This is a genomic window from Enterobacter roggenkampii, assembly GCF_001729805.1.
Lineage (GTDB): Bacteria > Pseudomonadota > Gammaproteobacteria > Enterobacterales > Enterobacteriaceae > Enterobacter > Enterobacter roggenkampii.
This window is the reverse complement of the sequence record NZ_CP017184.1, coordinates 3,089,828-3,551,200: the sequence shown is the minus strand read 5'-3', so window position 1 is coordinate 3,551,200 and position 461,373 is coordinate 3,089,828. Positions and strand designations below refer to the sequence as shown.

General features: G+C 55.8%; 418 protein-coding genes, 8 tRNA genes and 9 pseudogenes (2 of these 435 only partly in view). 295 read left to right on the top strand and 140 right to left on the bottom strand.

What is annotated here, in order from left to right; all coding sequences use genetic code 11:
• Positions 1 to 309 carry the 3' portion of an autonomous glycyl radical cofactor GrcA gene (grcA, locus tag BFV67_RS16630; protein ID WP_008502190.1) on the top strand. Its footprint begins 75 nt before the window's first position, so 309 of the gene's 384 nt are visible here — the last part of the coding sequence; the start codon falls outside the window, past its left edge; its stop codon occupies positions 307 to 309.
• 52 nt (positions 310 to 361) lie between these two features.
• Here grcA and srmB read toward each other — a convergent pair whose 3' ends face one another.
• Positions 362 to 1,690, bottom strand: a complete 1,329-nt coding sequence (gene srmB, locus BFV67_RS16625; protein ID WP_008502189.1) for an ATP-dependent RNA helicase SrmB — start codon at positions 1,688 to 1,690, stop codon at positions 362 to 364.
• Between the two features lie 132 nt (positions 1,691 to 1,822).
• Here srmB and trmN point away from each other — a divergent pair, with 132 nt between their 5' ends.
• Positions 1,823 to 2,560, top strand: coding sequence for a tRNA(1)(Val) (adenine(37)-N(6))-methyltransferase TrmN (gene trmN, locus BFV67_RS16620; RefSeq protein ID WP_069598683.1), 738 nt, complete (start codon positions 1,823 to 1,825; stop codon positions 2,558 to 2,560).
• Here trmN and nadB read toward each other — a convergent pair.
• Entirely contained in the window at positions 2,545 to 4,164 is a 1,620-nt protein-coding gene (gene nadB / locus BFV67_RS16615; protein ID WP_025912839.1) for an L-aspartate oxidase, read from the bottom strand. The genes trmN and nadB overlap by 16 nt on opposite strands.
• A gap of 343 nt (positions 4,165 to 4,507) precedes the next feature.
• Between nadB and rseD the strand changes: the two genes are divergently transcribed.
• The 12 genes and pseudogenes from rseD to acpS all read left to right on the top strand — a co-directional run bounded on the left by rseD (position 4,508) and on the right by acpS (position 13,919).
• Positions 4,508 to 4,591, top strand: a complete 84-nt coding sequence (gene rseD, locus BFV67_RS24915; protein WP_223605340.1) for a rpoE leader peptide RseD — start codon at positions 4,508 to 4,510, stop codon at positions 4,589 to 4,591.
• Entirely contained in the window at positions 4,588 to 5,163 is a 576-nt protein-coding gene (rpoE, locus tag BFV67_RS16610) for an RNA polymerase sigma factor RpoE (RefSeq protein WP_006176728.1), read from the top strand. The genes rseD and rpoE overlap by 4 nt, the downstream gene beginning before the upstream one ends.
• 31 nt (positions 5,164 to 5,194) lie before the next feature.
• On the top strand, positions 5,195 to 5,845 hold the full coding sequence (rseA, locus tag BFV67_RS16605; protein WP_008502186.1) for an anti-sigma-E factor RseA: 651 nt from the start codon (positions 5,195 to 5,197) through the stop codon (positions 5,843 to 5,845).
• Positions 5,845 to 6,798, top strand: coding sequence for a sigma-E factor regulatory protein RseB (gene rseB / locus BFV67_RS16600; RefSeq protein WP_008502185.1), 954 nt, complete (start codon positions 5,845 to 5,847; stop codon positions 6,796 to 6,798). The genes rseA and rseB overlap by 1 nt, the downstream gene beginning before the upstream one ends.
• Positions 6,795 to 7,270, top strand: a pseudogene (gene rseC, locus BFV67_RS16595) (SoxR-reducing system protein RseC). Before rseB ends, rseC begins: the two are co-directional and overlap by 4 nt.
• Positions 7,271 to 7,454: 184 nt before the next feature.
• Positions 7,455 to 9,254 (top strand): translation elongation factor 4, encoded by a 1,800-nt coding sequence (gene lepA / locus BFV67_RS16590; protein WP_008502183.1) that lies wholly within the window; start codon positions 7,455 to 7,457, stop codon positions 9,252 to 9,254.
• Positions 9,255 to 9,269: 15 nt separating this feature from the next.
• On the top strand, positions 9,270 to 10,244 hold the full coding sequence (gene lepB / locus BFV67_RS16585) for a signal peptidase I (RefSeq protein WP_069598682.1): 975 nt from the start codon (positions 9,270 to 9,272) through the stop codon (positions 10,242 to 10,244).
• A gap of 222 nt (positions 10,245 to 10,466) precedes the next feature.
• Positions 10,467 to 11,147 (top strand): ribonuclease III, encoded by a 681-nt coding sequence (rnc, locus tag BFV67_RS16580; protein WP_003860711.1) that lies wholly within the window; start codon positions 10,467 to 10,469, stop codon positions 11,145 to 11,147.
• Positions 11,144 to 12,049 (top strand): GTPase Era, encoded by a 906-nt coding sequence (era, locus tag BFV67_RS16575; protein WP_008502181.1) that lies wholly within the window; start codon positions 11,144 to 11,146, stop codon positions 12,047 to 12,049. The genes rnc and era overlap by 4 nt, the downstream gene beginning before the upstream one ends.
• 17 nt (positions 12,050 to 12,066) lie before the next feature.
• Positions 12,067 to 12,774 carry a DNA repair protein RecO gene (recO, locus tag BFV67_RS16570; protein ID WP_008502180.1) on the top strand — a complete coding sequence of 236 codons (708 nt, stop codon included), beginning with the start codon at positions 12,067 to 12,069 and terminating at the stop codon, positions 12,772 to 12,774.
• Positions 12,775 to 12,807: 33 nt separating this feature from the next.
• Positions 12,808 to 13,539: a pyridoxine 5'-phosphate synthase gene (pdxJ, locus tag BFV67_RS16565; RefSeq protein WP_023325885.1), complete on the top strand. Its 732-nt coding sequence runs from the start codon at positions 12,808 to 12,810 to the stop codon at positions 13,537 to 13,539.
• Positions 13,539 to 13,919: a holo-ACP synthase gene (gene acpS, locus BFV67_RS16560; RefSeq protein WP_023294331.1), complete on the top strand. Its 381-nt coding sequence runs from the start codon at positions 13,539 to 13,541 to the stop codon at positions 13,917 to 13,919. Before pdxJ ends, acpS begins: the two co-directional genes overlap by 1 nt.
• Here acpS and BFV67_RS16555 read toward each other — a convergent pair.
• Positions 13,916 to 14,176: a YfhL family 4Fe-4S dicluster ferredoxin gene (locus BFV67_RS16555; RefSeq protein WP_008502177.1), complete on the bottom strand. Its 261-nt coding sequence runs from the start codon at positions 14,174 to 14,176 to the stop codon at positions 13,916 to 13,918. The two genes, acpS and BFV67_RS16555, sit on opposite strands and share 4 nt — an antisense overlap.
• A 46-nt stretch (positions 14,177 to 14,222) precedes the next feature.
• Entirely contained in the window at positions 14,223 to 15,071 is an 849-nt protein-coding gene (locus BFV67_RS16550; RefSeq protein WP_023294330.1) for a MurR/RpiR family transcriptional regulator, read from the bottom strand.
• 117 nt (positions 15,072 to 15,188) lie between these two features.
• On the opposite strand from BFV67_RS16550, the gene murQ reads away from it, so the two are divergent.
• Genes murQ through tadA form a run of 4 tightly spaced genes read left to right on the top strand, consistent with a single transcriptional unit; the run spans position 15,189 to position 18,658 of the window.
• Positions 15,189 to 16,082, top strand: coding sequence for an N-acetylmuramic acid 6-phosphate etherase (gene murQ, locus BFV67_RS16545; protein WP_045406029.1), 894 nt, complete (start codon positions 15,189 to 15,191; stop codon positions 16,080 to 16,082).
• Between the two features lie 11 nt (positions 16,083 to 16,093).
• Positions 16,094 to 17,455 (top strand): PTS transporter subunit EIIC, encoded by a 1,362-nt coding sequence (locus tag BFV67_RS16540; RefSeq protein ID WP_008502174.1) that lies wholly within the window; start codon positions 16,094 to 16,096, stop codon positions 17,453 to 17,455.
• A 3-nt stretch (positions 17,456 to 17,458) separates the two neighbouring features.
• Complete coding sequence (yfhb, locus tag BFV67_RS16535; RefSeq protein ID WP_021241877.1) at positions 17,459 to 18,094, top strand: phosphatidylglycerophosphatase C; 636 nt, start codon at positions 17,459 to 17,461, stop codon at positions 18,092 to 18,094.
• A gap of 24 nt (positions 18,095 to 18,118) precedes the next feature.
• Entirely contained in the window at positions 18,119 to 18,658 is a 540-nt protein-coding gene (tadA, locus tag BFV67_RS16530) for a tRNA adenosine(34) deaminase TadA (protein WP_008502172.1), read from the top strand.
• On the opposite strand, the gene mltF is transcribed toward tadA, so the two are convergent.
• Positions 18,546 to 20,096, bottom strand: coding sequence for a membrane-bound lytic murein transglycosylase MltF (gene mltF, locus BFV67_RS16525; RefSeq protein WP_069598681.1), 1,551 nt, complete (start codon positions 20,094 to 20,096; stop codon positions 18,546 to 18,548). The two genes, tadA and mltF, sit on opposite strands and share 113 nt — an antisense overlap.
• A gap of 267 nt (positions 20,097 to 20,363) precedes the next feature.
• Between mltF and purL the strand changes: the two genes are divergently transcribed.
• The 5 genes from purL to glnB all read left to right on the top strand — a co-directional run bounded on the left by purL (position 20,364) and on the right by glnB (position 28,693).
• Positions 20,364 to 24,251 carry a phosphoribosylformylglycinamidine synthase gene (gene purL / locus BFV67_RS16520; RefSeq protein ID WP_023344698.1) on the top strand — a complete coding sequence of 1,296 codons (3,888 nt, stop codon included), beginning with the start codon at positions 20,364 to 20,366 and terminating at the stop codon, positions 24,249 to 24,251.
• A 532-nt stretch (positions 24,252 to 24,783) separates the two neighbouring features.
• Positions 24,784 to 26,211 carry a two component system sensor histidine kinase QseE/GlrK gene (qseE, locus tag BFV67_RS16515; protein WP_021241873.1) on the top strand — a complete coding sequence of 476 codons (1,428 nt, stop codon included), beginning with the start codon at positions 24,784 to 24,786 and terminating at the stop codon, positions 26,209 to 26,211.
• A 1-nt stretch (position 26,212) separates the two neighbouring features.
• Positions 26,213 to 26,950 (top strand): two-component system QseEF-associated lipoprotein QseG, encoded by a 738-nt coding sequence (gene qseG, locus BFV67_RS16510; protein WP_032675345.1) that lies wholly within the window; start codon positions 26,213 to 26,215, stop codon positions 26,948 to 26,950.
• Positions 26,937 to 28,274 (top strand): two-component system response regulator GlrR, encoded by a 1,338-nt coding sequence (gene glrR, locus BFV67_RS16505; RefSeq protein WP_021241871.1) that lies wholly within the window; start codon positions 26,937 to 26,939, stop codon positions 28,272 to 28,274. Before qseG ends, glrR begins: the two co-directional genes overlap by 14 nt.
• A gap of 80 nt (positions 28,275 to 28,354) precedes the next feature.
• Entirely contained in the window at positions 28,355 to 28,693 is a 339-nt protein-coding gene (glnB, locus tag BFV67_RS16500; protein ID WP_003860685.1) for a nitrogen regulatory protein P-II, read from the top strand.
• An 80-nt stretch (positions 28,694 to 28,773) separates the two neighbouring features.
• Here glnB and hmpA read toward each other — a convergent pair whose 3' ends face one another.
• Positions 28,774 to 29,964 (bottom strand): NO-inducible flavohemoprotein, encoded by a 1,191-nt coding sequence (gene hmpA / locus BFV67_RS16495; RefSeq protein WP_069598680.1) that lies wholly within the window; start codon positions 29,962 to 29,964, stop codon positions 28,774 to 28,776.
• 304 nt (positions 29,965 to 30,268) lie between these two features.
• On the opposite strand from hmpA, the gene glyA reads away from it, so the two are divergent.
• The gene (gene glyA / locus BFV67_RS16490; RefSeq protein ID WP_008502165.1) at positions 30,269 to 31,522 is read left to right on the top strand and encodes a serine hydroxymethyltransferase; all 1,254 of its coding nucleotides are present in this window, start codon (positions 30,269 to 30,271) and stop codon (positions 31,520 to 31,522) included.
• Between the two features lie 54 nt (positions 31,523 to 31,576).
• On the opposite strand, the gene BFV67_RS16485 is transcribed toward glyA, so the two are convergent.
• Positions 31,577 to 31,999 carry a DoxX family protein gene (locus BFV67_RS16485; protein ID WP_008502164.1) on the bottom strand — a complete coding sequence of 141 codons (423 nt, stop codon included), beginning with the start codon at positions 31,997 to 31,999 and terminating at the stop codon, positions 31,577 to 31,579.
• Positions 32,000 to 32,172: 173 nt separating this feature from the next.
• Between BFV67_RS16485 and BFV67_RS16480 the strand changes: the two genes are divergently transcribed.
• On the top strand, positions 32,173 to 33,318 hold the full coding sequence (locus BFV67_RS16480) for a 3-phenylpropionate MFS transporter (protein WP_039266861.1): 1,146 nt from the start codon (positions 32,173 to 32,175) through the stop codon (positions 33,316 to 33,318).
• On the opposite strand, the gene csiE is transcribed toward BFV67_RS16480, so the two are convergent.
• Positions 33,313 to 34,590 (bottom strand): stationary phase inducible protein CsiE, encoded by a 1,278-nt coding sequence (gene csiE, locus BFV67_RS16475; RefSeq protein ID WP_008502162.1) that lies wholly within the window; start codon positions 34,588 to 34,590, stop codon positions 33,313 to 33,315. The two genes, BFV67_RS16480 and csiE, sit on opposite strands and share 6 nt — an antisense overlap.
• A gap of 125 nt (positions 34,591 to 34,715) precedes the next feature.
• Here csiE and BFV67_RS16470 point away from each other — a divergent pair, with 125 nt between their 5' ends.
• Both BFV67_RS16470 and BFV67_RS16465 read left to right on the top strand, forming a co-directional pair.
• Positions 34,716 to 35,354, top strand: a complete 639-nt coding sequence (locus BFV67_RS16470) for a DUF1007 family protein (protein WP_021241868.1) — start codon at positions 34,716 to 34,718, stop codon at positions 35,352 to 35,354.
• Entirely contained in the window at positions 35,345 to 36,325 is a 981-nt protein-coding gene (locus tag BFV67_RS16465; RefSeq protein WP_069598679.1) for a nickel/cobalt transporter, read from the top strand. Before BFV67_RS16470 ends, BFV67_RS16465 begins: the two co-directional genes overlap by 10 nt.
• A 59-nt stretch (positions 36,326 to 36,384) precedes the next feature.
• Here BFV67_RS16465 and suhB read toward each other — a convergent pair whose 3' ends face one another.
• Complete coding sequence (suhB, locus tag BFV67_RS16460; protein ID WP_003860668.1) at positions 36,385 to 37,188, bottom strand: inositol-1-monophosphatase; 804 nt, start codon at positions 37,186 to 37,188, stop codon at positions 36,385 to 36,387.
• Positions 37,189 to 37,319: 131 nt separating this feature from the next.
• Between suhB and trmJ the strand changes: the two genes are divergently transcribed.
• The 11 genes from trmJ (at position 37,320) to sseB (ending at position 46,070) form a co-directional block, all read left to right on the top strand.
• On the top strand, positions 37,320 to 38,045 hold the full coding sequence (trmJ, locus tag BFV67_RS16455) for a tRNA (cytosine(32)/uridine(32)-2'-O)-methyltransferase TrmJ (RefSeq protein WP_008502159.1): 726 nt from the start codon (positions 37,320 to 37,322) through the stop codon (positions 38,043 to 38,045).
• Between the two features lie 231 nt (positions 38,046 to 38,276).
• Complete coding sequence (gene iscR, locus BFV67_RS16450; protein WP_008502158.1) at positions 38,277 to 38,768, top strand: Fe-S cluster assembly transcriptional regulator IscR; 492 nt, start codon at positions 38,277 to 38,279, stop codon at positions 38,766 to 38,768.
• Positions 38,769 to 38,887: 119 nt separating this feature from the next.
• The gene (iscS, locus tag BFV67_RS16445; protein ID WP_008502157.1) at positions 38,888 to 40,102 is read left to right on the top strand and encodes a cysteine desulfurase; all 1,215 of its coding nucleotides are present in this window, start codon (positions 38,888 to 38,890) and stop codon (positions 40,100 to 40,102) included.
• A 24-nt stretch (positions 40,103 to 40,126) separates the two neighbouring features.
• Positions 40,127 to 40,513, top strand: a complete 387-nt coding sequence (iscU, locus tag BFV67_RS16440) for a Fe-S cluster assembly scaffold IscU (RefSeq protein ID WP_003860661.1) — start codon at positions 40,127 to 40,129, stop codon at positions 40,511 to 40,513.
• Positions 40,514 to 40,526: 13 nt separating this feature from the next.
• The gene (iscA, locus tag BFV67_RS16435) at positions 40,527 to 40,850 is read left to right on the top strand and encodes an iron-sulfur cluster assembly protein IscA (protein ID WP_008502156.1); all 324 of its coding nucleotides are present in this window, start codon (positions 40,527 to 40,529) and stop codon (positions 40,848 to 40,850) included.
• A gap of 80 nt (positions 40,851 to 40,930) precedes the next feature.
• Positions 40,931 to 41,446: a co-chaperone HscB gene (hscB, locus tag BFV67_RS16430; protein WP_008502155.1), complete on the top strand. Its 516-nt coding sequence runs from the start codon at positions 40,931 to 40,933 to the stop codon at positions 41,444 to 41,446.
• Positions 41,447 to 41,460: 14 nt separating this feature from the next.
• Positions 41,461 to 43,311: a Fe-S protein assembly chaperone HscA gene (hscA, locus tag BFV67_RS16425; protein WP_069598678.1), complete on the top strand. Its 1,851-nt coding sequence runs from the start codon at positions 41,461 to 41,463 to the stop codon at positions 43,309 to 43,311.
• A 1-nt stretch (position 43,312) separates the two neighbouring features.
• Positions 43,313 to 43,648 carry an ISC system 2Fe-2S type ferredoxin gene (fdx, locus tag BFV67_RS16420; protein ID WP_003860652.1) on the top strand — a complete coding sequence of 112 codons (336 nt, stop codon included), beginning with the start codon at positions 43,313 to 43,315 and terminating at the stop codon, positions 43,646 to 43,648.
• A gap of 1 nt (position 43,649) precedes the next feature.
• Positions 43,650 to 43,850 (top strand): Fe-S cluster assembly protein IscX, encoded by a 201-nt coding sequence (iscX, locus tag BFV67_RS16415; RefSeq protein ID WP_003860650.1) that lies wholly within the window; start codon positions 43,650 to 43,652, stop codon positions 43,848 to 43,850.
• Positions 43,851 to 43,910: 60 nt separating this feature from the next.
• Positions 43,911 to 45,197, top strand: coding sequence for an aminopeptidase PepB (pepB, locus tag BFV67_RS16410; RefSeq protein ID WP_021241865.1), 1,287 nt, complete (start codon positions 43,911 to 43,913; stop codon positions 45,195 to 45,197).
• Positions 45,198 to 45,293: 96 nt separating this feature from the next.
• Entirely contained in the window at positions 45,294 to 46,070 is a 777-nt protein-coding gene (gene sseB / locus BFV67_RS16405) for an enhanced serine sensitivity protein SseB (RefSeq protein WP_069598677.1), read from the top strand.
• A gap of 17 nt (positions 46,071 to 46,087) precedes the next feature.
• On the opposite strand, the gene BFV67_RS16400 is transcribed toward sseB, so the two are convergent.
• The 4 genes from BFV67_RS16400 to BFV67_RS16385 form a co-directional block, all read right to left on the bottom strand.
• Positions 46,088 to 46,858 carry a MurR/RpiR family transcriptional regulator gene (locus BFV67_RS16400; protein WP_021241864.1) on the bottom strand — a complete coding sequence of 257 codons (771 nt, stop codon included), beginning with the start codon at positions 46,856 to 46,858 and terminating at the stop codon, positions 46,088 to 46,090.
• Positions 46,858 to 47,703, bottom strand: a complete 846-nt coding sequence (sseA, locus tag BFV67_RS16395) for a 3-mercaptopyruvate sulfurtransferase (protein WP_069598676.1) — start codon at positions 47,701 to 47,703, stop codon at positions 46,858 to 46,860. Before sseA ends, BFV67_RS16400 begins: the two co-directional genes overlap by 1 nt.
• A gap of 90 nt (positions 47,704 to 47,793) precedes the next feature.
• Positions 47,794 to 49,161, bottom strand: a complete 1,368-nt coding sequence (locus BFV67_RS16390) for a 6-phospho-alpha-glucosidase (RefSeq protein ID WP_008502148.1) — start codon at positions 49,159 to 49,161, stop codon at positions 47,794 to 47,796.
• A gap of 12 nt (positions 49,162 to 49,173) precedes the next feature.
• Positions 49,174 to 50,718, bottom strand: coding sequence for a PTS transporter subunit EIIC (locus BFV67_RS16385; RefSeq protein ID WP_069598675.1), 1,545 nt, complete (start codon positions 50,716 to 50,718; stop codon positions 49,174 to 49,176).
• Between the two features lie 288 nt (positions 50,719 to 51,006).
• Here BFV67_RS16385 and BFV67_RS16380 point away from each other — a divergent pair, with 288 nt between their 5' ends.
• From BFV67_RS16380 to BFV67_RS16300, 17 genes are all read left to right on the top strand, one after another.
• The gene (locus tag BFV67_RS16380) at positions 51,007 to 55,959 is read left to right on the top strand and encodes an alpha-2-macroglobulin family protein (RefSeq protein WP_069598674.1); all 4,953 of its coding nucleotides are present in this window, start codon (positions 51,007 to 51,009) and stop codon (positions 55,957 to 55,959) included.
• Position 55,960: 1 nt separating this feature from the next.
• Entirely contained in the window at positions 55,961 to 58,288 is a 2,328-nt protein-coding gene (gene pbpC / locus BFV67_RS16375; protein ID WP_069598673.1) for a peptidoglycan glycosyltransferase PbpC, read from the top strand.
• Positions 58,289 to 58,374: 86 nt separating this feature from the next.
• Positions 58,375 to 60,753 (top strand): DMSO/selenate family reductase complex A subunit, encoded by a 2,379-nt coding sequence (locus tag BFV67_RS16370; RefSeq protein WP_069598672.1) that lies wholly within the window; start codon positions 58,375 to 58,377, stop codon positions 60,751 to 60,753.
• Positions 60,750 to 61,379, top strand: coding sequence for a DMSO/selenate family reductase complex B subunit (locus BFV67_RS16365; protein ID WP_021241857.1), 630 nt, complete (start codon positions 60,750 to 60,752; stop codon positions 61,377 to 61,379). Before BFV67_RS16370 ends, BFV67_RS16365 begins: the two co-directional genes overlap by 4 nt.
• Positions 61,372 to 62,160 (top strand): dimethyl sulfoxide reductase anchor subunit family protein, encoded by a 789-nt coding sequence (locus BFV67_RS16360; protein ID WP_023344681.1) that lies wholly within the window; start codon positions 61,372 to 61,374, stop codon positions 62,158 to 62,160. Before BFV67_RS16365 ends, BFV67_RS16360 begins: the two co-directional genes overlap by 8 nt.
• On the top strand, positions 62,160 to 63,035 hold the full coding sequence (locus tag BFV67_RS16355; protein WP_069598671.1) for a 4Fe-4S binding protein: 876 nt from the start codon (positions 62,160 to 62,162) through the stop codon (positions 63,033 to 63,035). The genes BFV67_RS16360 and BFV67_RS16355 overlap by 1 nt, the downstream gene beginning before the upstream one ends.
• 121 nt (positions 63,036 to 63,156) lie before the next feature.
• The gene (gene ndk, locus BFV67_RS16350) at positions 63,157 to 63,588 is read left to right on the top strand and encodes a nucleoside-diphosphate kinase (RefSeq protein WP_003860625.1); all 432 of its coding nucleotides are present in this window, start codon (positions 63,157 to 63,159) and stop codon (positions 63,586 to 63,588) included.
• 169 nt (positions 63,589 to 63,757) lie between these two features.
• Positions 63,758 to 64,924 carry a dual-specificity RNA methyltransferase RlmN gene (gene rlmN, locus BFV67_RS16345; RefSeq protein ID WP_014171168.1) on the top strand — a complete coding sequence of 389 codons (1,167 nt, stop codon included), beginning with the start codon at positions 63,758 to 63,760 and terminating at the stop codon, positions 64,922 to 64,924.
• Between the two features lie 292 nt (positions 64,925 to 65,216).
• A complete protein-coding gene (gene rodZ / locus BFV67_RS16340; RefSeq protein WP_069598670.1) occupies positions 65,217 to 66,233 on the top strand; it encodes a cytoskeleton protein RodZ in 1,017 nt (338 codons plus the stop codon).
• A gap of 26 nt (positions 66,234 to 66,259) precedes the next feature.
• On the top strand, positions 66,260 to 67,378 hold the full coding sequence (ispG, locus tag BFV67_RS16335; RefSeq protein WP_008502138.1) for a flavodoxin-dependent (E)-4-hydroxy-3-methylbut-2-enyl-diphosphate synthase: 1,119 nt from the start codon (positions 66,260 to 66,262) through the stop codon (positions 67,376 to 67,378).
• A gap of 80 nt (positions 67,379 to 67,458) precedes the next feature.
• On the top strand, positions 67,459 to 68,733 hold the full coding sequence (gene hisS / locus BFV67_RS16330) for a histidine--tRNA ligase (RefSeq protein WP_032622984.1): 1,275 nt from the start codon (positions 67,459 to 67,461) through the stop codon (positions 68,731 to 68,733).
• A 13-nt stretch (positions 68,734 to 68,746) separates the two neighbouring features.
• The gene (locus BFV67_RS16325) at positions 68,747 to 69,367 is read left to right on the top strand and encodes a YfgM family protein (protein WP_008502136.1); all 621 of its coding nucleotides are present in this window, start codon (positions 68,747 to 68,749) and stop codon (positions 69,365 to 69,367) included.
• A 10-nt stretch (positions 69,368 to 69,377) separates the two neighbouring features.
• Positions 69,378 to 70,556 carry an outer membrane protein assembly factor BamB gene (gene bamB / locus BFV67_RS16320; RefSeq protein WP_008502135.1) on the top strand — a complete coding sequence of 393 codons (1,179 nt, stop codon included), beginning with the start codon at positions 69,378 to 69,380 and terminating at the stop codon, positions 70,554 to 70,556.
• 112 nt (positions 70,557 to 70,668) lie between these two features.
• Complete coding sequence (gene der / locus BFV67_RS16315; RefSeq protein ID WP_008502134.1) at positions 70,669 to 72,144, top strand: ribosome biogenesis GTPase Der; 1,476 nt, start codon at positions 70,669 to 70,671, stop codon at positions 72,142 to 72,144.
• Between the two features lie 300 nt (positions 72,145 to 72,444).
• Positions 72,445 to 73,989 carry a peptide MFS transporter gene (locus BFV67_RS16310; RefSeq protein ID WP_008502133.1) on the top strand — a complete coding sequence of 515 codons (1,545 nt, stop codon included), beginning with the start codon at positions 72,445 to 72,447 and terminating at the stop codon, positions 73,987 to 73,989.
• 57 nt (positions 73,990 to 74,046) lie between these two features.
• Positions 74,047 to 75,081, top strand: coding sequence for a Gfo/Idh/MocA family oxidoreductase (locus tag BFV67_RS16305; protein WP_069598669.1), 1,035 nt, complete (start codon positions 74,047 to 74,049; stop codon positions 75,079 to 75,081).
• A gap of 50 nt (positions 75,082 to 75,131) precedes the next feature.
• Positions 75,132 to 75,353: a zinc ribbon domain-containing protein gene (locus BFV67_RS16300; RefSeq protein ID WP_023294288.1), complete on the top strand. Its 222-nt coding sequence runs from the start codon at positions 75,132 to 75,134 to the stop codon at positions 75,351 to 75,353.
• On the opposite strand, the gene BFV67_RS16295 is transcribed toward BFV67_RS16300, so the two are convergent.
• The 3 genes from BFV67_RS16295 to xseA are packed head-to-tail and all read right to left on the bottom strand — an operon-like array spanning position 75,350 to position 78,152.
• Positions 75,350 to 75,700, bottom strand: coding sequence for a protealysin inhibitor emfourin (locus tag BFV67_RS16295; RefSeq protein WP_023617312.1), 351 nt, complete (start codon positions 75,698 to 75,700; stop codon positions 75,350 to 75,352). The genes BFV67_RS16300 and BFV67_RS16295 overlap by 4 nt on opposite strands.
• Positions 75,701 to 76,720: a M4 family metallopeptidase gene (locus BFV67_RS16290; protein WP_069598668.1), complete on the bottom strand. Its 1,020-nt coding sequence runs from the start codon at positions 76,718 to 76,720 to the stop codon at positions 75,701 to 75,703.
• Between the two features lie 58 nt (positions 76,721 to 76,778).
• A complete protein-coding gene (xseA, locus tag BFV67_RS16285) occupies positions 76,779 to 78,152 on the bottom strand; it encodes an exodeoxyribonuclease VII large subunit (protein ID WP_021241846.1) in 1,374 nt (457 codons plus the stop codon).
• 158 nt (positions 78,153 to 78,310) lie between these two features.
• Here xseA and guaB point away from each other — a divergent pair, with 158 nt between their 5' ends.
• Entirely contained in the window at positions 78,311 to 79,777 is a 1,467-nt protein-coding gene (gene guaB, locus BFV67_RS16280; RefSeq protein WP_008502128.1) for an IMP dehydrogenase, read from the top strand.
• A gap of 67 nt (positions 79,778 to 79,844) precedes the next feature.
• Complete coding sequence (gene guaA, locus BFV67_RS16275) at positions 79,845 to 81,422, top strand: glutamine-hydrolyzing GMP synthase (RefSeq protein WP_025912810.1); 1,578 nt, start codon at positions 79,845 to 79,847, stop codon at positions 81,420 to 81,422.
• Between the two features lie 46 nt (positions 81,423 to 81,468).
• On the opposite strand, the gene BFV67_RS16270 is transcribed toward guaA, so the two are convergent.
• The 7 genes and pseudogenes from BFV67_RS16270 to BFV67_RS16235 all read right to left on the bottom strand — a co-directional run bounded on the left by BFV67_RS16270 (position 81,469) and on the right by BFV67_RS16235 (position 89,411).
• Entirely contained in the window at positions 81,469 to 82,524 is a 1,056-nt protein-coding gene (locus tag BFV67_RS16270; RefSeq protein ID WP_021241834.1) for an ABC transporter ATP-binding protein, read from the bottom strand.
• A 1-nt stretch (position 82,525) separates the two neighbouring features.
• Entirely contained in the window at positions 82,526 to 83,725 is a 1,200-nt protein-coding gene (locus BFV67_RS16265; RefSeq protein WP_032667598.1) for an ADP-ribosylglycohydrolase family protein, read from the bottom strand.
• Positions 83,722 to 85,134 carry an extracellular solute-binding protein gene (locus BFV67_RS16260; RefSeq protein ID WP_069598667.1) on the bottom strand — a complete coding sequence of 471 codons (1,413 nt, stop codon included), beginning with the start codon at positions 85,132 to 85,134 and terminating at the stop codon, positions 83,722 to 83,724. Before BFV67_RS16260 ends, BFV67_RS16265 begins: the two co-directional genes overlap by 4 nt.
• 15 nt (positions 85,135 to 85,149) lie before the next feature.
• Entirely contained in the window at positions 85,150 to 86,049 is a 900-nt protein-coding gene (locus BFV67_RS16255) for a carbohydrate ABC transporter permease (RefSeq protein ID WP_021241831.1), read from the bottom strand.
• Entirely contained in the window at positions 86,049 to 86,786 is a 738-nt protein-coding gene (locus BFV67_RS16250) for an ABC transporter permease (protein ID WP_231433847.1), read from the bottom strand. The genes BFV67_RS16255 and BFV67_RS16250 overlap by 1 nt, the downstream gene beginning before the upstream one ends.
• A gap of 326 nt (positions 86,787 to 87,112) precedes the next feature.
• Positions 87,113 to 88,350, bottom strand: a pseudogene (locus BFV67_RS16245) (ribokinase).
• A gap of 227 nt (positions 88,351 to 88,577) precedes the next feature.
• The gene (locus BFV67_RS16235; protein WP_021241828.1) at positions 88,578 to 89,411 is read right to left on the bottom strand and encodes a MurR/RpiR family transcriptional regulator; all 834 of its coding nucleotides are present in this window, start codon (positions 89,409 to 89,411) and stop codon (positions 88,578 to 88,580) included.
• A gap of 291 nt (positions 89,412 to 89,702) precedes the next feature.
• Here BFV67_RS16235 and BFV67_RS16230 point away from each other — a divergent pair, with 291 nt between their 5' ends.
• The 10 genes from BFV67_RS16230 to iolB all read left to right on the top strand — a co-directional run bounded on the left by BFV67_RS16230 (position 89,703) and on the right by iolB (position 102,834).
• A complete protein-coding gene (locus tag BFV67_RS16230) occupies positions 89,703 to 91,208 on the top strand; it encodes a CoA-acylating methylmalonate-semialdehyde dehydrogenase (protein WP_063452890.1) in 1,506 nt (501 codons plus the stop codon).
• 11 nt (positions 91,209 to 91,219) lie between these two features.
• The gene (gene iolD, locus BFV67_RS16225; RefSeq protein WP_069598664.1) at positions 91,220 to 93,145 is read left to right on the top strand and encodes a 3D-(3,5/4)-trihydroxycyclohexane-1,2-dione acylhydrolase (decyclizing); all 1,926 of its coding nucleotides are present in this window, start codon (positions 91,220 to 91,222) and stop codon (positions 93,143 to 93,145) included.
• A gap of 304 nt (positions 93,146 to 93,449) precedes the next feature.
• Positions 93,450 to 94,436 (top strand): inositol 2-dehydrogenase, encoded by a 987-nt coding sequence (iolG, locus tag BFV67_RS16220; RefSeq protein WP_023294280.1) that lies wholly within the window; start codon positions 93,450 to 93,452, stop codon positions 94,434 to 94,436.
• A gap of 31 nt (positions 94,437 to 94,467) precedes the next feature.
• Positions 94,468 to 95,397, top strand: a complete 930-nt coding sequence (locus BFV67_RS16215; protein ID WP_008502118.1) for a sugar ABC transporter substrate-binding protein — start codon at positions 94,468 to 94,470, stop codon at positions 95,395 to 95,397.
• A 54-nt stretch (positions 95,398 to 95,451) separates the two neighbouring features.
• Positions 95,452 to 96,999: a sugar ABC transporter ATP-binding protein gene (locus BFV67_RS16210; RefSeq protein ID WP_021241823.1), complete on the top strand. Its 1,548-nt coding sequence runs from the start codon at positions 95,452 to 95,454 to the stop codon at positions 96,997 to 96,999.
• Between the two features lie 11 nt (positions 97,000 to 97,010).
• Positions 97,011 to 98,039 carry an ABC transporter permease gene (locus BFV67_RS16205; RefSeq protein WP_008502116.1) on the top strand — a complete coding sequence of 343 codons (1,029 nt, stop codon included), beginning with the start codon at positions 97,011 to 97,013 and terminating at the stop codon, positions 98,037 to 98,039.
• 8 nt (positions 98,040 to 98,047) lie between these two features.
• Positions 98,048 to 99,181: a Gfo/Idh/MocA family protein gene (locus BFV67_RS16200; RefSeq protein WP_069598663.1), complete on the top strand. Its 1,134-nt coding sequence runs from the start codon at positions 98,048 to 98,050 to the stop codon at positions 99,179 to 99,181.
• A 12-nt stretch (positions 99,182 to 99,193) separates the two neighbouring features.
• The gene (locus BFV67_RS16195) at positions 99,194 to 101,098 is read left to right on the top strand and encodes a bifunctional 5-dehydro-2-deoxygluconokinase/5-dehydro-2-deoxyphosphogluconate aldolase (protein ID WP_069598662.1); all 1,905 of its coding nucleotides are present in this window, start codon (positions 99,194 to 99,196) and stop codon (positions 101,096 to 101,098) included.
• Positions 101,099 to 101,109: 11 nt separating this feature from the next.
• Positions 101,110 to 102,000, top strand: coding sequence for a myo-inosose-2 dehydratase (gene iolE / locus BFV67_RS16190; protein WP_069598661.1), 891 nt, complete (start codon positions 101,110 to 101,112; stop codon positions 101,998 to 102,000).
• 9 nt (positions 102,001 to 102,009) lie between these two features.
• Entirely contained in the window at positions 102,010 to 102,834 is an 825-nt protein-coding gene (gene iolB / locus BFV67_RS16185) for a 5-deoxy-glucuronate isomerase (RefSeq protein WP_069598660.1), read from the top strand.
• 55 nt (positions 102,835 to 102,889) lie between these two features.
• Here the strand turns inward: iolB and BFV67_RS16180 are convergent, their stop codons facing one another.
• Genes BFV67_RS16180 through BFV67_RS16170 form a run of 3 tightly spaced genes read right to left on the bottom strand, consistent with a single transcriptional unit; the run spans position 102,890 to position 105,391 of the window.
• Positions 102,890 to 103,633, bottom strand: a complete 744-nt coding sequence (locus tag BFV67_RS16180; RefSeq protein WP_069598659.1) for an alpha/beta fold hydrolase — start codon at positions 103,631 to 103,633, stop codon at positions 102,890 to 102,892.
• 11 nt (positions 103,634 to 103,644) lie between these two features.
• Positions 103,645 to 104,112, bottom strand: a complete 468-nt coding sequence (locus BFV67_RS16175) for a DUF6130 family protein (RefSeq protein WP_023325851.1) — start codon at positions 104,110 to 104,112, stop codon at positions 103,645 to 103,647.
• 49 nt (positions 104,113 to 104,161) lie between these two features.
• Positions 104,162 to 105,391 carry an MFS transporter gene (locus tag BFV67_RS16170; RefSeq protein ID WP_008501650.1) on the bottom strand — a complete coding sequence of 410 codons (1,230 nt, stop codon included), beginning with the start codon at positions 105,389 to 105,391 and terminating at the stop codon, positions 104,162 to 104,164.
• Positions 105,392 to 105,488: 97 nt separating this feature from the next.
• On the opposite strand from BFV67_RS16170, the gene BFV67_RS16165 reads away from it, so the two are divergent.
• Entirely contained in the window at positions 105,489 to 106,379 is an 891-nt protein-coding gene (locus BFV67_RS16165; protein WP_069598658.1) for a LysR family transcriptional regulator, read from the top strand.
• On the opposite strand, the gene BFV67_RS16160 is transcribed toward BFV67_RS16165, so the two are convergent.
• Entirely contained in the window at positions 106,376 to 106,564 is a 189-nt protein-coding gene (locus BFV67_RS16160; protein WP_235610604.1) for a YfgG family protein, read from the bottom strand. The genes BFV67_RS16165 and BFV67_RS16160 overlap by 4 nt on opposite strands.
• Positions 106,565 to 106,916: 352 nt before the next feature.
• Here BFV67_RS16160 and BFV67_RS16155 point away from each other — a divergent pair, with 352 nt between their 5' ends.
• Positions 106,917 to 109,157 (top strand): EAL domain-containing protein, encoded by a 2,241-nt coding sequence (locus tag BFV67_RS16155; RefSeq protein WP_032652955.1) that lies wholly within the window; start codon positions 106,917 to 106,919, stop codon positions 109,155 to 109,157.
• 4 nt (positions 109,158 to 109,161) lie between these two features.
• Here the strand turns inward: BFV67_RS16155 and ppx are convergent, their stop codons facing one another.
• The 4 genes from ppx to purM form a co-directional block, all read right to left on the bottom strand.
• On the bottom strand, positions 109,162 to 110,700 hold the full coding sequence (gene ppx / locus BFV67_RS16150) for an exopolyphosphatase (protein WP_008501646.1): 1,539 nt from the start codon (positions 110,698 to 110,700) through the stop codon (positions 109,162 to 109,164).
• A gap of 3 nt (positions 110,701 to 110,703) precedes the next feature.
• Complete coding sequence (gene ppk1 / locus BFV67_RS16145) at positions 110,704 to 112,764, bottom strand: polyphosphate kinase 1 (RefSeq protein ID WP_008501645.1); 2,061 nt, start codon at positions 112,762 to 112,764, stop codon at positions 110,704 to 110,706.
• A gap of 204 nt (positions 112,765 to 112,968) precedes the next feature.
• A complete protein-coding gene (purN, locus tag BFV67_RS16140) occupies positions 112,969 to 113,610 on the bottom strand; it encodes a phosphoribosylglycinamide formyltransferase (RefSeq protein WP_021241814.1) in 642 nt (213 codons plus the stop codon).
• Positions 113,607 to 114,644, bottom strand: coding sequence for a phosphoribosylformylglycinamidine cyclo-ligase (gene purM, locus BFV67_RS16135; RefSeq protein WP_008501643.1), 1,038 nt, complete (start codon positions 114,642 to 114,644; stop codon positions 113,607 to 113,609). The genes purN and purM overlap by 4 nt, the downstream gene beginning before the upstream one ends.
• A gap of 266 nt (positions 114,645 to 114,910) precedes the next feature.
• Between purM and BFV67_RS16130 the strand changes: the two genes are divergently transcribed.
• The 4 genes from BFV67_RS16130 to BFV67_RS16115 all read left to right on the top strand — a co-directional run bounded on the left by BFV67_RS16130 (position 114,911) and on the right by BFV67_RS16115 (position 119,356).
• The gene (locus tag BFV67_RS16130) at positions 114,911 to 116,341 is read left to right on the top strand and encodes a 6-phospho-beta-glucosidase (protein ID WP_021241813.1); all 1,431 of its coding nucleotides are present in this window, start codon (positions 114,911 to 114,913) and stop codon (positions 116,339 to 116,341) included.
• 215 nt (positions 116,342 to 116,556) lie between these two features.
• The gene (upp, locus tag BFV67_RS16125) at positions 116,557 to 117,183 is read left to right on the top strand and encodes a uracil phosphoribosyltransferase (RefSeq protein ID WP_008501641.1); all 627 of its coding nucleotides are present in this window, start codon (positions 116,557 to 116,559) and stop codon (positions 117,181 to 117,183) included.
• Positions 117,184 to 117,269: 86 nt separating this feature from the next.
• Complete coding sequence (uraA, locus tag BFV67_RS16120; protein ID WP_023294266.1) at positions 117,270 to 118,559, top strand: uracil permease; 1,290 nt, start codon at positions 117,270 to 117,272, stop codon at positions 118,557 to 118,559.
• 95 nt (positions 118,560 to 118,654) lie between these two features.
• Complete coding sequence (locus BFV67_RS16115) at positions 118,655 to 119,356, top strand: DnaA inactivator Hda (RefSeq protein WP_166792068.1); 702 nt, start codon at positions 118,655 to 118,657, stop codon at positions 119,354 to 119,356.
• A gap of 84 nt (positions 119,357 to 119,440) precedes the next feature.
• Here BFV67_RS16115 and arsC read toward each other — a convergent pair whose 3' ends face one another.
• Together arsC and bepA are read right to left on the bottom strand one after the other, a co-directional pair.
• Complete coding sequence (arsC, locus tag BFV67_RS16110; protein WP_008501638.1) at positions 119,441 to 119,797, bottom strand: arsenate reductase (glutaredoxin); 357 nt, start codon at positions 119,795 to 119,797, stop codon at positions 119,441 to 119,443.
• Positions 119,798 to 119,815: 18 nt separating this feature from the next.
• Positions 119,816 to 121,279 (bottom strand): beta-barrel assembly-enhancing protease, encoded by a 1,464-nt coding sequence (gene bepA / locus BFV67_RS16105; protein ID WP_021241809.1) that lies wholly within the window; start codon positions 121,277 to 121,279, stop codon positions 119,816 to 119,818.
• 221 nt (positions 121,280 to 121,500) lie between these two features.
• Here bepA and BFV67_RS16100 point away from each other — a divergent pair, with 221 nt between their 5' ends.
• Entirely contained in the window at positions 121,501 to 122,565 is a 1,065-nt protein-coding gene (locus BFV67_RS16100) for an AI-2E family transporter (protein ID WP_008501636.1), read from the top strand.
• A gap of 83 nt (positions 122,566 to 122,648) precedes the next feature.
• On the opposite strand, the gene bcp is transcribed toward BFV67_RS16100, so the two are convergent.
• Together bcp and BFV67_RS16090 are read right to left on the bottom strand one after the other, a co-directional pair.
• Positions 122,649 to 123,119, bottom strand: coding sequence for a thioredoxin-dependent thiol peroxidase (bcp, locus tag BFV67_RS16095; RefSeq protein WP_008501635.1), 471 nt, complete (start codon positions 123,117 to 123,119; stop codon positions 122,649 to 122,651).
• Positions 123,119 to 123,688, bottom strand: a complete 570-nt coding sequence (locus BFV67_RS16090) for a glycine cleavage system transcriptional repressor (protein WP_008501634.1) — start codon at positions 123,686 to 123,688, stop codon at positions 123,119 to 123,121. Before BFV67_RS16090 ends, bcp begins: the two co-directional genes overlap by 1 nt.
• Positions 123,689 to 123,833: 145 nt before the next feature.
• Between BFV67_RS16090 and dapA the strand changes: the two genes are divergently transcribed.
• The 6 genes from dapA to ypfH all read left to right on the top strand — a co-directional run bounded on the left by dapA (position 123,834) and on the right by ypfH (position 130,291).
• Positions 123,834 to 124,712 (top strand): 4-hydroxy-tetrahydrodipicolinate synthase, encoded by an 879-nt coding sequence (gene dapA / locus BFV67_RS16085; protein WP_008501633.1) that lies wholly within the window; start codon positions 123,834 to 123,836, stop codon positions 124,710 to 124,712.
• A gap of 16 nt (positions 124,713 to 124,728) precedes the next feature.
• Entirely contained in the window at positions 124,729 to 125,763 is a 1,035-nt protein-coding gene (bamC, locus tag BFV67_RS16080) for an outer membrane protein assembly factor BamC (RefSeq protein WP_008501632.1), read from the top strand.
• Between the two features lie 109 nt (positions 125,764 to 125,872).
• Positions 125,873 to 126,586: a phosphoribosylaminoimidazolesuccinocarboxamide synthase gene (gene purC / locus BFV67_RS16075; protein WP_008501631.1), complete on the top strand. Its 714-nt coding sequence runs from the start codon at positions 125,873 to 125,875 to the stop codon at positions 126,584 to 126,586.
• 120 nt (positions 126,587 to 126,706) lie between these two features.
• Positions 126,707 to 127,576, top strand: a complete 870-nt coding sequence (ypfJ, locus tag BFV67_RS16070) for a KPN_02809 family neutral zinc metallopeptidase (protein WP_008501630.1) — start codon at positions 126,707 to 126,709, stop codon at positions 127,574 to 127,576.
• Positions 127,576 to 129,522 (top strand): tRNA(Met) cytidine acetyltransferase TmcA, encoded by a 1,947-nt coding sequence (locus tag BFV67_RS16065; RefSeq protein WP_069598657.1) that lies wholly within the window; start codon positions 127,576 to 127,578, stop codon positions 129,520 to 129,522. Before ypfJ ends, BFV67_RS16065 begins: the two co-directional genes overlap by 1 nt.
• Positions 129,523 to 129,595: 73 nt before the next feature.
• The gene (gene ypfH, locus BFV67_RS16060) at positions 129,596 to 130,291 is read left to right on the top strand and encodes an esterase (RefSeq protein ID WP_023344650.1); all 696 of its coding nucleotides are present in this window, start codon (positions 129,596 to 129,598) and stop codon (positions 130,289 to 130,291) included.
• A 39-nt stretch (positions 130,292 to 130,330) separates the two neighbouring features.
• Here the strand turns inward: ypfH and BFV67_RS16055 are convergent, their stop codons facing one another.
• From BFV67_RS16055 to BFV67_RS16045, 3 genes are read right to left on the bottom strand one after another with little or no spacing between them, the layout of a single operon-like run.
• Complete coding sequence (locus tag BFV67_RS16055; protein WP_014171111.1) at positions 130,331 to 130,528, bottom strand: YpfN family protein; 198 nt, start codon at positions 130,526 to 130,528, stop codon at positions 130,331 to 130,333.
• 24 nt (positions 130,529 to 130,552) lie between these two features.
• Positions 130,553 to 131,680: a succinyl-diaminopimelate desuccinylase gene (gene dapE, locus BFV67_RS16050; RefSeq protein ID WP_008501626.1), complete on the bottom strand. Its 1,128-nt coding sequence runs from the start codon at positions 131,678 to 131,680 to the stop codon at positions 130,553 to 130,555.
• A 10-nt stretch (positions 131,681 to 131,690) separates the two neighbouring features.
• Positions 131,691 to 132,041, bottom strand: coding sequence for an ArsC family reductase (locus BFV67_RS16045; protein WP_008501625.1), 351 nt, complete (start codon positions 132,039 to 132,041; stop codon positions 131,691 to 131,693).
• A gap of 387 nt (positions 132,042 to 132,428) precedes the next feature.
• On the opposite strand from BFV67_RS16045, the gene ypfM reads away from it, so the two are divergent.
• Positions 132,429 to 132,488 carry a protein YpfM gene (ypfM, locus tag BFV67_RS24250; protein WP_015572204.1) on the top strand — a complete coding sequence of 20 codons (60 nt, stop codon included), beginning with the start codon at positions 132,429 to 132,431 and terminating at the stop codon, positions 132,486 to 132,488.
• A gap of 109 nt (positions 132,489 to 132,597) precedes the next feature.
• Here ypfM and acrD read toward each other — a convergent pair whose 3' ends face one another.
• Both acrD and narQ read right to left on the bottom strand, forming a co-directional pair.
• The gene (gene acrD, locus BFV67_RS16040; RefSeq protein ID WP_008501624.1) at positions 132,598 to 135,711 is read right to left on the bottom strand and encodes a multidrug efflux RND transporter permease AcrD; all 3,114 of its coding nucleotides are present in this window, start codon (positions 135,709 to 135,711) and stop codon (positions 132,598 to 132,600) included.
• A 153-nt stretch (positions 135,712 to 135,864) separates the two neighbouring features.
• Complete coding sequence (narQ, locus tag BFV67_RS16035) at positions 135,865 to 137,547, bottom strand: nitrate/nitrite two-component system sensor histidine kinase NarQ (protein WP_069598967.1); 1,683 nt, start codon at positions 137,545 to 137,547, stop codon at positions 135,865 to 135,867.
• 152 nt (positions 137,548 to 137,699) lie between these two features.
• Here narQ and aegA point away from each other — a divergent pair, with 152 nt between their 5' ends.
• From aegA to BFV67_RS16020, 3 genes are all read left to right on the top strand, one after another.
• Positions 137,700 to 139,679, top strand: a complete 1,980-nt coding sequence (aegA, locus tag BFV67_RS16030; protein ID WP_069598656.1) for a formate-dependent uric acid utilization protein AegA — start codon at positions 137,700 to 137,702, stop codon at positions 139,677 to 139,679.
• Positions 139,680 to 139,745: 66 nt separating this feature from the next.
• Positions 139,746 to 140,339: a GDP-mannose pyrophosphatase NudK gene (gene nudK / locus BFV67_RS16025; RefSeq protein WP_008501621.1), complete on the top strand. Its 594-nt coding sequence runs from the start codon at positions 139,746 to 139,748 to the stop codon at positions 140,337 to 140,339.
• Between the two features lie 101 nt (positions 140,340 to 140,440).
• Complete coding sequence (locus BFV67_RS16020) at positions 140,441 to 141,484, top strand: DUF1176 domain-containing protein (protein WP_069598966.1); 1,044 nt, start codon at positions 140,441 to 140,443, stop codon at positions 141,482 to 141,484.
• A 96-nt stretch (positions 141,485 to 141,580) separates the two neighbouring features.
• On the opposite strand, the gene tkt is transcribed toward BFV67_RS16020, so the two are convergent.
• A complete protein-coding gene (tkt, locus tag BFV67_RS16015) occupies positions 141,581 to 143,569 on the bottom strand; it encodes a transketolase (protein ID WP_023294253.1) in 1,989 nt (662 codons plus the stop codon).
• A 19-nt stretch (positions 143,570 to 143,588) separates the two neighbouring features.
• Complete coding sequence (gene tal, locus BFV67_RS16010; protein ID WP_008501618.1) at positions 143,589 to 144,539, bottom strand: transaldolase; 951 nt, start codon at positions 144,537 to 144,539, stop codon at positions 143,589 to 143,591.
• Positions 144,540 to 144,828: 289 nt separating this feature from the next.
• On the opposite strand from tal, the gene maeB reads away from it, so the two are divergent.
• Positions 144,829 to 147,108 (top strand): NADP-dependent oxaloacetate-decarboxylating malate dehydrogenase, encoded by a 2,280-nt coding sequence (maeB, locus tag BFV67_RS16005; RefSeq protein ID WP_008501617.1) that lies wholly within the window; start codon positions 144,829 to 144,831, stop codon positions 147,106 to 147,108.
• A gap of 79 nt (positions 147,109 to 147,187) precedes the next feature.
• Here the strand turns inward: maeB and hemF are convergent, their stop codons facing one another.
• On the bottom strand, positions 147,188 to 148,087 hold the full coding sequence (hemF, locus tag BFV67_RS16000; protein ID WP_008501616.1) for an oxygen-dependent coproporphyrinogen oxidase: 900 nt from the start codon (positions 148,085 to 148,087) through the stop codon (positions 147,188 to 147,190).
• Positions 148,087 to 148,962, bottom strand: a complete 876-nt coding sequence (gene amiA, locus BFV67_RS15995) for an N-acetylmuramoyl-L-alanine amidase AmiA (RefSeq protein WP_069598655.1) — start codon at positions 148,960 to 148,962, stop codon at positions 148,087 to 148,089. Before amiA ends, hemF begins: the two co-directional genes overlap by 1 nt.
• A 212-nt stretch (positions 148,963 to 149,174) precedes the next feature.
• Here amiA and BFV67_RS15990 point away from each other — a divergent pair, with 212 nt between their 5' ends.
• The 10 genes from BFV67_RS15990 (at position 149,175) to pdxK (ending at position 157,520) form a co-directional block, all read left to right on the top strand.
• Positions 149,175 to 149,600, top strand: a complete 426-nt coding sequence (locus tag BFV67_RS15990) for a GNAT family acetyltransferase (protein ID WP_069598654.1) — start codon at positions 149,175 to 149,177, stop codon at positions 149,598 to 149,600.
• Positions 149,587 to 150,036 (top strand): DUF2919 domain-containing protein, encoded by a 450-nt coding sequence (locus BFV67_RS15985; RefSeq protein WP_025912779.1) that lies wholly within the window; start codon positions 149,587 to 149,589, stop codon positions 150,034 to 150,036. The genes BFV67_RS15990 and BFV67_RS15985 overlap by 14 nt, the downstream gene beginning before the upstream one ends.
• 63 nt (positions 150,037 to 150,099) lie before the next feature.
• Positions 150,100 to 150,675, top strand: coding sequence for an RpoE-regulated lipoprotein (locus BFV67_RS15980; RefSeq protein ID WP_069598653.1), 576 nt, complete (start codon positions 150,100 to 150,102; stop codon positions 150,673 to 150,675).
• A gap of 92 nt (positions 150,676 to 150,767) precedes the next feature.
• Complete coding sequence (locus tag BFV67_RS15975; RefSeq protein ID WP_069598652.1) at positions 150,768 to 151,667, top strand: Dyp-type peroxidase; 900 nt, start codon at positions 150,768 to 150,770, stop codon at positions 151,665 to 151,667.
• 175 nt (positions 151,668 to 151,842) lie between these two features.
• Positions 151,843 to 152,856, top strand: coding sequence for a sulfate ABC transporter substrate-binding protein (locus BFV67_RS15970; protein WP_008501610.1), 1,014 nt, complete (start codon positions 151,843 to 151,845; stop codon positions 152,854 to 152,856).
• Positions 152,856 to 153,689 (top strand): sulfate/thiosulfate ABC transporter permease CysT, encoded by an 834-nt coding sequence (gene cysT, locus BFV67_RS15965; protein WP_008501609.1) that lies wholly within the window; start codon positions 152,856 to 152,858, stop codon positions 153,687 to 153,689. Before BFV67_RS15970 ends, cysT begins: the two co-directional genes overlap by 1 nt.
• Entirely contained in the window at positions 153,689 to 154,564 is an 876-nt protein-coding gene (cysW, locus tag BFV67_RS15960; protein WP_008501608.1) for a sulfate/thiosulfate ABC transporter permease CysW, read from the top strand. Before cysT ends, cysW begins: the two co-directional genes overlap by 1 nt.
• Positions 154,554 to 155,648 (top strand): sulfate/thiosulfate ABC transporter ATP-binding protein CysA, encoded by a 1,095-nt coding sequence (cysA, locus tag BFV67_RS15955; protein WP_008501607.1) that lies wholly within the window; start codon positions 154,554 to 154,556, stop codon positions 155,646 to 155,648. Before cysW ends, cysA begins: the two co-directional genes overlap by 11 nt.
• Before the next feature lie 118 nt (positions 155,649 to 155,766).
• Positions 155,767 to 156,678 (top strand): cysteine synthase CysM, encoded by a 912-nt coding sequence (gene cysM, locus BFV67_RS15950; protein WP_069598651.1) that lies wholly within the window; start codon positions 155,767 to 155,769, stop codon positions 156,676 to 156,678.
• Between the two features lie 5 nt (positions 156,679 to 156,683).
• Positions 156,684 to 157,520 (top strand): pyridoxine/pyridoxal/pyridoxamine kinase, encoded by an 837-nt coding sequence (pdxK, locus tag BFV67_RS15945; RefSeq protein WP_008501605.1) that lies wholly within the window; start codon positions 156,684 to 156,686, stop codon positions 157,518 to 157,520.
• A 44-nt stretch (positions 157,521 to 157,564) separates the two neighbouring features.
• Here pdxK and crr read toward each other — a convergent pair whose 3' ends face one another.
• The 5 genes from crr to cysZ form a co-directional block, all read right to left on the bottom strand.
• A complete protein-coding gene (gene crr / locus BFV67_RS15940; RefSeq protein ID WP_003861316.1) occupies positions 157,565 to 158,074 on the bottom strand; it encodes a PTS glucose transporter subunit IIA in 510 nt (169 codons plus the stop codon).
• A 40-nt stretch (positions 158,075 to 158,114) separates the two neighbouring features.
• Entirely contained in the window at positions 158,115 to 159,842 is a 1,728-nt protein-coding gene (ptsI, locus tag BFV67_RS15935) for a phosphoenolpyruvate-protein phosphotransferase PtsI (protein WP_008501604.1), read from the bottom strand.
• Positions 159,843 to 159,886: 44 nt separating this feature from the next.
• Entirely contained in the window at positions 159,887 to 160,144 is a 258-nt protein-coding gene (ptsH, locus tag BFV67_RS15930; protein WP_000487600.1) for a phosphocarrier protein Hpr, read from the bottom strand.
• A 317-nt stretch (positions 160,145 to 160,461) separates the two neighbouring features.
• On the bottom strand, positions 160,462 to 161,433 hold the full coding sequence (cysK, locus tag BFV67_RS15925; RefSeq protein WP_008501603.1) for a cysteine synthase A: 972 nt from the start codon (positions 161,431 to 161,433) through the stop codon (positions 160,462 to 160,464).
• A gap of 163 nt (positions 161,434 to 161,596) precedes the next feature.
• The gene (cysZ, locus tag BFV67_RS15920) at positions 161,597 to 162,358 is read right to left on the bottom strand and encodes a sulfate transporter CysZ (protein WP_008501602.1); all 762 of its coding nucleotides are present in this window, start codon (positions 162,356 to 162,358) and stop codon (positions 161,597 to 161,599) included.
• A 230-nt stretch (positions 162,359 to 162,588) separates the two neighbouring features.
• Between cysZ and zipA the strand changes: the two genes are divergently transcribed.
• From zipA to BFV67_RS15905, 3 genes are all read left to right on the top strand, one after another.
• Positions 162,589 to 163,572 carry a cell division protein ZipA gene (gene zipA, locus BFV67_RS15915; RefSeq protein ID WP_021241791.1) on the top strand — a complete coding sequence of 328 codons (984 nt, stop codon included), beginning with the start codon at positions 162,589 to 162,591 and terminating at the stop codon, positions 163,570 to 163,572.
• Positions 163,573 to 163,641: 69 nt separating this feature from the next.
• A complete protein-coding gene (gene ligA / locus BFV67_RS15910; RefSeq protein ID WP_069598650.1) occupies positions 163,642 to 165,657 on the top strand; it encodes an NAD-dependent DNA ligase LigA in 2,016 nt (671 codons plus the stop codon).
• Between the two features lies 1 nt (position 165,658).
• The gene (locus BFV67_RS15905; RefSeq protein WP_003861328.1) at positions 165,659 to 165,874 is read left to right on the top strand and encodes a DUF3820 family protein; all 216 of its coding nucleotides are present in this window, start codon (positions 165,659 to 165,661) and stop codon (positions 165,872 to 165,874) included.
• On the opposite strand, the gene BFV67_RS15900 is transcribed toward BFV67_RS15905, so the two are convergent.
• Positions 165,871 to 166,866, bottom strand: a complete 996-nt coding sequence (locus BFV67_RS15900; protein ID WP_069598649.1) for a bile acid:sodium symporter family protein — start codon at positions 166,864 to 166,866, stop codon at positions 165,871 to 165,873. The genes BFV67_RS15905 and BFV67_RS15900 overlap by 4 nt on opposite strands.
• An 89-nt stretch (positions 166,867 to 166,955) precedes the next feature.
• Here BFV67_RS15900 and BFV67_RS15895 point away from each other — a divergent pair, with 89 nt between their 5' ends.
• On the top strand, positions 166,956 to 167,891 hold the full coding sequence (locus tag BFV67_RS15895; protein WP_069598648.1) for a LysR family transcriptional regulator: 936 nt from the start codon (positions 166,956 to 166,958) through the stop codon (positions 167,889 to 167,891).
• Here the strand turns inward: BFV67_RS15895 and BFV67_RS15890 are convergent.
• From BFV67_RS15890 to BFV67_RS15870, 5 genes are all read right to left on the bottom strand, one after another.
• Entirely contained in the window at positions 167,888 to 168,226 is a 339-nt protein-coding gene (locus BFV67_RS15890) for a FlxA-like family protein (protein ID WP_025912773.1), read from the bottom strand. The genes BFV67_RS15895 and BFV67_RS15890 overlap by 4 nt on opposite strands.
• A gap of 126 nt (positions 168,227 to 168,352) precedes the next feature.
• Positions 168,353 to 168,428, bottom strand: a tRNA-Lys gene (locus BFV67_RS15885).
• Positions 168,429 to 168,432: 4 nt separating this feature from the next.
• A tRNA-Val gene (locus tag BFV67_RS15880) sits at positions 168,433 to 168,508 on the bottom strand.
• Between the two features lie 29 nt (positions 168,509 to 168,537).
• Positions 168,538 to 168,613: transfer RNA gene (locus BFV67_RS15875), tRNA-Val, on the bottom strand.
• A gap of 41 nt (positions 168,614 to 168,654) precedes the next feature.
• Positions 168,655 to 168,730, bottom strand: a tRNA-Val gene (locus BFV67_RS15870).
• Between the two features lie 258 nt (positions 168,731 to 168,988).
• Between BFV67_RS15870 and gltX the strand changes: the two genes are divergently transcribed.
• Positions 168,989 to 170,404 carry a glutamate--tRNA ligase gene (gltX, locus tag BFV67_RS15865; RefSeq protein ID WP_008501595.1) on the top strand — a complete coding sequence of 472 codons (1,416 nt, stop codon included), beginning with the start codon at positions 168,989 to 168,991 and terminating at the stop codon, positions 170,402 to 170,404.
• 44 nt (positions 170,405 to 170,448) lie between these two features.
• Here gltX and BFV67_RS15860 read toward each other — a convergent pair whose 3' ends face one another.
• Complete coding sequence (locus BFV67_RS15860) at positions 170,449 to 170,841, bottom strand: YfeC-like transcriptional regulator (RefSeq protein WP_045372679.1); 393 nt, start codon at positions 170,839 to 170,841, stop codon at positions 170,449 to 170,451.
• Position 170,842: 1 nt separating this feature from the next.
• Positions 170,843 to 171,205, bottom strand: coding sequence for a YfeC-like transcriptional regulator (locus BFV67_RS15855; RefSeq protein ID WP_008501593.1), 363 nt, complete (start codon positions 171,203 to 171,205; stop codon positions 170,843 to 170,845).
• Positions 171,206 to 171,422: 217 nt separating this feature from the next.
• On the opposite strand from BFV67_RS15855, the gene BFV67_RS15850 reads away from it, so the two are divergent.
• The 3 genes from BFV67_RS15850 (at position 171,423) to BFV67_RS15840 (ending at position 174,020) form a co-directional block, all read left to right on the top strand.
• Positions 171,423 to 171,498, top strand: a tRNA-Ala gene (locus tag BFV67_RS15850).
• A gap of 41 nt (positions 171,499 to 171,539) precedes the next feature.
• Positions 171,540 to 171,615: transfer RNA gene (locus BFV67_RS15845), tRNA-Ala, on the top strand.
• 215 nt (positions 171,616 to 171,830) lie between these two features.
• Positions 171,831 to 174,020, top strand: a complete 2,190-nt coding sequence (locus tag BFV67_RS15840; RefSeq protein ID WP_069598647.1) for a sensor domain-containing phosphodiesterase — start codon at positions 171,831 to 171,833, stop codon at positions 174,018 to 174,020.
• Between the two features lie 44 nt (positions 174,021 to 174,064).
• Here BFV67_RS15840 and BFV67_RS15835 read toward each other — a convergent pair whose 3' ends face one another.
• Positions 174,065 to 175,252, bottom strand: coding sequence for a NupC/NupG family nucleoside CNT transporter (locus tag BFV67_RS15835; protein ID WP_008501591.1), 1,188 nt, complete (start codon positions 175,250 to 175,252; stop codon positions 174,065 to 174,067).
• Between the two features lie 348 nt (positions 175,253 to 175,600).
• Here BFV67_RS15835 and BFV67_RS15830 point away from each other — a divergent pair, with 348 nt between their 5' ends.
• Positions 175,601 to 176,839, top strand: coding sequence for an Nramp family divalent metal transporter (locus BFV67_RS15830; RefSeq protein WP_008501590.1), 1,239 nt, complete (start codon positions 175,601 to 175,603; stop codon positions 176,837 to 176,839).
• 32 nt (positions 176,840 to 176,871) lie between these two features.
• Here BFV67_RS15830 and BFV67_RS15825 read toward each other — a convergent pair whose 3' ends face one another.
• Positions 176,872 to 177,213: a DUF2502 domain-containing protein gene (locus tag BFV67_RS15825; protein WP_008501589.1), complete on the bottom strand. Its 342-nt coding sequence runs from the start codon at positions 177,211 to 177,213 to the stop codon at positions 176,872 to 176,874.
• A gap of 127 nt (positions 177,214 to 177,340) precedes the next feature.
• Positions 177,341 to 178,339: an L-glyceraldehyde 3-phosphate reductase gene (gene mgrA, locus BFV67_RS15820; protein WP_069598646.1), complete on the bottom strand. Its 999-nt coding sequence runs from the start codon at positions 178,337 to 178,339 to the stop codon at positions 177,341 to 177,343.
• 185 nt (positions 178,340 to 178,524) lie between these two features.
• On the opposite strand from mgrA, the gene ipdC reads away from it, so the two are divergent.
• Positions 178,525 to 180,183, top strand: a complete 1,659-nt coding sequence (gene ipdC / locus BFV67_RS15815; RefSeq protein ID WP_021241783.1) for an indolepyruvate decarboxylase — start codon at positions 178,525 to 178,527, stop codon at positions 180,181 to 180,183.
• On the opposite strand, the gene BFV67_RS15810 is transcribed toward ipdC, so the two are convergent.
• Positions 180,184 to 181,419, bottom strand: coding sequence for an ion channel protein (locus BFV67_RS15810; RefSeq protein WP_008501586.1), 1,236 nt, complete (start codon positions 181,417 to 181,419; stop codon positions 180,184 to 180,186).
• A gap of 205 nt (positions 181,420 to 181,624) precedes the next feature.
• Between BFV67_RS15810 and glk the strand changes: the two genes are divergently transcribed.
• Entirely contained in the window at positions 181,625 to 182,590 is a 966-nt protein-coding gene (gene glk, locus BFV67_RS15805) for a glucokinase (RefSeq protein WP_008501585.1), read from the top strand.
• 35 nt (positions 182,591 to 182,625) lie between these two features.
• Here glk and BFV67_RS15800 read toward each other — a convergent pair whose 3' ends face one another.
• Together BFV67_RS15800 and BFV67_RS15795 are read right to left on the bottom strand one after the other, a co-directional pair.
• The gene (locus tag BFV67_RS15800; protein WP_021241782.1) at positions 182,626 to 183,357 is read right to left on the bottom strand and encodes a LytR/AlgR family response regulator transcription factor; all 732 of its coding nucleotides are present in this window, start codon (positions 183,355 to 183,357) and stop codon (positions 182,626 to 182,628) included.
• Between the two features lie 3 nt (positions 183,358 to 183,360).
• Positions 183,361 to 185,067 (bottom strand): sensor histidine kinase, encoded by a 1,707-nt coding sequence (locus BFV67_RS15795; protein WP_032667591.1) that lies wholly within the window; start codon positions 185,065 to 185,067, stop codon positions 183,361 to 183,363.
• Between the two features lie 387 nt (positions 185,068 to 185,454).
• Here BFV67_RS15795 and alaC point away from each other — a divergent pair, with 387 nt between their 5' ends.
• Positions 185,455 to 186,693 carry an alanine transaminase gene (gene alaC, locus BFV67_RS15790; protein WP_008501582.1) on the top strand — a complete coding sequence of 413 codons (1,239 nt, stop codon included), beginning with the start codon at positions 185,455 to 185,457 and terminating at the stop codon, positions 186,691 to 186,693.
• 52 nt (positions 186,694 to 186,745) lie between these two features.
• Here alaC and ypdK read toward each other — a convergent pair whose 3' ends face one another.
• Both ypdK and lpxP read right to left on the bottom strand, forming a co-directional pair.
• Complete coding sequence (gene ypdK / locus BFV67_RS24245) at positions 186,746 to 186,817, bottom strand: membrane protein YpdK (RefSeq protein WP_099458937.1); 72 nt, start codon at positions 186,815 to 186,817, stop codon at positions 186,746 to 186,748.
• Between the two features lie 357 nt (positions 186,818 to 187,174).
• Positions 187,175 to 188,095, bottom strand: coding sequence for a kdo(2)-lipid IV(A) palmitoleoyltransferase (gene lpxP, locus BFV67_RS15785; RefSeq protein WP_025912768.1), 921 nt, complete (start codon positions 188,093 to 188,095; stop codon positions 187,175 to 187,177).
• 789 nt (positions 188,096 to 188,884) lie between these two features.
• Between lpxP and tssB the strand changes: the two genes are divergently transcribed.
• The 33 genes and pseudogenes from tssB to BFV67_RS15630 all read left to right on the top strand — a co-directional run bounded on the left by tssB (position 188,885) and on the right by BFV67_RS15630 (position 228,494).
• Complete coding sequence (gene tssB, locus BFV67_RS15780) at positions 188,885 to 189,382, top strand: type VI secretion system contractile sheath small subunit (RefSeq protein WP_008501580.1); 498 nt, start codon at positions 188,885 to 188,887, stop codon at positions 189,380 to 189,382.
• 32 nt (positions 189,383 to 189,414) lie between these two features.
• Positions 189,415 to 190,959: a type VI secretion system contractile sheath large subunit gene (gene tssC, locus BFV67_RS15775; RefSeq protein WP_032635313.1), complete on the top strand. Its 1,545-nt coding sequence runs from the start codon at positions 189,415 to 189,417 to the stop codon at positions 190,957 to 190,959.
• A gap of 13 nt (positions 190,960 to 190,972) precedes the next feature.
• Entirely contained in the window at positions 190,973 to 192,322 is a 1,350-nt protein-coding gene (gene tssK, locus BFV67_RS15770; protein WP_023344632.1) for a type VI secretion system baseplate subunit TssK, read from the top strand.
• Positions 192,319 to 193,008: a type VI secretion system protein TssL, short form gene (gene tssL, locus BFV67_RS15765; RefSeq protein ID WP_021241776.1), complete on the top strand. Its 690-nt coding sequence runs from the start codon at positions 192,319 to 192,321 to the stop codon at positions 193,006 to 193,008. The genes tssK and tssL overlap by 4 nt, the downstream gene beginning before the upstream one ends.
• On the top strand, positions 193,008 to 194,687 hold the full coding sequence (locus BFV67_RS15760) for an OmpA family protein (RefSeq protein ID WP_069598645.1): 1,680 nt from the start codon (positions 193,008 to 193,010) through the stop codon (positions 194,685 to 194,687). The genes tssL and BFV67_RS15760 overlap by 1 nt, the downstream gene beginning before the upstream one ends.
• Before the next feature lie 3 nt (positions 194,688 to 194,690).
• Positions 194,691 to 195,182: an Hcp family type VI secretion system effector gene (locus tag BFV67_RS15755; RefSeq protein WP_023344630.1), complete on the top strand. Its 492-nt coding sequence runs from the start codon at positions 194,691 to 194,693 to the stop codon at positions 195,180 to 195,182.
• A gap of 163 nt (positions 195,183 to 195,345) precedes the next feature.
• A complete protein-coding gene (gene tssH / locus BFV67_RS15750) occupies positions 195,346 to 198,018 on the top strand; it encodes a type VI secretion system ATPase TssH (protein WP_069598644.1) in 2,673 nt (890 codons plus the stop codon).
• The gene (locus tag BFV67_RS15745) at positions 198,015 to 200,372 is read left to right on the top strand and encodes a type VI secretion system Vgr family protein (RefSeq protein ID WP_069598643.1); all 2,358 of its coding nucleotides are present in this window, start codon (positions 198,015 to 198,017) and stop codon (positions 200,370 to 200,372) included. The genes tssH and BFV67_RS15745 overlap by 4 nt, the downstream gene beginning before the upstream one ends.
• 75 nt (positions 200,373 to 200,447) lie before the next feature.
• On the top strand, positions 200,448 to 200,930 hold the full coding sequence (locus BFV67_RS15740) for a DUF3828 domain-containing protein (protein ID WP_069598642.1): 483 nt from the start codon (positions 200,448 to 200,450) through the stop codon (positions 200,928 to 200,930).
• Positions 200,931 to 201,282: 352 nt separating this feature from the next.
• Entirely contained in the window at positions 201,283 to 203,685 is a 2,403-nt protein-coding gene (locus BFV67_RS15735) for a glycoside hydrolase family 24 protein (protein WP_084833310.1), read from the top strand.
• Positions 203,682 to 204,125, top strand: coding sequence for a hypothetical protein (locus BFV67_RS15730; protein ID WP_069598641.1), 444 nt, complete (start codon positions 203,682 to 203,684; stop codon positions 204,123 to 204,125). Before BFV67_RS15735 ends, BFV67_RS15730 begins: the two co-directional genes overlap by 4 nt.
• A gap of 179 nt (positions 204,126 to 204,304) precedes the next feature.
• Positions 204,305 to 204,667 carry a DUF4087 domain-containing protein gene (locus BFV67_RS23440; RefSeq protein ID WP_157888826.1) on the top strand — a complete coding sequence of 121 codons (363 nt, stop codon included), beginning with the start codon at positions 204,305 to 204,307 and terminating at the stop codon, positions 204,665 to 204,667.
• A 254-nt stretch (positions 204,668 to 204,921) separates the two neighbouring features.
• Positions 204,922 to 205,137: pseudogene (locus BFV67_RS24910) on the top strand (hypothetical protein); the annotation flags it as partial.
• Position 205,138: 1 nt separating this feature from the next.
• Positions 205,139 to 205,567, top strand: a complete 429-nt coding sequence (locus BFV67_RS24240) for a hypothetical protein (RefSeq protein WP_157888825.1) — start codon at positions 205,139 to 205,141, stop codon at positions 205,565 to 205,567.
• A 579-nt stretch (positions 205,568 to 206,146) separates the two neighbouring features.
• Positions 206,147 to 206,410, top strand: coding sequence for a PAAR domain-containing protein (locus BFV67_RS15720; RefSeq protein WP_021241767.1), 264 nt, complete (start codon positions 206,147 to 206,149; stop codon positions 206,408 to 206,410).
• Positions 206,411 to 206,412: 2 nt separating this feature from the next.
• On the top strand, positions 206,413 to 207,621 hold the full coding sequence (locus tag BFV67_RS15715; protein WP_069598640.1) for a hypothetical protein: 1,209 nt from the start codon (positions 206,413 to 206,415) through the stop codon (positions 207,619 to 207,621).
• Positions 207,614 to 210,985: an ImcF-related family protein gene (locus tag BFV67_RS15710; RefSeq protein ID WP_069598639.1), complete on the top strand. Its 3,372-nt coding sequence runs from the start codon at positions 207,614 to 207,616 to the stop codon at positions 210,983 to 210,985. Before BFV67_RS15715 ends, BFV67_RS15710 begins: the two co-directional genes overlap by 8 nt.
• Before the next feature lie 54 nt (positions 210,986 to 211,039).
• A complete protein-coding gene (gene tssA, locus BFV67_RS15705) occupies positions 211,040 to 212,647 on the top strand; it encodes a type VI secretion system protein TssA (protein ID WP_069598638.1) in 1,608 nt (535 codons plus the stop codon).
• 33 nt (positions 212,648 to 212,680) lie between these two features.
• The gene (gene tssF, locus BFV67_RS15700; RefSeq protein WP_069598637.1) at positions 212,681 to 214,450 is read left to right on the top strand and encodes a type VI secretion system baseplate subunit TssF; all 1,770 of its coding nucleotides are present in this window, start codon (positions 212,681 to 212,683) and stop codon (positions 214,448 to 214,450) included.
• 225 nt (positions 214,451 to 214,675) lie between these two features.
• Positions 214,676 to 216,664, top strand: coding sequence for a hypothetical protein (locus BFV67_RS15695; RefSeq protein WP_235610601.1), 1,989 nt, complete (start codon positions 214,676 to 214,678; stop codon positions 216,662 to 216,664).
• Positions 216,665 to 216,904: 240 nt separating this feature from the next.
• Complete coding sequence (locus BFV67_RS15690) at positions 216,905 to 217,522, top strand: hypothetical protein (RefSeq protein WP_069598636.1); 618 nt, start codon at positions 216,905 to 216,907, stop codon at positions 217,520 to 217,522.
• 55 nt (positions 217,523 to 217,577) lie between these two features.
• Positions 217,578 to 217,766, top strand: a pseudogene (locus BFV67_RS15685) (type VI secretion system baseplate subunit TssF); the annotation flags it as partial.
• Positions 217,730 to 218,812: a type VI secretion system baseplate subunit TssG gene (gene tssG / locus BFV67_RS15680; RefSeq protein WP_069598634.1), complete on the top strand. Its 1,083-nt coding sequence runs from the start codon at positions 217,730 to 217,732 to the stop codon at positions 218,810 to 218,812. The pseudogene BFV67_RS15685 and the gene tssG, both read left to right, overlap by 37 nt.
• A gap of 35 nt (positions 218,813 to 218,847) precedes the next feature.
• On the top strand, positions 218,848 to 219,372 hold the full coding sequence (tssJ, locus tag BFV67_RS15675) for a type VI secretion system lipoprotein TssJ (protein WP_069598633.1): 525 nt from the start codon (positions 218,848 to 218,850) through the stop codon (positions 219,370 to 219,372).
• 4 nt (positions 219,373 to 219,376) lie between these two features.
• The gene (locus BFV67_RS15670; protein WP_084833297.1) at positions 219,377 to 221,848 is read left to right on the top strand and encodes a type VI secretion system Vgr family protein; all 2,472 of its coding nucleotides are present in this window, start codon (positions 219,377 to 219,379) and stop codon (positions 221,846 to 221,848) included.
• Entirely contained in the window at positions 221,848 to 222,717 is an 870-nt protein-coding gene (locus BFV67_RS15665) for a DUF6402 family protein (RefSeq protein WP_045351743.1), read from the top strand. Before BFV67_RS15670 ends, BFV67_RS15665 begins: the two co-directional genes overlap by 1 nt.
• Entirely contained in the window at positions 222,718 to 223,080 is a 363-nt protein-coding gene (locus BFV67_RS15660) for a DUF6201 family protein (RefSeq protein ID WP_008502625.1), read from the top strand.
• 263 nt (positions 223,081 to 223,343) lie between these two features.
• Positions 223,344 to 223,673, top strand: a pseudogene (tssJ, locus tag BFV67_RS15655) (type VI secretion system lipoprotein TssJ); the annotation flags it as partial.
• 658 nt (positions 223,674 to 224,331) lie between these two features.
• On the top strand, positions 224,332 to 224,784 hold the full coding sequence (gene tssE / locus BFV67_RS15645; protein WP_069598632.1) for a type VI secretion system baseplate subunit TssE: 453 nt from the start codon (positions 224,332 to 224,334) through the stop codon (positions 224,782 to 224,784).
• Between the two features lie 14 nt (positions 224,785 to 224,798).
• Positions 224,799 to 225,269: a hypothetical protein gene (locus BFV67_RS15640; protein ID WP_063417323.1), complete on the top strand. Its 471-nt coding sequence runs from the start codon at positions 224,799 to 224,801 to the stop codon at positions 225,267 to 225,269.
• Positions 225,270 to 225,382: 113 nt separating this feature from the next.
• A pseudogene (locus BFV67_RS24905) lies at positions 225,383 to 225,787 on the top strand (YdcA family protein).
• Positions 225,788 to 225,865: 78 nt separating this feature from the next.
• Positions 225,866 to 227,110, top strand: coding sequence for a GIY-YIG nuclease family protein (locus BFV67_RS15635; RefSeq protein ID WP_063417322.1), 1,245 nt, complete (start codon positions 225,866 to 225,868; stop codon positions 227,108 to 227,110).
• A 46-nt stretch (positions 227,111 to 227,156) separates the two neighbouring features.
• Positions 227,157 to 228,494 carry a VasL domain-containing protein gene (locus BFV67_RS15630; protein ID WP_063417321.1) on the top strand — a complete coding sequence of 446 codons (1,338 nt, stop codon included), beginning with the start codon at positions 227,157 to 227,159 and terminating at the stop codon, positions 228,492 to 228,494.
• A 40-nt stretch (positions 228,495 to 228,534) separates the two neighbouring features.
• On the opposite strand, the gene BFV67_RS15625 is transcribed toward BFV67_RS15630, so the two are convergent.
• Both BFV67_RS15625 and BFV67_RS15620 read right to left on the bottom strand, forming a co-directional pair.
• Positions 228,535 to 228,606, bottom strand: a tRNA-Arg gene (locus BFV67_RS15625).
• A 75-nt stretch (positions 228,607 to 228,681) separates the two neighbouring features.
• Complete coding sequence (locus BFV67_RS15620; RefSeq protein ID WP_008502620.1) at positions 228,682 to 229,611, bottom strand: formate/nitrite transporter family protein; 930 nt, start codon at positions 229,609 to 229,611, stop codon at positions 228,682 to 228,684.
• A 315-nt stretch (positions 229,612 to 229,926) separates the two neighbouring features.
• Here BFV67_RS15620 and mlaA point away from each other — a divergent pair, with 315 nt between their 5' ends.
• Positions 229,927 to 230,679, top strand: a complete 753-nt coding sequence (mlaA, locus tag BFV67_RS15615) for a phospholipid-binding lipoprotein MlaA (RefSeq protein WP_008502619.1) — start codon at positions 229,927 to 229,929, stop codon at positions 230,677 to 230,679.
• 44 nt (positions 230,680 to 230,723) lie between these two features.
• Here mlaA and fadL read toward each other — a convergent pair whose 3' ends face one another.
• Complete coding sequence (gene fadL / locus BFV67_RS15610; protein ID WP_008502618.1) at positions 230,724 to 232,007, bottom strand: long-chain fatty acid transporter FadL; 1,284 nt, start codon at positions 232,005 to 232,007, stop codon at positions 230,724 to 230,726.
• A 372-nt stretch (positions 232,008 to 232,379) separates the two neighbouring features.
• On the opposite strand from fadL, the gene BFV67_RS15605 reads away from it, so the two are divergent.
• The 4 genes from BFV67_RS15605 to sixA all read left to right on the top strand — a co-directional run bounded on the left by BFV67_RS15605 (position 232,380) and on the right by sixA (position 237,095).
• Positions 232,380 to 232,664: a YfcZ/YiiS family protein gene (locus BFV67_RS15605; RefSeq protein WP_008502617.1), complete on the top strand. Its 285-nt coding sequence runs from the start codon at positions 232,380 to 232,382 to the stop codon at positions 232,662 to 232,664.
• Positions 232,665 to 232,942: 278 nt separating this feature from the next.
• Positions 232,943 to 234,253, top strand: coding sequence for an acetyl-CoA C-acyltransferase FadI (gene fadI / locus BFV67_RS15600; RefSeq protein WP_069598631.1), 1,311 nt, complete (start codon positions 232,943 to 232,945; stop codon positions 234,251 to 234,253).
• Positions 234,253 to 236,400: a fatty acid oxidation complex subunit alpha FadJ gene (gene fadJ / locus BFV67_RS15595; RefSeq protein ID WP_069598630.1), complete on the top strand. Its 2,148-nt coding sequence runs from the start codon at positions 234,253 to 234,255 to the stop codon at positions 236,398 to 236,400. The genes fadI and fadJ overlap by 1 nt, the downstream gene beginning before the upstream one ends.
• A 209-nt stretch (positions 236,401 to 236,609) precedes the next feature.
• The gene (gene sixA, locus BFV67_RS15590) at positions 236,610 to 237,095 is read left to right on the top strand and encodes a phosphohistidine phosphatase SixA (protein WP_014884683.1); all 486 of its coding nucleotides are present in this window, start codon (positions 236,610 to 236,612) and stop codon (positions 237,093 to 237,095) included.
• 46 nt (positions 237,096 to 237,141) lie between these two features.
• On the opposite strand, the gene smrB is transcribed toward sixA, so the two are convergent.
• A complete protein-coding gene (gene smrB / locus BFV67_RS15585; RefSeq protein WP_069598629.1) occupies positions 237,142 to 237,693 on the bottom strand; it encodes an endonuclease SmrB in 552 nt (183 codons plus the stop codon).
• A 145-nt stretch (positions 237,694 to 237,838) separates the two neighbouring features.
• Between smrB and prmB the strand changes: the two genes are divergently transcribed.
• The 6 genes from prmB to BFV67_RS15555 are packed head-to-tail and all read left to right on the top strand — an operon-like array spanning position 237,839 to position 242,387.
• Complete coding sequence (gene prmB, locus BFV67_RS15580; protein ID WP_023344605.1) at positions 237,839 to 238,771, top strand: 50S ribosomal protein L3 N(5)-glutamine methyltransferase; 933 nt, start codon at positions 237,839 to 237,841, stop codon at positions 238,769 to 238,771.
• Positions 238,772 to 238,831: 60 nt separating this feature from the next.
• On the top strand, positions 238,832 to 239,917 hold the full coding sequence (aroC, locus tag BFV67_RS15575; protein WP_023325780.1) for a chorismate synthase: 1,086 nt from the start codon (positions 238,832 to 238,834) through the stop codon (positions 239,915 to 239,917).
• 2 nt (positions 239,918 to 239,919) lie between these two features.
• Positions 239,920 to 240,744: a penicillin-insensitive murein endopeptidase gene (gene mepA, locus BFV67_RS15570; RefSeq protein WP_008502610.1), complete on the top strand. Its 825-nt coding sequence runs from the start codon at positions 239,920 to 239,922 to the stop codon at positions 240,742 to 240,744.
• Positions 240,744 to 241,553 (top strand): sulfite exporter TauE/SafE family protein, encoded by an 810-nt coding sequence (locus tag BFV67_RS15565; protein WP_008502609.1) that lies wholly within the window; start codon positions 240,744 to 240,746, stop codon positions 241,551 to 241,553. Before mepA ends, BFV67_RS15565 begins: the two co-directional genes overlap by 1 nt.
• Complete coding sequence (locus BFV67_RS15560) at positions 241,553 to 242,098, top strand: elongation factor P hydroxylase (RefSeq protein ID WP_008502608.1); 546 nt, start codon at positions 241,553 to 241,555, stop codon at positions 242,096 to 242,098. The genes BFV67_RS15565 and BFV67_RS15560 overlap by 1 nt, the downstream gene beginning before the upstream one ends.
• A gap of 13 nt (positions 242,099 to 242,111) precedes the next feature.
• Positions 242,112 to 242,387 (top strand): YfcL family protein, encoded by a 276-nt coding sequence (locus BFV67_RS15555; protein ID WP_069598628.1) that lies wholly within the window; start codon positions 242,112 to 242,114, stop codon positions 242,385 to 242,387.
• Positions 242,388 to 242,484: 97 nt separating this feature from the next.
• On the opposite strand, the gene mnmC is transcribed toward BFV67_RS15555, so the two are convergent.
• Complete coding sequence (gene mnmC / locus BFV67_RS15550) at positions 242,485 to 244,482, bottom strand: bifunctional tRNA (5-methylaminomethyl-2-thiouridine)(34)-methyltransferase MnmC2/FAD-dependent 5-carboxymethylaminomethyl-2-thiouridine(34) oxidoreductase MnmC1 (protein ID WP_069598627.1); 1,998 nt, start codon at positions 244,480 to 244,482, stop codon at positions 242,485 to 242,487.
• A gap of 158 nt (positions 244,483 to 244,640) precedes the next feature.
• Here mnmC and fabB point away from each other — a divergent pair, with 158 nt between their 5' ends.
• Positions 244,641 to 245,858, top strand: a complete 1,218-nt coding sequence (fabB, locus tag BFV67_RS15545; protein ID WP_008502605.1) for a beta-ketoacyl-ACP synthase I — start codon at positions 244,641 to 244,643, stop codon at positions 245,856 to 245,858.
• A 207-nt stretch (positions 245,859 to 246,065) separates the two neighbouring features.
• A complete protein-coding gene (locus BFV67_RS15540; RefSeq protein ID WP_069598626.1) occupies positions 246,066 to 247,244 on the top strand; it encodes an MFS transporter in 1,179 nt (392 codons plus the stop codon).
• A gap of 90 nt (positions 247,245 to 247,334) precedes the next feature.
• Here BFV67_RS15540 and flk read toward each other — a convergent pair whose 3' ends face one another.
• Entirely contained in the window at positions 247,335 to 248,339 is a 1,005-nt protein-coding gene (gene flk, locus BFV67_RS15535; RefSeq protein ID WP_069598625.1) for a flagella biosynthesis regulator Flk, read from the bottom strand.
• Positions 248,340 to 248,452: 113 nt separating this feature from the next.
• Here flk and pdxB point away from each other — a divergent pair, with 113 nt between their 5' ends.
• The 15 genes from pdxB (at position 248,453) to hisP (ending at position 262,481) form a co-directional block, all read left to right on the top strand.
• Positions 248,453 to 249,589 carry a 4-phosphoerythronate dehydrogenase PdxB gene (pdxB, locus tag BFV67_RS15530; protein ID WP_023294134.1) on the top strand — a complete coding sequence of 379 codons (1,137 nt, stop codon included), beginning with the start codon at positions 248,453 to 248,455 and terminating at the stop codon, positions 249,587 to 249,589.
• 67 nt (positions 249,590 to 249,656) lie between these two features.
• Positions 249,657 to 250,670, top strand: coding sequence for an aspartate-semialdehyde dehydrogenase (locus tag BFV67_RS15525; RefSeq protein ID WP_069598624.1), 1,014 nt, complete (start codon positions 249,657 to 249,659; stop codon positions 250,668 to 250,670).
• Complete coding sequence (truA, locus tag BFV67_RS15520) at positions 250,670 to 251,482, top strand: tRNA pseudouridine(38-40) synthase TruA (protein WP_021241572.1); 813 nt, start codon at positions 250,670 to 250,672, stop codon at positions 251,480 to 251,482. Before BFV67_RS15525 ends, truA begins: the two co-directional genes overlap by 1 nt.
• Positions 251,483 to 251,510: 28 nt before the next feature.
• The gene (locus tag BFV67_RS15515) at positions 251,511 to 252,170 is read left to right on the top strand and encodes a DedA family protein (protein ID WP_008502599.1); all 660 of its coding nucleotides are present in this window, start codon (positions 251,511 to 251,513) and stop codon (positions 252,168 to 252,170) included.
• 154 nt (positions 252,171 to 252,324) lie between these two features.
• Positions 252,325 to 253,230, top strand: coding sequence for an acetyl-CoA carboxylase, carboxyltransferase subunit beta (accD, locus tag BFV67_RS15510; protein ID WP_008502598.1), 906 nt, complete (start codon positions 252,325 to 252,327; stop codon positions 253,228 to 253,230).
• 70 nt (positions 253,231 to 253,300) lie between these two features.
• On the top strand, positions 253,301 to 254,569 hold the full coding sequence (gene folC, locus BFV67_RS15505; protein ID WP_023325775.1) for a bifunctional tetrahydrofolate synthase/dihydrofolate synthase: 1,269 nt from the start codon (positions 253,301 to 253,303) through the stop codon (positions 254,567 to 254,569).
• The gene (gene dedD / locus BFV67_RS15500) at positions 254,559 to 255,257 is read left to right on the top strand and encodes a cell division protein DedD (RefSeq protein WP_008502596.1); all 699 of its coding nucleotides are present in this window, start codon (positions 254,559 to 254,561) and stop codon (positions 255,255 to 255,257) included. The genes folC and dedD overlap by 11 nt, the downstream gene beginning before the upstream one ends.
• A 165-nt stretch (positions 255,258 to 255,422) precedes the next feature.
• The gene (gene cvpA, locus BFV67_RS15495; RefSeq protein WP_000262116.1) at positions 255,423 to 255,911 is read left to right on the top strand and encodes a colicin V production protein; all 489 of its coding nucleotides are present in this window, start codon (positions 255,423 to 255,425) and stop codon (positions 255,909 to 255,911) included.
• A 33-nt stretch (positions 255,912 to 255,944) separates the two neighbouring features.
• Entirely contained in the window at positions 255,945 to 257,462 is a 1,518-nt protein-coding gene (gene purF, locus BFV67_RS15490; RefSeq protein ID WP_021241570.1) for an amidophosphoribosyltransferase, read from the top strand.
• Between the two features lie 89 nt (positions 257,463 to 257,551).
• On the top strand, positions 257,552 to 258,121 hold the full coding sequence (locus BFV67_RS15485) for a UbiX family flavin prenyltransferase (RefSeq protein WP_069598623.1): 570 nt from the start codon (positions 257,552 to 257,554) through the stop codon (positions 258,119 to 258,121).
• 298 nt (positions 258,122 to 258,419) lie between these two features.
• A complete protein-coding gene (argT, locus tag BFV67_RS15480; RefSeq protein ID WP_069598622.1) occupies positions 258,420 to 259,202 on the top strand; it encodes a lysine/arginine/ornithine ABC transporter substrate-binding protein ArgT in 783 nt (260 codons plus the stop codon).
• 226 nt (positions 259,203 to 259,428) lie between these two features.
• A complete protein-coding gene (hisJ, locus tag BFV67_RS15475) occupies positions 259,429 to 260,211 on the top strand; it encodes a histidine ABC transporter substrate-binding protein HisJ (protein ID WP_008502592.1) in 783 nt (260 codons plus the stop codon).
• An 88-nt stretch (positions 260,212 to 260,299) separates the two neighbouring features.
• The gene (locus BFV67_RS15470) at positions 260,300 to 260,986 is read left to right on the top strand and encodes a histidine ABC transporter permease HisQ (protein ID WP_008502591.1); all 687 of its coding nucleotides are present in this window, start codon (positions 260,300 to 260,302) and stop codon (positions 260,984 to 260,986) included.
• On the top strand, positions 260,983 to 261,699 hold the full coding sequence (locus BFV67_RS15465) for an ABC transporter permease (RefSeq protein WP_008502590.1): 717 nt from the start codon (positions 260,983 to 260,985) through the stop codon (positions 261,697 to 261,699). Before BFV67_RS15470 ends, BFV67_RS15465 begins: the two co-directional genes overlap by 4 nt.
• A gap of 8 nt (positions 261,700 to 261,707) precedes the next feature.
• The gene (gene hisP / locus BFV67_RS15460) at positions 261,708 to 262,481 is read left to right on the top strand and encodes a histidine ABC transporter ATP-binding protein HisP (RefSeq protein WP_014832781.1); all 774 of its coding nucleotides are present in this window, start codon (positions 261,708 to 261,710) and stop codon (positions 262,479 to 262,481) included.
• 98 nt (positions 262,482 to 262,579) lie between these two features.
• Here the strand turns inward: hisP and BFV67_RS15455 are convergent, their stop codons facing one another.
• The 4 genes from BFV67_RS15455 to yfcG all read right to left on the bottom strand — a co-directional run bounded on the left by BFV67_RS15455 (position 262,580) and on the right by yfcG (position 265,114).
• Positions 262,580 to 263,089, bottom strand: coding sequence for a GNAT family N-acetyltransferase (locus BFV67_RS15455; RefSeq protein ID WP_032675246.1), 510 nt, complete (start codon positions 263,087 to 263,089; stop codon positions 262,580 to 262,582).
• A gap of 44 nt (positions 263,090 to 263,133) precedes the next feature.
• A complete protein-coding gene (locus BFV67_RS15450) occupies positions 263,134 to 264,027 on the bottom strand; it encodes a TIGR01777 family oxidoreductase (RefSeq protein ID WP_039023982.1) in 894 nt (297 codons plus the stop codon).
• Between the two features lie 13 nt (positions 264,028 to 264,040).
• Positions 264,041 to 264,409, bottom strand: coding sequence for a dihydroneopterin triphosphate 2'-epimerase (gene folX / locus BFV67_RS15445; RefSeq protein WP_008502586.1), 369 nt, complete (start codon positions 264,407 to 264,409; stop codon positions 264,041 to 264,043).
• 75 nt (positions 264,410 to 264,484) lie between these two features.
• Entirely contained in the window at positions 264,485 to 265,114 is a 630-nt protein-coding gene (yfcG, locus tag BFV67_RS15440; protein WP_008502585.1) for a GSH-dependent disulfide bond oxidoreductase, read from the bottom strand.
• 140 nt (positions 265,115 to 265,254) lie between these two features.
• Here yfcG and yfcF point away from each other — a divergent pair, with 140 nt between their 5' ends.
• From yfcF to yfcD, 3 genes are read left to right on the top strand one after another with little or no spacing between them, the layout of a single operon-like run.
• Positions 265,255 to 265,899 carry a glutathione transferase gene (gene yfcF, locus BFV67_RS15435; RefSeq protein WP_023325772.1) on the top strand — a complete coding sequence of 215 codons (645 nt, stop codon included), beginning with the start codon at positions 265,255 to 265,257 and terminating at the stop codon, positions 265,897 to 265,899.
• Between the two features lie 56 nt (positions 265,900 to 265,955).
• Positions 265,956 to 266,507 carry a phosphodiesterase gene (yfcE, locus tag BFV67_RS15430; RefSeq protein ID WP_023325771.1) on the top strand — a complete coding sequence of 184 codons (552 nt, stop codon included), beginning with the start codon at positions 265,956 to 265,958 and terminating at the stop codon, positions 266,505 to 266,507.
• Between the two features lie 55 nt (positions 266,508 to 266,562).
• Complete coding sequence (gene yfcD / locus BFV67_RS15425) at positions 266,563 to 267,117, top strand: NUDIX hydrolase YfcD (protein WP_008502582.1); 555 nt, start codon at positions 266,563 to 266,565, stop codon at positions 267,115 to 267,117.
• A 3-nt stretch (positions 267,118 to 267,120) separates the two neighbouring features.
• Here the strand turns inward: yfcD and BFV67_RS15420 are convergent, their stop codons facing one another.
• Positions 267,121 to 268,140, bottom strand: a complete 1,020-nt coding sequence (locus tag BFV67_RS15420; RefSeq protein WP_021241565.1) for a LacI family DNA-binding transcriptional regulator — start codon at positions 268,138 to 268,140, stop codon at positions 267,121 to 267,123.
• 234 nt (positions 268,141 to 268,374) lie between these two features.
• Between BFV67_RS15420 and BFV67_RS15415 the strand changes: the two genes are divergently transcribed.
• The 5 genes from BFV67_RS15415 (at position 268,375) to BFV67_RS15395 (ending at position 272,357) form a co-directional block, all read left to right on the top strand.
• Positions 268,375 to 268,818: a PTS sugar transporter subunit IIA gene (locus BFV67_RS15415; RefSeq protein WP_021241564.1), complete on the top strand. Its 444-nt coding sequence runs from the start codon at positions 268,375 to 268,377 to the stop codon at positions 268,816 to 268,818.
• Positions 268,819 to 268,898: 80 nt separating this feature from the next.
• The gene (locus BFV67_RS15410) at positions 268,899 to 269,171 is read left to right on the top strand and encodes a PTS sugar transporter subunit IIB (protein WP_008502881.1); all 273 of its coding nucleotides are present in this window, start codon (positions 268,899 to 268,901) and stop codon (positions 269,169 to 269,171) included.
• Positions 269,172 to 269,192: 21 nt separating this feature from the next.
• Complete coding sequence (locus BFV67_RS15405) at positions 269,193 to 270,584, top strand: PTS ascorbate transporter subunit IIC (protein WP_069598621.1); 1,392 nt, start codon at positions 269,193 to 269,195, stop codon at positions 270,582 to 270,584.
• Positions 270,581 to 271,411: a transketolase gene (locus tag BFV67_RS15400; RefSeq protein ID WP_032663153.1), complete on the top strand. Its 831-nt coding sequence runs from the start codon at positions 270,581 to 270,583 to the stop codon at positions 271,409 to 271,411. The genes BFV67_RS15405 and BFV67_RS15400 overlap by 4 nt, the downstream gene beginning before the upstream one ends.
• Entirely contained in the window at positions 271,404 to 272,357 is a 954-nt protein-coding gene (locus BFV67_RS15395; RefSeq protein WP_023294123.1) for a transketolase family protein, read from the top strand. The genes BFV67_RS15400 and BFV67_RS15395 overlap by 8 nt, the downstream gene beginning before the upstream one ends.
• A gap of 111 nt (positions 272,358 to 272,468) precedes the next feature.
• Here the strand turns inward: BFV67_RS15395 and pta are convergent, their stop codons facing one another.
• Both pta and ackA read right to left on the bottom strand, forming a co-directional pair.
• The gene (pta, locus tag BFV67_RS15390) at positions 272,469 to 274,610 is read right to left on the bottom strand and encodes a phosphate acetyltransferase (RefSeq protein ID WP_008502877.1); all 2,142 of its coding nucleotides are present in this window, start codon (positions 274,608 to 274,610) and stop codon (positions 272,469 to 272,471) included.
• A gap of 76 nt (positions 274,611 to 274,686) precedes the next feature.
• Positions 274,687 to 275,889 carry an acetate kinase gene (gene ackA / locus BFV67_RS15385; protein ID WP_045334289.1) on the bottom strand — a complete coding sequence of 401 codons (1,203 nt, stop codon included), beginning with the start codon at positions 275,887 to 275,889 and terminating at the stop codon, positions 274,687 to 274,689.
• A 337-nt stretch (positions 275,890 to 276,226) separates the two neighbouring features.
• On the opposite strand from ackA, the gene yfbV reads away from it, so the two are divergent.
• From yfbV to BFV67_RS15365, 4 genes are all read left to right on the top strand, one after another.
• Positions 276,227 to 276,682, top strand: a complete 456-nt coding sequence (yfbV, locus tag BFV67_RS15380; RefSeq protein WP_008502875.1) for a terminus macrodomain insulation protein YfbV — start codon at positions 276,227 to 276,229, stop codon at positions 276,680 to 276,682.
• A gap of 91 nt (positions 276,683 to 276,773) precedes the next feature.
• Entirely contained in the window at positions 276,774 to 277,268 is a 495-nt protein-coding gene (locus tag BFV67_RS15375; RefSeq protein WP_008502874.1) for a YfbU family protein, read from the top strand.
• Positions 277,269 to 277,279: 11 nt separating this feature from the next.
• The gene (locus tag BFV67_RS15370) at positions 277,280 to 277,939 is read left to right on the top strand and encodes a sugar phosphatase (protein ID WP_021241560.1); all 660 of its coding nucleotides are present in this window, start codon (positions 277,280 to 277,282) and stop codon (positions 277,937 to 277,939) included.
• 75 nt (positions 277,940 to 278,014) lie between these two features.
• Positions 278,015 to 279,847 (top strand): SLC13 family permease, encoded by a 1,833-nt coding sequence (locus BFV67_RS15365; RefSeq protein WP_021241559.1) that lies wholly within the window; start codon positions 278,015 to 278,017, stop codon positions 279,845 to 279,847.
• Positions 279,848 to 279,927: 80 nt separating this feature from the next.
• Here the strand turns inward: BFV67_RS15365 and yfbR are convergent, their stop codons facing one another.
• On the bottom strand, positions 279,928 to 280,527 hold the full coding sequence (gene yfbR / locus BFV67_RS15360) for a 5'-deoxynucleotidase (RefSeq protein WP_023344588.1): 600 nt from the start codon (positions 280,525 to 280,527) through the stop codon (positions 279,928 to 279,930).
• A gap of 118 nt (positions 280,528 to 280,645) precedes the next feature.
• Positions 280,646 to 281,860, bottom strand: coding sequence for an alanine transaminase AlaA (gene alaA, locus BFV67_RS15355; RefSeq protein ID WP_069598620.1), 1,215 nt, complete (start codon positions 281,858 to 281,860; stop codon positions 280,646 to 280,648).
• A 938-nt stretch (positions 281,861 to 282,798) separates the two neighbouring features.
• On the opposite strand from alaA, the pseudogene lrhA reads away from it, so the two are divergent.
• From lrhA to nuoN, 14 genes and pseudogenes are all read left to right on the top strand, one after another.
• Positions 282,799 to 283,736: pseudogene (gene lrhA, locus BFV67_RS15350) on the top strand (transcriptional regulator LrhA).
• 630 nt (positions 283,737 to 284,366) lie between these two features.
• Entirely contained in the window at positions 284,367 to 284,807 is a 441-nt protein-coding gene (nuoA, locus tag BFV67_RS15345) for an NADH-quinone oxidoreductase subunit NuoA (RefSeq protein WP_006176516.1), read from the top strand.
• Between the two features lie 15 nt (positions 284,808 to 284,822).
• Positions 284,823 to 285,497, top strand: coding sequence for an NADH-quinone oxidoreductase subunit NuoB (gene nuoB / locus BFV67_RS15340; RefSeq protein ID WP_003861482.1), 675 nt, complete (start codon positions 284,823 to 284,825; stop codon positions 285,495 to 285,497).
• A gap of 89 nt (positions 285,498 to 285,586) precedes the next feature.
• Positions 285,587 to 287,389 carry an NADH-quinone oxidoreductase subunit C/D gene (gene nuoC / locus BFV67_RS15335; protein WP_021241556.1) on the top strand — a complete coding sequence of 601 codons (1,803 nt, stop codon included), beginning with the start codon at positions 285,587 to 285,589 and terminating at the stop codon, positions 287,387 to 287,389.
• Between the two features lie 2 nt (positions 287,390 to 287,391).
• Positions 287,392 to 287,892, top strand: a complete 501-nt coding sequence (nuoE, locus tag BFV67_RS15330; RefSeq protein WP_008500208.1) for an NADH-quinone oxidoreductase subunit NuoE — start codon at positions 287,392 to 287,394, stop codon at positions 287,890 to 287,892.
• A complete protein-coding gene (gene nuoF, locus BFV67_RS15325) occupies positions 287,889 to 289,226 on the top strand; it encodes an NADH-quinone oxidoreductase subunit NuoF (protein ID WP_008500209.1) in 1,338 nt (445 codons plus the stop codon). Before nuoE ends, nuoF begins: the two co-directional genes overlap by 4 nt.
• 55 nt (positions 289,227 to 289,281) lie before the next feature.
• Positions 289,282 to 292,005 carry an NADH-quinone oxidoreductase subunit NuoG gene (gene nuoG / locus BFV67_RS15320; RefSeq protein ID WP_023294119.1) on the top strand — a complete coding sequence of 908 codons (2,724 nt, stop codon included), beginning with the start codon at positions 289,282 to 289,284 and terminating at the stop codon, positions 292,003 to 292,005.
• The gene (gene nuoH, locus BFV67_RS15315) at positions 292,002 to 292,979 is read left to right on the top strand and encodes an NADH-quinone oxidoreductase subunit NuoH (protein WP_008500211.1); all 978 of its coding nucleotides are present in this window, start codon (positions 292,002 to 292,004) and stop codon (positions 292,977 to 292,979) included. Before nuoG ends, nuoH begins: the two co-directional genes overlap by 4 nt.
• A gap of 13 nt (positions 292,980 to 292,992) precedes the next feature.
• Positions 292,993 to 293,535: an NADH-quinone oxidoreductase subunit NuoI gene (gene nuoI, locus BFV67_RS15310; protein WP_003861491.1), complete on the top strand. Its 543-nt coding sequence runs from the start codon at positions 292,993 to 292,995 to the stop codon at positions 293,533 to 293,535.
• 10 nt (positions 293,536 to 293,545) lie between these two features.
• Positions 293,546 to 294,100, top strand: a complete 555-nt coding sequence (gene nuoJ, locus BFV67_RS15305) for an NADH-quinone oxidoreductase subunit J (protein ID WP_008500212.1) — start codon at positions 293,546 to 293,548, stop codon at positions 294,098 to 294,100.
• Positions 294,097 to 294,399: an NADH-quinone oxidoreductase subunit NuoK gene (gene nuoK, locus BFV67_RS15300; protein ID WP_003861496.1), complete on the top strand. Its 303-nt coding sequence runs from the start codon at positions 294,097 to 294,099 to the stop codon at positions 294,397 to 294,399. The genes nuoJ and nuoK overlap by 4 nt, the downstream gene beginning before the upstream one ends.
• Positions 294,396 to 296,237: an NADH-quinone oxidoreductase subunit L gene (gene nuoL, locus BFV67_RS15295; RefSeq protein WP_069598619.1), complete on the top strand. Its 1,842-nt coding sequence runs from the start codon at positions 294,396 to 294,398 to the stop codon at positions 296,235 to 296,237. Before nuoK ends, nuoL begins: the two co-directional genes overlap by 4 nt.
• A gap of 76 nt (positions 296,238 to 296,313) precedes the next feature.
• Positions 296,314 to 297,843 carry an NADH-quinone oxidoreductase subunit M gene (gene nuoM, locus BFV67_RS15290; RefSeq protein ID WP_008500214.1) on the top strand — a complete coding sequence of 510 codons (1,530 nt, stop codon included), beginning with the start codon at positions 296,314 to 296,316 and terminating at the stop codon, positions 297,841 to 297,843.
• A 6-nt stretch (positions 297,844 to 297,849) separates the two neighbouring features.
• The gene (gene nuoN / locus BFV67_RS15285; protein ID WP_008500215.1) at positions 297,850 to 299,307 is read left to right on the top strand and encodes an NADH-quinone oxidoreductase subunit NuoN; all 1,458 of its coding nucleotides are present in this window, start codon (positions 297,850 to 297,852) and stop codon (positions 299,305 to 299,307) included.
• A gap of 99 nt (positions 299,308 to 299,406) precedes the next feature.
• Here the strand turns inward: nuoN and BFV67_RS15280 are convergent, their stop codons facing one another.
• Together BFV67_RS15280 and rbn are read right to left on the bottom strand one after the other, a co-directional pair.
• Positions 299,407 to 300,411, bottom strand: coding sequence for a chemotaxis protein (locus BFV67_RS15280; RefSeq protein ID WP_008500216.1), 1,005 nt, complete (start codon positions 300,409 to 300,411; stop codon positions 299,407 to 299,409).
• 64 nt (positions 300,412 to 300,475) lie between these two features.
• Complete coding sequence (rbn, locus tag BFV67_RS15275) at positions 300,476 to 301,393, bottom strand: ribonuclease BN (protein WP_069598618.1); 918 nt, start codon at positions 301,391 to 301,393, stop codon at positions 300,476 to 300,478.
• 71 nt (positions 301,394 to 301,464) lie between these two features.
• Between rbn and BFV67_RS15270 the strand changes: the two genes are divergently transcribed.
• From BFV67_RS15270 to BFV67_RS15225, 10 genes are all read left to right on the top strand, one after another.
• Positions 301,465 to 301,926, top strand: a complete 462-nt coding sequence (locus BFV67_RS15270) for a GNAT family N-acetyltransferase (protein ID WP_044597879.1) — start codon at positions 301,465 to 301,467, stop codon at positions 301,924 to 301,926.
• Between the two features lie 53 nt (positions 301,927 to 301,979).
• Positions 301,980 to 302,285, top strand: coding sequence for a stress response protein ElaB (elaB, locus tag BFV67_RS15265; protein WP_045351798.1), 306 nt, complete (start codon positions 301,980 to 301,982; stop codon positions 302,283 to 302,285).
• Positions 302,286 to 302,371: 86 nt separating this feature from the next.
• Entirely contained in the window at positions 302,372 to 303,667 is a 1,296-nt protein-coding gene (gene menF / locus BFV67_RS15260; RefSeq protein ID WP_069598617.1) for an isochorismate synthase MenF, read from the top strand.
• Positions 303,668 to 303,755: 88 nt separating this feature from the next.
• Entirely contained in the window at positions 303,756 to 305,426 is a 1,671-nt protein-coding gene (gene menD, locus BFV67_RS15255) for a 2-succinyl-5-enolpyruvyl-6-hydroxy-3-cyclohexene-1-carboxylic-acid synthase (RefSeq protein ID WP_069598616.1), read from the top strand.
• Complete coding sequence (gene menH, locus BFV67_RS15250) at positions 305,423 to 306,199, top strand: 2-succinyl-6-hydroxy-2,4-cyclohexadiene-1-carboxylate synthase (protein WP_069598615.1); 777 nt, start codon at positions 305,423 to 305,425, stop codon at positions 306,197 to 306,199. Before menD ends, menH begins: the two co-directional genes overlap by 4 nt.
• The gene (gene menB, locus BFV67_RS15245) at positions 306,196 to 307,053 is read left to right on the top strand and encodes a 1,4-dihydroxy-2-naphthoyl-CoA synthase (RefSeq protein WP_008500223.1); all 858 of its coding nucleotides are present in this window, start codon (positions 306,196 to 306,198) and stop codon (positions 307,051 to 307,053) included. The genes menH and menB overlap by 4 nt, the downstream gene beginning before the upstream one ends.
• Positions 307,053 to 308,018: an o-succinylbenzoate synthase gene (menC, locus tag BFV67_RS15240; protein ID WP_023344578.1), complete on the top strand. Its 966-nt coding sequence runs from the start codon at positions 307,053 to 307,055 to the stop codon at positions 308,016 to 308,018. Before menB ends, menC begins: the two co-directional genes overlap by 1 nt.
• The gene (gene menE / locus BFV67_RS15235; RefSeq protein WP_069598614.1) at positions 308,015 to 309,376 is read left to right on the top strand and encodes an o-succinylbenzoate--CoA ligase; all 1,362 of its coding nucleotides are present in this window, start codon (positions 308,015 to 308,017) and stop codon (positions 309,374 to 309,376) included. Before menC ends, menE begins: the two co-directional genes overlap by 4 nt.
• A gap of 124 nt (positions 309,377 to 309,500) precedes the next feature.
• On the top strand, positions 309,501 to 310,040 hold the full coding sequence (locus BFV67_RS15230) for a YfaZ family outer membrane protein (RefSeq protein WP_023294110.1): 540 nt from the start codon (positions 309,501 to 309,503) through the stop codon (positions 310,038 to 310,040).
• A gap of 94 nt (positions 310,041 to 310,134) precedes the next feature.
• The gene (locus BFV67_RS15225) at positions 310,135 to 311,334 is read left to right on the top strand and encodes a nicotinamide mononucleotide deamidase-related protein YfaY (RefSeq protein ID WP_021241545.1); all 1,200 of its coding nucleotides are present in this window, start codon (positions 310,135 to 310,137) and stop codon (positions 311,332 to 311,334) included.
• Positions 311,335 to 311,367: 33 nt separating this feature from the next.
• On the opposite strand, the gene glpC is transcribed toward BFV67_RS15225, so the two are convergent.
• Genes glpC through glpA form a run of 3 tightly spaced genes read right to left on the bottom strand, consistent with a single transcriptional unit; the run spans position 311,368 to position 315,390 of the window.
• Entirely contained in the window at positions 311,368 to 312,558 is a 1,191-nt protein-coding gene (gene glpC, locus BFV67_RS15220) for an anaerobic glycerol-3-phosphate dehydrogenase subunit GlpC (RefSeq protein ID WP_069598613.1), read from the bottom strand.
• Positions 312,555 to 313,772: a glycerol-3-phosphate dehydrogenase subunit GlpB gene (gene glpB / locus BFV67_RS15215; RefSeq protein ID WP_069598612.1), complete on the bottom strand. Its 1,218-nt coding sequence runs from the start codon at positions 313,770 to 313,772 to the stop codon at positions 312,555 to 312,557. The genes glpC and glpB overlap by 4 nt, the downstream gene beginning before the upstream one ends.
• Positions 313,762 to 315,390: an anaerobic glycerol-3-phosphate dehydrogenase subunit A gene (glpA, locus tag BFV67_RS15210; protein ID WP_039266773.1), complete on the bottom strand. Its 1,629-nt coding sequence runs from the start codon at positions 315,388 to 315,390 to the stop codon at positions 313,762 to 313,764. The genes glpB and glpA overlap by 11 nt, the downstream gene beginning before the upstream one ends.
• Positions 315,391 to 315,641: 251 nt before the next feature.
• Here glpA and glpT point away from each other — a divergent pair, with 251 nt between their 5' ends.
• Positions 315,642 to 316,994, top strand: a complete 1,353-nt coding sequence (gene glpT, locus BFV67_RS15205) for a glycerol-3-phosphate transporter (protein ID WP_008500232.1) — start codon at positions 315,642 to 315,644, stop codon at positions 316,992 to 316,994.
• A gap of 11 nt (positions 316,995 to 317,005) precedes the next feature.
• A complete protein-coding gene (glpQ, locus tag BFV67_RS15200) occupies positions 317,006 to 318,061 on the top strand; it encodes a glycerophosphodiester phosphodiesterase (RefSeq protein WP_032675223.1) in 1,056 nt (351 codons plus the stop codon).
• Positions 318,062 to 318,150: 89 nt separating this feature from the next.
• Here the strand turns inward: glpQ and yfaE are convergent, their stop codons facing one another.
• The 4 genes from yfaE to ubiG form a co-directional block, all read right to left on the bottom strand.
• Positions 318,151 to 318,405 (bottom strand): class I ribonucleotide reductase maintenance protein YfaE, encoded by a 255-nt coding sequence (yfaE, locus tag BFV67_RS15195; protein WP_069598611.1) that lies wholly within the window; start codon positions 318,403 to 318,405, stop codon positions 318,151 to 318,153.
• Positions 318,405 to 319,535: a class Ia ribonucleoside-diphosphate reductase subunit beta gene (gene nrdB, locus BFV67_RS15190; protein ID WP_008500235.1), complete on the bottom strand. Its 1,131-nt coding sequence runs from the start codon at positions 319,533 to 319,535 to the stop codon at positions 318,405 to 318,407. Before nrdB ends, yfaE begins: the two co-directional genes overlap by 1 nt.
• 54 nt (positions 319,536 to 319,589) lie before the next feature.
• Positions 319,590 to 321,875: a class 1a ribonucleoside-diphosphate reductase subunit alpha gene (gene nrdA / locus BFV67_RS15185; protein WP_008500237.1), complete on the bottom strand. Its 2,286-nt coding sequence runs from the start codon at positions 321,873 to 321,875 to the stop codon at positions 319,590 to 319,592.
• Between the two features lie 348 nt (positions 321,876 to 322,223).
• Positions 322,224 to 322,952 carry a bifunctional 2-polyprenyl-6-hydroxyphenol methylase/3-demethylubiquinol 3-O-methyltransferase UbiG gene (gene ubiG, locus BFV67_RS15180; protein WP_021241539.1) on the bottom strand — a complete coding sequence of 243 codons (729 nt, stop codon included), beginning with the start codon at positions 322,950 to 322,952 and terminating at the stop codon, positions 322,224 to 322,226.
• Positions 322,953 to 323,098: 146 nt separating this feature from the next.
• On the opposite strand from ubiG, the gene gyrA reads away from it, so the two are divergent.
• The gene (gene gyrA / locus BFV67_RS15175; RefSeq protein ID WP_065102622.1) at positions 323,099 to 325,735 is read left to right on the top strand and encodes a DNA topoisomerase (ATP-hydrolyzing) subunit A; all 2,637 of its coding nucleotides are present in this window, start codon (positions 323,099 to 323,101) and stop codon (positions 325,733 to 325,735) included.
• A 135-nt stretch (positions 325,736 to 325,870) separates the two neighbouring features.
• A complete protein-coding gene (gene rcsC / locus BFV67_RS15170; protein WP_008500240.1) occupies positions 325,871 to 328,717 on the top strand; it encodes a two-component system sensor histidine kinase RcsC in 2,847 nt (948 codons plus the stop codon).
• Between the two features lie 111 nt (positions 328,718 to 328,828).
• Here the strand turns inward: rcsC and rcsB are convergent, their stop codons facing one another.
• On the bottom strand, positions 328,829 to 329,479 hold the full coding sequence (rcsB, locus tag BFV67_RS15165; RefSeq protein ID WP_003859405.1) for a response regulator transcription factor RcsB: 651 nt from the start codon (positions 329,477 to 329,479) through the stop codon (positions 328,829 to 328,831).
• Between the two features lie 16 nt (positions 329,480 to 329,495).
• Positions 329,496 to 332,168: a phosphotransferase RcsD gene (gene rcsD, locus BFV67_RS15160; protein WP_021241536.1), complete on the bottom strand. Its 2,673-nt coding sequence runs from the start codon at positions 332,166 to 332,168 to the stop codon at positions 329,496 to 329,498.
• A gap of 743 nt (positions 332,169 to 332,911) precedes the next feature.
• Here rcsD and BFV67_RS15155 point away from each other — a divergent pair.
• The 6 genes from BFV67_RS15155 to mgtE all read left to right on the top strand — a co-directional run bounded on the left by BFV67_RS15155 (position 332,912) and on the right by mgtE (position 340,302).
• A complete protein-coding gene (locus tag BFV67_RS15155) occupies positions 332,912 to 334,000 on the top strand; it encodes a porin OmpC (RefSeq protein ID WP_055321559.1) in 1,089 nt (362 codons plus the stop codon).
• 117 nt (positions 334,001 to 334,117) lie between these two features.
• Entirely contained in the window at positions 334,118 to 335,173 is a 1,056-nt protein-coding gene (apbE, locus tag BFV67_RS15150; protein WP_008500243.1) for an FAD:protein FMN transferase ApbE, read from the top strand.
• Between the two features lie 72 nt (positions 335,174 to 335,245).
• Positions 335,246 to 336,304: a bifunctional DNA-binding transcriptional regulator/O6-methylguanine-DNA methyltransferase Ada gene (gene ada, locus BFV67_RS15145; protein WP_069598610.1), complete on the top strand. Its 1,059-nt coding sequence runs from the start codon at positions 335,246 to 335,248 to the stop codon at positions 336,302 to 336,304.
• Positions 336,304 to 336,960, top strand: coding sequence for a DNA oxidative demethylase AlkB (alkB, locus tag BFV67_RS15140; RefSeq protein WP_021241532.1), 657 nt, complete (start codon positions 336,304 to 336,306; stop codon positions 336,958 to 336,960). The genes ada and alkB overlap by 1 nt, the downstream gene beginning before the upstream one ends.
• Positions 336,961 to 337,030: 70 nt before the next feature.
• Positions 337,031 to 338,674, top strand: coding sequence for a multidrug ABC transporter permease/ATP-binding protein (locus tag BFV67_RS15135; protein WP_069598609.1), 1,644 nt, complete (start codon positions 337,031 to 337,033; stop codon positions 338,672 to 338,674).
• 191 nt (positions 338,675 to 338,865) lie between these two features.
• Positions 338,866 to 340,302: a magnesium transporter gene (mgtE, locus tag BFV67_RS15130; protein ID WP_021241530.1), complete on the top strand. Its 1,437-nt coding sequence runs from the start codon at positions 338,866 to 338,868 to the stop codon at positions 340,300 to 340,302.
• Here the strand turns inward: mgtE and BFV67_RS15125 are convergent.
• Entirely contained in the window at positions 340,265 to 341,554 is a 1,290-nt protein-coding gene (locus tag BFV67_RS15125) for a SulP family inorganic anion transporter (protein WP_069598608.1), read from the bottom strand. The genes mgtE and BFV67_RS15125 overlap by 38 nt on opposite strands.
• A gap of 187 nt (positions 341,555 to 341,741) precedes the next feature.
• Here BFV67_RS15125 and mqo point away from each other — a divergent pair, with 187 nt between their 5' ends.
• On the top strand, positions 341,742 to 343,391 hold the full coding sequence (gene mqo / locus BFV67_RS15120) for a malate dehydrogenase (quinone) (protein ID WP_023344564.1): 1,650 nt from the start codon (positions 341,742 to 341,744) through the stop codon (positions 343,389 to 343,391).
• Between the two features lie 93 nt (positions 343,392 to 343,484).
• Here mqo and eco read toward each other — a convergent pair whose 3' ends face one another.
• Positions 343,485 to 343,988, bottom strand: a complete 504-nt coding sequence (gene eco, locus BFV67_RS15115; protein ID WP_008500963.1) for a serine protease inhibitor ecotin — start codon at positions 343,986 to 343,988, stop codon at positions 343,485 to 343,487.
• Positions 343,989 to 344,197: 209 nt separating this feature from the next.
• Between eco and BFV67_RS15110 the strand changes: the two genes are divergently transcribed.
• Together BFV67_RS15110 and BFV67_RS15105 are read left to right on the top strand one after the other, a co-directional pair.
• Positions 344,198 to 344,458 carry a DUF2534 family protein gene (locus tag BFV67_RS15110; RefSeq protein ID WP_069598607.1) on the top strand — a complete coding sequence of 87 codons (261 nt, stop codon included), beginning with the start codon at positions 344,198 to 344,200 and terminating at the stop codon, positions 344,456 to 344,458.
• A gap of 124 nt (positions 344,459 to 344,582) precedes the next feature.
• Positions 344,583 to 345,770 (top strand): MFS transporter, encoded by a 1,188-nt coding sequence (locus BFV67_RS15105; protein ID WP_069598606.1) that lies wholly within the window; start codon positions 344,583 to 344,585, stop codon positions 345,768 to 345,770.
• Positions 345,771 to 345,989: 219 nt separating this feature from the next.
• Here BFV67_RS15105 and BFV67_RS15100 read toward each other — a convergent pair whose 3' ends face one another.
• From BFV67_RS15100 to BFV67_RS15040, 14 genes are all read right to left on the bottom strand, one after another.
• Complete coding sequence (locus tag BFV67_RS15100; RefSeq protein WP_069598605.1) at positions 345,990 to 347,177, bottom strand: phage integrase Arm DNA-binding domain-containing protein; 1,188 nt, start codon at positions 347,175 to 347,177, stop codon at positions 345,990 to 345,992.
• Between the two features lie 2 nt (positions 347,178 to 347,179).
• Positions 347,180 to 347,389 carry a hypothetical protein gene (locus BFV67_RS15095; RefSeq protein WP_069598964.1) on the bottom strand — a complete coding sequence of 70 codons (210 nt, stop codon included), beginning with the start codon at positions 347,387 to 347,389 and terminating at the stop codon, positions 347,180 to 347,182.
• A gap of 44 nt (positions 347,390 to 347,433) precedes the next feature.
• Positions 347,434 to 348,006 (bottom strand): 3'-5' exonuclease, encoded by a 573-nt coding sequence (locus tag BFV67_RS15090; protein WP_016240149.1) that lies wholly within the window; start codon positions 348,004 to 348,006, stop codon positions 347,434 to 347,436.
• Between the two features lie 2 nt (positions 348,007 to 348,008).
• Positions 348,009 to 348,185 carry a hypothetical protein gene (locus tag BFV67_RS24445; protein ID WP_016240148.1) on the bottom strand — a complete coding sequence of 59 codons (177 nt, stop codon included), beginning with the start codon at positions 348,183 to 348,185 and terminating at the stop codon, positions 348,009 to 348,011.
• Complete coding sequence (locus BFV67_RS15085) at positions 348,185 to 348,424, bottom strand: hypothetical protein (protein WP_069598604.1); 240 nt, start codon at positions 348,422 to 348,424, stop codon at positions 348,185 to 348,187. Before BFV67_RS15085 ends, BFV67_RS24445 begins: the two co-directional genes overlap by 1 nt.
• Positions 348,421 to 348,837 carry a hypothetical protein gene (locus BFV67_RS24520; protein ID WP_069598603.1) on the bottom strand — a complete coding sequence of 139 codons (417 nt, stop codon included), beginning with the start codon at positions 348,835 to 348,837 and terminating at the stop codon, positions 348,421 to 348,423. The genes BFV67_RS15085 and BFV67_RS24520 overlap by 4 nt, the downstream gene beginning before the upstream one ends.
• Positions 348,834 to 349,199: an HNH endonuclease gene (locus tag BFV67_RS15075; RefSeq protein ID WP_069598602.1), complete on the bottom strand. Its 366-nt coding sequence runs from the start codon at positions 349,197 to 349,199 to the stop codon at positions 348,834 to 348,836. The genes BFV67_RS24520 and BFV67_RS15075 overlap by 4 nt, the downstream gene beginning before the upstream one ends.
• 1 nt (position 349,200) lies before the next feature.
• The gene (locus BFV67_RS15070; RefSeq protein WP_069598601.1) at positions 349,201 to 349,548 is read right to left on the bottom strand and encodes an ead/Ea22-like family protein; all 348 of its coding nucleotides are present in this window, start codon (positions 349,546 to 349,548) and stop codon (positions 349,201 to 349,203) included.
• Positions 349,545 to 350,150, bottom strand: coding sequence for a hypothetical protein (locus tag BFV67_RS15065; RefSeq protein ID WP_069598600.1), 606 nt, complete (start codon positions 350,148 to 350,150; stop codon positions 349,545 to 349,547). Before BFV67_RS15065 ends, BFV67_RS15070 begins: the two co-directional genes overlap by 4 nt.
• Positions 350,147 to 350,344, bottom strand: a complete 198-nt coding sequence (locus BFV67_RS24650; RefSeq protein WP_016247400.1) for a hypothetical protein — start codon at positions 350,342 to 350,344, stop codon at positions 350,147 to 350,149. The genes BFV67_RS15065 and BFV67_RS24650 overlap by 4 nt, the downstream gene beginning before the upstream one ends.
• The gene (locus BFV67_RS15055; RefSeq protein WP_069598599.1) at positions 350,332 to 350,871 is read right to left on the bottom strand and encodes a hypothetical protein; all 540 of its coding nucleotides are present in this window, start codon (positions 350,869 to 350,871) and stop codon (positions 350,332 to 350,334) included. Before BFV67_RS15055 ends, BFV67_RS24650 begins: the two co-directional genes overlap by 13 nt.
• Before the next feature lie 135 nt (positions 350,872 to 351,006).
• On the bottom strand, positions 351,007 to 351,837 hold the full coding sequence (locus BFV67_RS15050) for a YfdQ family protein (RefSeq protein ID WP_069598598.1): 831 nt from the start codon (positions 351,835 to 351,837) through the stop codon (positions 351,007 to 351,009).
• Positions 351,838 to 351,890: 53 nt separating this feature from the next.
• A complete protein-coding gene (locus BFV67_RS15045; RefSeq protein WP_057072056.1) occupies positions 351,891 to 352,262 on the bottom strand; it encodes a hypothetical protein in 372 nt (123 codons plus the stop codon).
• Between the two features lie 717 nt (positions 352,263 to 352,979).
• Positions 352,980 to 353,675, bottom strand: coding sequence for an XRE family transcriptional regulator (locus BFV67_RS15040; RefSeq protein WP_069598597.1), 696 nt, complete (start codon positions 353,673 to 353,675; stop codon positions 352,980 to 352,982).
• A gap of 97 nt (positions 353,676 to 353,772) precedes the next feature.
• Here BFV67_RS15040 and BFV67_RS15035 point away from each other — a divergent pair, with 97 nt between their 5' ends.
• From BFV67_RS15035 to BFV67_RS14840, 42 genes and pseudogenes are all read left to right on the top strand, one after another.
• Positions 353,773 to 354,036, top strand: a complete 264-nt coding sequence (locus BFV67_RS15035; RefSeq protein WP_032623260.1) for a helix-turn-helix domain-containing protein — start codon at positions 353,773 to 353,775, stop codon at positions 354,034 to 354,036.
• Positions 354,029 to 354,577: a YmfL family putative regulatory protein gene (locus tag BFV67_RS15030; protein WP_047352162.1), complete on the top strand. Its 549-nt coding sequence runs from the start codon at positions 354,029 to 354,031 to the stop codon at positions 354,575 to 354,577. Before BFV67_RS15035 ends, BFV67_RS15030 begins: the two co-directional genes overlap by 8 nt.
• Before the next feature lie 172 nt (positions 354,578 to 354,749).
• Positions 354,750 to 354,929: a DUF4222 domain-containing protein gene (locus BFV67_RS15025; protein ID WP_069598596.1), complete on the top strand. Its 180-nt coding sequence runs from the start codon at positions 354,750 to 354,752 to the stop codon at positions 354,927 to 354,929.
• A complete protein-coding gene (locus BFV67_RS15020; protein ID WP_069598595.1) occupies positions 354,919 to 355,782 on the top strand; it encodes a conserved phage C-terminal domain-containing protein in 864 nt (287 codons plus the stop codon). The genes BFV67_RS15025 and BFV67_RS15020 overlap by 11 nt, the downstream gene beginning before the upstream one ends.
• On the top strand, positions 355,779 to 357,125 hold the full coding sequence (locus tag BFV67_RS15015) for a phage N-6-adenine-methyltransferase (protein WP_069598594.1): 1,347 nt from the start codon (positions 355,779 to 355,781) through the stop codon (positions 357,123 to 357,125). The genes BFV67_RS15020 and BFV67_RS15015 overlap by 4 nt, the downstream gene beginning before the upstream one ends.
• On the top strand, positions 357,118 to 359,055 hold the full coding sequence (locus BFV67_RS15010) for a DNA cytosine methyltransferase (protein WP_069598593.1): 1,938 nt from the start codon (positions 357,118 to 357,120) through the stop codon (positions 359,053 to 359,055). The genes BFV67_RS15015 and BFV67_RS15010 overlap by 8 nt, the downstream gene beginning before the upstream one ends.
• 14 nt (positions 359,056 to 359,069) lie before the next feature.
• Entirely contained in the window at positions 359,070 to 359,762 is a 693-nt protein-coding gene (locus BFV67_RS15005; RefSeq protein WP_016247390.1) for a phage regulatory protein/antirepressor Ant, read from the top strand.
• Positions 359,759 to 360,820, top strand: coding sequence for a DUF968 domain-containing protein (locus tag BFV67_RS15000; RefSeq protein WP_069598592.1), 1,062 nt, complete (start codon positions 359,759 to 359,761; stop codon positions 360,818 to 360,820). The genes BFV67_RS15005 and BFV67_RS15000 overlap by 4 nt, the downstream gene beginning before the upstream one ends.
• A 21-nt stretch (positions 360,821 to 360,841) precedes the next feature.
• Complete coding sequence (locus BFV67_RS14995) at positions 360,842 to 361,534, top strand: bacteriophage antitermination protein Q (protein WP_069598591.1); 693 nt, start codon at positions 360,842 to 360,844, stop codon at positions 361,532 to 361,534.
• A 332-nt stretch (positions 361,535 to 361,866) separates the two neighbouring features.
• A complete protein-coding gene (locus tag BFV67_RS14990; RefSeq protein ID WP_069598590.1) occupies positions 361,867 to 362,919 on the top strand; it encodes a DNA methyltransferase in 1,053 nt (350 codons plus the stop codon).
• Between the two features lie 76 nt (positions 362,920 to 362,995).
• Positions 362,996 to 363,238, top strand: coding sequence for a phage holin (locus tag BFV67_RS14985; RefSeq protein ID WP_229222358.1), 243 nt, complete (start codon positions 362,996 to 362,998; stop codon positions 363,236 to 363,238).
• Between the two features lie 2 nt (positions 363,239 to 363,240).
• A complete protein-coding gene (locus tag BFV67_RS14980; RefSeq protein ID WP_069598588.1) occupies positions 363,241 to 363,777 on the top strand; it encodes a lysozyme in 537 nt (178 codons plus the stop codon).
• A complete protein-coding gene (locus BFV67_RS14975) occupies positions 363,774 to 364,310 on the top strand; it encodes a hypothetical protein (RefSeq protein ID WP_069598587.1) in 537 nt (178 codons plus the stop codon). The genes BFV67_RS14980 and BFV67_RS14975 overlap by 4 nt, the downstream gene beginning before the upstream one ends.
• Positions 364,311 to 364,516: 206 nt before the next feature.
• Positions 364,517 to 364,717, top strand: coding sequence for a hypothetical protein (locus BFV67_RS14970; RefSeq protein WP_069598586.1), 201 nt, complete (start codon positions 364,517 to 364,519; stop codon positions 364,715 to 364,717).
• 119 nt (positions 364,718 to 364,836) lie between these two features.
• A complete protein-coding gene (locus tag BFV67_RS14965; RefSeq protein ID WP_157888823.1) occupies positions 364,837 to 365,136 on the top strand; it encodes a hypothetical protein in 300 nt (99 codons plus the stop codon).
• Positions 365,137 to 365,217: 81 nt separating this feature from the next.
• Positions 365,218 to 365,859: a hypothetical protein gene (locus BFV67_RS14960; RefSeq protein WP_069598584.1), complete on the top strand. Its 642-nt coding sequence runs from the start codon at positions 365,218 to 365,220 to the stop codon at positions 365,857 to 365,859.
• Between the two features lie 241 nt (positions 365,860 to 366,100).
• Positions 366,101 to 366,670: a hypothetical protein gene (locus BFV67_RS14955; RefSeq protein WP_069598583.1), complete on the top strand. Its 570-nt coding sequence runs from the start codon at positions 366,101 to 366,103 to the stop codon at positions 366,668 to 366,670.
• Positions 366,612 to 368,735: a phage terminase large subunit family protein gene (locus BFV67_RS14950; protein WP_069598582.1), complete on the top strand. Its 2,124-nt coding sequence runs from the start codon at positions 366,612 to 366,614 to the stop codon at positions 368,733 to 368,735. Before BFV67_RS14955 ends, BFV67_RS14950 begins: the two co-directional genes overlap by 59 nt.
• 8 nt (positions 368,736 to 368,743) lie before the next feature.
• Positions 368,744 to 369,007 carry a gpW family head-tail joining protein gene (gpW, locus tag BFV67_RS14945; RefSeq protein ID WP_000483309.1) on the top strand — a complete coding sequence of 88 codons (264 nt, stop codon included), beginning with the start codon at positions 368,744 to 368,746 and terminating at the stop codon, positions 369,005 to 369,007.
• Positions 369,007 to 370,644 (top strand): phage portal protein, encoded by a 1,638-nt coding sequence (locus tag BFV67_RS14940; protein WP_001045359.1) that lies wholly within the window; start codon positions 369,007 to 369,009, stop codon positions 370,642 to 370,644. The genes gpW and BFV67_RS14940 overlap by 1 nt, the downstream gene beginning before the upstream one ends.
• Positions 370,641 to 371,507, top strand: a complete 867-nt coding sequence (locus BFV67_RS14935; protein WP_069598581.1) for a S49 family peptidase — start codon at positions 370,641 to 370,643, stop codon at positions 371,505 to 371,507. Before BFV67_RS14940 ends, BFV67_RS14935 begins: the two co-directional genes overlap by 4 nt.
• Position 371,508: 1 nt before the next feature.
• Positions 371,509 to 372,099: a hypothetical protein gene (locus tag BFV67_RS14930; RefSeq protein WP_069598580.1), complete on the top strand. Its 591-nt coding sequence runs from the start codon at positions 371,509 to 371,511 to the stop codon at positions 372,097 to 372,099.
• Positions 372,099 to 372,503: a head decoration protein gene (locus BFV67_RS14925; protein ID WP_069598579.1), complete on the top strand. Its 405-nt coding sequence runs from the start codon at positions 372,099 to 372,101 to the stop codon at positions 372,501 to 372,503. The genes BFV67_RS14930 and BFV67_RS14925 overlap by 1 nt, the downstream gene beginning before the upstream one ends.
• A gap of 97 nt (positions 372,504 to 372,600) precedes the next feature.
• On the top strand, positions 372,601 to 373,650 hold the full coding sequence (locus BFV67_RS14920; RefSeq protein ID WP_023157311.1) for a major capsid protein: 1,050 nt from the start codon (positions 372,601 to 372,603) through the stop codon (positions 373,648 to 373,650).
• Position 373,651: 1 nt separating this feature from the next.
• The gene (locus BFV67_RS14915; RefSeq protein WP_223825720.1) at positions 373,652 to 374,032 is read left to right on the top strand and encodes a hypothetical protein; all 381 of its coding nucleotides are present in this window, start codon (positions 373,652 to 373,654) and stop codon (positions 374,030 to 374,032) included.
• 4 nt (positions 374,033 to 374,036) lie between these two features.
• Positions 374,037 to 374,396 (top strand): head-tail joining protein, encoded by a 360-nt coding sequence (locus BFV67_RS14910; protein ID WP_063417625.1) that lies wholly within the window; start codon positions 374,037 to 374,039, stop codon positions 374,394 to 374,396.
• A complete protein-coding gene (locus BFV67_RS14905; RefSeq protein WP_069598578.1) occupies positions 374,393 to 374,938 on the top strand; it encodes an ATP-binding protein in 546 nt (181 codons plus the stop codon). The genes BFV67_RS14910 and BFV67_RS14905 overlap by 4 nt, the downstream gene beginning before the upstream one ends.
• Positions 374,939 to 374,941: 3 nt before the next feature.
• Positions 374,942 to 375,139: a DUF2635 domain-containing protein gene (locus BFV67_RS14900; protein WP_069598577.1), complete on the top strand. Its 198-nt coding sequence runs from the start codon at positions 374,942 to 374,944 to the stop codon at positions 375,137 to 375,139.
• Entirely contained in the window at positions 375,136 to 376,638 is a 1,503-nt protein-coding gene (locus tag BFV67_RS14895; RefSeq protein ID WP_069598576.1) for a phage tail sheath subtilisin-like domain-containing protein, read from the top strand. The genes BFV67_RS14900 and BFV67_RS14895 overlap by 4 nt, the downstream gene beginning before the upstream one ends.
• 3 nt (positions 376,639 to 376,641) lie before the next feature.
• Positions 376,642 to 377,013 (top strand): phage tail tube protein, encoded by a 372-nt coding sequence (locus BFV67_RS14890; protein WP_069598575.1) that lies wholly within the window; start codon positions 376,642 to 376,644, stop codon positions 377,011 to 377,013.
• A gap of 1 nt (position 377,014) precedes the next feature.
• Entirely contained in the window at positions 377,015 to 377,293 is a 279-nt protein-coding gene (locus BFV67_RS14885; RefSeq protein ID WP_000807719.1) for a phage tail assembly protein, read from the top strand.
• 14 nt (positions 377,294 to 377,307) lie between these two features.
• Positions 377,308 to 377,442, top strand: a complete 135-nt coding sequence (locus tag BFV67_RS24775) for a hypothetical protein (protein WP_256388757.1) — start codon at positions 377,308 to 377,310, stop codon at positions 377,440 to 377,442.
• Entirely contained in the window at positions 377,435 to 379,294 is a 1,860-nt protein-coding gene (locus BFV67_RS14880; RefSeq protein WP_069598574.1) for a hypothetical protein, read from the top strand. The genes BFV67_RS24775 and BFV67_RS14880 overlap by 8 nt, the downstream gene beginning before the upstream one ends.
• A 62-nt stretch (positions 379,295 to 379,356) precedes the next feature.
• Positions 379,357 to 380,091 (top strand): hypothetical protein, encoded by a 735-nt coding sequence (locus BFV67_RS24235; protein WP_157888822.1) that lies wholly within the window; start codon positions 379,357 to 379,359, stop codon positions 380,089 to 380,091.
• An 11-nt stretch (positions 380,092 to 380,102) separates the two neighbouring features.
• Positions 380,103 to 381,557, top strand: coding sequence for a DNA circularization protein (locus BFV67_RS14875; protein ID WP_235610600.1), 1,455 nt, complete (start codon positions 380,103 to 380,105; stop codon positions 381,555 to 381,557).
• Positions 381,554 to 382,639, top strand: a complete 1,086-nt coding sequence (locus BFV67_RS14870; protein WP_063929853.1) for a phage baseplate assembly protein — start codon at positions 381,554 to 381,556, stop codon at positions 382,637 to 382,639. The genes BFV67_RS14875 and BFV67_RS14870 overlap by 4 nt, the downstream gene beginning before the upstream one ends.
• On the top strand, positions 382,636 to 383,220 hold the full coding sequence (locus BFV67_RS14865; protein ID WP_045888898.1) for a phage baseplate assembly protein domain-containing protein: 585 nt from the start codon (positions 382,636 to 382,638) through the stop codon (positions 383,218 to 383,220). The genes BFV67_RS14870 and BFV67_RS14865 overlap by 4 nt, the downstream gene beginning before the upstream one ends.
• On the top strand, positions 383,217 to 383,654 hold the full coding sequence (locus BFV67_RS14860) for a phage GP46 family protein (RefSeq protein ID WP_069598573.1): 438 nt from the start codon (positions 383,217 to 383,219) through the stop codon (positions 383,652 to 383,654). The genes BFV67_RS14865 and BFV67_RS14860 overlap by 4 nt, the downstream gene beginning before the upstream one ends.
• A 1-nt stretch (position 383,655) precedes the next feature.
• The gene (locus BFV67_RS14855; RefSeq protein ID WP_069598572.1) at positions 383,656 to 384,798 is read left to right on the top strand and encodes a baseplate J/gp47 family protein; all 1,143 of its coding nucleotides are present in this window, start codon (positions 383,656 to 383,658) and stop codon (positions 384,796 to 384,798) included.
• The gene (locus tag BFV67_RS14850; RefSeq protein WP_069598571.1) at positions 384,795 to 385,388 is read left to right on the top strand and encodes a YmfQ family protein; all 594 of its coding nucleotides are present in this window, start codon (positions 384,795 to 384,797) and stop codon (positions 385,386 to 385,388) included. Before BFV67_RS14855 ends, BFV67_RS14850 begins: the two co-directional genes overlap by 4 nt.
• Before the next feature lie 51 nt (positions 385,389 to 385,439).
• Positions 385,440 to 385,724, top strand: a pseudogene (locus BFV67_RS24820) (hypothetical protein); the annotation flags it as partial.
• A gap of 668 nt (positions 385,725 to 386,392) precedes the next feature.
• Positions 386,393 to 386,797 (top strand): tail fiber assembly protein, encoded by a 405-nt coding sequence (locus BFV67_RS14840; protein ID WP_069598570.1) that lies wholly within the window; start codon positions 386,393 to 386,395, stop codon positions 386,795 to 386,797.
• Positions 386,798 to 386,931: 134 nt separating this feature from the next.
• Here BFV67_RS14840 and BFV67_RS24230 read toward each other — a convergent pair whose 3' ends face one another.
• From BFV67_RS24230 to BFV67_RS14820, 5 genes are all read right to left on the bottom strand, one after another.
• Entirely contained in the window at positions 386,932 to 388,167 is a 1,236-nt protein-coding gene (locus BFV67_RS24230) for a hypothetical protein (RefSeq protein ID WP_157888821.1), read from the bottom strand.
• On the bottom strand, positions 388,142 to 388,621 hold the full coding sequence (locus BFV67_RS14835) for a hypothetical protein (RefSeq protein ID WP_069598569.1): 480 nt from the start codon (positions 388,619 to 388,621) through the stop codon (positions 388,142 to 388,144). The genes BFV67_RS24230 and BFV67_RS14835 overlap by 26 nt, the downstream gene beginning before the upstream one ends.
• A 4-nt stretch (positions 388,622 to 388,625) precedes the next feature.
• Positions 388,626 to 389,543 carry a glycosyltransferase family 2 protein gene (locus BFV67_RS14830; RefSeq protein ID WP_069598568.1) on the bottom strand — a complete coding sequence of 306 codons (918 nt, stop codon included), beginning with the start codon at positions 389,541 to 389,543 and terminating at the stop codon, positions 388,626 to 388,628.
• Complete coding sequence (locus BFV67_RS14825) at positions 389,540 to 389,902, bottom strand: GtrA family protein (RefSeq protein WP_069598567.1); 363 nt, start codon at positions 389,900 to 389,902, stop codon at positions 389,540 to 389,542. Before BFV67_RS14825 ends, BFV67_RS14830 begins: the two co-directional genes overlap by 4 nt.
• Before the next feature lie 63 nt (positions 389,903 to 389,965).
• On the bottom strand, positions 389,966 to 390,205 hold the full coding sequence (locus BFV67_RS14820) for a DinI family protein (protein ID WP_069598566.1): 240 nt from the start codon (positions 390,203 to 390,205) through the stop codon (positions 389,966 to 389,968).
• 99 nt (positions 390,206 to 390,304) lie between these two features.
• Between BFV67_RS14820 and BFV67_RS14815 the strand changes: the two genes are divergently transcribed.
• Both BFV67_RS14815 and BFV67_RS14810 read left to right on the top strand, forming a co-directional pair.
• Positions 390,305 to 390,544, top strand: a complete 240-nt coding sequence (locus BFV67_RS14815; RefSeq protein ID WP_023325685.1) for a hypothetical protein — start codon at positions 390,305 to 390,307, stop codon at positions 390,542 to 390,544.
• The gene (locus BFV67_RS14810) at positions 390,544 to 390,864 is read left to right on the top strand and encodes a hypothetical protein (protein WP_069598565.1); all 321 of its coding nucleotides are present in this window, start codon (positions 390,544 to 390,546) and stop codon (positions 390,862 to 390,864) included. The genes BFV67_RS14815 and BFV67_RS14810 overlap by 1 nt, the downstream gene beginning before the upstream one ends.
• A gap of 105 nt (positions 390,865 to 390,969) precedes the next feature.
• Here the strand turns inward: BFV67_RS14810 and BFV67_RS14805 are convergent.
• The 3 genes from BFV67_RS14805 to BFV67_RS14795 form a co-directional block, all read right to left on the bottom strand.
• A tRNA-Pro gene (locus BFV67_RS14805) sits at positions 390,970 to 391,046 on the bottom strand.
• A gap of 72 nt (positions 391,047 to 391,118) precedes the next feature.
• Positions 391,119 to 392,879: an LPS biosynthesis-modulating metalloenzyme YejM gene (gene yejM, locus BFV67_RS14800; RefSeq protein ID WP_069598564.1), complete on the bottom strand. Its 1,761-nt coding sequence runs from the start codon at positions 392,877 to 392,879 to the stop codon at positions 391,119 to 391,121.
• A gap of 19 nt (positions 392,880 to 392,898) precedes the next feature.
• Positions 392,899 to 393,126, bottom strand: a complete 228-nt coding sequence (locus BFV67_RS14795; RefSeq protein WP_008500958.1) for a YejL family protein — start codon at positions 393,124 to 393,126, stop codon at positions 392,899 to 392,901.
• Between the two features lie 134 nt (positions 393,127 to 393,260).
• Here BFV67_RS14795 and yejK point away from each other — a divergent pair, with 134 nt between their 5' ends.
• Positions 393,261 to 394,268, top strand: coding sequence for a nucleoid-associated protein YejK (gene yejK, locus BFV67_RS14790; protein ID WP_008500957.1), 1,008 nt, complete (start codon positions 393,261 to 393,263; stop codon positions 394,266 to 394,268).
• Positions 394,269 to 394,318: 50 nt separating this feature from the next.
• On the opposite strand, the gene rplY is transcribed toward yejK, so the two are convergent.
• Complete coding sequence (gene rplY, locus BFV67_RS14785) at positions 394,319 to 394,603, bottom strand: 50S ribosomal protein L25 (protein WP_008500956.1); 285 nt, start codon at positions 394,601 to 394,603, stop codon at positions 394,319 to 394,321.
• Between the two features lie 125 nt (positions 394,604 to 394,728).
• Entirely contained in the window at positions 394,729 to 396,489 is a 1,761-nt protein-coding gene (gene radD, locus BFV67_RS14780) for a DNA repair helicase RadD (RefSeq protein ID WP_032663178.1), read from the bottom strand.
• Positions 396,490 to 396,770: 281 nt separating this feature from the next.
• Here radD and rsuA point away from each other — a divergent pair, with 281 nt between their 5' ends.
• From rsuA to BFV67_RS14765, 3 genes are all read left to right on the top strand, one after another.
• Positions 396,771 to 397,478, top strand: coding sequence for a 16S rRNA pseudouridine(516) synthase RsuA (rsuA, locus tag BFV67_RS14775; RefSeq protein WP_008500954.1), 708 nt, complete (start codon positions 396,771 to 396,773; stop codon positions 397,476 to 397,478).
• Positions 397,479 to 397,493: 15 nt separating this feature from the next.
• Positions 397,494 to 398,690: a Bcr/CflA family multidrug efflux MFS transporter gene (locus BFV67_RS14770; RefSeq protein ID WP_025913174.1), complete on the top strand. Its 1,197-nt coding sequence runs from the start codon at positions 397,494 to 397,496 to the stop codon at positions 398,688 to 398,690.
• Positions 398,691 to 398,969: 279 nt separating this feature from the next.
• A complete protein-coding gene (locus BFV67_RS14765) occupies positions 398,970 to 399,314 on the top strand; it encodes a YejG family protein (RefSeq protein WP_008500952.1) in 345 nt (114 codons plus the stop codon).
• A gap of 3 nt (positions 399,315 to 399,317) precedes the next feature.
• Here BFV67_RS14765 and yejF read toward each other — a convergent pair whose 3' ends face one another.
• From yejF to BFV67_RS14720, 9 genes are all read right to left on the bottom strand, one after another.
• Positions 399,318 to 400,907: a microcin C ABC transporter ATP-binding protein YejF gene (yejF, locus tag BFV67_RS14760; RefSeq protein ID WP_021241521.1), complete on the bottom strand. Its 1,590-nt coding sequence runs from the start codon at positions 400,905 to 400,907 to the stop codon at positions 399,318 to 399,320.
• A 1-nt stretch (position 400,908) separates the two neighbouring features.
• Positions 400,909 to 401,934, bottom strand: coding sequence for an ABC transporter permease (locus tag BFV67_RS14755; protein ID WP_069598563.1), 1,026 nt, complete (start codon positions 401,932 to 401,934; stop codon positions 400,909 to 400,911).
• A complete protein-coding gene (locus BFV67_RS14750) occupies positions 401,934 to 403,028 on the bottom strand; it encodes a microcin C ABC transporter permease YejB (RefSeq protein WP_045372656.1) in 1,095 nt (364 codons plus the stop codon). Before BFV67_RS14750 ends, BFV67_RS14755 begins: the two co-directional genes overlap by 1 nt.
• A gap of 9 nt (positions 403,029 to 403,037) precedes the next feature.
• Entirely contained in the window at positions 403,038 to 404,843 is a 1,806-nt protein-coding gene (locus tag BFV67_RS14745; protein WP_008500948.1) for an extracellular solute-binding protein, read from the bottom strand.
• Positions 404,844 to 404,916: 73 nt separating this feature from the next.
• Complete coding sequence (locus tag BFV67_RS14740; RefSeq protein WP_008500947.1) at positions 404,917 to 406,473, bottom strand: cyclic di-GMP phosphodiesterase; 1,557 nt, start codon at positions 406,471 to 406,473, stop codon at positions 404,917 to 404,919.
• Between the two features lie 127 nt (positions 406,474 to 406,600).
• On the bottom strand, positions 406,601 to 407,170 hold the full coding sequence (gene mepS / locus BFV67_RS14735) for a bifunctional murein DD-endopeptidase/murein LD-carboxypeptidase (protein ID WP_008500946.1): 570 nt from the start codon (positions 407,168 to 407,170) through the stop codon (positions 406,601 to 406,603).
• 415 nt (positions 407,171 to 407,585) lie between these two features.
• Positions 407,586 to 408,299, bottom strand: coding sequence for a phosphatase PAP2 family protein (locus tag BFV67_RS14730; protein WP_023618663.1), 714 nt, complete (start codon positions 408,297 to 408,299; stop codon positions 407,586 to 407,588).
• A 33-nt stretch (positions 408,300 to 408,332) separates the two neighbouring features.
• Entirely contained in the window at positions 408,333 to 409,319 is a 987-nt protein-coding gene (locus BFV67_RS14725) for a CobW family GTP-binding protein (protein WP_008500943.1), read from the bottom strand.
• 122 nt (positions 409,320 to 409,441) lie between these two features.
• Positions 409,442 to 410,908: a mannitol dehydrogenase family protein gene (locus BFV67_RS14720; RefSeq protein ID WP_069598562.1), complete on the bottom strand. Its 1,467-nt coding sequence runs from the start codon at positions 410,906 to 410,908 to the stop codon at positions 409,442 to 409,444.
• A 203-nt stretch (positions 410,909 to 411,111) separates the two neighbouring features.
• Here BFV67_RS14720 and uxuA point away from each other — a divergent pair, with 203 nt between their 5' ends.
• Complete coding sequence (uxuA, locus tag BFV67_RS14715) at positions 411,112 to 412,302, top strand: mannonate dehydratase (RefSeq protein ID WP_069598561.1); 1,191 nt, start codon at positions 411,112 to 411,114, stop codon at positions 412,300 to 412,302.
• A 117-nt stretch (positions 412,303 to 412,419) separates the two neighbouring features.
• Here uxuA and yeiP read toward each other — a convergent pair whose 3' ends face one another.
• Entirely contained in the window at positions 412,420 to 412,992 is a 573-nt protein-coding gene (yeiP, locus tag BFV67_RS14710; RefSeq protein WP_008500940.1) for an elongation factor P-like protein YeiP, read from the bottom strand.
• A 164-nt stretch (positions 412,993 to 413,156) separates the two neighbouring features.
• Here yeiP and BFV67_RS14705 point away from each other — a divergent pair, with 164 nt between their 5' ends.
• The gene (locus BFV67_RS14705; protein ID WP_021241515.1) at positions 413,157 to 413,411 is read left to right on the top strand and encodes a YkgJ family cysteine cluster protein; all 255 of its coding nucleotides are present in this window, start codon (positions 413,157 to 413,159) and stop codon (positions 413,409 to 413,411) included.
• Here the strand turns inward: BFV67_RS14705 and setB are convergent.
• On the bottom strand, positions 413,408 to 414,589 hold the full coding sequence (setB, locus tag BFV67_RS14700; RefSeq protein ID WP_069598560.1) for a sugar efflux transporter SetB: 1,182 nt from the start codon (positions 414,587 to 414,589) through the stop codon (positions 413,408 to 413,410). The genes BFV67_RS14705 and setB overlap by 4 nt on opposite strands.
• 361 nt (positions 414,590 to 414,950) lie before the next feature.
• Between setB and fruB the strand changes: the two genes are divergently transcribed.
• The 3 genes from fruB to fruA are packed head-to-tail and all read left to right on the top strand — an operon-like array spanning position 414,951 to position 418,721.
• Entirely contained in the window at positions 414,951 to 416,081 is a 1,131-nt protein-coding gene (gene fruB, locus BFV67_RS14690; protein ID WP_039025028.1) for a fused PTS fructose transporter subunit IIA/HPr protein, read from the top strand.
• Positions 416,081 to 417,019, top strand: a complete 939-nt coding sequence (fruK, locus tag BFV67_RS14685) for a 1-phosphofructokinase (protein ID WP_008500936.1) — start codon at positions 416,081 to 416,083, stop codon at positions 417,017 to 417,019. The genes fruB and fruK overlap by 1 nt, the downstream gene beginning before the upstream one ends.
• Positions 417,020 to 417,035: 16 nt before the next feature.
• Positions 417,036 to 418,721, top strand: coding sequence for a PTS fructose transporter subunit IIBC (gene fruA / locus BFV67_RS14680; RefSeq protein ID WP_069598559.1), 1,686 nt, complete (start codon positions 417,036 to 417,038; stop codon positions 418,719 to 418,721).
• A gap of 45 nt (positions 418,722 to 418,766) precedes the next feature.
• On the opposite strand, the gene nfo is transcribed toward fruA, so the two are convergent.
• Complete coding sequence (gene nfo, locus BFV67_RS14675; protein ID WP_023294038.1) at positions 418,767 to 419,624, bottom strand: deoxyribonuclease IV; 858 nt, start codon at positions 419,622 to 419,624, stop codon at positions 418,767 to 418,769.
• Between the two features lie 64 nt (positions 419,625 to 419,688).
• On the bottom strand, positions 419,689 to 420,735 hold the full coding sequence (locus tag BFV67_RS14670; RefSeq protein ID WP_069598558.1) for a YeiH family protein: 1,047 nt from the start codon (positions 420,733 to 420,735) through the stop codon (positions 419,689 to 419,691).
• 97 nt (positions 420,736 to 420,832) lie between these two features.
• Here BFV67_RS14670 and yieE point away from each other — a divergent pair, with 97 nt between their 5' ends.
• The 3 genes from yieE (at position 420,833) to cirA (ending at position 425,523) form a co-directional block, all read left to right on the top strand.
• Complete coding sequence (yieE, locus tag BFV67_RS14665) at positions 420,833 to 421,699, top strand: DNA-binding transcriptional regulator YeiE (RefSeq protein ID WP_008500932.1); 867 nt, start codon at positions 420,833 to 420,835, stop codon at positions 421,697 to 421,699.
• Positions 421,700 to 421,857: 158 nt separating this feature from the next.
• Positions 421,858 to 423,327: an amino acid permease gene (locus tag BFV67_RS14660; RefSeq protein WP_008500931.1), complete on the top strand. Its 1,470-nt coding sequence runs from the start codon at positions 421,858 to 421,860 to the stop codon at positions 423,325 to 423,327.
• Positions 423,328 to 423,552: 225 nt separating this feature from the next.
• Positions 423,553 to 425,523: a catecholate siderophore receptor CirA gene (gene cirA / locus BFV67_RS14655; protein WP_069598557.1), complete on the top strand. Its 1,971-nt coding sequence runs from the start codon at positions 423,553 to 423,555 to the stop codon at positions 425,521 to 425,523.
• 103 nt (positions 425,524 to 425,626) lie between these two features.
• On the opposite strand, the gene fghA is transcribed toward cirA, so the two are convergent.
• Positions 425,627 to 426,454 carry an S-formylglutathione hydrolase gene (fghA, locus tag BFV67_RS14650; protein ID WP_069598556.1) on the bottom strand — a complete coding sequence of 276 codons (828 nt, stop codon included), beginning with the start codon at positions 426,452 to 426,454 and terminating at the stop codon, positions 425,627 to 425,629.
• 138 nt (positions 426,455 to 426,592) lie between these two features.
• Between fghA and BFV67_RS14645 the strand changes: the two genes are divergently transcribed.
• The 7 genes from BFV67_RS14645 to mglC all read left to right on the top strand — a co-directional run bounded on the left by BFV67_RS14645 (position 426,593) and on the right by mglC (position 434,787).
• Entirely contained in the window at positions 426,593 to 427,741 is a 1,149-nt protein-coding gene (locus BFV67_RS14645) for a YbfB/YjiJ family MFS transporter (protein ID WP_055321900.1), read from the top strand.
• 102 nt (positions 427,742 to 427,843) lie between these two features.
• Complete coding sequence (gene folE / locus BFV67_RS14640) at positions 427,844 to 428,512, top strand: GTP cyclohydrolase I FolE (protein ID WP_008500927.1); 669 nt, start codon at positions 427,844 to 427,846, stop codon at positions 428,510 to 428,512.
• 19 nt (positions 428,513 to 428,531) lie between these two features.
• On the top strand, positions 428,532 to 429,689 hold the full coding sequence (gene yeiB / locus BFV67_RS14635) for a DUF418 domain-containing protein YeiB (RefSeq protein ID WP_069598555.1): 1,158 nt from the start codon (positions 428,532 to 428,534) through the stop codon (positions 429,687 to 429,689).
• 155 nt (positions 429,690 to 429,844) lie between these two features.
• Entirely contained in the window at positions 429,845 to 430,867 is a 1,023-nt protein-coding gene (gene galS / locus BFV67_RS14630) for an HTH-type transcriptional regulator GalS (protein WP_008500924.1), read from the top strand.
• A gap of 295 nt (positions 430,868 to 431,162) precedes the next feature.
• Positions 431,163 to 432,161 carry a galactose/glucose ABC transporter substrate-binding protein MglB gene (mglB, locus tag BFV67_RS14625; protein WP_008500923.1) on the top strand — a complete coding sequence of 333 codons (999 nt, stop codon included), beginning with the start codon at positions 431,163 to 431,165 and terminating at the stop codon, positions 432,159 to 432,161.
• 79 nt (positions 432,162 to 432,240) lie between these two features.
• Positions 432,241 to 433,761, top strand: a complete 1,521-nt coding sequence (mglA, locus tag BFV67_RS14620; RefSeq protein ID WP_008500922.1) for a galactose/methyl galactoside ABC transporter ATP-binding protein MglA — start codon at positions 432,241 to 432,243, stop codon at positions 433,759 to 433,761.
• Between the two features lie 15 nt (positions 433,762 to 433,776).
• Complete coding sequence (gene mglC, locus BFV67_RS14615) at positions 433,777 to 434,787, top strand: galactose/methyl galactoside ABC transporter permease MglC (protein WP_008500921.1); 1,011 nt, start codon at positions 433,777 to 433,779, stop codon at positions 434,785 to 434,787.
• Between the two features lie 49 nt (positions 434,788 to 434,836).
• Here the strand turns inward: mglC and BFV67_RS14610 are convergent, their stop codons facing one another.
• From BFV67_RS14610 to BFV67_RS14585, 6 genes are all read right to left on the bottom strand, one after another.
• Positions 434,837 to 436,219: a glutamine synthetase family protein gene (locus tag BFV67_RS14610; RefSeq protein WP_069598554.1), complete on the bottom strand. Its 1,383-nt coding sequence runs from the start codon at positions 436,217 to 436,219 to the stop codon at positions 434,837 to 434,839.
• A 124-nt stretch (positions 436,220 to 436,343) separates the two neighbouring features.
• A complete protein-coding gene (gene sanA / locus BFV67_RS14605) occupies positions 436,344 to 437,060 on the bottom strand; it encodes an outer membrane permeability protein SanA (protein ID WP_008500918.1) in 717 nt (238 codons plus the stop codon).
• A gap of 127 nt (positions 437,061 to 437,187) precedes the next feature.
• Positions 437,188 to 438,072, bottom strand: coding sequence for a cytidine deaminase (gene cdd / locus BFV67_RS14600; protein WP_069598553.1), 885 nt, complete (start codon positions 438,070 to 438,072; stop codon positions 437,188 to 437,190).
• 129 nt (positions 438,073 to 438,201) lie between these two features.
• Complete coding sequence (locus tag BFV67_RS14595; RefSeq protein ID WP_008500916.1) at positions 438,202 to 438,897, bottom strand: CidB/LrgB family autolysis modulator; 696 nt, start codon at positions 438,895 to 438,897, stop codon at positions 438,202 to 438,204.
• On the bottom strand, positions 438,894 to 439,289 hold the full coding sequence (locus tag BFV67_RS14590) for a CidA/LrgA family protein (protein ID WP_014884558.1): 396 nt from the start codon (positions 439,287 to 439,289) through the stop codon (positions 438,894 to 438,896). The genes BFV67_RS14595 and BFV67_RS14590 overlap by 4 nt, the downstream gene beginning before the upstream one ends.
• 190 nt (positions 439,290 to 439,479) lie before the next feature.
• Entirely contained in the window at positions 439,480 to 440,184 is a 705-nt protein-coding gene (locus BFV67_RS14585; RefSeq protein ID WP_069598552.1) for a type 1 glutamine amidotransferase, read from the bottom strand.
• A 59-nt stretch (positions 440,185 to 440,243) separates the two neighbouring features.
• Here BFV67_RS14585 and BFV67_RS14580 point away from each other — a divergent pair, with 59 nt between their 5' ends.
• From BFV67_RS14580 to BFV67_RS14545, 8 genes and pseudogenes are all read left to right on the top strand, one after another.
• Positions 440,244 to 441,041: an AraC family transcriptional regulator gene (locus tag BFV67_RS14580; protein ID WP_059362182.1), complete on the top strand. Its 798-nt coding sequence runs from the start codon at positions 440,244 to 440,246 to the stop codon at positions 441,039 to 441,041.
• A gap of 41 nt (positions 441,042 to 441,082) precedes the next feature.
• Positions 441,083 to 442,015, top strand: a complete 933-nt coding sequence (gene dusC / locus BFV67_RS14575) for a tRNA dihydrouridine(16) synthase DusC (protein WP_021241499.1) — start codon at positions 441,083 to 441,085, stop codon at positions 442,013 to 442,015.
• A 359-nt stretch (positions 442,016 to 442,374) separates the two neighbouring features.
• On the top strand, positions 442,375 to 443,664 hold the full coding sequence (locus BFV67_RS14570; RefSeq protein ID WP_258320342.1) for a carbohydrate porin: 1,290 nt from the start codon (positions 442,375 to 442,377) through the stop codon (positions 443,662 to 443,664).
• Between the two features lie 166 nt (positions 443,665 to 443,830).
• A complete protein-coding gene (gene licT / locus BFV67_RS14565) occupies positions 443,831 to 444,664 on the top strand; it encodes a BglG family transcription antiterminator LicT (RefSeq protein WP_069598550.1) in 834 nt (277 codons plus the stop codon).
• 24 nt (positions 444,665 to 444,688) lie between these two features.
• Positions 444,689 to 446,654, top strand: a pseudogene (gene bglF, locus BFV67_RS14560) (PTS beta-glucoside transporter subunit IIABC).
• Positions 446,655 to 446,666: 12 nt separating this feature from the next.
• On the top strand, positions 446,667 to 448,061 hold the full coding sequence (locus BFV67_RS14555; protein WP_025913204.1) for a glycoside hydrolase family 1 protein: 1,395 nt from the start codon (positions 446,667 to 446,669) through the stop codon (positions 448,059 to 448,061).
• A gap of 201 nt (positions 448,062 to 448,262) precedes the next feature.
• Positions 448,263 to 449,681, top strand: coding sequence for a multidrug resistance outer membrane protein MdtQ (gene mdtQ, locus BFV67_RS14550; protein WP_069598548.1), 1,419 nt, complete (start codon positions 448,263 to 448,265; stop codon positions 449,679 to 449,681).
• Between the two features lie 50 nt (positions 449,682 to 449,731).
• On the top strand, positions 449,732 to 450,496 hold the full coding sequence (locus BFV67_RS14545; RefSeq protein WP_008500906.1) for an SDR family oxidoreductase: 765 nt from the start codon (positions 449,732 to 449,734) through the stop codon (positions 450,494 to 450,496).
• 82 nt (positions 450,497 to 450,578) lie between these two features.
• On the opposite strand, the gene BFV67_RS14540 is transcribed toward BFV67_RS14545, so the two are convergent.
• Positions 450,579 to 451,151, bottom strand: coding sequence for a DedA family protein (locus BFV67_RS14540; RefSeq protein ID WP_008500905.1), 573 nt, complete (start codon positions 451,149 to 451,151; stop codon positions 450,579 to 450,581).
• A gap of 157 nt (positions 451,152 to 451,308) precedes the next feature.
• Here BFV67_RS14540 and BFV67_RS14535 point away from each other — a divergent pair, with 157 nt between their 5' ends.
• Positions 451,309 to 451,896, top strand: coding sequence for a Yip1 family protein (locus BFV67_RS14535; protein WP_008500904.1), 588 nt, complete (start codon positions 451,309 to 451,311; stop codon positions 451,894 to 451,896).
• A 167-nt stretch (positions 451,897 to 452,063) separates the two neighbouring features.
• Positions 452,064 to 452,987 carry a D-alanyl-D-alanine endopeptidase gene (pbpG, locus tag BFV67_RS14530; protein ID WP_023293820.1) on the top strand — a complete coding sequence of 308 codons (924 nt, stop codon included), beginning with the start codon at positions 452,064 to 452,066 and terminating at the stop codon, positions 452,985 to 452,987.
• An 83-nt stretch (positions 452,988 to 453,070) separates the two neighbouring features.
• Here the strand turns inward: pbpG and BFV67_RS14525 are convergent, their stop codons facing one another.
• Complete coding sequence (locus BFV67_RS14525) at positions 453,071 to 453,625, bottom strand: GNAT family N-acetyltransferase (RefSeq protein ID WP_008500902.1); 555 nt, start codon at positions 453,623 to 453,625, stop codon at positions 453,071 to 453,073.
• Between the two features lie 111 nt (positions 453,626 to 453,736).
• Positions 453,737 to 455,485 (bottom strand): D-lactate dehydrogenase, encoded by a 1,749-nt coding sequence (dld, locus tag BFV67_RS14520; protein WP_069598547.1) that lies wholly within the window; start codon positions 455,483 to 455,485, stop codon positions 453,737 to 453,739.
• Between the two features lie 189 nt (positions 455,486 to 455,674).
• On the opposite strand from dld, the gene bglX reads away from it, so the two are divergent.
• From bglX to BFV67_RS14495, 5 genes are all read left to right on the top strand, one after another.
• Positions 455,675 to 457,972: a beta-glucosidase BglX gene (bglX, locus tag BFV67_RS14515; RefSeq protein ID WP_039266748.1), complete on the top strand. Its 2,298-nt coding sequence runs from the start codon at positions 455,675 to 455,677 to the stop codon at positions 457,970 to 457,972.
• Between the two features lie 147 nt (positions 457,973 to 458,119).
• On the top strand, positions 458,120 to 459,037 hold the full coding sequence (gene osmF / locus BFV67_RS14510) for a glycine betaine ABC transporter substrate-binding protein OsmF (protein WP_021241490.1): 918 nt from the start codon (positions 458,120 to 458,122) through the stop codon (positions 459,035 to 459,037).
• A gap of 12 nt (positions 459,038 to 459,049) precedes the next feature.
• Positions 459,050 to 460,207, top strand: a complete 1,158-nt coding sequence (locus BFV67_RS14505; RefSeq protein WP_008500898.1) for an ABC transporter permease — start codon at positions 459,050 to 459,052, stop codon at positions 460,205 to 460,207.
• The gene (locus BFV67_RS14500; protein ID WP_008500897.1) at positions 460,200 to 461,150 is read left to right on the top strand and encodes an ABC transporter ATP-binding protein; all 951 of its coding nucleotides are present in this window, start codon (positions 460,200 to 460,202) and stop codon (positions 461,148 to 461,150) included. Before BFV67_RS14505 ends, BFV67_RS14500 begins: the two co-directional genes overlap by 8 nt.
• On the top strand, positions 461,134 to 461,373 hold the start of the coding sequence (locus BFV67_RS14495) for an ABC transporter permease (RefSeq protein ID WP_008500896.1). 498 nt of this gene lie beyond the right edge of the window; 240 of the gene's 738 nt are visible here — the first part of the coding sequence; the start codon lies at positions 461,134 to 461,136; its stop codon lies off the right edge, out of view. The genes BFV67_RS14500 and BFV67_RS14495 overlap by 17 nt, the downstream gene beginning before the upstream one ends.

Below are 461,373 nucleotides of genomic sequence, written 5' to 3'. Positions count from 1 at the left end.
AAAAACGAAGCGCGCTGTGTCGTCGCGAAAGCGGGTTTTGCAGAAGACGAAATCGTGCCAGTGAGCAAACTGGGCGAAATCGAATACCGTGAAATTCCAATGGAAGTGAAGCCAGAAGTGCGCGTGGAAGGTGGTCAGCACCTGAACGTAAACGTACTGCGCCGCGAAACGCTGATGGACGCGGTTGAGCATCCAGAAAAATACCCGCAGCTGACCATTCGCGTGTCCGGCTATGCGGTACGCTTCAACTCTCTGACCCCAGAACAGCAGCGCGACGTTATCGCGCGTACCTTTACTGAAAGCCTGTAAGGCTTCAGCTACGGGGGTGAATAAAAAAGCCGGGGATTGTCCCCGGCTTTTTTTACTCTTCCGTTTTTGTCTCTGATGCGGCAGAGCTTGGCTTACGGCGTTTACCAATATTTTTGGTATCGCGGTGACGCTGCTTCACGCGCGGTTTCTCTTTTTCTTTCTCTTTTCTCTCAGCACGTTTCGCGAGCGCTTTCTTGGACGGTTTACCCGTCATTTTTTCACTCGGCGCACGTGTGGTTGGGCGCAGGCCATCAATAACCCGCGCTTTCAGCGGCTCATCAACATAGCGGCCAATTTTCTGCAGCAGCAGGTAGTCATGCGCTTCGACCAGTGAAATCGCAATCCCTTTGCGGCCCGCGCGGCCGGTACGGCCAATACGGTGCAGATAGGTATCGCCGCTGCGCGGCATATCGAAGTTAATGACGTGGCTGACGTCCGGAATGTCGATCCCGCGAGCGGCCACGTCTGTGGCAACCAGCACGTTAACGCGACCGTCGGTCAGACGCTTAATGCCTTCGGTACGCTTGATCTGCGCCATCTCGCCTTCAAGATAGCAGTTATTGATCCCGGCGTTACGCAGCATTTCTGCCAGCTCGTGCACGCGCTCGCGCTTACGCACAAATACGATTGTGCGCAGAGCATCTTCCTGTTTGAGCAGGTGTTTCAGCAATTCGACCTTGTGCTCAAGGTTATCCGCGCGGTAGTACCACTGGTGGATCTTCTTACGCTCTCGGGTGGACGGCGTCGCCGAGACTTCCACCGGATCTTCCAGCAGACGCTCTGCGAAGTCTTTAATCGCTTCCCCTTCGAGGGTGGCAGAGAACAGCATCGTCTGGTTACGCCAGCGCGTTTCCCCGGCAATATGCTCGATATCCTGTGCGAAGCCCATGTCCAGCATGCGGTCGGCTTCGTCGAGGATCAGCGTTTCAACCGCGCGGCAGTCGAAGTTCTCTTCTTTAATGTACTGCAGCAGGCGGCCTGTCGTCGCAACGACGATGTCCTGGTTTTCGCTGAATACTTCGGCGTGGTTCATATACGCAACGCCGCCGGTGATGGTGGCGATATCCAGATGGGTATTTGCCGCGAGTTCACGCGCGTGATCGGCCACCTGCATGGCCAGTTCGCGCGTCGGCGTCAGGATTAAAATACGCGGCGGGCCAGATTTTTTGCGTGGGAAGTCGAGCAGATGCTGCAACACAGGCAGCAAATAGGCTGCAGTCTTCCCCGTACCGGTTGGCGCAGAACCGAGCACATCGCGGCCCTCAAGCGCAGGCGGAATGGCCGCTGCCTGAATGGCGGTCGGGCGTGTGAAGCCTTTGCTCTCAAGTGCATTGAGCAGGCTTTCATCGAGTTCAAGTTCGGAAAAAGTCGTTACAGTCATGTTCTACCTCTGTGTGGGGCGCTGATTATAGACGTTACGGCTGTAATCTTCATCTGTTTGTATGGATATCGCTTTTCGGCCACTTCGCTTTCCCCTATGCTACTCCAGTTTCACTAAGAAGGTTGCCCCGACATGTCTCAACTCAAAGCGCAACTGCGCCGCGATGGTTTTACGTTTAAACAATTTTTTGTCGCTCACGATCGCTGTGCCATGAAGGTCGGTACAGACGGTATTTTACTGGGCGCGTGGGCGCCTGTCGCAGGGGTTAAACGTATTCTTGATATCGGCACCGGCAGCGGGCTGGTGGCATTGATGCTGGCGCAGCGCACGGAAGAGCATGTCACCATTGATGCCGTCGAACTGGACGCGCAGGCGGCAGAGCAGGCGAGTGACAATGTGGCCGAATCCCCCTGGGCAGCCCGCATGAAAGTGGAATGCGCGGATGTGCTCGCCTGGGCGCCTGAACAAACCGCGCGTTACGATCTGATCGTCAGCAACCCTCCCTACTACGAGCCCGGCGTTGAGTGCGGCACACCCGAGCGTGAACAGGCGCGTTATACCGGTTCCCTCGATCATAAAGCGCTGCTCACCAGTGCGGCCGAACTCATCTCCGAAGAAGGATTTTTCTGCGTGGTCCTGCCAGAGAGTACCGGCAACACGTTCATCGGTATCGCGCAGGAGATTGGCTGGACGTTGCGTCTGCGTACCGACATTTCGGATACCGAAGGCCGACTGCCGCACCGCGTGCTGCTGGCGCTCTCGCCGAAAGAGGGGGAATGCTTTAACGATCGAATGGTGATCCGTGGGCCAGACCAGCGTTATTCCGAAGATTACACTGCCCTGACCCAGGCGTTTTATCTGTTTATGTAAACCTGCGGGGCGAGGATCGACGGGCCGGATTCAGCAAGCTGATCCGGGTAGTCCAGGGTATAGTGCAACCCCCGGCTCTCTTTACGCATCATCGCGCAGCGAACGATTAGCTCGGCAACCTGCACCAGGTTGCGCAGCTCCAGCAGATTATTCGATACGCGAAAATTGGCATAATACTCATCAATTTCCTGCTGCAGCATAGTGATGCGGCGCAACGCGCGTTCAAGACGTTTCGTGGTGCGCACAATCCCCACGTAATCCCACATGAACAGCCGTAGCTCATGCCAGTTATGCTGGATCACGACCAGTTCGTCCGGATTTTCCACACGGCTTTCATCCCAGGCAGGCAGGCGCTCTGTTTCGCGGGCGTAGGGCATGCGTTTCGTGATGTCTTCTGCGGCAGACCAGCCGTAGACCAGGCACTCCAGCAGCGAGTTAGAGGCCATACGGTTCGCGCCGTGAAGTCCGGTATAGCTGACCTCACCAATAGCATAAAGACCATCCACATCGGTACGCCCATGATCGTCAACCATCACCCCACCGCAGGTGTAGTGGGCGGCTGGCACAATGGGTACCGGATCGCGGGTTAAATCGATGCCAAGGTTGAGCAGTTTTTCGTAAATCATCGGGAAGTGCTGACGAATAAACTCTGCTGGCTTGTGGCTGATATCAAGATACATGCAGTCCACGCCAAGACGCTTCATTTCATGGTCGATGGCGCGGGCAACGATATCGCGCGGGGCCAGTTCGCCACGGGCGTCAAAGTCCGGCATAAAGCGGGTGCCGTCAGGGCGTTTCAGATAGGCGCCTTCGCCGCGCAGGGCTTCCGTCAGCAGGAAGTTGCGCGCCTGAGGATGGAACAGGGCGGTTGGATGAAACTGATTGAACTCAAGGTTCGCCACCCGGCAGCCGGCGCGCCAGGCCATCGCGATACCGTCTCCGGAGGCAATGTCCGGGTTCGTGGTATACTGATACACTTTAGAGGCGCCGCCCGTAGCCAGCACCACAGCCTTCGCCTGGCAGGTTTCCACCTTCTCTTTATTGCGGTTCCACACCCAGGCGCCCACCACGCGACGCGTGCCCGGCAGGCCAATCTTGTCGGAGATAATCAGATCAACGGCATTGCTTCGTTCAAGCACCCGAATATTAGGATGGCTCAGCGCCTTGCCGACCAGCGTGGTCTCCACTTCTTTTCCGGTGGCATCCGCTGCGTGCAGGATGCGGCGGTGGCTATGACCGCCTTCGCGCGTCAGGTGGTAGCTCTCTTCACCGTTGGGTTGAACCTGCGTATCGAATAAGACGCCCTGGTCGATGAGCCACTGCACGCAATGGCGGGCATTGCTGGCGACAAACTCTGCGGCGTGCGCATCCACGATCCCGGCCCCGGCAATCAGCGTATCGTCGACGTGGGAGGCAATGCTGTCTGTCTCATCAAACACGGCGGCAATCCCGCCCTGGGCATAAAACGTGGAACCCTCGCTTATCGGCCCTTTACTCAGAACGATAACGTTTTGATGCTCCGCCAGGCGTAGCGCCAGAGAGAGACCGGCAGCGCCGCTGCCGATGATCAGTACATCACAATGGAGTTCAGGTGTTGTGTTCATGATTGTTGTTTAATTTACTAAACAGTGTTGGCTCAGAATAGCACCTGAATGCGATTTATCGCACGTTTTTTTTAACGGGTGTTGCAATGGCTAAACGCGTAAGCGGAGGTAAACGGAGGGTAAATGAGTGAAATTATTTTGCGAAGCAGATCGTTAGCGTCAGATTTTGTGATGAAATAAAGACTGGGTTGCGTTACTCTTCTGGCGGGAAAAAGATGTTTCTTGTCAGAAAGTGGTGCGTATCGTGAACAGACTTATAATGAGAGAAAATGAACAGTCTGCGGCGCGATGAACAAAAACAAAGGCGTTACGGAACTTATTGAAGATCAGACACTCTAATTCGGTGCTTGCTCAAAGTGCGGTATTTTTAGAGTGGCGTTTCGATAACGCGTGGAATTTAGGTTTGGGGAGACATTACCTCGGATGAGCGAGCAGTTAACGGACCAGGTCCTGGTTGAACGGGTCCAGAAGGGAGATCAGAAAGCCTTTAACTTACTGGTGGTGCGCTACCAGCATAAGGTGGCGAGCCTGGTTTCCCGCTATGTACCGTCAGGCGATGTGCCTGATGTGGTGCAAGAGTCTTTTATTAAGGCCTATCGCGCGCTGGATTCGTTCCGGGGAGATAGTGCTTTTTATACCTGGCTGTACCGTATTGCGGTCAATACGGCAAAGAATTATCTGGTCGCTCAGGGCCGTCGTCCGCCTTCTAGTGATGTGGACGCAATCGACGCCGAAAACTTCGAAAGTGGCGGCGCATTGAAAGAAATTTCGAACCCTGAGAACTTAATGTTGTCAGAAGAACTGAGACAAATCGTTTTTCGCACGATCGAGTCGCTCCCGGAAGATTTACGCATGGCAATTACGTTACGGGAGCTGGATGGTCTGAGCTATGAAGAGATAGCCGCTATCATGGATTGTCCGGTCGGCACGGTACGTTCACGAATTTTCCGTGCGCGAGAAGCTATTGATAATAAAGTTCAACCGCTTATCAGGCGTTGACGATAGCGGGATACTGGAAAAGGTATTAGGCATGCAGAAAGAAAAACTTTCCGCTTTAATGGATGGTGAAACGGTGGATAGTGAGCTGCTCAACGAGCTGTCTCATTCTCCCGAAATGCAAGAGACCTGGGAGAGTTACCATCTCATCCGTGACACCCTTCGCGGTGACACCGGCGAGGTTCTCCATTTCGATATCTCAGCCCGCGTCATGGCGGCGATTGAGAATGAGCCTGTTCATCAGACCACTCCGCTGATTCCTGAAGCTCAACCCGCACCTCACCAGTGGCAGAAAATGCCATTCTGGCAAAAGGTGCGTCCGTGGGCCAGCCAGCTTACCCAAATGGGTGTGGCTGCATGCGTATCGCTTGCAGTTATCGTTGGCGTCCAGCACTATAATACTCAGTCTGAAACTAATCAGCAGCCAGAAGCGCCAGTGTTTAACACACTGCCGATGATGGGCAAAGCCAGCCCGGTAAGCCTGGGCGTACCGGCTGATGCTTCCGCCAGCGGCGGCCAGCAACAGCAGGTTCAGGAGCAGCGCCGTCGCATTAATGCGATGTTGCAGGATTACGAGTTACAGCGTCGTCTGCACTCTGAACAGCTTCAGTTTGAGCAGGCGCAGACACAGCAAGCTGCTGTGCAGGTGCCCGGAAACCAAACTTTAGGAACGCAATCGCAGTAATGAAGCAACTTTGGTTCGCCATGTCTCTGATGGCGGGTAGCCTGTTCTTCTCTGCCAACGCCTCGGCTGATGTATCATCCGGGGCGTTGTTGCAGCAAATGAATCTGGCCAGCCAGTCACTCAATTACGAGTTGGCATTTATCAGCATCAATAAGCAGGGCGTCGAGTCGTTACGCTATCGCCATGCCCGTCTTGATAATCAGCCGCTCGCCCAGCTTTTACAGATGGATGGCCCGCGTCGGGAAGTTGTCCAGCGTGGTAACGAAATCAGCTATTTCGAACCCGGCCTGGAGCCTTTCACGCTGAATGGTGACTATATCGTTGATTCCCTGCCGTCACTCATTTACACCGACTTCAAACGGCTTGCCCCTTACTACGATTTTATTTCGGTAGGGCGTACGCGTATTGCGGACAGACTGTGTGAGGTGATCCGCGTTGTCGCCCGGGATGGAACGCGCTACAGCTATATTGTCTGGATTGACGCGGAAACCAAACTCCCCATGCGTGTAGACCTGCTTGACCGTGACGGTGAAACGCTGGAACAGTTCCGCGTTATCTCCTTTAGCGTGAATAACCAGGTTGGCAACAGCATGCAGAATCTGGCTAAGGCCAGCCTGCCGCCGCTGCTTTCCGTTCCGGCAGGCGATTCCGTTAATTTCAACTGGGTACCTGCCTGGATCCCGCAAGGATTTAGCGAAGTGTCCAGCAGCCGTCGCCAGCTGCCAACGATTGAAACGCCGGTGGAATCACGCCTCTATTCCGATGGTTTGTTCAGCTTCTCGGTGAATATCAATCGCGCAACGGCAAACAGCACTGAACAAATTCTGCGTACCGGGCGCCGTACGGTGAGCACAACGGTACGCGATAATGCAGAGATCACCATTGTGGGGGAACTTCCTCCGCAAACGGCGAAGCGCATCTCCGACAGCATTAAATTCAGGGCCGCACAATGATCAAAGAATGGGCGACGGTAGTCTCGTGGCAAAACGGCATTGCGCTGGTGAGCTGCGATGTAAAAGCCTCATGTAATAGCTGCGCTTCCCGAGCCGGTTGCGGCAGCCGCGTGCTGAATAAGCTCGGGCCGCAAACCTCGCACACGATTTCTGTGCCGAGCGAACAGCCGCTGATGGCCGGGCAGAAAGTTGAACTCGGCATCGCGGAAGGCAGCCTGCTCAGTTCCGCCATGCTGGTCTATCTCTCTCCGCTGCTCGGGCTGTTTATCATGGGCGGCGTTTTCCAGATGCTGTTTGGCACCGACGGTGCCGCCATGTGCGGTGCCGCATTAGGGGGGCTGGGGGATTCTGGCTTGCCAAAGGCCTCTCCCCGACGCTTGCCGCGCGCGAGGAGTGGCAGCCTGTCATTCTCAGCGTTGGGCTGGCGCCAGACCAGCTTCGCGTTGAAACGCTCTCTTCTGAGGCCCGGTGATTCATCGGGCTTTGTCATTTTTACGTCTTAAAACAGAAAACGTCCTTTCTTCACGCTATACCTGGCGCTAAGTCCATTTCCAGGTAGCGGAGATGTAGTGTAGAATGCTGCGTTTTCGCACTGAAAAACGTCAGGCTAAGAACAGCGGCCTCCAGGAATTCGTAAGGCATAATTATTTAACTATATGAAGAACATACGTAACTTTTCGATCATTGCTCACATTGACCACGGTAAGTCGACGCTGTCTGACCGTATTATCCAGATTTGCGGTGGCCTGTCTGATCGTGAAATGGAAGCCCAGGTTCTGGACTCCATGGACCTGGAACGCGAACGCGGTATCACCATCAAGGCGCAGAGCGTCACGCTGGATTACAAGGCGGCTGATGGCGAAACCTATCAGCTGAACTTTATCGACACCCCAGGCCACGTTGACTTCTCCTATGAGGTTTCACGCTCGCTCGCGGCCTGTGAAGGCGCGCTGCTGGTAGTCGATGCCGGGCAGGGCGTAGAAGCCCAGACCCTGGCAAACTGCTACACTGCGATGGAAATGGATCTCGAAGTTGTGCCGGTTCTGAACAAGATTGACCTGCCAGCCGCCGATCCTGAGCGTGTCGCGGAAGAGATTGAAGATATTGTCGGTATTGACGCGACCGATGCCGTGCGCTGCTCTGCGAAAACCGGCGTCGGCGTGACCGACGTTCTGGAACGTCTGGTACGTGATATTCCGGCCCCGGAAGGCGATCCGGATGCCCCGCTGCAGGCGCTGATTATCGACTCCTGGTTCGATAACTATCTGGGCGTTGTCTCCCTGGTGCGTATCAAAAACGGCACTATGCGCAAAGGCGACAAAATCAAGGTTATGAGTACCGGACAGGTCTATAACGCCGACCGTCTGGGTATCTTCACGCCAAAACAGGTTGACCGTACCGAGCTGACATGCGGCGAGGTAGGCTGGCTGGTGTGCGCCATCAAAGACATCCTCGGTGCGCCGGTGGGCGATACCCTGACAGGTGCGCGTAACCCGGCAGAAAAAGCGCTGCCAGGCTTTAAAAAGGTGAAACCGCAGGTTTACGCGGGCCTGTTCCCGGTCAGCTCTGACGACTACGAAAACTTCCGTGATGCGCTTGGCAAGCTGAGCCTGAACGATGCCTCCCTGTTCTACGAGCCAGAAAGCTCAACGGCGCTGGGCTTCGGCTTCCGCTGCGGCTTCCTCGGCCTGCTGCACATGGAGATCATTCAGGAACGTCTGGAGCGTGAATACGATCTGGACCTCATCACCACCGCGCCGACGGTAGTGTATGAAGTTGAAACCACCTCGAAAGAAGTGATCTACGTCGACAGCCCGTCCAAGCTGCCGCCGCTGAACAATATTCACGAGCTGCGTGAGCCTATTGCCGAATGTCACATGCTGCTGCCGCAGGAATTCCTCGGTAACGTCATTACGCTGTGTATTGAGAAGCGCGGCGTGCAGACCAACATGGTTTACCACGGTAACCAGGTCGCACTGACCTACGAAATCCCGATGGCGGAAGTGGTACTCGACTTCTTCGACCGTCTGAAGTCCACCTCCCGTGGCTATGCGTCACTGGATTACAACTTCAAACGCTTCCAGGCCTCCAACATGGTGCGTGTGGACGTGCTGATCAACGGCGAGCGTGTGGATGCGCTGGCGCTGATCACCCACAACGACAATGCGCCATACCGTGGCCGCGAGCTGGTTGAGAAGATGAAAGATCTGATCCCGCGTCAGCAGTTCGATATCGCGATTCAGGCGGCCATTGGCAACCACATTATCGCGCGTTCTACCGTGAAACAGCTGCGTAAAAACGTTCTGGCGAAGTGCTATGGCGGTGACGTCAGCCGTAAGAAAAAGCTGCTGCAGAAGCAGAAAGAAGGTAAGAAGCGTATGAAGCAGGTCGGTAACGTCGAGCTGCCGCAGGAAGCATTCCTTGCCATCCTTCATGTTGGTAAAGACGGCAAATAACCCTAAGGAGTTGGCATGGCGAACATGTTTGCCCTGATCCTGGTCATTGCTACCCTGGTGACAGGTCTGCTGTGGTGTCTGGATAAGTTTATCTTCGCCCCAAAACGTCGTGAACGTCAGGCTGCCGCACAGGTAGCCACTGGCGATGGTATTGACGCGAAAACCCTGAAGAAAGTCGGTCCGAAACCGGGCTGGCTGGAAACGGGCGCCTCGGTGTTTCCGGTGCTGGCGATTGTGCTGGTGGTACGTTCGTTTATTTACGAACCGTTCCAGATCCCATCAGGTTCAATGATGCCAACGCTGCTGATTGGTGATTTTATTCTGGTAGAGAAGTTTGCCTACGGCATTAAAGATCCGATCTACCAGAAAACGCTGATCGAGACCGGTCATCCGAAACGTGGCGACATCGTGGTGTTCAAATATCCGGAAGATCCGCGCCTGGACTACATCAAGCGCGCGGTAGGTCTGCCGGGTGACAAAGTGACTTACGATCCGGTTTCGAAAGAAGTCACCGTTCAGCCAGGCTGCAGCTCCGGTACTGCATGTGAAAACGCGCTGCCAATCACTTACTCGAACGTTGAGCCAAGTGATTTTGTGCAGACCTTTGCCCGTCACAACGGCGGCGAAGCGAGCAGCGGATTCTTCCAGGTACCGAAAGGCGAAACCAAAGATAACGGTATTCGTCTGGTTGAGCGCAAAGAGACGCTGGGTGACGTGACGCACCGGATCCTCACCGTGCCAATCGCGCAGGATCAAGTCGGTATGTACTATCGTCAGCCGGGCCAGCAGCTGGCAAGCTGGATTGTACCGCCAGGCCATTACTTCATGATGGGTGACAACCGCGATAATTCTGCGGACAGCCGTTACTGGGGCTTTGTGCCGGAAGCGAATCTGGTCGGTAAAGCGACCGCAATCTGGATGAGTTTTGAGAAGCAGGAAGGCGAATGGCCGACCGGCGTACGCCTGAATCGTATTGGCGGAATCCATTAATTCTCACTAAATGAACGTGTAGCCGCGAATTAACGCGGCTACATGAATTATTTCACCGATAAATCTCTTCGAACTAACGACATCCCCTGTCGTTGTGTATAGAATATTCCCCCGAAGTTTAAGGTTGGCCCTGCAAGGGTGCCACGGCACACGAAACCGCGTTGGTTTTCTCAGGTCGGTTTCGTGTGCTGCATTTTTGACGCATTCATTTATTGGTATCGCATGAACCCCATCGTAATTAATCGGCTTCAACGGAAGCTGGGCTACACTTTTCATCATCAGGAGTTGTTGCAACAGGCATTAACCCACCGCAGTGCCAGCAGCAAACATAATGAGCGTCTCGAGTTTTTAGGCGACTCTATTTTAAGTTTCGTGATTGCGAATGCGCTTTATCATCGTTTCCCGCGCGTGGATGAAGGTGATATGAGCCGCATGCGTGCCACGCTGGTTCGGGGTAATACCCTTGCGGAAATCGCGCGCGAATTTGAGCTGGGCGAATGTCTGCGTCTTGGGCCGGGTGAACTGAAAAGCGGCGGCTTCCGTCGTGAATCTATTCTTGCCGATACGGTCGAAGCATTAATTGGTGGTGTGTTCCTGGACAGCGATATCCAGACCGTCGAAAAGCTGATCCTGAACTGGTATCAGACCCGTCTGGACGAAATCAGCCCGGGCGATAAACAAAAAGATCCCAAAACGCGTCTGCAGGAATATTTGCAGGGCCGTCATCTGCCGCTGCCATCTTATCTGGTGGTGCAGGTTCGTGGCGAAGCGCACGATCAGGAATTTACCATCCATTGCCAGGTCAGTGGCCTGAGTGAACCGGTGGTGGGCACAGGTTCAAGCCGTCGTAAGGCTGAACAGGCTGCCGCCGAACAGGCGTTAAAAATGCTGGAGCTGGAATGAGCGAAGAAAAGACCTATTGCGGATTTATTGCCATCGTCGGACGTCCGAACGTCGGCAAATCCACCCTGTTGAATAATCTGCTTGGGCAGAAGATTTCTATCACCTCGCGTAAGGCACAGACCACGCGTCACCGCATCGTCGGTATCCATACTGAAGGCGCGTATCAGGCGATCTACGTCGATACCCCGGGCCTGCACATGGAAGAGAAGCGTGCCATCAACCGTCTGATGAACAAGGCGGCGAGCAGCTCAATTGGCGACGTGGAGCTGGTGATTTTCGTTGTGGAAGGCACCCGCTGGACACCGGACGACGAGATGGTGCTGAACAAGCTGCGCGACGGCAAAACGCCGGTCATCCTCGCCGTTAACAAAGTGGACAACGTGCAGGAAAAGGCCGATCTGCTGCCGCATCTGCAGTGGCTCGGTAGCCAGATGAACTTCCTCGACATCGTTCCGCTGTCTGCGGAGACGGGTCTGAACGTGGATACTATCGCGGGCATCGTGCGCAAACATCTGCCGGAAGCGATTCATCACTTCCCGGAAGAGTACATCACCGATCGCTCTCAGCGCTTTATGGCGTCTGAAATCATCCGTGAAAAGCTGATGCGTTTCCTGGGCGCTGAACTGCCGTACTCTGTGACGGTGGAGATCGAGCGTTTCCAGAGCAACGAGCGTGGCGGCTACGACATCAACGGCCTGATCCTCGTTGAGCGTGAAGGGCAGAAGAAGATGGTGATCGGCAATAAAGGCGCCAAGATCAAAACCATCGGCATCGAAGCCCGTAAGGACATGCAGGAGATGTTCGAAGCGCCGGTTCACCTTGAACTGTGGGTGAAAGTGAAATCTGGCTGGGCCGATGATGAGCGTGCTCTGCGCAGCCTCGGTTACGGCGAAGACCAGTAACACAAGACGACGAGCATATGGATGGATGGCAGCGCGCCTTTGTCCTGCATAGTCGTCCCTGGAGCGAAACCAGCCTGATGCTGGACGTCTTCACGGAAGAGTCTGGCCGCGTGCGCCTTGTTGCAAAAGGCGCACGTTCCAAACGTTCTAATCTGAAAGGTGCCCTACAGCCTTTCACGCCACTGCTGGTCCGCTTTGGTGGACGAGGGGAAGTTAAAACCCTGCGCAGCGCCGAAGCCGTCTCCCTGGCGCTTCCTCTCTCGGGCATCACGCTCTACAGCGGCCTGTATGTCAATGAACTCATCTCACGCGTTCTTGAACATGAGACGCGCTTCTCTGAACTTTTCTTTGATTATCTGCACTGTATCCAGGCGCTGGCTGGCGCAACCGGCACGCCCGAGCCTGCGCTGCGGCGTTTTGAACTGGCGCTGCTGGGCCATCTTGGGTACGGGGTCGATTTTCTGCACTGTGCGGGCAGCGGTGACGAAGTGGAAGACACCATGACCTACCGCTACCGCGAAGAAAAAGGCTTCATTGCCAGCGTCGTGATCGACAACAGCACCTTTACCGGGCGTCAGCTCCGGGCGCTTTATGAGCGAGAGTTTCCCGATCAGGATACCCTGCGCGCAGCAAAACGCTTTACCCGGATTGCCCTCAAGCCGTATCTTGGCGGCAAGCCCTTAAAGAGCCGCGAATTATTCAGGCAGTTTGTGCCGAAACGTTAGACCACAGAATCGAAAAGAAAACCGAGGATTGTCATGGCTGAATTACTGTTAGGCGTCAACATCGATCATATCGCCACGCTGCGTAATGCGCGCGGCACGGCGTATCCCGATCCGGTTCAGGCGGCGTTTATCGCTGAACAGGCTGGCGCCGACGGCATTACCGTTCACCTGCGTGAAGACCGTCGCCACATCACTGACCGCGACGTTCGCATTCTGCGCCAGACGCTGGACACCCGTATGAATCTGGAGATGGCGGTCACCGAAGAGATGCTCGCCATTGCCTGCGAGACCCAGCCGCACTTCTGCTGCCTGGTGCCGGAAAAACGCCAGGAAGTCACGACCGAAGGCGGTCTGGACGTGGCCGGCCAGCTCGACAAAATGCGCGATGCCTGCAAGCGCCTGGCTGATGCCGGTATCCTGGTTTCGCTGTTTATTGACGCCGACTTCACCCAGATTAAAGCGGCAGCCGACGTGGGCGCGCCGTATATCGAAATTCACACCGGCTGCTATGCCGATGCCAAAAACGATGCCGAGCAGGCGAAAGAGCTGGAGCGTATTGCTAAAGCGGCCACCTACGCGGCGAGCCTGGGTCTGAAGGTCAATGCCGGTCACGGCCTGACCTACCATAACGTGAAGGCGATTGCCGCCATCCCGGAAATGCACGAGCTGAACATCGGTCACGCGATCGTTGGGCGCGCGGTGATGAGCGGCCTGAAAGAGGCGGTCGCAGAAATGAAACGCCTGATGCTGGAAGCGCGTCAGTAATGGCCATTCTGGGCTTAGGCACCGATATCGTTGAAATAGCCCGCATTGAAGCGGTGATCGCCCGCAGCGGCGATCGCCTCGCAAGGCGCGTGCTGAGCGATAACGAATGGGCCATCTGGGAAGCGCATCAGCAGCCGGTGCGTTTTCTGGCGAAGCGTTTTGCGGTAAAAGAGGCGGCCGCCAAAGCCTTCGGGACCGGCATTCGTAACGGTCTGGCGTTCAACCAGTTTGAAGTGTTTAACGATGAGCTGGGTAAGCCAAGCCTGCGCTTATGGGGCGAGGCGCAAAAGCTGGCCGAGAAGCTGGGCGTGAATCACATGCACGTGACGATCGCGGATGAGCGTCACTATGCCAGCGCTACGGTGATCATCGAAAGTTAAAGTTTGTCCGCGTGGTGCATCAGGACAAACTTATCCCACAGCTGCTCTTCGCTCTCGACGTGTGCCGGATCCTTCAGGATGGTATTGGGGATCGGGCACACTTTCTGACAGGTCGGTGTCTCATAGTGGCCGATGCATTCGGTGCAGCGGTCGCTGTTAATCTCATAAATGCTGTCGCCCATCGAAATGGCCTGGTTCGGGCATTCGGGCTCGCACATATCGCAATTAATGCATTTTTTGGTAATTAACAGCGCCATCAGGAAATTCTCAGAAACAACACAAACTGGGCGGGCATTATACGCGTCAAACCAGTTTCTTTACCAGTTCTTCGCTGTGGCGAATGCGCTCGGGCGCACGCTCCAGATCCTGCTGCACCAGTGCCATAAACAGCAGGTCCGTCAGCATCATTTGTGCGCTGGTGGACGAGATAGCCGCGCTGCGCGTGGCCTGTTCCTCGGCAATGGTATATAAACAGCGCGTGGCCCGCTGCTGTAGGGCATTCGGCGTAAAACCGGTGATCGCCAGAATTTTACCGCCGACGCGCAGGACTTCGTCGGTGGCCATGTTGATCTCGCGGCGCTCGCCGGAATAGGAGATCGCCAGCAGCAGATCGTCAGGATCCATCGCCTGTACGGTCGCCAGCAGGGCGTGCATATCCTGCTCGACGATGGCGTTAAGGCCAATTTTTGTCAGCTTCCAGCCAAAGTTACGCGCCACAAGTCCGGACGCGCCGATGCCGGTCAGAACGATCCGCCGCGCGCCGCGCAGCATCGCCACGCTCTCCAGCAGCTTCTCTTCCGTATTCACATCGAGCGTCGCATGCATGGCCGCCACGTTCTCTTTGATCAGCTTTTCGCCGACCAGCCGCATCGGATCGTCTCCGCGGATCTGATTATGCACCGGCATGGACTGCGGGTTAGGGTTACTGACCAGCGCTTCACTGATCGCCAGCTTGAGGGCGGGGAATCCCTTAAAGCCAATCTTCTGCGCAAATTTCACCACGCTGGACTGGCTCACCCCGGCTTCACTCGCCAGCTGCTGCGAGCTGAGATGGCGCGCGTGGTCGGGTTGAGAAAGCAGAAAATCCGCCAGCTTCTTGTCGCTTTGGGCAAAGCCTGCGTAGCGCTGGCGAATGCGAATTAAACAGTTCATACGGTCTCCTGGCGAAAATGTGATTATCTGCGCAAATACGGATTTTGCTCGCCTGAATGAATTTTATATTCCATTATAGTGTGATTAATATGAATTAAAAATTCTTGAGGTACAAAAATGAATCTTGGCTCACTTGTTTCTGAAACACGTAACCCGCAAACCATGGATCTGGATGCGCTCTCCACCCTGGAGCTGGTTAACCGCTTTAATCAACAGGATACGCTGGTCGCGCAGGCAGTGAAAGAGACATTACCCGAGGTGGCGAAAGCGGTCGATGCGGCTGCGGACGCCCTCAAGGCCGGTGGACGCATTATTTACATGGGGGCGGGGACCAGCGGGCGTTTAGGGGTCCTGGACGCGTCAGAATGTCCGCCAACCTTTGGGGTCCCGCATGGACTGGTAGTTGGGCTGATCGCCGGTGGCCCCGGTGCGCTGCTGAAAGCCGTTGAAGGGGCGGAAGACAACAAACAGCTGGGCGAGGATGACCTGAAGGATCTTAATCTGACCGCGAAGGATCTGGTGGTCGGGCTGGCGGCATCCGGGCGTACGCCGTACGTGATTGGCGGGCTGGAATACGCCAACCAGACCGGCTGCACGACGGTCGCCATCTCCTGCAACCCTGGCTCACCGATTGCGCAGGTGGCCGCTATTGCTATCTCGCCAGTTGTCGGGCCGGAAGCGCTCACCGGCTCCACGCGCCTGAAATCCGGGACCGCGCAAAAGCTGGTGCTCAATATGATCTCCACCGGCGCGATGGTGAAGTTCGGCAAGGTGTATCAGAACCTGATGGTGGATATGCAGGCCACCAACGTCAAGCTGGTGGACAGAGCCTGCCGCATGGTGATGGAGGCGACGGGCGCTGGCCGCGAAGAGGCGGAAGCGGTACTCAAACAGACCGATCACGATGTTAAACCGGCCATTTTGATGATCTTAAGCGGGCTGGATGCGGCGGCCGCAAGAGCCAAACTCGATGCGCATAACGGTTTCTTACGGGCGGCATTAGAACACTAACAGAGGCGTGTATGGACAAAACAGCAGCGCTCGCCAGCGGCATCCTGCAGGGGATTGGTGGGGAACAAAATATTCAGCGTCTCGAAAACTGCATGACGCGCGTGCGCGTCGAGGTGCATGACGACGACCAGCTTGACGTGCCGCGTCTGAAGCAGCTTTCCGGCGTCAGCGGCTACGTGAAGCAGGGGCAGCAGCACCAGCTGATCGTCGGCCCAGGGAAAGCGGCGCAGGTTGTCGATGCCATGCGCGCGCTGATGGGCGTGAGTGCGAGCGTATCGATTGACGATGCTGAGCGCACCAAAGCCCAGGCAAAGGCGAAATACAAAGCCCCCATGAGCGATGCGCTGCGACAGCTGGCAAACGTCTTTATTCCGCTGATCCCGGCGTTTATTGCCTCAGGCCTGATCACCGGGATCATCAATATCCTCAAGCGCCCGGATATTGTGGGGGATTTCGCCACGCAGTATCCGAACCTGCTGGGAATTCTCGGGATCTTCGGCAGCGCGGTGTTCGCCATCATGAACATTCTGGTCGGGGTGAATACCGCGAAGGTGTTTGGCGGATCGCTGGCGATGGGCGGGGTGATGGCGGGCATCTTGTCCAGCCCGCAGCTGGCGCAAATTACGCTGTTTGGTGAGGCGCTTCAGCCGGGCCGCGGCGGGGTGATCGCGGTGCTGCTGGTGGTCATCCTGATGTGCTGGATCGAGAAAAGGCTGCGCGCGGTTTTGCCAGGCTCCATCGAGCTGATTCTCAACCCGCTGCTGACCACGCTGATTACCGGTAGCGTAGCGATTGTCGCCCTCCAGCCGTTAGGCGGGTGGATCTCTGAGGCCATCGCCCACGGTGCCTCTCTGGCGATTGACCGCGGCGGCCTGTTAGTGGGCGCGGTGCTGTCGGGTACTTTCCTGCCGCTGGTGCTGACCGGCCTGCATCAGGGGCTGGTACCGATCCACGTCGAGCTGGTGCAGGCGCACGGCTATAACGCGCTGCTGCCTATCTTGTCGATGGCGGGTGTAGGGCAGGTCGGTGCGGCAATTGCGGTACTGATGAAAACCCGCAACGCGCGTCTGAAAAAAATGATTAAAGGCGCACTCCCGGTCGGACTGCTCGGCATTGGCGAGCCGCTGATTTTCGGCGTTACGCTGCCGCTGGGTAAACCGTTCCTCGCGGCCTGTCTGGGCGGCGCGGTAGGCGGGGCGCTGATTAGCTACTGGAAAGTTGCCACCGTCATCACCTTTGGTCTCTCGGGGTTACCGCTGGCATTAACCATCGTGACCGGAAAAGTGGTGCTCTATCTGTTAGGCTATTTAGTAGCGGTGATCGCCGGGTTCCTGTTTACCTGGCTGTTAGGTTTCAACGACCCAGAGGAGTAAGGTTTGGCAAATCACGGGCGTCGCGTTGTCTTTTTCGACCTGGATGGCACGCTGCATCAGCAGGATATGTTTGGTACGTTTATGCGTTACCTGCTGCGGCGTCAGCCTCTGAATGCGCTGCTCGTGCTACCGCTCTTACCGGTTATTGGGATCGCGCTGCTGGTGAAGGGCCGTGCGGCGCGATGGCCAATGAGCCTGCTGCTGTGGGGATGTACGTTTGGGCACAGCGAAGCGCGCCTCAAACAGCTCGAGCAGGATTTTGCGCAGTGGTTCCGCGGCCACGTTGCCGCGTTCCCGGTGGTGCAGGCGCGCCTGACCGGCTATCTCGACGCGAACGATGCCGACATCTGGCTGATTACCGGCTCCCCGCAGACGCTGGTGGAGCAGGTCTACTTTGATACCCCCTGGCTACCGCGCGTGAATCTTATCGCCACGCAAATTGCCCGCGGCTACGGCGGTTGGGTGCTGACGATGCGCTGCCTGGGGCATGAAAAAGTGGTCCAGCTGGAAAAACGTATCGGCACGCCACTGCGCCTGTACAGCGGCTACAGCGACAGCAAGCAGGACAACCCGCTGCTCTATTTTTGCCAGCACCGCTGGCGCGTCACGCCATCAGGTGAACTTCAGCAACTCGAATAGTCTTATCCATAAGGGGTGTGTATAATGCCGCCCGCTTTTCGACTGGAGTATCAACCGTTGTCCAACCCTGAATTCTCACATGAATACTGGATGCGCCACGCGCTAACGCTCGCTCAGCGTGCCTGGGACGAGGGCGAAGTGCCCGTGGGCGCCGTGCTGGTCCACAATAACCAGGTGATTGGTGAAGGGTGGAACCGCCCCATTGGCCGCCACGATCCGACGGCGCACGCCGAAATCATGGCGCTTCGTCAGGGCGGTCTGGTGCTGCAAAACTATCGCCTGCTTGATACCACGCTGTATGTGACGCTGGAGCCCTGCGTAATGTGCTCCGGGGCGATGGTGCACAGCCGGATCGGAACTCTGGTCTTCGGTGCGCGGGATGAAAAAACCGGTGCGGCCGGTTCGCTGATGGACGTGCTGGGTCACCCAGGGATGAACCACCAGGTGAAGACTATCGGCGGGGTGCTTGCACCAGAGTGTTCGGGGCTATTAAGCGATTTCTTTCGAATGCGCCGTCAGCAGAAAAAGCAGCAAAAGGCAGAATTGAAGCCGACGGACGGTTAAGCTCGTCCGGCGCCACGACAGGGTAGCTTTGGGCCAGCCGTTTGGCCTCTGTCGCCTCTTTCTCTTTCTCCAGCAGATAACCGACCAGGCTAATCTGATATTTACGGATATTTTCCACGTAGGCGTAGGCTTCATGCCCGCGCGCGTAGCCGTACGTCAGCTTGTTATACCATGGCTTCTGGCTAAGCAGCGGCAGGCGCTGCTTTACGTCTGACCAGCTGTCCGGGTTGCCTTTCGTTTTGGCCGTCAGCGCTCGCGCATCCAGCATATGCGCATAGCCCATATTGTAGGCCGCCAGCGCGAACCAGATCCGCTCCTCTTCCGGCACCGTTTCCGGGACTTTGGCCATCATATCCTGCAGGTAGCGCGCGCCGCCGCTGATGCTCTGTTCCGCATCGGTACGGTCATTGACGCCCAGGCTCAGCGCGGTATTTTTGGTTAACATCATCAAACCACGTACACCAGTCGGAGACGTGGCCTGGGTATCCCAGTGGGATTCCTGATAAGAAATAGCCGCCAGCAGTTTCCAGTCAATTTCCTGGGCGTATTTTTCGAACAGCGGCTGCAGGTCCGGCAGGACGCTGTCTACCGCACGCAGGAAGCTGCGGGTGTCAACGTAGTCAAAGTCATCACCATGCCCGAGGTACTTCTCCTCCAGGCGCGCCAGCGTACCGTCTTCATTCATGGTGTTGAAGAAATCGAGCATCGCGGCAGAGAGGGTCTGATCGTCATCGAGCTGAGTAAACCAGGTCACAGGCTGCTCGTCGGTGACGTCCAGCGCCACGGCGATTTCAGGATGCACCCGCTGGAACAGGCTGATCGCGACCGAATCGGCGATAGTGTAGGGGACTTTCTGATCTTTTACCTGGTCCAGCAGCTCCGTCGTGCCGAGTTTCGCATCCACCGTCCAGCTCAGGTCCGGATATTTCTTCTCCTTGAGCTCGCGCAGATCGTCAATTACCACGTGACCGGGGGCAATCGTCAGCTGCCGATCGTTAATCGACGCCAGCGAGCGCGGGCGCAGGCTCCCGACGCGATAAACCAGCTGCTGCGAAACGGAGTAGTAGGTCGGGCCCGGCTGATAGTTTTTGCTGCGCTCGCTGTTATACACCAGCCCGGCGGCCAGCATATCGGCATCGTCGTTATCGAGGTCGTCAAACAGCTGGTTGATATTCTGGCGGACGGTGATTTTTAGCTTCACGCCAAGATAATCGGCGAACTGCTGTGCCAGTTCATAATCCAGCCCAATGATTTTGCCGTTGATGTCGCTGTAAATCAGCGGAGAGTTGAGGGTACTGACGCGCAATTCCCCCCGCTCCTGAATGGCGGCGATACGGTTTTCGGCTTTGCCGATCCAGGGGATGGAAGGCCAGAGGGCCACTGCCAACAGCAACGTTACAATGCCGATGAGCAGATAATTAATCTTTAATTTTTTCAATTAGTTAATTCTCTGCGACGCCGGTTGCCTCAGTCTGCTGTAGCCATGTTAACAATAAGGTTTGCCATTGAATGAGCGGCATTTTGCGTAAACTTGCGCCACTTGGCAACCAATTAGAGAGACAGGTCACATCTATTGTTAAATCTCTTTGCCAATTTTATTTCGACGCAAACGGTTTCGTCGGCGCTCAGGATTCTCTATAATGACGCCCGTTTTCCCCCCTTGCGCACACTGTAAGCGCCCCGGCGCTTCGAAGACGAGAGACTTATGATGGAAATTCTGCGTGGTTCGCCTGCACTGTCTGCCTTCCGTATTACCAAACTGCTGGCACGTTTTCAGGCGGCCGACCTTCCGGTAAGCAATATTTACGCTGAGTATGTCCATTTTGCTGACCTGAATGCCCCCCTGAATGCAGAGGAGCGCGTACAGCTGGAACGCCTGCTCAAGTATGGCCCAAGCCTCAGCAGCCATACGCCAACCGGCAAACTGATCCTTGCGACGCCGCGTCCGGGCACCATCTCCCCCTGGTCTTCCAAAGCCACCGACATCGCCCACAACTGTGGCCTGAGCCAGATTAACCGTCTGGAGCGCGGCGTAGCGTACTACGTGGAAGCCTCTACCCTGAGCGACGCGCAGTGGGAGGCGGTTGCGGCTGAACTGCACGACCGCATGATGGAGAGCGTATTTGCCTCTCTTGATGACGCGCAGAAGCTTTTCTCCCACCATCAGCCTGCGCCGGTACAGAGCGTGGACCTGCTGGGGCAGGGCCGTCAGGCGCTGATTGACGCCAACCTGCGTCTTGGCCTGGCGCTGGCAGAAGACGAAATCGACTACCTGCAGGATGCGTTCGTTAAGCTCAACCGTAACCCGAACGACATTGAACTCTACATGTTCGCGCAGGCGAACTCGGAGCACTGCCGCCACAAGATTTTCAATGCCGACTGGATTATTGACGGCGAACAGCAGCCAAAGTCGCTGTTCAAAATGATCAAAAATACCATGGAGCAAACCCCTGACCACGTGCTGTCTGCCTATAAAGACAACGCCGCGGTGATGGAAGGTTCTGAGGTGGGCCGCTTCTTCGCCGATCGCGAAGCAGGGCGCTATGACTTCCATCAGGAGCCCGCGCATATCCTGATGAAGGTTGAAACCCACAACCACCCGACCGCGATCTCCCCGTGGCCGGGTGCGGCGACCGGCTCCGGCGGTGAAATCCGTGACGAAGGGGCGACCGGTCGTGGTGCAAAACCAAAAGCGGGTCTGGTCGGTTTCTCCGTCTCCAACTTGCGTATCCCGGGCTTTGAACAGCCGTGGGAAGAAGATTTCGGCAAGCCGGAGCGCATCGTGACCGCGCTGGATATCATGACCGAAGGCCCGCTGGGCGGCGCGGCGTTTAACAACGAATTTGGTCGTCCGGCGCTGAACGGTTACTTCCGTACCTATGAAGAGAAAGTGGACAGCCACAACGGCGAAGAGCTGCGCGGCTACCACAAACCGATCATGCTGGCGGGCGGGATCGGCAACATCCGTGCCGATCACGTGCAGAAAGGCGAGATCGTCGTCGGCGCGAAGCTGATCGTGCTCGGCGGCCCGGCAATGAACATCGGTCTGGGCGGCGGTGCGGCCTCGTCTATGGCCTCCGGCCAGTCTGATGCGGATCTCGACTTCGCGTCCGTGCAGCGTGACAACCCGGAGATGGAGCGTCGCTGTCAGGAAGTGATCGACCGCTGCTGGCAGCTGGGCGATGCTAACCCGATCCTCTTCATCCATGATGTCGGCGCGGGCGGTCTGTCCAACGCCATGCCGGAGCTGGTGAGCGACGGCGGCCGCGGTGGCCGTTTCAACCTGCGCGACATCCTGAGCGATGAGCCTGGCATGAGCCCGCTGGAAATCTGGTGTAACGAATCCCAGGAGCGCTACGTGCTGGCCGTTGCGGCGGATCAGCTGCCGCTGTTTGACGAGCTGTGCCGCCGCGAGCGCGCGCCGTATGCCGTCATCGGTGAAGCGACCGAAGAGCAGCACCTGACTCTGAGCGACACCCATTTCGACAACCAGCCGATCGATCTGCCGCTCGACGTCCTGCTCGGTAAAACGCCGAAGATGACCCGCGACGTGCAGACCCGTAAAGCGGCGGGCAAAGCGCTGGATCGCCAGGGCATTACCGTAGCTGAAGCCGTTAATCGCGTGCTGCACCTGCCAGCTGTGGCGGAGAAAACCTTCCTGGTGACCATCGGCGACCGTACCGTGACCGGTATGGTATCCCGTGACCAGATGGTCGGCCCGTGGCAGATCCCGGTGGCGAACTGCGCCGTGACCACCGCGAGCCTCGACAGCTACTACGGCGAAGCGATGGCGCTGGGTGAACGCACCCCGGTCGCGCTGCTGGACTTCGCGGCCTCTGCCCGTCTGGCCGTCGGTGAAGCGCTGACCAACATCGCCGCGACGCAGATTGGCGATATCAAACGTATTAAGCTCTCCGCAAACTGGATGGCCGCTGCCGGTCACCCAGGCGAAGACGCGGGCCTGTATGAAGCCGTGAAGGCGGTGGGTGAGGAGCTGTGTCCTGCCCTCGGCCTGACCATTCCGGTGGGCAAAGACTCCATGTCGATGAAAACCCGCTGGCAGGAAGGCAACGAGCAGCGCGAGATGACCTCTCCGCTGTCGCTGGTGATCACCGCGTTTGCCCGCGTGGAAGACGTGCGTCACACCGTTACGCCGCAGCTGGTGACCGAAGATAACGCCCTGCTGCTGATTGACCTGGGTAAAGGCCACAACGCGCTGGGCGCCACCGCGCTGGCGCAGGTTTACCGTCAGCTCGGCGATAAGCCAGCCGACGTGCGCGACGTGGCGCAGCTGAAAGGCTTCTACGACGCGATTCAGGCGCTGGTGGCGCAGCGTAAGCTGCTGGCCTACCACGACCGTTCCGACGGCGGCCTGCTGGTGACCCTGGCAGAGATGGCCTTCACCGGCCACTGCGGCGTGGAAGCGAACATTGCGACGCTTGGCGAAGACCGTCTGGCTGCGCTGTTTAACGAAGAGCTGGGCGCCGTGATTCAGGTGCGTGCGGCGGATCGCGATGCGGTTGAAGCGATTCTGGCGCAGCATGGCCTGGCTGACTGCGTGCACTATCTGGGTAAAGCCGTTCAGGGCGACCGCTTCGTCATTGAAGCTGACGGTCACGCCGTGTTCAGCGAAAGCCGCACCACGCTGCGCATGTGGTGGGCGGAAACCACCTGGCAGATGCAGCGCCTGCGTGATAACCCGGAATGTGCCGATCAGGAGCACAACGCGAAGGCCAATGACCAGGATCCTGGCCTGAACGTGAAGCTCTCCTTCGACATCAACGAAGACATCGCTGCGCCGTACATTGCGACCGGTGCGCGTCCGAAAGTGGCCGTGCTGCGCGAGCAGGGCGTTAACTCCCACGTTGAGATGGCGGCTGCCTTCCACCGCGCGGGCTTTGACGCTATCGACGTCCACATGAGCGATCTGCTGGCCGGACGTACCGGTCTGGAAGATTTCCAGGCGCTGGTGGCGTGCGGCGGCTTCTCCTACGGCGACGTGCTGGGCGCGGGCGAGGGCTGGGCGAAGTCCATTCTGTTCAACAGCCGCGTACGCGACGAGTTCGAAACCTTCTTCCACCGTCCGCAGACGCTGGCGCTGGGCGTGTGTAACGGCTGCCAGATGATGTCTAACCTGCGCGAGCTGATCCCCGGCAGCGAAGCCTGGCCGCGCTTTGTGCGTAACCAGTCTGACCGCTTCGAAGCGCGCTTCAGCCTGGTGGAAGTGACCCAGAGCCCGTCTCTGCTGCTGCAGGGTATGGTCGGTTCACAGATGCCAATCGCCGTTTCCCACGGTGAAGGTCAGGTAGAGGTGCGTGATGCTGCGCATCTGGCTCAGCTGGAGAGCAAAGGTCTGGTGGCGCTGCGCTTTGTCGATAACTTCGGCAAGGTGACAGAAACCTATCCGGCTAACCCGAACGGTTCGGTGAACGGTATTACCGCGGTAACCAGCGAAAGCGGTCGTGCAACCATCATGATGCCGCATCCGGAACGTGTGTTCCGTACCGTGAGCAACTCCTGGCACCCGGAAAACTGGGGCGAGGACAGCCCGTGGATGCGCATCTTCCGCAACGCCCGTAAACAGCTGGGTTAAGTTTCAGCATCCTGACTGTAGGCCCGGTAGGCGCGAGCGCCACCGGGCTTTTTTGTCTCTGTCGCAAAATCGCGACAACCCTCTGGTTTGGGTGTCTCCAAAAGGAGACATTTAACCTATTGATTTATATACTGTAGAAAAGGTTCCCGTTAAGGTGTTGCTGAACAGCGACACTTAGCCTGGAAATCATTCAACCGATAATGAACGGGTTAAGCGACTAAAAATCATATATTTCAATGTGTTAATATTTTGTTTTGCATTTTGGCATGGGTGTTGCATAATATTAACCAGTGGCTCATTCACCTTCTTATGTCAGCCCCTTCGGGACGTGCTACATAAACTTCGAATGACGCACAAAAAGGTGCCTGCCGTCCAACTACTGATCATAGCGATGCTTTATCAGGCCAGGGCGAAACGTCGAGTTAGGCACCGCCTCATTCCATGACAAAGCCGGGTTTTTACCCGGCTTTGTTGTATCTGAAGGGCAGACTCAGTTACGCTCTGCGTATATCCCCATTAAGAGAGTAATGCGTTGAAACGCTGGCCCGTTTTTCCCCGTTCCCTGCGACAGCTCGTGATGATGGCCTTCCTGCTGATCCTGCTGCCGTTGCTGATCCTTGCCTGGCAGGCCTGGCAAAGCCTGAACGCGTTGAGCGCCCAGGCGGCACTGACGAACCGCACGACGCTTATTGACGCAAGACGCAGTGAAGCCATGACCAACGCCGCGCTTGAGATGGAGCGTAGCTATCGTCAGTACTGCGTGCTTGACGATCGCACGCTGGAAAAGGTGTACCAGAGTCAGCGCAAGCGCTACAGCGAAATGCTGGACGCCCACGCCGGCGTATTGCCTGACGACAAGCTGTATCAGGCGTTACGTCAGGATCTGAACGATCTTGCGCAGCTGCAGTGCCACAACAGTGGACCCGATGCTGCCGCCGCCGCGCGCCTGGAAGCCTTCGCCAACGCCAATACCGAGATGGTGCAGTCAACCCGCACGGTAATTTTCTCTCGCGGCCAGCAGCTTCAGCAGGAGATTGCCGAGCGCGGCCAGTTCTTCGGCTGGCAGGCGCTGGTGCTGTTCCTCGTGAGCCTCGGGCTGGTGCTGCTCTTTACCCGCATGATCATCGGCCCGGTGAAGGGTATCCAGCGGATGATCAATCGCCTGGGGGAGGGGAAATCGCTCGGGGATACGGTCGCTTTTAAAGGTCCCCGCGAGTTGCGTTCCGTCGGTCAGCGTATCATCTGGCTGTCCGAGCGCCTGGCGTGGCTTGAATCACAGCGTCATCAGTTCCTGCGCCATATCTCCCATGAGCTTAAAACGCCGCTGGCCAGCATGCGCGAAGGGACGGAGCTGCTGGCGGACGAAGTGGCTGGGCCGCTTACGCCCGAACAGAAAGAAATTGTCGAGATCCTGGATAACAGCAGCCGCAATCTGCAGAAGCTGATTGAGCAGCTGCTGGATTACAACCGCAAGCTGGCTGACGGAGCGGTCGTACTGGAAAACGTCGACATTGAACCGCTGGTGGATATGGTGATCTCCGCCCATAGCCTGCCAGCAAGAGCTAAAATGATGCATACCGGTGTAGAGCTGAATGCGCCGACCTGTCTCGCTGAACCCATGCTGTTAATGAGCGTGCTGGATAATCTTTATTCCAATGCGGTGCACTATGGTACTGAATCCGGTAACATTTATATCCGAAGCTATACGAAGGGTTCCCGGGTGTTTATAGACGTCGCTAACACCGGCACCCCGATCCCCGATGACGAAAAAACCATGATCTTCGAGCCCTTTTTCCAGGGGAGTCATCAGCGGAAAGGTGCGGTGAAAGGCAGTGGTCTGGGCTTAAGCATCGCCCGGGACTGCATACGACGCATGCAGGGTGAGCTTAACATCGCCACGGACGAACGTTCGGATGTTTGCTTCCGTATTGAACTGCCCCTGAGCCGGAAAAATCAATAAAATGAATCTATGTCTGGTGAGTATGTCACACGTCTTTTCCCGCGCCGTACGCGCGGTGTTTTCCCGCAGCACGCTTCGCCTGAGCCTGCCCTGTTTATTTCTGGCAGGGTGTGTTTCCCATGTGCCACAAAGTGCGATTAGCGATAAACAAGAAGATAAATGGCCCGATAACCAGCTGGCTGATTTCCTCTCAACCCGCTGTGACGACATCTGGAACCTCTCAGGCCATGACGTCGAAACTAACCCGCTGTTCTGGCTGCGCGGGATAGATTGCGCCCAGCGTCTGGCGCCGGTCGACGCCCGCGCGAAAGCGGCGATGCTGGATGATGACACCTGGCAGGACGCCTTCAAGCGTGGGATTTTACTCGCAGATGCGAAAATCACCCCCGTCGAACGCCGCGCCAACGTGACCCGGCTGGACACCTTTGTCGTCAATCTTCCGGTACAGATCCGCCCGGTATACCAGCTCTGGCGCGAGGGGCAGACGCTACAGCTTCAGCTTTCTGAAGAGCGCTCCCGCTACAGCAAGCTGCAACAGTCAACCGACAGCGAGCTGGATACGCTGCGTCAACAGCAGCAACATTTACGTACCCAGCTGGATACCACGACGCGCAAGCTGGAGAACCTGACCGATATCGAAAGACAGCTCTCGTCGCGTAAATATCAGCCGGGGAGTTCATCCGCTGCGCCGGACAGCGATACGCCGAAACAAGAGGATGTGAAGCATGACGAGCCGTAAACCAGCCCATCTCTTACTGGTGGATGACGATCCCGGGCTGTTAAAGCTGCTGGGGATGCGTCTGGTGAGTGAGGGCTATAGCGTCGTGACCGCGGAAAGCGGGCTGGAGGGGCTGAAAATTCTCAGCCGCGAGAAAATCGATCTGGTGATAAGCGACCTGCGGATGGATGAAATGGACGGCCTGCAGCTGTTCGCGGAGATCCAGAAGCAGCAGCCGGGTATGCCCGTGATTATCCTGACCGCGCACGGGTCGATCCCGGATGCGGTTGCCGCGACGCAGCAGGGGGTGTTCAGCTTCCTGACCAAGCCGGTGGACAAAGATGCACTGTATAAGGCTATCGACAGCGCGCTGGAACATGCCGCTCCGGCGGGGGATGAAGCCTGGCGGGAATCTATCGTCACGCGCAGCCCCGTGATGCTGCGTCTGCTGGAACAGGCGAGGATGGTGGCGCAGTCGGACGTCAGCGTGCTCATCAACGGCCAGAGCGGAACCGGGAAAGAGATCCTCGCGCAGGCAATTCATAACGCCAGCCCGCGCAGCAAGAACGCCTTTATTGCGATTAACTGCGGCGCGCTCCCGGAGCAGCTGCTTGAATCCGAACTGTTTGGTCATGCCCGCGGCGCATTCACCGGTGCGGTAAGCAGCCGTGAAGGGTTGTTCCAGGCGGCGGAAGGCGGCACGCTGTTCCTGGACGAGATTGGCGACATGCCCGCGCCGCTGCAGGTCAAGCTGCTGCGCGTGCTGCAGGAGCGCAAAGTGCGCCCGCTGGGCAGCAACCGCGATATCGATATTAACGTGCGAATTATCTCCGCTACCCACCGCGATCTGCCAAAAGTGATGGCCCGCAACGAGTTCCGCGAAGATCTCTACTACCGCCTGAACGTGGTCAACCTGAAGATCCCGGCGCTGGCCGAACGTGCGGAAGACATCCCGCTGCTGGCGAACCATCTTTTGCGCCAGGCGGCCGATCGCCATAAACCGTTCGTGCGCGCGTTTTCCACCGATGCGATGAAGCGGCTGATGGCCGCAAGCTGGCCGGGTAACGTCCGTCAGCTGGTCAACGTGATTGAGCAGTGCGTGGCGCTGACCTCCTCACCGGTCATCAGCGACGCGCTGGTGGAGCAGGCGCTGGAAGGGGAAAACACGGCCTTGCCGACGTTTGCCGAAGCGCGTAACCAGTTCGAGCTGAACTATCTGCGCAAGCTATTGCAGATCACCAAAGGCAACGTGACCCACGCGGCGCGGATGGCCGGGCGCAACCGCACCGAGTTTTACAAGCTGCTCTCGCGCCACGAGCTCGAAGCAAACGATTTTAAAGAGTAGTACCGCAAAATTTGCCTGAATATGGTACTGTGAGCAATCGATTACGAGGCAGCTTACAGGCAAGAGTTTAAGGACCTACCATGAAAAAGATTGATGCGATTATTAAACCTTTCAAACTGGATGATGTGCGTGAAGCGCTGGCGGAAGTCGGCATCACCGGGATGACCGTGACGGAAGTGAAAGGTTTTGGTCGTCAGAAAGGTCACACCGAGCTTTACCGTGGCGCAGAGTACATGGTCGACTTTCTGCCGAAAGTGAAAATTGAAATCGTGGTCAGCGACGATATCGTCGATACCTGTGTGGACACCATTATCCGCACGGCGCAGACCGGCAAGATTGGCGATGGTAAAATCTTCGTCTTTGACGTGGCGCGCGTGATCCGTATCCGTACCGGCGAAGAAGACGACGCCGCGATTTAACGTTCTTGCCGGGTGGCGCTGCGCTTACCCGGCCTACAAAACTCTTCGTAGGCCCGCGCAAGCGAAGCGCCGCCGGGCGATTACAGCACCTTATGCGGGCCGAAGCACTCGTAATGAATGCTGTCTTTGTTCACGCCCAGCCCCACCAGCTGCTGCGCGGCATACTGCATAAACGCCACCGGCCCGCAGACGTAGAACTGCATGTCCGGCGCGCTAAACGCCCCTTCCATCTGGCTTAAATTCATCAGACCTTCGCTGTCAAAGCGGGCAGCTGCGCGGTCTGCATCCGTCGGCAGGCGATACCAGGTATGCGCGGTGAAACGCGGCAGGGAGGCCCCGAGCGTTTTCACCTCATCCGCAAAGGCGTGCACGTCGCCGTTTTCGGCGGCATGGAACCAGTTAACCTGTGCACCGTGGTGTGATTTTGCCAGCGTATCAAGCATGGCCAGCATCGGCGTCTGGCCGACGCCCGCAGAGATCAGCGTGACCGGCGTATGGGCTTCAACGGCCATAAAGAAGTCGCCCGCTGGCGCGGCCAGATGGACCACGTCGCCCACGTTCGCTTCGTTGTGCAGCCAGCTGGAAACCTGACCGCCGTCCTCACGCTTCACCGCAATGCGGTAGCCTTTACCGTTTGGCTTGCGGGTAAGAGAATACTGGCGGATCTCCTGATGCGGGAAACCTTCAGGCTTCAGCCACACGCCCAGATACTGCCCTGGCTGGTAATCGGCCACCGGTTTACCGTCCACCGGCTCAAACTCGAAGCTGGTGATTAACGCGCTGCGCGGCGTTTTCTCAACGATGCGGAATGCGCGGGTACCTTCCCAGCCGCCGTTCTTGCTGGCGTTTTCGCTGTAAATCTGTGCTTCACGGTTGATAAACACGTTTGCCAGCACCCCGTAGGCTTTACCCCACGCGTCCAGCACCTCCTGACCCGGGCTGAACATTTCGTCCAGCGTCGCCAGCAGGTGAGTGCCGACGATGTTGTACTGCTCGGGTTGGATCTGGAAGCTGGTATGTTTCTGCGCGATTTTTTCCACCGCGGGCAGCAGCGCAGCCAGGTTTTCAATATTGCTGGCGTAAGCCGCGATGGCGTTGAACAGCGCTTCACGCTGATCGCCGTTACGCTGGTTGCTCATGTTGAAAATCTCTTTGAGCTCCGGGTTGTGCGTGAACATGCGGTCGTAGAAATGGGCGGTGAGTTTAGGGCCGGTTTCCACCAGCAGGGGAATAGTGGCTTTTACGGTAGCGATGGTTTGAGCGTCGAGCATGAGCGCGTCCTTCTGATGTTACTTTAATGATGTATTTTAAATGCATCTTATAAAAAATACCCCTGCGTTGTAAATGGTTCTTTGCAAGATGAAAAATATGCATCACAAACCTGAAAAGAAATCCGCTGGAAAGGGCGAGCGCTTTATTCCTCAAACCCTTGCGTGGCGGGTAGGAAAACGTTTGCGTAAAATCGTTTGTCAAGACCTGTTATCACAGAACTAATCAGTTATACTGTTGCCCGTCGTCCAACAGGACTGCCTTTTCAGGCCAAAATTTACTTGTTAGCTGAGTCAGGAGATGCGGATGTTAAAGCGTGAAATGAACATTGCCGATTATGATGCCGAACTGTGGCAGGCTATGGAGCAGGAAAAAGTACGTCAGGAAGAGCACATCGAACTGATCGCCTCCGAAAACTACACCAGCCCGCGCGTGATGCAGGCGCAGGGTTCTCAGCTGACCAACAAATACGCTGAAGGTTACCCGGGCAAACGCTATTACGGCGGTTGCGAGTACGTTGATATCGTTGAGCAGCTGGCTATCGATCGTGCGAAAGAACTTTTTGGCGCTGACTATGCAAACGTCCAGCCGCACTCTGGCTCCCAGGCTAACTTCGCGGTCTACACCGCGCTGCTGCAGCCGGGCGATACCGTTCTGGGTATGAACCTGGCGCAGGGCGGCCACCTGACTCACGGCTCCCCGGTTAACTTCTCCGGCAAACTGTACAACATCATCCCTTACGGTATTGATGAGTCCGGTAAAATTGACTACGAAGACATGGCGAAGCAGGCTAAAGAGCACAAACCGAAGATGATCATCGGTGGCTTCTCTGCTTACTCCGGTATCGTTGACTGGGCAAAAATGCGCGAAATCGCAGACAGCATCGGCGCGTACCTGTTCGTCGACATGGCGCACGTTGCCGGTCTGATTGCCGCAGGCGTTTACCCGAACCCGGTTCCGCATGCGCACGTTGTGACCACCACCACCCACAAAACTCTGGCGGGTCCACGCGGTGGCCTGATCCTGGCGAAAGGCGGTGACGAAGAGCTGTACAAAAAACTGAACTCCGCGGTGTTCCCAAGCGCGCAGGGCGGCCCGCTGATGCACGTTATCGCGGCAAAAGCGGTCGCGCTGAAAGAAGCGATGGAGCCAGAGTTCAAGGTTTACCAGCAGCAGGTTGCTAAGAACGCCAAAGCGATGGTGGAAGTGTTCCTGAACCGTGGCTACAAAGTGGTATCCGGCGGGACTGAAAACCACCTGTTCCTGCTGGATCTGGTTGATAAGAACCTGACCGGTAAAGAAGCTGACGCTGCCCTGGGCCGCGCCAACATCACCGTGAACAAAAACAGCGTGCCAAACGATCCGAAGAGCCCGTTCGTGACCTCCGGTATCCGTATCGGTTCTCCGGCCGTGACCCGCCGCGGCTTCAAAGAAGCGGAAGTGAAAGAGCTGGCTGGCTGGATGTGTGACGTTCTGGACAACATCAATGACGAAGCGGTTATCGAGCGCGTCAAAGGTAAAGTTCTGGATATCTGCGCACGCTTCCCGGTATATGCATAATTCCTCTGCTTTGCAGAAATAAAAAAGGCCGCGCATGCGGCCTTTTTTTATGGCTTAACGCCGGTCCAGGGAGATGGCGCCAGGTCCGACAATCGCCAGCAAAATAAAGGCGCCAGCAATACTGACGTTTTTGTAGAAGTTAATCATATTCGGTACGACTGCATCACCGGTCATATCCCAGTAGTGATGCCCAATCACCGCCGTTCCGAGGGTGTAGAACACAAACAGTACCGCGAGAGGACGGGTGAAAAAGCCCAGCACGATCAGGATCGCAGCAGGCACTTCCATCACCACCGCAATAATGGCCGCCAGCATGGGCATCGGCGTACCCAGCGAGGTCATATACTGTACGGTACCGCTAAACCCCGTCAGTTTCGGGTAACCAAAGATAATAAACAGCACGACAAGCGCGATGCGGCCAATGAGCAGCAGCAGATGACGCGACTGACCAAAATCGAGATAACGTAGTGAGTTCATGGCAGAAATACCTCTGCAAGTGGAGTAATTTAAACGTAATACACATTTTCATTCCCTGCCATAAGCCAGACGACTGCACAAGATGTTAATTTTTCGTTAATTTATAGCAGGCTATCTACTTGCTTAATTTTTATATTCTCGCCAGACTATGGCCTCGATTTCGGGAGGGATTCATGGTCTTGCATTCCACGCGCTGGCTGGCGCTCAGTTATTTCACCTATTTCTTTAGCTACGGCATTTTTCTGCCTTTCTGGAGCGTCTGGCTTAAGGGTATCGGCCTGACGCCTGAGACCATCGGTGTCCTGCTGGGGGCCGGGCTGGTGGCACGTTTCCTCGGCAGCCTGCTGATCGCCCCGCGCGTCAGCGATCCCTCCTTACTGATCAAGGCCGTACGCATTCTGGCTCTGCTGACCCTGGTCTTTGTGGCCTGCTTCTGGGTCAGCCATCAGTTTGCCTGGCTGATGGTGGTGATGGTTGGCTTTAACCTGTTCTTCTCACCGCTGGTGCCGCTGACGGATGCCCTGGCGAACACCTGGCAAAAGCAGATCACCATGGACTACGGTCGCGTGCGCCTGTGGGGTTCTATCGCCTTTGTGATTGGCTCGGCGCTGGTGGGGAAACTGGTCAGCCTCTACGATTACCGCGCCATTCTTGCCCTGCTGAGTATCGGTATTGCCTCGATGCTGCTGGGCATGCTTCTGCGACCGTCGGTGATGCCGCAAGGGGAAAGCCGCCATCAGGAGAGCGCGGGCTGGCCCGCATGGCAGAGCCTGGTCGCACAGAGCTGGCGTTTTCTGGCGTGCGTGTGCCTCCTTCAGGGGGCACATGCGGCGTACTATGGTTTCAGCGCCATCTACTGGCAGGGGGCGGGATATTCCGCTTCCGCCGTGGGCTATCTGTGGTCGCTGGGCGTGGTGGCCGAAGTCATTATCTTTGCCCTGAGCAAAAAACTGTTCCGCCGCTTTGGCGCGCGTGACCTGCTGCTGCTTTCCGCCGTGTGCGGCGTGGCGCGCTGGGGGATTATGGGCTGGACGACCGATCTGCCGTGGCTGATTGTGGCGCAAATTCTTCACTGCGGCACCTTTACCGTGTGCCATCTGGCGGCCATGCGCTATATCGCAGCGCGCGAGGGCGGGGACGTGATTCGCCTGCAGGCCGTCTATTCGGCAGTGGCAATGGGGGGCAGTATCGCGATCATGACAGTGTTTGCGGGGTTCCTCTATCAGCATCTGGGGCACGGCGTCTTCTGGGTGATGGCGCTCGTTGCCTTGCCCGCCATTGTTGTTCGACCTAAAGTGGCCGCCCGCGCGTCGCTATGATTCCAGCATGGCGCGAATATGTTCTTGCTGCTGCGCGTTCAGTGTCTCAACGGCATGGATCAGCGGCGGCGAGAACAGCGGCAGGGCCGTAGGGTAGGGGGTGATAACCAGCGCGGCTTCGCGCGGCGCCCCCTCTTTCTGAAAGGCCTGCAGCGTCAGGTAGCGAATGTTGAGCGGCAGCAGCGTCAGCTCGCGAAGCTGTTGTTCGATCTGTTCCTCGCTGGCTTTATCGTCTCCCGTCAGCAGGATCACCTGTTTTTCATGCAGATCGGTCTCCTGCATCAGCCAGGCACCGAAAATTACCGCTACCAGACTCATCTCTTCGTCGGAAAAACGCAGCCCGAATTCCGCCTCCAGCTCAAACAGGGCCTCTTTCGTGGTACGTAACAGTCGGGGATAAAGGCGGTGGATTTCCTCCGGCAGGCTGTTGTCGATGCCGATCTCAAACAGCGAACGGTCCAGCGCCTGAGCCAGATGGATATACAGCTGATCGGTCAGTCCCTGCTCATCGCTGAAGTTCATTCCGGTCTGCGAGCGAAAACGGGCCACCATGCGCACGATGGCCCGGCGTAGACGCTGATCCTGCTGGTGCTTATCGAGCACCGGATCGGGCGTGCGGAGCATCATAAACAGCAGCGCCAGAAAAAGCTGTTCATCCACGTGCGCGCCCTGTGGCACGCGCCGCTTCCAGTGGCGGACAATCTCCTGCGCCGTAAAATACTCTCCCCGCGACTGGGTCCAGCTGCGCTGGGCATGCGAAAACTGCGGCGTATTCCCGAGCTGGTGCTGAATAAGACAATATTGCAGATAGAGCTGTAAAAACTGCACATCGCGGCATTCAAACTGGCGCTGCAGCTTGCGTGAGCAGAAGCCGATCAGCGCCCGCAGGTTCGCATCGTCGTAAAGCGGGCGCGCGATGCCGAGTTGTTTAAGCGCGGTTTTTAATGCGGGGGTAAACTGGTGCGAGACAAACTGCGGACAAAGCCGCAGCGCCCGGCGCAGCCAGTGCAGCAGGCATAAACGCTGATTCAGGGCTGTGCCTTCAATCCGGTAGCAGCCGTCGTGGTGCGTGACGATATCCAGCCGGTGATAGCGCTGGATTTCATCGCGCGTCTCGGCTATATCTTGCCGTGCCATCGCGTCGTCCACGCCGTTGGCAGCGATTATGCTCTGTGCGGTGACGGCAGCATCGGGCAGGTAAAGCATCAAAAGCACCTGGCAGCGGCGCTGCGAACTGGAAAGCACAGATGGAATTTCAAGCGTCGTCATCATCTGTCGGGTATCCAGTGTGAATGTTTGATAAGAATAGCTAAAGGATGAGCGCTGAAAAGCGCGCCGGCAGGCCTTTCACTCAGGATTGCAGGGGAACATCACAGAATTTTTGACGTGAGGAATTGATGCAAACAGTTAAACAAAGTGCGATGGCGTTATTTTTGGCGGTTATCACCTTCACCGCCAGCGCCCACCCTCACAGTTTTATTGGCCTCCAGACCGAGCTGGTCACCGACGGCACGCAGCTGAGCGGCCTGAAAATGCGCTGGACGATGGATGAAATCACCTCGGCTGACCTGCTCTATGACGCGGGAAACGCGAAGCCCGGTGACGAAATCTGGAAAAAGCTGGCAGCGGAAGTAATGGCCAACGTGCTCGGCCAGCACTACTTCACCGAGTTCTGGCATAACGGACAAAAGGTCAAATTTCAGAACCGTCCAACGGAATACGGGATGACGCGTGACGGGCATCAGGCGGTGCTGACGTTCGTGCTTCCGCTGGCGCATCCTCAACCGCTGGCCGGGCAAACGTACCGCTTTTCCACTTTTGACCCCACTTACTATGTCGACATGCGCTATGACAAAGACAGCGACGTACGGCTGCCGGACGCGCTGCAAAAAAGCTGCAAAATTGGCGTACACACCCCGAAACCCAGCGAAGAGACGCTGAACTTTGCGATCTCGCTGGATAAAGCAGATGCCCCGCCTGAGGACATGGAGCTGGGTAAACAGTTCGCGCAGGAGGTGACGTTACAATGTCAGTGATCTCCTCTCCAGTTCGGAAGTCTCGCCGCTGGCTACACCTCTGGCCGCTGGCGCTCTTTTTGCTGTTCGCGGTTTGCGGGGCGCTGTGGCTGTGGCAGGCCTGGCCGCAGGTGATGATGAAAAGCATTATCTGGCAGCGTGAGGTCAACCAGCAGATGAGCGGACTGCTAAAGGCGGTGGCCGAGAACCCGGCCAAAGCGGGCGGCTCGCTGCTGGCGTTCAGTTTTGTCTATGGCGTTCTGCACGCGCTGGGGCCGGGGCACGGCAAAATCGTTATCACCACCTGGCTTGCCACCCATCCGTCGAAGCTTAAATCGAGCATCGGCCTGACGCTGGCCTCTTCGCTGCTGCAGGGGGGCGTGGCTATCGGGCTGGTGGTGGTGGTCCTTTCGCTGTTACAGCTTCCGGCGCGCCAGCTGCACATGAGCAGCTTCTGGCTGGAGAAGGGCAGCTATGCGCTGGTGGGCGTGCTGGGGCTGATCCTCTGCTGGCGGGCGCTGAAAAAACTGCGCGCGCTGCTGAAAAAGCCCACGTTCAAATCCTTTACGCCGCACCACGTTCATGATGAACACTGCGGCTGCGGTCATCAGCATCTGCCCACGCAGGAACAATTACAGAACGGCGACGACTGGCGCGCCCGGCTGATGATTATTCTCTCGATGGGGATGCGCCCGTGCTCGGGTGCCATTATGGTGCTGCTGTTCAGTAAGATAATAGGTGTCTTTGGCTGGGGAATGCTCTCGGCGCTGGCGATGGCGGCAGGAACCTCTCTCACCATTTCGTCTTTAGCGCTGCTGGTTCACAGCTTCCGTCAGCTGGCGGTCAAACTCAGCGGCAGTAAAACGCCGGTGCTGTGGCGACAGATAGGGTGGACAACGCTTGCGCTGGCGGGGGGAGTGATTCTGCTGGTGGCAGCGGTGACGATGTGGATGAGCGCGGTGCCGGTGGGAAGGGGATTGCGGCCTTTCTAGCGTGCTGAGGGATTTTGTAGGCCCGGTAAGCGTAGCGCCACCGGGCTTAACAAACTGGATTAACGCTTCAGCGCATCGCTCAGTTCATCACGCATGTTGGCCAGCATGGCTTTAACAACGCGTGGGTTACCCGCAACGATGTTGCCGGTAGACATATAGTTATGGCCGCCGGTGAAGTCACACACAATGGCGCCTGCTTCACGCGCGATCAGTTCGCCCGCTGCAAAATCCCATGGCTTCAGTGAGAGTTCGAAGTAACCGTCAACGCGGCCGGTGGCAACGTAGGCCAGATCCAGCGCAGCAGAACCGGTGCGACGGAAGTCCGCGCATTCGGTGAACAGTTTGCCGAGGATATTCATATAGGTGGTCGCGTGCTGTTTCGCCTTGAACGGGAAACCGGTCGCCAGGATGGTGCCGTCCAGATCGCGTGCGTTGCTGCAGCGCAGACGGTAGCCGTTCAGCTGTGCGCCCTGACCGCGGGTCGCGGTGAACAGTTCGTTACGCATTGGATCGTACACAACGGCGACTTCAGTACGGCCTTTAATGCGTACGGCGATAGACACAGAGAAGTGTGGCAGGCGTTTGACGAAGTTGGTGGTGCCATCCAGTGGATCAATAACCCATTGAACATCCTGATCGGTACCTTCATGTTCACCGCTTTCTTCGGTGATGATGGTGTGCTGTGGGTAAGATTTGCGGATCGTTTCGATAATAATCGCTTCTGCGGCTTTATCGACGTTCGTCACGAAATCATTGCTGCCTTTCTGGCTGGTTTCTACGGAGTCTGGCGTTTCGTAGTGTTTGGCAATTACATTACCCGCCTTGCGCGCTGCGCGCACGGCGATGGTCAGCATCGGATGCATCGGTCTCTCTCACTGGATGTTAAAGAACAGGAAAATCGGCGCAGAGTATAGCAGCGGGATCGGATTATGTCTCCCGTTTATGATAATATGCCCGAATATTCTTCAGACACTGAATCCAGACATTAAAAATTATGCTGCAAAACATTCGAATCGTGCTGGTCGAAACATCGCACACCGGCAACATGGGCTCCGTTGCCCGCGCTATGAAAACCATGGGCTTAACGAACCTGTGGCTGGTTAACCCGCTGGTGAAGCCAGACTCGCAGGCCATCGCCCTGGCGGCCGGAGCCAGCGACGTGATCGGCAACGCCCAGATCGTCGATACCCTTGACGAAGCGCTGGCCGGCTGCAGCCTCGTTGTCGGTACCAGCGCGCGTTCGCGCACGCTGCCGTGGCCAATGCTCGATCCGCGTGAATGCGGCCTGAAAAGTGTCTCTGAGGCTGAACAAGCACCGGTTGCGCTGGTGTTCGGCCGCGAGCGCGTTGGCCTGACCAACGACGAGCTGCAGAAGTGTCATTATCACGTGGCAATTGCGGCAAACCCGGAGTACAGCTCGCTGAACCTGGCGATGGCGGTGCAGGTTATCGCCTATGAAGTGCGTATGGCGTGGCTGGCAACGCAGGAAAAAGAGGTTGAGCCTAAAGAAGAGACGGCTTACCCGCTGGTGGACGACCTTGAGCGTTTCTACGGTCACCTGGAGCAGACGCTGCTCTCGACCGGCTTTATCCGCGAAGGCCACCCGGGTCAGGTGATGAACAAGCTGCGCCGTCTGTTCACCCGCGCGCGTCCGGAAAGCCAGGAGCTGAACATCCTGCGCGGGATCCTGGCGTCGATTGAGCAGAAAAATAAAGAGTAGTGTCGTCTGTTCGCCGGGTGGCGCTTCGCTTATCCGGCCTACAAAACCGCAGGTCGGGTACGCGAAGCGCCACCCGACAAAAAACGGCACAGAAGGTTAAATACCTGACTAAAACAGTCAAGTAAATAGTTGACCATTTTAGTCAGGAATGTCAGACTTGGCCCTGCTATGCAATACCCCATTTTACAATAAAAAACCCCGGGCAGGGGCGAGTTTGAGGTTAAGTAAGACATGAGACTGACATCTAAAGGGCGTTATGCCGTGACCGCGATGCTGGACGTTGCGCTCAACTCCGAAGCGGGCCCGGTTCCGTTGGCTGATATTTCTGAACGACAAGGGATCTCCCTCTCTTATCTGGAACAGCTGTTCTCCAGACTGCGTAAAAATGGACTGGTTTCCAGCGTTCGTGGCCCAGGCGGCGGTTATCTGCTGGGTAAAGACGCGGGCAGTATTGCAGTTGGCGAAGTGATCAGCGCCGTTGACGAATCCGTTGACGCGACCCGTTGCCAGGGTAAAGGCGGCTGCCAGGGCGGCGATAAATGCCTGACCCACGCGCTGTGGCGCGATCTGAGCGACCGTCTGACCGGCTTCCTGAACAACATCACCCTCGGGGAGCTGGTGAATAACCAGGAAGTTCTGGATGTTTCGGGCCGTCAGCACAGCCATGATTCCCAACGCAGCACCCGCGCGCAGGACGCTATCGACGTCAAATTACGCGCGTAATAAAACGATAAGTATTTCAGAATCAGGCCGGGGCGTAGACTCGCCCCGTGTACTCGGTCGTACATCCAGCCGGTTGCCTGATTCCTTGCATTGAAGCGATGTACGGAGTTTAAAGAGCAATGAAATTACCGATTTATCTCGATTACTCCGCAACCACGCCGGTGGACCCGCGTGTTGCCGAGAAAATGATGCAGTGTCTGACCCTGGACGGAAACTTTGGTAACCCAGCTTCCCGTTCACACCGTTTTGGCTGGCATGCTGAAGAGGCGGTTGATATCGCCCGTAATCAGATTGCTGACCTGGTGGGTGCCGACCCGCGTGAGATTGTTTTCACCTCCGGTGCGACCGAATCCGACAACCTGGCGATCAAAGGTGCAGCCAACTTTTATCAGAAAAAAGGCAAGCACATTATCACCAGCAAAACCGAACACAAAGCCGTGCTGGACACCTGCCGCCAGCTGGAGCGTGAAGGGTACGAAGTCACCTATCTGGCGCCACAGAGCAACGGCATTATCGATCTGAAAGAGCTCGAAGCGGCCATGCGTGATGACACCATTCTGGTCTCCATCATGCACGTCAACAACGAAATCGGCGTGGTACAAGACATCGCGACCATCGGCGAAATGTGCCGCGCGCGCGGTATCATCTACCACGTGGACGCGACCCAGAGCGTGGGCAAACTGCCTATCGACCTGAGCCAGCTGAAAGTTGACCTGATGTCCTTCTCCGGCCACAAAATCTATGGCCCGAAAGGCATCGGCGCGCTGTACGTTCGTCGTAAACCGCGTATCCGCATCGAAGCACAGATGCACGGCGGTGGTCACGAGCGCGGCATGCGTTCCGGTACGCTGCCTGTTCACCAGATCGTGGGCATGGGCGAAGCCTACCGCATTGCAAAAGAAGAGATGGAAACCGAGATGGCACGCCTGCGCACGCTGCGTAACCGTCTGTGGGACGGCGTGAAAGATATGGAAGAAGTGTATCTGAACGGCGATCTCGAGCAGGGCGCACCGAACATCCTCAACGTCAGCTTCAACTATGTTGAAGGCGAGTCGTTGATCATGGCGCTGAAAGACCTGGCGGTTTCTTCCGGTTCTGCCTGTACGTCTGCAAGCCTTGAGCCATCCTATGTGCTGCGCGCGCTGGGTATGACTGACGAGCTGGCACACAGCTCTATCCGTTTCTCTTTAGGTCGTTTCACTACCGAAGAAGAGATTGACTACACCATCAAGCTGGTTCGCAACTCCATTGGCCGTCTGCGCGACCTTTCTCCACTGTGGGAAATGTTCAAGCAGGGCGTGGATCTGAACAGCATTGAATGGTCACATCACTAATCGGTACATAAGGAGAATTCAATCATGGCATACAGCGAAAAAGTCATCGATCATTACGAAAACCCGCGCAACGTTGGCTCTTTTGACAACAGCGACGAATCTGTTGGTAGCGGCATGGTCGGTGCGCCAGCGTGTGGCGACGTGATGAAGTTGCAGATTAAAGTCAACAATGAAGGTATCATTGAAGACGCGCGCTTCAAGACCTACGGCTGCGGTTCTGCTATCGCGTCCAGCTCCCTCGTCACCGAATGGGTGAAGGGCAAGTCTCTGGACGAAGCACAGGCAATCAAGAACACGGATATTGCTGAAGAACTCGAACTGCCACCGGTGAAAATTCACTGCTCAATTCTGGCAGAAGACGCGATCAAAGCCGCCATTGCGGATTACAAAAGCAAACGTGAAGCAAAATAATTGAGGTTTGAGTATGTCGATTACCCTTAGCGACAGCGCTGCCGCGCGAGTAAGCTCTTTTCTGGCGAACCGTGGTAAAGGCTTTGGCCTGCGACTGGGCGTACGTACCTCCGGCTGTTCTGGTATGGCTTACGTACTGGAGTTTGTTGACGAGCCGGCGTCTGACGACATCGTGTTTGAAGACAAGGGCGTGAAGGTGGTGGTCGATGGCAAAAGCCTGCAATTCCTCAACGGCACTCAGCTGGACTTCGTCAAAGAAGGCCTGAACGAAGGGTTCAAATTTACGAACCCGAACGTCAAAGACGAGTGTGGTTGCGGCGAAAGCTTCCACGTTTAACCGCGCGTCATCCGAAACCCCACCGTGGCGTTACCCGCTACGTGTGGGGTTTGTTCTAACAGGCTACCCCTGAGATTGTTATGGATTACTTCACTCTCTTCGGACTACCCGCTCAATACCCGATCGATCTTCAGGCGCTGACGATCCGTTTTCAGGATCTGCAGCGTCAGTACCATCCGGACAAATTCGCGAGCGGTACTCAGGCAGAGCAGCTGGCTGCGGTGTCGCAATCCGCGACGATCAACCAGGCCTGGCAGACGTTGCGCCATCCGCTGGCGCGCGCTGAGTATCTGCTCTCGCTCCACGGTTTTGATCTGGCGAGCGAACAGCACACCGTGCGCGACACGGCGTTTCTGATGGAGCAGCTGGAGCTGCGCGAAGAGCTGGATGAGATTGAACAGGCCAAAGACGAAGCGCGTCTGGAAAGCTTCATCACGCGCGTGAAGGGCATGTTCGATACCCGCCATCAGCAGATGGTGGAGCAACTGAACAACGAGACCTGGGACGTGGCGGCAGACACTGTGCGCAAACTCCGTTTTCTCGATAAACTGCGAAGCAGTGCTGAACAACTCGAAGAAAAGCTGCTCGATTTTTAATTTCGGAAGCAATTATGGCCTTATTACAAATTAGTGAGCCTGGCTTAAGTGCCGCACCGCACCAGCGTCGTCTGGCGGTGGGTATTGATCTGGGTACCACCAATTCCCTCGTGGCGACCGTGCGCAGCGGCCAGGCGGAAACGCTGGCTGACGAGCAGGGCCGCCATCTGCTGCCTTCCGTGGTCCACTACCAGCAGCAGGGTCACGCGGTCGGCTATGACGCCCGCGCTAACGCCGCGCGCGATCCGGCAAACACCATCAGCTCCGTCAAGCGCATGATGGGCCGCTCGCTGGCCGATATTCAGACCCGCTACCCGCATCTGCCGTATCAGCTGCAGGCCAGTGAAAACGGCCTGCCGATGATTGCGACCGCGGCCGGTCTGCTGAACCCGATTCGTGTTTCTGCTGACATCCTCAAAGCGCTGGCGGAGCGTGCTACGGCCACGCTCGGCGGCGATCTGGACGGCGTGGTGATCACCGTTCCTGCCTACTTTGATGATGCACAGCGTCAGGGCACCAAAGACGCCGCGCGTCTGGCGGGCCTGCACGTGCTGCGTCTGCTGAACGAACCGACGGCGGCGGCGATTGCCTACGGCCTCGATTCCGGTCAGGAAGGGGTGATCGCGGTTTACGATCTCGGCGGCGGGACGTTTGATATCTCTATCCTGCGCCTGAGCCGCGGGGTATTTGAAGTGCTGGCGACCGGCGGGGATTCCGCGCTGGGCGGCGATGACTTCGACCATCTGCTGGCGGACTACATCCGCGAGCAGGCGGGCATCAGCGATCGCAGCGATGCGCGCATACAGCGTGAACTGCTGGATGCGGCCATCGACGCCAAAATCGCCCTGAGCGATGCGCAGACGGTTACCGTCAATGTTGCGGGCTGGCAGGGTGACATCACCCGCGACCAGTTTAACGAACTGATTGCCCCGCTGGTGAAACGCACCTTACTGGCCTGCCGTCGCGCATTGAAAGATGCCGGCGTTGAGGCGAACGAGGTGCTGGAAGTGGTCATGGTGGGCGGTTCGACCCGCGTGCCGCTGGTGCGCGAGCGCGTGGGCGAATTCTTTGGCCGCACGCCGCTGACCTCCATCGACCCGGACAAAGTGGTTGCCGTGGGCGCCGCGATCCAGGCCGATATTCTGGTTGGCAACAAGCCGGACAGCGAAATGCTGCTGCTGGACGTCATCCCGCTGTCGCTGGGTTTAGAAACCATGGGCGGCCTGGTGGAGAAAGTGATCCCGCGTAACACCACCATTCCGGTGGCGCGCGCGCAGGAGTTCACCACCTTTAAAGACGGCCAGACCGCGATGTCCATCCACGTGATGCAGGGCGAACGCGAGCTGGTGCAGGACTGCCGCTCTCTGGCGCGCTTTGCGCTGCGAGGCATCCCGGCGCTGCCGGCGGGCGGGGCGCATATTCGCGTCACCTTCCAGGTGGACGCGGACGGCCTGCTGAGCGTCACGGCGATGGAAAAATCCACCGGCGTGGAATCGTCCATTCAGGTGAAGCCGTCCTACGGCCTGACCGATGGCGAAATCGCCTCCATGATTCAGGACTCAATGAGCTACGCCGAGCAGGATGTGAAGGCGCGTATGCTGGCTGAACAAAAAGTTGAAGCCGCCCGCGTGCTGGAGAGCCTGAACGGCGCGCTCGCTGCCGATGCCGCGCTGTTAAGCGCCGCTGAGCGCCAGGTGATTGATGAAGCCGCCGCGCGCTTAAGCGCCGTGGCCGAAGGTAATGACGCTGACGCAATAGAAGAAGCCATTAAAAACGTTGATAAACAAACCCAGGACTTCGCTGCTCGCCGCATGGACAAATCTGTCCGCGTCGCGCTGAAAGGCCAGTCCGTGGACGAGGTTTAATATGCCAAAGATTGTAATTTTGCCTCATGCGGACCTCTGTCCGGATGGCGCTGTTCTGGAAGCGAAGACCGGTGAAACCATTCTCGATGTTGCCCTGCGTGCAGGTATCGAAGTGGAACACGCCTGTGAAAAATCCTGTGCCTGCACCACCTGCCACTGCATCGTGCGTGAAGGTTTTGACTCTCTCGCCGAGAGCACCGAAGACGAAGACGACATGCTGGATAAAGCATGGGGTCTGGAGCCAGACAGCCGCTTAAGCTGCCAGGCTGCGGTGACCGATGAAGATCTGGTCGTGGAGTTCCCACGCTACACCATCAACCACGCACGCGAGCATTAATATGGGACTGAAGTGGACAGACAGCCGTGAAATCGGCGAAGCGCTCTACGACGCGAACCCGGATCTCGATCCGAAGACCGTACGATTCACCGATATGCATCAGTGGATCTGCGATTTAGAGGATTTCGACGACGATCCAAACGCATCCAATGAAAAAATTCTGGAGGCGATTCTGTTAGTCTGGTTAGATGAAGCAGAATAAATAACAAAGCGGGCTGCCTTCAGGCGGCCCGTTTGCTAGTTGCTAATAAGGAAAAATAAAATGACCGAAGCGATGAAGATTACGCTCTCGAATCAGCCTGCCGACGCGCGCTGGGGCGAGAAAGCCACCTACAGCATTAATAACGACGGTATTACCCTGCACCTGACGGGCAATGATGATTTGGGCCTGATCCAGCGCGCCGCGCGTAAAATTGACGGTCTGGGCATTAAGCATGTCTCGCTGGAAGGCGAAGGGTGGGACACCGACCGCAGCTGGGCGTTCTGGGCAGGCTACAAAGGGCCGAAAGGCACCCGTAAAATTGAGTGGGCCAACCTTGACGAAGCCGGTCAGAAAGAGCTGGAAAGCCGCCTGAAAATCATCGACTGGGTACGCGACACCATCAACGCCCCGGCGGAAGAGTTAGGCCCTGAGCAGCTGGCGCAGCGCGCCGTTGATCTCCTGTGCGGCGTGGCGGGCGACAAGATGTCCTACCGCATCACCAAGGGTGAAGACCTGCGCGAGCAGAACTACATGGGTATCCACACCGTGGGCCGCGGCTCCGAGCGTCCTCCGGTGCTGCTGGCGCTGGACTACAACCCAACCGGCGATAAAGACGCCCCTGTCTTTGCCTGCCTGGTAGGTAAAGGCATCACCTTCGACACCGGCGGCTACAGCCTGAAGCAGAGCGCGTTCATGGACTCCATGAAGTCCGACATGGGCGGCGCGGCCACCATCACCGGCGCGCTGGCCTTTGCCATCACCCGCGGTCTGAAAAAGCGCGTGAAGCTGTACCTGTGCTGCGCGGACAACATGGTCAGCGGTAACGCCTTCAAGCTGGGTGACATCATTCGCTACCGTAACGGCAAAAACGTTGAGGTGATGAACACTGACGCCGAAGGCCGTCTGGTGCTGGCCGATGGCCTGATCGACGCATCTGCCCAGAAGCCTGAGCTGATCATCGACATGGCGACTCTGACCGGTGCGGCGAAAACCGCGCTGGGTAACGACTACCACGCGCTGTTCAGCTTTGACGACAAGCTGGCCGCACGCCTGCTGGCGAGCGCTGCCGCAGAGAACGAGCCGTTCTGGCGCCTGCCGCTGGCCGAGTTCCACCGCAGCCAGCTGCCGTCTAACTTTGCCGAGCTGAACAACACTGCGAGCGCGGCGTACCCGGCGGGGGCAAGCACGGCGGCAGGCTTCCTGTCTCACTTCGTTGAGAACTACCACGAGGGCTGGCTGCACATCGACTGCTCCGCGACGTACCGTAAAGCGGCGGTTGAGCAGTGGTCCGCAGGCGCGACCGGTCTGGGCGTGCGTACCGTGGCGAACCTGCTGACGGCTGAGTAATCTTTTTTGCCGGGTGGCGCTACGCTTACCCGGCCTACAAAACCCGTAGGCCCGTGCAAGCGTAGCGCCGCCGGGCAAGTGTGAAGTAGCCAAACTATGTCAGAAACCAAAAACGAATTAGAAACCCTGCTGGAGCAGGCGGCGACCGAGCCCGCCCACCGTCCGGCCTTTTTCCGCACGCTGCTGGAATCCACCGTCTGGGTGCCGGGCGCTGCGGCTGAAGGTGAACAGGTCGTAGAAGACAGCGCGCTGGATCTGCTGCACTGGGAGAAAGACGACGGCACGTCGGTGATCCCGTTCTTCACCTCGCTGGAAGCGCTGCAGAAAGCGGTAGAAGACGAACAGGCGTTCGTGGTGATGCCGGTGCGTACCCTGTTTGAAATGACGCTCGGCCAGACGCTGTTCCTGAACGCGAAGCTGCCGACCGGGAAAGAGTTTACGCCACGTGAAATCAGCCACCTGATTGGCGAAGAGGGCAACCCGCTCAGCACGCAGGAAGTGCTGGAAGGGGGCGAAACGCTGCTGCTCTCTGAAGTGGCCGAGCCGCCCGCGCAGATGATTGATTCCCTGACGACGCTGTTCAAAACGCTCAAGCCCGTCAGGCGCGCGTTTCTCTGCTCCATTAAAGAGCGCGCGGACGAAAAGCCGGTGCTGTTGATCGGTATTGAAGCCGATGGCGATTTCGACGAGATCGTTCAGGCAGCGGGAAGCGTGGCGACCGACACGCTACCGGGCGATGAACCAATTGATATCTGCCAGGTGAAAAACGGTGAGAAGGGCATCAGCCACTTTATTACCGAGCACATTACGCCGTTCTACGAGCGTCGCTGGGGCGGCTTCCTGCGCGATCTCAAGACCAACCGCATCATCTGATGACAGCGGGGTGAATATCACCCCGTTGCTTCCAGCAGCAGTAAATCCATCAGCAGCACCAGATTCGACTCAAACGACGTCACCCCTGCGGCTTCGGCGGCAAAGTGCACCGCTTCGTCATAGAGGGCAAAGTGCACGTCGGCCATCTCCGCCAGCGTGTTGGCCGAGGCGCGGGTAAACGCGACGATCGTCATGCCGACGTTTTTGGCTATCCGCGCTTTATCCAGCACCTGCTCCGTTTCGCCGCTGCGCGAGACGGCAATAAACACCTGATAGCGGGCGGCATTGCTGAGAAAAATGTTCCGGCTGTCGCCCGGTCCGGAGATAAACGCCGTTTTGCCCATTACCTGTAGCTTCTTGGTCAGGTACTCCGCAAACAGATAAGAAAACCCGGCCCCGTAGAGAAAGAAGCTCTCTTTCTGGCGCAGCAGGTCGGAAAACTGCTGGCGTTTGTCCTGGGTAACCCACTGAAAGGTGTGCTGATAGTTGGCGATAAACTGGTTAAACAACACCGGGAGTTCAGGGCGCGACTGCGCCTGAGCGGCAATATGCGGCGTGTCGGAGAGCAGCTGCTTGCAGTGCCAGATAAACTCGCTAAAGCCGCTGAACCCCAGCTTCTGGCACAGCCGCATAATGGTGGCGGTAGAAACGAATGTCGCCTGCGCCAGCTCGCGCACCGTGATGTTGCCCACCAGCAGCGGATGCTCCGTCAGGTGGGCGAGAACGCGATACTCCGCGCGGGTCAATGACGCCCCGCGCGTTAACAGCGTGGCCAGGCGGTTATCCATTATTTCGCGGGTTCAACCGGCAGGTCGTCACGCGCGCCCCATTCGCTCCAGGCGCCGTCGTAGAGCGTGACGTCGCTTACGCCGAGCGTGGCGAGCGCCAGAATGACCACGCAGGCCGTTACGCCGGAACCGCAGCTGGCGATAATCGGACGATGCAAATCCACGCCCTGACGTTCAAAAATGGCGCGCAGCTCGTCGGTGGTTTTCAGCTCGCCCTCAAACACCAGGTCGCCCCACGGCACGTTCAGCGCGCCCGGAATATGTCCACGCTTCAGCCCCGGACGCGGTTCATCCGCTTCGGCATTAAAGCGCGGAGCAGGACGGGCATCGACGATTTGCGCCGTTTTTTCATGGCTCCCGACCAGCACGTCGGTCAGGCGTTTTACCACGTGGGCGTCAAAGGTCGCATCGAATTCGCCTTCCGGCAGCGTGACGTCACCCTGCTGAAGCGGCAGCTCGTCGCGCTTCCAGCCCGCTAGCCCGCCGGCAAGAATCGAGACTTTTTCCACGCCGAACTGTTTCAGCATCCACCACGCGCGCGGCGCGGAAAAGAGGTTACCTTCATCATAGACAACGAGGTGTTTGTCTTTGCTGACGCCCAGTTCGCGCATCGCCACGGAAAACGCTTCCGGGCGCGGCAGCATGTGCGGCAGGGGAGAGGTATGATCGGAGAGGGCTTCGATATCAAAAAATACCGCGCCAGGCAGATGCCCTGCGCGGTATTCACCGGGCACGTCACGATGCTCTTGTCCCGGAGGGGCCATACGCGCGTCGATAATCTGCACTTCCGGATCGTCGCCGTGCTCAATCAGCCAGTCGGCAGCGACAAAATATGAGGTGGACATGGGTTGCCTCCATTCTTTTCCGTAAAAAAGGATTGTCGGTGTTTTTTCTGACACCGACAAGCAAACCACGTTCAACTCGCGAGCAAGCCCCTATTTTTTCACCGGTTCGCCGTCCTGCCAGGCTTTTTGCAGCGCTGGCCAGTAGTCGCGGTTGGCTTCAATCATCTCATCCAGAATCGCTTTTGCATGTTCCATGGTCGGCACGGTGCGGTTCAGGGTAAATGCCTGCAACGCTTTTTCATAGCTGCCTTCGATTGTCGCCTCTACCAGCAGCTGTTCAGACGCGAGCTGCTGTTGCAAAAGGGTCTGATGGAACAGCGGCACCTGGCCGACGCGAATCGGTTCCGGGCCTTCGGCGGTGATATAAGCGGGAACTTCCACCACCGCATCGTACGGCAGGTTGGTAATCGCCCCGCGGTTTTCCACCATCACCAGATGGCGGCTTCGCAGGTTGAACGCCAGCGAACAGGCGACGTCAACGATAAATTCACCGTGGACGCCCACGTGGAAGGCATCCGGTAAAATTCCGGTGCGTTGATATTCTTCGGCGGCGGCGAACAGCTTTTTCTCGCGCCCGTTCATCACTTCGTTGGCGCGGGTATAGTCCGGGTTCTGATGCGCCACAATCTGGTTTGGCATCAGGTAATACTGCAGATACGGGTTCGGCAGATACTCGGGGAAGTTGTCCATGATCGGCTTGATATTGCGCCAGGTTTTCACCCACGACGGATCCGAGTGCTGCGGGTCGGTTTTAGCCGCATCTTCCGTCAGCAGGCCAAACTTCGCGATATGCTTACGCAGCGCCGGGAGCTTGTCTTCGCCGTCCACCAGCACGCGGGTAAACCAGCCGAAGTGGTTCAGGCCGAAGTAGTCCACTTCCAGTTTATGACGATCCACGCCCAGAATGGCACCCATATTGCGCATCGCGGCAACCGGCATATCGCAGATGTTCAGCACCCTTGCGTTCGGGCGCAGGCGGCGCACGCCTTCCGCGACGATCGCCGCCGGGTTGGAGTAGTTCACGATCCAGGCTTTCTCATGCGCGTAGCGATCGACCAGATCGATAAGCTCCACCATCGGCAGGATCGTGCGCAGGCCGTAGGCCAGCCCGCCGGGGCCGCAGGTTTCCTGGCCCACCACGCCGTGACGCAGCGGGATCTTCTCATCCTGCTCACGCATTTTGTACTGGCCGACGCGCATCTGGGCGAAGACAAAATGCGCGCCGCTAAAGGCCACTTCCGGGTCACTGGTGACGGTAAATGTGATGCGCTGACTGTGGTCGCGAATGACCTTCTCGACGACCGGCGCAATCGTGTTCTGGCGCGCCTCGTCGATATCGTACAGGCGAATTTCGGCCAGCGGGAAATCCTGCAGGCGCACCATCAGGCTTTTCACAATGCCCGGCGTGTAGGTGCTGCCGCCGCCGGCAATCGACAGAATGAATGGGGGTGTTAACATCTTTAGCTCCTTTCAGAGAAACGTCTCAACGGCTTCTCGCATTTTTTTGACATGCAGCCCGTAGACCACCTGAACGTTGTTACCTTGTTTGATAATCCCTTTCGCGCCAGTCGCCTTCAGGCGCGGCTCGTCGATGATGGCGACGTCCTTCACCGTGACGCGCAAGCGGGTGTAGCAGTTGTCCACCACTTCAATGTTTTCCCGACCGCCCAGCCCCACCACGATGGACTCGCCCAGACCGTCGTTATTGCCCTTCGCCTGGTACTCCTGCTTGCTGTAGAGGCGCGTCTCCTGGTCCTCATCTTCACGGCCCGGCGTTTTCATATTGAAGCGCAGGATCAGGAAGCGGAACACCACGTAGTAGAGGGCGAACATGATCAGCCCGACCAGGATGTACATCGGCCAGTTGGACTTGGCCGTGCCGAGCGGCAGGTTGTAAAGGATGAAGTCGATAATCCCGTTGGCGCCGATGGCGTGAACGCCCAGCAGCGAGAACAGCATCATGCCGATGCCGGTCAGCACCGCGTGCACCACGAACAGCAGCGGGGCGACAAACAGGAAGGAAAACTCAATCGGCTCGGTCACGCCGACCAGCAGCGAAGTCAGTGCCGCCGGGATCAGAATCGCTTTCGCCGCCGCTTTACGCTCTGGCCTGGCGGTCATATACATCGCCAGCGCCGCGGCAGGCAGGCCAAACATTTTGCTGATGCCGCGTGCGTCCCACACCACGGTGCTGCTGAGCTGCTTCACGTCCGGGCAGGCCATCTCGGCAAAGTAGATATTGCGCGCGCCCTGATAGGTTGCGCCGCATACCTCCTGCGTGCCGCCCAGCTCGGTATAGAGGAACGGCGTATAAACCAGATGGTGCAGGCCGGTGGGGACCAGAATGCGTTCCAGGAAACCGTAGATGGCCACGCCAAACGGTCCGGAACCTTTGATGGCCAGCGCCAGGGCGCTAATGCCATGCTGGGCAAAGGGCCACAGTTCGCTCATCACCACGCCGAGCAGCATGGAGACGGGCAGCATCACAATGGCGACAAAACAGTGGCCGGAGTAAATCGCCATCGCGCCGTTAAACTGTACGCAGGAGTATTTATTGTACAGGTATCCCGACAGCGCCCCGGTCAGGATCCCGGCGAAAACGCCCATCTCCAGCACCTGCACGCCCAGTACCATTGTCTGCCCGGCCGCTTTCATCTGCGCCGCTGGCGCCAGTGCGCCCTGCAGCTGCAGCGTGACGTTCATGGCGTTGATGAATACGACAAAGGTGACCAGGCCAATCAGCGCGGCATAGCCTTTATCGCGCGTTGCCAGGCCAATCGGAATACCGACGGCAAACACCAGCGCCAGGTTAACCAGCACCGACACGGCAGATTTTGCGATCAACTGACCAAGATGCTGAATCAGCGGATGACCGAGAAACGGCAGGTACTCGGCGAGATTACCGTTACCCAGCACGTTACCAAAGGCGATAAACAGACCGACGATCGGTAAGATAAGCACCGGTCCGTACAATGATTTTCCGAAATTTTGTAGGGCGTTCACGGCTCGTTTCATGGCTTTCTCTCTTTTTGAACCGCGCACTCGGGGTGCGTCATGGTCATAAAACTAGCAGTCTTCAGATGTGTTTATCCAGCTATCCTCTTGTTTTAAAAACAAATGACGTGAAAGGTAACATGTGACGTTTAGGGCTGTGATCGCGGTTCCATCACGGCGTAGCGGCGTGATGCCATTCTGCGAGGCGCTTTCCAGATTCTAAAATTGGACTTTTTGAATTAATGAAACTTGCGGATAATACTTATCCGGACGACGACCAACAGGCCCCCTCTGGGCCAGGGACAAAGGATGAAACCGTTTCGCTTAGCCGCGCTCTCTCTTGCGCTGCTTACCACGTTTACGCTTGTCGGCTGTGATAACAGCGACGATAAACCTCAGGCTGCGGCTCCCGCGGCATCCACCGCATCCACACCAAAAGCCGCGGAAAAGCCAAATGCTGAAACGCTGGCTAAGCTAGCCGCCCAGAGTCAGGGAAAAGCGCTGACCCTGCTGGATGCCTCTGAAGTTCAGCTCGACGGTGCCGCCACGCTGGTGGTGACATTCTCGGTTCCGCTGAATCCCGATCAGGATTTCGCGAAAACCGTGCATGTCGTGGACAAAAAAAGCGGCAAAGTTGACGGGGCGTGGGAACTTGCGCCTAACCTGAAAGAGCTTCGCCTGCGCCATCTGGAGCCCAACCGCAACCTGGTCGTCACCGTTGAACGGGGCCTGCAGGCGCTGAACAAGGCGACGTTCGGCATTGATTATGAAAAAGCCCTCACCACCCGGGACGTCGAGCCTACCGTCGGGTTTGCCAGCCGCGGCTCGCTGCTGCCGGGCAAGGTGGTGGAAGGGTTGCCGGTGATGGCGCTTAACGTCAACAACGTGGACGTCAATTTCTACCGCGTGAAGCCGGAATCGCTGGCCTCTTTTGTCAGCCAGTGGGAATACCGCAACTCCCTCACCAACTGGGAATCCGACAACCTGCTAAAGATGGCGGAGCTGGTTTACACCGGTCGCTTCGATCTTAATCCGGCGCGCAACACGCGCGAAAAATTGTTGTTGCCCCTGAAGGATATTAAACCGCTCCAGCAGTCTGGCGTTTACATCGCGGTCATGAACCAGGCCGGGCACTATAACTACAGCAACGCCGCGACGCTCTTTACCTTAAGCGATATTGGCCTGTCCGCTCACCGTTATCATAATCGCCTGGACATCTTCACCCAGAGTCTGGAGAACGGTGCGGCGCAGTCCGGGGTTACCGTTACCCTGCTGAATGACAAAGGGCAGACCCTTGCCGAAGCGAAAAGCGACGGCGATGGCCACGCAAAGCTTGAGACCGACAAAGAGGCTGCCCTGATTCTGGCCAGTAAAGACGGCCAGACCACGCTGCTTGACCTCAAGCTGCCGGCCCTCGACCTGGCGGAGTTTGATATCGCCGGGAGTCCGGGCTACAGCAAGCAGTTCTTCATGTTTGGCCCACGCGATCTCTATCGCCCGGGTGAAACGGTGATCCTCAACGGCCTGCTGCGCGACAGTGACGGTAAGCCGCTTCCCGATCAGCCCGTGAAGCTTGACGTGCTGCGCCCTGACGGTCAGGTGGCTCGCTCGATCGTTGTTCAGCCTGAAAACGGTCTCTACCGATTCAACTACCCGCTGGACAGCGGGGCGCAGACCGGCATGTGGCATATTCGCGCCAACACGGGCGATAACCTGCAGCGCCTGTGGGACTTCCACGTCGAAGACTTCATGCCAGAGCGCATGGCGCTCAACCTGAGTGGACAAAAAACGCCGGTTTCACCGCAGGATAACGTCGACTTTAACGTGGTCGGCTATTACCTGTATGGCGCACCGGCCAACGGTAACTCTCTGCAGGGCCAGCTCTTCCTGCGTCCGCTGCGTGACGCGGTGGCCGCGCTGCCGGGCTTCCAATTTGGTGATATCGCCGAAGAGAACCTGAGCCGCAGCCTGGATGAAGTTCAGCTTACGCTGGACGAGCAGGGGCGTGGGCAGGTTTCTACCGAAAGCCAGTGGAAAGACGTGCACTCTCCGCTGCAGCTGATCCTGCAGGCCAGCCTGCTGGAATCAGGTGGTCGTCCGGTGACGCGTCGCGCTGAGCAGGCTATCTGGCCGGCGGCTGAGCTGCCGGGTATTCGCCCTCAGTTCGCCAGCAAGGCGGTTTACGACTACCGCACCGATACGACCGTCAACCAGCCGATTGTTGATGAGAACGGCAACGCCAGTTTCGACATCGTGTATGCCGATGCCAGCGGCGCGAAAAAGGCCGTTTCCGGGTTACAGGTTCGTCTGATTCGCGAGCGTCGGGACTACTTCTGGAACTGGTCTGAGAGCGAAGGCTGGCAGTCTCAGTTCGATCAGAAAGACCTCGTCGAAGGCGAGCAGGAGCTGACGCTTAAGGCCGATGAAACGGGTAAAGTTACCTTCCCGGTAGAGTGGGGCTCTTATCGTCTGGAAGTCAAAGCGCCTGATGAAATGGTCAGCAGCGTGCGCTTCTGGGCAGGCTACAGCTGGCAGGATAACAGCGACGGCACTGGGGCCGCGCGCCCTGACCGTGTGACGCTGAAACTGGATAAGCCAGCCTATCAGCCGGGCGACACCATCCAATTGCACATCGCCGCGCCAGCCGCAGGCAAGGGCTATGCGATGATCGAATCCAGCGAAGGGCCGCTGTGGTGGAAAGAGATCGACGTGCCGGCAAACGGTCTCGATCTCTCCATTCCGGTGGATAAAGCCTGGAAACGTCACGATCTTTACCTCAGCACGCTGGTGGTGCGTCCCGGAGATAAATCCAAATCCGCCACGCCGAAACGTGCGGTCGGTCTGCTGCATCTGCCGATGGGCGATGAAAATCGCCGCCTGAATATTGCGCTCGATAACCCGCAGAAAATGCGTCCAAACCAGACGCTCTCGGTGAAGGTGAAAGCCAGCGTGAAAGAGGGGGCCGTGCCGCAGAAGGTGAACGTGCTGGTCTCGGCGGTGGACAGCGGCGTGCTGAACATTACCGATTACGTCACGCCGGATCCGTGGCAGGCTTTCTTTGGCCAGAAGCGTTACGGCGCGGATATCTACGATATATACGGCCAGGTCATTGAAGGGCAGGGCCGTCTGGCCGCGCTGCGCTTCGGTGGCGATGGGGATGAACTGAAGCGCGGCGGCAAACCGCCGGTGAACCACGTCACCATCATTGCCCAGCAGGCACAGCCGGTTACGCTGGATGCCAACGGGGAAGGCACGATTACGCTGCCGATTGGTGATTTCAACGGCGAACTGCGTCTGATGGCGCAGGCCTGGACAGAAGACGATTTCGGCAGCAGCGAAAGCAAGGTTGTGGTGGCCGCACCGGTTATTACCGAGCTCAACACGCCGCGCTTCCTGGCAAGTGGAGACACCTCACGCCTGACGCTGGATCTCACCAACCTGACCGACCAGCCGCAAACGCTGAACGTTGCCCTGACCGCGACAGGCAAACTGTCGCTGGAAGGTGGACAGCCGCAGCCGGTGCAGCTGCCTCCGGGGGCGCGGACCACCCTGTTTATTCCGGTGCGTGCGCTGGAGGGGTATGGTGACGGAGAGGTAACAGCACAGGTTACCGGCCTGCAGCTTCCGGGCGAGACCTTTGCACCACAGCAGAAGAGCTGGAAAATCGGCGTGCGTCCGGCATTCCCGGCACAGACGGTGAATACCGGTGCCATGCTCAACCCTGGCGAATCCTGGACCGCACCGGCGCAGCACAGTAACGGTTTCTCTCCTGCCACCCTGCAGGGGCAACTGCTGCTGAGCGGCAAACCACCGCTCAACCTGGCGCGCTATATTCGCGAACTGCAGGCCTATCCGTATGGCTGTCTGGAGCAGACCACCAGCGGCCTGTTCCCGTCGCTCTACACCAACGCGGCGCAGCTGACGGCGCTTGGCATCAAAGGTGATACGGACGATAAACGCCGTGCCGCCATTGATATCGGTATTTCCCGTCTGCTGCAGATGCAGCGTGAAGACGGTGGTTTTGCGCTGTGGGATAAAAACGGTCCGGAAGAGTACTGGCTGACGGCTTATGTGACCGACTTCCTGGTGCGGGCGGGCGAGCAGGGCTATAGCGTGCCTGCCGATGCGGTAAATAACGCCAATAACCGTCTGCTGCGCTACCTGCAGGACCCGGGCATGATGTCCATCCGCTACAGCGATGATACTCAGGCCAGTAAATTTGCCGTTCAGGCCTATGCCGCGCTGGTGCTGGCGCGTCAGCAAAAAGCGCCGCTGGGCGCGCTGCGTGAAATCTGGGATCGTCATGCTCAGGCGGCGTCCGGCCTGCCGCTGATGCAGCTGGGCATGGCGCTCAGGCTGATGGGCGATGCCCCGCGCAGCCAGCAGGCGCTGGATCTGGCGCTCAAAACGCCGCGCAACGACAGCAAAACCTGGATGGCCGATTACGGCAGTCAGCTTCGCGATAACGCGCTGATGCTCTCCCTGCTGGAGGAGTACAAACTGCTGCCGGATGCGCAAAATACGCTGCTGAATGCTCTTTCTGAACAGGCCTTCAGCCAGCGCTGGTTGTCCACTCAGGAGAGCAACGCGCTGTTCCTGGCCGGACGTTCGCTGCAAACTCTGTCCGGTGCATGGCAGGCGAAAACCTCCCTGTCAGATTCCGCATCAGGTGGCGATAAAGCGCAGGTACAAAACGTGAGCGGCGACCAGCTTGGCGCGCTGCAGGTCACCAATACCGGAACGACACCGCTCTGGGTACGTTTGGACAGCACCGGTTATCCCGAATATGCCCCTCAGCCGAGCGCGAACGTATTGCAGGTCGAACGTCATATCCTGGCAACCGACGGCAGTACGAAATCACTCTCTTCGCTGAAGAGCGGCGAGCTGGTGCTGGTGTGGCTGGAAGTTAAAGCCAGCCAGAACGTGCCGGACGCGCTGGTGGTAGATCTCCTGCCTGCGGGGCTGGAGCTGGAAAACCAGAATCTGGCAAGCAGCAGCGCCAGCCTGCAGGACAGCGGCAGTGAGGTGCAGAACCTGCTCAGCCAGATGCAGCAGGCGGACATTCAGCATATGGAATTCCGCGACGACCGCTTTGTGGCGGCCGTGCCGGTAAATGAAGGTCAGCCGGTCACGCTGGTTTATCTGGCGCGCGCCGTGACGCCGGGAACCTACCAGGTGCCGGTTCCGATGGTCGAGTCTATGTATGTGCCGCAGTGGCGGGCAACGGGTGCGGCCAGCGGCCCGCTGATTGTTGTTCCGTAATATGCGAATGGCACGTCTGACACGCTCCCGCTGGCTGTGGCTGGCGGGAGCGCTTCTCATTTTAGGGGGGCTGATTTTCGTCGCCGATCGCCTGTGGCCGTTGCCGCTGAAAGAGGTTAACCCCGCGCGGGTGGTGGTGGATGAGAAGGGCACGCCGCTCTGGCGTTTTGCCGATAGCGACGGGATCTGGCGCTATCCGGTGACGATCGAAGAGGTCTCTCCCCGTTATCTTGAGGCGCTGATCCAGTACGAAGATCGCTGGTTCTGGGATCACCCCGGCGTAAACCCGCTCTCTGTCCTGCGCGCCGCCTGGCAGGATCTCAGTTCCGGGAAAGTCATCTCTGGCGGAAGCACGCTCACCATGCAGGTCGCGCGACTGCTGGACCCGCATCCGCGCACCTTTGGCGGCAAAATTCGCCAGCTCTGGCGTGCCATGCAGCTGGAGTGGCATCTTTCCAAACGCGAAATCCTGACGCTCTATCTCAATCGCGCCCCTTTTGGCGGTACGCTGCAGGGCGTGGGAGCGGCAAGCTGGACGTATCTGGGCAAGCCGCCGTCGCAGCTCAGCTATTCCGACGCGGCGCTGCTGGCGGTGCTGCCGCAGGCACCGAGTCGTTTACGCCCGGACCGCTGGCCTGAACGGGCCGAAGCGGCGCGCAATAAAGTGCTCGACCGCATGGCGACGCAGGGCGTCTGGTCCGCAAAGCAGGTCAAAGAGTCCCGTGAGGAATCAGTATGGCTGGCGCCCCGGCAGATGCCGCAGCTGGCGCCGCTCTTTGCACGCATGATGCTCGGCAAAAGTCGCGACACGAAAATTGTCACCACGCTGGATGCCGGACTGCAGCGGCAGCTGGAAGAGCTGGCGATGAACTGGAAATCGCGTCTGCCGGCCCGCAGCTCGCTGGCGATGATCGTGGTCGATCATACCGATATGAAAGTACGCGGTTGGGTTGGGTCGGTGGATATCAACGATGACACGCGTTTTAGCCATGTGGATATGGTCAATGCGATCCGATCGCCGGGATCGGTGCTAAAACCCTTTATCTACGGCATGGCGCTGGACGATGGCCTGATCCATCCCGCCTCGCTGCTTCAGGACGTTCCCAGAAAAACCGGTGATTATCGGCCCGGGAATTTTGACAGCGGGTTCCATGGGCCGGTCAGCATGAGTGAAGCGCTGGTCCGCTCCCTCAACCTGCCGGCCGTTCAGGTGCTGGAAGCCTACGGACCAAAACGATTTGCCGGGATGCTGAGCAACGCAGGCTTGCCGCTGATCTTGCCTGCGGGGGCGCAGCCGAATCTGTCTCTGATCCTCGGCGGGGCGGGCGCGCGGCTGGCAGATATCGCTGCGGCCTATAGCGCCTTTGCCCGACACGGTAAGGCGGGAAGGCTGCGGTTACAGCCGGGCGATCCGCTGACTGAACGCCCGCTGTTATCGCCAGGCTCGGCGTGGATTATTCGCCGTATTCTGGCCAATGAAGCGCAGCCGCTGCCGGATAATGCGCTACCGCAGGTTGCGCCGCTGGCGTGGAAAACCGGCACCAGCTACGGGTACCGTGATGCCTGGGCCATCGGTCTGAATGCCCGTTATGTGATAGGCATCTGGACCGGACGACCGGACGGCACGCCCGTGGCGGGACAGTTTGGGTTTGCCAGCGCGGTTCCGCTGTTAAACCAGGTCAATAATCTGCTTCAGTCGCGTTCAACGGTAGACGAAGCCCGCCTGCCGCGCGATCCGCGTCCGGAGAGCGTCGGGCGGGGCGTGATCTGCTGGCCGGGCGGCCAGTCGCTACCGGAAGGCAGTGAAAACTGTCGACGTCGCCTGTCGACCTGGCTGCTGGAAGGGAGTGAACCGCCCACGCTGCTTCTCCCTGAACAGGAGGGCATACGCGGCATTCGTTTCCCGGTCTGGCTGGATAAAACCGGCAAACGCGTGGCCGCAGATTGCCCGGATGCTACTGAAAAAGTCCTGGATGTCTGGCCGCTGCCGCTGGAGCCGTGGCTGCCCGCTTCGGAAAAAAGAGCGGCGCGTCTCCCGGCAGCATCAACAGTTTGTCCGCCTCTGGATAACAGCAATATCGCGCCGCTTACGCTGTCAGGGGTCAGAGAGGGAGCCGTCATCAAGCGTCTTCCGGGTGAGACAACTATAACGCTTTCTCTCTCAACCAGCGGTGGAGAAGGGCAGCGATGGTGGTTTTTAAATGGTGAGCCTTTAGAGGGGCATGAATATAAATATTCACTGAAATTATATTTGCCGGGTGAATATCAATTAATGGTAATGGATGAAACCGGCCAAATAGCGACGGTGAATTTCGAAATGGCTTATTAAAATAATCCAGAAGGGTTAGCTTGATAATTATCAATGTTCGGTTCTGCAAAAAAACGAGAATGCGTTTTTATTTGAAGGAACGAGCAATGAAAAAAAATAAGAAACTGAGAGAGAGTCTTAATCCCGCTCTCTCCCGGCGTCACTTTATTCAGGCCGGGTCCGCGCTTGCCGCTCTGCCGTTTGTGGTAAAAGGCGGAAAAGCGCAGGCGGCGACAATGCCTGCGGCAGTGAACGAACCCGAAGAAAAAGTCATTCAAACCTGCAGCACCTTTGACTGTGGCGGGAAATGCGATATCCGGGCACACGTCAGCGACGGCGTGGTCACACGCATCTCTACGCGTCCGGATAATGAACTGGATCCTCAAATGCCGGTGATGCGCGCCTGCGTTCGTGGACGCGCGTATCGGAAATTTGTTTATCATCCCGATCGGCTTAAATATCCAATGAAACGCGTGGGTAAACGTGGCGAAGGAAAATTCGAACGTATTACCTGGGATGAAGCTACAACGCTTATTGCGAATCAATTAAAAACCATTACGCAAAAATATGGTGCTGCTTCGCGCTATGTGCATGTTGGCACCGCAGTTTCGGGAGGAACGTTCTCCGGCGATAAAATGGTTCGTCGTCTGCTTAATTTAACGGGTGGCTATCTCGAAAGCTATCACTCGGTCAGTATGGGCAACACCGCAGCGGCAACGCCCTATACCTACGGTACCGCCGCCAGCGGCAGCTCGCTGGACACGTTACTGGACACCAAGCTGGTCATCCTCTGGGGGCATAACCCGACGGAAACGATTTTTGGTCACAGCAACTACTTCTTCCAGAAGATGAAGCAAAACGGCACCCGCTTCATCGTTGTCGATCCGCGCTATTCAGATACGGTGTCCTCCCTTGCCGACCAGTGGATCCCGCTGCTGCCAACAACCGATAACGCCCTGATGGACGCCATGATGTACGTGATCGTCACGGAGAACTTGCACGATCGCGACTTTATTCTGCGCTATACCCTGGGCTTTGATGAAGACGCTATGCCGGAAGGCGTTCCGGCCAATGAATCCCTGATGGCTTACCTGAACGGGGCAAAAGATGGCGTAGCAAAAACGCCTGAGTGGGCAGAGAAGATCACCCACGTGCCTGCGCAGACCATTCGTCAGCTGGCGCGCGACTACGCAACCACCAAACCCGCCGCGCTGATCCAGGGCTGGGGACCGCAGCGTCATAACTGCGGCGAGCGCACCGCGCGCGGCTCGACAATACTGGCCACGCTAACGGGTAACGTCGGGGTGAAAGGCGGCTGGGCGGCTGGCTACGGCGGCTGTGCAAACCGTAAATTTGCCGCAGGCCCGGAGATGCCGGATAACCCGGTGAAAGCCAAAATATCGGTGATGAACTGGGTGCAGGCCGCCGACGATGCCTCTAAGGTAACGGCGGAAGTCGGCCTGAAGGATGCCGAAAAGCTGGACAGCAATATCCGCATCCTCTTCTCGCTGGCGGGCAATTATCTGGCTAACCAGAACCCGGATCTTCATCAGGCAACCCGCGTGCTGGAAGACGAGTCGAAAATCCAGTTTATCGTCGCGAGCGATCTGTTTATGACGCCGAGCGCCCGATACGCCGATCTTCTCCTGCCGGAAACCAGCTTTATGGAACGCTGGAATATCGGCGAAACCTGGGGTACCGCAAGCTATCTGATCCTGTCGGAAAAGCTGATTGAGCCTGAATTTGAGCGCCGTTCAGACTACGACTGGCTGCGGGAGGTCGCTGCTAAGCTTGGCGTCGAACCGGCATTCAGCGAAGGGCGTGACGAAAAGGCGTGGATTGAGCACATCTGGGAGCAGACGCGGCTCTCCATGCCAGATGAAAACCTGCCGGACTTCGCGACGTTACAAAAGACGCGCCAGCATCTTTTCAAAAGCGCGCCGTACGTTGCTTTTGAAGACAACATTCGCGACCCGCAAAATCATCCGTTCCCGACGCCGTCCGGAAAAATTGAGATCTTCTCGAAGCGTCTGTACGACATGCAGCACCCGGAAATTCCGGCGCTGTCGCACTACGTGCCTGCCCATGAAGGGCCGGAAGACGAACTGGCGAAAACCTTCCCGCTGCAGCTGATCACCTGGAAAGGGAAAAACCGTGCTAACTCAACCCAGTACGCCAACCCGTGGCTGATTGAAGCACAGCAGCAGAAGCTGTGGATTAACCCTCAGGACGCGCAGAAGCGCGGCATTGCGCAGGGAGATACCGTGCGTATCCATAACGCACGCGGCATTTGCGAGATCCCGGCGGAGGTTACGCCGCGCATCATTCCTGGGGTGGTAGCCATGCAGGCAGGTGCCTGGTGGCAGCCGGATGAGAAGGGCATTGATAAAGGCGGCTGCGCGAACGTGCTCAGTTCGGCTCGTATTACCGCGCTTGCGAAAGGGAATTCACATCAAACCATGCTGGTGGAGGTGGCAAAAGCATGAGTCAGTTTAAACACTACGCGCCGGTGAGCGACAAACAGCTGGGCTTTTATATCGACTCTTCACGCTGCTCAGGGTGTAAAGCCTGTCAGGTGGCATGCAAAGATAAAAACAACCTTGAGGTCGGACGTCGTTTCCGTCGCGTGTACGAAGTCAACGGCGGGAATTTCATCCCCACCGGGCAGGGCGGCGTCAGCAACAATGTGTTTGCCTACACGCTCTCTATTTCCTGTAACCACTGTACAGACCCCATCTGCACTAAAAACTGTCCGACCACGGCGATGCACAAGCGTCCGGGAGACGGCATTGTGCGCGTTGATACAGATAAGTGCGTCGGCTGCGGCTACTGTGCGTGGTCATGCCCTTACGGCGCGCCACAGCTCAACGAGCAGACCGGGCAAATGTCAAAATGCGATTTCTGCGTGGATCTCCAGGCGAAGGGGGAGCAGCCCGTCTGTGTGGCAACCTGTCCACTCGAAGCGATTAAATTCGGGCCGATTGATGAACTGCGGGCGAAGTATGGTGCGGTCTGTGACGTGAAAGGCTTGCCTGATTCTTCCATCACAAAACCGAATCTGGTGATCAAAGCGCATCAGGGTGCAGAGAAAGAGGGCAAACGCCATGCATGAGTTACCGCTGCTGATTTTTACACTGTTCCTGCAGGGCTCGGTAGGCGTGACGCTCTGGCTGGCGTTCGGGGGGGCGCATGCTTCGCAGCGTAGCGCGCTTCTGCCTTCTGCCGGGGCGTTTGTGCTCGCAAGCCTAGGATTGCTCGCCTCGGCGCTGCACATGGGCTATCCGCTCAATGCTCTCAACGCGCTGCGCCATGTCTCCAGCTCCTGGCTGAGCCGTGAGATTATCTTTGCCAGCCTTTACCTGGCGGCGCTGGGGCTCGCGACGCTGCTTATGTTCGCCAAAAAGCCAGGCTGGAAGCTGCTTCTGGCGGCGGCGGGCCTTGTCGGGCTGGTGGATGTGTTCTGCATGGCGCAGATCTACATGCATGCGTCCGTGGTGACGTGGCAGCATATCAACACGCTGGTGCTGTTTATCGGCTCGGTGGGCATTATTGGTTCAGCCTGCATGGCGGTTGGGATGCGTTCCCGGGCTACTCTGCGTGCGGCGGTGGTCATTATCACGCTGCTGGTGCTTGTGCGTCTGGTGATGCAGCCCGTCTGGCTGGCCGACATCTCGGCTATGGACAACACCGTGGTGACGTTCCCTCATGCGCCGTTACAGATGCTGCAACAACTGCGCACCGTGCATCTGCTGAGCTGGTGTGTGTCTGTCGTGGGTATGCTGTGCTTTGCTGCGGGCGGGTTAAAAGCGGCGCGAGGCACGATGCTGCTGGGCAGCGCCTTGCTGATTGCGGGTGAGCTGATGCTGCGCTTCGTTTTCTTCAGTATTGGCTGATGGGCAGATTGACGTTTGGCCCGGCGATGGACGTGACGCATGCGTGCGTCCGTCGCCGTTTTCGCCATGCTTCCTGTTGTGCCTGCGCTGACGTTTGTCCCGTGCAGGCTTTTTCTTTTACGGACGCAGATATCTCGGTTGATGACAACCGCTGTATTGAATGCGGTGACTGCCTGTTTGTTTGCCCCACTGAGGCCATCACCGGCATCACGCCGCGAAAACGCTTTTTGTGTGGCGATACGCTTGTCGGGCCTTTTACTGAACGTGCGCCGAATATGAATGAGCTGCTGCTCTGGCATGCGCAGCACCATGTTCGTTTTATCAGTATCGACGTGGAGCAGTATCCTGACTGGCTGCTGGCGATTGCCCGGCTTAATCTTGTGCTTCGTCGACGCGGTGAAGCGGAATTGGCGTTTAAACTTTTACCCGTCAACGAGGTTAATATCGCCCGCCGTGCGCTGATGCACGTTCCCCGTGAGGATGTCCGGACCTGTAGCGTCGTGCCCGGTCAGCGTGAACTGCGCAGAGCGTTTTCTGGGGTTAGTGAGGCAGAGATAGCTCTCGACGCCGGAACGTGCGTATTGTGCGGCGCGTGCTGGCGGAGTTGTACGGAAAACGCGATTCGGTTTGAGAACGCTGAACTGGTCGTCGAAACCGGACGTTGTACCGGTTGCGGCGGCTGCGAAGCGGTATGCCAGCTTGCGGCGATAAAAGTGACGCAAACAGAAGGAACGGTGAAAAACGTCGCCATACTGGCATATGAAGCCGTTTGCCTGACGTGCCACCGTCATTTCTGGTCATTTACGCCTGATGAAAAGCAGTGTCCGCTCTGTTTTCACCATCAACACGATATGCGAAACCCGGACTGTTGCTAATCTTCGTCTCATTTTAAAAAAATGTTATGCAGAACCATAGGCAATAGCGCTATAGCTCTTTATAATCCGCGCCACACCATACTCAGGTATGCAAAACAACAGAACATTGACAGAGGTTATCATGGCTATTGAACGTACTTTTTCCATCATCAAACCAAACGCGGTGGCAAAAAACGTTATTGGCAGCATCTTCGCTCGCTTTGAATCTGCAGGGTTCAAAATTGTTGGTACCAAAATGCTGCACCTGACCGTTGAGCAGGCGCGCGGCTTCTACGCTGAGCACGAAGGTCGCCCATTCTTTGACGGCCTGGTGGAGTTCATGACCTCCGGTCCAATCGTGGTATCCGTACTGGAAGGCGAAAACGCCGTACAGCGTCACCGCGACCTGCTGGGCGCAACCAACCCGGACAACGCGCTGGCAGGAACTCTGCGCGCTGATTACGCTGACAGCTTCACCGAGAACGGCACCCACGGTTCTGACTCTGTTGAATCTGCTGCACGCGAAATCGCATTCTTCTTCGCTGAAGGCGAAGTGTGTCCACGTACCCGTTAATTTAACGGTTTCGTTTACACATTATTTTCGTAAATGCCGCGTCCAGACGTGGCATCCCTGCGCCAGACTTTGTACAATGCAACGCCCCGGACGAGCAGACCGCTTTCCGGGGCGTTTCTATTCAACCCTCCATGGGCCATAACGTGTAACAACGAGGCCGGTAAATATTATGTCTGAATTAGTGAATACCTCCGAAGTCGCCATTCCTGCGGTTCCCAATAAAAATGGAAAAATCAACCTGCTGGATCTGAACCGTCAGCAGATGCGCGAGTTCTTCAAAGAGATGGGCGAAAAGCCGTTTCGTGCCGATCAGGTCATGAAGTGGATGTACCATTACTGCAGCGACAATTTTGATGACATGACTGACATCAACAAGGTCCTGCGCAATAAGCTCAAAGAAGTGGCTGAAATCCGCGCCCCGGAAGTGGTGGAAGAGCAGCGCTCCGCAGATGGCACCATCAAATGGGCGATTGCGGTGGGCGATCAGCGCGTTGAAACCGTCTACATTCCGGAAGAAGACCGCGCGACGCTGTGTGTCTCCTCCCAGGTTGGCTGTGCGCTGGAGTGCAAATTCTGCTCAACCGCGCAGCAAGGCTTTAACCGTAACCTGCGTGTTTCAGAAATTATCGGCCAGGTCTGGCGTGCTGCGAAAATCGTAGGCGCGGCAAAAGTGACCGGCACTCGCCCAATCACCAACGTGGTGATGATGGGGATGGGTGAGCCGCTGCTGAACCTGACCAACGTCGTTCCGGCGATGGAAATCATGCTGGATGACTTTGGCTTTGGTCTGTCCAAGCGTCGCGTCACGCTGTCGACCTCAGGCGTTGTGCCTGCGCTGGACAAGCTCGGCGATATGATTGACGTCGCGCTGGCGATCTCCCTGCACGCGCCAAACGATGAAATTCGTGACGAAATTGTGCCGATCAACAAAAAGTACAATATCGAAACCTTCCTCGCTGCCGTACGTCGCTATCTGGAGAAATCCAACGCCAACCAGGGTCGCGTTACCATCGAGTACGTGATGCTGGACCACGTCAACGACGGTACCGAACATGCGCATCAGCTGGCTGAACTGCTGAAAGATACGCCATGTAAAATCAACCTGATCCCGTGGAACCCGTTCCCGGGCGCGCCGTATGGCCGTAGCTCGAACAGCCGTATCGACCGTTTCTCCAAGGTGCTGATGGAGTATGGTTTCACCACCATCGTGCGTAAAACGCGTGGTGATGATATTGATGCCGCATGTGGACAGCTGGCTGGTGATGTTATTGACCGTACCAAGCGTACCCTGCGTAAACGCATGCAGGGCGAGACGATCGCGGTTAAAGCTGTTTGATTATTATGCACTCACGGCGCATTATCTGCGCCGTGAGACATAACCTTACTGAATAATCAGTCAGATTCGTGAAGACTGATCAATAATTACGGTGCGTTTCATCCGACTTTCGGGCAGTATGTAACGACGTAACAACAGTTTAGCCGTACGGGCAGGGCTGTACTGTCATCTCCGGGCTGACAGTCTTATACTCTGTGTTCAAGGTTAACTGACCAGAAGTTTCGCGGTGCGGGTGGCATTGTGACTCACCGGCGCCTGAACCCTTTTTTTCACGTACCAGTAGTTGTAGCGAATGAATACTGAAGCCACTCACGACCAACATGAAGCACTCTCCACTGGCGTTCGTCTTCGCAACGCCCGTGAACAACTCGGACTCAGCCAGCAAGCCGTCGCAGAACGCTTGTGCCTGAAGGTTTCCACGGTTCGCGATATTGAAGAAGATAAGGCACCCGCCGATCTGGCTTCAACGTTCTTGCGCGGTTATATCCGCTCTTACGCAAAACTGGTGCACATCCCCGAAAACGAATTACTGCCAATGATGGAGAAGCAGGCGCCGGTCCGTGCAGCAAAAGTTGCGCCGATGCAGACCTTCTCCCTGGGGAAACGTCGTAAAAAACGTGATGGCTGGCTGATGAGCTTTACCTGGTTGGTGCTGTTTGTGGTGGTCGGTCTGACCGGTGCGTGGTGGTGGCAAAACCACAAGGCGCAGCAGGAAGAGATCACCACCATGGCCGATCAATCCTCCGCCGAACTCAACCAGGCCGGAACGGATAACGCCCAGAGCGTGCCGCTGAATACCGACGGTGCAGCGACTTCCAGCGAGCCACAGACCGCAGCGCCAGATGCGACAGCGACCAATGCTGCGCAGGCCCCTGCAGCAACGGCTAACACCGCTGCGCCTCAGGCTCAGGATCAAAACGCGGTGGTTGCCCCTTCTCAGGCGAATGTTGATACTGCGGCGAACACGCCTGCGGCTACTCAGCCTGCAGACAATACCGCAGCGTCTCTGCCAACCAGCCCGGCGGGTACGGCGACACCCGCAGCCGATCCTAACGCGCTGGTAATGAACTTCAGCGCCGACTGCTGGCTGGAAGTGACTGACGCGACAGGTAAAAAACTGTTCAGCGGCCTGCAGCGCAAAGATGGCACGTTAAACCTAACGGGCCAGGCGCCTTATAAACTTAAAATCGGCGCTCCGGCAGCGGTACAGATCCAGTATCAAGGAAAACCTGTCGACCTGAGCCGCTTTATCAGAACTAACCAGGTTGCACGTCTTACCGTTAATGCCGAACAATCAGCAGCACAGTAACAGACGGGCAACGCGGGAGATTTTTCATGCATAACCAGGCTCCGATTCAACGTAGAAAATCGAAACGGATTTACGTTGGGAATGTGCCAATCGGCGATGGGGCACCTATCGCCGTTCAGTCGATGACCAATACGCGCACCACCGATGTGGAAGCGACGGTCAATCAAATCAAAGCATTAGAACGTGTCGGCGCGGATATTGTTCGCGTCTCCGTCCCGACCATGGATGCGGCTGAGGCGTTCAAACTGATCAAACAGCAGGTCAGCGTTCCGCTTGTGGCTGATATTCACTTCGACTACCGCATCGCACTGAAAGTGGCCGAGTACGGCGTCGATTGCCTGCGTATTAACCCGGGCAACATCGGTAACGAAGAGCGTATCCGCATGGTCGTGGACTGCGCCCGCGATAAAAATATTCCTATCCGTATCGGCGTTAACGCCGGTTCCCTGGAAAAAGATCTGCAGGAAAAATACGGTGAGCCTACGCCGCAGGCGCTGCTCGAATCCGCGATGCGTCACGTCGATCATCTCGATCGCCTTAACTTCGATCAGTTCAAAGTCAGCGTAAAAGCGTCCGACGTGTTCCTGGCCGTAGAATCTTATCGCCTGCTGGCAAAGCAGATCGATCAGCCTCTGCACCTCGGGATCACCGAAGCGGGCGGCCTGCGTAGCGGCTCGGTAAAATCCGCGATCGGTCTGGGGCTGCTGCTCTCTGAAGGGATCGGTGACACCCTGCGCGTCTCGCTGGCGGCGGATCCTGTCGAAGAGATCAAGGTCGGCTTCGATATTCTGAAATCACTGCGTATTCGCGCGCGTGGGATCAACTTCATTGCCTGCCCAACCTGTTCACGTCAGGAGTTCGATGTGATCGGTACGGTGAATGCCCTGGAGCAACGTCTGGAAGACATTATCACCCCGATGGACGTCTCCATCATCGGCTGCGTGGTGAACGGTCCGGGTGAAGCCCTGGTGTCAACCCTGGGCGTGACCGGCGGTAACAAGAAAAGTGGTCTCTATGAAGATGGCGTTCGAAAAGATCGTCTGGATAATAGCGACATGATCGACCAGCTTGAAGCCCGCATCCGCGCCAAAGCCGCCATGATGGACGAGACACAGCGTATCAACGTTCAGCAGGTTGAAAAATAACGTGATGGGAAGCCGTGAGCTTCCCATGTATGATTGAACCCATTCTTTGGGTTTTTTTTGTATATAGAAAGAGAATAAACGTGGCAAAAAACATTCAAGCCATCCGCGGCATGAACGATTATCTGCCTGGCGAAACCGCCATCTGGCAGCGCATTGAAGGCACGCTGAAGCAGGTGCTCGGCAGCTACGGTTACAGCGAAATTCGTTTGCCGATTGTAGAGCAGACCCCGTTATTCAAACGCGCGATCGGTGAAGTGACCGACGTGGTTGAAAAAGAGATGTACACCTTTGAGGACCGCAACGGCGACAGCCTGACCCTGCGTCCGGAAGGGACGGCGGGCTGCGTACGCGCCGGCATCGAACATGGTCTTCTGTACAATCAGGAGCAGCGTCTGTGGTATATCGGCCCGATGTTCCGCCACGAACGTCCGCAGAAAGGGCGTTATCGCCAGTTCAATCAGCTGGGTGTGGAAGTCTTTGGCCTGCAGGGCCCGGACATCGACGCTGAACTGATTATGCTGACCGCCCGCTGGTGGCGTGCGCTCGGTATCGCCGATCACGTTTCCCTCGAGCTGAACTCTATCGGTTCTCTGGAAGCGCGTGCGAACTACCGCGATGCGCTGGTGGCGTTCCTGGAACAGCATAAAGAGAAACTGGACGAAGACTGCAAACGTCGCATGTACAGCAACCCGCTGCGCGTTCTGGATTCCAAAAACGCCGATGTTCAGGCACTGCTGAACGATGCGCCTGCGCTGGGTGATTACCTGGATGAAGAATCTCGCGAACACTTCGCGGGCCTGTGCAAACTGCTTGAAGCGGCTGGCATCGCCTACACCGTAAACCAGCGCCTGGTGCGCGGTCTGGACTACTACAACCGTACCGTGTTTGAGTGGGTGACCACCAGCCTCGGCTCTCAGGGCACCGTGTGCGCGGGCGGCCGTTACGACGGTCTGGTTGAGCAACTTGGCGGTCGCGCTGCGCCTGCGGTTGGCTTCGCGATGGGTCTTGAGCGACTTGTTTTGCTGGTTCAGGCAGTTAATCCGGAATTTAAAGCAGATTCCGTTGTCGATATATACCTGGTGGCCTCAGGCGCGGAAACGCAGTCTGCGGCAATGCAGCTTGCCGAACGCGTGCGCGATGCGCTGCCGGGCGTTAAGCTGATGACCAACCATGGCGGCGGCAACTTCAAAAAACAGTTTGCTCGTGCCGATAAGTGGGGCGCAAGTATCGCACTGGTGCTGGGTGAGTCCGAAGTGGCCAACGGCGAAGTGGTGGTGAAAGACCTGCGCTCTGGTGAGCAGACAACGGTAACGCAGGACGGCGTTGCGGCGCACTTGCGCACTCTATTGGGCTAAGGAGAAGGACTGCGTGGAAATTTACGAGAACGAACACGATCAGGTCGACGCGATTAAACGCTTCTTTGCTGAAAACGGCAAAGCGCTGGTTGTTGGGGTTATTTTAGGTGTCGGTGCGCTGGTAGGCTGGCGTTACTGGAACAATCATCAGGCGGATTCCGCGCGCGGCGCGTCCCTGTCCTATGAAAATACCGTGAGCGCAATTCGTGCCGATCAGCCGCAAACGCTGACGGCGGCAGAAAAATTTGCGGCTGACAACAAAAACACCTACGGTGCACTGGCTGCGCTGGAAGTGGCTCAGCAGTACGTTGATAAGAACGAACTGGATAAAGCCGTTGCTCAGCTGTCTCAGGGCCTTGCTGCCGCCAGTGATGAAAATCTGAAAGCGGTGATCAATCTGCGCCTGGCACGTATTCAGGTTCAGCAGAAGAAAGCTGACGATGCGCTGAAAACGCTCGATACCATCAAAGGCGAAGGTTTTGCTGCCATCGTTGCCGATCTGCGCGGTGAAGCACTGCTGAGCAAAGGTGACAAAGCGGGCGCGCGTAAAGCGTGGCAAGCTGGCGTAGAGAGCAATGCCTCACCTGCGCTGAGCGAAATGATGCAGATGAAAATAAATAATTTGTCCGTCTGAGAGGGACCCGATGCAATTGCGTAAATTACTTCTGCCAGGACTGCTTTCTGTTACGTTATTGAGTGGTTGTTCACTGTTCAGTGGCGAAGAAGACGTTGTGAAAATGTCCCCACTGCCGACGGTTGAAAACCAGTTTACCCCATCCACCGCGTGGGATGTCTCCGTGGGCAATGGGATTGGTGATTTCTATTCCAACCTTCATCCTGCGTATGCAGACAGCGTTGTCTATGCGGCCGATCGCAAAGGTACCGTGAAAGCGGTGAACGCGGATGACGGAAAAGAAGTGTGGTCCGTTAACCTGGCGGAAAAAGACGGCTGGTTCTCCCGTAAGCCTGCACTGCTGTCTGGCGGCCTGACCGTTGCCGGTGGCCACGTCTACGTGGGCAGCGAAAAAGCGCAGGTTTATGCCCTGAACAGCAGCGACGGTTCCATTGCCTGGCAAACGACCGTGGCGGGGGAATCCCTCTCTCGTCCGGTGGTGAGCGATGGCCTGGTGCTGATTCATACCAGCAACGGCCAGCTGCAGGCGCTGAACGAAGCGGACGGCCTGGTGAAATGGACCGTTAACCTGGATATGCCTGCGCTCTCTCTGCGTGGCGAATCTGCCCCGGCTACCGCATTTGGTGCTGCCATTGTCGGCGGCGACAACGGTCGCGTAAGCGCCGTGCTGATGCAGCAGGGCCAGATGATCTGGCAGCAGCGTATCTCTCAGGCCACTGGCTCAACGGAAATTGACCGTCTGAGCGACGTGGACACAACGCCGGTCATCGTTAACGGTGTGGTTTACGCGCTGGCCTACAACGGCAACCTGACCGCGCTGGATCTGCGCAGCGGCCAGATCATGTGGAAACGTGAGCTGGGCTCGGTGAATGATTTCATCGTTGAAGGTAACCGTATCTATATGGTTGACCAGAACGACCGTCTGCTGGCCCTGAGCACCGAAGGCGGCGTGACGCTGTGGACGCAAAGCGACCTGCTGCACCGTCTGCTGACTGCGCCAGCGCTGTACAACGGTAGCCTGGTTGTGGGCGACAGCGAAGGGTATATGCACTGGATCGATCCGGATAATGGCCGCTTTGTTGCACAGCAAAAAGTCGACAGCTCCGGTTTCCTGACCGACCCGGTTGTGGCCGACGGCAAACTGCTGATTCAGGCAAAAGACGGCACGCTGTACGCGATCACGCGTTAATTACCCGGCGGTTGTAGTATACTAAACGGCTCCTGTTCACTCAGGAGCCGTTTTGACATTTTTAAAAACGCCGCGAAAGCGACGTTATTTTGAATTTTATGAGGCTTCAAACATGGTACCTGTGGTCGCGCTTGTCGGGCGCCCTAACGTTGGAAAATCCACTCTTTTTAACCGTTTAACACGCACCCGTGATGCGCTGGTTGCGGATTTCCCGGGGCTGACGCGTGACCGTAAGTACGGTCGTGCAGAGGTGGAAGGACGCGAGTTCATCTGTATTGATACCGGTGGTATTGACGGCACAGAAGACGGCGTGGAAACCCGCATGGCGGAACAGTCGCTGCTGGCGATTGAAGAAGCGGACGTGGTGCTGTTCATGGTGGACGCGCGCGCTGGCCTGATGCCGGCGGACTCCGCTATCGCAAAACACCTGCGTTCGCGTGAAAAACCGACCTTCCTGGTGGCGAACAAAACCGACGGCATCGATGCCGATCAGGCCATCGCAGATTTCTGGTCACTGGGTCTGGGTGAGATCTACCCTATCGCGGCATCGCATGGCCGTGGCGTCACCAGCCTGCTGGAAACCGTTCTGCTGCCGTGGGTTGACGAAGTGAACCCGCCGGAAGAGGTGGACGAAGACGCGGAATACTGGGCGCAGTTCGAAGACGGAGAAGCGGGCGAAGAAGAAGAGCCTGAAGACGACTTCAACCCGCAGGATCTGCCGATCAAGCTGGCCATCGTAGGTCGTCCAAACGTAGGTAAGTCTACACTTACTAACCGTATTCTGGGTGAAGAGCGCGTGGTCGTTTACGATATGCCGGGCACCACCCGCGACAGTATCTACATCCCGATGCAGCGCGATGAGCGTGAGTATGTCCTCATCGACACCGCCGGGGTGCGTAAGCGCGGGAAAATCACCGATGTGGTGGAAAAATTCTCCGTTATCAAAACCCTGCAGGCTATTGAAGATGCCAACGTCGTGCTGCTGGTTATCGACGCACGCGAAGGGATCTCCGATCAGGACCTCTCTCTGCTCGGCTTTATCCTCAATAGTGGGCGCTCACTGGTTATCGTGGTCAACAAATGGGATGGCCTGAGCAATGAAGTGCGTGAGCAGGTGAAAGAGACCCTCGACTTCCGTCTGGGCTTTATCGACTTTGCTCGCGTACACTTCATCTCTGCGCTGCACGGCAGCGGCGTGGGTAACCTGTTCGAATCCGTGCGCGAAGCGTACGACAGCTCCACCCGTCGTCAGAGCACCGCCATGCTGACCCGTATCATGAATATGGCTGCGGAAGACCATCAGCCGCCGCTGGTGCGCGGCCGTCGCGTGAAGCTGAAATACGCCCACGCCGGTGGTTATAACCCGCCAATCGTGGTGATTCACGGCAACCAGGTGAAAGACCTGCCGGATTCCTACAAGCGCTATCTGATGAACTACTTCCGTAAATCGCTGGACGTGATGGGCACGCCTATCCGTATCCAGTTCAAGGAAGGGGAAAACCCGTTCGCCAACAAGCGCAACACCCTGACGCCGAACCAGATGCGCAAGCGTAAGCGTCTGATTAAGCACATTAAGAAAAGCAAATAAGCTTTGCTGAATGCACGAAAGCCCGCGACTATCGCGGGCTTTTTTTTGCCCATTCATACCGCCGGTTTTCTCTGTGTGAAGTCAATCACTATTCACTTTTAACCAAGTTTAAATCTAAGAAAGTAGACAATCGTCGAATTTTCATCTTAAAGTCCAAGGTCCGGTACTAGACAAAACTAGCGCCTGGTTATCAAATGGTTAACCAACTTTTCGCCGCATGTAAAAAATCGGCCAGATACGTAACTGGCCGGCGTACCTGCTGGTGTTTACAAGCACGACGACATACCTTTCGGGAGAATTATGCAATCCTCTGTTAATCAAAAAGAAAGCCGAACGTTCTTCGGCCATCCGTATCCGCTCGGTTCGCTGTTCTTCACCGAGATGTGGGAGCGTTTCTCGTTTTACGGCATTCGTCCGTTACTGATCCTGTTTATGGCCGCCACCGTCTATGACGGCGGGATGGGCCTGGCGCGTGAAAACGCCTCGGCGATTGTCGGTATCTTTGCCGGTACCATGTACCTGGCGGCGCTGCCGGGCGGCTGGCTGGCGGATAACTGGCTCGGCCAGCAGAGAGCCGTCTGGTACGGTTCGATCCTGATTGCGCTCGGTCACCTGTCGATTGCGCTCTCGGCCATCATGGGCAATAACCTGTTCTTTATCGGCCTGATGTTCATCGTGCTCGGCTCCGGGCTGTTTAAGACCTGTATCTCGGTAATGGTCGGTACCCTTTATAAAAAAGGCGACGCGCGCCGTGACGGCGGTTTCTCGCTGTTCTATATGGGCATCAACATGGGCTCGTTCATTGCCCCGCTGATTTCCGGCTGGCTGATCAAAACCCACGGCTGGCACTGGGGCTTTGGTATTGGCGGTATCGGGATGCTGGTGGCGCTGATTATCTTCCGCGTGTTTGCCGTTCCGGCAATGAAACGCTATGACGGCGAAGTCGGCCTCGACTCCACCTGGAACAGCCCGGTGGTGAAGCGTAACGGCGTGGGCGCCTGGCTGCTGGCGCTGGCGGCAGGCGTGGCAACGATCGTGACGCTGATTGCGCAGGGCGTGATTGTGATTAACCCGGTCGCGGTAGCCAGCGTGCTGGTTTACGTGATTGCGGCATCCGTTGCCCTCTACTTTATTTATCTGTTTGTTTTTGCAGGACTGAACCGTAAAGAGCGCGCCAGACTGCTGGTCTGCTTTATTCTGCTGATCTCCGCGGCGTTCTTCTGGTCCGCGTTCGAGCAGAAGCCAACCTCGTTCAACCTGTTTGCCAACGACTACACTAACCGCATGATCGGCGATTTCGAAATCCCGGCGGTGTGGTTCCAGTCAATCAACGCCCTGTTCATCATCCTGCTGGCACCGGTGTTCAGCTGGGCGTGGCCGAAGCTGGCGAGCATGAACATTCGTCCGAGCAGCATCACCAAGTTTGTTATCGGTATCCTGTGTGCCGCAGCGGGCTTTGGCCTGATGATGCTGGCGGCACAGAACGTGCTGAGCAGCGGTGGGGCGGGCGTATCGCCGTTCTGGCTGGTGGGCAGTATCCTGATGCTGACGCTCGGCGAGCTGTGTCTCAGCCCGATTGGCCTGGCGACCATGACGCTGCTGGCGCCGGAGAGAATGCGCGGCCAGATGATGGGGCTGTGGTTCTGTGCGAGCGCGCTGGGTAACCTGGCGGCGGGTCTGATTGGCGGCCACGTGAAGGCCGACCAGCTGGATATGCTGCCGGATCTCTTTGCGCGCTGCTCCGTCGCACTGCTGATTTGTGCCGCGGTACTGATCGTCCTCATTGTTCCGGTACGTCGCATGCTGGAAAATGCGCAGACTAAACCGGCTGCTAACGCCTCATAAACCTCGGGCTTGCCGGGGCGGCGTTATGCCCCGGCATCGATTCCCTGAGGTGAAACTATGCAGTTAGGATTTGTCGGTCTTGGTGCGGTCGTGGAAACCGCGTATCTGCCCGCCTTACGTCGCCTTTATGGTCACGCGGTTCATTGTTTTGGATTTGATGTTCTCCCCACCAGGCAGCCTGAAGGCGTCACGCGCTGCGCTTCGCTTACGGAACTTCTCGCCGTACCGCTTGATACTCTCTTTATTACCACCGCATCGCTGCACCACCTCGAGGTGCTGGAACAGGCCATAGCCTCGGCCGTTCCGCGGATTGTGATTGAAAAACCGATCGTCGCCACGCTTCCCCAAATCGAAAAGCTCAACGCGCTGCTGGCAAACCCCGACGCTGCTTCCCGCGTGCTGGCGCTCGATCACTGGATGGCGCGCATCGAAACGGTAAAGCGGTCGCTGGTTGGCAGCGTCTCTGACATCGTCAAAATCGACGGCTTTTTGCAGGAGCCGAGCGGATATAACGCCGCAGGGGAACCCATCGCGCTTAACTTTGCTACCGGCGAGCCGGACGCGCGTACGCTTCGCCACCCGGACGGTGTAATCCTGGATATCGGTACGCACGTGCTGGCGATGCTGCGCGAAACGGTGCGTTATCTGGGCGGAAGTGATGAGATGACGTTGCAGGTGGTCACGGCTAAAGACCGCCTGGGCCGCGCTATCGCAAAAGGCGACATGTCCACGGCGGAGGGCGAGGCGCATCTTCAGGGTCGCATCAGCGGCGTGCCGGTGGATATCTGGCTGAACAAATACGCGGGACCCGCGGGCGGGCAAAAAGGATTACGGCTCTGTTTGCGCGACGGGCGCATCATCAGCCACGACCGGCGCGGCGCGGAGGATGTGCTTGAGCTGAGTGAGGGTAAGGATATTGAGCGCTGGCATATCCCCGGGACACTCTACGAGCACTGTCTTGCCGGGCACATTCTGGGCACCAACAGTCTTTTTGAACGGGATCCGCACGAGGTGAGCCGCACGACGCGTCGCCGAATCGAGGAAGTTGAGCTGCTGCTGACCTTGCAGCAACAGCTGCGTGGCCCGCACTGAACGCGACGTGGTAAAATGATCGCAGACCAGAATGCTTTTAAGGAGTCACCATGACTATTACCTGCCCGGATTGCCAGGCACCGCTTGAGCCCCTGAACGGGGTGGCACACTGCGAGAGCTGTAATAAGGATATTGCGCTTGAAGCCCGCTGCCCGGAGTGCCATCAGCCACTCCAGGTCTTAAAAGCCTGCGGGGCAGTGGACTACTTCTGCCAGAACGGCCACGGCCTTATCTCCAAAAAACGCGTGGAGTTTGTTCGGGCCGAAGGTTAATCGCACACGCAGCCTTCGCCTTTCTGCCACAGCTCGACCAGCGACTCGGGTGCTTCCTGCTCCGGCACCAGCACGATGATATCGGCATAGTGCGCCTGATTTTGCCCGGTCCAGATAATCTGGATGCGGAAATAGCGCTGGTCGCCGCTGCCGGGTGACGAGGCCTGTCCCGGCGGCTGACCGCGCGGAAAGGCCTGCTCCAGGATGCTGACCAGGCGCTGGCGCTGGGCCTCATTGAGCGAGGAGAGCGCGATGGTGCGCTGGCCGCTCAGCTTGGGAATATAAGCGACGCCGCCTTCCCGGGCCAGCTCAACCACGGCGTCATCCGTCAGTTCCGGAACCTGCATTTACAACACTCCCACCTGTTCCCAGGCTTGTTTTATGGCCACCCCAACGTCGCCGCCGGAGCGTTTCTCTCCGTGCGCGATCGTCAGTTTTGCGAAGGCCTCAAAATCTGCATCCTGCGCCAGATTGCGATCGCAAACCGTGTCGTACCAGGCATAACCCGCTTTTTCCCAGGCGTAGCCGCCGATCGCCGTCGCGGCCAGATAAAATGCCCGGTTGGGGATGCCGGAGTTCAGATGTACGCCGCCGTTATCCTCACGCGTTTTGATGAAATTCTTCATGTGTGCAGGCTGCGGGTCTTTGCCGAGCAGCGGATCGTTGTAGGCGGTGCCCGGTTCAGACATCGAGCGCAGCCCTTTGCCGTTGATGCCTTTTGCCAGCAGCCCTTCACCAATCAGCCAGTCCGCTTTATCGGCGGTTTGCTTCAGACGGTACTGTTTCACCAGCGAGCCAAACACGTCCGACAGCGACTCGTTCAGCGCGCCGGACTGCTCAAAGTAGATAAGCCCGGCTTCAGTCTCGGTCACGCCGTGGCTCAGCTCATGCGCCACGACGTCTATGGCGATGGTAAAGCGGTTAAATATTTCCCCGTCGCCGTCGCCAAATACCATCTGCTGACCGTTCCAGAAGGCGTTCTGATATTCCCGACCGTAGTGAACGGTGCCGGTTAAAATAAGCCCTTTGTTATCGAGCGAATCGCGCTGATATTCCTTCCAGAAGAAATCATGGGTAATACCCAAATACTCGTACGCTTCGTCTACCGCCACATCGCCGTTCGACGACTGTCCCTCGTAACGCACCTGCGTACCCGGCAGCTCCTGGGTCTGCTTCGCGTCGTAGATATCACGCTCCAGCTGTCCGGCTTTATTCACGTGCGGCGCGGCGGGTTTGCCCGGCATATGGGCCATCAGCGTCTGGACGTGGGTTAAGGTCTGGCGGGCACAGCGCTGCTGCGGTTCGGAACCGCTTTCGATAATACGACGAAGAATATACGGGGGAATCACGCTATGAAGATGGGGCATGCTGCTCTCCTTATTAAAAAAGGGAATAGCAGCAGTATAGTAAGTAACCGGCGAAGAATTATCCGGTTTTACGCTGACGCGTCTTTTTCACCGGTTTAATTGATTTCACTTCGCTTTCTACCCAGCCGTCCGACAGACGCGTCGTCAGCACATCACCGGTACTCACCTGTTTGGTTTGCTTCAGCACCTTGCCGTCCGTTGCCGTCGTCACGCTATAGCCGCGCGCCAGCGTGGAGAGAGGGCTGACCGCTTCAAGGTGGGTCACCGCATTGCCAAAGCGTTCCCGGGTGGCGCTCAGTCGCGCACGGAGAGTTTCCGCCAGGCGGTACTCAAGCTGCTGAATCCGCGTTTGCGCACGATAAATTTTCGGCTGCGGGTTCTGCTGGTTCAGACGCTGCGTCACGCGCTGCTGGCGCGACACCGCGCGCTTGATCTGGGTGTCCACCGCCACGTTCATGCGCTGGCGCAGGCGCTCCAGTACGGTCTGCTGACGCGCCAGGCGCAGCTGCGGGTGCTGCTGCTGTAGACGGTGATGAAGCTGGGTAAAGCGCCGGGTCCGGTTGGCGAGGTAGTAATCCATCGCCATTTCAAGACGCTGCTGGCCGCTCTGGATCTGACGCAGCAGCTCCAGCTGGTTGCGGCTGACCACCTCTGCCGCCGCGGACGGCGTCGGCGCGCGGAGATCCGCGACAAAATCGGCGATCGTCACGTCCGTTTCGTGGCCGACGGCGCTCACCACGGGGATAAGGCTGGCAAAGATTGCCCGCGCCACGCGCTCGTCGTTAAAGCTCCACAAGTCTTCCAGCGAGCCGCCGCCGCGTCCGACGATTAAGACGTCGCACTCCTGACGCGCGTTCGCCAGCGCAATGGCGCGCACAATCTGCCCCGGCGCATCGTCACCCTGCACGGCGGTCGGGTAGATAATGACGGGGAGGGAAGGGTCGCGACGCTTCAGAACGTGCAAAATATCGTGCAGTGCCGCACCGGTTTTCGAGGTGATGACCCCCACGCAGTGGGCAGGCGAGGGCAGCGGCTTTTTGAACTGCTGGTCGAAAAGTCCCTCTTCCGAGAGCTTAGCCTTTAACTGTTCGTACTTCTGCTGCAGCAGACCTTCGCCCGCAGGCTGCATGCTCTCGACGATAATCTGATAATCACCGCGCGGCTCATAGAGGGTGATATTGGCGCGCACCAGAACCTGCTGGCCGTGCTGAGGACGGAACGTCACGCGGCGGTTGCTGTTGCGGAACATCGCGCAGCGCACCTGGGCGGTGTCGTCTTTTAGCGTAAAGTACCAGTGGCCGGAGGAGGGCTGCGTGAAGTTAGAGATTTCACCGCTGATCCAGACCTGCCCCATTTCCTGCTCAAGCAGCAAACGCACCGTCTGATTCAGGCGGCTGACGGTATAAATTGAGGGGGATTGAGAGGATAACATGTGAGCGGGATCAAATTCTAAATCAGCAAGTTATTCAGTCGATAGTAACCTGCTGAGAGGCAATCGCAAGCTTTTTTATAAAAAAGTGTAGATGCAATCGGTTACGCTCTGTATAATGCCACGGCAATATTTAACCACCCAGGTCAGAGATATTGCCCATGCTACGTATCGCTAAAGAAGCACTGACGTTTGACGACGTCCTCCTCGTTCCCGCTCATTCCACCGTTCTGCCGAATACTGCCGATCTCAGCACGCAGTTGACGAAAACCATTCGCCTGAACATTCCTATGCTCTCTGCGGCAATGGACACCGTGACTGAAGCGCGCCTGGCAATTGCCCTGGCACAGGAAGGTGGCATTGGCTTTATTCACAAAAACATGTCTATCGAACGTCAGGCGGAAGAAGTTCGCCGCGTGAAGAAACATGAATCCGGCATCGTGTCCGATCCACAGACCGTTCTGCCAACCACCACCCTGCACGAAGTGAAAGCCCTGACCGAGCGTAACGGCTTCGCCGGTTACCCGGTGGTGACCGAAGAGAACGAGCTGGTTGGTATTATTACCGGTCGTGACGTGCGTTTCGTGACTGACCTGAACCAGCCTGTCAGCGTGTACATGACGCCAAAAGAGCGTCTGGTTACCGTTCGCGAAGGTGAAACCCGCGACGTGGTGCTGGCAAAAATGCACGAAAAACGCGTTGAAAAAGCGCTGGTTGTTGACAGCAACTTCCACCTGCGCGGCATGATCACCGTTAAAGATTTCCAGAAAGCAGAACGTAAGCCTAACGCCTGTAAAGACGAGCATGGCCGTCTGCGCGTAGGCGCTGCGGTTGGCGCAGGTGCCGGTAACGAAGAGCGCGTTGACGCGCTGGTTGCCGCGGGCGTTGACGTCCTGCTGATTGACTCCTCTCACGGCCACTCCGAAGGCGTTCTGCAGCGTATCCGTGATACCCGTGCCAAATACCCTGACCTGCAGATCATCGGCGGTAACGTAGCTACTGGCGCAGGCGCTCGTGCGCTGGCTGACGCTGGCTGCAGCGCGGTGAAAGTGGGTATCGGTCCTGGCTCTATCTGTACCACGCGTATCGTGACCGGCGTGGGCGTTCCGCAGATCACCGCCGTGTCTGACGCGGTTGAAGCGCTGGAAGGGACCGGTATTCCGGTTATCGCTGACGGCGGTATCCGCTTCTCTGGCGACATCGCGAAAGCGATCGCTGCGGGCGCAGCGGCGGTGATGGTTGGCTCTATGCTGGCCGGTACCGAAGAATCCCCGGGTGAAATCGAACTCTACCAGGGCCGTTCTTACAAATCTTACCGCGGTATGGGTTCCCTGGGCGCGATGTCCAAAGGTTCCTCTGACCGTTACTTCCAGACCGATAACGCCGCTGACAAACTGGTGCCGGAAGGTATCGAAGGTCGCGTTGCCTATAAAGGCCGTCTGAAAGAGATCATTCACCAGCAGATGGGCGGCCTGCGCTCCTGTATGGGTCTGACCGGCTGTGGTACCATTGACTTGCTGCGTACTAAAGCGGAATTCGTACGCATCAGCGGTGCGGGTATCCAGGAGAGCCACGTTCACGACGTGACGATCACCAAAGAGTCCCCGAACTACCGTCTGGGCTCCTGATTAATTTCCGCGCCCGGCTTCTGCCGGGCGCTCTGTTTTTGTTTCACTTGCCTCGGAATTAGCGTCAATGACGGAAAACATTCATAAACATCGCATTCTCATCCTGGACTTTGGTTCTCAGTACACTCAGCTGGTGGCGCGTCGCGTGCGTGAACTGGGCGTTTACTGTGAGCTGTGGGCGTGGGATGTCACGGAAGCACAGATTCGCGAATTCAATCCAAGCGGCATCATCCTGTCCGGCGGCCCGGAAAGCACCACCGAAGAAAACAGCCCGCGCGCGCCGCAGTACGTATTCGAAGCTGGCGTGCCGGTATTCGGCGTTTGCTACGGTATGCAGACCATGGCAATGCAGCTGGGCGGCCACGTAGAAGGCTCCAGCGAGCGCGAGTTCGGCTATGCGCAGGTTGAAGTGGTAAACGACAGCGCGCTGGTGCGCGGTATCGAAGACTCCCTGACCGCAGATGGCAAACCGCTGCTGGACGTGTGGATGAGCCACGGCGACAAAGTCACCGCTATCCCGTCTGACTTCGTGACCGTTGCCAGCACCGAGAGCTGCCCGTTTGCCATCATGGCGAACGAAGAAAAACGTTTCTACGGCGTGCAGTTCCACCCGGAAGTGACCCACACCCGTCAGGGTATGCGCATGCTGGAGCGCTTCGTGCGCGACATCTGCCAGTGTGAAGCCCTGTGGACCCCGGCAAAAATTATCGACGACGCCGTTGAGCGTATCCGCCAGCAGGTTGGCGATGACAAAGTGATCCTCGGCCTCTCCGGCGGCGTGGACTCCTCCGTGACCGCGATGCTGCTGCACCGCGCCATCGGCAAAAACCTGACCTGCGTCTTCGTGGACAACGGTCTGCTGCGTCTGAACGAAGCGAAGCAGGTCATGGACATGTTCGGCGACCACTTCGGTCTGAACATCGTTCACGTGGAAGGCGAGCAGCGCTTCCTGGACGCGCTGAAAGGCGAGAACGATCCGGAAGCGAAACGTAAGATCATCGGCCGCGTGTTCGTTGAAGTGTTCGACGAAGAAGCGCTGAAGCTGGACGACGTGAAGTGGCTGGCGCAGGGTACCATCTACCCGGACGTGATCGAGTCTGCGGCCTCCGCAACCGGTAAAGCACACGTCATCAAATCTCACCACAACGTGGGCGGCCTGCCGAAAGAGATGAAGATGGGCCTGGTTGAGCCACTGCGCGAGCTGTTCAAAGACGAAGTGCGCAAGATCGGTCTGGAACTGGGTCTGCCGTACGACATGCTCTACCGCCACCCGTTCCCGGGCCCGGGTCTGGGCGTGCGCGTGCTGGGTGAAGTGAAGAAAGAGTACTGCGACCTGCTGCGTCGTGCGGACGCGATCTTCATCGAAGAGCTGCACAAAGCTGACCTGTACAACAAGGTAAGCCAGGCGTTCACCGTGTTCCTGCCGGTTCGCTCCGTCGGCGTCATGGGCGATGGCCGCAAGTACGACTGGGTTGTTTCCCTGCGTGCGGTGGAAACCATCGACTTCATGACCGCGCACTGGGCGCACCTGCCGTATGACTTCCTGGGCCGCGTGTCTAACCGCATTATCAACGAAGTGAACGGCATTTCCCGCGTGGTGTATGACATCAGCGGTAAGCCACCGGCTACGATTGAGTGGGAATAATCCCCCTGCATTAAAAAAAGCCCGCATGATGCGGGCTTTTTGTCATTTACGTACGCAACCTGCGCCCACTTTTCTCCTCAAACAGGAAGACCCTGGAGAGCTCGGCTTCCAGCAATACCGCATCGCCAGGGCTGACATCCAGTTTTTCATGCGACACGACAATCATCTCCTGGTCGCCGACGCGAACCAGAATCTCCTGCCCTTCGCCGGTCATCTCGACCAGTACAATTTCTGCTGCTACCCCGGTATTGCTGATTCGAAGGTGATGTGGACGAATAGCGCAGACGATCTTCATCCCGTCAATATAGGACTTGAGCGGGCAGGGGAAGCGGTAGCCGTTCGCCAGCACCACGCTACCGGCCTGGATTACGCCTTTTAGGGTGTTGATCTCCGGGGTGCCAATAAATCCTGCGACAAAGAGGTTGTCCGGATTATGATAAAGCTCTTCCGGTGTCCCGACCTGTTCAATATTGCCTGCATTCAGCACCACGATACGATCCGCCATGGTCATTGCTTCGGTTTGATCGTGGGTGACATAGATTGTCGTGCGCCCGATTCGCTGGTGGAGCTTGCGAATTTCGCCGCGCATTTTATGGCGCAGTTTAGCGTCCAGGTTGGACAGCGGTTCATCGAACAAAAAGGCTTTCGGATCGCGGACAATGGCCCGGCCCATTGCGACGCGCTGGCGCTGACCCCCGGAAAGCTCACGCGGCACCCGGTCAAGGAGATGTGTCAGCCCGAGAATTTCAGCCGCTTCTTCAACCCGCGCCATGCGCTCTGCTTTGGGCACGTTGGCGAGTTTTAAGGCAAAGCTCATGTTGTCCCGCACTTTCATGTGCGGGTAGAGCGCGTAGCTCTGGAATACCATCGCAATATCGCGTTTTTTTGCGGGCAGGGTGGTCACCACTTCGCCCTGCATGAGCAGCTCGCCAGAGGTGATATCCTCAAGTCCGGCTATCATCCGCAAAAGCGTGGATTTACCGCACCCGGAAGGGCCGACCAGCACAATAAATTCACCTTCATGAATATTCAACGAGATGTCTTTGATGATGCTGACGTTGCCGTAGGATTTACCCAGGTGGTTCAATACGATTTGGCTCATGTTACTCTCCTCGACCGGCGCGATGCTCCGGTTGCAAAAACGGGGTGACGTGCTGGCGGTATTCCTCTGCGGCACAGAGATCCTGCTGAATAATGCGCTGCGCTGTTTCAGTAAAGCGTCGCGCGGCGTCGCGAAGATCGAGGCGGTTGGCGTGTTCAATCCCGGCAAGCACGTCCGGCTCGATAATTGTGTTACCGTGCAGGGCACCGAGAATGGCTCCGCTCATGACCCCGATAGAATCTGTGTCGCGCCCCGAGTTGATGGAATCTTCTACCGCGCCACGGAAGTCGCCTTCCCGAAGCAGGCAGAACGCCAGCGCCATGGGGAGTTCTTCGATCGACATCAGACGTGAAGGCTGGTACGCCATGGTCGGCACCCCGGCTTTTTCCGGTCCGTGCATCAGGTCATCACCCATTGGAGACCAGGGCAGAAGCGCCTCGTGGAGCGCATCGACAACCTGCAGGTAATCCCAGGGTTGCCCGCGGTAGCAGCAGGCGACATCCAGCGTGGCGTTGATAGCCTTACGCGTGCCGTCTTTTGCCAGCTGTAGGGCAATATCAATGATGGCATCCAGGGTGATCCCCGGGATGAACGCCGCCGAGACGCAGGCGGCGAACACGCCAGCTGCTTCCAGCCCATAGCTCTGCTGGTGCCCCAGCGTAAAGTTGATAGCCTCCTGATAGGCGGCGGTGGGGTTACAGGCGTTAATTACGCCGATTGGCGCGGCGTACATGGCGGCACCGCAGTTGACCATATTACCAACCCCGCCCTGACGAGGATCGCAGGCCGCAAGCTGCAGACGGTGAAATATCCATTTTTCTGGGTAAAACAGGCGCTCAATGACCAGCGCTTCTCTGTCCAGCTCTGGCACCCAGCGGGGTTCCCAGGCGATTTTCCGGACAAACGGTCCCGCCATGTCCCAGGCATCAATATGGCGACCCAGCTCGTCGTACACTTCCATCAGACACAGCGTCATTAACGTGTCATCGGTAATGATCCCATTACCGCGAATGCGGTTATTGCGACGTGAGGACGGCTCGTCCATCCGGTGCCAGCGCTGGTTGATGGAGGTGACTTTGCCATATTTTTCCTGAATCTGACGGGCGGACAGTTTCTCGACCGGGCCACCCAGCGCATCACCAAATGCAACGCCGTAGAGCATGCCAAGAACCCGGGAGCTGAAAGATAAGTTATCTGTCATTTTAATTTTTCCTGTGCGTATTGAGTCATGGCGTTACCCCCGGCAGATTTCCAGGCATTGACGTATTGATCCCACATATCGAACGAGGCCTTGCCTGAGACAAATTTGTAGGCCCATTCGTTATAAATGCTGCTGGTGGAATCGAGCGCGGCCGCAAAGGTTGACGGGAAAATAAACGCGTTGTCTGCCGCAAAATAGCGTTGTGAATTGTCGATGTAGCGCAGCATGGCGGGCGAGCGCCACTCCACTGGCGGTTTCCAGTTTGCGGCATAGATAAATCGCGGATACCAGGCATTAATCTTTGGCGTGACGGTAACCGCATCGCCTTTACGAACGTAGTGAGTGCCTTCAAACCCCATCTGCTCCATCATTTGCCCTTCCGGACTTGCCAGGAAATCAAGCAAAATCATGACCTCTTTCTTATGCTTCGACAGCGTCGACATTGCGAAACCGCGGGTCTCCATCGACACATCCACCGCTGCGAGACCTTGCCCTCCCGGACCTTTGGGGGGATCGAGCAGCATCAGCGTGGCATCCGGGTGGACCTGGCGCATTTTCTCCTGATAGACCCCCACGTTCCCCGGTGATGAGACGGAAACGACGCCCACTTTACCGGTGTAAAACTGATCTTCTTTCAGCTCCCAGTTGGTGGTGATGTACTGCGAAGAGAGCAGTCCTTTCTCATACAGTGAGTGGTAATACTGCAGCTTGTCGCGCTCCTGCGGACTAATCTGCGCGTGTGTCCACTGACCCTGCGCGTCCTTAAGCCACGTAGCGCGGAGCCCAAACGCCGGATTTAAAAAACCATCCAGATCGCGGAGATCTTTTTCAGAGGTGATCCCGGCCGTATCCGCTTTGCCATCGCCGTTGAAATCACCGCTGTGAATGGCGCTAAACAGCGTCACGTACTCCTCCAGCGTTTTGGGGGACGCACCGAAGCCACTTTTTTGCAGCCAGTCTTCGCGGATCACCGGTTGGCGCGCCCGCAGCGGATAGACGTAAAGCAGCGTCGGATGGTTTTGCAGCCGCAGCTTGTTGTGCGGCCACAGCGCCTCTTTCAGATAATGGGTCTTTGCGATCCACGGACGCCAGTCCTCAAGAATGCCTTGCTCAACCATTTTCTGATCGCTGCCGTTGAAGTAGATCAGATCCGGGATGGTGCCGGAAAGCAGCATCACGTTCAGCACGTCGGAATAGCCGGAGGAGGAGAGATTCACGATCTCAATTTTGATATCGTGACCCTGCCGCGCCAGCGCCTGTTCTATGCGGTGGATATGCTCCACGTCTTCCCGGTTGGTGGTGAGCAGGTCTTTCTCCACCACCCTGATCGTCACCGGCTCTGCCTGCGCAACCTGACACAGCAGCAGACTGCCCAGCAGGACGCGGGTAAGGGTATTGGATACGTTCATCGTCATCGCTCCTTGTTAACCCTTCACCGCACCGGACATGGTGCCTTTGGTGAAGAAGCGCAAAATAATGGGGTAGATGGCGATAAGAGGGGCTATCGTCAGCGTGATCATGCCGGCTTTGAGCGCCTTGATACTGATCTGGCTGGCATCAGTGTAGTTAGACATACTTTCCACACCGACCATGGATAACTTATCTCCCTCAACGACAAACTGACGCAGCACAACCTGCAGCGGCCACTTGTCCGGATCGTTGAGATACACCATGGCGCGGAAAAATTCGTTCCAGTGCAGCACCATATAAAACAGCGTGATCATGGCAATAGAGGATTTGGCAACCGGCAGAATGACGTGCCATAGCGTCTGGAAAGGATTCGCGCCATCCAGCTCGGCGGCTTCCAGCAGCTCTTCCGGGATCTCTTCGAACAGACGCACCAGAATGATCAGGTACCATGCGAAAACAGCGCGATAGAGAATGACCGACCAATAGCTGTTCAGCAGGCCCAGCTTCTTCATCACCAAAAAATCGGGAATGATGCCCGGCTCAAAAACAATCGTGAAGAGCACGAACATAAACAGCAGGCGGCGTCCCGGCAGGCGTTTTTGCGCCAGCGCCCAGGCCAGCAGCACGGTGAAAATCACGTTGACGATCGTGCCCACCACGGTGATGAGCATCGCGTTTCCAAACCCGCGAAGAACGGCCTTATTGCTCAGCAGCAGCTTCCAGACATCGAGTGAGAAACCCTCCGGGATAATGGCAAGGCCACTCATGCCTGCGACCTTCGCCGGGCTTGAGAAGGAGACGGCTACCAGATTCAGAATAGGCTGAAGCGTAACGATGACCAGCAACAGCAGAACGGAGAGAATAAGAACATATTCAATGCGTTCAAATGGGGTGCTTCGAGATGACCAGCGCATTACCAGACTCCTTTACCCGTCAGGCGTTTAGAGACGTTGTGAGCCAGCACGATAAGGACCATGCCAATCACGCCTTTGAATAACCCTGCCGCCGTTGCTAGTGAGAATTCGCCGGTGCGCAGGCCCATGCGGTATACATAGGTGTCGATGATATCTATCTGCCCGTTCACCACGTCGTTGCTCATGTTGAACACCTGATCAAAGCCCTGGCTCAGGAACAGCCCGACGTTGAGGATGAACAGCGTTGCGATAGTGGGCGTAATGGCTGGCAGAGTGATATGCCAGATTTTTCGCCAGCGGCCTGCGCCATCCATCTCCGCCGCTTCGTACAGCTGTGGGTCAATGGCCAGAATTGCCGCGATATAGAGCAGAGAATCCCATCCGGCGCTGCGCCACATTTCAGTGAAAACCAGCACCCAGCGAATCGTGCCAGTATCCGTCATAAACGGAATCGGGTCGTATCCCATAGATTTAATGACGTCGTTAATCGCGCCGTCGACGGGCGACAGCGTGGCGATAGCAATACTGGCAATAACAACCCATGATAAATAGTGCGGTAAATAAATGACCGACTGGACGAATTTACGATAACCGGATGAACGCACCTCATTGAGCAGCAGGGCGAGAATAATGGGTACCGGGAAAATAAAGACCAGTTTCATCGCGCCAATGATGACCGTATTCTGTATTACCTGCCAGAAAACGGGAGAAGACATTAGCGTGGTGAAATATTGCATGCCTACCCAAATATTGGGAGGAATGATCCGGTATTGCTCAAAAGCGATTTTCGTTTCCCAGATGGGTAAATAGTGCCAGATAAAAAAGTAAATCACTCCCGGCAGCGCCATCACATAAAATGGCCACCACCTGCGCATCTTTTGACGAAAGCGTGCGGCGCGAGTAACGGTTCGTTGCTGTGATATGTGGCTTGCAAGGGATATCCGCTCGCTGGGTTTTGTTTCAGTTAAAGCCTTCATCGAACTTACTCCCATTACTTTAATGGTTGCAGCGAATGCAATGTATAACCTGCATCGGACGTAAAAAAGCGAAAAAAAACGTGGTGTTAATTTTTCTCAATGTGAATGGCGATGTTTTCATATTGCGTCAGACGAGTGAGCACATCTTTGTACTCTGGCATATTTGACGCTCCTTCTTTTTCGACGGCCAGGGAGGCAAAGGCGCAGGCAAATTTTGCGGCCTGAACGAGAGACTCTCCTTTGGCCATACTGGCCGTAAATGCACCGTTAAAGGCATCTCCCGCCCCTGTTGTATCCACGCATAACGCTTTTAGCGCAGGAATATGAATAAACTGCTCGCCGTCATAAATAAGCGCGCCTTTGGCTCCCATCGTGATAATGACGCAGCCCACGCCTTTGGCTTTTATCGCTTTTGCTGCCGCTTTCGCGCTGGCCATATCAGTAACGGCAATACCCGATAGCAAAGATGCTTCTGTTTCATTAGGCGTAAGAAAATCAACGTTTTTCAGACAGCTTGCCACCTCAGAAGAGAAGGGGGCCGGGTTTAAAACCACCTTAATATCGCAGAAACGAGCAAGTTCAATGGCCCGGAACGTGGCGGGTAAATTATTTTCCAGTTGGGTTAAAAAGATATCCGAGTTTTTTAACTCTGGAATAATGGCTTCAACCTCATCTGCGGTAATCGATTGATTAGCTCCCGGGCTAATGGCAATCATATTTTCACCGTCGCCCTGACAAACATAAATAAGCGCCGTACCGGTTTTCTTGTCTTTGTCCTGATAAAGCATAAAGCTGTTAATTGCCGACGAGGTAAGATGCTCATAGGCCATCTGGCTAAACTGGTCGTTTCCTACTTTCCCGACAAAGTGCGTTTTCACATTACATTTACTCACTGCCAGCGCCTGGTTCGCGCCTTTTCCCCCCGGCCCGATAATGGTATTTTCTGAAAATATCGATTCACCGCTTTGTGGAAAACGATCCACATTCGCAATAATATCGACGTTGAACGACCCTAAAATACAGACTTTGCCTTTCATCTTTCGCCCTTTATGTCGAGATTTGGCTGTTTTTTTTGACTGAGCAGATTCAAAAAATGAATGATATTGCTATCAAGGTTATTGACGGACTGGGTGTGAAAAATACGGCGCTTAATAAGGGCGCCACCATGGCAACGCTCAACGCTCCCTTCTTTCGATAATATATTCAGGTCACTGCGAATAGTTTCGCGGGTGACGCCAAAAATTTTAGCGAGATGGCTTACCGTCGCGCGCTCATATCGGTTGAGGTAGGTCAGTATTGCGTAATGACGTTCTTTATTGAGCATGATGTCACCTCTGAAAGTTATATTATTGTTTCAGTGGTGTTAATTCCTTGAGGGTATTCACAGATTGATTGGCAAAGCAAAAGGAATCGGAAATGAAATGGCAATTAGATTATGAAAATCAATTGATTAAATGTTGTTACGGAGGGGAATTATTTTATTGTTTTTCGTGATGGAGGAGAGCATTCACTGATTAAATCCGCGGCCCGGGGGACCGGGCCGGAAGTGAGCTATTTTTCGCTGTTATCCCGGCGATACGCCAGCGCCACCACCAGCGACTGCACCAGGCACAGCGTCGCCGACTGAGACCGAAACGCATCCACCTGCGCCTCTTTCACCACAAAGCAGAGGTCGCTGAACGTCGCCAGGGGGCTTATCTGGCTGTCCGTAATCACGATCTGCCGCGCGCCGACGCTGGCGGCGGTTTCGCTGACCATCACCGTCTCTTCCGCGTACGGTGAGAAGCTGATCGACACCACAATGTCCCGCGCCTTAATGCGGCTGATCTGCTCGCGCAGCATGCCGCCCATGCCGTCGAGCAGGATAGGGCGGCACTCGAGGTGGCTCAGGGCATAGGTGAGATAGGCAGCGACGCTAAAGGAGCGGCGCAGTCCGGCAATGTAGATGGTATCGGCGTCGGCCAGCAGCTGTACCGCGCGCTCCAGCATCTCCGGCTCGGCGCGGGCGGCCAGCTGCTGCAGCGCCTGCGCGTTCGAGCGGGCAAACTCCTGCAGGATATCGAGCGGCGTTTCCGGCACGGCCTCGCTCTCCATCTCGCGGAACAGCCGGGCGCGGTCGCTGTAGCTGGCGGTCTCCTCCACCAGGTTCATGCGAAACAGCTGTTTCATTTCGTTGAAGCCGGTGAAGTCAAAGGCGTTGGCAAAGCGGATCAGCGTCGAGGGCGGCACGTCGGCGCGCTCGGCAATAACGGCAACCGTATCAAACGCCACGCTGTTGGTATTGTCCAGCACGTAGCGGGAGACCTGCTGCAGCCTCTTGCTCAGGCTATCGTAGCGATCGCGGATTTGCTGCTGCAGTTCGTTCAGGCTGGTTGCTGTTGTCATGTTATCCCCCAAATACAGTCATATGATTCTAAACGCAAAACCGCGTCTTTTAAATGTCGGCCATCCATCTGGCAGCAAAAATGAAACAGAAGATTCAGTCATTTCCTCGCCCGAGAACCCTTAATAGCGCACGCGGCGTCAGTGGTGCTGGCTGTTAACATAAAAATCCATCCTTGATCACAATAATCATCATTTATTTTATTTCAACTTAAAATGGAATATTTGTTTCATATATAGTGTTCAGTACACAGTGTTCAGGTCAAGTCACGTATCAACAGCGAGAGGTTAAGGATGGAGACGGTAGCGAATTTTATTCACGGCGAATGTGTCACCGGTTCAGGCCAGCGCGTTCAGGCGATCTTCAACCCGGCCACCGGCGAGCAGATCCGCCAGGTGGTGATGAGTACGGCACAGGAAACGGAGCAGGCGATTGCCGCCGCGCAGCAGGCGTTTCCGGCGTGGGCGCGTCATGCTCCGCTTAAGCGCGCGCGCGTCATGTTCCGCTTCAAGGCGCTGCTGGAAGAGAACATGGATCGCCTGGCCCGCCTCATCAGCGAAGAGCACGGCAAGGTCTTCTCCGACGCGGTGGGCGAACTGACCCGCGGCCTGGAAGTGGTGGAATTTGCCTGCGGTATTCCGCATCTGCAAAAGGGTGAACACTCGGCGAACGTCGGGACCGGCGTTGACAGCCACTCTCTGATGCAGCCGCTCGGCGTCTGCGCCGGGATCACGCCGTTTAACTTCCCGGCGATGGTGCCGATGTGGATGTTCCCGATTGCGCTGGCGACCGGGAATACCTTCGTGCTGAAACCGTCGGAAAAAGACCCTTCTCTGGCGCTCGCGCTGGCGCAGCTGCTGAAAGAGGCCGGCCTGCCGGACGGCGTCTTCAACGTGGTGCAGGGTGATAAAGAGTCCGTTGACGTGCTCCTGACCGACCCGCGCGTGCAGGCGGTGAGCTTTGTCGGCTCCACGCCGATTGCGGAATACATTTACCAGACCGCGTCCGCCCACGGTAAGCGCTGTCAGGCGCTGGGGGGCGCGAAAAACCACTGCATTTTAATGCCGGATGCCGACATGGAGATGGCGACCAACGCCATCATGGGCGCGGCCTACGGCGCGGCGGGCGAGCGCTGCATGGCGCTCTCGGTGGTGCTGGCGGTGGGGGATAACACCGCCGATGACCTCTGCGCCCGGCTGGAAAAACAGATTGCCGCGCTGCGCGTCGGGCCGGGCCTGGACCAGTCGCCGGAAAACGAAATGGGGCCGCTCATCTCCTCCGCGCACCGCAGCAAGGTGCTGGGCTACATTGACAGCGGGGAAGCGCAGGGGGCGACGCTTCGGGTGGACGGTCGCGGCTTCAGCGTGAAGGGCCACGAGCAGGGCTACTTCGTCGGGCCGACGCTGTTCGATAACGTCACCCCGGAGATGACCATCTATAAAGAAGAGATTTTTGGTCCGGTGCTTTCTGTGGTGCGCGTAGCAGATTACGCCAGCGCGGTGGACCTGATTAACCGCCATGAATATGGTAATGGCTCGGCAATCTTCACCCGCGACGGCGGCTGCGCGCGCCGCTTCTGCGAAGAGGTGCAGGCGGGTATGGTGGGCGTCAACGTGCCGATCCCGGTGCCGATGGCGTTCCACAGCTTCGGCGGCTGGAAGCGTTCCATCTTCGGCGCGCTCAACGTCCACGGCAACGACGGCGTGCGCTTCTACACCCGAATGAAAACCATCACCGCGCGCTGGCCGGAAATGCAGCAGGAGACAGGCGCTGCGTTCTCCATGCCGACGCTGGGCTGACAGGAGATTTTATGCAAACCGAACGTATGACCATGGCCCAGGCGCTGGTCCGGTTCCTGAATCAACAGTACGTCAGCGTGGATGGCGATGAAACGCCCTTCGTGGAGGGCGTCGCCACCATCTTTGGACACGGCAACGTGCTGGGTATCGGCCAGGCGCTGGAGCAGGATCCGGGCCATCTGCAGGTGATGCAGGGCTGCAACGAGCAGGGCATTGCCCATATGGCGACGGGATTTGCCAAACAGCACCGCCGTCAGCGCATCTTTGCCGTCACCTCCTCCGTCGGGCCGGGTGCCGCCAATATGGTTACGGCGGCGGCAACCGCCACGGCGAACCGCATCCCGCTGCTGCTGCTTCCGGGCGATATCTACGCCAGCCGCCAGCCGGACCCGGTGCTGCAGCAGATCGAGCAGTATCACGATCTCAGCATCAGCACCAACGACTGCTTCCGTCCGGTCTCCCGCTACTGGGACCGCATTAACCGCCCGGAGCAACTCATGAGCGCGATGCTCAGCGCGATGCGAACGCTTACTGACCCGGCAGATACCGGTGCGGTGACGATTTGCCTGCCGCAGGACGTGCAGGGGGAAGCGTGGGATTACCCGCTGAGCTTCTTCGCGCGTCGCGTGCACCACATCGAGCGCCGTCCGCCCGATCCGCAGCGTCTGGCGCAGGCGCGGGCGCTGATCGCCCGCAAGCATCGCCCGCTGGTGGTGTGCGGCGGCGGCGTACGCTATTCCGGCGCGCATGAGGCGTTTCGCGACTTTGTCGAGACGCTGCAGCTGCCGTTTGCCGAAACCCAGGCCGGAAAGGGGGCGCTGGTAAGTGACCACCCACTTAACCTCGGTGGCGTAGGGGTGACGGGCGGGATGGCGGCCAACCAGCTCGCCCCGCAGGCCGACCTGGTGATCGGCATCGGCACGCGCCTGACCGACTTTACCACCGGCTCCAAGGCGCTCTTTTCCCATCCGGACGTGGAATTCCTGCTGCTGAACGTGGCCGAGTTTGACGCCCTGAAGCTGGACGCCACGGCGCTGATTGCCGACGCTCAAACCGGGCTCGAGGCATTGACCCACGCGCTTGGTGATTACCGCAGCGGCTGGGGAGAGGCGATCGCTGAGGCGAAATCTGCCTGGCGCGACGAGTGCCGTCGCCTGTGGGATCGCCAGTGGCGTCCGGACGACGCGCCCGAAGTGGCGGGGCACCTGGACGCGCAGCTGGCGGAATACGGCGAGGCGCTCAATACCCGCCTGACCCAGACGCGGGTGCTGGGGCTCATCAACCAGCATGTGGAAGATAACGCCATCGTGGTGGGCGCGGCCGGTTCGCTGCCGGGCGATTTACAGCGCCTCTGGCAGGTCAAAACGCCGGACAGCTATCACCTGGAGTACGGCTATTCCTGCATGGGTTACGAGATTGCGGCAGCCATCGGCGCGAAGCTTGCCCGACCCGAGCAGCCGGTATACGCCATGGTGGGGGATGGCTCCTACATGATGCTCCACTCCGAGCTGCAAACCGCCGTTCAGGAGGGCATTAAGGTCACCGTTCTGCTGTTTGATAATGCCAGCTTCGGCTGCATTAACAACCTGCAGATGGGGCACGGTATGGGCAGCTTTGGCACGGAAAACCGCCATCGCAACCCGGAAAGCGGGCGGCTTGACGGGCCGCTGGTGAAGGTCGATTTTGCTCAAAATGCGGAAAGCTACGGCTGCCGCGCGTGGCGGGTAAACGATGAGCAAAGCCTGCTGGCGGCGCTGGAGGCGGCCCGCGCCCATCCTGGCCCGACGCTGCTGGACATCAAGGTGCTGCCGAAGACCATGACCCACGACTACGCCTCCTGGTGGCGAACCGGCGATGCGCAGGTGGCGAAGTCGTCTGCCGTGCGTGAGGCCGCGGAGCAAACGCAGTCGCAGGTGAAAAAAGCCCGTCAGTATTGAGTTTTCCCGAAGTAACGAAATTTTCATTTCATTTTTGTTTTCCCCTCATCCTAACCCTTTCCCTCAGGGAGAGGGGACGGCTCGGTGTGGTTTTTTACTCCCTCTCCCTGAGGGAGAGGGCCGGGGTGAGGGGAGTTGCCGCACGTTCACCTGTGTTGTGAGATTGATAACAAAATTTATCTCATTCATCTCAAAAGTGTTAACCCGCACTCAAAAATATAATTTTCACTATTTATAAAAATGAAATAAATGTTTTATTTATAGAGTCGTTAGTTCACAGCATTCACCAACACCGGGAGCCGTTATGTTTAACATTGCTTTACTGGGCGCTGGCCGAATTGGCCAGGTACATGCAGCTAACATCGCCAGCCACGGCGCGACCACGCTCTGGTCCGTGGTTGACCCGAATCAGGAATTTGCCACCCGCCTCGCCACGCAGTATCAGGCCCGCCAGCAGAGCCTGGATGAAGCGATGACCGACCCTAACGTTCACGCCGTGCTGATCGCCTCCGCCACCGATACCCACGCGGACCTGATTGAAATGGCCGCCCGCCACGGCAAGGCCATCTTCTGCGAAAAGCCGGTCCACCTCGACCTCGCCCGCGTGCGCGACTGCCTGAAGGTGGTCAAAGAGTACGACGTGCCGCTGTTCATCGGCTTTAACCGCCGCTTTGACCCACAGTTCCGCCGCGTGAAAACCGACGCGCAGGCCGGGCGCATCGGCAAGCCGGAATCGCTGCTCATCATCTCCCGCGATCCGTCTCCGCCGCCCGCGGAGTACGTGCGCGTCTCCGGCGGCATGTTCCGCGATATGACCATTCATGACTTTGACATGGCGCGCTTCATCATGGGCGAAGAGCCGGTGTCGGTGTATGCCCAGGGCAGCAACCTGGTGGATCCGGCGATTGGCGAGGCAGGCGACATCGATACCGCGTTTATCGTCCTGAAATACGCTTCCGGCGCGATGGCGACCATCGTCAACAGCCGCCGCTCCTCTTACGGCTACGACCAGCGCCTGGAACTGCACGGCTCCGAAGGGCTGCTGTGCGCGGGCAACATTCTGGAAAACCAGGTGCAGCACTACGGCAAACAGGGCTGCACCAGCGCGCTGCCGGAACACTTCTTCCTGCAGCGCTACAAATCCGCTTACGCCGCGGAATGGGAACACTTTGTTGCGGTCCTGCGCGGCGAAGCGGTGCCTGACTGCAGCGGCGATGATGGTGAACGTGCGCTGTACCTCGCGGATAAAGCGCTGGAGTCACTGCGCAGCCAGCGCGAGATCGTCCTCTAAACACAACCACCCTACACAGAGAGACATAATAATGAAAAAACTGATCGTAGCCGCCCTCATCGCCATGACGTCCGGGGCCGCCCTCGCCGAAAACGAGCAAATTGTGTTCAGTACGCCAAACCTGGCCATGCCGTTTGAAGTTCACATGCAGCGCACGGCGGTAAAAGCCGCAAAAGAGATGGGCGTGAAGCTTCAGGTGCTGGACGGGCAGGGCAGTTCACCGAAGCAGGTGGCTGACCTGGAAAACGCCATCACCCGCGGGGCGCAGGGCTTTATCGTCTCCCCGAACGACGTGAACGCGGTCTCCAGCGCGGTGGATGAAATTCAGGATGCGAAGCTGCCGGTGGTCACCCTTGACCGCTCCGTCGACAGCCAGAAAAAAGTGCCGCACTTTGGCGCCAACAACTACAAGGGCGGCCAGGCGATTGGCGATTTTGTGAAAACCAAATTCCCCGACGGGGCGGAAATCATTCTGCTGACCGGCCAGCCGGGCTCCTCCTCCAACATCGAACGCACCAAAGGGATCCGCGACAGCCTGAAGGCGGGCGGGGATAAGTACAAGATTGTTGCCGATCAGACAGGCAACTGGATGCGTTCTGAAGGGATGCGCATCGTGGAAAGCGTGCTGCCCTCGCTGCCGAAACGCCCGCAGGTGATCCTCTCCGCCAACGACGATATGGCGCTGGGGGCGATCGAAGCCCTGCAGAGCCAGGGCGTGAAGCCGGGCGAAATTCTGGTCACCGGCTTTGACGCGGTACCGGAAGCGCTGGCCCGCGTGCGCGACGGCTGGCTGGCGGTAACGGCGGACCAGCGTCCGGGCTTTGCGGTGCAGACGGCGATGAGCCAGCTGGTGGCCAACGTGCGCGAGAAGAAGGCCATCACCGGGGCCGACTATCCGCCGACGCTGATCACCAAAGAGAACCTGCAGCAGGCTGAGCGTATCGGTGAGGCCGGTAACTGATTTATCCGTAGCCGCCGCTGGCGCGGCGGCTCACTCTAAAGGAGGAGCAGACCGATGTCGCAACCCTTACTGAAAGTGACCGACCTGGCAAAAAGCTTTTCCGGCGTCTGGGCGTTAAGCAGCGCCCAGCTGACCGTCGGCGCGGGGGAGATCCACGCTCTGCTGGGGGAAAACGGGGCGGGTAAATCCACGCTGCTGAAGGCGCTCGCGGGGGCGCAGCCGCAAACCCGCGGGGAGATCTGGTTCAACGGCGAAACGCTGCCGGTGGACGACTCCCCGGTGGAACGGCAGAACAAGGGCATTATCACCATCTATCAGGAATTCAACCTGCTGCCCAACATGACCGTCGCGGAAAACATGTTTCTCGGGCGCGAGCCGCGTAAACGTAACCTGATCGTCGACGAAAAGGCGGTCAATCAGGAGGCGCAGGTCATTCTCGACTATCTGCAGCTGAACGTTGCACCGACCACCCCGGTCGCCCGTCTGAGCGTGGCCCAGCAGCAGATGGTGGAGATCGCCCGGGCGCTGACCCTCAACGCCCGGCTCATCATTATGGACGAACCCTCCGCCGCGCTGAGCGACAGCGAGGTGGAAAGCCTGCACCGCGTGGTGCGCGAGCTTAAAAACCGCGGCGTGAGCATTATCTATGTCACCCACCGCCTGCACGAGGTTTTCCAGCTCTGCGACCGCTTCACCGTTTTCCAGGACGGCCGTTTCACCGGCACCGGCGCGGTGGCTGAAACGAACGTAGAGCAGCTGATCCGCCTGATGGTCGGGCGCGACGTGGCGTTTAACCGCCGTCCCGCCAGCGAAACCCACCATGAGGATAAACCCGTCCGCCTGGCCGTGAAGGGGCTGAGCCGCGAAAAGCCGCCGCTGGATCCGCACGGCATCGCCCTGCACGACATCAGCTTCCACGTCCACGCCGGGGAGGTCTTAGGCATTGCCGGGCTGGTAGGCGCCGGGCGCACCGAAGTGGCCCGCTGCCTGTTTGGCGCAGACGCGTTTACCTCCGGGAGTTTTGAGCTGGACGGAGTACCGTACCAGCCGCGCGACCCGCTCTATGCCCTTGACCAGGGCGTGGCGCTGGTGCCGGAAGATCGCAAAAAAGAGGGGGCGGTGCTGGGGCTGTCGATTCGCGACAACCTGTCGCTCTCCTGCCTCTCCTCGCTGCTGCAGTGGCGCTGGTTCGTGAACACCCGCAAAGAGGACGATCTGATCGAGTCCTACCGCAAGGCGCTGCAGATCAAAATGGTCAACAGCGCGCAGGAGGTGCGCAAGCTCTCCGGCGGTAACCAGCAAAAGGTGATCCTCGCGCGCTGCATGGCGCTCAACCCGCGGGTGCTGATCGTCGATGAGCCGACGCGCGGCATCGACGTGGGGACCAAATCGGAAGTGCACCAGGTGCTGTTTGACATGGCGAAAAAGGGCGTGGCGGTGATCGTGATCTCCTCCGATCTGCCTGAAGTGATGGCGGTGTCAGACCGGATCATCACCCTCAGCGAAGGGCGAGTGACCGGCGAGATCCACGGTGACGACGCTAACGAAGAACGGCTGATGACGATGATGGCCATCAACCACAACGCCCTGAACGCGGCATAACGGAGTTTCTCATGACGCAGATGATTTCTAAAACGCAGGCCCCGGTCAAACGCGCCGGACGCATCGATCCCATCGCCTTCTTCGAGCGCTTCGGGGTGCTGATTTTCATGATCCTGCTGCTGATCTTCTTCCAGTCGCAGAACAGCAACTTTTTCTCTGAACGCAATATTTTCAACATCCTGACCGAAGTCTCCATCTACGGGATCATGGCCGTGGGGATGACCTTCGTCATCCTGACCGCCGGGATTGACCTCTCCGTGGGCTCCATTCTGGCGGTGTGCGCCATGACCGCGGCGTACGTGATTAAGGGCGACAACTTCACCACCGTCGACCCGAACGCCTGGGGCGGCATGAGCTGGCTGATTGGGCTGGGGATTTGTCTGGCGATGGGCACGGCGATTGGCTTCCTGCACGGTCTGGGCGTGACCCGCCTGCGCCTGCCGCCGTTCATCGTCACCCTCGGCGGGATGACCATCTGGCGCGGCCTGACGCTGGTGATCAACGACGGCGCGCCGATCGCCGGTTTCGATCAGGGCTACCGCTGGTGGGGGCGCGGGGAGCTGCTCGGCATCTCCATTCCGATCTGGATCTTCGCCATCGTCGCCCTCGGCGGCTATCTGGCGCTGCATAAAACCCGCTGGGGGCGCTTCGTTTACGCCATCGGCGGCAACCCGGAGGCGGCGCGCCTGGCGGGGGTCAACGTCAAGCGCGTGCTGGTCAGCGTCTACGTGCTGATCGGCTGCCTGGCGGGGCTGGCGGGCTTCATTCTGAGCGCGCGTCTGGGGAGCGCCGAGGCGGTGGCCGGGATCTCCTTTGAGCTGCGCGTCATCGCCTCGGTGGTGATTGGCGGCACCTCGCTGATGGGCGGCTACGGGCGCATCGGCGGCACCATTATCGGCTCCATCATCATGGGGATTCTGATTAACGGCCTGGTGCTGATGAACGTCTCGGCCTACTACCAGCAGATTATCACCGGGCTAATTATCGTTCTGGCGGTGGCGTTTGATACCTACGCCAAGAGCCGTCGCGGCGCACTGTGAGGATAGTGATGAAAGAGGTTCGTATTGGATTGATTGGCACCGGGTATATCGGCAAGGCGCACGCTATCGCCTATGCCCAGGCCCCGACGGTGTTCAACCTGCGCGGCAGGCTGGTGCGCGAGATGGTAGCGGAAGTCACGCCGGAGCTGGCGGCAGCGCGCGCGCAGGCGTTTGGCTTCAACCGCTCCACCGGCGACTGGCGGGCGCTGGTGGCCGACCCGGCGATTGACGTGGTGGATATTTGCTCACCCAACCACCTGCACAAAGAGATGGCGCTGGAGGCGATCCGTCACGGCAAGCACGTCTACTCGGAGAAGCCGCTGGCGCTGAACGCCCACGACGCGCGCGAGATGGTCGACGCCGCGAAGCGGGCCGGGGTGAAAACGCTGGTGGGGTTCAACTACATGAAGAACCCGACGGCGCAGCTGGCGAAGGAGATTATCGCCCGCGGCGAGATTGGCGAGGTGATCCACTTCTACGGCACCCACAACGAAGACTATATGGCCGACCCGCGCTCGCCCATTCACTGGCACTGCTTCAAAGAGACCGCCGGGCTGGGGGCGCTGGGCGACCTGGCGGCGCATATCGTCAACATGGCCCAGTACCTGGTCGGGGAGATCGAGCAGGTCTGCGGTGACCTGAAGATTGTTGTCCCGGCACGTCCGGCGAAGGCCGGGTCGTCAGACATGATTGCCGTCGAAAACGAGGACCAGGCCCACGCGATGGTGCGCTTCGCGGGCGGGGCGCAGGGCGTGATTGAAACCTCCCGCGTCGCCTGCGGCCGCAAGATGGGGCTGTCGTACGTCATTACCGGGACCAAAGGCGCCATCAGCTTTACCCAGGAGCGCATGGCGGAGCTGAAGCTCTATCTGCATGACGATCCGGTAAACCGTCAGGGGTTTCGCACCCTGCTCGTCGGTCCGGCACACCCGGACTACGCCGCGTTCTGCATGGGTGCAGGCCATGGGATTGGCTTTAACGATCAAAAAACGGTGGAGGTGCGCGACCTGGTGGACGGGATTGCCGCCGACGCGCCGATGTGGCCGGACTTCGAAGAGGGCTGGAAGGTGTCGCGCGTGCTGGACGCGATCGCGCTCTCGCACCGTGAAGGCCGCTGGCTGAACGTGAATGACATTGTCTGATGAGGTATCAACGTGGAAAAGCAGTTTGATGTGATATGCATGGGCCGCGTGGCGGTAGACCTCTACAGTCAGCAGATTGGTGCCCGTCTGGAGGATGTGTCGAGCTTCGCCAAATACCTCGGCGGCTCGTCCGGCAACGTGGCGTACGGCACCGCGCGCCAGGGGCTGCGCTCGTCGATGCTGGCGCGCGTCGGCGACGAGCATATGGGCCGCTTCCTGCGCGAAGAGCTCAGCCAGGTGGGCTGCGATACCAGCCATCTGATTACCGATAAAGACCGCCTCACGGCGCTGGTGCTACTCGGCATTAAAGACCGGGACACCTTTCCTCTGATTTTTTATCGCGATAACTGCGCGGATATGGCCATTACGGCCAGCGATGTGGACGAAAGCTACATTGCCTCCGCACGGTGTCTTGCCATCACCGGGACTCACCTTTCTCATCCTCAGACCCGCGAGGCGGTGCTGACGGCGCTGGGCTATGCCCGCCGTCACGGCGTGCGCACGGTGCTGGACATCGACTACCGTCCGGTGCTGTGGGGGCTGACCTCCTTAGGCGACGGCGAAACGCGCTTTATCGCCGCGGATAAGGTCACTCGCGAGCTGCAGGAGGTGCTGCACCTCTTCGACGTCATTGTCGGCACCGAGGAGGAGTTCCATATCGCGGGCGGCAGCACGGAGACCCTGCAGGCGCTGGGGCAGGTGCGTGCGGTGAGCCAGGCCACGCTGGTCTGCAAGCGCGGTGCGCTCGGCTGCTCGGTCTATACCGACGCCATTCCGCCCCGGCTGGACGACGGCCTGACGGTGACCGGCGTGCGCGTGGAGGTGCTGAACGTCCTCGGCGCGGGGGATGCGTTTATGTCCGGCCTGCTGCGCGGCTACCTGAACGACGAGGGCTGGGAGCAGGCGTGTCGCTATGCCAACGCCTGCGGCGCGCTGGTGGTCTCGCGCCACGGCTGCGCCCCGGCGATGCCGAGCAAAATCGAGCTGGATGACTATCTCTCTCGCGCTGCGGATGTGCCGCGCCCGGATCTCGACCCGCGTCTGAACCATCTGCACCGGGTGACCACCCGTCGCCGCGAATGGCCGGAGCTGTGCGTAATGGCGTTCGACCACCGCAGCCAGCTTGAGGATATGGCGCTGCAGTGCGGCGCGTCGCTCAAACGTATTCCGGCGCTCAAGCAGCTGATCCTGCAGGCCAGCCGCGAGGCGGCGAGCCGGGCCGGGCTGGAGGGCAAAGCGGGCCTGCTGTGCGACGGCACCTTTGGACAGGACGCGCTGAACGCCATCACCGGCGAGGGGTGGTGGATTGGTCGCCCCATTGAGCTGCCGGGCTCCCGGCCGCTGGAGATGGAGCACGGCAACATCGGCACCCAGCTTATCAGCTGGCCGCAGGAGCACGTGGTGAAGTGCCTGGTCTTTTTCCATCCGGAAGACGCCCACGGCCTGCGCCTGGAGCAGGAGCAGAAAATCGCCGAGGTGTACCACGCCTGCTGCCGGTCCGGGCACGAGCTGCTGCTGGAGGTGATCCTGCCTGCGACCATGCCGCGCAGCGACGAGCTCTACCTGCGCGCCATCTCCCGCTTCTACAACCTCGGCATTTACCCGGACTGGTGGAAGCTGCCGCCGCTCTCCGCCGACGGCTGGACGGCGCTGAGCGAGATTATCGAACGCCGGGACCCGCACTGCCGCGGGGTGGTGATCCTCGGCCTGGATGCCCCTGCAGAACAGCTGCGCGCCGACTTCAGGGCCGCAGCGGGGCAGCCGCTGGTTAAAGGCTTCGCCGTAGGGCGCACGCTGTTCGGCGATGCCTCCCGCGCGTGGCTGAAGCACGATATTGACGATGCGCAGCTGGTGGCGCGCATCCGGGACAACTACCTGCAGCTTATCGCCTGGTGGCGCGAGCGCGGACACGCATAATGGAGACGACAATGAGTGTACAACTGGGCATTAACCCGCTGACGTGGACGAACGACGATCTGCCTTCTCTGGGCGCAGAGACGCCGCTGGAGACCTGCCTGAGCGAAGGTAAAGAGGCCGGTTTTGCAGGGTTCGAACTGGGCAATAAATTCCCGCGCGAAGCGCGGCTGCTTGGCCCCATCCTGCAGCGCCATGACCTGCAGCTGGTCTCCGGCTGGTACTCCGGCCGACTGCTGGAGCGCAGCGTGGAGGCGGAGATCGCCGCCGTGCAGTCCCACCTGACGCTGCTGCGCGAGCTGGGGGCGAAGGTGCTGGTGTTTGCGGAAGTGAGCGGCTGCATTCACGGCGAGCAGCAGACGCCGGTGCATCTGCGCCCGCGTTTCCCACAGGCACGCTGGAGGGAGTATGGCGAGAAGCTCACGGAATTTGCCCGCTACACCCAGCAGCAGGGGGTGCAGATTGCCTATCACCACCATATGGGGACGGTGATTGAGTCCGCTGACGACGTGGACAACCTGATGACCCATACCGGCGAAGAGGTTGGACTGCTGCTGGACACCGGTCACCTGACCTTTGCCGGGGCCGATCCGCTGGCGGTGGCGCAGCGCTGGGCGTCGCGCATCAACCACGTTCACTGCAAAGACGTGCGCGCCGACGTGCTGGCGGACGTGAAAAACCGTAAAACCAGCTTCCTTGATGCGGTACTGAGCGGCGTGTTTACGGTGCCGGGCGACGGCTGCGTGGATTATCCGCCGATCATGCGGCTGCTGAAGGCGCAGGACTATCACGGCTGGCTGGTGGTGGAGGCGGAGCAGGACCCGGCGGTTGCCCATCCGCTGACCTACGCCCGTCTGGGGTATAACAACCTGAGCCGTCTGGCGCGCGACGCCGGACTGATTTGAGGAGGTGACATGTCACGTCTGTTATCACGCTGGCAACAGCCGAACGCGGAGGGGCGGACCCAGTCCGTCACGCCGGAACGCGCAGGGTGGGGATACGTCGGCTTTGAGGCGTATGAGCTGCAGGAGGGGCAGACGCTGACGCTGCCCGCCGTCAGCGAAGAGCGCTGTCTGGTGCTGGTCGCCGGGCGCGCCTCCATCAGCACGCCTTCCGCGCAGTTTAACGACATCGGCGAGCGGATGAGCCCGTTCGAGCGCATCAAGCCGTGGGCGGTGTACGTTACCCCGCAGGAGACGGTGCAGGTGAAGGCGCTGACGAGGCTCGAGCTGGCGGTCTGCGCCGCCCCCGGCAAGGGCACGTATCCGACGCGGCTGATTGCGCCGCAGGATATCGACGCTGAGGCGCGCGGCAAGGGCCACAACCAGCGCTACGTGCACAACATTCTGCCGGAAGATAAGCCCGCCGACAGCCTGCTGGTGGTGGAGGTCTGGACCAACGAGGGCTGTACCAGCTCGTACCCGAGCCACAAGCACGACACGGATAACCCGCCCCGGGAGACTTACCTGGAGGAGACCTACTACCATCGCCTCAACCCGGAGCAGGGGTTCTGCGTGCAGCGGGTTTACACCGACGACAGAGCGCTGGATGAGTGCATGGCGGTCTATAACCGTGACGTGGTCATGGTGCCGAAGGGATACCACCCGGTGGCGACGATGGCCGGGTATGACAGCTATTATCTCAACGTGATGGCCGGGCCGGTGCGCAAGTGGATGTTCACCTGGGAAGAGGACCACGCGTGGATTAATCGGGATTATCCCGCGGATGGCGGGCGCTGAGGCTATTTTTTTGCCGGGTGGCGCTGCGCTTACCCGGCCTACAATTCGCAAAAAATTACTTTGCTTCAATCGCCTGCTCAATCGTCCGGGCGATAGCCTCCGGCTGGCTCACCATCGACACGTGGCTCGCGGAGACCTCGGTGGTTTTCGCATGGATCGTCTTCGCCATCGCACGTTCAAGATCGGGGTTGATCATTCGGTCATTTTTGCTGACCACAAACCAGCTCGGCTTAACATGCCACGCCGCGTGGGTCACCTTTTCACCAAACGCATCGGCCTTAATTGGCCCCTGCGTGGCCGCGATTGCAGTTTGTTCCTCGGGCTTCACGTCCGGCGCGAAATCCTTCCTGACGGCGTCCGTTGGCAGATATAAATAGCCGTCCGCCGTTTTGGCGATGCCCGCGCTGCCCGGCGGCGGCGGGTAGCTTCCCGCGAGGTCCGCCGTTGACTGGCCGGCATCCGGCGCGAACGCCGCCACATACACCAGCGATTTCACCCGCGCATCGTTGCCCGCTTCGCTAATCACGGTGCCGCCCCAGGAGTGACCCACCAGCACGACATCCCCCTGGGCGCGGGCGATGGCCCGCTTTGTGGCCGCAACGTCATCGTTAAGCGACGTGAGCGGCAGCTGGACGGCAATGACCTCTGCGTGCTGTTTCTGCAACAGGGTAATCACCTTATTCCAGCTGCTGCCGTCGGCAAACGCGCCGTGCACCAGCACGACGCTGGTTTTGCTCTGTGCAAAGGCGCTGGCGGAAAGCCCCAGCAGGCCTGCCGTCAGTACAGTCAGTGCTTTCATCTTCAGACTCCTTAAAAATGGTGGACCGCCGCGTGGGGCGGAACGGTGAATTCAATGGTTTTGTGGTCGAGCGGCTTGTGCGTCGGGTCGGCCAGAATAATCGTCACCTTGTGTTTACCGGCGGGGAGTCCCACCAGAATCACCGGCTCTCCGCTGGCGTCAGCCCAGTGCCACGGCGCGCCGTCCACCACCACGTGAATGTGCCCGATGCGCGGGGTGACCTTGAGCGCTTCAGGTCCGAATACCGGCTCGATGCGCAGGTTTTCGGCTCGGTACTGGATAAACACCGCGCCTTTACTCAGCGGCCCGGAAAGCGGCGGATCGACGATCAGTTTTGCCGGCGGTTGCGGCTGCGCCAGCGGGGCAACGGCGGCGGGGCCGTTAACGTCCGCGGCGCTCAGGTTGTCCAGCGGCGTGGCCTGGGCATGTGTTACAGAGGCCAGGACGAGCAGGGGTAAAATTGCGTAACGACGAATCATGGTTCTCTCCTCATCGGTTCTGAATGACGACAGGGAAAGAAAACCATTTTTATGTATCGGAGATATTTGCCGGAGGGGGCGTTTTGTACCCGTTTGTCAGCGCGTCGCGCGGGATACAGTGCGATACAGTTTGCCTCCCGGGACGGCGCACGATCGCTATCGCCAGCCCGGCAATCACCAGCGTTAACCCCGTCGACACTCCCATTGCACCCGCGATCCCCAGCGTTTTGTTCAGCCACGCATAGGCAAACGGTGCGGCTGCGGCCATCAGCTGGCCCGGGATAAGCAGCATGCCCGTGCGGCGGGCATAGCTTTCCGCGCTAAACAGCTCCAGTGGCAGCGTGGCTTTTACTATGGTGACCAGTCCGTTGATGGCGCCGTAGCCCAGCACAAACCCGGCCGCGCACCAGACAAACAGGGCGCTGCTTATTCCCACAAGAAAACACAGCGGCATAGCAAGAGCGGTAAAGAGCGTAAGTTTGAAGGGGGTTAAGCGGCCACCTGCCAGCACCTCCAGCGAGCGCGCGCCCGTCTGGCCGATCCCCCACAGCATGCCAATGGCGACCGGCAGGCCAAAGTGGGCAATAAACTCCGGCAGATGGGTGGAGGTGCCGTTAGAGACAAAGGTGATAAGGGCGATGAAGGCCGCATAAAGCCAGGCGTTACGCCGCTCGTTGCGCAGGGGCGGCGCGATGGCCTTCGTGTTTTCCGTCAGCCGCTGCCGGGGAAGCGTGCGGATCAGCACTGCGCTCAGCAGGCCAAGCAGGGCATAAATGCGTAACGCGTCCTGCCAGCTCATGATGTGAAGCAGGCCATCGCCCAGCGGCCAGAAGACGGCGGAGGCCAGCCCGCCCGCCAGCGTGACGCGTGAGATCGTTCTTCGCGCCTGCTGCCCGTAGAGGTTGACCAGCGCGGCGAACAGCGCATCGTACAGCGACAGGCGCATCCCAGTGCCGGCGACAATCCAGGCGCCGTACCAGCCATAAAGCGTCCGGGTATACGCCATTTCTGCGCAGCTTGCGGCGATCAGCAGCGTCCCGACCATCACCACTTTTTGACCGCCAAAGCGTGCCAGCAGGCGGGCGACAAAAGGAGATACCGCCGCCATCACCAGCATCGCCAGCGTCAGGCCGAGGTAAATCTGCGGTGACGACCATCCCCGGTCGGCTGAAATGGCCCGCGCAAAGGTGCCGGGCATATAAAATGAAATCCCCCAGTTGATGAGTTGATTACACCCGGCGGTGAGGGCGAGGCGACGAGGAAGGGCAGAGGTTTCCATGAGTTTTCATTCCGTTATGCAGTTGTCCTGAGCATAACGGGCGCGGTATTGTGCTGGCAGGGCTGCAACCTTATGCACGGTATAAGAGAAACTTTGAATGACGACGCTTAATCTGGGCTATCTCGCCACCTTCCGCCTGGTTCACCAGCGCGGCAGCTTTTCAGCGGCAGCGGACGTTCTGGGCCTCTCCCAGCCCGCCGTCAGCCTGCAAATACGCCAGCTGGAGCAGTTTCTGCAAACGCGGCTGGTGGAGCGTACCGGGCGAGGGATTAAGGCGACGGCTGCCGGAGAAACCTTGCTGGCGCACGGGGAGCGTATTCAGCAGGTGGTGGATGACGCCATCCGGGCCGTGAATGCGTTTAGCCACGACGTGAGCGGCACCATTACCCTTGGCACGGGGGCGACGGCCTGCATTCATCTTCTGCCGCCGCTGCTGGAGCAGCTACGCCGCGACTATCCGCTCCTGAGCGTGGGAGTCACGACGGGCAACACCCTCGACATCGTCAGGGCCATTGAAGAGAACCGTCTCGATATGGGGCTGGTGACCCTGCCGGTCAGCGGCAGAGCGCTGGACGTCATGCCGGTGATGGACGAAGAGTTTGTCTTTATCGCCTCAAGGGAGCAGCAGGACGCTTTCAGGGAGTTAACCCCGGAGGCGCTCCATGCCCAGCCGCTGATCGCCTTTGAGACAGGCAGCGGGACCCGGGCGCTGATCGATGGCTGGTTTGCCGCCCATGGGGTAGCGATGGCGCCGGTGATGCAGCTTGGCAGCATCGAGGCGATCAAACGCATGGTTCGCGCGGGGCTGGGCTACAGCATCGTGCCGCGAATGGCGGTAGAACAGGATGACGATCGCGAGGGGCTATGCGTGATGTCGCTGACGCCCATGCTGCAGCGGCAGCTGGCGGTGGTAATGCGGCAGGATAAAATCCTCAGCAAAGGGATCGCGGCCCTTATTCGGCTCGTACAACATCCTTCGGGGGGTTAGCGGTCAGCGGTGTCGACGGTCAGGCTGGATTGCGGTGACTGGGTTTTGTCCTGATGGTGGTACCAGGCGCCAATCGAAGAGTAAACGAAGCGGCCAAAGAAAAACAGGAAACTGATAAGCAGTATGATGCGGGTCATTCGGGTGTTAAATCGATGTCGTTTGCGCATACGCGTGACCTGACTCACTCTGTTTTTCCTGGATAAGCCCTCCCGGGCGATAAGGATATTAAGGCACAGCGGGAAGATGGGGTCAATTCTGTGATGTGTAAATAACCGTCAACGTTTGCATTAACTATTGTTATTGAAATTAATAATTGCATTTACCATATTGATAATATGAAGAAAATTATTTCACAAAATTCTTCTGCAAGGCTTATTTGCGTGAAATAGTTTGATTTAAGTCAACGGATTCCCGGCTCTGATATTTAAAATCCCTCCTCCACACTGTTCACTCTGCACGTCGCGGGGTGGCGCCAGGTCAGGTTGGATGCCTGTCTTTATCTTCCCTCTGGAGAAAAAGGGGTTTAACCGGGCATCTATGAAGATTTTCGCTTTTCTGAAAAACAATAAATACCGTTGGTGGGCATTGCCGCTACTATTACCGGTGGTTTTGCTTCCCGTGCTGAGCGTGGCAAATACGTTCACGCAGCTGGGGGACGGTATCGCGGCGCTTTATTATTTACCGCTCTCCTTTTTGCTCTCGCTAATGATGTTCTTTGGCCTGGAAGCCCTTCCCGGGATCGTGTTGTCGCTGTTTATCCGCTATTACCCGTCGGTCGGGATGTTCGAAACGGTTGCCGGGGTGCTCCATTTTATTGTCCCTTTAGTCCTCAGCTGGGGCGGCTACCGGGTGTTTGCGCCCAGACGCAATATGACGGCGTACGGCGACATCCGGCTGATGGCGCAGCGCATCTTCTGGCAGGTCATCTGCCCCGCGACGCTGTTTCTGGTGCTGTTTCAGTTTGCGGTGTATCTGGGCGTGTATGAGAGTCGCCAGAGCCTCGCGGGGTTGAACCCTCTTAACATTCGTACGCTCATTAACTACCAGGCGCTGCTGGTCAGCGGGCTGACGGGCGTGCCGTTGAGCTACCTGCTGATCCGCCTGATCCGTCATCCGCGCTATATCAAAAGTCTTCTCTCGCAGATCCGTTTCCAGATAGATAAAAAGGTGACGGCCGCGGAGTTTTTGCTGTGGGCGATTGCGCTTGGCGGGCTGCTGTCGCTGCTGCTGCTCCCGATAAATGAAAACAGCTCCATCTTCACCACTAACTATACCCTGTCGCTGCTGATGCCGGTGATGCTCTGGGGCGCGATGCGTTTTGGCTATAAGCTGATTTCGCTGATCTGGACCCCGATACTGCTGGTGTCCATTCACTATTTTTACCGCTATATCCCAGTGAACGCGGGGTACGATATTCAGCTGGCGATCACCTCTTCCAGTTACCTGGTCTTTTCGTTTGTGGTGATTTATATGTCGATGCTGGCGACCCGGCAGCGCGCGGTGAACAAACACGCCCGCAGGCTGGCACTGCTCGATCCGGTTGTCCATATGCCTAACCTGCGGGCGCTGTCGCGCGATCTGGCGAAGAATCCGTGGTCGGCGCTCTGCCTGCTGCGCATTCCGGAGCTGGAAATTTTGGGCCGAAATTACGGCGTGCAGCTGCGTATTCAGTACAAACAGCAGCTGGCGCAGTGGGTTAACGGTACGCTCCAGCCCAATGAGCAGGTGTATCACCTCACCGGATATGACATGGCGGTGCGGCTCAACGCGGAATCGCACCAGCAGCGGATTGACGCCCTGGACGAGCATATCAAGCAGTTCCGCTTTGTCTGGGACGGCATGCCGCTGCAGCCGCAGGTTGGCGTAAGCTACTGCTATGTCCGGTCCCCTGTTAACCATCTTTATCTGGTGCTGGGGGAGCTGGCGGTGGTGGCCGATCTGTCACTCTCCTCTAATCACCCGGAAAATCTTCAGCAGCGCGGTGCCGTCCATTTGCAGCGCAGCCTGAAGGATAAAGTCGCGATGATGAGCCGCCTGCAGAAGGCGCTCGACAACGACGAATTCATCCTGCTGGTTCAACCCGTTCGCGGCCTGCGTGGCGATTGCTATCACGAAGTCCTGCTGCGGATGCCGGACACCAATGGGATACTGATCTCCCCCGATCAGTTCCTGCCCGTCGCGCAGGAGTTTGGTTTGTCCTCCCGGGTGGATCTGTGGGTGCTTGAGCATACGCTGCGCTTCCTGGCCGCGCATCGGGAAAGACTGCCCGGCCAGCGCTTTGCTATTAATCTGGCGCCTTCAACAGTGTGCCGGGTGCAGTTCCCGCTTGAGGTGAGCCGCGTGCTGGCGAAATACGCTATTGAGCCGTGGCAGCTGATCTTTGAAGTGACGGAGTGCAGCAACTTCTGCAACGCGGAGCAGGCGCTGCATATCCTCAGTCAGCTGCAGAAAATGGGGGTACGCATTGCGATTGATGATTTTGGTACCGGCTATGCAAGCTACGCGCGGCTAAAAAGCGTGGACGCAGATATTCTTAAAATCGACGGCGACTTCATCCGAAATATCGTCAACAACAGCCTGGATTATCAGATTGTGGCGTCTATCTGCCATCTGGCGCGCATGAAGAAGATGCTGGTGGTGGCGGAATATGTCGAGACCGAAGAGATACGTAGCGCGGTTCACGCGCTAGGTATTGATTATGTGCAGGGCTATCTGATTGGCAGACCGGCACCGCTTGAGTCACTGCTGGAAACAGAGGCGTCCTGCGCGGACGCCTGAACCGTTACGCGGCGACGTCGGCGCTCTCTTCCTCGATTTTGAGCAGCCAGCCGGTGACCGCTTCCCAGTACTGCTGCTCCTTTTCCAGGTCCAGCAGGACCAGCGCGTTCTGGCTGAACCAGTCGTGCGGGAAGCTCAACGTCCAGTGATGGTCGTCGGTTTTCAGCTTCAGCGTGGGCGGCGTGGTGGTCGCCTGACGCTGGTTATTGAGCAGCACGCCCAGACGCAGCAGCTGAATGAGCGGCAGGAACTGCTTTTTCTTAAACAGCGTGAAGCGCGGCAGGTCGTCGAGCTTGATGGCTTTGCGGTGATACCGCACCAGGGTCGCCATCATGGTTTGCTGCTCCTGGTTGAAGCCTGGCAGATCGCTGTTTTGCAAAATATAGGCCGAATGGCGGTGCATCCCGCTATGGTTGATGTTCAGCCCCACCTCGTGCAGCATCGCGGCCCATTTCAGCAGCGCGGCAAGCTGCGGGTGCGCGAGCTTCGGATTCTGCTCTTCCCACTGTTCATACATCTGCACCGTGGTGTCCAGCACGCGCTTCGCCTGCTCGCGGTCGATGTTGTACTGGTTGGCCAGGCTTTGCGCGGTGCGGCTGCGAATATCCTGATGGCGGAAGCGGCCTTCCATTTCGTACAGCACGCCTTCGCGCAGCGCGCCGTCGGACAGGCGCAGCTCTTTAATGGCCAGCGCATCAAACACGCCGCAGAGAATGGCCAGCCCCGGCACGAAGACCGCCTTACGCTCGTCGGAAAGCCCCGGCAGGCTTAAGGCGTCAAAACTTTTATGCTTCAGCACTTCGTCGGTCAGCAGCGTCAGGCGTTCGGGCGTGATGAACCCATCTTTTTCACCCATTGCCAGCAGCACTTCATGCGCTGCCTTGATGGTGCCCGACGCGCCCAGCGCCACGTTCCAGCCCTGAATGCGGTACTGCCAGGCCAGGTTTTCCAGCTTCTGGACAGCCGCCATACGTGCACGCTGGAAGTTCTCGCGGGTGATGGTGCCGCCCGGGAAATACATCTGCGCGAAGCTGACGCAGCCCATGCGGCGGCTTTCCACCAGGCGAGGCTCAAAGTCTTCGCCGATCACAAGCTCCGTAGAACCGCCGCCGATGTCGATCACCAGCTTGCGCCCTTTTTCCGGCTGGGTGTGCTCGACGCCCATGAAGATCAGACGCGCTTCCTCGTTACCGGAGATGATCTCAATCGGGTAGGGGATCACCTTTTCGGCCCGCTTGAGAAACTCTGGCGCGTTCAGCGCCTGACGCAGGGTGTGGGTGCCCACGATGCATACGCTGGAGGGCGAGAAGCCCTGCAAGCGTTCAGCAAACAGCGACAGGCAGTTTAACCCGCGCTCCATCGCCTCTTCGCTGAGCATGCTGCGTTCATCAAGGCCATCCGCCAGGTGTACGCGCTGCTTCAGACGACCGATGATCTGCAGCGCGCCATCCACCTCACGGGCGATGACCATGTGGAAACTGTTAGAGCCAAGATCGACCGCGGCGAATTCCTGCGGGCGTGGGGTCTTATCATTTATCGGCATAGGTTAATCGGGTTGCTCGAGTGATTTGATATAGTCGTAAATCGCCAGTTGCGACCGCACTTTACGGCGGTTGCCGCGCGGTACATAGCGGTTACTGAGTTCTTTGTCGATATAGCGCGCCTTCACCGTATCGCTGAACAGGATCTCTATAATGTCGAGAATACGCTGTTTCAGACGCGGATCCAGCAGCGGGGTTGCGACTTCAATTCGGTAGTCAATATTGCGCGTCATCCAGTCTGCCGAAGAGAGATAGACCTGTTTGTCGCCTGCATTATCGAAAATATAGACCCGATCGTGTTCCAGGTAACGGTCAACAATGCTGATGACCCGAATATTGTCGCTGATGCCTTCCAGTTCCGGGATCAGCGAGCACATGCCGCGGATCAGCAGGTTAACCGGTACGCCAGAGCTGGACGCGGCGTACAGCCTGTCCACCAGTCCTTTGTCGACCAGATTGTTAAGCTTCAGGGTGATGCCGGACGACAGCCCTTTCTGGGCATTGGCAATCTCTTTATCAATCATATCGTACAGCAGACGGCGCGAGTTCTGCGGCGAGACCAGCAGATAGTCGAAGCTGACAGGGCGGTACGGGTTCTCAATGAAGTTAAAGACCCGGCGTACCTCGTTGGTGATGCGCGCATCGGCGGTCAGCAGCGAGTAGTCGGTATAAATTCGCGCCGTTTTCTCGTTGAAGTTCCCGGTACCGATGTGGGCATAGCGCACCACGTCGTCGCCCTCTTTACGGGAGATCAGGAACAGCTTGGCGTGAATTTTCAGACCCGGCGCGGAGAAGATCACGTGCACGCCCGCTTCCGTCAGACGGCGCGCCCAGTGAATGTTCGCCTCTTCGTCGAAGCGCGCCTGCAGCTCAACCACCACGGTCACTTTTTTGCCGTTGTGCGCGGCGTGGATCATCGCATCGATGATGCGGGAATCTTTTGCCACGCGGTAGATGTTGATTTTGATCGCCAGCACGCTCGGGTCGAACGAGGCCTGTCGCAGCAGCTCCAGCACGTGTTCAAACGTGTGATACGGATAGTAGAGCAGAACATCGCGCTCGCGAATGGCGTCGAACCCGTTGCGGAATTTATCAAACCACAGATGGCGCAGGCGCGGCAGCGGCTTGTTCACCAGATTGGCCTTGCCGACGTTCGGGAAGCCAATGAAGTCTTTAAAGTTGTGGTAACGGCCGCCCGGCACGATGGAGTCATAGCGCGAAATGGTCAGCTTCTCGCGCAGCATTTCTACCATGGCGTCCGGCATATCGCGCTGATAAACAAAGCGCACCGGCTCGGCCGTCAGGCGTTGTTTCAGGCTGGAGGACATCAGCTCCATCAGGCTGGCCTCCATCTCGTGCACCAGGTCATATTCGGCGTCACGGGTCATCTTCATCGAGTAGGCGTTTAACGCATCGTAATCGAAGAAGCCTTTGAAAATGTCGTCGAGACAGTAGCGCAGGATGTTGTCCAGCAGGATCATCGGCTTGCGTCTGCGCGGGGTTTCCGGCGGCAGGTTCACGAAGCGCGGGACCTTGTCGGACGGGATCTCCAGCAGCGCGTAGCGAATGGATTCACCGCGAATAATTTCTACGGCCAGATAGGTGTAGTCATCTTTCAGGAACTGCACCAGATCGGTTTCGCGGTTGATGAGAATCGGGGTAATGTGCTGGCGCAGGTACTGTTTAAAATAGTGGCGCAGCCAGTTTTGTTGGTTAACGGAAAGCTGACGTTCGTTAATCAGGAAGATTTGATTGCGCGCCATCTCCAGCAGCAGTTCGTTATACAGGCCGTCAAATTCCTGATCGGCTTTCAACACGCGGGACTGGATTTTGCCCAGCAGATGCCGCGAGTGAGAGTTTAAGCCCTGTTCTTCACTGATGATGATCCGTCTTTTCAGCTCGGCAAAGCGAACCTTGTAGAACTCATCCAGGTTGTTGGAATAGATGCCCAAAAAACGCATGCGTTCGATCAGCGGGTTACTTTTGTCAGCCGCTTCCTGGAGTACACGTTCGTTAAATGCTAACCAGCTTAGCTCTTTCTCGATATATAACTTTTCCTGACCCATTACAGCTCACACTCCAGTTCAATCACAGGACGTGGTAAATCCGTCTCGTCCTTATTATGGCGAGCATTTCCACGATATGTCCAACAGTGCCAGAAAAGTATGACAGTTATTTTTTTTGTTGGGGAATTTAGAAGGTTGGAGAAGGGAATATCGGGTAATGCAAGGTAGATGTCGGGTAAGCGCGGCGCCACCCGACATAACAAACTACTCTTCCGCCGCATGGCCCTGCGGGGGTAACTTCACGCCATCCAGCCAGGCAGCGCCGTCGCGCATTTCGAGACGCCCGTCGACAAACCAGCTTACCACCAGCGGGTAAATGGCGTGTTCCTGGGTCTGCACGCGTTCGGTCACGTCTTCTTCGCTGTCGCCGTCAAAGACCGGGACTTTGGCCTGCAGGATCACCGGACCGCCGTCCAGCTCGTCGGTCACGAAATGCACGGAGGTGCCGTGCTCCTCATCGCCGTTTTCCAGAACCTGACGATGGGTGTGCAGGCCGGGATATTTCGGCAGAAGAGAAGGGTGAATATTCAGCAGACGTCCGGCGTAGTGCGCAACAAAAGCCGGGCTCAGGATGCGCATATAGCCCGCCAGCACCACCACGTCAGGCGCGTAGGCGTCAATCTCCTGCACCAGCTCGCGGTCAAAGGCTTCACGCCCGGCGAACTGGCTGGCTTCCAGCGCGTGCGCAGGAATGTTCGCTTCCCGCGCGCGCTCAAGGCCGAACGCGTCGGCCTTGTTGCTGAATACTGCCCGAATGGTGCCGTTGATTTTCTTCTGTTTGCAGGCGTCAATGATGGCCTGCAAATTGCTTCCGTTGCCGGAAATGAGCACCACGATGTTTTTCATTCAATGACCACACGCTGTTCGGAATCGGAGGCTTTAATCGTACCGATTTTCCACGCGTTTTCACCTTTTTCGGTCAGCAGTTTAACCGCTTTATCCGCTTCGCTTGCTGGCAGGGCGATAACCATGCCCACGCCGCAGTTAAAGGTGCGGTACATTTCGTGAGAGCTCACGTTGCCTGCGGTCTGCAGCCAGTTAAAGACGGCCGGCCACTGCCATGAGGATTCGTCGATCACCGCCTGGGTGTTGTCCGGCAGGACGCGCGGGATGTTTTCCCAGAAGCCGCCGCCGGTCAGGTGGGCGATAGCGTGCACGTCAACATTCTCAATCAGTTCCAGCACGTTCTTCACGTAAATACGGGTTGGGGCCAGCAGGTGGTCGGCCAGCGGTTTGCCGTCCAGCTCGGTGGTCAGCGGGTCGCAGCCGCTCACTTCGAGGATTTTACGTACCAGAGAGTAACCGTTAGAGTGCGGGCCGCTGGAGGCCAGTGCGATCAGCACATCGCCATCGGCCACTTTGCTGCCGTCGATAATTTCTGATTTTTCTACTACGCCGACGCAGAAGCCCGCGACGTCATAATCTTCGCCGTGGTACATGCCCGGCATTTCAGCGGTTTCACCGCCAACCAGCGCACAGCCGGACTGCAGACAGCCTTCGGCGATACCGTTAATGACGCTGGCCGCGGTATCCACGTCCAGTTTGCCGGTCGCGTAGTAATCGAGGAAGAACAGCGGCTCTGCGCCCTGAACCACCAGGTCATTCACACACATCGCGACCAGATCGATACCGATCGTGTCGTGACGTTTTAAATCCATCGCCAGGCGCAGCTTGGTGCCTACACCGTCAGTACCCGAGACCAGAACAGGTTCACGATATTTTTGCGGCAGCGCGCACAGTGCGCCGAATCCACCCAGACCACCCATCACTTCCGGGCGGCGGGTTTTCTTCACCACACCTTTGATTCGGTCAACCAGCGCATTACCTGCGTCAATATCAACACCGGCATCTTTGTAGCTGAGAGAAGTTTTGTTGGTCACGGCTCAAGTCCCCACGCGATTGCATAGCTAGTAAGAAAAATCGGCGCAATTCTAACAGTCCAGGCAAACGTTTGCGAGCCTATTCTCGGTGCGGGGATCTTTTTTTCTCTCTGGCTTAGGCAGGGCGACAAACTTGACTCTGTTCACGAAAATGAAACCGGTTTCGGCGTTCTGCTTGCAACGGCTATCCCCTTTGCACATCATCGAACTGAAACCGGTTTCTGTAATTGTTTTTGCAGAAAATAACGCAGAATGAGGGAAAGCAAATGTCAGGATTTAAAGCAGATTTTCTGTGGGGTGGTGCCGTTGCGGCGCATCAGCTTGAGGGCGGCTGGAAAGAGGGCGGCAAGGGCGTTAGCGTTGCCGATGTGATGACGGCGGGCGCGCACGGCGTACCGCGCGAAATCACCAACGGCGTGCTTGAGGGGAAAAATTACCCTAACCATGAAGCCATCGATTTCTACCACCGCTATAAAGAAGACATCAAACTCTTTGCCGAGATGGGGTTCAAATGCTTCCGTACCTCCATCGCCTGGACACGTATCTTCCCGAAAGGTGACGAGCTTGAGCCGAACGAGGCCGGTCTGAAATTCTATGACGATCTGTTCGACGAGTGCCTGAAGTACGGCATCGAACCGGTTATTACGCTTTCCCACTTCGAGATGCCTTTCCACCTGGTCACGGAATACGGCGGCTGGCGCAACCGTAAGCTGATCGACTTCTTCGTTCGTTTTGCGAAAGTGGTTTTCCAGCGCTATCAGCATAAAGTGAAGTACTGGATGACCTTTAACGAGATCAACAACCAGGCCAACTTCCATGAAGATTTTGCGCCGTTTACCAACTCCGGGCTGAAGTACGCGCCGGGTGAAGATCGTGAGCCGGTGATGTTCCAGGCCGCGCACTATGAACTGGTGGCCAGCGCCCTGGCGGTGAAGGCGGGGCGCGAGATTAACCCGTCCCTGCAGATCGGCTGCATGATTGCCATGTGCCCCATCTACCCGCTGACCTGCGCGCCGGACGACATGATGATGGCGATGAACGCCATGCACCGCCGCTACTGGTTCACCGACGTCCATGTGCGCGGCAAGTATCCGCAGCATCTGCTCAACTACTTTGAACGTCGCGGCTTCGCGCTGGATATCACCGAAGAAGATAAAGTCGCGCTGACGCAGGGCTGCGTGGATTACATCGGGTTTAGCTATTATATGTCCTTCGCCACCAAGGCGACGGCGGACAACCCGCAGCTGGACTATGACGAGAGCAAGAGCCTGGTCTCTAACCCGTACGTGCAGAAATCTGACTGGGGCTGGCAGATTGACCCGGTGGGGCTGCGCTACTCCCTCAACTGGTTCTGGGATCACTACCAGCTGCCGCTGTTTATCGTTGAAAACGGCTTTGGCGCAATCGACGTGCAGGAGAGCGACGGCACGGTGAACGACCAGTACCGCATTGATTACCTCGCCGCGCACATCCGCGAGATGAAAAAAGCCGTGGTGGAAGACGGAGTGGATCTGATGGGCTACACCCCGTGGGGCTGCATCGACCTGGTGTCTGCCGGAACGGGCGAAATGAAAAAACGCTACGGCTTTATCTTTGTCGATAAAGACAATGAAGGCAACGGCACGCTGAACCGCAGCAAGAAGAAATCGTTCGACTGGTATAAGCAGGTGATTGCGAGCAACGGCGATAACCTGTAATTGTCGGGTGGCGCTAACGCTTACCCGACCTACACTACACGTAGGCCCGCGTAAGCGTAGCGCCACCGGGCAGAACCTCGCACTTAAGCCGGAGACCTGTCTCCGGTTTTTTGTCTTTGCTTGATCCCTGTCAAGCAACATGGGTATGGCGCAATCCGAAAAAAGCGGTATAATCCCGCGATTTTTTTGCGGATGCCATTCAGAGGAGAAAGAGAATGAAGATTGTGGAAGTGAAACACCCACTCGTTAAACACAAGTTGGGCCTGATGCGTGAGCATGACATCAGCACGAAGCGTTTTCGCGAACTGGCCTCTGAAGTCGGCAGCCTGCTGACTTACGAAGCGACCTCCGATCTGGAGACAGAAAAAGTCACCATCGAAGGCTGGAACGGCCCGGTGCAGGTTGAGCAGATCAAAGGTAAGAAAATTACCGTTGTGCCAATCCTGCGTGCCGGTCTCGGCATGATGGAAGGCGTGCTGGAGCATGTGCCAAGCGCGCGCATCAGCGTGGTGGGGATCTACCGTAACGAAGAAACCCTCGAGCCGGTTCCTTACTTCCAGAAGCTGGTGTCCAACATCGACGAGCGTATGGCGCTGGTGGTTGACCCGATGCTGGCAACCGGCGGTTCAATGATTGCCACTATCGACCTGCTGAAAAAAGCGGGCTGCAGCAGCATTAAAGTGCTGGTGCTGGTTGCGGCACCGGAAGGGATCGCGGCACTGGAAAAAGCGCACCCGGACGTTGAGCTGTATACCGCCTCTATCGACCAGGGCCTGAACGAGCACGGGTACATCATCCCGGGGCTCGGCGATGCCGGCGATAAGATCTTTGGTACGAAATAATCGAATAACGATAAATAAGCCGACTTTGATAGTCGGCTTTTTTTTGAATAAAACACCAACAACGATACTACTCAGAGGAAAACACTATGACGCGCCGTGCTATCGGGGTGAGTGAAAGACCGCCGCTTTTACAGACTATCCCGCTTAGTTTGCAGCACCTGTTCGCCATGTTTGGCGCAACCGTGCTGGTGCCAATCCTGTTCCACATTAACCCGGCTACCGTACTGCTGTTCAACGGCATCGGTACGCTGCTGTATCTCTTTATCTGTAAAGGCAAAATCCCGGCGTATCTCGGGTCGAGCTTCGCCTTTATCTCTCCGGTGTTATTGTTGCTGCCGCTGGGCTATGAGGTCGCGCTGGGCGGCTTTATCATGTGTGGCGTGCTGTTCTGCCTGGTCTCCTTCATCGTGAAGAAAGCCGGTACCGGCTGGCTGGACGTGATGTTCCCCCCTGCGGCGATGGGCGCCATCGTGGCCGTCATCGGTCTTGAGCTGGCGGGCGTGGCGGCGAATATGGCCGGCCTGCTGCCAGCAGACGGCCAGTCACCGGATTCCAAAACCATTATCATCTCGCTGGTGACCCTGGGCGTAACGGTCTTTGGCTCCGTGCTGTTCCGCGGCTTTATGGCGATTATCCCGATCCTGATCGGCGTGCTGGCGGGCTATGCGCTCTCCTTTATGATGGGCGTGGTGGATACCACCCCGATTGCGCAGGCGCACTGGTTCGCGCTGCCTACCTTCTATACGCCGCGCTTCGAATGGTTTGCGATTTTCACCATTCTGCCTGCGGCGCTGGTGGTGATTGCAGAGCACGTCGGCCACCTGGTGGTGACGGCAAACATTGTCAAACGTGACCTGATCCGCGACCCGGGCCTGCACCGCTCCATGTTTGCGAACGGTTTCTCCACCATCATCTCCGGTTTCTTTGGGTCTACGCCAAACACCACCTACGGTGAAAACATCGGCGTGATGGCGATTACCCGCGTTTACAGCACCTGGGTTATCGGCGGCGCGGCGATCATCGCCATTCTGCTCTCCTGCGTCGGCAAGCTGGCGGCAGCGATTCAGATCATCCCGGTGCCGGTGATGGGCGGCGTGTCTCTGCTGCTGTACGGGGTAATCGGTGCCTCCGGTATTCGCGTGCTGATTGAATCCAAAGTGGATTACAGCAAAGCGCAGAACCTGATCCTGACGTCGGTGATCCTGATTATCGGCGTGAGCGGCGCGAAGGTGCACATCGGGGCGGCCGAGCTGAAAGGCATGGCGCTGGCGACCATCGTCGGCGTGGGCCTGAGCCTCATTTTCAAGCTGATCTCCGTGATCCGCCCGGAAGAGGTGGTGCTGGACGCTGACGAAAGCGAAAAAGCGTCACAGTGATCCTTTAACCGGGCGGACGATCCGCCCGGTTCTCTCCTTGCAGGTTCCGTGTTAAACTCCATGCCGATTTTATGTCAGATCTGGTTGAGGTACTTCTGAACGGACCGGCACAGCTCTCTCTGCCACTCTATCTCCCTGACGACGAAACGTTTGCAAGTTTCTGGCCGGGTGATAACCCCTCTTTACTGGCTGCACTGCAAAACGTGCTGCGTCAGGAACACAGCGGATACATCTATATCTGGTCACGCGAAGGTGCGGGGCGCAGCCATCTGCTGCATGCCGCCTGTGCGGAGCTCTCTGCGCGCGGTGATGCGGTAGGCTACGTGCCGCTGGATAAACGAACCTGGTTTGTCCCTGAGGTGCTGGAGGGGATGGAACATCTCTCCCTGGTCTGCATCGATAACATCGAATGCGTGGCGGGGGATGAGCCGTGGGAAATGGCGATCTTTAACCTCTACAACCGCATTCTGGAATCGGGCAAAACCCGGCTGCTGATCACTGGCGATCGCCCGCCTCGACAGCTGAATCTGGGCCTGCCGGATCTGGCGTCTCGCCTGGACTGGGGACAAATCTACAAGCTCCAGCCGCTGTCGGATGAAGATAAGCTTCAGGCGCTACAGCTGCGTGCAAAGCAGCGTGGGTTTGAGCTGCCGGAAGACGTGGGCCGTTTCCTGCTGAAGCGGCTGGACCGCGAAATGCGCACGCTGTTCGACACGCTGGATCAGCTCGATCGCGCCTCGATTACCGCCCAGCGCAAGCTGACCATTCCGTTTGTGAAAGATATTCTGAAGCTATAGTTGTGCCGGGTGGCGGCTGCGCCTTACCCGGCCTACATATGGCACCCGTAGGCCCGGTAAGCGCAGCGCCACCGGGCGAAACCATCAGAGGATCTCGAGCACGTCTTCCGGCGGGCGTCCAATGCGCGCCTGGCCGTTCGCCACCACAATCGGGCGCTCAATCAGCTTTGGATTTTCAACCATCGCCTGTATCAGCCGATCCTCTGAGAGACGGTCGTCATTCAGGTTAAGCGACGTATACAGATCTTCTTTCTTGCGCATCAGATCCCGTGCACTGCCCATGCCCAGCATATGCAGCAGCTGGCGGAGGGTTTGCGCGTCCGGTGGGGTGTCGAGGTACAGCACCACCTCCGGCTCCACGCCGTTAGACTTCAACAGGCTCAGGGTATCGCGGCTCTTGGAGCAGCGCGGGTTGTGATAAATTTTTACGGCGTCTGTCATGACGTGAATTCTCCTTGATTACATCTTCTCGTACGGCTTGAAGCGCTGCTGCAGGCCGCGAAGCTGATCGATACGCGCGTCGTATCGGGCCTGCTGGAGGCTGCCGAGTTTGACCTGCGAGCTGGCGCTGCTGAGCGCGGAAATGGCCTGATCGAGGCGGCCCACCAGGGCAAAGCCTTCGGCACGCGCCGCGAGCTCCTGGTCGCGGTTGCCAAGCTGGGCTTCCGCCTGAGCGAGCAGATCCCAGCCGTTTTGATCGTCTTTATTGTTAAAGGTGTAACGGTTCAGGATGGTCGCCGCTTCACCCGGCTGGCCGCCCTGCAGGTAAGCGTTCGCCAGGTTAAGCTGCAGCACCGGGTTGGTACGGACGTCTTTCGCCCCTTTCAGGCGGTTAATCGCATCGGCAGGCTTCTTCTGCCCCAGATCGATATCCGTCGACAGATCGAGATACCACGGGTTGTTCGGGTCGGCAGCCAGAAGCGGTTGCAGCGCTTTACGCGCCTCGTCGTATTTGCTGGCTTCCATCGCCTGGAGCGCCTGACCATACTGCGCGGCGTTTTTCTCACGCACGTTGCCTTTCGCCAGGGCATCCAGCAGGTCGCTGGTGAGCTGGTTACGTCCGGAATTGTACATCCCCAGCGTTCTCACTTTCGCCATGTAGAAATCCTGCGAAGACTGGACCACGACCGGGCGCATCTGGTTGGCACGGTTACGCGCGTCCGACAGACGGCTTTCAGGCAGCGGGTGCGTGAGCAAAATTTCCGGTGGGCGGGAAGAATAACGCGCCTGATCGAGCAGTTTTTCGAGGAAGCTCGGCATGGCCTGCGGGTCAAAGCCTGAGCGCTGTAAAACCTGGATGCCGATACGGTCCGCTTCCTGTTCGTTTTGTTGGGTAAAGCTGATCATCCCCTGGCGCGTTCCGGCCAGCGTACCGGTCAGCGCCGCCATCCCGGCCTGCGGGCTGGCCATCGCCAGCAGAATGGAACCCAGTGCGCCCACCCAGGTGAGGGGAGCGTTACGTTTCTGGTCTTCCATCGCACGCGCCAGGTGCCGCTGGGTGACGTGCGAAATTTCGTGCGCCATGACCGAGGCCAGCTGGCTTTCGTTGTCCGAATAACGGAATAACGCCGAATGCAGCACCACGTTACCGCCAAAGAAGGCGAAGGCGTTGATTTCGTCATTATTGATTAAATAGAAATGGAAGGGGGTTTTTACCGAGTCGGCGTGCGCTACCAGGCGCATTCCCAGCCCGTTTATGTACTGTACCAGCAAAGGGTCGTTAATCAGCGGGGCGCTGCCGCGCAGCTGGCGAACATAATAGTCGCCCATTTGCATCTCTTGCCCAATAGAGAGCGTGCTTCCTGCCGTGGTGCCCATGTCCGGCAATGTATCGGACGAGTCAGCAAAAGCGGGCAACACCTGACCGACCGTCACCGCGGCAATCAGTGTTGCAACCAGTGTTTTTCTCAACTGCCTGAACATAACCACTGTCCTGTATGTTAGATGTGCTAGTTTGACCGATGAACCGGCATATCGTTCATCTCTGCTGCCCTGCGAGTGTAGCCGTGTTGTAGCATGAAGAAAATCCCATTCATCAGGCTTTTGCGGATTGCGATCGGGATACAAAAAGCGAAAGTCTTTTTTGTGACAGTTAGATACAATTCACCCTCTCACTCCCGCCATTCGATTCAGGGAAGGGTTGTATGCTCGAAATGTTAATGCAGTGGTACCGGCGTCGGTTCAGCGACCCGGAAGCCATTGCTTTGTTGGTTATTCTGGTCGCCGGGTTCGGTATCCTGTTCTTCTTCAGCGGCCTGCTCGCCCCTCTGCTGGTAGCGATTGTGCTGGCGTACCTGCTGGAGTGGCCAACGGCGCGCCTGGAGAATATTGGGTGTTCCCGCCGCTGGGCGACCAGCATCGTGCTGGTGCTGTTTGTCGGCATTCTCCTGTTGATGGCCTTTGTGGTGATGCCGGTAGCCTGGCAACAGGGAATTAACCTGATCCGCGATATGCCCGGCATGCTGAATAAGCTTTCTGATTTCGCCGCCACGCTGCCGCGCCGTTATCCTGCGCTGATGGATGCCGGGATTATCGACGCGATGGCCGAAAATATGCGCGCCCGCATCATGACGATGGGCGATTCGGTGGTGAAGTACTCTCTGGCGTCCCTGGTCGGACTGCTGACGCTGGCGGTTTACCTTGTCCTCGTGCCGCTGATGGTCTTCTTCCTGGTGAAAGATAAAGACCAGATGCTCAACGCCGTACGCCGTATTCTGCCGCGCAACCGCGGGCTGGCGGGGCAGGTCTGGGAAGAGATGAATCAGCAGATCACCAACTACATTCGCGGCAAGGTGCTGGAGATGATTGTGGTGGGGGTCGCCACCTGGATTGGCTTCCTGATTTTCGGCCTGAACTACTCGCTGCTGCTGGCCGTGCTGGTCGGATTTTCGGTTTTGATCCCCTACATCGGCGCGTTTGTGGTGACCATTCCGGTGGTTGGCGTGGCGTTGTTCCAGTTTGGGCTGGGTACCGAGTTCTGGAGCTGCTTCGCGGTGTATCTGATTATTCAGGGGCTGGACGGTAACCTGCTTGTACCGGTGCTGTTCTCCGAAGCGGTGAACCTGCATCCGCTGGTGATTATCTTATCGGTGGTGATTTTCGGCGGGCTGTGGGGATTCTGGGGCGTGTTCTTCGCCATTCCGCTGGCGACGCTGATTAAAGCGGTCGTCCACGCGTGGCCGGATGTGCCGGCGGTAGAAGAGCAGTAAGTTTTGCCGGGTGGCGCTGCGCTTACCCGGCCTATTTATCCTTGTAGGTCGGGTAAGGCGAAGCCGCCACCCGACACTCACTTTCAGGCACTTTCTTTCAGCCAGTTCAACACCACGTCGTGGTGGTTGCTGGTTTTGAAGTCGTCAAACACGTGTTCAACTTTACCGTCGGCGTCAATCAGGAAGCTGATGCGGTGAATACCGTCGTAGGTTTTACCCATAAACGTCTTCTCGCCCCAGACGCCGAACTGCTCGCATACCTGATGATCTTCGTCAGAAAGCAGCGTGAAGTTCAGCAGCTCTTTTTCAGCAAATCGTGACAGCTTTTCTGGTTTATCGGTGCTGATACCCAGCACTTCCACGCCGACTTTTTTCAACTCATCCATGTTATCGCGTAAGCCGCAGGCCTGTACGGTGCAGCCGGGGGTCATGGCTTTCGGGTAGAAATAGACCAGAACACGCTGTCCCTGGAAGTCGGTCAAATTTACTTGCTCGCCGTCTTGATCCGGTAAGCTAAATTTCGGTGCGATGTCACCGGCTTTCAGTGGATTCATTACTCAACTCCATCCTGTTCGTGCTGCGAATAATTGACGACGCTTATACTGCCCTGCGCGTTTAATTCTGTACAGAGGGCTTTGAACGCTTGCTCGATATTTGACGCATCCTGTGACGCAGGACTGTGCGCGGTAATTTGAATAAAGAGCGTGGGAACCGTGCTTGCGTCGCCCGGCTGTGTGCGGGAAACGAGCTCGGCGATGTTCATCTGATGGCTGTCAAACAGCGCGGTGAAGCGCTCAATCAGATGTGGAGAATCAGGCACTTCAACCTGCACCCAGACGGTAGCGGGCATGGCCGGGCGAGGGCGCGCGGTGGTGCGCTTCATGACGATCAGCAAATCCAGCTCGGCGCCTTTCAGCGGCAGGGTCGATTCAATCAACGTGATGGCGTTCCATGTCCCTGAAAGCAACATAATGAATGTGAACTCTTCGCCGAGCATGGCCAAACGGCTGTCTTCAATATTACAGCCGCAACTGCTTACGTGGCGGGTGATGGTGTTCACGATACCCGGCCTGTCGGCACCCAGCGCAGTGATAACCAGGTAATGTTGTGATGAGGTTGTCAAACCTGTTCTTCCTTTGCATGGTTAAGTCTTCCTAAGGAAAGCATAAAAAAAACATGCATACAACCGCCTGAGGGCCTCAGGTCGCTTGCTTTTATTACAGTTCCAAACGTACCATTGAGACTCTTGTTCGCACAGAGGATGGCTCATGTTCACGGGAAGTATTGTCGCGCTTGTAACACCGATGGATGAAAAAGGTAACGTCTGCCGGTCTAGCATGAAGAAGCTGATTGATTACCATGTCGCCAATGGAACCTCGGCGATCGTTTCGGTAGGGACTACCGGTGAATCTGCAACGCTGAGCCACGACGAGCACGGCGATGTGGTTATGCTGACCCTGGAACTGGCTGACGGACGTATTCCGGTCATCGCGGGCACAGGCGCGAATGCCACCGCAGAAGCGATCAGCCTGACTAAACGTTTTAACGACAGCGGCATTGTCGGCTGTCTGACGGTGACCCCTTACTACAACCGTCCTACTCAGGAAGGTTTGTTCCAGCACTTCAAAGCCATCGCTGAACATACTGACTTGCCACAAATTCTGTATAATGTGCCGTCCCGTACCGGTTGCGATATGCTGCCGGAAACCGTTGGTCGTCTCTCGGAAGTCAAAAATATTATCGGTATTAAAGAGGCGACAGGGAACTTAAGCCGCGTTCATCAGATCAAAGAGCTGGTTTCAGACGACTTTATCCTGTTGAGCGGTGATGATGCGACCGCGCTGGACTTTATGCAGCTCGGTGGCCATGGCGTGATCTCCGTAACGGCAAACGTTGCGGCACGCGACATGGCTGAAATGTGCAAACTGGCCGCGGCCGGTCACTTTGATGAAGCGCGTGTCATAAATCAGCGTCTGATGCCGCTGCACAATAAATTATTTGTCGAACCCAATCCGATCCCAGTGAAATGGGCATGTAAGGAGTTGGGGCTTGTAGCAACCGACACGCTGCGTCTGCCAATGACACCGATTACCGACCACGGTCGTGATATCGTCAGGGCAGCGCTGAAACATGCCGGTTTGCTGTAAAGTTTAGGGAGATTTGATGGCTTATTCAGTACAGAAGTCGCGCCTGGCGAAGGTTGCGAGTGTTTCGCTTGTTATGCTGCTCGCTGCCTGTAGTTCAGACTCGCGCTACAAGCGCCAGGTGAGCGGTGATGAATCCTATCTGGATGCGACCCCGCTTGCTGAACTTCACGCACCGGCTGGTATGATCCTGCCGATTCAGAACGGCGATTATAATATTCCCGTGACCAACGGCAGCGGCCTGGTCGGTAAAGCGCTTGATATTCGTCCACCAGCACAGCCTCTGGCGCTGGTGAGCGGGGCGCGTACCCAGTTCACCGGTGATACGGCATCTCTGATGGTTGAGAGCGCGCGCGGTAGCACCCTGTGGCCGCAGGTTGTCAGCGTCATTCAGGCGAAGAACTACACCATCGATAAACGCGATGATGCCAGCCAGACGTTAACCACCGACTGGATCGAATGGAACCGTCTGGATGAAGACCAGCAGTACCGCGGTCGTTATCAAGTCTCCGTTAAACCACAGGGTTATCAGCAGGCGGTTAACGTTAAGCTGTTGAACCTGGAGCAGGCGGGTAAACCGGTTGCGGATGCCGCATCCCTGCAGCGTTACAGCACCGAAATGCTGAACGTGATTGCCGCAGGCCTGGATAAAAACGCGACCGATGCTGCCAACGCCGCGCAGAGCCGCAACGGTGTGACCTTCGATGTCCAGAGCGGCGCGGATGATACCGGCCTGCCAATGCTGGTGGTGCGTGCACCGTTTAACCAGACCTGGCAGCGTCTGCCAGCGACGCTGGAAAAAGTGGGCATGAAAGTGACCGACAGTACCCGCTCAACCGGCAGCATGACGGCAACCTATAAGCCGCTCTCCGACAGCGCGTGGCAGGAACTGGGCGCGAAAGATCCTCAGCTTGCCTCCGGTGACTACAAGATTCAGGTCGGTGACCTTGATAACCGCAGTAGCCTGCAGTTTATCGATCCAAAAGGTCACACGCTGACCCAGTCGCAGAACGATGCGCTGGTCGCTGTCTTCCAGGCAGCATTCAGCAAATAAATACGAGGGCTGGTGAATCCAGCCCTTTTTATTTTCGTGCTACGCAAACGTGTGCGTGGCATAATATCCCCAGTTTTGAACACAAATCATCACACCAGGAGTAATGAAGATGCAGAAGCAAGCTGAGTTGTATCGTGGCAAAGCGAAGACCGTATACAGCACGGAAAACCCGGATCTGTTGGTGCTCGAGTTCCGCAATGATACGTCAGCAGGGGATGGCGCGCGCATTGAGCAGTTCGATCGTAAAGGCATGGTGAACAACAAGTTCAACCACTTCATTATGACCAAACTGGCCGAAGCGGGTATCCCGACTCAGATGGAAGCGTTGCTGTCCGATACGGAATGTCTGGTGAAAAAACTGGATATGGTTCCGGTTGAGTGCGTTATTCGTAACCGTGCGGCGGGCTCCCTGGTGAAGCGTCTGGGCATTGAAGAAGGTATCGAACTGAATCCACCGCTGTTCGATCTGTTCCTGAAAAACGATGCCATGCACGACCCGATGGTCAATGATTCCTACTGCGAAACCTTCGGCTGGGTGAACAAAGAGAACCTGGCGCGCATGAAAGAGCTGACCTACAAAGCCAACGACGTGCTGAAAAAATTGTTTGATGACGCGGGCCTGATCCTCGTCGACTTCAAGCTGGAGTTTGGTCTGTTCAAAGGCGAAGTGGTGCTGGGCGATGAGTTCTCTCCGGACGGTAGCCGCCTGTGGGACAAAGAAACCCTGGATAAAATGGACAAAGACCGTTTCCGTCAGAGCCTGGGTGGCCTGATTGAAGCGTACGAAGCGGTTGCTCACCGTTTAGGCGTTAAGCTCGACTAACTCCCTCACTTGCCAAAGGATGTTCGCATCCTTTGGCGTCTTACCTTTGTTTCCTATGGTAATCTTGCCGTTAACCGCCTACGATCATAGCTATTATAAATGGAATAGTTAGAGGTGGTTATGCGCTGGCAAGGGCGTCGTGAAAGTGACAATGTAGAAGACAGACGCAGTGATGGCGGCGGCGGTCCTTCCATGGGCGGACCGGGCTTCCGCTTACCCAGCGGCAAGGGCGGTATCATTCTGCTGATTGTGGTGCTGGTCGCGGGCTATTACGGCGTCGATCTCACCGGGTTAATGACCGGTCAGCCGCTGCAACAGCAGCAGCATTCTCAGCGCTCCATCAGCCCGAATGAAGATGAAGCGGCCAAATTTACCTCCGTGATCCTCGCCACAACGGAAGACACCTGGGGTCAGCTGTTTGAGAAGATGGGGCGTACCTACCAGCAGCCGAAGCTGGTGATGTACCGGGGCGCAACCCGCACCGGATGCGGCACCGGACAGTCCGTGATGGGGCCGTTCTACTGCCCGGCGGACGGCACCGTCTATATCGATCTCTCTTTTTACGATGACATGAAACGCAAGCTTGGCGCTGATGGCGATTTTGCCCAGGGCTACGTGATCGCGCATGAAGTCGGCCATCACGTGCAAAAGCTGCTGGGAATTGAGCCAAAAGTGCGCCAGCTCCAGCAAAATGCGTCGCAGGCTGACGTGAACCGCCTGTCCGTTAAAATGGAGCTGCAGGCGGACTGCTTCGCGGGCGTCTGGGGCCACAGCATGCAGCAGCAGGGCGTTCTGGAATCCGGCGATCTTGAGGAGGCGCTGAATGCCGCTCAGGCGATCGGTGACGACCGTCTTCAGCAGCAGAGCCAGGGGCGCGTCGTGCCGGACAGCTTCACTCACGGTACCTCGCAGCAGCGCTACAGCTGGTTTAAACGCGGTTTCGACAGCGGCGACCCGGCGCAGTGTAATACCTTCGGTAAAGCGATGTAATGCTGGCGTTTGATCAGCAGATACGCGAGCTTGAGCGCACCGGCCATCGTCGGCTGGTGGTGCTCAGCGGTGAGACGCAGTGGACGTTGAGTCAGGCGGCTGACCTGCGTAATACCCTGCCGGGAGACTGGCTGTGGCTGGATGACAATCCCTCTAAAACCCTCAGCGGACTGCTGGGACGCGAATACCTTCACGCCGTTTTTGACGCGCGCGCCGGGTTTGACGTCTCAGCCTTCGCCGCGCTCAGCGGGACGCTGCGCGCCGGAAGCCTCCTGGTGCTGCTGGTTCCTCCGCTTGCTGACTGGGCCGAGAGGCCAGACAGCGATTCTTTGCGCTGGAGCGACAGCGCGGAGCCGATCGCCACTCCACACTTTGTGCACCACTTCTGCCGGACGCTTGCCGCCGATTCGGATGCGATTGTCTGGCAGCAGCATCGTCGTTTGTCCGTTCCCGTTACGCCGGATTTACCCGACTGGCAGCCTGCCAGCGGCGCACCGCAGCGCGAGCAGGCGGAGATCCTCGACGCGCTTCTGACCATGCCTGCGGGCATCGCTGCCGTAACGGCACCGCGCGGGCGCGGAAAGTCAGCGCTGGCGGGGATGCTGCTCAATAGCATTCAGGGGAGTGCGGTGGTCACGGCACCGGCTAAAGGGGCAACGGATGTCATTGCGCGCTTTGCGGGCGAGCATTTCCACTTTATGGCCCCGGATGCGCTGCTGGCCTCCACGCTGCAGGCCGACTGGCTGATTGTCGATGAAGCGGCTGCCATCCCGGGTCCGCTGCTGGAGAAGCTGGTGACGCGCTTTTCGCGCGTATTATTAACCACCACGGTGCAGGGCTATGAAGGGACGGGCAGGGGGTTCCTGCTGAAGTTCTGCGCCCGTTTCAGCGGACTGCGGCATTATGCCTTATCGACCCCCATTCGCTGGGCCGCCGGATGTCCGCTTGAGCGGTTCGTGGCAAATGCTCTGTTATTTGATGATGCGCTTATCGACCGCAAACCGGAAGGCGACGTGCGTATAACGCCGCTGGCGCCGCGGATGTGGGAGAGCGACCCGGCACGCGTGGCAAGCGTATATGAACTGCTGTGTGCTGCACACTACCGCACGTCACCGCTCGATTTACGCCGGATGATGGACGCGCCCGGCCAGCACTTTGCTGTTGCCGGGACCGAGGCTGATATTGCAGGCGCGCTCTGGCTGGTGGAAGAGGGCGGGTTGTCACCGGAGCTTAGCCGCGCCGTGTGGGCGGGATACCGGCGTCCACGCGGGAATCTCGTGGCGCAGTCGCTGGCGGCGCACGGCGGCTCTCCGCTCGCGGCGACGCTGAAAGGGCGACGGGTTAGCCGCATTGCGGTTCACCCCCTGCGCCAGCGGGAAGGCATCGGGCAACGGCTTATCCGTAGCGCCAGCGGAGAAGATTATCTGTCGGTGAGTTTTGGTTATACCGACGAGCTGTGGCGTTTCTGGCAGCGGTGCGGGTTTGTGCTGGTGCGGATGGGGAGCCATCGGGAAGCCAGCAGCGGCTGCTACACGGCGATGGCGCTGCTACCGCTGAGCGAGGCCGGGCGTCGGCTGTGCGCGCAGGAACATCACCGTTTATGCCGGGATATGCGCGTCCTGTCGGCCTGGAACGGTGAAAAGATCCCGGTGGACGACGGCTGGGAAGCTACCCTTAATAGTGATGACTGGCGGGAGCTGGCGGGGTTTGCTTTTGCCCATCGCGCGTTTTCAACCTCGGTTGCCGCGCTGACGCGGTTGTTGCTCACCGTTGATATGCCGCTTCCGGCCCTGCGGGGGAAACTAGCAGGGAAAACGGATGAGCTCGGGCGAAAAGCGTTGCTGGCAAAGCTGCGCTCTGAAACCGCGCAAGCGCTTGAAAGCCTTGATTATCCCCGCTGCCAGCAGTTGAAGGAAGCCATTTTGCAATGGCAATTTTTTCAATGACTTCTTCAGTAAAGTGGCATGGTCATTCCCGCCGGGAGGCGTAGAATCCAGGTCATCTATTAAGGAGACCACCATGAAACATGACCATTTTGTTGTTCAAAGCCCTGACAAACCGGCTAAACAGTTACTGCTTCTGTTTCATGGGGTTGGCGATAATGCCGTCAATATGGGGCAGATTGGCAGCTGGTTTGCGCCCGTTTTCCCGGAAGCGCTGATTGTCAGCATCGGCGGCGTAGAGCCATGCGGCCCGAACGGGCGCCAGTGGTTCTCGGTTCAGGGCGTGACGGAAGAGAACCGTCAGGCGCGTATCGACGCCATCATGCCGGCCTTTATCGACGTCATCCGTTACTGGCAGCAGCAGAGCGGCGTAGGAGCCGAAGCGACCGCGCTGATTGGCTTCTCGCAGGGGTCAATCATGTCGCTGGAAAGCGTAAAGGCGCACCCGGGTCTGGTGTCACGGGTGATTGCGTTTAACGGCCGTTTTGCGACGTTACCGACAAGCGCAACCACGCAAACCACGATCCACTTAATCCACGGCGGTGAAGACCGGGTGATTGAGCTCTCGCATGCGGTTGCTGCCCAGGAAGCGCTGATGCGTGAGGGTGGGGATGTGACGCTGGATATCGTTGACGATCTGGGCCACGCCATTGACGACCGCAGCATGCAGTTTGCGCTTGACCATCTGCGCTATACCGTACCGAAGCACTACTTTGATGAAGCGCTCAGCGGCGGTAAGCCGGATGACGATGATATTGTTGAGTTTATGTGATTCTTCCCCCTCTCCCATGGAGAGGGGGAATCGGATCGATTACTTCTTCTGATCCTTCTTCGGCCAGTCGTCGTCATCGTCCCACTTGTCGTTGAAATCACGGTGCGGGGGAAGATCCGGCTTGTTGGCGAGAAATTTTTTATGGTCCACGCGCTTAAGGTCTTTAATCACGTTAAGCAGTACGCCGACCAGAAAAACCAACACCAGAATCCACCAGTACTTTGAAAGCCAATCCATTCGCTATTCCTCTCAGAGCGTTCGTCAGGCGACGATTTGCTCCATAATACGTTGATACATACGGGCCAGCAGTTGTAAATCTGCCGCATTGACACACTCATTTATTTTATGAATGGTTGCGTTCACTGGCCCCAGTTCGACAACCTGAGCACCCATACGGGCGATAAAGCGTCCGTCTGAGGTGCCACCCGTTGTCAGCAGCTGTGGCTTAATTTCATTATAGTGCTCGATGGCGTTCACCACCGCATCCACCAGTTTGCCACGCTGCGTCAGGAACGGCTGGCCGGAAAGCCACCACTCCACGGTGTAGCGCAGCTGATATTTTTCCAGCAGGGCGATAACGCGCGCCTTGATCATCTCATCGGTCAGTTCCGTGCTGAAGCGGAAGTTGAACTGGACGACGTAATCCCCCGGGATCACGTTATTGCTGCCGGTACCGGCCTTGACGTTCGCAATCTGCATGCTGGTCGGCGGGAAGAACTCGTTGCCCTTATCCCACTCAATCGCCACCAGCTCGCTCAGCATTGGCGCGGCGCGGTGAACCGGGTTATCGGCCAGATGCGGATACGCAACGTGGCCCTGCACACCGTGAATGGTCAGGTTACAGGTCAGCGAGCCACGGCGTCCGTTTTTGACGACGTCACCCACCACTTCGGTGCTGGACGGCTCACCGACCAGACAGTAGTCGAGACGCTCGTTGCGGGCCATCAGCGCTTCAACGACCTTCACGGTACCGTTGTGCGCGCTGGCTTCTTCGTCGGAGGTGATCAAAAACGCGAGACGGTTTTTGTGGTTGGGATGCTGCGCCACAAAGCGCTCTGCCGCCACGACCATCGCCGCCAGAGAGCCTTTCATGTCTGCCGCGCCGCGACCAAACAGCATGCCATCGCGAATGGTCGGCTCAAACGGCGGGTTAATCCAGCGGTCCGCGTCACCGGCGGGAACGACGTCAGTATGCCCGGCGAAGGCCAGCGTTTCGCCCTGTCCGCGCCACGCCCAGAAGTTCTGGGTATCGCCAAAATCCATGCGTTCAACGGTAAAACCGATGGCACGCAGGCGTTCAATCATAAGAGCCTGACAACCTGCGTCGTCCGGGCTAAGGGAAGGACGGCGAATAAGCTGCTGAGTCAGCTCAATGACCGGGCATGACATAAACTACACCTCAACGAAAAAAGTCGGAATAAAGGGTTTCACTGAAACCCAGCAGCATAGGCTGCCCTGGCGCGCAGAGCAATGGGCGTTTGATAATTGCCGGCATCTCGAGCATCAGTTTTGCCGCGCTGTCGGCATCGGTGATGCTGGCGCGCAGAGAGTCGTCCAGTTTACGCCAGGTGGTGCCGCGGGTGTTCAGCAGGGCTTCCCAACCCAGTTCGCGGATAGCGCTATGCAGAAATTCTGCATCGAGCCCGTCGGCACGGTAATCGTGGAAGCGGTACTCCACGCTGTTAGCGTCCAGCCAGCGGCGGGCTTTTTTGATGGTGTCGCAATTTTTAATGCCGTACATCACAACCATGGTGAATCCTTTTGATGTTCTGATAATTAAATGTTCAGTAAATTCGAAGATATATCCTTAAGTGGAATATAACACATTCAGGAATTGTCTGGATTAATACGTCTTCTTAATTCGACTCACAACTGTACGCTGAATATTCTTTCATCATTTAAGCATAGATGTCCATTAACTTTAAAAATCCAATAAACTCAGCAAATAAAATAAAACTCACCCGTTCGTAGGGTTATTTCAAAATATTGCTGGCCGTCACAAAAAATTGAGGGCTCTCCGTTCATATTTATCATAAATCCCCGCAGGACGTAGGGTACAATCACAGCAATTGGTTAAATAGTCTTCACAATGATGGTACGTTTTTGTAGAATGCGCATAATAATAAGAGAGGTTGTTATGATTGAACGTGAACTGGGGAACTGGAAAGATTTTATCGAAGGCATGCTTCGTAAATGACATTCAGTAAGAATTGCAAGAGCACTAAAATAAGTAAAATAACACATAGTGTGAATTAATCACACAGTAAAAAGGCGGCCGATAAAGCCGCCTTTTTTATTTCAACCACTTACTCAGGACGTTCCTTTAGCGGGAAGCGGCGACGCACCAGTACAAAGAACAGCGGAACGAAGTAAATGGCCAGGATGGTGGCCGAAATCATGCCGCCCATCACCCCCGTGCCGACGGCATGCTGGCTGCTGGAACCTGCACCGGTGCTGGTCGCCATCGGCAGTACACCAAAAATAAACGCCAGCGAGGTCATCAGGATCGGACGCAGGCGCTGACGGCAGGCGTGCAGCGTGGCGGCCATCAGCTCGTGGCCTTTGGCATTCATCTCGTTAGCAAACTCAACGATCAGAATGGCGTTTTTCGCCGACAGCCCAATGACGGTGAGCAGGCCCACCTGGAAGTAGACATCGTTCTCCAGGCCGCGCATCCACGTTGCGAGCAGCGCACCGATAACCCCAAGGGGCACGACCAGCATGACCGAGAACGGGACCGACCAGCTCTCATACAGGGCGGCAAGGCAGAGGAAGACCACCAGCAGAGAGAGCGCGTAAAGGGCGGGGGCCTGCGCCCCGGAGAGACGCTCCTGGTAAGACATGGCCGTCCACTCGAGACCAAAACCGGCGGGCAGCTGTTGCACCAGTTTTTCCATGGTGTCCATGGCGGTACCGGTGCTGACGCCCGGCGCGGCTTCCCCGACGATTTCAACCGCAGAGTAGCCGTTATAGCGTTCCAGGCGTGGCGATCCGCTCTCCCAGTGCGAACTGGCAAAGGCGGAGAACGGCACCATGCCGCCAGCATTATTTCTGACAAACCAGCGGTTAATATCATCCGGCAGCATGCGGAACGGCGCGGCGGACTGGACATACACTTTTTTCACGCGGCCGCGATCCATAAAGTCATTCACATAGCTCGACCCCCACGCCGTTTGCAGGGTGTCGTTGATATCGTTGATCGACACACCCAGCGCCTGCGCCTTACGCTGATCGATATCAACCTGAAGCTGCGGGCTGTCGTCGAGGCCGTTATGGCGAACGCGGGTCAGGCCGGGATCGTTGCCTGCCAGCGCTAACAGCTTATCGCGTGCGGCCATCAGCGCCGTGTGGCCCGCCCCGGCGTGATCCTGCAGCTCCATATCAAACCCGGCTGAACTGCCCAGGCCGCTTATCGCCGGTGGGCTGCTGGCAAAGACGCGCGCTTCTTTGATGTGCGCAAAGGCTTTTGTCGCACGTTCAATGATGGCAAACGAGGTGCCCGTCCGGGTATCGCGTTCGTCCCAGTCCTTCAGGCGGACAAACATGCGGGCAACGTTCTGCCCGTTTCCGCCCGGGCCGGAACCGACGGTGGAGAAGACCGAGACAACGTTATCTTTCTCTTTGGTGAAGAAGTACTGCTCCACTTTCTGCACCACTTTAAGCGTCTGCTGCTGCGTTGCGCCGCTCGGAAGCTGCACCGAGGTGGTGAACATCCCCCGGTCTTCCATCGGCAGGAACGAGGTGGGCAGGTGCAGGAACAGCCACACCATCCCGCCCAGCAGCACAACGTAAATCATCATCCAGCGCAGGCTGCGGTGCAGTACGCGACCAACGGCAGATTCATAGCGCGCGGCGTTGCGGTTGAACATCCGGTTAAACCAGCCGAAGAACCCTTTCTGCCCGTGATGCTCCCCTTTGTGCAGCGGTTTCAGAATGGTGGCGCACAGCGCGGGGGTGAGGATCAGCGCGACCAGCACGGAGAGCACCATCGCCGAGACGATGGTGATCGAGAACTGGCGATAAATCGCCCCGGTGGTGCCGCCAAAGAAGGCCATCGGGATAAAGACGGCCGACAGCACCATCGCAATCCCGACCAGCGCCCCCTGAATTTGCCCCATGGACTTGCGCGTCGCCTGGCGCGGAGAGAGCCCTTCTTCGCTCATGATGCGCTCGACGTTTTCAACCACCACGATGGCATCATCCACCAGAAGGCCGATCGCCAGCACCATCGCAAACATCGTCAGGGTATTAATGCTGTACCCGAAGGCGTAGAGCACCGCAAAGGTCCCCAGCAGCACCACCGGGACGGCAATGGTGGGGATCAGCGTCGCGCGGAAGTTTTGCAGGAACAGGTACATGACCAGGAACACCAGCGCGATGGCTTCGAGCAGAGTCTTCACCACGTCCTCAATGGAGGCTTTTACGAAGGAGGTGGTTTCATAGGCGACTTTGTACTCCAGCCCGTGCGGGAAATACTGCGACAGCTCGTCCAGACGGTCTAATACCAGTTTTGCCGTCGCCATTTCGTTCGCGCCGGAGGCCAGCTTAATCCCCAGACCGGAGGCCTGATTGCCGTTAAAGCGGCTCAGGTAGTCGTATTTCTCCGCCCCCATTTCCACCGTGGCGACATCGCCCAGACGCACTTCCGACCCGTCCTGATTCACGCGCAGGGTGATATTGCGGAACTGGTCCGGCGTCTGCAGCAGGGATTGCGAATTAATGGTGGCGTTCAGGGCTTGCTTATCAACGGAAGGCGTTCCCCCCAGTTGCCCCACGGCAATCTGGGCGTTCTGGGCTTTGATAGCATCCGTCACGTCGGTCGCCGTCATCTGGTAGCTGTTCAGCTTGTTGGGATCGAGCCAGATACGCATGGAGTACTGTGAGCCGTAGGCATCGATATCCCCGACGCCGTTGATACGGCTGATGGGATCCTGAATATTACTGGCGACGTAGTCCGCGATGTCCTGTTTATCCATCGAGCCATCTGTCGAGACAAAGGCGATGGTCAATATGTTGGTATCGCCGGTTTTACGCACGGTCACGCCCTGGTTTTGCACCGCCTGGGGCAGCTTGCGCATGGCCGACTGCAGCTGGTTTTGTACCTGCTGCACCGCTTCGTCCGGGTCGGTGCCCGCCTTAAAGCTCAGGGTGACCGTCGCCTGTCCCGTGGCGCTGCTTTGTGAGGACATGTACATCAGGTTATCCAGACCCGTCATGTTTTGCTCGATAACCTGCGTCACGGTATTTTCCAGCGTCTGAGCGGACGCGCCGGGGTAGTTTGCGGTGACGCGCACGTTCGGCGGTGCCAGGTCGGGGTATTGCTCAACGGGAAGTGACGTAATCGCCAGGACACCTGTCAGACACAACAGGATGGCAAGCACCCAGGCAAAAATGGGGCGATCGATGAAAAAATTCGCCATGAAAGTGTGACCTCGTTTTGCTGCACGTCATTATTGTTTATTGCCCGCATAACTTTAGCGGTAAGGCCCAGGTCAAACGTGGAGAAATAAAGGAGATAGTGTAAATTATCATGCGCTTTTCCCTGCGCTTCCCTCTTTACCGTTATTTACCCGTTAACGGCAAAGGGCCGGGAACGTCACGCTGACCAGCGTGCCGCCGTTTTGCGGCTGTGAAAAGTGCAGCACTCCTCCAAGCCGCTGCGCGCGTTCGCGCATAATGTTCAGACCGTAGTGTCCCGGCGGCTCGCTGGCCTCGCCAATCCCGATGCCGTTGTCGCGAATGCTGACGCTGTGCGTACCGTCCGCTGCGGTCACGCAGCTCACGGTGATCTCGCTGGCCTGCGCGTGCTTAATGGCGTTCAACACCGCCTCACGCACGATCTGTAACAGGTGCACCTGCTTTTGCGCGTCGAGCGCCAGCGAGGAGAGGCGGCAGTCGAGATGCAGTTTCGCCTGCGTCTGGCTCTGCAGGGCATCGAGTGACTCCTGCAGCGCCGCGGGTAAATTCGCGTGGTTCAACGTCAGGCGGAAGGTAGTCAGCAGCTCGCGAAGCTGCTGCCAGGCGTTGTTCAGCTCGCGGGAGAAATCGGTAATGATGGTCTGCGCCGGGGTGTTGTCCTCCGGCACAGCGCGTTTGAGCAGCGCAAGCTGAATGCGCAGATACGACAACACCTGCGCCAGCGAATCGTGCAGCTCGCGGGCAATGGTGGCGCGCTCTTCCATCAGCAGCAGCTGCTGGTAATGCTTTTGCGCCTGGTTAAAGTACAGCCCGCGCCCGAGCATGGTCGCCACGCTTCTCATCAGCGGAAGGGGGACGCTGTCCGCCTCGCTTTGCCAGCGCAGCTCGCCATAGAGCGTGTCCTGCATCAGTACCGGCAGGTTTTGCAGAGGGATACCCTCAGCCTCCGTCCCTTCGCATAGCCGCCAGTCGTCGCTGGTGCGCAGTTCCAGATAATTCATCTGCGTATAGTCATGGACAATCTGCAGGATATGCCGGAAACAGTGGCTGTCAATCTGGCCGGTATTGAGCGCCTGCGAGCACTTGAACAGCATGTCGAGCTGCTGGTGGGCTTCGTGCAGGTGCCGCGTCTTTTCCGCAACCGAGGCTTCGAGCGAACGGTAAAGCGTATCGAGCTCGGCTGACATGTGGTTAAAGGCGCGCGAAAGCTGCCCCAGCTCGTTCGGCAGGGCGCTATCCGGCGCAGGGGTGGCAAACTCGCCGCGCTCAATGCGTTCGCTGGCCGCCACCAGGTTGTTTAGCGGCAGCACCACCTGGCGACGGATGCGTCGCAGGGTAAACAGCGTCAGCAGCAGGATCCCGAGTGCGCCAGCCAGCGAGAGCAGGGTGACCGTTTGAATTTTATGTTCGGTGTAGTGCTGGAGGGCGAGCACAAAGGCATCAATGCGGCCCACAAAATCCTCAATATTGCGTTGATACCACGCGCTGTCGCCGCGGGCGATATGCGCATCCATCTCCTGCCAGGCCACATGCAGTTGCTGATAGCGTGCTTTCACATTGTCGGGGACGTACCAGCGATCCAGCTTCTGCAGGGCAGGCGCGCCGAGCGTCTGTTGCCAGCTCTCGCGATGTGCCGCAAGGGAAGGGCTGTTTCGCTGCATCTCGTAGCCCAGACGATAGCTCTGCATGCGCAGTGAGCCAGCGATGTTGATGGCTTCGGCATCGCGCTGGCTGCTTGCCAGCGTCAGCAACGCGACGGTGCTGCTGAGTACGGATAGGGCAATGATCGAAAAGAAAGCCCAGGCAAGGCTTCCGGAAACGGGTCGTTTAACGGTCACAGAACGGCTCTCTGAATAAAATTGATCTGCCACAGGTTCACTGGAAATAATTGGGCGCTTCAGGCATTTGAACATTGCCCGAACGCACCGTGATGCGTAAATACCATACTCTTATAAAGAGAAAGGTTATTGAACCAAAAACAGGTGTGGTTATGAATCGTTTTATTATGGCTAACAGCCAGCAGTGCATTGGGTGTCGCGCCTGCGAAGTCGCCTGCGTGATGGCGCACAACGATGAGCAGCATGCCCTGAGCGAGCGCCATTTTCATCCCCGTATCACGGTCCTGAGATCCGGCGAGAAGAGCCACCCCGTGACCTGTCATCATTGCGAAAATGCACCCTGCGCGCAAAGCTGCCCGAACGGCGCCATCAGCAAATGCGATGACAGCGTACAGGTGAATCAACAAAAATGCATCGGCTGTAAGGCCTGCGTGGTGGCCTGCCCGTTTGGCACGATGGAGATTATCGTCACTCCGCTCGACAATGGCAGCGTGAAGGCCTCGGCGAATAAATGCGATCTCTGTCTGACGCGTCCACACGGCCCGGCCTGTATCGAAAATTGCCCGGCGGATGCCCTCTCCCTGGCGACGCCCGCCGCGCTGGAAAACCTGGCGAAATCGCGCCGACAGCGCACGGCCTGCCTGGAGGCACAGCCCTGGCATGGTGCCGAGGCCGTCAGAGTGGACGCGCCGCGTACCAAACTGCAGCAGATGCAAACGACCCCGCCCCGCGGCGAGCCCGACAAGCTGGCTGGCGCAGAGCGCGTGGGCCATTTTAACGAAATTTACCTGCCGTTCCGGGCCGAACAGGCCGCCCGCGAGGTGTCGCGCTGCCTGAAGTGCGGAGAGCACAGCATTTGCGAATGGACCTGCCCGCTACACAACCACATCCCGCAGTGGATTGAGCGCCTCAACGCGGGGGATATCACCGGCGCGGCCGAGCTTTCTCATCAGACCAACTGTTTACCTGAAATTACCGGTCGCGTCTGCCCGCAGGACCGGTTATGCGAGGGAGCCTGCACGCTTCGTGACGCGGCGGGGGCCGTGACGATAGGCAACATCGAGCGCTACATCTCCGATCGGGCGCTGGCGATGGGCTGGCGGCCGGATATGTCCGCCGTCACGCCGTCAGGTAAACGTGTCGCGATTGTCGGCGCGGGGCCCGCCGGGCTGGCGTGCGCCGACGTGCTGGCGCGCCGCGGCGTGAGCGTGACGGTCTATGACCGGCATCCGGAGATCGGCGGTTTGCTGACCTTTGGCATCCCGGCATTTAAGCTCGATAAATCGCTGCTCGCGCGGCGCAGAGAGATCTTTACCGCGATGGGGATCCGCTTCGAGCTGAACTGCGAGGTGGGCCAGGACGTGTCGATGTCGCAGCTCAAGAGCGATTACGACGCCCTGTTTATTGGCGTGGGTACCTATCGTTCGATGAAGGCGGGTATCCCGAACGAGGATGCGCCAGGGGTCTACGACGCGCTGCCTTTCCTGGTAGGCAACACGCGGCATGTTATGGGGCTGGAGGCGACGGCCAGCGAGCCGTTCATCGACACCCGTGGCCTGAACGTAGTGGTGCTGGGTGGAGGCGATACCGCGATGGACTGCGTCCGCACGGCGTTACGTCACGGCGCGGCGACGGTCACCTGCGCCTATCGTCGGGATGAGGCCAACATGCCGGGCTCGAAGAAAGAGGTGCAGAACGCCAGAGAAGAGGGGGCGTCATTTGAGTTTAACGTCCAGCCGGTTGAGCTGACGCTGGATCCGAACGGTAAGGTCAACGGTATCCGGATGCTGCGTACCGCGCTCGGTGAGCCGGATGCGCAGGGGCGTCGTCGGCCCGTTCCGGTGGCGGGCAGCGAGTTTGTGGTGGCCGCGGATGCAGTCATCATGGCGTTTGGCTTTAATCCGCACGCGATGCCGTGGCTGCAGGCGCAGGGGGTTGAAACGGACGACTGGGGGCGGATCGTGGCCTCGGTCGAGAGCCGCTACCGTTATCAGACAACCAACCCGCAGATCTTCGCCGGGGGCGATGCGGTACGCGGCGCGGATCTGGTCGTCACCGCGATGGCGGAAGGGCGTCATGCCGCGCAGGGGATACTCGACTGGCTGGGATTGGATGTACCACAACATCATTAATCCGGCGGACGACAAAGCGGGATTCACGGCGTAGTATAGGACGACTCATTGTGCCGTGGAGCCCGTATGACCCTGAAAATTGACGTTATCAAAGACAAAATTCTCTCTGAAAACTACTTTGTCCTGCGTAACATCACCTATGATCTTACACGTAACAACGGTGAAGTGATCCGCCACAAGCGCGAGGTCTATGACCGTGGTAACGGAGCAACCATCCTGCTCTATAACCGTGAAAAGCAGAGCGTGGTGCTGATCCGTCAGTTCAGGGTGGCAACATGGGTCAATGGCAATCCTGACGGACGTCTGATTGAAACCTGCGCGGGCCTGCTCGATGACGATGAGCCGGAAGTCTGCATCCGCAAAGAGGCCGTCGAAGAGACCGGCTTTGAAGTGGGCGAGGTCAAAAAGGTCTTCGAGCTGTACATGTCCCCGGGCGGCGTGACGGAAATTGTCCATTTCTTCATTGCTGAATACAGCGACGCACAGCGCACGCACCGGGGCGGTGGCGTAGAGGATGAAGATATCGACGTGCTGGAGCTTCCTTTTGCCCAAGCGCTGGAGATGGTGCGTTCAGGCGAAATCAGGGATGGTAAAGCGGTGATATTGCTGCAGTATTTACAGACAACCGGGCTGATGAACACCCCTTTCGAACGGATATAGCCTGTTTTTCAGGTATATCTGATAAATCCGATTGAGCAACCCCGGCGGGAACACGAAGATACTGCCCTGTTATGCGTTTTCGTTCCGGGATTGTGTCATTCATGCGCTACAGCGTCTTTTTATTTTCCCTGTTTTGTGTGCTCCTCGCGCCGCAGGTGCGGGCTGCACCCGCGCAGCAAGCCTTCTCTGACTGGCAGGTGACCTGCAATAACCAGAACTTTTGCCTTGCCCGCAACACGGGCGAACACCGCGGTCTGGTCATGACGCTCACCCGGAGCGCCGGGGCGAAAACGGATGCCACGCTGCGTATCGATCTCGGCGGTCTTGATACGCCTTCCGTGAAAGAGCCGGATATTGCCCCGCGGCTGCTGCTGGATAATGTTCCCCTGAAGCTCGACAAACAGCGCTGGCAGCTCACCCCCTGGCATCTAAAAACGGACGATGCGGCCACCATCACCGCCTTTCTGAAAAACATCCAGGAAGGAAAAGCCCTGACTCTGCGAGGCGGTAAGCAGGTGATTTCACTGGCCGGTCTGAAAGCCGCGCTGCTGTTCATTGATGCCCAGCAAAAGCGCGTTGGCAGCGAAACCGCGTGGATCAAGAAAGGTGACGATCCGCCGTTAAGCGTGCCGCCCGCACCTGCCCTGAAAAAGGTGGCGATCGTTAATCCTACCCCAACACCGCTTTCCCATGCCGAACTGAACGATCTGCTGGATTATGGTACCGGCAGGATGAACAGCAGCCAGTGCTCGCTGGATCCTAACCGTCGCGAAGTGCGCGTCACCGCGTTAACCGATGACAAAGCGCTGCTGATCGTCAGCTGCGAGGCGGGGGCCTATAACACGGTCGATCTGGCGTGGCTGGTGTCACGTAAAAAACCGCTCTCTGCCCGCAGCGTGAGGCTGCGTCTGCCGTTTACGCCGTCAAGCGACAGCAGCGAAATCGAGTTGATGAACGCCAGCTTTGATGAAAAGACGCGCGAGCTGACCACGCTCTCTTTGGGGCGCGGTATGGGGGATTGTGGGATCCAGACGCGCTGGCGGTTTGACGGCCAGCGTTTCCGCCTGGTGCGTTATGCCGAAGAGCCGAGCTGCGATAACTGGAACGGGCCTGACGCCTGGCCCACGCTGTGGATCACCCGGTAGCTTTTTGCCGGGTGGCGCTGTCGCTTACCCGGCCTACGGTTTGGTGGTTTTGTAGGCCGGGTAAGGCGTAGCCGCCACCCGGCAACGCAGACCGCACTAAATCACGCTCAGCGCCTTCTCTACCACGTTCTCAACGGTAAAGCCAAAGTACGGGAACAGCTTGTCGGCAGGGGCGGACTCACCGTAGCCCCGCATCCCAACAATCGCCCCTTTGAGCCCGACATACTTGTACCAGTAGTCGGCAATACCGGCCTCCACCGCCACGCGCGCCGCGACGTTAGAGGGCAGCACCGATTCCCGGTACGCCTCGTCCTGGGCGTCAAAGATATCCGTTGAGGGCAGGGACACCACGCGCACCGCGTGGCCTTCGGCGGTCAGTTTTTCCGCCGCTTTCACCGTGATTTCCACCTCGGAACCGGTCGCAATCAGGATCACGTCCGGCTTGCCACCGCTGTCTTTCAGGATATAGCCCCCGCGGGCAATGTTTTTCACCTGCTCCGGCGTGCGCTCAATCTGCGTCAGGTTCTGGCGTGACAGGATCAGCGCCGTCGGGCCGTTATGGCGTTCTACCGCCAGCTTCCAGCCCACTGCCGCTTCGACCTGATCGCACGGGCGCCAGGTGCTGAAGTTGGGCGTTAAACGCAGGCTCGCCAGCTGTTCCACCGCCTGGTGGGTGGGGCCGTCTTCTCCCAGACCGATGGAGTCGTGGGTATAGACCATAATCTGCCGCGCCTTCATCAGCGCTGCCATGCGCGCCGCGTTACGGGCGTACTCGACGAACATCAGGAAGGTGGCGGTGTAGGGCACGAAGCCGCCGTGGTGGGCGATGCCGTTGGCGATCGCGGTCATTCCGAACTCGCGCACGCCGTAGTGGATATAGTTCCCGGCAATGTCTTCTTTCAGCGATTTTGAGCCCGACCAGATGGTCAGGTTACTCGGTGCCAGATCCGCCGAGCCGCCCAGCAGCTCAGGAAGGAGAGGGCCAATCGCATTCAGGGTGTTTTGCGACGCCTTACGGGTGGCGATTTTTGCCGGGTTGGACTGCAGGTTTTCAATCAGCGCCTGGGTTTTATCGTCCCAGTCCTCCGGCAGACCGCCGCTCATGCGCCGGGAAAACTCGGCGGCCAGCTCCGGGTACGCTTTTTTGTAGGCGGCAAATTTCTCGTTCCAGGCCTGCTGGGCTTTCTCACCGTCTTCACGGGCATCCCACGCCCGGTAGATCTCTTTCGGGATTTCAAACGGCGGGTACTTCCAGCCCAGCTTCTGCCGGGTCAGCGCCACTTCTTCGTCACCCAGCGCCGCGCCGTGCGCCTCTTCTTTACCCGCCTTGTTCGGTGAGCCGAAGCCGATAACCGTGCGGCAGATAATCAGGGACGGTTTGTCCTTCACGCTCTGCGCTTCCTGAATCGCTTTTTTCACCGCCTCAGGATCGTGGCCGTCGATCTCGTGCACCACGTGCCAGTGGTAGGCCTCGAAGCGTTTTGCCGTGTCGTCGGTGAACCAGCCCTCGGTTTCCCCGTCGATGGAGATGCCGTTGTGATCGTAGAAGCCAATCAGCTTGCCGAGCCCCAGGGTGCCCGCCAGGGAACAGACCTCATGGGAGATCCCCTCCATCAGACAGCCGTCACCCATAAACACGTAGGTGTAGTGATCGACAATCTTGTGGTCCGGCTGGTTGAACTGTGCCGCCAGCGTACGCTCGGCAATCGCCAGCCCGACCGCATTGGCCAGCCCCTGACCGAGCGGCCCGGTGGTGGTTTCCACGCCCGGCGTATAGCCAATCTCCGGGTGCCCCGGGGTTTTGGAGTGCAGCTGGCGGAAGTTTTTCAGCTCCTCAAGCGGCAGATCGTAACCGGACAGGTGCAGCAGGCTGTAGAGCAGCATCGAGGCGTGGCCGTTGGAGAGAATAAAGCGGTCACGATCGTACCAGGTGGGATCGTTGGGGTTGTGCTTCAGGAAGTCGTTCCACAGCACTTCGGCAATATCGGCCATGCCCATCGGTGCGCCGGGATGGCCAGAATTGGCTTTCTGCACGGCATCCATGCTGAGGGCGCGGATGGCATTGGCGAGCTCTTTACGGGACATAGTTCACTCCGTGGCAAGGTTAAAGTTTGGCAGCGAGAAGATCTTCAAGTTTGCGCTGGTCGACGGCGAACAGGCGGATACCTTCCGCCAGTTTTTCCACGGCCATGGCGTCCTGATTGTGCTCCCAGCGGAATTCGGCTTCGGTCATGGCTTTCGGTTTTGGCAGAACGGTAGAGGTGGGGATCAGCTTGCGGATGACCGTCTCTTCTTTATCCTGTAGCTCCTGGAGCAGGTTAGGGGAGATGGTCAGGCGGTCGCAGCCCGCCAGGGCGAGGATCTGCTCGGTACGGCGGAAGCTGGCCCCCATCACGATAGTTTCGTAGCGATGCTGCTTGTAGTAGTCGTAGATATTGCGCACCGATTTCACGCCCGGGTCCTCATCCACCACGTACGGATCCATCGGCTGTTTCGCCTGGTACCAGTCGTAGATGCGGCCAACAAACGGTGACACCAGGAACACGCCCGCTTCGGCACAGGCGCGAGCCTGGGCAAAGGAGAACAGCAGCGTCAGGTTGCAGTGAATTCCCTCTTTTTCCAGCACCTCTGCCGCGCGGATGCCTTCCCACGTCGACGCCAGCTTGATCAGAATGCGTGATTTATCGATCCCCTGCTCCTGGTAGAGTTCCACCAGGCGGCGAGCCTTGTTGATGCTCTTTTCTTTATCGAACGAAAGGCGGGCGTCAACTTCGGTCGAGACGCGCCCCGGAATGCTTTTAAGAATTTCCGCACCAAAATTAACTGCCAGCTTGTCGCTGGCTTCGGCGACCTGCTGTTCCTGCGTCTTCCCGCGCTGTTTTCCGTAGGCAATGGCGTCATCAATCAGATGACTAAAATGGGTAAGCCCGGCTGCCTTGAGCAGTAGCGAAGGGTTGGTGGTCGCATCCTCCGGCTGATAGTGGCGAATCGACTCGATATCGCCGCTGTCTGCCACCACCGTGGTGAATTGTTTGATGCCGTCTAGCTGGTTCATAAATGATTACTCCTTGGAAATAAAAGAGTTAGATGAGTGCGTTAGTTCACACTTCTGAGAAAATCATGATGGACTTAACAAAAAAGCATAGCAGACGGGGGAGGCATTGCTTTTGAGACGGGTAACATGGCTGTTATAAATTGATAACAATTTTTAATGTGTGATGGTGAGAGTTTGGCAGCCTTCAAAGTTTAGGAGGCGGCCTGAGGCGATACTAGGCGGCACACCAGGGTGTGCAACCGGATCGTTTTCGTCACCCTTTTGACCGATACGTGAAAGGAAAAATAAGATGGATGAGCAGTTGAAACAGAGTGCCCTCGATTTTCACGAGTTCCCTGTCCCGGGCAAAATTCAGGTCTCCCCAACCAAGCCGCTGGCGACCCAGCGCGATCTGGCGCTGGCCTACTCGCCGGGCGTGGCGGCCCCGTGTCTGGAGATCGAAAAAGATCCGCTGGCGGCCTATAAATACACCGCGCGCGGCAACCTTGTTGCCGTGATCTCTAACGGCACGGCGGTACTGGGGCTCGGTAACATCGGCGCGCTGGCCGGTAAGCCGGTGATGGAAGGCAAGGGGGTGCTGTTCAAGAAATTCGCCGGTATCGACGTGTTTGATATCGAGGTGGACGAGCTCGATCCTGACAAATTCATCAACGTGGTGGCCGCGCTGGAGCCGACCTTCGGTGGGATCAACCTGGAAGACATCAAAGCGCCGGAATGTTTCTATATCGAGCAGAAGCTGCGCGAGCGTATGAACATTCCCGTGTTCCATGACGACCAGCACGGAACGGCCATTATCAGCACCGCCGCCATTCTCAACGGCCTGCGCGTGGTTGAGAAAAATCTCTCCGACGTGCGCATGGTGGTGTCCGGCGCAGGTGCGGCGGCGATTGCCTGTATGAACCTGCTGGTGGCGCTGGGGATGCAGAAACACAACATTGTGGTCTGCGACTCCAAAGGGGTGATTTACAAAGATCGCGAGCCGAACATGGCGGAAACCAAAGCGGCGTATGCGGTAGAAGACGACGGCAAGCGCACGCTTGAGGACGTGATTGACGGCGCGGATATCTTCCTCGGCTGCTCGGGTCCGAAAGTGCTGACCCAGGAGATGGTGAAGAAGATGGCGCGCGCGCCAATGATCCTGGCCCTGGCGAACCCTGAGCCGGAAATTCTGCCGCCGCTGGCGAAAGCGGTGCGTGAAGACGCCATTATCTGCACCGGGCGTTCCGACTACCCGAACCAGGTGAACAACGTGCTCTGCTTCCCGTTCATCTTCCGCGGCGCGCTGGACGTCGGCGCGACGGCGATCAACGAAGAGATGAAGCTGGCCGCGGTGCACGCAATTGCGGAGCTGGCCCACGCCGAGCAGAGTGAAGTGGTTGCCTCAGCCTATGGCGATCAGGATCTGAGCTTTGGCCCGGACTACATCATTCCAAAACCGTTCGACCCGCGTCTGATTGTCAAAATTGCCCCTGCGGTGGCAAAAGCGGCGATGGATTCCGGCGTGGCGACGCGTCCGATTGAAGACTTCGACGCTTACGTCGATAAGCTCACCGAGTTTGTCTATAAAACCAACCTGTTCATGAAGCCGATCTTCTCTCAGGCGCGCGCCGACGCGAAGCGCGTGGTGCTGGCGGAAGGGGAAGAGGCGCGCGTGCTGCACGCCACCCAGGAGCTGATCACCTTAGGCCTGGCGAAACCGATCCTGATTGGTCGTCCGAGCGTGATTGAAATGCGTATCCAGAAGCTGGGCCTGCAGATTAAGCCGGGCGTCGACTTCGAGATCGTCAACAACGAATCCGATCCGCGCTTCAAAGAGTACTGGAGCGAATACTACGCGATCATGAAGCGCCGGGGGATCACCCAGGAGCAGGCGCAGAAAGCCGTCATCAGCAACACGACGGTGATCGGCGCGATCATGGTCCATCGCGGCGAGGCGGATGCGCTGATCTGCGGCACCATCGGCGACTACCACGAGCACTTTAGCGTGGTGCAGGAGATCTTCGGCTATCGCGACGGCGTCCATACCGCCGGGGCGATGAACGCCCTGCTGCTGCCGAGCGGGAACACCTTTATCGCTGACACCTATGTTAACGACGATCCGAGCCCGGACGAGCTGGCGGAGATCACCGTGATGGCCGCCGAGACCGTGCGCCGCTTCGGTATCGAGCCGAAGGTGGCGCTGCTGTCGCACTCTAACTTCGGTTCGTCCAAATCAGCGGCGGCCTGCAAAATGCGTGAGACGCTGGCGCTGGTGCGCGAGCGCGCGCCGGAGCTGATGATTGACGGGGAAATGCACGGCGATGCGGCGCTGGTGGAGAGCATCCGCAACGAACGTATGCCGGACAGCCCGCTGAAGGGATCGGCGAACATCCTGATTATGCCGAACGTGGAGGCGGCGCGTATCAGCTACAACCTGCTGCGCGTCTCCAGCTCTGAAGGGGTGACCGTAGGACCGGTGCTGATGGGCGTGGCGAAGCCGGTGCATGTGTTAACGCCGATTGCCTCCGTGCGCCGTATCGTGAATATGGTGGCGCTGGCGGTGGTTGAGGCGCAGACGCAGCCGCTGTAAGCCTTGTGAGTCGGGTGGCGCGTTCGCTTACCCGACCTACAGGTTGAGCAGGTCGGATAAGCGCAGCGCCATCCGGCAGTTAAACCCAGTCGCGTACTTTAAGGAACTCACTCAAGGCAGCCTCCGGGCTGCCTTCTTTTGGCTCGTAGCAGTACTCCCAGCGCACCAGCGGCGGCATCGACATCAGAATCGACTCCGTGCGCCCGCCGGTCTGCAGGCCAAACAGCGTCCCGCGATCCCATACCAGATTGAACTCCACGTAGCGCCCGCGACGGTAGAGCTGGAACTCGCGCTCGCGCACGCCATAGCTGGTGTCTTTACGGCATTCGACGATGGGCAGGTACGCGTCGGTATAGCCTTCGCCTACCGCGCGCATAAAGCTGAATGCGGTATCAAAATCAGGCGTGTTGAGATCGTCAAAGAACAGCCCGCCGATGCCGCGCTGCTCGTCGCGGTGCTTCAGGTAAAAGTAGTCATCGCACCACTTTTTAAATTTCGGGTAAATGTCTTCGCCAAACGGCAGGCAAAGATCCCGTGCGGTGGTGTGCCAGTGCACGGCATCCTCTTCGAAGCCGTAGTAGGGCGTCATGTCGAAACCGCCGCCAAACCACCAGACCGGATCGGCCCCCGCTTTTTCCGCAATGAAAAAGCGCACGTTGGCGTGGCTGGTCGGCACAAACGGATTGTGCGGATGCACCACCAGCGAAACGCCCATCGCTTCGAAGCTGCGGCCCGCAAGTTCAGGACGGTGTGCCGTCGCAGACGCGGGCATCGCGTCGCCATGAACGTGGGAAAAATTCACGCCCGCCTGTTCGAAGATGCCGCCGTTACGCAGCACGCGGCTACGCCCGCCGCCGCCGGCTTCGCGCTGCCAGTTGTCTTCCTGAAATTCTCCGCCGTCAGCGGCGGCCAGTTTCTGGCAAATTTCGTCCTGCAGCTGCAGCAGGAAGGTTTTGACCAGTTGAGCATTGGGTTTCATCAACGTTTCCTGGAGTGCGCTTTTTGGTTATCAAACCAGTTGAAGTAACTGATAATGCCGGAGGCGATGGCGTTGGCGATCTTCTGACGAAACGCCGTGGTGCCGAGGAGTCGCTCCTCTTCCGGGTTGGTAATGAACGAGGTTTCCACCAGCACGGACGGGATAGACGGTGATTTCAACACCACAAACGCCGCCTGTTCGGTGCTCCTGCTGTGCAGGCGATGCACTGGCTTAATCTTCTTCAGGATGTGCGAGCCGAGCGTCAGGCTGTTTTTGATCGTATCCGTCTGCACGAGGTCGAACAGCACCTGCTGTAGCAGGTGGTCTTTGTCGGTGGCTTTTTTCCCGGCGACTTCATCCGCCCGGTTTTCGCGGTCGGAGAGGTATTTTGCCATGGCGCTACTGGCGCCGCGGTTGGACAGCGCAAACACCGAGGCACCGGCGGCAGAGGGGTTGGTAAAGCCGTCCGCGTGAATCGACATAAACAGATCCGCCCCGTGCTGGTGGGCGATCTCTACGCGATCGTACAGCGGAATAAAGGTGTCGCCAGAGCGCGTCAGACGCGCGTCAATGCCGTTGCTGCGTAAAATCGCCCGCACATTTTTTGCAATCGCCAGCACGACGTGTTTTTCTTTCGACCCGTTTTTGCCGATGGCGCCGGTATCAATACCGCCGTGGCCCGGGTCGAGCATCACCAGGCGCTTTGCGCCCGGCTTTTTGGTTTTCGGTCTGCTGTGTCCGTTACTGGTTTTAAGCGTGCTCTCGTCTTTTGCCTGAGCCTGCTTTGCGATGCCCGTTAACGTTAAGGCCGCCAGCCCCGCTTTGAGAACCTGACGACGCGATGTGAGTGCTTTTAATGGTTTGAATGTGCTCATGCGGCCTGAATACTAAAAAATGGGGTCCTGGTGTTATATCGTATCGCGTTTAGCGTTACGACAGTCCTTATTGAGAATTGTTTTACTTTTCATTTCAATACGTGACAAAGTGACATTATGCCAAATTTTGGCGAGATTTTCCCCGGTTATTGGCTAAAGGCGTGGTTCGCGCCATAATCACTGTTTTTAAACCCGAAAAGGCGGTTAATACCATGGAGATACGCGTTTTTCGCCAGGAAGATTTCGAAGAGGTGATCACCCTTTGGGAGCGCTGCGATCTGCTGCGTCCGTGGAACGATCCGGAAATGGATATCGAACGTAAGGTGAATCACGACGTCAGTCTGTTTCTGGTTGCGGAAGTCAATGGCGAGGTTGTGGGGACGGTGATGGGCGGTTATGACGGCCATCGCGGCTCGGCCTATTATCTGGGCGTCCATCCGGAATACCGTGGTCGCGGTATTGCCAATGCGCTGCTCAACCGGCTCGAGAAGAAGCTGATCGCCCGCGGCTGTCCGAAAATCCAGATCATGGTGCGGGAAGATAACGACGTGGTGCTGGGCATGTATGAACGCCTGGGCTACGTACACGCTGACGTGCTGAGTTTAGGAAAGCGTCTCATCGAAGATGAAGAGTACTGAGATCCATCCGGCAGACTATGACGCGCAGGGGCGCGTCAGGCTGCCCTTTTTATTCTGGTGCGTTCTGCTGCTTCAGGCTCGGACCTGGGTGCTGTTCGTGATGGCCGCCGCGTCGCGCGGGCAGGGCGACACGCTGCTGACGCTCTTTTATCCCGATCACGATGCCTTCTGGCTCGGCTTGCTGCCGGGCGTACCGGCGGTGGTGGCTTTCTTGTGCAGCGGTCGGCGGCACGTAATCCCGCGCTTGTGGCGCGCGCTTCGCGGGCTGCTGATCCTTGCCCAGATTGCGCTGCTCTTCTGGCAGCCGGTACTCTGGTGGTACGGTGAACCGCTGACGGGCATCGGCGTTGCGCTGGTGGTTGCTGATATCGTGGCGCTGATGTGGCTGCTGACCAACCCACGTCTTCGCGCCTGTTTTGTGCCTCAGGATGATTAATCCGGCACTTTTTGCCGATGTCGCACTCCAACAAGCGTTGATTTAACACGTAAGGACGTTTCAATGAAATCGCTGCGTTTAGTTTTATGCGCTCTTCCGCTGGCATTGACCGGCTGTTCGACGCTCTCCTCCATTAACTGGTCTGCTGCGTATCCGTGGAACTGGTTTGGCTCATCAACGGAAGTGACCGAGCAGGGCGTGGGGAAAATTACCGCCGCGACGGCGCTGGATCAGAATGCTATTCAGGATGCGCTCAGCAGTGACTACCGCCTGCGCAGCGGCATGAAAACAGAGAATGGCAATATTGTTCGCTATTACGAGGCGCTGAAGGGCGACAAGCTGGCGCTGGCGATCAACGGTGACAAAGGCACGGTAAACCGGATCGCGGTGATGGATGAAGATATTCCGACCGCCAGCGGCGTGAAGGTCGGAACGCCGTTTAGCGATCTTTATAAGCAGGCCTTTGGCAACTGCACCAGCGTGCCATCCGACGATGAAGTGGCGGTGGAGTGTAAGGCGGAAGGCAGCCAGCACATCAGCTATGTTTTTACCGGCACCTGGAGCGGCCCGGAAGGGGTGATGCCGTCTGACGACACCCTGAAGAGCTGGAAGGTGAGCAAAATACTCTGGAAGCAGTAATTTGCGTCTGAACAAACCGCCTCGCTGAAATCCGGGTATAATAGCCGCCATCAATGCCACGCTGTCGTGGCATCTTTATTTCAGGAGGAGCGATGTCTCAGGTTCAGAGTGGCATTTTGCCAGAACATTGCCGCGCGGCGATTTGGATTGAAGCCAATGTCAAAGGGGACGTGGATGCCCTGCGTGCGGCCAGCAAAGCGTTTATTGATAAACTGGCGACCTTCCAGGCCAAATTCCCGGAAGCCCACCTCGGCGCCGTTGTTGCGTTTGGCAATAACGTCTGGCGTCAGCTGAGCAGCGGTGAAGGGGCAGAAGAGCTGAAGGACTTCATTCCTTACGGCAAAGGCCTGGCACCTGCGACCCAGTACGACGTGCTGATCCATATCCTTTCTCTGCGTCACGACGTGAACTTCTCGGTTGCGCAGGCGGCGGTGGCGGCCTTTGGCGACAGCATCGAGGTGCAGGAAGAGGTTCACGGTTTCCGCTGGGTAGAAGAGCGCGATCTGAGCGGCTTTGTCGACGGAACGGAAAACCCGGCGGGTGAAGAGACGCGTCGTGAAGTCGCGGTAATCAAAGACGGTGTGGACGCGGGCGGAAGCTACGTGTTCGTGCAGCGCTGGGAGCATAACCTCAAGCAGCTTAACCGCATGAGCGTGCATGACCAGGAGATGATGATTGGCCGCACCAAAGAAGCTAACGAAGAGATCGACGGCGATGACCGTCCGGTCACCTCGCACCTGAGCCGCGTTGACCTCAAAGAAGACGGCAAAGGGCTGAAGATTGTCCGCCAGAGCCTGCCGTACGGCACGGCAAGCGGCACGCACGGCCTCTACTTCTGCGCCTACTGCGCGCGCCTGTATAATATTGAACAGCAGCTGCTGAGCATGTTCGGCGATACTGACGGCAAGCGCGACGCCATGCTGCGCTTCACCAAACCGGTGACCGGCGGCTACTACTTCGCGCCGTCCGTTGAGCGTCTGCTGGCGCTGTAAAACCGCTCTCCATACGTAGGCCGGGTAAGCGTTAGCGCCACCCGGCAATTTTCCCTGCCCCTTATTCCCTTTTCTGCTTCTAAATCACCAAACGGTATATAAAACCGTTACTGCTTTCATCACCGTTATAAATATTATGACTATAAGATAGTCATCACATTTATAAGGGTGCGCAATGGCCGTTACTGTACTGAAAAAAGGAACTCTGGCGCTGGCAGGTTTACTGCTGGTGGCACAGGCGCAGGCGACTGAACTGTTGAACAGTTCGTATGACGTCTCCCGCGAGCTGTTTGCCGCCCTTAATCCCCCGTTCGAACAGCAGTGGGCGAAAGACAATAACGGCGACAAGCTGACCATCAAGCAGTCCCACGCCGGGTCGTCCAAGCAGGCGCTGGCCATCCTTCAGGGGCTGAAAGCGGATGTGGTGACCTACAACCAGGTGACTGACGTGCAGATCCTGCACGACAAAGGCAAGCTGATCCCGGCGGACTGGCAGAGCCGTCTGCCGAACAACAGCTCGCCGTTCTACTCCACCATGGGTTTCCTGGTGCGTAAGGGCAATCCGAAGAATATCCACGACTGGAGCGATTTGGTGCGTTCCGACGTGAAGCTGATCTTCCCGAACCCAAAAACCTCCGGTAACGCGCGTTACACCTATTTAGCGGCGTGGGGCGCGGCGGACAAGGCTGACGGTAACGATAAAGCCAAAACCGAGCAGTTCATGACCCAGTTCCTGAAAAACGTCGAAGTGTTTGATACCGGCGGCCGCGGGGCGACCACGACCTTCGCAGAGCGCGGCCTGGGCGATGTGCTGATCAGCTTTGAGTCGGAAGTGAACAACATCCGCAAGCAGTATGAAGCGCAGGGCTTTGAGGTGGTTATCCCGAAAACCAACATTCTGGCCGAATTCCCGGTCGCATGGGTGGATAAAAACGTGCAGGCGAACGGTACCGAGAAAGCGGCAAAAGCCTATCTCAACTACCTGTACAGCCCTCAGGCGCAGGCCATCATTACCGATTACTACTACCGCGTAAACAATCCGGACGTGATGAACAAGCTGAAAGATAAGTTCCCGCAGACCGCGCTGTTCCGCGTGGAAGACCATTTCGGCTCCTGGCCAGACGTGATGAAAACGCATTTTGCCAGCGGCGGTGAGTTAGACAAACTGCTGGCGGCGGGGCATAAGTAATGTTTGCAGTCTCGACCAAACGCGTGCTGCCGGGCTTTACCCTAAGCCTCGGAACCAGCCTGCTGTTCGTCTGCCTGATTCTGCTGTTGCCGCTCAGCGCGCTGGTGATGCAGCTTGCGCAGATGAGCTGGGCCCAGTACTGGGACGTGATCACCAACCCGCAGGTGGTGGCGGCCTATAAGGTGACGCTGCTGTCGGCGTTTGTCGCCTCCATTTTTAACGGCGTGTTTGGCCTGCTGATGGCGTGGATTTTGACCCGCTATCGCTTCCCGGGCCGCACGCTGCTTGACGCCCTGATGGATCTGCCGTTTGCGCTGCCGACGGCGGTCGCGGGCTTAACCCTCGCGTCGCTCTTCTCCGTGAACGGGCTGTACGGCGAGTGGCTGGCGAAATTTGACATCAAGGTGACCTACACCTGGCTTGGTATCGCGGTGGCGATGGCCTTTACCAGCATCCCGTTTGTGGTGCGTACCGTGCAGCCGGTGCTGGAAGAGTTAGGTCCGGAATACGAAGAAGCGGCGGAAACGCTGGGCGCCACGCGCTGGCAGAGCTTCCGCAAAGTGGTGCTGCCGGAGCTGTCTCCGGCGCTGATGGCGGGCGTCGCGCTGTCGTTTACCCGCAGCCTCGGCGAGTTCGGCGCGGTGATTTTTATCGCCGGGAACATCGCCTGGAAAACGGAAGTGACCTCGCTGATGATTTTCATTCGCCTGCAGGAGTTTGATTATCCGGCGGCGAGCGCGATCGCTTCGGTGATCCTCGCGGCATCGCTGCTGCTGCTGTACTCGATTAACACTCTGCAAAGTCGCTTTGGTCGACGTGTGGTAGGTCACTGATGGCGGAAGTTACGCAATTGAAGCGATACGATGCGCCCCGCATCAACTGGGGTAAATGGTTTCTGATTGGGGCGGGCGTGCTGGTTTCCGCCCTCATTCTCGTCGTGCCTACGATTTATATCTTCGTTCAGGCGTTCAGCAAGGGCCTGATGCCCGCGCTGGAAAACTTGGCGAACCCGGATATGCTGCACGCCATCTGGCTGACCGTGCTGATTGCCCTGATCACCGTTCCGGTGAACCTGGTGTTCGGTACCCTGCTGGCGTGGCTGGTGACGCGCTTTAATTTCCCGGGACGTCAGCTGCTGCTGACCCTGCTGGATATTCCGTTTGCCGTGTCGCCGGTGGTGGCGGGCCTGGTGTATCTGCTCTTCTACGGCTCTAACGGACCGCTGGGCGGCTGGCTGGATGCGCATAACCTGCAGATCATGTTCGCCTGGCCGGGCATGGTGCTGGTCACCATCTTCGTGACCTGCCCGTTCGTGGTGCGCGAGCTGGTGCCGGTGATGTTAAGCCAGGGGAGCAACGAAGACGAAGCGGCGGTGCTGCTGGGTGCGTCGGGCTGGCAGATGTTCCGCCGCGTGACCCTGCCGAACATCCGCTGGGCGCTGCTTTATGGCGTGGTGCTGACCAATGCCCGCGCGATTGGTGAATTCGGTGCCGTTTCCGTCGTCTCTGGCTCCATTCGGGGTGAAACCCTGTCGCTGCCGCTGCAGATTGAACTCCTGCAGCAGGACTACAACACCATCGGCGCCTTTACTGCCGCAGCGTTGCTGACGCTGATGGCGATTTTGACCCTGTTTTTGAAGAGTGTGGTGCAGTGGCGTTTAGAAAATCAGGAAAAACGTCAGCATCAGGAGGGAAATCATGAGCATTGAGATTGCCAATATTAAGAAGTCTTTTGGTCGCACCCAGGTGCTGAATGATATCTCGCTGGATATCCCTTCCGGACAAATGGTGGCGCTGCTGGGGCCGTCTGGCTCGGGCAAAACCACGCTGCTGCGCATTATCGCCGGGCTTGAGCACCAGACCAGCGGGCATATCCGCTTCCACGGCACCGACGTGAGCCGCCTGCACGCCCGCGATCGTAAGGTGGGCTTTGTGTTTCAGCATTACGCGCTGTTCCGCCACATGACCGTGTTCGACAACATTGCGTTTGGCCTGACCGTGCTGCCGCGTCGTGAGCGCCCGGATGCGGCAACCATAAAGGCGAAAGTGACCAAACTGCTGGAGATGGTGCAGCTGGCGCATCTGGCGGATCGTTTCCCGGCCCAGCTGTCCGGCGGGCAGAAACAGCGCGTGGCGCTGGCGCGCGCGCTGGCCGTTGAGCCGCAAATTCTGCTGCTGGATGAACCCTTCGGCGCGCTGGATGCGCAGGTGCGTAAAGAGCTGCGCCGCTGGCTGCGTCAGCTTCATGAAGAGCTGAAATTCACCAGCGTCTTCGTGACCCACGACCAGGAAGAGGCGATGGAAGTCGCGGATCGCGTGGTGGTCATGAGTCAGGGCAACATTGAGCAGGTTGACGAGCCGGAGCAGCTCTGGCGTGAACCGGCGACCCGCTTCGTGCTGGAGTTTATGGGCGAGGTGAACCGCCTGCAGGGCACCATTCGCGGTGGTCAGTTCCACGTGGGCGCGCACCGCTGGCCGCTGGGCTATACCTCCGCGCATCAGGGCCCGGTCGATCTGTTCCTGCGTCCGTGGGAAGTGGACGTGAGCCGTCGAACCAGCCTGGACTCACCGCTGCCGGTACAGGTGCTGGAAGCGAGCCCTAAAGGGCATTACACCCAACTGGTGGTTCAGCCGCTGGGCTGGTACACCGAGCCGCTGACCGTGGTCATGCGCGACGACGTCCCGCCGCATCGGGGAGAGCGCCTGTTTGTCGGTCTTCAGCATGCCCGTATTTATCACGGCAAGGAACGCATCGAGACGCGCGAGGATATTGCTCTGGCGGAGTCAGCCTGATAGGTTATTAGGATGTTTATCGCCCGGTGGCGCTGCGCTGACCGGGCCTACAGCTAAAACTGCGTCTTGTAGGCCGGGATCGCTGCGCGCAACCCGGCTTTTTTATTGAGTAAAAATCGTGAAAACACTCGAACACACCATCGGCAATACCCCTCTGGTCAAACTTCAGCGCATGGGGCCGGATAACGGCAGCGAAATCTGGGTCAAACTCGAAGGCAATAACCCGGCGGGGTCGGTGAAAGACCGGGCCGCACTGTCGATGATCGTCCAGGCTGAAAAGCGCGGCGAGATTAAGCCGGGCGACGTGCTGATCGAAGCCACCAGCGGCAACACCGGTATCGCCCTGGCGATGATTGCGGCGCTGAAAGGCTACCGCATGAAGCTGCTGATGCCGGACAACATGAGTCAGGAGCGTCGCGCCGCGATGCGTGCCTACGGAGCCGAGCTGATTCTGGTGACCAAAGAGCAGGGGATGGAAGGCGCGCGCGACCTGGCGTTAGAAATGGCCGAGCGCGGCGAAGGTAAACTGCTCGATCAGTTTAACAACCCGGACAACCCTTACGCGCACTACACCACCACCGGCCCGGAAATCTGGCAGCAAACCGACGGGCGCATTACCCATTTTGTCTCCAGCATGGGCACCACGGGAACCATTACCGGCGTATCCCGTTTTCTGCGCGAGCAGGCGAAAGCCGTCACCATCGTTGGCCTGCAGCCGGAAGAGGGGAGCAGCATTCCGGGCATTCGCCGCTGGCCGGCGGAGTATATGCCCGGCATTTTTAATGCACAGCTTGTGGACCAGGTGCTGGATCTTCACCAGCGCGAGGCGGAAAATACCATGCGTGAGCTGGCCGTCCGCGAAGGTATCTTCTGCGGCGTCAGCTCGGGCGGCGCGGTAGCGGGTGCGATTCGGGTGGCGCAGGCAAACCCGGGTGCGGTAGTGGTGGCGATTATTTGCGATCGCGGCGATCGCTATCTCTCTACCGGCGTCTTTGGTGAAGAGAGTTATTCGCAGGGGGCGGGGATTTAAGCGTCATGGAGATGATTCTATTCCGGGATAATACCCGGGCGCAGCAAACCGATATTGTCGCCGTGCAGTCGCAGGTGGTGTACGGCAGCGTGGGGAACAGCATTGCGGTACCGAATATTCGTACCCACAGGCTGAACGTTACCGCCGTGCCGACGGTACTGTTCAGCAACACGCCGCACTATGACACCTTCTACGGCGGCGTGATCCCCGACGAGTGGTTCAGCGGCTACCTGAAGGCGCTGGAAGAGCGCGAGATCCTGCGCGAGCTTAAGGCGGTCACCACCGGCTATATGGGCAGTGCCAGCCAGATCGTCCTGCTGGCGCAGTGGTTGAAGGCGGTCAAAGCGCAGCATCCTGACCTGCTGGTGCTGGTTGACCCGGTTATCGGCGATATTGACAGCGGGATGTACGTGAAGCCTGAGATCCCCGAAGCGTATCGGGAGCACCTGCTGCCGCTGGCGCAGGGGATCACGCCAAACGTCTACGAGCTGGAAGTGTTAAGCGGCAAACCATGCCGTACACCGGAAAGTGCCATCGCGGCGGCGCAAGGACTGCTCTCAGACAGCCTGAAATGGGTGGCGATCACCAGTGCGCCGGTTGCCGACGATCCGCAAAACATCCACGTGGTGCTGGTTTCACGCGAGGGCGTCACCGTCAGCGCACATCCGCGCGTAGAGACCGATCTGAAGGGAACGGGCGATCTGTTCTGTTCAGAGCTGGTGAGCGGCATTGTAGAGGGGAAAACCGTTGCCGATGCCATTCGCATGGCTGGCGATCGGGTGACTGACGTGATGCTTTATACCCAGTCGAAAGGCTACGACGAGCTTATCCTCCCGGCATAAACAAAAATGGCGCCCGAAGGCGCCATTTTTCTGTGCGGCAAGAATTACTTCTTGATGCGGATAACCGGGGTTTCACCCACGGTGACGCTGCCAGACAGTTTGATCAGTTCTTTGATTTCGTCCATGTTGGAGATAACAACCGGCGTCAGGGTAGACTTGGCTTTTTCTTCCAGCAGTGGCAGATCGAATTCAATCACCGGGTCGCCAACTTTCACACGCTGGCCTTCTTCCGCGATACGTTTGAAGCCTTCGCCTTTCAGTTCAACGGTGTCGATACCGAAGTGAACGAACAGTTCGATACCGCTATCAGATTCGATAGAGAACGCATGGTTGGTTTCAAAAATTTTACCGATGGTGCCGTCAACTGGAGCAACCATTTTGTTGCCAGTTGGTTTGATAGCAATGCCATCACCAACGATTTTCTCAGCAAACACTACATCCGGCACGTCTTCGATGTTGACGATCTCGCCGGAGAGCGGAGCAACAATCTCAATAGTTCCGGAGTCTTTCTTATCATCAGAAACCAGAGATTTCAGTTTATCGAACAAACCCATGATCTTCTCCTAAGCAGTAATTTGGGCCGCATCTCGTGGATTAGCAGATTGTTTTTTCTTCAATGAACTTGTTAACCAGCGTCATTAACTCGTCCGTTGTCGGTTGAGCAAGAGCCTGCTCTGCTAACACCTTCGCATCTTCGAAGTTCGTGTTACGGATAATCTTCTTAATGCGCGGGATGGAAATGGCGCTCATAGAGAATTCGTCCAGACCCATACCCAGCAACAGAAGTGTAGCACGTTCGTCGCCTGCAAGCTCACCACACATGCCAGTCCATTTACCTTCTGCATGAGAAGCATCAATAACTTGCTTGATCAAGTTCAGTACGGACGGTGACATTGGCTGGTAGAGATGTGAAATCATATCATTACCACGGTCAACTGCCAGGGTGTACTGCGTTAAATCATTGGTGCCGATACTAAAGAAATCAACTTCTTTGGCTAAATGACGCGCAATGGTCGCCGCCGCAGGTGTTTCCACCATCACGCCGATCTCGATTGACTCGTCAAATGCTTTACCTTCGTCGCGCAGTTCCTGCTTGTAGATTTCGATCTCTTTCTTCAGTGCACGCACTTCTTCAACAGAGATGATCATTGGGAACATGATGCGCAGCTTACCGAACGCAGAGGCACGCAGGATTGCGCGAACCTGGTCACGCAGGATCTCTTTACGATCCATCGCAATACGCACGGCACGCCAGCCCAGGAACGGGTTCTCTTCTTTCGGGAAGTTCATGTACGGCAGCTCTTTGTCGCCACCGATGTCCATGGTACGGACGATAACCGCCTGAGAGCCACAGGCTTCAGCAACGGCTTTATACGCAGCAAACTGCTCTTCTTCCGTTGGCAGCGCGTCGCGGTCCATGAACAGGAATTCTGTACGATAGAGACCAACGCCTTCCGCACCGTTGCGCTCAGCGCCATCAACGTCGCGGACGGTACCGATGTTTGCGCACACTTCGACCTGATGGCCGTCCAGAGTGATGGCTGGCAGGTCTTTCAGCTTAGCGAGTTCCGCTTTTTCAGTCGCAACCTGCTCCTGAACCGCGCGCAGTTTTTCGATCTCTTCGTTAGTTGGGTTGACGTAAACCAGATTGTTTACAGCATCCAGAATCAGATAATCGCCGTTTTTCACCTGAGAGGTGACGCTACCGGTACCCACGATGGCAGGCAGTTCAAGAGAACGCGCCATGATAGAGGTGTGGGAGGTACGGCCGCCCGCATCGGTGATGAAACCGAGGACCTTTTTCAGGTTCAGCTGTGCGGTTTCAGACGGGGTGAGGTCAGCGGCAACCAGGATCACTTCATCCTGAATCGCGCTCAGGTCGATAATGGCCAGACCCAGGATGTTGCGCAGCAGGCGCTTACCGATGTCACGTACGTCAGCCGCACGCTCTTTCAGGTATTCATCATCCAGTTCTTCCAGGGCAGTTGCCTGACCTTCGATAACTTCATGCGCAGCCGCGTCGGCCGTCATGCCTTTATCTTTAATCAGGGCTATGATTTCCTGCTCCAGCTCCTCATCTTCGAGCAGCATGATGTGCCCTTCGAAGATGGCTTCTTTTTCTTCACCGAAAGTTTCGCCAGCTTTAGTTTTGATTGCTTCCAGTTGCGCAGATGCCTTGGCACGACCGCTCAGAAAACGTTCAACTTCCTGATCAACCTTGTCGGCAGAAATTTTTTTCCGGTCGATGACGATCTCGTCTTCTTTCAGCAGCAGTGCTTTGCCGAAAGCGATACCCGGGGATGCTAAAATGCCTGAAATCATAACCCTACCTTACTTGTGACTGATATTTAAAAGAACCCGGAAACTTACTCGAGCTCAGCCATCAGTTTTACCAGATGCTCAACTGCTTTCTGCTCGTCTTCACCTTCCGCAGAGATGGTGACTACGGTGCCCTGAGTCAGGCCCAGAGTCTGCAGTTTGAACAGGCTTTTTGCGCTGGCGCTTTTGCCGTTGGAAGTCACAGTGATTTCAGAAGTGAAGCCTTTCGCTTCTTTAACAAACTGAGCAGCAGGGCGGGTGTGCAGACCGTTCGGAGCGGTAATGGTAACTTCTTGCTGGAACATTGTATTTCCCCAACTTATAGGTTTAGTGTTGTGGAACTAAAGTCTAGCCTGGCGACTGAACTTTAGCCTGTATTGTTAGCGCTGACGTTTCGATCGTCATTAAACATTATGCAGCGAAAGCAAGACTTGAACCAAATCATAAAATCGATTCAGCAAGGCTATTTCGTTCGCTGATTAATTTCACGCATCAAAATAATTGCTGGTTTAAATACCAGACCCAACGGGGTGAAGCAATGCCAGGAGGGGCAAAAGTTTGAAGCAGGCCACAAAAAAGCACCTGAAAAGGTGCTTTTTTACGCGTTATTAACATAGTGGCACTACTGTTGCAGCTCTTTTTCAGTGAACAGATCGGCAAACAGTGCGGTGCTCAAGTAACGCTCACCCGAGGAAGGAAGGATAACCACAATATTCTTATTGGTAAAGGCCTCATCTTCCTGAAGTTTAAGCGCTGCCGCAACGGCCGCACCGGAAGAGATACCTGCCAGAATGCCTTCTTCATCCATCAGGCGACGCGCGGTAGAGATGGCTTCTTCGTTCGTGATAGTGACCACTTTATCGATCAGCTTCAGATCCAGGTTGCCCGGAATGAAGCCTGCGCCAATCCCCTGAATTTTGTGCGGGCCGGGTTTGAGCTCTTCCCCCGCCAGGGCCTGGGTGATAACCGGTGAATCAGTCGGCTCAACGGCAACGGTGATCAGCTCTTTTTTACCTTTGGTGCCTTTAATATAGCGTGACACGCCGGTCAGCGTGCCGCCGGTACCTACGCCGGAGATAAAGACGTCAACCTGGCCGTCGGTATCTTCCCAGATTTCCGGGCCGGTAGTCTTCTCGTGAATTTCCGGGTTAGCCGGGTTGCTGAACTGCTGCAGCAGCAGGTATTTCGCCGGATCGCTGGCCACAATCTCTTCGGCTTTCTGAATGGCACCCTTCATGCCCTTCGCGCCTTCGGTCAGCACCAGGTTCGCGCCCAGCGCTTTAAGCAGCTTACGACGCTCGATGCTCATGGTTTCAGGCATGGTCAGCGTCAGCTTGTAGCCGCGCGCGGCAGCAACATAGGCCAGAGCGATCCCGGTATTGCCGCTGGTCGGTTCCACCAGCTCAACGCCCGGCTTCAGTACGCCACGTTTTTCAGCATCCCAAATCATGTTTGCACCGATACGGCATTTTACGCTAAAGCTCGGGTTACGTGATTCGACCTTCGCCAGAATGCGTCCATTACCGATACGGTTCAGTCGAACCAGGGGCGTATGACCGATAGTCAGCGAGTTGTCTTCATAAATCTTACTCATGGCCTGTCCTTAACTGTATGAAATTGGGATACCGACCCAGCATACCTGCTAAGCAGGTAGGGGGAAGTAAGGAATTCGCATATCTATATACTGCAAGGAAATAATGGGGATCAGTATGGAATAAGGGGCGGCATAAGCCACCCCTGCTTTACACATTTTTGCATTATTTCCATAACGCGTGCTTAGCACGGTAGCAGTCGACCCACATGGCGGTCGCGCCGCAAACGGCAACCGGCATGATGAACAGATTCAGGAACGGAATCATGGTGAACAGGCTGGTCAGCGCGCCAAACTGCATATTGGCGATCTTCTGGCTGCGCAGGGCGGTGCGCATCTCTTTAAACGGCACCTTGTGGTTATCGAACGGATAGTCGCAGTACTGGATGGCCAGCATCCAGGCGCTGAACAGGAACCACAGCACCGGTGCCACCGTCTGGCCAATGCCGGGCACAAAATAGAGGATAAGCAGCACAACCGCGCGGGGCAGGTACCAGGCAAACTTCTGCCATTCACGCTTCATAATGCGAGGGAGGTCTTTCATGATCCCCAGGATGCCCGTGTCCGGCGGTGTTGCGCCGGTAAGGCGCGCTTCCAGCTGTTCCGCCAGCAAACCGTTAAACGGCGCGGCTATCCAGTTGGCAATCGTCGAGAAGAAGTAGCCAAATACCAGCAAAACGGAGATCACCGCCACCGGCCAGAGCAGGTAGTTAAGCCACTGCAGCCAGTCCGGCACGTAGCTCATCAGCGATGGGATCCAGCTTTCCAGTTTTGTGAACAGCCACCAGAACGCGCCGCCCATCAGAATAATGTTGATCAACAGCGGCAGAATGACGAAGCGTCGAATACCCGGCAGAGAGACCAGTTTCCAGCCCTGAGAAAAATACCAGACGCCGCTGCGCGGGGGAGAAGAAGATGTTGAAACCATAGCCAGGCTGTACTCCTTTTTACACAACCAGTGGAATTGCCCGACTATATTATCCACTTACGGACCAATGACCAGTTCGGAAATGTTCGAAAAACCAGCAAAAAGCACGATTTCCTTCATCTTTATGCTGTGAATGCTCTGCACACACTTGCACTTGACGTAAACGGCAAATACTCTTAGTGAGTAAATGTTTGCCGTGGTGGCAAGGTGTTAGAACAACAGAGAATATAATGATGCAGGATTTGCGTCTGATATTAATCATTGTTGGCGCGATCGCCATAATCGCTTTACTGGTACATGGTTTCTGGACCAGCCGTAAAGAGCGTTCCTCGATGTTTCGCGATCGCCCACTGAAGCGCATGAAGTCCAGTCGTGACGACGATGACAGTGAAGATGACATCGATGGAAGCGACGATGACGGCGTGGGTGAAGTTCGTGTTCATCGGGTCAATACTGCGCCCGGCGTAGGCCATGGGGAGCATGAAGCACCTCGTCCTTCGCAGCACCAGTATCAACCGCCGTATGCTTCTGCACAGCCGCGCCAGCCAGCGCCACAGCCAGTGGAAGAACCGGTGCGCCAGCCGCCGCAACAGCCTGTGTATCAGCAGCCTGCTGCGCCACAGCCGGTTCAACAGCAACCCGTGCAGCAGCCTGTGCAACAGCAGCCTGCGCAACCGGTACATCAACCGCAGCAGCCTGTTCATGTTCAACCTGCGCCGCAGCCCGCTCCGGCCCCGCACGTTGAGCCTGAGCCCGTTGTAGAGCCAGAGCCGGTTGTTGAAAAACCGCAGCGTAAAGAAGCGGTGATCATCATGAACGTGGCCGCCCATCACGGCAGCCATCTGAACGGTGACGTACTGCTGAACAGTATTCAACAGGCCGGCTTCAAGTTTGGTGATATGAATATCTTCCATCGTCACCTGAGCCCGGACGGTAGCGGCCCGGCGCTATTTAGCCTGGCCAATATGGTTAACCCTGGCACATTCGACCCAGAAATGACGGGCGATTTCGTGACGCCGGGTGTCACTATCTTTATGCAGGTGCCGTCCTACGGCGACGAACTGCAGAACTTTAAGCTGATGCTGCAATCCGCTCAGCACATCGCTGACGAAGTGGGTGGTGTGGTGCTCGACGATCAGCGTCGCATGATGACCCCGCAGAAGCTGCGTGAGTATCAGGACCGCATCCGCGAAGTTAAGGAAGCCAACGCGTAACCGACGCGTTATCTTAAACTCCTCCTCAACCCCCGCATGTCGGGGGTTTTTTCTCATTGATGGTGTGATATGGACTCAATCGAACAACAACTCACTGAACTGCGAACCACGCTTCGCCATCATGAATATCTCTATCATGTTATGGACGCGCCGGAAGTCCCGGATGCGGAGTATGACCGTCTGATGCGCGAGCTGCGCGAATTAGAAGCGCAGCACCCGGAGCTTATCACACCGGATTCCCCCACCCAGCGCGTCGGCGCTGAGCCGCTGGGCGCTTTCAGCCAGGTGCGTCATGAAGTACCGATGCTGTCGCTGGATAACGTCTTCGATGAAGAGAGCTTTCTCGCGTTTAACAAGCGCGTGCAGGATCGCCTGAAAAGCAGCGACGCTCTCACCTGGTGCTGCGAACTGAAGCTGGATGGCCTGGCGGTCAGTCTTCTCTATGAAAACGGCGTGCTGGTGCGTGCCGCGACGCGTGGCGACGGTACGACGGGCGAAGACATCACCACCAACGTGCGTACCATCCGCGCGATCCCGCTGAAGCTGCAGGGTGACAATATTCCTGCACGTCTGGAAGTGCGCGGCGAGGTGTTTCTGCCCCAGGCGGGCTTCGAGAAAATTAACGAAGAGGCACGTCGCACCGGCGGTAAGGTGTTTGCTAACCCGCGTAACGCGGCGGCGGGCTCGCTGCGCCAGCTTGATCCGCGCATCACCGCGAAGCGACCGCTTACTTTCTTCTGCTACGGCGTCGGTATTCTGGAGGGCGGCGAGCTGCCGGATACCCATCTCGGGCGTCTGCTGCAGTTTAAGGCGTGGGGCCTGCCGGTGAGCAACCGCGTTCAGCTCTGCGACTCGCCGGAAGCGGTGCTGGCGTTCTACCACAAGGTGGAAGCGGACCGTCCGACGCTCGGCTTTGATATTGATGGCGTGGTCATCAAGGTGAACTCGCTGGCGCTGCAGGAGCAGCTGGGCTTTGTGGCGCGCGCGCCGCGCTGGGCGGTGGCGTTTAAGTTCCCGGCTCAGGAGCAGATGACCTTCGTCCGCGACGTGGAGTTCCAGGTGGGACGTACGGGGGCCATTACGCCGGTCGCTCGTCTGGAGCCCGTACAGGTGGCCGGCGTGCTGGTGAGTAACGCCACGCTGCATAACGCCGATGAAATCGACCGCCTGGGTCTGCGTGTTGGTGACAAAGTGGTAATTCGCCGCGCGGGGGACGTGATCCCGCAGGTGGTTAACGTCGTGGAGTCAGAGCGTCCTGACGATACGCGCGAGGTTGTCTTCCCGACCCATTGCCCGGTGTGCGGCTCGGACGTTGAGCGCGTAGAAGGTGAAGCGGTGGCACGCTGTACGGGCGGCTTAATCTGTGGCGCGCAGCGTAAAGAGTCGCTAAAGCACTTCGTCTCCCGTCGCGCAATGGACGTTGACGGCATGGGCGACAAGATTATCGATCAGCTGGTTGAGAAAGAGTACGTCCACACGCCAGCGGATCTCTTCAGGCTGACCGCAGGTAAACTAACCGGTCTGGATCGCATGGGGCCAAAGTCAGCCCAGAACGTGGTTAACGCGCTGGAAGCGGCAAAAGAGACCACCTTCGCCCGTTTCCTTTATGCGCTGGGCATTCGTGAAGTGGGTGAAGCGACGGCAGCAGGGCTGGCGGCGTACTTTAGTACGCTGGAGGCGCTGGAAAAGGCAAGCATTGAGGAGCTACAGAAAGTTCCGGATGTCGGTATCGTCGTCGCCACGCACGTCTTTAACTTCTTTGCTGAAGAGAGCAACCGTGAGGTCATCGGCCAACTGCTGGCAGAGGGCATCAAATGGCCTGCGCCGGTCGTCGTCAACGCCGAAGAGATCGACAGCCCGTTCGCCGGTAAAACGGTAGTGCTGACCGGCAGCCTGAGCCAGCTATCCCGTGATGATGCAAAGGCACGTCTGGTGGCGCTGGGAGCCAAAGTGGCGGGCAGCGTGTCGAAGAAAACCGACCTGGTGATCGCCGGGGAGGCCGCCGGTTCCAAGCTGGCGAAAGCCCAGGAGCTGGGGATTGAGGTTATCGACGAAGCGGAAATGATGCGTCTGTTAGGAGAGTAACGTGGAGAAAGAGCAGCTCGTTGAGATCGCCAATACGGAGATGCCGTTCGGTAAATACAAGGGCCGCAGGCTGATTGATTTGCCGGAGGAGTATCTGCTGTGGTTTGCCCGTAAGGATGAATTCCCGGCAGGGCGACTGGGCGAGCTGATGGCTATCACGTTACTGATCAAAACCGAGGGGCTGACCCAGCTGGTGCAGCCCCTGAAACGTCCTTAAGCCTTCGCGGCGCGGGTCCCTTCCTGCGCCAGTTTTTCGGTCTGGCGCTTGTAGCGACGCGCCAGCACTGCGCAGACCATCAGCTGGATCTGATGGAAAATCATCAGCGGCAGCACCATCATCCCAATCATTGAGGTCGGGAACAGAATGTTGGCCATCGGGATGCCGTTCGCGAGGCTCTTCTTGGAACCGCAGAACACAATCGTAATTTCATCCGCTTTGTTGAAGCCGCACTTGCGTGCCACAAAGACGTTAACGGCAATCACGATCGCCAGCAGGACAATGCTGACCACCACGATAAACAGCAGCGAGCCTGCCCCCACCTTATGCCAGATCCCGTTCACGACCGCTTCGCTGAAGGCGGAGTAAACCACCAGCAGAATCGAGGTCTGGTCGGTTTTTGAGATCCACTTTTTGTGCTTCGCCACAAACGCCCCGGTCCACGGGCGGGAGAGATGGCCCAGGACAAACGGCAGCAGCAGCTGCAGACAGATTTTACCCACCTGCTCAAGGTTACCTTCCGCACCATGCATGTTCATCAGCAGGCCTACCAGCAGCGGCGAGACGAAAATTCCCAGCAGGCTGGATGCCGATGCCGAGCAGACCGCGGCCGCCACGTTCCCGCCCGCGAGAGAGGTAAAGGCAATGGCGGACTGCACCGTGGCCGGCAGAATACAGAGGTACAGGAAACCGGTGTAGAGCGCAGGGTCAACGTTAACCGGCGCCCACCAGGCAAACAGCACCCCGAGGATGGGGAACAGAATGAACGTGCTGCACATCACCCAGAGGTGCAGCCGCCAGTGGCTACCGCCCGCAATTATCGCTTCACGGGACAGCTTCGCGCCGTGCATAAAAAACAGCAGTGCAATGGCGGCCGTCGTCAGCCCTTCAAAGAACGGAACGAACCCGCCGCGAGCGGGAAAGAACGAGGCCAGTAAAACGGTAACGACCAGGGTGAGCGTAAACGGATCAACAATACGAAATAGTTTCATAATGACTCCTGAAAACAGATGTCGCTATTGTGCTTTTTTCCATTTGAGAAATAAAATTGATTTATTGCATCCATTCATGAATTAAACAGATGAATTATTCCTTACGCCAGCTCCGCATTTTCGTTACCGTCGCCAATGCCCGCAGCTTTAGCCGGGCAGGGGAGATGATTGGCCTGAGCCAGTCGGCGGTCAGCCACAGCGTGAAAGAACTGGAAAATCAGACCGGCGTCCGGTTGCTTGACCGCACCACGCGCGAAGTGGTGTTGACCGAAGCCGGGCAGCAGCTTGCTCTTCGCCTTGAACGGCTGCTGGATGAGCTGAACAGCACGCTCAGAGACGTGGGGAGGCTGGGGCAGCAGCTTTCGGGTACCGTGCGGGTCGCGGCCAGCCAGACGATATCTGCACACCTTATCCCGCAGTGTATTGCCGAGGGGAACCATCGCTACCCGGACATTGACTTTGTGCTGCATGACCGGCCACAGCAGTGGGTACTGGAGAGCATCCGCCAGGGGGATGTCGATTTTGGTATTGTTATCGATCCCGGCCAGGTGAGCGATCTGGAGTGCGAAAGCGTACTTTCGGAGCCCTTTTTGCTGCTCTGCCGTGACGACGATCCGCTGGCCGCGTTGCCTGACGTCAGGTGGCAGTCACTGCAGGGCGCAAACCTGGTTTTACAAGATTATGCCTCGGGCAGCCGCCCGCTGATTGATTCCGCACTGGTGAATCAGGGGGTAAAGGCAGCGATCGTGCAGGAGATTGGTCACCCGGCAACGCTGTTTCCCATGGTGGAAGCCGGGATCGGCATCAGCGTGTTGCCCGCCCTGGCGCTTCCCCTGCCTCAGGGAAGTCGACTGGCTGTGAAGCGGTTGACGCCCGTTGTTGAACGAAAGCTAATGCTGGTGCGGCGAAAAAATCGTTCACTCTCGGGGGCGGCGCAGGCTATCTGGGAAGTGGTGCGTATCCAGGCACAGCGATTGACCGAGGCCCGCATACGCGATCCACTGTTTAACGCTTCAGAAGATTAGATGTAGATATCAATCTGATTATTATCTGATGGGCTATTCACACCTTCCACTTTGCCCAATTTTTGATCCTGCTTTTTCTGGGCCTCTTCGGCCTGCTGGCGCTGCAGTGCGGCGAGCTGCGCCTGAAGCACTTTGATCTGGGTCTGAATCAGTTCCTGCTGCTTTTTCTTTTCATCCGTGCTGCCGGGACTGTTCGCCAGCTCTTTTAGCTGCTGAGTTAGCTTTTTGATCTTATCGAGAATGCGGCTGATTTGCGCGGCGATATCGTTACTGCTGGAAGTACCGCTCCCGCCGCTGGTTTGAATAGGTTGGGTTGATGCCTGAATGGTCGTCATACTTTTTCCTCGCGTTATAAAACAGAGGTATCGGCACCGACGGGATTAGCTTGAGGAAAATGCGGCAGGTTCACATTTTTTATTTCGCAGATAGCAAAAAAGCGCCTTTAGGGCGCTTTTTTACATTGGTGGGTCGTGCAGGATTCGAACCTGCGACCAATTGATTAAAAGTCAACTGCTCTACCAACTGAGCTAACGACCCGAAATGGTGGGCGATGACGGGCTCGAACCGCCGACCCCCTCCGTGTAAAGGAGATGCTCTACCAACTGAGCTAATCGCCCATTTCGGAACTGCTGCGATAAGATGAGAATGGTGGGCGATGACGGGCTCGAACCGCCGACCCCCTCCGTGTAAAGGAGATGCTCTACCAACTGAGCTAATCGCCCAATCTCAATCTTTATCTACACTGCGAGTCTACCGAAGTAGATGGTGGGTGATGACGGGCTCGAACCGCCGACCCCCTCCGTGTAAAGGAGATGCTCTACCAACTGAGCTAATCACCCCCGCTGTGTGGAGTCGCATTATAGGGAGAGTTGAAAATGAGTCAACGCATTTTCTAAAGTTTTTATTCGTTCGTCGTAAAATTAAGCAAAACGATCGCGAAACGGGCAGTGGCGCATGATTTCTAAACAAAAATCGCAAACTCGGGTCCGATTCAGGGAACAACATTGAGGAATCGCCGCACAGTGATAGAATATTGCCCATTGTTTTTTCCCCAGGATTTGCCGATTGCCGGCATCTTTATAACGTAAGGCCATTTCATGAAAATCAAAACTCGCTTCGCGCCGAGCCCGACAGGCTATCTGCACGTCGGTGGTGCACGTACCGCTCTCTATTCCTGGCTTTTCGCACGCCACAACAAAGGTGAGTTCGTGCTGCGTATTGAAGACACCGATCTTGAGCGCTCCACGCCAGAAGCAATTGAAGCCATTATGGATGGGATGAACTGGCTGAACCTGGAATGGGATGAAGGTCCCTACTTCCAGACCAAACGCTTTGACCGCTATAACGCCGTCATTGATGAGATGCTGGTCGCGGGCACGGCGTATAAGTGCTACTGCTCCAAAGAGCGTCTGGATGCGCTGCGTGAAGAGCAGATGGCGAACGGTGAAAAGCCGCGTTATGACGGCCGCTGCCGCCACGACCACAGCGAGCATGCTGCAGATGAGCCTTGCGTTGTGCGTTTTGCTAACCCGCAAGAGGGGTCTGTGATCTTTGACGATCAGATCCGTGGCCCGATCGAATTCAGCAACCAGGAGCTCGACGATCTGATCATCCGTCGTACCGATGGTTCTCCAACCTACAACTTCTGCGTGGTGGTGGACGACTGGGATATGGAAATTACCCACGTTGTGCGCGGTGAAGACCATATCAACAACACGCCACGTCAGATCAACATCCTGAAGGCGCTGAACGCCCCTGTGCCTGTCTATGCCCACGTCTCCATGATCAACGGCGACGACGGGAAAAAGCTGTCTAAACGTCACGGTGCGGTGAGCGTGATGCAGTATCGCGACGACGGCTATCTGCCAGAAGCGCTGCTGAACTATCTGGTGCGTCTGGGCTGGGCTCACGGTGACCAGGAGATCTTCAGCCGCGAAGAGATGATCGAACTGTTCTCTCTGAGCTCTGTCAGCAAATCCGCCAGCGCGTTTAACACCGACAAGCTCCAGTGGCTGAACCATCACTACATTAATACCATGCCGCCAGAATATGTGGCGACGTATCTGCAGTGGCACATTGAGCAGGCAAATATTGATACCCGCACAGGCCCTGAGCTGGCGGATCTGGTGAAACTGCTCGGCGAGCGCTGCAAAACGCTGAAAGAGATTGCTGAAAGCTGCCGCTACTTCTATGAAGAGTTTGATGCGTTTGATGCGGACGCCGCGAAGAAACACCTTCGCCCGGTTGCGCGTCAGCCGCTGGAAGTGGTGCGTGACAAGCTGGCTGCCATTACCGAGTGGACCGCAGAGAATGTGCATCACGCCATTCAGGCGACGGCGGACGAGCTGGAAGTCGGCATGGGTAAAGTCGGTATGCCACTGCGCGTTGCGGTGACCGGTGCGGGTCAGTCTCCGGCGCTGGACGTAACGGTTCATGCTATCGGCAAATCACGCAGCGTAGCGCGCATTAACAAGGCTCTGGACTTTATCGCTGAACGAGAAAATCAGCAGTAATAACGTCTCAGATAAAACAAACGGCAGGGGAACCTGCCGTTTTTTTATGCTTCTTCTTCTGCAATACCCAGACGCTTAAGAAAGCCGTGAATGCCTTCGCGCTTCAGGAAGGTGTCCAGACGCTTCTGCTCTGCTGCAGTCATACTCTCCAGCGTCTCAATTATGCCCGGAAACAGGTTTGCAGAGGGGGCATTGTAGGCGGAGGTGGCCTCCGCGAGATGGTATACCGCCTGACGGTTGCGAATCGCCGGGAGACTCATAATGTGTTCCTTCACGCGCGCATCGACATGAATGAGCCGCGCGCGGCCGCCTTTCACGCCGTTGAGTCCTTCTGTTTTCCAGCCCTGCTGGCGAACCCAGCGATTAACCGTTTGCCTGGCAACGCCCAAACTCTCCGCCAGCTCTTCCGTGGTCATTTTGCTCCGTAATTTTTTCATATCAGTCCCGATCGCGAATCCCTAAACGTTGCAACAATCCGGTGATCCCTTCCCGCAATAACAGCGATGTCATCTGTTTCTGCTCTTCCGGCGTCATTTCATCAGCCAGCGTCAGGAGTAGGGTGTGAAGCGAACTGTTATGGCTGGTACCTTCTGCCATATCGGACGTTTCGCTTGCCCGACGTGCGCTGCGGATAAAGTCGCGGACTTTTTCGTTCACATGTACCAGTCGCGCTTTCCCGCCCTGAACGCCAGGTTTTGGTGACGTAATCCAACCCTCTTTGCGTACCCATTTATTGATGGTCTGTCGGCTATAGCCAGTGAGCAGGGCTAACTCTTCTGGCGTCATTCGTTCCTTGATCATGCAATTTCCTGAATATCAGTGGGGTTAATTAACGGCTCATTTTATAGCACCGTTTTACATGAAAACGTGACAGGCTTAACTCCTGATTACGAGCACGCTCGCAAAGCGATTCATTTGCATGATTTTTCGGCGATCGAACGGCGGTCATTGATTTTGCCGTTGACACTCCGCAGCGGAATTCATATTATGCCGCCCGTCAACATGACAGCTTTACGATGGGGCTATAGCTCAGCTGGGAGAGCGCTTGCATGGCATGCAAGAGGTCAGCGGTTCGATCCCGCTTAGCTCCACCAAACTCTGAACCCAACAGAGTGCGGTCAGTAAAGTCACATGTGGGGCTATAGCTCAGCTGGGAGAGCGCTTGCATGGCATGCAAGAGGTCAGCGGTTCGATCCCGCTTAGCTCCACCAAAATTGTAAACCCTCGTCAAATGACGAGGGTTTTTTTTATCTGTTTGTAACGCCCGTCACTGGTTTTTGTTATCAAAAAGAAGGTATTCCCATACCTCACCTCAATCGAAATCAATAAACGTGTCTATAAATAGACTTGAACTTGATTCGTGCAATTAATAAACCTATTATCCATCCGGTCAATGATTCAGACGGATAATATACTCATCAGCTTAATGAATAGAAAAACGTACAATAATGTAAAGATATTTATAATTGCCCTGACACTTTGTCTGATTGCGGTACCTGTCTCCCGTTATCTCTCTCCACGCGCAATTGTTAATGGTCATGACGTTTATTTAGCATGGCTGCCGCTCAGCGTGATGCTGGCGGTAATTCTGCTATTTGGGCGCAGGGCTATTCTTCCCATTTTGTTAGGTTTTACTGTCACTAATTTATTCTATATTAATTTAGCACTGCTACAATATTCAGTTTTGCTGTTCTGTCAGACCTTTGCGTTGTTCGCGGCCTGCGGTCTGCTACGCCTCATGCTGGGCAAGCGCTGGCGCCACTCCATCCCTAACAAGCACATCGGGCTACGTATATTCTGGCTCGGTTTTATTGTGCCATTTGGTATTAAGCTGTCGATGTATATGGCAGGCTATTTGTTTGATTTTCCGGTGACTATCTCAACCTATTTCGGCGAAGGAACGGTAATTTATAATGTTGTGGATATTCAAAGCCTGATATGTGCGGGGCTGATTTTTACCATGATGTTCTATTACCCATTAAGAATGATAATTAATCCTCGTTATGCCGTCACCTTCTGGCGGCGAAGCGTGAAGCCCGTGTTTTATCACAAGAATCCATTATATATTTTTGTCTGGCTGATGCTTTTAGGCGCCATTCTCATCATTTTATGTGGTCCTTTTGAATCACCGGTCATTGCGGGCTATTTGATGCCGCTGATTTTTATTCTTTTTACCCTGGCAATAAGCCGCCTGACCTATGCGTTGATTTCTCTGCTGTGGGCCACCTCAGCGCTCCTGCTGTTGACCTACAACTACAACTTCCTGAACGGGGTCGAATCGGGCCATTCACTCTCCTTTATCCTCTCCGTGCTGATTTCTTTCGCTATCTGCTTGCTTTACATGTCGCGCATTTACCAGCGCAGCGAGTGGCTGAAGCGGGGCTGGCAGGGCAGGGCGCTTACCGATCCCCTTACCGGTTTGCCCAATATTCGTGCGCTGGAAGATTATCTTGAGATTCACCCGGATGCCAAAGTGTGCATTCTGCGCATGGATAACCTGGAGTTTTTGAGCCGCCACTACGGGATTATCATGCGGGTCCACTGCAAACGTACGATCGCCACGTCGCTACAGCCACTTTTGCAGAAAGATGAGACGCTCTTCCAGCTTCCGGGAAGCGAACTGGTGCTGGTATTACTGGGGCCGGGAACCGCCGAGCGGCTCCAGCATATGGTCGATCGGCTGAACAGCCGTAAGATTTTCTGGAACAACACCGGGCTGGATATTGAATTTGGCGCATCCTGGGGAATGGTCGAAAACGGCGAAAAGCTGCATCACACGCTGGGACAGCTGAGCTGGCTGGCAGAGCAGGCCTGCGGAGAGCAAAACGTTCTCGCGCTCACGAATAGCCTTGAGGCGGCATCAGGACAAACGACAGAGCGTGTCCTGATGCTGGCGCGGATTAAGCATGCCCTTGAGGCGGGGCAGTTCCATTTATACGCGCAACCGATCCAGAAGGCGGACGGGAGCGGGTATTACGAAATCCTGGCGCGTATGGAGAGCGAGGGCGAGATCTTCACCCCTGACCGCTTTATTCCGCTGATTGCCCAGTTCAACCTCAGCCATCGGTTTGATATGTGCATTATGGAGAAATTACTGCTGTGGCTGCGCGATCACCCTTCAACACAGGCTGGCACCCGTTTCTCCGTCAATCTGATGCCGCTCACGCTGATGCAAAAAGAGGTGGCGACTGAGATTTGCGCGCTGTTTGAACGGTACGGCGTGGCACCTCAGGCCGTCGTGATTGAGATCACCGAGGAGCAGGCTTTTTCAAATTCAGGCACAAGTATCAACAATATTCAGCAGCTGCGGGATTACGGTTTCCGAATTGCCATAGATGATTTTGGTACTGGCTACGCCAACTACGAGCGCCTCAGACGCCTGCAGGCGGACATCATTAAAATTGACGGCTGCTTTGTGAAAGACATTTGTACAGACGACATGGATGCAATGATCGTCCAGTCGATGTGTAATCTGGCGAAGGCGAAATCGCTGTGCGTCGTCGCGGAATACGTCGAAACGCCGGCCCAGCGGGAGATGCTGCTTTGCTTTGGTGTGGATTACCTGCAGGGATACCTGATAGGCAAACCCAAACCGCTGGAAGAATTGCGGGCATAAAAAAACCGGGAGCCTGGCTCCCGGTTTTTGTTTAACGGTAAACGTTACAGAACCAGTGCCGCGATAGATGCGGACAGGACGCTCACCAGCGTAGAGCCGTAAACCAGCTTCAGGCCAAAGCGAGAAACCACGTTACCCTGCTCTTCGTTCAGACCCTTAATCGCACCGGCGATGATACCGATAGACGAGAAGTTCGCGAAGGAGACCAGGAACACGGACAGAATACCTTCCGCGCGTGGAGAAAGCGTGCTGGCAATTTTCTGCAGATCCATCATCGCAACGAATTCGTTAGAAACCAGTTTGGTTGCCATGATACTGCCCACCTGCAGCGCTTCGTGAGCCGGAACACCCATCACCCATGCAACTGGGTAGAAGATGTAGCCCAGAATGCCCTGGAAGGAGATACCCAGCACCGCGGCGAACAGGGCGTTCAGTGCAGAAATCAGCGCAATGAAGCCGATCAGCATGGCGGCAACGATAATCGCGACTTTGAAACCGGCCAGGATGTATTCACCCAGCATTTCGAAGAAGCTCTGGCCTTCGTGCAGGTTAGACATCTGGATGTTCTCTTCGCTGGCGTCAACGCGGTACGGGTTGATCAGCGACAGAACGATAAAGGTGCTGAACATGTTCAGTACCAGCGCAGCCACCACGTATTTTGGTTCCAGCATGGTCATATACGCGCCCACGATAGACATGGAAACGGTAGACATTGCGGTTGCCGCCATGGTGTACATACGGTTGCGGGACATCTTGCCGAGAATATCTTTATACGCGATGAAGTTCTCAGACTGACCGAGGATCAGGGAACTGACGGCGTTGAAGGATTCCAGCTTACCCATGCCGTTCACTTTGGATAACAGGAAACCAATTCCACGAATCACGAACGGCAGAACGCGGATGTGCTGCAGAATACCGATCAGCGCGGAGATGAAGACGATAGGGCAGAGAACCTTCAGGAAGAAGAACGCCAGACCTTCGTCGTTCATTTTACCGAAGACAAAGTTGGTCCCTTCATTGGCGAACCCGAGCAGTTTTTCGAACATTTCGGAGAAGCCTTTCACGAAGCCGAGGCCTACGTTGGAGTTCAGGAAGAACCACGCAAGTAAAACTTCAATGACCAGCAGTTGGACAACATAACGAATACGAATTTTTTTGCGGTCTGTGCTGACCAGCAATGCGAGTGCAGTAACGACAACAAGTGCCAGGACAAAATGAAGGACGCGGTCCATATTTGCTCCAAATATGAGGCAGGTTTAATTTTCGTGCACATTCTATGTAACAAGCGAAAAGAAAACGAGATCGAGGACACACTATAGTTACATCCTGTGACGAGTCTCAAAAATAGTGATCCACAATACATTTTTGTTATGTTAGGTAAATGAGTGAAAAGTTAAGTTTGTGTGCTAGTCTTCACAAAAGCATGCGCGATTTCAGTTTCAGTTAGATCGCCCCACTTACCCGCCCGTCTATCGTTCAAAGCTATCAGAGAAATCACTGCAAACTTCATAAATGATCTTGATAATCATTCTCATTTTGATAGCATTAAACATAGCAAAGGCTATATTTCAGAGGCAGAAATGACAAACAGTCGCGTAGAGGGTAGCAGTGGCAGAGCAGCGCGCAAGTTGCGGTTCGCATTAATGGGACCTGCGTTCATCGCTGCCATTGGTTATATCGATCCAGGTAACTTTGCGACCAATATTCAGGCCGGGGCCAGCTTCGGCTATAAGCTGCTCTGGGTGGTCGTCTGGGCAAACCTGATGGCGATGCTGATTCAGATGCTCTCCGCAAAGCTGGGGATTGCGACGGGCAAAAACCTGGCGGAGCAAATTCGCGACCATTATCCGCGTCCCGCGGTCTGGCTCTACTGGGTTCAGGCTGAAATCATCGCCATGGCCACTGACCTTGCTGAATTTATTGGCGCAGCGATTGGCTTTAAGCTGATTCTGGGTGTGTCGCTGTTGCAGGGGGCGGTCCTCACCGGGATTGCCACGTTCCTGATCCTGATGCTGCAGCGTCGGGGTCAAAAGCCGCTGGAGAAGGTCATTGGCGGTCTGCTGCTGTTTGTCGCGGCGGCCTATATCGTTGAGCTAATCTTCTCACAGCCGAATCTGGCGCAGCTCGGTAAAGGAATGGCGATCCCAAGCCTGCCGACCTCGGAAGCGGTGTTCCTGGCCGCCGGGGTGCTGGGGGCGACCATCATGCCGCATGTGATCTATCTCCACTCCTCGCTGACTCAGCATCTCCACGGTGGGACGCGTAAAGAACGTTACTCCGCCACCAAGTGGGACGTGGCGATCGCCATGACCATCGCGGGGTTTGTCAATCTGGCGATGATGGCTACTGCAGCCGCAGCTTTCCACTTTAACGGTCATACCGGTATTGCCGATCTCGACCAGGCGTATCTCACGCTGGAGCCGTTGCTGAGCCATGCTGCCGCCACGATATTTGGCCTTAGCCTGGTGGCTGCTGGTCTCTCTTCTACGGTGGTGGGTACGCTGGCAGGCCAGGTGGTGATGCAGGGGTTTGTCCGGTTCCATATTCCGCTGTGGGTTCGTCGTTCCGTCACCATGCTGCCGTCATTTGTGGTGATTCTGATGGGGCTCGACCCAACGCGAATTCTGGTCATGAGCCAGGTGCTGCTGAGTTTTGGTATTGCGCTGGCGCTGGTGCCGCTGCTGATCTTTACCAGCAACAAAACCCTGATGGGCGAGCTGGTCAACTCAACGCTGGTGAAACGAACCGGGTGGGCCATCGTGGTGGTGGTCGTTGCGCTGAACCTGTGGTTGTTAGTGGGAACCGCGCTGGGTCTTTAACAAAAAAAGGAGCCGTGGAGGCTCCTTTTTGATTAGTGATGATGGCCGTGACCATGACCTTTGCCGCGACCCCAGCCGCCGCGACGGTCGTCACGATCGTTCCAGCCTTCACGGTAACCGCGCTCATAGGCGCTGTCTTTATACCAGCCGCGGTGTCTGCCGTTATCATGTTTCCACCAGCGATCGCCGCGCCACTCATAGTGACGATGCCAGTAATCACGGTCGCGCCAGTAGCCACCGTCCCAGTATCTGCCGTAGTCGTCACGATCGCCAATTTGTAATTTTACTGATGGCAACAGGGTGATTTCGCCCGCAGTGGCGATCAGCGGCGCCGAAGCCAGTAATACCGCTGCAAGAATCAGTGACCTGAACATACTCTTTCTCCTTCACGATCGGGGCCTTTGTTGGGCCTGTTAACGCAATTTTACGAGTTGGTAAAGCGTCGTATCATCGCCTCAACTCCGAATTCCTGGGTGAGAGCACTTTTTGCTAAAAGTGATGTTATATTGAGCTGCCCAGGATCGCGTCTATACGGGCCAACTCTTCCGCAGAGAAATGGCGGTTTGCCAGCATCCCTACGGCGTCATCAATCTGAGCCGCTTTACTTGCCCCAATCAGCACCGACGTCACTTCCTCATGGCGTAATACCCAGGCCAGCGCCATCTGGGACAGCTTCTGGCCGCGGCTTTCTGCCAGGGCATTCAGCTTCCTGACTTTCTCCAGCTTCTCTTCGGTGAGCTGATCGGGTTTAAGGAACTGACTGCCGCTTGCCGCGCGTGAGTCTGCGGGTATGCCGTTCAGATAGCGATTGGTCAGTTGCCCGCCGGCCAGCGGCGAGAAGGGAATACAGCCGACTCCTTTTTCCTGCAACACGTCCAGCAGCCCCGCTTCCGGCGCACGTTCAAAGAGGGAGTATTTCGGCTGGTGGATCAGGCAGGGCGTCCCGAGGTCATTAAGGATATCAATCGCCTGGCGAGCCAGAACAGACGGGTAGTTGGATAATCCGACATACAAAGCCTTCCCCTGACGCACCACATGGTCAAGCGCTTTCATGGTTTCCTGCAGCGGCGTTTCCGGATCTGGCCGGTGATGATAGAAGATATCCACATACTCCAGCCCCGTGCGCTTCAGGCTTTGATCGAGGCTTGCCAGCAGATATTTACGTGACCCCCAGTCGCCGTAAGGCCCCTCCCACATGGTATAACCCGCTTTGGTGGAGATGATTAGCTCGTCGCGCCAGGGCAGGAAATCCTCCTGCAAAATACGTCCGAAATTACGTTCGGCCGATCCGGGGGGCGGGCCATAGTTGTTGGCAAGGTCGAAATGTGTAATGCCCAGATTGAACGCACGCTGTAAAAGTTGACGGCTGTTTTCGATAAGGGCGGTGTCACCAAAGTTATGCCACAGCCCAAGCGAGATGGCAGGCAACCTGAGTCCGCTTCGCCCGCAGCGGCGATACTCCATTGTCCTGTAACGATTTTTGTCCGGCTGATAACCCATTTTCGTGACCTCTGGTGCTGAAGTGAAAAATCAGTGTATGCGTTTACATTTTCGTGAAAAAAAGCAGCATAGCGCAGCCTTTTTTGTAAAGCATTCTTTCCATGCCCTTCTTATCACCAATTCTGGACAGCCATCACGCTTATTTAATACTCAAGGTGAGGTCAACATTAGAAGGATACCTGTTCATGCGTACCCCATACTGCGTCGCCGATTACCTGCTGGACCGTCTTACTGATTGTGGAGCCGATCATCTGTTTGGCGTGCCGGGCGACTATAACCTGCAGTTTCTCGACCATGTGATAGACAGCCCGGATATCTGCTGGGTGGGCTGTGCCAACGAGTTAAACGCTTCTTATGCCGCTGACGGATACGCCCGATGTAAGGGCTTTGCCGCGCTGCTGACGACATTTGGCGTAGGAGAGTTAAGCGCCATGAACGGCATTGCGGGCAGCTTCGCCGAGCACGTTCCGGTCTTGCATATTGTAGGGGCACCGGGTACGGCATCACAGCAAAGAGGGGAGCTGCTGCACCACACGCTTGGCGACGGTGAGTTTCGTCATTTTTATCATATGAGCGAGCCGATCACTGCTGCACAGGCGATCCTGACCGAACAAAACGCCTGTTATGAAATCGACCGGGTGTTAACGACAATGCTCCGGGAGCGTCGCCCCGGCTATCTGATGTTGCCTGCCGACGTGGCAAAAAAGGCCGCCACTCCCCCTGTAAACGCTCTCACGCTCAGGCATCCACATGCCGATAGTGCCTGCCTGAAAGCGTTCCGGGACGCCGCAGAAAACAAGCTTGCCAGGAGCAAGCGTACTGCGCTGCTGGCCGATTTCCTTGTCCTGCGCCACGGCCTGAAGCATGCGCTACAAAAATGGGTCAAAGACGTGCCGATGGCACACGCCACCATGCTTATGGGCAAAGGGATATTTGACGAACGTCACGCCGGATTTTATGGCACCTACAGCGGTTCAGCGAGCGCCGGTGCGGTAAAAGAGGCGATTGAAGGGGCGGATACCGTACTGTGCATCGGCACGCGATTTACCGATACCCTGACCGCCGGCTTCACGCATCAGCTCACCCCGGCACAAACGATAGAAGTTCAGCCTCATGCCTCACGCGTAGGTGATCTTTGGTTTACCGGCATCCCTATGCTTCAGGCAATCGAAACGCTGGTGGAACTGTGCAAACAGCACGTGCACGAGACACCCGCGCAGTCTTCTCAAAGCGCGATGGCCTACCCGCAGCCGGATGGCTCGCTGACGCAGGCGAATTTCTGGCAAACGTTGCAGACATTTATTCGTCCGGGAGACATCATTCTTGCGGATCAGGGCACCTCGGCCTTCGGCGCGATCGACCTTCGTCTGCCGGCTGACGTGAATTTTATCGTCCAGCCGCTGTGGGGATCGATTGGCTATACGCTGGCGGCAGCATTTGGCGCGCAAACGGCCTGCCCGAACCGGCGCGTGATTGTCCTGACGGGGGATGGCGCGGCGCAACTTACTATCCAGGAGCTTGGCTCGATGCTGCGGGATAAACAACACCCCATCATTCTGGTCCTGAACAACGAAGGGTACACGGTGGAAAGAGCGATCCACGGGCCTGAGCAGCGTTACAACGACATTGCGCTATGGAACTGGACGCAAATCCCGCAGGCCCTGAGCCTTGATCCTCAGGCCCAGTGCTGGCGGGTCAGTGAAGCGGAGCAGCTGGCGGACGTCCTTGAGAAAGTGGCACACCACGAGCGGCTCTCACTGATTGAGGTGATGCTGCCGAAAGCCGATATCCCTCCGCTGCTGGGGGCGATCACCAAAGCGCTGGAAGCGCGCAACAGCGCCTGATTATTTGTCGTTTCGCCAGGCCATCATCATCGGTTTGCCCGCCAGCAGGAGCCAGGCGGGCAACATCACGATGCAAAGTAACGGGATGAGGGTGGTATCCGGTACCACCACGGCGGCCATGAAGAGGCTCAGCCAGGCATCGCGCGTGACCACCAGCACCAGCCCCAGAATCGAGCAGGAAACGGTAATCGCAGCCGGAACGGCATCGACATGCTCGTGCAGCATCAGCCCCAGCGCGACGCCGACAAAGACCGCCGGGAAGATGCGTCCACCGCGGAAACCGCAGGCGGCCGCCACCACCAGCGCTGCCAGCTTGATCACGGCAAACAGCAGATAGTCGGAGACGCTGAACACCTGGCTGAAGGCCAGCTGCTGCATCTCGTCCAGTCCTTTAAACAGCGTCACCGGCCCGCCGATCGTACCTAAAATACCCAGAATCAAACCGCCAGCCCCCAGAATCAGCACCGGGTGTTTGAGTCTGTGCATCAGCCGGTGCAGGCGTGGAAGACACCATACTGCCACCATGCCCAGCGCAATGGCGATGGCGGCGACGATGGCACCGCTGAAAATATCGGCGATTTGCATCTGGCCGTAGTGGGGGAGAGAGAGTGAAAAATGGGGATGGAAAAACAGGCTGGTCGTCAACGCTCCGGCGGCTGCGGCCATCAGTGGGGCAAAGAGCTTGTCCCAGAGTGGGACATCGTTGTTACTGCTGAGCGTCTGAGAAAAGATCAGTGCCGCCGCAACGGGCGTGCCGAAGAGCGCCCCGATGGTGCCTGCGGAGGCGAGAATGGTCCAGTCCAGCGCGCCAACGCGGGGCAAAATGCGTGAACCAAGAAAAACCGCCAGGCCAATGTTCACGGCCATAATCGGATGCTCAGGTCCCAGACTAACGCCGCCGGCCAGACCGATAATCAGCGCAATGATTAGCCCTGGCAACGCCGAGGGGGCTACCGGGGCACCGATCAACGGTTCTAGTGCCGGATCGGGGCCGGCATGGCCGGGACTAAAACGGATCACCAGGCCCACCGCAATACCGGTTAACGTCAGCATCCCAACGATCCACGCAGGAGAGTCAGCGGTGACGCCCAGCCCTGCAGGAAGCGCGTTCCATAATAGTGTTTGCAGCACCGACGCGACTTTCATCACGACAATAAGGACCAGACTTGAAACCACGCCTATGATGAGCGCCGGAATTGCCAGCAACAGCATGGTTCTGGCTCGCGGGTGAAGCATGATGATTTCCTTGTACAAAACGGTATTACGTTACTTTGCACATTAAGCCTTATGGCAATAGTGCAAAAGGTGCTGAAACGGTAAAGTTATTCTGTGACGAAGATCGATAATCCATGGGCATTCACCTTCCGGTCGTTGTTGTTATCACGCCTTGAATTTACAGTGTCCCAAAGATTTATTCTGACTTTAGCGGAGCAGTAGAAGAATGACAAAGTATGCTTTGGTAGGCGATGTGGGCGGCACGAATGCGCGCCTTGCATTATGCGATGTAAATAGCGGTGAAATTTCCCGGGCGAAAACCTATTCCGGTCTCGATTATCCAAGCCTTGAGGCCGTTGTCCGCGTCTATCTGGAGGAGCATCAGATAAGCGTCGAAGATGGCTGCATCGCCATTGCCTGCCCGATAACCGGCGACTGGGTCGCCATGACCAACCATACCTGGGCATTCTCCATCGCCGAGATGAAAAAAAACCTCGGCTTTGCGCATCTTGAAATCATCAATGACTTTACCGCGGTGTCCATGGCGATCCCGATGCTGAAGCCTGAGCATCTGATCCAGTTTGGCGGCGCTGAACCGGTCGAAGGCAAGCCGATTGCGGTTTACGGGGCCGGTACCGGGCTGGGCGTTTCACATCTGGTGCATGTCGCTCAGCGCTGGGTGAGCCTGCCGGGTGAAGGTGGTCACGTGGACTTTGCGCCAAACAGCGAAGAAGAGGGCATTATCCTCGAAGAATTACGCGCGGAGATCGGCCACGTCTCCGCCGAGCGCGTGCTGTCAGGACCGGGGCTGGTGAACCTGTACCGGGCGATTGTGAAATCGGACGGTCGTCTGCCGGAAAATCTGCAGCCGAAAGACGTCACCGAACGCGCGCTGGCGGACAGCTGCATTGACTGCCGTCGTGCCCTGTCGCTGTTCTGCGTGATCATGGGGCGCTTCGGCGGCAATCTGGCGCTGACGCTGGGTACCTTCGGAGGCGTTTATATCGCGGGCGGAATTGTGCCGCGCTTCCTGGAGTTCTTTAAAGCCTCCGGCTTCCGCGGCGGGTTTGAGGATAAAGGGCGCTTCAGAAGCTACGTGCAGGACATTCCGGTTTATCTGATCGTGCATGATAATCCAGGCCTGCTGGGGTCGGGTGCCCACCTGCGTCAGGTTCTCGGTCAAATCCTCTGACGCATAGCCCTCTCCCGCAGGAGAGGGCTTTTTCGTTACAAGTGCATGAGCTGGCGGAATTCTTTCACCTTGCTGCGGCTCACCGGCACCTGAAAATCCAGATCCTTCAGACGCAAAATATAGGTGTTGTTAAACCACGGTTCGATCTCGCGGATCTTGTTTAAATTGACGCAGAACGAGCGGTGGCAGCGGAAAAAGTGCGACGCAGGCAGCTTGCTGCAAAACTCGGTGATGTTCATCGCCATCACGTAAGATTCCCGCCGCGTATAGACAAACGTCATCTTTTCATGGGCTTCGGCATAGTAGATATCATTGACCGGCGTCACGATGATGCGCTCATCTTTGACCAGATTAATGGTGTCGTTTTCCCGTACCGTTGGGCTGGCGTTTGCAGGGGCGGTCTGCTGCTGCCACGCGGCCTCCAGCTTTTGCAGCATGCTGACAATCCGCGACTCCTGGTAAGGCTTAAGGATATAGTCAAATGCCTCCAGCTCGAAGGCCTCTACGGCGTGCTCTTTCCAGGCGGTCACGAACACAATAAACGGCTTATGGGCAAACTGATTGATGTTTTGCGCCAGCAATACGCCATCCAGCGACGGAATATTGATGTCCAGGAAGATGGCATCGACCCGGTTATGCTGCAGAAACTTCAGCACGTCCAGACCGTCATCAAAGGTACCCACAATTTCCATCTGGCTGTGGGTGTTGATAAGCCAGGTTAGCTCCTGTTGAGCCAGAATTTCATCTTCTACGATGATGACTTTCATGGGTTACTCCACCTGGGGCAACAGTGATGTTGCCGAATGAACGGGAGAGCGCTCGTTCGGGACGTAAAACGCAATTTCGGTGCCCGGTTCAAGACGCTGAATATTCAGCCCGTCGCCGTAAAGCAGCTTGACCCGGTGGTGCACGTTCAGCAGGCCGATTTTATTTCCGGGCATCTCGTTAGACTCCACCCGCTCAATGACTTTAGGATCAATTCCGTGGCCGGTATCGCGCACGGCAATACGTACGCGGTTGCCGCTTTCGGTGACGCTGATGGTGACGACGCCTTTGCCTTTACACGGCTGAATGCCGTGAACAATCGCGTTTTCGACCAGCGGCTGGATAAGCAGGCTTGGGATCACGCAGTTGACCTCTTCATCAATATCGTAAATGACCGTGAGCTTGTCACCAAAGCGCGCCTGCTCAATCGCGATGTAGTCTTTAATCTGATACAGCTCTTTTTTGATGTCGATCTGCTCGTCATCTTTCAGCTCGATGTTGTAGCGCAGATAGCGCGACAGGTTAAAAATCAGCTGGCGCGCGGTGTCCGGATTAAGACGAATGGACGAGGAGATCGCGTTCAGCGCGTTAAACAGGAAATGGGGATTGATTTTGCTCTGCAGCGCGCGCAGCTCTGCCTTATTTGCCATCTCACGCAGTTGTTCCGCCCGGGATACTTCCAGCTGGGTGGAGATAATCTGCGACAGGCCGATGGCCATCTCCTGCAGCGTGGAGGTGATCTGATGCGCGTGGCAGTAATAAATTTTCAGCGTGCCCGTCACGACGCCTTTCTCCCACAGCGGAATCACCAGCATGGAGTGGATTTCCGGCGTTCGGTGGGCTTCATCATTGTTTTTAATAATGATTTTACCGTAGTTAATGGCCTGTCGGGTGGTTGGGCTGATGGTGTCATCATTATCGCGATAGTTGTGCTCCCCGACGCCAACGTAGGCCAGCACGTGGTCAATATTGGTGATGGCGACGGCGTCAGCGTGGATGTCATGGCGAATGATTTCGCAGACCTGACGCAACGACTCCGCGTTAACGTGGCGGAAGAGAGGCAGCGTTTTGTTGGCGATATCCAGCGCCAGCTTGGCCTGACGGGCGGCGCTGGCCTCTTTTTCCCCTTCAACGCTTTGCACCAGCAGCACGATAAAGCCGATGCACACGCTGCCCAGGATCATCGGAATACCGATTTTCGAGACGATATCCAGCCCAAGTTCGGTGGTCGGGGCCCAGACGACGACCAGGATCATGGTCAGCGTTTCGCACACCATGCCCGCCACGATCCCGGCGCGCCAGCGCTGTTTTTTCGGGATTTTGCGGCTGATCCAGCCGGAGAGCACCCCGGCAATAATGCTGGTGATAAAGCAGGGCACCGCCGTGACGCCTCCGATGTCAATCAGGTAGCGATGGGTTCCGGCAATCACGCCGGTGATGACACCCACCCACGGGCCAAACAAAATTCCGCCGGACATCACGGCGATAATGCGCACGTTAACCAGCGAACCCTCTACCGGCACGCCAGACCAGGTGCTGAACAGGGCGAACAGCGAAAAGATGGCGGTAACGGCCAGCAGCTCTTTTGGCGAGTGTGCGGATTTGTGCAATAGCTCGCGAAACAGGCGAATGCGAATGAGGAAAAACAGGCAAATCAGCATTAATGCCGCACGGTCAAAAACCGCCAGCAGCATAGTGAATATTTCGTGCACGAGTAGACCTGGGAAAACGGGAAAGAACCATGATAAAAAACCTGACGCGTGTTGACCAGCTATCCGTCAGGTTTATCAAATGAGGAAAAACCATAATTTCTAAAGGGGATTGTCTGTCGGTAACGGACACGTCCTGATTTTTTATAGCCTGCGTATCGTCAGGTAACTGTTTTGATATCATCCTGTTAAATAACAGCTATCAGAAAGCCAATCCTGAAACAAGGGCTTCCGCTTTTCGGCACCGCCGGGTTCCGGTTTTCAGGCGATCGCTTTTTTTTTCACTTCCCTCTCGACAGCGTGATTTTTTTCAGGTTATTTTCTAAGCACGCCACATCGGTGGCAGCGTCGCTCGGACGGTCCGGGCGCTAACGTTAATCTGAGGAATCTATGGCTGAATTCAGTCCTGAACGCCGTTTTACGCGTATCGATCGTCTCCCCCCTTATGTTTTCAATATCACCGCTGAACTGAAGATGGCTGCGCGTCGGCGCGGCGAAGATATTATTGATTTCAGCATGGGTAACCCTGACGGCCCAACGCCACCGCATATCGTTGAAAAACTCTGCACGGTTGCCCAGCGTCCGGATACGCACGGCTACTCGACCTCCCGCGGTATTCCCAGATTACGTCGCGCGATCTCGCGCTGGTATCAGGATCGCTATCAGGTTGATATCGATCCGGAAAGTGAAGCGATTGTCACCATCGGCTCGAAAGAGGGGCTGGCACACCTGATGCTGGCTACGCTGGATCATGGCGATACGGTGCTGGTACCGAATCCCAGCTACCCAATCCACATCTACGGTGCGGTGATTGCCGGGGCGCAGGTCCGTTCGGTTCCGCTGGTGGAAGGGGTCGATTTCTTTAACGAACTGGAACGTGCGATTCGCGAAAGCTATCCGAAACCGAAGATGATGATCCTCGGTTTCCCGTCGAACCCAACGGCCCAGTGCGTGGAGCTCGATTTCTTCGAGAAAGTGGTCGCGCTGGCGAAGCGTTATGACGTGCTGGTGGTTCACGATTTAGCCTATGCCGACATCGTGTATGATGGCTGGAAAGCGCCATCTATTATGCAGGTCCCGGGCGCGCGTGACGTGGCGGTAGAGTTCTTCACCCTGTCGAAAAGCTACAACATGGCGGGCTGGCGTATTGGCTTTATGGTGGGTAACAAAACGCTGGTGAGCGCACTGGCGCGCATTAAGAGTTACCACGACTACGGCACCTTCACGCCGCTGCAGGTTGCGGCTATCGCTGCTCTTGAGGGCGACCAGCAGTGCGTCCACGAGATTGCCGCTCAGTATAAGCGCCGTCGCGACGTGCTGGTAAAAGGCTTGCATGAAGCGGGCTGGATGGTGGAAATGCCGAAGGCGTCCATGTACGTCTGGGCGAAAATTCCGGAACCATACGCGGCGATGGGATCCCTGGAGTTTGCCAAAAAGCTGCTCCAGGATGCGAAGGTGTGCGTATCACCGGGCATTGGCTTTGGTGATTATGGCGACACCCATGTGCGATTTGCCCTGATTGAAAATAGCGACCGCATTCGTCAGGCGGTGAGGGGCATCAAGAGTATGTTCCGGGCCGACGGGCTTCTCTCCTCGAAGAGCGTGGCTGAAAATCCCGCGTCATCATGACATAAAAAAACAGGAGCCAATGGCTCCTGTTTTTTTGACTGCATGTTCTTCACTAGATCATCAGGGCAAAGGTTCCGGCCCAGACTAAAACAATCACCGAAATGCCCATAAAGAAATATTTCACGTTTCATCGCTCCGCGTATCTTGTGGTACGCATTTAAAAACAGAGTCCACCTGATTATAGAGAACTGAAATCCGGTCAAAGCGGAAATGAGAATTTTCCCGTTTCGCCGCTGACTCCAGCTCAGAATTCTGTGCTTTCCTGTTGCCAGACGGCGCTAATGTACGCCTAAAAATGAGGGGTGACAAGAGGGATTTTTTTAAATAATTTCCGTCACTTACGAGTGTCGTGGAACGGCGACAGTTTGATTTCGCATCGCAATAAATTCACTTTGGGCGACGCAATGAAAAACGGTTTCATAACGGATGACAGGTGATTGAAAAGGTTAGTTTCTTAGCGAAACTAACCTTTCTGAAGAGCTTAAATATAGAGCGAGGCTTCGCCAATAGGGCGGGTTTTGAAACGACGATGCATCCACAGATACTGCTCTGGCGCACGCATGATTTCAGTTTCGATGACTTTATTGATAAACGCCGCGGCTTCGCACTCGTTTTCAGGATAGTTAGCCATCTCAGGAGAGATGTGCAGACGATAGCCTGATTTATCTGCTTTTCTCACCATCGTCACGGTCAGCATGGAAGCGCCCGACAAACGAGAAATGACAAAGGTGCCGTTGGTCGTCGCAACATCTTTAACCGCAAAGAAAGGCGCAAAGCTGCTGCCTTTACGTCCATAATCCTGATCGGGGGCAAACCAGACGGCTTCACCTTTCTTCAGAGCCCCGACCATACCGCGCAGGTTATTACGGCTGATCATCGCCTTATTCGAACGCATGCGGCCACGCGTTTGTACCCACTCCATCAGCGGACTGTTGTGTGGTCGATAGGTCGCCATCATTGGCTGGCACAGACCCATCACGCGGCCACCCAGTTCCAGCGACATAAAGTGAACGCCGACGACCATCACGCCGCGTTTTTGCATCTGCGCGCGTTTAAGGTTATCCAGCCCTTCCACGTCAAACCACTTGCGGACGCGCTCATCCGGCCAGAACCAGGCCATGCCGGTTTCAAGCAGTGCCATGCCGATAGACTTGAAGTTTTCAGCGATGAGTTTCTCGCGCTCTTCGGCATTGTAATGCGGAAAGCAAAGCTCAATATTTTTACGCGCGATGGATTCGCGGCGTTTCAGGAAGAAGCGGGAAGCGCTGCCCAGTTTCGACCCCAGCAAACGCAGGACAGGGTACGGAAGTTGAACCAGCAGCCAGAGAACGCCAAGACCAAACCATGTAAACCAGTAACGCGGGTGTAAAAACGCGCGTTGAAATTTGGATTGAGACAAAATAGTAAAACCTATGTGAAGCCTGTAAAGGTAGCGCAGAGTTTGCGATACGACGTGCCGATAAGACCGTTCTTCAAGGTGATGGTTGCAGGCTTTACCGAACTTTACGGCGTTGCCTGGCCACTGCTGATTTGGGCGGGCGGCGTAATGTAGCACCGTTATACGATATGTGCTATTACTCGTTTTTGATTAAAAAAGCGGCAGTTAAGGAGGTGCTTGATTTTACAGATTTTATAGAAAGTCGCATTGAAAGCGTTTTTCCTGACTGAGCGGAGAGCAGAAGCCCTGGCGATCGGATGGAAGACGTAACGAAAAAGAATGGCATTGTTGAGTTACGGCAAATTAATTATTTCTCGTTTATTTCTTCCTTACCTAATAAATAAGAATTTTCTTTGTGAAAAATCTTATTTATTATTCATATCCTCAATGGAATAGTCGTCTTTTATCACCCACTTTTCTCTTCTTTTAATCGTACTGCAATAAAATATTGCAGTTCTTTCTTGTTTTTTGACATAGTGCCGTGATGCAAATCAAAATAAGATGTTTTTATTAACATCTCTCTGGCTGCAATCCCTTCGGCGATACAAATATTCGATTTGTGAGAAAAGAGTAGTTTCTTTTTCTGAGTTGATTGAGCAATTTGCGATAATGTCTTAGTGGAAAATTCTTAAGAAAATTCTTGTGTCGGATAAATGATCTGTGTATTTGATTTTGTTCCGATCATTATTCTATTATTGCGCATCAAGAACGATACCGTGAAGTTGGCATAGCAAAACAAAGAGGGATGATTAGATGGCTGACAGTTTTCAGAACGAGGTGCCTAAGGCACGTATTAACCTGAAGCTTGACCTGCATACTGGCGGAGCAAGCAAGAAAATGGAATTACCCTTGAAATTGCTTGTTACGGGTGATTTCAGCAACGGGCAGGAATCTGCGACAATATCTGAGCGTGAAAAGATTAACATCACCAAAAATAATTTTGATAGCGTTCTTTCCGAATATTCCCCAAAAGTTAACCTGGCCGTAAAAAATACACTGTCTGACGATGGTGGTGAAGACAACATTCAGCTGACTTTCCAGAGCATGAAAGATTTCACGCCAGAGCAGGTGGCTGCCCAAATTCCGCAGCTGAAGGCGATGCTGGCGATGCGCAACTTGCTTCGCGATCTCAAAGCTAACCTGTTGGATAACCAGACTTTCCGAAAAGAGCTGGAAAAAATCGTTGTTGACCAGTCGCTTAGTGCTGAGTTGCGAAATGAACTGTCCGCACTGGCTTCAAAACAACCTTAACCATCATGCTGTTTTAACGGATTAATCAAGGAATGCTCATGTCTGTACAAAATAATATTGCTGGCGGGGAAAGCGTGGTGCTGGAACGTCCTGCTGTGGGTGGTGTATACGCCTCACTGTTTGAGAAAATCAATCTGAATCCTGTCTCCGAGCTGAGTGCGCTGGACATCTGGCAAGATGCACAGGCGATGTCCGATGCGACCGCTGACGAGCGTCTGACAGCAGGTATGCAGGTCTTTCTGGAATGCCTGACCAAGGCAGGCTCGAAAGTCGAAAAACTGGATAAAAGCCTGATCGATCATCACATCGCTGAGCTCGATTACCAGATAAGCCGCCAGCTCGACGCCGTTATGCACCATGAAGAGTTTCAGGCGGTTGAGAGCCTGTGGCGCGGCGTGAAGTCGCTGGTTGATAAAACGGATTTTCGCCAGAACGTGAAAATTGAGCTTCTGAGCATGTCTAAAGAAGAGCTGCGCCAGGACTTTGAAGACAGCCCGGAAATCATCCAGAGTGGCCTGTATAAACACGCCTATATTGATGAATATGATACCCCTGGCGGCGAGCCGATTGCGGCGCTGATTTCCGCTTATGAGTTCGATGCTTCAGCGCAGGATGTCGCTCTGCTGCGCAACATCTCAAAAGTATCCGCAGCTGCACATATGCCGTTTATCGGCTCAGCAGGCCCGAAATTCTTCCTCAAGGAGTCAATGGAAGACGTCGCTGCGATTAAAGATATTGGCAACTATTTTGATCGCGCCGAGTACATCAAGTGGAAATCGTTCCGCGATACGGACGACGCTCGCTACATCGGTCTGGTGATGCCCCGCGTACTGGGACGCCTGCCATATGGCCCGGATACCGTTCCGGTTCGCAGCTTCAACTATGTCGAAGAAGTCAAAGGTCCGGATCACGACAAATACCTGTGGACGAATGCGTCGTTTGCCTTCGCGTCCAACATGGTGCGTAGCTTTATCAATAATGGCTGGTGTGTACAGATCCGTGGCCCGCAGGCCGGCGGTGCGGTTCAGGATCTGCCTATCCATCTGTATGACCTGGGTACCGGCAATCAGGTAAAAATCCCGTCTGAGGTCATGATCCCTGAAACGCGCGAATTCGAATTCGCGAATCTGGGCTTTATTCCGTTGTCCTACTACAAAAACCGCGACTACGCCTGCTTCTTCTCAGCCAACTCCGCCCAGAAACCGGCGCTGTATGACACCGCAGATGCAACGGCCAACAGCCGCATCAACGCGCGTCTGCCGTACATCTTCCTGCTGTCGCGTATCGCCCACTACCTGAAGCTGATTCAGCGCGAGAACATCGGTACCACCAAGGATCGTCGACTGCTGGAGCTGGAGCTGAACACCTGGGTCCGCACTCTGGTAACCGAAATGACCGATCCGGGTGACGAACTGCAGGCGTCTCATCCACTGCGTGATGCAAAAGTGGTGGTGGAAGATATTGAAGATAACCCGGGCTTCTTCCGCGTGAAATTGTATGCGATTCCGCACTTCCAGGTGGAAGGGATGGACGTCAACCTGTCGCTGGTTTCCCAGATGCCGAAAGCGAAATCGTAAGGCGAGGGCAGGGATGAAAATTTATCGTCCACTGTGGAACGAGGGGGCTTTACTGTCCCCTCAACAGTTCCAGCAGCAGGCTGAATGGGAGTCTTTTCGCAGTGCTGGTATATCAGCGCTGGCATCCCCATTCCCTTGGGGTGTGGAAAAGATTGAGTTTAATGACGATCTTCTATCGTCCGGTCTGATCCAGATTACGCAGTTACGCCTCTGGCTGGAAGATGGCTCACTGATTGATGCGCAAACGAGCGATCTGCCTCCGGCGCCGCGTGAGTTAGATGCCAGCCAACTGGCAGGTCGTGATGCGGTAACTGTCGTCATTGCACTTCCCCATATGCAGCCAGGGGTGGTTAATGTTGAACAGGAGGGGGTCAGTGCAGACAGGCCACTTCGCTATCGGGAAGAGTGGGTAACATTGCAGGATGCCTTTGGCTCTGAAGAAGAGTCCGTGGCAGTTGCCAGGTTTAATTTCACTATCCGGTTTGCCCATGAAAGCAATGATTCCTGGAAAGTGTGCTCGGTAGCAAGACTGATCCGGGATGGGCAAAATGCGTGGCGACAGGATCCGTCTTTTATTCCTCCAGTGGCGTCATTTGGGGCAAGCTCAGTCCTGCGCGAACGTCTGATGCTGCTCAATCGTCAGTTACGGTCCCGACGCCAGCGTCTGATGACGATGCGTCGTGAGAGCAACGAAAGGCTCGCCGATTTTGCTGTCGCCGATGTTTCCCTTTTCTGGTTGCTGAATGCACTGAATTCTCACGCCAGAGTGTTGACAGAATACGAACGTTTTCCTTCCCGTCCGCCTGAACAGGTTTGGGCGGAGCTTGCACGTCTGGCAGGCAGTATGCTGACTTTTTCACTGGACCATGATCTTGACGCCATCCCGGGTTATGACCATGAGGAACCGGCCAATGCGTTTCCCCCGCTGTTTGACCTGATCACAGGTTTGCTGGAGGCCAGTCTGCCATCACGTGTCATTGCTCTGGAAATGTCCCGCCCGGACGGACAGACCTGGAAGGCCAACCTCCACGATATCCGTCTGCGTGAAGAGGCCGACCTTTATCTCTCTGTGCGCTCTGATATCCCGGCCTGGCAGGTTGCCGAGAAATTCCCTGCTCTCTGCCAGGCGGGTTCACCTGATGATGTCCGCGAGATCTATGGCGCTGCGCTGAAGGGGATCCCTTTGATTCCCGTCAGCAGAGTCCCGGCAGCGTTGCCTGTACGTATGGAAAACCAGTACTTCGCGCTTGATATGGAAAGCCCCGCAGCGCATGAAATGCAGGAGCAGGGCGTGTGTATGTTCTATGTGCCTGAATTACTTGGCGCTCTGGAACTTGAACTGTTTGCGGTATTGCGCTCATGAGAAAGGATATCGATATCGACCAGCTGATGGCGGAGACCTGGCTTACCGTCACTATGCTTAAGAAAGGCGCCGTCACGCTTAATGGCGCTGCGCTTTACAACAAATGCGTTAAACAGGTTGAAAGTGTGCGGGAAGCGCTGGAACGTGCCGGTTATGACGATGCCAGTGTCGAGCATATTTCCTACGCACAATGTGCTCTGCTGGACGAGACAGTGATGAGCCGTAAGCCTGAAAAAAGTGAGGAAGATGAGGAGCCGAAAGTTGATGATGGTCAGGCCGCCTGGCGTAAAGCTCCTCTTCAGGCTCGTTTTTTTGGCTCACTTCGTGCAGGTGAAGCGCTGTGGGATCGAATTGCAGAGGTTCTGCGTCAGCCTTCACCGAACCCGGCCGTTTTAACCTGTTATCACCGTGTGATTGCGCTAGGCTTTCAGGGATTATACAGCCTCAAGGCGGTCAGCCAGTCGCAGCGTGATGAGGTAGAAAAAGCCCTTTCTGAGCGAGTTTCTCCGCCTGATGCAGACCTGTCTCTGGTTGTTCACCGGATGGGGAAACATCGCTGGAGTCTGATGCGCTCAGTATGGTTCTGGATCGCGCTAGCCGTCGTTCTTACCGGAGTTATCTGGTGGGGGGGCCAATTGTGGCTTCAGGCCCTGTTATCAGCACAAATACCGGAGCTGCATGGCTAATGCGTAGATCAGTCATCATTCCGGTAATCCTGCACACCTTCGTAGCCGTTGGAGCGTTGCTGTGGTTGCTGTGGTATTTCATCCCGACAGGCAACGTGTTTAAAAGCCTGACCACTCTGCTGATTCTCCTGCTGGCAGGCTGGTATGTTTTTAACAACTGTCGGCGTGTAGAGCCTTCATCCGATGCTACCCTGTCGGCTGCTGAACTGCCATTACTCGACTCCCAAGGCCCCGTTGTACTGGTGTGTGGTGACATGCTGGATGCGTTGTTTCAGGGAAACTTTCTGCGTAAAACAGCCCAGGGATGGTGGTTACGGGCTGGTGACATCTGCCGGTTAACTGACATTGTCCGTAGCATACAGACGCAGTTCCCGCGCCATGTCGGTCAGCTATCGGTTATGTACCGCTGCCTGCCAGACCATCACCAGGATGAAGCCGTTCTTCGTTCCACACTGAAAACGCTCCGCCAGCAGTGTAAACAGATTAAATCCCTGACGGGGTTCACTCTGCCGGTTGTGTTGTGTGCCGAATTTTCCGGGCCAGAAACGCCCTGGATAATCGTTCGGGGTGATAAACCGATTGTCTGTCCGGTAAATGATTCGCCGCAGGCATTCATCGACTGGCAGCAGGCGGAAGATAATATCCTGGCACTGCCAGCCGTCAGCGAGGCATTTTCCTTTATCCGTAATACGCTTACTGATGAGCTGGAAAAGCTTGATCGGTTAACGCCTCCAGAACGAACATTCTCTGTGGCAATGCGCCTCGGTACCGTCCTTCCCGGTACAGAGTCAGTCTGGGCCGACTGGCTATATACCCTCACCTGTTTACAGTTTTTTCGAAAACCAGGGCAGACAGCACCGGCAAGTTTGTTTCCGGACGCGGTTCTGCCGCTGCTGGCTCCTTATGCTTCACCTGTGCAGGGGGGCCAGCGTACCCGTCATCTGATCCTGCTGGTGTGGCTGTGTGCCCTGACCGCATTGGGTATTTCTGCGCTCAATAACCGTGACCTGATCCGTCAGGTGAGTGCCGATTTACAGCGCTGGAATGCAATCCCGATGAACCACTATCGCCCTAAGGCAGAATCACTGGCCACCCTGAAGCAGGATGCGCTCCTGCTTGAACGCTGGCAGCGCCAGGGTGAACCTTTGCGTTACAGCCTGGGCTATTACCCGGGCCAACGACTGTGGCTGGCCTTGCAACAGGCTATCGATACCTGGACGCCTCCACCAGCACCTAAACCAAAACCAGTACCGAAAATTGTTCGTCTCGACAGCATGTCGCTGTTTGATTCCGGTAAGTCCGTGCTGAAACCGGGCTCCACCAAAATGCTGGTCAACTCGCTGGTCGGAATCAAGGCCAGACCAGGCTGGCTCATCGTGGTAAGCGGCCACACAGACAATACCGGTGGCGTTCAGCTCAACCAGACCCTGTCTTTACAACGAGCTGAGGCCGTCCGTAACTGGATGCGTGATACCGGGGACGTACCGGAAAGTTGCTTTGCCGTGCAGGGTTACGGTGACAGCCGACCGATTGCATCAAACGACACGCCTGATGGCCGTGCGCATAACCGGCGTGTCGAGATTAGTCTGGTACCGCAGGCTGACGCCTGTCGTTTGCCAGGCGCAAAACACGCGTCACAGGATGTACGTGACGTTTCAACTAAAGAAATGGAGAAGTAAAACATGGCAATCCCAGTTTATCTGTGGCTGAAAGACGATGGCGGCGCTGACATTAAGGGTTCCGTAGATGTGAAAGATCGCGAAGGAAGCATCGAAGTTGTTGCTCAGGAACACAGCCTGTACATCCCGACCGATAACAATACTGGCAAACTGACCGGCACCCGTATTCACACGCCGTTCCTGTTTACCAAAGAAATCGACTCTTCCAGCCCGTACCTCTACAAAGCCGTGACCACGGGCCAGACCCTGAAGTCTGCTGAATTCAAGTGGTACAAAATCAATGACGCAGGCCAGGAAGTTGAGTATTTCAACACCAAGCTGGAAAACGTCAAACTGGTGAAAGTTGCACCAAAAATGCACGACATCAAGGATGCCTCCTTCGAGAAGCATAACCACCTTGAGCAGATCGAACTGCGCTACGAAAAAATCACCTGGACCTACAAAGACGGCAACATCATTCATTCCGATTCCTGGAACGAACGCACCACAGCATAAGACTCTGGCGGGCAGATCCCTTCTGTCCGCCTTTTTGTTTTGCTCCGCACAGCGCCTTTCAGAAGGACGCTTTGCAGAGCAGTCTCACAATTTATCGGCATGAACCTTATGGGCATCGGTTGACGGCCAGGGGCGGTAGCGTGCCTGAACAAGAGGGAACGACATGGAACATCATTCAGCAGTCCTGCTACGACGACTCAACCCTTATTGCGCCAGAGCACTGGAGGGGGCGGCTTCTTTATGCCAGACCCGCGCGCATGCAGAAATCACGCCTGAGCACTGGTTGTTAAAGTTGCTGGAGCAGGGAGAAGGTGATCTGACTGTTCTCGCTCGCCGCTATGAATGGGATATGGATGCCGTCTGGCAGTCACTTCTGAGCTGGCTGGATGCACAGCCTCGTTCAGTTCGTACACGCCCAGAGCTTTCTGCTTCCCTCCAGACCCTGCTGAAACAGGCCTGGCTTGCCGCCACGCTCGCGGGAGATGAGCAGATCCGCAGCATTCATTTGCTTACGGCCATGGTTGAAACGTCCGGGTTGACACGCTGTGATGGCCTCTGGCCTTTAATGACGCTAACCACCAGCCAACTGGAAAGGTTACGTCCCCTGCTGGAAGCCCAGTCGGATGAGCGGGCTGATGCTACGCTCAGCGAGCGGCCTGGCAATGTCAGCATTATTGGCCGGGCTGCACCGTTACAGCATGAGGCACAATATCAGGCTGAGGGCGGAAGTGCGCAGCCTGCCGTTTCACAGGAAGAGTCCGTTCTCAATCGTTTTACAGTTGATGTGACTGCCCGTGCCCGGGAAGGAAAGATTGACCCGGTCTTTGGGCGCGATAACGAAATCCGTCAGATGGTGGATATTCTCTCCAGACGCAGGAAGAACAACCCGATCCTTGTTGGTGAACCCGGCGTTGGCAAAACGGCCCTGGTTGAAGGCCTGGCGCTACGTATTGCCGAGGGCAATGTGCCCGAAAGTCTTAAGCCTGTCATCGTCAGGACACTGGATCTGGGTTTGCTTCAGGCAGGTGCCGGTGTGAAGGGGGAATTTGAGCAGCGTCTGAAAAATATCATCGATGCGGTACAGCAATCCCCTGTACCGGTGCTGCTGTTTATTGATGAGGCGCACACCATTATCGGGGCGGGTAATCAAGCTGGCGGGGCAGATGCGGCTAATCTGCTGAAACCGGCGCTGGCGCGTGGCGAACTGCGTACCATCGCCGCCACTACCTGGAGTGAATACAAGCAGTATTTCGAACGTGACGCTGCTCTGGAGCGTCGCTTCCAGATGGTCAAGGTTGATGAGCCCGATGATGACACAGCCTGCCTGATGCTGCGCGGTCTTAAATCCCGCTACGCCGAACATCACGGCGTGCATATTACCGGTGAGGCCGTCCGGGCAGCGGTGACTCTCTCCCGCCGCTACCTGACAGGTCGCCAGTTGCCTGATAAAGCGGTGGATTTACTAGATACCGCTGCGGCCCGGGTGCGGATGAGCCTGGACACACTACCAGAACAGCTTACCCGGCTGCAGGCCCAACTGACATCGCTGGCAATAGAACAACAGGAGTTACTGGAGGATATTGCTCTGGGTAACGCTATTGATACCAGCCGTCTGCCGCAGATCGAACAACTTACTCTTAATCTTAACCAACAGAAAACAGCCCTTCAGTCACAGTATGAAACTGAAAAGCAGCTCACCGACTCGCTGAAAGCCTGCCGTGAAGACATCAGTCGTCAGAAGGAGATCTCTGCCTTCCAGCAGGAATTGGCACTGGTACAGAATAACAGCCCATTACTGGGTCTGGATGTTGATGTCCGCACCGTTGCGACCGTTATCGCCGACTGGACAGGGGTTCCTCTCTCGTCGCTGATGAAAGATGAGCAAACCGAATTGCTGACGCTGGAAGATCAGCTGGCAATTCGTGTAGTCGGCCAGAGCCCTGCCCTTAATGCCATCGCCCAGCGTCTGAGGGCTTCAAAAACCGGCCTGACGCCGGAAAACGGACCTCAGGGTGTATTTTTACTGGTGGGCCCAAGCGGAGTGGGCAAAACGGAAACCGCGCTGGCGCTTGCTGACGTTATGTATGGTGGTGAGAAGTCGCTCATTACCATCAACCTGTCTGAATACCAGGAGCCGCACACGGTCTCGCAGTTGAAAGGCTCACCTCCGGGCTATGTAGGATATGGTCAGGGGGGAATACTCACCGAGGCAGTCCGTAAGCGGCCTTACAGCGTGGTGCTGCTCGATGAAGTGGAGAAGGCTCATCGGGATGTGATGAACCTGTTTTATCAGGTCTTTGACCGGGGCTTTATGCGGGACGGGGAAGGGCGTGAAATTGATTTCCGCAACACCGTGATCCTGATGACGTCCAACCTGGGCAGTGATCCGCTTATGCAGTTGCTGGATGAGCAGCCAGAGGCCACTGAGAGCGATCTGCATGAGTTGTTACGCCCGATCCTGCGCGATCATTTCCAGCCAGCGCTGCTTGCTCGCTTCCAGACGGTGATATACCGCCCGCTGGTAATGGATGCCATGCGCACCATCGTCGGCATGAAGCTCGCACAGGTGAGCACGCGTCTGCAACGTCACTACGGCATTTCCACGCATATTGGCGAAAGCCTCATCGACAAGCTGACGAAGGCGTGTTTGCTGCCGGATACCGGTGCCCGCAATGTGGACAGCCTGCTTAATCAGCAGATCCTGCCGGTTCTGAGCCAGCAGTTATTAAGCCATATGGCGGTCAAACAAAAGCCGTCCTCGCTACAGCTGACCTGGAATGAGGAAGAGGGCATTGTGCTGGCGTTTGACGCACAGGCAGAAGGAGAACCGTTATGAGCGGTTCGCTGATCAATAAGGCGACCGACAGGGTGCAACCGCTTTTAGGGCAGTCACGGTATCGTGTTGACGTTCATGGATGCAGCCATTTCCTCGATGTTCTGCGTTACAGCGCGGTGGAGTCTCTCAGTCAGCCCTGGCGGTATGACGTGGCGGTCACCTGCTCCTCGGCGGATATTGCCTGCGACACGTTGCTGCTGAAGCTGGCGTCATTTACCTTCCAGACCCCGGTGTTTGACGGAACACCGCCGCTGCCGGTCCGGACGGTTTATGGGGTGGTGGAGTCATTTCGCCGGATATCCACATCCGGTGAGGATACCCGTTACGCACTGACGCTGGTTCCCCGTATCGCCCTTCTTGGCTTTACAAAGGGCAGCCAGATTTATCTCAACCTGTCGGTCACGGAAGTCGTTGAACAGGTACTGCGTAAACACGGTCTGGAAGGACAGGACTTTGAGTTCCGGCTCTCCCGCGAATACCCGTCCCGGGAGCTCATCACCCAGTGGCGGGAAACTGACCTTGCCTTTATCCAGCGCCTGCTTGCCGAAGTGGGCATTTACTGGCGTTATGAAATGGACAGCCGTCTTGAACAGGACGTGGTGATTTTTCAGGACAGTCAGCAGCAGTATGAATTTGGCATCACGCTGCCATTACGCAACCAGGCCGGGATGAGTGACAGCGGGCAGGAGAGCATCTGGGATATTCAGACCGCATACAATGTCGTGAGTGGAAGTGTGGCCACCCGGGACTACAACTACCGTGAAGCGCTGACGCCTCAGGACAGCGCCGAAAGTATTTTTAGCAAAGAAGGCATCACCACCGGAGAAACGTACCATTATGCGGAACCCTTCCTGACCGCTGGCGACGCTGAAAGCCCGGAGACCGGGGCGAATTTCGCCCGTCTGCGTCACGAACGTATGCTGAACGCGCAGTATCGCGTCAGCGGGCATTCCTCCAGCCCTCATCTGGCTCCGGGTCAGGTACTGGAAACGGACGGAACGCTCCCCGATGCCGTCAGGGAAGGCATCGTCATCACCAAGGTGCGCACCAGTGGTTCGCGCAAAAGTAGCTTTACGCTGACGTTTGAGGGTATCCCCTACAGTGAAACCGTCTGTTATCGTCCGGCACTGCTCAGTCGCCCGGTGATATCCGGCTCGCTGCCTGCCCGGGTGGAAAGCACACAGAAAGGCGACACCTATTCCTGGCTCGATGCACAGGGCCGCTACCGGGTGAAGCTGGACTTTGACCGCAGCAGTGCTGAACAGGGTTATGCGTATCTGTGGCTGCGGCTGGCTAAACCGTATGCCGGTGATACGTACGGATTCCACTCACCGCTTCTCGACGGAACGGAAGTGGCCGTCGTATTTGACGGCGGAGACCCGGATCGTCCCTACATCGCTTATGCCCTGCATGATTCAGAACACCCGGACCACGTCACCAGTGACAACCATACGCGGAATGTGTGGCGCACGCCGGCGAACAATAAGCTGCGGATGGAGGACAAGCGCCAGGAAGAGCATATCAAACTCGCGACGGAATACGGCAAAACGCAGCTGAACATGGGACACCTGGTCAATGGCCAGCGTGAAAAGCGCGGCGCCGGTTTTGAACTGCGTACGGACGAGCATGGCGCAGTGCGTGCGGCAAAAGGGCTGTTCCTGACGGCGGATGCCCAGGCCAAAGCCCAGGGACCGGTACTGGAAATGGCGCCTGCGATAAGTCAGATTAACCAGGCCAACAGCCAGATGCAGGCCCTGAACAGCGCCGCTGAAGCCGCCGGAGCGCTGGCGAATGACATCAATACCCAGATAAATTTTGTGACTGACAAAATCAAAGACCTCCAGTCTGCGGTCCTGCTGGGGAGTGCGCCGCAGGGGGTGGCACTGACCTCAGGTGAACACCTTCAGCTCAGCAGCACCCGCAATACCATGATCAATGCAGGCCAGCATCTTGATGTCGGTGCGATGAAAAATCTGTCCGTGAGCGTTGAAAAAGCGCTGGGGTTGTTTGTGCATAAAGACGGGGCGAAGCTGGTTGCTAACCAGGGAGACATCGAGATTCAGGCTCAGCATAATACGATGGCACTGTTTTCTGAAAAACAGCTGACGGTGACCAGTAGTGAAGACGAAATTATTATCAGCACCCCGGAAACACTGACGCTTAATGGTGGCGGGTCTTATCTGATGCTGAGTAAGAACGGCATTGAACACGGCTCATCTGGTGAGTTCATTATGAAGACGTCTGACTATCTGGTACCAGGCTCAGGCGCAAACCTTCCCAACGAAACACCCAATTTCAGCCTGACGGATATCACTCAGGAAAGCAAAATCAGCAGCAAGTCATTTAATGATTGAGCAGAAAACCATTTAGTGGTCGATTTCTTAAACACTCTGAAGTGAAGCCGTTCATAACAAGGAAAGACGAATACAATGAAAACCAATTTAAAATTAACGTCGATATTCTATGCCTTACTTTTATTCATTTTTTCATGCTTTAGTTTCGGAAATGTGTCCGGGGCGATGAAAATTGAAAGTTCACCAGAATCTGTTGTTCAGCATTTTTATGCTGACTATCTGACAGCCTGGAATGACCCGGACGTTGGGCATGGTCTCGAAAAAAGCCAGAGCGCTATAGACAGCTTTACAACAAAACATCTTCAGAAACTCAAAAGTGAGGATGACTCAGGGGCTGACTACTTCACGAATGTTCAGGATATTTGCCCTGAGTGGGTGAGTGAAATTTATACGAATGCTTCATCTTTGGATAAAGACAAAGCCGTTATAGAATTGATGCTGGGTCACAGCGAAAGTGAGTCAAAATATACAATCAACCTTGTCCGAGCTAATGGTAAATGGCTCATAGACTCAGTCTTATTTGTATCCAACGCGACTGGCCATTGTAACGATAATTAACGGTGACGACATGTTCAACAAAGTAAGTGCCATTACTACTCTGAATTCGAATGCAGCGGTCATCGCCAGAAATAATGAAAATCGCTTCAAGCGTGGTCTGGATGACCACCTGAAATATGGTCAGTCGCAGTGCGCTCATTATGTCAAAATTGCGTTAATTCAGGGCGGCGCGTCCTCCAGCCATTCAGGCATTAACTCGGCTAAAGACTACGGTCCGTGGCTTGAGGAAAATAATTTCAAGGTCGTGGACGGCGCAACAACCGTCCATGCAGGGAATGTATTTTCCATCTCAGGGCAGCAAGCAGGGGATGTTGTTGTTATTCAGGCCGCACCGGGCCATGAACATGGTCACATGGCTATGTTTAATGGGACAAAATGGGTCTCCGATTTTGTCCAGGACAAAGGCTTTTACCCGGCACAAGCCTATCGAACCAACAACATTGCTTATAAGCTTTACCGTTACTCTGACAACAGTAGCCCTGCTCCGGAGGCATCGGCTTCCCAAAAAGGAAAAATCAAAATTGTCTGGCCGATCCCTTCCAATAACCGGGGAAGTGAGTTCGATAATCAGGAAGAGATCCTCTCTCATGTCGGGGGAGAATCCACTGGGCAGTATATGATTGGCCGCAGTGGCATGTGGCATGGCGGGATCCATATCACTGAAGCCACGACCCCGTGGTGTGCTCTTAGTGGAAAGTCTCCTCTTGAAGCACTGGATTTCCCGGTCCCCTTTAAAGGTGAACAGGCAGTGCGATGCATGGCTGACGGCGAAGTGGTCGCTTACCGTGTCTGCAAGGATTATCTCACGCTTGGATGGGAATCCGGCCCGCTTAGCTTTTCCGGTTCGTTAGTTCTGGTTAAACACTTTATTCAACTGGGGGAGAAGGAATCCAGCGGTCTACATTTCTATACCCTGTATATGCACCTGGCCCCCTATTCAGCCTATAGTGTCAATCCGGCGGAAACAAAGTGGACAGTCCAGGATACGCTTACTGCCTACGATCCAGAATGGGTCATGACCGCCAGTACCAATAATAAAAGTACCAGCGAAAGCTACCGAAAAGGTACGATACCAAAAGGGTCCATTGTCGAGTGGGATAAAACAGACAGCGGCCTCCATACCGTTGCATTTAATAAGCGAGAGTATGGCCTTGTTACCTTTGTTAGCCTCTCAGAACAGGCGTTGAAAAAGGGCAAGAAAACATCCCTGAAGCCAGGGCAGCAATACTGGATGCTTGTGGACAAAAACAACCTGTCTCCTGGTACTGATGGGGTGGTACAGCCTTCCTGGTGGCAGAAACTCATGCCGCCAGCAAAAGAAGCGATGAAATTTGACCAGGTAGTATGCCCGACTCCCTTTGCTATCAGTGCAGGTGATCCTGTTGGTCATATGGGATATTATCAGGCACCTAAGGATGGCGGATATGAAGCGCGATACCAGGTTCATATCGAATGCACGAGTATGGATGATAACCTGGAAACGTTCCTGACCAACCCTGAGCAGGTGGGAGAAAAGAATCCACTCTGGCTGAAGTACGCTCCGGGCCTTAAGTTGTACAAAAAAGATGTTGCAACAGGAACATTCACAGTAGATACAAGGGCAACAACCAGGGGGGGGATCCTTCCACTGAGTCAGGTGCAAACGGAAGTTGATAAGTCGACCAAACAGGAATACTGGCACTTGCGACCAGAAAATGCCTATGTCCCCAAAGGCCAGGCGGAACCTCAACTTTTGTCGCAGTTTGATCTGGCCAAGCTGGGCTTCAGAACTGAAACCGCAGAACCTGCCAGCTTTGATTACCTGGATGGAAAAAACCAGCCCACTGGATTCTTCCGTAACCTCATCGATTCGCTCTACCAGGCCGCGACCAATGATACGCGAACCAGTCATGCTCTCGTGAAGCATAATTATCAGCGCCTGCTGGATAAAATTGACAGCGGAAGTGACCGATATTCTCCAATGGAGTACTGGAGGGCGCTTCATAATCCCGACTATCGTGACGTTATTCAGAAAATAATCGTAAAACATCCAAGCGACTGGTATTTCAAAAAGGGCGATGCTATCTGGCAACCGTTTCTCAATGCGCTGAAAAAAGATGCCCCAGAATGGAAGAAGTACGGTGAAGATTTTATCGATAAAATTGCATGGATGCAGGATGTTACAAATGGGAAACTAGGGCCTTCATTGTGGCATATGCACCCCTTAAAATTTTTAGCCTCTCTAATTCAGACTGATTTAAATATTAGAATACTTCGTTTGCGTGCATTTCTACGAATGATCCGCATTGGTGAGGGGACTATCCAGGAAGACGGATACAGAACGATGTTTACTGGTGCAAAATTTACAGATTTTAGTAAACATCCCAATACCAGGCATGAAGCTAATGGTGTTGTTTCGACTGCTGCTGGAGCTTATCAATTTTTATACGGGACATGGAGAAATCTGCAACGTAGATATTCTTTCTCAGATTTCAGTCAGAGTAATCAAGACCTCGGTTGTATAGCGCTCATTGCAGGTCGAAAAGCATTAGACGCAGTAATGCAAGACAAGATTAGCGAAGCAATACATTTATGTCGTATTGAGTGGGCCAGTTTACCTGGTTCACCGCATGGTCAACCAACTGCAAATAAAAAAATGATCATGGAAAAATATGAAGTCTACTTAGCTGAAGAAAAGCAAGGTGAAACAAGTTTACATGCCACTTCAGAAGAAATAACGAAGTTTATTGAAGATAATTATCCGGAGTATTTATGAAAAAAATCATTTTCCTTCTGCTAATTCCAGCATTTTGTAATGCAAACACTCCTACTGTTTTTAAATCTTCTTGTGGTGGTATTCAATATAGTATCGAATCATTTTGTAGTGTAAATAACCTTAAGGGTGACCAGGATAAACTTGACATACCAATTTGCAGCAAGCAAATTTTCGTCCTTGGTAAGGAAAACCATGATCTATCAAAGTCTACAGGTCTTGTAGAACGCATTAACAGCAAAGACGAAAAAATAAAAATGATGAATTTCGTCTTCTACGGAGCCTCATGTAAAAATGACATAATTATTTTATCCGGCACAGGTGGTTGCAATTCATGTGGTGAAACGTTCAAGACATTTAATCTATCAGGGAAACAAATAAATGAGAAATCTACCACGCTAGATTTGGAGCCTATGCAGGATATTATCCCCGACCTTTATTAATTTGATAGTCATTAATTTCAATAATGATTTAGTAAAACCGATTTATTGTCAGGCTCTATGGTTTTTGCTTTGATGGATTCAAAAATACAATGCTTCTGGTAGATAAAATCAAACATTCTGCGGAAAGTTTTTTAGAACGACTTAATGCAGGAGAGATATCTTGAACAAAAAAAATAGCTTTGTTAGTTTTACTAATCGCCCCGTCATTATATGATAAAGATAATAGATGTGGATGGTTAGAAAATCCAACTCCAGGAAACTACTGGTTGACGGATAAAGATGGCGACTGGACAATTTCAACCCAAGGAAAAGAAGGGCCAAAGGGAATGGAATATTTAGTTGGCTTTCCTTCTAAAGAATTTATTAACACAAATAATCGCTATGGGTACGGTTGTTGTTACATACAGTCTGAGGCATCAAAGGAATCAAAAGAAATAACCAGAATATTCAACTTCAAGGCACTCCCTCTTCGCGTATGCAAAAAGGACCCATCACTTAGAGAAAAAACAGAAGAAATTGAAAATGTAATGAATGATAATTAGTGTTGTTCACATGTGGATAAACTTGTTAGATTCTTACAAAAATCGGAGTTTTGTCATACAAAAAGCCTCAGCATTTCAAATCTTAAGATTACTTAGCTTAAATTGGGGCTAAAGGGTGAAAATCATATTATTCGCATTATCCATTAGCTTGCCAGTAATTTCTTTTGTAATATTATCACAAGTTTGCAATTCCTCGATGCGATCTTATCCGGATATGATCGACTGCATACAAACCAGCACAAAAAACAGAGGTCTCCATTAAAGATATTATTACCAAATCTGGCAAGGAGTATTCAATTGATATGGTGTTTTATAATAGTCAACGGAAGTATATTTCTGAACGATGCAGCTTATATAACTCGATGGAAGGCCAACGAACAGATTTGATAGAAAACCAATGCGAATATAATGGTGTAGAGCAACTAAATGATTTTATTAAAACCTATATGAAGAAGGTTGATAATTATTAAAATGAACATAAAATTCTCTTTAGCTATGTTAATTTTAATGGCATCGGCAACATATGCTCAATGTTCTCAAACCAAAGATGTTGATATGCTGGTAACGGCAAGTAAGGTTAAAAACTCTGGTTTTGTCGATGGGCAAACAGGTCGCGTTACTACTGACTTAAATGGTGACGGTGAAAAAGATATCATCGAGTATACGTTTCTGAGTTCAACACCACCAGGTACTTGTGATCAATCGGACTGGATGTCTAATCTCGACAACTCTCCTACTTTAACATTCGAAATCACAATGCATGATGGAAAATCAATAGATGCAGCATATATGTGTACATCCATTGGAATATCAAAAAAATCACACAAAGGGCTAAAAGATATTTTTTGCGGACCTAAATATATCTTGCGATGGAATGGTGACGAGTATGATACAGAATAACTATTCAAAAGCATATACATGCCATTGAGTCCAGAATGGGTCTCTTTAATTGTAGAGCCTGGCACTTATAGGTAAGTTAAATTACCAGTGCCTCTACTGGATTGTTCAAATTAAATGAATATTAAGAACAAAGCACTGACTTTACTTCTAATACTCCCTTGCATTTCACATGCCGTACTAACCGACTATTCCAGGATTGAAACTGATTGTCGTAAAATGAATCAAGATATAAATAACTCTGTTGTAATGGGCTGTGCCGACCAAGCATCAGACGCCGTAAAGAAAGACATGAACATTGTTTACCAGAAAATATACAGAATAATTAAAGCGCGTGGAATACCTGACATTACAAGTAAATTCGAGTCGGCGCAAAAAAAACTGGATTGCTTCACGTGAAAATTGGTGTGATGTTCAAGGATTTATAATCGGTTCGCCAATGTACAGCGTATGCCGAATGGACATGAATGTTTCAAGAGTGAATGAGTTAAATGACTTACTGGAACAGATTCAGGATTAATATGTCTGGAGGCTAGTTACTTTAACCTAATGATAATTATTAACTCGCAGAGGTCCTTATTAATGCTCCAGATTATCCGCAAAGGCGATAAAACCACCCACGGTGGTTCAGTACTGACCGCCTCAGAAACGATGAAATTCGGCGGTATTGGCGTTGCCCGTAAAGGTGACAAAGTGTCCTGCCCGGTTCCGGGACATGGCCCTACAACCATCGTAGAAGGCAACCCTGATTACCTTGATCATGGTATCCCGGTTGCCTTTCACGGCCACAAATGTGCCTGTGGTTGCACATTGATCAGTTCATTTTCCGCTGCAAAGGTTGCCTGATTATGCCCGTCTGGCTGGATGCCATCCCTGAAAAGGCACCTAAGATAGTGCGCCCCAGTACCGGGCGTTGGCTGCTCTTCCTCGCGTTTGTCATGCTGGGGGGCATAGCGCTCACGCTATGGTGCTGGACGTCAGAGCGAACCGGATTTGTCTTCTGGTTCACCGCGCTGGGCCTCCCGTTTTGCACCTGGGGGCTTATTTTCGGCTTACGCCGGTTTGCCTACAAAGCCGAACAGGTGGGGGCCGAGTCCCGTAATGTCGAGCGAGAAGCGCTTATTGACAGTGAAATTCTGCGCGGTCAGCGCTGCGCCTGGATCCTCGGTACGCACATCCAGGCTCCGGCCGGAAACAAAGCCGATGACCTGCTGAAGGCAATGAAAGTCGCAGCTCCCGTTATCGACTTCTCTTGCCCACGAGGATGTGACAAACCGGTCAGATACGCGGCATTACCAGAATATCAGACCGATTTAATGAAGGCCCTAAAAGCAGCGGTTAATAAACTGACCACGCGTGTAGAGGGGATAGTTAAGCCGCTTCCGCCCGAGCTGCCATGCTGGCTGGTGTTGGATTGTGATAACGATCTGTATCCCCTGTTTGGAGAGCAGCTTAAAGCCGATCTCTCACTCAAGACGGGCAGGATTTTTCGCCTGATGGCCGGAAAAGGGCTGGGGGCGTTTGATGCCTGGCTGGACAAACGATGGGACACCCCGGGCATTTTGGTTGCCATCACGCTGTCGTTACCGGCGTCTCCCCGGGAAGAAGATGCTGATGCTGTCTCAATGGTGGTATTGAGCAACCGCAAAGCCCATGCCTGGCCGGATGCGCTTCGCCTTCATCGCCCCGAAAGGGGAACAGAAACAACGCTCACAAAGACACTTACCCGGGCGCTGCTCTGGTCGAAGACCCTGCCCAATGAACTCAAAGGAAGCTGGATCTCCGGTCCCACATTGACGTCGGGCAGCGGCTGGAATAATGCCTGCGAAGAGAGTGAAGTGGAATTTAGTCTTTCAGAAGACAATTCCAGTATCGATCCCGTGCTGGGATATACCGGCCATGCTGCTCCATGGCTGGCCATCACGCTTGCTAATGCTGGCGTTGAACAACGAGGGTCGCAGGTTATCGCCGCACAACCCGCCGCTGACAAGGACGACATCTGGGTCGCCGTCATCACCAAAGAAGAAGTTCGCAAGGAATCGCCTAAGAATGTCTAAGGTAAAAGTTAAAACACTCATCGGCTCCGTTGTGACTGTCGCTTTTTTTCTGACAGCCATCGTGGCATTTCTGTTTTATGCCTTTCCGGAAAACGTGGCCTCGGCCACCGGATTTGGACCGTATGACGGCCAGCGCATACTCACTTTCTGCGCCATTATGGTTGCCGCGATGTTTTTACTCGGCTGGCTGACAGAGAAGGCTTTCGACTTCGCCGGTAAATCCGGGTTGTATTTCCAGTGGGGCCAGAAAAAGGCTGAGAGTATCACTCCGGTGACGAACACCATTCTCAGTGAAGAAGATGACGACGAACCGGTCTTCAGCGAAGACGCCGTGTCCGAACACCTGCGCTTTCGCTATGGACGCCGATGGCAGCGTAAGGTGCGACTCCTGCTGGTGATGGGCAACCCGGACGACGTCCATAAAGCAGCCCCGGGTCTGTGCCATGACCTCTGGCAGGAAGGTGACGGCAACGTACTGATTTATGGCGGTGATGCGCAGTCACTCCCGGATGAGATCTTCCTTTCAAAACTGAAGCGTCTGCGATCCGGCCAGCCGGTTGATGGCATTATTCAGGTGATGAGTACTTCAGCCCTCCCGACGGATAGCGAACGGGATGCTTTCTTGCGTTGCCGCCAGAAAGCCGATCATCAGCTGGGCTGGCAGGCACCTGTCTGGCTGTGGCTGACTGATAAAGCCAAAGGCGCTCAGCAGGACGCGGACACGGCTGCGACAGGGATGATATTCGGACCGGAAGGCACTATAAAAGAGGCGGATAAGGCATTGACTACGCTGTCTCAGCGCCTGCAAAAAGCCGGTATGGCGCAGATACTGAATAACCCGGCTCATAACGGCCTGCTCCAGTTATCTTCCCGTCTGCAACACGAACTGAAAGCCAGTCTGACTGTTTTGCTCTGTGGGTTGATGCAGGGATCTGCGGCCTGGCGTTTACGCGGTGTCATGTTCAGCCCTGAACTGGCCGTTGCCGGAACGGTACCTAACACGCGCCTCGACACACCTACATGGAAAGCCGTCATTGATGACTGTGATGCCATCAGCGGCAGGAAGCTGGGCTTCGACTGGCAGAAGATGCTGAGATTTATTCTGCTTTCCCTGATTGTCCTGTGGGGGACCGGTACATTGCTGTCCCTGATCGTTAACCGTACCCAGATTTATGAGGCACAGGAAACGGCGAGGCAGGCAGCGGATACCGCAAAACCACTTGCTGAACGCCTGCACAACCAGCTCGTACTCCAGCAAGCGATTGCCCGTCTGCAGCATCGTGAGGCGACCGGCGCTCCATGGTACACCCGTTTTGGTCTTAATCAGGACAGCGATACGCTGGCCGCACTCTGGCCACTGTATGCGAAAAATAACGTACAGCTGATGAGGGATACCACAGCAGACCATCTCAGACAGCAGCTGAATGCGTTTGTGCAACTTCCTCCTGCCAGTGATGCCCGAACGCAGGGCACACAGCATACCTACGACGTGCTCAAAAGTTATCTGATGCTGGCCCGTCCTGACAAAGTAGACGCAGACTGGCTGGCAAAAAACGTCCTGAAAGCCTTACCGAAACGCCAGAATGTGCCGGATGGCACATGGCAGGACCTGGCACCGAAACTGCTGGGCTTTTATGCGCAGAACCTCCCGGCTCATCCGGAATGGAAAATTAAGCCTGACGCTGAATTAATAAGCACGGTCCGTCAGATCCTGCTCAAGCAGATTGGCCAGCGGAACGCTGAGTCCGGGTTATATCAGGACATGCTTAAGCGCGTGGCCAGCAACTGGCCTGATTTAACGCTTGCCGATATGACCGGCGACACCGATGCCACTACGGTATTCAGCACTGACGAAGTCGTCCCGGGTATGTTTACGCGTCAGGCCTGGGAAGAGCAGGTTCAGGATGCGATTAACGAGGTCGTCAAGACACGCCGCGATGAAATTGACTGGGTACTGACGGATAAGATGCACCAGACAGGGAGCGATATCTCCCCGGAGGCGCTGAAGGCCCGCCTGACTGAACGCTATTTTACCGATTTTGGTAATGCCTGGCTGAATATGGTCAACAGCATACAGTGGCAGGAGGCTACGTCACTTTCCGAAGCGATTGCCCAGCTCAGTCTGATAGGCGATGTCCGCCAGTCCCCGCTGGTTGCACTGATGAACACGCTGGCCTGGCAGGGAAAAACGGGGCAGAAGGGTGAGGCGCTGGCCGACTCGATAGTGGACTCAGCGAAAAAGCTAATTGGTCAGAAAAAAAATGCAAAACAATTTATAGAGCAGGCTCAGGGCCCTGAAGGTCCGCTTGATGGAGTGTTCGGTCCGCTAATGGGGCTGATGGAAGGTAAAGAGGGCACCGGTACCAACGGTAACCTCAGCTTCCAGTCCTGGCTGGCCCGCGTTACCCAGGTGCGGCTGAAGCTTCAGCAGGTCACCAGCGCCCCGGATCCGCAGGCTATGTCGCAGATGCTGGCCCAGACCGTGTTCCAGGGCAAAGCCATCGATCTGACCGATACCCGCGATTACGGCAGTCTGGTTGCGGCAAGCCTGGGGCAGGAGTGGAATGGATTTGGTCAGTCGTTATTTGTGCAGCCGCTGGATCTGGCCTGGCGGCAGGTACTTGCCCCGGCTGCGGGGAGCCTCAATGCCCGCTGGCAGACGACCATTGTCGATCAGTGGAATAAGGCCTTTGCGGGACGGTACCCGTTTAAAGCCACCGGCAGCGATGCTTCCCTGCCGCTACTGGCTCAGTTCCTGCGTAGCGACTCGGGTCGAATCACGACCTTCCTGAAAACGAATCTCGGCGGGATCCTCCACCAGGAAGGAAACCGCTGGGTCGTTGACCCTTCCGCAAGTCAGGGGATGGTTGTCAGTCCGGATTTCCTTCTGGCGATAAATCAGCTGGCGGAACTGTCCGATATCGTATTCTCGCAGGGGGATGCGGGTGTTCACTTCGAGCTGATGGCGCGTCCTTCACGGGATGTTGCCAGAGTGCAGTTGACTCTTGATGAGCAGAATCTTGACTACTTCAATCAGACGGAAAGCTGGCAGAGTTTTACCTGGCCGGGAAACACATATTATCCGGGCGTAAATTTAAGCTGGCGCAGCGTCAACAGTGGCATGCAACTCTATGCCAGTAACCAGGGTAACTGGGGGCTCATTCGCCTGCTGGATAAAGCCCTTATTACGCCTCTTGATGCGAGCCGCACGCAACTGGTGTGGATCACGCCCGACGGGAATCCGCTGAAGTTTGTGATGCGCAGTGAGTTAGGTGATGGTCCGCTTGCGTTACTGAAGCTCCAGGGATTCACGCTGCCCGACAGTATTTTCAGCGTCGCTGCTGACGAAGAAGAGCTTCAGTGACGAGATCAAAAACTGTCGTGAGATTTATGAAAGAGATTAAAAACGGGAAAAAGAATGAGTTCATCGGAAGATTTGTTAACCACCTGTGCCACAAGCAAGGAAGAAAGGCAGCGTCTCATCTCCCGGGCACATGATGCCCTGCCACTCTGGGATAACTGGCTAAAACCAATCAATCCAGAAAATGCAACCGGAGACGATCCCGCATACGACGATAATTTTCAGCTGATGCGTGAAGAGATTAATAAGCTTTCAGGTACAGATTCGGCTCTGTTGTGTGACCTGGCCCCGAAGTGTCTTTGTGAATGTGCCAAAGATATTCGTGTGGTGACCTGGTACGTGCTGGCCCGACTCAGCCGCGACGGTGAAAAAGGGCTGTCCGAAGGTTTACTGCTTCTTGCCGCGATGCTGATCCGCTACGGACAGGCATGTCATCCACGACGCCCGGTGGCCCGTAAAGCTGCTCTGGAATGGCTCAACAGTGCAAAAATTATTGATGCCCTGCAGTTATGGCCTGAGGTGGACAGCAATGATGCTGGTTTGACGGTTGGTGCCATAAACCTGATTCAATCCGCCGTGTCCGTCTGGTCGGAAGCTGAAAAACCGTCTTTTGCAGGGTTTTGTACCGCACTTGAAAACCGCCTTGCACGTTCAGGTGGTATGGAAGCTCTGGTCCCCCAGAACAGCAGTGCTCAGGAGCACGGGCGTGAAGCTGCCCACTCGGATTCACCGAAGCTGTCAGCCGTGAAATCAGGCCGCGATTTACTCGACCAGGCAAAGCTACTTTCCTGCTGGTTGAGTGAGCAACCGCTGGGGTGGCTTGCCTCCCACCGGCTGATAAAAACCGTGCGGTGGGATACGGTCGATCAGCTTCCTCCGCTGGACAGTAGCGGACGTACCCGCTTGATCCCCCCAAAACCTGAGTATCGCGCGCAGCTCAAACGACTATATCTTCAGAAAAACTGGACTGAGCTGGTTGAGCAGGCCAGCCAGATGTATTGCGAAGGGGTCAACCATTTCTGGCTCGATCTTCAGTGGTACCTCTGGCAGGGGCTCAGCCATGCCGGTCATCCCTGGGATGCCTGGACAGACTCCGTCCTGTTCGATCTGCGGCTGCTGCTTATACGCCTCCCGGGTCTTGAAGGGCTGGCATGGAATGATGGTACCCCTTTTGCCGACGAAGTTACCACCGCCTGGATTGCTGAAAAAGTGAATGAAGAAGGCCGGATCTACGGTGATGAACCCGCTAACGTCGTTAATGGTCAAGCTGATGATGTGCTGCTCCTTGAGTCCGAAGCCATGGAAAAGGGAGACACGGAAGGGCCCGAAGCGGCGCTTGCCTGGCTTCAGTCCCGACCGGGGATGGACACACCACGCCATCGCTGGCTGATACGTCTGCTGATGGCCCGTGTGGCAGAGCAGTATGGCCGAAACGAAATGGCGCTTCATCTGCTTGGCGAACTGACCACCAGTGCACCACAGCTGACGCTTGAAGACTGGGAGCCCACTCTGTTGTTTGAAGTTCAGGCCCGTCGCCTGAAGCTGCTACGTATGAAAGCCGGTCGCAGCGAATCTGATAAATCCCGTCTGATGCCTGAGATGGAGTCCTTACTTGCCGGACTTATTGCCATTGACCCAGCCCGTGCCATGGTGCTCTGTGTCTAATGTTTTCTTTAATAATTTTCAGGAATGCCGTGCATGGATGATTTAACCCTGCGCTATTACGAAGCAGAGATGCGTTACCTGCGAGAAGCCGGTAAAGAGTTTGCCCGTGCCCATCCGGATCGGGCAGCAATGCTTAATCTGGATAAACCCGGCGCCCGCGATCCCTACGTGGAACGCCTGTTTGAAGGTTTTGCCTTCCTGATGGGCCGTTTGCGTGAAAAGCTGGATGATGATCTGCCGGAGCTCACCGAAGGGCTGGTGAGTCTGCTGTGGCCGCACTATATGCGGACTATCCCGTCGCTGGCCATCGTTGAGTTCTCCCCTGACTGGCGTAGTCTGCGTCAGGCTGAAATGCTCGCGGAAGGCTTCTCCATTCTTTCACGTCCTGTCGGGCCGCATAAAACCGCCTGTCAGTATCGGACGACCCGCGATGTTCCCCTGCAACCACTGCACCTTGCGGACGCCCGCCTGCATACGGAAACCGATGGCCGCTCCGCTATTCGTCTGCGCTTCGAATGCCCTGAAAAAGTGGACTGGAGTAAAGCCGAAATCGACAAAGTCGCCATTTTTCTTAATGCGGAGAGTCCAATTAGCTCAGCGCTGCATCTGGCAATGACCCGTCGTGTACATGCCATGTATGCCCGTCATGCCGGGACGTACACCGAACGTCATCAGTTTGACGGCTGGTGTAAACCCATGGGCTTTGATGACAATGATGGCCTGTGGAAGAAAGCCAATACCGCCTTCAGCGGTTACCAGTTGCTGCTGGAGTATTTCAGCTTCCGTCCTAAATTTATGTTTGTTGAGCTACGCGGCCTCGACTCCATCGGGCTCACTGAGTCCAGCACCTGGTTTGAAATCGACATTGTGCTCAGTGAAGCCTGGTCATCCGATCTGCCTTTTGAGACAGAAAACTTCCGGCTGCACTGTGCGCCGGTCATCAATCTCTTTACCCTTGAAGCCGACCCGCTGACGCTTAACCCGCTGGAAAACGAATATTTGCTCAGGCCGCTGCGTCTTCAGGATGGTCACACAGAGATTTATAGCGTCGATAACATCCACGGCGCGGTGAAGAATGGCAAACACCCCTATGTGCCCTTTACCAGTTTCCGGCACCGGGGCGGTATGATGCGCCACGATGCCCCTGAACGTTATTACCACACCCGCGTGAAACGTGGCCCCTCAGGCCTGTATGACACCTGGTTAATTCTCGGGGGCCGCTCGTTCGAACTGGAGCAGCTGTCCGATAAACCGGAGTCCCTCTCGATGCGAATAACCGGCACCAACGGCCAGCTTCCGCGCAAAGCACTGGAAAGTACGTTGCTGGACAGGGTGGTCAAAACCGGCAAAGTGCCCGTCAGGGTCCTGAATGTCACAGCACCAACGATGCCGCTGTACCCCCCGGCAAACGATCGCTTCCACTGGCGGGTGATGAGCCATCTCGGCTCAAACTTCCTCAGTATGATGGACAATCCGGAGGTCCTGCGGGGAACGCTGGCGCTCTATGACTGGACTGACGATGAGATGAACCGCCGTCGTCTTGAAGCGATAGTTGCCGTGAAGCACACCCTGATCCGCCGTTTTGAGAAGGGCTTTATGCTCCGGGGTGTGGATATTGAGGTCACGCTGAATATGGACAATTTTGCAGGCGAGGGGGATGTGAATCTCTTTGGGGAGATGCTGCACCGGTTCTTCGCGCTCTATGCCGATGTTCACCTCTTTAACCAGCTCACGCTGGTACTGCAACCGACAGGAAAACGACTGAGATGGCGCGAGAATCACAGCCAGCACGTACCGGGCTGACGTTAGCCCTAAATTATAAAATGGAGTCAGCTTATGCCTAAGAGTTTGAATACACATATTGATGCAGACATAGCTTGTGAAGAGGACGAGAACCCAGGTCCAGCTAAAGATTAACCTGATTCGTTAACAGCGGAAGATTTATTGTCGGTTTTCGACCTGGCTGAGATCATGAATGTCAATCAGGTCGTCTGTAAATCGTTTAGTGACTGACAGGGAGTGTGAATCGTGTCTGTGTTACCCAAAATTGTCTGGCCAATTCCCTCTAACAACCGGGGGAAGGAATTTAGTAACCAGGAAGATATTCTCTCCCATTTAGCGGGGGAGTCTACCGGACAATATGCGATAGGCCGCAGTGGAATGTGGCATGGCGGGATCCATATCACCGAAGCCACGACCCCGTGGTGCGCACTCAGTGGTAAATCTCCTCTTGAAGCGATGGATTTCCCGGTTCCCTTTAAAGGTGAGCAGGCGATTCGATGCATGGCTGACGGGGAAGTGGTTGCTTATCGTATCTGCAAGGATTATCAGACGATTGCATGGGAATCCGGACCGCTGAGTTTCTCCGGTTCATTCGTCCTGGTAAAACACTACATTCAGCCGGGTGAAACGGAATCCAGCGGGCTTCATTTCTATACCCTGTATATGCACCTGGCTCCGTATTCTGCTTATGAGTCGGAATCGGAAAATCAGTGGATTACTCAGGATACACTTAAAGCGTTTTCTGAAATGGACTGGCTCACGGCAAAACTGACTTCTGAACAACTTCAGCCTCAGATTGCAGGGTATATGCCTGTGGGGGCAGGCGTTGAATGGGACTCCTCTGATACCAGTCTTAACGCGGCGGGGTATAACCAGCGCCGGTATGGTCTTGTGACGTTGAAAAGTTTACCTGATGCCGATGGTAATACAGATGATAAGCAAAAGGTCAGTACCTCATTGATCCTCGGTAAACGTTACTGGGTGGTAGTGGATAATAATAATATTAAACCCGCTCCCGGCGCTGGTCCGTCATGGTGGCGCAAGCTTATGCCTCCAGCCAAAGAGGCCATGAAATTTGACCAGGTTGTGTGTCCGTCTCCGTTCTCCATCACTGCCGGTGATCCTGTTGGTCATATGGGATATTATCAGGCACCTAAGGACGGGGGATATGAGGCCCGATACCAGGTACATATTGAATGCACGAGCATGGATTACAATCTGGAAAAGTTTCTGACCAATCCCGAACAGGCGGGAGAAAAGAATCCGCTCTGGCTGAAATACACTCCTGGCCTGGCGCTGTACAAAAAGGATGTTGCAACCGGTACATTCACAAAGGATACCAGAGTGGCGACCAGAACAGGGATCCTGCCACTGAAACAGGTGCAGACAGAAGTCGATAAATCGACCAGACAGGAATACTGGCAGTTGCGACCAGAGAATGCCTACGTACCCAAAGGCCAGGCAGAACCGCAGCTTCTGTCACAGTATGATCTGGCAAAGCTTGGTTTCAGAACTGAAACCGCAGAACCGACCAGCTTTGATTACCTTGATGGAAAGAATCAGCCTGTTGGATTCTTCCGCAGCCTTATCAACTCACTTTACGAGGCCGCGACCGGTGATACGCAAACCAGTCACGCCCTGGTAAAGCATAATTATCAGCGCCTTCTTGATAAAATAGACAGTGGAAGCGATCGTTATTCTCCAATGGAATACTGGAGAGGTCTACATAATCCTGACTATCGTGAGGTCATTCAGAAAACTATCGTAAAACATCCCAGCGACTGGTACTTCAAAAAAGGCGATGCTATCTGGCAACCGTTCCTGAATGCGCTGAAGAAAGAAGCGCCGGAATGGAAGAAGTACAGCGAAGATTTTCTCGATAAGATGGTATGGATGCAGGATGTCACGACTGAGAAACTGGGACCCGAACTTTGGCATATGCACCCAATAATGTTTTTGGGGGCGATTATTAACATAAAAAAACAACATGCGGGACTTTTTACTGTACAAGACGGGAAAGATGCTTTACGTAAGATATATGATAAATATGGTAAAGACATGTCTGTAATAGTTGAAAGAATGTTTCGCATTGAGACGACACATTTTACTTCTGGTCAATACCAGCATTGTAGTGCTCCAGGAATGGAAGTACATGGCACTCCGCCAGCATATGGATGGAGTTCTGATTTTTTTTGCGCAGCACCCAGAATATCAGCCAACGGGGATTTGGAGTAAAAAAGAAGGAAAAGGATTAAGTGGACAGGGAGGTAATACCCAAGTCACGGATAAACCAAAGCAATTTGTAGTATTCGATTCCGTTGAAAGCTCTATGGAATATATTGTGTATTACATCAATAAGCACGACGGAAACTATGCTCGGTGGTATTCAACCCAAGACTCAGCACAAAAGTTATATAGAAAAGAATGTGGGGCGATTATACCTAAATTTACTAACGAATTTTCCGAGGCTAAACAATGATCAAGTTTAAAATATTTCCTCTATTGTTACTAACATACTCTATCTCAGCATTTTCAGGTGTTACTGATGATGATTTTGATAATTGCTCGAAATATCTAGATAAAATAGTTGCTTCCAGCGATGCAAATCTGATAAATGAATTGAAAGTGGACAGAGATCTGATTACAGCAGACATCGACCGTGTCAGTAATGATAATATATATGCTAAAGTTCAATTCAATAACAAGCAATCCGTCGACACTCCGGGCGAAGGTTTTCTTTTATGGATGAAGTATGATTATCTCAAATTCAGTTTGGAAGACATTACTATTGACCCAGATAAACCAGAAAAATTAAAATTTGATGAAAGATATGCTTCAGTATATTTTAACTGCTTAAACAAAAAAACAGTCTACAAAGTTATTGGTACTGCTCGATTGCAGTTCTATAAAGATGATAAGTTATTTATTCCAAGTCAAGGTTTATTCATTTTGCCAGGGGAGTATGTAGAGGTCGAAGACAACTCAGGGAGTGCTTCGCATATTAAATATCAAGCAAAGAACGGGACAATTTACTCCTCTTGGATAGACTCCAGTCGCATACAGGAAATAACGCTTGGTACAAGAGAAAAATAAATGGTTATTCACCATTGTCAATAAAACCACATCAAGCCCCAACTTTAAAATGATTATTAATCTTACGACTAACATGGATAATTTTACAGGCGAGGGCGATGTGAATCTCTTCGGCGAGATGCTGCACCGATTCTTCGCGCTCTATGCCGATGTTCACCTCTTTAACCAGCTCACGCTGGTACTGCAACCGACAGGAAAACGACTGAGATGGCGCGAGAATCACAGCCAGCACGTACCGGGCTGACGTTAGCCCTTAACAAAGATATCTGGCGGGCCAATTTTTATCGTTTCTGCCAACTGCTGGAGCAGGAAAATCCGGACGCGCCGAAACTGGGCACCACCAGCCATCCGGGCGACGATCCGGTACGGTTCAGGCCCTGGCCTGGTATGGGATTCCCGGTCAGTACCCTGAAAGCGGTGGAGATCGACGAAGACAACCCGACATTACCCCCAACGGTCCGCACGACATTTCTCGGGGTGTATGGCGTGGACTCCCCTCTGCCAACGTCCTATCTGGACGACATTGCGCAGCGCCGCGAAGGGCACGAGGCGGTCACCTCGTTTCTGGATATTTTCAGCCACCGCATCACCACCCAGTATTACCGGATCTGGCGAAAATACGCCTATCCGGCCACCTTCGAGGCAGGTGGCCGCGATGCCACATCTCAGTGTCTGCTGGGGCTGGTGGGACTCGGTATACCGGGAACGGCTGAGCAGGTGGCGACGCCGGTTTCCCGCTTTCTGGCCCTGCTGGGCACCATGCGATTACCCACCCGCAATGCAGAAGGCATCCGGGCCCTGGTGAGCCTGCTGGCACCGAATACCCGGGCAATTATCACCGAACCGGATCCGGTGAAGGTCCATATCGATAACCGTAGCGGGCTGGGTGCAGGGAACCGCATCCGTCTTTCTCAGCGGGCCACGCTGGGTAAAACGGGCAGGGAAGCCTGTAGCAGAGTGCTGGTGACACTGGTCACGGAAGATCCCGGCGAAGCCGAAGGCTGGTTACCCGGTGGCATCCTCCATACCGATTTACTGGTCCTGCTGCGCGTCTATCTCGGCTACCGAAGTGATGCCCGACTGCGCCTCACGGTACCCGTGCGGCTGTTGCCTGAACCGCGCCTTGGTAAAGGCAGGCGTATCCAGCTGGGCCGGACCGGTTTACTGGGTCTCAAAGAAGGCAAGCTCAGCAATGACCGGGAAACTCTGACCGTCAGTCTGGGCCGCTATGAAGGGTTGCAATGTTCTGCTTTCTCCCCCGCTGAAGACGGACATTATCGCTTCGACTAATCACGTATTCCCACTTTCAATTAAGGAATTTTTGAATGGCAACAGTAACCCGCTGTTGGGCGTTGACGCTTATTGCCTGTAGCCTGCTCGCTGGCTGCGGTCTGACTCAGACCGTTACGGACGGTACGGTCAGCATCACGAAATCCATCTTCTACAAGAAAATTAAAACACTGCATCTGGATTTTACCCCGCGCAAGGCCATCAACGCCGATGGCGCACAGACGCCGCTGGCGACCATGGTGCGGGTTTATCAGCTCCGGGATCGTAAGGCGGTTGATGCCGCTGATTACCAGACGCTGCTGCGCAAGGCCGATACGGTACTTAAGGACGACGTGCTGGCATCAAAAGAGCTGCTGGTGATGCCCGAAGGCAGCGTGACGCTCAATATGCCCATGGATGAGGACACTCAGTTCGTGGCGGTGGTGGGGCTGTTTAACCGACCGGATCAGAAGGAGAACCGCTGGCGTCTGGTGCTGACCCGTGATGACCTCGACCCGGACAAACCCCGCACGATTGAACTGGGTGATGGCTGGCTCAGCCTTGTGCCGGTAAAGGAATGACGTGATGGATAACTGGTTAGCGCTTTTTGACGGACAGACCTGTTACTTTCTGGATATTAATGACAGTCCAGTGAAGCCGGATGTTTTGCGCTTTCGCGGCAGGGAAGCCCTGAGTGAGCCGTTCCGGTGGGATATTGAGTTCACCTGCCTGCAGGCGAACATCCCCCCGGAACAGGTGCTGATGAAATATGCCACCTTCCGGATGCGAAGCGGCAAAAATGTCCACGGCAGGGTGACCCGCCTGGAATGGCTGTCCACATCCAGGGACCAGTCTCACTACCGGCTTACGCTCAGTTCCCGCCTGGCGCTGCTGGGATACACCCGGCAGTGCGCGGTATATCAGAACCAGTCCGTCCCGGAGGTGGTGGAGCAGGTGCTGCGCAGACACGGGCTGGAGGGACCTGATTTTGAATTCAGGCTGGAGCGCACCTACCCGCCGCGTGAAATTATCACCCAGTGGCGGGAAACGGACCTGGAGTTTATCCGGCGCATTCTGTCCGAGGTGGGCATTTACTGGCGTACGGAGATGGACGACGTGCGCGGTCTGGATACGTACATATTTGCCGACAGCCAGCTTAACTACCGGTTTGACGTGCGCCTGCCGTACAGCGAGCCATCGGGCCTGTTTGACGGCGCGGCAGAATCGGTCTGGGATGTGCGGACCTGGCACAGGGTTGCCACCGGCTCTGTCGCCACGCGGGATTACAACTACCGGACTGCCTCCACGCCGATGGATGCGACGGTCAGTGTACGTAACGATGCGGTCACCACCGGGGAACATTACCGCTACGCAGCGCCTTACCGTGACGCAGGTGACGACACCAGCCCGGAGCCGGAAACCGAATCCGGCGCCTTTTATGCCCGCATCCATCACGAGCGGGAACTGAACAAATCAGCCCGCATCCACCTGTTCAGCAATGCTGCCCACCTCACGCCCGGGCAGGTGCTGGAGCCACAGGGCGACGTCATTACGGCCCTGAAAGAGGGTGTTGTCCTCACGCTTGTGACCTTCCGGGGAGCCCGTGATTTCCGCCTGCACGTGTCGGTGTGGGGCATGCCCTACACCGAGCGTTACTGTTTCCGCCCGGCGGACATCCCGCGCCCGGAAATCCACGGCACGCTTCCGGCCCGGGTCGAGAGCCGGGAGAAAAATGATATTTACGCCCACCTTGACGAACAGGGGCGCTACCGGGTGAAGCTCGACTTCGACCGGGAGGGGACGGAACCCGGGTACGGCTACCTGTGGCTGCGGATGGCAAAGCCTTATGCCGGAGACACGCTGGGGTGGCACACACCGCTCACCGACGGGACCGAAGTGGCGATTGCGTACAGCAACGGCGATATTGACCTGCCGTATATCGCATATGCCCTGCACGATTCTGAACATCCGGACCCTGTCTCCCGCGACAACCACACCCGCAACGTGCTGCGCACCCCGGCGAACAACAAGCTGCGGATGGAGGATAAACGTGGCGAGGAGCATATCAAGCTCGCCACGGAGTACGGCAAAACGCAGCTGAACAGCGGGCATCTGGTGGACGCACAGGGACAGCGTCGCGGTGAAGGCACCGAGCTGCGCACGGATGAACATGGCGTTATTCGTGCCGGTAAAGGGCTGTTTGTCAGCGCGGATGCGCAGGTGAAAGCACAGGGTGAGGTCCTTGACAGGGATGCGGCGCTGAAGGAAATCGACCGGCTGAATCAGCAACTGCAGCAGCTGGAAACCGCGGCGGAGCACGCTCAGGCGCTGAAAGCGGATGTCGACAGCCAGATAGCGATGTTTGAGCAGCGGCTGAAGCCGCTTAATGAGGTGCTGCTGATGTCCGCTCCGGAAGGAATGGCCCTGACCAGCGGGGAGCACCTGCAGATGACAGCCGCGAAGAACGTCGCCATTAATGCGGGCGAGGATATCAGTATCGGAACAATGGGTAACATGACGGCGCTGGCCGGGGAAAAGCTGGGGCTGTTTGCGCGGGAGGGGCAACTGAACCTGAAGGCATCGGAAGGGCCGGTGGATGTCCAGGCGCAAAACGCCAGCCTGCGACTCTTTGCGGAGCAGAAGCTGACGCTGAGCTCGGCGAGTGACATCTCCTTCGCCGGAAAGAAACGTATCACGCTGACTGGGGGCGGAAGCTACCTGCGGCTGGAGGCGGGGAAGATTGAGTACGGCACGACAGCGATGTATCTGCGCAGGGTGAAGCGGACTATGGCGGCGGGAAGCAGTACCCTGGGGCAGGGAACTGCTGAAATGCCCGCTCCATTACCAAATTTATCATGTGGTCCAAATACAGCGTGTTTCAGGGTCCTGGATTCCTTAACAGGTTCTGAAGATATGGAATTTGCATATCAATTACAGACATCTACCGGTACAGTGGTAGGAAGAACTGATTCAGCTCTGACGCATGCAATAAATTCAGATACCGAAGAAAACGTAAACCTGGACTATGTTTTCCAGATCAGAGCGGGGACAAGGTAATGGCAGTTTCATCAACGACTACCACAAAAGAACCGGAGCAGCAGGAAAAGAAAGTCAGTGTAGACTTCTTCCATATTGATATGATCCCTGACGCGATGAGAGAAATGGGATGGGAAATGGCTCCTAAGTTAATGGAGCATTGGTTTGAAATTTCACCAGCATTTATTTTTACTACTGAAAGTAAAAGAAAAAAATTAGATGAAGATGCAAGAAACTTACCATCAACTCAAGTTAGTACTGAAATAGTCAAAATGTCATGGGCACTTAAATTTGAGCAGGTTAGCGCTGGGATTGAAGAGCTTACTGGTCGTTGGAAAAGTATGAAAGGTATTGCTCGATTAAGAAAATTGCTTCAAAATAAAGGTGATTTTAATAAAGGTGCGATATCTCTTGGGTATACTGACGATGTTATGGAATTGGATAACACATCCCAAGTAAATCTAATAACCATAGGAAGTAAATTTGATACGGTAAACGATTGGTATGGTGCAATGGGAAATTCGAATCTTAAAGTATGTGTTCGTGGAATGACGCAAGTCAGGGAGGGAAAAGTATTTTTTATTGTAGATAAGTTGGGCTTTTACCTCAAGGATACTTATGATTTCGTTGATGAAGGAAATGCATCAGAACCTTTAGGGGTTTGGAGTAAAAACCGTATACTAAACAAGGAAGAAACTGGCATTTACATGTCCACTTACTTATCTGGTTTTTGGGGGCATCTGGTGAGGAGTTTTTCAGGATTTGTGCCGATTTTTAACAAAGACTTCCGGAAGTGGCAAAAAAAACATGATTCAGGTGGTGATTACATTGTTTTTTCTGATGTATTATGGGTCTCGCCGAGAGAAACTGACAAGGAAATTCCTCTGTAAATGAAAATCAAAAAAATATATCTTGCATTTTTTTTATTGCTAATCATTTGGGCATTTTTGCCTTCTACTTTGTTTATCAATGAAAAAACAAAGGTGTTTGATATAGTCAGTCCTGATAAACAATATAAGGTAAATATATATCATGCTAAAATAATATCTCCGTTATCACTTTATAAATACCTGAAAGATGAAGATTACTATTTTGTTTTATATGATTCTAATGGGGGTGTGATATTTAAGCCTTCACTATTTTACGGTATGTCTGAAATTGCGGCATATGACTCCATTGAATTTTTGTACGGTAAGGATAAAGAACTTCTTTTTCCTGGTGAATTAGGCTATGACGGATTTGTTTTAAAATAAATCCATGTGTTATATTTTTACTTTGATGCTTATTCAAATGATATTTTCTGTAATGTTTATACTCGATTAACTTGAAGTTGCATGGTGAGATGGCTTATCAGTCGAGTTGTTCCGGGCTTGGCGATGAGTCGCTCATGCATTTTGAGGTTTGTTGGGTATATATTGCGGGCCATTAATTAGTGATTTTAATAACATAATCCGTAATTATTTTTCCCCATGTTGCGAATCTTTTCTGTTAATTATAGTTAGTATTCACTTTAAATATAGCTCGCTGGCGGGCGCTGACGCTTATTGCCTGTGGTTTGCTCGCTGGCTGCGGTCTGACTCAGACCGTTACGGACGGTACGGTCAGCATCACGAAATCCATCTTCTACAAGAAAATCAAAACGCTGCATCTTGATTTTACCCCGCGTACGGCCATTAACGCTGATGGCGCACAGACGCCGCTGGCGACAATGGTACGGATTTATCAGCTCAGGGATCGTAAAGCAGTTGATGCCAGCGATTACCAGACGCTATTGCGCAGGGCTGATACGGTACTTAAATACGACGTACTGGTATCAAAAGAACTGCTGGTGATGCCGTTTTCTTCCCGGGCGAGTTAACTGGAGATGATTTCTTATCAATCAATTACATAGGTAATTGTGTGGATGGGTACTCGATTTCCTCTCAACATAAAAAGTGGTGTAGCCGAATCATTTCTTTAATTCATTAATTCCATAGGCTTAACTTCATGACTATACAATGAAGAGTTCATGACGAGGATGAATAAACGTGCGCAGGGCAATTAAATCGATCTTAAAAATGATGCTCTAATGTATTATATTATTATTTCTTATCCTTTTTTCTATAAAGATGCTGGCTTATATTTAAACCACACCTGGTGAAAAATGTGAAATGAGAACAACACTTGCTATGCCATTACTTACATTCCTAACTACAAACCTTTTGGCGGATTGGGACGGGTATTACGTCTTTTTTCAAATCAACCATTTTTCGCCGTCTATGATAAATCTGGAGGAAAAATAAAAAGTTCAGCTTGGTATTTTTGGGAATATCAGTTCTCAGATCTAGTTGCACCTGAATGGTCAGGAACCGATTTTCTATACCCATCTGACAGCGGGTTTTCAGGCTGGACTTTACCAGGGTGCAAAATCCGTAATCATTGAAATGATAGAGGACATCACATGAAGTCTTCAACATTAATTAAAAATAGAAATCAACCATTTCAGCAAGTTTCCTGAGGTCAAAATGCCAGACAGAAAATCCCCATCTTTATATGAAATTCTTACTGGCAACTTTACAGGGGAGCTTTCCCTTGAAGTTGTAAACGAAGAAGACCAGGTCATTTTATCAGTACTGCATAATATCCAGCGTATTTTAAATGCCCGTACTGGAACCGTAAGCCATTTACCAGATTATGGTTTGCCCGATATGACTAAAATCCTGCAAGGAATGCCTGGAACTGCCCATGAGCTAATCGATACGCTGGCTGGTGTCTTGCTTAAGTATGAACCCCGTGTGCAGTCTCTGAATGTCACTTTACTCGAACAGCAAGTGCCCGGTGAACTCCGCTACGCCATTGATGCTGAATTGAGAGGTATTGGGCTTGTACGGTATGGAACCCAGTTTATGCCCGAAGGTCGCGTTATGCTGCGACACCTTAAGAACCAGCAGCTTCTGGGCTCAGTAGCCCCCCATTAATATCAGGTAATACCATGTCAGCAAAATCACAATTTATGAAAAAACTACAGGCCAGCCAACCCGCACCTGTTCCTGTTGTCAGTAAGAGTCAGGCCGATATTGCAGAGTTTCGCCTGCGAATGGTAAAGCTTCAGGAGCAGATGGATGCGTGGCTGGTGGATACCGGACTCAATATAGAACCGTACACAGCATTCGTCTCGGACCTGCTGGTGGTGGACGGCACTTTTGAAATTTCAGGTATCGTTCTTCGTTACGATGGCCGGGTCGTAAAGTTTACGCCGGTATTTCTGTATGGTAAGGGGGTGACTGGGTGCGTAGAGGCAATTTTCCATGAGGGAGGGCATATGACCTCCCTGGGCCGTTTATTCATGAGATCAGGTGCCGTGAGTGACTGGACCTTTACTCCGCCTGGCGCTTTATCCTGCTCAAGACAGCAATTTGATGAGAGCACATTTTTTGGGCTAATTATCGCGCTTCTTTCATAGCGAAAACGGAATGAGTAATAATTTTTGGGACTGTTGGTTATTCCGTTCTCATCAAAAGAAATAACAAAACTAGCGGGAAGCGGAACTCCAAAATAACAGAGTAAGTAACGAGTATGAAAAAGAGAGAATTAATCTTCCTTTTGGTCTCAGGAATTATTTTGACAACACAGGCCGATGCGGCACGCGGAAGGCAGCCTTGCTCAGGTTCAAAAGGAGGTATAGCGCACTGCACATCGGATGGACGCTTTGTCTGTAATGACGGGACTTTGAGTCAGTCGAAACGATTCTGTTCCGGGTATAGTCCCTCAGAAGGCAGCAATCGTTTAACACCATCAACTTCCTCCCGAAAAAAGCAGATGAAAAAGATAACCACTGCGAAAAAGTAGAAACAGCAACGCGTGACAGAAAACGACGAACCGGCCAGCACAAAAGCCCGACAGTCAACATGCGCACCCCTCTATATGGCCAACAAACCCGGATATACCCGTTTACCGATTTGCTCAGGGAGTCAATATTAATAAGATATAGCAAAGATGCCCTATTTGTTTTAAAGATTTAATAATCAGATTTATATGAAACAAGGAAATAAATAACATATGGCACGAAGGAAAAAAGATGACAATGCCGCAGGGGTTGTTTTGGTTATTATCGGTGTAATTGTCTGGGGTATTTATGTCGCGGTAAGAGCATTAATAAATTTTAATGAGCGATTTATCGAGTCTGTGTCGAATCCAGCAGGAATCATCAGTTTATTCTTTGGCTTACTGATAGCCGTTGCGTTGATAATGCGGGTTTTCATTTACCGGGGCTTCCGTAAGAAAACAGCGGAGCTGGAACAGGCTATGTCGTACCTCATTCAGAAAGAGAAGGCCTTTGAAGAAACCGTCAGTACTGAAGTGGCTCGCGGTCTGTATCAGGAAAAGCAACGCCTTGCCGGTCAGTGGGATGACTTCCACAATGCCAAAAATAAAGCCTCCCGGGCACTGCAGCGTATTGTGGACTCCGCGTACAAATTCAAAGTCAAAACCCTGCTTTCTGGCACCACGGTGAATAACTGGCAAAGCAAGTACGACCAGCTCAGGAAGGAAAGAGAGGCTTACGCTGCTATCAGCGAGAAAATCGCCTTTCTGGAACTGGAAGATAACGCCGACTGGGAAGGCGTAAAACAGCAGTTTCTGGATAAGGTTGCTCTGCTGGAAAAAGCGCAGGAAGAAAAAGAATATCAGGCTGAGCTCAAGCGCCAGATGCGTGAAGAAAAACAGCGTCAGGATGAACTGGAACAGCAGCAGCGCGAAGCGGAAGAGGAGGAGCAACGTCTCGCCGAACAGCAGCGTTTACTGGAAGAAGCCCTGCTTGCCGCTGAAGGTGCTCACAGGGTAGAACTGGAAAGACAGCGCCTGGAGTTGGAGCAGAAAATCCAGGACGTGCATCAGCAGTATGAACGTGCCAAATCCATGGCCCAGCTCACCAAACAGGGATACGTGTATGTCATTTCGAATATCGGCTCCTTCGGTGAAAACGTCTTCAAAATCGGTATGACCCGACGACTGGAGCCCATGGAGCGCGTGAAAGAATTGAGCGGGGCAGCTGTGCCGTTTGATTTTGATGTCCACGCCATGATTTCTTGCGATGATGCCCCTGCGCTAGAAAGGACGTTACATGAACATCTGGAACGCTACCGGATTAACCGAATCAATCTGCGTAAAGAGTTTTTCCGGATCGAGCTTAGCCGAATTATTGAAGAGGTGGAGCGTCACCACGGGCAGATTGAATATATTGCTGACCCGGTAGCGCTACAGTATCTGCAGAGTCTCGAATATGCAGAAAGCGAAGCCGCATAAACAATATCCTTTATTAGCTCCAGATACGTCAAATGGACAATAGGTCATGAATGACATCATCCCACGTAAAATAAAAACCGGCGGCGACCCGCGCACGCTGCCAGATTACGCCGCCCTCCGCGATGAACTCAGTAAGCTGACTCATCCTGCTCGCCCGGATGTGAACTGGCAATATGTCGAAAAACTCGGTCTCTCACTGTTCGAACAGAACGGTGTGGAGTTGCAGACTGCAGCCTGGTACACCCTTGCTCGGACTCATCTGTCGGGGTTAGCTGGCCTGAACGAAGGGCTGGCGATTCTGGAGGCACTGATTAGCCATCAGTGGGACGTTTTTTGGCCGAAGACATTACATGCTCGTATGGAAATTCTTAGCGGCTTGAGCCAGCGCCTGCAGCAGCGCATGCGTATGCTTCCACTCAACAACAGCCATCTCAGTGAGCTTTATAGCGCTGAAGCGTTGCTTACCCGGCTGGGTTCGGTGCTCCAGCGCCTTGAACTGAAGCACCTTAGCCAGTTCGATACATTACGAACGTTGGTACGTTCGAATGCTGAACGGCTGGAAATCCGTAATGACGCATCAGATTTGAATGCGATTAAGCTGCCCGGTCGTGACTTACCTCAGGAGAGGGCGGAATCGGTTGGCGAAGTGAAATGGGTCTATGTTGTGCAGCCGGAAAATCAGCCGAATGCAGAGGATCGTAGGACAGCCCACGGAGCTGCCAGAGCATGGAAACCCTTTGTCGCCGGGATGTGTTCTATGCTGGCGATCGGCGTCGCCGTGGCGTGGGGAGGGGGCTTTCTGTCCAGACCCGATCCCTTAACGACTCAGGCCATTGCCTCGCTGGCGCCGTTACCTGAAGTGCTTACACCTGTTCAGCAAGACGCGTTAGCACAGCAAGGTACTTTACCGTCCACATTTATCACAGAAACGCAGCAGCAGCTTGCCCGACTGGATAAGCTGCCTCCTGACTGGAATATTTCCTACAGCCTTCAGCTGTTAGCGCAACTCCAGATATTGCGGCCGGAGGAGGCGAAGCCGCTCACCTCGCAGTGGCACCAAAAATTTAACGCGGCAGCGTTGCCTGTCGACGCTATGAACAGTTGGTATGAGGGAATGATGAAGCTTCAGCAACTGAGTCATCGGCTGAGCAGTCTGGATGAGCAAAAAGGAAAATATATCACGGTGAGTGAGCTTAAATCGGTGGTTTTTTCGACTATACAGTCATTTAACCAAACAATACCGGCTGAAGAACAACTCCGACGCCTGTCACAGCATCCAGCCGGAGATGCGCTTCCTGAAGCCGAAAAGACCCAGCTGGAGTTGCGCCTAAGACAGCTTGCTGCGCGTTACGCTCAAATAAAACAGGAATCTTCTGCTCAGTGAATTCTGGCGATAAAAAGGTGAATGCGCGTGAAGGTCAAAGTGTCCCCTGCAGGAATCGAACCTGCAACTAGCCCTTAGGAGGGGCTCGTTATATCCATTTAACTAAGGGGACGAGGCGGCACGAGTATAGCGTCATTTACACTTTGCGTTAAGCGCATCGCCGCCTGACTGCTCAAAGAGTCACCATTCAGGACGATTTTTTTGTCGATTTATCATCATTTTCCCGCGCTTTAAGCTCCGCTTTGCGTTTGTTCGACATGTCGTTACGGATTTGGGCATGGCTTAACAGCGCGAAGATAAACGTTCCGCCGCAGATGTTTCCTGCTAGTGTCGGCAGGGCGAACGGCCAGAAAAAGTCGCTCCAGTGAAGCGTACCGTTAAAGACCAGATACAGTATTTCTACGGTACCGACCACAATATGCGTGGTGTCAGCCAGCGCAATCAGCCAGGTCATCAATATGATCACGACAATTTTGGCGCTCCCTGCTGAAGGAAACATCCAGACCATCGTGGCGATGATCCAGCCGGAGATGATGGCATTCGAGAACATCTCGATCGGGGTGTTTTTCATCACATCCATGCCGATTTTTACAAATGCATCCCGTGTAGGTTCATCAAAAATCGGCATATATTCGAACGCCCAGGCCGCGATGCCCGTGCCGATGATATTTCCCAGCAGAACCACGCTCCAGAGCCGCATCAATAAACCGAAATTGCCGAGGGTAGGGTTTTGCATCACCGGCAGAACGGCGGTCACCGTGTTTTCGGTAAACAGCTGCTGGCGGGCCATGATGACAATCACAAAGCCGAAGGTATAGCCGAGATTCTCGAGTAAAAAACCGCCCGGCACACCTTCCAGCTGAACATGAAATATCCCTTTGGCGAGAAGAGATGCGCCCATTGAGAGCCCTGCGGCGATAGCTGACCAGAAGAGGGCCATGGCATCGCGCTCCATCTCTTTTTCACCGTCCTGGCGTATATGCTCATGGATGGCCATCGCGCGGGAAGGGAGGCGATCTTCATCAATTTCTATTTTCTCGCCACGCGCTTTCTCCTCGCTTTCAATTTCAAGTTCCTCATCGCTCTCGCCAATTTTTTCTTCGCCCACTTCTTTCATATCTGCTCCCGGAGGTTGATCTTTCTGTTAAGCGTAGCGGCTTTTATCGGGATGCCTGTGGGGATGCTCTTAAATTGGCGGCAATGACAACAAAGGTGATACATCTCTTTCAAAGACATTATAAAATTGCCAACGAAACGAATTCCAAAAGCCAGGCTATGCTGAGATCAGAGTCACGGTGATTACTGCCCGTAATTGTGCTCATAGACATCGGTAAACGTGCTGTTACAATCGCCTGCACGTTTACAGACGGAGCATCAACGGCTCCGTTACGGATGGCAATCAACGATAGCCATACTGAACAGGGAGATATTTATGAAACTTCGGCTGTCGGCGCTTGCGCTTGGCGCGACGATGCTTGTGGGCTGCGCCAGCTCCGGGGAGCAAACGGGACGCTCCGATCCTCTCGAAGGATTTAACCGCTCCATGTATAACTTCAACTACAACGTGCTGGACCCGTATGTGGTTCGCCCGGTGGCAGTAGCATGGCGCGATTATGTTCCCCAGCCCGCGCGTAACGGGTTAAGTAATTTTACCAGCAACCTCGAAGAGCCTGCGGTAATGGTGAACTACTTCCTGCAGGGCGACCCGTATCAGGGGATGGTGCACTTTACCCGCTTCTTCCTTAACTCTATTCTGGGGATGGGCGGCTTTATTGACGTGGCAGGCATGGCGAACCCGAAACTGCAGCGTGAGCAGCCGCACCGTTTCGGCAGCACAATGGGACATTATGGCGTCGGGTACGGTCCGTACATGCAATTACCGTTCTACGGCAGTTTCACCCTTCGTGATGACGGCGGCGATATGGTTGATACGCTGTATCCGGTTCTGTCGTGGCTGACCTGGCCGCTGTCGGTGGGTAAATGGACGGTGGAAGGGATTGAAACCCGTGCGCAACTGCTCGACTCTGATGGCTTACTGCGCCAGTCTTCTGACCCGTATATTATGGTGCGAGAAGCGTACTTCCAGAATCATGACTTTATTGCTAACGGCGGTAAGCTGAAACCGGAAGAGAATCCAAACGCGAAGGCGATCGAGAACGAACTAAAAGATATCGATTCGGAGTAAATAAAAAAGGTGAGCAATGCTCACCTTTTTCAATTCCTGCGCGATTAGAACGCGTAGTTGAAGTTCGTACCGAACAGCCAGGCTTTACCTTCAGAGGTAAACTCGTAAGGGCCTTCCTGGAACGTCACTTTCTGACCGTGCATATAAGATACGCCCGCATCGATGGATGCATTCTCGTTGAACGCATAAGTCGCGCCTGCACTTATCCAGAAGCGGTCCTGATCCGGAATGGAAATGGAACGCTTGTCTGCCGGAACCGGGCTGTCGTCAAATGCGATACCGGAGCGGAAAGTCCAGTTTTTATCGTAGTAGTAGGTGGTACCCAACGCAATACGATAAGCGTCGTGGAAGCTTTCGTCCTTATAGAACAGCGTTTGACCATTGCTTCCGGTCGCTTTCAGCTCCTGGAACTGGCTCCAGCTGGTATAGGCCAGGCTGTAGTGGATCGCCCATTGCGGTGCAACGCGGTTATAACCGGAGACTTCCCACATTTCTGGCAAATGCAGTGACAGCGAACCTGGAACGGTCTGGTTTGACGTTCCCCAAGGAATGGTGGTACCCGCACCAGGAACCACGTTGTTCACAGGCTTCAGGATGCCGCTCTTGTAATCGCCGTCGAAGTCAATTTTCACTTCGGAGCGATAGGTCAGGCCCCAACGGTTGTTTTTGTCCAGCTCGTACAGGATACCGGCGTTCCAGCCATAGCCCCACTCATCACCTTCAAGGCTGGCAATTTTGTTGCTGTTTTTTGGCAGGCGAGCAGTTTGCTCCCCGGAGTAACGTTCAATTTTGGCATCGGCGTAGACGGCATCAAAGCCCAGACCAAAGCTCCAGTTGTCGTTCAGGCGATAAGCACCACTCAGGTTCAGGTTCAGCGTAGTAAGGTCCGTTTTACCGCCGTATTCACCAGCCGGGTAGTTGCTATTGAACTCGGTAGCAAGCCCGTAGTTAGAGGTTACGGATGCTCCCCAGCCAAACTGTTCATTGATAGGCGCAACGAAGTGCAGGTTAGGGACCCATGCTGTTGGGGCAATATTGTCCGCTTTAAGGCTCGCACCCGTGTAAGGCGACTTGCCAGAAATGTTGACATCAGGATCGATATAAACCGCACCGGCAGAGAAGGTCGGGCGATCAAACATCATGATCAATGCGGGGTTACGACTTGCGTTACCCGCATCATCAGCAATAGCGCCTTCCCCTGAATACGCGCGGCCAAGGCCAGAGGAAGAAAATTCGTTTAACTGAAAGCCCGCTGACCATGCGGAAGTGGAGACGAGTGCCACTGCGACTGCCAGCGCAGTCTTGTTGAACAGGGTTTTCTGGCTCATGACCATAACCTCATTGAGTTATTTTTATTCAATAATTGTTACATACAGTAACAGGAGCGCGAAGTGTAGGGTCTGAGGTATGACAGACAAATCAGACCAGTGGCCAGAGTATAGGTCCGACCAGCCTGAATGTTGCAAGTTTGTTTATTAATATTTTCAAACATGTTTCGTGAAACGAGATCTGGTTGGCAAAATTGTGACCATCGCGACTCACCCAAAAGGGTGGTTTTTGTTTTAGATCATTTTTTAGTGTGATATTGGTCACTTATCCGATTTTGCGCCATTAACGGCTGGAGAGAGCCCGCGCCGGGGCGTAAAATAGCAGCATCGTGTTTATCTCGCGCGCTGCGCGAATACAGAGGAAATTGAGCTATGAGTAAATGCAGTGCTGATGAAACCCCGGTTTGCTGCTGTATGGATGTTGGCACCATCATGGACAACTCCGATTGCACCGCGTCTTACAGCCGTGTGTTCACCAACCGCGCCGAAGCGGAAGAGACCCTGGCCGCGCTGAGCAAGCGTGCGCGTGATGTTGAATCCGAGCCGTGTGAAATCAAGTCGACCTTTACCGAAGTGGAAGGCGGCGTGAAGCTGGATATCGACTTTGTTTTTGCCTGCGAAGCTGAAACGCTGATTTTCCAGCTGGGTCTGCGTTAATTTCAGCGGCCTGATGCCCTCACTCCGACCCTCTCCCACGGGAGAGGGCGTAAGCATTAAAAACGGTAACCTACGGGTTACCGTTTTGCTTTTACCTTGCGCACCCGGCAACATACCGCACAAATGCCCCTGCCATACAGGGGCATTTTCTTTTTCTTCTCTGTGTTTTAGCTCGCACTTTTTCGTTTCCCCGATTGGCTGAATGTAAAAAAATGGTTAAGACTGTTATCAGGTCAGACCACTTAGTGTTTGCGAAAAATTTTTTACAGGGGAGTGTTATGAGTCAGGCATTACCGCTTATTACCCGTCAGGGCGATCGCATTGCCATAGTCAGTGGATTGCGCACGCCATTTGCGCGTCAGGCAACGGCGTTTCATGGCATACCGGCCGTCGACCTGGGGAAAATGGTAGTGGGGGAGATGCTGGCTCGCAGCGAAATTCCGCCGGAGGTCATCGAACAGCTGGTCTTCGGTCAGGTCGTGCAGATGCCTGAAGCCCCCAACATTGCGCGGGAAATCGTCCTCGGTACCGGGATGAATGTTCATACCGACGCCTACAGCGTCAGCCGCGCCTGCGCAACCAGTTTCCAGGCCGTGGCTAACGTCGCCGAAAGCCTGATGGTGGGCACCATTCGCGCCGGGATAGCGGGTGGAGCGGACTCCTCTTCGGTACTGCCAATTGGGGTCAGTAAAAAGCTGGCGCGCATCCTGGTGGATGCCAACAAAGCCCGTACGACGGGTCAGAAGCTCAAACTCTTCTCGCGTTTACGTCTGCGCGACCTGATGCCTGTACCTCCTGCCGTCGCGGAATACTCCACCGGCCTGCGCATGGGCGACACCGCCGAGCAGATGGCCAAAACCTACGGCATTACCCGTGAACAGCAGGATGCGCTGGCGCATCGTTCACATCAGCTTGCGGCAAAAGCCTGGTCGGAAGGCAAGCTGACCGATGAGGTCATGACCGCCTATATTCCGCCCTATCGCGAACCGCTTGCGGAAGATAACAATATTCGTGGCACGTCAACGCTGGCGGATTACGCCAAACTGCGCCCGGCGTTTGACCGCAAGCACGGCACCGTGACGGCGGCGAACAGTACGCCGCTGACGGACGGGGCTGCCGCCGTGATCCTGATGACCGAATCCCGTGCGAAAGAGCTGGGCATTACTCCCCTGGGCTATTTACGCAGCTACGCCTTCACCGCCATTGACGTCTGGCAGGACATGCTGTTAGGTCCGGCATGGTCCACGCCGCTGGCGCTGGATCGCGCGGGGCTGACGCTGGCTGATTTAACCCTGATTGATATGCACGAAGCGTTTGCCGCGCAAACCCTGGCAAACGTCCAGCTGCTGGCAAGCGAGCGTTTCGCACGTGATGTGCTGGGCCGCGCGCATGCCACGGGCGAAGTGGATCAGAGTAAATTCAACGTGCTGGGTGGCTCTATCGCCTACGGTCATCCGTTTGCCGCTACAGGGGCGAGGATGATCACGCAAACATTACATGAACTCCGTCGCCGTGGCGGTGGGTTTGGCCTTGTTACCGCCTGTGCGGCGGGCGGCCTTGGCGCAGCAATGGTTCTGGAGGCTGAATAATGGATATGCCATCTGCATTTAATCTGACGGTTCGCCTCGATAACGTGGCCGTTATCACTATTGATGTGCCTGATGAAAAGATGAATACCCTGAAGGCCGAATTTGGCGTTCAGGTGCGCGCGATGCTAAAGCAGATCCGCGAGAACAAAGCCATTCGCGGCCTGGTGTTTATCTCTGCCAAACCCGACAACTTTATCGCCGGGGCGGATATCAACATGATTGCCCGGGCGCAAAGCGCGCTGGAAGCCGAAGAGCTGGCGCGTCAGGGCCAGCAGGTGATGTCGGAGATCAACAGTCTCCCAATCCCGGTCATCGCAGCGATCCACGGTGCGTGTCTGGGCGGTGGGCTGGAGCTGGCGCTGGCCTGCCACAGCCGCATCTGTACTGACGATGCGAAAACCATTCTGGGCCTGCCGGAAGTGCAGCTGGGCCTGCTGCCAGGTTCTGGCGGAACGCAGCGTCTGCCGCGGCTGGTGGGCGTCAGCACGGCGCTGGAGATGATCTTAACCGGTAAACAGCTGCGTGCCCGTCAGGCGCTGAAAGCCGGTCTGGTCGATGACGTCGTGCCGCAGTCCATTTTGCTGGAGGCCGCCGTTGAGCTTGCGCTGAAAGGGCGTCAGGCAAAACGTCCTCTGCCGGTTCGCGAGCGCGTGCTGGCCGGTCCGCTGGGGAGAACGCTCCTGTTCAATATGGTGGGCAAAAAGACCGAACAAAAAACCAAAGGCAATTACCCGGCGGCAAAGCGGATCCTCGACGTGATCGAAACCGGGCTGTCGCAGGGCAGCAGCAGCGGCTATGCCGCGGAGGCCAAAGCCTTTGGCGAACTGGCGATGACGCCGCAGTCACAGGCGCTGCGCAGCATCTTCTTCGCCAGCACAGAGGTGAAAAAAGACCCGGGCAGCGAGGCATCGCCTGCGCCGCTGCGTGCCATTGGCGTACTGGGTGGGGGGCTCATGGGCGGCGGTATCGCTTTTGTTACCGCCAGCAAAGGCAAATTGCCGGTACGCATCAAAGACATTAACCCTAAGGGAATCAACCACGCGCTGCAGTACAGCTGGCAGAACCTTGATCAAAAGGTCAAACGCCGCCATATCAAGGCAAGCGAGCGTGATAAAACCCTGGCGACGATCTCCGGTACGACGGATTACAGCGGTTTTGCGCACCGCGATCTGGTGATTGAAGCCGTGTTTGAGGATCTGGCCCTTAAGCAGCAGATGGTGGCAGACGTTGAGCAGCATTGCGCCCCGCATACCATTTTTGCCTCCAACACGTCGTCATTACCGATTGGCGATATCGCGGCGAAAGCCGCGCGTCCGGAGCAGGTGATCGGGCTGCACTTCTTTAGCCCGGTAGAAAAAATGCCGCTGGTGGAAGTTATTCCACACGCGACCACCAGTCCGCAAACCATCGCCACGGTAGTCAAACTTGCGAAGAAGCAGGGTAAAACGCCGATCGTGGTCGCAGATAAAGCCGGCTTCTACGTCAACCGTATTCTGGCACCCTATATTAATGAAGCCATGCGGCTGCTGACGGAAGGCGAGAAGATCGAGCACGTCGACGAGGCGCTGGTAAAGTTTGGTTTCCCCGTTGGCCCAATCCAACTTTTGGATGAGGTGGGAATAGACACCGGCACTAAAATTATACCTGTGCTGGAGGCAGCTTATGGCGATCGTTTTAGCCCGCCTGCAAACATTGTTTCTGCAATTTTGAAGGACGATCGCAAAGGCAGAAAAAATGAACGCGGTTTCTATCTTTACGGCGCGAAAGGGCGTAAAAGCAAGAAACAGGTCGACCCTTCGGTTTATGGGCTTATTTCGACCACCGGTCAGGGAAAACTGTCTGCCGTTCAGTGCGCTGAACGTTGCGTGATGATGATGTTCAATGAAGCGGCGCGCTGCTTTGGTGAGCAGGTGATCAAGAGCGCACGCGATGGCGACATCGGCGCGGTATTTGGTATTGGTTTTCCGCCGTTCCTTGGCGGCCCGTTCCGCTACATGGATACACTCGGCGCGGGTGAAGTGGTTGCCATTTTGCAACGTCTGGCCTCGCAATATGGCCCACGGTTTACACCGTGTGACGAATTATTGCAGATGGCGGAACGGGGCCAGACATTTTGGCCTGCACGGGAAACTGATTTCGTAAACTGAAGTCAAAGAAGGGTAAATCCTGAGGTGAATGAACCTGTTCTGGCGATTTTGTAAACAGAGATTGACTATACTTACGCCATTGAGGTAAAAAACAGCGTTTCATTCATCGAATGGATCAGGCACAATGCCCGGCCATCGGGTTTTCTACCTCTTAGCATTTATCGCGGGTAGTTAACGCCGGTGATTCTGGTTAACAAAAGCGGTGCAATATGCAAGTTTTCATCATGCGTCACGGCGACGCGGCACTCGATGCCGCCAGTGACTCAGTACGTCCTTTAACCGTCTGTGGCTGCGACGAATCCCGTCTGATGGCAACCTGGCTTAAAGGTCAAAAAGTGGACATTGAACGCGTTCTTGTGAGTCCGTTCCTGCGTGCAGAACAGACGCTGGATGTGGTAGGGGAGTGTATGAACCTGCCGTCCAGTGTGGATGTTCTCCCCGAACTGACACCATGCGGTGATGTCGGCCTTGTCAGCGCTTATCTTCAGGCGCTGTGCAATGAAGGTGTCGCTTCCGCACTGGTCATTTCCCACCTGCCGCTGGTCGGCTATCTGGTATCTGAGCTGTGCCCGGGCGAAACGCCGCCTATGTTCACCACTTCCGCGATTGCCAACGTCACCCTCGACGAAACCGGCAAAGGGGTCTTCAACTGGCAAATGAGCCCGTGCAACCTGAAGATGGCAAAAGCGATCTGACGTGACGTGTGACAGGGCGGGGTGCTATATCTTTCCCGCCCTTCTGTCAGGGCAACTCTGGCGGCTGCCACTCCTCAACTTCAATCAATACCAGCAAGGCGGCATCTCCGCCGTACTCTTTCGGTGCCTGATGAAACGCCATTACGTGTGGGTGCTGAGCCAGCCACAGCGGCGTCTGTTGCTTAAGGATATGTTTCCCGTGGCCATGCATCACGCAGGCGCAAAAAACATGTTCGCGGCGACAGGCGGCAATCAACGCCCCCAGCTCCTGTTTCGCCTGCATTTGCGTTAAGCCGTGCAGATCCAGAAACAGCTCCGGCGAATAATCTCCCCGGCGTAACTTTTTCAGTTCGAAATGGCTGACGTCCTCGCGCACGTATTTCACCGCGCCCTGGGTATTAAGCAGCGGCTGAAACTCGTCTGAAAAGTAGTGGCTGTTATCGGCCTGCTCCTGCAGCATCCGTTTGACCGGGACTTCGCTGATTTTTTTACGCTGCGGGCGATGAACAATCGTGTCCTGCGCGATTTTCCGCGTCCCGGTCATTAGCTGGCGGAAGAGCGCCTGATCCTCCTCGCTGAGCGATGTTTTCTTTTTCATTCGTCATTCTCATCTCGTATTTCCGATAGTGTACCCGACTAAACGCATTTTTTAACCTCTAGCGGTACGCGTCATTGCTGATTTATCGCCGTCTTCATGGCAAACTAGCCGCCGAAAATTATGCGAGCATGCCCTGGAGGAAAGAGTGGATAAAATATTTGTCGATGAAGCAGTAAACGAGCTGCATACCATACAGGACATGTTGCGCTGGTCGGTTAGCCGCTTCAGCGCCGCCAATATCTGGTACGGACACGGTACCGACAACCCGTGGGATGAAGCCGTGCAGCTGGTGCTGCCGTCCCTCTACCTGCCGCTGGATATTCCGGAAGACATGCGCACCGCGCGCCTGACCTCCAGCGAAAAACACCGCATCGTTGAGCGCGTGATCCGTCGCGTCAACGAACGCATCCCGGTCGCCTACCTGACCAACAAAGCCTGGTTCTGCGGCCACGAGTTCTATGTCGATGAACGCGTGCTGGTGCCGCGCTCGCCGATTGGTGAGCTGATCAACAACCACTTTGAAGGCCTGATCGGCCATCAGCCGCAGCACATTCTGGATATGTGTACCGGGAGCGGCTGTATCGCCATTGCCTGCGCTTACGCCTTCCCGGAAGCGGAAGTGGACGCGGTTGATATCTCCACCGACGCGCTGGCCGTGACCGAGCACAACATTGAAGAGCACGGCCTGATCCATCACGTTACGCCAATTCGCTCCGATCTGTTCCGCGATCTGCCGATGCTGCAGTACGATCTGATCGTCACCAATCCGCCGTACGTCGATGCGGAAGACATGTCCGATCTGCCGAACGAATACCGCCACGAGCCGGAGCTGGGTCTGGCGTCAGGCTCTGACGGCCTGAAGCTGACCCGCCGCATTCTGGCCTGCGCGCCGGATTATCTGACCGACGACGGCGTTCTGATTTGTGAAGTGGGCAACAGCATGGTACATCTGATAGAGCAGTACCCGGATGTGCCGTTCACCTGGCTTGAGTTCGACAACGGCGGTGACGGCGTCTTTATGCTGACCAAAGCGCAGCTGCTCGACGCGCGCGAACACTTCAGCATCTATAAAGATTAATCCAGCGGGCTTCGGCCCGTTTCACAACGCTCAAACACAAACAACAACATCGGAGCCGTGATGGCAGGAAACAGTATTGGACAGGTATTCCGCGTGACCACCTTTGGCGAGTCGCACGGGCTGGCGCTGGGCTGTATCGTTGATGGCGTACCGCCAGGCATCGAACTGACCGAAGCCGATTTGCAGCATGACCTCGACCGTCGTCGTCCGGGCACCTCTCGCTACACCACGCAGCGTCGCGAGCCGGACCAGGTCAAAATTCTCTCCGGCGTCTTTGAAGGCCGTACCACCGGCACCAGCATTGGTCTGCTAATTGAAAACACCGATCAGCGCTCCCAGGACTACGGCGCCATCAAGGACGTGTTCCGTCCAGGCCATGCCGACTACACCTACGAACAAAAGTACGGCTTCCGCGACTATCGCGGCGGCGGACGTTCCTCCGCGCGTGAAACCGCGATGCGCGTGGCGGCTGGCGCCATTGCTAAGAAATACCTGCAGCAAAAATTTGGCATCGTGATCCGCGGCTGTCTGACCCAGATGGGCGACATTCCGCTGGCGATCAAAGACTGGGATCAGGTCGAGCAAAACCCGTTCTTCTGTGCGGATGCCGACAAGCTGGACGCGCTGGACGAACTGATGCGCGGTCTGAAAAAAGAGGGCGACTCCATTGGGGCGAAAGTCACCGTCGTGGCCGATGGCGTCCCGCCAGGCTGGGGCGAGCCGGTATTTGACCGTCTCGATGCCGACATCGCGCACGCGCTGATGAGCATCAACGCGGTGAAGGGCGTTGAGATTGGCGACGGTTTTGACGTGGTATCCCTGCGCGGCAGCCAGAATCGCGACGAAATCACGAAAGCGGGCTTCCAGAGCAACCACGCGGGCGGCATTCTGGGCGGGATCAGCAGCGGGCAGCAGATTATTGCCAATATCGCGCTGAAACCAACTTCAAGCATTACCGTGCCGGGCCACACGATTAACCGCGATGGCGAAGAAGTTGAGATGATCACTAAAGGACGTCACGATCCGTGCGTGGGGATCCGCGCGGTACCGATCGCGGAAGCGATGCTGGCGATCGTGCTGATGGATCACTTCCTGCGCCAGCGCGCGCAGAATGCGGATGTGACGACCACCATTCCACGCTGGTAAACATGAAAAAAACCGCAATTGCTCTGCTGGCGCTGCTTGCCAGTGGAGCCAGTCTGGCCGCTACGCCGTGGCAAAAAATCACCCATCCGGTGGCGGGGAGCGCGCAGTCCATCGGCGCCTTTTCCAACGGCTGTATCGTGGGTGCTCAGGAACTTCCGCTGCAATCGGATACCTATCAGGTGATGCGTACCGACCAGCGTCGTTACTTCGGCCACCCGGATCTGGTGCTGTTCATCCAGCGGCTGGGAAACCAGGTGCATAATCTGGGGCTGGGCACGATGCTGATCGGCGATATGGGGATGCCTGCGGGCGGGCGTTTTAACGGTGGACACGCCAGTCACCAGACCGGACTGGATGTCGATATCTTCCTGCAGCTGCCTAAAGCGCGCTGGAGTTCAGCCCAGTTGCTGAAACCGCAGGCGCTGGATCTGGTGTCGAGCGACGGTAAGCGCGTTGTGCCTTCACTGTGGACGCCGGATATCTTCAGCCTGATTAAGCTGGCGGCAAAAGATAACGACGTTACGCGGATCTTCGTCAACCCGGCTATCAAGCAACAGCTCTGCCTCGATGAGGGAACCGATCGCGACTGGCTGCGCAAAGTGCGCCCGTGGTTCCAGCATCGTGCGCACATGCACGTTCGTCTGCGCTGCCCGGCGAATAGCCTGGAATGCGAAGATCAGCCGCTACCGCCGCCAGGCGATGGCTGTGGTGCGGAACTGCAAAGCTGGTTTGAACCGGCAAAACCTGGAACCTCTAAGCCTGAGAAGAAGACACCGCCTCCGTTGCCGCCTTCCTGCCAGGCGCTACTGGATGAGCATGTACTTTAATGGATAATTTCGTCGATCTGTTTATGGTGTCACCGCTGCTGCTGGTGGTGCTGTTCTTTGTGGCTATGCTGGCCGGTTTTATTGATGCCCTTGCGGGCGGCGGCGGGCTATTAACCGTACCCGCGCTGCTGGCGGCGGGCATGAGCCCGGCGCAGGCGCTTGCCACCAACAAGCTGCAGGCCTGCGGCGGCTCGCTTTCGGCGTCGCTCTATTTTATCCGCCGCAAGGTGGTGAGCCTGGCCGATCAAAAGCTCAATATCCTGATGACCTTTATCGGTTCCACGTCGGGCGCGCTGCTGGTGCAGCACGTGCAGTCGGATATTTTGCGCCAGATCCTGCCGGTTCTGGTTATCTGCATCGGTCTTTACTTCCTGCTGATGCCAAAACTCGGCGAGGAAGACCGTCAGCGTCGTCTGCACGGCCTGCCGTTTGCGCTGATTGCCGGGGGCTGCGTCGGTTTTTACGACGGTTTCTTCGGCCCGGGGGCAGGCTCGTTTTATGCGCTGGCGTTTGTGACGCTGGCCGGGTTTAACCTCGCCAAGTCGACCGCCCATGCCAAAGTGCTCAACGCGACCTCGAACGTCGGCGGCCTGCTGCTGTTTATCATTGGCGGCAAGGTTATCTGGGCAACCGGGTTTGTGATGATGGCAGGGCAGTTCCTGGGCGCGCGCGCAGGCTCGCGCCTGGTATTAAGCAAAGGGCAAAAGCTGATCCGTCCGATGATCGTTATCGTCTCGGCCGTGATGAGCGCCAAACTTCTTTATGACAGCCATGGACAGGAGATCCTCACCTGGTTGGGGATGCACTAATGAACAGTACGCATAAATATGAACAGCTGATTGAGATCTTTGACGGCTGTTTTGCTGACGATTTTAATACCCGTCTGATTAAAGGCGACGACGAACCGATCTATCTTCCTGCTGATGACGAGGTTCCGTATAACCGCATCGTCTTTGCGCACGGCTTTTACGCCAGCGGTTTGCACGAAATTTCGCACTGGTGCATCGCCGGAAAAGCGCGTCGCGAACTGGTGGACTTCGGTTACTGGTATTGCCCGGACGGGCGAGACGCCGCGACGCAGGGGCAGTTTGAGGATGTGGAAGTGAAGCCGCAGGCGCTGGAATGGCTGTTCTGCGTGGCGGCGGGTTTCCCGTTCAACGTCAGCTGCGACAACCTCGAAGGCGACTTCGAGCCAGACCGTATTGTCTTCCAGCGCCGCGTGCATGCGCAGGTGATGGAATACCTTGAGAAAGGCATCCCGGCACGTCCGGCGCGCCTGATCGAGGCCTTACAGAATTATTACCACACGCCGGCGATTGCGGCGGAAAGCTTCCCTTGGCCGGAAGATCTTTAACAGAGGAAAGAAGATGATCGCAGAATTTGAATCACGCATTCTGGCGTTAATTGATGACATGGTGGAACACGCCAGCGATGATGAGCTGTTCGCCAGCGGTTATCTGCGTGGTCACCTGACGCTCGCGGTAGCCGAGCTGGAAGCAGGTGACGATCACTCTGCCGAGGCTGTTCATGAGGAAGTGACCCGCAGTCTGGAGAAAGCCATTCAGGCCGGGGAGCTCTCTCCGCGCGACCAGTCACTGGTGCTGGGCATGTGGGACAACCTGTTCCAGCAGGCTAAACGCTAAGTCATTGTTTTTCGCCCGGTGGCGCTGCGCTTACCGGGCCTACTAATTTTCCCTCTCCCTGTGGGAGAGGGTTAGGGTGAGGGCACCAGGCCGCACCTTACTTAACCATTTTCCCCTTCAGCAGTTTCCTTACCCACAAGCGATTCGGATTCAGTCCCGCAAGCGTAACCCTGTCCAGCGGAATTGGCTCGTCGCTCATTTGCGCGGCTAATACTTCAGCCAGCAGCGGCGCAGAGCACAGCCCACGGGAACCCAGCCCGCCCAGCATAAACAGCTCCGGATACACCGGTGCGGCCACCGCCGTTTCCTTGTTTTCAGCCAGATCCTGATAGGCCGCAAGCGTCGCGTCATAGTCCGGCGCGTTGCCCGCCATCGGCAGATGATCGCGGGTGGCGCAGCGCACGCCGCAGCGCGCGTCACCCTCGCTGACGTCAACCTCTTTCGCCCACGCCGCATCCGGGAAACAGTCAATCAGGCGCTGGCGGTTTTGCGCCTGATCCGCTTCGCTATAGCGCATATCCGTTTCGCCACGATGATAGCTGGCCCCGATGCAGTGATGGCCGTTAGACGGATTTTGCGGTGTCAGATAGCCGTCATAGCACAGCACCTGGCGCAGTTTGCCGAGCGCAGGCGCGGTGGGGATATGGCTTACCTGGCCGCCGACCGGATAAACCGGCAACGCTGCCGTCTGGATAAACTGGCTGATGTGATGCCCGTTGGCCAGCACAACGCTGGCATGGCTCGCCTCCTTGCCATCAGCAAAACGCAGATCCCAGCGTTCTGTCCGGCTGAGCGATTCCACCTTGTGGGCATAATGCGTCGTCAGCCCGCGCGACTGCGCCAGGGCAATGACCGCCGCGGTCAGTTCAGCCGGACACAGCCAGCCGCCGAGCGGGTACTGAATGCCCCCACACCCGGTTTCTACGCCAGCGGTGTCCGCCACCTCTTGCGCACTGACCGCGCGGGCAATCTCTTCCGGCAGGCCCAGCGACAGCATCTGCGCGATCTTCTGCTGGCTCTTCTCATCCCAGCCGAGCTGCGTTACGCCGCACCAGTCATGGTCGAACGTTACCGGCAGGGCGTCGTACAGGCGGCGGGCGAAGGTAAAGGCCGCGGGGAAAAACTGGAACAGGGCCGGATCGTGTGCGCTTAAAAGCGGATAGAGCGCCCCCTGACGGTTGCCGGATGCGCCGCTGGCGGGCGCGTCGTCAGTGCAGTAGAGCGTGACCTGCCAGCCACGCTGGAGAAGCGCGAGCGAGAGCAGGGCGCTGGCGATCCCGCCGCCAACGATCGCTACGTCGCGCGATGCGCTGGCGCGGCGCGCAAACCAGGGCGTCTGAGCGGGGATGTCCAGCGTCTGCTCCATCCTGCCGACCAGCATGTCGCGCTTGCGGCCAAAGCCTTTGGTCTTCTGCATGGTAAAGCCCGCCTCCTGCAACCCACGGCGGACAAAGCCCGCCGAGGTGAAGGTGGCAAGCGTTGCGCCAGGGCGCGCCAGCCGCGCCATCGCGTTAAACAGATGCTGGCTCCACATGTCCGGGTTTTTGGCGGGAGCAAAACCGTCCAGGAACCACGCGTCGACCTTCTGATTCATCGAATCATCGAGCCTGTCGGTCAGGTCGTTGATGTCGCCGAGCCATAAGTCCAGCGTGACGCGTCCACCGTCCAGAATCAGACGGTGACAGCCGCCGATGTGGGGCGGCAACTGCGCCTGAAGCTGTTCTGCCCAGGGCGCAAGCTCCGGCCAGCGCTGGTGGGCAAGCCGCAGATCGTGCGCGGTGAGCGGGAATTTTTCGAAACTGATGAAATGTAATCTTTGTAGCGTAGCCTCAGGGTGAGCAGCGTGGAACTGATTAAACGCCTGCCAGAGGGTTAAAAAATTCAGACCGGTGCCGAATCCACTTTCCGCGACCACAAACAGGCTCCGCGGGTGCGCCGGGAAGCGGGTGCTGAGCTGGTTTCCGTCGAGGAAAACATAGCGAGTTTCTTCGAGTCCGTTATCATTAGAAAAATAGACGTCATCAAAATCTCGGGAAACAGGTGTACCCTCAGCGTTGAATTCGAGGTTGGCGGGTTGTATAGCGTTTTGTTTCACGTAAGTTACTCGTCTGACAGGCAGTGGCACGATCTTAACGATGTGAGTCCATCGGTGCAAATTTCCGCAGAAAATGTCTGATCGGACTTGTTCGGCGTACAAGTGTACGCTATTGTGCGACTCGAAACTTACTATAGTGCGACTTACAGAGGTATTGAATGAAACGTGCAGTGATTACTGGCCTGGGCATTGTTTCCAGCATCGGTAATAACCAGCAGGAAGTCCTGGCATCTCTGCGTGAAGGACGCTCCGGGATCACTTTCTCTGAAGAGTTTAAAGATTCAGGTATGCGTAGCCACGTATGGGGTAACGTCAAACTGGACACCACCGGTTTGATCGACCGCAAAGTGGTTCGTTTCATGAACGATGCCTCTATTTATGCTTATCTCTCCATGCAGGAAGCGATCAAAGATTCTGGCCTGAGTGAAGAGGTTTATCAGAACAACCCGCGCGTGGGTCTGATCGCCGGTTCCGGCGGCTCATCTAAAGCGCAGGTATTCGGTGCTGACGCAATGCGTAGCCCGCGTGGTCTGAAAGCGGTAGGTCCGTACGTGGTTACTAAAGCCATGGGTTCTGCGGTTTCCGCGTGTCTGGCGACCCCGTTCAAAATCCACGGTGTGAACTACTCCATCAGCTCCGCGTGTGCGACCTCCGCACACTGTATCGGTAACGCTGTTGAGCAGATCCAGCTGGGTAAACAGGACATCGTATTTGCTGGCGGCGGCGAAGAGCTGGGCTGGGAAATGGCCTGTGAATTCGACGCGATGGGCGCACTGTCCACCAAGTACAATGAGACCCCGGACAAAGCTTCCCGTACCTATGATGCGCACCGTGACGGTTTCGTTATCGCGGGCGGCGGCGGTATGGTTGTGGTTGAAGAGCTGGAGCACGCTCTGGCACGTGGCGCGCACATCTATGCTGAGATCGTGGGCTACGGCGCAACGTCTGACGGCGCCGACATGGTTGCGCCATCCGGCGAAGGCGCGGTGCGCTGCATGAAGATGGCGATGCACGGCGTTGATACCCCAATCGACTACCTGAACTCCCACGGTACCTCTACGCCGGTAGGTGACGTGAAAGAGCTGGGTGCGATCCGCGAAGTGTTCGGCGACAACAGCCCGGCTATCTCTGCCACCAAAGCCATGACCGGTCACTCTCTGGGTGCGGCTGGCGTACAGGAAGCGATCTACTCTCTGCTGATGCTGGAAAACGGCTTTATCGCGCCAAGCATCAACATCGAAGAGATGGACGAGCAGGCTGCTGGCCTGAACATCGTGACCAAACCAACGGACGCGACGCTGACTACCGTCATGTCCAACAGCTTCGGTTTCGGCGGCACCAACGCCACGCTGGTCATGCGTAAGCTGAAAGCATAAGTTTTATGTTTGATTCGAAAGGGGAGCCATAAGGCTCCCTTTTTTATGCATTGACAAGCGGCTGATCTCACAGGCAAACTTCACCACTCAACATTATCCTCACGATAATGCGTAAGCGTTTAACGTCAACCAACGCACCTTAATCCTGATAATCAGGTAGAGGGGGCGTGGCATTTCCCCGCCTTACTCTTCATTTCGGAGTAAAGCATGACTGCAGTAACTCAAACAGAAACAACCCCTTCAGCGAACGTCTCGCTGTTCCGTATCGCCTTTGCGGTATTCCTGACCTATATGACCGTTGGCCTGCCGCTGCCGGTGATCCCGCTGTTCGTACACCAGGAGCTGGGCTATGGCAACACCATGGTCGGCATCGCCGTGGGCATTCAGTTTTTAGCCACGGTATTAACCCGCGGCTACGCCGGACGTCTGGCGGACCAGCACGGTGCCAAACGTTCGGCGCTGCAGGGCATGTTTGCCTGCGGCCTGGCGGGCGGCGCATGGCTGCTGGCGGCTCTATTGCCGGTCGACGCGGCGTATAAATTTGCGCTGCTGGTGCTGGGCCGTTTAATCCTGGGCTTTGGTGAAAGCCAGCTGCTGACCGGCACCCTGACCTGGGGAATGGGGCTGGTGGGGTCAGCACGTTCCGGCAAGGTTATGTCCTGGAACGGCATGGCCATCTACGGCGCGCTGGCCGCCGGGGCACCGCTTGGGCTGCTGATCAACAGCCAGTTCGGTTTTGCGGCGCTGGCTGCCACCACCATGGCGCTGCCGCTGGCGGCATGGGCGTTTAACGGCTCGGTGCGTAAGGTGCCCCCGCACAAAGGCGAGCGTCCTTCCCTGTGGAGCGTGGTCGGCCAAATCTGGCAGCCGGGCCTGGGCCTGGCGCTGCAGGGCGTGGGTTTTGCGGTGATTGGGACGTTCGTCTCGCTCTATTTTATGAGCCGCGGCTGGGCGATGGCCGGTTTTACGCTTACCGCGTTTGGCGGCGCGTTTGTGCTGATGCGCGTCTTCTTCGGCTGGATGCCGGATCGCTTTGGTGGCGTGAAGGTGGCGGTGGCGTCGCTGGTCATTGAAACCATCGGTCTTCTGCTGTTGTGGAATGCACCCGTGGCATCCGTTGCGCTGCTTGGTGCGGCGCTGACCGGCTGCGGCTGTTCTCTGATTTTCCCGGCACTCGGTGTAGAAGTGGTGAAGCGCGTGGCTCCGCAGGTGCGCGGGACGGCGCTCGGCGGCTATGCGGCATTTCAGGATATCTCATACGGGGTAACCGGGCCGCTGGCCGGGGTGTTAGCCACCTCGTTTGGCTATCCGTCCGTCTTCCTGGCCGGTGCGGTTTCCGCGGTGGTGGGGATCGTGGTGACGCTGGTGGCGTTTCGCAGAACGTGAGTCGTTGTTGCCGGGTGGCGGCTGCGCCTTACCCGGCCAACGGTTCGAGCCGTTGTAGGCCCGGTAAGCGCAGCGCCACCGGGCAAAATATCAGGCAACCAGCCAGAAAATCGCCAGCGCAATCAGTAATGCAAAAAACATCAATCCCGGACGCGCAGAAAGTGTTCTGAAGGTCTCCACGACCGGCGCAAACAGCGGGCTGTAGATCGGCTGAATATTTCTCACCTCCGGTACGCCGCCTTCGCGCTCGGCGCGGCGAACAAAGATCTGGTTGAGCAGATCCTGCACCTGCGCGGTAGTCAGTACCGTTTGCGGCGTGGCCTGCCAGTTCTGCTGGGCATAATCCCGAATCACCTCGAACTCGTGCGGCTCAAGCGGCTGTTTCAGCGCGGCCTGCACGGTATGCAGGGTAGGGGCGCTCTGGGTGCTGAGCGTCTGGCGTGCCTGGAGCCAGGTCACCAGATGGGTAAACTGTTTGGCCGGGATCAGCTCGCCTGCCTTCACGCCCGACAGCTCCAGCATGGATTGCCAGATAAGCTTCGTCGGCTCGCCGGTGGCCGCGGCCAGCTTCGTCACCATCTGCTTGAGCGTATTGTGCTCGGCGGGCAGCAGCGGACGCTCGGTCGCCGGGCGCACCTGCGGCTGCGGAATCGACAGCTCATTGTTCTGCAGCAGCGTCAGCACGGTTTTGAGCTGGTCGGGCGTAAGCTGGCCCAGCGCGGTCTGACCATACTGCTGGCGAATAAAATCACTCACCGCCTGGCGGTTATTTCCCTGGCCCAGCAGCTCCGTCAGCTGAGAAACAATCTGGCGCGTGGTGTGGTTCTGCTGCGCGGTCGTAATACGCTGGTTCAGATTTTGCTCGGCAGCGGGGAAATGGCGCGACTGCAGCGGTGCGTCGTTCCTCACGCCTAAATCATGCTTCACCCCGGCCCAGACTTCCGCATTTTGCTGTGAAGTCAGCGCAATCAGGCGCGTGATCAGTCGCTCCAGCACGGTGCGCTGTTGCGTGGATAGCGGTTGTTCACCGGCAACGTTTGGCGTGACGGGGCCTTCACCCGGAGGGCGTGGCGGCGTACCTGAAATGGGCTGCATCGTCAAAAATCCTTAAAGTCAAAACTCAGCGTAAACCTGGCAGACGTATATGCCTGGCGGCCAGATTATGGCACACTTGGCAGGTTTTCTTCCTCTCAAACAGGTACTCAGACGTGAAAATCCTCGTTGATGAAAATATGCCTTACGCCCGTGAGCTGTTTAGCCGCCTGGGTAACGTTAAGGCTGTTCCTGGTCGCCCGATCCCGGTCAACGAACTGGACGATGCCGACGCCCTGATGGTGCGCTCGGTGACCAAAGTAAATGAGGCGTTGCTCGCCGGTAAGGCGATTAAGTTCGTTGGGACCGCAACGGCAGGGACCGATCATGTGGATGATAAATGGCTGAAGCAGGCCGGAATCGGTTTCTCCGCCGCGCCGGGCTGTAACGCGATTGCCGTCGTGGAATACGTTTTCTCCTCGCTGCTGATGCTGGCCGAGCGCGACGGGTTTGCGCTGAAAGACCGCACCGTGGGGATTGTCGGCGTGGGTAACGTCGGCGGACGCCTGCAAAAGCGCCTGGAAGCGTTAGGGATCCGCACGTTGCTGTGCGATCCGCCGCGCAAAGACAACGGCGATGACGGGGATTTCCGTTCGCTGGACGAGCTGGTTGAACAGTGCGACGTGCTGACGTTCCACACGCCGCTGTTTAAAGAGGGGCCGTATAAGTCTCTGCATCTGGCCGATGAGGCGTTAATTCGCCGTCTGAAGGCTGGCACTATTCTGATAAATGCCTGCCGTGGTCCGGTAGTCGATAACGCCGCGCTGCTGACGTGTCTGAACGAAGGACAAGACCTCAGCGTGGTGCTGGACGTCTGGGAGCCTGAGCCGGACCTCAACGTTGAGCTGCTAAATAAGGTTGATGTGGGCACGGCGCATATCGCTGGTTATACCCTCGAAGGGAAAGCCCGCGGTACGACGCAGGTCTTCGAAGCCTACAGCGCCTTTATCGGCCATCCGCAGCAGGTGGCGCTGGATACCTTACTCCCCGCGCCTGAATTTGGCCGCATTACCCTTCACGGTCCGCTCGATCAGGCAACGCTGAAAAGGCTGGTGCATTTGGTGTATGATGTGCGCCGCGATGATGCGCTGCTGCGTAAAGTGGCGGGGATCCCGGGTGAGTTTGATAAGCTGCGCAAGAACTACGTTGAGCGCCGCGAGTGGTCTTCCCTCTATGTGATGTGCGACGACGCGTCGGCGGCGACGCTGCTGCACAAGCTGGGGTTTAACGCCGTTCATCACCCGGCGCATTAATGTCTTCTTAATGCTCCCTGTCGGATACTCCGACAGGGACGCTTTTTTATTTCTGGAGTAAACCACCATGTCTGAAGGCTGGAACATTGCCATTTTAGGTGCCACGGGTGCCGTGGGCGAAGCCCTGCTCGAAACGCTTGCTGAGCGTCAGTTCCCGGTGGGCGATATCTATGCGCTGGCGCGAACGGATAGCGCGGGTGAGCATCTGCGTTTTAACAATAAATCCGTCATGGTTCAGGATGCGGCGGCGTTCGACTGGACGCAGGCGCAGCTGGCGTTTTTCGCCGCGGGCGCTGAAGCCACTGCGGCGTACGTTGAAGAGGCGACCAACGCAGGCTGCCTGGTCATCGATCTGAGCGGTCTGTTCTCAATGGAGCCGGATGTGCCGCTGGTGGTGCCGGACGTGAACCCGTTTGTACTGGCTGACTACCGCAACCGTAACGTCATTGCGGTACCGAACAGCCTGACCAGCCAGCTGCTGACCGCCCTGAAACCGCTGATCGACGACGGCGGCCTGTCGCGCATTACCGTGACCAGCCTGCTGTCCGCGTCCGCAAACGGCAAAAAGGCCGTTGACGCGCTGGCCGGGCAGAGCGCGAAGCTGCTGAACGGCATCCCGATTGACGAAGATGATTTCTTTGGCCGCCAGCTGGCGTTCAATATGCTGCCGCTGCTGCCGGACCGCGAGGGTTCCGTGCGCGAAGAGCGTCGTATCGTTGATGAGGTGCGTAAAATTCTGCAGGACGATGGCCTGATGATCTCCGCAAGCGTCGTGCAGTCCCCGGTCTTCTACGGTCACGCGCAGATGGTCGGCTTTGAAGCGCTGCGTCCCCTGGCGGCAGAAGAGGCGCGCGATGCGTTTGGCCGCGGGGAAGACATCGTCCTCTCTGAAGAGAGCGAGTTCCCGACGCAGGTAGGCGACGCCACCGGTAGCGCGCATCTTTCCGTTGGCTGCGTGCGTAACGACTACGGTATGCCGGAGCAGATTCAGTTCTGGTCCGTTGCCGACAACGTTCGTTTCGGCGGCGCGCTGATGGCGGTCAAGATCGCCGAGAAACTGGTGCAGGAGTACCTGTACTGATGTCAGACGTGGAACAAAAGCCGGTTCATAAAATTGCCCTCGGTATTGAGTACGATGGCAGTAAATATTATGGCTGGCAGCGTCAGAATGAGGTGCGCAGCGTCCAGGAGAAACTGGAGAAAGCGCTCTCTCAGGTGGCAAACGAGCCGATTAACGTCCTGTGCGCAGGCCGTACGGACGCGGGCGTTCACGGCACGGGGCAGGTGGTGCACTTTGAGACCACCGCCGTGCGTAAGGATGCCGCCTGGACGCTGGGTGTAAATGCGAATTTGCCTGGTGACATTGCGGTGCGCTGGGTGAAAGCTGTGCCGGATGATTTTCATGCGCGTTTCAGCGCCACCGCGCGTCGTTACCGTTATGTCATCTACAACCAGCGTCTGCGTCCGGCGGTGTTAAGCCAGGGCGTGACGCATTTTTATGAACCGCTCGATGCGGAACGCATGCATCGCGCGGCGCAGTGTCTGATTGGTGAAAATGACTTTACCTCGTTTCGTGCGGTGCAGTGTCAGTCCCGCACGCCGTGGCGTAATGTCATGCACATTCACGTCAGCCGTTTTGGCGCGTATGTGGTGGTGGATATCAAAGCCAATGCCTTTGTACATCATATGGTGCGGAATATTGTGGGCAGCCTGATGGAAGTGGGTGCCGGACACCAGCCGGAGAGCTGGATTGCAGACCTGCTGGCAGCGAAGGACAGAACGCTTGCGGCAGCCACGGCGAAAGCGGAAGGGCTGTATCTGGTCTCGGTAGACTATCCGGATCGGTTTGACCTGCCGAAACCGCCAATGGGGCCGCTGTTTTTAGCGGACTAAACAAAGGTGCAATTAAGGCTTAGACAATATGGACGTAATTCGTTTTTTGATTGATTTCATCCTGCATATTGATGTTCACCTGGCAGAGCTGGTCGCGCAGTATGGCGTCTGGGTTTATGCCATTCTGTTCCTCATTCTGTTCTGTGAAACCGGGCTGGTTGTCACGCCGTTCCTGCCGGGCGATTCACTGCTGTTTGTCGCCGGGGCTTTATCGGCGCTGCCCACCAACGATCTGAATGTGCATCTTATGGTGGTGCTGATGGTGATTGCCGCCATCGTCGGTGATGCGGTCAACTACACGATTGGACGCGTATTCGGTGAGCGGCTGTTCAGCAATCCCGATTCAAAAATTTTCCGTCGCAGCTATTTAGATAAAACTCATGCGTTTTATGAACGCCATGGCGGAAAAACCATTATCCTTGCGCGCTTTGTGCCTATTGTGCGCACATTTGCACCGTTTGTGGCGGGAATGGGACATATGTCCTATCGTCATTTTGCCATGTATAACGTCGTGGGGGCGCTGCTTTGGGTACTGCTATTTACCTATGCGGGTTACCTGTTTGGCGATCTCCCGGTGGTTCAGGAAAATCTTAAGTTACTGATTGTAGCGATTATTGTGCTTTCCGTACTGCCGGGCGTTATCGAAATCATTCGTCACAAACGTGCGGCGGCAAAGCAAGCGAAGTAAATGCACGCTGGCGGTTCGACCACTTTTTTATCCAAAGTTTCGGGCTGTTATGTTTTAATGTGCAACATTCATGGTCTGTTGGAGGCAAAAATGGCATTATTCGCCTCTTATAGCAAAACTGGCATACGACCAGGTTCAGGCAGAAAGGTTATCAATGAGCTGGATTGAACGAATTAAAAGCAACATTACCCCAACGCGTAAAGCGAGCATTCCTGAAGGGGTATGGACGAAGTGTGATAGCTGCGGCCAGGTTCTGTATCGCGCAGAGCTGGAGCGCAACCTTGAGGTGTGTCCGAAGTGTGACCATCATATGCGTATGTCGGCGCGTAACCGCCTGCATAGCCTGCTGGACGAAGGTTCTCTGGTAGAACTGGGCAGCGAGCTTGAGCCAAAAGACGTGCTGAAGTTCCGCGACTCCAAAAAATATAAAGATCGTCTGGCCTCCGCACAGAAAGAGACCGGCGAGAAAGACGCGCTGGTCGTCATGAAAGGCACCCTGCATGGGATGCCGGTTGTTGCCGCTGCGTTTGAGTTCTCCTTTATGGGCGGCTCAATGGGCTCCGTGGTCGGTGCGCGCTTCGTGCGTGCCGTTGAGCAGGCGCTGGAAGACAACTGTCCGCTGATCTGCTTCTCTGCCTCCGGCGGAGCACGTATGCAGGAAGCCCTGATGTCCCTGATGCAGATGGCTAAAACCTCTGCAGCGCTGGCGAAGATGCAGGAGCGCGGTCTGCCGTACATCTCCGTGCTGACCGACCCAACCATGGGCGGCGTCTCCGCGAGCTTCGCGATGCTGGGCGACCTGAACGTCGCTGAGCCAAAAGCGCTGATCGGCTTTGCGGGTCCTCGCGTTATCGAGCAGACCGTTCGTGAAAAACTGCCGCCGGGATTCCAGCGCAGTGAGTTCCTCATTGAGAAAGGCGCCATCGACATGATCGTCCGCCGTCCGGAAATGCGCCTGAAACTGGCGCGCATCCTGGCGAAGCTGATGAATCTGCCAGCGCCGAACCCGGATGAGCCGCGTGAAGGCGTGGTGGTACCGGATCAGGAACCCGAGGCCTGATAACTGAAAAGGGCAGGGCCGGTTGGCGCTGCCCTTTTGCTTTCTAATCTGTTAATGACAACCGGGCATTATGGAAAATAAAAGCATTCCCCAAGCCACGTCGCCCCTGGCCGCGTGGCTTTCTTATCTGGAAAACCTGCACAGTAAAACCATCGATATGGGGCTTGAGCGCGTAAGCCAGGTTGCCGCGCGTCTTGATGTGCTGAAACCGGCGCCTTTCGTGTTCACCGTCGCAGGCACCAACGGCAAAGGTACCACCTGCCGCACGCTGGAATCCGTCCTGATGGCGGCGGGCTACAGGGTCGGCGTGTACAGCTCGCCACATCTGGTACGCTACACCGAGCGGGTTCGTGTGCAGAACCGCGAGCTGCCGGAGTCGGCGCATACGGCATCGTTCGCGGAAATTGAAGCCGCGCGCGGAGAGACCTCATTAACCTATTTTGAATACGGCACTCTGTCGGCCCTGTGGCTGTTCAAACAGGCCCAGCTGGACGTGGTGATCCTTGAGGTTGGTCTTGGCGGACGTCTTGATGCGACCAATATCGTCGATGCAGACGTGGCGGTAGTGACCAGCATCGCGCTGGATCATATCGACTGGCTGGGGCCCGATCGTGAAAGCATTGGCCGCGAGAAGGCCGGTATTTTCCGGGCAAATAAACCTGCCGTGGTGGGCGAGCCGGACATGCCGCACACCATTGCTGACGTGGCGAACGAAAAGGGCGCACAGCTGCTGCGCCGCGGCGTTGACTGGCAGTATGAGGTTCAGGACAACGGCTGGCGCTTTAGCGACGCGCAGGGGGCGCTGGATAACCTGCCGCTGCCGCAGGTCCCGCAGCCAAATGCGGCAACCGCGCTGGCGGCACTGCGCGCCAGCGGCCTCGTGGTCAGCGAACAGGCGATCCGCGAGGGTATACAAAACGCGATTCTGCCGGGACGTTTCCAGATTGTGAGCGAGTCACCGCGCCTGATTCTGGATGTGGCGCACAACCCCCACGCGGCGGCGTATCTCGCGGGACGTCTCAAATCGTTACCAAAAACCGGGCGCGTGCTGGCGGTTATCGGTATGCTTCATGATAAAGATATCGGCGGGACGCTGGCCTGCATGGAGAGTGTGGTCGATAGCTGGTATTGTGCTCCTCTGGAGGGGCCACGCGGCGCGACGGCTGAGCAACTGATGGAACATCTCGGCAAAGGCGCAATCTACAGTAGCGTGGCGCAGGCCTGGCATGCCGCGATGGCGGAGGCTAAACCAGAAGATACCGTGCTGGTGTGTGGTTCATTCCACACGGTGGCACATGTCATGGAAGTGATGGACGCGGGGAGAACCGGTGGCGAGTAAGTTTCAGAACCGTTTAACAGGAACCATTGTGCTGGTCGCGCTCGGGGTGATTATTCTTCCCGGGCTGCTCGACGGGCAGAAAAAGCATTATCAGGATGAGTTTGCCGCGATTCCGCTGGTGCCGAAACCGGGCGACCGCGATGAGCCGGATATGCTGCCCGCGGCGACGCAGGCGCTGCCTGCTCAGCCTCCGGAAGGGGCGGCGGAAGAGGTGCGCGCGGGCGATGCCGCCGCACCGTCGCTCGATCCGTCTCGCCTGGCGGCCACGAGCAACAGCGATATCGATCCTGTGCCGGTCGAGCAGCCTAAACCGGTTGAAAAACCGAAGCCGGTTGAGAAGCCGCAGCCGAAACCGCAGCGTGATAAAGCGGCAGAACAGCTCGCCGCAGCGTCAGAGACGCCTCCGCCAGCAAAACCGACGCAGCAGGACGCTGCTGCCCCAACGGGCAAAGCCTACGTGGTGCAGCTCGGTGCGCTGAAAAATGCGGACAAGGTGAATGAGGTGGTGGGTAAACTGCGCAGTGCGGGATATCGTGTTTACACTTCACCTTCCACGCCGGTGCAGGGTAAAATTACCCGTATCCTCGTGGGGCCAGAAGCGTCTAAAGACAAACTGAAAGGGTCGCTGGGTGAGCTGAAGCAGATCTCCGGCCTGAGCGGTGTGGTGATGGGCTACAGCGCGAACTAAGTACGACCTGCTCCTGTAAGAGAGAGGCGATAAGCCACGGCGTTGAACATTTTTTCAGCGCCTTTTTTATTTACGCGCGGGAAGGAAATCCCTACGCAAACGTTTTCTTTTTCTGTTAGAATTCGCCCCGAACTGGATGACAGGGCGTTTAATCGTGGGACACATATGGTCTGGATTGATTACGCCATCATTGCGGTGATTGGTTTTTCCTGTCTGGTTAGCCTGATCCGTGGCTTTGTTCGTGAAGCGTTATCGCTGGTGACCTGGGGTTGTGCTTTCTTTGTCGCCAGTCATTACTACACTTACCTGTCTGTCTGGTTCACGGGCTTTGAAGATGAACTGGTCCGAAATGGAATCGCTATCGCGGTGCTGTTTATCGCAACGCTGATTGTCGGCGCTATCGTCAATTACGTGATAGGTCAGCTGGTCGAGAAAACCGGTCTGTCAGGAACGGACAGGGTACTCGGGATCTGTTTCGGGGCGTTGCGAGGCGTGCTGATTGTGGCCGCGATCCTGTTCTTCCTGGATACCTTTACCGGGTTCTCCAAAAGTGAAGACTGGCAGAAATCGCAGCTCATTCCAGAGTTCAGCTTCATCATCAGATGGTTCTTTGACTATCTGCAAAGCTCGTCGAGTTTTTTGCCCAGGGCATAAACCCTGAGATGTGGCTTAACGAGGAAAAGACGAATGTGCGGTATTGTCGGTATCGCCGGTTTCATGCCGGTAAACCAGTCGATTTATGACGCGTTAACGGTGCTTCAGCACCGTGGGCAGGATGCTGCGGGTATCATCACCATTGATGCAAACAACTGCTTCCGTTTACGCAAGGCGAATGGCCTGGTAAACGATGTGTTTGAAGCCCGCCATATGCAGCGTCTGCAAGGTAATATGGGGATCGGTCACGTTCGTTATCCTACCGCTGGCAGTTCCAGCGCCTCTGAGGCACAGCCTTTCTACGTCAACTCACCGTATGGCATCACCCTTGCCCATAACGGCAACCTGACCAACGCGCATGAGCTGCGCAAAAAGCTGTTCGAAGAGAAACGTCGCCACATTAACACCACCTCTGATTCTGAAATCCTGCTCAACGTGTTCGCCAGCGAGCTGGATAACTTCCGTCACTATCCGCTGGAAGCGGACAACATTTTTGCCGCGATTGCCGCGACAAACCGTCAGATCCGCGGCGCGTACGCCTGCGTGGCGATGATCATCGGTCACGGCATGGTGGCCTTCCGCGATCCAAACGGCATTCGTCCGCTGGTGCTCGGCAAGCGCGACCTCGGCGATGGCCGTACCGAATATATGGTTGCCTCTGAAAGCGTGGCGCTGGATACCCTGGGCTTCGAATTCCTGCGCGACGTTGCGCCGGGCGAAGCGGTGTATATCACCGAGAAGGGCCAGCTGTTTACCCGCCAGTGTGCCGACAACCCGGTCAGCAACCCGTGCCTGTTTGAATACGTTTACTTTGCCCGTCCGGACTCCTTCATCGACAAGATTTCCGTCTACAGCGCGCGCGTCAATATGGGCACGAAGCTCGGCGAGAAGATTGCCCGCGAGTGGGACGATCTCGACATCGACGTGGTGATTCCTATCCCGGAAACCTCCTGCGATATCGCGCTGGAGATCGCCCGCATTCTGGATAAGCCATACCGTCAGGGCTTCGTGAAGAACCGCTACGTTGGCCGCACCTTCATCATGCCGGGGCAACATCTGCGCCGTAAGTCCGTGCGCCGCAAGCTGAACGCTAACCGCGCGGAATTCCGCGACAAGAATGTTCTGCTGGTGGATGACTCCATCGTTCGCGGTACTACCTCTGAGCAGATTATCGAGATGGCACGCGAAGCGGGTGCGAAGAAAGTCTATCTGGCCTCTGCTGCGCCGGAGATTCGCTTCCCGAACGTGTACGGTATTGATATGCCAACCGCCAACGAGCTGATCGCTCATGGCCGTGAAGTGGATGAAATTCGCCAGATCATCGGCGCTGACGGCCTGATTTTCCAGGATCTCAACGACCTCATCGACGCGGTGCGTGCCGAGAATCCGGAAATTCAGCAGTTTGAATGCTCCGTGTTCAACGGCATTTACGTGACCAAAGACGTTGACCAGCAGTACCTCGACTATCTTGATTCGCTGCGCAACGACGACGCCAAAGCCGTTCAGCTGCAAAACGATCTCGAAAGCCTAGAGATGCACAACGAAGGTTGATGTTCCGGCAGGTGAGGGCGTATGCCCTCACTTGCAACTCCCCGCAAAATCCTGCACAGTCTGCCCTGAAATCAGTAAGGGCGAAAATCATGAAACGACTCATAGTTGGGCTCAGCGGTGCCAGCGGCGCGATTTACGGCGTACGTTTGCTACAGGTTCTGCGTAACGTGGCGGACGTCGAAACCCATCTGGTGATGAGCCAGGCGGCGCGGCAGACCCTCTCTCTGGAAACCGATCTCACCCTGCGCGATGTTCAGGCGCTTGCGGATGTCGTTCACGATGCCCGTGATATCGCCGCCAGCATCTCCTCAGGCTCGTTTAAAACCGCCGGCATGGTAATCCTGCCCTGTTCAATCAAAACGCTCTCCGGCATTGTGAACAGCTATACCGACACCCTGGTGACGCGTGCGGCGGATGTGGTGCTGAAGGAGCGGCGTCCTCTGGTGCTGTGCGTGCGGGAAACGCCGCTGCACCTGGGCCATCTGCGCTTAATGGCGCAGGCTGCTGAGCTGGGGGCTGTGATCATGCCGCCGGTGCCCGCTTTCTACCATCGTCCGCAAACGCTGGACGACGTTATCAACCAGACCGTTAACCGCGTACTCGATCAGTTTGACATCGACCTGCCAGACGATCTCTTCACCCGCTGGCAGGGTGCCTGAATCTGTGCACAAAGCAGGTGCATGAAAAGACACGTTGCCCTGTTTCAGGGCAATTATGCAACGGCGATCATATCCTCGACATTTAATTCGTTTTTTCCCTTTTTCTCTCTCCGGTTCGTTCGGCAGACCTGCTATCTTTCACCATTAAGGCAGTATCGCAACGTTTTATTAACATATTTAACGTCGAAGTTTTAACCAGACGGCAATGTGGCATAAGACCTGCAAGATGAAGCCTGCAACACAACACACAACACACAACACAATACATAATAAAATCACGGTACTTGAGGGTAAATGTATGAAGAAGACGGTTCTGGCTCTGTCTTTGCTGGTGGGGTTAAGTGCGGCAGCAGGTAGCTACGCAGCGCTTCCACAGACGGTTCGTATCGGTACAGACGCAACCTACGCGCCATTCTCTTCCAAGGATGCGAAAGGCGATTTCGTGGGGTTTGATATCGATCTGGGTAATGAAATGTGCAAACGCATTGCGGTGAAATGCACATGGGTGGGCAGCGACTTTGACGCGTTAATCCCGTCGCTGAAAGCCAAGAAAATCGACGCCATTATCTCTTCTCTTTCCATCACTGAAAAACGCCAGCAGGAGATTGCCTTCTCTGAAAAGCTCTACGCCGCGGATTCTCGCCTGATTGCGCCTAAAGGCTCCCCGATTAAGCCCACCATCGACTCGCTGAAAGGCAAGCATGTCGGCGTGCTTCAGGGCTCGACGCAGGAAGGCTATGCCAATGCTAACTGGCGTGAGAAGGGCGTAGACGTGGTGGCTTACCAGAACCAGGATCTGATTTACTCTGACCTGGCGGCAGGCCGTCTGGATGCGGCGTTCCAGGATGAAGTCGCCGCGAGCGAAGGCTTCCTGAAGCAGCCTGCGGGTAAAGACTACGCGTTTGCAGGCCCGTCGGTGAAAGATAAAAAGTACTTTGGCGACGGCACCGGGATTGGCCTGCGTAAGGATGATACCGAGCTGAAAGCCGCCTTCGACAAAGCCTTTGCAGAGCTGCGTAAAGACGGTACTTACGACAAACTGGCGAAGAAATACTTCGACTTCAACGTATACGGTGAATAACACCTGGCGGTGACGCACCGGAAAGGTGCGTTACGGGAGCGGTTGACCCAATACGGTGCATTTGATGCACTGTATTGGATCGCTGTGTGCATACTTACGCATTAATAATGCAAAAATTCCCGCTGGAAAGGCATTAATCTTTGCCTGACTGAGGGGATTAATGGCACATTAGCACCACCCCGTCGTCGTAAAAATCCCGTATGAAGACAGTTTGTTGAGGACAAATATGAAAAAACTCGTGTTGTCATTATCACTGGTACTGGCCTTTTCCAGCGCCACCGCGGCATTCGCAGCTATTCCGCAGAAAATTCGAATTGGTACCGATCCTACCTATGCGCCGTTCGAATCGAAGAATTCAAAGGGTGAACTGGTCGGTTTTGACATCGATCTGGCCAATGAGCTGTGCAAACGCATCAAAGCACAGTGTACCTACGTTGAGAACCCGCTGGATGCGCTGATCCCGTCCCTGAAAGCGAAAAAAATCGACGTAATCATGTCCTCCCTCTCCATTACCGAAAAACGCCAGCAGGAGATTGCCTTCACCGACAAACTCTACGCGGCCGATTCACGTCTGGTGGTGGCGAAATCGTCTGATATTCAGCCTACGCTGGAATCGCTGAAGGGCAAACGCGTGGGCGTGCTGCAGGGTACCACTCAGGAAACCTACGGCAACGAGCACTGGGCACCGAAGGGGATTGAAATTGTCTCCTATCAGGGCCAGGAAAATATCTACGCTGACCTGACGGCAGGCCGTATTGATGCCGCATTCCAGGATGAAGTCGCGGCTAGCGAAGGCTTCCTGAAAACGCCGGTAGGTAAAGATTACAAGTTTGGCGGCCCGTCTATTAAGGACGTTAAGCTGTTTGGTGTGGGCACCGGTATGGGCCTGCGCAAAGAAGACAACGAACTGCGTGAGGCGCTGAACAAGGCGTTCGCTGAAATGCGCGCAGACGGCACGTACGACAAGCTGGCGAAAAAGTACTTTGATTTTAATGTTTACGGCGGCTAATCGCCCCGTCATATAACGTGCGGCCCCTCCCACGGCGGGAGGGGAAAAGACACGGTTCCACCACTCACGATACGACAGGGCTCGCGGTATGCTGTACGGATTTTCTGGCGTTATTTTACAGGGCGCGCTTGTCACCCTTGAGCTGGCTATCAGCTCCGTGGTGCTGGCGGTGCTGATAGGTCTGGCAGGCGCAGGGGCGAAGCTTTCAGCTAACAAACCGCTGGCGCTAATCTTTGAAGGCTACACCACGCTCATTCGCGGCGTTCCCGATCTGGTGCTGATGCTGCTGATCTTTTACGGTCTGCAGATTGCGCTTAACGGCATAACTGACGCGATGGGCATGGGACAAATTGATATCGACCCGATGGTGGCCGGTATTATTACCCTCGGTTTTATCTACGGCGCCTACTTCACGGAAACCTTCCGCGGTGCTTACATGGCCGTGCCGAAAGGTCACATTGAGGCGGCAACCGCATTTGGTTTTACCTCATCACAAACGTTTCGTCGGATTATGTTCCCGGCCATGATGCGCTACGCGCTGCCGGGCATCGGGAACAACTGGCAGGTTATCCTCAAAGCAACAGCGCTGGTCTCGCTGCTCGGTCTGGAAGACGTCGTGAAAGCGACTCAGCTGGCGGGTAAGAGCACCTGGGAGCCGTTCTATTTTGCGGTGGTCTGTGGCGTGATTTATCTGGTCTTTACGACCGTCTCCAATGGTGTGCTGCTTCTGCTGGAGCGTCGCTACTCCGTGGGTGTGAAGAGGGCTGACCTGTGATTGAGATTATTCAGGAATACTGGAAATCGCTGCTGTGGACAGATGGCTACCGCTTTACCGGCGTGGCGATTACGCTCTGGCTGCTGATCTCCTCCGTGGTAATGGGCGGTATTCTGGCGGTGTTTCTCGCCATTGGCCGCGTCTCGAACAATAAATTTATCCAGTTCCCGATCTGGCTGTTCACCTACGTCTTTCGCGGTACGCCGCTGTACGTGCAGCTGCTGGTGTTCTACTCGGGAATGTATACGCTTGAGATCGTAAAAGGCACTGAGATGCTGAATGCGTTCTTCCGCAGCGGTCTGAACTGTACGGTGCTGGCGTTGACGCTTAACACCTGCGCCTACACCACGGAGATTTTCGCGGGGGCGATTCGTTCTGTTCCTTACGGTGAAATTGAAGCAGCCCGGGCCTACGGCTTCTCGTCGGTGAAACTCTACCGCTGCATCATTCTGCCATCGGCCCTGCGTATCGCGTTACCGGCCTACAGTAACGAAGTGATTTTGATGCTGCACTCGACTGCGCTCGCCTTTACCGCGACGGTGCCGGACCTGCTCAAAATAGCGCGCGATATTAACTCCGCAACCTATCAGCCGTTTACCGCGTTTGGCATTGCGGCGGTGCTCTATTTAATTATCTCTTATGTTCTGATTAGCCTGTTCCGTAAGGCTGAAAAACGCTGGTTGCAGCATATAAAACCTTCTTCGACGCACTGAGAAAGATGATGGCTGAGAACAAATTAAACGTAATTGATTTGCACAAACGCTACGGCGAACATGAAGTGCTGAAAGGGGTGTCGCTGCAGGCGAATGCGGGCGACGTGATCAGTATCATCGGCTCATCCGGCTCGGGAAAAAGTACCTTCCTGCGCTGCATCAACTTCCTCGAAAAGCCGAGTGAAGGCTCAATTGTGGTGAGCGGGCAGAATATCAACCTGGTGCGTGACAAAGACGGTCAGCTGAAGGTGGCAGACAAGAACCAGCTGCGCCTGCTGCGTACGCGCCTGACGATGGTATTCCAGCACTTTAACCTCTGGAGCCACATGACGGTGCTGGAGAACGTGATGGAAGCACCGGTTCAGGTGCTGGGCCTGAGCAAGCATGAAGCCCGCGAGCGCGCGGTGAAATACCTGGCGAAAGTGGGCATTGACGAACGCCAGCAGATGAAATACCCGGTGCATCTCTCCGGCGGTCAGCAGCAGCGTGTCTCTATCGCCCGCGCGCTGGCGATGGAGCCCGAGGTGCTGCTGTTCGACGAACCGACCTCCGCGCTGGACCCTGAACTCGTTGGCGAAGTGCTGCGCATCATGCAGAAGCTGGCCGAAGAGGGCAAAACGATGGTGGTGGTGACGCACGAGATGGGCTTCGCCCGTAACGTCTCGAACCACGTGATTTTCCTGCATCAGGGGAAAATTGAAGAGCAGGGGCATCCGGATGAGGTGCTGGCGAACCCGCAAAGTCCGCGTTTACAGCAGTTCCTTAAAGGCTCTCTGAAGTAAGAGGGCATCAGACCGCAGTGCAGCCCAATCGCCCGGTGGCGCTTCGCTTACCGGGCCTACAAAACCGTAGGCCGGGCAAACGCAGTGCCGCCCGGCATTCAGGCCGCACTATACTCCAGCCGGTACACCCAGTCGTCATAGCGCACGCCATCAATCTCATACGCTTTTTCCAGTACCTGAGTGCGCACAAATCCCGCTTTCTCCAGCACCCGCACTGACCCGCCGTTGTCCGCCAGTACGTACGCATTAATCGCCTTCACGCCGGTCTGGTTAAAGGCGTAATCACACACCGCGCGCAGCGCTTCGCTGGCGATACCTTTCCCCTGCGCGGCAGGCACAACCGTATAGCCGATGTCGGCCTCTTCACGATTCTCAGCGCTAATCTGCAGGCCGATATCGCCCAGCGGCGCATCATCATCCCGGGCGCGAATGACAAACACATGAGCAGCAGCGAGTCGCGCGGCAAACACGCGTCGGGTCTCTTTTTCCGGGGCGATGGCGGCCATATAGCGCATGATTCGGCGATCTTCACGCAGCGAGCGGAAGAAGGCCCAGTCAGAGGGTTCGAAAGGGGTGAGGTAAAGCCGGGGTGTGGTGATGGTTGCCATTGTTACGCCATTTCTTCGGAACATGGCCTGTCACTGTACCATATTCACCGCACCACATCCCCCAGCGCCTCTTCTAATTCATACCAGCGGAACGCAAACCCGGCCGCTTCCAGCCGTTTTGGCAGCGCTCTCTGTCCGCCCAGAACCAGAACAGACGCTTCACCCATCAGCAGCCGAATCGCCGTCGCAGGCACGCGCAATATCGCCGGGCGGTGCAGGGCATGTCCCAGCGCGTGGGCAAACTGTTCATTTCGCACCGGATACGGCGCAACCATGTTAAACGGCCCGCGCAGATCGTTATTCAGCAGCCAGAGAATCCCGTTGACCATATCGTCGATATGGATCCACGCCATATACTGACGGCCATTACCGATCGGGCCGCCAAGGCCGAGTCGGAATGGCGGGAGCATCTTCGCCAGAATGCCGCCTTTCGGCGCGAGGACGACACCGGTCCGCAGCAGGCAAACGCGGGTCCGATCGCTCTGCGCCGCGCAGGCAATACGCTCCCACTGGGCGCAGAGCTTATGGGTAAACTCGTTATGGGGAGGCTCTTCCTCGGTCACCACCACCTCGCCAAGATCGCCGTAATAGCCTACTGCGGAACCCGAAATCAGCACGGAAGGCGGCGTATGGCTGTTGCGGATCAGCTCGACCAGCTTTTCGGTAATGTTCCACCGGCTGCTGCATAACAGCTGTTTTTGCTCTTCCGTCCAGCGCTTATCGGCGATGGGTTCTCCCGCGAGGTTAATAACGGCGTCGAAACCGTCCAGATTTTGCTGCTCGGCCAGATTTTTCCAGATATCAACACCTGCCCCCAGCACCTGACGCGCTTTTTCCGGGCTGCGCGAGACCACGGTGATGTCGTGGTGCAAGGCCTGCAGACGCGCAATGAGGTGACGACCAATCAGGCCAGTACCGCCGGTCAGCAAAATCTTCATACAACCTCCAGGTTTACGCCTGGCGTTTCCAGCTTAACGTCATAGAGACGGAGTCGGCGTAACGCAGGGCGTGAAGTTTATCGATCTCAACTTCAGCATAAGTGACCCAGTGATGTTCGCGTGCGATATCGAGCACATCCTGAGTTAATTTTTCCAGCAGAGAGAAACGGTTATTCTCCACAAACTGGATAATGTTCTTGGTGATTGTGCGGTAGTTCAGCGCATCATTGATGTCTTCGCTGGCGCGCGCTTTGTCTGCGGGGTAGTGAATCACCACATTAATAACAATATCCTGACGGTTGGCGATCTCTTCCTCTTTGATACCGATGAAGGTACGCAGGCGTAAATTTTTTATACGAATAATGGCGTCTGGCTGTGACATTGCAGGTCTTCTCCGTGTCAGTATTTCCTGCCCATAATACATGAGAGCCTCACAGGCACCCAGCCTCATACCGGGTTAAATTTGCTGGATTTTTTGCATCGCTCGCTCGGTCGCCGGGCGGGTCCGGATGCGCTCAAACCAGTTGTTCACCGCTGGGTAAGCGGCCAGGTCAATTCGGTGTTTTTCATGCGTATTCACCCACGGCCAGCAGGCGATGTCGGCAATACTGTAATGATCGCCCCCGAGCCACGGCGTTTTCTCCAGCCGACGGTTCAGAACGTCATAGAGCCGCTGCGTCTCAACCTGATAGCGTTCTATCGCGTAAGGAATGGGTTGCGGGGCGTAAGCGGTAAAATGATGATTTTGTCCCAGCATGGGGCCCAGCCCGCTTGCCTGCCAGAAAAGCCATTGCAGCGTATGGTGGCGCTCGCGCAGTTCGCCGCTCAGCAGCTTGCCGGTTTTCTCCGCCAGGTAGAGCAAAATTTCACCGGATTCAAACAGGCTCAACGGTCTGCCCCCGTCCGCCGGCTGGTTATCAATGATGGCCGGGATTTTATTATTCGGCGAGATAGCCAGAAAGAGAGGGCTGAACTGCTCGCCTTTGCTGATATCCACGCGAATGATCCTGTAATCCAGCTCGGCTTCTTCAAGAAAGAGGGTGATCTTATGGCCGTTTGGGGTAGGGGCATAATAAAGGTCGATCATTCTCAACTCCTGTCCATGCGAATAGTGGTGCCATGACAAATGAGTATAGGTGGTTGTTGTAAATCGTGAGTTTTCATCAAGTGACAGCGAGGCAAAGAGATTATATGTTGAGTAAAAACCGATCAGCCTATGAGGATGTTATGAACCAGCCCGTCATCACGTTGTGGTCCGATGCGAACTTCTTTTCTCCCTATGTCATGAGCGTTTACGTTGCGCTGGCCGAAAAAGGACTCGCTTTTACCCTGAAGACCGTTGATCTCGACGGCGGTGAACATCTCAAGCCGCAGTGGCAGGGTTACGACCTGACCCGTCGCGTGCCGGTGCTGGAGATTGACGGATTTGCCCTGAGCGAATCGTCGGCGATCGATGAATACCTGGAAGATCGGTTCGCCCCCCCGGAGTGGGAGCGTATCTATCCTCACGATCTGCAAAAGCGCGCCCGGGCGCGGCAGATCCAGGCGTGGCTGCGCAGCGATCTGGTGCCGATTCGCGTCGAACGCTCGACGGACGTCGTGTTTGCCGGGGTGAAAAAGCCCGACCTCAGCGCAGAAGGCCAGGAAAGCGCGCAGAAGCTGATTGAAACCGCCTCCTTACTGCTCGCCCATGGCAACCCAAACCTGTTCGGCGAGTGGTGCATTGCGGATGCCGATCTGGCGTTGATGCTAAACCGCCTGATCCTCAACGGTGATGAGGTGCCGCAGCTGCTGGTGGATTATGCCGCATTCCAGTGGCAGCGTGCCTCCGTACAGCGCTATGTGGCACTCTCGGCCAAGCGCGCGGGCTGATAAGCCCTGACGCTTCAGGTATGATGGGGGCAGTCTGTTTTCCCGAGGAGTGACTGATGAAACTGATGTTTGCGTCGGATATCCATGGATCGCTGCCCGCGACCGAGCGTGTCCTTTCTCTGTTTGAGAAAAGCGGTGCGAAGTGGCTGATTATTCTGGGTGACGTGTTGAATCACGGCCCACGCAACGCGCTGCCGGAAGGCTATGACCCTGCGCAGGTCGCGGAAAAACTCAACCCGTATGCCTCGCGCATCATCGCCGTTCGCGGCAACTGTGACAGCGAAGTGGACCAGATGCTGCTGCATTTTCCCATTACCGCGCCGTGGCAGCAGGTGCTGCTCGAACAACACCGTCTGTTCCTGACCCACGGGCATCTTTTCAGCCCGGATAATCTCCCGGCGCTCGCGGCTGGCGATGTCCTGGTTTACGGTCATACTCATATTCCGGTTGCGGAAAAACGCGGTGAGATTTATCACTTTAATCCGGGCTCGGTCAGCATCCCAAAAGGCGGGTATCCTGCAAGCTACGGCATGCTGGAAGGAAATACCCTGAGCGTTATCGCACTTAATGATCAGCAAGTTATTGCGCAGGTAGCGATTAATCCGTAAGTTACACCTCAACTGCAAACGCGCCGAAAGAGCGCTTAGAAAAGAAGGTTTCCCGATGGTGGAGCAGAGTCATTTGGCAAGTACAGAGTGGGTTGACATTGTCAACGAAGAGAATGAAGTGATCGCGCAGGCCAGCCGCGAGCAAATGCGTGCGGAGCGCCTGCGTCACCGTGCGACATATATCGTTGTGCATGACGGTATGGGTAAAATTCTGGTTCAGCGCCGCACGGACACCAAAGATTTTCTCCCGGGTATGCTGGATGCCACTGCAGGCGGCGTCGTCCAGGCGGATGAAGTGCTGCTGGATTCTGCGCGTCGTGAAGCGGAAGAGGAGTTAGGCATCGCCGGCGTGCCGTTTGCCGAGCACGGTCAGTTCTATTTCGAAGACGAGAACTGCCGCGTCTGGGGCGGGCTGTTTAGCTGCGTCTCCCACGGCCCGTTCGCCCTGCAGGAAGAAGAAGTGAGTGAAGTCAGCTGGATGACGCCGGAAGAGATCACCGCGCGCTGCGACGAGTTCACGCCGGATTCGTTAAAAGCGCTGGCGCTGTGGATGACCCGCAACGCCAAAAACGAATCGACCAAATCAGAAAAAGAGGAAGAGGCTGAGTAAGCGTCAGCAGCTCTCTCTCAGACACAGGCTGGACGCGATGGGCTTTTGATCGCGCCAGTCTCCGCCATTCAGGCGCTCCAGTAGCGCTTTCCCGGCTTCGATGCCAATCTTACGATGCGGCACCGCCATGGTCGTCAGCGGCGGCTGACAGACGCGGCTCACGTCGCTATCGCCAAACCCTACCACTGCCAGATCGTCCGGCACTTTGATTCGCCTGCGCTGGCACTCGTACAGCGCGCCGCAGGCCAGCTCGTCAGAGACGCACACCAGCGCATCCAGCTCAGGCCATGCCAGCAGGAATTCGGGCAGCTGCGCCGCGCCGGTCGAGAAGCTTGGCGGCATCGCCGCGTTAATGACCCGGTTAGGCGACATATGGTGGCGAAGCATGGCTTTATACCAGCCCTGCAGATGCTGCTGGAAAATCCACTGCTCCTGGTTGGCGCACAGCAGGCCAATGTTTTGATAGCCGCGCTTAATAACCATTTCCGTGAGCTCAAACATGGCCGCCACGTTATCAATCCCGATGTTCATGTCAATCGGATCGGCGCGCATGGCGCCCATCTCCATCACCGGAATTGAGGCGTTTTTCAGCCAGTGGCGAACGGTGTCGGTATGTTCAACGCTGAGCAGGATAGCGGCGGCAATGTTCGACGCCAGCAGCGTCTCCAGCAGTTTCTCCTCCTGCTCAAGACGATGCTGGGACTCAGCCAGCATGATCTGATACCCGGCAGGTTGCAGCACCTGCTGTAGCCCGGCGAACATCTCCGAGCAGCCGGCTTCGGAGAGGTTGGGCACCACCATGGCTATTGTCCATGACGAGGCCGAGGCAAGGGCACTGGCTGCAAGATTGGGCATATAGCCTAACTCTTGTACCGCGGCTTCTATTTTTTCTCGTAGTTTATCGGAAACCTGTTCGGGCGTGCGAAGCGCACGGGACACGGTCATCGTGCCCACACCGGCAAGCTGTGCGACATCGGCGAGTGTCACTTTACCAGTACTGCGCCGTTTTCGGGTTAGAGACATACACCTTCCTGCTGACCAGACGCGTTCTTATTTTCCTTCGTTTCACGTGACAGGCAGTATACGCCTTAAATCCCTTTTTTTGCTGTGATTTAGCAACGTGATTGCAATTTGATAGCGCTATCACATTTCTGCATGATAACCATTGGTAGCGCTATCTTTGTGATCGCGATCGCAGTCAATCCGCGATGCGTTGAATAAAGTTTGCTCATCTTAAGCGTGTCGCGGGAGTGAAAAGTGCTCAAAAAATGGATATATGATACAACCATCACGCTGCAGGAGAGCGTGGAAGACTGGCCGCAGGCGCTGAAGCTGTGCGCGAAGCCGCTGCTGGATTTGCAGGTGATTGAGCCTGACTACGTCACGGCCATCATCAAGCAGCACCACACGTTAGGACCTTATTATGTGCTGGCACCGGGGCTGGCGATGCCGCATGCGCGGCCGGAGGAAGGCGCCAAAGGACTGGGGTTGTCGTTATTAAAACTAAAACAGGGCGTCTCGTTTGGTGCCGGTGAGTTTGACCCTGTCGATGTGATTATCATGCTCGCGGCACCTGACAAACATAGCCATATCGAAATGATATCCGCACTCGCAGAATTATTTTCCAGCGACGAGGAGATGGAGAAACTGCATCAGGCGAATACCCTGGAGGAAATTAAAAAAATTATTAACCGCTTCTGATTTAATTCTGTAATCCGGTTTTTCACTACATTACGCGTCAGCGTGATGGGGCGTACTCTACTTAAAATAAGGGGACAACAATGAAAATCATGGCTATTTGCGGTTCTGGCCTGGGCAGCAGTTTTATGGTCGAAATGAATATTAAAAAGGTGCTCAAAAAGCTGGAGATTGAGGCTGAGGTTGAACACTCCGATCTCTCCTCGGCGACGCCGGGCGCGGCCGATCTGTTCGTGATGGCAAAAGACATTGCGGCCAGCGCCAGCGTGCCGGACAGCCAGCTGGTGGTGATCAACAACATCATCGACATCAACGAACTTGAAGCGCAGCTGCGCGCCTGGTTCGAAAGACAATAACCCTGATAAGGCGAGGTGGATATGTTTATCCTTGAAACGCTGAATTTCGTTGTCGATATTTTAAAAGTCCCTTCGGTGCTGGTGGGGTTAATTGCGTTAATCGGTCTGGTTGCGCAGAAAAAATCTTTTTCAGATGTCGTAAAAGGCACAATTAAAACGATTCTCGGCTTTATTGTACTGGGCGGTGGTGCCACCGTGCTGGTCGGATCGTTAAATCCGTTAGGCGGCATGTTTGAACACGCTTTTACTATTCAGGGCATTATTCCAAACAATGAAGCCATTGTGTCCATTGCGCTCGAAAAATACGGTGCAGCGACCGCGCTGATTATGGCCTTCGGGATGGTGGCGAATATTATCGTCGCCCGCTTTACCCGCCTGAAGTATATCTTCCTGACCGGACACCACACGTTTTATATGGCGTGCATGATTGGCGTGATCCTGACGGTGGCGGGCTTTGAAGGCGTAGGGCTGGTCTTTACCGGGTCGCTGATCCTCGGCCTGATCATGGCTTTCTTCCCGGCGATTGCGCAGCGCTACATGAAGCGCATTACCGGCAACGATGAGATTGCCTTCGGCCACTTCGGCACGCTGGGCTACGTGCTGTCCGGCTGGATTGGCAGCAAGGTCGGTAAGGGCTCCCGCTCAACGGAAGAGATGAACCTGCCGAAGAACCTGAGCTTCCTGCGCGACAGCTCAATCTCCATCTCCCTGACCATGATGATTATCTACCTCATCCTGGCGGTGAGCGCCGGACGTGAGTACGTCGAGGCGACCTTCAGCGGCGGCCAGAACTACCTGGTCTACGCCATCATCATGGCGATAACCTTTGCGGCAGGTGTGTTCATCATCCTTCAGGGCGTACGCCTGATTCTGGCGGAAATCGTCCCGGCCTTTACCGGCTTCTCGGAAAAACTGGTGCCGAACGCGCGTCCTGCGCTGGACTGCCCGGTGGTATATCCCTATGCACCTAACGCGGTGCTGATTGGCTTCCTGTTCAGCTTCCTCGGCGGGATTGTGGGGTTGTTCATCTGCGGTCAGTTTAGCTGGGTGCTGATCCTCCCGGGCGTGGTGCCGCACTTCTTCACCGGCGCAACCGCGGGCGTGTTCGGTAACGCCACCGGCGGACGTCGCGGGGCGATGATTGGCGCCTTTGCCAACGGCCTGCTGATTACCTTCCTGCCGGTCCTGCTGCTGCCGGTACTGGGCGCCATTGGCTTTGCCAACACCACCTTCTCTGACGCCGACTTCGGCGCGGTTGGGATTGTGCTCGGCAACCTGGCGCGCTTCCTGTCGCCGCTGGCCATCACCGGGCTGGTCGTGGCGCTGTTCGCGCTGCTGGTGGCGTACAACGTCTTCGCGAAAAACAAACCTGCGGGCGGTAACGCGCAGGAAAACACCGGAGCCAAATCATGAATGAGAAAGAGATAACCGAACTCGCGCGTCAGATCCGTCTTGAGACGCTGAAATCCCTGACGCAGCTGGGCTTTGGGCACTACGGGGGCAGCATGTCGGTGGTTGAAACCCTGGCCGTGCTGTACGGCGCGGTGATGAAAATCGACCCGGCGGACCCGGACTGGCCGGAGCGAGACTATTTTGTGCTGTCAAAAGGCCATGCGGGCCCCGCGCTCTACAGCACCCTGGCGATCAAGGGCTACTTCCCGATAGAAGAGCTGAGCACGCTCAACCAAAACGGGACGCGCCTGCCGAGCCACCCGGACCGTCTGAAAACGCGCGGCGTAGATGCTACCACCGGTTCGCTGGGACAGGGGATTTCCATCGCCGGCGGCATGGCGCTGTCGCACAGGCTGGCAGGGCGGCCGAATCGGGTCTTCTGCATCGTCGGCGACGGCGAGCTGAACGAAGGTCAGTGCTGGGAAGCGTTCCAGTTTATTGCCCACCATCGCCTGAACAACCTGACGGTGTTTGTCGACTGGAACAAACAGCAGCTCGACGGCGAGCTGGATGAGATCATCTGCGCGTTCGACCTCGAGGGCAAATTCCGCGCCTTTGGCTTTGACGTGGTGACGGTCAAGGGGGACGACATTCCGGCGCTGCTGGCGGTGACGTCGCGGGTCCCGGCTGCCGATGCGCGTCCGTTAGTCGTCATCCTCGATAGCATTAAGGGGCAGGGTGTGCCGTACCTGGAACAGCTCAGCAACTCGCACCACCTGCGATTGACCGCGGAGAGCAAAGCGGCCCTCAATGAGACGATTCGCCAACTGGAGGCTTCACATGATTAAGGTTGCACCGGCAGGACAGAAAGACGCCGTTGAGATGCGTAAAGTTTACGCGGGCTTCGTGGCAAAGCAGATTGAGGCCGGAAGCGACATCATTGCGCTTGAAGCCGACCTGATGAGCTCGATGGCGATGGACGGCGTGGCGCGCGACTATCCGCAGCACGTGATTAACTGCGGCATTATGGAAGCTAACGTCATCGGCACGGCAGCCGGGCTGTCGCTTACCGGCCGCAAGCCGTTCGTTCACACCTTCACCGCCTTTGCCAGCCGCCGCTGCTTTGACCAGCTGTTTATGTCCCTGGACTATCAGCGCAACAACGTGAAGGTGATTGCCTCAGACGCGGGCGTGACGGCCTGCCACAACGGCGGAACGCATATGTCGTTTGAGGATATGGGCATTGTGCGCGGGCTGGCGCATTCGGTTGTGCTGGAAGTCACCGATGCGGTGATGTTTGAGGACGTGCTGCGCCAGCTTATCGATCTCGACGGCTTCTACTGGGTGCGGACCATTCGTAAGCAGGCGCCGAGCGTGTATGCGCCGGGCTCCACCTTCACCATTGGAAAAGGTAACGTGCTGCGCGAGGGGAGCGATATTACGCTGATTGCCAACGGCATCATGGTTGCAGAAGCCCTTGAGGCGGCGCGGCAGCTTGAGCAGGAGGGCGTCAGCGCGGCGGTCATCGACATGTTTACCCTGAAGCCCATCGACCGGATGCTGGTGAAAAACTACGCCGAGAAAACCGGGCGCATCGTGACCTGTGAAAACCACAGCATTCACAACGGGCTGGGGTCGGCGGTAGCGGAAGTGCTGGTGGAAACCTGTCCGGTGCCGATGCGGCGGGTCGGGGTCAAGGAGCGTTACGGCCAGGTGGGAACGCAGGATTTCCTGCAGAAAGAGTATGGCCTGACGGCACATGACATTGTATCGGCGGCGAGAGAGCTGCTGTAAATAAAAAAGGCGACCGGTTAAGTGGTCGCCTTTTTGTTGCCCGGTGGCGCTAGCGCTTACCGGGCCTACGGTTTTGTAGACCGGATAAGCGAAGCGCCATCCGGCAGTACATTACTGCTGCTGCGAAGACTGGATCGCTGTCAGCGCGATGGTGTAAACGATATCGTCTACCAGTGCGCCACGAGACAGGTCGTTCACAGGTTTGCGCATGCCCTGCAGCATTGGCCCGATGGAGATCAGGTCGGCAGAACGCTGTACCGCTTTGTAGGTGGTGTTACCGGTGTTCAGATCCGGGAAGATGAACACGGTAGCGCGACCTGCAACCGGCGAGTTCGGCGCTTTGGATTTTGCAACGTCAGCCATGACTGCGGCATCGTACTGCAGCGGGCCGTCGATCATCAGATCAGGGCGTTTTTCCTGCGCAATACGGGTCGCTTCACGCACTTTCTCTACGTCGCTACCTGCACCAGATGTGCCGGTGGAGTAGGAGAGCATCGCCACGCGTGGCTCGATACCGAAAGCGGTCGCGGAGTCTGCGGACTGGATAGCGATCTCTGCCAGCTGCTCTGCGGTTGGATCCGGGTTGATCGCGCAGTCGCCGTAAACGTAAACCTGTTCAGGCAGCAGCATGAAGAACACGGAAGACACCAGAGAGCTGCCTGGCGCGGTTTTGATCAGCTGCAGCGGTGGACGGATGGTGTTCGCCGTGGTGTGAACCGCACCGGAAACCAGACCGTCAACTTCGTCCTGCTCCAGCATCAGCGTGCCCAGCACCACGTTGTCTTCCAACTGCTCACGCGCAACGGCTTCGGTCATGCCCTTGCTCTTACGCAGCTCAACCAGACGGGCAACGTAGCTTTCGCGAACCACTTCCGGGTCAACGATTTCGATGCCAGCGCCCAGCTCAACGCCCTGAGAGGCCGCTACGCGGTTGATCTCATCCGGGTTACCCAGCAGCACACAGGTCGCGATGCCGCGCTCTGCACAGATAGCCGCCGCTTTAACGGTACGTGGTTCGTCGCCTTCTGGCAGCACAACGCGTTTGCCCGCTTTACGCGCCAGCTCGGTCAGCTGGTAACGGAAGGCTGGCGGAGACAGACGGCGGCTGCGCTCGGAGGTCGCGGTCAGGGATTCGATCCAGTCTGCGTTGATGTAGCCCGCAACGTATTCCTGAACTTTCTCGATACGCTCGTGGTCATCAACCGGCACTTCCAGGTTGAAGCTCTGCAGGCTCAGGGAGGTCTGCCAGGTGTTGGTGTTCACCATGAAGACCGGCAGGCCGGTAGCGAACGCGCGTTCGCACAGCTTGCTGACGCGTGGGTCCATCTCGTAGGCACCGGTCAGCAGGATCGCACCGATTTCCACGCCGTTCATTGCGGCCAGGCAGGCTGCAACCAGCACGTCAGGACGGTCTGCGGAGGTCACCAGCAGGGAACCTGCGCGGAAGTGTTCCAGCATGTGCGGAATGCTACGCGCACAGAAGGTAACGGACTTCACGCGACGGGTGTTAATGTCGCCTTCGTTAATCACGGTCGCGTTCAGGTGACGCGCCATGTCGATTGCACGGGTGGCAATCAGATCGAAGCTCCATGGCACCGCGCCCAGAACCGGAAGCGGGCTGGATTCCTGCAGCTTAGCCGGGTCAACTTTGATGACTTTCGCTTTGGACGAGTCGTCGAAGATCTCGGACAGGTCAGGGCGAGTACGGCCCTGCTCATCCACTGGCGCGTTCAGCTTGTTGACGATCACGCCGGTGATGTTGGTATTTTTCGCGCCGCCGAAGCTGCTGCGCGTCAGTTCGATACGCTCGTTCAGCTGTTCCGGGGTGTCAGTGCCCTGAGACATCACGAAAACGATCTCTGCGTTCAGGGTTTTCGCGATTTCGAAGTTCAGAGACTGGGCAAACTGGTGTTTGCGGGTTGGAACCAGACCTTCAACCAGCACCACTTCCGCGTCTTGCGCGTTAGCATGGTAGTTGGCGATGATCTCTTCCATCAGCACGTCTTTCTGGTTGCTGGAGAGCAGAGACTCAACGTGGCTCATCTTCAGCGGTTCAGCCGCTGGCAGATTGGAGTTCTTGCGAACGATGGTGGTGGTCTGGTCTGGTGCATCGCCACCGGCACGTGGCTGGGCGATTGGCTTAAAGACGCTCAGACGAACGCCTTTGCGTTCCATAGCACGGATAACGCCAAGGCTGACGCTGGTCAGGCCGACGCTGGTTCCGGTAGGGATCAGCATAATAGTACGGGACACGGTTTATCCTCTTTCGTTACCGCCCAAATCGGGCGGGTTACAAAACAGCACCGCCAGCATTGCTGGCGGTGTGGAATCAGGCAGTCAGGCGGTGCGCGTCTTGCGCGATGACCAGTTCTTCGTTAGTTGGGATAACGAGAGCAGGGCGGGTGCCTTCTTTGTTGATGAAGCCAGACTTGCCGAAGCGGGCAGCCAGGTTACGCTCGTGATCAACCTCGAAGCCCAGAACGCCCAGTTTGCCCAGGGACAGTTCACGAACCATTGCCGCGTTCTCACCGATACCACCGGTGAAGATAACCGCGTCCAGACGGCCTTCCATCAGCGCAGTGTAAGAGCCGATGTATTTCGCCAGACGGTGGCAGTAAACGTCCATTGCACGTTTAGCGTCTTCTTTCTCTGCGTAGTTGTCTTCAACGTAACGGCAGTCGCTGGTGACTTCGGTCAGACCCAGCAGGCCAGACTCTTTGGTCAGCATTTTGTTGATCTGGTCAACGCTCATGCCCAGGGTGTCGTGCAGGTGGAAGATGATCGCCGGGTCGATGTCACCGGAACGGGTACCCATCACCAGACCTTCCAGCGGGGTCAGACCCATGGACGTATCAACACATTTACCGTTGCGGATAGCAGAAACAGAACCACCGTTGCCCAGGTGGCAGGTGATGATGTTCAGTTCTTCAACCGGCTTGTTCAGCACTTTTGCCGCTTCCTGAGTCACATAGAAGTGGCTGGTGCCGTGCGCGCCGTAACGACGTACGCCGTGCTCTTTGTACAGGCTGTATGGCAGGGCATAGAGGTAAGACTCTTCCGGCATGGTCTGATGGAACGCGGTGTCGAATACGGCCACGTTTTTGTCTTTCAGATTCGGGAAGGATTTCAGCGCTTCAGCGATACCGATCAGGTGAGCCGGGTTGTGCAGCGGTGCGAAAGAGGCTGAATCTTTGATGCCCTGGATCACAGAGTCGTCGATCACCACGGAGCTGGTATATTTTTCGCCACCGTGGACGATACGGTGACCAATCGCAGTCAGCTGAGCAGACAGTTCTGGTTTTTGTGCCAGAATAGTGTTAACGATAAAGTTCAGCGCTTCACTGTGAGCGGCGCCTGCACCTAAAGCCGCTTCTTGTTTGCTGCCGTCCATCTTCCACTTGATACGTGCTTCAGGCAGATGGAAACATTCGGCCAAACCAGAGAGGTATTCGTCACCGTTGAGCGCATCGATGATGGCGAATTTCAGTGAGGAGCTACCGCAGTTCAGAACCAGTACTAACTTACTCGACATGGAAGTACCTATTATTGATACGTGGCTAAAAAAACGTCAGTGAGTCTAACAGCGTAACGCATGATGACCCGGACATTTATGATTAACATCATGCCAAACGAACATTGTGGCATGATGGAAGAAATAACTATGATTTTATGCCATTTTGCACAATTTTCAGCCAATGGCATAATATGCAATAATTTGACGAGCTAATGATTCTCGTCTAAGGCCCTATCAGGCTGGCACAGGATACCCGATACGGGGTAGTGATGACAAAATATTTTGAACGTTGTCATAGCTTGTTGTGGTTTTGCACGAAAATTTTAATTTTTATATGTGAAGTTGAGGTACAGCCATGTCGACACCAGAGAACCCGTCCGTTAATTTCTTTAGCCTGTTTCGTCGGGGACAGCATTACGCAAAGACGTGGCCGATGGAAAAGCGCCTTGCGCCGATGTTTATTGAGAATCGCACCATCCGCGCCACGCGCTATGCGATTCGCTTTATGCCGCCTGTCGCTATCTTTACGCTGTGCTGGCAGATTGCGTTGGGTGGACAGCTTGGTCCTGCCGTTGCCACGGCGCTCTTCGCATTAAGCCTGCCAATGCAGGGCCTGTGGTGGTTAGGTAAACGGTCCATCACGCCACTTCCCCCTTCTATTTTACACTGGTTTTATGAAGTGCGCGGTAAACTGGAAGAGGCCGGGCAGGCGCTCGCCCCGGTGGAAGGCAAGCCGGATTACCAGGCGCTGGCGGACACGTTAAAGCGTGCATTTAAGCAACTGGATAAAACATTCCTCGATGACTTGTGATTGATCATCGAAACGACCAAGAAAAGAGGGCACAGTAACAATCAGTTACCGTGTCTTTTTTTTAAGTGCAATGCGCTACAGGAGTCGAAAGATGGAAATGACCCATGCCCAACGTCTGATTTTGTCTAACCAGTACAAGATGATGACTATGCTTGATCCCGATAACGCTGCGCGCTACAGCCGCCTGCAAACCATCGTCGAACGCGGCTTTGGTCTACAAATGCGCGAACTGGACCGCGAGTTTGGCGAGCTGAAAGAAGAAACCTGTCGCATCGTGATCGACATTATGGAGATGTATCACGCCCTGCATGTGTCCTGGACGAATCTCAAAGATCAGCAGTCCATTGACGAGCGCCGCGTGACCTTCTTAGGTTTTGATGCCGCAACGGAAGCGCGTTATCTCAGCTATGTGCGCTTCATGGTGAATACGGAAGGACGTTATACCCACTTTGACGCGGGCACCCACGGCTTCAACGCGCAGACCCCGATGTGGGATAAATATCAGCGTATGCTGAGCGCGTGGCACGCCTGCCCGCGTCAGTACCATTTAAGCAGCAACGAAATTCAACAAATCATTAATGCCTGACGGAGGTGCGTGTGCAGTGTAGAGGTTTTCTGTTTGATCTGGACGGTACGCTGGTGGACTCGCTGCCGGTTGTGGAACGTTCCTGGTGCCATTGGGCTGACAGACATGGCATCGACCATCAGGACGTGCTGAATTTTATCCATGGCAAACAGGCCATCACCTCGCTACGGCACTTCCTGGCCGGACGCTCTGAGGAGGACATTCAGGCGGAGTTCAAGTACCTGGAACACATTGAAGCCACCGATACGGACGGCATCACCGCGTTACCGGGCGCGCGCGAACTGCTTGAGCATCTGAACGAGGCGCAGATCCCGTGGGCTATTGTCACCTCCGGTTCCGTGCCGGTGGCCCACGCCCGGCACAAGGCTGCAGGGTTGCCGACGCCGGACGTGTTTATCACGGCGGAGCGCGTGAAGCGGGGTAAACCGGAGCCTGACGCATTTTTACTGGGCGCTGAACTGCTGGGCCTGGACCCTGCAGAGTGCGTGGTGGTCGAAGATGCGGCGGCTGGCGTACTGGCCGGGCTGAACGCAGGAAGCCACGTCATCGCCGTTAACGTTCCGGCGGAATCTCCCCGCCTGGACGAGGCAGACCTGGTGCTGGATTCACTGACGGCACTGTCTGTTTCAAAAGCCTCTGACGGAGTTGTAACCGTCTCGCTAAAAATGTAATCCCATGATATGGCCCCACATTGCTGGGGCTTTTTTATGGCAAAATTTCTCATCTTCCACTGACAAGGATAGGTTGTGAACGGTGAACTGATTTGGGTCCTGAGCCTGCTTTTAATCGCCATCATTCTTTTTGCCACGGGCAAGGTTCGCATGGACGCCGTCGCCCTGTTTGTCATCGTCGCGTTTGTGCTGAGCGGAACGCTTACGCTGCCGGAAGCGTTCTCCGGATTTAGCGATCCCAACGTTATCCTGATTGCCGCCCTGTTTATCATCGGGGATGGTCTGGTGCGCACCGGCGTAGCGACCATTATGGGTGCGTGGCTGGTAAAAGTGGCGGGCAGCAGCGAAACCAAGATGCTGATCTACCTGATGGTGACCGTCGCCGGGCTGGGGGCGTTTATGAGCTCCACGGGCGTGGTCGCTATCTTTATCCCGGTGGTGCTGAGCGTCTCCATGCGGATGCAGAGCTCGCCGTCGCGCCTGATGATGCCCCTGAGCTTTGCCGGGCTTATCAGCGGCATGATGACCCTGGTGGCCACGCCGCCGAACCTGGTGGTCAACAGCGAACTGATCCGGGAAGGATTTGAGGGCTTTAGCTTTTTCAGCGTCACCCCGCTTGGGCTGGTCATTCTGGTCATGGGCGTGGTCTACATGCTGCTGACCCGTTTTGCCCTGAAAGGTGAAAAACAGGACAAAAATAAAGAAGGATGGAAGCGACGCACCTTCCGCGATCTGATTAAGGAGTACCGCCTTACCGGGCGCGCGCGCCGTCTGGCGATCCGGCCCGGCTCGCCGATGGTGGGGCAGCGGCTTGATGACCTGAAGCTGCGTGAGCGCTATGGCGCGAATGTGATCGGCGTAGAGCGCTGGCGACGGTTTCGCCGGGTGATCGTCAACGTCAACGGGGTGTCGGAATTCCGCGCGCGTGACGTCCTGCTGATTGATATGTCCACCGCGGATGTGGACCTGCGCGAGTTCTGCAGCGAACAGCTGCTGGAGCCGATGGTGCTGCGCGGGGAGTATTTCTCCGATCAGGCGCTGGATGTCGGCATGGCCGAGGTGTCGCTGATCCCGGAGTCGGAACTGCTGGGTAAAACCGTGCGGGAGATGGGGTTCCGTACCCGCTATGGCCTGAACGTCGTGGGGCTGAAGCGCGATGGCGTGGCGATGGAAGGGGCGGTGGTGGATGAGCCGATCCTGCTGGGCGATATTTTTCTCGTCGTCGGTAACTGGAAGCTGATTAGCCAGCTCGGGCAAAAAGGGCGTGATTTTGTGGTGCTCAACATGCCCGTTGAGGAGAGCGACGCCTCCCCGGCCCACAGCCAGGCGCCCCATGCGATTTTTTGCCTGGTATTGATGGTGGCGCTGATGCTGACCGATGAGATCCCCAATCCGGTAGCGGCAATCATCGCCTGCCTGTTGATGGGTAAATTCCGCTGCATTGACGCCGAAAGCGCCTATAAAGCCATTCACTGGCCGAGCATCATTCTCATTGTCGGGATGATGCCTTTTGCCCTGGCGCTGCAAAAAACCGGCGGGGTGGATCTGATCGTTAAAGGCTTAATGGACGTGGGCGGCGGATATGGGCCGTACATGATGATGGTCTGCCTGTTTATCATGTGCGCCACTATCGGCCTGTTTATCTCGAACACCGCGACGGCGGTACTGATGGCACCTATCGCCCTGGCGATGGCGAAGTCCATGGGCGTATCGCCGTATCCGTTTGCGATGATGGTGGCGATGGCCGCTTCCGCGGCGTTTATGACGCCGGTCTCTTCACCCGTGAACACGCTGGTGCTGGGACCGGGGAACTACCGGTTCAGTGATTTCGTTAAGCTGGGCGTGCCGTTCACCGTGCTGGTGATGGTGGTGTGCGTGGTATTGATACCGGTCCTGTTCCCGTTCTGAGCATCCTGCCGGGTGGCGGCTGCGCCTTACCCGGCCTACAACCCCGTAGGCCCTGCAAGCGCAGCGCCGCTGGGCGAAAATCAGAGGGGAGAATCCTGGCTAATCTCATCCAGCGATAAATGGAAGCTCGGTACAAACACCTGCATAAAGTAATCCATCTCTTCGCTGCGGCGGGATTCCAGCGTTTTTTCCAGGCGCGTTTTCGCCAGCAAGAATTCGTTATTCCCTGCGGACAACTCTTCGAGACACTTCAGATAGGCACACAGCGCGTCGGCCTGTTTGACCAGCGACTTCTCCTCTTCCGTGTACTGATGCTCGTTGATAAGCGGCTCGAAAATATCACGAAGCTCTTCGGGCACCATCTCAATCAGCTTCTGCTGGGCAATTTTCTCAATGGCCTTATATTCCTGCGCAATCTGCGAATTGAAATATTTCACCGGCGTAGGCAGGTCGCCGGTCAGCACTTCTGACGCATCGTGGTACATCGCCAGCAGGGCAATGCGTTCCGCATTAACCTGACCGTTGAATTTGCGGTTTTTAATGGCGGCAAGCGCGTGAGCGACCATCGCAACCTGCAGACTGTGCTCTGACACATTTTCCGTACGGACATTGCGCATCAGCGGCCAGCGGTTGATGAGTTTCAGGCGGGAGAGGTGGGCAAAGAAATGACTCTGACTCATAGGTTACCTTTTGTCTTCACTGCGACAGGCGTTCATTGTGCGGGGAGGGGAGGCAAGATGCAAATTTGCGGATTTTGCAGGCCGGGTAAGCGCAGCGCCACCCGGCAGAAAGGCAACGTTACTGATGGTATCCGGAGAGGAAGCGGCCGAAACGGCTGATGGCCATTTCCAGGTCATCTTCGCGCGGCAGCGTCACGATACGCACATGATCCGGCCACGGCCAGTTAAACGCCGTGCCCTGGACCAACAGCACTTTTTCCTGCAGCAGGAAATCGAGCACCATTTTCTGGTCGTCGTGGATATTGAAGCGCTTTGCGTCAATTTTCGGGAACATATAGAGCGCCCCGTTCGGCTTCACGCAGGAGACGCCCGGGATATCGTTGATCAGCTCCCACGCGCGGTTACGCTGTTCGTACAGGCGTCCACCGGGCACGATAAACTCGCTAATGCTCTGATAGCCGCCGAGCGCGGTCTGGATCGCGTGCTGCGCCGGCACGTTGGCGCATAAACGCATGGAGGCCAGCATCTCCAGCCCTTCAATATAGCCTTTGGCGTGTTTTTTAGGACCGTTTAACACCATCCAGCCCTGGCGGAAACCGGCCACGCGGTAGGTTTTGGACAGGCCGTTAAAGGTGACGGTCAGCAGGTCCGGGGCCAGCGCGGCGATGGAATGGTGCTGCGCCGCGTCGTAGAGGATCTTGTCGTAAATTTCGTCTGCAAAGATGATCAGGTTGTGCTGGCGGGCCAGCTCGACGATCTCCAGCAACAGCTCTTTTGAGTAGACCGCGCCCGTCGGGTTGTTCGGGTTAATGATCACAATGCCGCGCGTGCGGGGCGTAATTTTTGCGCGAATATCGTCCAGGTCCGGGAACCAGTCAGAGGATTCGTCGCACAGATAATGCACTGCTTTACCGCTGGACAGTGATACGGCAGCCGTCCACAGCGGGTAGTCCGGCGCGGGTACCAGCATTTCGTCCCCGCTGTTCAGCAGGGCCTGCATTGCCTGCACAATCAGTTCGGAGACGCCGTTGCCGATATAGATATCTTCAACGGTAACATCACGCATACCGCGTGCCTGGTAGTGCTGCATAATGGCTTTACGTGCGGAGTAAAGTCCTTTTGAATCGCAATAGCCTTGTGCAGTCGGAAGGTTGCGGATCACATCAACCAGAATTTCATCCGGCGCTTCAAAACCAAATGGCGCAGGGTTACCAATGTTGAGTTTCAGAACCTTGTTGCCTTCTTCTTCAAGGCGTTTTGCCTCTTTCAGAACCGGGCCGCGGATGTCATAACAGACGTTATCTAGCTTGCTGGATTTTTCGATAGGGGACATGAACCTTTAACCTTTTCGCTATTATTGCCGCTCCCTGCCGTGGAAGTCAGCACGGAATAATGTACTCCCCCCTCGCTTCGTTTTGAAGGGTGTGCAGGAGAAGATTTTGTGCCCGGAGAAAATTATTGATGAATCTTTTTCGCTGCGCGTGCGCTTTTTCACTGTCTTAAAGTTGCGCGCTTAGCGAGAGGTTAGGTTAAATGTGCTATCCATTTGCCAAAATACTGTATAATGTGCTGTTAAAAAAAAGTGGTAAGCTGGACAGAGGTGGCAATCACCCTGAGTGACTTTTCGTAAAACCTGAATGCTTGATACCTGTTTCTGTAATAGCATACTGTGGATAAAAGTTACTCATGTGAAATTAATGTTAAGTGCCATTAATGAATAGTCTTAATCTAAATTAAAATTTATTTATTATTAACCTATAAAATGCAACTTTAGTTAATTTTAATAAAATTAGTTTAGAAGCTTAACATTCTTCTTTAATCCTTAATATTGCAATAAGACTTATAAATAAAGTGGATTTGGGTTAAGATGTCTTCAAGGAAAGCAGAGGACAGATGCACGTTTTTTGTATATCTGACACTGGTTTTCTGAATTAATTGATTGTTATTGTTAGAGTTATCTCTGGCTGGAATGTGTCGCACATCTCCTGCTACGTTGACAGCGCTGCGATACAGATGGCAGAAAAGGTGTTATACCTTTAATGTAATTTACATAAACCTGCGAACATCTAAATATCCTGAACGTTTAAGAGAATAAAAATAACGTCATGAAACGTGCTTTCTGACTGTTGATATAAAGCAGCACAATAACTATCTGTCAGGCAGTCTGCCGGGCCGGGATGCGAGGGAAAATCTTCAGAGGGAATTGCTTAACTGTACACACACAGCTTCAACCCGGGCAGCTCCGCACGAGCAACCTGAAAGTGAATAGATATGATAAATGCAAATCGTCCGATAATGAATCTCGACCTCGATCTGCTGAGAACGTTTGTTGCGGTCGCCGATCTCAACACTTTTGCAGCAGCTGCTGCCGCCGTTTGCCGAACTCAGTCCGCCGTCAGCCAGCAAATGCAGCGGCTGGAGCAACTGGTTGGTAAAGAGCTATTTGCCCGTCACGGGCGTAATAAGCTCTTAACGGAACACGGTATTCAGCTTCTGGGTTATGCCAGGAAAATTCTTCGCTTTAATGATGAAGCATGTATGTCATTAATGTTTAGCAACCTTCAGGGCGTGCTAACGTTAGGTGCATCTGATGAGTCGGCGGATACTATATTGCCGTTTCTTCTCAATCGCATCAGTTCGGTTTATCCGAAGCTTGCGCTGGACGTTAGCGTAAAGCGTAATGCTTTTATGGTTGAGATGTTAAATGAGAATAAAGTCGACCTGGTGGTCACCACGCATCGTCCCGGGCAGTTTGATTGCCTGACGCTGCGTACATCACCTACACACTGGTATTGCGCGGCCGAATACGTGCTGCAAAAAGGCGAGCCGGTGCCGCTGGTGTTACTGGATGACCCGAGCCCGTTCCGCGATATGGTGCTGACGGCGCTGAATGAGGCCAATATTCCGTGGCGTCTGGCGTATGTGGCGTCCACGCTGCCAGCGGTGCGTGCCGCCGTGAAAGCCGGTCTGGGTGTCACCGCCCGCCCGGTTGAAATGATGAGTCCCGATCTGCGCGTTCTCGGAAAATCCGATGGCCTGCCTACGCTGCCGGATACGGAATATCTGCTCTGCCACAATTCGTCCAGCCATAACGAGCTGGCAAAGGTGGTGTTCGAGGCGATGGAAAACTACCATAACCCGTGGCAGTTCGAGCGCGTTACCTCCGAAGGGGGGATGATTCCCTGATCGTTGAAGGGGATTTTGAGTGATCGCCAGCTCAAAATTCTGGTAACAAAATGTAAGTGTAAAAAAAAGCCACTCGTGTGATTTTCACATGCAGTGGCTTTTTTTTAGCAATAATACCCGCGTATGCCGCGTGGATTTCCGGGATACCCTCTATTTATCAATAAGCTAAATGCTTTTGATTAAAACTCATCCGTTTTCCGTTCTAACTTCATCCATATCCCCCCTATGTTAAAAAAACAGGAAATATGTTGCCGTTTTCCAGGTTGAATTAACAAAAGCGTGTCGCAGATCAAGAAAATACTCCTATTTGGGGGGAGGAATCGTTGGCAAATCCTGTCAAAATAGGAGGGTTATTTTTTTTACTTCCGAAACGGACACGATTCAACAACATACATTTGACGGAAAGTCATGTACCCACCAGGGTTAAAGGGCACCAAATGTTAATGAGAATCGCTCGATGTAATTTAATGTGAAGAAACCTTTGTTAAAGTTGACAATAGGTTATAGAAAGGAGTAAAAAACCCCATCATTTTGCTGTCTACGTCTCATTTCTGACAGTTAGTGTAAGGTTATTTGTTCCTCCCCATGAATCGATGTGATGCCCATCTGCCAGCAAGAGCAGTGTCGTTGGTATCACTTTTGATGAGTAAGCAATGAGTATGTCAACATCCACAGAAGTCATCGCTCATCACTGGGCATTCGCAATCTTTCTTATTGTAGCCATTGGCCTGTGCTGCCTGATGTTAGTCGGCGGCTGGTTCCTGGGCGGTCGCGCCCGTGCAAGGCACAAAAACACACCTTTTGAATCAGGTATTGATTCAGTAGGTACCGCTCGCTTACGCCTGTCTGCCAAGTTCTACCTGGTAGCCATGTTCTTCGTCATCTTCGACGTGGAAGCGCTTTACCTCTTCGCGTGGTCTACCTCCATTCGCGAAAGTGGTTGGGTGGGCTTTGTCGAGGCCGCAATTTTCATTTTAGTGCTACTGGCCGGTCTGGTTTATCTGGTGCGTATTGGCGCGCTTGACTGGACGCCTGCGCGTTCACGTCGTGAACACATCAACCCGGAAAACAGTATCTCTAATCGTCAGCAGTAACAGCGAGGCAATAAGATGGATTATACGCTCACCCGCATAGATCCTAACGGTGAGAATGACCGTTACCCCCTGCAAAAACAGGAGATCGTAACCGACCCCCTGGAGCAAGAAGTCAATAAAAGCGTGTACATGGGCAAACTCGAACATGCCATGCACGATATGGTCAACTGGGGTCGTAAGAACTCCATCTGGCCTTACAACTTTGGCCTTTCTTGCTGCTACGTTGAAATGGTGACGTCATTCACTGCGGTGCATGACGTTGCGCGTTTTGGGGCAGAGGTACTGCGTGCTTCCCCACGTCAGGCTGACCTGATGGTGGTGGCCGGTACCTGCTTTACCAAGATGGCACCTGTTATTCAGCGTCTTTATGACCAGATGCTGGAGCCAAAATGGGTTATCTCCATGGGCGCATGTGCTAACTCTGGCGGTATGTACGACATCTATTCCGTCGTACAGGGCGTAGATAAATTTATCCCAGTGGATGTGTACATCCCGGGTTGTCCGCCACGTCCGGAAGCCTATATGCAGGCGCTGATGCTGCTGCAGGAGTCCATCGGTAAAGAACGTCGCCCACTGTCGTGGGTCGTTGGCGATCAGGGTGTGTATCGCGCGAACATGCAGTCTGAGCGCGAGCGTAAACGTGGTGAACGTATTGCCGTCACCAATCTGCGTACGCCTGACGAAATTTAATTTGCGCCTGTAGGCCTGGAGAACACCTTCGCATATCACTACTCAAATAGCGCGAAGCCAGGCTCAACAGTCACCACGGACCATTTGCAATGGTGAACAATATGACCGACTTAACCGCGCAAGAAGCCGCCTGGCAGACCCGGGATCATCTGGATGACCCAGTCATTGGCGAACTGCGCAACCGTTTTGGGCCGGATGCCTTTACTGTTCAGGCTACCCGCACCGGGGTACCCGTTGTTTGGGTGAAGCGTGAACAATTGCTGGAAGTTGTCGATTTCCTCAAGAAATTGCCAAAACCATACGTCATGCTGTTTGACTTACACGGCATGGATGAACGTCTCAGAACGCACCGCCAGGGTCTCCCTGCTGCGGATTTTTCCGTTTTCTACCACCTGATCTCAATAGACCGTAATACGGATATCATGCTCAAGGTGGCATTGTCTGAAAACGACATGCATCTGCCGACGATCACCAAACTTTTCCCGAACGCCAACTGGTACGAGCGTGAGACATGGGAAATGTTCGGCATGACCTTCGACGGCCACCCACACCTGACGCGCATCATGATGCCGCAGACCTGGACCGGCCACCCGCTGCGTAAAGACTACCCGGCACGTGCTACCGAATTCGATCCGTTTGAGCTGACCAAAGCCAAGCAGGATCTGGAGATGGAGGCGCTGACCTTCAAACCGGAAGACTGGGGCATGAAGCGCGGTACCGACAACGAGGACTTCATGTTCCTCAACCTCGGTCCGAACCACCCGTCTGCGCACGGTGCTTTCCGTATTATTCTTCAGCTCGACGGCGAAGAGATTGTCGACTGCGTGCCAGACATCGGCTACCACCACCGTGGTGCTGAGAAGATGGGCGAGCGTCAGTCCTGGCACAGCTACATTCCGTATACCGACCGTATCGAGTACCTCGGCGGCTGCGTCAACGAAATGCCATACGTACTGGCCGTTGAGAAACTGGCAGGCATTACCGTGCCGGATCGCGTTAACGTGATTCGCGTCATGCTGTCAGAACTGTTCCGTATCAACAGCCACCTGCTGTACATCTCCACGTTCATTCAGGACGTCGGCGCGATGACCCCGGTCTTCTTCGCCTTTACCGATCGCCAGAAAATTTACGATCTGGTAGAAGCCATTACCGGTTTCCGTATGCACCCGGCCTGGTTCCGTATCGGCGGTGTGGCACACGATCTGCCGCGCGGCTGGGACCGTCTGCTGCGTGAATTCCTCGACTGGATGCCGAAGCGTCTGGCTTCCTACGAGAAAGCCGCGCTGCGTAACACCATCCTGAAAGGGCGTTCCCAGGGCGTTGCTGCCTATGGCGCCAAAGAGGCGCTGGAGTGGGGGACAACAGGTGCAGGTCTGCGTGCGACCGGTATTAATTTCGACGTGCGTAAAGCCCGTCCTTACTCTGGCTACGAGAACTTCGACTTTGAAGTCCCGGTGGGCGGCGGCGTTTCCGACTGCTACACCCGCGTGATGCTGAAAGTGGAAGAGCTGCGTCAGAGTCTGCGCATCCTTGAGCAGTGCCTCAACAACATGCCGGAAGGCCCGTTCAAGGCGGATCACCCGCTGACCACGCCGCCACCGAAAGAGCGCACGCTGCAACATATCGAAACCCTGATCACCCACTTCCTGCAGGTTTCCTGGGGTCCGGTCATGCCGGCGCAAGAATCCTTCCAGATGATTGAAGCGACCAAGGGTATTAACAGTTACTACCTGACCAGTGACGGCAGCACCATGAGCTACCGTACCCGCGTGCGTACGCCGAGCTTTGCGCACCTGCAGCAGATCCCGTCCGCCATCCGCGGCAGTCTGGTCTCCGACCTGATTGTGTATCTGGGTAGTATCGATTTTGTTATGTCAGATGTGGACCGCTAATTATGCACGAGAATCAACAACCACAAACCGAGGCTTTTGAGCTGAGTGAAGCAGAACGTGCCGCCATTGAGCACGAGATGCACCACTACGAAGACCCGCGTGCGGCGTCCATTGAAGCGCTGAAAATCGTACAGAAACAGCGTGGTTGGGTGCCGGACGGGGCGATCTATGCGATCGCGAAAGTGCTGGGTATTCCGGCAAGTGACGTAGAAGGCGTAGCCACGTTCTACAGCCAGATCTTCCGTCAGCCGGTAGGCCGCCATGTGATCCGCTACTGTGACAGCGTGGTCTGCCACATCACCGGTTATCAGGGCATTCAGGCTGCGATTGAGAAGAAGCTCAATATCAAGCCGGGCCAGACCACATTCGATGGTCGCTTTACTCTGCTGCCAACCTGCTGCCTGGGTAACTGCGACAAGGGGCCGACCATGATGATTGATGAGGACACTCACAGCCATCTGACGCCGGAAGCGATTCCTGACCTGCTGGAGCAGTACAAATGAAAACTGTAATTCGTACTGCTGAGACGCATCCACTGACCTGGCGTCTGCGTGATGACAAACAGCCGGTATGGCTCGACGAATATCAGAGCAAAAACGGCTATGCCGGTGCGCGTAAAGCCCTTGGCGGCATGGCGCCGGACGACATCGTTAACGCGGTAAAAGAGTCTGGCCTGAAAGGCCGCGGTGGTGCGGGCTTCTCCACCGGTCTGAAGTGGAGCCTGATGCCAAAAGACGAATCCATGAACATCCGTTACCTGCTGTGTAACGCCGATGAAATGGAGCCGGGTACCTATAAAGACCGTCTGCTGATGGAGCAGCTGCCGCACCTGCTGGTGGAAGGCATGCTGATCTCCGCGTTCGCGCTGAAAGCGTACCGTGGCTACATCTTCCTGCGCGGTGAGTACATCGAAGCGGCAGAAAACCTGCGTCGCGCGATTGCCGAAGCCACCGAAGCGGGCCTGCTGGGTAAAAACATTCTCGGCACCGGGTTTGACTTCGAACTGTTCGTGCACACCGGTGCCGGGCGTTATATCTGCGGTGAAGAGACCGCGCTGATTAACTCCCTGGAAGGCCGCCGTGCGAACCCGCGTTCCAAGCCACCGTTCCCGGCAAGCTCCGGCGTGTGGGGTAAACCGACCTGCGTCAACAACGTCGAGACCCTGTGCAACGTTCCGGCTATCCTCGCGAACGGCGTGGAGTGGTATCAGGGCATCTCCTCAAGCAAAGATGCCGGTACCAAGCTGATGGGCTTCTCCGGTCGCGTGAAAAATCCTGGCGTCTGGGAACTGCCGTTCGGTACCACCGCACGTGAAATTCTTGAAGACTACGCGGGCGGCATGCGCGATGGCCTGAAATTCAAAGCCTGGCAGCCGGGTGGGGCAGGGACTGACTTCCTGACCGAAGCCCACCTTGACCTGCCGATGGAATTCGAAAGCATTGGTAAAGCAGGTAGCCGTCTGGGTACGGCGCTGGCGATGGCCGTCGACCACGAGATCGGCATGGTCTCGCTGGTGCGTAACCTGGAAGAGTTCTTCGCCCGTGAGTCCTGCGGCTGGTGTACACCGTGCCGTGATGGTCTGCCGTGGAGCGTGAAGATCCTGCGTGCAATCGAACGTGGCGAAGGCCAGCCTGGCGATATCGAGACACTTGAGCAACTGTGTCGATTCTTAGGCCCGGGTAAAACCTTCTGTGCCCACGCACCGGGTGCCGTCGAACCTCTGCAGAGCGCGATCAAATATTTCCGCGACGAGTTCGAAGCAGGCATCAAGCAGCCGTTCAGCAATACCCATGCGATCAATGGGATTCAGCCGAACCTGCTTAAAGCGCGCTGGTAACGACAAGAATTTTGATTAACGCTCGGTTTCGACCGAGCCAACTGGAAGCATGCTAATGGCTACGATTCATGTAGACGGCAAAGAATACGAAGTCAACGGGGCGGACAACCTGCTGGAAGCTTGTCTGTCTCTTGGCCTCGATATTCCGTACTTTTGCTGGCATCCGGCGCTGGGCAGCGTCGGTGCTTGCCGCCAGTGTGCGGTGAAGCAATATCAAAACGCGGAAGACACGCGTGGTCGCCTGGTGATGTCCTGTATGACGCCAGCCACCGAAGGCACCTTTATTTCGATTGATGACGAAGAAGCCAAACAGTTCCGTGAAAGCGTTGTGGAATGGTTGATGACCAACCACCCGCACGACTGCCCGGTCTGTGAAGAGGGCGGTAACTGCCACCTTCAGGATATGACCGTGATGACCGGTCACAGCTTCCGTCGCTATCGCTTTACCAAGCGTACTCACCGTAACCAGGACCTGGGGCCGTTCATCTCTCACGAAATGAACCGCTGCATCGCCTGCTACCGCTGCGTGCGTTACTACAAAGACTATGCAGACGGTCAGGATCTGGGCGTGTATGGCGCACATGACAACGTCTACTTCGGCCGTCCGGAAGACGGCGTGCTGGAGAGCGAATTCTCCGGTAACCTGGTAGAAATCTGCCCGACCGGCGTCTTCACGGATAAGACCCACTCCGAGCGTTACAACCGTAAATGGGACATGCAGTTTGCGCCAAGCATCTGCCAGCAATGTTCTCTCGGCTGTAACACCAGCCCGGGTGAGCGCTACGGCGAACTGCGTCGTATCGAAAACCGTTACAACGGTACCGTTAACCACTACTTCCTGTGTGACCGCGGTCGTTTTGGCTATGGCTATGTGAACCTGAAGGACCGTCCGCGTCAGCCGGTTCAGCGCCGTGGCGACGACTTCATTACCCTGAACGCTGAACAGGCGATGCAGGGCGCGGCAGATATTCTGCGCCAGTCGAAGAAAGTGATTGGTATCGGCTCCCCGCGCGCCAGCATCGAAAGCAACTTCGCGCTGCGCGAGCTGGTCGGGGCGGAAAACTTCTATACCGGCATCGCCCAGGGCGAGCAGGAACGTCTGCAGCTGGTACTGAAAGTGCTGCGTGAAGGCGGTATCCATACCCCTGCGCTGCGCGAAATTGAATCCTATGATGCGGTTCTGGTGCTGGGTGAAGACCTGACCCAGACCGGCGCACGCGCGGCTCTGGCGGTTCGTCAGGCGGTGAAGGGGAAAGCACGTGAAATGGCAGCGGCGCAAAAAGTGGCTGACTGGCAGATTGCGGCTATCCTGAACATCGGTCAGCGCGCGAAGCATCCTCTGTTTGTGACCAACGTCGACAATACCCGTCTGGACGATATTGCGGCGTGGACCTACTGCGCACCGGTTGAAGATCAGGCGCGTCTTGGCTTTGCCATTGCCCACGCGCTGGACAACAACTCACCGGCCGTTGAGCTGGATCGCGACCTGCAAAACAAGGTTGACGTGATTGTTCAGGCCCTGGCCGGTGCGAAGAAACCGCTGATTATTTCCGGTACCAACGCCGGTAGCGCAGAGATCATTCAGGCCGCAGCGAACGTGGCCAAAGCTCTGAAAGGCCGCGGTGCTGACGTTGGCGTGACCATGATTGCCCGTGCGGTGAACAGCATTGGTCTGGGCATGATTGGCGGCGGCTCGCTGGAAGCTGCGTTGAGCGAACTGGAATCCGGTGCCGCTGACGCCGTGGTGGTGCTGGAAAACGACCTGCATCGTCATGCTTCTGCCGCTCGCGTAGACGCCGCGCTCTCCAAAGCCCCGCTGGTGATGGTGATTGACCATCAGCGCACCGCGATTATGGACAAAGCGCACCTGGTGCTCTCTGCGGCAAGCTTCGCAGAAAGCGACGGTACCGTTATCAACAACGAAGGCCGCGCGCAGCGTTTCTTCCAGGTTTATGACCCGTCGTACTACGACAGCAACACCGTGATGCTGGAGAGCTGGCGCTGGCTGCACTCCCTGCACAGCACCGTGCAGAGCCGTGAAGTGGACTGGACGCAGCTCGACCATGTTATCGACGCGGTGGTGGAAAAACTGCCTCAGCTGGCGGGCATTAAAGATGCCGCGCCTGAAGCGAGCTTCCGTATTCGCGGCCAGAAACTGGCGCGTGAACCGCACCGTTACAGTGGCCGTACCGCAATGCGCGCCAATATCAGCGTGCACGAACCGCGCCAGCCGCAGGATAAAGACACCATGTTCGCCTTCTCCATGGAAGGGAACAACCAGCCGTCTGCGCCGCGTTCGCAAATCCCGTTCGCATGGGCACCGGGCTGGAACTCCCCGCAGGCATGGAACAAGTTCCAGGCTGAAGTGGGCGGCTCCCTGCGCCACGGCGATCCGGGCGTGCGTCTGATTGAAGCCTCCGAAACCGGTCTGGACTTCTTCACCACCGTACCGGCGAGTTTCCAGGCGCAGGACGGTAGCTGGCGTATTGCCCCGTACTACCACCTGTTCGGTAGCGACGAGCTGTCCCAGCGTTCACCGGTCTTCCAGACCCGCATGCCGCAGCCGTACATCAAGCTTAACCCGGCGGATGCCGCCAAGCTTGGCGTTAACGCGGGTGCGAGCATCGCCTTTAGCTATGACGGCCAGACCATCAGCCTGCCGCTGATTATTTCTGAAAGTCTGACAGCAGGGCAGGTCGGTCTGCCGATGGGTATGCCTGGCATCGCGCCGGTTCTGGCGGGTGCGCGTCTTGATAATCTGCAGGAGGCAAAAGCATGAGTTGGTTAACGCCGGATCTTATCGACATCCTGCTGAGCATTCTGAAAGCGATTGTTATCCTGCTGGTGGTGGTCACCTGCGGCGCGTTCATGAGCTTTGGTGAACGTCGTCTGCTCGGTCTGTTCCAGAACCGTTACGGACCGAACCGCGTGGGCTGGGGTGGTTCACTCCAGCTGGTCGCGGACATGATCAAGATGTTCTTTAAAGAGGACTGGATCCCGCGCTTCTCGGATCGCGTGATCTTTACTCTGGCACCGATGATCGCCTTCACCTCGCTGCTGCTGGCGTTTGCTATCGTTCCAGTCAGCCCAACCTGGGTGGTCGCTGACCTGAACATCGGCATTCTGTTCTTCCTGATGATGGCAGGCCTCGCGGTTTACGCGGTCCTGTTCGCAGGCTGGTCCAGTAACAACAAATACTCGCTGCTGGGTGCGATGCGTGCGTCTGCGCAGACCCTGAGCTACGAAGTGTTCTTGGGGCTCTCCCTGATGGGCGTGGTGGCGCAGGCCGGTTCATTCAACATGACCGACATCGTCAACAACCAGGCCGACATCTGGAACGTGATTCCGCAGTTCTTTGGGTTTATTACCTTTGCCATCGCGGGCGTGGCGGTGTGTCACCGTCACCCGTTTGACCAGCCAGAAGCCGAACAGGAACTGGCCGACGGTTACCACATCGAATATTCCGGTATGAAATTCGGTCTGTTCTTCGTGGGCGAGTACATCGGTATCGTCACCATTTCCGCGTTGATGGTAACGCTGTTCTTCGGTGGCTGGCATGGCCCGTTCTTACCGCCGTTCATCTGGTTCGCGCTGAAAACCGCGTTCTTCATGATGATGTTCATTTTGATTCGCGCAGCGTTACCGCGTCCGCGTTATGACCAGGTAATGTCCTTCGGCTGGAAAGTGTGCCTGCCGCTGACGCTCGTCAACTTGTTGGTAACGGCCGCTGTCATTCTCTGGCAGCAGCCATAAGGGGCTATAGACCATGACCTTAAAAGAATTACTGGTAGGCTTCGGGACCCAGGTACGCAGTATCTGGATGATCGGCCTGCACGCGTTTGCCAAACGCGAAACCCGGATGTACCCGGAAGAGCCGGTATATCTGCCGCCGCGCTACCGTGGTCGTATCGTGCTGACGCGCGACCCGGACGGCTCCGAGCGCTGCGTTGCCTGTAACCTGTGTGCGGTAGCTTGCCCGGTTGGCTGTATCTCTCTGCAGAAAGCCGAGACGGTAGACGGCCGCTGGTACCCTGAGTTCTTCCGCATCAACTTCTCACGCTGCATTTTCTGCGGTCTGTGTGAAGAAGCGTGCCCAACCACGGCGATTCAGCTGACTCCAGACTTCGAGCTGGGTGAGTACAAGCGTCAGGACCTGGTGTACGAGAAAGAGGATCTGCTGATTTCCGGTCCGGGCAAATACCCGGAATATAACTTCTACCGGATGGCGGGTATGGCAATCGACGGCAAAGATAAGGGCGAAGCAGAGAACGAAGCCAAGCCTATCGACGTCAAGAGCCTGTTACCGTAAGGAGAGGGCAATGGAATTCGCTTTTTATATCTGTGGCCTTATCGCCATCCTGGCTACGCTGCGAGTGATCACGCACACCAATCCGGTGCATGCGCTGCTGTACTTAATCATCTCGCTGCTGGCCATTTCCGGGGTGTTCTTCGCACTGGGCGCGCACTTCGCCGGTGCGCTGGAAATCATCGTCTACGCCGGGGCCATCATGGTGCTGTTCGTGTTCGTCGTGATGATGCTGAACCTGGGCGGCTCTGAAATCGAGCAGGAACGTCAGTGGTTAAAACCGCAGGTGTGGATCGGCCCGGCAATTTTGTCGGCCATCATGCTGGTGGTGATCGTGTACGCCATTCTGGGTGTTAATGATCAGGGCATCGACGGCACGCCGATCGGCGCTAAAGAGGTCGGTATTACGCTCTTTGGCCCATACGTTCTGGCGGTTGAACTGGCCTCCATGCTGCTGCTGGCAGGTCTGGTTGTGGCCTTCCACGTTGGCCGCGAAGAGCGTGCTGGCGAGGTGCTGAGCAACCGCACTGACGACCGCGCGAAAAGAAAAACGGAGGAGCGCGCATGATCCCCTTAACACATGGACTGATCCTCGCTGCGATTTTATTCGTTCTGGGTCTGACTGGTCTGGTTATCCGCCGCAATCTGCTGTTTATGCTGATCGGGCTGGAAATCATGATTAACGCCTCCGCGCTGGCCTTCGTGGTCGCCGGAAGCTACTGGGGCCAGACCGATGGTCAGGTGATGTACATTCTCGCCATCAGCCTTGCGGCTGCCGAAGCGAGTATTGGCCTGGCGCTGTTGCTGCAGCTCCATCGTCGCCGCCAGAATCTGAACATCGATTCAGTAAGTGAGTTGCGTGGATGAACATGCTTGCCTTAACCATTATTTTTCCGCTGATTGGCTTCGTGCTGCTGGCGTTTTCTCGCGGCCGCTGGTCTGAGAATCTGTCTGCGACCATCGGCATGGGCTCTGTTGGCCTGGCCGCGCTGGTGACAGCGTATGCGGGTATCGACTTCTTTAACAACGGGCGTCAGCCTTTCAGCGTGCCGCTGTGGACCTGGATGTCGGTCGGTGATTTCAACATCGGTTTTAACCTTGTGCTGGATGGTCTCTCGCTGACTATGCTCTCCGTGGTCACCGGCGTCGGCTTCCTGATCCACATGTTCGCCTCCTGGTATATGCGCGGTGAAGAGGGTTACTCCCGCTTCTTCGCCTACACCAACCTGTTTATCGCCAGCATGGTCGTTCTGGTGCTGGCCGATAACCTGCTGCTGATGTATCTGGGCTGGGAAGGCGTGGGTCTGTGTTCTTACCTGCTGATCGGTTTCTACTATACCGATCCGAAGAATGGCGCAGCGGCCATGAAAGCGTTCGTCGTGACCCGCGTGGGTGACGTCTTCCTCGCGTTCGCGCTGTTCATTCTTTACAACGAACTGGGCACGCTGAACTTCCGCGAAATGGTGGAACTGGCGCCAGCGCACTTCGCCGCAGGCAACAACATGCTGTGGTGGGCAACGCTGATGCTGCTGGGTGGTGCCGTGGGTAAATCCGCGCAGCTGCCGTTGCAGACATGGCTGGCCGACGCGATGGCGGGTCCAACCCCTGTCTCCGCGCTAATCCACGCTGCGACCATGGTTACCGCCGGTGTGTACCTGATTGCGCGTACCCATGGCCTGTTCCTGATGACTCCGGAAATTCTGCACCTGGTGGGTATCGTCGGTGCGGTCACGCTGGTGCTGGCAGGCTTTGCCGCGCTGGTGCAGACCGACATCAAGCGCGTTCTCGCGTACTCCACCATGAGCCAGATTGGTTACATGTTCCTCGCGCTGGGCGTTCAGGCGTGGGACGCGGCCATTTTCCACCTGATGACGCACGCGTTCTTTAAAGCGCTGCTGTTCCTCTCATCCGGTTCGGTGATTCTGGCCTGCCATCACGAGCAGAACATCTTCAAAATGGGCGGACTGCGTAAGTCCATTCCGCTGGTGTATGTCTGCTTCCTGGTGGGCGGCGCGGCGCTGGCGGCTCTGCCGCTGATCACCGCGGGCTTCTTCAGTAAGGATGAAATCCTTGCGGGGGCCATGGCGAATGGTCATATCAATCTGATGGTTGCGGGTCTGGTCGGTGCGTTCATGACCTCCCTGTATACCTTCCGTATGATTTTCATCGTATTCCACGGTAAAGAACAAATTCACGCTCACGCAGGGAAGGGGATTACCCATCACCTGCCGCTGATTGTGCTGCTGGTACTGTCCACCTTCGTTGGCGCGATGATTGTGCCTCCGCTGCAGGGCGTGCTGCCAGACACCACCGAGCTTGAGCACGGTCGCGTTCTGACGCTTGAAATCACCTCCGGTGTGGTCGCTATCGCGGGCATCCTGATCGCGGCATGGCTGTGGCTGGGCAAACGTACGCTGGTCACTGCCGTGGCCAACAGTGCGCCGGGCCGTCTGCTGGGCACCTGGTGGTACAACGCGTGGGGCTTCGACTGGCTGTACGACATGATCTTCGTTAAGCCGTTCCTTGGCATCGCGTGGCTGCTGAAGCGCGACCCGCTGAACAGCCTGATGAACATCCCGGCGATCCTTTCCCGCTTTGCAGGCAAAGGCCTGCTGTACAGCGAGAACGGTTACCTGCGCTGGTATGTGGCGTCCATGAGCATCGGTGCGGTTGTCGTGCTGGCGCTGCTGATGGTGTTGCGTTGATCGTTAAGTGAATTTTATTCGAATTCGTTGAAAATCAGGCCCCTGCTGGGGGCCTTAAAAAGGAATGTAAATCGCCATGTTACTACCCTGGCTAATATTAATTCCCTTCATCGGCGGCTTCCTGTGCTGGCAGACTGAACGCTTTGGCGTGAAGATGCCGCGCTGGATCGCGCTGATCACCATGGGATTGACGCTCGCGCTTGGCCTGCAACTGTGGTTGCAGGGCGGTTACTCACTGACCCAGTCTGCGGGCATTCCGCAGTGGCAGTCTGAGTTCATCCTGCCGTGGATCCCGCGTTTCGGCATTACGATCCACCTGGCGATTGACGGTCTCTCACTGCTGATGGTGGTGCTGACCGGCCTGCTCGGCGTTCTGGCGGTACTTTGCTCCTGGCGAGAAATCGAAAAATACCAGGGCTTCTTCCACCTGAACCTGATGTGGATCCTGGGCGGCGTGATCGGCGTGTTCCTTGCCATCGACATGTTCCTGTTCTTCTTCTTCTGGGAGATGATGCTGGTGCCGATGTACTTCCTGATCGCGCTGTGGGGCCACAAGGCGTCCGACGGTAAAACGCGTATCACGGCGGCAACCAAGTTCTTCATCTATACCCAGGCGAGTGGTCTGGTGATGTTGATTGCCATTCTGGCGCTGGTGTTTGTTCACCACAACGCGACCGGCACCTGGACCTTCAACTACGAAGACCTGCTGAAGACACCAATGTCGCACGGCGTAGAATACCTGCTGATGCTGGGCTTCTTCATCGCTTTCGCGGTGAAAATGCCGGTGGTTCCGCTGCACGGCTGGCTGCCAGACGCGCACTCTCAGGCGCCAACGGCGGGTTCCGTTGACCTGGCGGGCATCTTGCTGAAAACGGCGGCCTACGGTCTGCTGCGCTTTGCACTGCCGCTGTTCCCGAACGCCTCCGCAGAGTTCGCACCGATTGCCATGTGGCTGGGTGTGATCGGCATCTTCTACGGTGCCTGGATGGCTTTCACCCAGTACGACATCAAGCGTCTGATTGCCTACACCTCCGTTTCCCACATGGGCTTCGTGCTGATTGCTATCTACACCGGCAGCCAGCTGGCGTACCAGGGTGCGGTGATCCAGATGATTGCGCACGGTCTGTCCGCAGCCGGTCTCTTCATCCTGTGCGGCCAGCTGTACGAACGTCTGCACACCCGCGACATGCGTATGATGGGCGGTCTGTGGAGCAAAATTAAGTGGCTGCCAGCGCTCTCCATGTTCTTCGCGGTGGCGACTCTGGGGATGCCGGGCACCGGTAACTTCGTCGGCGAATTTATGATTCTGTTCGGCAGCTTCAAAGTGGTACCGGTGATTACCGTGATCTCCACCTTTGGTCTGGTGTTCGCTTCCGTGTACTCGCTGGCGATGCTGCACCGCGCTTACTTCGGTAAAGCGAAGAGCGAAATTGCTGCACAAGAACTGCCGGGGATGTCGCTGCGTGAGCTGTTCATCATCCTGCTGCTGGTCGTACTGCTGGTGCTGCTGGGCTTCTTCCCGCAGCCGATTCTGGATACCTCGCACAGCGCGATGGGCAATATCCAGCAGTGGTTTGTTAATTCTGTTTCTACTACAAGGCCGTAATTCGCCATGACAATAACTCCACAACAACTGATCGCGCTGCTACCGCTGCTGATCGTCGGATTGACGGTGGTGGTTGTGATGCTCTCCATTGCGTGGCGACGCAATCACTTCCTGAATGCCACGCTGTCGGTCATCGGCCTGAACGCCGCGTTAGTCTCACTCTGGTTTGTTGGCCAGGGTGGGGCGATGGACGTCACCCCGCTGATGCGCGTTGACGGTTACGCCATGCTGTATACCGGTCTGGTGCTGCTGGCGAGCCTGGCAACCTGTACCTTTGCGTACCCGTGGCTCGAAGGCTACAACGACAACAAAGAAGAGTTTTACCTGCTGGTTCTGATTGCCGCGCTGGGCGGCATTCTGCTGGCGAATGCTAACCACCTGGCCGCGCTGTTCCTCGGCATTGAGCTGATCTCTCTGCCGCTGTTCGGTCTGATTGGTTACGCCTTCCGCCAGAAGCGCTCGCTGGAAGCAAGCATCAAGTACACCATCCTGTCTGCGGCGGCGTCCTCGTTCCTGCTGTTTGGTATTGCGCTGGTGTACGCACAGTCCGGTAACCTCTCCTTTATGGCGCTCGGCAAGAGCCTCGGTGACGGCATGCTGCATGAGCCGCTGCTGCTGGCGGGTCTGGGCATGATGATTGTTGGCCTTGGCTTCAAACTCTCTCTGGTCCCGTTCCACCTGTGGACGCCAGACGTCTACCAGGGTGCACCGGCTCCGGTGTCGACCTTCCTGGCGACGGCGAGCAAAATCGCCATCTTCGGGGTGGTGATGCGTCTGTTCCTGTACGCGCCGGTGGGTGACAGCGAAGCGGTTCGCGTGGTGCTGGGCATCATCGCGTTCGTCTCCATCATCTTCGGTAACCTGATGGCGCTGAGCCAGACCAACATCAAGCGTCTGCTGGGCTACTCGTCTATCTCTCATCTGGGCTACCTGATGGTGGCGCTGATTGCGCTGCAGAGCGGTGAGATGTCGATGGAAGCCGTGGGCGTCTATCTGGCCGGCTACCTGTTCAGCAGCCTCGGCGCCTTCGGCGTGGTGAGCCTGATGTCCAGCCCGTACCGTGGTCCGGATGCCGATTCACTGTTCTCTTACCGTGGTCTGTTCTGGCACCGTCCGATCCTGTCCGCCGTGATGACGGTGATGATGCTCTCTCTGGCGGGTATCCCGATGACGCTGGGCTTCATCGGTAAGTTCTACGTGCTGGCCGTCGGTGTGCAGGCGCACCTGTGGTGGCTGACCGCGGGCGTGGTGATCGGCTCCGCGATTGGTCTGTACTACTACCTGCGCGTGGCCGTGAGCCTGTACCTGAGCGCACCTCAGCAGCTCAATCGTGATGCTCCAGGCAACTGGCAGTACAGCGCTGGTGGTATCGTGGTACTCATCTCCGCGCTGCTGGTGCTGATCTTCGGTATCTATCCGCAACCGCTGATTGATATCGTGCAGCGCGCGATGCCGCTGATGTAAAAACAAAAAACCCGCCTCGGCGGGTTTTTTATTGCCCAGCGTCGCTACGCTTGCAGGGCCTACGGGTTTTGTAGGTCGGGTAAGCGTAGCGCCACCCGACTAAGCCAGCTGTTTACGGCTAATCAACGGCCCGTCAATCTTCTTCATCGAGCGGTCCAGCACTTCCTCAATCACTGACGACAGCTCGTTCAGCTCAAACTTCGCGACGTAGCCATCCGCTTTCACCTTACGAATATGGTCTTCGTTGGCGTTGCCGGAAAGGGAAGAGTGGATCACCACCGGAATATCCTTCAGAACCGGGTCGGTTTTGATTTTGCGCGTCAGCGTAAAACCGTCCATCTCCGGCATTTCGAGGTCGGTCAGCACCAGCGCGATCTTATCGGTGATCGGCACGCCCTCAGCCTGCGCCTGTGCGGCCAGCACGCCAATTTTTTCCCACGCGTCTTTGCCGGTGATGTGCAGCTGCGCTGGGATCTCCATCGCCTGCAGACCTTTCTCCAGCATCGAACGCGCCACTTTGGAATCTTCCGCCACAATCGCGACCGCGCCCGGCTTGATATTGAACTTAGTGGTTTTCAGATTGGTGGCGTGCAGATCGTGGTTGGCCGGGGTGATGTCATACAGGATCTGCTCAACGTCCAGCACCATCGCCAGATCGTTGGTATCCGTTTTCTCATCCAGGCAGGCAATGCTGGTGATATAGCGACCGCTGACGGCGGTTTCCGCCGCGTGCACCTGCTTCCAGTCCAGACGCATGATGTTCTCAACCGACTCCACGGCAAACGCCTGCACGCTGCGCGCATATTCGGTGATCAGCAGGATATTCAGCCCGGTGGTGGGCTTACAGCCCGCCACGGCGGCCAGGTCAATCACCGGGATCACCTGATCGCGGATATTCACCATTCCCATCAGCGGTGATTTCATCCCGGCGGGTTTCGTGAACTCCGGCATCGGCACAATTTCACGCAGCTTAAAGACGTTAATGCCAAACAGCTCAGATTTATTTTCGTTAAGAGAGGTGCCAAGACGGAACAGCAACAGTTCAAAACGGTTCGACAGGGTCAGATTCGCCCTGTCATCAATATCTTTCTGGAAATTATCCATTCTACCCTCGAGAGAAATGCTGACCTTTTAATCGTTATCGGCATCCTGAGGGAAAAATGAAGGACTAAACGCTGACCTGAGCGAAATCTTCGGCCAGCTCACATTCCGGGAACACCGCGCGACACTCTGCCAGCAGCTTTTCACAGCCCCGCGCGTCGTAGCGCGAGCTGACGTGGGTGACGATGAGCCTCCCGACGCCCGCATCGCGGGCAAGCTGTGCCGCCTGACGCGTGGAGCTATGGCCCCGGCCGTTGGCTTTCTCTTCCATCGCCGTTTCAAGCGTCGCTTCATGCACCATCACGTCCACGCCCTGGGCAAGCGTGAGCGCCGCCCGGCACGGGGCCGTGTCGCCAAAGATCGCCAGCTTCTTGCCGGGCTGCGGTGCGGCGAGATAATCCTGCCCATTGATGACGCGCCCGTCCTCCAGCGTGACGGTCTCGCCGTGCTTCAGGCGCTGGAACAGCGGCCCGGGTTTTACGCCATCGGCCATTAGCGCGGCGGCATCCAGCGCGCCGGGTTTGTCATGCGCGTCAATACGGTATCCATAGCACTCGACAGGGTGATTGAGCGGCTGAGCACTCACCTTATAATCGCCGTCATCGAAAATCAGGCCTTCGCTAATCTCAACGACCTCCAGCGGATAATCCGTCCACGACCCGCTCAGGCGCAGCGTGGTTTCAACAAATTCACGAATACCCGCAGGCCCGTAAATCGTCAGCGGGTTGGCGTTACCGGCCATCGAGCGGCTGCACAGCAGGCCGGGAAGGCCAAACAGATGATCGCCATGCAGATGGGTGATAAAAATTTTATCCAGCTTGCCGGGGTGATAAGCGGTGTGTAGCAGCTGATGCTGCGTCCCTTCACCACAGTCAAACAGCCACAGCCCGCCGCGGGTGGGGTGTTTAAGATCCAGCAGTATCGCCGTCACATTCCGTGAGCGGGTTGGCACGCCCGCCGACGTACCCAGAAAAATCAGTTCCATAACGCAATCAGCCCTTTGCTGAACGGGGAGGGGTTTAGTATAACGTGATGAACCCCAGGAAGGAGACTGACATGATCCAGTGGCAAGATTTACACCATAGTGACCTCACCGTTCATTCACTTTACGCCCTGCTGAAACTGCGCTGCGAAGTGTTCGTGGTTGAACAGACCTGCCCGTATCAGGACATCGACGGCGACGATCTCGTCGGCGAGAACCGCCATATCCTCGGCTGGCGGAATAACGAGCTGGTGGCGTATGCGAGGATTCTGAAAAGCGAAGACGATTTTGAGCCTGTCGTGATTGGCCGCGTCATCATCAGCGGCAAAGCGCGCGGTGAAAAACTGGGCTATCAGCTGATGGAGAAAACGCTGGAGGCATGCCAGAAACAGTGGCCGAACAAGGCGTTATACCTGGGCGCGCAGGCGCACCTGCAGTCCTTCTACGGCCACTTTGGTTTCGTGCCGGTCACCGAAGTATACGACGAAGACGGCATTCCCCACGTCGGCATGGCGCGGGAAGCGAAGCAGGCGTAATGGCGAGTCGTTGGCTATAGTTAGCGAACTGGTGTACTAACATGGAGAAAAATATGTCATTTCAATCCTGGGATACCCGTATCGACGACGACCTGGCCTTACTGAGCGAAACGCTGGAAGAGGTGTTACGTTCCTCGGGCGACCCTGCCGATCAGAAATATATTGAGCTAAAAGCCCGTGCCGAGCAGGCGCTGCATGAAGTGAAAAACCGCGTCAGCCATGCGTCTGATAACTACTACTACCGCGCCAAAAAAGCGGTGTACCGTGCCGATGATTACGTGCATGAAAAACCGTGGCAGGGTATTGGCGTGGGTGCTGCCGTAGGCCTGGTACTGGGGCTGCTGTTGGCCCGTCGTTAAGCCGCTTAACCACTCCCTATACGTGGGTACTGCTATTTATGGCCAGTACCCCGTATAATACGAGGTTTTAACAGGGAGAGGTTCGCGTGAATTCGATTTTCCTCGCGCTGGAGCAATTGCGTACCCAGCTTTCGCAAGCGTTACCCGCAACGCCCGGCATACGTCATTTCGACGTCTCTTTCCCGTTAAACGATGCCTTCGACCCTCTCGCCTGGCTTGGGGCGCAGCAGTGCTATCCGCAGTTTTACTGGCAGCAGCGTAACGGCGATGAAGAGCTGGCCGCGCTGGGGGCGGTTATCACCTTTTCCTCTCTGGCGTTAGCCACGCAGTTTTTGCGCGAGCAAAACGCGGCAGGTGATACCCGCATCTGCGGCCTGAACGCCTTTAATCCGGAGCAGGGCAGCCTCTTTTTACCGCGACTGTTCTGGCGACGTACCGCCGGCACCGCTACGCTGCGCCTGCAGCTGTGGAGCGATTATTCACTTCAGGAAGATGCCCATGCCGCGCGGGGTTTTTTACAGCGGCTCCAGCCAGCCAGGCCTATCCGCCCGCTGGCCGTTCAGGTTGAGCACGAAAACCATCAGCCGCAACGGGCCGAATGGCTGAGACTTGTCCGCAGGGCGACCGAAACCATCGCGCGCGGTGATTTTGAAAAGGTTGTCCTTGCGAGGGCCACCGATCTTCAGTTTACACAGCGCATTAACCCCGTCGCGCTGATGGCGGCCAGCCGCGCCCTCAATTTACATTGCTATCACTTCTGCATGGTATTCGACGCCAGCAACGCGTTTCTCGGCTCGACGCCCGAGCGTCTCTGGCGGCGACGCGGCACGCTGCTGCGCACCGAAGCGCTGGCGGGCACCGTCGCCAGCCATACCGATGATAAAAAGGCGCAGCGTCTGGGCGAGTGGCTGCTGAACGACGATAAAAACCAGCGCGAAAATATGCTGGTCGTGGAGGATATCTGCCAGCGTCTTCAGCACTCTACGCAGACGCTTGAGGTACTGCCTGCCCAGGTGGTACGCCTGCGTAAGGTGCAGCATTTGCGCCGCTGTATCTGGACCGAGCTCAAGCAGGCCGACGACGAGCAGTGCCTGCATATCCTACAGCCGACGGCGGCCGTTGCCGGTTTGCCGCGACAGCCTGCGCGCGAATTTATTCAGAAGGTTGAGCCCTTTAACCGCGAGTGGTACGCCGGTTCTGCCGGGTATTTATCGCCTGACCAGAGTGAGTTCTGCGTGGCGTTGCGCTCCGCCCGCGTCCAGGATGACTCCCTGCGGCTCTACGCCGGGGCCGGCATTGTCAGCGGGTCTGACCCGGAACAGGAGTGGCAGGAGATTGAAAACAAAGCGGCCGGATTGCGCTCTCTGCTCCTAAGGGATTAATACTGAATCGCGCAATCCCGATTCACATCAAAATTCCAATTTTTTCTATTATTTATACTGTGTCGCATTCTTGATACCGGACAATCTCATGTCAGTAAGTTCTTTTAACCGACGCTGGGCGGCGGTGATCCTTGAAGCCCTGACGCGCCATGGCGTCAGGCACGTGTGTATTGCACCGGGTTCTCGCTCAACGCCGCTGACGCTGGCGGCCGCCGAAAACCGGGCGTTGATTCACCACACCCACTTTGATGAGCGTGGCCTCGGGCATCTCGCGCTGGGTCTGGCGAAGGTCAGCAAAGAGCCCGTGGCGGTGATTGTCACTTCCGGTACCGCCGTGGCGAACCTCTATCCGGCTCTGATTGAAGCCGGGTTAACCGGTGAAAAGCTGATTCTGCTGACGGCCGATCGTCCCCCTGAGCTTATCGACTGCGGCGCCAATCAGGCCATCCGTCAGCCGGGGCTCTTTTCTTCGCATCCTTCGCAGACGATTTCGCTGCCGCGTCCCACCCAAGATATTCCGGCGAGCTGGCTGGTCTCCACCGTCGATCACGCCATGGAGACGCTGCGCGGCGGGGCGCTGCATATCAACTGCCCGTTTGCCGAGCCGCTGTACGGCGAGCTGGACGACACGGGTCTTGACTGGCAGCAGTCTCTCGGTGACTGGTGGGGGAGTGAGAAACCGTGGCTGCGCGAGCAGACGCACCTTGAGAGCGCGAAACAGCGCGACTGGTTCTTCTGGCGGCAGAAGCGCGGCGTGGTTATCGCCGGGCGCATGAGCCCTGCCGAAGGCAAGCTGGTCGCCGAATGGGCGCAAACCCTGGGCTGGCCGCTGATCGGCGACGTGCTTTCCCAGACCGGTCAGCCGCTGCCGTGCGCGGATCTCTGGCTGGGTAATGCCAAAGCGGTCACCGAGCTGTCGCAGGCGCAGATTGTGGTCCAGCTTGGATCGAGTTTAACCGGCAAGCGGTTACTGCAGTGGCAGGCCACCTGCACACCGGACGAATACTGGCTGGTGGACGCGCTGGAAGGGCGTCTTGATCCGGCGCACCACCGCGGTCGTCGTCTGGTCAGCCGTATCGACGCCTGGCTGGCGCTCCATCCGGCTGAAAAACGCAAACCCTGGGCGGTTACCCTCCCGGACCTGTCGCGCCAGGCGTGGGAACTGACCCATGCGCGCTGTGAAGCGTTCAGCGAGGCCGGGCTGGCGCACCGTATTCGCCAGTACCTGCCCGAGCAGGGGCAGCTGTTTGTCGGCAACAGCCTGGTCGTGCGGCTGATTGACGCCTTTTCGCAGCTGCCCGCGGGCTACCCGGTGTACAGCAACCGTGGTGCCAGCGGCATCGACGGGCTGATCTCTACGGCGGCGGGCGTGCAGCGCGCCAGCGCAAAATCGACGCTGGCCATCGTGGGGGATCTCTCCGCGCTCTACGACCTCAACGCGCTGGCGCTGCTGCGTCAGGCGTCTGCCCCGTTCGTGCTGATCGTGGTTAACAACAACGGCGGACAGATTTTCTCCCTGCTGCCTACGCCGCAGAGCGAGCGCGAGCGCTTCTATCTGATGCCGCAGAACGTGCAGTTCGAACACGCCGCGGCAATGTTCAGCCTGAAATACCATCGCCCGGAAAGCTGGGAACAGCTGGATGCGGCGCTAAGCTCCGCCTGGAAGCAGCCGGGCGCGACGCTGATTGAGCTGGTGGTGAACGAGGCTGACGGTGCGCAGGCCCTGCAAAGCCTGCTGGCGCAGGTGAGCCAGCTGTGATCCTCTCGGGCGTGCAGCAGGCTGGAAAACCCGGCTATCCCTGGCTGGTCTTTTTGCACGGTTTTTCCGGCGATTGCCGCGAGTGGCAGGGTGTTGGTGAGCGGCTTTGCGATTACCCCAGGCTGTATCTGGATCTGCCGGGACACGGTGGATCCCGGAATCTGGGCGTGACGGGCTTCGACGAGATGAGCGCGTTGCTTACCCGAACTCTGATTAGTTACAACATACTGAAATTCTGGCTCGTCGGGTACTCCCTCGGCGGCCGCATTGCGATGTTCCATGCCTGCCAGCAGCCGAAGGGGCTGTTGGGCGTGACGGTAGAAGGCGGTCATCCGGGCCTGCAGGATGCCGATGCGCGACAGGCGCGGCTGGCATCCGACCGCCGCTGGGCAGCACGTTTTCGCAGCGAACCGCTGGATAACGTATTCGCTGACTGGTACCAACAGCCCGTGTTTGCCTCCCTGACGGACGCCCAGCGCGACGCGCTGATTACCCTGCGCAGCCAGAACAACGGCGCGGCGCTGGCGATGATGCTCGAGGCGACGTCGCTGGCCGTGCAGCCCGACCTGCGTACCGCGCTCAGCGCACGTGATTTCACTTTTGATTATCTCTATGGCGAACGTGATGAGAAGTTTGCGGCCCTTGCTGCGGAGCTGAGCGCCGTCTGCCATGCAATTCCCAACGCCGGACACAACGCCCACCGGGAAAACCCCGACGCGGTTGCCGCGAGTCTGGCTCAGATACTGCGTCTTCGAATAAAGGACACTCTATGATCTATCCTGATGAACACATGCTTTACGCCCCGGTTGAATGGCAGGACTGCTCCGAAGGCTACACCGACATTCGTTACCACAAATCCACCGACGGTATTGCCAAAATCACCATCAACCGCCCGCAGGTGCGTAACGCCTTCCGTCCGCTGACCGTGAAAGAGATGATTCAGGCCCTGGCGGATGCGCGCTATGACGACAATATCGGCGTGATTGTCCTGACCGGCGAAGGCGAGAAAGCGTTCTGCTCCGGTGGCGATCAGAAAGTGCGCGGCGACTACGGCGGATACCAGGACGATGCGGGGACGCACCACCTGAACGTCCTCGATTTCCAGCGTCAGATCCGCACCTGTCCAAAACCGGTGGTGGCGATGGTGGCGGGCTACTCCATCGGCGGCGGCCACGTGCTGCACATGATGTGCGACCTGACCATTGCCGCTGAAAACGCCATCTTCGGCCAGACCGGCCCGAAAGTGGGATCTTTCGACGGCGGCTGGGGTGCCTCCTACATGGCGCGCATCGTCGGGCAGAAAAAAGCCCGTGAAATCTGGTTCCTGTGCCGTCAGTACAACGCGCAGGAAGCGCTGGATATGGGCCTGGTGAATACCGTGGTGCCGCTTGCCGATCTCGAAAAAGAGACCGTGCGCTGGTGTCGCGAAATGCTGCAAAACAGCCCGATGGCGCTGCGCTGCCTGAAAGCGGCACTCAACGCCGACTGCGACGGTCAGGCGGGCCTGCAAGAGCTGGCGGGTAACGCCACCATGCTGTTCTACATGACCGAAGAGGGTCAGGAAGGGCGCAACGCGTTTAACGAAAAACGCCAGCCAGACTTCAGCAAATACAAACGGAATCCGTAATGCGTCGCGCGCAGGTTTACCGCTGGCAGATACCGATGGACGCGGGCGTGGTGCTGCGTGAACGGCGGTTAAAAACCCGTGACGGCTTCTTCGTGCATCTGCAGCAGGGCGAGCGGGAAGGCTGGGGCGAGATTTCGCCTCTGCCGGGCTTTAGCCTCGAGTCGCTGGAGGATGCGCAGGCTGCATTGCTGGCGTGGGCGGACGCGTGGCGTGAGGGGGCGGATCCGGCGCTGCCGGATGTCCCTTCCGCGGCCTTTGGTATCAGCTGCGCGCTGGCGGAGCTGGACGGCAGCCTGCCTGAAGAGGCTAACTACCGCGCGGCACCGCTCTGTACAGGGGATCCGGACGAGCTCTTCGCGCTGCTCTCTGCCATGCCGGGCGAGAAGGTCGCGAAAATCAAAGTGGGGCTTTATGAAGCGGTGCGTGACGGCATGGTCGCCAACCTGCTGCTGGAGGCGATCCCCGATCTGCATCTGCGTCTGGACGCCAACCGCGCCTGGACGCCGCTTAAGGCGCAGCAGTTTGCAAAGTACGTCAATCCGGCGTACCGCAGCCGCATTGCCTTCCTCGAAGAGCCGTGCAAAACCCGCGACGATTCACGCGCGTTTGCCCGCGAAACGGGGATTGCCATCGCCTGGGATGAAAGCCTGCGCGAGGCCGATTTTGAATTTGCTGCCGAGCCCGGCGTCAGCGCGGTGGTGATTAAACCGACGCTGACCGGCAGCCTGGCGAAAGTGCGCGAGCAGGTCGCGGCGGCGCACGCCTTAGGGCTGACGGCGGTCATCAGTTCGTCAATTGAGTCCAGCCTTGGGCTAACCCAGCTGGCGCGCATTGCCGCCTGGTTAACGCCTGACACGGTCCCCGGCCTCGACACGCTGAACCTGATGCAGGCTCAGCTTCTTCGCCCGTGGCCGGACAGCGCGCTGCCGTGCCTCGACGTCGCGGCGCTGGAGCCGTTGCGATGAGTTTTACCGACTGGCCGTGGCGGCACTGGCGTGCGCAATTTGCCGATAAACCGGCGCTGAGGCTGAACGACGAGGTGCTCAGCTGGCAACAGCTGTGCGCGCGCATCGACAGCCTTGCGGCGGGCTTTCACCGTCAGGGCGTGGAGGAGGGCGACGGCGTGCTGCTGCTGGCCCATAACCACCCGCACACCCTGCTGGCGTGGCTGGCGCTGCTCCAGTGCGGGGCGCGTATTCTTCCCGTTAATCCGCAGCTGCCGCGCCCGCTGCTGGACGTGCTGCTCCCGCAGATGACGCTGCGCTTTGCGCTGGTGCTGGACGGCAGCTACGACGGCCTTCCTGCCCTGAGCATGCGCGAGACCGCCGATGCGTATTGCGCTGCGTGGCAACCGGCGCGGCTGGCCTCCATGACGCTGACCTCAGGCTCCACAGGACTGCCGAAAGCGGCGGTCCATACCTGCGAGGCCCATCTTGCCAGCGCGCGCGGCGTTTTGTCGCTGATGCCCTACGGTGAAGATGACGACTGGCTGCTTTCGCTGCCGCTGTTTCACGTTTCCGGCCAGGGGATTTTATGGCGCTGGCTGCAGGCCGGCGCGCGGTTAACCGTGCGCGAGAAACAGCCTCTGGAGCAGGCGTTGTGCGGCTGCACCCACGCCTCGCTCGTGCCAACCCAGCTCTGGCGTCTGCTTAATGCCCACCAGCCTGTCGCACTGAAAGCGGTGCTGCTGGGCGGGGCGGCCATCCCTGTGGAATTGACCGAACAGGCGCGAGAGCAGGATATACGCACCTTCTGCGGCTACGGTCTGACCGAGTTTGCCACAACCGTCTGTGCGAAAGAGGCCGACGGCGAGCCGGACGTGGGCCGTGCGCTGCCGGGCAGAGAGGTGCAGGTCGTTAACGGTGAAGTCTGGATCAGGGCGCAAAGCATGGCCTCAGGCTACTGGCGGGATGGCGAACTGATTCCGCTGATCAACGCGCAGGGATGGTTCGCCACCCGCGATCGCGGCGAATGGCATGAAGGCCGTCTGACGATCCTCGGCCGCATGGATAACCTCTTTTTTAGCGGCGGAGAAGGGATCCAGCCGGAATCGCTCGAGCGCGTTATCGCCACGCACCCGCAGGTTAACCAGGTGTTTATCGTTCCGCTGGACGACGCTGAGTTCGGGCAACGTCCGGTGGCGGTGGTGGAGTGCGAGCCGGGAACGGATATCACCACTTTACCCGACTGGGTCAGGGACAAGGTGGCGCGTTTTGAGCAACCCGTCCGCTGGCTGCTTTTGCCGACCGAACTCAAAAATGGCGGCATTAAAGTTTCGCGTCGCGCGCTGCAGGAGTGGGTTAACGCAACGCTGAAGGGATAATAGCCGTTTCAAATAGTTACAATCTACTGGCCGGCCGCACGCAGAGTGCTTGATCCCCGGAAGACCTAGGTTAAAATCTCGCGGTTTTGGGGCTTCTCTATAAAAATTGTGCGGGATCACGACAATGAAAAAAGTGGCATTACTGGGCTTCGGCCTGATGGTTGTATCTGCGGCGGCGAACGCCATTAGCATTAACGGCTCGGCGGGTCAGGATTATACCCACCTGGGCTTCGGCATGGGTACCGAGACATCCGGTCTGGCGATGACCGGCGGCTGGACGCATAACGATGACGACGGCGACGCGGCAAGCCTCGGCCTGGGCCTCAACATTCCTCTGGGCCCGTTCCTGGCGACCGTCGGCGGTAAAGGTATCTATACCAACCCAAATGACGGTGACGAAGGATATGCGGCGGCAGTGGGCGGCGGCCTGCAGTGGAAAATTGGCGACAGCTTCGGCCTGTTTGGCGAGTACTACTACTCTCCAGATTCCCTCTCAAGCGGTATCGACAGCTATGAGGAAGCCAACGCCGGCGCGCGCTGGACCATCATGCGTCCAATCACCATCGAAGCAGGCTATCGCTATCTGAACCTGGCCGGCAAAGACGGTAACCGCGACAACGCGCTGGCCGACGGTCCGTACGTGGGCGTTAGCGCAGGCTTCTAATCTCTCCGGCGCGGCATGCTGTCGCGCCAGTTTCTCCTCTTCTCCACCCCGCGTTTGCGCTATAGTGTTTTGACCAAATAAGCGGGAGAACACAATGATTAACGTGGAGATGTTATCCACCGGCGACGAAGTGCTGCATGGACAAATTATTGATACCAATGCTGCCTGGCTGGCCGATCTTTTCTTTGAGCAAGGATTACCGTTAACGCGCCGCAATACGGTGGGCGACAATCTTGAGTCACTGGTCGCTGTTCTGCGCGAGCGCAGTGAACAGTGCGACGTGCTGATTGTGAACGGCGGGCTCGGCCCCACCAGTGACGATCTCAGTGCCCTGGCCGCCGCGACCGCAAAAGGCGAAGGGCTGGTGCTGCATGAGGCGTGGCTCTCGCAGATGGCGCGTTTTTTCTCCGAACGTGGCCGCGTCATGGCCCCCAGCAACCGCAAACAGGCTGAAATTCCCGCCAGTGCTGAACTGGTCGATAACCCGGTCGGTACCGCGTGCGGGTTTGCCATGCAGCTGAACCGCTGCCTGATGTTCTTCACGCCGGGCGTGCCCTCAGAATTTAAAGTGATGGTCGAGCAGCAGATCCTGCCGCGCCTTCGCCAGCGTTTTACCCTGCCGGAACCCCCGCTGTGCCTGCGTCTGACCACTTTTGGCCGTTCGGAAAGCGATCTGGCTCAGAGCCTCGATCACCTCTCACTCCCGCCGGGCGTGTCTATGGGCTATCGCTCCTCCATGCCGATCATTGAGCTCAAGCTGACCGGACCGGCCACCCAGAAAGAGGCGATGCTGGCGCTGTGGCCTGAGGTGCAGCGCGTAGCGGGTGAAAGCCTGATCTTTGAAGGCACGGAAGGGCTACCGGCGCAGATTGCGAAGCATCTGCAGTCGCGTCAGCTGAGCGTGACCTTAAGCGAGCAGTTCACCGGTGGCCTGCTGGCGCTGCAGCTGTCGCGCGTCAACGCGCCGCTGCTGGCCAGCGAAGTGGTGCCGTTCCAGCAGGAGACTCTCGCGCAAACCGCCCGCTGGGCGTCCGAGAGAAGGGTGAAGCATTTTGCCGGTCTGGCGCTGTTTGTCGGCGGGCTGGATGAGGAATACCTCAACTTCGCGCTGGCGACGCCTGAGGGCACTCACGCCCTGCGGGTAAAAATGAGCATTACCCGCCACAGCCTGGCGGTGCGTCAGGAGGTATGCGCCATGATGGCGCTGAACATGCTGCGCCGCTGGCTGAATGGCAAAGAGGTGGCCAGCGAGCACGGCTGGATTAACGTGGTTGAATCGCTGTTCGTGGAGTAACGCCTGTGCCGGGGCCTTTCGCCCCGGCCATGTTCACCCGAGCGCCTTTGCCAGCAGCGTAATCGGATGCTCGCAACGCTTGCTGGTGGACATCTCAATCTGCCACTTGCAGGTTTCGCAGTCGGTCACCACGATATCCGCGCCGCTCTCCTCAATCTGACGGAACAGCGGAGCGCCGATCGCCTGCGACGTTTCGTAGTTTTCACGCTTAAAGCCGTAGGTTCCCGCAATCCCGCAGCAGCGTGAATCCAGCACCGTCAGCTCCAGCCCCGGAATTAACCGCAGCAGCTCCAGCGTATAGAGCGACCAGCCCATTTTCTCCATATGACACGGCGTGTGGTACACCACTTTCAGGGGTAATTTCCCCAGCGGCAACGTCTGTCCGCTGTCCAGCTTGCGCCACAGGAAGCGCGTCGCCAGCTCGATGTGCTCGCGCAGGCCGTTATTATCCACGTCCAGCAGATGCGGATACTCGTCGCGCAGGGTGAAGGTGCAGGTGGAAGAGGTCGCCAGCACCGGAATACCCTTGTCGACAATGGCTTCGCGCAGCGACGTAACGTTGCTTTTGGCCTGCCTGCGCGCTTTATCGGTAAACCCGTTAGCAATCAGCGGCACGCCGCAGCACTTTTCTTTATTCACTAGCTGAACGCCCGTTCCCATGGCGTTCAGCACCTTCAGCAGATCTTTACCCAGCTGCGGGTGGTTGTAATTCACATAGCAGCCGTGGAAAAAAGCCACCTGCTCGGCGTACTGCGCCTGCTCCGCCGCCACGGATTTATACCAGCGGCGGAAGGTGCCGTGAGAATATTTCGGCAGGCTGCGGTGATGGTCTATCTTCAGCGTGGCATCCAGCAGCTGGCGCACCGGCTTGAGAGCGGTCGCGGCATTCACCAGCGGGGCAAACGGCGTCGAGACGCTACCCATCAGATCGGTATGGCTCAGAATCGCGTCCCGCAGCGACGGCTTTTGCGTGCTGTAGCGCGCCCGGGCGCGCTGGATAATATCGCCGATTTTCACATCCGATGGGCAGGCGACTTCGCAGCGTTTGCAGTTGATGCAGTATTTCAGCGCTTCATCGTACAGCTTGCCGTCCTTCAGGCGCAGACGCTCGCCGTCCGGCCCGGCCTGCTTTGGCCCGGGATAGCGTGGGTTCACGCCGCTGACCGGGCAGACGGTGGTACACACCGTGCATTTGATGCAGCTTTCAAAACGGGTATCGTTCATTGTTCAGCCTCCGTGCGCTGGCTAATCTGCTCTGCCACATACAGCGCCGTGACGGCGCAGACTCCGCCACCGCATCCCTGGGCGATGGGATCGTACCCGCCCAGCAGCGAGCCGATGGCAAAGAGATTACTGACGGGCTTACCGGCAAGCTGCGGATGCAGGTGGTTATCGACAATCACGCCGAACTGCTGCCAGGGCTGCGGCGAGAAGAAATCACTCTGATACCAGTCCGCGCGGGAGGTACTCTGACGGACATCCAGCCCCATGATGGCTTCCCGGATGCCGTCCCGGCTGCTCAGCAGACCGTTGCTGAAGAAACTGCCGCTTGCCAGTACCGCATAACGCGTGCGAAGCGGAATGTCGTCGTGGCTGCGCGTCCAGATTTCGCTCACCGCGCCGTCAGTCAGGCTGATTTTTTTCACTTCATCACCCGCCATCCAGACGCCACCCTGCGCAACAAACTTACGCTGGAGCTGGGTATGCAGGCGAATGCCGGGGACAGACGGGGGCAGCGTGGGCAACAAACCGAGCGTGCAGGGCAGACGATCCGAGAGCCAGCGCCAGAGTCGGTTGTCGTTCAGGCCAAAGCACGCGGGCATCAATAGCGCATCGCATCCTTCCGTAAGCGGGCTGAGCGCCTCATACAGCAGCGGCCATTTGTCCTCGTTATCCAGAAAACGGGCGATATTCACCGCGCGAAATTCGCTCGGGTTGTCGCGCAGGACATCAAGCTCGGGCAGCTCTATTTCTGCCGTGTCGGCGTTAACGCCCTGGCGACAAAGCGATGCCGCCGCGAGATGGGGCTGAAAATCCAGAAAGCCGCTAATCCCTACCACCCGCACGCGTCCCGCGCGAATGGGGGCAACGGGCACTTCCTCCGGGCTGAGCCAGGCGGAACGCAGGGTGCCTAGCGGCGTAACGCGCTGGTGATTGAACCTGGCGCTGCCCTGCAGACGCGCGCCGCACTCCGCCAGCAGCGCTTCGGTTTCCAGCGCAAAGCGGTCAATATGCTGTGCACCAACCAGGTGATACGGGTGCTCCGGCGGCAGCTTATCGCGGTACGCTTCGTCCACCAGATCCAGCGAGCCCGACGAGAAGTGCAGGGCGCTCTGCCCCCGGGTGATAATGGCGCAGCGCAGCCCCTGCTTCGTGAGCTTAATGCCGCAGAGCAGGCCCGCCAGCCCGCCGCCGACAATCACGGTATCAAATTTCATCGTGTTGCTCCTTCTCCAGACCGCAAAGCCCCTGGTAGACCCAGCGGGTAAATTCACTTTCACGCAGGGCATCGCCCCAGGCGACAGGCTGAATGCCTTTCCAGCGCTCGTTTAAAAACGCGCTGAGCTGATCGAGCGACTGGGTGGCGGTGGTGGTATGAAAGCGCTGCAGCAGCCCCGCAGCACGGCAGGCGCACAGCTCGCCCTGACAGGTGCCCATTCCGACGCGGGTGCGGCGGCGGAGATCGAGCAGGCTGTTGACCGTCAGGTTCTCCACCGCGTACTGCACCTCACCGGCCGTCACGGCTTCGCACTCGCACACCAGGCTGCGGCTCAATCTTCCTTCACCAAGCCACGGTGGCGTTCTGTCGCCGTGGCGGTATACCGCGGACCCGCGCAGCGGCGCGGGCAGGGAGATGATTTTCTGCAGCGTTTTTTCGGTGGACTGCCGCGATCCCGGCAGCGGCTGTTCTGCCGTGACGCACGGCTCGGTATTTCCGAGCTTGCGGCAGACGGCATCGGTCGCCCACTCGGCCATCAGGCGATAGGTCATCAGCTTGCCGCCGGTGATGGTGATAAACCCGTCCATGCCGTCGCGCGCGGCGTGATCGAGCAGCACGATGCCCCGGCTGACGTTCCGTCCGCTCGGGTCGTTGTCGCTGGCGACCAGCGGACGCACGCCCGCGTAGGCGCGCAGAATCCGCGTCTGCGCCATTACCGGGGCCAGTTTTTCCCCTTCCCGCAGCAGGATATCAACCTCTTCAGCGGTGACGCGGTTGTAATCAATCTCGCTGTAGTCCACGTGCGTTGAAGTCGTCCCGATTAACGAAATGGTGTCGCCCGGAACGAGGATATCGGCGTCAGACGGCTTGCGGCAGCGGTTAATCACGTGGTTGTTGATGCGGTGGTCGAGGATCAGCAGCGAGCCTTTCGCCGGGAACATGCGCACCGACAGGTCAGCGTATTCCGCTATACGCTGGCCCCAGATCCCCGCCGCGTTAACCACTACGGCGGCATACAGCTCGCCGTGCTCGTTGTACTGCGTATCAAACACCCGCACCCCACAGATGCGATGACCTTCGCGAATAAGCCCGGTCACTTCATGTCCGGTCAGAATGCGTGCGCCATGCTCACGGGCGTCCAGCATATTGGCGGCGGTCAGGCGGAACGGATCGACGGTACCGTCAGGGACTTTCACCGCGCCAATAAGCGCCGGGTTAACCGACGGTTCCAGCCGCCGCGCCAGCGCCGGATCCATGGCCTCCGCCTGAATGCCCGCGGCAGTGCAGGCGGTAATAAAGGTGTCCTGAAAGGCGAGGTCATCTTCGGGAAGGGTAATAAAGAGGCCGTCGGTCGGCTCAATGCAGTGGCGTGCGATACGCTTGAGGATCTGGTTTTCAGCAATACATTCGCGCGCGGATTCCGCGTCGGTGACCGCATACCGGGCGCCGCTGTGCAGCAGGCCGTGGTTCCGTCCGGTTGCGCCCGTGGCGATATCATGGCGTTCCAGAAGCGTAACGCTTAAGCCGCGAAGGGCGCAATCGCGCGCGATCCCGGCGCCGGTTGCGCCACCACCAATGATTATCACATCACTATAACGAGGATCGTGACTGGTCATTGTTTACCCTCTATGTTCGTTTTTTATCATTTAGCCATAGTAATTTTGTGGTTTGTTTGATTTCGAACATAAACGCGCGGAATTCGAAAGTGAAACGTGATTTCATGCGCTTTTTTGCGCATTCTGTCATATTTCTGTAACAATCTGTGCGTTGATTCACAGTAACAATCACCGTGATTTCTTAACATCCCCGCCTCTGGAATTCAGGTGCGAGCCACCTGCTCATTCATTTCAAGGCCACGGAGGCTGTTATGCTCAGTATCTTCAAACCTGCGCCCCACAGGGCGCGTCTGCCAGAGGCAGAAATAGATCCGCTCTATCGCCGTCTGCGTTGGCAAATCTTCCTGGGGATCTTCTTCGGGTATGCGGCGTACTACCTTGTACGTAAAAACTTCGCGCTCGCCATGCCGTATCTGGTGGAGCAGGGCTTCTCCCGCGGCGATCTGGGGTTCGCGCTGTCGGGGATATCCATCGCCTACGGTTTTTCCAAATTCATCATGGGTTCCGTGTCGGATCGCTCGAATCCGCGCGTGTTCCTGCCTGCCGGTCTGATCCTGGCGGCAGCGGTGATGCTGTTTATGGGCTTTGTGCCATGGGCAACCTCCAGCATTGCCATCATGTTCGTGCTGCTGTTTCTCTGCGGCTGGTTCCAGGGAATGGGGTGGCCGCCATGCGGACGCACCATGGTGCACTGGTGGTCGCAGAAAGAGCGCGGCGGCATCGTGTCGGTGTGGAACTGCGCCCATAACGTGGGCGGCGGTATTCCGCCGCTGCTGTTCCTGCTGGGGATGGCCTGGTTCAACGACTGGCACGCGGCGCTCTACATGCCTGCCTTTGGTGCCATTCTGGTGGCGATTATTGCTTTCGCCCTGATGCGCGATACGCCGCAGTCCTGCGGCCTGCCGCCGATTGAAGAGTACAAAAATGACTATCCGGATGATTACAGCGAGAAGCACGAAGAAGAGCTGACCGCGAAGCAAATCTTCATGAAGTACGTCCTGCCGAACAAGCTGCTGTGGTACATCGCGGTCGCCAACGTGTTCGTTTATCTCCTGCGCTACGGCATTCTGGACTGGTCCCCGACCTACCTGAAAGAGGTGAAGCACTTCGCGCTGGATAAATCCTCCTGGGCGTACTTCCTGTATGAATACGCCGGTATCCCGGGCACCCTGATTTGCGGCTGGATGTCGGACAAGGTGTTTAAGGGCAACCGCGGTGCGACGGGCGTCTTCTTTATGACCCTGGTGACTATCGCAACGGTAGTGTACTGGCTCAACCCGCCGGGAAATCCGGGTGTGGATATGGCCTGTATGATCGTCATCGGCTTCCTGATTTACGGTCCGGTGATGCTGATCGGTCTTCACGCGCTGGAGCTGGCGCCGAAGAAAGCGGCGGGAACGGCGGCGGGCTTTACCGGCCTGTTCGGCTACCTCGGCGGTTCGGTCGCGGCGAGCGCCATCGTGGGCTATACCGTTGACTTCTTCGGCTGGGACGGCGGCTTTATGGTGATGATCGGCGGAAGCGTGCTGGCGGTACTGCTGCTGATTGTTGTGATGATCGGGGAAAAACGTCACCACGCGGAAGTGCTGGCGCGTCGTCAATAAGGAGCTTTGCGATGAAATTAACTCAGTTAGCAACCGGCCTGCTGCTGGCGGGCCTGATGACAGGCTCCGCGCTGGCGGCGGATAAAATCGTTATTGCCCACCGCGGTGCCAGCGGCTATCTGCCGGAGCATACGCTCCCGGCGAAAGCGATGGCCTATGCGCAAGGCGCGGATTATCTGGAGCAGGATCTGGTGATGACGAAGGACGACCAGCTGGTCGTCCTGCACGACCATTATCTTGACCGCGTGACGGACGTGGCAGAGCGTTTCCCGGATCGCGCCCGCAAAGATGGCCGCTTCTACGCCATTGACTTCACGCTGGCGGAGATCCGCTCCCTGAAGTTCACCGAAGGCTTCGAGATTGAAAACGGCAAGAAGGTGCAGGTCTATCCGGGACGTTTCCCGATGGGCAAATCTGACTTCCGGATCCATACCTTCCAGGAAGAGATTGAGTTTGTTCAGGGACTGAACCACTCCACCGGTAAAAACATCGGCATCTACCCGGAAATCAAGGCGCCGTGGTTCCACCACCAGGAAGGGAAAGACATTGCCGCGAAGACGCTGGAGGTGCTCAAACAGTACGGCTACACCAGCAAGCAGGACAAAGTCTACCTGCAGTGTTTTGACGCCGCCGAGTTGAAGCGTATCAAAACCGAGCTGGAGCCGAAGATGGGCATGAACCTCAATCTGGTGCAGCTGATCGCCTATACCGACTGGAATGAAACCCAGGAGAAGCAGCCGGACGGCAAGTGGGTGAACTACAGCTACGACTGGATGTTTAAGCCGGGTGCGATGAAGCAGATTGCGCAGTATGCCGACGGCATCGGGCCGGATTACCACATGCTGGTGGCGGAAGGCTCAACGCCGGGACACGTGAAGCTGACGGCGATGGTGAAAGAGGCGCATGCCAGCAAGATGCAGGTGCATCCGTACACCGTGCGTGCAGACCAGCTGCCGCCGTATGCCACGGATGTGAATCAGCTTTATGAGGTGTTATATAACCAGGCGGGCGTGGACGGACTGTTTACGGATTTCCCGGATAAAGCGGTCAGCTTCCTGAAGGATTAACGCTGAAATTGCCGGGTGGCGGCTGCGCCTTACCCGGCCTACGAACTGCGGTTTTGTAGGTCGGGTAAGCGAAGCGCCACCCGACACCATCACATCTCGATCTCGATATCGCCTTTTGCCCGGCAGCAGCAGGGCAAAATTTCCCCTTCGTTGATAAAGGCCAGTGGTTCGGTCAGCCAGTCCACCTGGCCGGCGACCAGACGGCAGCGGCAAGAGCCGCAGTAGCCGGAACGACACTGGTACTCTACTTCGACCTGATGCGCCTCAAGCGCCACCAGCAGAGAAGGGTACTCTTCCCGACACAATACCTCAGTGCCGGAAAGACTTAACGTGACGCGTGACATCAGAGCTGGAAGTCGCTCAGGTCGTCGGTGTTGACTTCAGAATCAATCTGACCGACCAGATAAGAACTCACTTCCACTTCCTGCGGCGCAACCTGCACGTTATCGGACACCAGCCAGGTGTTGATCCACGGGATAGGGTTAGAGCGCGTCTGGAACGGCAGGTCGAGACCGACCGCCTGCATGCGGATGTTGGTGATGTACTCAACGTACTGGCACAGGATGTCTTTGTTCAGGCCAATCATGGAGCCGTCGCGGAACAGGTAGTCTGCCCACTCTTTCTCCTGCTGAGCCGCCAGCACGAACAGGTCATAGCACTCCTGCTTGCACTCTTCGGCGATTTCCGCCATCTCCGGATCGTCCGTGCCGCTGCGCAGCAGGTTCAGCATGTGCTGGGTACCGGTCAGGTGCAGGGCTTCATCGCGGGCAATCAGACGGATGATTTTGGCGTTGCCTTCCATCAGCTTGCGCTCGGCAAAGGCGAAGGAGCAGGCGAAGCTGACGTAGAAGCGGATCGCTTCCAGCGCGTTAACGCTCATCAGGCACAGGTACAGCTGTTTTTTCAGCGCGCGCAGGTTCACGGTGATGGTTTTACCGTTCACATGGTGAGTGCCTTCGCCCAGCAGGTGCCAGTAGCTGGTCATCTCGATCAGCTCATCATAGTAATGGGCAATGCCTTCCGCGCGCTTCTGGATCTGCTCGTTGGTGACGATATCGTCAAACACCACCGCCGGATCGTTCACGATGTTGCGGATGATGTGGGTGTAAGAGCGGGAGTGGATCGTCTCGGAGAACGCCCAGGTTTCCACCCAGGTTTCCAGCTCAGGAATCGAGATCAGCGGCAGCAGCGCCACGTTTGGGCTACGGCCCTGAATGGAGTCCAGCAGCGTCTGGTACTTCAGGTTGCTGATGAAGATATGTTTTTCATGATCCGGCAGCGACTGGTAGTCAATACGGTCGCGGGAGACGTCCACTTCTTCCGGACGCCAGAAGAAGGAGAGTTGCTTTTCAATCAGCTTTTCGAAGATGTCATATTTTTGCTGATCGTAGCGTGCCACGTTGACCGGCTGGCCGAAGAACATCGGCTCTTTGAGCTGGTCGTTTTTCGTCTGTGAAAAGGTGGTATATGCCATGAGTGTGTCCTAAAAACGTAGGCCGGGTAAGCGTAGCGCCACCCGGCATTTACATTAGATCTTACATGCGCCGCTTTCGCAGCCATCGTCCTGAATTGACGGAACCAGGTCATCCTGCGCGTCTTCCGCACCGTCACGGGTGTTGTGATAGTACAGCGTTTTTACGCCAAATTTATAGGCGGTCAGCAGGTCTTTCAACAGCTGCTGCATCGGCACCTTGCCGGACGGGAAGCGCGTCGGGTCATAGTTGGTATTGGCAGAGATCGACTGGTCGATAAACTTCTGCATGATACCCACCAGCTGCAGGTAGCCGTCGTTGTTTGGCATTTCCCACAGCAGCTCGTAGTTGTCACCCAGCGTCTCGTAATCCGGCACCACCTGACGCAGCACGCCGTCTTTCGAGGCCTTAATGCTGACGTGGCCGCGCGGCGGCTCAATACCGTTGGTGGCGTTAGAGATCTGCGAAGAGGTCTCGGACGGCATCAGGGCAGAGAGCGTGGAGTTACGCAGGCCGTGAGTCTTGATGGACTCGCGCAGGCCTTCCCAGTCGAGGTGCAGCGGCTCGCTGACGATCGCATCCAGGTCTTTCTTGTAAGTGTCGATTGGCAGAATGCCTTTCGCGTAGGTGGTTTCGTTGAACCACGGGCACGCGCCTTGCTCTTTCGCCAGCTCGTTGGACGCTTTCATCAGGTAGTACTGAATCGCTTCGAACGTCTGGTGCGTCAGGTTGTTGGCGCTGCCGTCGGAGTAACGCTTGCCGTTTTTCGCCAGCCAGTAGGCGAAGTTGATCACGCCGATACCCAGGGTACGACGCCCCATCGCACCGCGTTTCGCGGCCGGGATTGGGTAATCCTGGTAGTCCAGCAGGGCGTCGAGCGCACGAACCGCCAGCACGGCCAGCTCTTCCAGCTCGTCCAGGCTCTTGATGGCACCCAGGTTGAACGCGGACAGCGTACACAGCGCAATTTCACCGTTTTCGTCGTTCACGTCTTCCAGCGGTTTGGTCGGCAGGGCGATCTCCAGGCACAGGTTAGACTGGCGCACTGGTGCAACCACCGGATCAAACGGGCTGTGGGTGTTGCAGTGGTCAACGTTCTGGATGTAGATACGGCCGGTAGAGGCACGTTCCTGCATCATCAGGGAGAACAGGTCCACCGCTTTCACGCGCTGCTTGCGGATGCTGTCGTCTTTTTCGTATTTGGTGTACAGACGCTCGAATTCGTCCTGATCGGCGAAGAACGCGTCATACAGGCCCGGGACGTCGGACGGGCTGAACAGGGTGATCTCTTCGCCCTTCAGCAGACGGGTGTACATCAGCTTGTTGATCTGCACGCCGTAGTCCATGTGACGCACGCGGTTGCCTTCAACACCACGGTTGTTTTTCAGGACCAGCAGGCTTTCCACTTCCAGGTGCCACATAGGGTAGAACAGGGTCGCAGCACCGCCGCGCACGCCGCCCTGAGAGCAGGATTTTACTGCCGTCTGGAAGTGCTTATAGAACGGGATACAGCCGGTGTGGAACGCTTCACCGCCGCGAATCGGGCTGCCCAGCGCACGGATGCGACCGGCGTTGATGCCGATACCGGCACGCTGGGAAACGTATTTCACGATGGCGCTGGACGTGGCGTTGATGGAGTCCAGGCTGTCACCACACTCGATCAGTACGCAGGAGCTGAACTGACGGGTTGGGGTGCGCACGCCAGACATGATTGGCGTCGGCAGTGAAATCTTGAACGTCGATACCGCATCGTAGAAACGCTTCACGTAATCCAGACGGGTGTCACGCGGATAGTTAGAGAACAGGCAGGCGGCCACCAGAATATAGAGGAACTGGGCGCTTTCGTAGATCTCACCGGTTACACGGTTCTGAACCAGGTATTTGCCTTCGAGCTGCTTCACCGCCGCGTAGGAGAAGTTCATGTCGCGCCAGTGATCGATAAACCCGTTCATCTGCTCGAACTCTTCTTCCGTATAGTCTTCCAGCAGATGCGTGTCGTATTTGCCCAGCTCAACCATTTTCACCACGTGATCGTAAAGCTTCGGCGGCTCAAACTGGCCGTAGGCTTTTTTACGCAGGTGGAAAATCGCCAGACGTGCAGCGAGGTACTGATAATCCGGTGCTTCGCGGGAGATGAGGTCCGCCGCCGCTTTAATGATCGTTTCGTGGATATCAGACGTTTTGATGCCGTCGTAGAACTGGATGTGTGAACGCAGTTCAACCTGGGAGATAGATACGTTGTTCAGTCCTTCTGCTGCCCAGTCGAGAACTCGATGGATTTTGTCCAGATTGATACGCTCGGTAGTACCGTCGCGCTTTGTCACCAGCAGACTCTGATTCATGTGGGGTTTACCTGTCCGTGAAATAAAAAAATATCCCCCGCTTATCCACAGAACCGTCTTGTGACTAACTCTGTGGATAAATACTACATATAGGGGGTTTGCGATAAGAAAAACGCTATATGGTGAGTATTCTAGTAAGGATTCTTTTCAGTACAAGGGTTGATTTTGACGTTAAATTGAGGTTGTGAAAGGGTAAAAAAGGCTAAGTCCTCGTGCTGTAAGGCCTGGAAGACATGTCAATAATTAAGAAAAAAAATTCAAAATTTGATCGAGTGCTGATTTCTTCAACGGGCGGTCAGAATTGCGCAACATGATGTCGCGCAATCTTTATAAGAATAACGAATGACGTTAGTCGTTTTTGGCGGTTGTATGCAACATATAGTTAACATCAACGCCCGGTGCGAGTTTGAATTTATTGGTCAGCGGATTGTAGTGCAGACCGGTGATGTGCTGCTCCTTGAGCCACGTCTGGTCGACCCAGCTTAACAGTTCCGCAGGCTTGATGAATTTCTTCACGTCATGCGTGCCTTTCGGCACCATGCGCAGCACATACTCCGCGCCAACGACGGCCATCAGCCAGGCTTTACCGTTGCGGTTGATGGTCGAGAAGAAGACCTGTCCACCCGGTTTCACCAGTTTTGCACAGGCGTGCACCACGGACTGCGGATCGGGAACGTGTTCCAGCATCTCCATGCAGGTTACCACATCGTACTGATGAGCATGTTTTGCCGCGTGTTCTTCCACGGTTTCCTGCACGTAGTCCACCTGTATGCCAGACTCCAGCGCATGAAGACGAGCAACCTGCAGCGGTTCAAAGCCCATATCCAGGCCCGTGACGTTCGCCCCTTCGCGCGCCATGCTTTCCGCCAGGATACCGCCGCCGCAGCCGACATCGAGCACTTTTTTACCGAACAGACCGCCGGAGCGCTCCGCGATATAGCCCAGACGCAGCGGGTTAATACGGTGCAGCGGTTTGAACTCGCCTTCGAGATCCCACCAGCGGGACGCCACCGCTTCAAATTTGGCAATCTCTTCGTGGTCAACGTTGTGAGCCACCGGGGATTTTTCGGCATTCATGGGCGCTTTTACTCCTTATTTAGCAAGACGAATGAGTATATCAGGCAATCCCTGTGAATAAAGCGTATAGGTTTACCTCAATCATCTCGGCTGTGTTATAATTTGCGACCTTTGAATCCGGGATACAGTAGAGGGATAGCGGTTAGATGAGCGACCTTGCGAGAGAAATTACACCGGTTAACATCGAGGAAGAGCTGAAGAGCTCCTATCTGGACTATGCGATGTCGGTCATTGTTGGCCGTGCGCTGCCGGACGTCCGCGATGGCCTTAAGCCGGTACACCGTCGCGTACTATACGCCATGAACGTATTGGGCAATGACTGGAATAAAGCCTATAAAAAATCTGCCCGCGTCGTCGGTGACGTCATCGGTAAATATCACCCGCATGGTGATACCGCCGTTTATGACACCATCGTTCGTATGGCGCAGCCATTCTCCTTGCGCTACATGCTGGTAGATGGTCAGGGTAACTTTGGTTCAGTCGACGGCGACTCCGCTGCGGCGATGCGTTATACGGAAATCCGTATGTCGAAAATCGCTCATGAGCTGATGGCCGACCTGGAAAAAGAGACCGTTGATTTCGTCGATAACTACGACGGCACCGAGCGCATCCCAGATGTGATGCCCACCAAGATCCCGAACCTGTTAGTGAACGGTTCGTCCGGTATCGCGGTCGGTATGGCAACCAACATTCCGCCGCACAATATCACCGAGGTGATCAACGGCTGTCTGGCTTATATCGACGATGAAGATATCAGCATTGAAGGGCTGATGGCACACATCCCGGGCCCGGACTTCCCGACGGCGGCGATCATCAACGGTCGTCGCGGCATTGAAGAAGCGTACCGTACCGGCCGCGGCAAGATTTACATCCGTGCCCGCGCTGAAGTAGAAGCGGACGCCAAAACCGGCCGTGAAACCATTATTGTTCACGAGATCCCGTATCAGGTGAACAAAGCGCGTCTGATTGAAAAAATCGCCGAGCTGGTAAAAGAAAAACGCGTTGAAGGCATCAGCGCGCTGCGTGACGAGTCTGATAAAGACGGTATGCGCATCGTGATTGAGATCAAACGCGACGCGGTGGGTGAGGTTGTCCTGAATAACCTGTACTCCCAGACGCAGCTTCAGGTCTCCTTCGGTATCAACATGGTTGCGCTGCACCATGGTCAGCCGAAGATCATGAACCTGAAAGAGATCCTGAGCGCGTTCGTCCGTCACCGCCGTGAAGTGGTGACCCGTCGTACCATCTTCGAACTGCGCAAAGCGCGCGACCGTGCGCACATCCTTGAAGCGCTGGCGGTTGCGCTGGCCAACATCGACCCGATCATCGAGCTGATCCGTCGTGCGCCAACCCCGGCGGAAGCGAAAACCGCGCTGGTTTCCCGTCCGTGGGATCTGGGCAACGTCGCCGCAATGCTGGAACGTGCGGGCGATGACGCGGCGCGTCCTGAATGGCTGGAACCTGAGTTCGGCGTGCGTGACGGTCAATACTACCTGACTGAACAGCAGGCCCAGGCGATTCTGGATCTGCGTCTGCAGAAACTGACCGGCCTTGAGCATGAAAAACTGCTCGACGAATACAAAGAGCTGCTGGAACAGATTGCTGAGCTGCTGCATATCTTGGGCAGCGCAGAGCGCCTGATGGAAGTGATTCGCGAAGAGCTGGAGCTGATCCGCGATCAGTTCGGCGACGAGCGCCGCACCGAAATCACCGCCAACAGCGCGGACATCAACATCGAAGACCTGATCAACCAGGAAGACGTTGTGGTGACCCTGTCTCACCAGGGCTACGTGAAGTATCAGCCGTTAACGGACTACGAAGCACAGCGTCGTGGCGGTAAAGGTAAATCTGCAGCACGTATTAAAGAAGAAGACTTTATTGACCGCCTGCTGGTGGCGAACACCCATGACACGATCCTCTGCTTCTCCAGCCGCGGTCGTCTGTACTGGATGAAAGTCTATCAGCTGCCGGAAGCAAGCCGTGGCGCACGTGGTCGTCCAATCGTTAACCTGCTGCCGCTGGAAGCGAACGAACGTATCACCGCCATTCTGCCGGTACGCGAGTACGAAGAGGGCGTGAACGTCTTTATGGCGACCGCCAGCGGTACCGTGAAGAAAACCGCGCTGACCGAATTCAGCCGTCCGCGTTCTGCCGGTATTATCGCCGTGAACCTGAACGAAGGCGACGAGCTGATTGGCGTGGATTTAACCTCGGGCTCCGATGAAGTCATGCTCTTCTCTGCGGCCGGTAAAGTGGTGCGCTTCAAAGAAGACGCCGTCCGTGCAATGGGCCGTACCGCGACGGGCGTACGTGGTATCAAACTGGCTGGCGAAGACAGCGTTGTTTCTCTGATTATTCCGCGCGGTGAAGGGGCTATCCTGACCGTCACGCAGAATGGTTACGGTAAACGTACGGCGGAAGGGGAATACCCAACCAAGTCTCGCGGCACGCAGGGCGTTATCTCCATCAAGGTGACCGAGCGCAACGGTTCCGTTGTCGGCGCGGTGCAGGTAGACGATGCCGACCAGATCATGATGATCACCGATGCCGGTACGCTGGTGCGTACCCGCGTGTCTGAGATCAGCGTGGTGGGTCGTAACACTCAGGGCGTGATCCTCATCCGTACAGCGGAAGATGAAAACGTGGTGGGTCTGCAGCGCGTTGCCGAGCCGGTGGATGACGAAGAGCTCGACTCCATCGACGGTAGCGTCGCGGAAGGCGATGAGGACATCGCGCCAGAAGCCGACACCGACGATGACGTAGCGGATGACGCTGACGAGTAATGTCTCCTGATGTAAAAAAGGGCCGGATTCCGGCCCTTTTCTTTTGCAGAAGCAGATAAGTCAACGTTGCGACCTGGCGCGTTTACCGCTACCTTAACCACATTCTTTTGACCCCGACGGCGGAGCCTCGCCCCCTTGAAATACCTCGTCTCCTTTCGTACTACGCTGAAAGTCTCTCGCTATCTGTTTAGAGCGCTGGCGCTCCTGCTTTGGCTGCTGGTGGCCTTGTTCTCGGTGTTTTACATCGTTAATGCGCTGCATCAGAAAGAAGCGGAAATCCGCCAGGAGTTTAACTTAAGCTCCGACCAGGCCCAGCGCTACATTCAGCGAACGTCTGACGTCATGAAGGAGCTGAAGTATATTGCCGAGAATCGTCTGACGGCGGAAAACGGTATTCTTGCGCTCCGCGGGCGTAACGACAAAACCGAAGTCCCGGACTTCCAGCCGCTGTTCCCGGATTCCGATTGCTCCACCATGAGCAATACCTGGCGCGGGTCGCTGGAATCGCTAGCCTGGTTTATGCGCTACTGGCGCGACAACTTCTCCGCCGCCTATGACCTGAACCGCGTCTTCCTGATTGGCAGCGAAAATCTCTGCATGGCTGACTTTGGCCTGCGCGACGTGCCCGTTGAGCGTGACAATGCGCTGAAAAGCCTGCATGAACGTATTGTGAAATACCGCAATGCACCACAGGACGAGCGCGGGAATAACATCTTCTGGGTGAGCCAGGGCCCGCGCCCCGGCGTGGGCTATTTCTATGCCCTGACGCCGGTTTATCTCGGTAATCGCCTACAGGCGCTGATGGGGATTGAGCAGACCATCCGCATGGAAAACTTCTTCACCCCGGGCAGCCTGCCCATGGGCGTGACCATTCTGGATGAAAATGGTCATCAGCTGATCTCGCTTGCCGGGCCCGATAACCGTCTAAACGTCGAACCGCACTGGATGCAGGAGCGGTCGTGGTTTGGCTATACCTCGGGTTTCCGCGAGCTGGTGCTGAAGAAGAGCCTGCCGCCGTCGTCGCTGAGTATCGTCTATTCGCTGCCGGTAGATATGGTGCTTGAGCGGATACGCATTCTTATCATGAACGCGATTCTGCTGAACCTGCTGGCGGGAGGCGCGCTGTTCACGCTGGCGCGCATGTATGAGCGGAAAATCTTTATTCCCGCAGAAAGCGACGCCCAGCGCCTGGAGGAACACGAGCAGTTTAACCGCAAAATTGTTGCCTCGGCGCCGGTGGGGATCTGTATCCTGCGTACCCAGGACGGGACCAACATCCTGAGTAACGAACTGGCGCATAATTACCTGAACATGCTGACGCACGAAGACCGGCAGAGGCTGACGCAGATTATCTGCGGTCAGCAGGTTAACTTCGTTGACGTGCTCACCAGTACGCACACCAACCTGCAGATCAGCTTTGTCCATTCCCGCTATCGCAATGAAAACGTGGCGATTTGCGTGCTGGTGGATGTCTCCGCGCGCGTGAAGATGGAAGAGTCGTTGCAGGAGATGGCGCAGGCGGCGGAGCAGGCCAGCCAGTCAAAATCCATGTTCCTTGCCACCGTCAGCCACGAGCTGCGTACGCCGCTGTACGGGATCATCGGTAACCTCGACCTGCTGCAGACTAAAGAGCTGCCGAAAGGCGTCGACCGGCTGGTGACGGCGATGAATAACTCCTCCAGCCTGCTGCTGAAAATCATCAGCGATATTCTCGACTTCTCTAAAATTGAGTCCGAGCAGCTGAAAATCGAGCCGCGCGAGTTTTCACCGCGCGAGGTGATGAACCACATCAGCGCCAACTATCTGCCGCTGGTGGTGCGTAAACAGCTGGGGCTCTACTGCTTTATTGAACCGGACGTGCCGCTGACGCTGCACGGCGATCCGATGCGCCTGCAGCAGGTCATCTCTAACCTGCTCAGCAACGCCATCAAATTTACCGATACCGGCTGTATTGTGTTGCACGTCTGCCGGGCAGGGGATTACCTGAGCATTCGCGTGCGCGACACGGGGGTCGGCATTCCGGCGAAGGAGGTGGTTCGTCTGTTCGATCCGTTCTTCCAGGTCGGTACCGGCGTGCAGCGTAACTTCCAGGGCACCGGACTGGGGCTGGCGATTTGTGAGAAGCTCGTCAGCATGATGGACGGCGATATCTCCGTGGATACCGAGCCCGGCATGGGCAGCCAGTTCACCATCCGCATTCCGCTCTATTCGGCGCAATATCCGGCAAAAGCCACGGTAGATGGCCTGAGCGATAAGCGCTGCTGGCTGGCGGTGCATAACGCCTCGCTGAATGACTATCTGACGGCGCTGCTGACCCACTGCGGCGTGAGGGTGTGCCGCTATGAAGGTCAAACACCGGACGTTGACGATGTGCTGATCGCCGACGAGATGCAGGAGCAGCCGTGGCAGGGGAGAGGGTCGGTGCTCTTCTGCCGTCGCCACATCGGCATTCCCGTCGAGCGCGCGCCTGGGGAGTGGGTACACAGTGTTGCGACGCCGCACGAGCTGTTGAGCCTGCTGGCACGCATCTACAAAGTGGAGCTGGAAGAGCGCGACGGCGCGGGCGGATTGCCGTCACCGGAGTCTCTGGCGTCGGTGAATGACGATATGATGATTCTGGTGGTGGATGACCATCCGATTAACCGCCGCCTGCTGGCTGACCAGCTTGGATCGCTGGGCTACCAGTGCAAAACCGCGAATGACGGCGTGGATGCGCTGAACGTGCTGAGTAAGAATCATATTGATATCGTGCTGAGCGACGTCAACATGCCTAACATGGACGGCTACCGTCTGACGCAGCGCATCCGGCAGCTTGGCCTGACGCTGCCGGTGGTGGGCGTAACGGCGAACGCGCTGGCGGAAGAGAAGCAGCGCTGTCTGGAGTCAGGCATGGACAGCTGTCTGTCGAAACCGGTGACGCTGGACGTGCTGAAGCAGACATTGTCGATTTACGCAGAGCGCGTGAGAAAAACGAGAATATAAAAAAGGCCCGGAAGGGCCTTTTTTATTTGCCCGGCGACGCTGCGCTTGCGCGGGCCTGCGGGTTTTGTAGGCCGGGTAAGCGCCAGCGCCACCCGGCATTTACAGTGGAGATCAATCCTTATCCGTTGCGCTCAGCGTCACGGAGGAGAGATAGTTGAGCAGCGCAATATCGTTGTCCACACCCAGTTTCATCATCGCTGATTTCTTCTGGCTGCTGATGGTTTTAATACTGCGGTTCAGCTTCTTGGCAATCTCGGTCACCAGGAAACCTTCTGCGAACAGGCGCAGAACTTCACTCTCTTTCGGCGACAGACGTTTGTCACCATAGCCACCCGCGCTGATTTTTTCCAGCAGACGAGAAACGCTTTCAGGCGTGAACTTCTTGCCTTTCTGCAGCGCCGCAAGCGCTTTAGGCAGATCGGTCGGTGCGCCTTGTTTCAGCACAATCCCTTCGATATCCAGATCCAGTACCGCGCTCAGGATCGCCGGGTTGTTGTTCATGGTCAGAACAATGATCGAGATATCCGGGAAGTGACGTTTAATATATTTGATGAGCGTGATCCCATCACCGTATTTGTCTCCGGGCATGGAGAGATCGGTAATGAGCACGTGTGCATCAAGCTTTGGGAGGTTATTGATCAGTGCTGTAGAGTCTTCAAATTCACCGACTACATTCACCCACTCGATCTGTTCAAGTGATTTGCGAATACCGAACAGTACAATCGGATGGTCATCGGCAATAATTACGTTCATATTGTTCATGTATAAGGCTACCTTGCTACAGCAAGCTTTTGACGTAGGCGTCAATGTCGCTGATGTATTTTTCAATGCCAGAGGCATCTTTCTCACGAATTAGATGTTCCAGCGTTTCACATAACTGCTTGCCGGGAACCAGATTAAGCATGGCAAACACCCCTTTAAGCCGGTGTGCTGTCTGTGCCAGCGCTGCAAAATCATTCGCAGCGGACTCAGTATACAACCGCTTAACATCATCTGGTACTGTATCAACAAAGAGTGAATAGTATCCGCTGGCGTGAAGCTCGGCATTTTCGTTACCGCCAAGCGGGGATTCCGCTATCTCTTCCTGCGCCAGCTGCTCTTCTATTAGTTGTAGTACAGCTTCCTGCATCGCATTGCTTATATTAAAGTTGACGCGCAGCTGGCCAGGGCCGATTTTCCGCACGCCTGACTCATCATCGCTTAAAAGCAAGCCGGAGGCAGTAAGATTAGACGGATTATCAGTTAAAAACAGATCAAATTCTTGACTTGCAAGTCTTTCATCCGGCGTGATGCAGGCCGCCCCCCAGTTTTCTAACTGACGAACGACAATATTGCGGATCTCGTTCGAGGTCACATCGACCATCACCACGACATCATCCAGCAGACGCTCTTCATCTTCTTCCTGCGGATTGGCCGCCATTTTCACGTGCAGAGAATAGCGGGTGCCGAGGGATTCACGGGCTTTGATATTCAGATGGCCGCCGAGCTTACGCGCCAGCTGATCGCACAGCCAGAAGGTAAGGGCATTGGCCTTGCCGTAGCGATCGCTTTGCGTGTCGTTCAGGAACGGGAAGTGGAGATTATCAATTTCACTCGTGGTGACGCCTTCCCCGGTGTCGAGGATGCGGAACGTCAGGCGGTCTTCTGCCGACTCCTCCGTACTGACTTCGAGGGTGATCTTGCCGATCTGCGTGGTCGTCACCGCGTACTGAATAATCATCAACAGTATGCGGCGCAGCGCTTCACGATCGCCGTGGCGCTCGTCATTTGCCGGAAGATTGTTATTGATCAGCAGCTGCAACCCTTTACGCTTAATCACGGGCAGGACTTCCGGAACCACTTCATCGATCAGATCCTGAATAGAGAAGAGGGTTGGTGTTCCTTTCCAGAAATCATTCTCCAGCATGTTCGCCAGCTGGATCTCGTCAACCATTCTGACCAGCGAGTCGGCCTGACAGGCAAGCTGGTGGCTTTCTGACGTATTTAACGCCGCCGCCTGGGTCGCCAGCGTTTTTAACGGCTGCTTGAAGGCATCGCCAATATTCTGCATAAATGCGGCGCGCCCCTGCTGGTTTTTCTCATACAGTCTTTGCGCCTGCTTGAGCTTTTTATTCACCAGCACCTCGCGATCCTGATCGCGAATGATGAAAATTTGCGTGCGGGAGGCGACCTGGCTGCGGAACTGACGGATCTCGTACAGCTCATTGTTGATGGTGGCCTGGATCACCCCCTGGTGCTGATCCGCCATGGTGGTGATGTTCTGCAGGTTAAGATGCGGCAGCAGATGGTCGGCAATTTTATTGCTCATTACCGTACGATTCGCTTCCTGATCGTGAACTAAGACCCCAAGCGGCAGCACGGAAATAATCTCTTCATTTAGCGCACGTAACACGCGCAGTTCATTGCTGGTGCCTGCCGGGACCGCAGAGGCGTCGCTCTGACGCCCCGGCTGGAAACGGAAGGTGCTGTAGCCAAACAGCGCCAGCGCCAGCAGACCGATATTCAGCAGCAGAGGCAGCAGGATATTTTGCAGGGTATCGAGCAGCAGCGTGCCAAACGGCACCTGCCACACCAGACGCATACCGGTCGAGTTCAGGGATGAGGCAATTTCGATTTTTGAGCCGTTAAAGGAGATCGAGACGCTTTCTGCGGCCTCTTTGTCAGATGCCGCACGCATGTTCTGGGTGCTGTTGTCGGGCTCCAGACGGAAGCTGTCGAGCGGCATGTCCGGCGGGATTAAATCGTTAATCGGTAAATCGAAGGCCACAACCGTCGCCAGATGTCCTGGCTGGTTGAAGGTGGTGCGCAGGGTAAAATAATGACCGTTTTGCCAGGCCAGACGACGCAGGGAAGAGAAGCTCTCACGTTCATCAAGGGCATTCGCCTGCTGCAGCATCTCTGCCCGGCGGGAGTCGACGATGCTGCCCACGGTGGTCTCTTTAAACCCGGAAGAGAGATCTTTTAACGGCAGCGTTGAGATCAGGATCATACTGTTGTCCTGACCGTTCAGATAGTACATCGACCACGGCACCGTTTCGGCCCCCCAGAGGGTATCCAGATAGGTCGAAATACGCTGTGTCATCTCGAGCGTTGCGCTGTCGTGAGAGCCAAAAATGAGCGCCTCAGTCTTACGCTGCGGTTTTTCGAGGTAATAGACATCCTGCTTAAGCCGCGTCTCCTGAAGTCCATCTCCGGATGAGGAGGCCGGGGCGGCCGCAATATTGTCGTAAATCTGCCAGGTGGCGTAGCGCCAGGTATCGATGCGCTTATGCACGGCGTGGGTGATATCGACGACCTGATAGCTCTTATCCTTCAGCCAGGCGTTAACCGCGCTTTGTACCATCACCCCCATGGTCACTAACAGCACAACGATCAAAAGAAGAAAGAAACGGGTGATGCTCCCGGGGAGGAGGGAGAATTTGCTCGGGGCGGTGGTTTCAGTCTGACTCATTGATATCTTTAACCCGTCATGGTCATGCTCTGTGGCGATAGGGCAGTATAAAGGGTAATAACTGAATTTCCAGCGCCACCGCCCGGGAACAGGCGACTTTTTCAACGGACAATACCGGCGGCGGGTGGCGCGGTAAACATGTACAAACTCGTCCTGCGCGTACAAATAAAAAGTGCGGCTGGCCAGCAAATAGCACGAACTAACAAGAAATTAAGTTTTACATCAATTGTGTGTTAGCGAACGATCGCTGGGGAGAATTTAGTTAATAGTCGTTACAATTTCGGTGCGGTAGCACAAAAAATGAGGCGTTGCGTAAAGAAAGGTAAAAAAAAACCGAATGCGAAGCATCCGGCTCAATTAGGGATAAACAGACATTCAAAACTGAATGACGGTAATAAATAAAGTTAATGATGATAGCGAGAGATATTTTAGAGATTAGCCGCGATCTTGTTTTGTCATTCAGTGCTGTAACGATTTTTATTATAACTTATTGATTATTCTATATATGATTTTTCTTTTGATTATAAGTGCTAAATTTATAAGCTATTTGTGCTTTGTAAAAGTTCCTTGATATTTACATTTTGAAACATCTTGATGGACAAATGAAACATCTTCAAAGTTTTCGTATCATATTCGCATTGGATTATTCTGTAATTTTGCGGAGAATGAAATTGCCGACTGGTTAATGAGGGTTAACCAGTAAGCAGTGGCAATTATAAGGCATATAACAGAGGGTTAATAAAATGAAAGTTAAAGTACTGTCCCTCCTGGTACCAGCACTCCTGGTGGCAGGCGCAGCAAATGCGGCCGAAATTTATAACAAAGATGGCAACAAATTAGATCTGTACGGCAAAGTCGATGGTCTGCACTATTTCTCCGATGACGATAGCGCAGATGGCGACCAGACCTACATGCGTCTTGGCTTTAAAGGCGAAACTCAGGTTAACGATCAGCTGACCGGTTACGGCCAGTGGGAATACCAGATTCAGGGTAACTCAGGTGAGAACGAAAACAACGCCTGGACCCGTGTGGCGTTTGCCGGTCTGAAATTTGGTGACGCGGGTTCTTTCGACTACGGTCGTAACTACGGTGTGGTTTACGATGTAACTTCCTGGACCGACGTTCTGCCAGAATTCGGCGGCGACACCTACGGTTCTGACAACTTCATGCAGCAGCGTGGTAACGGCTTTGCGACCTACCGTAACAGCGATTTCTTCGGCCTGGTTGATGGCCTGAACTTCGCTGTTCAGTATCAAGGTAAAAACGGTAGCGTAAGCGGTGAAGATCAGACTAACAACGGTCGTGAAGCACTGCGTCAGAACGGTGATGGCGTTGGCGGTTCTATCACTTATAACCTGGGCGAAGGCTTCGGTATTGGTACTGCCGTGTCCAGCTCTAAGCGCACCAGTTCCCAGAACGACATGGGCTTCGGTACTGGCGACCGTGCTGAAACCTACACCGGTGGTCTGAAATACGACGCGAACAACATCTACCTGGCTGCTCAGTATACCCAAACCTACAACGCGACTCGCGCAGGCGATCTGGGTTGGGCTAACAAAGCGCAGAACTTCGAAGTGGTTGCTCAGTACCAGTTCGACTTCGGCCTGCGTCCATCCGTGGCTTACCTGCAGTCTAAAGGCAAAGACATCGAAGGTTACGGCGATCAGGATCTGCTGAAATATGTTGATGTGGGTGCGACTTACTACTTCAACAAAAACATGTCCACCTACGTGGATTACAAAATCAACCTGGTTGATGAAAATGAATTCACCCGTCAGGCGGGTATCGGTACTGACGATATCGTCGCGCTGGGCCTGGTTTACCAGTTCTAATCGCGCCATCGTGTGACGTAAGGGGGCCTGATGGCTCCCTTTTTTTGTGCCTTTCTGATTCTCACAACTCACCCGTTTTAGTGTACTCTTGCCGCCCTGGCATGAGGATAATAATGAATGGACATGACTTTTTTACGCGCCAGCTTTCTGGCTATGCTTTTTTTCCTGACCGCGTGTAACGATCCCGCGCCCGTGGCGAAAACCGACGCACCTGCCGCGACGGTGCTCGAAGGCAAAACGATGGGCACCTTCTGGCGCGTCAGCGTGATGAACCTCGATAAAACGCGCACGGATGAGCTTCGCGGCAAAATCCAGGCACAGCTGGACGCCGACGATCAGCTGCTGTCGACCTATAAAAATGACTCGGCGCTGATGCGCTTTAACCTCTCAACCAGCACCTCTCTGTGGCCGGTGAGCGAGGCGATGGCCGATATCGTGACCGAGGCAATGCGCGTAGGTTATAAAACCAACGGGGCGATGGATGTCACCGTCGGCCCTCTGGTGAACCTCTGGGGATTTGGCCCGAATAAACAGCCGGTGAAGACGCCCGAACAGGCGGCCATTGATGACGCCCGCGCCCGGACAGGGCTACAGCATCTGACCGTGATCAACCAGTACGGGCAGCAGTACCTGCAAAAAGATATTCCCGATCTGTTTGTCGATCTGTCGACGGTCGGGGAAGGTTATGCGGCGGATCATCTTGCTGCACTGATGGCGCAGGAGGGGATTTCCCGTTATCTGGTCTCCGTGGGCGGCGCGTTGGTCAGTCGGGGCATGAACGCCAGCGATAAACCGTGGCGCGTGGCGATTCAAAAACCGACGGATCGGCAAAATGCCGTGCAGGCAATAGTGGATATCAACGGACATGGCATCAGCACTTCCGGAAGCTATCGCAACTATTATGAGCTTGACGGGAAGCGTATTTCGCACGTGATTGATCCGCAGACCGGCCGCCCCATCACGCATAACCTGGTCTCGGTGACGGTCATTGCCCCCACCGCGCTCGAAGCGGATGCCTGGGATACCGGATTAATGGTTCTTGGCCCGGAGAAAGCCAAAGAGGTGGTCCGTCAGGAAGGGCTGGCGGTTTATATGATCACTAAAGAGGGCGACGGGTTTAAAACCTGGAGCTCGCCGCAGTTCAACAGTTTCCTGGTCAGCGACAAAAATTAAAAAGCAAGGTTGCGGGTTTTTTATCGGTGGCACTCAGGCACGCTCTATGTATGCTTATACGAGGAGCCGATCATGAAAAACCCAACCTTCACTACCGATGAGGATCGCTGGCAGGCCGTGCTGGCCCGCGATCCGCTCGCTGACGATCAGTTTGTCTTCGCCGTGCAGACGACCGGTATTTTCTGCCGTCCGTCATGCCGCGCCCGCCACGCGCTGCGTAAAAATGTCCGCTTTTATCCCGATGCCCGGCACGCCGCTCAGGCGGGCTTTCGTCCGTGCAAGCGCTGCATGCCGGACAAGCGCGATCCGCAGGCGCAAAAGCTGGCAAAAGTGGAACACGCCTGTCGGCTTCTGGAGCAGGATCCTGCGCTAACTCTGGAGAGGTTGGCGGAGCAGGTTGCCATGAGTCCTTTCCATTTCCACCGCCTGTTTAAATCCGTGACCGGCATGACGCCAAAAGCCTGGCAGCAGGCGGCGCGGGGTCAGCGTCTGCGCACCGCGCTTGCGCAGGGAGACAAAATTACCGATGCCGTGCTGGCAGCGGGATTTCCCGACAGCAGCAGCTATTATCGTAAAGCCAACGATGCGTTGGGCATGACGGCGAAGCAGTACCGTAAAGGAGAGGTGGCCGTACGGTATGCTATCGATGACTGTTCGTTAGGACGCTGTCTGGTCGCCGAAAGCGAGCGGGGGATCTGCGCGATTCTGCTGGGTGACACCGATGCTGAATTAACCGCAGAGCTTGCCACGCAATTTCCAAAAGCAACGCACGCGCCGCGGGACGACGCCTTCGTACAGCGAATCCACCAGGTCATTGCCAGTATTGATAACCGCGACGTACCGCTTGCGCTGCCGCTGGATATTCGCGGTACCGCGTTCCAGCAGCGCGTCTGGCAGGCCCTTCGCGCAATTCCCTGCGGTGAAACGGCAAGTTACCAGCAGGTGGCGCAGGCGATTGGTCAACCCGGTGCGGTACGCGCCGTCGCCGGAGCCTGTGCGGCCAACACGCTGGCGATTGTGATCCCCTGTCATCGCGTGGTTCGCAACGACGGCGCACTGTCGGGCTATCGCTGGGGGGCGGCGCGAAAAGCGCTATTGCTAAAACGTGAGGCGAAACGCCGGGATGGATAATGCTCGATCTTTTTGCGGATGCTGAACCCTGGCAGGAGCCGCTTGCGCCGGGGGCGGTTATCCTGCGCCGCTTTGCTCTCTCCCGTGCGGGGGCGTTGCTTGCCGGTATCAACGAGGTGACGGCGGCTTCACCGTTTCGCCATATGGTGACGCCGGGCGGCTACACCATGTCGGTGGCCATGGCCAACTGCGGCGAACTGGGCTGGGCGACAAACGAACGTGGGTATGTGTATGCTCCGAACGATCCCACGACAGGTCGGCCGTGGCCTCCCATGCCTGCGGTTTTCCAGGCACTTTGTCACGAGGCTGCCGTGGCGGCGGATTATCCTGACTTCCGTCCTGACGCCTGTCTGATCAACCGCTACGCCGTCGGGGCGAAGCTCTCGCTGCACCAGGACAAGGATGAGCCCGATCTGCGCGCGCCTATCGTTTCGGTATCGTTAGGCCTGCCCGCCGTCTTTCAGTTTGGGGGATTACGCCGCAACGATCCGCTCAAACGCATCATGCTGGAACATGGCGATGTGGTGGTGTGGGGCAGGGAATCGCGGCTTTACTATCACGGCATTCAGCCGCTGAAACCCGGCGTTCACCCCCTCACGGGCGAGTACCGCTTTAATCTGACCTTCCGTCAGGCGGGGATGCGTAAACTAAAATAAGAATTATTCTTGATGTCCGCGCAGGGCAGTTTACACTGCTCGCTGATTTTTTATTGTCCGGATTGCCTGCATGCAACTACTTCTCCTCGTCTGGCGTCAGTACCGCTGGCCCTTCGTCGCCGTCATGGCGTTAAGCCTGGCCAGCGCCGCGCTGGGTATTGGCCTGATCGCGTTTATTAACGTGCGGTTGATTGAAATGGTCGACACCTCGCTCTCCGTATTGCCGGAGTTTCTTGGCCTGCTGCTGCTGTTGATGGCGGTTACGCTCGGCTCCCAGCTGGCGCTGACTGCGCTCGGCCACCATTTCGTTTTCCGTTTGCGCAGCGAGTTTATCAAGCGCATCCTGGACACTCAGGTCGAGCGCGTCGAGCAGCTCGGCAGCGCCTCCCTGCTGGCGGGGCTGACCAGCGACGTTCGCGCCATTACTATCGCGTTCGTTCGTCTGCCGGAGCTGGTGCAGGGGATCATTCTGACCTTCGGCTCGGCGGCCTATCTCGCCTGGCTCTCCAGCAAAATGCTGGCGGTGACTGCGCTGTGGATTGCCATCACCATCTGGGGCGGTTTTGTGCTGGTGTCCCGCGTCTATAAACACATGGCGGTCCTGCGCGAAACCGAAGATAAGCTCTATAACGATTACCAGACGGTACTGGAAGGGCGCAAAGAGCTCACCCTGAACCGCGAGCGCGCCGAGTATATCTTTACCCATCTCTATATTCCGGACGCGCGCGAGTACCGGCATCACATCATTCGCGCCGATACCTTCCACCTGAGCGCGGTGAACTGGTCAAACATTATGATGCTGGGCGCCATTGGCCTGGTATTCTGGATGGCGAACAGCCTGGGCTGGGCGGACACCAACGTCGCGGCAACCTACTCACTGACGCTGCTGTTTTTGCGCACGCCGCTGCTCTCGGCGGTCGGCGCATTGCCTACCTTGCTGAGTGCGCAGGTGGCCTTTAATAAACTCAAAAAATTCGATCTCGCGCCGTTTAAGCCCGAATTCCCGCGCCCGCAGGCCTTCCCGAACTGGCAGACGCTCGAGCTGCGTAACGTCACGTTCCGCTATCAGGACAGCGCCTTCTCCGTGGGGCCGCTCAATCTGACGATCCGCCGCGGCGAGCTGCTGTTCCTGATTGGCGGCAACGGCAGCGGTAAATCGACGCTGGCGATGCTGCTCACTGGCCTTTATCAGCCTCAGTCGGGCGAGATTTTACTGGATGGCAGAGCGCTGAGCGCGGAGAAGCCCGAGGACTACCGCAAGCTTTTCTCGGCGGTGTTCACCGACGTCTGGCTGTTTGATCGGCTGCTGGGGCCGGAAGGGCAGCAGGCCAATCCTGCGCTGGTGGAAAAATGGCTGGCGCACCTGCAGATGTCGCACAAGCTGGAACTTCAGGACGGCAAGATCCTTAACCTCAAACTCTCCAAAGGGCAGAAAAAACGCGTGGCGCTGCTGCTGGCGCTGGCGGAAGAGCGTGACATCATTCTGCTCGACGAGTGGGCGGCGGATCAGGACCCGCACTTCCGCCGCGAGTTTTATCAGGTGCTGCTGCCGCTGATGCAGGAGATGGGCAAAACCATTTTCGCCATCAGCCACGACGATCATTACTTTATTCACGCTGACCGCTTGCTGGAGATGCGCGACGGCAGGCTGAGCGAGCTGACCGGTGAAGCGCGCGATGCGGCCTCGCGTGACGCGGTGGCGCGCACAGCCTGATGCCCGTGTGCCGGGTGGCGGCTTCGCCTTACCCGGCCTGGGATTTTGTAGGCCCGTGCAAGCGTAGCGCCGTCGGGCACAATGATTTGCACGATATGCCGCTTTTTTCTCCATCCCGGCCCGTTGTTTATTCTTATTTACATATCCTCGCGCTATGCTTAATACCAACTTATTTCATGGATTTATGATTGATGTCGGTATTAAAGAAAAACAGCGCCAGGCAGCGTGACCAGGAACGTGCGCGACTGATCTGGCTTCTCACGACCGATAAAGCGGTCACGTCTACGCTATTAGGCAAACTGACCCTGGCTGAGCAATATGATGTCGGCACGTTAGCCGACGATATTGCTGAGGTAGGTGCGCTGGTTGCTCACTTACCCCCGCCGGATCTGGCGGATACCCTGGAAGCGCTTCCCTCGGAAGAACGTCACGCCCTGTGGCGTCTGGTGCAGGATCACGAGCGCGGACAGGTGCTGCTTGAGGCCTCAGAAAACGTCTGGGACGACCTGATCGACGAGATGAGCGACCGGGATATTCTCGACGCTCTGCAAACCCTGGATATCGACGAGCAGATTTACCTGGTTCAGCACCTGCCGCGAAACCTGACCGGCCGTCTGCTGGCGTCACTGCCTGCCGATGAACGCGCGCGCGTGCGCCAGGTGATGCACTACGAGAAAAACAGCGTCGGCGCGATCATGGAGTTCGGCGTTATCACGGTGCGTCCGGACGTGACGCTCGGCACCGTGCAGCGCTATCTGCGTCGCCTGGGCAAAATGCCGGATAACACCGATAAGCTGTTTGTCACCTCCCGGGATAAAACCCTCCTCGGCGAACTGGAGCTGAAAACCATCCTGCTCAACAGCACCCAGCGGAAGGTGAGCGAGGTGATGGAAAACGAGCCGATGGTCTTCTCCCCGGAGGACGATGCGGAAAAAGCGGCGCGTACCTTCGAACGTGATGACCTCGTGAGTGCCGCCGTCGTGGACTCCGTCGGCAAACTGATGGGGCGTCTGACCATCGACGAGATCGTTGACGTCGTTTATGAAGAAACCGACAACGACCTGCGTGCGCTGGGGGGGATCAGCGCGGAAGATGACGTCCATGCTTCCGTCGGCAAGGCGGTGAAAACGCGCTGGGCGTGGCTGGCCATTAACCTGTGTACCGCGTTCATCGCTTCCCGCGTGATTGACGGCTTTGAACACACCATTTCGCAGCTGGTGGCGCTGGCCTCGCTGATGCCGATTGTGGCCGGGATTGGCGGCAACACCGGAAACCAGACCATTACCATGATCGTCCGCGCGCTGGCGCTGGAAAATATTCAGCCCGGCAACTTCGCCTTTCTGATCTTCAGAGAGATGGGCGTGGCGCTGATCAACGGCCTGGTGTGGGGCGGCATTATGGGCGGCATCACCTGGTGGCTGTATGACGATATGGCGCTAGGCGGTGTGATGATGCTGGCGATGGTGCTGAATCTGCTCGTGGCATCGATGATGGGCGTTATTATCCCGTTGACCATGACCAAACTGGGGCGCGACCCCGCGGTGGGGTCGAGCGTGATGATCACCGCCATCACCGATACCGGCGGTTTCTTTATTTTTCTTGGGCTGGCGACGATTTTTCTGCTTTAAGCCGACGCTTAATGCGGGCGGGAAGCAGCACCATGACGATAATCCCGCCCAGCACGCCAATCGCCAGATTGCCGGTTGATACCGTGGCGGCAACGGTGACCAGCATGACGACCGTTTCAGCAATCGGAGCCGTTTTCAGCGTGGCCGGCTGAAGGCTGTGCCAGCTGAAGGTTTTAACGGCGACGATGGCCATAATGCCCGCCAGCACCGCCATCGGGATGTTGGCCATCACGTCGCTGAGCGCCGTCACCAGGATCAGCAGCACGATGCCCGCAGCGAAGGTTGAAATTCGGCTTCGGCCTTTCCCCATCTCTACGTTAACGATGGTTTGTCCGATCATCGCGCAGCCCGCAATACCACCGTAAAATCCGGCCAGGATATTGCCGACGCCTAATCCAATGCTTTCGCGGCGTTTACTTGACGGCGTCGCGGTCAGCTCATCCACCAGCTTTGCGGTCAGCAGGGATTCCAGCAGGCCGACAAACGCGATGCTCAACGCGCACGGCCAGATTATGCTCAGCGTCTGTAAATTGAGGGGGACCAGAAGTTCGCTAAGACCCGGCAAGCCGCCGCTCATGGCGCCTTCATCGCCCACGGTCGGCAGGTTTTGCCCGGTTGAAACGGTAAACAAGGTTAACAGCACAATCGCAATCAGTGGGGAAGGGATGCTTTTGAAATAGCGCGGCACCCACAGCACGATCAGTACCGTCAGCACGAACAGGCCCACAATCAGCGGGCTTCGGCTCCAGAAATGCGGAACCTGCGCAAAGAAAATCAATATCCCGAGGGCGTTAACAAACCCGGTCATGACCGACTGGGGAATAAAGCGCATCAGCCTTGCCATGCCCAGCACGCCAAACAGAATCTGAATTACGCCAGCCATGAGCACGGCGGGAAGAATGTACTGTACGCCGTGCTCATGCACCATGGGCCCAATAACCAGCGCCACGGAACCGGCCGCGGCCGTGACCATCGCCGGGCGACCACCCAGTACAGACAGGGCAAGACAGAGCACAACGGAAGCGATCAGGCTGACCTTCGGGTCAACGCCCGCCACAACGGAAAATGAGATGACCTCGGGGATCAGCGCCAGGGCGGTAATCACGCCAGCCAGCGTTTCACGCGTCAGCTGCTTAGGGGAACGCAGCACGCTGGCGACACGGTTTTCAGGAGAGACAGCAGAATGGGGTAGGGACATAACGTTTCGCTGGTTAGGGCAGGCTTCCGTGCGCGCGATCACAAAACGCAACATACTAGCCAGTTAAACCGCGCTTTACCAGACGCTTCGATAATTCCTCACAAACAATCCATCATTAAATTTCACAATTACAATAATTTCGTAACCTTTAAACAATATTTAAAAGTTGTTACCGTGCCCCCGCAGCTTGTTTCACCTGCAATTTCCACGCATCAAGCACTTTTACACTAAGGCATAAATTATGAAAAAAATGACTGCCATGCTCTTTTCTCTGGCCGTGGGGCTTAACACCGTCTCTATGGCGGCGAAAGCTGACGCACCAAAAGAGCAGGAAACGGACGTCCTTTTAATCGGTGGCGGTATCATGAGCGCCACGCTGGGAACCTATCTGCAAGAACTGCAGCCGGACTGGTCAATGACCATGGTCGAGCGCCTTGATGGCGTGGCGCAGGAGAGTTCGAACGGCTGGAACAACGCCGGTACCGGCCATTCGGCACTCATGGAACTGAACTATACGCCGCAGAAAAAGGACGGTTCCATTAGTATCGAGAAGGCGGTAGAGATCAACGAGGCGTTCCAGGTATCTCGCCAGTTCTGGTCTCACCAGGTCAACAGCGGCGTACTGCACGACCCGCACTCTTTCATCAACACCGTACCGCACATGAGCTTTGTGTGGGGCGAGCAGAACGTCAACTTCCTGCGCGCGCGCTACGCCGCGCTGCAGCAGAGCACGCTGTTCCGCGGGATGAAATACTCTGAAGACCACGCGCAGATTAAAGAGTGGGCTCCGCTGGTCATGGAAGGTCGTGACCCGAACCAGAAAGTGGCGGCGACCCGTACCGAAATTGGTACCGACGTCAACTACGGTGAAATTACCCGTCAGCTGGTGACGTCTCTGAAGAAAAAAGAGAACTTCAACCTGCAGCTCAGCACCGAAGTGCGCGGTTTCAAGCGCAACGCGGATAACAGCTGGAGCGTGACCGTTGCCGATCTGAAAAACAACGAAGCCGAGCACGTCATCAAGGCGAAGTTTGTCTTTATCGGTGCGGGCGGTGCCGCGCTGAAACTGCTGCAGGAGTCCGGTATTCCGGAAGCGGATGACTACGCGGGCTTCCCGGTGGGCGGTCAGTTCCTGGTGTCCGATAACCCGGAAGTGGTGAATCGTCATCTGGCAAAAGTGTACGGTCAGGCTTCCGTGGGCGCACCGCCAATGTCTGTTCCGCACATCGATACCCGTATGCTTGACGGCAAACGCGTGGTGCTGTTTGGCCCGTTCGCGACCTTCTCCACTAAATTCCTGAAAAACGGCTCCCTGTGGGATCTGCTCAGCGCAACCACCACCTCTAACGTCAAGCCGATGATGGACGTGGGGCTGGATAACTTCGATCTGGTGAAATACCTGATTAGCCAGGTAATGCTGTCTGACGACGACCGTTTCGAAGCGCTGAAAGAGTACTATCCGCAGGCGAAGAAAGAAGACTGGCGTCTGTGGCAGGCGGGTCAGCGCGTGCAGATCATCAAGCGCGATCCGAAAGAGGGCGGCGTGCTGCGTCTGGGCACCGAAGTGGTGAGCGATAAGGACGGCACCATCGCCGCGCTGCTGGGTGCGTCACCGGGTGCGTCTACCGCTGCGCCAATCATGCTGCACCTGATGGAAAAAGTGTTTAAAGATAAAGTCGCCAGTCCGGAATGGCAGGCGAAGCTGAAGACCATTATTCCATCCTACGGCACGAAGCTGAACGGTAACGTGAGCGCGACGGAGCAGGAGCTGGAATACACCAGCCGCGTACTGCAGCTCCAGTACATCAAACCGCAGGCTGCGGATGCTGCGCCAAAAGCGGAGCTGAAGCCTCAGCCGGAAAACAAACCAGTTGCGGATATCGCGCTGTAAGGTAAAAAAGCCGGGTGGCGCTGACGCCTACCCGGCCTATGTTCGGTGTTGTTTTGTAGGTCGGGTAAGGCGAAGCCGCCACCCGACTTAATTTCAACGTACGACAGCCTGCTCAATCTTCTCTTCAGCCTTCCACACGCGATACTTCACTTCCACATTTTCAGGCGTATAAACCACGATCGGCAACTTGCTGTTGTAGCGCAGCAGGCTGTTGTCGCCCAGATACGCTGTCACAAATTTTTTCTCTTTCTTGCCATCCGGGCAGGCCATCATGGTGGAGACCGGAGAGGTGACTTTATCAAAGACGTAGTAGTCGTAACCCCAGCCTTCCAGCGTTTTGCTTTCCAGCTGACCACCCAGACGATGCTGGTTGCAGTCCACTTCCAGCGTCTTGCCAATTAACAGCTCCACTTTGTAGTTCGCTTCATCCTGCTGAACCGGAAGCTGAATCACCTGACGCTTCATCCCTTTATCCGCTTTCGGATACGGGGCGACTTTTTCCAGCGGCTGCGCTTTAGGTGTTTCGCTGGCGAAAGCGCTGGTGCTGACACACGCGGCGGCGATGAGTGCGATGGCAAATTTAGGTGCGTTTTTCATTGTCATTCCTTTATGTCAAAACGATCTTGCACAGGTTAACATAGCGGCCGTGAATGATTGGTGTTATTTACTTACATTTTCAATATATACAGCGTAATAAACCAGGTATTTGTTATTTATGCAGGTGTTTGTACTGGCGTGGAGTCTAGCAGGCGTTTGTGTTATTTTAGACTCTATATAATGTTATTCATCTGTAAAAGGGAAGAGAGATGGTTCGTGCAAAACTGAAAACGCCTGAAGGCCGCAAGTTCCTCCTGGCGTCGCTGGTCGTGTTTATGATTGCTGCCGCGTGCGTGGGGCGTGCCACGATTGTTGGCGTCATCGAACAGTACAACATTCCTCTCTCTGCCTGGACAACCAGCATGTACGTCCTGCAGTCGGCGATGATCTTTGTCTACAGTCTGGTATTCACCGTTCTGCTGGCTATACCGCTGGGTATTTTTTTCCTTGGCGGACGTGAGAAGCACTAAGCACCGATTTGCGATAACTGAGCCATCCTGCGGGGTGGCTTTTTTTATGCCTGATAATTTTTATTCGCCTTTCCAGGATATTCTGTTGAGAGCACCTTTGTTTACAGAAAGCAGGAGAGGCTTAATGCAATCCCGGTTTGCCACGCTCCGCCAGATCCCAAAAGGTGTCTGGGTGGTCGGTGGAGTAAGTATGTTGATGGATATCTCGTCGGAGATCATTCACAGCCTGCTGCCATTGTTTATGGTCACGACGCTGGACGCCAGCGTGATTTTCATTGGTTTGATTGAAGGCCTGGCTGAGGCCACTGCGCTGTTTATCAAGGTGTTTTCCGGCGCCATCAGTGACTATCTGGGCAAGCGTAAAGGGCTGGCGGTTCTGGGCTACGGTCTCGGCGCGTTGAGTAAACCGTTGTTCGCTATCGCCTCTTCTTCCGGCATGATTCTGGGGGCACGCTTAATTGACCGGGTCGGGAAGGGGATCCGGGGAGCGCCGCGCGATGCGCTGGTTGCTGACGTTACGCCGCCGGAACTTCGCGGCGCGGCCTTTGGGCTGCGTCAGTCGATGGACACCATCGGCGCATTTCTCGGGCCGCTGCTGGCCGTAGGATTGATGCTGCTGTGGAACGATGATTTCCGCACGATTTTCTGGATCGCGGTGATCCCCGGCGTGCTCGCCGTGGCGCTGCTTTTCTTCGGCCTGCATGAGCCGAAAACGCCCGTCGAACATAAACGCACGAACCCCATCAAAAAAGAGAACCTCAGGCGTCTCGGGAAAGGCTGCTGGTGGGTGATTGGTCTGGGGGCCATCTTCACGCTCGCACGCTTCAGTGAAGCCTTTCTTGTCCTGCGCGCACAGCAGTCGGGGGTGCCGCTGGCGCTGATCCCGCTGGTGATGGTGGCCATGAATCTGCTCTATTTCCTCTCTGCCTATCCGTTTGGCAAGTTATCGGACCGGATGAGCCACACCCGGCTACTGCAGTGGGGTCTGGTGATGCTGATTGGAGCAGATATTGTGCTGGCGCTGAGCACCCACTGGGCTGGAATGCTTCTGGGCGTTGCGCTTTGGGGAGTGCATATGGGGATGACGCAGGGGCTGCTGGCGGCAATGATCGCAAAAACGGCGCCTGCAGATCTGCGCGGTACCGCCTACGGCATTTTTAGTCTGGTCAGCGGCGTGGGATTGTTAGTCGCCAGCCTGGGGGCAGGAGCCATCTGGGAAACGTTTGGGGCGGAATATACGTTTTATGCCGGGGCGGTGATTTGTCTGGTAACGCTTGTGTACCTGCGCAAAACGCCGGACGAGGCGAAATAAAAAACCAGCCATAAGAGGCTGGTTTTCAATGTGTTTTTGGTCGGCACGAGAGGATTTGAACCTCCGACCCCCGACACCCCATGTCACTGCGATAAATCCGCTGTAACCCTTGTAAATACTGGTGCTTCGACATATTCGACTGTATATACAAACAGTGCATTTTTTGCAAAATCCGCACTATATACATCAATGAGTTACGGGTAGGTTTTTCCCCATACATCACCCGGCTTTAAAGGCAATTTCAGCATGAGGAACTTCTACCCATTCCACATGGTTCTGGGTATAAATTTTTGTCGATTTTGCATCACTATGGGCCATCCTTGCCTGCGGATCGATACCTTGTCTTTCGAAAATATGAGCCGCCAGCGCTCTAATCTCGTGGAAAGTTGGCCTTTCTTTGATAGGTAATTCTGCCGCTACACCTATCCGGTCCCGCAGCTCTGAAAATGCCCTGCTCAAATAATCAGGGGCCACCTGTGTTGGGTGATTAACTTCCTTGCTTATCGGATTGCTTCTCTTTTCCAGAAGCCGGTGAACAACATAAGGACTGGCCACATTGTCTCTGCTGTTGTCGATGATCTCTTTCAGGGCCCTGCCGATCGGAATAGCGACGTGTGAAGCCTCTTTGTGCTGCACTTTTTGCCGATGAATGTAAAGCGTTCCGAATATGCCAGCCTCCTCCTGATCGAACCATACACAGCCGCAAACCCCTTCTTGAGGTTCCTTGATCGAGTACCGGATCCGGGAAACTTCCAGGCGCGCTTGCGTAGTTTGTATGGCAAGGTCCATTGCAGTCTTCAGCCAAGGTTCAGCAGCTGCATGTATGGCCAGGAACTGTTCCAAAGTAAGTCGCCGGCGGACCTTTTTATCGACACGCCGCATTTTTTTCCGTGTTGCAGGGTTATCCATCATTAGCGATTCATCAACAGCATAAGAGAATAGCTTTTTCAGGAAGCTAACTTTTCGGTTCTGAACATTGGCCGACGATTCAGAATGGTAATTTCGTATGTAGGCATTTACGTGCTCAAGCTCAATATCGCATGCGGGTATGTTATTAAAAAATTCTTTAACCCTGATGGCATCATTATTCCAATCGTCAAGTGTGCTTTTAGACGGCTGCTCATCTTTGATCGCTCTCTCCATAATACGATCAACATGTTCAGAAAACGGGTGGGCTTCACCATTCAGCCCTCCCGATTCCCGAATTAATGAATCTATTGATGGTGTATTTTCAGGGCGCATCCTCAGGTTATATTCTCGGGCGATGGCGATAGCCATTACTCGATCCGAACCGAGAGTTTTCTTTTTCCCAGTTATAAGCGTGAACTTATACACGCCGCGATCTTTATCAAAAAAAAGATAATCAGGAAGGTGGCGGTATTCTTTTTTTCGTGGCCTTGCTGCCATGGTCAACCCTCAATTATTAACTGACGTACCGCCTGATTAACAACTGAGTCAACTCCCCACTTTTCGGTTTCATAGACAAAAACTGAACCATCTACAATCCTTCCCATGAGTAATCCGTTTTCGACCCAACGTTTAATTGTACGGTTGTCAGGAATGGAGTCTTTGGTAAATTCGCGCTTACTCCAGAGACTCGCTTTCATTAGCTTTGCCATGGTTTCCTTCTCCATAAAGCCCGGCTGCACCCGGGCTGAGTGGTTTACTCGTTGGTGCTGGTGGCAGGGATAATTTTCTGCCAAATTGCTGACACATATTTTGCCTGATGGCGCGCATCAGCCAGGGCGTTATGAACATCGCCAATGAAAGGCATGTCACGCTTCGGATCGAAACCAACACTGCGACCGAGGGTAACAATCGTGCGTACATCATGATCGTTCCAAAATTCCCACGGGCAAATGCGTCCGGCGCGTTCGTAAGCTCCGCGCAGAATCACATTGTCAAAGGTGGCCCCGTTACCCCAGACCTTCATGTATTTGAGATTATATGCATGCCGGTGAATGAAATGGCTAAGTTCCGACAGTGCATCAGTGATAGGCATCGCATCATCAACGCAAATAGCTGAGCGCGCCTCAGGGCTTTGTTTTAGCCACCAAAGAATTGTATCTCCATCCGGTACCGCGCCTTGAGCCATTGCGCTTTCAAGCGAGACGGCCGTGTAGAATTCTTGGCCAAGTTCACCTGTTTGAGGGTTAAAAAAGACGGCACCAATTGAGACGATCGGCGCGTTTGGCTTTTTCCCCATTGATTCGAGGTCAATCATTAAATCGTTCATCGTTAGCTCTCAAATTTCCATGAATGGTTTATTACTTCAGTGGCATCGCCACGGCAGGGGTTATCTAATTTTTGTCCACCACACTGCCCGTACTCGACGTCTACCCAATCTGATATGTCGCTATCGGTAGCGTGATCCGGAACATCAATTTCGATGGTTATGATGATTGTCTTAGGCATCAGGCCCCATCCTCTTTATGGAAATTTACCCATTCAGTGTCCTCAGGTATTCCAGGGGATAGTAAAGGGTTTGTTGCAGCCAGCATTTCACCGGCTGCACCACTCCGCTGGATTCGGCGAAGCACTTCATAAATCTCGAACATCTCTATTCGCTCATCACCTATGTCAAGCTCACAGGCCAACTTATGGCATTCACCGGCCAGCACCGCTACCTTCTGGAGGAATTCTGATTTAGTCACAGCTTCACCTCCTGCTGTGGTGCTGCTGAGATCATCGCTGCCCAGCATAACTTGGCCCGATGCGCTGCTTGTTCGCAGCCACTCATTTTCTGATACGCCTCCCACACTTCAGATTTACTGAAGAATTCGTCTGGCTCCGACTCGAAGCCTTCGATAACCATCTTCTCCGTCGGCTCAATCGGTACCAGTTTCCAACCATCCGGAATCACCGGAGAGTTGCTGCAGCGCGACTTGGCGTTTTCGGCACCCTGAAGCATGGCGGAGCGGTGTCGCAATAACTCTATCAATACATTTTCGAATAACCGGGCATTCACCTCTACGGACCCATGAACACCACGCGAGTTACATTCGCTAATCACCGTTTGGGTTTTAAAGAGGATCATTGTCAGGCGTTCGGTTGTAATAATGCTCATACTGTCGCTCCTTCCTGATACTGTTCAAACCAGAAAACAACCGGATCGGGCTTCATCTCAACCAGCCCCATACGAACCAGCGCCTTACCTTTCCCCGACCGGAGAAATTCCCGGCGACCATCGTCGATAATTCGTCTGTAATCATCAAGGCTGCTACAGTGCTTGTGCAGGTTGCATGGGTGGCAAGCCGGTACCAGATTGTCGATTTCATCGCGCTCCTGGTGAAGCATCTGTCCATCGAAACGAATGACCGGCTTGACGTGGTCTGCGTGCCATTTGTCGCCGAGCTCGTGCCCACAATAAGCACAGCGGCCGCCGAACTTCATGCGCAGCTCTGCGCGCTGTTTTTTCGTCAGCGACATATCACTCTCCTTTACCGGCTGCGGCGGCCTTCACACCAGCCTCTTCAAGCGCCCTGAAAAACTCAAGGCGGACGCCAACCAGAATATCTTCACGCTCACGGTGAGTTACTTCGGCCAGGTAATCACGAAGCATTTTCAACTCAGGCAATTTCACCTCCCGCGCCTCCAGCTCAGCAATCCGCTTCTCTGCGGCTTCCAGCTCATCCAGCAGCGCCAGCACTACATCAGGCGTCGCAGCCTCTTTGAACTCGAGTCTCGCAACCATTGCTTTGGTGTATCGAGAAATATTGCCAAGCTCTTTCGCGTTCTTTGCAACTTCACGTAATGCGAGTTTGTCGATGTTGCTCATTGGGCGGCTCCTTCAGTTGGCGCTGGCAGAAATGCGCAGATGGTTGCACAGCCCTCTTCGGGATAATCAGCGGTGGCGATGTGGAGCCCGTGAATTTTCTGCCCATCACTATCGTCAATAGCGCCAACAAACAGCAGTCCGTCTGTAAACTCACCGAAGGCAAAACCGCCGTCCCCGCAGTGGAAACAAATCCCTTCCATAGCTTCTGACGACAGGTGCATTTCCTGCGGAACAAGCACGTAACCTTCGGGAATAGCACTGGCCCGCACTTCAGCTAGGAAAGCGTCTGTCTCTTTGAATGGGTTTTCTGCTTCTACATCGCGTGAAACGTATGCGTTAATTTCAGATACATAATCCATCGGCACTCCGGCGTACAGGTACTCGTCCTGGTTAACGTATTCTTCGTGGTTATCACTAATGTCTGTCAGAAGGCGCAGTATTTGACCATTCTCCGCAGCCAGCGCAGCTACCTGCTTCTCAGCGTTTGACAGTCGAAGGAGGAGTTCTTCAACTAACGTCACACGCATCACTACCTTCTGGCAGTCGTTGCGTTTAGCTCTGGCGATTGTGCCGCGCAGAGTCGCGTATTTGTTGGTGGTCATTGGACGGACTCCTGACGAAGATGGTTAATTTCGGCGTCAAGGCTCATTCGCTGGTCCATCGATTCCGTCAAGGCGGCAAATGTAACGTCCAGGCGAGTGGCTACCTCACGCATCAGAGAGGCTTCTGCTGGTGGCAGTTTCCCCGCCGCAGCATGGGCTGCGGCTACCAGTTCTTTTATCTTCATGCGAGGCATGCGCGTGATTCCGTAAGCTCATTGAAACGGTTAATGAACAAGCCATATGCCTGGCCTGGGCGAAGAGGAACGATCTGGATAATGTCGCTGGCCGGAATACCTTCGAGGCAAGGCCAGAGTGAGCCGTCGTCGATATCCAGATCGCGGCGTTCCGTGGCAAGCATAACCAGATCGGCGTATTTCACTACCGCTGACATATCAGGAGTGATGCTGAATTTGGCCCGGATCACCTGTTCTACCCGCTCTTCAATGCGACGGTAATCTGGAAGCAATGCCTTCAGGGGGGCTGGGATGTCCTGGCAATACGCTTCGGCCGCGTCATGCATCAGGGCTTCAAAGGCAAACTCTGGCGGCACAATTTGGCTGCACAGCACAGAGTGCTGGGCCACGCTGTAAAATTCCGGCAGATGACCAGTGAAGCGGCAGATGTGGGAAAGTGCGGTCGCGATATCCTCGATCTCCACATCGTCAGCGGTTGAATTGAGGTAATCGAATTTCTTTCCTGAAAGTGTCTGGATATAACTCATCGTCTTTTCTTCTCCATATTTGGCAGCTGCACCTGCGCCAGTTTTTGGTTGTACGAATCCCTCGCCATTGGCGATTAATAAAGGGAATTACGCTTCAATAAATCCCCGCGGAGCCGGGGATTTAATGCAGAGAAATTACGCTTTAAAGTTACCGATAAAGGTTTCAACCGGCTTGTCGGTGAACTTCTCGATCAGCAGTTCACGGAACTCGTTGGCGATAGCTTCTTCTTGGGCTTCCAGTTGAACAATGCGGAGTACAAACACCGGTTCCCCGCTTTTAAGCAGGCTGTTACGCAGGTTAAAGCGGCGTTCGCCAAGGCCTTCATATGGAACGCATTTGAACTCAAAGGCCACTGGCATGACGTCTTTACTGCTGGCTTCAACGCTCTGCATCAGGGACTTTTTGCCACCAAAATCTTCGTCTTCATGAGCTGATTCTGAGACTTGTTTAATGTTGACGCGGCGAACAGCACCAGCTGCCTGCGCGATGGACAACACATTACCGTCGGCATCAAATGCGGTCAGGAAGTCGGCCCAGTCCTCCAGCCATTCAGCAATTTCTTTCTGGCCCAGTCGATCGCCATTTACCTGAAGCAGGGCTCGGAATGGCGCTGTCTTTTTAAGGGTGATCGAGGCGATGTTATCAGCATGGCCCGGGTTAGCCAGCGTACCGATATTGAACACGGAGCGTGCGGTCATGTTGTCTGCATCGATAAAGCATCGTGCTGGTTCGTCGGCTTTGGCGTAGCCTGCGGCGTAACGCACAAAATCAGGAATACTGGTTGTGGTCATGGCGCCACGGAAGCGAAAACGCTCAAACTCGAAACGCTCAAGGCTTTCTACGTGAACCCCTTCAGGAAGCAGGGCAGTCGGGCATGCCGTAACTTTTGCTGCATCCAAGTGGTAACCGGAAAGAACCAGGTCTTTCACCTGCTGCAGGGCATTGCCGTCTAAAATCTGGGACATAAAATTTCCTTAATATGTGGTCAATGGGATGTCAGTGATTTGTCTGCTGCGGATCACTGTGCCGCTTTAAGCTTTCCGTCAACGCCGCCGTTGATCCCGAACAGCTGCCCCTGATCTTCCTGCAGGATGGTCAGTTTGCCGCCTTTGTTAACCCACATTGGTGTTTCGGTGGTGTCTTCTTCGGAGGCTTTACCGCGCGGGGTTGGGGTGACGTAGTTCAGCTTGTGCTTGATCCTGACGCGCTTCTCTTCGACGGAGTTACCCATACGCTCAATATCAAAGGTGAGGACTACTTTGCCTTTGGTACCGTTGTTCAGAACGCCAAGCGCGGTAGTGTTTAAAGCTGCCGCGATCTTGTTCATGAACACGCCGGCATCCAGTTCGCCCAGGAAATCAGGCACTACGGTCATGCGGTCATTACTCATGGTTTAACCCTCTGTGAGGCGGCTGCCACCGCCAGTGGAACTTCTCCATACACAACAGAAAAGGGCACCTGCGCTTTGGCTATGGGTAGGAGGTCCATTTCCATAGCGCCCGGGTGGATTGGGGAATGAGCCCGTCGCCCGGTGATGCCCTTGTCTCTTGTGTAAAAAGGTGCCCACCGATGTGATGGGCAAAGACTACACACAGCAATGATGTTGTTGTGGCGGTGGTGCCTCCACCTGCCGGACCGGCCAGAACCGGCGACGCTACACCTCAAGAAACGTATTCATTTCAAAAGTTGAAATAAAAACTTGTTGGCCTCGTCACGTGCGCAGAGCCGCATTACCACAACTGGAAGCGCACTCTTTCGGTAACAAACCTGCCCCCGCAGTGAAAGAGAGAAGGAGTGCGCTTTCACGTTGTGCCCTTAAAAAGCTGGCTGTCACCCTCAAGGGGAAAGTGAGCAGCCAGAACAGGGATCACTTCTTATTGCTTTGGCCTGCTTTTAACCACATCAGGCGCGGTGGTAAGCCATTCGCGAATCATCCGGTCATTCATACGCCACCGGCGGCTACTTCGTGGGCTTCCTGCCTGTTCGCTGTTGATGAAAATGAAGATAAAAGATATTTGCGAAATGCGCAAGAAATAAAATGCGTAAAACGCAATTGAAAGGGCGTAAAAAAACCGCCGTGTCGGCGGTTATTTGTTCTTAGGGGATGTTATCCGTGCCGTTTAACTGACTGCGACTGGCTGATCATTACCTTGCCGAAAACGTAAAATCTGTCTTCATTGGACTTATCCACTGACCACTCCCGATATTTAGGGTTATCGGAAATGACAAGAATTTTATCTGGGATCATCTGTAATCTTTTGACGTAAATTTTATCATCAAAACCAAATACATAAATCCCATCACCATCAAACTCATTGATCGAAATATCAACGAATATCAAATCACCTGGTTCAATGGTATCAGCCATGCTGTCACCACGAACGTTAATCACTTTGACCGTATCTGGTGTTCTCCCACCAAATAATACGGCGGCTCTTTCGTTGTTGTACTCAATGGACCTGATGACATCGACGACATCACTACCTTGTATATGGCCCATGCCAGCACTGGCGCTGACATCGAGCAACTCGACTCTAAACACAGGGTCACCCTCTCCATAAGCTGGATTTTTACCACTGGATTTACATACAGTAGTTTCATTTGGAGACGGTGTAAAGAGTTCTGCCACGCTAACACCAAGTGCCGTAGCATATTTGCTAAGCGATTGTTCAGTAAATGACTTTTGTTTTCCAGTCTCAACCCGTGAGACGTTCGCACCGTCAATACCTACAGCTTCAGCAAGATCTGAAATTTTCATGCCCTTTTCGAGGCGTAATTCTCTAATGCGGTTTCCTATGTTCATGCGTCCATTACAGGTTGTTTTTGCGTGATATGCAAAGCAACTTGCGCAAGTCGTAACTATACATTAATATGCGTAATACGCAATTACAGGGGGCATTATGCAATCACCGTTAAGAAATTTGCGAAAATCGCAAGGTTTAACTCTCTCTCATGTGGCAAACGTGGTGGACATTGATCCAGCCAACCTAAGCCGAATTGAAAGGGGTCAACAAATCGCATCACTCGATGTAGCTGAAAGGCTTGTGAAGTTTTATTCGGGCCAAATTGATGAGCTCCAAATCTTGTACCCGCACCGTTATACGCAGGCTACAGAAACTGGGGCAGCATCGGTACCACAGGAAAAAGGGGAAAGCCGTGGGTAACGAACCGGAATGGAAAGTTGATAAGCAGCCAGCCTGGCTGGTGGCCGCAATCAAAAAAACGATCACCGAGCTGCCTGGCGGATATTCAGAAGCTGCTGAGTGGTTGGGTGTGACCGAGAACGCGCTGTTTAACCGGCTGCGTACCGATGGCGATCAGATCTTCCCGCTCGGTTGGGCGATGGTGCTTCAACGTGCCGGTGGTTCAAACCACATAGCGAACGCTATAGCACGTCATTCGAACGGTGTTTTCGTGCCATTGGCTGACGTTGAAGAAATAGAGAACGGTGACATCAACCAGCGTCTTATGGAGTCCGTGGAGTGGATCGGCAAGCATTCGCAATACGTTCGTAAAGCTACCGCTGACGGCGTTATTGATGCTCAAGAACGCGCCCAGATTGAAGAGAACAGCTATCAGGTGATGGCTAAGTGGCAGGAACATTTGACGCTGCTTTTCCGTGTGTTTTGTGCGCCGGAAAAGAGTGACGCCCGCGAGTGTGCAGCTCCGGGCGTCGTGGCAGACAAATCTTGTATGGAGAAGTAATCCGCATGACCAGTTTAACGGCTTTTAACCGTTTGCCGCAACTCAGGATGATCCCGGTACCGGGCGCTCCGTTGTTTCGGTATGAACGCAGAATAGCAAACCGCTGGGTGCCATGTAACCACAGTCGGGCGGTCGCAATTGTGGGGGTTTACTACAGGAAGGCGAAACGCTTATGCGCGAAGTTAACCGAAGGTTCAAAGACCACAGAGGGATCCCCGTTCGGGTTATCAGGTGGGAGCCTGAGACTCAACGAGTTATCTACCTCCGGGATGGTTACAACCACGAATGTTTCAGCCCGCTCCAACAATTCAAGCGCAAGTTTACCGAGTTAAAGGACGACCATGAGCACTAAATTAACAGGTTACGTTTGGGACGCTTGTGCCGCTTCTGGCATGAAGCTGTCCAGCGTTGCCATCATGGCGCGTTTGGCAGACTTCAGCAGTGATGAGGGGGTAAGCTGGCCTTCCATCGCTACCATCGCGCGCCAGATTGGTGCCGGTGAGAGCACGGTTCGCACAGCCATATCACAACTGGAAAAAGACGGGTGGTTAACCCGCCAGCAGCGCCGTAAAGGCAACCGCAATGCATCGAACGTTTACCAGCTCAATGTTCCGAAATTACAGGCTGCTGCCTTTTCTCACCTGTCAGATTCTGACGCGTCAAAATCTGATGCCTCAAAAACCGACGCGTCAAAATCTGAGGCATCAAAAAACGATGAAAAAGGCGGTTTTCACCCGTCAGAATCTGGGGGGGATCCGTCAGTAAATACAACTACTGATCCATCAGATAAAAAACATTCTTGTCCGGTTGCTGCGCAACCCGACCCTGTGGTGGTTATCACCGATCAGGCGAAGCAGGTTTTATCACATCTGAACAAGACCACCGGATCACGGTATCAGGTCTGCAAATCATCCTTGGAAAACATCCGGGCTCGCCTGGCTGACGGGTTTACGCCCGATGAGCTGCTGTTGGTGGTGGATTACAGCGTCGAGAAGTGGGGCGAGGATCTGAAAATGGCCGAATATCTGCGCCCAACAACGCTGTTTCTGCCGTCAAAATTCCCAGGTTACCTGCAATCCGCAAATAAGTGGAACGCAGCAGGACGTCCAGAACGACAGTACTGGGGCTCAATTCGTAAGCATGATCCGATGAAATTTGGTGGACCAGATAAAGCCATTCCAGCTGGCTTCAGGGGAGCGAAATGATGAGCATGAATGCTGATAACAAATATTGCCGCGCGCTGGCTCAACTGCGCTCTAAACCAACCCACGAGTTGAAAGAGGTCGGCGATCAATGGCGCACTCCGGATCTGTTGTTCTGGGGTATCAATGCGATGTTCGGCCCTCTGGTATTGGACCTTTTTGCCGACGACAGCAACGCGAAGTGCCCAGCATGGTACACGGCTGAAGATAATGCCCTGACACAGGATTGGTCAGAGCGTCTGGCAGAACTCGGCGGTGCCGGGTTTGGCAACCCGCCTTACAGCCGCTCTCAGTACAACGACAAGCAGGCCGTCACCGGAATGACCCACATCATTAACCACGCTATGGCAATGCGAGAAAAGGGTGGTCGGTACGTTTTTCTCATTAAGTCTGCGACGAGTGAAACGTGGTGGCCGGAAGAGGCAGATCACGTCACATTCATCCGTGGCCGAATTGGTTTCGATCTTCCTACATGGTTCGTGCCGAAAGACGAAAAGCAGCAGCCCACCAGCGCATTTTTTGCTGGCGCTATCGTGGTCTTCGACAAAACATGGCGGGGTGAGCGTTTCAGTTACATCAACCGTACCGACCTGGAGGCCAAAGGCCGTGCTTCGATGTTGCTGGCCCAGTTTGCAGTGGGAAGAACGCAAACTGATGCGGCGCCGGAGCTTGATGCTGAGGTAGTGCCGGATAAATCAGAGGCAGAACTGCCATTAACCCAAAAAGCCATTCTGGAAACCAGTGGTGTTGAGGCTTGGGCCTGTGTTGTCGCGGCGTTCGGCGAGAAAGATGAGTACACCTTCAGCGAGTCAAAGTTTGGTCATACCTGGGCTGCCGACTCTTTGGAAAACCCTGAATTTACCAATGTTTCACCGCTGACGATCGACAGAGCGAAAAAGCTGATCAGCGAGAGCATCTTGGTGGGTGTTAATGCATGGCTGGAAACATTGCCCTTTGATAGCGATGACGTGAAACAAGACATGTCTGAGCGACTTCGCACGGTTGCCGTTGAATCTTCGAAAGAATACGGCATCAACCACAGTGAATTCATCGCGACCATGGAAAGCCTGGATAAAGCCAAATGGTCAAATATTCGGGGGATCCGCGCCCATGTCCGTGATACGCAGGAATCAAAGGACAAGGCGTTAAACGAATCGCGCGTTTGGCCTCTTGAGGTTGGATTGGTGTTTAACCAGATTGAAGGGGCTGACGCTCTACCTGTTTCACAACAGAACAAGCTGAAAGCCAATATCAACCAGCTGTGGCTCGAACGTATGCCGACGAGTGAAATTATCACGACCGCTGGTGGTCTCTTCAACAGCATGCAGGGGGCCGTCAATGCGTGAAATTATCGTTGATAACTTTGCTGGTGGCGGCGGCGCGAGTACCGGCATTGAACTGGCGATCGGGCGTAGCGTGGATATCGCTATCAACCACGACGAAAACGCTATTGCGATGCATAAGACGAATCACCCTGACACGCTGCATTATTGCGAGTCGGTGTTTGACGTTGACCCAAGCGCAGCCACCAGCGGTAAACCTGTCGGCCTGGCCTGGTTTAGCCCTGACTGCCGCCACTTTTCCAAAGCGAAGGGCGCTAAGCCAGTTAAGAAAGAGATTCGCGGGCTGGCGTGGATTGTCCTGCGCTGGGCGCTGGCAGTACGTCCCCGAGTCATGATGCTGGAGAACGTCGAAGAATTTAAGACATGGGGCCCGCTGCTGGATGAAGAATTACGCCCGGATCCTGAGCGTGCTGGTGAAACATTCGAGGCATTTGTCGGCATGCTGTCGACTGGTATCGCGGCGAATCACCCAGCACTGGCTGAGGTTTGCGAATTTCTTGCCATTGAGCCGCACGGCCAGCAGGCGCAACAGTTGATCGCCGGGCTTGGCTATGAGGTCGATTATCGTGAGCTGCGCGCTTGTGACTACGGCGCGCCGACGATCAGAAAGCGTTTCTTCATGGTCATGCGCTGTGACGGCCGCAAGATTCATTGGCCTGAAGCGACTCATGGGGATCCAAAATCACTGGAAGTACAAAGCGGCAAGCTGGCGCCATGGCGTACCGCGGCGGAGTGCATTGACTGGAATATCCCGGCCAGGTCCATCTTCGACCGCAAAAAGCCGCTGGCGGAAAATACGCTCAAACGTATCGCACGCGGCATCCAGCGTTTCGTTATCGAGAATGCTTCGCCGTTTATCGTTAAGTGCAACCACACCACCTCACACGGCAAATATGATTGTTTCCGTGGGCAGGAGCTTGAGGCTCCTTTACAGACCATCACGAAAACCCACGGCTATGCGCTGGCGGTACCGCACCTGACTAAATTCCGCACCGGGGCCACCGGGCAGCCAGTGACCGAGCCGGTTCCAACTGTCACCGCTGGTACGTCGGCACGTCCGGGCGGGAATGGGCATGCGCTTGGCGTAGTTGAGGCCGCCCTGACACCGTTCCTGGCTGGCAATGGCGGCAGTGAGTACCAGGCAAAGCCGCGCCCGCTGGATAAACCCGCTCATACAATCCTCAAGCAGTCCCGCGCGTGTCTGGTTGCGCCGGTCATCGCCCGCCAGTTTGGCGCCAGTGTTGGGCACAGGGCTGACGAACCGAGCGCGACGATTACTGCAGGTGGTGGCGGTAAGTCGCAGTTGGTAACTCCAACACTGATCCAGATGGGGTACGGCGAACGCCCAGGGCAAGAACCACGTGTTCTTCAACTGAATAACCCGCTCGGCACGGTCACTGCTGGTGGTAATAAGTTTGCAACGGTGAGCGCGTTCCTGGCGAAGCACTATGGTGGGAATTACACGGGGCCGGGTGTTGGTATGGATGAGCCTGCCCACTCAGTCACTACTGTTGATCATCACGCGGTAGTTGCGTCGCACCTGGTGAAGCTGCGCGGAACCTGCCGCGACGGTCAGACCATGGATACACCTATGCCGACGATTACCGCTGGTGGCCAGCACGTTGGCGAGGTCCGGACATTCCTCGAAACCTACTGCGGTGATAGCGAGGATGAATGGCTGGTGACGATCGAGGGGGTTAAGTACCAGATCGTCGATATCGGAATGCGCATGCTGCAACCGCATGAGCTTTATAAGGCGCAGGGCTTCCCTGACGGCTACGTTATCGATCAGGACTATCGCGGCAATCGTTACGCCAAAGACAAGCAGGTAGCGCGCTGCGGTAACGCAGTACCGCCGCCGTTCGCTCGTGCGCTGGTAGAAGCAAATCTTCCTGAATTATGTGCAAATCAAAAGGCGGGTGCAGCCGCCTGATATGGAGAAATAGCATGAATCAGTTAACCGCAAAGGGTGTTGTGACAATGTCCAGCCGTGAAATTGCCAGGCTGGTGCAGAGCAAACATGGTGATGTGAAGCGCTCAGCTGAGCGCCTTGCATCTGCTGGTATTTTAACCGCGCCGTTGGCGCACACCCCCTACACACACCCGCAAAACGGGCAAACCTACGAGGAGTATTGGTTCAACAAACGTGATTCTCTGGTGATCGTCGCCAGGCTGTCGCCAGAATTTACCGCCGCTGTTGTCGATCGCTGGCAAGAGCTGGAGAACAGTCAGGCCGTAAGTGTCCCGCAAACATTGCCGGAGGCATTACGTCTCGCCGCGGATCTGGCCGAGCAGAAAGAACAACTGGCCCAGCAGTTAGCCGCTGCCGCGCCGAAAGTTGAGTTTGTCGATCGGTATTGTACTGCTAAAGGCTCAATGTCTTTCCGCCAGGTGGCAAAGCTGTTGCAGGCCAAAGAGACCGATTTCCGCTTGTTCCTCATTGAGAGCGGCATTTTGTACCGGCTCAGTGGAGTGCTGACACCGCGGCACCAGCACATTGCTGCCGGGCGGTTTGAAGTGAAAACTGGCACCACGAGCGAAACAAACTACGCCTTTAGCCAGGCACGTTTTACACCCAAAGGCATAGAGTGGATCGGCGGCCTGTGGACGGCACACATCGCTAAGGGGCATGCCGCGTGAGAGGACTGTTTACAGCCGAGACTGTTCCGCGCCTTGGGCTGGTGGTGTTAAAGCCGGGCAGCGAACTGATGTCTCTGTTTCAACAGGGGCGTGTGCTGGTGGAGCCTCAGCCAAAAAGCATGGCTGGGCTTCCGTCGGGCCTCGTCCCTGATGCCAGGCAGCCGCTGGCAGAAGATAAGTCCCTCGAGGATTTCTTCACCGACGAGAGAGTAATCCGTGCAGCAGGCGGTTTGACCGCGTTGGAATCCTGGTTAGAGCGTAACGTAAAGGAATGCCAGTACCCGCACACTGATTATCACCATCATGAGCTGGTAACGATGCGACATCCCCCCGGATCAATGTTGCTCTGTTGGCATTGCGATAACCAGCTGCGCGAGCAAACCACCGCGGCGCTGGCAGAACTGGCCAGGCGTAATCTCATTAATTGGCTGATCAGTTCCATCCTGTCTTCGCTTGGCTACAACAACGAGCGTGAACTATCACTCGGTGAATTGTGCTGGTGGGCCGTTTACTCAGGCATTGCTGATGCAATCACGGAAAGGATGGCCCAGCTTGCGCTTCGATTACCGGATGAGCCGTTTTTATCCGTATATCGAGAAAGTGACATTGTGCCGATGCCCCCGGCAAAAAGCATTTTGCTGAAGAAGGTCACCCCAGCGGTCACGGCTGCGAAATTAAAGCATGGAGCAAATCAGGAAGTGGTTTATGACCAACCAAAGGTTCTGGCTCTGCATGCAGATCCAGAATCCCCTGAATCATTCATGTTACGTCCGAAACAGCGCCGGTGGGTGAATGAGGACTACACCCAATGGGTTAAAACCCAGCCGTGTGAAGGTTGCCGGCGGCCAGCGGATGATCCACACCATGTCATTGGTCACGGCATGGGCGGTACCGCCACTAAAGCCCACGATTTGTTTGTGATCCCTCTGTGCAGAGAGTGTCACGACAAATTACATGCTGATGTTGCAGCGTTCGAGAAAAAACACGGTACTCAGCTGGAGCTGCTGTTCCGGTTTATGAATCGTGCGCTGGCGATCGGCGTAATAACGAAAGCGTAATTGTATGGAGCGCTGAGCATTATGAATTTACAAGAACTCGAATATACCCGTATTGAATTGCGCCGCGCGCTGACCGATTTCTCAGGATCGACGAAGGGACAGCTGCAGGCGTTCAGTGAGCATCCACCAGCAGATAAAAATAAGTATCCCCGGCACCATCCAGAAATCGTCATGGAGGGTGGGGTAGGTTGTGGATCGAAGGTAGTAAAAACACTAGCCACTCCGCTTTATGTTCTTGAGACAAGGAGCCGTCGACGCCCGTTACCCCCTATGAAGGATGCCGAGTTTGCGAGTTCTGCATGGCGCCGCTCGGTAAATGGCCTTGGAGAGCATCTGCAGGCGTGGGTCCGGTATTGCTATGGATATGATCTGTCTTTCCGGTACCAGACATTAATGTGCCAGTACGTTTGGGCACAGTTTCAGCATCAGCAGGGGAGTAAGAAGCTCCAGGACAGAGTCACAAAAAAATTAGTGGGGCTTGTCTGGCTCGCGGCCCAGGAAGTTGCGGCATCACGCAATAACGATACGTACCAGGAATATGCGGGGGCGGCACTGGCCCGCATGGTTAGCGTGGAGCGTTCAACCTGGCTCAGAGTATACGCTGCTCACTGGGCAGCATTTAAAGCAGCTTTCGTGGAAATGGACAGCCTGGCGTTACGTGAAAGCCTGGTGCGGTATGAAGAGTATGAAGAAGTGAAAGTGGTGGAAATGTGAAGTAAATTCACTAACGTCTTCAATCAGGCTTGCAAAATGCAACAAAATAAGCGATATTTGAAGCTAATTTGATATGTTGCCAAAAGTATATAAACCCGCCACTGAGCGGGTTTTTTTATGGCTATCTCCCGGTCTTCTCGGGATGTCGGATTTTCCATTCGGATAATTGAGCGCCTCCAGATCCGGAGGCTTTCTGCTGTGAAAATGGGCGGCTGGTGGATGTTGGAGCACCCACCAGCCATCAGCTCATGCTTTCAGGTCACAAGCTAACCAAGGCCCACCGCTTTAGCGCAAAAGCATAGTGAGCCTATCAGAGTTACGCTTACTGATCTATGAAAAATACTGTAATTATAAACAGTGTTGAGTTAGTCAACGCTGATAGCCTGCAATACATCGCAACTCTCCCTGATAACTCCATTGACCTGATAGTCACGGATCCGCCGTACTTCAAAGTGAAACCCAACGGCTGGGACAATCAATGGAAAGGGGATGAGGATTATCTTCGGTGGCTTGATATGTGCCTCGCACAATTCTGGCGAGTGCTAAAACCTGCCGGCAGTCTTTATCTTTTCTCCGGTCACCGCCTGGCGGCAGACATTGAGATCATGATGCGTGAGCGGTTCAACGTCCTGAACCACATCATCTGGGCTAAACCGTCGGGCCGCTGGAATGGCTGTAATAAAGAGAGTCTGCGCTCTTACTTCCCTGCAACAGAGCGCATCCTCTTCGCTGAGCATTACCAGGGGCCGTATAAACCAAAGAGCGACGGTTATGCGGAGAAGGGAAGCGAGCTGAAGCAGCATGTAATGACTCCCCTAATTTCTTATTTTCGGGATGCACGTGAAGCGCTTGGCATATCCTCAAAACAAATAGCCGATGCGACTGGAAAGAAGAACATGGTGTCTCACTGGTTCAGCGGTAGCCAGTGGCAATTACCGAATGAATCAGACTACCGGAAACTTCAGTCCCTTTTCACGCAGGTAGCCATCGAAAAGCACCAGAACGGCGAACTGGCAACACCACACCACCAGCTGGTGGCTATGTGGCATTCGTTAAATCGCAAGTATTCAGAGCTGCTCGAAGAGTATAAATCGCTTCGGCGGCATTTCTCTGTTTCCGTATCCGTTCCTTATACCGACGTCTGGACACATAAACCCGTTCAGTTTTACCCAGGTAAACACCCATGCGAAAAACCCGCTGACATGTTGCGGCAGATCATCAATGCCAGCAGTAAGCCTGGTGATGTGGTGGCTGATTTCTTTATGGGGTCCGGTTCGACCGTGAAAGTCGCGCTGGAACTTGGGCGCCAGGCTATTGGCGTTGAGCTCGAAGAAGACAGGTTTAACCAGACGACGGAGGAAATACGGGCGTTGGCAGGGGAATAAACGTGAGGTCGCGTAAGCGGCCTTTTTTATTACCTCAATAACACCCCGAGACCGGAGGTGTGGAATGCATAGAATCATGCCTGATAAAATCTTCTCGGCGGCCACGTACTGCACGTCAGGCGGCCTGATTTGTACAGGCCTTGCGCGGGCCTATGACTGGTTTCACGGTCTGGACTGGAATTTTATTGCGCTGATAAGCGGGATCCTCATTGGTGCCGCCACGTACTTCACCAATCTGTATTTCAAACGCCGCTGGACGAAAGCCTACGAGAAAGCGCTTTCTGCCGGAAAACTCGTATCGCCACCGCAGGATGATTAACCATGGCCTCGAAAACAAAACTCAGCGCCGCTGTGTTGGGCCTTGTACTTGCTGGCGCATCTGCTCCTACCATTCTGGATCAGTTCCTGAATGAGAAAGAGGGAAATAGCCTGACTTCTTACCGTGATGGTTCCGGAATCTGGACAATTTGTCGCGGCGCCACGCTGGTGGATGGCAGACCCGTTCGGCAGGGTATGAAGCTGACACAAGCAAAATGCGATCAGGTCAATGCGAAAGAACGCGATGCGGCGTTATCCTGGGTTGATAAAAACATTCATGTTCCGCTGACTGAGCCGCAGAAAGCCGGGATTGCCTCATTTTGCCCGTACAACATTGGGCCAGGTAAATGCTTCCCCTCCACGTTCTACCAGCGCATCAATGCAGGTGACCGTAAAGGCGCATGTGACGCTATCCGCTGGTGGATTAAAGACGGTGGTCGTGATTGTCGACTAACCAAAGGCCAGAAGAATGGCTGCTATGGTCAGGTTGAGCGACGAGACCAGGAAAGCGCGCTGGCGTGCTGGGGGCTGGACCAATGAAAATTAATCCGGGTCTTATCGGCGTTGTCGTTATTGCTGGCCTTACCGTCGCTCTCGTTAAGAGTTGCTCCGACGCCAGTAGCCTACAGAGCGATAACGACGTTCTGCGAAGTGACAACTCTATGCAGGGGCAGGTGATCGCCACCCAGGCATTCAACTTCAATCGATTCAATCAGGTTGCAGAACATGCCAACAGGCTTAACTCCCTGATCGACACCAGCACCGAAGAAACCGTAATCGAATACCGGGAGATTCTCCGCCGTGAAAAAACCTGTGATCTGCCTGTTCCTGCTGACATTGCTGGTGGGCTGCTCGAATACGCGCACCGTTTACGTGCCAGCGCCATGCACACCGATACCAACAGACCTGACGAAGCCGATGATCGTTCCGCTGCCGCCAGCTCAATGACGTACTGCCAGGCTGTTTTGTGGATTAAGCCGCTGCTGGCCGTCATCGAGAAGGGCAACAATAACTTCGCGGGAATCCGTGATATTGAGCAACAGCGTCAGCAACCATTGGGAGCCGGGCAATGAGTTACACGCGGTGTACATTTTGCGGATCGGGTCTACATACCCGCGAAAATTGCCCGCATACATGGAGTGGCAACGCTCGCCGGGTGAGTCTGCGCTGTAGCTACTGCGGTGCAACCGGTCACAATTCTAACGCCTGCCCGCACAACGCCAGCAGCGCGAACCGTCGCCGTCTAAATGATGACTACTATCTCGACTAAGGATAAAAAATGACTCAAATAGTGCTTACCGCTGAACAAATTAAATCGCTCGCTGAGTTTGCAGAATCAGAAGGCCAGGAGGCGTATACGATCACCCACGCAACAATTCCGGCATTTGAAGCCGATGATGGCGAGGTTATCCCGGAATACACTGGTCTGGTCGCCTATTCTGGTTCAGAAGAGCACGGCGTACTGCAACTCGACGAATGAGTAGCCATTTCAAAGCTCACCTGCTGGTGGGCTTGATAATGGTTTTGGTAATTAACAGTATGATGCGACATAACTTTTATGATGTTAAAATCTCCAACCCCAAAGTAAGGAGATGCAGTATGGACAAATCGCAGGGGCTGGTGAGTGGGTACGTCACCAAAGTAAGGCAGGTTGCTTGTAGAGTTCAGCAAGGGAGCACTATTGAGACTATCAAGCCTGAACTTGAAGCTGTAATCACTGAGGCCCATGAGCATATTTCAATCTGGGTTAATGGAACGCCTGAAGATAACTGGAATCACCTCATTGGGCAGGTCAAGTATGCTGCAAACTTTGGTGGGGATGAAAGTTTTCAAAAGGCTTTGTTATTAGCTGCTGAAATTGCACAATCGCTTCCTACACCTTCCAAAAAGAAAGTTTGAATTCGCCGCCTTCGGGCGGTTTTTTATTGTCATCTTTATGAGCAAGCCGAGCTTAATTACGGTAAACAGGTGGTCCATGATATGGCAACGCTTAAAGATCTTTCCAGTAAGTTAAGACAGCTGCAGAAGCAGATACCGTTTGCGACCGCACAGGCGATGACTAAGGTGGTTCGTCAGATAGAGGCAGCCCAAAAAACAGCATTTGAGCGGCATCTGGATAATCCAACACCTTTTACAGTTAAATCGGTAGGGGCAGTTGGTGCCAGGAAAAATAACCTTCGTGCAAAGGTGTTTGTTCGTGATATCGCTGCTGGCTACCTTGAACCCTTCGAGTTCGGCGGAGAGCACAAACTCAATGGTAGTGCTTTGCTTAACCCGAAAGACATAAAGCTTAATAAATACGGCAACCTGCCGCGTAATAAGCTCTCTCAGCTCAAAGCAAAGCCAAACGTATTTATTGGTGACGTTGGTGGCGTGAATGCCGTGTGGCAGAGAAAAAAGCCCAAAACCAAAAAAGGTAAGAAACGTGCAAAACGTTCTCCGAACGGCACGCGCAGAGACAAGATTAAGCAACCTGCACCAAAATTGCTCATTCGGTTTGGTGATGCACTTCCGGTTAAACCAACGCTAGGCTATATGGACAGAGCAAACACCATGGCCAACGCATTATTACCCTCAGCGCTGCACCAGGCGATTGCTGAGGCGATCAGCTCAGCCAGATAGCGCCCCCCCAGGGGTTTTGGGTCCTTCCTGGGCCTTTTGTAAGGCACGGGCATTGCGCGCCGCGGTGTTTTCCTAGCTACAACTTTCAGATTTGTGTCCCATGTCCCACCTCTGGCGATCATTACGGACACCTCGCCAGCTCTGGCTATTCCAGTTTATTCCAGTGGGACATTCTGGTGGGACATGGAAAAAATGTCCCAGGCGAATGTCCCACCCCAGAAAATGTCCCAGGTGATATCCCATGACCACGATGAACCAGAGTCAGTACGCACAACATTCAGGTGTGGATCGCAAAACAATTGGCCGGTGGATTAAAGCCGGGCGCTTCATTGTGATGGACGGAGACCTGATTGACGTAGAGGCCAGCGATGCGGCATTGAAGAAAAACCGCGATGGCAAAGACCCACGCGCCTCGAACGCGAAGAAAAAGAAAACTCCCGTCGTTAGCGATAACGCTGATGACGGTGATGAAATCAATAAAACTGTCCGCCAGATAATGCTCACTGAAGGGGCAGGTCTTTCGAGAGAGGAAGCGGGACGTATCCGCGAGAATTACATGGCCCTGCAGGCAAAGCTGCAGTATGAAAAAGACAGCGGCCAGCTTATTGAGCTGACAGCAGCCGAGGAGGTTTTATTCAACGCCTTTCGCCAACAGCGTGATGCCTGGCTTAACTGGCCGTCCAGGGTGGCGCCGCTAATGGCTGCTGATCTGGATGTACCGGCGGACAGGATGACAGAGGTGCTGATTGAACATGTCCACAAACACATCTCAGTCCTCGGAGAGCCAGAGTTTAACCCGGCAGAAGATTGAGCGTCTTGAATTAAGCGTCCGCAAAGGCTGGACACCACCGCCGCGTATCAGTGTGCCGCAGTGGGCAGATGACTATCGTAAGCTGGCAAAAGAGGCTGGGAGCACTTCGGGAAACTGGGAAACATCGACGGTAGAAATTGCCCGCGGACCGATGCTTGCCGCGACGGAGTCCGGGGTTCATATCATCACTGTAATGTGCTGTACCCAGTTGATGAAGACAGCACTGCTGGAAAACCTTTTTGGCTATTTTGCCCACCTCGATCCTTGTCCGATACTGCTGCTGCAGCCGAAAGAAGAAGCCGCTGAACAGTTTTCGAAAGAGCGTATTAGCCCGCTGGTACGGGTGACGCCGGTACTGCGTAAAATCATCGGTGATTCGAAACAGAAAAGCTCGAAAGAAACCATTCTTTACAAGGCATTCACTGGCGGATTTCTGGCGCTGGCGGGTGCTGGTAGCCCTGATAACCTTGCGCGTCGTCCGATTCGTGTCCTGCTGGCGGATGAAGTGGACAAGTACCCGATAACCCGCGAAGGCGATCCAATTGCGCTGGCCGAAGAGCGTACAGCGACATTTGGCCTGACCTGGCTGTCTGTGCGCGCCTGTTCGCCGACGGTGGAGGATGAGAGCCGCATTGCTGACAGCTACGCCGACTCCGATCAGCGCCGGGCATCTGTGGCTTGCCCGCACTGTGGCCACCGCCAGTTCCCCGACTTCTTCAAACACGTTCAGTGGCCGAAAGAGGGGGATAAACACCTGACTAAATCGGCGATGCTCTATTGCGAATGCTGTGGTAGTGGCTGGTCCGAAGGACAGCGCCTCAGAGCTCTGCACACTATCCGATGGCATCAGACGCGCCCATTTGAGTGCTGCGGGGAGCGACATTCACCGCTGATGGATTATGACCTTGCCTGGCGGGCGGCAGACGAGGGCAGCGTTGAAAAGGTATGGCAATGGTCAGAGTCGGAGCGGCATGCGGTATACCGGGCAATCTGCCCCTCCTGTGGAAAGGAGGCGGTCGATAACCACCACGCCGGGTACCAGGCATCCAAGCTTTTCAGCCCCTGGCAAAAAGATAAGCCGTCGGATATTGCGAAAAAATATATCGATGCGAAGGGCGATCCGGATAAGGAACAGGCGTGGTGGAATACCCAGATGGGGCTTCCACACCGACCTAACCATGGGAAACAGCTCCCTGTTGATGTTCTGCTGGCGCGCCGGGAAATATTTCCGGCCGTCGTTCCGGACGGCGTGGCATTGTTAACAGCTGGCGTTGATACCCAGGACGATCGCTTCGAAATCACGATCACCGGCTGGGGTAGGGATGAAGAATCGTGGTCGGTCGCGCATGACGTTATTTATGGTGACCTTGAAACGGAAGAACCCTGGAAGCGACTGGATGCATACCTGAAACAGATCTGGCGACGTGGTGACGGCCGCGGCCTGAATATCATGGCAACGTGCATGGACTCCGGCGGCCACCATACGCAGAAGGTATACGAATTCGCCAAAGAGCGTCTTGGCCGTCGTGTCTGGGCAATTAAGGGGGAGTCTGCACAGGGAGGCAAACGCAATCCTGTCTGGCCGACCAAACGACCATCATCGAAAAGCAAAGCCAGTTTCCGCCCTGTCATTCTGGGGGTTAACTCAGCGAAAGACGTGATACGCGGTCGCCTGCATCTTGAGCCACCCAAACCTGGCGCCGCCGCTGCGGGTTATATGCATTTTCCTGACGATCGCGATCTCGGGTACTTCAATCAGCTGCTGGCGGAGCGACTGGTTTACAAAGTCATTTCCGGGCAGCGGTACAGTATCTGGGAAGCAATACCAGGACGAGCTAACGAAGCGCTTGACTGCCTCGTTTACAGCTATGCCGCGCTGTGCGGTCTCAAACATATGGGGTTAAAACTCAACGTCCGGGCCGCCAACCTCGAAGCCGATCCGGATAAGTTCCTGCCAGCGCCAGTTGGACAGGAAGAAAAAATCAATTACGAGCTGCCGGGTGCGGTTATTGAAGAACCAGCGCCGGTCAAACGTAAGCGAATATCGCAACTCCTGCCGAAATAAGGAAAATCATGTTCAACCGGAACACCAGCCTGCTTGCTGGCGCAATGACTGACGATCAGCTCAGGGATGCGCTTGCGAAAGCTCAGCAGGCGTACATTGATTTAGCAACCGGGAGCCACGGTGTTTCGTTTTCCTATACGCAGGGAGACGGGACGCGATCAGTGTCCTATCAGCAAAGCACTCTGGCTGATCTGCTGGCCCTGATTCAACTTCTGCAGGCGCAACTGGGGATTATCTCTCGTCCCCGGAAACCAGCGAGGTTTAGATTCTGATGAATAAAGTACAGATACTGGGCTCTGATGGGCAGCCGTTGCGACAGCAGCGTCCCTCTATGCTGGTGGGGGGGAGCCGCGTACCTTATGACGCAGCTGACTCTTTCAGCGATCAACTGGCGAACTGGCAACCCGCGCTGTGGTCCCCGGACAATGAAATTAACATTTACCGGGATCGCATCGTGTCCCGCGCACGCGATCTGGTCCGTAATGACGGCTGGGCAAACGGTGCGGTCACACGTCTGCTGGATAATGCGGTTGGTGCCAACTTCCGCCCAATCATGAAACCCGATTACCGTGTTCTCAGAATGATCACCGGAAACAAGGCGTTTGATGCGTCCTGGGCGGAAGAGTACGGAAAAGCATTGGACGGGCACTGGCGGACCTGGAGTAACGATCCTGGCCGGTATTGTGATGTTGAACGAAAACTCACCGTGTCGCAGATGTTACGCCTGGGATTTCGTCACAAGCTTATTGACGGGGATGCTCTGGCCATTCTCCAGTACAGAACTGACAGGCTTGGTCCCGGAAGAGGGCGTTACGCCACCACGGTACAGATTGTCGATCCTGACCGCCTCAGTAATCCTCAGCAGAATTTCGATATGCCAAATGTCCGTGGTGGCGTTGAAATTGATGCGGACGGTGCGCCGGTTGCTTACCACATCAGGGAGGCCCATATCGGTGACTGGTGGAGCGGGGCTAAAACCATGACGTGGCAGCGTATCCCGCGTGAAACTGACTGGGGCCGCCCGCATGTGGTTCACGATTTTGATCATGAGCGTGGCGCGCAGCACCGCGGTAACGGCATCCTGACTCCGGTTATTCAGCGTCTGAAAATGCTGGTGAAGTATGACCAGAGTGAGCTTGAGGCAGCAATTCTTAATGCCATCTTTGCCGCTTACATTGAGTCACCCTATGACCCTGCGATGGTTCAGTCTGCCCTGGGCGAGACCTATGACGAGTCGGAGTTAGGCACTTATCAGGACGGGCGTGTTGAGTTCCATAACGATCGGCGTCTGACACTTCAGAATGGTGCCCGAATGCCCATTCTTTATCCTGGTGAGAAAATCACGACGGTTAACGCGGCGCGGCCCTACAGCAATTTTGAAGTCTTCGAATCTGCTGTTCTCCGTAATTTTTCTTCAGGAACAGGGTTGTCCCCACAGCAGGTCACTCAGGACTGGTCTGACGTTAACTACAGTTCTGCACGCTCCTCGTTGCTGGAGGCATGGAAAACACTGACTCGCCGCCGGGACGATTTTTCTACCGGCTTCGCTCAGCCCATTCTCACCGCCTTTGTTGAAGAAGTTCACGACAATGAGGATTTACCCCTGCCCGCAGGCGCACCTGATTTTGTTGACGCCAGAGCCGCGTATTCCCGCGCGCGCTGGATGGGGCCAGGGCGCGGCTGGGTGGATCCGGTTGCAGAGAAAAAAGGCGCCATTCTTGGTCTGGATGCCGGACTTTCCACCCTCGAGATTGAGGTGGGTGAAAACGTCGGTGAAGACTGGGAAGAAGTGCTTGATCAGCGCCAGAGAGAAATTGAGTCATGTCTTAAACGCGGATTACCGCTTCCGAGCTGGGCACAGGCTGACCAGTTTGCGAGCCAGACCATTACCGATCCGGAGGAAAAGTGAATCTACCCCATCTGGCCCAGCGATTATTTAACACCCCGCTGGCGCTGCACCCGAGTAAAGCCGAAGTCATCATGGCATCCGTAATGGACCGATTTGGTATCAGTAAAATCGAATCTTCTCTTGCCATGGAGGATGACTGGTACGGATATGACGATAACCGGGGACGTGAATCCCGTAGTGATCCGGGTTATGACAATGTGCTGGGTGTCGCCGTAATCCCGATATGCGGAACGCTGGTGCAAAAACTGGGCTGTCTGCGTCCGTACAGTGGAATGACAGGGTATGACGGCATTCGTCAGGCGTTTCTTACTGCGATGGAAGATCCCGACATTTCGGGCATTTGCCTGGATATCGACTCACCCGGCGGTGAGGTCGCTGGATGCTTCGATCTGGTAGATGTCATTTACGGCTCCCGGGGGAAAAAGCCTATCCATGCCATTCTGACGGAAAGCGCTTATTCCGCTGCGTATGCCATTGCCAGTGCAGCGGACCGGATTTCTGTTCCGCGCACCGGCGGAGTGGGTTCTGTGGGTGTGATCACCATGCACCTTGACTGGACGCAGCGGATTAAAGATGACGGTCTTAAAGTTACGATCATCACCTATGGATCCCGCAAGGCTGAAGGTTCGCCGCTGAGAGAGTTGTCAGATGAAGCGCTGGCCGCCATCCAGCAGGACATTAACACCATGGGCGAATTGTTTGTGAACACCGTTTCCAGAAACCGGGGGATTAGCGCAAAGGTTATAAAAAGTACCCAGGCCGCCTGTTTTATGGCTGCTGATGGCGTTGAAATTGGACTGGCTGATGAGGTGTGTCCTCCTGACGCTGCGTTCAAAAACTTACTTGAAAAAACAGGAGCCTGAAATGGCAAAGAAAAAGACGTTTAGTTTTGCTCACCTCATTGGTCTTGGCCCTTCCGCTTCTGAGGAAGAAGAGGATAAAAAAGCCAAAAAAGCGAAAGCCCGTCGCGGGGAAGAGGACGAGCGTGAAGATGATGCCGATGATGATGAGCGCGACGACGACGCGGAAGAAGACGAACGCGACGATGATGCTGAAGATGACGGCGATGATCCGGATGCGTCAGAAGATGATGATTCTGAAGACGACGGCGACGACGATCGCAAAGAGAGTAAGGCGGTAAAAAATGCACGCGCTGCTGAGCGTAAACGCTGCGCCCGTATTTTCGGCAGTAAGCATGCAGCTGCGAATCCTTCACTGGCCGCGTCACTGGCTTTCAATACCGGGATGAGTTCTGCGGCAGCAATTAATGTCCTGGCCTCTTCGGCTCCGGCCGCAGCCGCATCTCAGCCATCCCGTAAACGCTCTCTCGATCAGCGTATGCAGGAAAGCCACCAGGTCCGGCTTAATCCGGATGGCGGACAGAAAGAGACCGGAAAGTCTGCGCTGGTAAGTAAAATGACCGGCCTCTACAACTCCACAAGAGGAGAGAAATAATGGATCAGTTTGGTCAGAATGCGTTTGCGCCTGGCATGAAGAGCGCGCTGTTTGTTCCGGATCAGCTTGTCGCTGGCACGCTCCAGCTGGTGACTGACACCGGGATCATTACGGGCGGTGCCTTTAAGCGTGGTACGGTCCTGGGCCTTGTGGCTGCCAGCGGGAAATACACGCAATGTGTGAAAACGGCTGAAGATGGCAGTCAGTTACCCGTTGCTATTCTGGTTGATGATGTTGATGCATCGTCTTTAGATCAGAACGGCGGCCTGTATCTGATGGGGGAATTCAACCAGCACCGAATTATTTTTGATAACTCCTGGACGACAGCTGACCTGAAAAAAGCGCTCCGACCGCTGGCTATCTTCCTGAAAGACAGTGACCAGGCACCTGTAACCACCTCCTGATTTCCCCCGCGGCTCTCCTGACGAATGCTTTAATCGGCAGGGGCTGGCTCGTTTAAAATTTTTGCCAGCTGCGGCTGGCACTATCAAGAGACTGAATATGGAAAATATTTTTGATACCAGCGTGCTGGTGCAGGTTGTTCCTAACCTGAAAACCAGCCAGAACTGGCTGCTCGATCGCTTCTTCCCGAATGTCGTGACTTACGAGACTGAAGAAGTGGCGATTGATGTTGATGTCGGCCTGCGTCGTATGGCGCCGTTCGTCTCCCCGCTGGTGGAAGGTAAGCTGGTCGAATCCCGTAAATACCAGACCAATACCTTCAAACCGGCATACATCAAAGATAAGCGCGCGCCGGACCTGCGCAAACCTATCCGTCGCCAGATTGGTGAGCGTATTGGCGGGGAATATACCGCTGCCGAGCGCGAAATGCTGAACCTTCAGTTTGAAATGGCTGACCAGATTGACATGATCAACCGTCGTCTGGAATGGATGGCGGCCAGTGCGCTGGTGTCCGGGACCGTAACCGTCGCCGGGGAGGGCTATGAAACTAAGGTGGTGGATTTCGGTCGTGCTTCGGATCTAACCATCACTCTTAGCGGCTCGGATAAATGGCCACTGACCGTTGCAGCTGGCGCTACCAATACCCAGCCATCAGATGACATTGAAATCTGGCAGACTACTTTCCTGAAAGAGTCCGGCTCTGTAGCCACGGATCTGGTCTTTACGAATAAGTCATGGCGTGCATTCCGACTGGATACCACCATCAAGGATAACGCCATTACATTCCCGGCGCTGAGCCCGTTTGGTAACCAAATTAACGCCGGCCCACAGGCGATGAAGGGCGCAATTTATAAAGGGCGCTGGGGTAACTTTGACCTCTGGTTATATAACGACTGGTTTATTGACCCGCTGGACAACGTCGAGAAGCCTATGATCCCCGATGGCGCTGTCATTATGAGTGGGGCCGATCTGATGGGAACCCGCGCATTTGGCGTTATCCTGGACCCGGCTTTCAACTACGGTCCGCTGGCCTATGCGCCAAAATCCTGGGTGAAAGAAGATCCAGCCCAGCGTCTTATCCTGATGCAATCCTCCCCGCTGGTTATTCCGAGCCGGGTAAATGCATCCCTCTGCGCAACGGTGGTCTGATATGGCAAAACAACCTAATACCGGGCTGGCTGATGATCTGAATGCAGAAGGATCTGCCAAAGATGGCCTGAGTGTTGACGACCTGAATGCGGGCGATAACACCCAGGTAAAACAGCCTTTGAGCAAAACAGATGATGCCGAATCGTCTGTTGATGACGATGGTGGTGACGAAAAATCCGAAGACACTGAATCGCAGGAGTATGTGGTGTTGAAAGGGAATTGCATTCGTCATGACGGGGAGATGTACCGCGAAAATATGCGCATCCCTGTAACCGGCAAAGATGCTGAGCGTCTTCTGCAGTCCGGCGTTATTGCTGATGTTGATGTGCTTCGTAAGCGAGTTCTTGCTTCTCAGCCATCAGTTTCAGTTACGACAGGGTAATGACATGGGCGTGGACTGGGATTCTCATCTTCTGAGTCCGCTGCATGATGTCTTTGGCGATGAGCACGAGTACCGTCCACGTAACGGTACTCCTTTTACAATTAACGGGATTTTTGACCGTGGTTATGCGCAGATTGCTGAAAACCTTGATGGCGATTCAGAAATTAACACCTCCAGCCCGATGCTGGGTGTGCGCGATGCTGAATTTCGCAAGCTGGGTAAATCGCAACCTGCTGTATCTGACCGAGTATTTATAAAGACGGTCGGTGGTCACATCATCAATCAGTTATTTGTTGTGTCAAACGTCGAACCCGACAGTCATGGCGGATCTCGTCTTGTCCTCAATGTGGTAAAACCGCGATGAATGCAGCAGCGATACGGCAAATGGTTGTCACTGCACTAACCGGGACAACCAGCGCGGGTGACCGCGTATTCTCAGCACGCGACTGGTCAACTTCACCTGATATGTATCCTGTGTTGTTGGTTCAGACGCCTTTTGAACAGAAAAAATCACAGGGGCGTAATACCCCTGCTTTTACTACCCTCACCACTGTCAGGATCACTGGGCGCGTTCAGGAGTATGACGGCGATACAGTGGATGATGGAGCCATGCGGGCAGAGCTGGCGCTTGAAAGCCTTCGCGAGCAGGTGGAGCGCGCGGTGATCAACAGCTACGAACTGACGCGGAACATTCAGAAATACGCGGAAGTTCGTTCAACCATCAATGTTGATTCAGACGGAGAGGCCCATATGGGGCAGCTTCTTTTTGAGATCGACATAGAGCATTACCAGGGGCCGGAAGATTTTTATCCTGTCCAGTCGGTTCCCCTTGAGGGCATGGATATTGCGGTCGACATGCCAGACGGCACAGTTAAACCGGGTATCAGCCTCAATCTTCAGGAGTAATCCATGTTTGTAAAGCCGAACAAAGGGCTCAGCGTTCGCTGCCCCGTTAAGGGCACCCCATTGCCTAAAGAGGGTGCTGAAGTACCTGACAATATTTTCTGGCGTCGCCGTCTGAGCGATGGGGACGTGATCCTCTCTAAAAAGGATGAGGGCGCGCCAGAGAAACAATCCTTACCTAAAAAAGCGGGAGAAAATGAATGACCGTACCTTTCGCTCGTGTTCCCGATAACCTGCGGGTAGGGCTTTTCTTCGTTGAGTTTGATAACTCAATGGCGAATAACGCCACTGCCACGCAGCGCACTCTGCTTATCGGTGGGATGCTCAGTACCGGCTCAACCCCCCCAGGTATTCCGCAGCGAGTTTCCTCTTCGGATACCGTCGGTGAGCTGACCGGAAAAGGGGGAATTCTGCAGGCCATGATGGCGGCGTATCAGAAAAATGATACCGCAGCCGAAGTCTGGATCCTGCCGCTGGAGGAAGACTCCGATTCCATGGTGGCTGCAACCGGCACCATTAAAGTGAGCAGCGCACCGACGGCAACCGGAGTGATCTCCCTTTATATTGCTGGTGAGCGCATTCAGTTGACCGTTGTAGCAACAGATACGGTGACAGCGATCGCCACCTCTCTGGCCGCGGCGATTAACGCAAAAACCACGCTACCTGTAATCGCCAGCGCGGCTACGGATACCGTAACCCTGACCGCGAAGAACCTTGGTGCTACGGGTAACGGGATCGACATTCGCCTGAACTTCCTCGGCTTACCGGGAGGCGAGTCGACACCTGCAGGCCTGGAACTGACGATTACTGCTATGTCTAACGGAGCCGGGGCTCCGGATATTACCGGCGCGCTGGCTAACCTGCAGGATCGGACATTCGATTTCATCATCAACCCTTACGACGATACAACCTCGTTGAATGTGATGAAGGAGTTCCTGTCAGACACTGGCGGTCGCTGGGCATGGGACAAGCAGCTTTATGGTCATTCCTTTGGTACCACCACCGGGACTTACGCCCAGCTCGGTACCAAAGGTGAGCTGCGCAATAACCAGCATGAGACCCTGCTGGGCGTAAATAAATCGCCGTCCCCTTCCTGGGCATGGTCTGCAGCTTACACCGGTGCAGCGGCGGTGAGTCTGCGTAATGACCCGGGCCGCCCGCTACAGTCGCTCGCTGTTCAGGGGATACTTGCGCCAGAACTGCAGGATCGCTTTGAGTTGACCGAGCGTAACAATCTGCTGTACAGCGGCATTTCGACATTTACGGTCGATGACGATGGCACGGTGCGCATTGAAAACCTGATCACCACCTACCAGAAAAACAGCTATGGCGATGCAGATGATAGTTATCTGGAAGTGGAGACGCTGTTCAGCCTGATGTTTGTGACCCGCTACCTGCGAACAGCGGTGACCAGCAAGTTTGGCCGCATGAAGCTTGCTGCGGACGGGACCCGATTTGCACCTGGCGCGGCGATCGTCACGCCAAACATCATCAAGGCCGATCAGATTGCCGAGTACCAGACTCTGGTATGGAACGGTTATGCACAGGATGCGGAGGCATTCGCAAAAAACATCATCGTCGAGCAGAACGCCAAAAATCCGAACCGCGTCGATGTGCTGTGGCCGGGAACTCTCATGAACCAGTTGCGCATTTTCGCGCTGCTCAATCAGTTCCGCACGCGGGCTGAATCAACAGGAGCTTAAACGATGGCAAGTGATACTACTAACCGCCTGGCGGGAACCGCCTATGTCACTGTTAACGGTGTGACGGTAATGGTGGAGGGCTCGTTTAAATATCAGGCTGCCACCGTAAACCGTACCACCCTGACAGGGATGGATGGTGTGCACGGATATAAGGAAAAACCTGTGGCGCCATACATTTCTGCCCGACTGCGTGACAGTGGCGGAACGAATGTGCAGGGCTTTAACCAGCAGACGAACGTCAACGTGATCGCCGAGCTGGCTAACGGGAAAACTATCATTGGCCGTTCACTCTGGACGGTCAACGTCCAGGAAGTGGAAAGCGAAGATGCAGTATTTGATGTTCGCTGGGAAGGCCGCGACGTAACGGAGAACTAAGATGGCTGAGATTGAACGCGTTAAAACCATTCCCTTAACCGTAGCGCTGGATGATGCTGCGGAGAAGACCACCTATACGCAACTGGAGCTGAAAGCGCCCACGCTAAGTCAGGCGGAGCAGTTTTATGAGAAACAGGCTGCGTCAACGTCGCTCGCGGCGATGCGCCTGCTTATTGCGCTGGTTTCCGGTACGCGTGAAAGCGTGCTGCAGCCGATGGATTTTCTCGACTTCCGTAAGTGTGAGGAGTATCTGCTCAGTTTTTTGACCTGGAAGCCCTGACAACCTGGCAGGAGATGGCCGCTGACGTCACCTTCTATTTCCGCTGGTCTGAGGACAGAGCGTGGGGAATGACCCGCGCCCGGCTGAAATGGTGGGTGGCGCAGGCATCCCGGATAAACAAGATTAGGAAACCTGACGACGATGAGTAATTCTTTTGATTTTGAGCTGGTGGCCAGCGACCAGGTTAGCGAGGCTATAGACCGCATTAATGAGGCTGTCCGTGACCTGGAGCCGAAGCTAGATAAAACCAAAGAAGGGCTCAAGTTAGGCGGTCAGGAAACAGCCGACGGACTGAATGGTTTTATTTCGCGCCTCGAGAATATGTCGAAGAGCGCGCGGGATAACGTGCAGTACATCGGCGATATGGTTCCCCCGCTGAAAATGGTGGGGGAGCTCGCGGGCAAGATGGGCACACTGGGGCTGGTTGGTGCTGCCGGCTACGGGCTGAAACAGGTCGCTTATGGTTTTCGGGAGGCATCGCGAGAGGCCTACAATCTTGATGTGTCTGCAAAAAATGCGGGAATGCGCGTCGACGATTTTACCCGACTTTCCGGGGCAATGCGTATTCTTGGAGCAGACAGCGAGAGCGCTAATGCATCAATAGAGGGTATTTTCAAAGCATTCAATGAGGCTGCCAGCGGTAAAAATGAGGGGGTTATGGCCGCGATGGCGCAAATTGGTGCGCAAATTCAAAAAAACAGCGATGGTTCAGTAAATACCCTTAAAACACTGGAGTCTATTGCAAAAATTTTCCCAACCCTGAGACCTGAACAGCAGAAGTCCGCAGCTGATGCGCTTGGGCTGACGCCCGAAATGCTGGCGCTAATGCGTGACGGTGAACGCATGAAGAAGCTGCTGGCGAAATCGGATGAATTTGGTCTGACTGTGGATCCGGCACTGAATCAGCAATTGAGTGAAGTGAACGGCACGATGAATGAGCTCAGCGCATCCTGGGATGGTCTGTGGCAACGTTCAAAAAACAAGGCACTTAAGACCGTTCTCTCGGATGGTTCAGTCAAAGACGGCCTCGAAGGTGTTACCGACCTGTTCACCAACGGTGATTTTACGGGCCTGTCTCACGCTCTTGGTTTTATCAACAGCGATGATGCTGCGAAGCTACGACTAATTCAGAATGATAAGGCGCTTTATAACAGTTTGCCCCGTAGTGAACGTGGACAGGTTGACGCGGGTTTCATGACGGATGCTGTAAGAAAGCGCTACGATGCAAATTACCGTGCAACTGATTCTGCGATTCAGTTGCAAGCTGACATAGCTGCTATCAACCGCCCTCAGCCTGGTACAAATAGGGGTAATATCCCCTATAATCAGGCCAAAAATGATGCTATCGGATTCAGAAATCACAATCCGGGCAATCTTCGGAGTGCATCAAATTCAACGGGCAGCAATGGTGGCTTCGCTACCTTTGCCAATGATGATGATGGCCTTGCTGCTATGGCACGGCAGTTAATGTTATATGGCGATCGTGGCAACAATACGCTTGAAAGCGTCATACACACCTACGCACCTCGCAGCGAGAATGATACCCGGGCATATATCGATTCCGTATCTGGCAGTACCGGCTATGCTGCGCAGGAACGTGTCAATCTACATGATACGGAAACATTAAAATCGGTAATGGCCGCCATGATCAAGCATGAAAACGGTGCGCAGCCATACAGCGATGAAGAGTTGAAAAATGCAATTCAAACAGCAATTTCTGATGATCGTTGGTCAGGTAGACGAAATCCTGATGCTCTCGCTCAGCAGCGGTATGACATTCTCTCCGGTTCGCAGAGTGCTAATCGTGAAACCAGCATTCTTAGCGCTCCACAAGGGAAAAGTGATGAAAATGCACTGAGTGAGAATCTGGCTCGCTCGATTAAAGAAGCTATGTCTGATCAGTCACTAAAACTCGAAATCACCATGGTAAATGAGAAAGGCGATCGCAAAACTTATAATGTCGAAAACAACGGCAGGATTACTACTCCCATGAACTATTGATATGTTTTCAAAGTTTCAGTTGTTGTATTATCTATAAAAGTCATTTTTATAGGTGATAAACTATGCGTATAACAAACATGTTACTAGTTCTTGGTTTCATCCCATACTTAGCAGTAGCAAGCCGAGGCGATACTATCTGTCAGACTTGGTTGAAAGAAGGGGCAGGCAACCAAATTATAACCCCTGCGATATCCGGAGATATACAAGACAAACCTGCTGACCTTGCTATTTGCTATCGAGGTAAGGATTATAGCCAGGATGTGGCTAAATCAACCCTCTTCAAAAAGTTACCAGGTAATGGACTAAGAGTTATATCGTCGTCGAATGTTGAAGGTTTTAGGGAGATGTATGTCTCTCTATATAACAGTATAACTAGTGAGTCTGTTATAACTCGTGTGGCTATTAATAATTATAATGCGTTAGTCTCATATCCTGGTGGTCTTGTAAGTCGTCAGCAGATAAAAGGAAGTGATCCGGACGGGTATTTTATTTTTATTCCGTCATATGTAAAAGATGCCGTTTATTTTAACTTTATCGAACCGTCAAATGTGCGAGTTTATAAATTTCACCATATCCCCGGCTATGTTAATAGTGCCGCTGATATATCAAAAGTATCTGATTCATACGGTGAGTGGGTAAAGAAAAATGGAGACATAATTGTTTCCAAGGATGAAATCATCGAAGGAAAAGGGCGAGTGGGGTATGGAGCAATTATTACTCCGGATGGTAAAGAAAAATGTAAGTTCGATTCTGGAATAAAAGCTTGGGTTCTTACGGCGCTTGCTTCTTGTGAATAATGTGAAAAATAATGTTGATAACAAAGACCGCCTTCGAGGCGGTCTTTTGTTTTGGAGATATGATGCCGTCAATTATTCAGGATGCAATAACTTCTCTTTTGGGGGGAGATGCCAGCGATGACTGGCAGGGGCAGTTACGGCCCAGCTCATTCAGAGGCGTGCCATTTGCAATTGTTGCTGAGGAAGGGAGCCACGGTCGACGCCAGGCGGTACATGAATATCCCTACCGTGACACAGCCTGGATAGAAGATATCGGGCGGGCAACGCGGCGATTCGTTATTCGCGGCTTCTTGATCCAGAACAGTCAGGTTTACGGCGGCGGCGATGCTATCACACAGCGCCAGTCGCTGATTGAAGCCTGTGAACAAAAAGGTAGCGGTACGCTTGTCCATCCGACACTGGGCGAATTAACGGTTTCCATCCCTGAGAATGGTTTGCGTATTTCCGGGTCGATGGAGAACGGGCGAGTATTTGAATTTACCCTGATGGCAATTGAATCAGGGCTTAAAGTGTTTGCTCTCACGGGCAGTACCGTTGCCGGTGCCACGGTGAAAACCAACTATCTGAAACTGGTCAGCACTGCTGTGCTGAGTACGATTGCCAGGGTTAAAAGTGAAATCCGCGGTGTCACACAGGCTATAAACACCATCAGAGGCACGGTCACGTTCTGGACTAACATGGTTGACAGCACCATCAGTCAGGTAACGAATCTCAGCAATGTCCTGAACTCCACGTTCGGAAATACCCGGTACGGACGTTACAGTAAAGGCTCTGTGGGCGGTAGTTCCTCTGCTGTTGCTGGCAAATCGTCAGTTGCTGATGTGGATGATGAGAGAGCACTGGCTGACAAGGTAACAGCCCAGTCGGTAATGGACCGGAAAAATGTTACTGACAGGTCGAGCCAGCTTAGCAGCTCCAACACACCTGATGAGTTTGTCCAGGGCGTTGCCGACGTGGTAAACGCCATTCTTAACAGCGCCGGCAGCGTTAATGACCGAATCACGGCGCTGGAAAAACTGGCTAATTCAATCAGCACGGAGTACCAGCAGTCCGACAGCAACAAAGCGATTTCGGCGACCATGAACACGCTGATTGTTGTGCTATGTACTGGTGCCATGACCAGTGCAGCTGCGGACTCCAGACCTGCCAGTACAGACGAGGCAGAAGAGCTAACTCAACGAGTTTCTGTGCAACTGGATACGGCGCTGGTTCTGGCTGGAGACCGCGCTGACGATGATACGTATAACGCGCTTCTCGCCGTCAGATCGGCATTCCTTTCCACGATGAGTGAGCGCGCTTCTGGTCTGAGCGAGCTTCTTCAGGTTACCACCGCTCAGCCGCTTCCGGCGCTGACGCTGGCAAACCGATTATACCAGGATGCCACCCGTGCAGATGAACTGGTGCAGGAAGCGCGCGTACCCCATCCGGCGTTTATGCCGACAACCATGAAGGTACTTAGGCAATGAATGCAGACAGCGATCTGGATGTTGTTTCTCTGACGGTCGACGGCAAAATCATCGAAGGCTGGGATTCTGTCCGGGTAACGCGGGGGATTGAGCGTTTTCCCTCTGATTTCGATCTTGGGCTGATGGATTACTTCCCTGGCAACGAAGATCGTCAGCTCGTTGAAGAGGGCATGTCCTGTGAAGTTCGTATCGGAGATGATCTGACGCTGACGGGATATGTGGATGACTGGGAACCCGCACTATCGCGCTCCCGCCATGAGGTCCGCGCCACGGGCAGGAGCAAATGTCAGGACCTGGTGGATTGCTCAGCCGAGTGGCCTAACAACGTCATTAATGCCAGTAATGCGCTTGAAATTGCTTCTCGCCTGGCATCCTACTATGGCATCACCGTAACCACGGATGTTGATGAACTTGTGAAGGTACCCCAGTTCACTCTGAACTGGGGGGAGTCTCCGCAAGAAGTCATCGATCGGGTGGCCAGATGGTCTGCTCTGCTTTACTACGATCAGCCCGATGGAAATTTGTTACTGACCCGGGTGGGAACACGTCGTGCGGCGAGTGGAATAGCCGAAGGGGTCAATGTCGAACAGGCGTACTACCGCAAATCGATGGCCGACAGGTTTTCAGATTATGTCGGTGTATCAATGAGCGTTTCTCCAATTGCAGGGTATTCGCCTGATACGGCCTATGACGCTGTGACTCTGGCAACGGCGAGAGATCCGGAGGCCGCCCGTATGCGGTACCGAAAACATATATCGATTGTGGAAAGTACCCTGATGGCTACTCAACAGGCACAAAGTGCGATCGACTGGGAAATGAACCGTCGGTACGGACGTTCAAAACAGCTCTCGGTAACCATCGATTCCTGGCGGGATAAAAACGGGAAACTGTGGGAACCAAACACATTGATCCCCGTTGATCTTCCCACGTTACGGTTGCCGGAGACTGAATTGCTGCTGGCAGAAGTCACCTATATGCGCGATGACTACGGCACCCATGCACGCATGACGCTGATGCCGCCTGAAGCATTCACCGTTCAGCCATATGCCTTCTACCAGAACCTGGCGGGATTTAACACATGAAGCAACTCTTTAAACATGCAGCGACCAGGATTGCCGGCATGCTGGGGATTGGCCGGATCACGGCCATGAAAGATGGTGGGGTGGTGCAGTCAATCCAGTACCAGACTCCGCTGGAGGTGGCCAGCGCACCGCGGATGGCAGAATTTGGCTTTTCATCCGGCCTGCCTGCCGGGACTGATGTGGTTCTGGCTTTTATTGGCGGTGATCGTTCCAGCGCGGTGGTAATTGCGTCCAACCACCAGGGGTTCCGTCATACAGGCCTGAAATCGGGCGAAACGGTCATGTATAACCAGTGGGGCCTTAATATTCTCCTGACGGAGAAGGGGATCTTCCTGGATGCAAAGGGCCAAGATGTTGAGGTCAATAACGCCACTAACGTGACCATCAATGCCAGCCAGGGGATCCTTGCAAATACCCCGATCCTGAGATGCACAGGTGACATTGTTGATAACTGTGAAACCAATACCCGAACACTGAAAGAGCTGCGGGATGCACATAATGACCACGATCATGTGGTTAAAAATGCCCAGAGTGGCAATGACAATATCCGCAGCCAAAAAACAGAGGATCAGGTGACATGAGTGACATCGCTTCATTCTGGAATGTGGATGAGATGTTTGCTGACTGGCAGAAAGGGCTGGGTGAACTCACCACGGGGAACGATTTACAGACTGCAATACTTGCCAGCCTGTTTACTGACAGGCTGGCAAGGGCTGACGATGATTATGAGGACAGCGATCGCCGCGGCTGGTGGGGGGATTCCGGGGAGGAATCGCAACTGGGATCCCGGCTGTGGCTGCTACGGCGGAAAAAACTGACCCCGGATGTCGCAAAAAAAGCGGAGGAATACTCGAGTGAAGCGCTCAACTGGTTAAAGGTTGATGGTGTTGTCAGCGAGGTTATTCCTGTTGCCAGGATTGTCCTGCCTGACCGGCTCAATCTCATTATCCGCTATCAGGCACCGGGGAAAGACTGGCAGGAATTCAGGTTTTACTGGATATGGGAGCAACGTTAATATGCCGTTTAAACGACCGACGCTGAGCGAACTCCGCGACGGAAACCGGAAATTTATGCAGGCGGAGCTTGAGGATGTTGGTGCGCTCCTGCGCTTCGCGAACCTGAAGGTACTGGCTGACATGGATGCGGGGATGGGGCATCTGCATTACGCCTACCTTGACTATATTGCCCTGCAGACAAACCCGTTTACCTCTACCGATGAGTATCTCGCCGGGTGGATGGCCCTTAAGCAGGTATTCAGAAAACCAGCAGCAGCGGCGAAGTCACCTGCGGTACAGGCTAGTGGCAGTGTTGACAGTATTATCCCTGTTGGCTCGATCATTAACCGCGGGGACGGATACCAGTACCGGACGGATGCAGATCTTAAAATTCAGGCAGATGGATTTGGTATCGTCGCGGTGACGGCTATACTGCCGGATATTACCAGTGATGTAACGGGTGGAGGCGCGCGCGGTAACGCTGATGCCGGGACCATAATGACCCTGGACGCGAATATTGCTGGCGTGGATCCACAGGTAACGTTACTGTCCGCTGCGACCGGCGGAGCCGATATTGAAACGGAAGAGGATTTTCGCAGTCGTGGCTTGCTGGCATGGCAGAATCCGCCTCAGGGTGGAAGCGACGCCGATTATAAAAAATGGGCGCTTGAGGTTTCGGGCGTCACCCGCGCGTGGGTAAAGCGGCGTCTGAACGGGGCCGGGACCGTTGGCGTGTATATCATGTGTGATCGGAATGACAATGGTGGGTTTCCGGTCGGTACCGACGGAATATCCCAACTTGAGGACTGGGGGGCTGTTAAAGCCACCGGAGACCAGCTCGCTGTCGCCGACCACATCTATCCGCAGCAGACAGACACTGCCATTGTTTTCGTATGTTCCCCGATCAAGAAAGTCATCAATATTGAAATCTCTGGGATCAAAAATGCCGGCAGCACCACAGTTCAGGGGATAAAAGACGCGCTGACGGCGCTGTTTTTTGATGAAGCTAACCCTGATGGTTCTGGGAAAGTTTACCTCTCTGATATTAACGGGAGTATCGGCGGTGTTAGCGGCACGACGGGCTATATTCTTAACTCTCCGACGGCCAATATCACCTTTGCTGTTGGCGAAATTCCGGTGCTTGGCGGGGTGAATTTTGTATGAGCCTCTTTTCAAAAAATGATTATGCCGGTGCGCTTGGTGCGCTGCTACCGACGGGCAGGGCGTGGCCCCGGTCGCAAAGAACGGTACAGGCTGCGGTATTACGGGCACTGGGCAGCGCGTTTCAGCGTTCTGACAGCGATGCGCAAAGCCTGATTACCGGAGCTTTTCCGCCAACAGCGACGATAATGTTGCCAGAATGGGAAAGCTCTCTTGGGTTACCAGATGATTGTGCGATTGGTGAATCTGGTGGAGTCAGCGATCGCCAGCGTGCCGTGGTGGCAAAGTTAATCAGCACCGGCGGTCTGAACCGCGATTATTACATCCGGGTGGCTGCAGCTCTTGGTTATACCATAACTATCACACAGTTCCGCCCCGCTATGAGTGGCATGTCAGTATGCGGTGATGCGCTTAACGGTGACGAGTGGCCATTTACCTGGCGGATAAACGCGCCACAAACAACAATCAAGTATTCGCTTGCTGGCACGTCCTACTGCGGCGATCCGCTCGCATCTTGGGGCAATAAACAACTGGAGTGTTCAATCAACAAAATTGCCCCATCCCATCTGAACATCATTTTTAATTATTCATAACTGATATTTCCCCCTCTGATTTTATCGCTTAACACTAAGTGAGGATTAACTATGCTCCGAATCGGGCAAGTCGAAGCTACTGCAACGCAGGATGGCAAATATACTGATGGAAGTGTTGCTGGTGGTATTGCCGCAACGAGGCTGCGGGCCGCAGCGTTTAACGCCATGCAGGAAGAGTTAGCGCATATCGTAGAGTCGGCAGGATTAACGCTCGACATTAACGATATGACTCAGGTTTTAAAAGCCATTCAAAAACTGACACTGAGCCGTGCAAACCCATTTGCTGATATCAAATCAGATGGCGCTGTTGCAGTCGCTCTCGCAAACCTTGGTTTAGTAACAAACGGAAATGTGGGCCGCCTTATCAATATCCAGACCCCATCTGTTTCCGGCACTTATACCCCAACGCCTGGCGCTAAATTCGCAATCGTCAGACTTCAAGCAGCAGGGGGTAACGGCGCAAACGCCGCTGCAACTGCAAGCGGCCAGGTTGCATGCGCTCCTGGCGGTTCAGCAGGCGCTTACGCTGAGTTTTTGGTGAAAATTTCCGATATCACTAACTTTAACTTCACCATCGGCCTTCGTGCTGCGGCTTCATCATCTGCGACTCAGGGAGGAAGTTCTTCGTTCTGTGGAGTTACGTGTACTGGTGGTCGCGGACAGGCGTTCGCAGTAGCTACCTCATCATTCCCCGTTCAGTCAAAAGGTGATGATGGCGGCACGGTGACGAATGCAGGCACAACAACATTAGTCATGTTGAAATCGAAAAGGGGGGCACCAGGCGGAAGCTCTCTGGCAACCGTCCTCGGTAATTCCCTCTCAGGTTGGGGTGGTGATAGTGAGTTTTCTGGTGGCTCTAACAGGGTAGGTGGTGGAAGTTCAAACGGCATTGATGCTTCAGATGGCGCGGGTGGCTCTGGAGCAAACAGTGTATCAAACCCTGGCGGGGGGTTCAGTGGCGGACTTGCCGGTAATGGATTAATCGAATTCTGGGAGTATGCATAATGACTGTTTCACGGTATGCGCTTGTAAAAAATAATGCAGTGGAAAATATTGTAGCGTGGGATGGCGAGGGCGATTTATTTAGTGAATACCTTACGGTTGAGCTTGCAGAAGAAACGCCGTGCAGCGTCGGGTGGAATTACGACGGGAAAGAATTTACTCCACCGCCGGAGCCAGAAAAAACTCACGAGGAACTGGTCGCAGAAGCTGACGAGGAAAAACAATACCGCCTTGATTATGCCGCAAGCAAAATCGTCGTCTGGCAGACGAAGTTGCTCATTGGAAGCAAATTGACCACGGCAGAAACGGCATCACTTAGTGCCTGGATGGACTATATTGACGCGGTCACTGAGATAGATTCCTCTTCTGCTCCTGATATCTGTTGGCCTGAAATGCCTAAACAATAAATTCAATTGCCAGCAACTGACGACACACAGCATCAGATTGCTTGTTTTATTTTGTCTTGCGATAGGTTATGTTGCGTTGAAATATTTTACCGACAAATCAACTTATGCTTATTTGTTGATTTGTCGGTTGGTTTTTATTTGTTTTTATTTGTTTTTATGTGTGCCCATATGCTCAAGAAGGATATTATGCACATTATTTCGAATATAAGGTCAACGCGAAATCCTGATGCATAAACTGTTGGTGAAAAGCCAAGCATTGTTACAGTCATGAATCCAATAAGCATTGCGATAATTGATGTCGAATTTATCTTTCTTTTAAGATTGCATTCGATTAATACAATGAGAATGGATGAAATCACAGCCAGCATATAAGAGTATGAAATATATGTGGTTATAGAAGACCACCGTGTTGCGTCAATAGTCTTTCCACTAAAGAAAGCTCCATTATATAACAAGCCAGTAAATGAATTTGCAATTGAAACCGCTATAAACGTTGAAATTACTAACATTGCTATCTTTATGGCATTGCACATTTCACCAAGTGAAGATCTTAAAATAAACAATACTACACTCAATGCCATTAATGGGAAGTTGAGTCTCAATGTCATCAATTGATGGAGCTTGTCGAAACCAAGAGAAATCTTTTCTGTGAGCCCATATGTTTGATACTGTGGATACCAATGCCATGACTCAAGAATAAACCTATTAATATTTCCTGGCGCAGCAAGGCAAATTGTTAAATTAATTATTACAATAAGTGCTATTAATAACTCAAATCGTGAGATTGAATTTCTTTTGGAAATAGCAAGGCACGCTGTCGCAACTAAGAATGATATTCCAGCTTGCTCCATATAGGGGAAGTAGAACGCTAGTAATATGCACGCTATTTTTTCTAGTGTATTTGTTTCTTTTTTTGTTAATGTGGAGAATGTATATGTGGCGGCAGAGACAGGAAGAAGGTAATTATAAAAACCAGTTATCCACCATGAAGCATCGGAGTGTATATCTGCGGGTATTGATGCAAATAAAATGAAAGACAGAGCGATGCTTACGCAGCTTAATTCTAAATCTGCTATCTTATTGCATGAAACACATAGAATTAGAATTGAAGTTGGAACTCCTAATTTCCATAGCATGGAATAACCAATTGTTGACGTCATTACCAACTCAACTGAAAATCTTCCGCTCCATGTTTCGAACCGAGTTAAAAGATGCTCCAAAATGTTATTAGAGTTGAATATATTCAAGAAAACCTGATCATCGTCATATCCACGCAGACTCAATGACATGTAAATAAAATAAAGGTAAGTTATTACTGATAAAACTGCCAGTAATTTTATCCACCTATTTGCATTCATATTTTGAAGCATGGCTAACCCCCTCCTTATTGGTGGATACAATATATATATTATTAGTGAAGTTATCTTTATTTGATATGTCTAATCTTGTGGCGATAAATCCAGCATTGTCATACATTTTACCGACTTTGAAAGCATCGCTGACATCTCTACGCTGCTGTAAGGAATTCATAATCTCTACAGTATCACCATTTTTTATCTCTGCGTATATTCTATTAAGAATATTAGAACCGCCAGGGATAAACGCCCACCCCACAACCTCTATACGACCCGCTCTAAAAAGGCAGGAGTCAATGTGAAAATACTGCAAGTTTCCATCAACAAAAGGAGGTTTTGTTGTATGCGTTGGGTTCCATGCCCTATAAAAAATATATGTAACAGAAATTGATAGTATTATCATAATAATGAAAATACCATTTATGACTCTCTTTATTGTAAGTCTTTCCATTAATTCACTATAACGCATTGAATTATATACCTTTTTTAATGATGTATCTTGGTCGTTTCTTTGATTCAATATAGATTCTTCCAATATATTCACCAAGAACACCTATTCCTATCAATTGAACTCCGCCTAGGAATAGAATGGAAACAAGCAAGGAGGGATATCCACGTACAGGGTTTCCGAAGGCAATTGTATCTACAATCATCCACGCGCCGTACATAAATGCTACCCCAGCAACAAACAGCCCAATATATGTCCACACACGCAGCGGGAAAGTTGAAAAACTGGTTATCCCTTCTAGTGCAAGGTTCCATAGCTTCCACCCATTGAATTTTGTGCTGCCAGCCACGCGCTCTGCTCGTGCATATTCAACAACATCGGTACTGCCACCAACCCAACTTAATACGCCCTTCATGAATAAGTTTCGCTCAGGCATAAGTTTGATATTTTCCACAACTTCGCGTGACATTAGTCTAAAATCTCCGACATTATCCTCAATTTGTGGGTTGCTGATTTTATTATGCAGTTTATAGAACCATTCAGCAGTCTTGCGTTTTAGTCTTCCATCAGTAGATCTGTCTGTACGCTTGGCAAGAACCATATCGGCACCGGCCAGCCACTTATCGATAAGATGAGGTATAGCCTCAATAGGATCCTGCAGATCGACATCTATCGGGATAATTGCATCACCGCTAGCATGATCCAGCCCGGCGAATAGCGCTGGCTCTTTGCCAAAGTTACGTGTGAAAGACAAAGGAACTACAAGCGGATCATCGACAGCGAGCGCATTAATGATGGATTCTGTTGCGTCTTTGCTTCCGTCGTTGATGAAGACAATTTCAACTTCATGCTGTTTTAGTCCTTCAAATTCCCGAACGGTCTTATAGAAGATCGGGATTGCATCCTCTTCATTAAACACCGGAACGACCAGAGAAATTTTCATTTCGCATCCCTAAAGACAATGAATTTTGAGTATATGAACCCGGCAACAAGACTGAATCCTGAGAACGCTAAGAGGGTTAAAATAGGCGACGCACCAATCGCATCTGCGATGTACCCTGTCATTCCAGCCATGATGCCCATGAATGCGACGAACGCGATATAACGCCCTGACGTTGCCTGTGATTTGAACGTCCATCTTGCGTTAGCGAAGAAACTAAACGTAACCGCAATGAAGAATGCGGTTACATTTGCAACAGCCTGAGAAGCTTCGAAGAAATGAAGAAGCGCGCCGAAGCATACCCAGTGCATAGCAGTGTTAATTACGCCTACTGAAATGTAGCGACTAAATAACTTTAACATTTGAAAAATCAGTCAATTCTGAAAGATGACAAGTTTAGCATTGCGTATGAGAGTGATCTAGATTTAATCCTGTACAAGCCACATATCGGCCTCTTCAAACATTTCCTCCAGCATGCGATTCAGCTTTTCCCGATCACTTTTGCTGGCGTCGCTATTCAATCCGTTCGCCTGCATCGGCTTCACCTTCACTTCGGCATCAGGGAAAATCTGGTGCACTCGCTTCGTCAGCTCGGCCAGAATGATCTCTCTGGCCCCTTCTAGTCCTTCAACATTACGCTTGTCATAAACCAGTTCAACAAACATACCGATCCTCTTAAAAGTGAAAATTGCCCGTGCTTGATCTGTTTTTATAAAAATACTACTGTATATGTATACAGTTAATGAGCGAGTGAGGGTGCGTTTATGCCTCGTCAACCGGATATTCGTGCTGCTTTTATTGCGGCCATACAGCAAAACCCGAAGGGCTATCTCTGCCTGCATACAGACAAATTCATCGCTGAACTGCAGGAAAGGAACTGGCATTTCAGCCAGGCGGATGCAAATTCATGGATCGAGCGATACCAGCCGGACTTCGCCGATAAGACGACAAACGGAAGCGAGAACCGGTACTGGATCCTGCGTAACATGGGGAGGGTTTTCTAATGGGATTTCCATCGCCAGCCATGGATTACCAGGAGCAGCGCATGACGATAGATGTTATCTGTGGTGTAGATAACAACTGCCGGGTTATTGAAACTTCATGCGGCTGGGCCGTTATTAACGTCAGTCTGAAGCCAGAAGGAGGGGATACGTTGCTGGTTAGCATGGACGGGAGAAACCAGTTTGTGAAGCTACTGGGTCAGGCACTGATAACGGAAGAGGGTGAGGCGATCGAAGGAGAAGCCTTGAATGATGTTACGGTGCACGGCGTTCTTACACATACGCTTAACCAAGTTAAAGACGATAAATCGCCTGTAATGTAGCGTGTAAATGTCGGGGGTTATTCCCCCATTTTTCCCCAATGATTCCCCGCACAAATTTTAAACATGAAAAAACCAGCCATAAGAGGCTGGTTTTCAATGTATTTTTGGTCGGCACGAGAGGATTTGAACCTCCGACCCCCGACACCCCATGACGGTGCGCTACCAGGCTGCGCTACGTGCCGACGCATAGAAAGAATACTACTCGATTCCGTTTTGAATGCAAGGAAATCCGTCGCTAACTGGTTTATTATTAATCAGTTAGCGACAAAACGTTTCTCATCCGTCAGGACCTGCAGCAGCAGGCTCAGCTGCGGTTTCTGGTCTTTCAGCCGCTCACCCTGCAGGTTATACGTCTGATAATTCCCGTTGCTGTTCAGCACCAGCGTCAGCTTCGGCGTGGTCACCACCAGCGTATTATTCCCTGCCGCCGTAACCCAGTTATGGCGGCGCGCGGCGCTGAAGAGATCCTGGCCCTGCGAATACTCGTTTGCTGGCGTGCTGACGTGCAGCAGGCGTTGCATCAGGGTGGTCATCACATCTTTATGCTCGGTAAGCATAGTGATGCGCTGCGCCGGGGTGCCCGGCCAGTGGATGACCAGCGGAACCTGCAGGTTAGGGCGTGACCAGCTCATGCTCTTCGTCTCGTCACCTAACGGGACGCCATGGCCTGCCGTCACGATCACCACGGTGTTGTCCAGCTTGCCGGACTCACGTAGCGCGTCAAGCACGCGGGCAATCTGCGCATCAACATCACCCGCCGCGCGGCCGTAGCGGCGCGCGAAATCACTCTTATTGCTGTTAGCAAGCGTTGTGCCGTTAAAGGCAACCCATGAGAACCAGCGGTTATCTTCCTGGGCATAGCGCTGCAGCCAGTTTATCCATTGGCTGGCGGTCTGCGCATCGGACTGATTCTGTGCCGCCGGCAGTGAGAAATCAGAGAGCAGCGCCTGGCGGTAGAGCGGGCTGTTAAAGCCATCGGATGAGAACAACCCTAACTGATAGCCCTGCTGATTCAGCCCGGTGATCAGCGCCGCAGGCGTGCGGGTAGAGAGTACACCGTCCATGTATCCGGCTGAAATGCCATAGAAGAGGCCAAAGATGCCCGCGTCGGTTGTGTTACCGGAGCTCATGTGCTGAGTAAACGTGACGTTTTGACTCGCGAAATTGGCCAGGGCTGGCATCTGCTTCTCATAACGGGAATAGTTCAGGCCGTCGACGGTGATGAGCAGGACGTTTTGCCCGCGGCCCATATCGCGATAGCGCAGGTCGCTCAGAGGATACTGCACGCTGACGGCTTCCGGGTTACCCTGCTCGATAAGACGGCGCTGGTACTCCTGCGCATCAAGCAGGCCATGTTTCTCGAGGAAGCGACGGGCCGTCATCGGGTACGAGAGCGGCAGGTTCGCGCGCTGCATAGTAATAGGACGATAGAAGTTCGCATCCGCCCAGATATACATGATGTGCGAACTGATAAAGGAGACGAAGAAGAGCGCGGCGACGGGCTTCGCGTAGTGGCGTCGGCGGGTCAGGCTACGCAGTTTTTGCCAGCTCCAGGTGGCAAACAGCATCTCAATCAACAGGATCACCGGGACGCTGATAAACATCAGCTGCCAGTCGCGGGCCGTTTCGTTCTGGTCGGGGTTAATCACCAGCTCCCAGACGATGGGGTTGAGATGCAGGTGGAAGCGGGTGAACACTTCACTGTCGATAAGCAGCAGCGTCATCCCCACCGTCGCAAGGATGGCGGACAAGAATCGCATCAGACGCTGCGACATGACGATAAACGTCAGGGGGAACAGGATCAGCAGATAGGTGGCGAAAACCAAAAAGCTAAAGTGACCGACAACGCTTATCCAGGAGTAGATACGCCCGGTGAGCGTTGTTGGCCAGTCTGCGACAAACAGATAACGACAGCCAATGACCGTCGACAGCAGAATGTTGAACAGGGCAAACCAGTGCCCCCAGCTGACCATCTGGGAGACTTTTTCACGGTAGCGCTGACGATTCGTCACCATAAACTGTTGTTCGTATCCCTTAATGGGCCGGGTCGTTGCTGACGGACGACTGTAAAGCCTGGGCGAAAGATTTTGCGATCGCCTGACGCTGGGCCGGAGCAACGCTGGTGTTAATCAGGTTGGTGACCATATTTCCCAAAACCATCAGGGAGAGATCGGTCGGCGTTTTATGTTTTTCCAGTACGTTGACCAGCTCACTGAGCAGTTGTTCAACGTGTTCATCACTGTAGCGGGAATGTTGTGGCATAAATCAAAATCAGTTTGTTGATGAAAGGGCAACATATTACCGTAGCAACAGCTTTTTTTCCCCTTTTTTATCTGTTGTTGCACACATGTCCTGGTGGTGGTTGAATACCGCCCGGTCTAAAAGGAGAGTTTATCATGAGTCTGGAAATCAACCAGATTGCCCTGCACCAGCTTATCAAGCGCGATGAGCAAACCCTTGAAGTGGTGCTGCGCGATTCGTTACTGGAACCCACGGCGACCGTTGTGGAGATGATGGCAGAGCTGCATCGCGTCTACAGCGCCAAAAATAAAGCCTATGGGCTGTTCAGCGAAGAGAGTGAACTGGCCGATAGCCTGCGCCTGCAGCGCCAGGGTGAAGAGGATTTCCTGGCGTTTAGCCGTGCGGCAACCGGGCGTCTGCGCGACGAGCTGGCGAAATACCCGTTCGCCGACGGTGGGATCGTGCTGTTCTGCCACTACCGCTACCTGGCGGTCGAGTACCTGCTGGTTACCGTGCTGAATAACTTAAGCAGCATGCGCGTGAACGAGCAGCTGGATATCAGCTCGACGCATTATCTGGATATCAACCATGCGGATATCGTGGCGCGTATTGATTTGACCGAGTGGGAAACCAACCCGGAGTCGACCCGCTACCTGACTTTCCTGAAGGGACGCGTGGGCCGTAAAGTGGCGGATTTCTTTATGGATTTCCTCGGTGCCAGTGAAGGGCTTAACGCCAAAGCGCAGAACAAAGGGCTGCTCCAGGCGGTTGACGATTTCACAGCCGAAGCGCAGCTTGATAAATCTGAGCGCCAGACGGTGCGCCAGCAGGTTTACAGCTACTGCAACGAACAGCTGCAGGCTGGGGAAGAGATTGAGCTGGAGTCGCTGTCAAAAGAGCTGGCGGGCGTCAGCGAAGTCAGCTTCCAGGAATTTACCGCAGAGAAGGGCTATGAGCTTGAAGAGAGCTTCCCGGCGGATCGCAGCACGCTGCGTCAGTTAACCAAGTTTGCCGGCAGCGGCGGCGGGTTAACCATCAACTTTGATGCGATGCTGCTGGGGGAACGTATCTTCTGGGATCCGGCCACCGATACGCTGACCATTAAGGGGACGCCGCCGAATCTGCGCGATCAGCTTCAGCGCCGCACCTCGGGCGGTAAATAGCAGGCACAAAAAACCCCGCAGAAGCGGGGTTTTTTTCGACAGGTTTGCGATTACGCGCGAACGAAGTCGATGTGAGTCAGTTTTGGCTTGAACGCGTGACGCTGAACAGCCTGAACTTTCACTTTTTCTTCTTTACCGCCAACAACGATGGTCAGAACTTCGCTGTAGAATTCAGCTTTGGTCTGCAGGTTCCACAGTTTGTCGTGATCCAGTTCGATTGCAACTGGAGCAGCTTCGCCACCGTAAACGATAGCCGGGAACTTGTTAGCGGTACGCAGGCGGCGGCTCGCACCCTTACCCTGCACGTTACGTACTTCTGCTTCGATAGTGAACATTGATTTCTCTCTGTATTTAAAACCCTACTACAGGCGACCCAGCAGCAGGTGAGTGTTCTGCCTCACGGATGTGAAGCGGGCGGCATTTTATACTCAAATGCCCCTCACATCAATGAAAAGTCCCGCTAACCGCGCAATTCGTTGGCGCGACGGAAGCGACCTTCGTAGTCAAAGAGCTTCTCGCGCACCTGCCAGTACTGGCCTTTCTTACGGGCGACGACAAAATCCGGATGGCGCAACAACACCTGCTGGCGCACGATATCGGCCACGGTGATCCAGCGCAGGGGCACGCCCGGGGTGCGGGTGTGCGGGCGAATAAACAGCTGTTCGAAGGCCGTTCGCTGGGCAGGCGTCTGGACCCGGAAGCGCTCGCTGACGTCCGCCCCGTCCTCGTCGTAATAGGTGATTTTCAACCATTCGCCTTTTTCATCGGCGCCGGGCTGTAGCGCCATGCCGGAACAGCGCAGCACCAGCGCATCTTTCAGCTTTAGCGCCGCTTTCAGCATGTCGTCCGGGTCAACCAGCACCGTGTCGCACTCCCGGCAGCGGCGAGCGGCAATGTCATTTTCGGCGTTGCACTGCGGGCAGTTTTTGAAGCGGAAACGAAAATCGCACTGCTCGCGATGCCCGTCATCATCTTCAAACCAGCCCTGACAGCGGCGGCCAAAATGTTCAATCAGCGTACCGTCGGCGGTGGTTTTGCCCCAGAAGGTGTTGGCAAACCCGCAGGCAGGGCAAAAGACCTGCACGGGCACGTTGTCGCTTTTTCCTTTTGGCGCGCCGACCTCAGGCGTATAGAGATCGTGCGGGTTACCGGCATAATCCAGAATCAGGCAGTCGGTTTTCCCCGGCGCCAGACGCAGGCCGCGGCCAACAATTTGCTGATACAGACTGACCGATTCGGTCGGGCGCAAGATAGCGATCAGGTCGACGTGCGGGGCGTCAAAGCCGGTGGTCAACACCGACACGTTAACCAGATAGCGGAACTGCTGGGCTTTAAAGGCCTCAATCAGGCGGTCGCGCTCGGGGCCGGGCGTCTCGCCGGTGATGAGCGCCGCGTCGCCGGAGGGCAGTAACCCGGTGATTTCGCGCGCGTGCTCAACGGTGGCGGCAAAGATCATCACCCCTTTGCGCGTCGCGGCGAACTCCTCAATCTGGCTGATGATATGCGGCGTAATGCGCTTTTGCTTTTTCAGCTCCTGGTTAAGATCCGCTTCGCTGAATAACCCGTTGCTCTGCGCCTGCAGGCGGCTGAAATCGTACTGCACCACCGGCATATCCAGCCGTTCAGGCGGCGTCAGGTAGCCATGTTTAATCATGTAGCGCAGCGGAAGTTCGTAAATGCAGTCGCTAAACAGGGCCTTGTCATCGCCGCGCACCATGCCGTGATAATGGTAACGATAGATCCAGCCTTTACCCAGACGAAACGGGGTCGCCGTCAGGCCCAGCAGGCGCAGGTGAGGGTTCACGTCCTTCAGGTGCGTCAGGATTTGCTGATACTGGCTGTCGTCGTCATCGCTGATGCGGTGACACTCGTCGACAATCAGCAGCGAAAATTCGCTGCGAAACAGATCCAGATTGCGGGCCACCGACTGCACGCTGCCAAACACCACCTTGCCGTGGCTCTCTTTACGCTTTAGACCGGCGGCGAAAATGTCGGCTTCCAGTCCAAGTGCACAATACTTGGCATGGTTTTGCGCGACGAGCTCTTTAACGTGCGCCAGCACCAGTACGCGGCCGCGGGCCAGACGCGCCAGTTCGGCAATGACCAGGCTTTTGCCTGCACCGGTCGGGAGCACAATCGCCGCCGGCTCGCGATGTTTACGGAACCACGCGAGGGTGGCGTCAACGGCTTCCTGCTGATAGGGACGAAGTGTAAAAGTCATGGGGTCTCGGTTTCGTTATTCCGCACATATACCCGTCATACTTCAAGTTGCCTGTGCGTTGGCTGCACTCGTTCACCCCGGTCACTTACTTATGTAAGCTCCCGGGGATTCACTCCTTTGCCGCCTTCATGTAACTCGAATTATTTAGGGTATAGATAGTATGCCACGAAACTTTTTCCCTTGAGTGGCGCAACCAGACCATTATACTGAACCGTTCCAGACTGCTTCTATTTTCGGACCTGTTGTCCGACTTCCTGCACCATTAAGGCTAAAAAGATTTCATGCGACTTGATAAGTTTATCGCTCAGCAACTCGGCGTAAGCCGCGCTATTGCCGGGCGTGAAATTCGCGCCAGCCGCGTTACCGTGGATGGCGACATTGTGAGAGACAGCGCGTTCAAACTGCAACCTGACCATCAGGTGGAGTATGACGGCAATCCGCTGACCCAGCAGCACGGTCCTCGCTACTTTATGCTCAATAAGCCGGAAGGCTACGTCTGCTCAACGGACGATCCGGATCACCCGACGGTGCTCTATTTCCTCGACGAACCGGTGGCGCACAAGCTGCATGCCGCAGGCCGCCTCGATATCGACACCACCGGTCTGGTGCTGATGACCGACGACGGTCAGTGGTCGCATCGCATCACCTCTCCACGCCACCACTGCGAGAAAACCTATCTCGTGACGCTGGAGTCACCGGTGTCGGATGACACGGCAGAGCACTTCGCGAAAGGCGTGCAGCTGCATAATGAAAAAGATCTGACTAAACCGGCGGTGCTTGAAGTCATCACCCCGACGGTGGTCCGTCTGACCATCAGCGAAGGGCGCTACCATCAGGTGAAACGTATGTTTGCCGCGGTGGGGAACCACGTTGTTGGCCTGCATCGCGAACGGATTGGTGCGATTGAACTCGATCCCGACCTTGCGCCAGGCGAATACCGTCCGTTAACGGAAGAAGAGATCGCCAGCGTCGGTCTGCCTTCGCACTAATTTCAGGAGAACCCTGTGACCATCAGGCCACACTCGTCGTTCAAAATCGTCTTCATTCTTGGCCTGCTGGCCATGCTGATGCCGCTGTCTATTGATATGTACCTGCCCGCGCTGCCGGTCATTTCCGCGCAGTTTGGCGTCCCGGCGGGCAGCGCGCAGATGACGCTCAGCACCTATATTCTCGGCTTTGCCCTTGGCCAGCTGTTTTATGGCCCGATGGCGGACAGCCTTGGACGCAAGCCCGTCATTCTGGGCGGGACGCTGGTCTTTGCGGCCGCAGCGGTTGCCTGTGCGCTGGCCCAGACCATCGATCATTTGATCATCATGCGTTTCTTCCACGGTCTGGCGGCGGCAGCGGCAAGCGTGGTGATTAACGCCCTGATGCGCGATATCTACCCGAAGGAAGAGTTCTCCCGCATGATGTCGTTCGTGATGCTGGTGACGACGATTGCGCCGCTGGTGGCGCCAATGGCGGGTGGTGCGGTGCTGGTGTGGTTCAGCTGGCATGTGATTTTCTGGATCCTGGCCCTGGCCGCGCTGCTGGCCTCGGCAATGATCTTCTTCTTTATAGATGAAACGCTTCCCGTCGAGCGCCGCCAGAAGTTTCACATCCGTACCACCATCGGCAACTTTGCCTCGCTGTTTCGCCACAAGCGCGTGCTCAGCTATATGCTGGCAAGCGGGTTCAGCTTCGCCGGAATGTTCTCCTTCCTGAGCGCCGGGCCGTTTGTCTACATCGAGCTTAACCACGTGTCGCCGCAGCACTTCGGCTATTACTTTGCGCTTAACATCGTCTTCCTGTTCATCATGACCATCATCAACAGCCGCTTTGTCCGGCGGGTGGGGGCGCTGAACATGTTTCGCGCGGGGCTGTGGATCCAGTTTGTGATGGCGATCTGGCTGGTGGTGAGCGCGTTTCTGGGCGTGGGCTTCTGGGCGCTGGTGGTCGGCGTAGCGGCCTTTGTCGGCTGCGTGTCGATGGTGTCGTCCAATGCGATGGCGGTGATTCTGGATGAGTTCCCGCACATGGCGGGGACCGCCTCTTCCCTGGCGGGGACGTTCCGCTTCGGCATCGGCGCTATCGTGGGGGCGTTGCTTTCGATGGCCACCTTTACGACGGCATGGCCCATGCTGTGGGCGATGGCTTTTTGCGCAACCAGCTCGATACTCTTCTATCTTTACGCCAGTCGACCGCGAAAAGCGGCCCACTAAAACACAGAGAAGGCCCGCCAGGGCCTTTTTTGTTGATGCATATCAACCAAACCCCCGTTCGTTTATGCCGTGTTTGTTTATTTTATGTAAAATCTATTTGTGTAAAAAGTCACATCATTGTATTCAAAAAGGTTGAGTTAGATCGCAGAAACGGGTACATATAGCGCCGACGCGAGCCTGAATACCGATAAAAAAGTGCTGAACAGTGCAGGCTGGCGATGATGTGTTACTATAAATGTAAATAAATTGTGAAGTAAATTTTGCTTCCGGGGAACGAACGTGAATACATTACAACTTTCTATTGTCCATCGCTTGCCCCAGAGCTATCGCTGGTCGGCGGGTTTTGCTGGTTCGAAAGTTGAACCGATTCCGCAAAACGTCGCGGGCTGTGAAAACTGCCTGGTGGCGCTCAAGCTGCTGAGCCCGAGCGATGAAAATGCATGGCGGGTGATGGAGCGTCTCAGTCAGGCCCTGACGGATATCGAAGTGGACAGCTCCGTGCTGGAATGCGAAGGGGAGCCGTGCCTGTTTGTGAAAAGCCAGGACGAGTTTGCTGCCACCTGCCGCCTGAAAAATTTTGGCGTTGCTATTGCAGAGCCTTTCTCCGGCCAGTATCCATTCTGAGCGCTAGTCTGACGACAACAGCTGGCGCGTGTAGCGCTGCGTTGGCGCGCTAAATACGCGCTGGCACTCTCCCTGCTCGACCACCTCTCCCTGTCGCAACACAATCACCTGATGGCATAGCGCCCGCACCACCTGCAAATCATGGCTGATAAAGATATAGGCCAGCCGGTGCTTTTCCTGTAGCCCTTTAAGCAGCGCCAGGATCTGCGCCTGTACGGTCCTGTCCAGAGACGACGTCGGTTCATCCAGAATAATTAGCTCTGGTTTCAGGATCAGCGCGCGGGCAATGGCGATACGCTGGCGCTGCCCGCCGGAAAATTCCGCAGGATAGCGGTGGCGCGTCTCGGGATCTAAACCCACTTCAACCATTACCCGCATGACCTCCTGCTCGCGCTGCTGCGCGCTCAGGCCGGGCTGATGGACGCGCAGGCCCTCTTCGACAATCTGTAACACGCTGAGCCGCGGGTTAAGCGAGGAGTTGGGATCCTGAAAGACCACCTGCATGCGAGGACGTACGGGCAGCATCTGGCGGCGGTTCCAGCGGTGCAGCGGCATGCCGTCAAACAGGATTTCGCCCTGTGAGGCAATTAAGCGCAGCAGCGCCAGACCGGTGGTGCTTTTACCCGAGCCGGATTCGCCCACCAGCCCGAGGGATTCGCCCGGGCGCAGCGAGAAGCGGATATTTTTTAACACCGGGTTGCGATCGACAATGCGTCGCAAAATACCTTTGCGGATCGGGAACGAGACGGACAGATCCTCAACGCGCAGCAGCGGCGTGCTGTCAGCGTCGAGGGGAACCGGGTCGCCGGAGGGTTCGCTGTCGAGCAGGCGCTGCGTATAGGGGTGTTGCGGCGCGCTCAGCAGCGTGGACGCCGCATTCTGTTCAACACAGCGGCCGTTTTGCATCACCGCGACGCTGTCGGCCAGCTTTCTCACAATGCTCAGGTTGTGCGTGATAAACAGCAGGCTCATGTTTAGCTCGTCACGCAGGTCCCGCAGCAGCGTCAGTATTTGCGCCTGTACCGTCACGTCCAGCGCCGTTGTGGGCTCGTCGGCAATCAACAGCTCGGGGCGCGTCAGCAGCGCCATGGCGATCATCACGCGCTGGCGTTCGCCGCCGGAGAGCTGATGCGGAAAATCATTCAGCCGTTTGGCCGCATTGCGTATGCCTGTGCGCTCAAGACAATCCAGAATTTCTCCCCGCGCGGCCTCTTTGCGCATCCCACGGTGCAGGGAGAGCACTTCATAGAGCTGTTTTTCCAGGCTGTGCAGCGGGTTAAGCGACACCATCGGCTCCTGGAAGATCATGGCAATCTTATTGCCGCGAATACCGCGCAGGGTCTGTTCGTCGGCGTGCAGCAGCGAACGGCCGTGGAACAGAATATCCCCTTGCGGATAGCTCACGGGCGGGGAGGGCAGCAGCCGCAGGATGGAGAGCGCCGAAACGCTCTTGCCTGAACCCGACTCACCCACCAGGGCCAGCGTTTCACCGCGCTGGATCTGCAGCGTCAGGTCGCTGACCACGGTGCGCGTCTCGTCCTGCTTTGAAAAAGCAATCGACAGGTTATCAATACGGAGCAGAGGCTGGGTCATTTTAAACCGCCTTGTTAGGATCAAAGGCATCGCGCACGGCTTCGCCAATAAAAATCAGCAGCGACAGCAGCACGGCCACGGAAAGAAAGGCGGCGATGCCTAACCACGGTGCCTGCAGGTTGTTCTTGCCCTGCAGCAGCAGTTCGCCGAGCGACGGGGAACCCAACGGTAGCCCGAAACCGAGAAAATCCAGTGAGGTGAGGGTGGTGATGGAGCTGCACAGAATAAACGGCAGGAAGGTGAGCGTTGCCACCACGGCGTTGGGCAGCATATGGCGGAAGATGATCCCGCGGTCGCTCACGCCAAGCGCCTGCGCGGCGCGAATATAGTCGAAATTACGGGTGCGCAGAAACTCGGCCCTGACCACACCGACAAGCGCCATCCAGCCGAACAGGACGGTAATGCCTAATAACCACCAGAAGTTGGGCTGTACGACGCTGGAAAGCAGGATGATCAGAAAGAGCGTCGGCATGCCTGACCAGACCTCAATCACCCGCTGGCCCCAGAGGTCAATTTTCCCGCCGTAGTAGCCCTGAATGGCGCCCGCCACGACGCCCATCACGCTGGAGAAGATCGTCAGCATCAGCCCAAAGAGAAGCGAAATACGCGTGCCATACAGGATGCGCGCCAGCACGTCACCGCCGTTAGCATCCGTTCCCAGCCAGTTTTGCGCGGAGGGCGGGGAAGGGAAGGGGGTCGCGGTGGCGAAGTTAATGCTGTTTGCGCCAAAACGCACCGGCGCCCAGAGCACCCAGCCGTGCTGATCAATCTGCTGGCGAAGCCACGGATCCTGATATTCCGCCGGCGTCGCAAACGGGCCGCCAAAGTCGCTTTCGCTGTAATTGGCGATGACCGGCACGTACCAGCGATCGTTAAAATGCACCAGCAGCGGTTTATCGTTAGCGATCAGTTCTGAAAACAGGCTTAAGACAAACAGCACGGCAAAAATCCACAGCGACCAGTAGCCGCGGCGGTTGTGGCGAAAGCGGGCCCAGCGGGCCTGGTTGACGGGGCTTAAACGCGGCATCATCGGCCCTCAAAATCGATTCGGGGATCGACCAGCGTATAGCTGATATCGCTGATGATATTCAGCAGCAGGCCAATCAGGGTGAAAATATAGAGCGTGCCGAACATTACCGGATAATCACGCGACACGGTGGCCTCATAGCCCAGCAGGCCCAGACCGTTAAGCGAGAACATCACCTCTATCAGCAGCGAGCCGGTAAAAAACATACTGATGAACGTGGCCGGAAATCCGGCGATCACCAGCAGCATGGCGTTGCGGAACACGTGCTTCCACATGATCTGCTTTTCGCTCACGCCTTTAGCGCGGGCCGTGACGACGTACTGTTTACGAATTTCATCGAGAAAGGCGTTTTTGGTCAACATGGTCAGGGCCGCAAACCCGCCAATGACCGTGGCCAGAACCGGCAGCGTGATATGCCAGAGGTAGTCGGTGATTTTCTGGTACCACGGCAGGGAGCTGAAATCGGCGGAGACGAGCCCCCGCAGCGGGAAGAGATCAAAATAACTGCCCCCGGCAAAAAAGACGATCAGCAGAACGGCGAACAGAAACGCCGGGATGGCATAGCCGATAATGATGAACGTGCTGCTCCAGATATCGAACCGGCTGCCGTTGTACACCGCTTTGCGGATCCCAAGCGGTATAGAGACCAGATAGATGATCAGCGTACCCCACAGCCCGAGCGTGATCGAAACCGGCAGGCTTTGCTTGATCAGCGTCAGCACTGACGCACTGCGAAACAGGCTATCGCCAAAATCAAAGCGGATGTAATCCCAGAGCATCTTGAAATAGCGCTCGTGAATCGGTTTATCAAAGCCGTAGCGGTGGGTGATCTCGGCGATCACCTCCGGATCCAGCCCGCGTCCGCCGCGGTAATGGCTTTCGCTGATATTCCCTACGCCGGTTCGCGCATGGCTGGCACCCATCCCTTCACCGCCAGCGCCGGGCATGCCGCCGCTGTTGCCAAATTCAATGGCGGCAATGGCCTGATCGACCGGCCCACCGGGGGCGATTTGCACGATAAAAAAGTTAATCGTGATGATGGCCCACAGGGTAGGGATGACCAGCAGCAGACGGCGGAGAAGATAGGCACCCATGATAATTCCTTATCGCCGCTCAGCGGGAAGTCTGGCGGCTTTGTTAACGTCATACCACCAGGTGTCAAAGCCCAGAGAATAGACCGGGCGCACGGCAGGCACGGAGAACTTATCCCAGCGCGCAAGGCGATCTTCGCCCATATACCACATCGGCAGCATGTAGTAGTTCCAGGTTAAGACCCTGTCGAGGGCGCGCCCGAGCGGCACGAGCTTGTCTTTATCCCCCTGCGCCGCCACGATTTTCGCAATCAGCGCATCAATCGCCGGGCTTTTTACCCCCGGCGCATTGTACGAGGAGTCAATGTAGCTGGAGGCCCAGGAGATTTGCAGGTCCGAGCTAGGCCACGGCTGCGCGGGCCACAGGCGCTGCATCATGTCGTAATCACGGCTGCGCATGCGGCTGGTGATCTGCGCGTTATCAACCTGGCGAATGTTCATGGTCACGCCCAGCCGCTCAAGGTTGTGCTTAAACGGCAGCACCCACTGGTCGTTGCCCCCGGACGAGAGCAGCAGTTCAAAGCTGAGAGGCTTGCCCGTTTTGGCATCCACACGTTTTTGATTCTTCAGGTGCCAGCCTGCGTCATCCAGCAGCTTGCTGGCTTTGAGCAGGTTGTCGCGGTCGTAACCGTCACCCTTCGATGCGGGCGGCTGAAACACCGTTGTAAACACCTCTGGCGGTACCTCTGCTTTAAGGGGGGCCAGCAGGACCAGTTCGTCGGCTTTCGGATAATCACGCGCGGCGTATTCGGTATTCTGAAAATAGCTGTTGGCGCGGCTATAAGCCCCGTAAAACAGCGCTTTGTTCATCCACTCAAAATCAAAGGCCAGGGAGATGGCTTCCCGCACCCGGCGGTCATTAAATACCGGACGCTGAATATTAAACGCCAGCCAGCGGGTGTCCTGGGCAGATTCATTTTTGTGTTCGTCTTTGACGATATAGCCTTTGGCGAAATTTTTCCCGATATAGCGGGTCGCCCAGTTTTTAGCGCTGCTCTCGACGCGCAAATCGAATGCCCCGGCTTTGAACGCTTCAAACGCCACGTTATCGTCGAGGTAGTAATCATAGCGAAGGGTGTCGAAGTTCCAGCGTCCGCGGTTGACCGGCAGATTGGCCGCCCAGTAGTCTTTGACGCGGGAATAGACGACATATTGCCCCATGCGCCAGTCGGTAATGCGGTAGGGGCCGCCAGCCAGAGGAGGCGTTGAAAGCGGGTCGCTCAGCTTATGATTTTTCCAGAACGATTCCGGCATCACCGGCAGCGAGAACAGGCTGAGCATATTCTCTTTGTTCGGTTCGCTCAGCTCAATGCGCACAGTGAGCGGCGCGATGGCTCTGACCGACGCGCCTTTATACACGATGCGGAACTGGGGGACGCCTTCGGTCATGAATTTATGGAAGGTGAACGCAACGTCGCTGGCCTTCACCGGTGTGCCATCGTGAAAACGTGCCCGCGGGTTCAGCGAGATTTCCGCCCAGGCGAAGTTATCGGCGTAACGTACGTTCTCGGCAATCAGCGGATAGTAGCTGCCGGGCTCGTCATCGGAGGTGACAAAGAGCGTATCGTAAAGCGATTCCGTTCGCGCGGCCGCCACGCCGCGCAGGGCGTAGCGGTTGAAGTTGTCGAAGGTTCCCGTGGCGGAAAGCGTGACCTTACCGCCTTTTGGCGCGGCTGGGTTGACGTAATCGAAGTGCGTAAAATTGACCGCGTATTTCGGCTCGCCAATCACCGCGAAGGCGATATTCTCTTTGATGGTTTGCGCCTGGCTGGACAGGCTCGTGAATGCCAACATCAGCAACATAAAGCGCATAAGCATCTCGCGGCAGCTCCCTCTCTACAGACCGGCTCGGTTAAGCTGAATAATAAGTGACGTCACGGGCAATGTGAAATTAATCGCCTTCGGGCGAAATATCAGGCCGCCATTCGCGGAACTGCGCCAGCGGCATCGGGCGGCTAATCCAGTATCCCTGCAGGAAGTTAACGCCGTGTTCGCGCAGCCAGGCCGCCTGTTCCGGCGTCTCTACCCCTTCGGCGACGGTCGACATATTCAGTCGTCTTGCCAGCGTCAGAACGGCATCCAGCACCGGCGACGTCACGGTCTCGGTACCGATCGCATTAACAAAACCACGGTCGATTTTGAGGTAGTCCATGGTGAAATGCTCAAGGTAAATCAGCGCGCTGTGGCCGGTACCAAAATCATCAATGGCGATTTCAAACCCTTCGTTATGCAGCCATTCGAAAAGGGTGTTGGCTTCCCGATGGTTGAGCATATCGCGCTCGGTAATTTCCAGCACGATCTGGAAGTAATCCGGCGGCAGCAGGGCTTTGAAGGTGCGCATATCGTCCTTGAAGCTTTCCGCATGCAGATGCCCCGGTGCAATGTTAATACCCACCTTTGCGCCCGGAGGTAACAGCGTTTGTAACACGGGAGCATCGTGAATGATAAGGTCAAAGAGATGCAGCGTCAGCGGGACAATCAGCTTCTGTGCTTCGGCAAAATTGATAAACGCGTCCGGCGGAATTTCCCCCATTGTCGGGTGTTTCCAGCGCATCAGGACTTCAAGCCCGGTCATCCTGAGCGATTTGGCATCGACGACGGGCTGATAAACCACATAAAACTGACCGCGCTTGATAGCGCTTAAAATTTCTTTACCCGGGTTGAGCCGAATGCTGAGGATGTAGTAGTTAAGCGATCCGGCACAAATCCCGCATACCAGCCCGAAGAACAGCGCGTAGAGAATTTCATCGCTGGTCCATGCGTCCGCATACAGGTTGATGGTCAGGGGGAGGTCTTTCAGCGTCGCCGTGCGGACCGGGATGTCATGCAAGTCGCGGGTATGAACCAGCGTGCTGGACCGCGTCGACAAGGCGTTATCGCCGATAATGATAGCGATACCCGCGAACTCGTCCTGGCGCTCAGTATAGAGCAGGTAAGGCGTCAGATTAATATTCACAGAAGTGAACACCCCGCCGTCCTTCACTAATGGGTTGCGGTACCAGATCGCAATCGCAGGTTCATCAGGCAGCATGGGGGTACCCGGAAGCAACGCCATATCGATCTGTTTATTGATGTTCAGCTCAGGTATGAGCGTCTCCATCGGGGCATTCATCGGGCCTGTTGCCGAGGAGCAGAATGCCATCTTGTCCCGGACCAGCAGGAAGGCGCGAACGTTAATGCTGAAGGCCGCGCGTGAGGTGAGTTCCTGGTTGACGTCCTGGCACGTGTTCAGCGTGAGAGGCTGGAGGACATTGACCGCTTTTTTTAGGTCTTCGAAATAGCTCCCCATGTAGGCGCTCACATCATTCACCAGGGTGTCGAATTTGACTTCCCGCTTATGGTAACTCCACGAAAATTGCAGGGAACCCAGGAGCAGGGCGGTGATGAGACCCGTGATAATACTGAGGATCAGTATTTTACGATTACTGGAGAAGTAGCGGGTGAGCATAGACGTCGTGATTCCTGAAAAGCCGCTTGATGTATTCAGTGTAACGGGCAAAAAAAAACACTGCCGAAGCAGTGCTTTTTTTCATCATATCGCCAGCCAAGGGATAACCAACGATACAATAGTTATATTAACTGCGGGTCAGTACGCGGCGCGCTTCGTTATAACGCTTCTTCCAGTACGGTTCGTTCATGCTGGAAATGGTCACACCGCTGCTGGTGGAGGCATGTACGAACTGGTCATTACCAATGTAGATGCCAACATGTCGACCTGTAGACCCCGCGCGGAACAGAACTAAATCGCCGGTGCGCAGTTTGGTACGTGAAATCGACTTGCCCATCTCCTGCTGTTCATAGGTTGAACGCGGAAGATCTAACCCAAATTGCTCGCGGAACGTACGCTGTACAAAACCGGAACAATCAATACCTGTTTTCGTGCTGCCGCCAAGACGATAACGCACGCCTTTCCAGTCAGCATACTGGTCCATAATGCGGGACTTCACGTCCAGATTACGTACCATATTTTCAAATTCATCCTGAGAGGCTTGCAGTGAAGAGGAATCTTCCATTCCCACAACACGCGTCTCAGGATGCATATTCTTCGCGGTGTTCGATGTACTACATGCAGATAACAGTACCGCGACTGCTATCGCCGGGATCCCCCGCAAGATATATCTCAGAAACGGTTGAGATTTGACCATTTTGTTTATTTTCCCTTGAAGTCCTTAACGACAAATATCGTTATAAAAATGCCAAACGTGACGAGACTAATTATCTGTTCACATCGAGACAATTCTTTCTGGTCACATTTGTGGCATAGCGCACAAAATTATTCACCATCGAAATAATTATCCCTATGGGGCAAAACGAGTTCGAGATTAACCGATTGCCAGGGGTATTGCGAGTAAAAAAAGCCTTTTTTTTATAAGAAAATGTGATACAGAAAGTAAAAATCCGTAATTGCTTAAAATGCGGTCAGATCCGACGCGTGATCGCGCAATTGCTTCATTTTTATCATGAATGTGATGACAGGAATATGACAGAGGGAAAAGATCGTGACGGGAAGGCTATCGGGGATCATGTCGATCCCTGATAGCTCACGTTAATTTAGGTTAGTTATTTGTTTAATTGTTGTTGCGCTCTACCGGGAAGATAGCGATCGAACAACGCTATTATCCTGTCGCTCAGCGGGGTCATTAAACACCACGGCAGCGCAATCAGCGCAACGGAGAGCGAACCGACAGCAATATCGGTGAACCAGTGAGCGCCAATCATTACGCGCGGGAAGGCAAAAACCACAAAAATAATCAGGGCTATGGCAAACGCTTTTCGGCCGAAATAGCGAAGCATGACTGCGGAAAAAATGAGCAGCATCATGCCGTGATCGCCGGGGAAACTGTCCTTCGACGCATCTTTTGTTGGAATATGCAGCAGCTCACTGACGCGATAAATATCGGTGAAAAAGAGCGTAGGGCTGGAACGCTTAACCGGAATAATCGCGGTAGCCAGCTGATTAATGACGACAGCAAACAGCAGCATTACCAGACCGATAATCAGAATACGCCGACGTCCCGCTTTATCCTCTTTCAGCCAGAAAGAGAGCATCAGGCAGCCCATGGCCAGCAGCGAGAAGCCGTCGAAGGCGCGGTTGTTGGTGATGGCCACCAGCCACAGGAATGCGTCGCTCTTCACCAGCGCCTGGTTGAAGAAGTGAAAGATGCCAGAATCCAGGGGGAACCAGAAACCATGATTCGCCGGGATATACCAGGAGAAGAAAAGCGCCAGACCGGCGACATTAAGCAGTAATATCAGGGGAAATCGAGTTGTCATAACGTTCTGCATAGAGTGAAAACTGGGGCAACGTTAGCCGCCCGAACTTAAACGAATCCTCAACAGGCTGGACTGGAGGGCATTCCAGTCGGCGTTAACCGCACTAATTAACTCTATTCTGCTGTCAGGCGGCGCCACGTTCTGCGTTTCAATGAAGAAATCGTCGCCCTGGCGGTTGATCCGCACCAGTCCGTCCGGCGTGCGCATGATCCCTTTCACGCGATCGACGGGCGCAAGGCGGGCCCACTCCAGAATCCCGATAGTATCGAAAACGGTCTCAGCATCGAAAATCCATCCGCAGGCCTGGTATCCCTGGCCGCTGTTCAGGTTACGACGCCAGCGCTGGTGCTCCGGCAGGCTCAGGGCTGCCAGACCCTGCTTAACCGGATGGCTGTGCGCATGATCCGCACTGGCAGGCAGCTCGGTGAGGTTCAGACGAGGCAGGTCAAGCAGGGTGCTATCAATATTCCCCTGGGTGGTCTGCACCCGCGTGCGATTGCCGCCAAAATGTTGCCACCACGCCTCCAGCGCGGCCTGGCTTTCAGGCGTGGCGCGATCTTCCTTGTTGGCGACGATAACGTCTGCCGAGGCGAGCTGATCGCGGAAGTTCTCGTTGGCCACCGCCTTGTCATCCAGAAGCTGACGCGGATCGAGCAGGCACAGTGTGGCGCGCAGATCGATCCACGGCTCGTAAACCGGGGCGGTCAGTAAATCGAGGATCTGCTTCGGGTGGCCCAGCCCGGTCGGCTCAATCAGCAGGCGGTCGGGTTTGCCCTGACGCAGCAGGGTATTGAGCCCCACCTGCATCGGCAGGCCATTGACGCAGCACATGCATCCGCCGGGGATCTCTTTAATCATCGCGCCGCTGGATGACAGTAACGCGCCGTCAATGCCCACCTCGCCAAATTCATTGACCAGCACGGCCCACTTCTCGGCCGGATCTTTATTCGCCAGCAGGTGGAGAATTGAGGTGGTTTTACCGCTGCCGAGAAAACCGGTGATGAGGTTGGTTTTGGTCACGTGCGCTCCAGATGAGAATGATGATGCGATAACACTGTTCTCTATCCTGGCGAAAAACGTGACCTGTGAGAAGGGGAAGGGCGAACGGAGGCTTTATCCGTTCGCGTTAAGCGCAACAATCGTTAAATATTTAACGTTTCGATAACAGCCTGACGTGCGCCGTGACGGGTGATGCGCTGATAGGCCTGGCTAACAGCCTCAACAAAAACACGATTGTGCGCGAGATCGTGACCAAACACTTCGCTCAGCCCCAGCAGCGCGGGGACGCGGTCGATGTCGCTGCTGGCGTTGACGATCGTGCGGATTTTATCGCTGAGGGGATCGCGAACGTCAATCGCGTTGCCGCGCTCGTCGGTGCCGCTGACGTAGCGTATCCAGCCTGCCACGCCCAGGGCCAGCAGCGACCACGGCGTGTTTCGCTCAAGATGAACGCGGATCCCGTCCAGCATTCTTTGCGGAAGCTTCTGGCTACCGTCCATCGCGATTTGCCAGGTCCGATGCTGGAGGGCCGGGTTGGCAAAGCGTTCGAGCAGGCTATCGGCATACGCGGTGAGGTCGACATCCTTAATCCGTAACGTGGGGGCCTGCTCGTTCAGCATCAGCCGACGGGCGGCTTCTCGGAACGCTGTGTCCTCCATGCATTCATTAATATGCGCGTAGCCGGCAAGATACCCGAGATACGCCAGGAAAGAGTGGCTGCCGTTGAGCATGCGTAATTTCATCTGCTCCCACGGCAGAACATCCTGCACCATCTGGACACCCGCCACTTCCCACTCGGGACGGCCGGCGACAAAATTATCTTCTATTACCCACTGAATGAACGGCTCGCAGCTGATGGCGCACGGATCTTCCACGCCGAGCGCGTCGGTGATTTCCGCCAGCGAGGCCTCCGTCGCGGCGGGAACAATCCTGTCGACCATCGTTCCGGGGAAGCTTACGTGGGTATCGATCCATTCAGATAACCCTGCGGAACGTTTTTGCGCCATGCCGAGCACGGCGTTTTTCACCACGTGCCCGTTGTCCGGGATATTGTCGCAGGAGAGCACGGTAAAGGCGGGCAGGCCGCGCTCGCGGCGGCGGTGGAGCGCTTCGACCAGGATCCCAGGGGCGGAATGTGGCTCTGAGGGGTTTTCAAGGTCGTGGACGATCCGGGGGTTATTCAGGTCGAGTTTCCCGGTCGCGGGATCGATGCAATAGCCTTTCTCTGTGATGGTGAGCGAGACAATCGCGACCTGAGGCTCGCAAAATTTCTCAATAATGGCGGGCAGGGAGTCCAGCTTTGCGTTCAGGCATTCATGGACGGCACCGACGATAATCGCTTCATTTCCTTCAGCCCCTTTTTCCAGCACGGTGAACAGATGATCCTGCGCGCGCAGCTGGTTCATCAGCACGTCGCCGCTGAAGAGGCTAATCTCACAAATCCCCCAGTCGCCGCCTTTTTCATTCAGCACCCGATTTGTTAACAAGGCCTGGTGCGCACGGTGAAACGCGCCAAAGCCAAAGTGGACGATGCGGGAGCGCAGTTGCTGACGATCGTAGCGCGGTTTCTGAACCCGGGCAGGAAGGGGGGTGGACGCAATTGTCTTCATGAGATACACCTGATTAACCATTAATTAACAATGCCAGTGTAAAGTTATATGACAGCAAATAAAATTGGTGAGCCGTAAATATCCCCGTTATGTGAGTTTGATCAATCAATGTGTGGCGGTGTATTGACCCTTCGCGGTAAACATGTATGGTAGTCGTCATTGTAGTAACGCATATTGGTATAACAACTTAAGAGGGTGAGGCAATGGAACAAACCTGGCGTTGGTACGGGCCGAACGATCCGGTTTCTCTTGATGATGTGCGTCAGGCTGGCGCAACGGGTGTCGTCACGGCGCTGCATCATATTCCTAACGGTCAGGTCTGGCCGGTAGAGGAAATCCAGACGCGTCAGGCGCTGCTGGCGGAGAAGGGATTAACCTGGTCTGTGGTGGAAAGCATTCCGGTTCACGAAGACATCAAAACCCATTCCGGCGAGTATCAGACCTGGATTGCCAACTATCAGCAGAGCATCCGTAACCTCGCGGCCTGCGGTATTGATACCGTTTGCTACAACTTCATGCCCATTCTGGACTGGACGCGTACAGACCTCGAATATCAAATGCCGGACGGCTCAAAAGCGCTGCGTTTCGATCAGATTGCCTTTGCGGCATTCGAACTGCACATTCTGAAACGCCCTGGCGCAGAAGCGGATTACACCGCTGAAGAGCAGCAGCAGGCGCTCCAATGGTTCAATGCCGCCAGCGACGCGGATATCGAAAAGCTGACCCGTAATATTATTGCGGGCCTGCCGGGTGCCGAAGAGGGGTATACGCTGGATCAGTTCCGCGCCCGCCTGGCGGAGTACGGCAATATTGATAAGCAGCAGCTGCGTGAAAACATGGCGTATTTCCTGCGCGCAATTGTGCCGGTCGCGGAAGAGGTGGGGGTTCGCCTGGCGGTACATCCGGACGATCCACCGCGTCCTATCCTCGGCCTGCCGCGTATCGTGTCCACGATTGAAGATATGCAGTGGCTGAAAGAGACGGTCGACAGCATCTATAACGGCTTCACCATGTGTACCGGCTCCTACGGCGTGCGGGCGGATAACGACCTGGTGCGGATGATTGAAACCTTCGGCGATCGCATCCACTTCACGCATCTGCGCGCGACCTGCCGTGAAGAGAACCCAAAAACCTTCCACGAGGCGGCGCACCTGGGCGGTGATGTGAATATGGTCGCGGTGGTAGACGCTATTCTGGCGGAAGAGGCGCGTCGCAAGCAGGCTGGCGATGTGCGTCCTATCCCGTTCCGTCCGGATCACGGACACCAGATGCTGGACGATCTGCGTAAGAAAACCAACCCGGGCTATTCGGCGATTGGCCGTCTTAAAGGGATGGCGGAAGTGCGCGGCGTTGAGCTGGCGCTGAAGATGACGAAGTATCCGGAGCTGCTGTAACCGGAATTGCCGGGTGGCGGCTTCGCCTTACCCAGTCTACAAAAACACAAAAACCGGCTTCTGGGCCGGTTTTTTCGTAGGTCGGGTAAGCGTAGCGCCACCCGACAAACGCCGCAATCAGTCAGCGCGACCCATATAGCGTTTTTCTTCGATATGGATGCGGATTTTCTCGCCAGCAGAAAGGTATTCCGGCACCTGCACAACCAGGCCGGTGGTCAGGGTAGCCGGTTTGTTGCGGGCACTGGCGGATGCGCCTTTGATGCCTGGTGCGGTTTCAACGATTTCCAGATCGACGGTCTGAGGCAGTTCCAGCGCCAGCAGCACGCCGTCCCAGGTCAGAACCTGCATATCAGGCATACCGCCTTCCGGGATGAACAGCAGCTCTTCTTCAATCTGGTCTTTGGTGAAGATATACGGGGTGTAATCTTCTTTGTCCATGAACACATATTCGTTGCCGTCGATGTAGGAGAAATCAACATAGCGACGGGTCAGGGTCACGGTATCGACGATATCGTCACCTTTAAAGCGCTCTTCCACCTTCAGGCCGGTACGCACATCGGCGAAACGCATTTTGTACAGCGTAGCTGCACCACGGGCGCTTGGTGCCTGAATATCGATATCTTTCACAATCAGCAGTTTGCCGTTGTAATTCAGTACCATACCTTTCTTAATTTCGTTCGCTCTTGGCATTGCAGTAATCCTGTTTACGGGAGGTAAAAAATATCGCGCCAAATTACTCGCGCGCGGCCTTTCAGGCAAGAGGAATTCGTGGCTTTTGCTATCAATACACAAAAGGTGTTACTGTGCGCGCGATGCCCGACCGTACGGGCATTCGCCAGCGGAAGAGAGCATTTATGGATTGTCGTCCCGATTGTGGCGCGTGCTGTACTGCACCGTCCATTTCAAGCCCCATTCCAGGAATGCCCGAGGGCAAACCTGCCAATACCCGCTGCGTTCAGCTCTCGGAAACGAACCTGTGCATGATCTTTGGCTCACCGTTGCGCCCGAAGGTCTGCTCCGGGCTTCAGCCCACGGCTGAAATGTGCGGCAGCACGCGAGAGCAGGCGATAACGTACCTTCTTGAGCTGGAAGCGCTAACCGCGCCTTAAACGTCTTTAATCCTCGCCAGGCAGCCAATCGTCAGCGTACACATCACCAGCGCAATCCAGAACACCGTGTGATAGTTCCAGATTTCGGCCACGACACCGGCCATTGAACCGGCAATAATCCAGCCCACGCGGGTGGTATTAGTATAAAGGGTGGTGGCAGAGCCTGCCTGGCCCGGCATCAGATCCTGGAAATAAAGCATGCCTATCCCGGCGAGAATACCAATATAGATAGCGTTCAGCAGCTGTAACGCCAGCAACAGCCCCGGCGTATGTACCGTCAGCATGCCGATATAAAACAGCAGACCGGCGACGGCGGCGATGCGCATTAAAAAACGTTTCCCGAAGCGCTTTGCGTAATAGCCTGCGATCAGCATGGTCGGGATCTCAAGCCCGGCTGCGGTGCCCATCATGATGCCCGCCAGCTTCTCCGGCAGGTGCAGTTCATTAATGATAAACAGCGGCATATTGATGATATAGAGGCTATTGGTGCCCCACATCAGCGTGCAGATCGCGAACAGGAGCAGGGCATCGCGGCGGTTACGGCGCGGCGCTTCCAGCACACCTGTTGCCACCTTGGGCTCTTTGCGCATGGGCGGCAGGAAGAACCACACCAGCGCGCCGCACGCCACAAACGCGACTGCCGCGCTCAGGTACATCACCGTAAAGCCAAAACCCATCGCCAGCGCGTAGGCCAGCGGCGGGCCAATCACCCACGCCAGCGACACCTGTGCACGCAGGACAGAGCTGAACATCACCGCTTCACGTCCGGTATGGTCGGCGTGTTCGCGGGCAAGCGCAAACAGCTGTGGGTTAGCCGTCGAGCCAAAGCTGCTCAGGAATACCCCGACGAAAAGCAGAATGAAGTAGTTGCGGTTCCAGGCAAACAGAACGCAGGCCATGACCCCCAGCAGGCAGCAGAAAACGATCAGGCTTTTACGATCGCCTTTTCTGTCGGATCGCCCCGCCAGAAACTGACTGACCAGGATGCCGATGATGGCGCTTCCGGTAAAAAAGAAGCCAACCAGCGCCGGACGAACATGAACCTCATTGGTCAGAAATAAGCTCAGCGTCGGCGTCTGTAACGCACCGGCAATGCCCGTGAAAAAGGCAACAATCAGGAAGGCCGCTGAAGTCAAGTCAAAGGGCTTTGGCGAGGCAGCCGCAGGGGTGTTATGCATGTTTTATAATTAGCGAGTAGCAGAGAGGGGCGGAGTGTACGCCGTCAGCTAAAAAATAAACAGTGGGTGCGGTCAATGATGCCACGAAAAATCAAAATGGCATTTCAACTTGCATCTTACGCTGCTGACCTTAGCTGAAACTGACTTGCTGAACTTCAGCAAAATTCAGCTTAATGAAGAAGAAATGTGCTGTATCTCTAAATTCTGACATCAGAAAGACGAGTTTACTTGCAAGGTACAGCAGAAAGCGCAAGACTTTTTGAAACGTTTCAGCGCTATCTTGTTTTAACAAACGGAGCAGGCTAGCGCATTTTTTCTCATTAAAGCTGAAACGATTCAAGTTCAGCAGGAGTGGAGAACCATGTTCCAGTTATCTGTTCAGGATATCCACCCGGGCGCTCAGGCCGGGGATAAAGAAGAGGCTATTCGCCAGGTTGCCGCTGCGCTTGTGCAGGCGGGTAACGTCGCGGACGGCTATGTCAACGGCATGCTGGCCCGCGAGCAGCAGACTTCAACCTTCCTCGGCAATGGCATTGCCATTCCGCACGGTACCACCGACACCCGCGATCAGGTGCTGAAAACCGGCGTTAAGGTGTATCAGTTCCCGCAGGGCGTGCTCTGGGGCGACGGTCAGGTGGCCTATGTGGCCATCGGTATCGCGGCAAGCAGCGATGAACACTTAGGTCTGTTGCGTCAGCTGACGCATGTTCTGAGCGATGACGCGGTGGCTGAACAGCTTAAATCTGCCACCACCGCGGAAGAGCTGCGCGCCTTGCTGATGGGCGAAAAACAGAGTGAAGCGCTGAAACTGGATAATGAAACGCTGACGCTGGATGTGGTTGCTTCCGATCTGGTGACGCTGCAGGCGCTGAACGCGGGTCGTCTGAAAGAAGCCGGCGCGGCGGATGCCACCTTTGTGACGCGCGTGATTAACGATAAGCCGTTGAATCTGGGTCAGGGCATCTGGCTGAACGACAGTGCTGAAGGCAACCTGCGCAGTGCGATTGCCGTGAGCCGTGCTGCCACGGCGTTTGAGGTAGAAGGCGAACGCGCGGCCATGCTGGTGACCGTGGCGATGGCTGATGAACAGCCGGTTTCCGTGCTGAAGCGTCTTGGCGATCTGCTGCTGAACAACAAAGCTGAAAAACTGCTGAACGCTGATGCGTCCACCGTGCTGGCACTGCTGACCAGTGATGATGCGCTGACGGATGACGTGCTAACCGCGGAGTTCGTGGTACGTAACGAACACGGCCTGCATGCCCGTCCGGGCACCATGCTGGTGAATACCATTAAACAATTTGAGAGTGAGATTACCGTGGCGAATCTTGACGGCACGGGCAAACCGGCCAACGGCCGTAGTCTGATGAAAGTGGTCGCGCTGGGCGTGAAGAAAGGCCACCGTCTGCGTTTCACCGCGCAGGGTGCCGATGCTGAACAGGCGCTGAAAGCGATTGGCGATGCCATCGCGGCGGGTCTGGGGGAGGGCGCATAATGAGCAGACGTGTTGCGACTATTACGCTGAACCCGGCTTATGACCTGGTGGGGTTTTGCCCGGAAATTGAGCGCGGCGAAGTTAACCTCGTGCGTACCACCGGCCTGCATGCTGCGGGCAAAGGGATTAACGTCGCGAAAGTGCTCAAGGATCTCGGTATTGATGTCACCGTGGGCGGATTCCTCGGCAAAGACAACCAGGATGGTTTCCAGCAGCTGTTCAGCGAGCTGGGCATTGCCAACCGTTTCCAGGTTGTTCAGGGCCGTACCCGTATCAACGTTAAGCTGACGGAGAAAGACGGTGAAGTGACCGATCTGAACTTCTCTGGCTTCGAAGTGACGCCGTCAGACTGGGAACGCTTTGTCAACGACTCGCTGACCTGGCTGGGGCAGTTTGACATGGTGTGCGTCAGCGGCAGCCTGCCGTCCGGCGTCAGTCCGGAAGCGTTTACCGACTGGATGACGCGCCTGCGCAGCCAGTGCCCATGCATTATTTTTGACAGCAGCCGTGACGCGCTGGTCGCGGGCCTGAAAGCCTCTCCGTGGCTGGTGAAGCCTAATCGCCGCGAACTGGAGATCTGGGCGGGCCGTAAGCTGCCAGAATTAAAAGATGTGATCGACGCTGCCCATGCGCTGCGCGAGCAGGGTATCGCTCACGTGGTGATCTCGCTTGGTGCAGAAGGCGCGTTGTGGGTTAACGCGTCTGGCGAATGGATCGCCAAACCGCCGTCAATGGAGGTTGTGAGTACCGTTGGCGCAGGGGATTCCATGGTTGGCGGACTGATTTATGGTCTGCTGATGCGGGAATCCAGTGAACATACCTTACGTCTTGCCACTGCCGTTGCTGCCCTGGCCGTCAGCCAGAGCAATGTCGGTATTACCGATCGTACCCAGTTAGCCGCGATGATGGCGCGCGTTGACTTAAAACCTTTTAACTAACAGCAGGAGAGGAATAATGAAAACGCTGCTGATCATTGACTCCGGTCTCGGACAGGCACGCGCCTATATGGCGAAGACCTTGCTGGGAGCGGCGGCGAACAAAGCACATCTCGAGATGACTGATAACCCGGGCGATGCCGAACTGGCCATTGTCCTGGGCGACAACATCCCGGCTGACAGTGCGCTGAACGGCAAAAAAGTGTGGCTGGGCGATATTAATCGCGCGGTGGCACATCCGGAACTGTTCCTGAGCGAAGCGAAAGGTCACGCGTCCGTCTACAGCGCGCCTGTCGCGACGGCACCGGCTGCGGCCACGGGCCCGAAACGCATTGTGGCGGTGACGGCCTGCCCGACGGGGGTGGCTCACACCTTTATGGCGGCTGAAGCCATTGAAACCGAAGCAAAAAAACGCGGCTGGTGGGTAAAAGTTGAAACGCGCGGCTCCGTCGGTGCCGGCAATGCCATCACCCCAGAGGAAGTGGCGGAGGCCGATCTGGTGATTGTGGCGGCAGATATCGAAGTGGACCTCGCGAAATTTGCCGGTAAGCCAATGTACCGTACCTCCACCGGCCTGGCGCTGAAAAAGACCGCGCAGGAGTTTGATAAAGCGCTGGTGGAAGCGAAGCCGTATCAGGCAACCGGCGCGCGCCAGACCGCGACGGAAGGGAAGAAAGAGTCAGCAGGCGCCTATCGCCACCTGCTGACCGGCGTGTCTTACATGCTGCCGATGGTGGTCGCGGGCGGTCTGTGTATCGCGCTCTCGTTCGCGTTTGGTATCACCGCGTTTAAAGAACAAGGTACCCTGGCGGCTGCGCTGATGCAGATCGGCGGCGGCTCAGCCTTCGCCCTGATGGTGCCGGTACTGGCGGGCTTTATTGCCTTCTCCATCGCTGACCGCCCGGGTCTGACCCCGGGTCTTATCGGCGGTATGCTGGCCGTGAGCACCGGTTCTGGCTTTATCGGCGGTATCATCGCGGGCTTCCTCGCCGGTTACGTCGCGAAGCTGATTAGCGCGAAGCTGAAGCTGCCGCAGAGTATGGAAGCGCTGAAGCCGATCCTGATCATCCCGCTGATTTCCAGCCTGGTGGTCGGCCTGGCGATGATTTACCTGATTGGTAAGCCGGTTGCGGGCATCCTGGCGGGTCTGACCCACTGGCTGCAGACCATGGGCACCGCGAACGCGGTTCTGCTGGGTGCAATCCTCGGCGGCATGATGTGTACCGACATGGGTGGTCCGGTGAACAAAGCGGCGTACGCCTTTGGTGTGGGCCTGCTGAGTACCCAGACCTACGCACCGATGGCGGCGATCATGGCGGCAGGCATGGTGCCTCCGCTGGCGCTCGGCCTGGCGACGATTATTGCCCGTCGTAAGTTCGATAAAGCGCAGCAGGAAGGCGGTAAAGCCGCGCTGGTGCTGGGTCTGTGCTTCATCACCGAAGGCGCGATTCCGTTCGCGGCGCGTGACCCAATGCGTGTGCTGCCGTGCTGTATCGCAGGTGGTGCGGTAACGGGTGCAATCTCCATGGCGATTGGCGCAAAACTGATGGCACCACACGGCGGTCTGTTCGTGCTGCTGATCCCTGGCGCCATCACCCCGGTACTGGGCTACCTGCTGGCGATTGTTGCCGGTACGCTGGTGGCGGGCCTCTCTTACGCGGTGCTGAAACGTCCGGAAGCGGAAGTTGTGGCGAAAGCAGCGTAAGCGGTAAGCAAAAAAAAGCCGGGTGCTGATGCAACCCGGCTTTTTTTATGCCGCCTGTTCAGCGGTTTGCTGTGCCTTCAGCCAGGCAATCTCTTCTGCCCAGATGTCCGGATTGATGGTTTCCAGCACCATCGGAATACCGTCGAAGCGAGCGTCCTGCATGATAAAGCGGAACGCATCGTGGCCAATGTTGCCTTCGCCCAGGCTGTGATGGCGGTCAACGCGGCTACCAAAGGCGCTTTTCGCATCGTTTAAGTGCATTCCACGCAGATATTTAAAGCCCACAATGCGCTCGAACTCATCAAACGTGTTTTTTGTTGCCTCGGTGGTGCGCAGGTCATAACCGGCGGCAAACGCGTGGCAGGTATCAATGCACACGCCGACGCGGGATTTGTCCTCCACGCCGTCGATAATCGCCGCCAGATGTTCGAACTTAAAGCCGAGGTTGCTACCCTGACCAGCGGTGTTCTCAATCACCGCCGTCACGCCTTTGGTTTTATCCAGAGTGATGTTGATGGACTCCGCAATGCGCGCCAGGCAGGCATCTTCGTCGATCTGCATCAGATGGCTGCCCGGATGGAAGTTCAGCAGCGTCAGCCCCAGCTGTTCGCAGCGCTGCACTTCATCCAGAAACGCCTCGCGGGATTTTTCCAGCGCCTCTTCAACCGGGTGACCGAGGTTGATCAGGTAGCTGTCGTGGGGGAGGATCTGGCCGGGCCCGTAGCGGTATTTCTCACAGGCGGCTTTGAAATCATCAATCACCTCAGCGGTGAGCGGTGCGGCGCGCCACTGGCGCTGATTTTTGGTGAACAGGGCGAAAGCGGTCGCCTCAATTTCGGCGGCGCGAATGGCGGCATTCGCAAGGCCACCAGCAGCGCTAACGTGCGCTCCAACATATTTCATAAAGGGACTCCTGTTAACCCGAAATGCCTATGATAGCGGGTTAACAGGAGAAGGATGTAGTGGTTTATGCCATCAGGCTATGGACCGCGAGGTTAATTGCGCCACCGCCGACAATCAGCCAGATGAAGAGCACCAGCGCCATCAGCAGCGGTTTCGCACCGGCTTTTTTCAGCGCGCTGACGTGCGTGGTCACCCCCAGCGCCGCCATGGCCATCGCCAGCAGTACGGTATCCAGCGTCACCAGCATATCCACCACCGCTTTCGGCAGCAGGTGGAAGGAGTTAAAGATAGCGACCACGATGAACAGGATCGCAAACCACGGAATGGTGATTTTGCTCTTCTCGCTGCCGCCAGCCGGTGCCAGCTGTTTAACCCGTGCCGCCAGGAAAATCAGGAACGGCGCCAGCATCATCACGCGCAGCATTTTGGCAATCACCGCCGCGTTTTCAGCGTCCGGGTTAATGGCGTGTCCTGCTGCGACCACCTGGGCCACTTCGTGCATGGTCGAGCCGATATAGATGCCGTAGGTTTCCGGGCTAAACCAGTGGGCGACCAGCGGATACATGGCCGGGTAGAGGAAAATCGCCAGCGTACCGAAGATCACCACCGTCGCGACGGCAACCGTTACCTTGCTGGCTTCGGCTTTCACGACCGGCTCCGTTGCCAGCACCGCCGCTGCGCCACAGATACTGCTCCCGGCACCGATCAGCCAGCTGGTTTGCCTGTCCAGGCCAAACACTTTCTGACCGATAAAGCAGGCCAGTAAAAAGGTGCTGGTCAGGGTCAGAACGTCGATGGCGATCCCGCTCGCACCCACATCCGCAATCTGCGAAAAGGTGAGACGAAAGCCATAAAGAATGATCCCAAGACGCAGCAGATGCTGCTTGGCAAAGATTACGCCGCCGTCGCAGGATCTCCAGATATGTGGATAAACGGTGTTACCCACGACCATGCCGAGCAAAATGGCGAGCGTCAGCGCGCTGAAACCCGCGCCGGCGATGGCCGGGATGCTGCCGCCCCACAGCGCGACGGCGGTCACTGCGGCGCTGAGCGCAAGACCCGGCACGAAGTGCCACACTGTACGATGATGTTGTAAGGTGATTTCTGACATAACCTTCTCCTTTGTCTGGCTAAAGGTTACGGCGGTCTGGCTTAAAAATAAAATTGATTATATACTTATAATCAATCTATATAAGTGGTAAGCAACCATGCACATTACTTTGCGTCAGCTGGAAGTGTTTGCCGAGGTGCTGAAAAGCGGCTCGACGACCCAGGCGTCACAAATGCTGGCGCTCTCGCAGTCTGCGGTCAGCGCGGCGTTGACCGATCTTGAAGGACAGCTGGGCGTTCAGCTTTTCGACAGGGTAGGGAAGCGTCTGGTGGTCAACGAACACGGTCGTCTTCTTTATCCACGCGCGCTGGCGCTGCTGGAGCAGGCTATCGAAATCGAACAGCTGTTCCGCGAAGATAACGGCGCGATCCGCGTCTACGCCAGCAGCACCATCGGGAACTACATTCTGCCGGAAGTGATTGCCCGCTACCGCCGGGATTTTCCCACCCTGCCGCTGGAGATGAGCGTGGGCAATAGCCAGGACGTCATCAACGCGGTGATCGACTTCCGCGTGGATATCGGCCTCATCGAGGGGCCCTGCCACAACGTCGATATCATTGCCGAGCCCTGGCTGGAAGACGAGCTGGTGGTGTTTGCATCCCCGGCCTCGTCGTTATTGCAGGGCGAGGTGACGCTGGAGCGGCTGGCGCAGGCGCAGTGGATCCTGCGCGAGCAGGGCTCCGGCACGCGTGAAATTGTCGATTATCTGCTGCTGTCCCATCTGCCGCATTTCCAGCTGGGGATGGAATTGGGGAACTCAGAGGCGATTAAGCACGCGGTGCGCCACGGGTTGGGTATCAGCTGTCTTTCCCGGCGCGTTATTGCCGAACAGCTGGAAACCGGATCGCTGGTGGAGATTCCCGTTCCGCTCCCGAAACTGGTGCGCACGCTGTGGTGCATTCATCATCGCCAGAAACACCTTTCCAGCTCCCTGCAGCGTTTTCTGCGCTACTGCGAAATCTGACAGCGTCCCTCACCCCAAAGGGAAGAGGGAAAAATTATGCTTTACTTATAATCCTGGCCGCGTCATGAAGCTCTCTTATAACTGAGTATTTCTGCCGGAAGGAACGCGGATCGTCTGCTACAATCGCGCCTCATTTATTAAATGGACAGCATTTTCATATGGTTTCAGAAATTAAAACCACAGAAGCGCCCACGCTACGTCGTGAACTCAAGGCGCGTCACCTGACGATGATCGCCATTGGCGGCTCCATCGGTACAGGTCTTTTCGTTGCCTCTGGCGCAACGATTTCGGCAGCCGGCCCGGGTGGGGCACTTTTCTCTTATATCCTGATTGGCCTGATGGTGTACTTCCTGATGACCAGTCTCGGCGAACTGGCCGCGTACATGCCGGTATCCGGTTCGTTCTCGACCTACGGTCAAAAATACGTTGAAGAAGGCTTCGGCTTCGCGCTGGGCTGGAACTACTGGTACAACTGGGCGGTCACCATCGCCGTTGACCTTGTCGCCGCACAGCTGGTGATGAACTGGTGGTTCCCGGATACGCCGGGCTGGATCTGGAGCGCCCTGTTCCTGGCCGTCATCTTCCTGCTGAACTACATCTCCGTGCGCGGTTTCGGCGAAGCGGAATACTGGTTCTCTTTGATCAAAGTGGCAACCGTCATCATCTTTATCGTCGTCGGTGTGGCGATGATCGTTGGTATTTTCAAAGGCGCTGAACCTGCGGGCTGGAGTAACTGGACAATAGGCGATGCGCCGTTTGCCGGTGGACTGTCGGCAATGATTGGCGTGGCAATGATTGTCGGTTTCTCCTTCCAGGGAACCGAGCTGATTGGCATTGCTGCCGGTGAGTCAGAAAACCCGGAGAAGAATATTCCGCGCGCGGTTCGTCAGGTCTTCTGGCGTATCCTGCTGTTCTATGTGTTCGCGATCCTGATTATCAGCCTGATCATTCCGTACACCGATCCAAGCCTGCTGCGTAATGACGTGAAAGACATTAGCGTTAGCCCGTTCACGCTGGTCTTCCAGCACGCCGGCCTGCTTTCTGCCGCGGCAGTGATGAACGCCGTTATCCTGACCGCCGTACTTTCTGCCGGTAACTCCGGGATGTACGCGTCCACCCGTATGCTCTACACGCTGGCATGCGACGGAAAAGCACCGCGTATTTTCGCGAAACTGTCCCGTGGCGGCGTACCGCGTAACGCGCTGTATGCCACAACGGTCATTGCCGGTCTGTGCTTCCTGACCTCGATGTTTGGCAACCAGACGGTGTACCTGTGGCTGCTTAACACCTCCGGGATGACGGGCTTTATTGCCTGGCTGGGGATTGCCATTAGCCACTATCGTTTCCGCCGTGGCTACGTCAAACAGGGTTATGACGTTAACCAGCTGCCGTATCGCTCAGGGTTCTTCCCGCTGGGTCCCATTTTCGCCTTCATTCTGTGCCTGATTATTACGCTGGGACAGAACTATGAAGCGTTCCTGGCGGACACCATTGACTGGGGCGCCGTCACGGCAACCTACATTGGTATTCCGCTGTTCCTCGTCATCTGGTTTGGTTACAAGCTGACGAAAGGAACACACTTCGTTCGCTACAGTGAAATGGAATTCCCGGAACGATTTAAACAATAATCGCACTTCCTCTCTCTTTAGCCCGCTCGTTTGAGCGGGCTTTTTTATTTCCGCCCCCTGAAACAAAGATATATTTCTTAACAATTTAATTGATAATAATTATCGTTTGCTTTATCGTTATCAAAAATAAGCGTGTCACCGACCCACCGGAGATGTGGGCGGCAAGGAAGACGCTGTGAGCAATGATGATTTGATTGAGTTGTATTTACCTCATGGAGATATGGAATGTTTAGGTTGAATCCCTTCGTCAGGGGAGGACTTTGTGCGTCCGCAATGTCCCTGGCCCTGCCTGTTATCGCAGCGGAATCCGGCGACACAATGGTTGTCACGGCTTCCGCGACCGAGCAAAACCTGAAAGACGCACCGGCAAGCATCAGCGTGATTACCCAGGAAGATTTGCAGCGCAAACCCGTTCAAAATCTGAAAGATGTGTTACGGGATGTGCCGGGCGTGCAGCTCACGAGCGAAGGGGACAACCGTAAAGGGGTAAGTATTCGCGGGCTGGACAGCAGCTACACGCTGATCCTGATCGACGGCAAGCGCGTCAATTCCCGTAACGCAGTGTTCCGCCATAATGATTTCGACCTCAACTGGGTGCCGGTTGACGCCATCGAACGAATCGAAGTCGTGCGTGGGCCGATGTCCTCGCTTTATGGCTCCGATGCGCTGGGCGGCGTGGTGAACATTATCACCAAAAAAATCGGCCAGAAATGGACGGGCACCCTGAGCGCTGATTCCACAATTCAGGAACATCGCGATCGTGGTGATACGTACGACGGCCAGTTCTATACCAGCGGTCCGCTGGTGGACGGCCTGCTGGGGCTGAAAGCCTACGGTAGCCTAGCAAAGCGTGAGAAAGACGGTCAGCAGAAATCTTCTACCACGGCGAGCGGTGAAACACCGCGCATTGAAGGCTTCACCAGCCGCGATGCGAATGTGGAGTTCGCCTGGACGCCGTCTGAAAATCACGACTTTACGGCGGGCTACGGTTTCGACCGTCAGGATCGTGACTCGGATTCCCTCGACAAAAACCGCCTTGAGCGTCAGAACTACTCTCTCAGCCACAACGGCCGCTGGGGCGTCGGCAACAGCGAGCTGAAGGTTTACGGCGAGAAGGTGGATAACAAAAACCCGGGCAACAGCAATACGATCACCTCCGAGAGCAACGCGGTGGACGGGAAATACGTGCTGCCGCTGGGCGACATCAACCAGCTGATGACCTTCGGCGGCGAATGGCGTCACGATAAGCTTAAGGATCCGGTCAACCTGACGGGCGGTTCCGGCAGCAGTACGTCGACAAGCCAGTATGCCCTGTTCCTGGAGGATGAGTGGCGGATTTTTGAACCTCTGGCGCTGACCACCGGCATCCGTATGGACGACCATGATACCTACGGCGACCACTGGAGCCCGCGCGCCTATCTGGTCTACAACGCGACCGATACCGTCACGGTGAAAGGGGGCTGGGCGACCGCGTTTAAAGCGCCGTCACTGCTGCAGCTGAGCCCGGACTGGGTCACCGGCTCGTGCCGCGGTGCCTGTGAGATTGTCGGTAACCCGGATCTGAAGCCGGAAACCAGCGAGAGCTTCGAATTCGGCCTGTACTACAGCGGGGAAGAGGGCTGGTTAGAGGGCGTGCAGGCCAGCGTGACCACCTTCCAGAATAACGTCGATGACCGCATCAGCATCAGCCGTACGGCCAATGCGAAGCAGGCGCAGAGCTACCCTAACTACGTTGGCCTGAATGCGGACGGTGAGCCGATATTCCGCTACTACAACGTCAACAAGGCGCGCATCCGCGGGGTGGAGACCGAGCTGAAATTCCCGCTGGCGGACGACTGGAAAGTGACGCTGAACTACACCTACAACGACGGTCGTGATATCAGCAACGGCGGCAACAAACCGCTGTCCGATCTGCCGTTCCACACGGCCAACGGGACCGTTGACTGGAAGGCGACGCAGGACTGGTCGTTCTATGTTCAGGGCAACTACACCGGTGAGAAACGCGCGCTGACCAGCAGCGACCCAACGCCGGGTGGCTATGTTATCTGGAATACCGGCGCCGCGTGGCAGGCGACGAAAAGCGTGAAGCTGCGCGCGGGCGTGCAGAACCTGCTGGACAAAGATCTGAGCCGCGACGATTACAGCTACACGGAAGATGGCCGTCGCTACTTTGTCGGCGTGGATTATAAGTTCTGATGTAGCCATGTGCCGGGTGGCGGCTGCGCCTTACCCGGCCTACATAAGGGCACAGGCCCGTAGGCCCGGTAAGCGAAGCGCCACCGGGCAAAACAGGCGGTGCTTATGCAAACAAATGCTCCGCATGGAAGCGGAGATGATCCTCAATAAAGGACGCGATGAAATAATAGCTGTGATCGTATCCCGGCTGAATGCGCAGCGTCAGCGGCCAGTCTTTCTGGCGTGCCGCTTCTGCCAGCACCGCAGGCTGCAGCTGTCCGGCGAGGAACTGGTCCGCATCACCCTGATCGATAAGGGTGGGAATGGCTTCTTCAGCTTTGCTGGCCAGCATCAGCGCGCAGCTGTCCCATGCCTGCCATTTTTCCACATCCTCACCCAGATAGTGTGTGAAGGCTTTCTGCCCCCACGGCACCTGCGTTGGGTTCACAATCGGTGCAAATGCCGACACGCTGACGTATTTCCCCGGATTTTTCAGCGCCATGATGAGCGCCCCGTGTCCGCCCATCGAGTGGCCGCTGATCGCGCAGCGCTCGCCAACCGCAAACTGCGACTGCACCAGCGCAGGAAGTTCATCCCGAAGGTAATCATACATGCGGTAGTGGCGCGCCCAGGGCTGCTCGGTCGCATTGAGATAAAACCCGGCGCCTTTGCCCAGGTCGTATCCGGCATCGTCGGCCACATCGTCGCCACGCGGGCTGGTGTCTGGCATCACCAGCGCAATGCCCAGCTCGGCGGCAATACGCTGCGCGCCCGCTTTGGTGGTGAAGTTTTCGTCGTTACAGGTCAGGCCGGAAAGCCAGAACAAAACCGGCGGGTTTTCCGTCGGCGGCAGGAAAATGCTGAACGTCATTGCACAGTTCAGAGAGGTGGAGTCGTGCCGCCAGCGCTGCTGTCGACCTTCAAAACAACGGTGCTCTTCGAGCAGTTCCATGCAGGGCTCCTTAATGAGAATGCGTATTCATAAAACCCATAATACAGCCTTTTCATTGACCTGTGAGTAACTTTCACTTTCGCCAGACGGCGAGATGCTGCATCATAAATTTACTTTTCTTTAACAATTGGAGCGGTCATGGCGCTGCGTATTGCGCTCAGTGGGTTTGTCGTTCTGGTGGTGGCGATGGGGATAGGGCGCTTTGCCTTTACGCCTCAGGTACCGCTGATGATTGCTGCCGGACAGCTTACGCTGACCAGCGCGGGTCTGGTGGCGGCGATGAATTATCTGGGCTATCTGGTGGGGGCGTGGGATGCGATGCGTGCGCACCGCTTCGTTGAAACGCGCCTCTGGCTGGGCATCACCGGCGCGGTGGCGCTGACGCTGCTCTCCGCGGCAGCGGATAACGCCGTCGTGCACGGCCTGCTGCGCTTCGTGATTGGCTGCATGAGCGGCTGGTCGATGGTACTCATTGCCGCCTGGACCAACGAACGGCTGGGGCAGCTGGGTAAACCGGGCCTGAGCGCTGCGGTGTTTGCCGGACCGGGGGCGGGCATTGCCCTGAGCGGGCTGCTCGCCGTCTATATTCAGGCGAAGTCCCTGTCGGCCGGGGCGGCATGGCAAATCTACGGCGTACTGGCGCTGGTGCTGATTGCGCTGGTGGCGCGCTACCTGCCGCGATCCGGGCAGCTCCATCGACCCGGCACCGCGCCGGAGCCGCTGGTGCTGACGGCGGATTTAACGCGTCTGGTCTGGAGCTACAGCCTGGCCGGGTTTGGCTATATCCTTCCGGCGACCTTCCTGTCGCAAATGGCGGCCGTGCGTTTTCCCGGCAGCCTGTTTGCCCAGTTTGTCTGGCCGATTTTTGGTCTCGCCGCCGTGGTGGGGATTGCGCTCAGTATTCTGTTACGCCATACCTCAACGGCTAACCGCAGGCTGGCGATCGTACTGTGGTTACAGGGCGCAGGCGTGCTGGCGGCCTGGCTGTTGCCGGGGATTGGCGGTTTGCTGACGGGTGGGCTGCTGGTGGGCGGCGGCTTTTTGTGTGCCGTGCAGCTCTCTCTTTTATACGGCCGCGAGCTGGCGCCAAACCACACGCGTTATATGGCAGGCCTGCTCACCACCGGGTATGCGATTGGGCAGTTGATTGGTCCGGTCACCTCGGCGTTATCAACCTGGCTTACCCACCGGCTGGAGCCCGCACTGGGGCTGGCGGGCATTGCGCTGTTCGTTGGAGGAGCGCTTGTCTGGAATCGTCACGCTGAAAGGCAACAGCAATCGCAATAATTATCGTCGTGAATACTGGATTATGTGCGCCGCCTCACGCACAATGAACGCATACTTTTGCCACAACGAGGGCAAAAGAGGCCACACCTGCAGGAGAACAAAATGTCATCACTCAGTAAAGAAGCTGCCCTGGTCCATGAAGCCCTGGTTGCGCGCGGTCTTGAAACGCCACTGCGTCCGCCCGTACAGGATTTGGACAATGAAACCCGCAAGCGTCTGATTGCCGGTCACATGACCGACATCATGGAGCTGCTGAATCTCGATCTGAGTGACGACAGTCTGATGGAGACGCCGCACCGCATCGCGAAAATGTACGTCGACGAAATTTTCTCCGGCCTGGATTACGCCAACTTCCCGAAAATCACCGTCATTGAAAACAAGATGAAAGTGGATGAGATGGTAACGGTCCGCGATATCACGCTGACCAGCACCTGCGAACACCATTTCGTGACCATCGACGGTAAAGCGACCGTGGCGTATATCCCCAAAGATACGGTGATTGGTCTGTCGAAGATCAACCGCATCGTGCAGTTCTTCGCTCAGCGTCCGCAGGTGCAGGAGCGCCTGACCCAGCAGATCCTGACCGCGCTGCAAACGCTGCTGGGCACTAATAACGTGGCCGTCTCTATCGACGCGGTTCACTACTGCGTGAAAGCGCGCGGCGTGCGCGATGCCACCAGTGCGACCACCACAACCTCGCTGGGCGGTCTGTTTAAATCGAGCCAGAATACCCGCCAGGAGTTCCTGCGCGCCGTACGTCACCACAACTAAGTCTGACAGGGCAGGGACCATGGAGCGAAACGTCACGCTCGATTTTGTTCGCGGCGTCGCCATTCTCGGTATCCTGCTGCTTAATATCGCCGCCTTCGGTTTGCCGAAGGCGGCGTATCTCAATCCCGCGTGGTATGGCGACATCACCCGCAGTGATGCCTGGACCTGGGCAATCCTCGATCTCTTTGCGCAGGTCAAATTCCTTACGCTCTTCGCCCTGCTGTTTGGCGCAGGCCTGCAGCTTCTCCTCAAACGCGGCACGCGCTGGATCCAGTCGCGCCTGACGCTGCTGGTTATCCTCGGCTTTATCCATGGCCTGTTCTTCTGGGACGGCGATATTCTTCTCGCGTATGGGTTAGTCGGGCTCATCTGCTGGCGCCTCATTCGCGATGCGCACAGCGTTAAAAGCCTGTTCAACACCGGCGTGATGCTCTATGTCATGGGGCTTGGGGTACTGCTGCTGCTGGGGATGATCTCCGGGGAGACGACGAATCGTGCCTGGATCCCGGATGCTGCTAACCTGCAGTACGAACAGTTCTGGAAGCTGAAGGGCGGTACGGAAGCGATAAGCAACCGCGCGGATATGCTGGGGGATAACCTCCTCGCGCTGGGCGCGCAATACGGCTGGCAGCTGGCGGGCATGATGCTGATGGGCGCGTCACTGATGCGCACCGGCTGGCTGAAAGGGGAATTCAGCCTGCGTCACTATCGTCGCACAGGCGCCGGTCTGGTGCTGCTCGGCGTGCTGATTAACCTCCCGGCGGTGATAGCGCAGTGGCATATCCACTGGGATTACCGCTGGTGCGCGTTCCTGCTCCAGGTGCCGCGTGAACTGAGCGCACCGTTCCAGACCATCGGCTACGCGGCGCTGATCTACGGCTTCTGGCCCTCGCTTTCTCGTCTGTGGATGGTCAGCGCTATCGCCTGCGTAGGACGCATGGCGTTAAGCAATTACCTCCTGCAAACGCTGATCTGCACCACGCTTTTCTATCGCTTTGGCCTGTTTATGAAATTCGACCGACTTACGCTGCTGGCGTTTGTTATTCCGGTCTGGGCAGTAAACCTGGCGTTTTCTGTTCTCTGGCTACGCTATTTCCGCCAGGGACCGCTGGAGTGGGTATGGCGTCAGTTAACCGCACGTGCTTCAGGGATATCATTGAAAAATACATCCAGATAACGATCTGGATCACAATCATTAACAAAACGGATGTAAGCGTTTTCATGACTGTGAGCTTCTTCACGTAGTCCCCTTTCTCTCGCTGCCAAAATAGCCACCTTGCTAAACACAGGGGGTGTCTGTGAGTTGCTGCAATCCTTTGAAGGATGGTGAATATGATCACCATTCGTGACGTCGCTCGTCAGGCGGGCGTTTCTGTGGCTACCGTCTCACGCGTGCTGAACAATAGCGCGCTGGTCAGCCCTGAAACCCGAGAAACCGTAATGAAAGCCGTGACCCAGCTCGGGTACCGGCCAAATGCCAATGCCCAGGCGCTTGCGACGCAGGTCAGCGACACCATCGGCGTGGTGGTAATGGATGTCTCGGATGCCTTTTTCGGAGCACTGGTGAAAGCGGTCGATATGGTCGCCCAGCAGCATGAGAAATATGTCCTGATCGGCAATAGCTATCATGAGGCGGAAAAAGAACGCCATGCCATTGAAGTACTGATCCGCCAGCGCTGTAACGCCTTGATTGTTCACTCAAAAGCCTTAAGCGATGAAGAGCTAACCGGATTGATGGAGCAGATCCCGGGCATGGTGCTGATCAACCGCATCGTCCCCGGCTATGCCCACCGCTGCGTCGGGCTGGATAACGTCAGCGGCGCCATGATGGCCACGAAAATGCTCATTAACAACGGGCATCAGCGGATCGGTTATCTGGCCTCCAGCCACGCGATTGAAGATGACGAACTGCGGCGCGAGGGGTGGCAAAACGCCCTGAAAGAGCACGGCATTACGCCATCCGAGAGCTGGGTGGGGACCGGCACGCCGGACATGCAGGGCGGTGAAGCGGCGATGGTGGAGCTGCTGGGCCGCAATCTGCAGCTGTCTGCGGTGTTTGCCTATAACGACAGCATGGCGGCAGGCGCCCTGACGGCGCTGAAGGATAACGGCATTGCGGTGCCACAGCATTTATCACTCATTGGTTTCGATGATATCCCGATTGCCCGTTACACCGACCCGCAGCTGACAACCGTGCGTTACCCGATTGCCTCTATGGCGAAACTGGCGACTGAGCTGGCGTTACAGGGGGCCGCAGGCATGCTGGATCCGGGGGCAACACACTGTTTCATGCCGACTTTAGTGCGCCGCCACTCCGTCGCGGCCCGGCAAATTGTGGTTCCGATCACTAACTGATTACATGTGGTGATGTAACCGTTTTCAATCTGTGAGTAAATTCACAGTATCTTAACAAGGCGCTGACTATGATGTCAGCGTTTTAGGGGCTGAAACGCTATGTAACAGTGATTATTCACTTTCACTATAGCCAATGTGCCGCAAACAACGAATAAAACGCATTTCTGGAGCGTTACCGAACACGGAAGAGAGAAATTTTATAAGTGAACCTCGGCTGTCAGTAACGTTTTATTAACATCTGCCCGCCGCTCGTTATTCACAAGAACTACCCTGCATAAAAAAAACCGGAGATACCATGAATAAGAAGGTGTTGACCCTGTCTGCTGTAATGGCAAGCATGCTTTTTGGTGCAGCAGCGCACGCTGCGGATACCCGTATTGGTGTGACCATCTATAAATACGACGACAACTTCATGTCTGTTGTGCGTAAAGCGATTGAGAAAGATGCGAAAGCAGCGCCAGACGTTCAGCTGCTGATGAACGACTCCCAGAATGACCAGTCCAAACAGAACGACCAGATCGACGTTCTGCTGGCGAAAGGCGTGAAAGCCCTGGCCATCAACCTGGTTGACCCGGCTGCAGCAGGCACGGTTATTGAAAAAGCGCGCGGCCAGAACGTGCCGATCGTCTTCTTCAACAAAGAACCTTCCCGTAAGGCGCTGGATAGCTACGACAAAGCGTATTACGTCGGTACCGACTCCAAAGAGTCCGGTATTATTCAGGGCGATCTGATCGCGAAACACTGGGCGGCGAACCCGAACTGGGACCTGAACAAAGACGGTCAGATTCAGTTCGTGCTGCTGAAAGGCGAACCGGGCCACCCGGATGCTGAAGCGCGTACCACCTACGTTATCAAAGAGCTGAACGACAAGGGCCTGAAAACCCAGCAGCTGGCGTTAGATACCGCGATGTGGGATACCGCTCAGGCGAAAGATAAGATGGACGCGTGGCTGTCCGGCCCTAACGCCAACAAAATCGAAGTGGTTATCGCCAACAACGATGCGATGGCAATGGGTGCGGTAGAAGCGCTGAAAGCACACAACAAATCCTCTATCCCGGTATTCGGCGTAGATGCGCTGCCAGAAGCGCTGGCGCTGGTTAAATCCGGTGCGATGGCCGGTACCGTGCTGAACGATGCCAACAACCAGGCGAAAGCCACCTTCGATCTGGCGAAAAACCTGGCCGATGGCAAAGGTGCGGCAGATGGCACCAACTGGAAAATTGACAACAAAATCGTTCGCGTACCTTACGTGGGCGTAGACCAGTCCAACCTGGCTGAGTTTATCGGTAAATAAAAGAGTTAACTTGTCTTCACTGGGCGCAACGAGTTGCGCCCTTTTATAACGCGATATGCGAGGCCAACAAGGTATAATTATGGTCAGCACAACAACTCAGTCATCCGGTGAATACCTGTTGGAAATGAGCGGTATCAACAAGTCATTTCCCGGCGTTAAGGCACTCGATAATGTTAATTTAAAAGTGCGTCCTCACTCTATTCATGCCTTAATGGGGGAGAACGGTGCGGGTAAATCAACATTATTAAAATGTCTTTTTGGGATCTATCAAAAAGATTCTGGCAGCATTCTTTTTCAGGGGAAAGAGATCGATTTCCATTCAGCGAAAGAAGCACTGGAAAACGGTATCTCGATGGTTCACCAGGAATTAAACCTGGTGCTGCAGCGTTCAGTCATGGATAACATGTGGTTGGGGCGTTATCCCACCAAAGGTGTTTTTGTCGATCAGGACAAAATGTATCGCGACACCAAGGCAATTTTCGACGAGCTGGATATTGATATCGATCCGCGCGCCCGCGTGGGAACATTATCCGTCTCCCAGATGCAGATGATCGAAATTGCCAAAGCGTTCTCCTATGATGCGAAAATTGTCATCATGGACGAACCGACATCCTCATTAACGGAAAAAGAGGTTAACCACCTTTTTACCATTATTCGTAAGCTGAAAGATCGCGGCTGCGGCATTGTGTACATCTCCCACAAAATGGAAGAGATCTTCCAGCTGTGCGATGAGATCACCATCCTGCGCGACGGCCAGTGGATCGCCACGCAGCCGCTGGAAGGGCTGGACATGGACAAGATCATCGCCATGATGGTCGGCCGTTCCCTGAACCAGCGCTTCCCGGACAAAGAGAACAAGCCGGGCGAAGTGATCCTGGAAGTGCGCAACCTGACCTCGTTACGTCAGCCGTCTATCCGCGATGTCTCCTTCGACCTGCACAAGGGTGAAATCCTGGGGATTGCCGGCCTGGTGGGGGCAAAGCGCACCGACATCGTGGAAACCCTGTTTGGCATTCGTGAGAAAGCCGAAGGCACCATTACGCTGCACGGTAAGAAAATCAATAACCACAACGCCAACGAAGCCATTAATAATGGTTTTGCGCTGGTGACGGAAGAGCGTCGTTCGACCGGTATTTATGCTTATCTGGATATTAACTTTAACTCGTTAATTTCTAACATTCGCAATTACAAAAACAAAGTCGGGCTGTTGGATAACTCCCGCATGAAGAGCGATACCCAATGGGTGATTGACTCCATGCGCGTGAAAACGCCAGGCCACCGCACCCAGATTGGTTCGTTGTCAGGCGGTAACCAGCAGAAAGTGATTATTGGCCGTTGGTTATTAACGCAGCCAGAAATTCTGATGCTGGATGAGCCGACCCGCGGTATTGACGTCGGCGCGAAGTTTGAAATTTATCAGCTGATTGCCGAGCTGGCGAAAAAGAATAAAGGGATCATTATCATTTCTTCCGAAATGCCGGAACTGTTAGGGATCACGGACCGTATTCTGGTTATGAGCAATGGTCTCGTCGCCGGTATTGTTGACACCAAAACGACAACGCAAAATGAAATTTTGCGTCTTGCGTCTTTGCACCTTTAAGATCAGGGGCTCCTCATGAGTGCGTTAAATAAAAAAAGTTTTCTCACTTACCTGAAAGAAGGCGGTATTTACGTTGTTCTTTTAGTATTGCTGGCAATCATCATTTTCCAGGACCCTACGTTCTTAAGCCTGCTGAACCTGAGTAACATTCTGACCCAGTCCTCCGTGCGTATTATCATTGCGCTGGGCGTGGCGGGCCTGATCGTGACCCAGGGGACGGACCTTTCTGCAGGTCGCCAGGTAGGTCTGGCGGCGGTTATCGCGGCAACCCTGCTGCAGTCGATGGAAAACGCCAACAAGGTCTTCCCGGAAATGGCCACCATGCCGATTTTCGTGGTGATCCTGATTGTCTGCGCCATCGGTGCGGTGATTGGTCTGATCAACGGTATTATCATCGCCTACCTGAACGTGACGCCATTCATCACCACCCTGGGTACGATGATCATCGTTTACGGTATCAACTCCCTGTACTACGACTTCGTCGGTGCTTCGCCCATCTCGGGCTTTGACAGCGGCTTCTCGACCTTTACGCAAGGGTTTATCGCGCTGGGCAGCTTCCGCCTGTCGTATATCACCTTCTATGCGCTGATTGCGGTCGCCTTCGTATGGATCCTGTGGAACAAAACGCGCTTTGGCAAAAACATCTTCGCTATCGGCGGTAACCCGGAAGCGGCGAAAGTCTCCGGCGTAAACGTTGCCCTGAACCTGCTCATCATCTATGCCCTGTCCGGGGTGTTCTACGCCTTCGGCGGGATGCTGGAAGCGGGCCGTATCGGCTCTGCAACGAACAACCTTGGCTTCATGTACGAACTGGATGCGATTGCAGCCTGCGTGGTGGGCGGCGTCTCCTTCAGCGGCGGTGTGGGGACGGTGCTCGGCGTGGTGACCGGTGTGATCATCTTCACCGTCATCAACTACGGATTGACCTACATCGGCGTGAACCCGTACTGGCAGTACATCATCAAGGGCGCCATCATTATCTTCGCGGTTGCGCTGGATTCACTGAAGTACGCCCGTAAGAAGTAATCGTCACTCGCCATACCCGGCCCGCTCACCGAGCGGGCTTTTTTATGCCCTATGCCAGATGGGACTCCTCCTGCGTCACAATCCGCTCAAACCAGTCGAGTTCAGAAAGCTTGCAGGCGACCCACTGTTCGGAAAAGGCGTCGCCCAGGCTGTCGGTGAGATACTGACAGCGGGCAAAGGCCTCAATCGCCTCCTGCTGGAACAGCGGCAGTTCGGGTTGGTCGTGCTCAGGGAGATCCCCCTCGTCGATATGTTCCAGCCCGTACAGCATGCCTGTCAGGATAGTGGCTATGACCAGATACGGATTCGCATCGGCCCCGGCCAGCCGGTACTCGATACGACGGTTGCTCTCATCCGAGCAGGGAATACGCAAGGCGGCGGAGCGGGTGTTATAGCCCCAGGAGTTAAAGACGGGTTCCGTCAGGTTTTTACGCAGGCGACGAAACGCGTTGACCCCCGGCGCAAGAATGGCGACGGAGGCGGGCATCAGCGCCAGCTGGCCCGCGATGCACAAGCGCATCATGCTGCTCAGCGCGTTCACCGGCGAGGCAAAAACGTTTTCGCCACGGCTATCGTTCAGGCTGAAATGGATGTGCAAACCGCTGCCGGAAAGCTCGCTGAACGGCTTAGCCATAAAGTTGGCCTGAAGACCGTGCTTTTCAGCGACATAGCGGGTCAGGCGGCGCAGGGCCAGCACGTTATCACAAACCTCTACGACGCGCTGGCTGTGCTTCAGGTTTAATTCGTACTGTCCGGACTCGGCTTCCGCTACCACCCCTGACAGCGGTATGCGCTGAAGGTGCGCCAGCTGTTCCAGCTCGTCAAACAGCGCCGCATGCGCCGACGAGGTATCCATGTGAAAACAGCCCTGATTTTGCGGATCGCGTTCGCCCTGTCCCGTCAGGTAAAACTCGATTTCCGGGGCAATCACCGGGAAAAGGCCGTGCTGGTGGAAGCGGGCCACGACGTTCTGCAGTATCGCGCGCGGCTCAAGCGGGCAGGGGTTACCGTCGCTGTCTTTCATCGTCAGCAGGATCTGCGCGGTGTGCTCCGGATCCTGCGGACAGGGGCGCAGAGAACCGGCGACCGGGACGCACAGCCGGTCGGGTTCATCATAAAGCGGGGCGGCGATGTTTCCCTTCTGGTCCATTGAGTAGACGGAAAGCGGAAAATAACAGCCTTTTTCCAGGCTCAGCATGCTCTCCACCGAGAGGCGCTTGCCGCGCATCGTGCCGTTGATATCGTTCAGGTAAACGTCAACATGTTTCGTTTGCGGGTAACGTTCCAGATAATCGGCCACTTCCACGGCAACGTTGTGCTGCAGGGCGTCAATTTTTTCATCCAGCCAGAGGCCAGAATTAAGTGCGCCAGGGAGTGATAAGCCGGGAAAGTTAAAGTACGGGCGGAGACTTTTGAGGAAAAACGCATTCATTATCGAGTTCATAGTCATTCTTCAATGAAGCCGTAGCGGCAGTGAACTCAGCTTAAAAGAGCCGACGTAAAGGGGAGATAAAAAGCGTCAGGCCCGGCGTAAAGAAAGTATAAAGGCGGCTCTGTTATTTCTCTTTTTTCTGCATATCCAGCAGCTGCTCGGGCGTGACGGCCGGATAACCCTGCGCGTCTTCCGGCACTTCGTGCATCGCCGGAATCGGCACCAGCGGGCCTAAAAAGCGCGGTTCGCGCTTAAAGATATACAGATCGGCCAGGGCACCAAAGCGGGCGCCGAACTCGCGGACGCGCACGCTCAGCATATCTTTTGGCGACGGCACCGCGTAGCACTGCGCCTGAATGCCCATGTGCAGGGCGATAAACAGCGCGCGCTCGCAGTGGAAGCGCTGGGTGATGATGATGAAGTCGTTGGTGTCGAAGACCTTGCGCGTGCGGACGATGGAGTCCAGGGTGCGGAAGCCCGCGTAGTCGAGCACGATATCGGCAGGATCCACGCCCGCGGCAATCAGGTCCTTACGCATCGTCACCGGTTCGTTATAGCTTTGCAGGGCGTTATCGCCGCTCAGCAGAAGGTAGTTCACCTTGCCGCTGTTGTAGGCGTTCAGCGCGCCCTGAATGCGGTAACGGTAATACTGGTTGATGACGCCGGTGCGGTAATACTTGGCGGTGCCGAGCACTACCCCAACCTGACGATAGGGCAGGTCCTGCAGGTCGTCAAAGATATAGGGGGCGGTTTTCCAGCTCATCCACCGGTCGAGGCCGAGCACGATCAACAGCAGTATGCCGACCAGGACAGACAGGCTGTAAAAAACGCGCTTTAACATGCAGATGGCTCGTACCGAAGGTGAAATTTAACTCAGGCTACTTTACCCGCCTGGTTAGCGCAAGAAACAGCGACTCAACTGAGGGGTTTTTCAACAAACTGGCGGGCATTTCTGCCCGCCGGAAGGGTTACGCCAGCAGCACGCGGTCGATCGTCGTACAGCCCAGCGCTTTAAGCGTTGCGGCAGTGGCATCCCACTGAATCAGCGGCGCATCAGCAATTTCTGCCAGAATGGCGCGCTGAATGTCCGGATAGTCATAGCCGTTCAGGTTCAGCAGGTTAAGTGCGCCCTGCAGCGGCGGCAGCGTTGGGTTAAACGCGGCGTTTTCTGCATAGCTGCCGGTGAAGATTCGGCCATCGCGACACTGCAGCGCCACGCCGCTCGGGGACGTGCTGTACGGCGTGTGGCTCTTGTTGGCGGCGGTAATCGCCGCCTGGCTCAGGTCATCGCCGGACAGGGCGAAACCGTGGTCCTGCTCGTCCATCAGCAGGGTTTTGATCTCCAGATCTTTCGGGCCAAACGCGTCCGGCAGGTAATCCGCCAGCGTGTGCGGCGCGCGGCCCGGCAGGTTGATGCGCAGCTGCAGCCCGCTGTTCAGCTCGTTCATAAACTGACGGCAGTGGCCGCAGGGGGTGTAGTTCACGGTAATGGCGCTCAGCGCTTTTTCACCGCGCAGCCAGGCGTGGCTGATGGCGCTCTGCTCGGCGTGAACGGTTTGCTGCATGGTTGCGCCCAGGAACTCCATATTGCCGCCGAAGTACCAGGTGCCGCTGACGCCGCGCGCAATGGCCCCGACGTTGAAGTGGGAGAGATCGGCCCGCGCGCAGGCGGCAGCCAGAGGAAGCAGTGCGAAAGCCAGCGCGTCTTCGTCCAGTCCCGTTGCCTGTTTCAGCATCGTGACCTGCTCCGGGGTCAGCAGGGCGGGGAAGTGCGCATCTGCCAGAACGGGAGTAAGGGCTGACTGCAAATTCTCTGCAAGCTGGGCGAAAGCAGCTTGAAAACGTGGGTGCATGGCGTTTGCCTCATAAAGGTTAATGGATCGGTAGTTTACGGAGCCGTCAGGGCTTTATATGTGATCCACTTCTCATTATGTATGCAACTTATGAAATCAAAATGAAATTTGCGCGACGCATCGCAAATTTTAGCCCATCACTGCCAGAATCAGCGGGAAAATGAACGGGGCCAGCAGGGAGGTAATAATCCCGCAGATCACCAGCGCCAGGGAGCTAAACGCCCCTTCCTGATAATCCAGCTCCGCGCAGCGGGCAGTGCCCAGCGCGTGCGAGGCGGTGCCCATCGACAGCCCCCGTGCCGCCTTAGTATGAATACGCATCGCGTTCAGCAGGGTGTGGCCAAACACCGCGCCGAGAATACCGACGAAAATGACGCACATCGCGCTGATGGCCGGAATGCCGCCGAGGCTGCCCCCAACCGCCATCGCGATAGGCGTGGTCACCGATTTAGGCAGGATTGACGCCGCAATCTGTGGGGAAGCGCCCATCAGCAGCGCCACCGACGTGCCGGTGATCATCGCCACCAGGCTACCCACAAAACAGATGGTAATGATGGATTTCCAGCGGGCGCGGATCTGGTGCAGCTGCTCATATAAAGGGAACGCCAGCGCCACGACGGCGGGCTGCAGCAGGTCGTTTAAGATTTTGCTGCCGGCAAAGTAGCGTTCGTAAGGAATGCCGGTGAGCAGCAGGAACGGAATTATCACCACCATCGCCACCAGCAGGGGGTTCAGCAAGGGCATTTTGAAACGCGCGGCAAGCTTACGTGCGGCGAAAAAGACTGCAAGGGTGAGCGGCAGGGACCACCAGATATTGTCCATCATTTTTTTGTTTTCTCCCCAATCACGTTACGTTCGCCATGCACCAGATGTGAACTCCAGCTCACCACCAGGAAAACCACCAGCGTACTCACCGCGCAGGAAACAACAATCGGGCCGAACTGGGCTTTGAGCAAATCAAAATACTGCATGACCCCGACGCCGATAGGCACGAAAAGCAGCGCCATATAGCGAATGAGGACGAAGCAGCCGGGATTGACCCACTTTGCAGGCAGGATTTGCAGCGCCAGCAACACGAAGAGGATCAGCATGCCGATAATGCTGCCGGGAATGGTGATGGGCAGCAGCGACGCGATGAAAATCCCGGCATACAGGCAGGCGTAAATCAGGACGAATGCGCGCAGATATTGCCAGATAATGTTCAATGATTTGCTCATGGTGATAGTCCTTGCTGAAACGCATTCATCATACAATTAAACCTAAAAATGTGCCACGGATCACATCATGAATTTTGAGCATACCAGACATTCCGGAATGGAACGTCCGGTATCACCTTACTGGTGCAGGCTAGAGTTTAGAGGAAAGGGGTTGCGCTGGCGAAGTAACGCGCCAGAGAAGGCATCAGCGTCAGGCGGTCAGCTTATCGAGAAAAGAAAACAGCACCTGGTTCATTTCGCGATAATCATGCGAACGGAGTTTTTCCGCCGTTTCGACAAAACGGAATTCACCCGCGCGGCGAAGGTCATTCTGCGAATGCTCAATCAGCAACTCTACCACCTCCGGCGTTAGCTCCATATGGCACTGGAAACCGTAAACCCGTTCGCTGTATTGCACGATCTGGCGGGGACAGCCCTCGCTGTAAGCCAGAACCTTAGCCTGCGGCGTCAACCCAGGCATGTCGTTATGCCAGTGACCGACGTTCAGCACGCTGCCAAAGTCTTCAAACAGCGGGTTCGCCTTGCCTGCATCTGTGAGCCTGACGGGAAATTTGCCGATCTCTTTTTCCGGGCTGTGGCAAAACGCGGCGCCCAGCGCTTCGCCGATAAGCTGTGAGCCCAGACAAACGCCTATCACCGTTTTACCTGCCTCTATCGCGCGGCTGATGAGTGCCTTTTCCGCCTGCGCATCAAACCAGGGGCATTCCTCACGCGTGGTGGCGGGGGACTGCGGGCCTCCCATGATGATAAGCAGGTCTGTGTGCCCCAGTTCCTCAGGTAATGAATCGCCCTGATACACTCTGGTGTAGCTCAGACTGCAGCCGCGACTTTTCCCCCAGATTTCATAGGCGCCTGGCGCCTCGAAATGTTCATGAATAATAAAATGGATGTGCATTGCGTCTCTCTCCGGTTACGTGTACAAGCAGCATCATAAGAGGAAGGGGGGAATGTGAAATGCCAACCGTTATCGATAAAACGCCAATTCACGACGATGCCATCGGATGGTCAAGAGGGGCAATTCGCTATACGCGCGGCGAAGTCGATCCGCCTCACCAGCATTCGCAGGGACAACTTTTGTTTGCCATCAAAGGAGTCATGCTGGTCGAAACCGGCAGCAAACGCTGGGTCATACCGCCGCAGCGCGCGCTGTGGATCCCTCCCTTTCAGGAACACACCTACAGCGTGCTATCCACAACGGAGCTCCGCGCGGTCTGGTTTAGCCCGACGCTGATATCGCAATGCGAGCCTTTTAAGCGGAAAGACGAGGTTCACGTGATTATGGCCACAGCGTTGTTCAAAGAGCTGATTGCCGGGCTGTTCAGCGCGGAATACCGCCCGGCAAGCCAGCGCAGCATGGCCGTTTTGCTGCTCGATATCCTCAGCGAGACGCAGCAGATTTCGGCCGAACTGCCGATGCCCGTGGATGAGCGCTTACATCGCGTGGCCTGTGACCTCATTGCCAACAATCTCTGGGATCTCTCTCTGGAAAGGCTGGCGGAACGGGCCGCGATGTCAGAACGCACATTTTCACGTGCGTTTATCAACGATACCGGCTTTAGCTTCCGGGCCTGGCGACAGCGCGCAAGGATTTGTGCCTCGCTGGATCTCCTCGCCAACGGATACCCGGTTAAGCAGGTGGCCTGGATGCTGGGGTTTTCCGGCCCGGCGGCATTTGCGGCGGCGTTTCGCGCCATTGTTGGGGCAACGCCGGGTGACTTTCTGCCTGAACAGAAGCGCTTCCCAGCGATATAGAGAGCGGCTACTATAGCGCGTCTTTTTTCACAGGTACTGCTATGCGTGTTTTACTGGCCCCAATGGAAGGCGTGCTCGACTCCCTCGTGCGCGAGCTTCTGACCGAGGTGAACGACTACGATCTCTGCGTGACGGAGTTTTTGCGCGTGGTCGATATGCTGTTGCCGGTAAAATCCTTCTTCCGGCTTTGCCCCGAGCTGCACAACCAGAGCCGGACCTCTTCCGGCACGCTGGTGCGGATTCAGCTCCTCGGCCAGTATCCGGAATGGCTGGCGGAAAACGCCGCCCGCGCGGTTGAGCTGGGCTCTTACGGGGTGGATCTCAACTGCGGCTGTCCGTCGAAGCTGGTGAACGGCAGCGGCGGCGGGGCGACGTTGCTGAAAGATCCTGAGCTGATTTACCGCGGCGCGAAAGCCATGCGCGAGGCCGTGCCCGCGCATTTGCCGGTGACGGTAAAGGTGCGGCTGGGATGGGACAGCGATGCCCGACAGTTCGAGATCGCCGATGCGGTGCAGCAGGCCGGGGCCACCGAGCTGGTGGTGCATGGCCGCACTAAAGAAGATGGCTACAAAGCCGATCGCATAAACTGGCAGGCGATCGGTGAGATCCGCAAACGCCTCTCCATTCCGGTGATCGCCAACGGCGAAATATGGGATTACGAGAGCGCGCAGGCCTGTCTGCAGGCCACCGGCTGCGATGCGGTAATGATCGGCCGCGGCGCGCTGAATGTGCCCAACCTCAGCCGGGTGGTGAAATATAACGAACCGCGTATGCCCTGGGCAGATGTCGTCACGTTGCTGCAAAAATACAGCCGTCTGGAAAAGCAGGGCGACACCGGTTTGTATCACGTCGCGCGTATTAAGCAGTGGCTGAGTTATTTACGCAAAGAGTACGAGGAAGCGCTGGAATTATTTCAGGAGATTCGTACTTTACAGACGTCGGCTGATATTGCGCGGGTGATTCAGGCCAAATAATAAGCGTTAAATTGCTCACACTTTTTTAAAACAGAAAACAGTTCAGGTTTTCAACGTGGCGCGACGGTGTTAAGGTGCCACTGTTTTCAACGCAGGATTGTGACTGGTTAACAGGCAAAACCTAAGCGTTCCACAGCATTTTCGCTGTGGGGCGCTTAGGTTTTTTTTTGCCTGTCATTTACGCAGGAGAGATATTTGGCTTAGCGCTTTTTAATGATTTTTAAAAAAAGAAATAGCGACAGGAAATAGAAAAATTTCCTGCGGCCGGTTACGCACTCAATACTCAATCACAGGTTGTTATCATGGCATATAAAAATAAACTCTATGCGTTCGCCTTATTGGCGATATCCCCGCTGTCGATGGCGCAAGACTGGAACGGTACGGTATTAGGGTTTGAAGCTCCGCCGGAGCCTGTGCTGGGCGAAATGCTCGGCATACGTAAAATCCTTAACGATAACGGTTTTACCTATAACCTCGGATACCTGAATGAAATTGGCTGGAACGGCGGTGGCGGATATAACCACGACTCCCACGTGGCCTATATTGACCAGTTCGCGCTGACCTTCAACCAGGACCTGGAGCGCTGGACCGGTATCCCGGACGCGCGTATCGAGGGGAACATCGTCAACCGCAACCACAATGACGATCTCACCACCAAACGCGTGCAGGACCCGCGCGTCAACTTCAACGATCTGACCCAGGAGAGCTGGGGCGGGCAGTCGATTACCCGTCTGGGCTGGCTGACCTTTGCCCGCAGCTTTGACGACCGGCGTCTGACCTGGCGCATCGGGATGATGAACAAGGTGCAGACCTTCGATCAAATTATCCCCTGTGATTTTCAGCTGCTGTCCCAGTGCGGCGGAAAGTCAGCCAACTCGCTCACCTGGAACAACTGGAACGTCCACACCTGGGGAACCACGCTTGCGTATAAATTAACGCCGACGCTGACCTTAAAAGGCGGCGTGATGGAGCAGAATCCGCAGGCCGCCAGCCGCAGCCATGCCTGGAGCTGGTCGACGAAGGGCAGCAAAGGGGTCTTACTGCCGGTTGAAATCGAAGCGCGTCCGCTGATTAACGGCCTGCCGGGCGCGTACAACCTGGGCGTGGTGTTTACCAACGCGCCGCAAACCGATCTCTATCGCGGCAAATCCGGCGGGGCGGGCGCGACGGACCCGGACGGATTCGATACCCACAGCCGGACCTGGTTCATGTACGCCGGGCTGAACCAGCAGCTTACGCAGCATCAGGATGACCCGAATCGCGGGTTGAGCACCTCGTTCAGCATGAGCCTTGCGGATCAGCGCACTAACTACATGCATCAGGTTTATGCCGCCTCGCTGCGCTACCGCGGACTGTTTGATGCGCGACCGGAAGACTGGATTGGCTTTGGCTTAACCTGGATTGATATGAGCAGCCAGTACGCCCGCAACCAGCGTTACCTGAACAGCCTGAGCGGCGTGAGCGACTACAACAATCCGGCCTGGCACCCGGTGCCGGGCCATTCCCTGAACGGCGAGTTTTACTACCGCTTTCGTCCGGTGTCATGGCTTGAACTGCAGCCGGGCATTCAGTACTGGCACCATCCCGGCGGGGTCAGTCGCACCCAGGATGCCTGGGTCACCGAGCTGAAAACGGTGGTGACCTTCTGATATCACGGTAGCAAGTTCGATCCGCGTCACGTTTCTGACGCGTGACGCATTGAGGCTACGAATGAAACTGTTAGAGTGCCAGAACTGGATTGTTACTGCTTAGGCAGGCAAAACCTGATTTTCTGGCATCTGCCGGAGGTCAGGTTTTTTTGTTTCTGGGGTTCAGATGAAAATCGCCAAGATACTCAATAATAACGTGGTGGTTGTTCAGGATGAGCGCGGGCGCGAACAGGTGGTGATGGGCCGTGGGCTGGCCTTTCAGAAGCGCGTCGGTGAAGCGCTGGATACCGCGCGGGTTGAAAAGGTGTTTGCGTTACAAAGCGATGAACTGGTGCGTCGGCTCGGCGAGCTGCTGAGTCAGATTCCGCTGGAGGTGATGACCACCTGCGACCGCATCATCGGGCTGGCGGCGCAGCGGCTGGGCAAGCTGCAGGAGAGCTTGTATATCACCCTCACCGATCACTGCTACTTTGCGATTGAGCGGCAGAAGAACGGGTTGGCCATCAAAAACGTGCTGCTGTGGGATATTAAACGGCTGTATCCGAAGGAGTTCGAACTAGGGCAGGAGGCGCGGGCCATTATCGCCAGACGCCTGAACGTCGAACTGGAGGAGGATGAGGCCGGTTTTATCGCCCTGCATCTGGTTACCGCGCAGTTGAACAGCGAAATGCCGGAGGTGATGCACGTGACGCGGGTGATGCAGGAGATCCTGCAGCTGGTGAAGTATCAGCTGCAGCTTGAGTATGACGAAGAGTCGCTCAGCTACCAGCGTTTCGTCACCCACCTGAAGTTTTTTGCCCAGCGGATGCTCATCCGCACCGTGGTGGAAGATGACGATGTCTCGCTGCATACGGCAGTCAAAGACAACTACGCGAAGGCGTGGAAATGCGCCGAGAAAATTGCGCAGCACCTGAACAAAAGCTACCAGCGTGAGCTGACAACCGAAGAAATTATGTTCCTCGCCATTCATATCGAGCGGGTGAGAAAAGAGGGGCGTTAAGCCTCAAAACAGGATTGTTACTGCATCACGCAGGCAAAACCTGAGCGCGGCCTTCGTCAGAAGGTCGTTCTCGGGTTTTTTTATTTTTGTACTCAGTCAACAGGTGCCTGCGGGCATCGGATGTAAGGAAATCGAGATGGAATACCAGGCGTTAGCGAAGGATATTCTCGGCCACGTTGGCGGAAAAGAGAACATCGTCAGTCTTGTGCACTGCGCGACCCGGCTTCGCTTCAAACTGAAAGAGAATCAACGGGCGGATGCGGAAGGGCTCAAGAAAAACCCGGGCGTGATCATGGTGGTCGAAAGCGGCGGCCAGTTTCAGGTGGTGATTGGCAACCACGTGCATGACGTCTGGCAGGCGGTGCGCAATGAAGCAGGCCTGACCGACGACGCCCCTGTCGTGGAAGAGAAGGGCGAAAAGGGGAACCTGCTGGGCCGCCTGATTGACATCGTCTCCGGGATCTTTACCCCATTTATTGGCATTCTGGCCGCGTCCGGTATTCTGAAGGGGCTGCTGGCGCTGGCCGTGGTCTGCGGCTGGCTCACGACCGAGAGCGGCACGCATAAAATCTGGTTTGCCGCCAGCGATGCGCTGTTTTTCTTCTTCCCGCTGGTGCTGGGCTATACCGCCGGGAAAAAGTTCGGCGGCAACCCGTTTATTACCATGGTGATCGGCGGGGCGCTCACCCATCCGGTGATGATTGCGGCGTTCAACGCCAGCCAGCAGCCGGGCGCGGTATCGGAAGCCTTTTTGGGCATCCCCGTCACGTGGTTCAACTACAGCGCGTCAGTGATCCCGATTATTCTCGCCGCGTGGGTCAGCTGCTGGCTGGAAAAACAGAGCACCAGGCTGCTGCCTTCCTCGATGAAAAACTTCTTCGCGCCGCTGATCTGTCTGGCCGTGACCGTGCCGCTGACTTTCCTCGTTATCGGGCCGCTGGCGACCTGGCTGAGCCAGATGCTGGCGAACGGCTATCAGACTATTTACGTTCTGGCACCTTGGCTGGCGGGCGCGGCGATGGGCGCGCTGTGGCAGGTCTGCGTTATTTTTGGCCTGCACTGGGGGCTGGTGCCGCTGATGATCAACAACCTGGCGGTGCTGGGGCATGACTCCATGCTGCCCATGCTTTTGCCTGCGGTGTTTGGCCAGGTGGGGGCGGCGCTGGGCATTTTTCTGCGTACCCGCGATGCGCGTCAGAAAATGCTGGCCGGTTCATCCGTGACGGCAGGTATTTTCGGTATCACCGAACCCGCAGTGTATGGCGTAAACCTGCCGCTGCGCCGTCCGTTTATCTTTGGCTGCGTGGCTGGCGCTATCGGCGGGGCGATTGTCGGCTTCAGTGACACCCACGTTTACTCCTTCGGCTTCGCCAATATCTTTACCATCGCCCAGATGATTCCGCCGGGCGGCGTGGACGCCACGCTGTGGGGAGGCATTATCGGCACGGTGGTGGCGCTGGTGCTGAGCTGCGGCCTGACGCTGCTCGCAGGTATGCCAGGAAACACCGCGCCAGAGAATGTGGTCTCCGCGGGCGAAAACGATGTGCTATCGCCGATGACCGGTACCGTTCTTGCTCTCGACCAGGTGCCGGATACCACGTTTGCCAGCGGCCTGCTGGGCAGCGGCGCCGCGATTATTCCCTCCGATAACAAAGTGGTTGCCCCGTTTGCCGGCGTGGTGGCTTCGCTGTTCCAGACCAAACACGCCATCGGCCTGCTCAGTAACAGCGGGATTGAAGTGTTGATCCACGTGGGTATCGACACCGTGAAGCTCGACGGCAGGCCGTTTACCGCCCATGTGAAGGTCGGTGACAAGGTGCAGCCCGGCGATCTGCTGCTGGAGTTTGACCGACAGGCGATTATCGATGCCGGATACGACCTGGCGACCCCGATTATTATCAGTAACAGCGACGAGTATCGCGAGGTGGCGACCGTGGCGGCAACGTCCGTCATTGCCGGTGCGCCGTTACTCAGCGTCAGTCATCAATAACAGGAGAATGTGATGAAAACTTTCCCGGACGATTTTTTATGGGGCGGCGCGGTTGCCGCGAATCAGGTAGAGGGTGCGTATCTGGAGGAGGGGAAAGGGCTGTCCACCTCTGACGTTCAGCCGCAGGGTGTCTTCGGCCCGGTAGTTGAGCGCGTCCCTGGGGACAGCGGCATCAAGGATGTCGCCATCGACTTCTATCATCGCTACCCGGAAGACATCAAGCTGTTCGCCGAGATGGGCTTTAGCTGCCTGCGCGTCTCCATTGCCTGGACCCGCATTTTTCCGAACGGTGACGAGCAGCAGCCGAACGAGGCGGGGCTGGCGTTTTACGACCGGTTGTTTGACGAGCTGGCCGCGCACAACATTACCCCGCTGGTGACGCTGTCGCACTATGAAATGCCGTGGGGGCTGGTGAAGCAGTACGGCGGGTGGGGCAGCCGTCAGACTATCGGCTTCTTTGAGCGCTATGCCCGTACCGTGTTTGCGCGCTACAAAGAGAAGGTCAAGCTGTGGCTGACCTTCAACGAGATCAATATGTCTCTGCACGCGCCGATGACCGGCGTCGGTCTGCCGGAAACCAGCAGCAAAGGGGAGGTGTACCAGGCGATCCACCACCAGCTGGTGGCCAGCGCGCTGGCGGTGAAGGCCTGCCATGAGATTATCCCGGATGCCAGAATCGGCAACATGCTGCTGGGCGGCCTGATGTATCCGCTGACCTGCAAGCCGGAAGATGTTCTGGAGACGCTGCAGGAAAACCGCGCGTGGCAATTCTTTGGCGACGTGCAGTGTCGCGGCGCCTACCCGGGCTATATGCAGCGCTTCTTCCGTGACAACGGCATTCAGCTTGAGGTTACGGATGCCGACCGCGAGGCGCTGAAATCTACCGTCGATTTTATCTCCTTCAGCTACTACATGACGGGCTGCGTCACCGCGGACGACGCCCTCAACCAGCAGGCGCGCGGCAACATCCTGAGCATGGTGCCAAACCCGCATCTGGCCAGTTCCGAATGGGGCTGGCAGATTGACCCCATCGGCCTGCGTACTCTGCTAAACGTGCTCTGGGATCGCTATCAGAAACCGCTGTTTATCGTGGAAAATGGCCTCGGGGCGAAGGATAAACCGGACGCAGACGGCGTGGTGAAGGACGACTACCGCATCAGCTACCTTAACGACCATCTGGTGCAGGTGCGTGAAGCCATTGAAGACGGCGTTGAGGTGATGGGCTACACCAGCTGGGGGCCCATCGATCTGGTAAGCGCATCAAAAGCTGAACTCTCTAAGCGCTACGGCTTTATTTACGTCGATCGCGATGACAGCGGGAAAGGCACGCTGGCGCGCAGCCGTAAGAAAAGTTTCTACTGGTATAAAGAGGTTATTGCGACAAAAGGCGCTTCGCTGAAAGTTTAATAAAGCGATCAACCTGACAGGGGATGTTCACCCTGTCGGGTTGATTATTTTTCATTTGCATAATTCAATTTAAATAATAATTTTGGTGAATACTTTTCCGTATATTTAAATCTATGACAATTTACGCATTGCCACGCATTACTAAAAAAATAAAGAGAATCGAGCGTAATTTGCGCCTTTATTTTTTGAGTTTATGGCGTCATGAAACGTTCTCTTATTTTATCTCTGAGTGCTCCCTTCGTTTTTATTCTGGCTGCCTGTGCGCCTGAACATGCCACGGTATCTCCCATTAAAACGCAAACCACGGCGGCGTCGGTGAATACGGTTCTGAATCATCAGGACTGGCCGAAAAATGAGTGGTGGAAAGCATATAACGATCCGGAACTTAACGGGCTTATTGCGAAAGCATTAAGCGATGCGCCGGATATGCAGATTGCCCGTCAGCGCATTACGCTTGCGGAAGCCCAGGCCAAAGCGGCTATGGCTGCCGACGGTCCGCAGATTGATTTTTCAGCGGATGCCGAACGTCAGAAAATGTCCGCCGAGGGGCTGATGGGGCCCTTTGCCATTACCGACCCGGCGGCAGGGACAACCGGGCCGTGGTACACCAACGGCACCTTTGGCCTGACGGCAGGCTGGGATCTCGATCTGTGGGGAAAAAATCGCGCGCAGGTCGAAGCCCGGATTGGCAAAGTGAATGCGCAAAAAGCGGAGCTGGAGCAGACCCGTCAGCTGCTGGCCAGCAGCGTGGCGCGGCTCTACTGGGAGTGGCAAACGCAGGCCGCCGTGGGGGAGGTCCTCGCGCAGATTAAACATGAGCAGGACAATATTATCGGTGCCGATCGCGAGCTGTATCAGCACGGGATCACCTCCTCCGTGGAGGGCGTTGAAACGGATATCAACGCCAGCAAAACCGAAGAGCAGCTGGCCGAAGTCAACGGGAAAATGAAAGCCATTGAGGCGCGCCTGGTCGCGCTGACGAACGCCTCCTCCGTGAAGCTGACGCGGCACGCCTTGCCAACGGTGGAAGCCTCGCTACCGTCGACGCTCGGCTATGAACTGCTGGCACGCCGTCCGGATCTGCAGGAGGCGCACTGGTATATCGAAGCCTCCATGAGCGAAGTGGAGGCCGCCCGAGCGGCGTTTTATCCTGACGTGAACCTGATGGCGTTCTTACAGCAGGATGCTCTCCATCTGAGCGATCTGTTCCGTTCGTCCGCGCAGCAGATGGGCGTGACCGCCGGGCTGACGCTGCCGATTTTCGACAGCGGCAGGCTTAACGCCGGGCTGGATATCGCTCAGGCGCAGAACAACCTTTCAGTAGCCAACTACAACAAAGCGGTGGTAGAGGCCGTCAATCAGGTGGCACACACGGCCAGTGAAGTCGAAACGCTCATGGCGAAAAACAGCCACCAGCAGCAGGTTGAAAAAGATGCGGCACGGGTTGTGGCGCTGGCGCAGGCGCGTTTCAGCGCGGGGATCGTTGCAGGCTCCCGGGTCAGTGAAGCCAGAATACCGGCCCTCAAAGAGCGCCTCGAAGGACTGCTGCTGAAGGGGCAGTATGTGGACGCCACGCTGCAGCTGACCTCCGCGCTGGGCGGTGGCTATCATCATGGCTAAAAAAGGTCATTAACTATACTTACCTCTTTGCAGTTTTTCAGGAGGTGAGTATGACCAGAGTAGCGATTGTGACCGCATCGGATTCCGGGATCGGTAAAACCACGGCCCTGATGCTGGCAGAGCGCGGGTTTGATATTGGCGTCACCTGGCACTCGGATGAGAAAGGGGCGCTGGAAACCTGCCGTGAAGTCGAAGCGCAGGGGCAGCGCGCGGAGGCTGTCCATCTTGATCTAAGCACGCTGCCGGAAGGCGCTGAGGCCATAGAGACGCTGATTGCGCGCTTTGGCCGGCTGGACGTGCTGGTCAATAATGCAGGGGCGATGACCAAAGCGCCGTTCCTCGAGATGCCGTTTGACGACTGGCGGAATATTTTCACCGTCGACGTGGACGGTGCGTTTCTCTGTTCACAGATAGCCGCAAGGCAGATGGTGAAGCAGGGGGAAGGGGGGCGGATTGTGAACATCACCTCGGTGCATGAACACACGCCTCTGCCGCAAGCGAGTGCCTACACGGCGGCAAAACACGCGCTCGGCGGCTTAACCAAATCCATGGCGATGGAGCTGGTGAAGCACAACATTCTGGTGAACGCCGTCGCGCCGGGTGCGATTGCCACGCCGATGAACGACATGGACGACAGCGAAGTGAAGGAAGGCTCCATGCCGGAAATCCCGCTGGCAAGGCCGGGCCACACGAAAGAGATTGCCAGCCTGGTGGCGTGGCTGTGTGACAGCGACGCCAGCTATACAACAGGGCAATCGTTTATCGTCGACGGGGGCTTTATGCTGGCGAACCCGCAGTTTAAGCCGGAGGGATAGATTTCCCTCTCCCTGTGAGAGAGGGTATTTTTAGTTCCCTCTCCCTGTGGGAGAGGGTTAGGGTGAGGGCATCAGGCCGCACTCACTCCTCATCCCGCGTCTTTTCACGGTGCTTCAGCCACAGTCGCACCGCAATCACCGCCACAACCACCAGAATCAACCACGCCCAGTGCTTCAGGTGCTGGTCGAGATTATGCAGCCAGGGCGCAATCACTTCGCCCCCTACATAACCGAGCGTCGTAAAGATCAGCGCCCAGGCAATCGCGCCCACAATATTGAGCGGCAGAAAAATTTTGGGCGGCAGATGGCTGGCGCCAATCAGTATCGGCCCGATAATGCGAAAGCCATACATAAAGCGCGTGCCAATAACGAACAGGTAGGGATGACGTTGAATGAGCCGCTGAGCGCGGCGGATTTTCTTCTGATGCTTTGCGAAACGCTTGAGCAGCGTGGGCCCAAAGCGCAGCCCCAGAAAGTAGAGCAGCTGATCGCCTATCATCCCGCCCAGCGCGACCGCGGCAACAACCAGCGGGAACTTCAGTAACCCCTGATGCGCGGCGACGCCCCCTAACAGCGTGATGGTTTCACCTTCTGCCACGCTGCCGATGACCAGCGCGGCATAGCCATATTGCTCAATGAGTGCGTTAATATCCATTACGTAACGGTTTTCTCCCTCTGCGTGCCTCGTTTAATCATATACCCCTTGAATCAACGGCGGGGAAATCAACGGAAATTTCCCACTGTACATAAAATAATCTAAAGCCTGCATTATACTTAAGGTATCGCTGACGGGCCGACAACAAGGGGGCGCTATGAACCATGTCTGGGGACTTTTCTCCCATCCCGATCGTGAAATGCATGTCATTAAAAGTGAGAACGAAACGGTCTCGCATCATTACACGCACCACGTGCTGCTGATGGCCGCTGTGCCGGTAATATGCGCTTTTATCGGAACGACACAAATCGGCTGGAACTTCGGTGACGGCACCGTGGTTCAGCTTTCCTGGTTTACCGGACTCTATCTTGCCATCATCTTTTATGGCCTGATGCTGGCGGGGGTGGCGGTCATGGGGCGCGTCATTCACTGGATGGCGCGTAACTATCCGCAGCGTCCATCGCTGGCGCACTGTATGGTCTTTGCCGGGTATGTCGCGACCCCGCTGTTCTTAAGCGGTATTGTTGCGCTCTATCCACTGGTCTGGCTGTGCGCGCTGATCGGTACCATTGCCCTCTTTTACACCGGTTATCTGCTGTATCTGGGGGTTCCTACCTTCCTGAATATCAATAAAGAAGAGGGGCTGAGCTTCTCGAGCTCAACGCTCGCCATCGGGGTGCTGGTGCTGGAGGCGCTCCTGGCGCTGACGGTGATTCTTTGGGGTTATGGATACCGTCTCTTCTGAGTTCACTGCATTGCTGGCGTAAATGCCAGCAATGCAGCATCCGTTCACGATTATCCTCTGGCGACAACGCCCGCTGACGGCTATGATGCCGAGGCCAGCCTGTGTTTATCCAACAACCCAGGCGGTGTACGTCATAACGTGCGTGAATAATTATCAGAAGTCTCACCATGCTGAAATTCCGAGTCTCTTTACTTAGCCTGGCGCTGTTGCTGGGTGCGTCCGCAGTCGTACCGGCCGTCGCCAAAACGCCCGCGGTGACCACCGCTGCTGCTCAGCCGCAAATTGCGTCCGGCAGCGCGATGATTGTCGATCTCAACACCAATAAGGTGATTTACGCCAGCCATCCGGACCTGGTGCGACCGATCGCCTCAATTACCAAATTAATGACCGCGATGGTGGTGCTTGATGCCCATCTGCCGCTGGACGAAAAACTGAAAGTGGATATTAGCCACACGCCGGAGATGAAAGGGATCTACTCCCGCGTGCGGCTGAACAGTGAGATCAGCCGTAAAAATATGCTGCTGCTGGCGCTGATGTCGTCTGAAAACCGTGCGGCGGCGAGCCTGGCGCACCACTATCCGGGCGGCTACGACGCGTTTATCCGCGCGATGAACGCGAAAGCCAAAGCGCTGGGGATGAACAATACGCACTATGTTGAACCGACGGGTCTGTCGATCAACAACGTCTCCACGGCGCGCGATCTGACGAAACTGCTGATTGCCAGCAAACAGTACCCGCTGATTGGTCAGCTCAGTACCACCCGCGAAGAGATGGCGACCTTTGCGAACCCGGCCTATACGCTGCCGTTCCGCAATACTAACCATCTGGTATACCGGGATAACTGGAATATTCAGCTAACCAAAACCGGCTTTACCAACGCGGCTGGACACTGTCTGGTGATGCGCACCGTATTTAACGGTAAACCGGTGGCGCTGGTAGTGATGGATGCCTTCGGCAAATATACGCACTTCGCCGACGCGAGCCGCCTGCGGACCTGGATTGAAACAGGAAAAGTGCAGCCTGTCCCGGCCGCGGCATTGACGTATAAAAAGCAGAAAGCGGAGCAGATGGCGACGGCGCAGAACGACTGAGCCGTCTGTCAGCGCCGGGTGGCGGCTTTGTCTTACCCGGCCTACAAACACTAAAAACGGTAACCCAGGTTACCGTTTTGCGTTTATTCCGGCAGCGTCCAGTCACCATCGTTGAGCGGGCGCTGCATAATCACCGTATCCCGCCAGTCGCCTTTCTTGTAGCCTACGCTGCGCAGCTGACCGACAATCACGAAACCATGTTTTTTATGCAGACGTAACGAGCCGGCATTGTTATTGCCATCTCCTACCACGGCAATCATCTGCCGCCACGGCCCTTGCTCGCAGCGTGCGATCAGCGCATCCATCAGTGCCGTGCCAAAACCGCGCCCGGTGATGCTGGCATCCACGTAAATCGACTCTTCCAGGGTATAGCGGTAGGCGTGTCGCGGTCGGTAAGGGGTGGCATAGCAGTAGCCCACCACAATGCCGCGGTACAGCGCGATAAGCCACGGTAAACCGTTCTCCGCCACGCTTTTCATGCGATGACGCATTTCGTCAATAGTCGGGGGGACTTCTTCAAATGACGCGCGCCCGTGAAGCACATGCCAGGCATAGATCGCGGCAATGGCATGCACATCATCGGGACGGGCGTCGCGCACTTCCAGCTCGGTCTCGGATAAAACATCAATAGCCGACATGATGTGCCTGCTCCTCTTATCGAAGGCCGGAGAAACGTTTCTCCGGCGATAAGCGGTTACTCTATTACGATTAAGGAGCGCTTAACAATCTCTCAAATTTGGCTGTAGGAATTAATCAGACGTTTGCGTTATGTGCCGCTCCGCGTCTGCGCTCTCTTTCCAGTATTTCTTCCGCGTTGTTTTACCGATGCCGGGATTCATGCTGTTTGTAGGGTCATTCGCGCGATAAAACTGCTTAAGTGCGTCAGGGGCTTTATAAAGATGTCCGACGTTGTGTTCCGCAGGATATTGTGCGCCGCGTTCGCGCAGAAGGGCGAGCATCTGCTCCTTCAGTTCGTGTGCATCGACCCCTTTCTTGACGATGTAATCCTGATGGAAGACATAGCACATAAAGTGACCGTAATAGAGCTTGTGCACCAGCTTGCTGTCGATTTCCGGCGGCAGGTGTTCAAACCACTCGGTGTCGTTACGCCGCAGGGCGATATCGAGCGCCAGAATATCTTCCACCTCTTCAGAATGTACCGCCTGATATCGGATGGCGGCCCCTGCGGCGGCAAAGCGGTGCAGGAAGGCTTTGCTGCCCTCTTCAGGCGTACAGGCAAAGAAATCCCCTTCGGCGGTTTTAAAGAATTCGGTCAGCCAGGCCTGCGCTTCGGCGATCCCGTCTCCGGCCATTTTCAGCAGCAGGTGATGTTCGTACCTGTCGCGCCAGGTTTTCATCCTCTCCGGCAGATGCGCCGGGAAAACGTTGCCCAGCTTCTGCATAAAGCGGTCGGTGAAGTGGGGTTTGAACAGCGACACTTTCTCCAGCATCGCGTCGGTACGGCCCTTCATGGTGAAGAAGAACGGCATTTTGTCGGTGCCGAGCTTGTCGATCATCAGGAACGTGTCTTTGCCGTAGCGCTCGGCGATGTCGTAAATGTCCCGGTGCATGTATTCGCCCGCCACCGGCAGGTGGGTGAATTCGCCCAGAATATGGCGACGGATCTCCGTCAGAACCTCAGGCTGGTTGGTGCCGATGTAGAATACCTGCTGCTTTTTCTCGGCCGGGAAGGTGTCGAGACGCACCGCAAAAACGGCCAGCTTGCCCGCGCAGCCGGAGGATTCAAACAGGCGATCCGGGTCGGCGTTATAGCGCGCCGGCGTATCGGCATTGATATCCCGCACGCGGGTCACGTAGTCATGATCGTGCGCATGGCGACCGTCGTGCTGAACGTCTTCATCCTTCACGCGATCGTCGTCGAGCTTGCTGAGGATCTGTTCTGGCGTGACGCCGAGATCGATTCCCAGGTGGTTCACCAGCGTCAGCTTGCCGTTTTCGTCAATACGGGCAAACAGGGACATCTCGGTATAGGCGGGGCCGCGCTGCACCAGCGAGCCGCCAGAGTTATTGCAGATCCCACCGACCACCGAGGCGCCAATGCAGGAGGAGCCGATCACCGAGTGCGGTTCGCGGCCCAGCGGCTTAAGCGCTTTCTCGAGGGAGTAGAGCGTCGTGCCGGGGAACGCGAGCACCTGCTCGCCTTTATCCAGCAGGTGCAGCTTGTCGAGGCGCAGGGTGCTGATAATCACGATGTCACGATCGTAATCGTTGCCGTTCGGCGTGGAGCCTTCGGTCAGGCCGGTGTTGGCCGCCTGCATTAAAATAATCTTGTCGGCGGCGACGCAGGCGCTCAGGACGCGCCACAGCTCCAGCAGCGTGCCGGGGAAAACCACCGCCAGCGCGTCGCCCTGACCGGAGCGGAAGCCCTTGCGGTAGCGGGCGGTTTTAGCCGGGTCGGTAAGCAGGTGAGAGGAGCCAACCAGGCGCGACAGTTCGTTAATAAAGGTTTTGTTATCGTCAGTTCGAACAGAAGACATCTTCCACTCCTTGTGGTGGGGCAAATTTCTCGCTGTAAAGCATAGCGCGATTAACTGTTAAGCGGTCGAGTATTCACGAGAAAAATCAGAGAATAACCCTGCAACGATCGGAGGGTTTGTGGCACACTGCGCTTTTCGCACGGTATGGCCGAGATCGTCCGGCGGTTATTGATGAGAGAGTAAAACGACATGAAATGGCTATGTTCTGTAGGTGTCGCCGTCAGCCTGGCGCTGCAACCTGCGCTGGCAGAGGATTTGTTTGGCAATCACCCGCTCACGCCTGAAGCGCGGGACGCGTTTGTCACGGAATTGCTCAAGAAAATGACGGTCGATGAGAAAATCGGCCAGCTGCGTCTGATCAGCGTCGGCCCGGATAACCCGAAAGAGGCCATCCGCGAGATGATCAAAGACGGGCAGGTAGGCGCCATCTTTAATACCGTCACCCGCCAGGATATCCGCAAGATGCAGGACCAGGTGATGGATCTCAGCCGCCTGAAAATTCCCCTGTTCTTTGCCTACGACGTGGTGCACGGCCAGCGTACCGTCTTTCCCATCAGCCTCGGCTTAGCGTCTTCCTTTAACCTCGACGCGGTGAAAACCGTCGGGCGCGTGTCGGCTTATGAAGCGGCGGACGACGGCCTGAACATGACCTGGGCGCCCATGGTGGACGTCTCGCGCGATCCGCGCTGGGGCCGCGGCTCGGAAGGCTTTGGTGAAGATACGTATTTAACCTCCACGATGGGTAAAACCATGGTGGAAGCGATGCAGGGCAAAAGCCCGGCGGACCGCTACTCGGTGATGACCAGCGTCAAACACTTTGCGGCCTACGGCGCGGTGGAGGGCGGTAAAGAGTACAACACCGTCGACATGAGCCCGCAGCGCCTGTTCAACGACTACATGCCGCCGTACAAGGCAGGGCTGGATGCGGGCAGCGGCGCGGTGATGGTGGCGCTGAACTCGCTGAACGGCACGCCTGCGACCTCTGATTCCTGGCTGCTGAAAGACGTGCTGCGCGACCAGTGGGGCTTTAAGGGCATCACCGTTTCCGACCACGGCGCGATTAAAGAGCTGATCAAACACGGTACCGCCTCCGATCCGGAAGACGCGGTGCGCGTGGCGCTCAAGTCCGGCATCAACATGAGCATGAGCGACGAGTATTACAGCAAGTACCTGCCGGGGCTGGTGAAGAGCGGCAAGGTGACGATGGCGGAGCTGGACGATGCCACCCGTCACGTGCTGAACGTGAAATACGACATGGGGCTGTTTAACGATCCGTACAGCCACCTGGGTCCGAAAGACTCCGACCCGGCAGATACCAATGCCGAAAGCCGCCTGCACCGCAAAGAGGCGCGTGACGTCGCGCGCGAAAGCCTGGTGCTGCTGAAGAACCGCCTCGACACGCTGCCGCTGAAAAAATCCGGCACCATTGCCGTGGTGGGTCCGCTGGCCGACAGCAAGCGCGACGTCATGGGCAGCTGGTCTGCCGCGGGCGTGGCTGACCAGTCCGTGACCGTGCTGACCGGTATCAAGAGTGCCGTCGGTGAAAACGCCAAAGTGGTTTACGCCAAAGGGGCGAACGTCACCAACGATAAAGACATCGTGACCTTCCTCAACCAGTACGAGGAAGCGGTGAAGGTCGATCCGCGCACGCCGAAGGAGATGATTGACGAGGCGGTGAACGCCGCGAAGCAGTCTGACGTCGTTGTTGCGGTCGTGGGTGAAGCGCAGGGTATGGCGCACGAAGCCTCCAGCCGTACCGATATCACCATTCCACAGAGCCAGCGCGATCTGATTGCCGCCCTGAAAGCCACCGGCAAGCCGCTGGTGCTGGTGCTGATGAACGGTCGTCCGCTGGCGCTGGTGAAAGAGGACCAGCAGGCTGACGCCATTCTGGAAACCTGGTTCGCCGGTACCGAAGGCGGTAACGCCATCGCCGACGTGCTGTTTGGCGATTACAACCCGTCGGGCAAGCTGCCGATGTCCTTCCCGCGCTCCGTCGGGCAGATCCCGGTGTACTACAGCCACCTGAACACCGGTCGCCCGTACAACGCCGACAAGCCGAACAAGTACACCTCTCGTTACTTCGACGAAGCTAACGGCCCGCTCTATCCGTTTGGTTACGGCCTGAGCTACACCACCTTCAAGGTCTCCGACGTGAAAATGTCGGCGCCGACCCTGAAGCGTGACGGCAAGGTCACCGCCAGCGTTGAGGTGACCAACACCGGCAAGCGCGAAGGGGCTACGGTGATCCAGATGTACGTGCAGGATGTCACCGCGTCGATGAGCCGTCCGGTGAAACAGCTGCGCGGCTTCGAGAAGGTCACGCTGAAGCCGGGGGAAACCAAAACCATCAGCTTCCCGATCGACGTGGATGCGCTGAAGTTCTGGAACCAGCAGATGAAATACGATGCGGAACCGGGCAAGTTTAACGTCTTTATCGGCGTGGACTCCGCCCGCGTGAATAAAGGCGAGTTCGAGCTGCTGTAACCTTTCCCTCCTTTGCCTCCCCCCGTCCTGCGGGGGAGGCGTCTTACCTTATGCTAAAAAGGCATTTTGACGGTTAATTCCGCCGTTTTAAGCTACGCTTTTCTCTCAAGCCTCTGAAAAAGGCAGCAAAAAAATGAGGATAGCGGAATGACGATTGCAAAGGGGATGTTGGGATCTGCGGTGTTACTGGCGGCGCTGAGCCTGCCGTTACAGGCGGCGGAGCCGGTAAAAGTGGGTTCGAAGATCGATACCGAAGGCGCGCTGCTCGGCAATATCATCTTGCAGGTGCTGGAAAGCCACGGCGTGAAAACGGTCAATAAAGTCCAGCTCGGCACCACGCCCGTCGTGCGCGGCGCGATTACCTCCGGCGAGCTGGATATCTACCCGGAATACACCGGCAACGGCGCATTCTTCTTCAAAGATGAAAACGATCCGGCATGGAAAAACGCCAAAGCCGGGTATGAGAAAGTCAAAAAGCTGGACGCGGAACAGAACAAACTGGTCTGGCTGACCCCGGCACCGGCCAACAATACCTGGACTATCGCCGTGCGCAAGGACGTGGCGGAGAAAGGGAAGCTGACTACCCTGGCGGATCTCAGCCGCTACCTGAAAGAGAAGGGCGACTTTAAGCTTGCGGCGTCGGCGGAGTTTATCGAGCGTCCTGACGCGCTGCCCGCGTTTGAAAAAGCCTACGACTTCAAGCTCGACCAGGCGCAGCTTCTCTCGCTGGCGGGCGGGGATACCGCAGTGACCATCAAAGCGGCGGCACAGCAAACCTCCGGCGTTAACGCGGCCATGGCCTACGGCACCGACGGCCCGGTGGCGGCGCTTGGCCTGCAGACCCTGACCGATCCAAAAGGCGTACAGCCAATTTATGCGCCGACCCCGGTGGTGCGTGAGGCGGTGCTGAAAGCGTACCCGGACATTGCAGAATGGCTCAAACCGGTCTTCGAAAAGCTGGATGAAAAAACGCTGCAGCAGCTGAATGCCAGCATTGCCGTCGAGGGGCTGGATGCCAAAAAAGTGGCCGCCGACTTCCTGAAACAACAAGGGCTTGTGAAGTAACGGGAAAAGGCTGTGCCAATAAAATGTCATAACCGCGTCCTGCTGCTGCTGGCCTGCGTAGCCATCGCGGCGGTCGCGTTACCGTTTGTTAACGTTGCCCCAAACCGCCTGATGTCGGGGGAGGGCAAAGCGCTCTGGCAGGTCTGGTCGTTTACGCCGGGGTGGCTGGCGGCGGCGCTGGGCGCGTGGGTGATCCTGTCGCTCTGGCAGGGACGCCCGGCCCAGTGGCTGACGCTGCTTCTCTCTGAAGGGCTGTTTATTCTCCTGTTCTGGAGCGCCGGGCTGGCGGCGACGCATATGGCCTCGGCGGAAAGTCCGCTGGCGAGAACCACTATCGGCAGCGGCCTGTGGCTGTGGCTGGCGCTCTGCCTGCTGGCCTGCAGCGATGCGATTCGTCGACTCATCCCCAGCGCCGTCTGGCGATGGGTGCTCAATGCGCAGATATGGTGTATTCCTTTACTCCTGCTGTTCAGCGGTGAGCTGAACAACCTCTCGCTGTTAAAAGAATACGCCAACCGTCAGGAGGTGTTTGATGATGCCCTCGCGCAGCACCTGACGATCCTCTTCGGTACGCTCTTTCCGGCGCTTCTGGTTGGGATCCCCCTTGGCATGTGGTGCTATCGCCATCCTTCACGCCAGGGCGGGGTTTTTACCGTGCTCAATGTTATCCAGACCATTCCTTCCGTCGCGCTGTTTGGCCTGCTGATTGCGCCGCTGGCCGGGCTGGTGAAGTCGTTTCCGGCGCTGGGAATGCTGGGAATAGCCGGAACGGGATTAACGCCCGCGCTTATCGCGCTGGTGCTGTATGCCCTGCTGCCGCTGGTACGCGGCGTGGTCGCGGGCTTAGGTCAGGTCGCACCTGACGTGCTGGAAAGCGCCCATGCGATGGGAATGAGCGCGCGGCAGTGTTTCTGGAAAATTCAGCTGCCGCTGGCGCTGCCCCTGCTGTTGCGCAGCCTGCGGGTGGTGGCGGTCCAGACCGTCGGCATGGCGGTGATTGCGGCGCTGATTGGCGCGGGCGGCTTTGGCGCGCTGGTCTTCCAGGGGCTGCTGAGCAGTGCCCTGGATCTGGTGTTATTGGGCGTGGTGCCCACGATTGCGCTGGCGGTGGTCGTCGACGCACTGTTTGCCTTATGGCTCGCGCTGCTCGGGAGAAGAGCCAATGATTGAATTTCATGATGTCAGTAAAACCTTTGCCGGTCGCCCCGCGGCGAGCCACCTGAACCTGAACTTTGCCGAGGGCGCGTTTTCCGTGCTGATTGGCACCTCCGGGTCGGGCAAATCCACCACCCTGAAGATGATCAACCGGCTGGTGGAGCATGACAGCGGGCTGATCCGCTTTGCCGGGGAAGAGATCCGCAGCCTGCCGGTGCTGGAGCTGCGCCGTCGGATGGGCTATGCCATTCAGTCCATCGGCCTGTTTCCGCACTGGACGGTGGCGCAGAACATCGCCACCGTGCTGCAGCTGGAGAAATGGTCGCGGACGAAAATCGCCGAACGTGTTGATGAGCTGATGGCTCTGCTGGGGCTAGAGCCCGCGCTGCGCGACCGCTATCCGCACCAGCTTTCCGGTGGGCAGCAGCAGCGCGTGGGCGTGGCGCGCGCGCTGGCGGCCAACCCGCAGGTGCTGCTGATGGACGAACCCTTCGGCGCGCTGGATCCGGTCACGCGCGGGGCGCTGCAGGCGGAGATGACCCGCATTCACCGCATTCTCGGACGCACGATCGTGCTCGTGACGCACGATATTGATGAAGCCCTGCGCCTGGCTGACCATCTGGTGCTGATGGATCATGGCGAAGTGGTGCAGCAGGGCTCGCCGCTTGAGCTGTTAACCTGGCCGAAGAATGACTTTGTGCGCGAGTTTTTTGGCCGCAGCGAGTTGGGCGTCAGGCTGCTCTCCCTGCGAACGGTGAGCGACTATATGCGTCGGGAGGCGGCGCCGGTGAGCGGCGAACCGCTGCAGGCGCAGATGAGCCTGCGGGATGCGCTCTCCGCGTTTGTCGCGCGCCAGTGCGAAGTATTGCCCGTTTCGGATGCCCGGGGCGCGCCGTGCGGCACCTTACACTTTCGCGATCTGCTGGCCGGGGAGGTGACGCGTGAAGGCACTGCGTGATCCGCTTCTCTGGCTGGTAGCGCTCTTTGTCGGCTTACTGTTTCTGATGCCCCACAGCGCGGCGCTGTTTAACAGTCTCTTTCCCGGGCTGCCGCGGCCGGTATATCAGCAGGAGAGCTTCATTAATCTCGCCCTGGCGCATCTCTGGCTGGTGGCGCTCTCAAGCGCCATCGCGGTTGTGCTGGGCGTGGGGGCGGGCATCGCGGTCACGCGGCCCGCGGGC

Excerpts from the sequence above, each read along its gene's own strand:
- srmB (WP_008502189.1), bottom strand. The coding sequence starts at position 1,690 with ATGACTGTAACGACTTTTTCCGAACTTGAACTCGATGAAAGCCTGCTC.
- trmN (WP_069598683.1), top strand. The coding sequence starts at position 1,823 with ATGTCTCAACTCAAAGCGCAACTGCGCCGCGATGGTTTTACGTTTAAA.
- nadB (WP_025912839.1), bottom strand. The coding sequence starts at position 4,164 with ATGAACACAACACCTGAACTCCATTGTGATGTACTGATCATCGGCAGC.
- rpoE (WP_006176728.1), top strand. The coding sequence starts at position 4,588 with ATGAGCGAGCAGTTAACGGACCAGGTCCTGGTTGAACGGGTCCAGAAG.
- rseA (WP_008502186.1), top strand. The coding sequence starts at position 5,195 with ATGCAGAAAGAAAAACTTTCCGCTTTAATGGATGGTGAAACGGTGGAT.
- rseB (WP_008502185.1), top strand. The coding sequence starts at position 5,845 with ATGAAGCAACTTTGGTTCGCCATGTCTCTGATGGCGGGTAGCCTGTTC.
- lepA (WP_008502183.1), top strand. The coding sequence starts at position 7,455 with ATGAAGAACATACGTAACTTTTCGATCATTGCTCACATTGACCACGGT.
- lepB (WP_069598682.1), top strand. The coding sequence starts at position 9,270 with ATGGCGAACATGTTTGCCCTGATCCTGGTCATTGCTACCCTGGTGACA.
- rnc (WP_003860711.1), top strand. The coding sequence starts at position 10,467 with ATGAACCCCATCGTAATTAATCGGCTTCAACGGAAGCTGGGCTACACT.
- era (WP_008502181.1), top strand. The coding sequence starts at position 11,144 with ATGAGCGAAGAAAAGACCTATTGCGGATTTATTGCCATCGTCGGACGT.
- recO (WP_008502180.1), top strand. The coding sequence starts at position 12,067 with ATGGATGGATGGCAGCGCGCCTTTGTCCTGCATAGTCGTCCCTGGAGC.
- pdxJ (WP_023325885.1), top strand. The coding sequence starts at position 12,808 with ATGGCTGAATTACTGTTAGGCGTCAACATCGATCATATCGCCACGCTG.
- acpS (WP_023294331.1), top strand. The coding sequence starts at position 13,539 with ATGGCCATTCTGGGCTTAGGCACCGATATCGTTGAAATAGCCCGCATT.
- BFV67_RS16555 (WP_008502177.1), bottom strand. The coding sequence starts at position 14,176 with ATGGCGCTGTTAATTACCAAAAAATGCATTAATTGCGATATGTGCGAG.
- BFV67_RS16550 (WP_023294330.1), bottom strand. The coding sequence starts at position 15,071 with ATGAACTGTTTAATTCGCATTCGCCAGCGCTACGCAGGCTTTGCCCAA.
- murQ (WP_045406029.1), top strand. The coding sequence starts at position 15,189 with ATGAATCTTGGCTCACTTGTTTCTGAAACACGTAACCCGCAAACCATG.
- BFV67_RS16540 (WP_008502174.1), top strand. The coding sequence starts at position 16,094 with ATGGACAAAACAGCAGCGCTCGCCAGCGGCATCCTGCAGGGGATTGGT.
- tadA (WP_008502172.1), top strand. The coding sequence starts at position 18,119 with ATGCCGCCCGCTTTTCGACTGGAGTATCAACCGTTGTCCAACCCTGAA.
- purL (WP_023344698.1), top strand. The coding sequence starts at position 20,364 with ATGATGGAAATTCTGCGTGGTTCGCCTGCACTGTCTGCCTTCCGTATT.
- qseG (WP_032675345.1), top strand. The coding sequence starts at position 26,213 with ATGAATCTATGTCTGGTGAGTATGTCACACGTCTTTTCCCGCGCCGTA.
- glrR (WP_021241871.1), top strand. The coding sequence starts at position 26,937 with ATGACGAGCCGTAAACCAGCCCATCTCTTACTGGTGGATGACGATCCC.
- glnB (WP_003860685.1), top strand. The coding sequence starts at position 28,355 with ATGAAAAAGATTGATGCGATTATTAAACCTTTCAAACTGGATGATGTG.
- hmpA (WP_069598680.1), bottom strand. The coding sequence starts at position 29,964 with ATGCTCGACGCTCAAACCATCGCTACCGTAAAAGCCACTATTCCCCTG.
- glyA (WP_008502165.1), top strand. The coding sequence starts at position 30,269 with ATGTTAAAGCGTGAAATGAACATTGCCGATTATGATGCCGAACTGTGG.
- BFV67_RS16485 (WP_008502164.1), bottom strand. The coding sequence starts at position 31,999 with ATGAACTCACTACGTTATCTCGATTTTGGTCAGTCGCGTCATCTGCTG.
- BFV67_RS16480 (WP_039266861.1), top strand. The coding sequence starts at position 32,173 with ATGGTCTTGCATTCCACGCGCTGGCTGGCGCTCAGTTATTTCACCTAT.
- csiE (WP_008502162.1), bottom strand. The coding sequence starts at position 34,590 with ATGATGACGACGCTTGAAATTCCATCTGTGCTTTCCAGTTCGCAGCGC.
- BFV67_RS16470 (WP_021241868.1), top strand. The coding sequence starts at position 34,716 with ATGCAAACAGTTAAACAAAGTGCGATGGCGTTATTTTTGGCGGTTATC.
- BFV67_RS16465 (WP_069598679.1), top strand. The coding sequence starts at position 35,345 with ATGTCAGTGATCTCCTCTCCAGTTCGGAAGTCTCGCCGCTGGCTACAC.
- suhB (WP_003860668.1), bottom strand. The coding sequence starts at position 37,188 with ATGCATCCGATGCTGACCATCGCCGTGCGCGCAGCGCGCAAGGCGGGT.
- trmJ (WP_008502159.1), top strand. The coding sequence starts at position 37,320 with ATGCTGCAAAACATTCGAATCGTGCTGGTCGAAACATCGCACACCGGC.
- iscR (WP_008502158.1), top strand. The coding sequence starts at position 38,277 with ATGAGACTGACATCTAAAGGGCGTTATGCCGTGACCGCGATGCTGGAC.
- iscS (WP_008502157.1), top strand. The coding sequence starts at position 38,888 with ATGAAATTACCGATTTATCTCGATTACTCCGCAACCACGCCGGTGGAC.
- iscU (WP_003860661.1), top strand. The coding sequence starts at position 40,127 with ATGGCATACAGCGAAAAAGTCATCGATCATTACGAAAACCCGCGCAAC.
- iscA (WP_008502156.1), top strand. The coding sequence starts at position 40,527 with ATGTCGATTACCCTTAGCGACAGCGCTGCCGCGCGAGTAAGCTCTTTT.
- hscB (WP_008502155.1), top strand. The coding sequence starts at position 40,931 with ATGGATTACTTCACTCTCTTCGGACTACCCGCTCAATACCCGATCGAT.
- hscA (WP_069598678.1), top strand. The coding sequence starts at position 41,461 with ATGGCCTTATTACAAATTAGTGAGCCTGGCTTAAGTGCCGCACCGCAC.
- fdx (WP_003860652.1), top strand. The coding sequence starts at position 43,313 with ATGCCAAAGATTGTAATTTTGCCTCATGCGGACCTCTGTCCGGATGGC.
- iscX (WP_003860650.1), top strand. The coding sequence starts at position 43,650 with ATGGGACTGAAGTGGACAGACAGCCGTGAAATCGGCGAAGCGCTCTAC.
- pepB (WP_021241865.1), top strand. The coding sequence starts at position 43,911 with ATGACCGAAGCGATGAAGATTACGCTCTCGAATCAGCCTGCCGACGCG.
- sseB (WP_069598677.1), top strand. The coding sequence starts at position 45,294 with ATGTCAGAAACCAAAAACGAATTAGAAACCCTGCTGGAGCAGGCGGCG.
- BFV67_RS16400 (WP_021241864.1), bottom strand. The coding sequence starts at position 46,858 with ATGGATAACCGCCTGGCCACGCTGTTAACGCGCGGGGCGTCATTGACC.
- sseA (WP_069598676.1), bottom strand. The coding sequence starts at position 47,703 with ATGTCCACCTCATATTTTGTCGCTGCCGACTGGCTGATTGAGCACGGC.
- BFV67_RS16390 (WP_008502148.1), bottom strand. The coding sequence starts at position 49,161 with ATGTTAACACCCCCATTCATTCTGTCGATTGCCGGCGGCGGCAGCACC.
- BFV67_RS16385 (WP_069598675.1), bottom strand. The coding sequence starts at position 50,718 with ATGAAACGAGCCGTGAACGCCCTACAAAATTTCGGAAAATCATTGTAC.
- BFV67_RS16380 (WP_069598674.1), top strand. The coding sequence starts at position 51,007 with ATGAAACCGTTTCGCTTAGCCGCGCTCTCTCTTGCGCTGCTTACCACG.
- pbpC (WP_069598673.1), top strand. The coding sequence starts at position 55,961 with ATGCGAATGGCACGTCTGACACGCTCCCGCTGGCTGTGGCTGGCGGGA.
- BFV67_RS16370 (WP_069598672.1), top strand. The coding sequence starts at position 58,375 with ATGAAAAAAAATAAGAAACTGAGAGAGAGTCTTAATCCCGCTCTCTCC.
- BFV67_RS16365 (WP_021241857.1), top strand. The coding sequence starts at position 60,750 with ATGAGTCAGTTTAAACACTACGCGCCGGTGAGCGACAAACAGCTGGGC.
- BFV67_RS16360 (WP_023344681.1), top strand. The coding sequence starts at position 61,372 with ATGCATGAGTTACCGCTGCTGATTTTTACACTGTTCCTGCAGGGCTCG.
- BFV67_RS16355 (WP_069598671.1), top strand. The coding sequence starts at position 62,160 with ATGGGCAGATTGACGTTTGGCCCGGCGATGGACGTGACGCATGCGTGC.
- ndk (WP_003860625.1), top strand. The coding sequence starts at position 63,157 with ATGGCTATTGAACGTACTTTTTCCATCATCAAACCAAACGCGGTGGCA.
- rlmN (WP_014171168.1), top strand. The coding sequence starts at position 63,758 with ATGTCTGAATTAGTGAATACCTCCGAAGTCGCCATTCCTGCGGTTCCC.
- rodZ (WP_069598670.1), top strand. The coding sequence starts at position 65,217 with ATGAATACTGAAGCCACTCACGACCAACATGAAGCACTCTCCACTGGC.
- ispG (WP_008502138.1), top strand. The coding sequence starts at position 66,260 with ATGCATAACCAGGCTCCGATTCAACGTAGAAAATCGAAACGGATTTAC.
- bamB (WP_008502135.1), top strand. The coding sequence starts at position 69,378 with ATGCAATTGCGTAAATTACTTCTGCCAGGACTGCTTTCTGTTACGTTA.
- der (WP_008502134.1), top strand. The coding sequence starts at position 70,669 with ATGGTACCTGTGGTCGCGCTTGTCGGGCGCCCTAACGTTGGAAAATCC.
- BFV67_RS16310 (WP_008502133.1), top strand. The coding sequence starts at position 72,445 with ATGCAATCCTCTGTTAATCAAAAAGAAAGCCGAACGTTCTTCGGCCAT.
- BFV67_RS16305 (WP_069598669.1), top strand. The coding sequence starts at position 74,047 with ATGCAGTTAGGATTTGTCGGTCTTGGTGCGGTCGTGGAAACCGCGTAT.
- BFV67_RS16300 (WP_023294288.1), top strand. The coding sequence starts at position 75,132 with ATGACTATTACCTGCCCGGATTGCCAGGCACCGCTTGAGCCCCTGAAC.
- BFV67_RS16295 (WP_023617312.1), bottom strand. The coding sequence starts at position 75,700 with ATGCAGGTTCCGGAACTGACGGATGACGCCGTGGTTGAGCTGGCCCGG.
- BFV67_RS16290 (WP_069598668.1), bottom strand. The coding sequence starts at position 76,720 with ATGCCCCATCTTCATAGCGTGATTCCCCCGTATATTCTTCGTCGTATT.
- xseA (WP_021241846.1), bottom strand. The coding sequence starts at position 78,152 with ATGTTATCCTCTCAATCCCCCTCAATTTATACCGTCAGCCGCCTGAAT.
- guaB (WP_008502128.1), top strand. The coding sequence starts at position 78,311 with ATGCTACGTATCGCTAAAGAAGCACTGACGTTTGACGACGTCCTCCTC.
- guaA (WP_025912810.1), top strand. The coding sequence starts at position 79,845 with ATGACGGAAAACATTCATAAACATCGCATTCTCATCCTGGACTTTGGT.
- BFV67_RS16270 (WP_021241834.1), bottom strand. The coding sequence starts at position 82,524 with ATGAGCCAAATCGTATTGAACCACCTGGGTAAATCCTACGGCAACGTC.
- BFV67_RS16265 (WP_032667598.1), bottom strand. The coding sequence starts at position 83,725 with ATGACAGATAACTTATCTTTCAGCTCCCGGGTTCTTGGCATGCTCTAC.
- BFV67_RS16260 (WP_069598667.1), bottom strand. The coding sequence starts at position 85,134 with ATGAACGTATCCAATACCCTTACCCGCGTCCTGCTGGGCAGTCTGCTG.
- BFV67_RS16255 (WP_021241831.1), bottom strand. The coding sequence starts at position 86,049 with ATGCGCTGGTCATCTCGAAGCACCCCATTTGAACGCATTGAATATGTT.
- BFV67_RS16250 (WP_231433847.1), bottom strand. The coding sequence starts at position 86,786 with ATGCAATATTTCACCACGCTAATGTCTTCTCCCGTTTTCTGGCAGGTA.
- BFV67_RS16235 (WP_021241828.1), bottom strand. The coding sequence starts at position 89,411 with ATGACAACAGCAACCAGCCTGAACGAACTGCAGCAGCAAATCCGCGAT.
- BFV67_RS16230 (WP_063452890.1), top strand. The coding sequence starts at position 89,703 with ATGGAGACGGTAGCGAATTTTATTCACGGCGAATGTGTCACCGGTTCA.
- iolD (WP_069598664.1), top strand. The coding sequence starts at position 91,220 with ATGCAAACCGAACGTATGACCATGGCCCAGGCGCTGGTCCGGTTCCTG.
- iolG (WP_023294280.1), top strand. The coding sequence starts at position 93,450 with ATGTTTAACATTGCTTTACTGGGCGCTGGCCGAATTGGCCAGGTACAT.
- BFV67_RS16215 (WP_008502118.1), top strand. The coding sequence starts at position 94,468 with ATGAAAAAACTGATCGTAGCCGCCCTCATCGCCATGACGTCCGGGGCC.
- BFV67_RS16210 (WP_021241823.1), top strand. The coding sequence starts at position 95,452 with ATGTCGCAACCCTTACTGAAAGTGACCGACCTGGCAAAAAGCTTTTCC.
- BFV67_RS16205 (WP_008502116.1), top strand. The coding sequence starts at position 97,011 with ATGACGCAGATGATTTCTAAAACGCAGGCCCCGGTCAAACGCGCCGGA.
- BFV67_RS16200 (WP_069598663.1), top strand. The coding sequence starts at position 98,048 with ATGAAAGAGGTTCGTATTGGATTGATTGGCACCGGGTATATCGGCAAG.
- iolE (WP_069598661.1), top strand. The coding sequence starts at position 101,110 with ATGAGTGTACAACTGGGCATTAACCCGCTGACGTGGACGAACGACGAT.
- iolB (WP_069598660.1), top strand. The coding sequence starts at position 102,010 with ATGTCACGTCTGTTATCACGCTGGCAACAGCCGAACGCGGAGGGGCGG.
- BFV67_RS16180 (WP_069598659.1), bottom strand. The coding sequence starts at position 103,633 with ATGAAAGCACTGACTGTACTGACGGCAGGCCTGCTGGGGCTTTCCGCC.
- BFV67_RS16175 (WP_023325851.1), bottom strand. The coding sequence starts at position 104,112 with ATGATTCGTCGTTACGCAATTTTACCCCTGCTCGTCCTGGCCTCTGTA.
- BFV67_RS16170 (WP_008501650.1), bottom strand. The coding sequence starts at position 105,391 with ATGGAAACCTCTGCCCTTCCTCGTCGCCTCGCCCTCACCGCCGGGTGT.
- BFV67_RS16165 (WP_069598658.1), top strand. The coding sequence starts at position 105,489 with ATGACGACGCTTAATCTGGGCTATCTCGCCACCTTCCGCCTGGTTCAC.
- BFV67_RS16155 (WP_032652955.1), top strand. The coding sequence starts at position 106,917 with ATGAAGATTTTCGCTTTTCTGAAAAACAATAAATACCGTTGGTGGGCA.
- ppx (WP_008501646.1), bottom strand. The coding sequence starts at position 110,700 with ATGCCGATAAATGATAAGACCCCACGCCCGCAGGAATTCGCCGCGGTC.
- ppk1 (WP_008501645.1), bottom strand. The coding sequence starts at position 112,764 with ATGGGTCAGGAAAAGTTATATATCGAGAAAGAGCTAAGCTGGTTAGCA.
- purN (WP_021241814.1), bottom strand. The coding sequence starts at position 113,610 with ATGAAAAACATCGTGGTGCTCATTTCCGGCAACGGAAGCAATTTGCAG.
- BFV67_RS16130 (WP_021241813.1), top strand. The coding sequence starts at position 114,911 with ATGTCAGGATTTAAAGCAGATTTTCTGTGGGGTGGTGCCGTTGCGGCG.
- upp (WP_008501641.1), top strand. The coding sequence starts at position 116,557 with ATGAAGATTGTGGAAGTGAAACACCCACTCGTTAAACACAAGTTGGGC.
- uraA (WP_023294266.1), top strand. The coding sequence starts at position 117,270 with ATGACGCGCCGTGCTATCGGGGTGAGTGAAAGACCGCCGCTTTTACAG.
- arsC (WP_008501638.1), bottom strand. The coding sequence starts at position 119,797 with ATGACAGACGCCGTAAAAATTTATCACAACCCGCGCTGCTCCAAGAGC.
- bepA (WP_021241809.1), bottom strand. The coding sequence starts at position 121,279 with ATGTTCAGGCAGTTGAGAAAAACACTGGTTGCAACACTGATTGCCGCG.
- BFV67_RS16100 (WP_008501636.1), top strand. The coding sequence starts at position 121,501 with ATGCTCGAAATGTTAATGCAGTGGTACCGGCGTCGGTTCAGCGACCCG.
- bcp (WP_008501635.1), bottom strand. The coding sequence starts at position 123,119 with ATGAATCCACTGAAAGCCGGTGACATCGCACCGAAATTTAGCTTACCG.
- dapA (WP_008501633.1), top strand. The coding sequence starts at position 123,834 with ATGTTCACGGGAAGTATTGTCGCGCTTGTAACACCGATGGATGAAAAA.
- bamC (WP_008501632.1), top strand. The coding sequence starts at position 124,729 with ATGGCTTATTCAGTACAGAAGTCGCGCCTGGCGAAGGTTGCGAGTGTT.
- purC (WP_008501631.1), top strand. The coding sequence starts at position 125,873 with ATGCAGAAGCAAGCTGAGTTGTATCGTGGCAAAGCGAAGACCGTATAC.
- ypfJ (WP_008501630.1), top strand. The coding sequence starts at position 126,707 with ATGCGCTGGCAAGGGCGTCGTGAAAGTGACAATGTAGAAGACAGACGC.
- BFV67_RS16065 (WP_069598657.1), top strand. The coding sequence starts at position 127,576 with ATGCTGGCGTTTGATCAGCAGATACGCGAGCTTGAGCGCACCGGCCAT.
- ypfH (WP_023344650.1), top strand. The coding sequence starts at position 129,596 with ATGAAACATGACCATTTTGTTGTTCAAAGCCCTGACAAACCGGCTAAA.
- BFV67_RS16055 (WP_014171111.1), bottom strand. The coding sequence starts at position 130,528 with ATGGATTGGCTTTCAAAGTACTGGTGGATTCTGGTGTTGGTTTTTCTG.
- dapE (WP_008501626.1), bottom strand. The coding sequence starts at position 131,680 with ATGTCATGCCCGGTCATTGAGCTGACTCAGCAGCTTATTCGCCGTCCT.
- BFV67_RS16045 (WP_008501625.1), bottom strand. The coding sequence starts at position 132,041 with ATGGTTGTGATGTACGGCATTAAAAATTGCGACACCATCAAAAAAGCC.
- acrD (WP_008501624.1), bottom strand. The coding sequence starts at position 135,711 with ATGGCGAATTTTTTCATCGATCGCCCCATTTTTGCCTGGGTGCTTGCC.
- aegA (WP_069598656.1), top strand. The coding sequence starts at position 137,700 with ATGAATCGTTTTATTATGGCTAACAGCCAGCAGTGCATTGGGTGTCGC.
- nudK (WP_008501621.1), top strand. The coding sequence starts at position 139,746 with ATGACCCTGAAAATTGACGTTATCAAAGACAAAATTCTCTCTGAAAAC.
- BFV67_RS16020 (WP_069598966.1), top strand. The coding sequence starts at position 140,441 with ATGCGCTACAGCGTCTTTTTATTTTCCCTGTTTTGTGTGCTCCTCGCG.
- tkt (WP_023294253.1), bottom strand. The coding sequence starts at position 143,569 with ATGTCCCGTAAAGAGCTCGCCAATGCCATCCGCGCCCTCAGCATGGAT.
- tal (WP_008501618.1), bottom strand. The coding sequence starts at position 144,539 with ATGAACCAGCTAGACGGCATCAAACAATTCACCACGGTGGTGGCAGAC.
- maeB (WP_008501617.1), top strand. The coding sequence starts at position 144,829 with ATGGATGAGCAGTTGAAACAGAGTGCCCTCGATTTTCACGAGTTCCCT.
- hemF (WP_008501616.1), bottom strand. The coding sequence starts at position 148,087 with ATGAAACCCAATGCTCAACTGGTCAAAACCTTCCTGCTGCAGCTGCAG.
- amiA (WP_069598655.1), bottom strand. The coding sequence starts at position 148,962 with ATGAGCACATTCAAACCATTAAAAGCACTCACATCGCGTCGTCAGGTT.
- BFV67_RS15990 (WP_069598654.1), top strand. The coding sequence starts at position 149,175 with ATGGAGATACGCGTTTTTCGCCAGGAAGATTTCGAAGAGGTGATCACC.
- BFV67_RS15985 (WP_025912779.1), top strand. The coding sequence starts at position 149,587 with ATGAAGAGTACTGAGATCCATCCGGCAGACTATGACGCGCAGGGGCGC.
- BFV67_RS15980 (WP_069598653.1), top strand. The coding sequence starts at position 150,100 with ATGAAATCGCTGCGTTTAGTTTTATGCGCTCTTCCGCTGGCATTGACC.
- BFV67_RS15975 (WP_069598652.1), top strand. The coding sequence starts at position 150,768 with ATGTCTCAGGTTCAGAGTGGCATTTTGCCAGAACATTGCCGCGCGGCG.
- BFV67_RS15970 (WP_008501610.1), top strand. The coding sequence starts at position 151,843 with ATGGCCGTTACTGTACTGAAAAAAGGAACTCTGGCGCTGGCAGGTTTA.
- cysT (WP_008501609.1), top strand. The coding sequence starts at position 152,856 with ATGTTTGCAGTCTCGACCAAACGCGTGCTGCCGGGCTTTACCCTAAGC.
- cysW (WP_008501608.1), top strand. The coding sequence starts at position 153,689 with ATGGCGGAAGTTACGCAATTGAAGCGATACGATGCGCCCCGCATCAAC.
- cysA (WP_008501607.1), top strand. The coding sequence starts at position 154,554 with ATGAGCATTGAGATTGCCAATATTAAGAAGTCTTTTGGTCGCACCCAG.
- pdxK (WP_008501605.1), top strand. The coding sequence starts at position 156,684 with ATGGAGATGATTCTATTCCGGGATAATACCCGGGCGCAGCAAACCGAT.
- crr (WP_003861316.1), bottom strand. The coding sequence starts at position 158,074 with ATGGGTTTGTTCGATAAACTGAAATCTCTGGTTTCTGATGATAAGAAA.
- ptsI (WP_008501604.1), bottom strand. The coding sequence starts at position 159,842 with ATGATTTCAGGCATTTTAGCATCCCCGGGTATCGCTTTCGGCAAAGCA.
- ptsH (WP_000487600.1), bottom strand. The coding sequence starts at position 160,144 with ATGTTCCAGCAAGAAGTTACCATTACCGCTCCGAACGGTCTGCACACC.
- cysK (WP_008501603.1), bottom strand. The coding sequence starts at position 161,433 with ATGAGTAAGATTTATGAAGACAACTCGCTGACTATCGGTCATACGCCC.
- cysZ (WP_008501602.1), bottom strand. The coding sequence starts at position 162,358 with ATGGTTTCAACATCTTCTTCTCCCCCGCGCAGCGGCGTCTGGTATTTT.
- zipA (WP_021241791.1), top strand. The coding sequence starts at position 162,589 with ATGATGCAGGATTTGCGTCTGATATTAATCATTGTTGGCGCGATCGCC.
- ligA (WP_069598650.1), top strand. The coding sequence starts at position 163,642 with ATGGACTCAATCGAACAACAACTCACTGAACTGCGAACCACGCTTCGC.
- BFV67_RS15900 (WP_069598649.1), bottom strand. The coding sequence starts at position 166,866 with ATGAAACTATTTCGTATTGTTGATCCGTTTACGCTCACCCTGGTCGTT.
- BFV67_RS15895 (WP_069598648.1), top strand. The coding sequence starts at position 166,956 with ATGAATTATTCCTTACGCCAGCTCCGCATTTTCGTTACCGTCGCCAAT.
- BFV67_RS15890 (WP_025912773.1), bottom strand. The coding sequence starts at position 168,226 with ATGACGACCATTCAGGCATCAACCCAACCTATTCAAACCAGCGGCGGG.
- gltX (WP_008501595.1), top strand. The coding sequence starts at position 168,989 with ATGAAAATCAAAACTCGCTTCGCGCCGAGCCCGACAGGCTATCTGCAC.
- BFV67_RS15860 (WP_045372679.1), bottom strand. The coding sequence starts at position 170,841 with ATGAAAAAATTACGGAGCAAAATGACCACGGAAGAGCTGGCGGAGAGT.
- BFV67_RS15855 (WP_008501593.1), bottom strand. The coding sequence starts at position 171,205 with ATGATCAAGGAACGAATGACGCCAGAAGAGTTAGCCCTGCTCACTGGC.
- BFV67_RS15840 (WP_069598647.1), top strand. The coding sequence starts at position 171,831 with ATGAATAGAAAAACGTACAATAATGTAAAGATATTTATAATTGCCCTG.
- BFV67_RS15835 (WP_008501591.1), bottom strand. The coding sequence starts at position 175,252 with ATGGACCGCGTCCTTCATTTTGTCCTGGCACTTGTTGTCGTTACTGCA.
- BFV67_RS15830 (WP_008501590.1), top strand. The coding sequence starts at position 175,601 with ATGACAAACAGTCGCGTAGAGGGTAGCAGTGGCAGAGCAGCGCGCAAG.
- BFV67_RS15825 (WP_008501589.1), bottom strand. The coding sequence starts at position 177,213 with ATGTTCAGGTCACTGATTCTTGCAGCGGTATTACTGGCTTCGGCGCCG.
- mgrA (WP_069598646.1), bottom strand. The coding sequence starts at position 178,339 with ATGGGTTATCAGCCGGACAAAAATCGTTACAGGACAATGGAGTATCGC.
- ipdC (WP_021241783.1), top strand. The coding sequence starts at position 178,525 with ATGCGTACCCCATACTGCGTCGCCGATTACCTGCTGGACCGTCTTACT.
- BFV67_RS15810 (WP_008501586.1), bottom strand. The coding sequence starts at position 181,419 with ATGCTTCACCCGCGAGCCAGAACCATGCTGTTGCTGGCAATTCCGGCG.
- glk (WP_008501585.1), top strand. The coding sequence starts at position 181,625 with ATGACAAAGTATGCTTTGGTAGGCGATGTGGGCGGCACGAATGCGCGC.
- BFV67_RS15800 (WP_021241782.1), bottom strand. The coding sequence starts at position 183,357 with ATGAAAGTCATCATCGTAGAAGATGAAATTCTGGCTCAACAGGAGCTA.
- alaC (WP_008501582.1), top strand. The coding sequence starts at position 185,455 with ATGGCTGAATTCAGTCCTGAACGCCGTTTTACGCGTATCGATCGTCTC.
- tssB (WP_008501580.1), top strand. The coding sequence starts at position 188,885 with ATGGCTGACAGTTTTCAGAACGAGGTGCCTAAGGCACGTATTAACCTG.
- tssC (WP_032635313.1), top strand. The coding sequence starts at position 189,415 with ATGCTCATGTCTGTACAAAATAATATTGCTGGCGGGGAAAGCGTGGTG.
- tssK (WP_023344632.1), top strand. The coding sequence starts at position 190,973 with ATGAAAATTTATCGTCCACTGTGGAACGAGGGGGCTTTACTGTCCCCT.
- tssL (WP_021241776.1), top strand. The coding sequence starts at position 192,319 with ATGAGAAAGGATATCGATATCGACCAGCTGATGGCGGAGACCTGGCTT.
- BFV67_RS15760 (WP_069598645.1), top strand. The coding sequence starts at position 193,008 with ATGCGTAGATCAGTCATCATTCCGGTAATCCTGCACACCTTCGTAGCC.
- BFV67_RS15755 (WP_023344630.1), top strand. The coding sequence starts at position 194,691 with ATGGCAATCCCAGTTTATCTGTGGCTGAAAGACGATGGCGGCGCTGAC.
- tssH (WP_069598644.1), top strand. The coding sequence starts at position 195,346 with ATGGAACATCATTCAGCAGTCCTGCTACGACGACTCAACCCTTATTGC.
- BFV67_RS15745 (WP_069598643.1), top strand. The coding sequence starts at position 198,015 with ATGAGCGGTTCGCTGATCAATAAGGCGACCGACAGGGTGCAACCGCTT.
- BFV67_RS15740 (WP_069598642.1), top strand. The coding sequence starts at position 200,448 with ATGAAAACCAATTTAAAATTAACGTCGATATTCTATGCCTTACTTTTA.
- BFV67_RS15735 (WP_084833310.1), top strand. The coding sequence starts at position 201,283 with ATGGCTATGTTTAATGGGACAAAATGGGTCTCCGATTTTGTCCAGGAC.
- BFV67_RS15730 (WP_069598641.1), top strand. The coding sequence starts at position 203,682 with ATGAAAAAAATCATTTTCCTTCTGCTAATTCCAGCATTTTGTAATGCA.
- BFV67_RS24240 (WP_157888825.1), top strand. The coding sequence starts at position 205,139 with ATGAACATAAAATTCTCTTTAGCTATGTTAATTTTAATGGCATCGGCA.
- BFV67_RS15720 (WP_021241767.1), top strand. The coding sequence starts at position 206,147 with ATGCTCCAGATTATCCGCAAAGGCGATAAAACCACCCACGGTGGTTCA.
- BFV67_RS15715 (WP_069598640.1), top strand. The coding sequence starts at position 206,413 with ATGCCCGTCTGGCTGGATGCCATCCCTGAAAAGGCACCTAAGATAGTG.
- BFV67_RS15710 (WP_069598639.1), top strand. The coding sequence starts at position 207,614 with ATGTCTAAGGTAAAAGTTAAAACACTCATCGGCTCCGTTGTGACTGTC.
- tssA (WP_069598638.1), top strand. The coding sequence starts at position 211,040 with ATGAGTTCATCGGAAGATTTGTTAACCACCTGTGCCACAAGCAAGGAA.
- tssF (WP_069598637.1), top strand. The coding sequence starts at position 212,681 with ATGGATGATTTAACCCTGCGCTATTACGAAGCAGAGATGCGTTACCTG.
- BFV67_RS15690 (WP_069598636.1), top strand. The coding sequence starts at position 216,905 with ATGATCAAGTTTAAAATATTTCCTCTATTGTTACTAACATACTCTATC.
- tssG (WP_069598634.1), top strand. The coding sequence starts at position 217,730 with ATGGCGCGAGAATCACAGCCAGCACGTACCGGGCTGACGTTAGCCCTT.
- tssJ (WP_069598633.1), top strand. The coding sequence starts at position 218,848 with ATGGCAACAGTAACCCGCTGTTGGGCGTTGACGCTTATTGCCTGTAGC.
- BFV67_RS15670 (WP_084833297.1), top strand. The coding sequence starts at position 219,377 with ATGGATAACTGGTTAGCGCTTTTTGACGGACAGACCTGTTACTTTCTG.
- BFV67_RS15665 (WP_045351743.1), top strand. The coding sequence starts at position 221,848 with ATGGCAGTTTCATCAACGACTACCACAAAAGAACCGGAGCAGCAGGAA.
- BFV67_RS15660 (WP_008502625.1), top strand. The coding sequence starts at position 222,718 with ATGAAAATCAAAAAAATATATCTTGCATTTTTTTTATTGCTAATCATT.
- tssE (WP_069598632.1), top strand. The coding sequence starts at position 224,332 with ATGCCAGACAGAAAATCCCCATCTTTATATGAAATTCTTACTGGCAAC.
- BFV67_RS15640 (WP_063417323.1), top strand. The coding sequence starts at position 224,799 with ATGTCAGCAAAATCACAATTTATGAAAAAACTACAGGCCAGCCAACCC.
- BFV67_RS15635 (WP_063417322.1), top strand. The coding sequence starts at position 225,866 with ATGGCACGAAGGAAAAAAGATGACAATGCCGCAGGGGTTGTTTTGGTT.
- BFV67_RS15630 (WP_063417321.1), top strand. The coding sequence starts at position 227,157 with ATGAATGACATCATCCCACGTAAAATAAAAACCGGCGGCGACCCGCGC.
- BFV67_RS15620 (WP_008502620.1), bottom strand. The coding sequence starts at position 229,611 with ATGAAAGAAGTGGGCGAAGAAAAAATTGGCGAGAGCGATGAGGAACTT.
- mlaA (WP_008502619.1), top strand. The coding sequence starts at position 229,927 with ATGAAACTTCGGCTGTCGGCGCTTGCGCTTGGCGCGACGATGCTTGTG.
- fadL (WP_008502618.1), bottom strand. The coding sequence starts at position 232,007 with ATGAGCCAGAAAACCCTGTTCAACAAGACTGCGCTGGCAGTCGCAGTG.
- BFV67_RS15605 (WP_008502617.1), top strand. The coding sequence starts at position 232,380 with ATGAGTAAATGCAGTGCTGATGAAACCCCGGTTTGCTGCTGTATGGAT.
- fadI (WP_069598631.1), top strand. The coding sequence starts at position 232,943 with ATGAGTCAGGCATTACCGCTTATTACCCGTCAGGGCGATCGCATTGCC.
- fadJ (WP_069598630.1), top strand. The coding sequence starts at position 234,253 with ATGGATATGCCATCTGCATTTAATCTGACGGTTCGCCTCGATAACGTG.
- sixA (WP_014884683.1), top strand. The coding sequence starts at position 236,610 with ATGCAAGTTTTCATCATGCGTCACGGCGACGCGGCACTCGATGCCGCC.
- smrB (WP_069598629.1), bottom strand. The coding sequence starts at position 237,693 with ATGAAAAAGAAAACATCGCTCAGCGAGGAGGATCAGGCGCTCTTCCGC.
- aroC (WP_023325780.1), top strand. The coding sequence starts at position 238,832 with ATGGCAGGAAACAGTATTGGACAGGTATTCCGCGTGACCACCTTTGGC.
- mepA (WP_008502610.1), top strand. The coding sequence starts at position 239,920 with ATGAAAAAAACCGCAATTGCTCTGCTGGCGCTGCTTGCCAGTGGAGCC.
- BFV67_RS15565 (WP_008502609.1), top strand. The coding sequence starts at position 240,744 with ATGGATAATTTCGTCGATCTGTTTATGGTGTCACCGCTGCTGCTGGTG.
- BFV67_RS15560 (WP_008502608.1), top strand. The coding sequence starts at position 241,553 with ATGAACAGTACGCATAAATATGAACAGCTGATTGAGATCTTTGACGGC.
- BFV67_RS15555 (WP_069598628.1), top strand. The coding sequence starts at position 242,112 with ATGATCGCAGAATTTGAATCACGCATTCTGGCGTTAATTGATGACATG.
- fabB (WP_008502605.1), top strand. The coding sequence starts at position 244,641 with ATGAAACGTGCAGTGATTACTGGCCTGGGCATTGTTTCCAGCATCGGT.
- BFV67_RS15540 (WP_069598626.1), top strand. The coding sequence starts at position 246,066 with ATGACTGCAGTAACTCAAACAGAAACAACCCCTTCAGCGAACGTCTCG.
- flk (WP_069598625.1), bottom strand. The coding sequence starts at position 248,339 with ATGCAGCCCATTTCAGGTACGCCGCCACGCCCTCCGGGTGAAGGCCCC.
- BFV67_RS15525 (WP_069598624.1), top strand. The coding sequence starts at position 249,657 with ATGTCTGAAGGCTGGAACATTGCCATTTTAGGTGCCACGGGTGCCGTG.
- truA (WP_021241572.1), top strand. The coding sequence starts at position 250,670 with ATGTCAGACGTGGAACAAAAGCCGGTTCATAAAATTGCCCTCGGTATT.
- BFV67_RS15515 (WP_008502599.1), top strand. The coding sequence starts at position 251,511 with ATGGACGTAATTCGTTTTTTGATTGATTTCATCCTGCATATTGATGTT.
- accD (WP_008502598.1), top strand. The coding sequence starts at position 252,325 with ATGAGCTGGATTGAACGAATTAAAAGCAACATTACCCCAACGCGTAAA.
- folC (WP_023325775.1), top strand. The coding sequence starts at position 253,301 with ATGGAAAATAAAAGCATTCCCCAAGCCACGTCGCCCCTGGCCGCGTGG.
- cvpA (WP_000262116.1), top strand. The coding sequence starts at position 255,423 with ATGGTCTGGATTGATTACGCCATCATTGCGGTGATTGGTTTTTCCTGT.
- purF (WP_021241570.1), top strand. The coding sequence starts at position 255,945 with ATGTGCGGTATTGTCGGTATCGCCGGTTTCATGCCGGTAAACCAGTCG.
- BFV67_RS15485 (WP_069598623.1), top strand. The coding sequence starts at position 257,552 with ATGAAACGACTCATAGTTGGGCTCAGCGGTGCCAGCGGCGCGATTTAC.
- argT (WP_069598622.1), top strand. The coding sequence starts at position 258,420 with ATGAAGAAGACGGTTCTGGCTCTGTCTTTGCTGGTGGGGTTAAGTGCG.
- hisJ (WP_008502592.1), top strand. The coding sequence starts at position 259,429 with ATGAAAAAACTCGTGTTGTCATTATCACTGGTACTGGCCTTTTCCAGC.
- BFV67_RS15470 (WP_008502591.1), top strand. The coding sequence starts at position 260,300 with ATGCTGTACGGATTTTCTGGCGTTATTTTACAGGGCGCGCTTGTCACC.
- hisP (WP_014832781.1), top strand. The coding sequence starts at position 261,708 with ATGGCTGAGAACAAATTAAACGTAATTGATTTGCACAAACGCTACGGC.
- BFV67_RS15455 (WP_032675246.1), bottom strand. The coding sequence starts at position 263,089 with ATGGCAACCATCACCACACCCCGGCTTTACCTCACCCCTTTCGAACCC.
- BFV67_RS15450 (WP_039023982.1), bottom strand. The coding sequence starts at position 264,027 with ATGAAGATTTTGCTGACCGGCGGTACTGGCCTGATTGGTCGTCACCTC.
- folX (WP_008502586.1), bottom strand. The coding sequence starts at position 264,409 with ATGTCACAGCCAGACGCCATTATTCGTATAAAAAATTTACGCCTGCGT.
- yfcG (WP_008502585.1), bottom strand. The coding sequence starts at position 265,114 with ATGATCGACCTTTATTATGCCCCTACCCCAAACGGCCATAAGATCACC.
- yfcF (WP_023325772.1), top strand. The coding sequence starts at position 265,255 with ATGAACCAGCCCGTCATCACGTTGTGGTCCGATGCGAACTTCTTTTCT.
- yfcE (WP_023325771.1), top strand. The coding sequence starts at position 265,956 with ATGAAACTGATGTTTGCGTCGGATATCCATGGATCGCTGCCCGCGACC.
- yfcD (WP_008502582.1), top strand. The coding sequence starts at position 266,563 with ATGGTGGAGCAGAGTCATTTGGCAAGTACAGAGTGGGTTGACATTGTC.
- BFV67_RS15420 (WP_021241565.1), bottom strand. The coding sequence starts at position 268,140 with ATGTCTCTAACCCGAAAACGGCGCAGTACTGGTAAAGTGACACTCGCC.
- BFV67_RS15410 (WP_008502881.1), top strand. The coding sequence starts at position 268,899 with ATGAAAATCATGGCTATTTGCGGTTCTGGCCTGGGCAGCAGTTTTATG.
- BFV67_RS15405 (WP_069598621.1), top strand. The coding sequence starts at position 269,193 with ATGTTTATCCTTGAAACGCTGAATTTCGTTGTCGATATTTTAAAAGTC.
- BFV67_RS15400 (WP_032663153.1), top strand. The coding sequence starts at position 270,581 with ATGAATGAGAAAGAGATAACCGAACTCGCGCGTCAGATCCGTCTTGAG.
- BFV67_RS15395 (WP_023294123.1), top strand. The coding sequence starts at position 271,404 with ATGATTAAGGTTGCACCGGCAGGACAGAAAGACGCCGTTGAGATGCGT.
- ackA (WP_045334289.1), bottom strand. The coding sequence starts at position 275,889 with ATGTCGAGTAAGTTAGTACTGGTTCTGAACTGCGGTAGCTCCTCACTG.
- yfbV (WP_008502875.1), top strand. The coding sequence starts at position 276,227 with ATGTCGACACCAGAGAACCCGTCCGTTAATTTCTTTAGCCTGTTTCGT.
- BFV67_RS15375 (WP_008502874.1), top strand. The coding sequence starts at position 276,774 with ATGGAAATGACCCATGCCCAACGTCTGATTTTGTCTAACCAGTACAAG.
- yfbR (WP_023344588.1), bottom strand. The coding sequence starts at position 280,527 with ATGAGTCAGAGTCATTTCTTTGCCCACCTCTCCCGCCTGAAACTCATC.
- alaA (WP_069598620.1), bottom strand. The coding sequence starts at position 281,860 with ATGTCCCCTATCGAAAAATCCAGCAAGCTAGATAACGTCTGTTATGAC.
- nuoA (WP_006176516.1), top strand. The coding sequence starts at position 284,367 with ATGAGTATGTCAACATCCACAGAAGTCATCGCTCATCACTGGGCATTC.
- nuoB (WP_003861482.1), top strand. The coding sequence starts at position 284,823 with ATGGATTATACGCTCACCCGCATAGATCCTAACGGTGAGAATGACCGT.
- nuoC (WP_021241556.1), top strand. The coding sequence starts at position 285,587 with ATGGTGAACAATATGACCGACTTAACCGCGCAAGAAGCCGCCTGGCAG.
- nuoE (WP_008500208.1), top strand. The coding sequence starts at position 287,392 with ATGCACGAGAATCAACAACCACAAACCGAGGCTTTTGAGCTGAGTGAA.
- nuoF (WP_008500209.1), top strand. The coding sequence starts at position 287,889 with ATGAAAACTGTAATTCGTACTGCTGAGACGCATCCACTGACCTGGCGT.
- nuoG (WP_023294119.1), top strand. The coding sequence starts at position 289,282 with ATGGCTACGATTCATGTAGACGGCAAAGAATACGAAGTCAACGGGGCG.
- nuoH (WP_008500211.1), top strand. The coding sequence starts at position 292,002 with ATGAGTTGGTTAACGCCGGATCTTATCGACATCCTGCTGAGCATTCTG.
- nuoI (WP_003861491.1), top strand. The coding sequence starts at position 292,993 with ATGACCTTAAAAGAATTACTGGTAGGCTTCGGGACCCAGGTACGCAGT.
- nuoJ (WP_008500212.1), top strand. The coding sequence starts at position 293,546 with ATGGAATTCGCTTTTTATATCTGTGGCCTTATCGCCATCCTGGCTACG.
- nuoK (WP_003861496.1), top strand. The coding sequence starts at position 294,097 with ATGATCCCCTTAACACATGGACTGATCCTCGCTGCGATTTTATTCGTT.
- nuoL (WP_069598619.1), top strand. The coding sequence starts at position 294,396 with ATGAACATGCTTGCCTTAACCATTATTTTTCCGCTGATTGGCTTCGTG.
- nuoM (WP_008500214.1), top strand. The coding sequence starts at position 296,314 with ATGTTACTACCCTGGCTAATATTAATTCCCTTCATCGGCGGCTTCCTG.
- nuoN (WP_008500215.1), top strand. The coding sequence starts at position 297,850 with ATGACAATAACTCCACAACAACTGATCGCGCTGCTACCGCTGCTGATC.
- BFV67_RS15280 (WP_008500216.1), bottom strand. The coding sequence starts at position 300,411 with ATGGATAATTTCCAGAAAGATATTGATGACAGGGCGAATCTGACCCTG.
- rbn (WP_069598618.1), bottom strand. The coding sequence starts at position 301,393 with ATGGAACTGATTTTTCTGGGTACGTCGGCGGGCGTGCCAACCCGCTCA.
- BFV67_RS15270 (WP_044597879.1), top strand. The coding sequence starts at position 301,465 with ATGATCCAGTGGCAAGATTTACACCATAGTGACCTCACCGTTCATTCA.
- elaB (WP_045351798.1), top strand. The coding sequence starts at position 301,980 with ATGTCATTTCAATCCTGGGATACCCGTATCGACGACGACCTGGCCTTA.
- menD (WP_069598616.1), top strand. The coding sequence starts at position 303,756 with ATGTCAGTAAGTTCTTTTAACCGACGCTGGGCGGCGGTGATCCTTGAA.
- menB (WP_008500223.1), top strand. The coding sequence starts at position 306,196 with ATGATCTATCCTGATGAACACATGCTTTACGCCCCGGTTGAATGGCAG.
- menC (WP_023344578.1), top strand. The coding sequence starts at position 307,053 with ATGCGTCGCGCGCAGGTTTACCGCTGGCAGATACCGATGGACGCGGGC.
- menE (WP_069598614.1), top strand. The coding sequence starts at position 308,015 with ATGAGTTTTACCGACTGGCCGTGGCGGCACTGGCGTGCGCAATTTGCC.
- BFV67_RS15230 (WP_023294110.1), top strand. The coding sequence starts at position 309,501 with ATGAAAAAAGTGGCATTACTGGGCTTCGGCCTGATGGTTGTATCTGCG.
- BFV67_RS15225 (WP_021241545.1), top strand. The coding sequence starts at position 310,135 with ATGATTAACGTGGAGATGTTATCCACCGGCGACGAAGTGCTGCATGGA.
- glpC (WP_069598613.1), bottom strand. The coding sequence starts at position 312,558 with ATGAACGATACCCGTTTTGAAAGCTGCATCAAATGCACGGTGTGTACC.
- glpB (WP_069598612.1), bottom strand. The coding sequence starts at position 313,772 with ATGAAATTTGATACCGTGATTGTCGGCGGCGGGCTGGCGGGCCTGCTC.
- glpA (WP_039266773.1), bottom strand. The coding sequence starts at position 315,390 with ATGACCAGTCACGATCCTCGTTATAGTGATGTGATAATCATTGGTGGT.
- glpT (WP_008500232.1), top strand. The coding sequence starts at position 315,642 with ATGCTCAGTATCTTCAAACCTGCGCCCCACAGGGCGCGTCTGCCAGAG.
- glpQ (WP_032675223.1), top strand. The coding sequence starts at position 317,006 with ATGAAATTAACTCAGTTAGCAACCGGCCTGCTGCTGGCGGGCCTGATG.
- yfaE (WP_069598611.1), bottom strand. The coding sequence starts at position 318,405 with ATGTCACGCGTCACGTTAAGTCTTTCCGGCACTGAGGTATTGTGTCGG.
- nrdB (WP_008500235.1), bottom strand. The coding sequence starts at position 319,535 with ATGGCATATACCACCTTTTCACAGACGAAAAACGACCAGCTCAAAGAG.
- nrdA (WP_008500237.1), bottom strand. The coding sequence starts at position 321,875 with ATGAATCAGAGTCTGCTGGTGACAAAGCGCGACGGTACTACCGAGCGT.
- ubiG (WP_021241539.1), bottom strand. The coding sequence starts at position 322,952 with ATGAATGCCGAAAAATCCCCGGTGGCTCACAACGTTGACCACGAAGAG.
- gyrA (WP_065102622.1), top strand. The coding sequence starts at position 323,099 with ATGAGCGACCTTGCGAGAGAAATTACACCGGTTAACATCGAGGAAGAG.
- rcsB (WP_003859405.1), bottom strand. The coding sequence starts at position 329,479 with ATGAACAATATGAACGTAATTATTGCCGATGACCATCCGATTGTACTG.
- rcsD (WP_021241536.1), bottom strand. The coding sequence starts at position 332,168 with ATGAGTCAGACTGAAACCACCGCCCCGAGCAAATTCTCCCTCCTCCCC.
- BFV67_RS15155 (WP_055321559.1), top strand. The coding sequence starts at position 332,912 with ATGAAAGTTAAAGTACTGTCCCTCCTGGTACCAGCACTCCTGGTGGCA.
- apbE (WP_008500243.1), top strand. The coding sequence starts at position 334,118 with ATGGACATGACTTTTTTACGCGCCAGCTTTCTGGCTATGCTTTTTTTC.
- ada (WP_069598610.1), top strand. The coding sequence starts at position 335,246 with ATGAAAAACCCAACCTTCACTACCGATGAGGATCGCTGGCAGGCCGTG.
- alkB (WP_021241532.1), top strand. The coding sequence starts at position 336,304 with ATGCTCGATCTTTTTGCGGATGCTGAACCCTGGCAGGAGCCGCTTGCG.
- BFV67_RS15135 (WP_069598609.1), top strand. The coding sequence starts at position 337,031 with ATGCAACTACTTCTCCTCGTCTGGCGTCAGTACCGCTGGCCCTTCGTC.
- mgtE (WP_021241530.1), top strand. The coding sequence starts at position 338,866 with ATGTCGGTATTAAAGAAAAACAGCGCCAGGCAGCGTGACCAGGAACGT.
- BFV67_RS15125 (WP_069598608.1), bottom strand. The coding sequence starts at position 341,554 with ATGTTGCGTTTTGTGATCGCGCGCACGGAAGCCTGCCCTAACCAGCGA.
- mqo (WP_023344564.1), top strand. The coding sequence starts at position 341,742 with ATGAAAAAAATGACTGCCATGCTCTTTTCTCTGGCCGTGGGGCTTAAC.
- eco (WP_008500963.1), bottom strand. The coding sequence starts at position 343,988 with ATGAAAAACGCACCTAAATTTGCCATCGCACTCATCGCCGCCGCGTGT.
- BFV67_RS15110 (WP_069598607.1), top strand. The coding sequence starts at position 344,198 with ATGGTTCGTGCAAAACTGAAAACGCCTGAAGGCCGCAAGTTCCTCCTG.
- BFV67_RS15105 (WP_069598606.1), top strand. The coding sequence starts at position 344,583 with ATGCAATCCCGGTTTGCCACGCTCCGCCAGATCCCAAAAGGTGTCTGG.
- BFV67_RS15100 (WP_069598605.1), bottom strand. The coding sequence starts at position 347,177 with ATGGCAGCAAGGCCACGAAAAAAAGAATACCGCCACCTTCCTGATTAT.
- BFV67_RS15095 (WP_069598964.1), bottom strand. The coding sequence starts at position 347,389 with ATGGCAAAGCTAATGAAAGCGAGTCTCTGGAGTAAGCGCGAATTTACC.
- BFV67_RS15090 (WP_016240149.1), bottom strand. The coding sequence starts at position 348,006 with ATGAACGATTTAATGATTGACCTCGAATCAATGGGGAAAAAGCCAAAC.
- BFV67_RS24445 (WP_016240148.1), bottom strand. The coding sequence starts at position 348,185 with ATGCCTAAGACAATCATCATAACCATCGAAATTGATGTTCCGGATCAC.
- BFV67_RS24520 (WP_069598603.1), bottom strand. The coding sequence starts at position 348,837 with ATGAGCATTATTACAACCGAACGCCTGACAATGATCCTCTTTAAAACC.
- BFV67_RS15075 (WP_069598602.1), bottom strand. The coding sequence starts at position 349,199 with ATGTCGCTGACGAAAAAACAGCGCGCAGAGCTGCGCATGAAGTTCGGC.
- BFV67_RS15070 (WP_069598601.1), bottom strand. The coding sequence starts at position 349,548 with ATGAGCAACATCGACAAACTCGCATTACGTGAAGTTGCAAAGAACGCG.
- BFV67_RS15065 (WP_069598600.1), bottom strand. The coding sequence starts at position 350,150 with ATGACCACCAACAAATACGCGACTCTGCGCGGCACAATCGCCAGAGCT.
- BFV67_RS24650 (WP_016247400.1), bottom strand. The coding sequence starts at position 350,344 with ATGCCTCGCATGAAGATAAAAGAACTGGTAGCCGCAGCCCATGCTGCG.
- BFV67_RS15055 (WP_069598599.1), bottom strand. The coding sequence starts at position 350,871 with ATGAGTTATATCCAGACACTTTCAGGAAAGAAATTCGATTACCTCAAT.
- BFV67_RS15050 (WP_069598598.1), bottom strand. The coding sequence starts at position 351,837 with ATGTCCCAGATTTTAGACGGCAATGCCCTGCAGCAGGTGAAAGACCTG.
- BFV67_RS15045 (WP_057072056.1), bottom strand. The coding sequence starts at position 352,262 with ATGAGTAATGACCGCATGACCGTAGTGCCTGATTTCCTGGGCGAACTG.
- BFV67_RS15040 (WP_069598597.1), bottom strand. The coding sequence starts at position 353,675 with ATGAACATAGGAAACCGCATTAGAGAATTACGCCTCGAAAAGGGCATG.
- BFV67_RS15035 (WP_032623260.1), top strand. The coding sequence starts at position 353,773 with ATGCAATCACCGTTAAGAAATTTGCGAAAATCGCAAGGTTTAACTCTC.
- BFV67_RS15025 (WP_069598596.1), top strand. The coding sequence starts at position 354,750 with ATGCGCGAAGTTAACCGAAGGTTCAAAGACCACAGAGGGATCCCCGTT.
- BFV67_RS15020 (WP_069598595.1), top strand. The coding sequence starts at position 354,919 with ATGAGCACTAAATTAACAGGTTACGTTTGGGACGCTTGTGCCGCTTCT.
- BFV67_RS15015 (WP_069598594.1), top strand. The coding sequence starts at position 355,779 with ATGATGAGCATGAATGCTGATAACAAATATTGCCGCGCGCTGGCTCAA.
- BFV67_RS15010 (WP_069598593.1), top strand. The coding sequence starts at position 357,118 with ATGCGTGAAATTATCGTTGATAACTTTGCTGGTGGCGGCGGCGCGAGT.
- BFV67_RS15005 (WP_016247390.1), top strand. The coding sequence starts at position 359,070 with ATGAATCAGTTAACCGCAAAGGGTGTTGTGACAATGTCCAGCCGTGAA.
- BFV67_RS14995 (WP_069598591.1), top strand. The coding sequence starts at position 360,842 with ATGAATTTACAAGAACTCGAATATACCCGTATTGAATTGCGCCGCGCG.
- BFV67_RS14990 (WP_069598590.1), top strand. The coding sequence starts at position 361,867 with ATGAAAAATACTGTAATTATAAACAGTGTTGAGTTAGTCAACGCTGAT.
- BFV67_RS14985 (WP_229222358.1), top strand. The coding sequence starts at position 362,996 with ATGCCTGATAAAATCTTCTCGGCGGCCACGTACTGCACGTCAGGCGGC.
- BFV67_RS14980 (WP_069598588.1), top strand. The coding sequence starts at position 363,241 with ATGGCCTCGAAAACAAAACTCAGCGCCGCTGTGTTGGGCCTTGTACTT.
- BFV67_RS14975 (WP_069598587.1), top strand. The coding sequence starts at position 363,774 with ATGAAAATTAATCCGGGTCTTATCGGCGTTGTCGTTATTGCTGGCCTT.
- BFV67_RS14970 (WP_069598586.1), top strand. The coding sequence starts at position 364,517 with ATGACTCAAATAGTGCTTACCGCTGAACAAATTAAATCGCTCGCTGAG.
- BFV67_RS14965 (WP_157888823.1), top strand. The coding sequence starts at position 364,837 with ATGGACAAATCGCAGGGGCTGGTGAGTGGGTACGTCACCAAAGTAAGG.
- BFV67_RS14960 (WP_069598584.1), top strand. The coding sequence starts at position 365,218 with ATGGCAACGCTTAAAGATCTTTCCAGTAAGTTAAGACAGCTGCAGAAG.
- BFV67_RS14955 (WP_069598583.1), top strand. The coding sequence starts at position 366,101 with ATGACCACGATGAACCAGAGTCAGTACGCACAACATTCAGGTGTGGAT.
- BFV67_RS14950 (WP_069598582.1), top strand. The coding sequence starts at position 366,612 with ATGTCCACAAACACATCTCAGTCCTCGGAGAGCCAGAGTTTAACCCGG.
- gpW (WP_000483309.1), top strand. The coding sequence starts at position 368,744 with ATGTTCAACCGGAACACCAGCCTGCTTGCTGGCGCAATGACTGACGAT.
- BFV67_RS14940 (WP_001045359.1), top strand. The coding sequence starts at position 369,007 with ATGAATAAAGTACAGATACTGGGCTCTGATGGGCAGCCGTTGCGACAG.
- BFV67_RS14930 (WP_069598580.1), top strand. The coding sequence starts at position 371,509 with ATGGCAAAGAAAAAGACGTTTAGTTTTGCTCACCTCATTGGTCTTGGC.
- BFV67_RS14925 (WP_069598579.1), top strand. The coding sequence starts at position 372,099 with ATGGATCAGTTTGGTCAGAATGCGTTTGCGCCTGGCATGAAGAGCGCG.
- BFV67_RS14920 (WP_023157311.1), top strand. The coding sequence starts at position 372,601 with ATGGAAAATATTTTTGATACCAGCGTGCTGGTGCAGGTTGTTCCTAAC.
- BFV67_RS14915 (WP_223825720.1), top strand. The coding sequence starts at position 373,652 with ATGGCAAAACAACCTAATACCGGGCTGGCTGATGATCTGAATGCAGAA.
- BFV67_RS14910 (WP_063417625.1), top strand. The coding sequence starts at position 374,037 with ATGGGCGTGGACTGGGATTCTCATCTTCTGAGTCCGCTGCATGATGTC.
- BFV67_RS14905 (WP_069598578.1), top strand. The coding sequence starts at position 374,393 with ATGAATGCAGCAGCGATACGGCAAATGGTTGTCACTGCACTAACCGGG.
- BFV67_RS14900 (WP_069598577.1), top strand. The coding sequence starts at position 374,942 with ATGTTTGTAAAGCCGAACAAAGGGCTCAGCGTTCGCTGCCCCGTTAAG.
- BFV67_RS14895 (WP_069598576.1), top strand. The coding sequence starts at position 375,136 with ATGACCGTACCTTTCGCTCGTGTTCCCGATAACCTGCGGGTAGGGCTT.
- BFV67_RS14890 (WP_069598575.1), top strand. The coding sequence starts at position 376,642 with ATGGCAAGTGATACTACTAACCGCCTGGCGGGAACCGCCTATGTCACT.
- BFV67_RS14885 (WP_000807719.1), top strand. The coding sequence starts at position 377,015 with ATGGCTGAGATTGAACGCGTTAAAACCATTCCCTTAACCGTAGCGCTG.
- BFV67_RS24775 (WP_256388757.1), top strand. The coding sequence starts at position 377,308 with ATGGCCGCTGACGTCACCTTCTATTTCCGCTGGTCTGAGGACAGAGCG.
- BFV67_RS14880 (WP_069598574.1), top strand. The coding sequence starts at position 377,435 with ATGAGTAATTCTTTTGATTTTGAGCTGGTGGCCAGCGACCAGGTTAGC.
- BFV67_RS24235 (WP_157888822.1), top strand. The coding sequence starts at position 379,357 with ATGCGTATAACAAACATGTTACTAGTTCTTGGTTTCATCCCATACTTA.
- BFV67_RS14875 (WP_235610600.1), top strand. The coding sequence starts at position 380,103 with ATGTTGATAACAAAGACCGCCTTCGAGGCGGTCTTTTGTTTTGGAGAT.
- BFV67_RS14870 (WP_063929853.1), top strand. The coding sequence starts at position 381,554 with ATGAATGCAGACAGCGATCTGGATGTTGTTTCTCTGACGGTCGACGGC.
- BFV67_RS14865 (WP_045888898.1), top strand. The coding sequence starts at position 382,636 with ATGAAGCAACTCTTTAAACATGCAGCGACCAGGATTGCCGGCATGCTG.
- BFV67_RS14860 (WP_069598573.1), top strand. The coding sequence starts at position 383,217 with ATGAGTGACATCGCTTCATTCTGGAATGTGGATGAGATGTTTGCTGAC.
- BFV67_RS14855 (WP_069598572.1), top strand. The coding sequence starts at position 383,656 with ATGCCGTTTAAACGACCGACGCTGAGCGAACTCCGCGACGGAAACCGG.
- BFV67_RS14850 (WP_069598571.1), top strand. The coding sequence starts at position 384,795 with ATGAGCCTCTTTTCAAAAAATGATTATGCCGGTGCGCTTGGTGCGCTG.
- BFV67_RS14840 (WP_069598570.1), top strand. The coding sequence starts at position 386,393 with ATGACTGTTTCACGGTATGCGCTTGTAAAAAATAATGCAGTGGAAAAT.
- BFV67_RS24230 (WP_157888821.1), bottom strand. The coding sequence starts at position 388,167 with ATGCTTCAAAATATGAATGCAAATAGGTGGATAAAATTACTGGCAGTT.
- BFV67_RS14835 (WP_069598569.1), bottom strand. The coding sequence starts at position 388,621 with ATGCGTTATAGTGAATTAATGGAAAGACTTACAATAAAGAGAGTCATA.
- BFV67_RS14830 (WP_069598568.1), bottom strand. The coding sequence starts at position 389,543 with ATGAAAATTTCTCTGGTCGTTCCGGTGTTTAATGAAGAGGATGCAATC.
- BFV67_RS14825 (WP_069598567.1), bottom strand. The coding sequence starts at position 389,902 with ATGTTAAAGTTATTTAGTCGCTACATTTCAGTAGGCGTAATTAACACT.
- BFV67_RS14820 (WP_069598566.1), bottom strand. The coding sequence starts at position 390,205 with ATGTTTGTTGAACTGGTTTATGACAAGCGTAATGTTGAAGGACTAGAA.
- BFV67_RS14815 (WP_023325685.1), top strand. The coding sequence starts at position 390,305 with ATGCCTCGTCAACCGGATATTCGTGCTGCTTTTATTGCGGCCATACAG.
- BFV67_RS14810 (WP_069598565.1), top strand. The coding sequence starts at position 390,544 with ATGGGATTTCCATCGCCAGCCATGGATTACCAGGAGCAGCGCATGACG.
- yejM (WP_069598564.1), bottom strand. The coding sequence starts at position 392,879 with ATGGTGACGAATCGTCAGCGCTACCGTGAAAAAGTCTCCCAGATGGTC.
- BFV67_RS14795 (WP_008500958.1), bottom strand. The coding sequence starts at position 393,126 with ATGCCACAACATTCCCGCTACAGTGATGAACACGTTGAACAACTGCTC.
- yejK (WP_008500957.1), top strand. The coding sequence starts at position 393,261 with ATGAGTCTGGAAATCAACCAGATTGCCCTGCACCAGCTTATCAAGCGC.
- rplY (WP_008500956.1), bottom strand. The coding sequence starts at position 394,603 with ATGTTCACTATCGAAGCAGAAGTACGTAACGTGCAGGGTAAGGGTGCG.
- radD (WP_032663178.1), bottom strand. The coding sequence starts at position 396,489 with ATGACTTTTACACTTCGTCCCTATCAGCAGGAAGCCGTTGACGCCACC.
- rsuA (WP_008500954.1), top strand. The coding sequence starts at position 396,771 with ATGCGACTTGATAAGTTTATCGCTCAGCAACTCGGCGTAAGCCGCGCT.
- yejF (WP_021241521.1), bottom strand. The coding sequence starts at position 400,907 with ATGACCCAGCCTCTGCTCCGTATTGATAACCTGTCGATTGCTTTTTCA.
- BFV67_RS14755 (WP_069598563.1), bottom strand. The coding sequence starts at position 401,934 with ATGCCGCGTTTAAGCCCCGTCAACCAGGCCCGCTGGGCCCGCTTTCGC.
- BFV67_RS14750 (WP_045372656.1), bottom strand. The coding sequence starts at position 403,028 with ATGGGTGCCTATCTTCTCCGCCGTCTGCTGCTGGTCATCCCTACCCTG.
- BFV67_RS14745 (WP_008500948.1), bottom strand. The coding sequence starts at position 404,843 with ATGCTTATGCGCTTTATGTTGCTGATGTTGGCATTCACGAGCCTGTCC.
- BFV67_RS14740 (WP_008500947.1), bottom strand. The coding sequence starts at position 406,473 with ATGCTCACCCGCTACTTCTCCAGTAATCGTAAAATACTGATCCTCAGT.
- mepS (WP_008500946.1), bottom strand. The coding sequence starts at position 407,170 with ATGGTCAAATCTCAACCGTTTCTGAGATATATCTTGCGGGGGATCCCG.
- BFV67_RS14730 (WP_023618663.1), bottom strand. The coding sequence starts at position 408,299 with ATGACAACTCGATTTCCCCTGATATTACTGCTTAATGTCGCCGGTCTG.
- BFV67_RS14720 (WP_069598562.1), bottom strand. The coding sequence starts at position 410,908 with ATGAAGACAATTGCGTCCACCCCCCTTCCTGCCCGGGTTCAGAAACCG.
- uxuA (WP_069598561.1), top strand. The coding sequence starts at position 411,112 with ATGGAACAAACCTGGCGTTGGTACGGGCCGAACGATCCGGTTTCTCTT.
- yeiP (WP_008500940.1), bottom strand. The coding sequence starts at position 412,992 with ATGCCAAGAGCGAACGAAATTAAGAAAGGTATGGTACTGAATTACAAC.
- BFV67_RS14705 (WP_021241515.1), top strand. The coding sequence starts at position 413,157 with ATGGATTGTCGTCCCGATTGTGGCGCGTGCTGTACTGCACCGTCCATT.
- setB (WP_069598560.1), bottom strand. The coding sequence starts at position 414,589 with ATGCATAACACCCCTGCGGCTGCCTCGCCAAAGCCCTTTGACTTGACT.
- fruB (WP_039025028.1), top strand. The coding sequence starts at position 414,951 with ATGTTCCAGTTATCTGTTCAGGATATCCACCCGGGCGCTCAGGCCGGG.
- fruK (WP_008500936.1), top strand. The coding sequence starts at position 416,081 with ATGAGCAGACGTGTTGCGACTATTACGCTGAACCCGGCTTATGACCTG.
- fruA (WP_069598559.1), top strand. The coding sequence starts at position 417,036 with ATGAAAACGCTGCTGATCATTGACTCCGGTCTCGGACAGGCACGCGCC.
- nfo (WP_023294038.1), bottom strand. The coding sequence starts at position 419,624 with ATGAAATATGTTGGAGCGCACGTTAGCGCTGCTGGTGGCCTTGCGAAT.
- BFV67_RS14670 (WP_069598558.1), bottom strand. The coding sequence starts at position 420,735 with ATGTCAGAAATCACCTTACAACATCATCGTACAGTGTGGCACTTCGTG.
- yieE (WP_008500932.1), top strand. The coding sequence starts at position 420,833 with ATGCACATTACTTTGCGTCAGCTGGAAGTGTTTGCCGAGGTGCTGAAA.
- BFV67_RS14660 (WP_008500931.1), top strand. The coding sequence starts at position 421,858 with ATGGTTTCAGAAATTAAAACCACAGAAGCGCCCACGCTACGTCGTGAA.
- cirA (WP_069598557.1), top strand. The coding sequence starts at position 423,553 with ATGTTTAGGTTGAATCCCTTCGTCAGGGGAGGACTTTGTGCGTCCGCA.
- fghA (WP_069598556.1), bottom strand. The coding sequence starts at position 426,454 with ATGGAACTGCTCGAAGAGCACCGTTGTTTTGAAGGTCGACAGCAGCGC.
- BFV67_RS14645 (WP_055321900.1), top strand. The coding sequence starts at position 426,593 with ATGGCGCTGCGTATTGCGCTCAGTGGGTTTGTCGTTCTGGTGGTGGCG.
- folE (WP_008500927.1), top strand. The coding sequence starts at position 427,844 with ATGTCATCACTCAGTAAAGAAGCTGCCCTGGTCCATGAAGCCCTGGTT.
- yeiB (WP_069598555.1), top strand. The coding sequence starts at position 428,532 with ATGGAGCGAAACGTCACGCTCGATTTTGTTCGCGGCGTCGCCATTCTC.
- galS (WP_008500924.1), top strand. The coding sequence starts at position 429,845 with ATGATCACCATTCGTGACGTCGCTCGTCAGGCGGGCGTTTCTGTGGCT.
- mglB (WP_008500923.1), top strand. The coding sequence starts at position 431,163 with ATGAATAAGAAGGTGTTGACCCTGTCTGCTGTAATGGCAAGCATGCTT.
- mglA (WP_008500922.1), top strand. The coding sequence starts at position 432,241 with ATGGTCAGCACAACAACTCAGTCATCCGGTGAATACCTGTTGGAAATG.
- mglC (WP_008500921.1), top strand. The coding sequence starts at position 433,777 with ATGAGTGCGTTAAATAAAAAAAGTTTTCTCACTTACCTGAAAGAAGGC.
- BFV67_RS14610 (WP_069598554.1), bottom strand. The coding sequence starts at position 436,219 with ATGAATGCGTTTTTCCTCAAAAGTCTCCGCCCGTACTTTAACTTTCCC.
- sanA (WP_008500918.1), bottom strand. The coding sequence starts at position 437,060 with ATGTTAAAGCGCGTTTTTTACAGCCTGTCTGTCCTGGTCGGCATACTG.
- cdd (WP_069598553.1), bottom strand. The coding sequence starts at position 438,072 with ATGCACCCACGTTTTCAAGCTGCTTTCGCCCAGCTTGCAGAGAATTTG.
- BFV67_RS14595 (WP_008500916.1), bottom strand. The coding sequence starts at position 438,897 with ATGATGGACAATATCTGGTGGTCCCTGCCGCTCACCCTTGCAGTCTTT.
- BFV67_RS14590 (WP_014884558.1), bottom strand. The coding sequence starts at position 439,289 with ATGAGCAAATCATTGAACATTATCTGGCAATATCTGCGCGCATTCGTC.
- BFV67_RS14585 (WP_069598552.1), bottom strand. The coding sequence starts at position 440,184 with ATGCACATCCATTTTATTATTCATGAACATTTCGAGGCGCCAGGCGCC.
- BFV67_RS14580 (WP_059362182.1), top strand. The coding sequence starts at position 440,244 with ATGCCAACCGTTATCGATAAAACGCCAATTCACGACGATGCCATCGGA.
- dusC (WP_021241499.1), top strand. The coding sequence starts at position 441,083 with ATGCGTGTTTTACTGGCCCCAATGGAAGGCGTGCTCGACTCCCTCGTG.
- BFV67_RS14570 (WP_258320342.1), top strand. The coding sequence starts at position 442,375 with ATGGCGCAAGACTGGAACGGTACGGTATTAGGGTTTGAAGCTCCGCCG.
- licT (WP_069598550.1), top strand. The coding sequence starts at position 443,831 with ATGAAAATCGCCAAGATACTCAATAATAACGTGGTGGTTGTTCAGGAT.
- BFV67_RS14555 (WP_025913204.1), top strand. The coding sequence starts at position 446,667 with ATGAAAACTTTCCCGGACGATTTTTTATGGGGCGGCGCGGTTGCCGCG.
- mdtQ (WP_069598548.1), top strand. The coding sequence starts at position 448,263 with ATGAAACGTTCTCTTATTTTATCTCTGAGTGCTCCCTTCGTTTTTATT.
- BFV67_RS14545 (WP_008500906.1), top strand. The coding sequence starts at position 449,732 with ATGACCAGAGTAGCGATTGTGACCGCATCGGATTCCGGGATCGGTAAA.
- BFV67_RS14540 (WP_008500905.1), bottom strand. The coding sequence starts at position 451,151 with ATGGATATTAACGCACTCATTGAGCAATATGGCTATGCCGCGCTGGTC.
- BFV67_RS14535 (WP_008500904.1), top strand. The coding sequence starts at position 451,309 with ATGAACCATGTCTGGGGACTTTTCTCCCATCCCGATCGTGAAATGCAT.
- pbpG (WP_023293820.1), top strand. The coding sequence starts at position 452,064 with ATGCTGAAATTCCGAGTCTCTTTACTTAGCCTGGCGCTGTTGCTGGGT.
- BFV67_RS14525 (WP_008500902.1), bottom strand. The coding sequence starts at position 453,625 with ATGTCGGCTATTGATGTTTTATCCGAGACCGAGCTGGAAGTGCGCGAC.
- dld (WP_069598547.1), bottom strand. The coding sequence starts at position 455,485 with ATGTCTTCTGTTCGAACTGACGATAACAAAACCTTTATTAACGAACTG.
- bglX (WP_039266748.1), top strand. The coding sequence starts at position 455,675 with ATGAAATGGCTATGTTCTGTAGGTGTCGCCGTCAGCCTGGCGCTGCAA.
- osmF (WP_021241490.1), top strand. The coding sequence starts at position 458,120 with ATGACGATTGCAAAGGGGATGTTGGGATCTGCGGTGTTACTGGCGGCG.
- BFV67_RS14500 (WP_008500897.1), top strand. The coding sequence starts at position 460,200 with ATGATTGAATTTCATGATGTCAGTAAAACCTTTGCCGGTCGCCCCGCG.